At 44.4% G+C, this 461,373-nt stretch carries 412 protein-coding genes, 2 tRNA genes, 1 pseudogene and 1 riboswitch (2 of these 416 only partly in view); of the genes and pseudogenes, 219 read left to right on the top strand and 196 right to left on the bottom strand.

The features are described 5' to 3' along the window. The 3 genes in view from IX91_RS08335 to IX91_RS08325 are tightly spaced (at most 5 nt apart) and all read left to right on the top strand, a layout consistent with a single transcriptional unit that may run on beyond the window. A protein-coding gene (locus IX91_RS08335; RefSeq protein ID WP_004749274.1) for an efflux RND transporter permease subunit crosses the window boundary here: on the top strand, positions 1 to 1,477 show its 3' portion. The gene continues 1,592 nt to the left of window position 1, outside the view; 1,477 of the gene's 3,069 nt are visible here — the last part of the coding sequence; its start codon lies off the left edge, out of view; the stop codon is at positions 1,475 to 1,477. 5 nt (positions 1,478 to 1,482) lie between these two features. After that, a complete protein-coding gene (locus tag IX91_RS08330) occupies positions 1,483 to 2,175 on the top strand; it encodes a winged helix-turn-helix domain-containing protein (RefSeq protein ID WP_004748772.1) in 693 nt (230 codons plus the stop codon). Next, positions 2,168 to 2,620 (top strand): hypothetical protein, encoded by a 453-nt coding sequence (locus IX91_RS08325; RefSeq protein WP_004748771.1) that lies wholly within the window; start codon positions 2,168 to 2,170, stop codon positions 2,618 to 2,620. The genes IX91_RS08330 and IX91_RS08325 overlap by 8 nt, the downstream gene beginning before the upstream one ends. Before the next feature lie 61 nt (positions 2,621 to 2,681). On the opposite strand, the gene IX91_RS08320 is transcribed toward IX91_RS08325, so the two are convergent. The 5 genes from IX91_RS08320 to IX91_RS08300 form a co-directional block, all read right to left on the bottom strand. Next, on the bottom strand, positions 2,682 to 3,449 hold the full coding sequence (locus tag IX91_RS08320) for a DUF481 domain-containing protein (RefSeq protein ID WP_004748770.1): 768 nt from the start codon (positions 3,447 to 3,449) through the stop codon (positions 2,682 to 2,684). Positions 3,450 to 3,598: 149 nt separating this feature from the next. After that, positions 3,599 to 4,939: an ATP-binding protein gene (locus IX91_RS08315; RefSeq protein ID WP_004748769.1), complete on the bottom strand. Its 1,341-nt coding sequence runs from the start codon at positions 4,937 to 4,939 to the stop codon at positions 3,599 to 3,601. Next, positions 4,929 to 5,588, bottom strand: a complete 660-nt coding sequence (locus IX91_RS08310) for a response regulator transcription factor (RefSeq protein ID WP_004748768.1) — start codon at positions 5,586 to 5,588, stop codon at positions 4,929 to 4,931. Before IX91_RS08310 ends, IX91_RS08315 begins: the two co-directional genes overlap by 11 nt. A 13-nt stretch (positions 5,589 to 5,601) precedes the next feature. Then, entirely contained in the window at positions 5,602 to 6,000 is a 399-nt protein-coding gene (locus tag IX91_RS08305) for a PepSY domain-containing protein (RefSeq protein ID WP_004748767.1), read from the bottom strand. Positions 6,001 to 6,070: 70 nt separating this feature from the next. After that, entirely contained in the window at positions 6,071 to 7,810 is a 1,740-nt protein-coding gene (locus IX91_RS08300; protein ID WP_004748766.1) for a DEAD/DEAH box helicase, read from the bottom strand. A 73-nt stretch (positions 7,811 to 7,883) separates the two neighbouring features. On the opposite strand from IX91_RS08300, the gene rsuA reads away from it, so the two are divergent. The 3 genes from rsuA (at position 7,884) to IX91_RS08285 (ending at position 10,820) form a co-directional block, all read left to right on the top strand. Next, positions 7,884 to 8,585, top strand: a complete 702-nt coding sequence (rsuA, locus tag IX91_RS08295) for a 16S rRNA pseudouridine(516) synthase RsuA (RefSeq protein WP_004748765.1) — start codon at positions 7,884 to 7,886, stop codon at positions 8,583 to 8,585. 370 nt (positions 8,586 to 8,955) lie between these two features. After that, the gene (locus IX91_RS08290) at positions 8,956 to 10,161 is read left to right on the top strand and encodes a Bcr/CflA family multidrug efflux MFS transporter (RefSeq protein WP_004748764.1); all 1,206 of its coding nucleotides are present in this window, start codon (positions 8,956 to 8,958) and stop codon (positions 10,159 to 10,161) included. Further along, entirely contained in the window at positions 10,161 to 10,820 is a 660-nt protein-coding gene (locus IX91_RS08285) for a DUF2913 family protein (RefSeq protein ID WP_004748763.1), read from the top strand. The genes IX91_RS08290 and IX91_RS08285 overlap by 1 nt, the downstream gene beginning before the upstream one ends. Before the next feature lie 34 nt (positions 10,821 to 10,854). Here IX91_RS08285 and IX91_RS08280 read toward each other — a convergent pair whose 3' ends face one another. Continuing rightward, positions 10,855 to 12,288, bottom strand: a complete 1,434-nt coding sequence (locus IX91_RS08280; protein ID WP_004748762.1) for a DUF2867 domain-containing protein — start codon at positions 12,286 to 12,288, stop codon at positions 10,855 to 10,857. A 102-nt stretch (positions 12,289 to 12,390) separates the two neighbouring features. On the opposite strand from IX91_RS08280, the gene IX91_RS08275 reads away from it, so the two are divergent. The 5 genes from IX91_RS08275 to nhaA all read left to right on the top strand — a co-directional run bounded on the left by IX91_RS08275 (position 12,391) and on the right by nhaA (position 19,560). After that, positions 12,391 to 13,767 carry an MATE family efflux transporter gene (locus tag IX91_RS08275; protein ID WP_004748761.1) on the top strand — a complete coding sequence of 459 codons (1,377 nt, stop codon included), beginning with the start codon at positions 12,391 to 12,393 and terminating at the stop codon, positions 13,765 to 13,767. Positions 13,768 to 13,890: 123 nt separating this feature from the next. Next, complete coding sequence (locus IX91_RS08270) at positions 13,891 to 14,562, top strand: ABC transporter ATP-binding protein (RefSeq protein WP_004748760.1); 672 nt, start codon at positions 13,891 to 13,893, stop codon at positions 14,560 to 14,562. Further along, positions 14,543 to 16,996: an ABC transporter permease gene (locus IX91_RS08265; RefSeq protein ID WP_004748759.1), complete on the top strand. Its 2,454-nt coding sequence runs from the start codon at positions 14,543 to 14,545 to the stop codon at positions 16,994 to 16,996. The genes IX91_RS08270 and IX91_RS08265 overlap by 20 nt, the downstream gene beginning before the upstream one ends. Further along, the gene (locus IX91_RS08260; protein WP_004749273.1) at positions 16,997 to 18,118 is read left to right on the top strand and encodes a lipocalin-like domain-containing protein; all 1,122 of its coding nucleotides are present in this window, start codon (positions 16,997 to 16,999) and stop codon (positions 18,116 to 18,118) included. 257 nt (positions 18,119 to 18,375) lie between these two features. Further along, positions 18,376 to 19,560, top strand: coding sequence for a Na+/H+ antiporter NhaA (nhaA, locus tag IX91_RS08255; protein WP_004743549.1), 1,185 nt, complete (start codon positions 18,376 to 18,378; stop codon positions 19,558 to 19,560). A 76-nt stretch (positions 19,561 to 19,636) separates the two neighbouring features. Here nhaA and IX91_RS08250 read toward each other — a convergent pair whose 3' ends face one another. Continuing rightward, positions 19,637 to 20,218: an OmpA family protein gene (locus IX91_RS08250; RefSeq protein WP_408068352.1), complete on the bottom strand. Its 582-nt coding sequence runs from the start codon at positions 20,216 to 20,218 to the stop codon at positions 19,637 to 19,639. Between the two features lie 34 nt (positions 20,219 to 20,252). Next, positions 20,253 to 21,566, bottom strand: coding sequence for a TolC family outer membrane protein (locus IX91_RS08245; protein WP_004743547.1), 1,314 nt, complete (start codon positions 21,564 to 21,566; stop codon positions 20,253 to 20,255). Positions 21,567 to 21,853: 287 nt separating this feature from the next. Between IX91_RS08245 and IX91_RS08240 the strand changes: the two genes are divergently transcribed. The 4 genes from IX91_RS08240 to nspC all read left to right on the top strand — a co-directional run bounded on the left by IX91_RS08240 (position 21,854) and on the right by nspC (position 32,831). After that, complete coding sequence (locus tag IX91_RS08240; RefSeq protein WP_038550438.1) at positions 21,854 to 26,818, top strand: VCBS domain-containing protein; 4,965 nt, start codon at positions 21,854 to 21,856, stop codon at positions 26,816 to 26,818. A gap of 509 nt (positions 26,819 to 27,327) precedes the next feature. Then, entirely contained in the window at positions 27,328 to 30,228 is a 2,901-nt protein-coding gene (locus IX91_RS08235) for a pyridoxal phosphate-dependent class III aminotransferase (RefSeq protein WP_004748716.1), read from the top strand. 15 nt (positions 30,229 to 30,243) lie between these two features. Next, positions 30,244 to 31,497: a carboxynorspermidine synthase gene (locus IX91_RS08230; protein WP_004748715.1), complete on the top strand. Its 1,254-nt coding sequence runs from the start codon at positions 30,244 to 30,246 to the stop codon at positions 31,495 to 31,497. A gap of 194 nt (positions 31,498 to 31,691) precedes the next feature. After that, positions 31,692 to 32,831, top strand: coding sequence for a carboxynorspermidine decarboxylase (gene nspC / locus IX91_RS08225; RefSeq protein WP_004748714.1), 1,140 nt, complete (start codon positions 31,692 to 31,694; stop codon positions 32,829 to 32,831). Positions 32,832 to 32,881: 50 nt separating this feature from the next. Here the strand turns inward: nspC and IX91_RS08220 are convergent, their stop codons facing one another. Both IX91_RS08220 and IX91_RS08215 read right to left on the bottom strand, forming a co-directional pair. Further along, on the bottom strand, positions 32,882 to 33,394 hold the full coding sequence (locus IX91_RS08220) for a glycine cleavage system protein R (RefSeq protein ID WP_004748713.1): 513 nt from the start codon (positions 33,392 to 33,394) through the stop codon (positions 32,882 to 32,884). A 217-nt stretch (positions 33,395 to 33,611) separates the two neighbouring features. Beyond that, positions 33,612 to 34,508: a DUF3943 domain-containing protein gene (locus IX91_RS08215; RefSeq protein ID WP_004748712.1), complete on the bottom strand. Its 897-nt coding sequence runs from the start codon at positions 34,506 to 34,508 to the stop codon at positions 33,612 to 33,614. 177 nt (positions 34,509 to 34,685) lie between these two features. Between IX91_RS08215 and IX91_RS08210 the strand changes: the two genes are divergently transcribed. Together IX91_RS08210 and IX91_RS08205 are read left to right on the top strand one after the other, a co-directional pair. Next, complete coding sequence (locus tag IX91_RS08210; RefSeq protein WP_004748711.1) at positions 34,686 to 35,927, top strand: CinA family nicotinamide mononucleotide deamidase-related protein; 1,242 nt, start codon at positions 34,686 to 34,688, stop codon at positions 35,925 to 35,927. Between the two features lie 244 nt (positions 35,928 to 36,171). Beyond that, positions 36,172 to 36,423, top strand: coding sequence for a hypothetical protein (locus IX91_RS08205; protein WP_004748710.1), 252 nt, complete (start codon positions 36,172 to 36,174; stop codon positions 36,421 to 36,423). A gap of 43 nt (positions 36,424 to 36,466) precedes the next feature. On the opposite strand, the gene yfaE is transcribed toward IX91_RS08205, so the two are convergent. The 4 genes from yfaE to ubiG all read right to left on the bottom strand — a co-directional run bounded on the left by yfaE (position 36,467) and on the right by ubiG (position 41,422). Further along, positions 36,467 to 36,745 carry a class I ribonucleotide reductase maintenance protein YfaE gene (yfaE, locus tag IX91_RS08200; protein WP_004748709.1) on the bottom strand — a complete coding sequence of 93 codons (279 nt, stop codon included), beginning with the start codon at positions 36,743 to 36,745 and terminating at the stop codon, positions 36,467 to 36,469. Further along, positions 36,745 to 37,878, bottom strand: coding sequence for a class Ia ribonucleoside-diphosphate reductase subunit beta (gene nrdB, locus IX91_RS08195; RefSeq protein ID WP_004748708.1), 1,134 nt, complete (start codon positions 37,876 to 37,878; stop codon positions 36,745 to 36,747). The genes yfaE and nrdB overlap by 1 nt, the downstream gene beginning before the upstream one ends. 85 nt (positions 37,879 to 37,963) lie before the next feature. Continuing rightward, positions 37,964 to 40,246: a class 1a ribonucleoside-diphosphate reductase subunit alpha gene (gene nrdA, locus IX91_RS08190; protein WP_004748707.1), complete on the bottom strand. Its 2,283-nt coding sequence runs from the start codon at positions 40,244 to 40,246 to the stop codon at positions 37,964 to 37,966. A 468-nt stretch (positions 40,247 to 40,714) separates the two neighbouring features. Further along, positions 40,715 to 41,422 carry a bifunctional 2-polyprenyl-6-hydroxyphenol methylase/3-demethylubiquinol 3-O-methyltransferase UbiG gene (gene ubiG / locus IX91_RS08185; RefSeq protein ID WP_004748706.1) on the bottom strand — a complete coding sequence of 236 codons (708 nt, stop codon included), beginning with the start codon at positions 41,420 to 41,422 and terminating at the stop codon, positions 40,715 to 40,717. 285 nt (positions 41,423 to 41,707) lie between these two features. Here ubiG and gyrA point away from each other — a divergent pair, with 285 nt between their 5' ends. From gyrA to IX91_RS08160, 5 genes are all read left to right on the top strand, one after another. Beyond that, positions 41,708 to 44,335: a DNA topoisomerase (ATP-hydrolyzing) subunit A gene (gene gyrA, locus IX91_RS08180; RefSeq protein WP_004748705.1), complete on the top strand. Its 2,628-nt coding sequence runs from the start codon at positions 41,708 to 41,710 to the stop codon at positions 44,333 to 44,335. Between the two features lie 165 nt (positions 44,336 to 44,500). Beyond that, positions 44,501 to 44,830 carry a hypothetical protein gene (locus IX91_RS08175; RefSeq protein ID WP_236642785.1) on the top strand — a complete coding sequence of 110 codons (330 nt, stop codon included), beginning with the start codon at positions 44,501 to 44,503 and terminating at the stop codon, positions 44,828 to 44,830. A gap of 127 nt (positions 44,831 to 44,957) precedes the next feature. Continuing rightward, positions 44,958 to 46,841 (top strand): methyl-accepting chemotaxis protein, encoded by a 1,884-nt coding sequence (locus IX91_RS08170; RefSeq protein ID WP_004750064.1) that lies wholly within the window; start codon positions 44,958 to 44,960, stop codon positions 46,839 to 46,841. Positions 46,842 to 46,984: 143 nt separating this feature from the next. Next, positions 46,985 to 48,526, top strand: a complete 1,542-nt coding sequence (locus tag IX91_RS08165; RefSeq protein WP_004750065.1) for a YjjI family glycine radical enzyme — start codon at positions 46,985 to 46,987, stop codon at positions 48,524 to 48,526. Positions 48,527 to 48,538: 12 nt separating this feature from the next. Continuing rightward, positions 48,539 to 49,405 carry a YjjW family glycine radical enzyme activase gene (locus tag IX91_RS08160; RefSeq protein WP_004742819.1) on the top strand — a complete coding sequence of 289 codons (867 nt, stop codon included), beginning with the start codon at positions 48,539 to 48,541 and terminating at the stop codon, positions 49,403 to 49,405. Here IX91_RS08160 and IX91_RS08155 read toward each other — a convergent pair. Continuing rightward, positions 49,402 to 50,316, bottom strand: coding sequence for a LysR family transcriptional regulator (locus IX91_RS08155; RefSeq protein ID WP_071881272.1), 915 nt, complete (start codon positions 50,314 to 50,316; stop codon positions 49,402 to 49,404). The genes IX91_RS08160 and IX91_RS08155 overlap by 4 nt on opposite strands. Before the next feature lie 131 nt (positions 50,317 to 50,447). Here IX91_RS08155 and IX91_RS08150 point away from each other — a divergent pair, with 131 nt between their 5' ends. Then, positions 50,448 to 50,963: an EF-hand domain-containing protein gene (locus IX91_RS08150; RefSeq protein ID WP_004742821.1), complete on the top strand. Its 516-nt coding sequence runs from the start codon at positions 50,448 to 50,450 to the stop codon at positions 50,961 to 50,963. 265 nt (positions 50,964 to 51,228) lie between these two features. Here IX91_RS08150 and IX91_RS08145 read toward each other — a convergent pair whose 3' ends face one another. The 4 genes from IX91_RS08145 to IX91_RS08130 form a co-directional block, all read right to left on the bottom strand. Further along, positions 51,229 to 52,056: an MBL fold metallo-hydrolase gene (locus tag IX91_RS08145; RefSeq protein WP_415668816.1), complete on the bottom strand. Its 828-nt coding sequence runs from the start codon at positions 52,054 to 52,056 to the stop codon at positions 51,229 to 51,231. A gap of 396 nt (positions 52,057 to 52,452) precedes the next feature. Then, positions 52,453 to 53,556, bottom strand: a complete 1,104-nt coding sequence (locus IX91_RS08140; RefSeq protein WP_004742823.1) for a phosphoribosylaminoimidazolesuccinocarboxamide synthase — start codon at positions 53,554 to 53,556, stop codon at positions 52,453 to 52,455. Positions 53,557 to 53,769: 213 nt separating this feature from the next. Beyond that, complete coding sequence (locus IX91_RS08135; protein ID WP_004742824.1) at positions 53,770 to 54,165, bottom strand: hypothetical protein; 396 nt, start codon at positions 54,163 to 54,165, stop codon at positions 53,770 to 53,772. 268 nt (positions 54,166 to 54,433) lie between these two features. Further along, positions 54,434 to 55,135: a glycerophosphodiester phosphodiesterase family protein gene (locus IX91_RS08130; protein ID WP_004742825.1), complete on the bottom strand. Its 702-nt coding sequence runs from the start codon at positions 55,133 to 55,135 to the stop codon at positions 54,434 to 54,436. 150 nt (positions 55,136 to 55,285) lie between these two features. Between IX91_RS08130 and IX91_RS08125 the strand changes: the two genes are divergently transcribed. From IX91_RS08125 to IX91_RS08070, 12 genes are all read left to right on the top strand, one after another. Then, a complete protein-coding gene (locus tag IX91_RS08125) occupies positions 55,286 to 56,158 on the top strand; it encodes a DMT family transporter (RefSeq protein ID WP_004742826.1) in 873 nt (290 codons plus the stop codon). A 390-nt stretch (positions 56,159 to 56,548) separates the two neighbouring features. Beyond that, complete coding sequence (locus tag IX91_RS08120; RefSeq protein WP_004742827.1) at positions 56,549 to 57,511, top strand: lactate/malate family dehydrogenase; 963 nt, start codon at positions 56,549 to 56,551, stop codon at positions 57,509 to 57,511. A 191-nt stretch (positions 57,512 to 57,702) separates the two neighbouring features. Continuing rightward, complete coding sequence (locus tag IX91_RS08115) at positions 57,703 to 58,479, top strand: MBL fold metallo-hydrolase (RefSeq protein WP_004742828.1); 777 nt, start codon at positions 57,703 to 57,705, stop codon at positions 58,477 to 58,479. A 142-nt stretch (positions 58,480 to 58,621) separates the two neighbouring features. Beyond that, positions 58,622 to 59,284, top strand: coding sequence for a response regulator transcription factor (locus IX91_RS08110; protein WP_004749497.1), 663 nt, complete (start codon positions 58,622 to 58,624; stop codon positions 59,282 to 59,284). A 3-nt stretch (positions 59,285 to 59,287) separates the two neighbouring features. Beyond that, positions 59,288 to 60,664: a histidine kinase sensor domain-containing protein gene (locus IX91_RS08105; RefSeq protein ID WP_038197637.1), complete on the top strand. Its 1,377-nt coding sequence runs from the start codon at positions 59,288 to 59,290 to the stop codon at positions 60,662 to 60,664. A 194-nt stretch (positions 60,665 to 60,858) separates the two neighbouring features. Next, positions 60,859 to 62,949, top strand: a complete 2,091-nt coding sequence (locus IX91_RS08100; RefSeq protein WP_004745219.1) for a TonB-dependent siderophore receptor — start codon at positions 60,859 to 60,861, stop codon at positions 62,947 to 62,949. Between the two features lie 172 nt (positions 62,950 to 63,121). Further along, entirely contained in the window at positions 63,122 to 63,886 is a 765-nt protein-coding gene (locus IX91_RS08095; protein ID WP_004745218.1) for a DUF3450 domain-containing protein, read from the top strand. Beyond that, on the top strand, positions 63,886 to 65,241 hold the full coding sequence (locus tag IX91_RS08090) for a MotA/TolQ/ExbB proton channel family protein (protein WP_004745216.1): 1,356 nt from the start codon (positions 63,886 to 63,888) through the stop codon (positions 65,239 to 65,241). The genes IX91_RS08095 and IX91_RS08090 overlap by 1 nt, the downstream gene beginning before the upstream one ends. Further along, positions 65,241 to 65,798 carry a MotA/TolQ/ExbB proton channel family protein gene (locus tag IX91_RS08085; RefSeq protein WP_004745215.1) on the top strand — a complete coding sequence of 186 codons (558 nt, stop codon included), beginning with the start codon at positions 65,241 to 65,243 and terminating at the stop codon, positions 65,796 to 65,798. The genes IX91_RS08090 and IX91_RS08085 overlap by 1 nt, the downstream gene beginning before the upstream one ends. Further along, positions 65,795 to 66,199 (top strand): ExbD/TolR family protein, encoded by a 405-nt coding sequence (locus tag IX91_RS08080; protein WP_004745213.1) that lies wholly within the window; start codon positions 65,795 to 65,797, stop codon positions 66,197 to 66,199. The genes IX91_RS08085 and IX91_RS08080 overlap by 4 nt, the downstream gene beginning before the upstream one ends. After that, positions 66,199 to 66,816, top strand: coding sequence for an energy transducer TonB (locus IX91_RS08075; protein WP_004745211.1), 618 nt, complete (start codon positions 66,199 to 66,201; stop codon positions 66,814 to 66,816). Before IX91_RS08080 ends, IX91_RS08075 begins: the two co-directional genes overlap by 1 nt. Beyond that, complete coding sequence (locus IX91_RS08070; protein ID WP_004745210.1) at positions 66,813 to 67,982, top strand: tetratricopeptide repeat protein; 1,170 nt, start codon at positions 66,813 to 66,815, stop codon at positions 67,980 to 67,982. Before IX91_RS08075 ends, IX91_RS08070 begins: the two co-directional genes overlap by 4 nt. Before the next feature lie 51 nt (positions 67,983 to 68,033). Here the strand turns inward: IX91_RS08070 and IX91_RS26820 are convergent, their stop codons facing one another. Further along, positions 68,034 to 68,258 (bottom strand): hypothetical protein, encoded by a 225-nt coding sequence (locus tag IX91_RS26820; RefSeq protein WP_004745207.1) that lies wholly within the window; start codon positions 68,256 to 68,258, stop codon positions 68,034 to 68,036. 351 nt (positions 68,259 to 68,609) lie between these two features. On the opposite strand from IX91_RS26820, the gene IX91_RS08060 reads away from it, so the two are divergent. The 5 genes from IX91_RS08060 to IX91_RS08040 all read left to right on the top strand — a co-directional run bounded on the left by IX91_RS08060 (position 68,610) and on the right by IX91_RS08040 (position 73,310). Beyond that, positions 68,610 to 70,229: an ATP-binding protein gene (locus IX91_RS08060; RefSeq protein ID WP_004745206.1), complete on the top strand. Its 1,620-nt coding sequence runs from the start codon at positions 68,610 to 68,612 to the stop codon at positions 70,227 to 70,229. Next, positions 70,226 to 70,924 (top strand): response regulator, encoded by a 699-nt coding sequence (locus tag IX91_RS08055; RefSeq protein WP_004745204.1) that lies wholly within the window; start codon positions 70,226 to 70,228, stop codon positions 70,922 to 70,924. The genes IX91_RS08060 and IX91_RS08055 overlap by 4 nt, the downstream gene beginning before the upstream one ends. Before the next feature lie 70 nt (positions 70,925 to 70,994). Next, complete coding sequence (locus IX91_RS08050) at positions 70,995 to 71,756, top strand: substrate-binding periplasmic protein (protein ID WP_004745202.1); 762 nt, start codon at positions 70,995 to 70,997, stop codon at positions 71,754 to 71,756. 9 nt (positions 71,757 to 71,765) lie between these two features. Continuing rightward, entirely contained in the window at positions 71,766 to 72,572 is an 807-nt protein-coding gene (locus IX91_RS08045) for a hypothetical protein (RefSeq protein ID WP_004745201.1), read from the top strand. A gap of 72 nt (positions 72,573 to 72,644) precedes the next feature. After that, positions 72,645 to 73,310: a DUF2726 domain-containing protein gene (locus tag IX91_RS08040; protein WP_004745199.1), complete on the top strand. Its 666-nt coding sequence runs from the start codon at positions 72,645 to 72,647 to the stop codon at positions 73,308 to 73,310. Position 73,311: 1 nt separating this feature from the next. Here the strand turns inward: IX91_RS08040 and IX91_RS08035 are convergent, their stop codons facing one another. After that, complete coding sequence (locus IX91_RS08035) at positions 73,312 to 74,355, bottom strand: GGDEF domain-containing protein (RefSeq protein WP_004745198.1); 1,044 nt, start codon at positions 74,353 to 74,355, stop codon at positions 73,312 to 73,314. Positions 74,356 to 75,092: 737 nt separating this feature from the next. On the opposite strand from IX91_RS08035, the gene IX91_RS08030 reads away from it, so the two are divergent. The 8 genes from IX91_RS08030 to IX91_RS07995 all read left to right on the top strand — a co-directional run bounded on the left by IX91_RS08030 (position 75,093) and on the right by IX91_RS07995 (position 84,096). Then, positions 75,093 to 75,413 (top strand): hypothetical protein, encoded by a 321-nt coding sequence (locus IX91_RS08030; protein WP_236642783.1) that lies wholly within the window; start codon positions 75,093 to 75,095, stop codon positions 75,411 to 75,413. Beyond that, positions 75,410 to 77,353 carry a methyl-accepting chemotaxis protein gene (locus IX91_RS08025; protein ID WP_004745195.1) on the top strand — a complete coding sequence of 648 codons (1,944 nt, stop codon included), beginning with the start codon at positions 75,410 to 75,412 and terminating at the stop codon, positions 77,351 to 77,353. The genes IX91_RS08030 and IX91_RS08025 overlap by 4 nt, the downstream gene beginning before the upstream one ends. Before the next feature lie 296 nt (positions 77,354 to 77,649). After that, on the top strand, positions 77,650 to 80,208 hold the full coding sequence (gene nirB, locus IX91_RS08020; RefSeq protein WP_004745194.1) for a nitrite reductase large subunit NirB: 2,559 nt from the start codon (positions 77,650 to 77,652) through the stop codon (positions 80,206 to 80,208). A 14-nt stretch (positions 80,209 to 80,222) separates the two neighbouring features. Next, positions 80,223 to 80,546, top strand: a complete 324-nt coding sequence (gene nirD, locus IX91_RS08015) for a nitrite reductase small subunit NirD (RefSeq protein WP_004745192.1) — start codon at positions 80,223 to 80,225, stop codon at positions 80,544 to 80,546. A 138-nt stretch (positions 80,547 to 80,684) separates the two neighbouring features. Continuing rightward, positions 80,685 to 81,533 (top strand): formate/nitrite transporter family protein, encoded by an 849-nt coding sequence (locus tag IX91_RS08010; RefSeq protein WP_004745190.1) that lies wholly within the window; start codon positions 80,685 to 80,687, stop codon positions 81,531 to 81,533. Positions 81,534 to 81,673: 140 nt separating this feature from the next. Beyond that, positions 81,674 to 82,432 carry a uroporphyrinogen-III C-methyltransferase gene (gene cobA / locus IX91_RS08005; protein ID WP_004745188.1) on the top strand — a complete coding sequence of 253 codons (759 nt, stop codon included), beginning with the start codon at positions 81,674 to 81,676 and terminating at the stop codon, positions 82,430 to 82,432. Positions 82,433 to 82,561: 129 nt separating this feature from the next. After that, positions 82,562 to 83,041 (top strand): LabA-like NYN domain-containing protein, encoded by a 480-nt coding sequence (locus tag IX91_RS08000; protein ID WP_004745186.1) that lies wholly within the window; start codon positions 82,562 to 82,564, stop codon positions 83,039 to 83,041. Between the two features lie 158 nt (positions 83,042 to 83,199). Next, positions 83,200 to 84,096 (top strand): hypothetical protein, encoded by an 897-nt coding sequence (locus IX91_RS07995; RefSeq protein ID WP_004745183.1) that lies wholly within the window; start codon positions 83,200 to 83,202, stop codon positions 84,094 to 84,096. An 88-nt stretch (positions 84,097 to 84,184) separates the two neighbouring features. Here IX91_RS07995 and IX91_RS07990 read toward each other — a convergent pair whose 3' ends face one another. Further along, a complete protein-coding gene (locus IX91_RS07990; RefSeq protein WP_004745182.1) occupies positions 84,185 to 85,021 on the bottom strand; it encodes an alpha/beta fold hydrolase in 837 nt (278 codons plus the stop codon). A gap of 70 nt (positions 85,022 to 85,091) precedes the next feature. Between IX91_RS07990 and IX91_RS07985 the strand changes: the two genes are divergently transcribed. Then, positions 85,092 to 85,277, top strand: coding sequence for a hypothetical protein (locus tag IX91_RS07985; protein ID WP_004745179.1), 186 nt, complete (start codon positions 85,092 to 85,094; stop codon positions 85,275 to 85,277). A gap of 91 nt (positions 85,278 to 85,368) precedes the next feature. On the opposite strand, the gene IX91_RS07980 is transcribed toward IX91_RS07985, so the two are convergent. Beyond that, positions 85,369 to 85,563, bottom strand: a complete 195-nt coding sequence (locus IX91_RS07980; RefSeq protein WP_004749500.1) for a DUF2986 domain-containing protein — start codon at positions 85,561 to 85,563, stop codon at positions 85,369 to 85,371. A gap of 712 nt (positions 85,564 to 86,275) precedes the next feature. On the opposite strand from IX91_RS07980, the gene IX91_RS07975 reads away from it, so the two are divergent. The 7 genes from IX91_RS07975 (at position 86,276) to tnaA (ending at position 94,494) form a co-directional block, all read left to right on the top strand. Beyond that, positions 86,276 to 87,523: a DUF3440 domain-containing protein gene (locus tag IX91_RS07975; RefSeq protein WP_004745174.1), complete on the top strand. Its 1,248-nt coding sequence runs from the start codon at positions 86,276 to 86,278 to the stop codon at positions 87,521 to 87,523. Continuing rightward, the gene (locus tag IX91_RS07970) at positions 87,513 to 88,130 is read left to right on the top strand and encodes an IbrB-like domain-containing protein (protein ID WP_004745173.1); all 618 of its coding nucleotides are present in this window, start codon (positions 87,513 to 87,515) and stop codon (positions 88,128 to 88,130) included. Before IX91_RS07975 ends, IX91_RS07970 begins: the two co-directional genes overlap by 11 nt. A 166-nt stretch (positions 88,131 to 88,296) precedes the next feature. Beyond that, on the top strand, positions 88,297 to 89,559 hold the full coding sequence (locus IX91_RS07965) for an aromatic amino acid transporter (protein WP_004745172.1): 1,263 nt from the start codon (positions 88,297 to 88,299) through the stop codon (positions 89,557 to 89,559). 154 nt (positions 89,560 to 89,713) lie between these two features. Beyond that, positions 89,714 to 90,433 carry a response regulator gene (locus IX91_RS07960; protein ID WP_004745169.1) on the top strand — a complete coding sequence of 240 codons (720 nt, stop codon included), beginning with the start codon at positions 89,714 to 89,716 and terminating at the stop codon, positions 90,431 to 90,433. A 30-nt stretch (positions 90,434 to 90,463) separates the two neighbouring features. Continuing rightward, on the top strand, positions 90,464 to 91,750 hold the full coding sequence (locus tag IX91_RS07955) for an ATP-binding protein (RefSeq protein WP_004745168.1): 1,287 nt from the start codon (positions 90,464 to 90,466) through the stop codon (positions 91,748 to 91,750). Between the two features lie 151 nt (positions 91,751 to 91,901). Beyond that, the gene (locus IX91_RS07950) at positions 91,902 to 92,807 is read left to right on the top strand and encodes a VirK/YbjX family protein (protein ID WP_004745166.1); all 906 of its coding nucleotides are present in this window, start codon (positions 91,902 to 91,904) and stop codon (positions 92,805 to 92,807) included. 226 nt (positions 92,808 to 93,033) lie between these two features. Further along, on the top strand, positions 93,034 to 94,494 hold the full coding sequence (gene tnaA, locus IX91_RS07945; RefSeq protein WP_004745164.1) for a tryptophanase: 1,461 nt from the start codon (positions 93,034 to 93,036) through the stop codon (positions 94,492 to 94,494). A 74-nt stretch (positions 94,495 to 94,568) separates the two neighbouring features. On the opposite strand, the gene IX91_RS07940 is transcribed toward tnaA, so the two are convergent. After that, positions 94,569 to 95,036: a hypothetical protein gene (locus IX91_RS07940; RefSeq protein ID WP_004745162.1), complete on the bottom strand. Its 468-nt coding sequence runs from the start codon at positions 95,034 to 95,036 to the stop codon at positions 94,569 to 94,571. Continuing rightward, positions 95,029 to 95,682 carry a winged helix-turn-helix domain-containing protein gene (locus IX91_RS07935; RefSeq protein WP_004745161.1) on the bottom strand — a complete coding sequence of 218 codons (654 nt, stop codon included), beginning with the start codon at positions 95,680 to 95,682 and terminating at the stop codon, positions 95,029 to 95,031. Before IX91_RS07935 ends, IX91_RS07940 begins: the two co-directional genes overlap by 8 nt. Before the next feature lie 725 nt (positions 95,683 to 96,407). Here IX91_RS07935 and IX91_RS07925 point away from each other — a divergent pair. From IX91_RS07925 to IX91_RS07915, 3 genes are read left to right on the top strand one after another with little or no spacing between them, the layout of a single operon-like run. Continuing rightward, positions 96,408 to 97,043 carry a hypothetical protein gene (locus IX91_RS07925; protein WP_004745156.1) on the top strand — a complete coding sequence of 212 codons (636 nt, stop codon included), beginning with the start codon at positions 96,408 to 96,410 and terminating at the stop codon, positions 97,041 to 97,043. A 38-nt stretch (positions 97,044 to 97,081) separates the two neighbouring features. Beyond that, entirely contained in the window at positions 97,082 to 97,768 is a 687-nt protein-coding gene (locus tag IX91_RS07920; RefSeq protein ID WP_004745155.1) for a response regulator transcription factor, read from the top strand. Further along, positions 97,765 to 99,099 carry a sensor histidine kinase gene (locus IX91_RS07915; protein WP_004745153.1) on the top strand — a complete coding sequence of 445 codons (1,335 nt, stop codon included), beginning with the start codon at positions 97,765 to 97,767 and terminating at the stop codon, positions 99,097 to 99,099. Before IX91_RS07920 ends, IX91_RS07915 begins: the two co-directional genes overlap by 4 nt. A 47-nt stretch (positions 99,100 to 99,146) precedes the next feature. Here the strand turns inward: IX91_RS07915 and IX91_RS07910 are convergent, their stop codons facing one another. The 21 genes from IX91_RS07910 to IX91_RS07810 all read right to left on the bottom strand — a co-directional run bounded on the left by IX91_RS07910 (position 99,147) and on the right by IX91_RS07810 (position 122,462). Then, the gene (locus IX91_RS07910; RefSeq protein ID WP_004745152.1) at positions 99,147 to 100,223 is read right to left on the bottom strand and encodes a glycosyltransferase family 9 protein; all 1,077 of its coding nucleotides are present in this window, start codon (positions 100,221 to 100,223) and stop codon (positions 99,147 to 99,149) included. A 383-nt stretch (positions 100,224 to 100,606) separates the two neighbouring features. After that, a tRNA-Val gene (locus IX91_RS07905) sits at positions 100,607 to 100,683 on the bottom strand. Between the two features lie 36 nt (positions 100,684 to 100,719). Continuing rightward, positions 100,720 to 100,796: transfer RNA gene (locus IX91_RS07900), tRNA-Val, on the bottom strand. Between the two features lie 167 nt (positions 100,797 to 100,963). Further along, a complete protein-coding gene (locus tag IX91_RS07895) occupies positions 100,964 to 101,602 on the bottom strand; it encodes a sugar transferase (RefSeq protein ID WP_004745150.1) in 639 nt (212 codons plus the stop codon). A gap of 10 nt (positions 101,603 to 101,612) precedes the next feature. Further along, complete coding sequence (locus tag IX91_RS07890) at positions 101,613 to 102,800, bottom strand: glycosyltransferase family 2 protein (protein WP_004745149.1); 1,188 nt, start codon at positions 102,798 to 102,800, stop codon at positions 101,613 to 101,615. Continuing rightward, entirely contained in the window at positions 102,797 to 103,888 is a 1,092-nt protein-coding gene (locus tag IX91_RS07885) for a glycosyltransferase (protein WP_004745147.1), read from the bottom strand. Before IX91_RS07885 ends, IX91_RS07890 begins: the two co-directional genes overlap by 4 nt. Positions 103,889 to 104,019: 131 nt before the next feature. Next, entirely contained in the window at positions 104,020 to 105,456 is a 1,437-nt protein-coding gene (locus tag IX91_RS07880) for a GumC family protein (protein ID WP_004745146.1), read from the bottom strand. Next, positions 105,453 to 106,568 carry a glycosyltransferase gene (locus IX91_RS07875; RefSeq protein ID WP_004745144.1) on the bottom strand — a complete coding sequence of 372 codons (1,116 nt, stop codon included), beginning with the start codon at positions 106,566 to 106,568 and terminating at the stop codon, positions 105,453 to 105,455. The genes IX91_RS07880 and IX91_RS07875 overlap by 4 nt, the downstream gene beginning before the upstream one ends. After that, positions 106,561 to 107,307, bottom strand: coding sequence for an acyltransferase (locus IX91_RS07870; RefSeq protein WP_004745143.1), 747 nt, complete (start codon positions 107,305 to 107,307; stop codon positions 106,561 to 106,563). The genes IX91_RS07875 and IX91_RS07870 overlap by 8 nt, the downstream gene beginning before the upstream one ends. Before the next feature lie 90 nt (positions 107,308 to 107,397). Further along, on the bottom strand, positions 107,398 to 108,744 hold the full coding sequence (locus IX91_RS07865) for an O-antigen ligase family protein (protein ID WP_162828852.1): 1,347 nt from the start codon (positions 108,742 to 108,744) through the stop codon (positions 107,398 to 107,400). A 47-nt stretch (positions 108,745 to 108,791) separates the two neighbouring features. Beyond that, on the bottom strand, positions 108,792 to 110,219 hold the full coding sequence (locus IX91_RS07860) for a lipopolysaccharide biosynthesis protein (protein WP_004745140.1): 1,428 nt from the start codon (positions 110,217 to 110,219) through the stop codon (positions 108,792 to 108,794). 42 nt (positions 110,220 to 110,261) lie between these two features. Beyond that, positions 110,262 to 111,443 (bottom strand): glycosyltransferase family 4 protein, encoded by a 1,182-nt coding sequence (locus IX91_RS07855; protein ID WP_004749501.1) that lies wholly within the window; start codon positions 111,441 to 111,443, stop codon positions 110,262 to 110,264. Further along, entirely contained in the window at positions 111,436 to 112,641 is a 1,206-nt protein-coding gene (locus tag IX91_RS07850) for a glycosyltransferase family 4 protein (protein WP_004748947.1), read from the bottom strand. The genes IX91_RS07855 and IX91_RS07850 overlap by 8 nt, the downstream gene beginning before the upstream one ends. Positions 112,642 to 112,858: 217 nt before the next feature. Further along, positions 112,859 to 113,887, bottom strand: a complete 1,029-nt coding sequence (locus tag IX91_RS07845) for a glycosyltransferase family 4 protein (protein WP_004748948.1) — start codon at positions 113,885 to 113,887, stop codon at positions 112,859 to 112,861. Beyond that, entirely contained in the window at positions 113,868 to 115,337 is a 1,470-nt protein-coding gene (locus IX91_RS07840; protein ID WP_004748949.1) for a sigma-54-dependent transcriptional regulator, read from the bottom strand. The genes IX91_RS07845 and IX91_RS07840 overlap by 20 nt, the downstream gene beginning before the upstream one ends. A 22-nt stretch (positions 115,338 to 115,359) precedes the next feature. Beyond that, on the bottom strand, positions 115,360 to 117,672 hold the full coding sequence (locus tag IX91_RS07835; protein ID WP_004748950.1) for an ATP-binding protein: 2,313 nt from the start codon (positions 117,670 to 117,672) through the stop codon (positions 115,360 to 115,362). A 12-nt stretch (positions 117,673 to 117,684) separates the two neighbouring features. Beyond that, a complete protein-coding gene (locus IX91_RS07830; RefSeq protein ID WP_004749502.1) occupies positions 117,685 to 118,485 on the bottom strand; it encodes a phosphate/phosphite/phosphonate ABC transporter substrate-binding protein in 801 nt (266 codons plus the stop codon). A gap of 8 nt (positions 118,486 to 118,493) precedes the next feature. Further along, entirely contained in the window at positions 118,494 to 119,189 is a 696-nt protein-coding gene (locus IX91_RS07825) for a P-loop NTPase family protein (protein ID WP_004748952.1), read from the bottom strand. Then, the gene (locus IX91_RS07820) at positions 119,189 to 121,282 is read right to left on the bottom strand and encodes an SLBB domain-containing protein (protein WP_004748953.1); all 2,094 of its coding nucleotides are present in this window, start codon (positions 121,280 to 121,282) and stop codon (positions 119,189 to 119,191) included. The genes IX91_RS07825 and IX91_RS07820 overlap by 1 nt, the downstream gene beginning before the upstream one ends. Further along, entirely contained in the window at positions 121,269 to 122,108 is an 840-nt protein-coding gene (locus IX91_RS07815) for an OmpA family protein (protein ID WP_004748954.1), read from the bottom strand. The genes IX91_RS07820 and IX91_RS07815 overlap by 14 nt, the downstream gene beginning before the upstream one ends. A gap of 33 nt (positions 122,109 to 122,141) precedes the next feature. Further along, the gene (locus tag IX91_RS07810; protein ID WP_004748956.1) at positions 122,142 to 122,462 is read right to left on the bottom strand and encodes an STAS domain-containing protein; all 321 of its coding nucleotides are present in this window, start codon (positions 122,460 to 122,462) and stop codon (positions 122,142 to 122,144) included. Between the two features lie 304 nt (positions 122,463 to 122,766). On the opposite strand from IX91_RS07810, the gene IX91_RS07805 reads away from it, so the two are divergent. Next, positions 122,767 to 123,618, top strand: a complete 852-nt coding sequence (locus tag IX91_RS07805) for a DNA ligase (protein ID WP_004748957.1) — start codon at positions 122,767 to 122,769, stop codon at positions 123,616 to 123,618. Positions 123,619 to 123,679: 61 nt separating this feature from the next. Here IX91_RS07805 and IX91_RS07800 read toward each other — a convergent pair whose 3' ends face one another. After that, a complete protein-coding gene (locus IX91_RS07800) occupies positions 123,680 to 125,050 on the bottom strand; it encodes an MATE family efflux transporter (protein WP_004748958.1) in 1,371 nt (456 codons plus the stop codon). A 152-nt stretch (positions 125,051 to 125,202) separates the two neighbouring features. Between IX91_RS07800 and IX91_RS07795 the strand changes: the two genes are divergently transcribed. Further along, the gene (locus IX91_RS07795) at positions 125,203 to 125,811 is read left to right on the top strand and encodes a riboflavin synthase (RefSeq protein ID WP_004748959.1); all 609 of its coding nucleotides are present in this window, start codon (positions 125,203 to 125,205) and stop codon (positions 125,809 to 125,811) included. A 45-nt stretch (positions 125,812 to 125,856) separates the two neighbouring features. Here the strand turns inward: IX91_RS07795 and IX91_RS07790 are convergent, their stop codons facing one another. Together IX91_RS07790 and IX91_RS07785 are read right to left on the bottom strand one after the other, a co-directional pair. Next, complete coding sequence (locus IX91_RS07790; protein ID WP_004748960.1) at positions 125,857 to 126,060, bottom strand: CPXCG motif-containing cysteine-rich protein; 204 nt, start codon at positions 126,058 to 126,060, stop codon at positions 125,857 to 125,859. A gap of 246 nt (positions 126,061 to 126,306) precedes the next feature. After that, on the bottom strand, positions 126,307 to 127,173 hold the full coding sequence (locus IX91_RS07785) for a fructosamine kinase family protein (RefSeq protein ID WP_004748961.1): 867 nt from the start codon (positions 127,171 to 127,173) through the stop codon (positions 126,307 to 126,309). A 341-nt stretch (positions 127,174 to 127,514) separates the two neighbouring features. Here IX91_RS07785 and IX91_RS07780 point away from each other — a divergent pair, with 341 nt between their 5' ends. Further along, positions 127,515 to 127,859, top strand: a complete 345-nt coding sequence (locus IX91_RS07780) for a DUF3802 family protein (protein ID WP_004744053.1) — start codon at positions 127,515 to 127,517, stop codon at positions 127,857 to 127,859. 4 nt (positions 127,860 to 127,863) lie between these two features. Here the strand turns inward: IX91_RS07780 and IX91_RS07775 are convergent, their stop codons facing one another. Beyond that, positions 127,864 to 128,379: an NlpC/P60 family protein gene (locus IX91_RS07775; protein WP_004744054.1), complete on the bottom strand. Its 516-nt coding sequence runs from the start codon at positions 128,377 to 128,379 to the stop codon at positions 127,864 to 127,866. Between the two features lie 85 nt (positions 128,380 to 128,464). On the opposite strand from IX91_RS07775, the gene IX91_RS07770 reads away from it, so the two are divergent. After that, positions 128,465 to 130,495 carry a methyl-accepting chemotaxis protein gene (locus tag IX91_RS07770; protein ID WP_004749503.1) on the top strand — a complete coding sequence of 677 codons (2,031 nt, stop codon included), beginning with the start codon at positions 128,465 to 128,467 and terminating at the stop codon, positions 130,493 to 130,495. Positions 130,496 to 130,542: 47 nt separating this feature from the next. On the opposite strand, the gene IX91_RS07765 is transcribed toward IX91_RS07770, so the two are convergent. Then, positions 130,543 to 131,331, bottom strand: coding sequence for a sterol desaturase family protein (locus tag IX91_RS07765; RefSeq protein ID WP_004743524.1), 789 nt, complete (start codon positions 131,329 to 131,331; stop codon positions 130,543 to 130,545). 69 nt (positions 131,332 to 131,400) lie between these two features. Here IX91_RS07765 and IX91_RS07760 point away from each other — a divergent pair, with 69 nt between their 5' ends. After that, positions 131,401 to 132,141 (top strand): tRNA-uridine aminocarboxypropyltransferase, encoded by a 741-nt coding sequence (locus tag IX91_RS07760; RefSeq protein WP_004749504.1) that lies wholly within the window; start codon positions 131,401 to 131,403, stop codon positions 132,139 to 132,141. Between the two features lie 144 nt (positions 132,142 to 132,285). Then, positions 132,286 to 133,194: an N-acetylglucosamine kinase gene (nagK, locus tag IX91_RS07755; protein WP_004743526.1), complete on the top strand. Its 909-nt coding sequence runs from the start codon at positions 132,286 to 132,288 to the stop codon at positions 133,192 to 133,194. Positions 133,195 to 133,341: 147 nt separating this feature from the next. Here nagK and IX91_RS07750 read toward each other — a convergent pair whose 3' ends face one another. From IX91_RS07750 to IX91_RS07725, 6 genes are all read right to left on the bottom strand, one after another. Continuing rightward, positions 133,342 to 133,602: a DUF2960 family protein gene (locus tag IX91_RS07750; RefSeq protein ID WP_004743527.1), complete on the bottom strand. Its 261-nt coding sequence runs from the start codon at positions 133,600 to 133,602 to the stop codon at positions 133,342 to 133,344. A gap of 59 nt (positions 133,603 to 133,661) precedes the next feature. Beyond that, positions 133,662 to 135,431, bottom strand: coding sequence for a bifunctional molybdopterin-guanine dinucleotide biosynthesis adaptor protein MobB/molybdopterin molybdotransferase MoeA (locus IX91_RS07745; RefSeq protein WP_004743528.1), 1,770 nt, complete (start codon positions 135,429 to 135,431; stop codon positions 133,662 to 133,664). After that, the gene (gene mobA / locus IX91_RS07740; protein ID WP_004749505.1) at positions 135,431 to 136,015 is read right to left on the bottom strand and encodes a molybdenum cofactor guanylyltransferase MobA; all 585 of its coding nucleotides are present in this window, start codon (positions 136,013 to 136,015) and stop codon (positions 135,431 to 135,433) included. Before mobA ends, IX91_RS07745 begins: the two co-directional genes overlap by 1 nt. A 108-nt stretch (positions 136,016 to 136,123) precedes the next feature. Next, positions 136,124 to 136,855 carry an energy-coupling factor ABC transporter ATP-binding protein gene (locus IX91_RS07735; RefSeq protein ID WP_004743682.1) on the bottom strand — a complete coding sequence of 244 codons (732 nt, stop codon included), beginning with the start codon at positions 136,853 to 136,855 and terminating at the stop codon, positions 136,124 to 136,126. A gap of 9 nt (positions 136,856 to 136,864) precedes the next feature. Continuing rightward, positions 136,865 to 137,563 (bottom strand): ABC transporter permease, encoded by a 699-nt coding sequence (locus IX91_RS07730; RefSeq protein WP_004743683.1) that lies wholly within the window; start codon positions 137,561 to 137,563, stop codon positions 136,865 to 136,867. Between the two features lie 6 nt (positions 137,564 to 137,569). Next, positions 137,570 to 138,385, bottom strand: a complete 816-nt coding sequence (locus IX91_RS07725; protein WP_004743684.1) for a substrate-binding domain-containing protein — start codon at positions 138,383 to 138,385, stop codon at positions 137,570 to 137,572. A gap of 259 nt (positions 138,386 to 138,644) precedes the next feature. Between IX91_RS07725 and IX91_RS07720 the strand changes: the two genes are divergently transcribed. Then, entirely contained in the window at positions 138,645 to 140,093 is a 1,449-nt protein-coding gene (locus IX91_RS07720) for a sigma-54-dependent transcriptional regulator (RefSeq protein WP_004743685.1), read from the top strand. Further along, entirely contained in the window at positions 140,083 to 142,113 is a 2,031-nt protein-coding gene (locus IX91_RS07715) for a sensor histidine kinase (protein WP_004749506.1), read from the top strand. Before IX91_RS07720 ends, IX91_RS07715 begins: the two co-directional genes overlap by 11 nt. 32 nt (positions 142,114 to 142,145) lie before the next feature. Here the strand turns inward: IX91_RS07715 and IX91_RS07710 are convergent, their stop codons facing one another. Next, positions 142,146 to 142,436, bottom strand: coding sequence for a hypothetical protein (locus tag IX91_RS07710; RefSeq protein WP_004748923.1), 291 nt, complete (start codon positions 142,434 to 142,436; stop codon positions 142,146 to 142,148). Between the two features lie 182 nt (positions 142,437 to 142,618). Between IX91_RS07710 and IX91_RS07705 the strand changes: the two genes are divergently transcribed. The 17 genes from IX91_RS07705 to IX91_RS07615 all read left to right on the top strand — a co-directional run bounded on the left by IX91_RS07705 (position 142,619) and on the right by IX91_RS07615 (position 160,251). Beyond that, entirely contained in the window at positions 142,619 to 144,211 is a 1,593-nt protein-coding gene (locus IX91_RS07705; protein ID WP_004748924.1) for an ABC-F family ATPase, read from the top strand. A gap of 316 nt (positions 144,212 to 144,527) precedes the next feature. After that, positions 144,528 to 145,082 (top strand): hypothetical protein, encoded by a 555-nt coding sequence (locus IX91_RS07700; RefSeq protein WP_174329879.1) that lies wholly within the window; start codon positions 144,528 to 144,530, stop codon positions 145,080 to 145,082. A 172-nt stretch (positions 145,083 to 145,254) separates the two neighbouring features. Beyond that, on the top strand, positions 145,255 to 145,941 hold the full coding sequence (locus IX91_RS07695) for a hypothetical protein (RefSeq protein WP_004748926.1): 687 nt from the start codon (positions 145,255 to 145,257) through the stop codon (positions 145,939 to 145,941). Between the two features lie 731 nt (positions 145,942 to 146,672). Next, on the top strand, positions 146,673 to 147,173 hold the full coding sequence (locus IX91_RS07690; RefSeq protein ID WP_004748927.1) for an SseB family protein: 501 nt from the start codon (positions 146,673 to 146,675) through the stop codon (positions 147,171 to 147,173). 160 nt (positions 147,174 to 147,333) lie between these two features. After that, positions 147,334 to 148,017, top strand: coding sequence for an SDR family oxidoreductase (locus IX91_RS07685; RefSeq protein ID WP_004748928.1), 684 nt, complete (start codon positions 147,334 to 147,336; stop codon positions 148,015 to 148,017). 722 nt (positions 148,018 to 148,739) lie between these two features. Continuing rightward, positions 148,740 to 149,399, top strand: a complete 660-nt coding sequence (locus tag IX91_RS07680) for a hypothetical protein (RefSeq protein WP_004748929.1) — start codon at positions 148,740 to 148,742, stop codon at positions 149,397 to 149,399. A 132-nt stretch (positions 149,400 to 149,531) separates the two neighbouring features. Beyond that, positions 149,532 to 150,290, top strand: a complete 759-nt coding sequence (locus IX91_RS07675) for a hypothetical protein (protein ID WP_004748930.1) — start codon at positions 149,532 to 149,534, stop codon at positions 150,288 to 150,290. Between the two features lie 160 nt (positions 150,291 to 150,450). Then, entirely contained in the window at positions 150,451 to 151,053 is a 603-nt protein-coding gene (locus IX91_RS07670) for a coiled-coil domain-containing protein (RefSeq protein ID WP_004748932.1), read from the top strand. A gap of 211 nt (positions 151,054 to 151,264) precedes the next feature. After that, positions 151,265 to 151,573, top strand: coding sequence for a transposase (locus IX91_RS07665; RefSeq protein WP_004748933.1), 309 nt, complete (start codon positions 151,265 to 151,267; stop codon positions 151,571 to 151,573). Continuing rightward, positions 151,570 to 152,421 (top strand): IS3 family transposase, encoded by an 852-nt coding sequence (locus tag IX91_RS07660; RefSeq protein WP_004748934.1) that lies wholly within the window; start codon positions 151,570 to 151,572, stop codon positions 152,419 to 152,421. Before IX91_RS07665 ends, IX91_RS07660 begins: the two co-directional genes overlap by 4 nt. A 70-nt stretch (positions 152,422 to 152,491) precedes the next feature. Then, positions 152,492 to 152,764 carry a hypothetical protein gene (locus IX91_RS07655; protein WP_004748935.1) on the top strand — a complete coding sequence of 91 codons (273 nt, stop codon included), beginning with the start codon at positions 152,492 to 152,494 and terminating at the stop codon, positions 152,762 to 152,764. Between the two features lie 422 nt (positions 152,765 to 153,186). After that, on the top strand, positions 153,187 to 153,567 hold the full coding sequence (locus tag IX91_RS07650) for a hypothetical protein (RefSeq protein ID WP_004748938.1): 381 nt from the start codon (positions 153,187 to 153,189) through the stop codon (positions 153,565 to 153,567). A gap of 377 nt (positions 153,568 to 153,944) precedes the next feature. Next, the gene (locus IX91_RS07645; protein WP_004748939.1) at positions 153,945 to 154,427 is read left to right on the top strand and encodes a superinfection exclusion B family protein; all 483 of its coding nucleotides are present in this window, start codon (positions 153,945 to 153,947) and stop codon (positions 154,425 to 154,427) included. Between the two features lie 692 nt (positions 154,428 to 155,119). Then, positions 155,120 to 155,512, top strand: coding sequence for a VOC family protein (locus tag IX91_RS07640; protein ID WP_004748940.1), 393 nt, complete (start codon positions 155,120 to 155,122; stop codon positions 155,510 to 155,512). 200 nt (positions 155,513 to 155,712) lie between these two features. Beyond that, positions 155,713 to 156,243 (top strand): hypothetical protein, encoded by a 531-nt coding sequence (locus IX91_RS07635; protein ID WP_004748941.1) that lies wholly within the window; start codon positions 155,713 to 155,715, stop codon positions 156,241 to 156,243. Positions 156,244 to 158,417: 2,174 nt separating this feature from the next. Beyond that, positions 158,418 to 159,611, top strand: coding sequence for a hypothetical protein (locus IX91_RS07620; protein ID WP_004744060.1), 1,194 nt, complete (start codon positions 158,418 to 158,420; stop codon positions 159,609 to 159,611). Positions 159,612 to 159,828: 217 nt separating this feature from the next. Then, complete coding sequence (locus IX91_RS07615; RefSeq protein WP_004744059.1) at positions 159,829 to 160,251, top strand: VOC family protein; 423 nt, start codon at positions 159,829 to 159,831, stop codon at positions 160,249 to 160,251. Positions 160,252 to 160,291: 40 nt separating this feature from the next. Here the strand turns inward: IX91_RS07615 and IX91_RS07610 are convergent, their stop codons facing one another. Continuing rightward, positions 160,292 to 161,248 (bottom strand): IS110 family RNA-guided transposase, encoded by a 957-nt coding sequence (locus tag IX91_RS07610; RefSeq protein WP_004749128.1) that lies wholly within the window; start codon positions 161,246 to 161,248, stop codon positions 160,292 to 160,294. A 326-nt stretch (positions 161,249 to 161,574) separates the two neighbouring features. Between IX91_RS07610 and IX91_RS07605 the strand changes: the two genes are divergently transcribed. The 13 genes from IX91_RS07605 to IX91_RS07545 all read left to right on the top strand — a co-directional run bounded on the left by IX91_RS07605 (position 161,575) and on the right by IX91_RS07545 (position 169,645). Beyond that, positions 161,575 to 162,030: a GNAT family N-acetyltransferase gene (locus IX91_RS07605; RefSeq protein ID WP_004745990.1), complete on the top strand. Its 456-nt coding sequence runs from the start codon at positions 161,575 to 161,577 to the stop codon at positions 162,028 to 162,030. A 36-nt stretch (positions 162,031 to 162,066) separates the two neighbouring features. Further along, positions 162,067 to 162,582: a GNAT family N-acetyltransferase gene (locus IX91_RS07600; RefSeq protein ID WP_004745988.1), complete on the top strand. Its 516-nt coding sequence runs from the start codon at positions 162,067 to 162,069 to the stop codon at positions 162,580 to 162,582. Positions 162,583 to 162,716: 134 nt separating this feature from the next. Then, the gene (fos, locus tag IX91_RS07595) at positions 162,717 to 163,115 is read left to right on the top strand and encodes a FosG/FosC2-related fosfomycin resistance glutathione transferase (RefSeq protein WP_004745987.1); all 399 of its coding nucleotides are present in this window, start codon (positions 162,717 to 162,719) and stop codon (positions 163,113 to 163,115) included. A gap of 126 nt (positions 163,116 to 163,241) precedes the next feature. Then, positions 163,242 to 163,631 carry a DUF4345 domain-containing protein gene (locus IX91_RS07590; protein WP_004745984.1) on the top strand — a complete coding sequence of 130 codons (390 nt, stop codon included), beginning with the start codon at positions 163,242 to 163,244 and terminating at the stop codon, positions 163,629 to 163,631. 108 nt (positions 163,632 to 163,739) lie between these two features. Further along, a complete protein-coding gene (locus IX91_RS07585; RefSeq protein ID WP_004745983.1) occupies positions 163,740 to 164,684 on the top strand; it encodes a D-2-hydroxyacid dehydrogenase family protein in 945 nt (314 codons plus the stop codon). 157 nt (positions 164,685 to 164,841) lie between these two features. Then, entirely contained in the window at positions 164,842 to 165,360 is a 519-nt protein-coding gene (locus IX91_RS07580; RefSeq protein WP_004745982.1) for a GNAT family N-acetyltransferase, read from the top strand. Between the two features lie 117 nt (positions 165,361 to 165,477). Continuing rightward, the gene (locus IX91_RS07575; protein WP_338131584.1) at positions 165,478 to 165,909 is read left to right on the top strand and encodes a GFA family protein; all 432 of its coding nucleotides are present in this window, start codon (positions 165,478 to 165,480) and stop codon (positions 165,907 to 165,909) included. A gap of 381 nt (positions 165,910 to 166,290) precedes the next feature. Then, a complete protein-coding gene (locus IX91_RS07570) occupies positions 166,291 to 167,136 on the top strand; it encodes an NAD-dependent epimerase/dehydratase family protein (RefSeq protein ID WP_004745979.1) in 846 nt (281 codons plus the stop codon). Further along, positions 167,133 to 167,468, top strand: coding sequence for a hypothetical protein (locus IX91_RS07565; RefSeq protein ID WP_004745977.1), 336 nt, complete (start codon positions 167,133 to 167,135; stop codon positions 167,466 to 167,468). The genes IX91_RS07570 and IX91_RS07565 overlap by 4 nt, the downstream gene beginning before the upstream one ends. Positions 167,469 to 167,615: 147 nt before the next feature. Beyond that, entirely contained in the window at positions 167,616 to 168,233 is a 618-nt protein-coding gene (locus IX91_RS07560) for a LysE family translocator (protein WP_004745976.1), read from the top strand. A 37-nt stretch (positions 168,234 to 168,270) separates the two neighbouring features. Next, a complete protein-coding gene (locus IX91_RS07555; protein ID WP_004745973.1) occupies positions 168,271 to 168,573 on the top strand; it encodes a DUF1330 domain-containing protein in 303 nt (100 codons plus the stop codon). A 7-nt stretch (positions 168,574 to 168,580) separates the two neighbouring features. Then, complete coding sequence (locus tag IX91_RS07550; protein WP_004745970.1) at positions 168,581 to 169,078, top strand: GNAT family N-acetyltransferase; 498 nt, start codon at positions 168,581 to 168,583, stop codon at positions 169,076 to 169,078. A 33-nt stretch (positions 169,079 to 169,111) separates the two neighbouring features. After that, positions 169,112 to 169,645: a lipocalin family protein gene (locus IX91_RS07545; RefSeq protein WP_004745969.1), complete on the top strand. Its 534-nt coding sequence runs from the start codon at positions 169,112 to 169,114 to the stop codon at positions 169,643 to 169,645. 44 nt (positions 169,646 to 169,689) lie between these two features. Here IX91_RS07545 and IX91_RS07540 read toward each other — a convergent pair whose 3' ends face one another. Both IX91_RS07540 and IX91_RS07535 read right to left on the bottom strand, forming a co-directional pair. After that, positions 169,690 to 171,582: a methyl-accepting chemotaxis protein gene (locus IX91_RS07540; RefSeq protein ID WP_004745967.1), complete on the bottom strand. Its 1,893-nt coding sequence runs from the start codon at positions 171,580 to 171,582 to the stop codon at positions 169,690 to 169,692. Between the two features lie 175 nt (positions 171,583 to 171,757). Next, entirely contained in the window at positions 171,758 to 172,576 is an 819-nt protein-coding gene (locus tag IX91_RS07535; RefSeq protein ID WP_004745965.1) for a formate dehydrogenase accessory sulfurtransferase FdhD, read from the bottom strand. Between the two features lie 243 nt (positions 172,577 to 172,819). Between IX91_RS07535 and IX91_RS07530 the strand changes: the two genes are divergently transcribed. The 11 genes from IX91_RS07530 to cobB all read left to right on the top strand — a co-directional run bounded on the left by IX91_RS07530 (position 172,820) and on the right by cobB (position 183,939). Then, entirely contained in the window at positions 172,820 to 173,284 is a 465-nt protein-coding gene (locus IX91_RS07530) for a DUF3305 domain-containing protein (RefSeq protein WP_004745963.1), read from the top strand. Next, positions 173,274 to 173,795 (top strand): DUF3306 domain-containing protein, encoded by a 522-nt coding sequence (locus tag IX91_RS07525; RefSeq protein WP_004745962.1) that lies wholly within the window; start codon positions 173,274 to 173,276, stop codon positions 173,793 to 173,795. The genes IX91_RS07530 and IX91_RS07525 overlap by 11 nt, the downstream gene beginning before the upstream one ends. 177 nt (positions 173,796 to 173,972) lie before the next feature. Next, positions 173,973 to 175,634, top strand: coding sequence for a 4Fe-4S dicluster domain-containing protein (locus IX91_RS07520; protein ID WP_004745960.1), 1,662 nt, complete (start codon positions 173,973 to 173,975; stop codon positions 175,632 to 175,634). Between the two features lie 12 nt (positions 175,635 to 175,646). Then, entirely contained in the window at positions 175,647 to 176,282 is a 636-nt protein-coding gene (locus IX91_RS07515) for a TorD/DmsD family molecular chaperone (protein ID WP_004745958.1), read from the top strand. A 48-nt stretch (positions 176,283 to 176,330) separates the two neighbouring features. Next, complete coding sequence (locus IX91_RS07510; protein ID WP_004745957.1) at positions 176,331 to 176,528, top strand: twin-arginine translocation signal domain-containing protein; 198 nt, start codon at positions 176,331 to 176,333, stop codon at positions 176,526 to 176,528. A 10-nt stretch (positions 176,529 to 176,538) separates the two neighbouring features. Next, positions 176,539 to 179,394 carry a formate dehydrogenase subunit alpha gene (locus IX91_RS07505; RefSeq protein WP_004745956.1) on the top strand — a complete coding sequence of 952 codons (2,856 nt, stop codon included), beginning with the start codon at positions 176,539 to 176,541 and terminating at the stop codon, positions 179,392 to 179,394. A gap of 11 nt (positions 179,395 to 179,405) precedes the next feature. Next, the gene (gene fdh3B / locus IX91_RS07500; protein ID WP_004745954.1) at positions 179,406 to 180,014 is read left to right on the top strand and encodes a formate dehydrogenase FDH3 subunit beta; all 609 of its coding nucleotides are present in this window, start codon (positions 179,406 to 179,408) and stop codon (positions 180,012 to 180,014) included. A 14-nt stretch (positions 180,015 to 180,028) separates the two neighbouring features. Beyond that, entirely contained in the window at positions 180,029 to 181,096 is a 1,068-nt protein-coding gene (locus IX91_RS07495; RefSeq protein WP_004745953.1) for a formate dehydrogenase subunit gamma, read from the top strand. Continuing rightward, positions 181,080 to 181,496: a hypothetical protein gene (locus tag IX91_RS07490; RefSeq protein ID WP_004745951.1), complete on the top strand. Its 417-nt coding sequence runs from the start codon at positions 181,080 to 181,082 to the stop codon at positions 181,494 to 181,496. The genes IX91_RS07495 and IX91_RS07490 overlap by 17 nt, the downstream gene beginning before the upstream one ends. A 315-nt stretch (positions 181,497 to 181,811) precedes the next feature. Then, a complete protein-coding gene (locus tag IX91_RS07485; protein WP_004745948.1) occupies positions 181,812 to 183,032 on the top strand; it encodes an ammonium transporter in 1,221 nt (406 codons plus the stop codon). 169 nt (positions 183,033 to 183,201) lie between these two features. Next, a complete protein-coding gene (gene cobB, locus IX91_RS07480; RefSeq protein ID WP_004745946.1) occupies positions 183,202 to 183,939 on the top strand; it encodes a Sir2 family NAD+-dependent deacetylase in 738 nt (245 codons plus the stop codon). A gap of 15 nt (positions 183,940 to 183,954) precedes the next feature. On the opposite strand, the gene IX91_RS07475 is transcribed toward cobB, so the two are convergent. From IX91_RS07475 to potA, 6 genes are all read right to left on the bottom strand, one after another. Beyond that, positions 183,955 to 184,737: a GGDEF domain-containing protein gene (locus tag IX91_RS07475; protein ID WP_004745945.1), complete on the bottom strand. Its 783-nt coding sequence runs from the start codon at positions 184,735 to 184,737 to the stop codon at positions 183,955 to 183,957. Between the two features lie 95 nt (positions 184,738 to 184,832). Then, complete coding sequence (locus IX91_RS07470) at positions 184,833 to 185,870, bottom strand: extracellular solute-binding protein (RefSeq protein WP_004745944.1); 1,038 nt, start codon at positions 185,868 to 185,870, stop codon at positions 184,833 to 184,835. A gap of 186 nt (positions 185,871 to 186,056) precedes the next feature. Next, on the bottom strand, positions 186,057 to 187,091 hold the full coding sequence (locus tag IX91_RS07465; RefSeq protein WP_004745943.1) for an extracellular solute-binding protein: 1,035 nt from the start codon (positions 187,089 to 187,091) through the stop codon (positions 186,057 to 186,059). 119 nt (positions 187,092 to 187,210) lie between these two features. After that, positions 187,211 to 187,981 carry a spermidine/putrescine ABC transporter permease PotC gene (potC, locus tag IX91_RS07460; RefSeq protein WP_004745941.1) on the bottom strand — a complete coding sequence of 257 codons (771 nt, stop codon included), beginning with the start codon at positions 187,979 to 187,981 and terminating at the stop codon, positions 187,211 to 187,213. Further along, entirely contained in the window at positions 187,981 to 188,841 is an 861-nt protein-coding gene (potB, locus tag IX91_RS07455) for a spermidine/putrescine ABC transporter permease PotB (RefSeq protein WP_004745940.1), read from the bottom strand. The genes potC and potB overlap by 1 nt, the downstream gene beginning before the upstream one ends. Continuing rightward, a complete protein-coding gene (gene potA / locus IX91_RS07450; protein ID WP_004745939.1) occupies positions 188,822 to 189,955 on the bottom strand; it encodes a spermidine/putrescine ABC transporter ATP-binding protein PotA in 1,134 nt (377 codons plus the stop codon). The genes potB and potA overlap by 20 nt, the downstream gene beginning before the upstream one ends. 371 nt (positions 189,956 to 190,326) lie before the next feature. On the opposite strand from potA, the gene IX91_RS07445 reads away from it, so the two are divergent. Genes IX91_RS07445 through IX91_RS07435 form a run of 3 tightly spaced genes read left to right on the top strand, consistent with a single transcriptional unit; the run spans position 190,327 to position 192,653 of the window. After that, the gene (locus IX91_RS07445; RefSeq protein ID WP_004745937.1) at positions 190,327 to 191,130 is read left to right on the top strand and encodes a DUF2189 domain-containing protein; all 804 of its coding nucleotides are present in this window, start codon (positions 190,327 to 190,329) and stop codon (positions 191,128 to 191,130) included. Beyond that, complete coding sequence (locus IX91_RS07440; RefSeq protein WP_004745936.1) at positions 191,123 to 191,968, top strand: glucosaminidase domain-containing protein; 846 nt, start codon at positions 191,123 to 191,125, stop codon at positions 191,966 to 191,968. The genes IX91_RS07445 and IX91_RS07440 overlap by 8 nt, the downstream gene beginning before the upstream one ends. 28 nt (positions 191,969 to 191,996) lie before the next feature. Next, on the top strand, positions 191,997 to 192,653 hold the full coding sequence (locus IX91_RS07435; protein WP_004745933.1) for a DUF2987 domain-containing protein: 657 nt from the start codon (positions 191,997 to 191,999) through the stop codon (positions 192,651 to 192,653). Positions 192,654 to 192,690: 37 nt separating this feature from the next. On the opposite strand, the gene IX91_RS07430 is transcribed toward IX91_RS07435, so the two are convergent. Beyond that, positions 192,691 to 194,091: an MATE family efflux transporter gene (locus IX91_RS07430; RefSeq protein WP_004745931.1), complete on the bottom strand. Its 1,401-nt coding sequence runs from the start codon at positions 194,089 to 194,091 to the stop codon at positions 192,691 to 192,693. A 342-nt stretch (positions 194,092 to 194,433) separates the two neighbouring features. On the opposite strand from IX91_RS07430, the gene ttcA reads away from it, so the two are divergent. Continuing rightward, positions 194,434 to 195,327 carry a tRNA 2-thiocytidine(32) synthetase TtcA gene (gene ttcA, locus IX91_RS07425; protein WP_004745928.1) on the top strand — a complete coding sequence of 298 codons (894 nt, stop codon included), beginning with the start codon at positions 194,434 to 194,436 and terminating at the stop codon, positions 195,325 to 195,327. Between the two features lie 69 nt (positions 195,328 to 195,396). Here ttcA and uspE read toward each other — a convergent pair whose 3' ends face one another. The 10 genes from uspE to ccoN form a co-directional block, all read right to left on the bottom strand. Further along, the gene (gene uspE, locus IX91_RS07420; RefSeq protein WP_004745925.1) at positions 195,397 to 196,344 is read right to left on the bottom strand and encodes a universal stress protein UspE; all 948 of its coding nucleotides are present in this window, start codon (positions 196,342 to 196,344) and stop codon (positions 195,397 to 195,399) included. A gap of 143 nt (positions 196,345 to 196,487) precedes the next feature. Next, on the bottom strand, positions 196,488 to 197,237 hold the full coding sequence (locus tag IX91_RS07415; protein ID WP_004414051.1) for an FNR family transcription factor: 750 nt from the start codon (positions 197,235 to 197,237) through the stop codon (positions 196,488 to 196,490). A gap of 88 nt (positions 197,238 to 197,325) precedes the next feature. After that, positions 197,326 to 198,000, bottom strand: coding sequence for a sulfite exporter TauE/SafE family protein (locus IX91_RS07410; RefSeq protein ID WP_004745923.1), 675 nt, complete (start codon positions 197,998 to 198,000; stop codon positions 197,326 to 197,328). Next, positions 197,997 to 198,161: a cbb3-type cytochrome oxidase assembly protein CcoS gene (gene ccoS / locus IX91_RS07405; RefSeq protein WP_004745922.1), complete on the bottom strand. Its 165-nt coding sequence runs from the start codon at positions 198,159 to 198,161 to the stop codon at positions 197,997 to 197,999. Before ccoS ends, IX91_RS07410 begins: the two co-directional genes overlap by 4 nt. Beyond that, positions 198,162 to 200,534: a heavy metal translocating P-type ATPase gene (locus IX91_RS07400; protein WP_004745920.1), complete on the bottom strand. Its 2,373-nt coding sequence runs from the start codon at positions 200,532 to 200,534 to the stop codon at positions 198,162 to 198,164. Positions 200,535 to 200,543: 9 nt separating this feature from the next. Then, positions 200,544 to 201,023, bottom strand: coding sequence for a FixH family protein (locus IX91_RS07395; protein ID WP_004745918.1), 480 nt, complete (start codon positions 201,021 to 201,023; stop codon positions 200,544 to 200,546). 107 nt (positions 201,024 to 201,130) lie between these two features. After that, positions 201,131 to 202,108 carry a cytochrome-c oxidase, cbb3-type subunit III gene (ccoP, locus tag IX91_RS07390; RefSeq protein WP_004745917.1) on the bottom strand — a complete coding sequence of 326 codons (978 nt, stop codon included), beginning with the start codon at positions 202,106 to 202,108 and terminating at the stop codon, positions 201,131 to 201,133. After that, positions 202,105 to 202,281 (bottom strand): cbb3-type cytochrome oxidase subunit 3, encoded by a 177-nt coding sequence (locus IX91_RS07385; protein WP_004745916.1) that lies wholly within the window; start codon positions 202,279 to 202,281, stop codon positions 202,105 to 202,107. The genes ccoP and IX91_RS07385 overlap by 4 nt, the downstream gene beginning before the upstream one ends. A 15-nt stretch (positions 202,282 to 202,296) precedes the next feature. Beyond that, positions 202,297 to 202,917 (bottom strand): cytochrome-c oxidase, cbb3-type subunit II, encoded by a 621-nt coding sequence (gene ccoO, locus IX91_RS07380; protein WP_004745914.1) that lies wholly within the window; start codon positions 202,915 to 202,917, stop codon positions 202,297 to 202,299. A gap of 13 nt (positions 202,918 to 202,930) precedes the next feature. Continuing rightward, the gene (gene ccoN, locus IX91_RS07375; protein ID WP_004745913.1) at positions 202,931 to 204,358 is read right to left on the bottom strand and encodes a cytochrome-c oxidase, cbb3-type subunit I; all 1,428 of its coding nucleotides are present in this window, start codon (positions 204,356 to 204,358) and stop codon (positions 202,931 to 202,933) included. A 259-nt stretch (positions 204,359 to 204,617) separates the two neighbouring features. Between ccoN and IX91_RS07370 the strand changes: the two genes are divergently transcribed. The 3 genes from IX91_RS07370 (at position 204,618) to IX91_RS26940 (ending at position 206,730) form a co-directional block, all read left to right on the top strand. Beyond that, positions 204,618 to 204,980: a hypothetical protein gene (locus IX91_RS07370; RefSeq protein ID WP_004745911.1), complete on the top strand. Its 363-nt coding sequence runs from the start codon at positions 204,618 to 204,620 to the stop codon at positions 204,978 to 204,980. A 208-nt stretch (positions 204,981 to 205,188) separates the two neighbouring features. Further along, positions 205,189 to 206,334, top strand: coding sequence for a hypothetical protein (locus tag IX91_RS07365; RefSeq protein WP_004749462.1), 1,146 nt, complete (start codon positions 205,189 to 205,191; stop codon positions 206,332 to 206,334). Positions 206,335 to 206,607: 273 nt separating this feature from the next. Further along, positions 206,608 to 206,730: a hypothetical protein gene (locus tag IX91_RS26940; RefSeq protein WP_004743215.1), complete on the top strand. Its 123-nt coding sequence runs from the start codon at positions 206,608 to 206,610 to the stop codon at positions 206,728 to 206,730. Between the two features lie 181 nt (positions 206,731 to 206,911). Here the strand turns inward: IX91_RS26940 and IX91_RS07360 are convergent, their stop codons facing one another. The 3 genes from IX91_RS07360 to IX91_RS07350 all read right to left on the bottom strand — a co-directional run bounded on the left by IX91_RS07360 (position 206,912) and on the right by IX91_RS07350 (position 208,908). Next, positions 206,912 to 207,127 (bottom strand): hypothetical protein, encoded by a 216-nt coding sequence (locus IX91_RS07360; protein WP_004743216.1) that lies wholly within the window; start codon positions 207,125 to 207,127, stop codon positions 206,912 to 206,914. A gap of 92 nt (positions 207,128 to 207,219) precedes the next feature. Further along, positions 207,220 to 208,155 (bottom strand): DUF1848 domain-containing protein, encoded by a 936-nt coding sequence (locus IX91_RS07355; RefSeq protein WP_004749463.1) that lies wholly within the window; start codon positions 208,153 to 208,155, stop codon positions 207,220 to 207,222. Positions 208,156 to 208,212: 57 nt separating this feature from the next. Further along, on the bottom strand, positions 208,213 to 208,908 hold the full coding sequence (locus IX91_RS07350) for a class I SAM-dependent DNA methyltransferase (RefSeq protein WP_004743218.1): 696 nt from the start codon (positions 208,906 to 208,908) through the stop codon (positions 208,213 to 208,215). 205 nt (positions 208,909 to 209,113) lie between these two features. Between IX91_RS07350 and IX91_RS07345 the strand changes: the two genes are divergently transcribed. Further along, positions 209,114 to 209,521: a hypothetical protein gene (locus IX91_RS07345; RefSeq protein ID WP_004743219.1), complete on the top strand. Its 408-nt coding sequence runs from the start codon at positions 209,114 to 209,116 to the stop codon at positions 209,519 to 209,521. Between the two features lie 80 nt (positions 209,522 to 209,601). On the opposite strand, the gene IX91_RS07340 is transcribed toward IX91_RS07345, so the two are convergent. The 5 genes from IX91_RS07340 to matP all read right to left on the bottom strand — a co-directional run bounded on the left by IX91_RS07340 (position 209,602) and on the right by matP (position 212,879). Next, the gene (locus IX91_RS07340; RefSeq protein ID WP_004743221.1) at positions 209,602 to 210,228 is read right to left on the bottom strand and encodes a LysE family translocator; all 627 of its coding nucleotides are present in this window, start codon (positions 210,226 to 210,228) and stop codon (positions 209,602 to 209,604) included. A 208-nt stretch (positions 210,229 to 210,436) separates the two neighbouring features. Continuing rightward, a complete protein-coding gene (locus IX91_RS07335; RefSeq protein WP_004743222.1) occupies positions 210,437 to 211,663 on the bottom strand; it encodes an HDOD domain-containing protein in 1,227 nt (408 codons plus the stop codon). 35 nt (positions 211,664 to 211,698) lie between these two features. After that, positions 211,699 to 212,007: a hypothetical protein gene (locus IX91_RS07330; RefSeq protein WP_004743223.1), complete on the bottom strand. Its 309-nt coding sequence runs from the start codon at positions 212,005 to 212,007 to the stop codon at positions 211,699 to 211,701. A gap of 101 nt (positions 212,008 to 212,108) precedes the next feature. Then, complete coding sequence (locus tag IX91_RS07325; protein ID WP_004743224.1) at positions 212,109 to 212,420, bottom strand: DUF3634 family protein; 312 nt, start codon at positions 212,418 to 212,420, stop codon at positions 212,109 to 212,111. Positions 212,421 to 212,432: 12 nt separating this feature from the next. Then, positions 212,433 to 212,879 carry a macrodomain Ter protein MatP gene (gene matP, locus IX91_RS07320; protein WP_004743225.1) on the bottom strand — a complete coding sequence of 149 codons (447 nt, stop codon included), beginning with the start codon at positions 212,877 to 212,879 and terminating at the stop codon, positions 212,433 to 212,435. Positions 212,880 to 213,050: 171 nt separating this feature from the next. On the opposite strand from matP, the gene IX91_RS07315 reads away from it, so the two are divergent. After that, positions 213,051 to 214,697: a S16 family serine protease gene (locus tag IX91_RS07315; protein WP_004749464.1), complete on the top strand. Its 1,647-nt coding sequence runs from the start codon at positions 213,051 to 213,053 to the stop codon at positions 214,695 to 214,697. A 91-nt stretch (positions 214,698 to 214,788) separates the two neighbouring features. Then, a complete protein-coding gene (gene fabA / locus IX91_RS07310) occupies positions 214,789 to 215,307 on the top strand; it encodes a bifunctional 3-hydroxydecanoyl-ACP dehydratase/trans-2-decenoyl-ACP isomerase (RefSeq protein WP_004743352.1) in 519 nt (172 codons plus the stop codon). A gap of 133 nt (positions 215,308 to 215,440) precedes the next feature. Here fabA and rmf read toward each other — a convergent pair whose 3' ends face one another. The 14 genes from rmf to IX91_RS07240 form a co-directional block, all read right to left on the bottom strand. Further along, positions 215,441 to 215,614 carry a ribosome modulation factor gene (gene rmf, locus IX91_RS07305; protein WP_004414030.1) on the bottom strand — a complete coding sequence of 58 codons (174 nt, stop codon included), beginning with the start codon at positions 215,612 to 215,614 and terminating at the stop codon, positions 215,441 to 215,443. Between the two features lie 204 nt (positions 215,615 to 215,818). Then, positions 215,819 to 217,513, bottom strand: a complete 1,695-nt coding sequence (locus tag IX91_RS07300) for a DUF3466 family protein (protein ID WP_004743351.1) — start codon at positions 217,511 to 217,513, stop codon at positions 215,819 to 215,821. A gap of 6 nt (positions 217,514 to 217,519) precedes the next feature. After that, entirely contained in the window at positions 217,520 to 219,436 is a 1,917-nt protein-coding gene (locus tag IX91_RS07295; RefSeq protein WP_004743350.1) for an ABC transporter ATP-binding protein, read from the bottom strand. Beyond that, the gene (locus tag IX91_RS07290) at positions 219,414 to 219,656 is read right to left on the bottom strand and encodes a glutaredoxin family protein (RefSeq protein ID WP_004749465.1); all 243 of its coding nucleotides are present in this window, start codon (positions 219,654 to 219,656) and stop codon (positions 219,414 to 219,416) included. The genes IX91_RS07295 and IX91_RS07290 overlap by 23 nt, the downstream gene beginning before the upstream one ends. A 10-nt stretch (positions 219,657 to 219,666) precedes the next feature. Next, positions 219,667 to 221,790 (bottom strand): bifunctional 23S rRNA (guanine(2069)-N(7))-methyltransferase RlmK/23S rRNA (guanine(2445)-N(2))-methyltransferase RlmL, encoded by a 2,124-nt coding sequence (rlmKL, locus tag IX91_RS07285; RefSeq protein WP_004749466.1) that lies wholly within the window; start codon positions 221,788 to 221,790, stop codon positions 219,667 to 219,669. A gap of 477 nt (positions 221,791 to 222,267) precedes the next feature. Then, positions 222,268 to 222,813 carry a cell division protein ZapC gene (locus IX91_RS07280; RefSeq protein WP_004749467.1) on the bottom strand — a complete coding sequence of 182 codons (546 nt, stop codon included), beginning with the start codon at positions 222,811 to 222,813 and terminating at the stop codon, positions 222,268 to 222,270. A gap of 196 nt (positions 222,814 to 223,009) precedes the next feature. Then, positions 223,010 to 224,020 carry a quinone-dependent dihydroorotate dehydrogenase gene (gene pyrD, locus IX91_RS07275; protein WP_004743699.1) on the bottom strand — a complete coding sequence of 337 codons (1,011 nt, stop codon included), beginning with the start codon at positions 224,018 to 224,020 and terminating at the stop codon, positions 223,010 to 223,012. Between the two features lie 87 nt (positions 224,021 to 224,107). Continuing rightward, positions 224,108 to 228,949 (bottom strand): NAD-glutamate dehydrogenase, encoded by a 4,842-nt coding sequence (locus tag IX91_RS07270; RefSeq protein ID WP_004749468.1) that lies wholly within the window; start codon positions 228,947 to 228,949, stop codon positions 224,108 to 224,110. A gap of 187 nt (positions 228,950 to 229,136) precedes the next feature. Next, positions 229,137 to 229,355, bottom strand: coding sequence for a DUF2835 domain-containing protein (locus tag IX91_RS07265; RefSeq protein WP_004742832.1), 219 nt, complete (start codon positions 229,353 to 229,355; stop codon positions 229,137 to 229,139). 96 nt (positions 229,356 to 229,451) lie between these two features. Further along, positions 229,452 to 232,058 carry an aminopeptidase N gene (pepN, locus tag IX91_RS07260; protein WP_004742833.1) on the bottom strand — a complete coding sequence of 869 codons (2,607 nt, stop codon included), beginning with the start codon at positions 232,056 to 232,058 and terminating at the stop codon, positions 229,452 to 229,454. A 221-nt stretch (positions 232,059 to 232,279) separates the two neighbouring features. After that, on the bottom strand, positions 232,280 to 232,942 hold the full coding sequence (locus IX91_RS07255; protein ID WP_004742834.1) for a hypothetical protein: 663 nt from the start codon (positions 232,940 to 232,942) through the stop codon (positions 232,280 to 232,282). 137 nt (positions 232,943 to 233,079) lie between these two features. Continuing rightward, a complete protein-coding gene (gene prc / locus IX91_RS07250; RefSeq protein ID WP_004742835.1) occupies positions 233,080 to 235,077 on the bottom strand; it encodes a carboxy terminal-processing peptidase in 1,998 nt (665 codons plus the stop codon). Between the two features lie 17 nt (positions 235,078 to 235,094). Then, positions 235,095 to 235,724 (bottom strand): RNA chaperone ProQ, encoded by a 630-nt coding sequence (proQ, locus tag IX91_RS07245; RefSeq protein WP_004742836.1) that lies wholly within the window; start codon positions 235,722 to 235,724, stop codon positions 235,095 to 235,097. A 100-nt stretch (positions 235,725 to 235,824) separates the two neighbouring features. Then, on the bottom strand, positions 235,825 to 236,298 hold the full coding sequence (locus IX91_RS07240; protein ID WP_004742837.1) for a GAF domain-containing protein: 474 nt from the start codon (positions 236,296 to 236,298) through the stop codon (positions 235,825 to 235,827). A 106-nt stretch (positions 236,299 to 236,404) separates the two neighbouring features. On the opposite strand from IX91_RS07240, the gene IX91_RS07235 reads away from it, so the two are divergent. The 4 genes from IX91_RS07235 to rsmF all read left to right on the top strand — a co-directional run bounded on the left by IX91_RS07235 (position 236,405) and on the right by rsmF (position 243,651). Beyond that, positions 236,405 to 238,201, top strand: a complete 1,797-nt coding sequence (locus IX91_RS07235) for an ABC transporter ATP-binding protein (RefSeq protein ID WP_004742838.1) — start codon at positions 236,405 to 236,407, stop codon at positions 238,199 to 238,201. A 33-nt stretch (positions 238,202 to 238,234) separates the two neighbouring features. Then, complete coding sequence (locus IX91_RS07230) at positions 238,235 to 239,494, top strand: paraquat-inducible protein A (protein WP_004749469.1); 1,260 nt, start codon at positions 238,235 to 238,237, stop codon at positions 239,492 to 239,494. Continuing rightward, positions 239,487 to 242,120, top strand: coding sequence for an MlaD family protein (locus IX91_RS07225; protein ID WP_004749470.1), 2,634 nt, complete (start codon positions 239,487 to 239,489; stop codon positions 242,118 to 242,120). Before IX91_RS07230 ends, IX91_RS07225 begins: the two co-directional genes overlap by 8 nt. A 109-nt stretch (positions 242,121 to 242,229) precedes the next feature. Beyond that, a complete protein-coding gene (rsmF, locus tag IX91_RS07220; RefSeq protein WP_004743366.1) occupies positions 242,230 to 243,651 on the top strand; it encodes a 16S rRNA (cytosine(1407)-C(5))-methyltransferase RsmF in 1,422 nt (473 codons plus the stop codon). A 184-nt stretch (positions 243,652 to 243,835) separates the two neighbouring features. Here the strand turns inward: rsmF and IX91_RS07215 are convergent, their stop codons facing one another. Then, positions 243,836 to 244,669 (bottom strand): CvfB family protein, encoded by an 834-nt coding sequence (locus IX91_RS07215; RefSeq protein ID WP_004743367.1) that lies wholly within the window; start codon positions 244,667 to 244,669, stop codon positions 243,836 to 243,838. A gap of 89 nt (positions 244,670 to 244,758) precedes the next feature. On the opposite strand from IX91_RS07215, the gene IX91_RS07210 reads away from it, so the two are divergent. Further along, positions 244,759 to 246,144: a hypothetical protein gene (locus tag IX91_RS07210; protein ID WP_004743368.1), complete on the top strand. Its 1,386-nt coding sequence runs from the start codon at positions 244,759 to 244,761 to the stop codon at positions 246,142 to 246,144. Here the strand turns inward: IX91_RS07210 and IX91_RS07205 are convergent. Next, on the bottom strand, positions 246,113 to 246,592 hold the full coding sequence (locus IX91_RS07205) for a DUF4442 domain-containing protein (RefSeq protein WP_004743369.1): 480 nt from the start codon (positions 246,590 to 246,592) through the stop codon (positions 246,113 to 246,115). The genes IX91_RS07210 and IX91_RS07205 overlap by 32 nt on opposite strands. Positions 246,593 to 246,927: 335 nt before the next feature. Here IX91_RS07205 and IX91_RS07200 point away from each other — a divergent pair, with 335 nt between their 5' ends. Together IX91_RS07200 and IX91_RS07195 are read left to right on the top strand one after the other, a co-directional pair. Next, a complete protein-coding gene (locus tag IX91_RS07200) occupies positions 246,928 to 247,980 on the top strand; it encodes a 3-deoxy-7-phosphoheptulonate synthase (RefSeq protein WP_004749471.1) in 1,053 nt (350 codons plus the stop codon). Between the two features lie 15 nt (positions 247,981 to 247,995). Then, positions 247,996 to 248,481 carry a YajQ family cyclic di-GMP-binding protein gene (locus IX91_RS07195; RefSeq protein ID WP_004744051.1) on the top strand — a complete coding sequence of 162 codons (486 nt, stop codon included), beginning with the start codon at positions 247,996 to 247,998 and terminating at the stop codon, positions 248,479 to 248,481. Positions 248,482 to 248,532: 51 nt separating this feature from the next. Here IX91_RS07195 and IX91_RS07190 read toward each other — a convergent pair whose 3' ends face one another. After that, a complete protein-coding gene (locus tag IX91_RS07190; protein WP_004744052.1) occupies positions 248,533 to 249,471 on the bottom strand; it encodes a precorrin-2 dehydrogenase/sirohydrochlorin ferrochelatase family protein in 939 nt (312 codons plus the stop codon). A gap of 461 nt (positions 249,472 to 249,932) precedes the next feature. Between IX91_RS07190 and IX91_RS07185 the strand changes: the two genes are divergently transcribed. The 6 genes from IX91_RS07185 to IX91_RS07160 all read left to right on the top strand — a co-directional run bounded on the left by IX91_RS07185 (position 249,933) and on the right by IX91_RS07160 (position 255,431). Further along, on the top strand, positions 249,933 to 250,961 hold the full coding sequence (locus IX91_RS07185; RefSeq protein WP_004744142.1) for an amino acid ABC transporter substrate-binding protein: 1,029 nt from the start codon (positions 249,933 to 249,935) through the stop codon (positions 250,959 to 250,961). Between the two features lie 85 nt (positions 250,962 to 251,046). Continuing rightward, positions 251,047 to 252,249: an amino acid ABC transporter permease gene (locus tag IX91_RS07180; protein ID WP_004749472.1), complete on the top strand. Its 1,203-nt coding sequence runs from the start codon at positions 251,047 to 251,049 to the stop codon at positions 252,247 to 252,249. 1 nt (position 252,250) lies between these two features. Beyond that, entirely contained in the window at positions 252,251 to 253,348 is a 1,098-nt protein-coding gene (locus IX91_RS07175) for an amino acid ABC transporter permease (protein WP_004743395.1), read from the top strand. A gap of 22 nt (positions 253,349 to 253,370) precedes the next feature. Further along, positions 253,371 to 254,120 (top strand): amino acid ABC transporter ATP-binding protein, encoded by a 750-nt coding sequence (locus tag IX91_RS07170; protein ID WP_004749473.1) that lies wholly within the window; start codon positions 253,371 to 253,373, stop codon positions 254,118 to 254,120. A gap of 191 nt (positions 254,121 to 254,311) precedes the next feature. Next, positions 254,312 to 254,974, top strand: a complete 663-nt coding sequence (locus tag IX91_RS07165) for a Bax inhibitor-1/YccA family protein (protein ID WP_004743393.1) — start codon at positions 254,312 to 254,314, stop codon at positions 254,972 to 254,974. Between the two features lie 127 nt (positions 254,975 to 255,101). Further along, positions 255,102 to 255,431 carry a TusE/DsrC/DsvC family sulfur relay protein gene (locus IX91_RS07160; RefSeq protein WP_004743392.1) on the top strand — a complete coding sequence of 110 codons (330 nt, stop codon included), beginning with the start codon at positions 255,102 to 255,104 and terminating at the stop codon, positions 255,429 to 255,431. A 23-nt stretch (positions 255,432 to 255,454) separates the two neighbouring features. On the opposite strand, the gene yccX is transcribed toward IX91_RS07160, so the two are convergent. Next, entirely contained in the window at positions 255,455 to 255,727 is a 273-nt protein-coding gene (gene yccX / locus IX91_RS07155) for an acylphosphatase (protein ID WP_004743391.1), read from the bottom strand. A 95-nt stretch (positions 255,728 to 255,822) separates the two neighbouring features. Here yccX and IX91_RS07150 point away from each other — a divergent pair, with 95 nt between their 5' ends. Together IX91_RS07150 and IX91_RS07145 are read left to right on the top strand one after the other, a co-directional pair. Next, a complete protein-coding gene (locus tag IX91_RS07150; protein WP_004743390.1) occupies positions 255,823 to 257,226 on the top strand; it encodes a methyl-accepting chemotaxis protein in 1,404 nt (467 codons plus the stop codon). Between the two features lie 96 nt (positions 257,227 to 257,322). Next, positions 257,323 to 258,516 (top strand): class I SAM-dependent methyltransferase, encoded by a 1,194-nt coding sequence (locus IX91_RS07145; protein ID WP_004743389.1) that lies wholly within the window; start codon positions 257,323 to 257,325, stop codon positions 258,514 to 258,516. A gap of 87 nt (positions 258,517 to 258,603) precedes the next feature. Here the strand turns inward: IX91_RS07145 and IX91_RS26350 are convergent, their stop codons facing one another. Next, complete coding sequence (locus IX91_RS26350; RefSeq protein WP_038550406.1) at positions 258,604 to 270,372, bottom strand: VCBS domain-containing protein; 11,769 nt, start codon at positions 270,370 to 270,372, stop codon at positions 258,604 to 258,606. Positions 270,373 to 270,791: 419 nt separating this feature from the next. Here IX91_RS26350 and IX91_RS07135 point away from each other — a divergent pair, with 419 nt between their 5' ends. The 4 genes from IX91_RS07135 to IX91_RS07120 all read left to right on the top strand — a co-directional run bounded on the left by IX91_RS07135 (position 270,792) and on the right by IX91_RS07120 (position 275,290). Continuing rightward, positions 270,792 to 272,099 carry a TolC family outer membrane protein gene (locus tag IX91_RS07135; RefSeq protein WP_004743850.1) on the top strand — a complete coding sequence of 436 codons (1,308 nt, stop codon included), beginning with the start codon at positions 270,792 to 270,794 and terminating at the stop codon, positions 272,097 to 272,099. Between the two features lies 1 nt (position 272,100). Next, a complete protein-coding gene (locus tag IX91_RS07130) occupies positions 272,101 to 272,712 on the top strand; it encodes an OmpA family protein (protein ID WP_004750011.1) in 612 nt (203 codons plus the stop codon). A 100-nt stretch (positions 272,713 to 272,812) separates the two neighbouring features. After that, positions 272,813 to 273,166 carry a DUF2750 domain-containing protein gene (locus IX91_RS07125; protein WP_004743853.1) on the top strand — a complete coding sequence of 118 codons (354 nt, stop codon included), beginning with the start codon at positions 272,813 to 272,815 and terminating at the stop codon, positions 273,164 to 273,166. 150 nt (positions 273,167 to 273,316) lie between these two features. After that, complete coding sequence (locus IX91_RS07120; protein WP_004750009.1) at positions 273,317 to 275,290, top strand: diguanylate cyclase; 1,974 nt, start codon at positions 273,317 to 273,319, stop codon at positions 275,288 to 275,290. Here the strand turns inward: IX91_RS07120 and queC are convergent. Both queC and queE read right to left on the bottom strand, forming a co-directional pair. Continuing rightward, positions 275,247 to 275,945, bottom strand: a complete 699-nt coding sequence (gene queC / locus IX91_RS07115) for a 7-cyano-7-deazaguanine synthase QueC (protein WP_004743535.1) — start codon at positions 275,943 to 275,945, stop codon at positions 275,247 to 275,249. The two genes, IX91_RS07120 and queC, sit on opposite strands and share 44 nt — an antisense overlap. An 11-nt stretch (positions 275,946 to 275,956) precedes the next feature. After that, on the bottom strand, positions 275,957 to 276,625 hold the full coding sequence (gene queE / locus IX91_RS07110; RefSeq protein WP_071881265.1) for a 7-carboxy-7-deazaguanine synthase QueE: 669 nt from the start codon (positions 276,623 to 276,625) through the stop codon (positions 275,957 to 275,959). A 155-nt stretch (positions 276,626 to 276,780) separates the two neighbouring features. Between queE and IX91_RS07105 the strand changes: the two genes are divergently transcribed. Both IX91_RS07105 and IX91_RS07100 read left to right on the top strand, forming a co-directional pair. Next, positions 276,781 to 277,590, top strand: a complete 810-nt coding sequence (locus IX91_RS07105) for a Cof-type HAD-IIB family hydrolase (protein WP_004743533.1) — start codon at positions 276,781 to 276,783, stop codon at positions 277,588 to 277,590. 143 nt (positions 277,591 to 277,733) lie between these two features. Further along, a complete protein-coding gene (locus IX91_RS07100) occupies positions 277,734 to 279,371 on the top strand; it encodes a methyl-accepting chemotaxis protein (RefSeq protein ID WP_004743532.1) in 1,638 nt (545 codons plus the stop codon). A 66-nt stretch (positions 279,372 to 279,437) separates the two neighbouring features. Here IX91_RS07100 and IX91_RS07095 read toward each other — a convergent pair whose 3' ends face one another. From IX91_RS07095 to IX91_RS07060, 8 genes are all read right to left on the bottom strand, one after another. Next, positions 279,438 to 280,868, bottom strand: coding sequence for a bifunctional NUDIX hydrolase/phosphatase PAP2 family protein (locus IX91_RS07095; RefSeq protein WP_004750006.1), 1,431 nt, complete (start codon positions 280,866 to 280,868; stop codon positions 279,438 to 279,440). Between the two features lie 12 nt (positions 280,869 to 280,880). After that, a complete protein-coding gene (locus IX91_RS07090) occupies positions 280,881 to 281,360 on the bottom strand; it encodes a GNAT family N-acetyltransferase (RefSeq protein WP_004744062.1) in 480 nt (159 codons plus the stop codon). A gap of 117 nt (positions 281,361 to 281,477) precedes the next feature. Then, positions 281,478 to 283,355: a propionyl-CoA synthetase gene (locus IX91_RS07085; RefSeq protein WP_004750005.1), complete on the bottom strand. Its 1,878-nt coding sequence runs from the start codon at positions 283,353 to 283,355 to the stop codon at positions 281,478 to 281,480. Between the two features lie 55 nt (positions 283,356 to 283,410). Continuing rightward, complete coding sequence (gene prpF, locus IX91_RS07080) at positions 283,411 to 284,592, bottom strand: 2-methylaconitate cis-trans isomerase PrpF (protein WP_004743689.1); 1,182 nt, start codon at positions 284,590 to 284,592, stop codon at positions 283,411 to 283,413. Between the two features lie 9 nt (positions 284,593 to 284,601). Continuing rightward, positions 284,602 to 287,193 carry a Fe/S-dependent 2-methylisocitrate dehydratase AcnD gene (acnD, locus tag IX91_RS07075; protein ID WP_038197982.1) on the bottom strand — a complete coding sequence of 864 codons (2,592 nt, stop codon included), beginning with the start codon at positions 287,191 to 287,193 and terminating at the stop codon, positions 284,602 to 284,604. A gap of 60 nt (positions 287,194 to 287,253) precedes the next feature. Beyond that, on the bottom strand, positions 287,254 to 288,396 hold the full coding sequence (gene prpC, locus IX91_RS07070; protein WP_004742861.1) for a bifunctional 2-methylcitrate synthase/citrate synthase: 1,143 nt from the start codon (positions 288,394 to 288,396) through the stop codon (positions 287,254 to 287,256). A 111-nt stretch (positions 288,397 to 288,507) separates the two neighbouring features. Next, positions 288,508 to 289,404 carry a methylisocitrate lyase gene (gene prpB / locus IX91_RS07065; protein ID WP_004742860.1) on the bottom strand — a complete coding sequence of 299 codons (897 nt, stop codon included), beginning with the start codon at positions 289,402 to 289,404 and terminating at the stop codon, positions 288,508 to 288,510. Positions 289,405 to 289,697: 293 nt separating this feature from the next. Continuing rightward, entirely contained in the window at positions 289,698 to 290,396 is a 699-nt protein-coding gene (locus IX91_RS07060) for a GntR family transcriptional regulator (RefSeq protein WP_004742859.1), read from the bottom strand. Between the two features lie 269 nt (positions 290,397 to 290,665). On the opposite strand from IX91_RS07060, the gene IX91_RS07055 reads away from it, so the two are divergent. From IX91_RS07055 to IX91_RS06945, 23 genes are all read left to right on the top strand, one after another. Next, positions 290,666 to 291,463, top strand: a complete 798-nt coding sequence (locus IX91_RS07055) for a hypothetical protein (RefSeq protein ID WP_004742858.1) — start codon at positions 290,666 to 290,668, stop codon at positions 291,461 to 291,463. Positions 291,464 to 291,728: 265 nt separating this feature from the next. Next, positions 291,729 to 293,516, top strand: a complete 1,788-nt coding sequence (locus IX91_RS07050) for a M28 family metallopeptidase (RefSeq protein ID WP_004742857.1) — start codon at positions 291,729 to 291,731, stop codon at positions 293,514 to 293,516. Positions 293,517 to 293,778: 262 nt separating this feature from the next. Then, the gene (locus tag IX91_RS07045; protein WP_004742856.1) at positions 293,779 to 295,761 is read left to right on the top strand and encodes a type VI secretion system Vgr family protein; all 1,983 of its coding nucleotides are present in this window, start codon (positions 293,779 to 293,781) and stop codon (positions 295,759 to 295,761) included. Continuing rightward, positions 295,761 to 296,333 (top strand): DUF6931 family protein, encoded by a 573-nt coding sequence (locus tag IX91_RS07040; RefSeq protein ID WP_004742855.1) that lies wholly within the window; start codon positions 295,761 to 295,763, stop codon positions 296,331 to 296,333. The genes IX91_RS07045 and IX91_RS07040 overlap by 1 nt, the downstream gene beginning before the upstream one ends. Beyond that, positions 296,330 to 296,629 (top strand): PAAR domain-containing protein, encoded by a 300-nt coding sequence (locus IX91_RS07035; RefSeq protein ID WP_004742854.1) that lies wholly within the window; start codon positions 296,330 to 296,332, stop codon positions 296,627 to 296,629. Before IX91_RS07040 ends, IX91_RS07035 begins: the two co-directional genes overlap by 4 nt. A gap of 212 nt (positions 296,630 to 296,841) precedes the next feature. Continuing rightward, positions 296,842 to 298,248, top strand: a complete 1,407-nt coding sequence (locus tag IX91_RS07030; protein WP_004742853.1) for a type VI secretion system protein TssA — start codon at positions 296,842 to 296,844, stop codon at positions 298,246 to 298,248. 29 nt (positions 298,249 to 298,277) lie between these two features. Then, on the top strand, positions 298,278 to 298,799 hold the full coding sequence (locus tag IX91_RS07025; RefSeq protein WP_004749480.1) for an Hcp family type VI secretion system effector: 522 nt from the start codon (positions 298,278 to 298,280) through the stop codon (positions 298,797 to 298,799). Positions 298,800 to 298,818: 19 nt separating this feature from the next. After that, the gene (gene tssB, locus IX91_RS07020) at positions 298,819 to 299,322 is read left to right on the top strand and encodes a type VI secretion system contractile sheath small subunit (protein WP_004748702.1); all 504 of its coding nucleotides are present in this window, start codon (positions 298,819 to 298,821) and stop codon (positions 299,320 to 299,322) included. Further along, positions 299,322 to 300,800: a type VI secretion system contractile sheath large subunit gene (gene tssC / locus IX91_RS07015; RefSeq protein WP_004748701.1), complete on the top strand. Its 1,479-nt coding sequence runs from the start codon at positions 299,322 to 299,324 to the stop codon at positions 300,798 to 300,800. The genes tssB and tssC overlap by 1 nt, the downstream gene beginning before the upstream one ends. A 55-nt stretch (positions 300,801 to 300,855) precedes the next feature. Further along, complete coding sequence (locus IX91_RS07010; RefSeq protein WP_004748700.1) at positions 300,856 to 302,253, top strand: type VI secretion system contractile sheath domain-containing protein; 1,398 nt, start codon at positions 300,856 to 300,858, stop codon at positions 302,251 to 302,253. Beyond that, complete coding sequence (tssE, locus tag IX91_RS07005; protein WP_004748699.1) at positions 302,253 to 302,678, top strand: type VI secretion system baseplate subunit TssE; 426 nt, start codon at positions 302,253 to 302,255, stop codon at positions 302,676 to 302,678. Before IX91_RS07010 ends, tssE begins: the two co-directional genes overlap by 1 nt. After that, positions 302,671 to 304,422, top strand: coding sequence for a type VI secretion system baseplate subunit TssF (gene tssF, locus IX91_RS07000; RefSeq protein WP_004748698.1), 1,752 nt, complete (start codon positions 302,671 to 302,673; stop codon positions 304,420 to 304,422). The genes tssE and tssF overlap by 8 nt, the downstream gene beginning before the upstream one ends. Before the next feature lie 15 nt (positions 304,423 to 304,437). Then, the gene (locus IX91_RS06995; protein ID WP_004748697.1) at positions 304,438 to 305,367 is read left to right on the top strand and encodes a type VI secretion system baseplate subunit TssG; all 930 of its coding nucleotides are present in this window, start codon (positions 304,438 to 304,440) and stop codon (positions 305,365 to 305,367) included. Between the two features lie 57 nt (positions 305,368 to 305,424). Next, positions 305,425 to 308,037 (top strand): type VI secretion system ATPase TssH, encoded by a 2,613-nt coding sequence (gene tssH, locus IX91_RS06990; protein WP_004748696.1) that lies wholly within the window; start codon positions 305,425 to 305,427, stop codon positions 308,035 to 308,037. A 25-nt stretch (positions 308,038 to 308,062) separates the two neighbouring features. After that, positions 308,063 to 310,606, top strand: coding sequence for an MFS transporter (locus IX91_RS06985; protein WP_004749481.1), 2,544 nt, complete (start codon positions 308,063 to 308,065; stop codon positions 310,604 to 310,606). Next, a complete protein-coding gene (locus tag IX91_RS06980; RefSeq protein ID WP_004748693.1) occupies positions 310,603 to 311,610 on the top strand; it encodes an ABC transporter substrate binding protein in 1,008 nt (335 codons plus the stop codon). The genes IX91_RS06985 and IX91_RS06980 overlap by 4 nt, the downstream gene beginning before the upstream one ends. Next, positions 311,598 to 312,320, top strand: coding sequence for a type 2 periplasmic-binding domain-containing protein (locus IX91_RS06975; RefSeq protein WP_004749482.1), 723 nt, complete (start codon positions 311,598 to 311,600; stop codon positions 312,318 to 312,320). Before IX91_RS06980 ends, IX91_RS06975 begins: the two co-directional genes overlap by 13 nt. Before the next feature lie 3 nt (positions 312,321 to 312,323). After that, complete coding sequence (locus IX91_RS06970; RefSeq protein ID WP_004748691.1) at positions 312,324 to 313,268, top strand: FHA domain-containing protein; 945 nt, start codon at positions 312,324 to 312,326, stop codon at positions 313,266 to 313,268. Then, a complete protein-coding gene (tssJ, locus tag IX91_RS06965; RefSeq protein WP_004748690.1) occupies positions 313,268 to 313,750 on the top strand; it encodes a type VI secretion system lipoprotein TssJ in 483 nt (160 codons plus the stop codon). The genes IX91_RS06970 and tssJ overlap by 1 nt, the downstream gene beginning before the upstream one ends. Positions 313,751 to 313,770: 20 nt before the next feature. Next, the gene (gene tssK / locus IX91_RS06960; RefSeq protein ID WP_004748689.1) at positions 313,771 to 315,102 is read left to right on the top strand and encodes a type VI secretion system baseplate subunit TssK; all 1,332 of its coding nucleotides are present in this window, start codon (positions 313,771 to 313,773) and stop codon (positions 315,100 to 315,102) included. Between the two features lie 4 nt (positions 315,103 to 315,106). Beyond that, positions 315,107 to 316,306, top strand: a complete 1,200-nt coding sequence (gene icmH / locus IX91_RS06955) for a type IVB secretion system protein IcmH/DotU (protein ID WP_004748688.1) — start codon at positions 315,107 to 315,109, stop codon at positions 316,304 to 316,306. 2 nt (positions 316,307 to 316,308) lie between these two features. Continuing rightward, the gene (gene tssM / locus IX91_RS06950; protein WP_004748687.1) at positions 316,309 to 319,683 is read left to right on the top strand and encodes a type VI secretion system membrane subunit TssM; all 3,375 of its coding nucleotides are present in this window, start codon (positions 316,309 to 316,311) and stop codon (positions 319,681 to 319,683) included. Between the two features lie 2 nt (positions 319,684 to 319,685). Further along, entirely contained in the window at positions 319,686 to 320,429 is a 744-nt protein-coding gene (locus tag IX91_RS06945) for a protein kinase domain-containing protein (protein WP_004749483.1), read from the top strand. Here the strand turns inward: IX91_RS06945 and IX91_RS06940 are convergent. Further along, positions 320,395 to 323,541 (bottom strand): HD domain-containing phosphohydrolase, encoded by a 3,147-nt coding sequence (locus IX91_RS06940; RefSeq protein ID WP_004748392.1) that lies wholly within the window; start codon positions 323,539 to 323,541, stop codon positions 320,395 to 320,397. The two genes, IX91_RS06945 and IX91_RS06940, sit on opposite strands and share 35 nt — an antisense overlap. A 386-nt stretch (positions 323,542 to 323,927) precedes the next feature. Here IX91_RS06940 and IX91_RS06935 point away from each other — a divergent pair, with 386 nt between their 5' ends. From IX91_RS06935 to IX91_RS06890, 10 genes are all read left to right on the top strand, one after another. After that, positions 323,928 to 324,899, top strand: a complete 972-nt coding sequence (locus tag IX91_RS06935) for a tripartite tricarboxylate transporter substrate binding protein (protein WP_004748390.1) — start codon at positions 323,928 to 323,930, stop codon at positions 324,897 to 324,899. Positions 324,900 to 325,272: 373 nt separating this feature from the next. Continuing rightward, positions 325,273 to 325,791, top strand: a complete 519-nt coding sequence (locus IX91_RS06930) for a tripartite tricarboxylate transporter TctB family protein (protein ID WP_004748388.1) — start codon at positions 325,273 to 325,275, stop codon at positions 325,789 to 325,791. Positions 325,792 to 325,808: 17 nt separating this feature from the next. Then, positions 325,809 to 327,335: a tripartite tricarboxylate transporter permease gene (locus tag IX91_RS06925; protein ID WP_004748386.1), complete on the top strand. Its 1,527-nt coding sequence runs from the start codon at positions 325,809 to 325,811 to the stop codon at positions 327,333 to 327,335. 238 nt (positions 327,336 to 327,573) lie between these two features. After that, on the top strand, positions 327,574 to 328,062 hold the full coding sequence (locus IX91_RS06920) for a GNAT family N-acetyltransferase (protein ID WP_004748383.1): 489 nt from the start codon (positions 327,574 to 327,576) through the stop codon (positions 328,060 to 328,062). 237 nt (positions 328,063 to 328,299) lie between these two features. Further along, complete coding sequence (locus IX91_RS06915) at positions 328,300 to 329,688, top strand: TolC family protein (protein ID WP_004748381.1); 1,389 nt, start codon at positions 328,300 to 328,302, stop codon at positions 329,686 to 329,688. A gap of 9 nt (positions 329,689 to 329,697) precedes the next feature. Continuing rightward, positions 329,698 to 330,678 (top strand): HlyD family secretion protein, encoded by a 981-nt coding sequence (locus IX91_RS06910; protein ID WP_004748379.1) that lies wholly within the window; start codon positions 329,698 to 329,700, stop codon positions 330,676 to 330,678. A 12-nt stretch (positions 330,679 to 330,690) separates the two neighbouring features. Then, complete coding sequence (locus tag IX91_RS06905) at positions 330,691 to 331,854, top strand: ABC transporter permease (RefSeq protein WP_038197604.1); 1,164 nt, start codon at positions 330,691 to 330,693, stop codon at positions 331,852 to 331,854. Continuing rightward, a complete protein-coding gene (locus tag IX91_RS06900; protein WP_004748375.1) occupies positions 331,851 to 332,984 on the top strand; it encodes an ABC transporter permease in 1,134 nt (377 codons plus the stop codon). Before IX91_RS06905 ends, IX91_RS06900 begins: the two co-directional genes overlap by 4 nt. A gap of 91 nt (positions 332,985 to 333,075) precedes the next feature. Then, positions 333,076 to 333,705: a MarC family protein gene (locus IX91_RS06895; protein WP_004748373.1), complete on the top strand. Its 630-nt coding sequence runs from the start codon at positions 333,076 to 333,078 to the stop codon at positions 333,703 to 333,705. Positions 333,706 to 333,859: 154 nt separating this feature from the next. Beyond that, positions 333,860 to 334,369: a MerR family transcriptional regulator gene (locus IX91_RS06890; protein ID WP_004748370.1), complete on the top strand. Its 510-nt coding sequence runs from the start codon at positions 333,860 to 333,862 to the stop codon at positions 334,367 to 334,369. Positions 334,370 to 334,465: 96 nt separating this feature from the next. On the opposite strand, the gene IX91_RS26985 is transcribed toward IX91_RS06890, so the two are convergent. Next, positions 334,466 to 335,761 carry a methyl-accepting chemotaxis protein gene (locus tag IX91_RS26985; RefSeq protein WP_004749484.1) on the bottom strand — a complete coding sequence of 432 codons (1,296 nt, stop codon included), beginning with the start codon at positions 335,759 to 335,761 and terminating at the stop codon, positions 334,466 to 334,468. 266 nt (positions 335,762 to 336,027) lie between these two features. Here IX91_RS26985 and IX91_RS06880 point away from each other — a divergent pair, with 266 nt between their 5' ends. Next, positions 336,028 to 336,411, top strand: coding sequence for a hypothetical protein (locus tag IX91_RS06880; protein ID WP_004748364.1), 384 nt, complete (start codon positions 336,028 to 336,030; stop codon positions 336,409 to 336,411). Between the two features lie 85 nt (positions 336,412 to 336,496). On the opposite strand, the gene IX91_RS06875 is transcribed toward IX91_RS06880, so the two are convergent. Together IX91_RS06875 and IX91_RS06870 are read right to left on the bottom strand one after the other, a co-directional pair. Beyond that, entirely contained in the window at positions 336,497 to 336,934 is a 438-nt protein-coding gene (locus IX91_RS06875; protein ID WP_004748363.1) for a DUF3859 domain-containing protein, read from the bottom strand. Further along, complete coding sequence (locus IX91_RS06870) at positions 336,910 to 337,305, bottom strand: ATP-binding protein (RefSeq protein WP_004748361.1); 396 nt, start codon at positions 337,303 to 337,305, stop codon at positions 336,910 to 336,912. The genes IX91_RS06875 and IX91_RS06870 overlap by 25 nt, the downstream gene beginning before the upstream one ends. 130 nt (positions 337,306 to 337,435) lie before the next feature. Between IX91_RS06870 and metA the strand changes: the two genes are divergently transcribed. Then, positions 337,436 to 338,377: a homoserine O-acetyltransferase MetA gene (metA, locus tag IX91_RS06865; RefSeq protein WP_004748359.1), complete on the top strand. Its 942-nt coding sequence runs from the start codon at positions 337,436 to 337,438 to the stop codon at positions 338,375 to 338,377. On the opposite strand, the gene IX91_RS06860 is transcribed toward metA, so the two are convergent. After that, complete coding sequence (locus tag IX91_RS06860; protein ID WP_004748358.1) at positions 338,374 to 339,192, bottom strand: alpha/beta fold hydrolase; 819 nt, start codon at positions 339,190 to 339,192, stop codon at positions 338,374 to 338,376. The two genes, metA and IX91_RS06860, sit on opposite strands and share 4 nt — an antisense overlap. Before the next feature lie 122 nt (positions 339,193 to 339,314). On the opposite strand from IX91_RS06860, the gene pilW reads away from it, so the two are divergent. Then, a complete protein-coding gene (gene pilW, locus IX91_RS06855) occupies positions 339,315 to 340,013 on the top strand; it encodes a type IV pilus biogenesis/stability protein PilW (RefSeq protein ID WP_004748356.1) in 699 nt (232 codons plus the stop codon). 202 nt (positions 340,014 to 340,215) lie between these two features. Here pilW and rlmF read toward each other — a convergent pair whose 3' ends face one another. Both rlmF and IX91_RS06840 read right to left on the bottom strand, forming a co-directional pair. Then, a complete protein-coding gene (rlmF, locus tag IX91_RS06845) occupies positions 340,216 to 341,268 on the bottom strand; it encodes a 23S rRNA (adenine(1618)-N(6))-methyltransferase RlmF (protein ID WP_004748353.1) in 1,053 nt (350 codons plus the stop codon). 4 nt (positions 341,269 to 341,272) lie between these two features. Next, positions 341,273 to 341,776, bottom strand: a complete 504-nt coding sequence (locus IX91_RS06840; protein ID WP_004748351.1) for a M48 metallopeptidase family protein — start codon at positions 341,774 to 341,776, stop codon at positions 341,273 to 341,275. 115 nt (positions 341,777 to 341,891) lie between these two features. On the opposite strand from IX91_RS06840, the gene IX91_RS06835 reads away from it, so the two are divergent. Next, on the top strand, positions 341,892 to 342,125 hold the full coding sequence (locus tag IX91_RS06835) for a glutaredoxin family protein (protein WP_004748350.1): 234 nt from the start codon (positions 341,892 to 341,894) through the stop codon (positions 342,123 to 342,125). Here the strand turns inward: IX91_RS06835 and IX91_RS06830 are convergent. The 4 genes from IX91_RS06830 to IX91_RS06815 form a co-directional block, all read right to left on the bottom strand. Beyond that, the gene (locus IX91_RS06830; protein ID WP_004748349.1) at positions 342,122 to 342,367 is read right to left on the bottom strand and encodes a Rho-binding antiterminator; all 246 of its coding nucleotides are present in this window, start codon (positions 342,365 to 342,367) and stop codon (positions 342,122 to 342,124) included. The two genes, IX91_RS06835 and IX91_RS06830, sit on opposite strands and share 4 nt — an antisense overlap. 27 nt (positions 342,368 to 342,394) lie before the next feature. Continuing rightward, positions 342,395 to 342,763, bottom strand: coding sequence for a VOC family protein (locus IX91_RS06825; protein WP_004748348.1), 369 nt, complete (start codon positions 342,761 to 342,763; stop codon positions 342,395 to 342,397). 25 nt (positions 342,764 to 342,788) lie between these two features. After that, entirely contained in the window at positions 342,789 to 344,252 is a 1,464-nt protein-coding gene (modF, locus tag IX91_RS06820; RefSeq protein WP_004749486.1) for a molybdate ABC transporter ATP-binding protein ModF, read from the bottom strand. A gap of 117 nt (positions 344,253 to 344,369) precedes the next feature. After that, a complete protein-coding gene (locus tag IX91_RS06815) occupies positions 344,370 to 345,239 on the bottom strand; it encodes a LysR family transcriptional regulator (protein WP_004743865.1) in 870 nt (289 codons plus the stop codon). 111 nt (positions 345,240 to 345,350) lie between these two features. On the opposite strand from IX91_RS06815, the gene IX91_RS06810 reads away from it, so the two are divergent. Both IX91_RS06810 and IX91_RS06805 read left to right on the top strand, forming a co-directional pair. Then, positions 345,351 to 346,586: an MFS transporter gene (locus IX91_RS06810; protein ID WP_004743864.1), complete on the top strand. Its 1,236-nt coding sequence runs from the start codon at positions 345,351 to 345,353 to the stop codon at positions 346,584 to 346,586. Next, the gene (locus tag IX91_RS06805; RefSeq protein WP_004749487.1) at positions 346,583 to 347,155 is read left to right on the top strand and encodes a DUF1415 domain-containing protein; all 573 of its coding nucleotides are present in this window, start codon (positions 346,583 to 346,585) and stop codon (positions 347,153 to 347,155) included. Before IX91_RS06810 ends, IX91_RS06805 begins: the two co-directional genes overlap by 4 nt. Before the next feature lie 49 nt (positions 347,156 to 347,204). Here the strand turns inward: IX91_RS06805 and IX91_RS06800 are convergent, their stop codons facing one another. Beyond that, positions 347,205 to 348,290: a sensor domain-containing diguanylate cyclase gene (locus tag IX91_RS06800; protein ID WP_004743966.1), complete on the bottom strand. Its 1,086-nt coding sequence runs from the start codon at positions 348,288 to 348,290 to the stop codon at positions 347,205 to 347,207. Between the two features lie 184 nt (positions 348,291 to 348,474). Here IX91_RS06800 and IX91_RS06795 point away from each other — a divergent pair, with 184 nt between their 5' ends. Then, positions 348,475 to 349,050, top strand: a complete 576-nt coding sequence (locus tag IX91_RS06795; protein WP_004743965.1) for a nucleoside triphosphate pyrophosphohydrolase family protein — start codon at positions 348,475 to 348,477, stop codon at positions 349,048 to 349,050. 314 nt (positions 349,051 to 349,364) lie between these two features. Here IX91_RS06795 and btuD read toward each other — a convergent pair whose 3' ends face one another. The 9 genes from btuD to IX91_RS06750 form a co-directional block, all read right to left on the bottom strand. After that, positions 349,365 to 350,120 (bottom strand): vitamin B12 ABC transporter ATP-binding protein BtuD, encoded by a 756-nt coding sequence (btuD, locus tag IX91_RS06790; RefSeq protein ID WP_004749488.1) that lies wholly within the window; start codon positions 350,118 to 350,120, stop codon positions 349,365 to 349,367. Then, positions 350,107 to 351,102, bottom strand: a complete 996-nt coding sequence (btuC, locus tag IX91_RS06785; RefSeq protein WP_038197607.1) for a vitamin B12 ABC transporter permease BtuC — start codon at positions 351,100 to 351,102, stop codon at positions 350,107 to 350,109. The genes btuD and btuC overlap by 14 nt, the downstream gene beginning before the upstream one ends. 95 nt (positions 351,103 to 351,197) lie before the next feature. After that, on the bottom strand, positions 351,198 to 352,226 hold the full coding sequence (locus tag IX91_RS06780) for a succinylglutamate desuccinylase (protein ID WP_004749489.1): 1,029 nt from the start codon (positions 352,224 to 352,226) through the stop codon (positions 351,198 to 351,200). Positions 352,227 to 352,429: 203 nt separating this feature from the next. Beyond that, entirely contained in the window at positions 352,430 to 354,220 is a 1,791-nt protein-coding gene (locus IX91_RS06775; protein ID WP_004743538.1) for a M3 family oligoendopeptidase, read from the bottom strand. Between the two features lie 13 nt (positions 354,221 to 354,233). Then, positions 354,234 to 354,863: a histidine phosphatase family protein gene (locus tag IX91_RS06770; RefSeq protein WP_004743539.1), complete on the bottom strand. Its 630-nt coding sequence runs from the start codon at positions 354,861 to 354,863 to the stop codon at positions 354,234 to 354,236. Further along, on the bottom strand, positions 354,863 to 355,414 hold the full coding sequence (gene cobU / locus IX91_RS06765) for a bifunctional adenosylcobinamide kinase/adenosylcobinamide-phosphate guanylyltransferase (protein WP_004743540.1): 552 nt from the start codon (positions 355,412 to 355,414) through the stop codon (positions 354,863 to 354,865). The genes IX91_RS06770 and cobU overlap by 1 nt, the downstream gene beginning before the upstream one ends. Beyond that, positions 355,414 to 356,187: an adenosylcobinamide-GDP ribazoletransferase gene (locus IX91_RS06760; protein ID WP_004743541.1), complete on the bottom strand. Its 774-nt coding sequence runs from the start codon at positions 356,185 to 356,187 to the stop codon at positions 355,414 to 355,416. The genes cobU and IX91_RS06760 overlap by 1 nt, the downstream gene beginning before the upstream one ends. After that, a complete protein-coding gene (gene cobT, locus IX91_RS06755; protein WP_004743542.1) occupies positions 356,187 to 357,218 on the bottom strand; it encodes a nicotinate-nucleotide--dimethylbenzimidazole phosphoribosyltransferase in 1,032 nt (343 codons plus the stop codon). The genes IX91_RS06760 and cobT overlap by 1 nt, the downstream gene beginning before the upstream one ends. 9 nt (positions 357,219 to 357,227) lie before the next feature. Then, on the bottom strand, positions 357,228 to 357,839 hold the full coding sequence (locus IX91_RS06750; RefSeq protein WP_004743544.1) for a flavin reductase family protein: 612 nt from the start codon (positions 357,837 to 357,839) through the stop codon (positions 357,228 to 357,230). A gap of 488 nt (positions 357,840 to 358,327) precedes the next feature. Between IX91_RS06750 and IX91_RS06745 the strand changes: the two genes are divergently transcribed. Both IX91_RS06745 and IX91_RS06740 read left to right on the top strand, forming a co-directional pair. Beyond that, the gene (locus IX91_RS06745; RefSeq protein ID WP_004749490.1) at positions 358,328 to 359,044 is read left to right on the top strand and encodes a Rossmann-fold NAD(P)-binding domain-containing protein; all 717 of its coding nucleotides are present in this window, start codon (positions 358,328 to 358,330) and stop codon (positions 359,042 to 359,044) included. A 189-nt stretch (positions 359,045 to 359,233) separates the two neighbouring features. Then, positions 359,234 to 360,607: an L-cystine transporter gene (locus tag IX91_RS06740; RefSeq protein WP_004743056.1), complete on the top strand. Its 1,374-nt coding sequence runs from the start codon at positions 359,234 to 359,236 to the stop codon at positions 360,605 to 360,607. A 262-nt stretch (positions 360,608 to 360,869) separates the two neighbouring features. Here the strand turns inward: IX91_RS06740 and IX91_RS06735 are convergent, their stop codons facing one another. Together IX91_RS06735 and IX91_RS06730 are read right to left on the bottom strand one after the other, a co-directional pair. After that, the gene (locus IX91_RS06735) at positions 360,870 to 361,796 is read right to left on the bottom strand and encodes a PDDEXK-like family protein (protein WP_004743057.1); all 927 of its coding nucleotides are present in this window, start codon (positions 361,794 to 361,796) and stop codon (positions 360,870 to 360,872) included. A 44-nt stretch (positions 361,797 to 361,840) separates the two neighbouring features. Continuing rightward, complete coding sequence (locus IX91_RS06730) at positions 361,841 to 362,689, bottom strand: hypothetical protein (protein WP_236642868.1); 849 nt, start codon at positions 362,687 to 362,689, stop codon at positions 361,841 to 361,843. Between the two features lie 316 nt (positions 362,690 to 363,005). Here IX91_RS06730 and sbcB point away from each other — a divergent pair, with 316 nt between their 5' ends. The 4 genes from sbcB (at position 363,006) to cdd (ending at position 366,747) form a co-directional block, all read left to right on the top strand. Then, the gene (sbcB, locus tag IX91_RS06725; RefSeq protein WP_004743059.1) at positions 363,006 to 364,430 is read left to right on the top strand and encodes an exodeoxyribonuclease I; all 1,425 of its coding nucleotides are present in this window, start codon (positions 363,006 to 363,008) and stop codon (positions 364,428 to 364,430) included. A 143-nt stretch (positions 364,431 to 364,573) separates the two neighbouring features. Further along, the gene (locus IX91_RS06720) at positions 364,574 to 364,939 is read left to right on the top strand and encodes a CidA/LrgA family protein (protein WP_038197618.1); all 366 of its coding nucleotides are present in this window, start codon (positions 364,574 to 364,576) and stop codon (positions 364,937 to 364,939) included. Further along, positions 364,939 to 365,616, top strand: a complete 678-nt coding sequence (locus IX91_RS06715; RefSeq protein WP_004743062.1) for a CidB/LrgB family autolysis modulator — start codon at positions 364,939 to 364,941, stop codon at positions 365,614 to 365,616. Before IX91_RS06720 ends, IX91_RS06715 begins: the two co-directional genes overlap by 1 nt. A gap of 243 nt (positions 365,617 to 365,859) precedes the next feature. Next, positions 365,860 to 366,747 (top strand): cytidine deaminase, encoded by an 888-nt coding sequence (gene cdd / locus IX91_RS06710; protein WP_004743063.1) that lies wholly within the window; start codon positions 365,860 to 365,862, stop codon positions 366,745 to 366,747. A 47-nt stretch (positions 366,748 to 366,794) separates the two neighbouring features. Here cdd and IX91_RS06705 read toward each other — a convergent pair whose 3' ends face one another. Beyond that, on the bottom strand, positions 366,795 to 368,000 hold the full coding sequence (locus IX91_RS06705; RefSeq protein WP_004743064.1) for an HD-GYP domain-containing protein: 1,206 nt from the start codon (positions 367,998 to 368,000) through the stop codon (positions 366,795 to 366,797). Positions 368,001 to 368,279: 279 nt separating this feature from the next. Between IX91_RS06705 and purT the strand changes: the two genes are divergently transcribed. Further along, the gene (purT, locus tag IX91_RS06700; protein ID WP_004749491.1) at positions 368,280 to 369,455 is read left to right on the top strand and encodes a formate-dependent phosphoribosylglycinamide formyltransferase; all 1,176 of its coding nucleotides are present in this window, start codon (positions 368,280 to 368,282) and stop codon (positions 369,453 to 369,455) included. 64 nt (positions 369,456 to 369,519) lie between these two features. Here the strand turns inward: purT and IX91_RS06695 are convergent, their stop codons facing one another. Beyond that, the gene (locus IX91_RS06695; RefSeq protein WP_004749492.1) at positions 369,520 to 370,170 is read right to left on the bottom strand and encodes a thiopurine S-methyltransferase; all 651 of its coding nucleotides are present in this window, start codon (positions 370,168 to 370,170) and stop codon (positions 369,520 to 369,522) included. A gap of 339 nt (positions 370,171 to 370,509) precedes the next feature. On the opposite strand from IX91_RS06695, the gene IX91_RS06690 reads away from it, so the two are divergent. Then, positions 370,510 to 371,283, top strand: a complete 774-nt coding sequence (locus IX91_RS06690; protein ID WP_004742807.1) for a nucleotidyltransferase family protein — start codon at positions 370,510 to 370,512, stop codon at positions 371,281 to 371,283. Positions 371,284 to 371,389: 106 nt separating this feature from the next. After that, a complete protein-coding gene (locus IX91_RS06685) occupies positions 371,390 to 372,364 on the top strand; it encodes a DUF3187 family protein (RefSeq protein ID WP_004742806.1) in 975 nt (324 codons plus the stop codon). Here IX91_RS06685 and IX91_RS06680 read toward each other — a convergent pair. Beyond that, on the bottom strand, positions 372,361 to 373,104 hold the full coding sequence (locus IX91_RS06680; protein ID WP_004742805.1) for a sporulation protein: 744 nt from the start codon (positions 373,102 to 373,104) through the stop codon (positions 372,361 to 372,363). The two genes, IX91_RS06685 and IX91_RS06680, sit on opposite strands and share 4 nt — an antisense overlap. A gap of 190 nt (positions 373,105 to 373,294) precedes the next feature. Here IX91_RS06680 and hutC point away from each other — a divergent pair, with 190 nt between their 5' ends. From hutC to IX91_RS06655, 5 genes are all read left to right on the top strand, one after another. Further along, a complete protein-coding gene (hutC, locus tag IX91_RS06675) occupies positions 373,295 to 374,005 on the top strand; it encodes a histidine utilization repressor (protein ID WP_004742804.1) in 711 nt (236 codons plus the stop codon). Positions 374,006 to 374,160: 155 nt separating this feature from the next. Continuing rightward, positions 374,161 to 375,339 (top strand): imidazolonepropionase, encoded by a 1,179-nt coding sequence (gene hutI, locus IX91_RS06670; RefSeq protein ID WP_004742803.1) that lies wholly within the window; start codon positions 374,161 to 374,163, stop codon positions 375,337 to 375,339. After that, on the top strand, positions 375,332 to 376,330 hold the full coding sequence (gene hutG / locus IX91_RS06665; protein WP_004742802.1) for a formimidoylglutamase: 999 nt from the start codon (positions 375,332 to 375,334) through the stop codon (positions 376,328 to 376,330). Before hutI ends, hutG begins: the two co-directional genes overlap by 8 nt. An 89-nt stretch (positions 376,331 to 376,419) precedes the next feature. After that, the gene (gene hutH, locus IX91_RS06660) at positions 376,420 to 377,922 is read left to right on the top strand and encodes a histidine ammonia-lyase (RefSeq protein ID WP_004742801.1); all 1,503 of its coding nucleotides are present in this window, start codon (positions 376,420 to 376,422) and stop codon (positions 377,920 to 377,922) included. 11 nt (positions 377,923 to 377,933) lie between these two features. Continuing rightward, positions 377,934 to 379,949 (top strand): urocanate hydratase, encoded by a 2,016-nt coding sequence (locus tag IX91_RS06655; protein ID WP_236642866.1) that lies wholly within the window; start codon positions 377,934 to 377,936, stop codon positions 379,947 to 379,949. Positions 379,950 to 380,209: 260 nt separating this feature from the next. Here the strand turns inward: IX91_RS06655 and IX91_RS06650 are convergent, their stop codons facing one another. From IX91_RS06650 to ydiJ, 3 genes are all read right to left on the bottom strand, one after another. Then, positions 380,210 to 381,832: a serine protease gene (locus IX91_RS06650; RefSeq protein ID WP_004742799.1), complete on the bottom strand. Its 1,623-nt coding sequence runs from the start codon at positions 381,830 to 381,832 to the stop codon at positions 380,210 to 380,212. Between the two features lie 149 nt (positions 381,833 to 381,981). Then, complete coding sequence (locus IX91_RS06645) at positions 381,982 to 382,443, bottom strand: methyltransferase family protein (RefSeq protein ID WP_004742798.1); 462 nt, start codon at positions 382,441 to 382,443, stop codon at positions 381,982 to 381,984. A 71-nt stretch (positions 382,444 to 382,514) separates the two neighbouring features. Next, a complete protein-coding gene (gene ydiJ, locus IX91_RS06640) occupies positions 382,515 to 385,547 on the bottom strand; it encodes a D-2-hydroxyglutarate dehydrogenase YdiJ (RefSeq protein ID WP_004749493.1) in 3,033 nt (1,010 codons plus the stop codon). 204 nt (positions 385,548 to 385,751) lie between these two features. Between ydiJ and IX91_RS06635 the strand changes: the two genes are divergently transcribed. The 6 genes from IX91_RS06635 to IX91_RS06610 all read left to right on the top strand — a co-directional run bounded on the left by IX91_RS06635 (position 385,752) and on the right by IX91_RS06610 (position 391,245). Then, positions 385,752 to 386,435 (top strand): DUF3334 family protein, encoded by a 684-nt coding sequence (locus tag IX91_RS06635; RefSeq protein ID WP_004742872.1) that lies wholly within the window; start codon positions 385,752 to 385,754, stop codon positions 386,433 to 386,435. Positions 386,436 to 386,863: 428 nt separating this feature from the next. Further along, the gene (locus tag IX91_RS06630; RefSeq protein WP_004742871.1) at positions 386,864 to 387,547 is read left to right on the top strand and encodes a DUF2786 domain-containing protein; all 684 of its coding nucleotides are present in this window, start codon (positions 386,864 to 386,866) and stop codon (positions 387,545 to 387,547) included. Positions 387,548 to 387,691: 144 nt separating this feature from the next. Further along, positions 387,692 to 388,360, top strand: a complete 669-nt coding sequence (locus tag IX91_RS06625; protein WP_004742870.1) for an OmpA family protein — start codon at positions 387,692 to 387,694, stop codon at positions 388,358 to 388,360. A 146-nt stretch (positions 388,361 to 388,506) separates the two neighbouring features. Then, positions 388,507 to 389,538 (top strand): SEL1-like repeat protein, encoded by a 1,032-nt coding sequence (locus IX91_RS06620; protein ID WP_004742869.1) that lies wholly within the window; start codon positions 388,507 to 388,509, stop codon positions 389,536 to 389,538. Between the two features lie 169 nt (positions 389,539 to 389,707). Next, a complete protein-coding gene (locus tag IX91_RS06615; protein ID WP_004742868.1) occupies positions 389,708 to 389,893 on the top strand; it encodes a hypothetical protein in 186 nt (61 codons plus the stop codon). Positions 389,894 to 390,045: 152 nt separating this feature from the next. After that, a complete protein-coding gene (locus IX91_RS06610) occupies positions 390,046 to 391,245 on the top strand; it encodes a GGDEF domain-containing protein (protein ID WP_004742867.1) in 1,200 nt (399 codons plus the stop codon). Here IX91_RS06610 and maiA read toward each other — a convergent pair. Genes maiA through hppD form a run of 4 tightly spaced genes read right to left on the bottom strand, consistent with a single transcriptional unit; the run spans position 391,199 to position 395,068 of the window. Next, positions 391,199 to 391,852 carry a maleylacetoacetate isomerase gene (gene maiA / locus IX91_RS06605; RefSeq protein ID WP_004742866.1) on the bottom strand — a complete coding sequence of 218 codons (654 nt, stop codon included), beginning with the start codon at positions 391,850 to 391,852 and terminating at the stop codon, positions 391,199 to 391,201. The genes IX91_RS06610 and maiA overlap by 47 nt on opposite strands. Continuing rightward, positions 391,845 to 392,858, bottom strand: coding sequence for a fumarylacetoacetate hydrolase family protein (locus tag IX91_RS06600; RefSeq protein ID WP_004742865.1), 1,014 nt, complete (start codon positions 392,856 to 392,858; stop codon positions 391,845 to 391,847). Before IX91_RS06600 ends, maiA begins: the two co-directional genes overlap by 8 nt. A 13-nt stretch (positions 392,859 to 392,871) precedes the next feature. Next, positions 392,872 to 394,002: a homogentisate 1,2-dioxygenase gene (locus tag IX91_RS06595; protein WP_004742864.1), complete on the bottom strand. Its 1,131-nt coding sequence runs from the start codon at positions 394,000 to 394,002 to the stop codon at positions 392,872 to 392,874. Next, on the bottom strand, positions 393,995 to 395,068 hold the full coding sequence (hppD, locus tag IX91_RS06590; protein ID WP_004742863.1) for a 4-hydroxyphenylpyruvate dioxygenase: 1,074 nt from the start codon (positions 395,066 to 395,068) through the stop codon (positions 393,995 to 393,997). Before hppD ends, IX91_RS06595 begins: the two co-directional genes overlap by 8 nt. A 449-nt stretch (positions 395,069 to 395,517) precedes the next feature. Here hppD and IX91_RS06585 point away from each other — a divergent pair, with 449 nt between their 5' ends. Beyond that, complete coding sequence (locus IX91_RS06585) at positions 395,518 to 396,624, top strand: M20/M25/M40 family metallo-hydrolase (RefSeq protein WP_004749168.1); 1,107 nt, start codon at positions 395,518 to 395,520, stop codon at positions 396,622 to 396,624. 60 nt (positions 396,625 to 396,684) lie between these two features. Here IX91_RS06585 and IX91_RS06580 read toward each other — a convergent pair whose 3' ends face one another. From IX91_RS06580 to IX91_RS26635, 3 genes are all read right to left on the bottom strand, one after another. Next, a complete protein-coding gene (locus tag IX91_RS06580; protein WP_004743473.1) occupies positions 396,685 to 398,478 on the bottom strand; it encodes a putative bifunctional diguanylate cyclase/phosphodiesterase in 1,794 nt (597 codons plus the stop codon). A gap of 141 nt (positions 398,479 to 398,619) precedes the next feature. Further along, positions 398,620 to 399,354, bottom strand: a complete 735-nt coding sequence (locus IX91_RS06575) for a hypothetical protein (protein WP_004743472.1) — start codon at positions 399,352 to 399,354, stop codon at positions 398,620 to 398,622. Between the two features lie 17 nt (positions 399,355 to 399,371). Then, positions 399,372 to 399,530, bottom strand: coding sequence for a hypothetical protein (locus tag IX91_RS26635; RefSeq protein ID WP_004743471.1), 159 nt, complete (start codon positions 399,528 to 399,530; stop codon positions 399,372 to 399,374). Positions 399,531 to 399,771: 241 nt separating this feature from the next. On the opposite strand from IX91_RS26635, the gene IX91_RS06565 reads away from it, so the two are divergent. Further along, positions 399,772 to 400,110 (top strand): 50S ribosome-binding protein YggL, encoded by a 339-nt coding sequence (locus IX91_RS06565; protein WP_004743470.1) that lies wholly within the window; start codon positions 399,772 to 399,774, stop codon positions 400,108 to 400,110. Between the two features lie 56 nt (positions 400,111 to 400,166). Here the strand turns inward: IX91_RS06565 and IX91_RS06560 are convergent, their stop codons facing one another. Beyond that, positions 400,167 to 400,409, bottom strand: a complete 243-nt coding sequence (locus tag IX91_RS06560) for a hypothetical protein (RefSeq protein ID WP_004743469.1) — start codon at positions 400,407 to 400,409, stop codon at positions 400,167 to 400,169. Positions 400,410 to 400,830: 421 nt separating this feature from the next. Beyond that, a riboswitch (glycine riboswitch) is annotated at positions 400,831 to 400,925 on the top strand. A 106-nt stretch (positions 400,926 to 401,031) separates the two neighbouring features. Here IX91_RS06560 and IX91_RS06555 point away from each other — a divergent pair. From IX91_RS06555 to IX91_RS06545, 3 genes are all read left to right on the top strand, one after another. Continuing rightward, positions 401,032 to 402,402: an alanine/glycine:cation symporter family protein gene (locus IX91_RS06555; protein ID WP_004743468.1), complete on the top strand. Its 1,371-nt coding sequence runs from the start codon at positions 401,032 to 401,034 to the stop codon at positions 402,400 to 402,402. 140 nt (positions 402,403 to 402,542) lie between these two features. Then, the gene (locus IX91_RS06550; protein WP_004743467.1) at positions 402,543 to 403,556 is read left to right on the top strand and encodes a DUF2817 domain-containing protein; all 1,014 of its coding nucleotides are present in this window, start codon (positions 402,543 to 402,545) and stop codon (positions 403,554 to 403,556) included. After that, on the top strand, positions 403,544 to 404,305 hold the full coding sequence (locus IX91_RS06545) for an alpha/beta fold hydrolase (protein WP_004743466.1): 762 nt from the start codon (positions 403,544 to 403,546) through the stop codon (positions 404,303 to 404,305). Before IX91_RS06550 ends, IX91_RS06545 begins: the two co-directional genes overlap by 13 nt. On the opposite strand, the gene IX91_RS06540 is transcribed toward IX91_RS06545, so the two are convergent. Then, positions 404,296 to 404,937 (bottom strand): LysE family translocator, encoded by a 642-nt coding sequence (locus tag IX91_RS06540; protein ID WP_004743465.1) that lies wholly within the window; start codon positions 404,935 to 404,937, stop codon positions 404,296 to 404,298. The two genes, IX91_RS06545 and IX91_RS06540, sit on opposite strands and share 10 nt — an antisense overlap. Positions 404,938 to 405,092: 155 nt before the next feature. Between IX91_RS06540 and IX91_RS06535 the strand changes: the two genes are divergently transcribed. Beyond that, positions 405,093 to 406,574 carry a carboxypeptidase M32 gene (locus IX91_RS06535; RefSeq protein ID WP_004743463.1) on the top strand — a complete coding sequence of 494 codons (1,482 nt, stop codon included), beginning with the start codon at positions 405,093 to 405,095 and terminating at the stop codon, positions 406,572 to 406,574. Positions 406,575 to 406,627: 53 nt separating this feature from the next. Here the strand turns inward: IX91_RS06535 and IX91_RS06530 are convergent, their stop codons facing one another. Both IX91_RS06530 and IX91_RS06525 read right to left on the bottom strand, forming a co-directional pair. After that, positions 406,628 to 406,957 (bottom strand): type II toxin-antitoxin system RelE/ParE family toxin, encoded by a 330-nt coding sequence (locus IX91_RS06530; RefSeq protein ID WP_004743462.1) that lies wholly within the window; start codon positions 406,955 to 406,957, stop codon positions 406,628 to 406,630. A 3-nt stretch (positions 406,958 to 406,960) separates the two neighbouring features. Then, positions 406,961 to 407,236: a hypothetical protein gene (locus IX91_RS06525; protein WP_004743461.1), complete on the bottom strand. Its 276-nt coding sequence runs from the start codon at positions 407,234 to 407,236 to the stop codon at positions 406,961 to 406,963. Between the two features lie 105 nt (positions 407,237 to 407,341). Here IX91_RS06525 and IX91_RS06520 point away from each other — a divergent pair. Continuing rightward, positions 407,342 to 407,527: pseudogene (locus IX91_RS06520) on the top strand (carboxypeptidase M32); the annotation flags it as partial. Positions 407,528 to 407,613: 86 nt separating this feature from the next. Here IX91_RS06520 and IX91_RS06515 read toward each other — a convergent pair. The 27 genes from IX91_RS06515 to IX91_RS06385 all read right to left on the bottom strand — a co-directional run bounded on the left by IX91_RS06515 (position 407,614) and on the right by IX91_RS06385 (position 425,284). After that, positions 407,614 to 408,120 carry a DUF3087 domain-containing protein gene (locus tag IX91_RS06515; protein ID WP_038197367.1) on the bottom strand — a complete coding sequence of 169 codons (507 nt, stop codon included), beginning with the start codon at positions 408,118 to 408,120 and terminating at the stop codon, positions 407,614 to 407,616. Between the two features lie 201 nt (positions 408,121 to 408,321). Then, positions 408,322 to 409,068, bottom strand: a complete 747-nt coding sequence (locus IX91_RS06510; protein WP_004743458.1) for a carbon-nitrogen hydrolase family protein — start codon at positions 409,066 to 409,068, stop codon at positions 408,322 to 408,324. 88 nt (positions 409,069 to 409,156) lie between these two features. Continuing rightward, positions 409,157 to 409,525 carry an MmcQ/YjbR family DNA-binding protein gene (locus IX91_RS06505; RefSeq protein WP_004743457.1) on the bottom strand — a complete coding sequence of 123 codons (369 nt, stop codon included), beginning with the start codon at positions 409,523 to 409,525 and terminating at the stop codon, positions 409,157 to 409,159. 9 nt (positions 409,526 to 409,534) lie between these two features. After that, positions 409,535 to 410,311, bottom strand: coding sequence for a phosphotransferase family protein (locus IX91_RS06500; protein ID WP_236642864.1), 777 nt, complete (start codon positions 410,309 to 410,311; stop codon positions 409,535 to 409,537). A 42-nt stretch (positions 410,312 to 410,353) separates the two neighbouring features. Further along, positions 410,354 to 410,779, bottom strand: a complete 426-nt coding sequence (locus IX91_RS06495) for a GNAT family N-acetyltransferase (protein WP_004743455.1) — start codon at positions 410,777 to 410,779, stop codon at positions 410,354 to 410,356. 31 nt (positions 410,780 to 410,810) lie between these two features. Beyond that, positions 410,811 to 411,107 carry a Dabb family protein gene (locus tag IX91_RS06490; protein ID WP_004743454.1) on the bottom strand — a complete coding sequence of 99 codons (297 nt, stop codon included), beginning with the start codon at positions 411,105 to 411,107 and terminating at the stop codon, positions 410,811 to 410,813. 91 nt (positions 411,108 to 411,198) lie between these two features. Continuing rightward, on the bottom strand, positions 411,199 to 411,651 hold the full coding sequence (locus IX91_RS06485) for a GyrI-like domain-containing protein (protein ID WP_004743453.1): 453 nt from the start codon (positions 411,649 to 411,651) through the stop codon (positions 411,199 to 411,201). An 11-nt stretch (positions 411,652 to 411,662) separates the two neighbouring features. Next, positions 411,663 to 412,076, bottom strand: coding sequence for a GFA family protein (locus IX91_RS06480; RefSeq protein WP_038197364.1), 414 nt, complete (start codon positions 412,074 to 412,076; stop codon positions 411,663 to 411,665). Between the two features lie 74 nt (positions 412,077 to 412,150). After that, positions 412,151 to 412,789, bottom strand: a complete 639-nt coding sequence (locus tag IX91_RS06475) for a LysE family translocator (protein ID WP_004743451.1) — start codon at positions 412,787 to 412,789, stop codon at positions 412,151 to 412,153. After that, entirely contained in the window at positions 412,789 to 414,111 is a 1,323-nt protein-coding gene (locus IX91_RS06470) for a serine hydroxymethyltransferase (protein ID WP_004743450.1), read from the bottom strand. The genes IX91_RS06475 and IX91_RS06470 overlap by 1 nt, the downstream gene beginning before the upstream one ends. A 4-nt stretch (positions 414,112 to 414,115) precedes the next feature. Further along, positions 414,116 to 415,135, bottom strand: a complete 1,020-nt coding sequence (locus tag IX91_RS06465) for a phytanoyl-CoA dioxygenase family protein (RefSeq protein ID WP_004743449.1) — start codon at positions 415,133 to 415,135, stop codon at positions 414,116 to 414,118. Positions 415,136 to 415,257: 122 nt separating this feature from the next. Then, positions 415,258 to 415,737 (bottom strand): ASCH domain-containing protein, encoded by a 480-nt coding sequence (locus IX91_RS06460; RefSeq protein WP_004743448.1) that lies wholly within the window; start codon positions 415,735 to 415,737, stop codon positions 415,258 to 415,260. Positions 415,738 to 415,809: 72 nt separating this feature from the next. Then, positions 415,810 to 416,196, bottom strand: coding sequence for a carboxymuconolactone decarboxylase family protein (locus tag IX91_RS06455; protein WP_004743447.1), 387 nt, complete (start codon positions 416,194 to 416,196; stop codon positions 415,810 to 415,812). Positions 416,197 to 416,254: 58 nt separating this feature from the next. Next, complete coding sequence (locus tag IX91_RS06450) at positions 416,255 to 416,611, bottom strand: MerR family transcriptional regulator (protein ID WP_004743446.1); 357 nt, start codon at positions 416,609 to 416,611, stop codon at positions 416,255 to 416,257. A 26-nt stretch (positions 416,612 to 416,637) separates the two neighbouring features. Continuing rightward, positions 416,638 to 416,970, bottom strand: coding sequence for a zinc ribbon domain-containing protein YjdM (locus IX91_RS06445; protein WP_004743445.1), 333 nt, complete (start codon positions 416,968 to 416,970; stop codon positions 416,638 to 416,640). Positions 416,971 to 417,067: 97 nt separating this feature from the next. Then, a complete protein-coding gene (locus tag IX91_RS06440; RefSeq protein WP_004743444.1) occupies positions 417,068 to 417,601 on the bottom strand; it encodes a P-loop NTPase family protein in 534 nt (177 codons plus the stop codon). A gap of 373 nt (positions 417,602 to 417,974) precedes the next feature. Further along, entirely contained in the window at positions 417,975 to 418,460 is a 486-nt protein-coding gene (locus tag IX91_RS06435) for a GNAT family N-acetyltransferase (RefSeq protein ID WP_004743443.1), read from the bottom strand. Between the two features lie 79 nt (positions 418,461 to 418,539). After that, a complete protein-coding gene (locus IX91_RS06430; protein WP_004743442.1) occupies positions 418,540 to 419,001 on the bottom strand; it encodes a GNAT family N-acetyltransferase in 462 nt (153 codons plus the stop codon). A 39-nt stretch (positions 419,002 to 419,040) separates the two neighbouring features. Further along, a complete protein-coding gene (locus IX91_RS06425; RefSeq protein ID WP_004743441.1) occupies positions 419,041 to 419,637 on the bottom strand; it encodes a class I SAM-dependent DNA methyltransferase in 597 nt (198 codons plus the stop codon). Positions 419,638 to 419,667: 30 nt separating this feature from the next. Further along, positions 419,668 to 420,489, bottom strand: coding sequence for a hypothetical protein (locus tag IX91_RS06420; protein ID WP_004743440.1), 822 nt, complete (start codon positions 420,487 to 420,489; stop codon positions 419,668 to 419,670). A gap of 40 nt (positions 420,490 to 420,529) precedes the next feature. Further along, positions 420,530 to 420,931 (bottom strand): hypothetical protein, encoded by a 402-nt coding sequence (locus IX91_RS06415; RefSeq protein ID WP_004743439.1) that lies wholly within the window; start codon positions 420,929 to 420,931, stop codon positions 420,530 to 420,532. Positions 420,932 to 420,959: 28 nt separating this feature from the next. Beyond that, positions 420,960 to 421,688 carry a hypothetical protein gene (locus tag IX91_RS06410; RefSeq protein WP_004743438.1) on the bottom strand — a complete coding sequence of 243 codons (729 nt, stop codon included), beginning with the start codon at positions 421,686 to 421,688 and terminating at the stop codon, positions 420,960 to 420,962. Positions 421,689 to 421,958: 270 nt separating this feature from the next. After that, entirely contained in the window at positions 421,959 to 422,375 is a 417-nt protein-coding gene (locus IX91_RS06405) for a VOC family protein (RefSeq protein WP_004743437.1), read from the bottom strand. A 33-nt stretch (positions 422,376 to 422,408) separates the two neighbouring features. Further along, positions 422,409 to 423,095 (bottom strand): DUF4336 domain-containing protein, encoded by a 687-nt coding sequence (locus tag IX91_RS06400; protein WP_004743436.1) that lies wholly within the window; start codon positions 423,093 to 423,095, stop codon positions 422,409 to 422,411. Between the two features lie 23 nt (positions 423,096 to 423,118). Next, on the bottom strand, positions 423,119 to 423,736 hold the full coding sequence (locus tag IX91_RS06395) for an HAD family hydrolase (RefSeq protein WP_004743435.1): 618 nt from the start codon (positions 423,734 to 423,736) through the stop codon (positions 423,119 to 423,121). 168 nt (positions 423,737 to 423,904) lie between these two features. Beyond that, the gene (locus IX91_RS06390; protein ID WP_004743434.1) at positions 423,905 to 424,552 is read right to left on the bottom strand and encodes an isochorismatase family protein; all 648 of its coding nucleotides are present in this window, start codon (positions 424,550 to 424,552) and stop codon (positions 423,905 to 423,907) included. An 18-nt stretch (positions 424,553 to 424,570) separates the two neighbouring features. Continuing rightward, positions 424,571 to 425,284, bottom strand: coding sequence for an NUDIX hydrolase (locus tag IX91_RS06385; protein WP_004743433.1), 714 nt, complete (start codon positions 425,282 to 425,284; stop codon positions 424,571 to 424,573). Between the two features lie 258 nt (positions 425,285 to 425,542). Between IX91_RS06385 and pncB the strand changes: the two genes are divergently transcribed. Continuing rightward, positions 425,543 to 426,784 carry a nicotinate phosphoribosyltransferase gene (gene pncB, locus IX91_RS06380; protein WP_004743432.1) on the top strand — a complete coding sequence of 414 codons (1,242 nt, stop codon included), beginning with the start codon at positions 425,543 to 425,545 and terminating at the stop codon, positions 426,782 to 426,784. 53 nt (positions 426,785 to 426,837) lie between these two features. Here pncB and IX91_RS06375 read toward each other — a convergent pair whose 3' ends face one another. Both IX91_RS06375 and IX91_RS06370 read right to left on the bottom strand, forming a co-directional pair. Further along, a complete protein-coding gene (locus IX91_RS06375) occupies positions 426,838 to 428,310 on the bottom strand; it encodes a C69 family dipeptidase (protein WP_004743431.1) in 1,473 nt (490 codons plus the stop codon). A gap of 210 nt (positions 428,311 to 428,520) precedes the next feature. Beyond that, complete coding sequence (locus IX91_RS06370; RefSeq protein ID WP_071881261.1) at positions 428,521 to 429,474, bottom strand: LysR family transcriptional regulator; 954 nt, start codon at positions 429,472 to 429,474, stop codon at positions 428,521 to 428,523. Between the two features lie 104 nt (positions 429,475 to 429,578). Here IX91_RS06370 and IX91_RS06365 point away from each other — a divergent pair, with 104 nt between their 5' ends. Both IX91_RS06365 and IX91_RS06360 read left to right on the top strand, forming a co-directional pair. Then, the gene (locus IX91_RS06365; protein ID WP_038197365.1) at positions 429,579 to 430,919 is read left to right on the top strand and encodes an MATE family efflux transporter; all 1,341 of its coding nucleotides are present in this window, start codon (positions 429,579 to 429,581) and stop codon (positions 430,917 to 430,919) included. 48 nt (positions 430,920 to 430,967) lie between these two features. Further along, positions 430,968 to 431,423: a hypothetical protein gene (locus IX91_RS06360; protein WP_004743428.1), complete on the top strand. Its 456-nt coding sequence runs from the start codon at positions 430,968 to 430,970 to the stop codon at positions 431,421 to 431,423. On the opposite strand, the gene IX91_RS06355 is transcribed toward IX91_RS06360, so the two are convergent. Continuing rightward, positions 431,420 to 432,418 (bottom strand): substrate-binding domain-containing protein, encoded by a 999-nt coding sequence (locus IX91_RS06355; RefSeq protein WP_004743427.1) that lies wholly within the window; start codon positions 432,416 to 432,418, stop codon positions 431,420 to 431,422. The genes IX91_RS06360 and IX91_RS06355 overlap by 4 nt on opposite strands. 241 nt (positions 432,419 to 432,659) lie before the next feature. On the opposite strand from IX91_RS06355, the gene IX91_RS06350 reads away from it, so the two are divergent. Further along, positions 432,660 to 433,577 carry an aminoimidazole riboside kinase gene (locus IX91_RS06350; protein ID WP_004743426.1) on the top strand — a complete coding sequence of 306 codons (918 nt, stop codon included), beginning with the start codon at positions 432,660 to 432,662 and terminating at the stop codon, positions 433,575 to 433,577. A 244-nt stretch (positions 433,578 to 433,821) separates the two neighbouring features. Here the strand turns inward: IX91_RS06350 and IX91_RS06345 are convergent, their stop codons facing one another. Continuing rightward, positions 433,822 to 435,453, bottom strand: a complete 1,632-nt coding sequence (locus tag IX91_RS06345; RefSeq protein WP_004743425.1) for a glycoside hydrolase family 32 protein — start codon at positions 435,451 to 435,453, stop codon at positions 433,822 to 433,824. Between the two features lie 154 nt (positions 435,454 to 435,607). Further along, on the bottom strand, positions 435,608 to 436,594 hold the full coding sequence (locus IX91_RS06340) for a LacI family DNA-binding transcriptional regulator (protein WP_004743424.1): 987 nt from the start codon (positions 436,592 to 436,594) through the stop codon (positions 435,608 to 435,610). 244 nt (positions 436,595 to 436,838) lie between these two features. On the opposite strand from IX91_RS06340, the gene IX91_RS06335 reads away from it, so the two are divergent. From IX91_RS06335 to IX91_RS06320, 5 genes are all read left to right on the top strand, one after another. Beyond that, positions 436,839 to 438,278 carry a sucrose-specific PTS transporter subunit IIBC gene (locus tag IX91_RS06335; RefSeq protein ID WP_004743423.1) on the top strand — a complete coding sequence of 480 codons (1,440 nt, stop codon included), beginning with the start codon at positions 436,839 to 436,841 and terminating at the stop codon, positions 438,276 to 438,278. Positions 438,279 to 438,416: 138 nt separating this feature from the next. Next, positions 438,417 to 438,572, top strand: coding sequence for a type 2 periplasmic-binding domain-containing protein (locus tag IX91_RS25760; RefSeq protein ID WP_236642862.1), 156 nt, complete (start codon positions 438,417 to 438,419; stop codon positions 438,570 to 438,572). A gap of 19 nt (positions 438,573 to 438,591) precedes the next feature. Further along, complete coding sequence (locus tag IX91_RS06330; RefSeq protein ID WP_004743422.1) at positions 438,592 to 439,320, top strand: metallophosphoesterase family protein; 729 nt, start codon at positions 438,592 to 438,594, stop codon at positions 439,318 to 439,320. Positions 439,321 to 439,493: 173 nt separating this feature from the next. Beyond that, entirely contained in the window at positions 439,494 to 440,420 is a 927-nt protein-coding gene (locus tag IX91_RS06325; RefSeq protein WP_004743421.1) for an SMP-30/gluconolactonase/LRE family protein, read from the top strand. Between the two features lie 94 nt (positions 440,421 to 440,514). Beyond that, positions 440,515 to 441,294 (top strand): IclR family transcriptional regulator, encoded by a 780-nt coding sequence (locus IX91_RS06320; protein ID WP_004743420.1) that lies wholly within the window; start codon positions 440,515 to 440,517, stop codon positions 441,292 to 441,294. On the opposite strand, the gene IX91_RS06315 is transcribed toward IX91_RS06320, so the two are convergent. The 9 genes from IX91_RS06315 to IX91_RS06275 all read right to left on the bottom strand — a co-directional run bounded on the left by IX91_RS06315 (position 441,291) and on the right by IX91_RS06275 (position 456,391). Continuing rightward, on the bottom strand, positions 441,291 to 442,070 hold the full coding sequence (locus IX91_RS06315; protein WP_004743419.1) for an IclR family transcriptional regulator: 780 nt from the start codon (positions 442,068 to 442,070) through the stop codon (positions 441,291 to 441,293). The two genes, IX91_RS06320 and IX91_RS06315, sit on opposite strands and share 4 nt — an antisense overlap. Positions 442,071 to 442,215: 145 nt before the next feature. After that, a complete protein-coding gene (locus IX91_RS06310) occupies positions 442,216 to 447,225 on the bottom strand; it encodes an NPCBM/NEW2 domain-containing protein (protein WP_004743418.1) in 5,010 nt (1,669 codons plus the stop codon). A 144-nt stretch (positions 447,226 to 447,369) separates the two neighbouring features. Beyond that, positions 447,370 to 448,893, bottom strand: coding sequence for a CoA-acylating methylmalonate-semialdehyde dehydrogenase (locus IX91_RS06305; RefSeq protein ID WP_004743417.1), 1,524 nt, complete (start codon positions 448,891 to 448,893; stop codon positions 447,370 to 447,372). Between the two features lie 63 nt (positions 448,894 to 448,956). Further along, entirely contained in the window at positions 448,957 to 450,114 is a 1,158-nt protein-coding gene (locus tag IX91_RS06300) for an iron-containing alcohol dehydrogenase (RefSeq protein WP_004743415.1), read from the bottom strand. A 173-nt stretch (positions 450,115 to 450,287) separates the two neighbouring features. Next, positions 450,288 to 451,772, bottom strand: coding sequence for an FGGY-family carbohydrate kinase (locus tag IX91_RS06295; RefSeq protein WP_004743414.1), 1,485 nt, complete (start codon positions 451,770 to 451,772; stop codon positions 450,288 to 450,290). Between the two features lie 18 nt (positions 451,773 to 451,790). Next, complete coding sequence (locus tag IX91_RS06290; protein ID WP_004743412.1) at positions 451,791 to 452,636, bottom strand: class I fructose-bisphosphate aldolase; 846 nt, start codon at positions 452,634 to 452,636, stop codon at positions 451,791 to 451,793. Further along, the gene (locus IX91_RS06285; protein ID WP_004743411.1) at positions 452,620 to 454,392 is read right to left on the bottom strand and encodes a glycerol-3-phosphate dehydrogenase/oxidase; all 1,773 of its coding nucleotides are present in this window, start codon (positions 454,390 to 454,392) and stop codon (positions 452,620 to 452,622) included. Before IX91_RS06285 ends, IX91_RS06290 begins: the two co-directional genes overlap by 17 nt. 43 nt (positions 454,393 to 454,435) lie before the next feature. Beyond that, positions 454,436 to 455,422 (bottom strand): aldo/keto reductase, encoded by a 987-nt coding sequence (locus IX91_RS06280; RefSeq protein WP_004743410.1) that lies wholly within the window; start codon positions 455,420 to 455,422, stop codon positions 454,436 to 454,438. A gap of 9 nt (positions 455,423 to 455,431) precedes the next feature. Further along, positions 455,432 to 456,391: a sugar-binding transcriptional regulator gene (locus tag IX91_RS06275; protein ID WP_004749167.1), complete on the bottom strand. Its 960-nt coding sequence runs from the start codon at positions 456,389 to 456,391 to the stop codon at positions 455,432 to 455,434. 414 nt (positions 456,392 to 456,805) lie between these two features. Here IX91_RS06275 and IX91_RS06270 point away from each other — a divergent pair, with 414 nt between their 5' ends. The 4 genes from IX91_RS06270 to IX91_RS06255 all read left to right on the top strand — a co-directional run. Then, positions 456,806 to 457,831 carry a substrate-binding domain-containing protein gene (locus IX91_RS06270; protein WP_004743407.1) on the top strand — a complete coding sequence of 342 codons (1,026 nt, stop codon included), beginning with the start codon at positions 456,806 to 456,808 and terminating at the stop codon, positions 457,829 to 457,831. Between the two features lie 139 nt (positions 457,832 to 457,970). Further along, positions 457,971 to 459,479, top strand: coding sequence for a sugar ABC transporter ATP-binding protein (locus tag IX91_RS06265; RefSeq protein WP_004743406.1), 1,509 nt, complete (start codon positions 457,971 to 457,973; stop codon positions 459,477 to 459,479). Then, positions 459,476 to 460,507 carry an ABC transporter permease gene (locus IX91_RS06260; protein WP_004743405.1) on the top strand — a complete coding sequence of 344 codons (1,032 nt, stop codon included), beginning with the start codon at positions 459,476 to 459,478 and terminating at the stop codon, positions 460,505 to 460,507. The genes IX91_RS06265 and IX91_RS06260 overlap by 4 nt, the downstream gene beginning before the upstream one ends. A 14-nt stretch (positions 460,508 to 460,521) precedes the next feature. Continuing rightward, positions 460,522 to 461,373: the 5' portion of an ABC transporter permease gene (locus IX91_RS06255; RefSeq protein WP_004743404.1), read on the top strand. It continues 183 nt past the right edge of the window; 852 of the gene's 1,035 nt are visible here — the first part of the coding sequence; its start codon is at positions 460,522 to 460,524; the stop codon falls past the right edge of the window.

The following is a 461,373-nucleotide window of genomic DNA, read 5'->3' as shown; positions in this document are numbered from 1 at the left end:
GGTGCTGGGTGGAACGGCTGCTCTAATTGTTTTATCGGGTGTTGCAGTATGGTTTATGCCAAAGGTTCTTTTGCCGACGGAAGATACAGGCTTTATTGAAGTCTCGTCTCATGGTCCTGCGGGCGCAGGTCGTCTCTATGATCTGGAAAATGCGGAACAGATAAACAATGTGTTCAAAGACAGTGATGCGATTGAAGCAAACCTAGCTTATATCGAGTCTGCACCAACTAACCATGTTCTACTTAAATCTTGGGAAGAACGTGACCAAAGTGCTGATGAGATTATTCAAGAGATGATGGTTAAAGCGGGTGAAACAGTTTCAGCCTATTCAACTTCATTCTCTGTACGTTCTGCGGATAACTTAGATGTAGCAAGCAATCTCGTTCTTGAACTGACTACAGTTAACCGTGACCTAGAGGCGTTATCTGATACCGCAGAAAAAGTAGTAGAGCTGTTAGAAAGCTATGAAGGGCTTTCGAATGTTGACAACTCGACACACCGAGATCAGCTACGTTTTGATCTCTCCATTGATCGCAATGCAATTGTGCTGTCAGGAGTAGACTACGGCAATGTCACTAGCGCTATTTCTACATTCCTTGGTTCTGTAAAAGCAGCAGATTTGCAGGCAGAAGATGGCTTTACATACCCAATTCAGGTGCAGGTAAACCGTCAGGCATTAGGTGATTTCAAAGTTCTAGATAAGCTGTACGTAAGCTCTGACTCGGGCCAAAGGTTGCCATTGTCTCAGTTTGTTTCGATTGAGCCAGTGACTGCTGAGTCAAACATTAAGACTTATGGTGGTAAGGATGCAGCAGAAATTACAGCTGATCTAATGCCAGGTTTCAGTGCAAGTGATATTCAGGCTTACATAGATGCCGAGTTACCAAAACTGCTGAAAGTGGGCCAAAACTACGAATACAACGGTGTGGTTAAAGAGCTCAATGAATCTGAAGCAGGAATGCAGATCCTATTTGGCTTGGCACTGGTGTTCATCTTCTTGATTCTGGCTGCGCAGTTTGAAAGCTTTGTCGATCCGCTAATCATCTTAATTACCGTACCGCTATGTTTGGTTGGTGCAGTACTGACATTAAGTGTGTTTGGTCATAGCTTAAACCTGTATTCAAAGATTGGATTGTTGACCTTGGTAGGTCTAGTCACTAAGCACGGTATTTTGATTGTCGAGTTTGCCAACATTAAGCGTAAAGAGGGCTACAGTGCGATGACATCGGCTCTTATGAGTGCGAAATCTCGCTTACGTCCAATTCTAATGACTTCACTAACGATGATTATTGGTTCATTGCCACTTGCATTGGCGGATGGCCCGGGTTCATTAGGACGTACCAACATTGGCTTAGTCTTGGTTGGTGGCTTAACGGTGGGTACTTTCTTCTCGTTATTCATTGTGCCTATGGCGTATGTTGCGTTCGCTAAAGTGACTGAAAAATCGAAATGCTTTGAGCTAGCTACAGAGGGGTAAAGACGATGCTGCTAATCAACGGAACTCACATACTTGACGACACTGGCGGCTATATTCAAAGCCTTAAGAGCCAGATCCGTCACCCAATTGGTATCAATGAGATTTCATTGTTGACCTACATGTTCTCTCATAAAGGAAAAGTATTAAGTAAACATGAGCTTATGGAAGAAGTATGGCATAAACGTGGCATTGTCGTGGAGAGCAGCAGTTTGCTGCACTCCATATCCAGTTGTCGTCGCGGCTTAGAAGATCGCTCTGGTGAAATCATCCGCACAGAGCGTGGCGTGGGCTATGAATTTATCGGTACGGTTAAAAAGATAACATGCCTCTCTGAAGTTAAAGTTTCTCAGAATGAACCATTGGCAACCGAACAGAAGAAAACACCGCAGACTGATAGGCAACGCAAGCTTTCCCCACCAAAAGTGGGTTCGTCAATCAGCTATAAAGCCGCCTCGGTGTTTGCTGCTGCGATTGTGATTGGCTTCTTTGGGACGATGCTAGCTAAAGAGCTACTGATCTCTAGCCAGTATGTTGCTAAAACTTATAACCAGTGTTGGTATGAGCCAACAACCAATGGCGAAAGAATCTATTACCAGAATCCAACGGTGTATCAGTTTGATGAGCTTAGCTTAATGCTTGATGAGCAAGGTCGTTCCGTCAGTTTCAGCAACCAAAGTGGGGTAGTGAATTGTGAATAAAGAAATTATCCTTGGCGCAGCGATATTGGGGTTAGGCGTTGGAGTCGGTATTGCCTTTAATACTGGTGATCAGCCAAACAGGCACTTTACGAGTAGTACCGTAGCGCACATCCATATTGAAGAACCATCTACTGTCTTTTCAACCTCTTTACCAATGCGGCTTGAACTGACTTTAAACGAAAATAATACTTATGGCGTGTTTGCGATGTTACCGCAAAGCCAAGTAGGTTTTTCAGGTAAAGGGCAATACAGCATGGATTCGGACGGAATATTGTTCATGCATGATACGCACACACCACTTGACCTAGAAGGGGCTAAAGGTGGGGTGATTGAACAACTGTTTGTTAGACCGGGTTCGTTTGATGGCCTAATGAACCTTATCGATATTGGTGATAAAGGCTCAATATTAGTTGGCAAGAAAGTGGCTTTACATTTGGAGTCATAAACATAGTTAAGAGAGAGCAGCGCCCTAGTGGCGCTGTTTTTGTATAGGGCTTAAGTCAGCGTTAAAAATCATAGCTCAAGCTCATCGTACTGTAGATTTCATCCGGTGATTGGTCTTCTGCAACGGTTGTGTTGTAGATGTACTCAACGTCGAATACTAAAGACAGGTTTGCCATTAAGGTATTCTTGATGTATGCCTTAGTGTTGTAATGGGTGTTTTCTTCACCGTGTGCCACGTCAAAGGTCGCGCCCATTGAAAGCCTCTCCGAGAAAACAATAGAGCTATCGAGGGTAGAAGAAGCAATCACTTCATAATTCATTTGGTCTGGGTATTCAGAATCGAACGGCTGTCTTTGCGTGATTCGATAACCCGGACCAAGAGAGATGGAGGTTTTTACGATGTCATTGTTAACCAAATAGACACCAATACCGGTCATTAATATCCACTGCTTACGGTAAGTACCATACAAGTCATTTTCAAATCGGCCAGCACCGCGTACGAAGGTTTTCTCTGCAAAGTCATAGGTTGATCCCGCATTGACCGTATAGCGATTTGCCCCATCATCGGCATTGTCGGCGTCAGTATAGTAGCTTTCAAATGACGCCTTATGTAGCCAAGACTCTTGTTGATAATTGAGGTACAAAGCTGAATTTACAGAAAGAGAAGAGCTGGTGTTTTCTGTATAGATAAAGCCAAGTTTGGTTTGCGCGGTGAAAGGCGACTCTTCAACGTCAGAGCTTTCCTCGTCTTGTGCAAAAGAAAGAGAGGGTAACAGCAGCAGGCTTAAAATCGATGACAAGGCTGATAAGGTAAAAGGGGCGTTTTTCATTTGTTAACAGAGCTGACATGGTTTTTATTCGTCAGTCTATTATCGAATTCGATAACCTTAGTCAGTACTGAATCACTCTAAATCATTCTCAACAACTAAAAAGCGACGCAGATTGCGTCGCTTTCATTGTGGTCTGACTCAAGATTGGCTTAGTTCGATGTATTAAACGCAAGGACGGCTTTTAATCCACCCATCGAACTTCTTGAGAGCGCAAGCTTACCGCGATAACTGTGTGCCATTTCGTTAACGATATTCAGTCCAAGGCCAGTTCCTGGCGTAGTTTCGTCTAATCTTACACCACGCTTAAGAGCTTGCTGAATATCGTCATCGTCAATGCCAGGGCCGTCATCTTCGATAATGATCTCAATGGTGCCCGGCTCATTTTCCGCTGAGTGGACACGAATAATGTTGCAAGACCACTTGTAGGCATTCTCTAGCAAGTTACCCACCATTTCGTCTAGATCGGTTGGATCGACGGCAACTTCGATGTCTGAGTCGAGCTCATTAATCAAAGCGACACCTCGTTCGGCGTATACTTTGTCAAACGCCATCGAAATCGCATCTACGCGCTCAGCAGGATTAGCTCGAACAGAGAGAATATTTTTAGAGCCAGCCATTCGCGCACGACCTAAGTGATAATCAATTTGGCTTTGGATTTGATAAACCGGAGGCAAGAGATAATCTCGTGTTTCCTTGTCGAGCGAACCAATTTCATTTCTTAACACCGACAAAGGGGTTTTTAGCGCGTGAGAAAGGTTGCCTGCATGATGGCGAGCGCGTTCAAGCAATTCTTGGTAATGGAAAACCAGAGCATTGAGATCGGAAACGACCGGAGCCACCTCTTTTGGGTACTCTTCATCTAGGCCTGTTTTATCTCCGGAACGAAGCTGGTTCAACTCTTTTTGCATCTTGTTGAGTGGACTAAGCGACCACTGAACTTGCAACATGATCACAGCCAAGACGCCGAAGTAGAGTAGAGCGAGAATAATCCATAACTGACTCATTAAATCGCGCACTGTGTCCTCGATGGGTTGCTCATCAATGCCAATGAGAACTTCAATTGGCCCATCGTAATCAGGGTAATAGAGCTTGGTTTTTATGTAGATGAGCTTCTCGTCGCGAGCGCCAACATATTCTTTACCGTTCTTTTTGCTTTCAATACGTTGATCCCACAAAGAGCGTGAGCGAAGCAAGTCTGTCTCCGTTTTTGCTGACCAATATAACCCACTGTACGGGCGGTTAAAGCGGGGATCGGAAAGGTTGGACGCCAGGGTGATGTTGCCAGATTCATCAGCTTCTATCGATGCGGAAATCTCGTCCATATAGATGGATAGCTGAGACTTTGCGTCGTCAGCCATATAGTTGAAGACTTGGTTAGGAACACTCACGCCAACCGCTATTACCATAGCCGTTAGCCAAACTACAGCCGCTAGAACTAAGCGGCTTTTTAAACTCAGTCTTTTAAGCAGTGAGCGTTTGTTATTCGGCATTAAGCTGGTACCCCAAGCCTCTCACTGTTTTGATGACTTTTGGTGCAATTTTCTTGCGAATTCGACCGATAAATACTTCGATAGTGTTTGAATCACGGTCAAAATCCTGTTTGTAAATATGCTCGACTAATTCTGTGCGCGAAATGACCTTCTCGGGGTTATGCATAAAGTAAGCGACAACCTTGTATTCTAAGGCTGTCAAACTAATCGCTTGCCCTTGCCACATCACTTTTGAAGTGCGGGTATCGAGACTTAAATTACCGACCTGCATAACGGGAGAAGCGTTACCAGAAGCGCGGCGAAGTTGAGCTCGGATACGGGCAATTAACTCGACCATTTCAAATGGCTTGGTTAGGTAGTCGTCTGCGCCTGCGTTTAAGCCTTCTACGCGTTGAGTTAACGTGTCACGAGCGCTAAGGATCACGACCGGCGTGTTAATGTTCTCGTCTCGAATGCCTTTAAGTACCGTTAGGCCATCGAGTTTAGGCAGACCAAGATCAAGCACGATCGCGTCCCACTCTTCTGAAGTCGCTCGGTACAGAGCATCGATACCGTCTTGAGACAGTTCAGGAACCCAACCGGTTTGTTCCAGAATGTCGACAATTTGTTCACCTAGACGCGGTTCATCTTCCACTACAAGAATTTTCATAAGCTTTAATCTTCTATTTTTTTAGTGCTTCTTTAATGTTTCTGCCTTTAATTTGCAGCATTTCAAGGGTTTCGGCGTTGTATTCAACTTTGATGATATTGTTATTGTGGTTCAATTTGAGTTCATAGATCCAAATATCATCGTCTTCTTCGAGCTCGACATGAATGATCCGACCGTTTAAGTCACGTTCGACCGCTGCAAACATTTCAGAAAATGGGCGAACATAGCCCTTTTGTACTGCGTCGTAGACCTCATCTTGGTCTTCTTCGAATTCAATTCGCGCGCCAGGCTTATGCACGTCTTGTACTAGCGCGTGTCCATCCTCGTCATGGTGCTTCTTAGCCAGTGTTGGAAATGAAACAAAGACGCACGCCAATATGGCTGTCAGACTTACTAACGGACGCTTCAACATAATCTTACCTTCTTGAAATTACTGTGAGTCAGTATACGTGTTGATAGATGAACACCAAATGAATTAGCACTTAGTTAGTTAACTCGTCAGCAAAAATCTTATCTCGCATTTTCCAGAATCGTCCGGATTTTCTTGCAATAACAAATTGAGGTGGGCGGAATCGGTGTTGATTGTTCACCACTTTAGTCGGTGAAGCGTCTTCAAAAGGCCTATGTTTGTCTGCAAGGTGAGGGCGAACAAACTGATCCTTGAAGCGCTGTTTCTGATTCTTCGTCGTCAATGACCAGAATTCACTCACTTGAGCCTGATTATCTCCAATATAAGAGACTTTTAAGCTGCTTTTTCCTTTGTCATCTTTGTGAACGCTTAAAGCCATTTCTAGGCACTCAAAGACAAGAGCATCTTTAAGGTTTAACGCCTCCTTAAGCTTCTTGTCTGGGTCAACTAAAGTGGCATCGCATTCATGGCAGATTCTCGCAGCGATATCGTTGTCGGCTCCGCACTCTCCACAATACTTAGCTCTGAATCGGTAATCGCAGTGTTCACGTTCGCCAGTCTCATCATCTTCAAAGAACCCTTGGCACTTGCGGCCAAAATGTTCGATTAGAAAACCGTTACTGTCTAGCTTGCCCCAGAAGTTGTTATTGAAGCCGCAAGCAGGGCAGGGAATGGTGATGATTTCGCTATCCGAATCGGGTTTGGCATCACCCACTTCAGGTTGATAGAGATCGTAGCTATTGCCCGCGTAATCCAGAACTAAACATTCCTCTTTTCCGGGAGAAAGACGCAATCCACGCCCAACAATTTGCTGATAAAGGCTAATCGATTCGGTCGGACGTAAAATAGCAATTAGATCAACGTGCGGCGCGTCAAAGCCCGTCGTCAGCACTGACACGTTGACTAAGTATTTAATTTTACGCTCTTTAAAGTCTTGAATGATGGCATCACGTTCAGGTGTTGGCGTATCGCCGATAACGATGGCTGTTTGTCCTTCCGGTAGCAGCCCAAAAATTTCTTGAGCATGGCGGACAGTCGCAGCAAAAATCATAATACCTTGCTTACCTGTAGACATATGAATGATTTGCTCGACGATTTGCGGTGTTGCACGTTTCGCTTTATCAATCACCATATCCATTTCTGACTCTTTATAGCGACCAGTATTTGCGGGCTTGAGCTGAGAAAAGTCATAGCTCAGTACGGGCGCATCCATCATGCGCGCTGGAGTGAGAAACTTTTCATCCAATAAGTAGCGTATAGGTAGCTCAAATATACAGTCGCGGAAAAAGCGCGGTTCCTCACTGCGAACTAGTCCGCGTGTGTGGTATTGGTAAATCCAGCCCATGCCTAAACGGTAAGGGGTGGCAGTGAGCCCAAGCACCTTTATGCCTGCATTTTGCTCGCGCAAATGGTTGATGACTTTTTGATAGCTGGTGTTCTTGTCGTCGGGTACGCGGTGACATTCATCGATGACCAAAAGTGAAAATTGGTTTTTAAACTGATCGAGGTTGCGCACGACAGATTGCACTGAAGCAAAAACGACTTGCTGGTCGGTTTCTTTACGACCCAAACCCGCTGAAAATATCGAGCCTTTGAGTCCGTATCCTTCGTATTTTTGATGGTTTTGCTCGACGAGTTCCTTTACATGAGCAAGCACCAATACACGCCCTTTGGCCAAGCGAGCGAGCTCAGCGATGACTAAGCTTTTACCTGCGCCTGTGGGAAGTACCAACACAGCAGGTGACGAGTGTTTTCGAAAGTAATGAATGACCGCTTTGACGGAGTCAGCCTGATAGGGACGGAGTGTATACATAAAATGTGTGAAATAGCTCAACTATTTAGTCTAGTCGCACTATAATACCCCACCTAGCAAAGATGAGGTATTCATGCGTTTAGATAAATATCTATGTGATGCACTTGGGGCAACACGTAAAGAAGCAACAAAAATCATTAAAAGTGGTGAAGTCACCGTCAATGACGTAGTGCAGAAAAGTGGCGCAACTAAGGTGACTGAAGAGTGCACGGTAGAATGGCAAGGCCGAGAAATTCAAAAGCCGGGCCCTCGCTACATCATGCTTTTTAAGCCAGATGGTTTTGTTTGTTCGCATGAAGATGGTTTCAACCAGACGGCATTTATGTTGTTAGATGAAGTCAAAATGGAAGACTTGCACTTTGCTGGTCGCCTTGATGTTGATACTACTGGTCTTGTTTTGATTACTGATGATGGCCAATGGTCGCACCGAATCACTTCGCCTAAACACAAGTGTGAGAAAACTTACCGAGTGTGGCTGGTTGATCCACTCCAAGCGGATTATGCAGTGAAGTTTGCCGAAGGTATTCAATTAAGAAATGAGAAAGGCTTGACCCTGCCTGCGAAGTTAGAAGTGGTAGATGAAGACGAGAAAGAGGTGTTACTGACCATCACCGAAGGTAAGTACCACCAAGTGAAGCGTATGTTTGCTGCACTTGGCAATAAAGTTGAGCATCTTCACCGTGAGCGCATTGGTGAAATCGAGCTATGCGAAACCTTAGAACCGGGTGAATACCGCTATTTAACTCAAGAAGAAATTGACTCTGTTTGGAATTAATTCTTTATTGAGGAAATACTTTATTTCCATCTAGGAACTAGTCTTTTAGACAGAATTGATTGAATATAGATCGATTCACTTTAGGTCTGTTAACCGCATAAGGTCAACAGTCCATAACACTTTATACCAATCTGGATAAATAGGTGTTCAGATAATTGCGCAGGAAAAATTGCTTAGAGCAAGGCATAGATTGCAGCTAGCTAGTTGACCTACCTACACCACTCTTTGAAAACATAGCTATAACGCAGCTATCAGCGATTTTAACCAGCAAGAATGACCAGATATTTGTTCTGATTGGTATCGGTGTTCATTTATTCTGTTTGGTTGCAGCACGGAAGCTGCATCTGATTCGCAACCGAGTAGGAGATTTATGTCTGAGAGAACCTTAGATCAAACCAAGGCCCCACAAATCAGTTTTCTGTTATTCCTTGTTTTGGGTGCCATTGGTGCATTAACCCCGTTAGCGATTGATATGTATTTGCCTGCGATGCCAACGATCGCCAGAGATCTTGGTGTTGCTGAAGGGGCGGTGCAAATTACGTTAACTGCTTATACCGCTGGATTTGCGTTAGGTCAGTTGATTCATGGACCATTAGCCGATAGTTATGGTCGTCGTCCGGTTTTAATTCTGGGCGTGCTCTTCTTTGGTCTGGCAGCTGTAGTGAGTGCCACAACAACCGGTATTGAAGCGTTAACTTGGGTCCGAACGGCGCAAGGCTTTGCAGGCGCTGCTGCTGCGGTGATTATTCAAGCCGTTGTTCGAGACATGTTTGACCGCGAAGACTTTGCCCGTGCGATGTCGTTCGTCACATTAGTCATTACCATTGCACCACTTATCGCCCCTATGATTGGTGGATACGTTGCGGTGTGGTTTGGCTGGCGTGCGATTTTCTGGATTCTGGCAGCATTCTCTGTCGTCGTTATTTGCTTAGTGCTGTGGAAGATTCCAGAAACGTTAAGTGCTGAGAACAAGCAGCCATTTCGAATTCGTAATACGTTACGTAATTATCTCAAATTGGCGAAAAACCCAGTGGCGATGGGGCTGATTTTTTCTGGAGCATTTTCGTTTGCCGGGATGTTTGCCTTTTTAACTGCGGGTTCCTTTGTCTACATTGATATTTATGGTGTGAGGCCTGAGCAGTTCGGTTATCTGTTCGGTTTGAACATTGTCGCGATGATCATAATGACAAGCATCAACGGGCGACTGGTTAAAAAGCTCGGCTCACATACCATGTTGCGCTTTGGACTGATTGTTCAACTCATTGCGGGTATTGGTTTATTTGTTACTTGGCTGTTAGATGCGGGCCTATGGGGAACGGTCATTTTTGTTGTGATGTTTATTGGCACATTATCGACAATTGGTAGTAACTCCATGGGACTGTTGTTAAGTGGCTACCCAACGATGGCGGGAACGGCGTCTTCGTTGGCAGGAACTCTGCGCTTTGGTACAGGTTCAGTTATTGGTGCTGTCGTGGCAATGATGCCAGGCGGTGTAACATGGCCGATGATTACAGTGATGAGTGCATGTTCAGTCATCTCTGCGGCTTGTTATTGGATATTTGGAAGAAAGGCGTAATGTCTGAATATACGGTAGAAATACAAAAATTAGTGAATAAGGCTCTAGAAGAGATTACCAATGAGCACAAAGCTGGAAAACTCACTAATGGGCCAACAGCAAACAACCTTTATTTGGTTCGTTGGATTACTAAAGCCATTAAATCACAACAGTTTCCACGTGTTGTGGCGGACGATTTAATCCGTTGGCAGAAGACGGGTCGCTCAAAGGGCAACAATGCGGGCTTAATGCAGACGTTTCAGCGAATTTCCAAGTTCTATGCTCAGTTTTTCCCTCAAGACCAAGAAGATCGCATTCTTAAAGATCATGAGATCAATAATTTCATCGACATGATGGAAGAGCAGGGCTGGGAAGTTACAACCTCGGAAGAACTGGTCGGTTGCGGCAAAGTACAAATCTTTACTGAGGGGCCAAACTCTCTTGCCATGTGTACCGAGCAGTGCGAAAGCAGCTTTGATGGTGAAGATATGATCAAACCGATGAGTTGGTTTGTACGCGGTCACCATGCTGATTTTGTCGAGAAAGCCTCTGCGGCTGGCTTTATGGTTCACAAGGTAACGGACTATAAATCCAACGTGAAATATCACGGTGAATACTTAGTCTTTCCAGCCAACCGAGGTGACCGATTAGCTGAGATTCCACTCAGTTTAACGGTGTAAATTACCTGAGAAAATTAATCGACAAGAGCTTCTATTATGGAAGCTCTTTTGCTTTTTTAACGATGGCTTTGACCATACCTTTAAAGATGAAAAGGTGGGCTGGCATCATCGCAAACCAGTACAAAAGACCTCTGAAGCCTTGCGGGTGCCACCACGCGGTGACTGTTAGCTTTCTTTTCTCTCCTAAATCCTCAATCAAAAACTCTAATCGGCCTAAACCGGGGCCCTTCATACCAAACAGCAATGAGATGAATTGATTTTGTTCACAGCGAATCACTTTCCATGAATCGATATGGTCTCCAACCTGTAATTCAGGTCCGGGAGGCGAACGTCTAATCGGTTTTCCGCCACCAAAGAAGATATCGAGCCACTCACGGGTACGCCAAAGGATGTTGGCAAAGAAGTAACCCTCTTTTCTACTGCCGATCTGCTTAACGAGTTTCCATAATTGAGTAGACGAAAGCTCGGTTTCTATTTCGGCGCCAGTCTGTTTTGGGTAATAACCATAACCCGGCTGCCAGCGCGAGAGAGCCGCAGGGTCAAAGCCCCAAACATTACTTCGTACAAATTTTCCTTCTTGCTCGATACTGTTCGCAACCATTTCATTGAATGAGACAAGGGGTTGGGGGTATTTGCTATTGATTGCTTGGCTATCAGCGATGAAGTCATGCTCTAGTCCCGACAGTAACGCCGCTCCAATACTTGAGGGAACGGAAGTCACTACGCCAAGCCATTGAGAAGCCATCTTAGGTGTGAGTAGGGAAGTAGGCCAAATGGAGATAGGCTTATTGATTGTATTCGCGATGACTTTAAACTGTTGGCGATAACTGAGCGTATCTGGCCCGCCCACTTCATAGAGCTGATGCTGTGTCGGTGATTCTTCGGCAACAGATAATAAATAGTGATTGAGGTTTTCTAGTGCGATTGGGTTTGCCTTAGACTCAACCCACTTTGGTGTAATGAGAATCGGCATGTTGTAAACAAAGTCACGCATGATCTCAAACGCCGCAGAACCCGGGCCGATGATTACTCCGGCTCGAAGCTCAGTGATCGGCACGCCTGACTTGCGAATAATATCTCCTGTCATTCGGCGTGCTTTGAGGTGGCTAGAGTCCCCAGTTTGCGGTTGAATCGCACTTAGGTAAATCACATGCTTAACGGCGCTCTGGGTTAGGGCATTGTTAAAATTCTCGGCTAATGAAATTTCGTAGTTTAAGAAATCGTGCCCATGCGCCATGCCGTGGACCAGAAAATAGATTAGGTCGAAATGAGGGATTAACTCTTTAGTCGCAGCCTCGTCTGCAAGGTCGAGATAGCGTAGCGTTAGGTTTGGATGAGGCTCAACACGGGCTTTAAGGTAGTCTATTTGCCTAGCGGCCGCAGTAACATGATAGCCGCGATCACATAGCTGAGATAGGAGTTGTGAACCTACGTATCCAGAGGCACCCAAAACCAGCACATTTTTCATCCCTAACCCCTGTGGTTTTTATGGTTTCATATTCCGACTGATCATATAATAGTCGACTCATTTTTTCTCTCTTTTCATACTGTTGCATTTTGAGGTGCGCGATTGATAACTCTTTCCCAAGTTTTAACCCATACCCGTGGCGATTTTATTAGACGCTTGATCGCGATTGCTTTGCCAATCACTTTACAAAGTATCATGTTTTCGAGCCGAAGCTTGGTCGATGTTTTGATGTTGGGTCAGCTTGGCGAAGCTGAAATTGCGGCGGTTGGAGTTGCGGCTCGCGCTACTTTTGTCACCACCATTATGTTGGTCGGGGTCACAACAGGTGGTGCTCTGCTTACCGCTCAGTATTGGGGAGCGAGTGATCGCAAAGGGGTTAGGGAGAGTACCGCGCTGACTTGGTTGGTATGTATGGTTTTTGCCGCGATTACCGCTTTGCTGTTTATTTTGTTTCCAACGCAGGTGATGGGCTTAGCAACCAACGATCCGGAAGTTATTCAGTTAGGTGCTGAATACTTAGTGATCACCTCAGTAAGTATGTTTGCAGTAGCTTGCGTTGCGAGTATGGCAGTAGGCCTGAGAGCGATGCACAAACCGGGTCTTAGTACCTTTTTCAGCGGCATCGGAATTCTCTCCAACATCTTTCTTAACTGGGTATTCATTTTTGGTAAGTTGGGTGTCCCAGCCATGGGCATTAAAGGAGCGGCAATTGCGACGGTGTTAAGTGGTGCAATAGAAGTCGCTACTTTATTTGGCTACTTGTATGCCAAAAAACATTTACTTGCCTTTAGCGCTAACGACCTTCGCAATGTGCTTGAATTGACTCGTGTCATCAAGTTTTTGAAGTTATCGCTCCCAACCACATTTAACTTTCTTGCTTGGGCAGGTGGCTTATTCGCTTACCATGCCATTATGGGACAATCAGGCGTACAAGGCTTAGCTGCATTGTCAGTGATGTCACCGGTGGAGTCGATTGCGCTGGCTCTGTTGATTGGGATGTCAAACGCCGCCGCAGTACTCGTCGGCAACCAAATCGGGGCAAAGAAATACGATGAAGTATACTATCAAGCGATTGGGGTAACGATACTTAGCGTCCTTGTCGGTGTTGTCGTAGCTGTTGTGCTTTATCTGGTTCAAGGTTTGGTTTTAGATGCGTTTAGCGCACTTACACCAGAAACACGAGCCCTGTCCGAGAAGTTCATGCTAGTGATGAGCGTCGGGATTATTCTCCGCTCCCTTCCTATGATGACTATTGTAGGTGTGCTTCGAGCGGGTGGCGACGTTAAGTTCTGTTTATATCAAGACCTTGTCGCGCAGTGGTTGATTGGTATTCCTTTAGCCGCTTTCGCTGCGATTGGTCTCGGATGGAAACCGGAATGGATCTATTTGCTGTTTTTGACTGAAGAGGTCATCAAATGGTTCGCGTCTCTCTATCGCATGCAGACACGCAAATGGATTCGGAATTTGATCGAAAATTAGACTTTGAACGTAAGTTTATAGTGTTTCGATGCATATCTTGTGATCTAGTATCCAAAATACTTTCTTGATTCGACGATTTAGTGTAGATTCACATTCCTATTTTTAAGGTTTTCGAGAGTATAGATGTTACAACTAACAGACCTATGTAAGGGCTATGTAGATGGTGGTGAGTTTCACCCCGTTTTACAAGGTGCTGAGTTGTCATTAAAGCAAGGAGAACAGATAGCTTTAATGGGTGAGAGTGGCTCTGGAAAGAGTACTTTACTTAACTTGATTGCCGGCTTAGATACCGTAGATTCTGGTGAGGTTGCTTTCCCTAAGTTCTCAATGCATGAAGTCGCGGAAACCAAACGAACTGCCTATCGTCGAAACAATATTGGTCTTATCTTTCAGCAGTTTAACCTTCTTCCTACCCTAAATATTGCCGACAACATTCGCTTTTGTCGGCAGCTCAAAGGTCTACCTGAAGATTCTGGGCTTTGGCGACAAATTCTCTCTGCACTTGATTTGATGCCTCTATTGGGGCGCTATCCAGAAGAGGTGTCTGGTGGTCAGCAGCAAAGGGCAGCCATTGCTCGTGCGCTTTATATGGAACCTAAGATCTTGTTGGCAGACGAACCAACAGGTAGCTTAGATGAACGCAACGCCGAAGCGGTGATGCGTCTTCTGACTACATTGACCAAACAGCTCGATTGTACCCTGCTTTTAGTAACGCACAGTGAACGTGTTGCTGAACATATGGAAGGGAAGATAAGGCTACAAGGAGGACAGCTTCATGTTATGGCCCGTAGTTAAAGCGCTACTTGGTCATTACAGACGTTATCCTTTTCAAATCATCCTAGTTTGGCTTGGTCTAACTTTAGGTGTTTCTCTTCTTGTTGGTGTTAGCTCAATCAACAGCCATGCCCGTCAGAGCTATGAACATGGCGAAAAGCTATTCTCTAATCCTCTTCCTTACCGAATTCGTCCCAAGCACGCAGCAAACAAGATCCCTCAAGGCTTTTATATTCAACTTCGCCGTGATGGGTTCCACCAGTGTGCGCCATTTGAAAGCCTACGCATAAGGACGGCAAACGGAACCGACTTAATGTTGGTTGGAATCGACCCGGTTGCGATGATCGAGTTTGAATCCGGCTCTTTGCTCGATGATATATCTTCTCTTGCGCTAATGAAGCCGCCATATCCTGTGCTTGTTAGTGCAGATCTCGCACTGCATATGAAATGGAATAATGGCGACTTTATTCGGCTAAACGATGGCAGCGCTCTGGGGCCTATTAGTATTGATACCGAAAGGCGATTGAACGGTACGCGTATTGTTGCTGATATGTCTTTACTTAGGATGATCGAACGTAGCTCTGGAATCTCGGTGATCGCTTGTGCGGATATGCCCGAAGAGAAGATCGCTAAACTCAAATCTGTTCTGCCTAATGGTATGGTGCTCACTCGAAGCTCTCGCGCTGAACTTGAGTCATTGACCGAAGCGTTCCATTTGAACTTGAGTGCGATGGGGATGCTAGCATTTCTAGTTGGGCTATTTATCTTCTATCAAGCCATGTCGATGACCTTGACTCAACGTCAGCCTCTGGTTGGGAATTTAAGACAGATGGGGGTGTCGGGTTGGCAGTTAGCTCAGGCGTTGCTACTCGAACTCTTTGCCTTAGTTTTTGTCGGTTGGCTATGTGGCAACATCTTAGGTATGTTACTGGCTAATCAGCTTATTCCAACGGTATCTGCAAGCTTAGGCGATTTGTATGATACCAATATTGGATTGTCGATCGCATGGGACTGGCGCTCTAGCCTATACAGCTTTTATCTTTCGTTAGCCGGAGCAATAGTGGCTTGTGCTTGGCCTTTGGTTCGCTTGCTACGGTCTCAACCAAGTCGATTGACGACTCGATTATCTCTGGTTCGATTTGCTGGTGCTGAATTTACTATTCAGGCGCTTATTGCTTGTGCGTGTTGTGTTGCAGCGATTGCTCTTTACCAAGCTCCGCAAACTCAAGAGACAGGTTTTGCAATTATTGCGTTAATGCTGCTAAGTGTCGCGCTCTTTACGCCTTATATTATCTGGAAAGTGTTTGAAAGCTTGTCGTACACTTTGCGTTGGGTGAAGGTACGTTGGTTCTTTGCTGACGCAGCGGCGAGCATGAGTTACCGTGGTGTAGCGACGATGGCGTTTATGTTGGCAATGGCTGCCAATATTGGCGTAGAGACTATGGTCGGCAGTTTTCGAGATACAACGGATAAATGGTTAACCCAACGACTAGCGGCGGATTTATACATTTATCCAAACAATAGTGCAGCGGCACGCATGAGCACTTGGCTGACCAAACAGCCGGAAGTGGACTCAGTCTGGTGGCGTTGGGAAAAAGATATCTCAACCGATAAAGGTGCGTTGCAAGTTGTCAGCACTGGTGCATCAGAAGGGGAACTTGACGCACTAACAGTTAAATTGGGTATCCCTAATTATTGGTATCATTTGCATCATTCAAAAGGAGTGATGATCAGTGAGTCTATGGCCCTTAAGCTTGGCATTCGCCCCGGCGATTATATCGACTTAACTGGTAAACTTGGCTCTGGTTGGCAAGTCGTCGGCGTTTATTACGACTATGGCAATCCGTACAATCAAGTACTGCTATCACATCGCAACTGGCTTTATGCCTTTGCCGGGAGCGGTTCTGTTGCCCTCGGTGCTGTTTTAAATGATGGTGTGAACCCTATTGGCCTCAAACGGCGACTAGAAACCATCTTCAGGCTCGATGCTGAACGGATTTTTGATAACAGCCACATTCACAGTCAGGCAATGAGAGTCTTTGATCGCACCTTCTCGATTGCGGACACCCTAGGTAACATTACGCTTGTGATTGCCGTGTTTGGTATTTTCTTTGCCACTGTCGCTGGTGAGGTCTCGCGTCAAAAGCATATCTCTTTGTTGCGCTGCCTAGGTATGTCTGGAAGAGAGTTGATTTTGATGGGCAGTTTGCAGCTGTTCGTATTTGGTGCGATAGCGATTCTCATAGCCATGCCTTTGGGATTAGCCCTGGCCAACCTGGTGGTTGATATCGTCATAAAACAATCTTTTGGTTGGACTTTAGAGGTTCAGTTTATTCCGACGGAGTATCTACATTCTGGTGCTTTAGCCATGCTTTCATTGATGGTTGCGGGCGCTATTCCAGTGTTAAGAATGGTGCGCAATACGCCGATGAAATCACTAAGAGATTCGTTATAGATGAGCAGTAGAAGTAAGAGAATACTTGGGGTTTTTGCTATTACGCTCATCTTAAGTGCGTTTGCTTTGGTAGCACTGTATGAACACAGCGCAAGTAACAATATTGCCGTTAGAACGAATGAGGTAAGTTCTGTTCTAGTGTCTAAACCGACTCAGGTGTTTGAGCCTGTTCTACCGGATAACCCTGTTGTTATTCCTCGAGATTTTGCCTTCCACAATGAATACCAACATGGCTGGTGGCACTTCTTTGCTAATGTTGAGGATCAATACGGCGAAAAATATGGTGTTCAGTGGAGCTACTTCAGAATAGCCTCTAATGATAGCAACATGTCGGGTTGGTTGAGCCCTCAGCTGTTTATATCTCATGTTGTTGTCTCTAATAAAGACAAAGTGTGGCGAGAGCAACGTGTCGCTCGTGGCGGAATTGGTCAGGCAGGAATGACGTCTAAACCATTTCGTCTTTGGATAGACAACTGGTTCTGGCGCTCACTAGGTCGTACGCCATTTCCAGGATTGTTGGACGCGCAGACAGACACGTTTAAAGTACGTTTCAAGACGACTACACGTGGTCCATTTGTTATTCCTCGTGAGCGTGGTTATGTGGTTAAACATGATCTACTGCCAATCGCATCCCATAACTTAACAGCCCCGTTTCTAGCCGTTGAAGGCCAGTTAGAGCTCGCACCTGATAAGGTGATTGATGTTAAGGGTACGGGTTGGATGAGCAAAGAGTGGGGCAGTGGGCTACTTGCTGAAGATCAACAAGGTTGGGACTGGTTTGTCTTCCACTTGGATGATGAAACAACACTCTCAATAAACCGTTACCGCCATGACAGTCAATTGCCTTATGTGTTTGGTACTCTAGCGACCAACGATGGGAAAGTCGTTACTTTATACAATGAAGATATCGAAGTGTTGCCGCTGAAAGAAGAAGTACTAGCAAATGGTAAAATCATTCCAATGAGTTGGATGATCAATATTCCTCACTTGTCGATCAGTCTCGAAACTCAAGCTATGAACAACAACTTATGGTTGCCGTTTGTGCTGCCATATTGGGAAGGACCAATAACAACCTCAGGCAGTCATAACGCACAAGGTTTTATGCAACTGACTGGGTATTGAGTTAAAGAGGCGTTGAGCTCTGTGATATAAAAGCCACTTCTTATCTGATGAGAAGTGGCTTTTTGTATTTTATGTGGAATTTCCGATACTTTGCCTATAATGAAACAGAGAAATGAGGTGAACTTATAAAAGTTTGCATCGGAAAAACCGAAGGATATAATCTAAACAATCGATTTTTCCTGATGTAGCCAACTCTATAAACTCAACTGTATTCATTGTTAATCGCTTATTAACATAATAAATATAAGGACAATATCATGAGTGATATTATTCGCGATTTTTTCAAATTAGAGTCTGCCGGAGGCATTCTACTAGTTATTGCTGCTGCAATCGCTATGACAATCGCAAACACCTCTCTTAACGATGCGTACCAAGGGTTTTTACACACTTATGTGTTTGGTATGTCGGTTTCACACTGGATCAACGATGGTTTGATGGCAGTCTTCTTCTTATTGATTGGTCTTGAAGTTAAGCGTGAGTTACTAGAAGGCGCTCTAAAATCAAAAGAAACCGCTATCTTCCCTGCCATTGCTGCTGTAGGTGGTATGGTTGCGCCGGCGTTGGTTTACTTGATGTTCAACTATGGTGACGCGCAAGCGGTTCAAGGTTGGGCAATTCCTGCTGCAACTGACATTGCTTTTGCATTGGGTATCATGGCGCTTCTTGGTAAGCGCGTACCTGTTAGCCTGAAAGTGTTCTTACTTGCTCTGGCGATTATTGATGACCTAGGTGTTGTTGTGATTATCGCGTTGTTCTACACAGGTGATTTATCTACTACCGCATTGGCAGTTGGCTTTGCAATGACCGCGGCACTGTTTATGCTCAACGCTAAGAAGGTGACCAAACTCACTCCATATATAATAGTTGGTGCTATCTTGTGGTTTGCGGTATTGAAGTCCGGTGTTCACGCAACACTAGCAGGCGTGGTGATCGGCTTTGCGATTCCTTTGAAAGGCAATAAAGGCGAGCATTCACCACTTAAGCATATGGAGCACGCACTTCACCCGTACGTTGCGTTTGGTATTCTTCCACTGTTCGCATTCGCTAACGCAGGTATTTCGTTAGAAGGCGTATCGATGGACGGTTTGACTTCAATGCTGCCACTTGGTATCGCGCTTGGTCTACTGGTTGGTAAGCCGCTTGGTATCTACTCATTTAGTTGGATTGCGGTGAAATCAGGTGTGGCTAAGCTGCCTGAAGGTATTACTTTCCGCCATATCTTCGCAGTCTCGGTGCTATGTGGTATTGGCTTTACGATGTCGATCTTTATCTCGTCGCTTGCCTTTGGCCCAGTGAACGCAGAATTTGATACCTACGCCCGATTGGGTATCTTGATGGGCTCGACCACAGCTGCTCTGTTAGGTTACTTCCTGCTGCACATCTCGCTGCCAAAGAAGAGCGTAAGTGTTGAGAGTAACGCACAGGTCAAATCTCAGCACTAAAGACCAAATAGGTTAGAAGAAAAAGCGCCCAATTTAATTGGGCGCTTTTGTTTTTGTGGGGTGGTGCAGTATCTCGTTACTTCTCAATAACTGAGAAGATTGTCCATTCTTCGACTACCTCTTCTTTCAAACCGACGACAGTGGCTGTGACGCGTCGGTTTAGTGCATGGGAAGTTTCATCTACCCCTTCGGACTCCAAGCGGGTGTCACCATAACCGACGATGGTTACTCGCTTAGGATCTATCTCGTAAGACAAAAGCTCATCTTCTACGGCATGTGCTCTTTTCTTTGACAGCTCTAGATTGTATTCGGCCGTGCCGACCTTACTGGCATAACCTTGAATTTGAATTGAGGCTGACTTATAGCGCTCTAAAAACTCAGCCATTGTTTGAATCTGATCTGAGAAAATAGGGTTTATTTCATAAGAGTCATTGGCAAATAAGATACGAAGTTGGCGTTCCTCCTCTTCAAACAGGGCCGCACCACAGCCATCGTTGTCCACTTGTGCGCCAGATGGTGTGCCGGGGCAGATATCTCGCGCATTGACAACACCATCTCTATCGTCATCAGTGAGATCTGATATTTGGTTCGCCACAGGAGTGTTGATGTAATCGTACTCGTCTTCGGCAATCACTGCGCTAATGGGGATGAAAGCCATAAGGGTAAATGGGATAAACTGTTTAACTTTCATATTAATACTCCACTCGCTCAGTCCACTCTTCAGGTGTGTCTACTAGCAAAGCGTCAAGCAGATTGCCGGTTGCGTTCATTACGCGATACTTAGCGTATTGTTCAGCGTAATGAGCATCTAAATAATCCTTTCTCGCTTCGAATAGCTCATTCTCTGTATTAAGTAAATCAAGTAAGGTTCGTTGACCAATGCGGTACTGTTTCTCGTAAGCAATGACGGTTTCAGACGCTGAGTCTACGTGGTCTGCCAAAAAGTTCTTTTGTTGCAATGTTAAATCCAATGCACTCCAAGATAGTCGAAGGCTTTCTTCAACTTGACGAAAAGCATTGTCACGCAGATCTTTGGCTTGGTTGAGCTGGTAAGCCGCTCTTTCAGACAGATCGCTGTCTGAACCACCGTTATATAGGTTGTATCGCATGCGAAGCATAGCTAAGGTTTCGTCACTACTGCCTCGGTCGCCACCAGCGTCATCACGCCACGTTTGACTCGCTTCGATGGAAAATGTTGGGTAGTAATTACCTTTAGATTGTTTGTACTGAAAGCGTGCGGAATCAACATCGACTTGAGAGACCTTGATTACGGGGTGCTTTTCATAAGCCTCGACGAGCGCATCTTGTAAAGAAAGGGGCAGCTTAGTTTCATCCGCTCTTGGATAGATTAATCCCAGTGGCTGTTGCCCGACTAAACGCGTGAACTGCGTATGGGTATCAACAAGATTGTTTTGAGCTGCAAGGAGATTCCCGTGAGCTTTCGCTATACGAGCTTCTACTTGCGATACATCTGCAGTAGAGCCTATTCCTGAGTCAGCACGGCGCTGAATATCGCGGTAAATCTCTTTGTGAACGGCTAGGTTACTTTCCGAAAGCGCGAGTATCTCAGTTGCTTTTACAGCATCAAGGTAAACTTGAGTGACACGAAGCGCGAGATCTGAGGCGTCTGATAAAAGTTGGAATCGAACGGATTCGGCATCAGCCGCGGTTCTGTCCATATCGTTAAGAGTGGCATTACCGTCCCATAAGAGTTGGGTAAGGCTAAGGGTTGCTTCTTTTCTAGTTAGATCAGAATCACTTCTCCCGGTCGATTCTGCTGGATTTATACCTTCATATCCAATACCTGCATCTAGGTCCAAGCTAGGCAGATAAGCTCCGCCTGCAGCGTCGGCCTGTTTAACTGCACTTTTAAACTCGTTGAAGGTGCTCTTTAGTTCTGGGTTGGTAGCGAGTGTAATTGCGACTGCCTGCTCCAATGTTTGCGAGGAAGCAGTGAAGCTCGCAAGAACCACACAACTAGCGATAAGTGACTTTTTCAGGTTCAAGGGAGCCTCCTTAATGTCTGCTAAGTCGATAATCCATTTTTATGTAGGGGGAATTCCCCAAATGTAAGTACCAAAAGCTTAGTAGACGTATTCCAAAATTGAGAATCTTTATGCGAAATTGATGAGTTGAATTATTAGTGACTTATAAACTTTCGTATGGACTTTTTTGCTATTGAGTGGAATGTCAATAGTTGGGGTTCTAGCTTTATAGGATGTGGGAGTATGCGAAAGTTTTAACACCATGAATGGGGTGGGGGGACTTATATCGCACAGATGGGAATTGGGTTATGAATGCGAAAAGTCTAGCACCGTTTATGTTGGCTAGTACAACAGTAGTAATTGACATCAACGGTGAGATTAGAGAATTGGTTCCAGGAGAGGTACCAGGGCCTGGAGAAGTCATTGTCGTTTTGGGACAGGGAGCCACCGCCGCAACCGAGCCGCAGATAGAAGCTCAGCTTATAGGTGATGGAGGTGAGAACTTCGATCTTAACTTGGACAATGAAATAGCTTCGATCATCGAACAAATCGAAGAAGGTGTCGACCCAACTCAAAATGAAGACTTCGCGACCGCAGCCGGAGGACAAAATGGGTCGAGTCCAACAGGGACTGGAGACATCGAGCGAACTGGATCTGAAACACTAGCGGAAACTCAATTTGATACATCAGGCCTTGAGTCTCAAGGCCTTTCTGAAACGCAGAGCCTCTCTCTACTCGATCTAGTGGCGCAGGCCGTCTTTGTTGGAGATGATGCGGTTACCGTGTTTGAAACGGATGTTCCTTGGGTTATTACTGGTACGGTTGTCGCAACAGAAACTGATGTTCCAACCTTTGTTCCTCAAGATGGTGTCGCGGGTGATAACGGTACATTTTCTATTGATGCCGATGGTAATTGGACCTATGTAGCGAACAGCGCTTTTGATGAACTCAATATCGGTGATTCTCTCGTTGACGTATTCCCTATTGAATCTACTGACGGCACAGTTGGCAGTGTTACAGTGACGATTAACGGTACCAATGATCTTCCTCAATTTGTCGCGACAGATGATTTTGTCCCAGGTGGCAGTGAAGGGGAAGAGCAGCTTTCTACGTTTGCATTTGAAGATGGTGTTTACAGTTTTGATATACCGGAAAACACCACGGCGGGAGTTGCCATTGGACAAGTGGCAGCGACTGACCCAGATAACGATGTTCTTATTTTCAGCATTTCGACAAATATTCAAAACGAAGGTGGAGAAGACCTATTTGCCATTGACCCAGATAGCGGGATTATTACCCTGACAGCGGCAGGTGCTGCGTCTTTTGTGAATGATTTTGAAATTCTTGAAAACGTCCACAATATCGTGGTCACTGTCACTGAAGGGGACGGAATTGGTGAGCCACAATCTGTTGATGTTGATGTGATATTTACTGAGCTCAATGAAGATGATAATGCACCAGTTTTCGAAGACACTGACGAGGGAGGAGCGTATAACTTCGAATACGATGAAAACTCAACCGATGACTACGTGATTGGCACCGTCAGTGCGACGGATGCGGATGGTGAAAACGTTACTTACAGCATTAAAACCAATGTGTTCAACGATGCCGAAGAGCCATTGTTTGAGATTGACTCAGTCACCGGTGAGATCAGCTTAACTGCAGCAGGTGTTGCTGCGTTCACTAACGACTATGAGTTAGCCGAAAATGAACACAGTATTGTGGTTACGGCGACGGAGGATGACGGTCTAGGGCCAGTTAAAACTACTGATGTCACGGTTAATCTGGATGAGGTTAATCTTGATGATAACGCTCCTGTATTTGAAGGCACCGATGAAGGCGGTGAATACAACTTTGAATATGATGAAAACTCAACCGACGATTATGTGATTGGTACAGTCAGCGCGAGTGATGCGGACGGTGAAAACGTTACTTACAGCATTAAAACCAATGTGTTTAATGATGCTGAAGAGCCACTATTCGAAATCGATTCAGTCACGGGTGAAATTAGCTTAACCGCGGCTGGAGTTGCCGCGTTCACTAACGACTACGAGTTAGCCGAAAATGAACATAGCATAGTGGTCACCGCGACGGAAGATGAAGGCTTTGGTACGGTCAAAACCACCGATGTCACGGTTAATTTGGATGAAGTTAACCTTGATGATAACGCTCCGGTATTCGAAGGCACCGATGAAGGTGGCGAATATAACTTTGTATACAACGAAAACTCAACTGATGATTATGTGATCGGCACTGTCAGTGCGACAGATGCGGACGGTGAAAATGTCACTTACAGCATTAAAACTAATGTGTTTAATGATGCTGAAGAGCCATTATTCGAAATCGATTCAGTCACTGGTGAAATCAGCTTAACCGCGGCTGGTGTTGCAGCCTTCACCAACGACTACGAGTTGGCCGAAAATGAACACAGCATTGTGGTTACGGCGACAGAAGATGAGGGCTTTGGTCCGGTTAAAACCACGGATGTCACGGTTAATCTGGATGAGGTTAATCTTGATGATAATGCTCCGGTATTTGAAGGCACCGATGAAGGCGGTGAATACAACTTCGAATACGATGAAAACTCAACCGATGACTATGTCATTGGTACAGTCAATGCAAGTGATGCGGATGGCGAAAACGTTACCTATAGCATTAAAACCAATGTGTTAAATGAGGCTGAAGAGCCGTTATTCGAAATCGATTCAGTCACTGGTGAAATCAGTTTAACTGCCGCTGGCGTTGCCGCGTTCACCAACGACTACGAGCTGGCAGAAAATGAGCACAGCATCGTGGTCACGGCGACCGAAGATGAAGGTTTGGGTCCAGTCAAAACCACCGATGTCACGGTTAATCTGGATGAAGTTAACCTTGATGATAACGCACCTGTATTCGAAGGCACCGATGAAGGTGGCGAATATAACTTTGTATACAACGAAAACTCAACTGATGATTATGTGATTGGCACCGTCAGTGCGACAGATGCGGACGGTGAAAATGTCACTTACAGCATTAAAACTAATGTGTTTAATGATGCTGAAGAGCCATTATTCGAAATCGATTCAGTCACTGGTGAAATCAGCTTAACCGCGGCTGGTGTTGCTGCGTTCACCAACGACTACGAGCTAGCAGAGAATGAACATAGCATCGTGGTCACCGCGACAGAAGACGAAGGTTTCGGCCCAGTCAAAACCACCGATGTCACGGTTAATCTTGATGAAGTTAATCTTGATGACAATGCGCCAATATTTGAAGGTACCGATGAAGGCGGTGAATACAACTTCGAATACGATGAAAACTCAACCGATGACTATGTGATTGGCACCGTCAGCGCCTCTGATGCAGATGGGGAAAATGTCACTTACAGCATTAAAACTAATGTGTTTAATGATGCTGAAGAGCCATTGTTTGAAATCGATTCAGTCACCGGCGAAATTAGCTTAACAGCGGCTGGCGTCGCCGCGTTCACCAACGACTACGAGTTAGCCGAAAACGAACACAGCATTGTGGTTACGGCAACAGAAGACGAGGGCTTGGGTCCAGTCAAAACCACTGATGTGACTGTCAATCTTGATGAAATCAACCTAGATGACAATGCACCAGTATTTGTTCCAAACGACGGCGACCAGTATGCGTTCTCCTACTTTGAGAACAATACAGAAGACTATGTGATTGGTACTGTCTCTGCGACGGATGCAGACGGTGAGGATGTCACCTACAGCATCAAAACAAATATTTTCAATGACGCTGACGAGCCGCTATTTGAGATTAACCCAACCAACGGGAACATAAGTCTAACAGTAGCAGGGGTGTTGGCATTTACCAACAATTTCGAAGCGTTAGCCAATGTACATACCCTTGTTGTAACCGCCACCGAAGTTGATGGTTTTGGGATTCAGAAATCAACAGACATAGATGTTGAGTTGAGTGAGCTCAATGTCAATGAACTTCCGGTTTCCGAAGACTTCGACGTTGATGCGGGTGATGCGATCTTTGTGCCTATCATCTTCGACTCTGATGATGAGGACCTCGATCATATCTCGGATGAGGATGATGACTTCAATGGCGTTGAGCTTAACGTAATGATTACCTCGCTTCCGCAGTACGGTACCTTACTTTATACCGATGATTTTGGTGAAACTCGTGTACTGACTGAAGCAGACCTCCATGTTTGGGGAGATGCAATTGATCCCGCTAAGCTGTTTGACCCTGATAACTTTACTTATGTACCAGGCCCCGGTGACCCATTTGAGATTGGTTACAGTGGTGATCCAGACGACATAGTGTTAGATGATGATGGTTTCTACAATTGGGGTGAATGGGTAAGCGATACCGAGCGACTCATTACATTGGATAACGGCAACACGATAGGAATTTCTATTACTGACAACAACGACAAACCATTAAAACAATATACTGGAGATAAGCCACATGTTGGTTGGGGTATTGGTGATACCGATGGTAATGGGATGAACAAGAAAGAAACTTTGATTGTTGATCTTAGCGACAACCCACTTGATGTGGTGACTTTCGGCTTAGATGGTATGGGGGGCGCTTTCAACACTAACAGTAACGTCTATGTTGAGGTGACCTATACCTTTGCAGACGGCACAACCCATGTGGAACAGTACCAGAAAGATGAAGGTGATGTCGGTAATAAGAAAATTCTATACGATTTCAGTTACTCATCGCCCGATAATCCAATTGTACAGATGGAATTGAGTTCAACAGGAAGCAACTGGGAGCTGAGATACCTATCTGGTACCCAAGATATTACTGAAGATGTAACATTCGACTATGTTGCGGTCGACTCAGATTTAGCTGTTAGTAATGAATCAACGGTTACCATTGATGTATCAGAATCACCAGAGTATGAGGTGTTATCGGCGGCTGAAGGGGATGATTTGGATGCCGAACTAGGTAATCAAGTCATGCTAGGTGATGAAAACGACAATGTATTTGTCTGGCTGGATGCAACTCTCGATAACGGAACTGACGTCGTCGACAACTTTGATTTAGGCAGTGACTTGATAGACTTGAGAGGCATTTTAGAAGAAGACGATAATGTCTTAGTCGGTGACTTAATTGACTCTATTAGTGCTGAAGTCGATGGCGAAGACATTGTTATGACAGTGACTGATGAAGGTAGAGAGCAGACCATTATCCTTGAAGGAGTGACCAACGCATTTGAAGATGCGGGACTCGTTGAAAACAACTCAATTACCAGTGAGTTAGAAATGTTAACTCAAGTGCTCAAGACAGATGCAGCGTAATCGTCACAATGTTAAAAGACCAACCTTAATCGGTTGGTCTTTTTTGATAGTTAGATCATTATTTTCATCTGATCGTGAAAAATTATTGCCAGACGATTTCAATTTATGATAATTTTCGCCGCAATCTCGGAGATGAGTCTCAATAAGGACATTCTGGGGGATACGCGTGATGGCATTCGGGCTGAGTGAGCATCACGTAGGGTAGGTATCGGCAAGTCCTTTTGTCGATAGACGGGATACTAATGTCGTTAAGCGGCATGTGAATGGGAAACCCAACATTGAACTCACATAACAAAACTACATTAATCAGCTTAGTTCTTCCTCAATGCCCTGTTTTACAGGACAGTTGCATTACTGAACCTTGATCTAATTTCTCGATATGTAATCCATCCATGATGGATCGTTTTCTCGTATGCGCTTTTTAAATAACTCGCGCTACGGCTTGCTATACCCTCAGTTTAGAATTTGTTCTTACGAGGGGAAAGAATTACATTTCAAGGGATTAAATCATGAGCACAGCCTTTGAAGTCGATAACACAGTGATGAACACTGTTGTCGCAACTCCTTTTTCAACTCAGATTCCAGTTTTGGAAGGAATCTACGATCTGACTCCAGATCAGATCCTACTAGACCAAGAACAACATGAATCTGAAGTTCGCTCTTATCCACGACGCCTGCCTATTGCCATTAAACAGGCCTACGGTGCGCTTGTTGAAGACACTCGTGGTCAATTATTTTTAGACTGTCTCGCTGGCGCAGGCACTCTGGCGCTGGGATATAACCACCCAGAAATCAATCAAGCGTTAATAGCTCAGCTAGACAGTGGCTTACCGTACCAAACGCTTGATATCGCGACCCAAGCAAAAACGCACTTCATCAAAACTGTAAAAGAGTTTTTGCCACAAGAGTTGGCCGGCGATTGTGTCATTCAGTTTTGTGGGCCTTCTGGTGCAGACGCCGTTGAAGCCGCGATTAAGCTCGCAAAGCAAACTACAGGTAGAAACACCATGTTTGCTTTCCGTGGCGCATACCACGGCATGACAAACGGCACCATGGGCATGATGGGTAATCTAGGCACTAAGGCACGTCGAACTGGCCTAATGTCTGACGTTCACTTTATGCCGTTCCCATATAACTTGCGCTGCCCATTTGGTTTAGGCGGTGACGAGGGTGCCAAAGCTAGCATTCGCTACATTGAACGTCTATTGCACGATGATGAAGCGGGTATCATGAAACCAGCGGCTATCGTTGTTGAACCTGTACAAGGTGAGGGAGGGGTTGTTCCAGCTCCCGCTTTCTGGCTTAAAGAACTACGCCGTATCTGTGATGAGCATGGAATCTTGCTGATTTTTGATGAGATTCAATGTGGTGTCGGCAAATCAGGCTATAACTTTGCATTCGAAGAAGCAGGCATTGTTCCCGATATTCTATGTCTGTCGAAAGCGATTGGCGGCGGTATGCCAATGTCTTTGCTCGTGATTAACAAGCAGCACGACACATGGAAACCGGGCGAGCATACTGGAACATTCCGTGGTAACCAGTTAGCGATGGTTTCTGGTGCAAAAGCGCTAGAAATTATCCAACGCGACAACTTAGTTGAGCACGCCAATATTGCTGGCCAGTATCTACGTCACGGTCTCGAAGCGATTCAGTCACGAGTCAACTGTATCGCAGAAGTACGTGGCAAGGGTTTGATGCTTGGTGTTGAAATTCGCAAGCCGGGTAATGACCTGAACAAGTTTGGTGAGCCTGTCTCGGACGGTGAACTCACATTGAAAATCCAACGCGCTGCGTTAGAACGTGGTCTGATGGTTGAAAAAGGTGGACGTGACGGTTCAGTGATCCGTTTTCTACCGCCATTGATTATCTCTTTCGAGCAAATTGATTTTGCTCTGCGGGTGCTTGAAGAAGCGATTATTGTCGCGGGTGGTAGCCATCTTGATTCACAAGAGGGCAACGCTGCGTGGAAGCAACATTTCGTTCAAACAGGTGAGTCTGGCAGTGATGAATTCGCCAAAGCCATGAATCATACTACGGCGAAAATGAAAGCGGTGTTTGAGCAAATTGGGGCGCCATATTCTGGTTTAGAACCTAAGCAGCTTGAGCAGGCAATCAACGCTGTTGATCTCGATAATAAAAACGCTTCGTTGATTGACGTGATTGGTGAGACGGCAGACTTAGTTGCCAAGAACTCAATCATAGTGCAGCACCCTGACTGTATTGCGCATCTTCACACGCCACCATTGATGCCTTCGATTGTCGCTGAGGCGATGATCGCTGCGCTAAACCAATCAATGGACTCTTGGGATCAAGCATCCGCAGCCACTTACGTTGAACAGAAAGTGATTGACTGGATGTGCGAGAAGTATGAGTTGGGTGCTCAAGCAGACGGTATCTTCACCAGTGGTGGAACCCAGAGTAACCTGATGGGACTACTGCTCGCGCGCGATTGGATTGCAGATAAGCTTGATTCACATTCGATTCAAAAGCTAGGTTTACCGGAATACGCGAGTAAGTTGCGTATCCTGTGCTCGAAGAAATCTCACTTTACAGTGCAAAAATCTGCTTCTTTGCTCGGTTTAGGTGAAAGCTCAGTTTGCTGTGTCGATGCCAACCCGAATGGAACCATCAAGGTTGACGCCTTAAAGGTTGAAATGGAGGCATTGAAGTCGCAGGGTCTAATACCGTTTGCTGTAGTGGGTACTGCGGGCACAACCGATCACGGTGCGATTGATGATTTAGCATCCATTGCTGATATCGCTGAGCAAAATGCATTGTGGTTCCACGTTGACAGTGCTTACGGCGGAGCTTTGATTCTAAGCAGCCATAAGTCACGTTTAGCGGGTATTGAGCGAGCAGATTCAGTTAGCGTTGACTTCCATAAGTTGTTCTATCAAACAATCAGTTGTGGTGCAGTACTGCTCAAAGACAAAGCGAACTTTAAGTACCTTCTTCATCATGCTGATTATCTCAATCGCGAACATGATGAACTGCCTAATTTAGTCGATAAGTCGATTGCGACGACCAAGCGTTTTGATGCATTGAAAGTCTTTATGACGATGCAAAGCGTAGGTCCAGAGACGTTGGGCAAAATGTATGACCATCTTCTTGAGCAGACACTACAAGTGGCGGATCTGATTGAAAGTGATTCGGCGTTTGAGTTACTCGCGCAGCCTTCACTATCGACTGTGCTGTTTAGAGTTTGTGACTCGCAAACTAACGATTTAGATGAATTGAATAAGACTCTAAGACTGCAGGCCCTGACTCGTGGCATTGCCGTACTTGGCGAAACAGTAGTGAATGATAAGTCGGCGCTTAAATTTACTATTCTAAACCCTTGCTTGAAGATTTCTGACTTTGAGTCTTTATTAAACAAAATCAAAAATTTAGCTTCTGAGCTAGCGAAATAAAGGTAACGTAATACTATGGCTATTTTACAAATTGGTGCAGGTGGTGTCGGTTGGGTTGTAGCGCACAAAGCAGCGCAAAACAACGATGTACTAGGTGACATTACTATTGCGTCTCGCACAATCGGTAAATGTGAAAAGATCATCGAATCTATCCAGAAGAAAAACAACCTTAAAGACAGCTCGAAGAAACTTGAAGCTCGTGCCGTCAACGCGGATGATGTGGAAGCGTTAGTTGCTCTAATCAAAGAAGTGCAACCTGATCTGGTTATCAACGCGGGTCCTCCGTGGGTAAACATGGCGATTATGGAAGCGTGTTACCAAGCGAAGGTGAACTACCTAGATACATCAGTAGCGGTTGACCTATGTTCTGAAGGTCAGCAAGTTCCTCAAGCTTACGATTGGCAGTGGGGTTACCGCGAGAAATTTGCTGAAGCGGGTATTACCGGTATTCTTGGCGCAGGCTTCGACCCGGGTGTAGTTTCTGTATTTGCTGCTTACGCAGTGAAGCATTTGTTCGATGAGATCGATACGATTGACGTCATGGACGTAAACGCAGGCGATCACGGTAAAAAGTTCGCAACCAACTTTGACCCAGAAACCAACATGCTGGAAATTCAGGGCGACTCTTTCTACTGGGAAAACGAAGAGTGGAAACAAGTGCCTTGTCACTCGCGTATGCTTGAATTTGATTTCCCTAACTGTGGTACACACAAAGTTTACTCAATGGCGCACGATGAAGTTCGTTCAATGAAAGAGTTTATCCCAGCGAAACGTATCGAGTTTTGGATGGGCTTTGGTGACAAGTACCTAAACTACTTTAACTGCATGCGTGACATTGGTCTGCTTAGCCCAGATCCACTCACACTGCATGATGGTACAGTTGTTCAACCTCTACACGTACTGAAAGCACTGCTTCCAGATCCAACTTCACTTGCTCCGGGTTACACTGGCTTAACTTGTATCGGTACTTGGGTTCAAGGTAAGAAGGACGGTAAAGAGCGCAGCGTATTTATCTACAACAACGCTGATCACGAAGTGGCATACGAAGATGTGGAACACCAAGCGATCTCTTACACTACGGGTGTTCCTGCTATCACAGCAGCACTACAGTTCTTCCGTGGTGAGTGGGCGGATAAGGGTGTGTTCAACATGGAACAGCTAAACCCAGATCCATTCCTAGAAACAATGCCAAGCATCGGTCTTGATTGGCATGTTCAAGAGCTTGAAGCGGGTCAAGGTCTGCCAGTAATTCACGAACTTAAAAAGTAACGACTGAATTTTTAGTTTGGTATCAAAAGGGGACTGCAGTGTTCCCTTTTTCGGTCATTGCGATCTATTAGATGTTGGTATTAACCATGTTTATTTTGTAACTCACTACGTTCAGACAGGACAAAATAAACATACTCAATACCAACTCCATCAGCTATGGCTCTTTATCATTAGATTCTGCTTGAGTGCATAAGATGACATTTCAGAAAGAACAACTCAAAACCCCTTACTTTATGATCAACGAAGATAAGTTGATTGAAAATCTAGAGAAAGCAAAACAGCTGAAAGAAATCTCTGGTGTGAAACTGGTGTTGGCACTCAAATGTTTCTCTACGTGGGGCGTGTTTGACATTATTAAGCCTTACTTAGATGGCACCACAAGCTCTGGTCCTTTTGAAGTAAAGCTTGGCCACGAAACGTTTGGCGGAGAAACGCACGCATACAGTGTTGGTTACAGCGAAGATGACGTACGTGAAGTGGCTGACATTTGTGACAAGATGATCTTTAATTCACAGTCTCAGCTCGCGGTCTACCGCCATATCGTTGAAGACAAAGCGTCAATTGGTTTACGTTTAAATCCAGGTGTTAGCTATGCGGGTCAAGATCTAGCGAATCCGGCGCGTCAATTTTCTCGCCTTGGAGTACAAGCGGATCATATTGACCCCGAAGTATTTGAGAACATTGATGGTGTGATGTTCCATATGAACTGCGAAAACAAAGATGTTGATGCGTTCATTGGTTTACTTGACTCGATCTCTGAGCAGTTTGGTGACTACTTAAACAAGCTTGATTGGGTAAGCATGGGCGGCGGCGTGTTCTTTACATGGCCAGATTACGATATTGAGAAGCTGGGCTTGGCGCTAAAGGCATTTTCAGAAAAACACGCGGTACAAATGTACCTTGAGCCGGGCGAAGCTATCATTACCAAAACCACGGATCTTGTTGTGACTGTGGTTGATATTGTTGAGAACGTTAAGAAGACAGCGATTGTAGATTCTGCAACAGAGGCACATCGCTTAGATACGTTAATCTATGATGAGCCAGCATCTATTCTAGAAGCATCAGATAACGGCGAGCATGAATATGTGATTGGCTCTTGCTCTTGCCTTGCTGGCGATCAGTTCTGTGTGGCTAACTTTGACAAGCCGCTACAGGTTGGTCAACGCCTCCACATCCTAGATAGTGCAGGTTATACCATGGTTAAGCTTAATTGGTTCAACGGATTACGTATGCCTTCAGTCTATTGTGAGAGAAGCTCGGGAGAGGTTCAGAAATTGAATGAGTTTGATTATTCTGACTTCAAGCGCTCACTGTCACAATGGTCTGTGAAATAGCAAATAAAAAGAGAGCGATTCGTCGCTCTCTTTTTCATTTGACTCAAGGTTTAGTTTTCCACCATGACCCTTGTGTCTTCACTTAAAGACTCAAGTTCATTTGCCACGTCGTTGATATTGATCTGCTTAGGCAATCTTATCGACAAGTTTGCCGTAAATAAGCTCGAGCTCACTCCACCTCCACCAGCGATGAAGACTCTTTGGCAATCCATATCAAGGATACTAATGCCTTGCCCATCTAGAACATGGGTGATTTCGTTAACGATGCCCGCGCGATCATTGGAATCGAGTCTGAGTTGGTAGATGGTATCAACATCGTGCGCCAACTGATCTGAATCTGTAATTTGTACCAGTAAGTCAGGATGGGAAGTGAAGGCGTCTTTGACAAGTTGTTCGTTCGCACTAGGAAGTTCAACTTTAATCACCGCAGCAACTTGGTCTTCGATGAAATTGACTTTGCTAATGAGCCATTTACCTCCATTTTCATGGGTAATAGCCGCAAGTTGCTTGATAGTGGCAGGCGTCGCTTTGCCAACGAAATTAACAATAAATGTGCTGTTCATATTGAGCCTCCAAACGCTGAGAAAGGCATGTGCTTTCAATATTTGTTGATAAGGAAAGCGATCTTGATACCTAACTTCAGTTTAGAATGCGCGTAAAGCTTGGGTTTGACCTGAGTCAAGTTTTACACCTAAATCCTTGTCACTGCTACGGATCTTTAACCGCGAGCACAAAAAAAGCGATGTAAAACATCGCTTTTTCAGTCAGAGGTGGTGTGATTTAAAAGCTAACTTTCATCTCAACGCCGTAGAAAACGTTGTCATAGCTAGCACCAGCATCCATCGCGAACTTAGCGGCATCTTGATTACCGAACCAAGGCTTACTGCTGTATTGGAATTCTGCACTACCGCCCCAAGCGCCGCTCACCCAACCGTGGATATGACCGACTGGGTTTAGGAAGAACAGAGAAACATCGCCGACCGTTTCAGAGCCCAATACTTCGCCACCAGATGCGACAATGTTTTGCTCAGCTTCAAACATCATCTCACCGACCACAGCACCAAAGAAAGGGGTGATAAAGATGTCCTGCCAAGAAGGCACTTCTGCAAAGGCTTCGACACCGTATTCCCAGAAGAAGGTCGACATCGTCGCCGAGTATAAGAAAGACTCAAACTCGTTGAAGCCGGCATGGCGAGCTGCTGTGTAGTAGACACCACCAAAATAAGGGTGCATGACATAGTTAAGGAAGTGCTCATCTCTATCCCATGTCGGGCCCGAAGTGACATTGTCTTTCCATTTAGAACCAAGACCACTAAGGTCACGATCTTCTTCATCCCATTTTGTGATTGATTCGGGAAGAAGTGTCATCAAGCCGACAGTGGCAACACTCAGTCCTAAAATCGTGTAGGTTTGCCCCATTAAGTAATCCCAATCTTTGCCGTCGGAAACAGTGAGATATTTAGGTAACCCTGGACCTTCGAGTTTTAGGTCATTTTCTGTCAAACTGAGTGAAAACGGGTCTGACGATTGATATTGATAAGAATGATAGAAAAACGTGTCGGATTCAGCTTGATCTACAGTGTATGAAAACTCAATATGTTGATTAGAATCATATACATTGGCACTGGCCTGGGCAGAAGCTGACAAAACTAAAGCGGTGATGCTTTTTTTCAACACTGAGTACTCCATCGTTATTATTTTAATGATCAGGGTCACAAGTATCCAACAAAGTTGGCGTATTGGGAATCTGAAATTGTCCTAAATAAGAAACTTAGTTGTTTTTTGGCCTAATGCCATAATAAATATCAGTTAAACTCATAAAATATGTGACGTTTTCCCACTAAGGATAAAATAATGTTGAAAATCGCAATGCTGAGCACTGGGGAAGAAGTCCTCCACGGAGACATCGTCGATACGAATGCTGCGTGGTTATCTCAAAGATTTTTCGAACAAGGCTTCAGCGTAACTAAGCGCTCAACGGTTGGCGACGAGATGTCAGCTCTTGTCGAAGAGCTGATGATGCTAAGTTTTAACAGTGACATCGTCGTTGTGAATGGTGGGTTAGGCCCAACAAGTGATGACTTGAGCGCTGAGGCGGTGGCAGTGGCAGCTGAAAGCGAGCTTGTCTTATATCCAGAATGGTTAGCAAGGCTAGAGAAGTTTTTTGCCTCTCGTGGGTTAGTGATGCCTGAAAGCAACCGCAAACAAGCCATGTTGCCAAAAGATTCGGTTCTACTTGATAACCCAATCGGAACCGCTTGCGGTTTCAAAGTTCGCTTTAACGACTGTGATTTCTACTTCACACCGGGTGTACCTAGCGAATTCAAGCTGATGGTAGAGCAACAAATTCTGCCTGATATGAGGGCCACTCATAGCAATGTATTAGGTCAGGAGTGCAGTAAGCTTTATACCTTTGGCACTTCTGAGTCGGCGTTGTCAGATAAGCTCGACAAGGTACAACTTCCTGATGGCTACACACTGGGTTACCGCTCATACCTGCCTTACATCGAAGTGAAGTTGTTTGGCCCTAAGAATGATTTAGATAACCGAGTCAAATTGCTGCAGATTATCTTTAATCTGATTGAGAGCAATGTGGTGAGTGTTGATGAATCTATGCAGGATCATGTCGCGTATCTAATCCAAGAGCGTAAACAATCTATCGCGACGGCGGAACAATCGACTTATGGTTCGTTATCACACTGGCTGCAATCAAAAGAAGTAGCAGCTCAATACTGTGGTCATGGTTGGGTGTTAGGCGAACGCGTTAATGTTGGGGATGAAAATGACGACCAACTTGCCGCTGCATTTGCCCTTGCTGGAGCGACGAAAGACAAATGCGCGACGGATATTGCCATAGTGACAGCCAAGGTCATTGATAAAACATTCTCAGTTGCACTCGCAGCTCCAGAAGGGGAGTGGGGACAAACGCTAACTTTCAATCGCAACTATACTCGCGAAGAGCGTACGTTAGTGATCACAACCGTTACGGCGGATATGCTACGTCGTTACCTCAACGCTAAACCTATGTTTGTCCAGTACAGTTCATTGAGCAGAAACAAAGAAATGTTTGTGCCACGCAGTGCAATAGAAGCATAATTATTCAACTAGGATAGTGAGCCAGTTTTGTCAAATTGGCTCAGTCTGCTGTTCTGTATTAAGTGAATGATCCTATTTCTTATTACTCATTCATACTCATATTATTTTTATATGCCAAATTCGAATATCGCTTAACTGGATGATTTTCAATAGAAGAGGATTTTGTCTTAGATTTGATACGTGCATTCGGCCAAATAACCTTTAAAATGACAATTCAGGATTTCAATTGCTCAGGGAGGTTAGCATGTTTAATCAGTCCAAGATCCTTGTTTGGTATCAAGTGGCGAGCCAAAAAGTCTTTCTAGGTGAAGCACTTAATGGAAAGCATCAAGACGTTATCTCTTTGTGGCTACAAGCGCCAGAGGACAAGCCAAGTGGTGAATGTTTGGGCTATCGACTTTCGTTATTTGATGATGATGGAAGGGAGATCGCAGATAAGCCTGTTTCTATGCTGACTGCGGATGAGTTTTTGTCTGGAGCACGAGTTCAGATATAAGAACGGCCAGCATTAAGCTGGCCGTTGTCTATTTTGTGCATATTTATGCGCGTTTTTCTTTAAGCGAGTAGTTGACACCTTCCACTTCAATGTCTGTTTTCGCTTTACAGATACACGGCAAAATTTCTTTTTCTTGCGTGTACGCCATTGCAAAACCAACGTATTCAACTTCACCTGAGACCAGTTTACAGCGGCAAGCGCCACAGTGCCCATCTCTACAGTTGTATTCAGGCTCTAACCCTGCATTCTCCATTGTTTCTAGAATGGTATTAGAAGGGTGAGACTGAACCGATGTAATAGCGTTGATTTTGATATTAGGCATTACAGTTCGAAATCCTTGAAGTCGTCTGCACGTACGTCGCTGTCGATCTGACCAACCAGGTAAGATGAAATTTCTGCTTCTTGCGGCGCAACCTGCACGTTATCTGAAGACAACCATGCATTAATCCAAGGAATTGGGTTAGAAGTTGCTTCAGGGTAAGCAGCGTCTAGGCCAACAGCTTGCATACGAATGTTGGTAATGTATTCAACGTACTGGCAAAGAATGTCTTTGTTCAGACCAATCATTGAGCCATCTTTGAATAGGTATTCTGCCCACTCTTTCTCTTGCTCAGCAGCATCTTTAAACAGCTCGAAACACTCTTGCTTACACTCTTCAGCAATCTGCATGAAAGAGAAGTCATCTTGGCCGTTACGCAGCAGGTTAATCATGTGCTGTGTGCCGGTTAGGTGCAGCGCCTCATCACGAGCGATAAGCTTGATGATCTTAGCGTTACCTTCCATTAGCTCACGCTCAGCGAAAGCAAATGAACACGCGAAACTCACGTAGAATCGAATCGCTTCCAGTGCGTTAACTGACATCAAACAAACGTAGAGCTTCTTCTTAAGGTCGTGAAGGGTAATCTTCACTTCTTCGCCGTTGATGTTATGAGTACCTTCACCGTAACGATGGTAATCATTGGTCATTTGAATCAGATCGTCGTAGTAGCGAGAAATGTCTTCAGCACGCTTAAGGATGTGCTCATTTTCTACGATGTCGTCAAACACTAGACCCGGATCATTCACGATGTTACGGATGATGTGCGTGTAAGAGCGTGAGTGAATTGTCTCAGAGAAAGACCAAGTTTCAATCCAAGTTTCTACTTCTGGTAGAGATACCAACGGCAGTAGGGCAACGTTTGGGCTACGACCTTGGATAGAATCGAGTAGTGTTTGGTACTTAAGGTTTGAGATGAAGATGTGCTTTTCATGCTCTGGCAGCTTGTTGTAATCGATACGATCGCTTGACACGTCCACTTCTTCAGGACGCCAGAAGAAAGACAGTTGCTTCTCGATTAGCTTTTCGAAGATCTCAAACTTCTGTTGGTCGTAACGAGCAACGTTTACTGATTGACCTAAGAACATAGGTTCTTTTAGTTGGTCATTTTTGTTTCTGTTAAAAGTACTGTAAGCCATGGTGCCTCAATTCCTTTTAAGCCCCTCATGTCTGAGGGGCGAATAATTTGTTAAGCCTTGATAACCCTTTAGTTAGGATTATGGTTTAAATCTTACAACCGCCGCCTGCGCAATCGTCGTCTTGTGGTTGTACTGCGTCTTTCTGATCGTCGCTCGCGCCATCACGTGTGTTGTGGTAGTAAAGTGTCTTCACACCAAACTTATACGCAGTTAGCAGATCTTGAAGCAGTTTCTTCATTGGCACTTTGCCACTTTCAAAACGCGTTGGGTCGTAGTTAGTATTTGCTGAAATCGCTTGGTCGACAAACTTCTGCATGATACCCACCAGGTGTAGGTAACCATCGTTTGAACCGATGTTCCATAGCAGTTCGTAGTTGTCTTTGTACTCAAGGAAATCTGGCACTACTTGCTTCAGGATACCGTCTTTAGACGCCTTCACTGAAACGTAACCACGTGGTGGTTCAATACCGTTGGTCGCGTTAGAGATCTGAGAAGATGTCTCAGATGGCATTAGCGCGGTTAGGGTAGAGTTACGTAGGCCGTGCGTCATGATTTCTTCACGTAGGCCATCCCAATCATAGTGCAGTGGCTCGTCACAGATTTGGTCAACGGCTTTCTTGTAAGTGTCGATTGGCATTAAGCCTTTCGCGTAATTCGTTTCTTCGAATAAAGGACACTTACCTTGCTCTTTCGCCAACGCAACCGAAGCTTTCAGCAAGTAGTACTGCATCGCTTCAAATGTACGGTGTGTTAGACCATTTGCACTGCCATCTGAGTATTTCACTCCGTTCTTCGCTAGGTAGTAAGCGTAGTTGATCACACCAACACCTAAAGTACGGCGATTCATTGTTGACTTGTACGCAGCAGGTAGCGGGTAATCTTGGTAATCCAGTAGTGCGTCTAGGGCACGAACAACAAGATCTGATAGCTCTTCAAAGTCATCAAGAGACTTAATCGCACCAAGGTTGAATGCAGATAGTGTACATAGAGCAATCTCACCAGAGTCATCTTCAACGTTTGTCAGCGGCTTAGTTGGCAGCGCGATTTCCAAACATAGGTTAGATTGACGAACAGGTGCAACTTCTGAGTCGAACGGGCTGTGCGTATTACAGTGGTCAACGTTCTGAATGTAGATACGACCTGTAGAAGCACGCTCTTGCATCAAGATAGAGAACATCTCGATAGCTTTAACGGTTTCTTTCTTGATTGATGGATCGTTTTCGTACTGAACGTATAGACGTTCGAACTCGTCTTGGTTCTCGAAAAATGCATCGTATAGACCCGGTACATCTGATGGTGAGAACAGAGTAATGTTGCCACCTTCAACTAAACGTTGGTACATCAAGCGGTTTAGCTGTACGCCGTAGTCCATGTGACGAACACGGTTCTCTTCAACACCACGGTTGTTCTTAAGAACCATCAGTGCTTGAGATTCACCATGCCATAGTGGGTAGAACACAGTCGCCGCACCGCCACGAACACCACCTTGAGAACAACATTTAACCGCTGTTTGGAAGTATTTGTAGAAAGGGATACAGCCCGTATGGAATGCTTCACCACCACGGATCTCTGAACCTAGAGCACGGATACGGCCAGCGTTGATACCAATACCAGCGCGTTGAGAAACGTAACGAACAATAGAGCTTGCTGTCGCGTTGATTGAATCTAGGCTATCGCCACACTCAATAAGTACACATGAGCTGAACTGACGAGTAGGAGTACGTACGCCTGACATGATTGGCGTAGGTAGAGAAATTTTGAATGTCGATGTCGCATCATAGAAGCGCTTGATGTAATCAAGACGTGTCTCTTTCGGGTATTTCGCGAATAGACAAGCAGAAACTAGGATGTAAAGGAACTGAGCACTTTCGTAAATCTCACCGGATACACGGTTTTGAACAAAGTACTTACCTTCAAGCTGTTTTACGGCTGCATAAGAAAAATCGAGATCGCGCTTGTGATCAATGTAGGCATCTAGCTCATCAAGTTCTGCTTTGGTGTAGTCTTCCAGAATGTGCTGGTCGTATTTACCCATATCCACAAGGCGAGCAACGTGATCGTATAGCGTTGGTGGCTCATACTGGTCATACGCTTTTTTACGTAGATGGAATACAGCCAAACGTGCCGCTAGATATTGGTAATCAGGCGTCTCTTCAGAAATCAAATCTGCTGCAGACTTGATGATGGTTTCATGGATATCAGACGTAGTGATACCGTCGTAGAACTGAATGTGAGCGCGTAGTTCTACTTGAGATACAGAGACGTTGTCTAGACCTTCGGCAGCCCAGGTGATAACGCGATGGATCTTTTCGAGATCAATACTTTCTTTGCGTCCGTCACGCTTAGTAACGGTAAGTTGTTGGTTCATTCTGCTTCATTTCCCTAACAAAACTGATAAAAGCCGTATTTTTGTGTAATTCTTGTAAAAATCGTTCCGGCTTTGTGATCAAAGTCTATCTATATATTGTAGTACAAACACAACATATAGGGGTGCACCAAGGTGCGAGTTACAAGATAGTGCTATCCCCATGGCTTTTCAAGTTACAGATCTTGGATGACTTGTGGATAACTAACAAAATTAAAAAAAACAGTAAGTGACTACTAACCGATGAGGTTAGAGCGGGTAAGATTGTAATTAATTACCGTTTTTAGATCGGTTTAGAAGTAACCACAAACAAAAAAAAATTCCTTGATCTTTGGTCAAAGTTGTCTTCGATTTTTGCTTTGATTATTTTGGAATCAAACCGACAAAAATTGCTTCAATTGGCACTAAAAAAGGCGATGAGCATGTGCTATCGCCTTAATCTTGACCACTACATCTAGTATGTGACAAATGTTAAAATTTCTGAGTATGAACGATGTAATTTACATCAACATTTTGACCGAGCTTGTAGGTGTCTGTAAGAGGGTTGTAGTGCAGGCCAGTAATCCCGGTTTCGGTTAAGTCGGTTTGATCAACCATCTTAATCAGCTCAGCAGGGCGGATGAACTTATCGTGATCGTGAGTGCCTTCAGGTACGATCTTCAACAGCTTTTCTGCGCCGACAATCGCGAACAGATAAGACTTAAGGTTGCGGTTAAGTGTTGAAAAGAACACATGGCCGCCCGGTTTCACCAAGGCCGCACATGAACGAATCACTGACTGTGGGTCAGGGACGTGCTCAAGCATCTCCATACAGGTCACAACGTCATACTTGCCTTGGTTTTCCGTAGCATGATCTTCAATTGTGCTCTGGATGTAGGTGAGCTTAGTGCCCGTTTCTAAAGCGTGTAGTCTCGCCACTTCCAATGGCTCTTTACCCATATCAAGACCGGTGACAATCGCGCCTTCTTTGGCCATGCTTTCCGCTAGAATACCGCCGCCACAGCCGACGTCTAAGACTTCTTTGCCAAACAAGCCATCACAATTGTCCAAAACATAGTTGAGGCGTAAAGGATTGATCTGATGCAAAGGCTTAAATTCACCTTCTAAATCCCACCAGCGTGAGGCCATATCCTCAAACTTCTTAATTTCGTTTGGATCGACGTTTTGTGATTGGGTCATAACAACTCTATTAATTTAACCGCTTCCTTGAATGACAGGCATTATACCTGTTAACCACATACACTCCATAGACGGGATCACTTTTCTCTACGGGTGGATAAAATATAACCATTTATCAGCAAGATATCAGATGAGTGTGCAAATTCTCGGCGTTTGATTCACAACCAAGCTCACAACCTGATAAAAGGAGAGGGAAAGTAATGCCGAACCACTGAAATGTATGTTATATTTTTGCACCTTAAGCGTATTGTACATACGATCTATAAATAGAGGGATAATGGCTCTATGAGCGATCTAGCGAAAGAGATCACGCCCGTAAACATTGAAGATGAGCTTCGAGGTTCATACCTAGACTACGCGATGTCAGTAATCGTTGGTCGTGCTCTTCCAGATGTGCGTGATGGCCTAAAGCCTGTACACCGCCGCGTTTTGTTCGCGATGAATGTACTAGGTAATGATTGGAATAAACCATATAAAAAATCTGCCCGTGTTGTTGGCGACGTAATCGGTAAATATCACCCACACGGTGATAGCGCTGTGTACGATACAATCGTACGTATGGCTCAGCCGTTCTCACTTCGTTACATGCTGGTCGACGGTCAAGGTAACTTCGGTTCGATCGATGGTGACTCAGCGGCAGCAATGCGTTACACCGAAGTTCGCATGGCAAAAATTGCCCACGAACTTTTGGCTGACCTAGATAAAGAAACAGTAGACTACGTGCCTAACTACGACGGCACTGAGCAGATCCCTGCTGTTCTACCTACAAAAATTCCTAACCTATTGGTAAACGGTGCTTCTGGTATCGCAGTAGGTATGGCAACCAACATTCCTCCGCACAACCTGACAGAGGTAATTGATGGCTGTCTTGCGTACATCAATAATGAAGCGATCACTATTGATGAGCTAATGGACTACATTCCTGGTCCAGACTTCCCAACAGCAGCGCTAATCAGCGGCCGTAAAGGTATCGTCGATGCTTATAAGACGGGCCGCGGTAAGATTTACATGCGCTCGAAAGCGGATATAGAAACAGACAAGAATGGTAAAGAAACCATTATTGTTACCGAAATTCCTTATCAGGTTAACAAAGCACGCTTGATCGAAAAGATCGCTGAGCTAGTTAAAGATAAGAAAGTTGAAGGTATCAGTGCACTACGCGATGAGTCAGATAAAGACGGTATGCGTATTGTTATCGAATGTAAGCGTGATGCAGTTGGCGAAGTGGTTCTAAACAACCTTTACGCACAAACTCAGCTTCAAACCACATTCGGCATCAACATGGTGGCACTGAACAACGGTCAGCCACAGCTATTCAACTTGAAAGATATGTTGAAGTGCTTTGTTGATCACCGCCGTGAAGTGGTAACTCGCCGTACTATTTTCGAACTACGTAAAGCGCGTGAGCGTGCACATATTCTTGAAGCACTTTCTCTTGCACTAGCAAACATTGATGAAGTTATTGAACTGATCAAAAACGCGCCAACACCAGCAGAAGCGAAAGTGGGCTTGGTTTCACGTGGTTGGGATCTTGGTAACGTTGCTTCAATGCTTGAGCGTGCGGGTACTGATGCTGCTCGTCCTGAATGGCTAGAAGATCAGTATGGTATCCATGACGGTCAGTACTTCCTGACTGAAACTCAAGCGCAAGCTATTCTAGAGCTTCGTCTACACCGCCTAACGGGTCTAGAGCATGAGAAGATTCTAGACGAGTACAAAGCACTTCTAGATGAGATCGCTGAGCTAATGCACATTCTTGCAAGCACTGAGCGTTTGATGGAAGTGATTCGTGAAGAACTAGAAGCGGTACGTGATGGCTTCGGTGACGCACGTCGTACAGAGATTACAGCGGCAAGCCACGACATCGACATGGAAGAGCTGATTGCCCGTGAAGATGTTGTTGTTACGCTATCTCACGAAGGTTACGTTAAGTACCAAATCCTAAGCGACTACGAAGCTCAGCGTCGTGGTGGTAAAGGTAAGAGCGCAACTAAGATGAAAGATGAAGACTACATCGAACGTCTTCTAGTGGCGAATACCCACGACAACATCTTATGTTTCTCTACTCGTGGTAAGACTTACCGTCTGAAAGTTTACCAACTACCGCAAGCAAGCCGTACCGCTCGTGGTAAGCCAATCGTTAACATTCTTCCACTAGAAGAAGGTGAGCGTATCACAGCGATTCTACCTGTTGACGAGTTTTCTGAAGATAAATTCATCTTCATGGCGACAGGCGATGGTACCGTTAAGAAAACGCCACTGAACCAATTTGCTAACGTACGTGCTAACGGTCTGATTGCTGTGAACCTACGTGACGATGACTCGCTAATTGGTGTCGACATCACTAATGGTGACAGCGACATCATGCTGTTCTCTAAAGCGGGTAAAGTGGTTCGCTTTGCAGAAGATAAAGTGCGTGCAATGGGTCGTACAGCGGCAGGTGTACGCGGTATGAAGCTAGCCGAAGATGATCAAGTTGTTTCACTGATTGTTCCTTCAAATGAAGGTGACATCCTAACAGTGACGCAAAATGGTTACGGTAAGCGTACTGAGCTTGCAGAATACCCAACTAAAGGCCGAGCGACTCAAGGCGTTGTGTCTATCAAAGTGTCTGAGCGAAATGGCCCTGTAGTTGGTGCGGTACAAGTAGAAGAAGGCGACGAGATGATGATGATCACCGACGCTGGTACTCTAGTTCGCACACGCGTTGCTGAAGTTAGCCAAGTTGGCCGAAATACTCAAGGTGTCACGCTAATCCGTACTGCTGAAGACGAAAACGTTGTGGGTCTACAACGTATCGATGAGGTAGAAGAAGCGGAACTTGCTGAAGGTGAAGAGGCAGCTGAGGGCGAAGTAGCTCAAGCCGCGGAATCATCAGAAGCACCAAGCGAAAGCGATGATACTGAAGAGTAATTCAGTTAATTGAACATCAAAATGCCAGACCTAGTGTCTGGCATTTTTTTTCGCTCTAATCATTCCATACTTTCATTTCTTCGAGTGACTTCAATTACTGAGCATTAATACTTTAGGAGCCTACGTAGGTCTGAGACTTAAGACATGTTTCAAGGTTAGATTGTAGTGAAACCTATCTCGGAGGTGTTTATGGGTTACGACACACCTATGGCGATTTCCAACTATCTCGCCGTTTTAATCGCAATCATCGTGATATATCCATTCGCACTGGTAGCTGTGAACATTGCTATTTACTCTCCAGTTCGACGAAAGAAAGTCACTAGACGGTTCAACATTATATGCGCACTCTTAGCTGCAATTGTGTTTGCGCTGCATATGCAAACTGAAGTGATATACGGAAAAGAGTTGCTCGATAAGTATTATCGAGATAATCCGCAGGCTCTCGAAGAATCTCAGAAGGGGGGTAACAAAGCTACCGATGTGACGACTCTCTGACGCCAGAAAAATAACTATATTACAAATAGTTAGTGTAAGTTAATAACTCGATAATATTGCGTGCATATAGATGAATTTGGCTATAAAATTCGCAACCTCTGTCTGTTCCACAACCAATATTAAATTTATGAACTTATCACTAAAACAAAAACTTATAGGTGCAAGCCTATTAGCAGTGGTGCTAATGGCAAGTGCGTTAACTTGGCTATCTGCCGATCAACTGAAGCAACAAACGCAAAATGGCGTTTATGCGCGTGCAGAAAGTCTAGCGACGACGGCTTCTTCTGGTATCAAAGACTGGATCAATATTCGTAAAGATATTGCTTCTGCGTTTAATGACTACAGCAATGAAGTCGACGTTGTTCCATACCTACAACAAGCGAGAAAAGCTGGTGGCTTTGATGACATCTTTTTAGGTACGCCAGAAGGTGGTATGTACCGTTCGCACCCAGAGCGTAACCGAGCGGATTACGACCCACGTGTTCGCCCTTGGTATATCGATGCTAATAATGCAGGCCGTCAGATTATCACTACGGCATACAAAGATGCGATTACTAATGCCTTGCTGGTGACGATTGCTGAACCAATTCGCCGTAACGGTCAGTTCGTAGGTGTGGTTGGCGCTGATGTATTGATTGATCAACTAATCAACGATGTGATCAACTTAGATGCGGGTAAAAATGCCTACGCGATGTTGATTGATACTCAGAATGGCACTTTCTTAGCGCACCCAGATAAATCTCTTTCTCTTAAACCTGTCACCACACTTTCAAAAGAGTTCACTCTACGTGCTATCGAAGACGCAGCTAACGCGGGTTCAATCAAGCTGATTGAACGTAATGGTCAAGAGAAACTGTATTTCTTTACTAAGGTTCCAGACACTCAGTGGATTTTTGCTATTGAGATGGATCGCGCAACAGAAGAAGCGGCACACACAGAACTGCTACAAAGCCTAATTATTACTGCAATCGTGATTACTTTAATCGTTATTGCGGTAGTTTCTTGGTTAGTGAGCTTCTTGTTCCAAGACTTAGTTCGTGTTTCTAATGCACTTGAGGAAATTGCATCGGGTGAAGGTGATCTTACCCAGCGTCTTGAACCACGTAGCGATGACGAAGTGGGACAGCTTGCAACTAACTTCAATACCTTCGTTGGTAATATGCACACTATGGTTTCTAAGCTAAGCCTTGTGTCTGCATCGCTGTCAGAGCAATCTAAGCAAACAGCGCAACAAGCGGAAGAGCGTAGCGCTCGTATTCGTTTGCAGCAAGATGAGATCAACATGGTCGCAACAGCGATCAATGAAATGGCGGCTGCAACGCAAGAAATCGCGGGTAATGCTGACAATACAGCGCAGAACTCTTCGGAAGCGGTAACTGCCTGTGTTCACGGCGGTGAGCAAGTAGTACAGACTCAAGGCTCGATTCAAAACCTAGCAACGGAAGTTCAGGTAGCGACAGAAGTTATCCAAGAGCTTGAAGTTCATGGTAAGAGCATCAGCACTATTCTTTCTACGATTCAGGATATTGCAGAGCAAACTAACTTACTTGCGCTTAACGCCGCTATTGAAGCTGCGCGTGCAGGTGAGCAAGGTCGTGGCTTCGCTGTGGTAGCTGATGAAGTCCGTGTTCTAAGTCAACGTACACACGCTTCAACCCAAGAAATCCAGCAGATGATTGAAACGCTGCAAGGCACAACGGGTAAAGCTGTGGGCATCATGGGTGATAGCCGTCAGTTAGCCGATACCAGTGTGGCGGACGCTGATTCAGCGGCGGTTAGTCTGACTCAAATCCAAACAGCGGTAGAGCGTATTAGCGATATGGCGACTCAAATTGCCTCTGCTGCTGAAGAGCAAGCGTCAGTCACTTCTGAAATTACGCGTAACACCGTTGGTATTCGTGATGTTTCGAATGAACTTGCCGATGAAGCGCACGACGCAGCAGCGCAAGCCGCACAGTTGTCTGAGCTATCTCACGAACTAGAGCAAGAGATTCAACGATTTAAACTGTAATCCAATGAATCTTAAAGCCCCGAAAGTTCGGGGCTTTTTCTTGATTATAGATTTCCAAAATGGACATCAGTCATCAACGTAATCTCAATAGTGGACATGGAGGATATTGGTTAGAATCCTTATAAATAATAAGGAAAATAACTATGTCTGATGTTAACAACGCATTTCAGCAACGTGTAAACAATATCGTTACCGATGCTAAGCTCTCTCCAAAGCAGAAAAACCAATTCTTAGCCCTAGAAGCAGAAGCCAGTCTTCCCTATATGAAGGTTTCTGAAGGTGTTTCAAAAGCGATGGAAGAGGGCGTAATTTGTGACATGTTTGAAGGCCATGCCCCTTTCAAACCTCGCTATGTTTTACCTGACTATGCAAAGTTCCTTAAGCAAGGCTCAGATTACCTAGAGCTAGAACCCGCGACTGATTTTGATGATGCGCTGAATCTACTGACGATCATCTATCACCATGTTCCTTCTGTAACGAATATTCCTGTCTATCTTGGTCAGCTTGATGATGTTTTGCTGCCCTATGTAGGAACCTTAAGTGAAGCGGAAATTTACACCAAGCTGAAACGTTTCTGGATCATGCTCGACAGAACGCTGCCAGATGCCTTTATGCATGTGAATATCGGGCCTACCGACAATGTTATTTGCCGAACAATTTTACGAGTTGACGCAGAGTTAAAGCAGATCGCTCCAAACTTAACCTTTATGTATGATGCGAACGTCACTCCAGACGATCTACTCAAACAAGCGACGACCAATATCTGTGAATGTAGCAAACCTCATATTGCTAATTATCCGATGCATGCGGCCGCTTATGGTGAGAATAAGTTCGGCATTGTTAGTTGTTACAACTCTCTGCCTCTTGCCGGTGGGTCGAATACCTTAGTGCGAATGAACCTAAAAGAAGTCGCATTACGTTCCAAAGACAGAACAGATTTTCTAGATTATGTCTTGCCATCCTATAGTGAATTAATGATTCAGCTTATGGATGCGCGCAGCAGTCACCTGCATGAGAAATCAAACTTTTTCAAAGGTTTCTTAACCACTGAGGGTTTGGTTGAAGAGAATCGATTTGCGCCTATGTATGGCATTTATGGCATGGCTGAAGCGGTCAATATCTTGCTTGATAAAGAAGGTATTGATGAGCAATACGGCCACAGTCAGCAGGCAAATCGAGTCGCACTGGCAATATCAGAAAAACTGGCTCACCTTGTCGATAGTAGCCCAGTGAAATATGGCTTAGAGGGCAAGGCGCTACTTCATGCTCAAGGCGGGATCAGCTTGGACGAAGATGTGACGCCAGGTGTTCGTATCCCTTATGGCACAGAACCTGATCCTGTGTCTTATGTTCAAGCAACTGCTGAGCAGCACAAATATTACACCTCTGGCATTAGTGATATTTTGACTATAGATGAAACGGTGAAATCCAACCCTGAGGCGATGTTCAACTTGTGCAAGGGGGCATTGAAGCAAGGCTTTAGAGAGTTTACCGCGAACGTTGCGTCTAATGATTTAGTCCGTGTCACGGGTTACATGATTAAGCTTTCTGATATCAACAAGTTTGCAGAGGAAGGCTCGCGCAAAAACACCACTTTCTTGGGATCTGAGGCGGCGAAGAACACTGGCATACTAGATCGTTCACCTCGCGTGGTCAGCATGGAAACAGAGCCAGTATACAAGTAGTAGGGCACAGCAGTGAGTGAGAAGTCAGCGTTAGTTAGCCGCATTCTTAATTTCTCTTGTGTTGATGGGCCGGGCAATCGCCTGGTCATTTTTCTACAAGGGTGTAACTTCGATTGCTTAAATTGTCATAACCCACACACGATCAATCATTGTAATCACTGTGGCGATTGTGTTGATTCATGCCCTACACAAGCGTTAGCGATGATTGATAACAAAGTGGTGTGGGATGAAGGGCTTTGCACTCACTGCGATAAATGTATCGATATCTGTAGTCACAAATCGAGTCCCAAGATTAAGCGTTACAATGTCACTCAAATCGTGGAGATCATCCGTAGCCAACACTTCTTTATATCAGGCGTCACGGTTTCAGGTGGAGAAGCCACTCTTCAGCTTCCGTTTATCATAGCGCTATTTAGTGCCATTAAAGCAGATCGAGAGCTAGGACATCTAACCTGTTTCATTGATAGTAACGGCTATTTACCTATTCATGCTTGGGAAAAAGTCACACCTGTTCTTGACGGTGTTATGCTCGATTTAAAATCGTGGCAGAGTGAAACGCATCAGTGGCTAACCAGAAGAGACAACCATAGGGTGATTGATTCGATTCGCTACCTAGCAAGATCAAAAAAATTGCATGAGCTTAGGCTGCTACACATTCCGGGTAAAAGTGATCTGGACATTGAAATCGATGAGATTGTTAAGCTAATTCGTTCGCTGCCAGATGATGTAGTCGTTCGACTCAATGCGTTTCAGCACCACGGGGTGAGTGGGCAAGCACTGGAGTGGGAAAAATGTAGCGAATATGAGATGAATCGGTTTCGCTCACTCATTGCAGATAAAATTGTCCAGCCGATACTTACCCCCGCTATTTATACTTAGTCTGCGGTCGTTAATTGCTGATGGAGCCAGTGTAGTGCAGGGTTGTTTAAGCTTGCTTGGTTCCACACTAAGCTATAGGCGACCTCACCATACTCAAAAGGAAGAGGTTTAGAAACTAAGCCTTTTGCTTGCGCTGCACTTTCAGCCCACATTTTAGAGCAGGTCAGTAAGTGTTGTGAATGGTGGCACATGATCGCGGCAGCGCCGAAATCCGCGACTGACATAGCCACCTTACGGGTACCGTATTTTTGGGTCAGGTTTTGCTCGAAGTAGGGCTCAGCGAGATCTTTGTCCAAAATACCGATATGCTGATACGAGAGGTATCCGTGTATGTCCAACTCACACTTTGCGAGTGGGTGTTGATCTGACATCAAGCACACCATCTCATCTGAATGAATCTGCTTCCACATTAGCTCTCGGCTTCGAGTCGGCGGTTGGCTAATATCATGCGGTAAGATCATAAAATCGACTTGCCCGCGTACCAAGGCATCAAAACTTAACTGCTCTTTCGCATAAACATTGATAGCTCTCGCATTGGTGAGCTGGTTTAGGATGAGCGCGATTTTTGACGCGAACAGTTCAAAGGTACTTTCGCGCATAGAGAGAGAAATCATCCCCTCAAATTCCGCTGGCTTGAAAGCACCTTGGTGCAAAATACCATTCATGCTCGACAATATTTTATGAACTTCAGAACCAATGCTAAGCGCAAACGGCGTTGGAATTAACTGGCCTCCCTCACGGTAAAACAGCTCATCTTTAAGTTGATCACGCAGCTGGTTGAGAGTCTTGCTCACACTCGACGGGGTAACGCATAGAACCTTGGCGGCATTGGTCACGCTATGAGTACTAAGAAGGACATGTAACACGGTAAGGTGTTTAAGGCTGATTCGAGAAAGGGCTAGGTAATCCATAATTCAAAGGGACTTAAATTGGGAATGCTACTTATACCGCTTCGCCGCAAAAATTCATAGCCTGTCACTCACATAAGCGACCACCGTGATATCCGCTAGACTTTAATTGAGAGATGTATCAGGAGTTAATCATGAAGAAATTGCTATTGACTGCTGTCTTGTTAGCACTGGCATTTTCTAATGCTTACGCGGAAGAAGAAGAGGGTGAAGAGACAGGCAGCAACAGAACCAAAACGCCGCCAAGTGTTGAAGACATTGACATCGATGGTGACGGATTGGTATCGCAAGAAGAGTTTAATCAGTTCCGTCAGGGTGATGATGACGTTGACGAGCAAGAAGGCGATGAGTCTGAGCAAGAAGGAGATGGACTCAGTGCGTTTGCTTCCTTCGATAAAGATCGCGATGGTTTTGTCACTCAAGAGGAGCTTAATGCTCATGCTAAGTATTCGAATCCGGGTAATGGGACAGGGGAGCTTAAAACGAATCGACAATCGAACAACGTGACAAATAGCTCATCGAGTTCTCGAAGTCAGGGAAACAGTAACCGCAGCGAAAGCCGAGGAAACAGCGGCAATAGTAATAAAGGTGGCGGCGGTAACCGTGGAGGCGGTAATGGCGGTGGAAACAAAGGCGGTAAAGATAAATAGTATTAGCTAAACGAAGTGTGAGGTCTTTCGCGCACGTGAAACATAGTGAGCCCTCTGATAGTCAGGGGACTTTCGTTTTTTCTCAGCGCGGAAACACATCTACTAATATAAGCCAGCACACCCCTTAAGTAGAATCCTGACAACAATGCCCACCTAAGGTGAAAACACTCACTTACGTGGGTACATTGTTTCAGGAATGACAGTGTGGAAAAGTCGCGTCATCTCGGAATTAAGGAGCGAAGGCTACACATTATCTGAAGAATTGTTATAACCCTTTTATTTTATTCTTAGCTAAGTTTTCTTGTTGCTTAAGGAACATGAAGAAGTTTGCCTCACTAATAAATGGGTTCCCATTTGCACCTAGCTTCTCTCTATTCTCAAATAGATAATTTTTATGTGGATGGTTTGAAAGGTTAACGCTTACTAAAGGCGGCTGGAGTGAAATCTTTCTAATTTTCTCCATACTACTCAAGAACTGTTTAATCATTTTAGGGTCGTTGCCACTTACGCTATGACCACCAACGATAAAAGCACGATGTTCAGCGCCTTTATCTTTGACTGTAAATTCTAGGGAAAAATCACCTTCGGTATGACCCGGTGTGAGATAGAACTTAAACCCATGACGACCAATAACCATAGAGGTATCACTTTTTATCTCTATGTCTAGGGTTGGTGGAAGGAACTTATTCTCACCTTTGCTTTTGTTTGATTGCTGTATGGATAGCTCATGAGCACTTTTTGTCATCACAACTTTTGATCCGTACATCTTCTGAAGTAACTGAGCGCCCCCAACATGGTCAGAATGCCCATGCGTTACCAATATGTGCGTTATTGGCTCATCTTCTAACCCTAGCTTCTCAAGATTGATAGGAATCCACTTAGAATAAGGGAAATCAAGTGTATCAATTATCACTAATCCGTCATCTGTATCAATTGCATATGATGAAACCCATTTGTCCCCAACATAATAAACATTATCAAACATCTGAAACGGTTCTACATAACCGTTCTTATCATTCATCGTTGGAACGTTTTTGCTTGAGGAAGCAAAGACCGATGCACTGAAAAGGACACCTAATAAAATTTTTTTCACGAAATCACCTGCAAACATTTACTGCTTAGTTTGAGCTCTGACTTACCAATACACTTTTTGCGCGCTCAGCCAGTCCAAAAGGGAGCTACGATTTTGATCGCAATTTTTTGCATAATCAAGGCGAAAGATACCCTATTTACGTTATGGCCTAGCGATAGAACTACAGCATTCGGATGGGGATACAACTCTTTTTAGAAATGAGAGTTGTTGAATTGACTCTGTTGACTAAATTAATCTTATGAAATTTTGGGGCTATCCAAACAAACTTTGAGGCATAAACAATCCAACCTTTTCTATGATTTCTAGTTCGCTTTAAACCGAAAATCCCATTAACGACAACATCTCAAAACAAAAATGCCCTCAAAAGCGAGGGCATTTGCATTCGGGTTGGGGAGGTTAATCAATCAGGCCGTAATCACGGCTAAGGATATCGATGATCTCTTGCTTCGGATTTTCGCTTAGGTGAATTTCAGCGCCTGTGATTTTCTCCGCTATGCCGAGGTAAGTCTTAGAAATATCCATTAAGGCTTTTAGAGGTAATTCATTGTCACGCGCTAGTGCTTCACGCTCATCCATACGCTCTTTGTTAAGCAGAATATCTGGGTCTGGGAAGTGGTTAAGCAAGAATTGACGGAAGCCTTCTTTTGAGTTCTCTACGATATTACCCGCATCGTATTCGCGCTCGTCCCAAATGCGTGATGAATCTGGTGTGCCCACTTCATCCATATAGATAAGTTTCTCGTTACCTGCTGCATCGTGAACGTAGCCAAACTCAAATTTGGTATCAACAAAAATTTGCTCGATTTCTGCAAGGGCGTTGCTAATGACAACAAAACCTTCGCGTAGCAGTTTTTCATATTGAGCGATATCATCTGCTTTAGAGAAGTTGAATGCTGCGAAGTTATCAACGATGTTTTGGCGAGTAATGTTGACGTCATCCGCTTCTGGCACGTCTGGAATGCCTTTTAAAATGCCTTTGGTTGAAGGTGTCATCAGCAGCTCTGGTAGCGCTTTGTCTTTTTCTAGTCCTTCTGGTAACTCAATACCGCAGAACTCACGTTCGCCTTTCTCATAAGAGCGCCACATTGAGCCAGTAATGTACTGGCGGCAGATCGCTTCGATCATAATTGGTTTCGCTTTTTGAACGATCCAAACGAAAGGGTGGGGAATATCAAGGATGTGACTGTCTGCTAAACCGTTGTCTTTGAACAGCTTAAACCAGTGGTTGGAAATCGCATTGAGCGCCGCGCCTTTTCCAGGAACCCCTTTTAAGCCGCCTTCAGCATGCCAGATACAGTCAAACGCTGAGATACGGTCACTGATTACCATGATAGCAAGTGGCGCATCAGGGGCAACGTCATAACCTTTTTCTTGGATAAGACGCTTGCTGTCTTCTTCAGTTAGCCAGTAAACAGAGCGAACTTTTCCGCTGTGGACGGGTTTATCGGTACGAATTGGAAGATCATCGTTAACAGCTAGAACTTGATCAGCGAGACTCATTTTGACATTCCTATACTTTAGCAAGGTGGTGAAATTATCCACGCAGATAATTTATTTGCTTCGCATAATACCAGAACTATTTTGTGCTGCCAGAGAAAAAGCAAACGTTTGCTTTGTTTTTTCTCTATATGGCGAAAAACAGCTCAATAGGGTGCAAAAAAGAAAAAGCCCCACACAAGGTAGGGCAAAAAGACAGTGAATTTGTTGAGCTTGTTAGTGATACTGGTTAACTCTGCCCTCAACGAAAAAGACTTCACACTGGAATTGGATAGCATGGTTGCGGAGTAAGCTTTGCTCAACCATAGGAATATTGTTTGATGCCACGACAGCACTCGCATTACCTGATTCAATCGCTTTCTTAACAATTTCAAACTCAGACTGTTTTTGAGAAGCTTTCATCTGGATAATTTTCTTACAGCTCACACTGAAGGCAGCGAACTGCTCATAGTCAGGGCGAGGACATTCAGCAGTAAATAAGATCCATTGTTTCTGGCCAGAAAGACCAGCTAGGCGACTTAACGTATCGTTATCGATGTTCATTGGCGCTGTAGGTTGAGCCAAAACATTGTATTTAGAGAACGTGTGAGTTTGAGTATGTGCCTGAATCATGATTACTGTTCCTTTGTACATGCTGTATGGTTATACAGTAGTTTTTATTGGCTGTGTTGGCAAGCATTTTTGTGCGGTATTTAAACAGAATTAGGACGGTGTGAGTTTGGAGTGTTATTTAAGGTGTTGATATATAAAATAAATATGAGATTCTTGGGTGTGGGAGAGATTTGACAAATAATTCATAAATAGTGATGCAGGTCACTATGGCTTATACAGTGTTATACAGTAGTACTGGATAGCACTGTATGTCAGATCGTCAGTAGCGCTATAAGAATCGCTCGGGGAAGTCGCTAAAAATCGCGTCTAGGTTAGGGAGGTGTTTCAGTGAGTTCGGGTTGTTGACGGTGTAGCTCCATACCTGATATCCGTCACGCTTGAGTTGTTCAATCTGCTGCTTGTTAGCCCATCGATAATTGATGTTGCAACTAAACGCATCGACTTCTTTAAGGAGAGTTTTGGTTTTCTTGTCGAGACGGTTACACAAGACACCAAGTCGATATTGAGGGAGCGATTGGCTAAGTTGACGTATAACTGCATGACTGAAACTTGAAAGCACAACATCGCTAGGGTCAACATTATTCTTGGCTAATTGCTCTTTGAGTAACTCACACACCTTTTGAACATCATGGCGGTCTACTTTTATCTCAAGGTTGAGTTTTAAGTTGTGTGTTTTAGCTAAGGTGAGAAGTTCCTCTAGTGTGAGAAGGCTCTGATTAGCAAACTCTGTATTAAACCAAGCACCAAAATCATATTCTTTCAGTTGCTTCAGAGTCAGTTTATCGATACGACCGGAACCATCACTGCATCGATTAATTGTATGATCGTGACAGATAACAAGTTGGTCGTCCTTTGTGGGTTGTACGTCTACCTCAACCCAATCGAGCCCGAGGTTAATGGCTGCTTCTATACTGACTTTGGTATTTTCAGGGTAGCGACCAGCGACTCCGCGATGTCCAACAATAATCATATTTTCTTCTCAATGATGGAAAGAGAACAGATTACTCCTTCGCTGTAATTTTGGATAGATAATTCATAGCCATTGCCGCCTAAATCTGACACTATCGGTCGGATATTAATAATAAAATAGATAGGTCGTTCGACCTTAGAGAGATGTAAATTGAACGCTGAAAGTAAAGCTGCCTGGATTCTGTTCTTCACCACTGCACTGGCTGGTTTAGGTTGGATCTTCTCCAAAGAAGCAATACAAGGTCTTCCCCCGTTTGGTTTTGTTGGGTTGCGCTTTGTAGTGGCTTCTATTTGCTTGTTGCCACTGTGCTATAAGCGCTTTAGGGATTTAACAAGCCAATTGTTACTTCAAGCCATAGGGGGAGGTAGCATTCTAGCGTTAGCGCTACTGACTTGGGTTTATGCAATTTCAATCAGCGAGACGCTCGGTGAAGGGGCGTTTATTGTTAGCCTATCGATGATCATTGTGCCAATCATTGCCTGGGTACTTTATAAAGAAAGACCGAAAAGAGCTTTTTGGGTTTCGATGCCGATTGCAATCGCTGGCTTAGCAATGCTGTCATTAACGGATGGGTGGAAGAGCTCAGCAGGGCAGTTGTGGTTTCTTGCCAATGCCTGTCTTCTTGCGCTTCACTTCAATGTGAACAGCAAGCTTGCGCAGAAAATTCCTGTTTTGATGCTAACTTGCATTCAACTGTTTGTAACCGGAGTTCTGGCACTGGTTGCCTCGTCACTATTTGAAACAATACCCGAAAGTGTTGAAGCGTCTATTTGGGGTTGGTTTGCTCTTAGCGCATTGCTTGCCACCAGTCTTAGATACGTGATGCAAACATTAGGGCAAAAGGGATGTAACCCTGCCAACGCTGCGCTCATCATGCTTTTGGAACCAATCTGGACGGTTATCCTGAGCATTCTCTGGTATGGAGAACAGCTATCACGCAACAAGTTAATTGGATGCAGCTTAATTCTACTTGCTCTGATCTTCTACCGAACTGATGGTCGACTGTTTAAAGGAAGAAACTAGGGTCTGTTGACCTTTTGAGCTGATTTTTGCAGCAGTTTGTGGGTTCTTTATACAAGGCAGAGGCTTTGAGATGTAGTTAACCTACTTGATAAGCAGATAACGCAGTAGAAAGGAGCCACAAACGCTGCCCGAAGGGTTCGGCTAAAAGCGTTTTACTCTTTGTTGAGAGGTGTTTTGCTTAGAATGACTAGGCCACAAACCTCTCGCCGCGATTAAAACGCTTTTATCTCGAACAAAATTTAACCGCAAAAGGTCAACAGACCCTAATCATTAGCTCATCCGTAGTCGTAAATTCTGTCATTTATTTTTGGCATAAAATTAAATTGGAATAATTGATGTAATTGTTAGTACAATCCACAGTTAAGAGGTAACGAATACAGGGAAAGTTAAATGAAAATCGGTGTAATTGGAGCAGGTTCAGTCGGGGTTGGGGTGTGTAATTACCTCCTGACACTGGGTAGCATTAGTGAATTGGTGCTGCTTGATAAAGACTTGCAACGAGCAGAAGGAGAGGTGTTTGACTTTAGGCACACCTCAGCACTAACGTTTTCAAAAAATACCCATCTAGTACCCACTGATGATTACTTAACGCTCATTGGCGCCGACATCGTGGTTATTACTGCGGGGGCTCAAATCAAGCAAGGCCAAACTCGTATCGATTTGGCTGAAATCAATAGCCGCATCGGTGTTGATATTGCAAAACAAGTTGAACGAGTCGCCCCTAACGCCACATTGATTGTTGTCAGTAACCCTTGTGACTTAGTCGCCCACTTTATTGCCACCAATACCAGTTTTCCGCGCTCAAAAGTCATCAGTAGTGGCTGTGTGATTGATACTGCGCGCCTTATGAGTATTGTCGCCAGCCGTGTCAATCTGGATCCTAAGAACGTGTTTGGTTATGTTTTAGGGGAGCATGGGAGTCATTGTTTTACTCCTAAGAGCCTCATCTCCATTGCTGGGCAGCCGGCCGATTTCTATTGTGATACTCACCATATTGAGCGAATTTGTGCCGATGAGTTACTTGAGTCGGTAAAACAAGCGGGCTACGAGATATTTAAACGTAAGCAAAACACCACTCACGGTATTGCCGCCAGTGTATTCCGTATCATCCAATCGATTATGATTGATGAGCGTTCGGTGCTACCTGTTGCTACTTTGCTTGATGGAGAGTATGGATTGAATGATGTTGTGCTAAGCGTTCCTACCGTGGTAGGAAAAAACGGCGCGGAGACGATTCTTATCCATCCATTTACCCAACAAGAGATGGAAGAGCTATCAAATATCGCGATTGAAGTGAATAAGGTCGTGAAGCAAGTAGCAGATAAGACGGGTCTTGCCATGCACAAAAATTAGGCTGCCGATGCTATAAACCTAACCTTGCGGGTGGTGTTAAAGCCACCCGTTTTTAACTCTATTGAAGTAGATCTTCTGCAGTTTAGTTCAGTACAAGTCTTCAAAGCTCACAGTTTAGAGTGTTTACTCTGTCATTTGTCGCCAAGCTTGTTACATTGAAATGTAAATGATTTGTTAAATTGGTTTGCGTCATGAAAATTCATGCTCTAGACGGGTATATTCAAAAGATCTACCTTGCTGAATATACAGATAAGTTAATGCTGCTCGACGGAGCGTCTAGAGCGGATATCTCCTACATCAAAAAATTCATTACGCATGAACTTCAAAGACCTTTCACTGACCTGACAACGGTTGTGGTGACCCACATGCATCCCGACCACGCAGGTGCGGCACATAAGTTACGTGAAATAACAGGTTGTAATATCGTCTCGGCAAAAAGGGACAAAGATTGGTATTCCGGTATTGATGGTTTCCTAATGCATTTGACGGATATTGCGCTGGCTCGATGGGTAGCCAATAGAAAGCGTAAGCCAAAACGTAACCTATGGTACTCAAGAAAGCTCAATGCAGACGTAGAGCTTTCCGACGGGGAAGCGATTCCCAACTTTGAAGATTGGAAAGTACTAGAGACTCCAGGGCATACGGATAGAGATCTCTCACTGCATAATGTTGAGCGCGACATTCTTTACGTCGCCGATCTTATGGTTGAAGTGAAGCAAAGATTGATTTCACCCTTTCCGATTTTCCATCCAAACAAATACAAAGCGTCGCTAAAGCGCGTTTACAATCTAAACCCAAAAGTCTTGCTGGTGGCACACGGTGGACAAGTTGAGTTAAATGAACAGGTGTACCGGCATTTGGTCGAAACTGCGCCTCGTACGCCTTCGACTCATTGGCGTGCGACTAAGGTCAAACTTAAAAGTCTTACTGGAGCAGTCTGGCGATTGGGCGTTTCAAAACGTAAGTAATACCTTCCAGAACCAACATCTGAACATCTACTTATGCTAGTTGGTATAAAGACGTTTTAGAACATTATCTCGCAGCAGGACATTGTGTTGTTTTAGGGTTCAGATTAGAATGCGAACCCTTTTCAATTGTACTGTTGTTCTCATGTCGCGAATTTTAGTAGTCGATGATGATATCGAGTTGTGTGGATTGCTTGCTGATGTGCTTATCACGGAAGGGTATAGCGTAGAGTGTGTTCACTGCGGGGAAACGGCACTTAAACACATCGAGAAAAAACCGGTCGACTTGGTATTGCTTGATGTCATGTTGCCCAAACTTAATGGTATGCAGGTGGCACGCAAAATTTGCCAACGCTTTGCAACGCCAATTCTAATGCTTACCGCACTGAATGATGAAGAGTCTATGTTAGATGGGTATCAGTCGGGTGCGGATCAATACATAGGTAAACCCTTCAAAGTCCCTGAATTATTGACTCGCATTAAGGCGATCTTTCGTCGCGTGGGTTTAGAAAAGCAGCGGCAAAGTCAATGCTTTGACCTAACGGGAGCGGCGACTCAAGTATCTAACTTACCACTGACTAGCACTGAGGCAGATTTACTCAATTATCTGATCAGCCGCGAAAGTATTGTGGTCTCAAAAGCCGAGTTGCAAATTGAAGTGCTCAAAAAAGAGCTAAGCCCGTTTGATCGCAACCTTGATATGCACATTAGCAATTTAAGGCGCAAGTTTGTCGAGGCGGGTTTGTCGAAACAACATATCAAAACCATTAGGGGCAAAGGCTACAGTTTTGTCGATAGTGTTAGGTAGCTTATGGCTTGGTCATGGAGAGTGAAAAGTCTCTCAAAACGTAAAGATTCGCTCGCGTTCCAGCTGTTCAGCTATATGTCTGGTGTGATCATTTCGATATTGGTTGTGCAGGCCGTAGCGGAGCAAGCTTTAGTCAAAACCATGCTTAAAGTACCGCTGGAAGTAAAGCAAGACATCCAGAGTCTAGCGCACCAAGCGAATGTGCTTATAGAAGATGGCGATATGGATGAGTTGGCGGATTGGGCGAACGCACAGCCGTATTATCTGTTTGTACTCAACCCAGAAAACAAGCCACTGTCTCATCGTCAGATGCATCCTCACTTTGAATTTAAATTGAGGTTTCTCAGAGAGATTGATGAGTTACTTGACGACAGAGTCAATAAGCCATTAATTGGTGTCCGCTTGGACAAAGGCAATACGCTGGTTGTTCAGTTACCAAGTCAATTGCATCCCGCGCATAGATTCATTGTTTACTTTGCAGTGAGCAAGGTGATTATTGTCATCGCTATATTGTTTTTATTCTCTCTGATCTTTGCGCGAAAGTTGCAGATGCCACTAGATCGCCTTCGAGAAGCGAGTCGACGCCTGGCTTCAGGTGATTTTAAAGTAAAGGTTGTTGAGGAGCTAAACTCGAACACGCGTGAGTTTAACGATCTGGCTCATGACTTTGACGACATGACTAAGGAAATCCACGCATTGGCTGAGAGGCAGCGTCGCCTCATTCGTGATGTCTCCCATGAGTTAAGAACCCCTTTGGCGAGGCAAAATCTTGCGCTGCACCTACTGCGTTCTAAAGCGAATGAAAATGAGCTTCCGTTAGTTGAAAGGTTAGAAAAGGAAGTTGATGAAATGGACGCTCTGGTAGGTGAGATTCTAGAGTATAGCCGCTTAGAGAACTCCCGCTATGAGGCTGACTCGACCCCAGTGTGCTTAGAAAGTCTTATCTCGACGCAGGTTGAACAAAGTCGACTACAACTAAAGGTAGGGCAGTCACTCTCCATCTCTACAGGTTCAACGATACCTGTGGTTATGACAGATGAACGTTTAGTGGTGCGCTGCATAACCAATTTGCTTTCTAACTCGATGAAATATGCAGGAGAGAGTGCGCATATCGAAGTCTCTATCTATGAATTCGATGAGCAACCCTATAAATCAGTCTGCATCGAAGTGGCGGATAATGGCCCTGGGATTGCACAAGCTCAATTGGAAGAGATTTTCAGACCTTTTACCCGACTGGAATCGGCACGGGATAAGCAGAGTGGTGGCTATGGACTGGGGCTCGCAATCGTCAAGGAAGCGATGAAGCTGCTTGGTGGAGAAGTGAAAGCCTCTAACCGTAAAGAAAGTGGCTTAAGGGTTCAATTGACGTTACCTCTCTAGTGGTAAATGAGCAGAGCTAAAAGCGAGCATCTTAGATGTTCGCTTTTTTTATGGATTCAGAACGACAACATTTGTTTACGAATGCAAAGATTGTAAATTTAATGCAAATGATATTGGTTATCACTTATATTTCGCTTCGTTATAAATAACTCAACAGAGCGAGTGAGCTCTGCACGAAATATTCGGAGAAAAATATGTTCACAAAGAGCCAGTTAGCACTTGTAATCGGTGCTGTATTAGCTGCTCCAGCAGTGGTTGCTGAAAGTGTTGAAACTGACGAACACATGGTTGTTGAAGGCCGTGACTATGGCTACAAAGCTGATACGAACTCAACAGCGATGCGTATGGAAGCTTCACAATTGGAAACTCCTGGACAGATTGCGGTTATCGATGAACAAATCATCGATGAGCAGCGTGCTAGCACTCTTGGTGAAGTACTAAAGAATGATGCAAGTGTAAGTGCTGGTGGGACAGGCCGAAATCGTGAGCGTTTCTCACTACGAGGTTTCGAAGTACAAAGCTCATCTGGATTTCTTCGTGACGGACATCAACACTGGTCGCATTATCGCCAACCAGTTGAACTACTAGAACGCGTAGAAGTAGTTAAAGGACCTTCAGGTCTACTGTATGGTGTTTCTGCACCGGGTGGCTTGATCAATATGGTCTCAAAAAAACCAACTTACGACACTAAAGTAAATGTTAGCCAAGACGTAGGCTCAAATGACCGTTCACGTACGATGGTCGATGTAAGCGGTTCGCTCAATGATGATCAAACATTAAGAGCACGCACAGTTGTTTCCAAAGAGAGTTATAGCTCGTGGAGAACCTACGGGGACGGCTCGAAACCTCAAACAGTGCGCCTCGTCGCTGGCCTATTTGTCGATTATGATATCAATGAAGATGTCACAGTTTCGTTCCACTATGATAAGACAAATGACGATGGTAGCGTCGACTCTGGAGCACTTTACACACTAGATGGTCAGCGTGTCGGTAGCGAAGAGCACATCTGGGATGCGCAGTGGTCGAAAATTGAAAATGACGTCGAGAATATCGGTTTCAATGTGAATGCCAATCTAACTGATGCGTGGGCGATAAAGAGTGGCTTCAATTACCAAGACTTTGAACGTACTGATATTGAAAGCTACCCAGACTTTTCTACATTAGATTCTAATGGTACCGTCAAACATGGTGGTAGCAACCGTCATGATAAATGGCGTTTTAGAACGGGTTACCTTGATCTGGCAGGTAATCTTGAACTGGCAGGCATGAAGCACCAACTTCTTTTAGGGGCAAACTGGCTAGGTTACAGCTACGATCGCAATCAAAAAGGCTTCAACAGCCAAAGTGTTGCTCCAGGCCAATCTGTACCAGTCCCAACATACAGTGGAAAGGATAAGGTCAGTCACTCTAGTTACGACACGTGGGGCTTCTACGTACAAGATCTAGTCACGCTATCTGAGCAATGGCAAGTTCTTGCTGGAGCGCGTTTTGACCGTAAAGTAGCTAATGGTGTAGCTGAGGAAAATGTATCGCCTAAGCTTGGCGTTATTTTCCATCCAGCCGATAACGGTAGTATCTATGCTTCATACTCAGAAAGCTTTGAGCCGCAGGGTACAGTTTCAAGCGGGAGCAGAACATACACCAATGATGGGGCATTGCTTGATGCTGCTTTGGGTAAATCCTATGAATTGGGTACTAAATGGGAGCTATTAGACAGTCGTTTGTTCGTATCGGGTGCCGTGTTTGATATTACCAAAGATAATATCAGTATGGATGTTGAAGATACTTCATCTGGAAACTGGACCAAGACGCAAAACGGTAAACAAGTGCACCGTGGCATGGAGCTAACAGCCCAAGGGTTTGTGACAGACAAATTGTCTCTTACGGGCTCAACGATGTACCTAGATGCAAAAATTGAAAACCATGAAAACTACGCAGGTAACCGTCCTGTTGATGTACCGGAGTTTGCTGCGAGCGTATGGTCTAACTACGCTGCAACCAATGAAGTAGACCTAAATGTCGGTGTTATCTATGAAGGTTCTCGCTACGGTGATGCATCAAACACCTTTAAAAAAGACGGGTACACTCGTGTCGACATGGGCGTGGCATACACTCACAAGTACGATGAAAACCTAGATATGATTGCGCGCTTAACGGTTGCAAATGTGTTTGATACTGAATACCTAGCAGGTGGCGGTTCCACTTCTTCGAAGCACAGCTATGCGGAAGATGTGGTAATCGGCGAAGGCCGTAATTACATGGCGACCTTACAAATCAAATACTAAAAACAAAAGTCATCAACTGACCTGAGTATAAATAGGGGAGAGGCATAGCCTTTCCTCTATTTTTGTATAAAGTGTAAGGACAATTGCAATTTTACCCAATCGCGGTACTATGTCGTGAGTGAAAATGAGAGTGTTTCTCAATCGTATATCGCATCAGTGAATAATAGACGTTATGAATTTAATTAAAACTAGCTTGGCGCTCATCCTTGCTACGTCAACATCGAATACCTTGGCGAATAACCTTGATTCTGCCCAATCTATCCAGAGCAAAACCAATGCGGCATCTGCCTCAAGTCAAAAACGTATCGACGTAAGAGCGGAAAAGACACTGACCTTAAAAGCGGAAATTGAACAGCTTGAAGAGGAAGTGAAAAATCTAAAAGTGTATCGCGATCACCTGACAGCTTTGGTTGCAAGCCAAGATCAAGAAGTCACAAGTTTAGATAGCCAGATAGAAGAGATTAAGTCTACACGTCAAGGTATTGTTCCTCTGATGTATCAAATGGTCGACGGTTTAAAACAGATCGTTGCTGAAGGTGTGCCAATCAAATTGGCGCAGCGCCAAGAGCGAATCGCAAAGCTAGAATCAATGATGACCAGAGCTGATGTGAGCGATGCAGAAAAGTATCGTCGTATCTTAGAAGCGTATCAAATCGAGCTAGATTACGGAACCAAGCTTGGTCTGTATCAAGGTCAAATCAGCGTTAATGATGAAAGCAGAGAAGCAGATGTGCTTTACTTAGGCCGTATTTCGTTAGTCGCACGTAGCTTAAATGGCAGTAAGTTTTGGTCTTGGGATCAAAAATCTAATCAATGGTTAGATGTCGACGCTTCGCTTAAGTCAGAGTTAGACAAAGCGTTTAGTATTGCCGCAAAACAAACAGCACCAAGCCTAATCACGCTTCCTGTTTCTCTTAAAGTGGCGGAGGCAAAATAATGAAACGTACACTGATTGCTTCTTTAATTGCATTTACCGCTCTTTCGTTTAATAGCGTTGCGGCTGATTTAGCTTCTCCGGCTAAAGCTGACGCAAAATTTCAAAAACAGCATAACGTTCAACGTGAATCAGGCTTTAAGCAAACTGAGCGTGAACTGGCAGCACTAAAAGCGCAGCTGATTCAACAAAGAGAAACGTTACAGCAACAAAACGATCAACTGGCGGCTCAGTTTAGCCAAAACGAAGACACACTTGCGCGACTTGAAGAAAAACTTCGCCTCGAAACAGGTAGCCTAGGTGAAGTGTTTGGTGTCGTACGCCAGCATGCAAAAGAGCTTGAAACGGAACTTTCTCACTCAGTAACAGGAGCGGGTGCTCAAACTCATTCTGATACCATTAAAGAGATCGTTGCTGCAACCAAGCTACCTTCTATGCCTCAATTAACTGGTTTATGGTCAGCGTTAGCAGAACAAATTAAGGCTACGGGTCAGGTTCAGTCGACTCAAATAAAATTTGTCGACGGTGAAGGTCTTACTCAAGATGTGACAGCGCAACGTCTTGGTGCATTCGGTTTGGTTGGCGAGCAAGGCTACCTAAACTGGAACGGTGCTAAACAAGACGCTACAGCTTACATCAAGCAGCCAGAAAATGGGCCGACTACATCGTCTTTGACGGGCTTATTAGCTGGTGAGCGCACCAACCTTATTGTTGATCCTTCGCGTGGCATTATGCTTGAACAACTAGCTTTGACTCCTAGCTTAATGGACAGATTTCAAGCCGGCGGCGTGGTAGGTAAAGTGATTATCGGGCTGCTGGTTATTGGTCTGATAATTTCATTGGTTCGTGGCATCAGCCTTTCATTGGCACGGCAAAAGATTCGCAAGCAACTGAAAACGCCACAAACACCAACGGATAACCCACTTGGTCGCGTTCTCGCTGTTTACAGTAAAGAGAAGAATCAAACCGTTGAAGCATTGGAACTGCGTCTTCTTGAAGCTGTGGTTGATGAGCAAGCAGGGTTAGAAAAAGGCCTTTCTATGCTTAAGTTGTTGGCAGCGCTTGCGCCAATGCTAGGTCTCTTGGGTACAGTAACCGGGATGATTGAAACATTCCAAGTGATCACCCAGTTTGGTAACGGCGATCCTAAGGTAATGGCGGGCGGTATTTCTATGGCACTTGTGACCACAGTGCTCGGCCTTATTGCGGCTATGCCATTGCTACTTGTTCACAATATTTTGAGCTCTCAAGCGGAAAGTATCCGCAATATTTTAGAGAAACAAGGTATTGCGCTTGTTGCAGAGCAAGCTGAGAAAGAGACGTTAACTAGCGAGAATAGCTTGGAGAATGCGGCGTAATGGAAGCGATATTCGCTCTATTTCCTGAGGTGATTGCCACCAGTAACTGGATGACTTCGTTGCAAGACTTCATGCAACAAGGTGGTCAGGTGCTTTGGTGGCTATCCGGTGTGGTGTTGGTTTGCTGGTTGCTGATCATTGAGCGCATTGTCTTTCTGTGGTTTCAGTTTCCTAAACAACGTAACCAGTGGGTTGACGCTTGGAAGCAACGCAGTGATCAGCATTCTTGGTATGCACGTTCAATCCGTGAAGGTTGGTTATCGGAAGCGCACTCACTACTAAACCAAAACCTCAATGTGATTAAAGTGCTGGTGGCGATCTGCCCAATGCTTGGTCTGCTGGGCACGGTGACAGGCATGATTTCAGTATTTGATGTTATGGCGAATCAAGGCAGTAGCGATCCGAAACTCATGGCCTCGGGTATTTCCTTGGCGACCTTGCCGACTATGGCAGGTATGGTCGCTGCACTGACCGGTATGTTTTGTCACGCGCGATTAGTCAAAGTGTGCCAAACGAAAGAAATAAAATTGGAAAAATCATTAAGGAGTCAACGATGAGACTCGGTCGACGTCATCATAAACAAGAAGAAGCTCAAGTCGACATGACTTCAATGCTTGATATCGTATTTATTATGTTGATCTTCTTCATCGTGACAAGCTCATTTGTTCGTGAGTCTGGTGTTGAAGTGAACAGACCAACTGCTTCAAATGTGGTCAGTCAAAAAGAAGCGGGCATTTTCGTTGCGATAACCTCAGCAAATGATATCTACATTGATAAACGCATGGTCGATGTAGAGCGAGTGGAAGCAACCTTGGAGCACCTGATGCTTGATAAACCTGATGCTTCTTTGGTCATCCAGGCGGATGAACACGCCTACAGTGGTACGGTGGTGAAGGTGATGGATGCAGCAAAAGGGGCTGGGGTAAAAAACATTGCTTTGGCAGCGGAGAAGATCTAGTGGGTCGATTGCTCATTGCCACACCAATTGCGTTATCCTGCGTTGTGGCTATTTTCAGTTTAATGGCGTGGATGGTCGATATTAGCCACCGCCGTGCGCCTGAACCGAGTGAAGCGCTGAGTTTCAATATGGTGATGGTAGAAAACGAACAAGACGTTCAAAGACGCCAACGCTCTGTACCGGAACAACCTCAAGCACCAGAAGTGCCAGAGCAGATGCCAACGTCTCAGGCGAATACTCAGTTGACTCAAGTGTCGCCAGTTGCTCAACCAATGCTAGGCTTAGATACGGCAATCGATGGACTGGCTATCAGCGCTCCGACTTTCGGTGACTTCGGTGTCAATCAGCAGGCGATGCCACTGTATCGTGTTGAACCTCGTTACCCGACCAAGGCGTTGAAGCGTGGGGCTGAGGGTTATGTGGTCATGAAGTTTACGATCGACCCAACCGGTAAACCGATTGATGTCGAAGTGGTTGAAGCTAATCCTAAGCGCATGTTTGAGCGCGAAGCGATTCGAGCGCTGAAGAAATGGAAGTATCAACCAAAAGTGGTAGATGGGGGAGCTATTGCTCAGCTTGGTCAAACCGTAAGACTGGAGTTTAAGATAGCGAAATGATTAGACGATTATTGTTAGTTTCTCTTATATTGGCTTCCGGTACTTCGTTTGCACAGGAGCTAAGCCAATATACCGCGACCAGAGTACAAAAGGCACATGAGCTTGCCCAAGAAGAGCAAGTAAAGCAAGCCATTACCATGCTTAGAGAGATAGACACCTCCCGCGAATACGATCAAGCTTTTGTCGCTCGTATGTTAGGTGTGTTTTATTGGCAAGATGGTAAGCCTAAACAGGCAATCAAGCATCTAGAGAAAGCGGTGACCAGTGGCCTGCTGCAAGATGAGCAAGGTTGGATTACAGAGCGAATGCTCGCTGATCTTTATCTCAATGAGCAGCAGTTTGAGCGCGCTTTAAAGCACTATTATGTGTTGCAAAAGAGCGTCCCAAGCACTCAGAAAGCGGATGATATTTGGCTTCGTATCGCGCAGTCTCATTATCAGCTAGAACAATGGTCAAAGGTTATCCCTGCTGCAAATGAGTACCTGAAAGTCAGCACAGAGAGCCCGCTTCAGCCGTTATCTTTAAAGCTCGGCGCTCAGCTTCAGCTTAAAAAATGGAAACAGGCGATTCCGACGTTGGAGTTACTGATTGCCTTGCAGCCTGAGAAGATAAATTGGTGGCGACAGCTTGTTGGCTTACAGCTAAGGATAGGTAAAGATCGTGATGCGCTTGATACCTTATCTTTGGCGAAACTAAACAAGCTCGAACTCAGTCAAAGTGATCGTCGTATGCTTGCTCAGCTCTATGCCAAACGTGGTGTGCCAGAGCGCGCAGCCATTGAGATTAGTGAGCTAGATGGTGCTGGCACAGACGTGCAGCTGCTTTCTGAGCAAGCAACCTATTGGCAACTGGCTAAGGAGTGGGATAAAGCATTGGATGTTTGGAAACTAGCGGCCAAGCTAGATTCTAAATTCCATTGGAATGTCGCCCAACTTATGGTTCAACAAGGTTACTACCGTCCTGCGCTCAGTGTGTTGGCAAAGGTGAAGGGTAGGAAAGCGGATGTTGCTTTGGCCAAAACCCGTGCGTTTTACAAGTTAGATCAGCTAGACAACGCCTTGATCGAAGCGAAACGCGCAAACAATGTCGAGCCTTCAGCACAATCAAAGAGTTGGATTAAATACCTAACCCAGTTGAGACAAGCCAAAGATCAGACGACGAGTTAACAAAAAAGAGGGAAGCCAATCGACTTCCCTCTTCGTTTATTTAAAGCAGAACTATTTGTTGCCCGAGCATATAAATTCAGCACGCCACAAAAGTCTTTTTGTCTCTTTCATGTTGGTCAGTAACTCTTGACCAGACATTTGCGGGAATGCATGTAATACCGTTACATCCTCGCTTTCTTCAGACCTTTGGTAAGCCCTTACATGCGTAAAAGTGCTCGATAGGTTATTTGACAGCATACCTTTGGACAAACAAATACCAAAAACGTCCCGTTTCATCGTCTTTCCCTCTGACAAGTAGGCCATCATTTGGTTAGTTTAATAATTATCTGGATTCTGACAGCCGATTTAAACGTTCCTACACATTTCAGTGTGCTCAATAATTATACGAAATTTGTGATTGGTTAGTATAAAAAATAATCTAAAATCGATGTGATCTAAATCACTTATTCCACTGGTTTTATATGTGAAATTCCTAATCAGATCTAAAAGCAATCGATTGAAGAATAAGCAGTGGTTGCGTAATAACCGATAGGAATAAATTACCTTTGTAAACTTCACAAATTACTCAACAAGCAATCGTTGTCATGTTAGACGAATGTTATTCTGCAAGTGTACAAAGGAGAACGTATGAAATGGAGTAGTATCAGCTTTCGCAAGAGAATGCTGATTATCATGACACTATCAGGTCTGATTGAGCTGTTGATTCTTGTTGCGGCAGGGTTTATCTATATTAAGCAAGCTCAGGAAGACGAAATGGGGCATCAGGCTCTCGGTGTCGCTTCATTTCTTGCCAAATCTCCCTATGTCATTAGTGCTATTGAGAATGGTGTTGATCAAGAGAGTCAGCAGCGCTATCGAAGTCTAACCAATTTAATTGGCGCAGCCTTTATCGTTATCGGCGACAAGGATGGTATTCGCCTTGTTCACCCACTCGACGAACGTATTGGGAAGCCAATGAAAGGTGGAGACAATGATCGTGCGCTCGTGGGTGGAGAAGCCTATATATCAGTCGCAGAAGGCTCACTTGGCTATTCTGTTCGTGGTAAAACGGCTGTGTTCAATGAACAGGGCGAAATTATTGGCGTGGTTTCAGTTGGCTATCTGATTGATCGCCTGCAAGATCGCATTGAGCCCTTCATTATATTCCTTGTTTTGATGGCTTTCATTGTTGTTGGCGCTAACGCCATTGTGTCTAGCTACGCATCGCGTCGTTTTCAAAAAGCGATTTTAGGTTTTGAACCAGAAGAGATTGGTCGATTATACGTAGAGCTTGATGTTACGCTTGAGACCCTTAAAGAAGGCATTATTACTATTGATGATCAAGGGAAATTGCGTTCAATCAACCGAAGTGCGTGCCAAATACTTAACTTAAACAAAGAGCAAAGTATCAATCGCCCATTGAGTGAGATTTTGCCTGAGAGTGACTTACACACTGTGATACAGACTGCGCGTACTGATCACGATATCAACCTTTATTTAAACAAGCAGCGATTAATTGCCAATCGAAGCCCAATTATTGTCGATGGGAAAGTCGTGGGCGCTGTTTCGAGTTTCCGCCGCCGCGATGATTTAACCGAGCTGACTGAACAGCTAGCGAAAACCAAAGAATATGCCGAAATGCTCCGTTCACAGACCCATGAACATCGCAATAAGCTCAATACCATCAGTGGTATGGTGCAAATGGGGGAACTGGAAGCGGTGCAGTATTTAATTGGTCAAGAAACCGCGCACTACCAAGCTTTGATTGAGTTCCTCCGCGAAACAATCAAAGAACCGCTGATCGCAGGCATGCTATTAGGCAAAACGGAACGTGCGCGTGAGCTTGGCTTACAACTTGTGGTTGAAGAAGGGTCGCGTCTTGAACCTCTGCCGCAGCGCATTAACCCTGAAGATCTCGTTACGATTCTGGGTAACTTGATTGATAACGCTTTTGATGCAACACGAGACGCCATCACACGAGATCCTCTGTTTCCTGCGGATCGAAGGTTGGTTGAAGTTTCAATCAGTGACTATGGCAACGAAGTGATATTGGAAGTGGTTGATCAAGGTTGCGGTTTACCAGACAACGTCAGTGTAGACTCTTTAGTTGAGCGCGGCGTATCGAGTAAAGACTCGTCAACTCGTGGTGTCGGGCTATTTTTAACCAATCAACTTGCCACTCGTTATCACGGCGAGCTTGAGATGATGAATAACAAAGATTGTGGAGCAAGGATGACAGTATATCTACCTAAGGATGAGCAGATATGACGACAGTAACTCGAGTGATGATCATTGAAGATGATCTCGCTATCGCCCAATTGCATCAACGCTACCTTGAACAAATCGGTGGCTATGAAGTGATAGGTATTGCGACAACGAAGCTTGAGGCAAACTTGCAACTCGATATTTTACAGCCTGATCTGCTGTTATTAGATGTCTATCTGCCTGACGGAACGGGTTTAGAAATACTACAAGAGTTAAGAACTAAGAATCTCAGTTGTGATGTCATTTTGATTACCGCAGCGAGAGATGTCGATACCTTACAACAAGCGATGCGCGGCGGCGTCGTTGACTACTTACTCAAGCCAGTCGTCTTTCCAAGATTAGAAGCGGCATTGAAAAAGTATGTACTACAAAAGCATCAGTTAAACCATGCTAACGATCTTGATCAGAGTATTGTTGATAAAATGCTTCAAGCAACAAATAGCAATGATTCACCTAAGAATCGACTACCTAAAGGTATCGATGGTGTGACATTGGAAAAGATCAAAGCTCTGTTTGTCGATAAGCAAAACCTGACAGCGGACGAAGCAGGAGAACAGATTGGTGCTAGCCGCACGACGGCCCGTCGTTACTTAGAATACCTAATCAGCACGGGCGAGCTTGAAGCAGACTTAAACTACGGAACGGTAGGCCGGCCTGAAAGAACCTATCGAAAGTCTAATAACCAAACTATCAGCTAACCTAGATGTAATTGTGATTGACCTCTATATTTGTTTATAGGTTATAAACGAATTGACTAGAGGTCGTCCCATGCGACTCTTAACATTATTACTTTTCATCTTTAGCTCGCTTGGTCAAGTGGTGCATAGTACAGAGCTAAATGAACTGAGTTATCTTACAGAACAGTACCCACCTTATAACTACGACCAGGGCACAGGCGTTGAAGGCATCGCTATTGATGTGCTTAGGTCGGCCAGTGAACAAGCCAGCAGCCAAGTCTCTCTAGAATCGATACAGGTTCAACCTTGGCCGCGGGCCTATCGCAGCGCATTGATTAAACCCGATACTGTGCTTTTCTCAACGACTCGTACCCAACTAAGAGAGCATATATTTCAATGGGCAGGGCCGATCATCGAAACCCGCATTGTTGTGTTGGCTAAGAAGAGCAAAAACATTCGCGTTAGTCAGCCGATGGCACTTGCCCAGTACCGTATAGGTGTGATTCGCGATGATGTCGGAGAGCAACTCCTGTTAGAGTTAGGGGTTCCAAGAGACTCCATGGTCGAAAGTTCAGTACCTGAAACACTCGCCAACCAGTTTGTTAAAGATCGTATAGACTTATGGGCATACGAAGAGAATGTTGCCAAATGGTGGTTGAAACGAGGCGGTTATGATACGCAAGAGTTTGAAGCGGTTTATGTGCTGAGTGAAGGGGATCTTTACTTTGCGTTTAACTTGGAAACAGACAGTAGACTGGTTCAGCAACTTCAGCAGGGTATTGATGCCATCAAACACGCAACGAGTGAGGGTGAAGTGAGTGTTTATCAACAAATACTTGGTAAGTACAAGTAAGGAGGTTTGATGAGATTTCTGAGTCTGTTGCTGCTTATTGTTTCGAGTCAATGCTTTGCCAAACATTCAATCACGCTGACTTTAGCGTCACAAATAGATAATGGGCACCGCTTCTATCACGAGTTACTGTTTGAAGCGCTAACGCGAGATGGTTATGACGTCAAAATCATGGTGCCCAGTGAGCATATACCGCAAAAGCGCGTGATAAGAATGGTCGAAAGCGGGCAGCTAAGTTTGACATGGTTACTCGCAACACCTGAAAGAGACGCTAAGTATCTCGCGATAGATGTGCCTTTGACCAATGGGCTAATTGGAAAACGGGTCATGCTGATACCTCCAAAGCTGCAATCAAAACTCACCAATATTGAAACACTTCAAGATCTTAAACAGGCGAATCTCGTTGCCGGTTTAGGGGTCAACTGGTTTGATGTTGATGTATGGAAAGCTAATGGATTAAAGGTCTATGAAGAAGATGGTGAGTGGCGCACGCTGTATCATAAGCTTACAGTCGATGGTCAAGTTAACTATTTCCCACGAGGAATGAACGAAATTGGCGCTGAAGCGGCGCAAAACAATCACTTAGCCATTGAGCAAAGGCTTCTGCTTGTTTATGACCGAGATTTTAAATTCTATCTGTCTCCTAGCATGGCAAAATACCAGCCAGCGATTCAACATGCGTTAGATAAAGCCAAAGCATCGGGCTTAATCGATCAACTGGTTAGAAAGCATTGGGGGGAGAGCTTCCAGCAGATAAAACCAGACCAAAGAGTCGTCATCAAATTGGAGTTACCGAATCAGACATCTCAAAAACGTTAACGTCTTATTGCCCTCTGCGTATAATATCTAATAATCAAACAATTAAACTCATTTAAGGTTAGTCAAACGTCAATGGAAAGTGTTTTTATCGTCGTCGCCATACTGGTCATTTTCTTTGTTGTGATTCAAAAACGCTATCTCAAGCAAGATGAGTTGAAAGATAGTACCTACAAAAAGAAAGGGCCGTTGCTTAATGCGCAAGAGTCAGCTTTCTACAATGCACTGATTACAGCAGTAGGTCAGCACGGCGTAGTGATGAGCAAAGTGAACCTGTCCAATGTGATCACGCCACTCGCAACGGATAAAAAGCAGTGGTTTATCGCCAACAATCGTATTTCTAAAAGCTACTATGACTATGTGGTATGCGACCCCCGCACATTGGAAGTTCGCGTCGCGATTGAGTTAGATGATGGGAAAGAGCTTAATAAAGGCAAAGTCGATCGACAAAAGTTACTGATTCATGTGAGTAAGTCTGCCGGAATTCCTCTGATTGGCACTAACATCAAACACAGCTATCAAGTTGGGCGATTGCGTCGCCTTCTTGCCGCACATATCGATTTGATTGAACCTGACAAAGAGATTCGTTTTTGTAAGCGTTGCGGTAGCCCTATGACGATCAAGACGGCTAGTCAGGGTGAACATAAAGGCCGACGTTTCTTTACTTGTAGCCGTCAGCCACAATGTACGTATACAGAAAACTACAATGTAGTGTTCGAAGAGGAAGATAACGAGAACTAAATTAAGTAAAACTTAATTCGGGGTTAGAAGGGCGGCTGCATACCATAACTTGGTTGCGGCCGTTTTGTTTAGCGCGATAAAGTTCTTTGTCTGCCTCTTTTAATACACATTCCAAATTTGCGTAATGGTCGCATTGATAAACACCAATGCTTGCCGTTAGAGAAATTGGGGTGCTGCTATCGTTGAATGCGTAGCTTTCGATCGCGTTGCGAATTTGTTCTGCTTTCTCTTTTGCTTTATGTACATTGGTGTTGTGTAGAGCGATGCAAAACTCTTCACCACCAATTCGATAGACAAGGTGTTCATCACTTAGCCCATCAATCAGAGCAGCAGTTTGCACCAATACCTTATCGCCAACATCGTGGCCGTGCTTATCATTAACCGCTTTAAAGAAATCTAAATCTAAGATCAAAAGGGAAAGGGGCAGCTTTATGCTCTCATTGCGGTAACGTTCAAAGTTATGAGTCAGGGCGTGGCGGTTATAGACACCGGTTAACGCATCACGGGAGGCGAGTTGTCCGAGCGAAGCTTCAGAGACTCTTCTTTTTACCTCAAGTACATGGGAGGTTAGCCAAATGGTGATAAACGCGAGTGAAAAATTGATCGCAAGCTGAGAGTTACCATCGATGCCATCTGTCCACAGCTTGTAAGAAATAATCCCAATTTGAGTGACAAAGCCGATGCTTGTAGCCAGTACTCCAGCACGACGACCTAGGATCAAATAGAACATCATCGGAAATAGGCAAGCCCAGATAAAGACGCCAAACTCTATCGGATATTCGTAGGTGGCTAAGCTTGTGACACCCGTTAAGCTGAAAACATAAGCGACAATGAAAGCTTTTGAGATGCTTTCTTGGTAAGTGTGATAAGCGATATAAAGTGAAAACAGTCCAAATGCCGTTTCTATATAGTGATGTGGGCTGTAGTGTTGGACTACAAGGTGGTATGCGGTAACAGAAACCGAGATGAATGCTAGTAGCGTACTAAGCCAAAATAACACTGCTCGGCGTAATTGCCGAGAAGGATTAAAAATGTCTAGCTCCATCCTTGTCGCCTTTATGAAATTTAAATATGCCAAAGCTTGAATATGGCTTTCATCATATGCTTTTTATAGGTGGAATCAAGGCAAAATCTGAATAGAGATCACGCTATTCAAATGATAGCTTACATTGTGAACGACAATGTTGCGGAATGTTTCAACTAAGTTAACGAAAGGATTGATTTTTAAAAATAACGAGAGTTGGATTTTGGATGTTGTTGGTGTTAACAATTAACTTGGAACTACCACCTTTATCGCTATAAACCTTCTCGTTTTCGATGGGGTCTTTCAATCTTTGAATGGTAGCGAGGGATGCAAGCATATGTGTCATCGGATCAAGTTTTAATATTACGACCAATCGCGTGCAAGTAATGCTTTGCTTAAGTGATCTGGTAAAGAGCTTCAAAGCTAGCGGTGTCAAAACTCCTGTGTCTCAATTTACCTTATCTATTTTCTCTAAAACTAAATGCCAATCAAAATGCGGGACTATGCGATTTTCCAGCGCTAATTTAACTATTAATAATTAACGACGAACGACTGCGAACAGCTACCAATTACTAAGTACGCAAACATAGCTATGGAGGCAATTGGAAATGAGCATGTGCAGAGACTCTAAACCAACAACAGATAGTAAAGCCAAAAACAACATTATCCCGCTTAGGGTTAGGGAAAAGGTAGGATGTAAATGTGTACGTTGTGCTTGCCCCACTTCAGCTGAAAGCTTTTCTTTATGCGAATCATGCTTGTCTGTTCAAACAGTGCTCGATAGTTACCTTAAAATACACTCAGATCTAGAGTGTGATGAGCTAGTGGAAGCGATATGGAATCTGCAATGCGCGAAGATGCAGATTAGAAATACATTCTTATTGTTTCCGCAACAGCCACCGGATGATGTAGATGATGTAATTGTTACGATGAGTAAGCTCCAGTGCCGATTGACGACTCTAATCACTAGCCTAGATAAGATAAAACAAGAAAACCAACTCTACTTGCTTCTGGCCGTATTAGCGAAAGAGACAGATTTGATGCTAAAAAGTAAAAAAGCTCAGTGGTGGATGTCATGAAGTTTAACAATCTACCCATAATGGCTCAAATCGTAGCACCTGTGCTAATCGCGGTCTTTCTATTTGCCGCATCTACTATTTTGTCAGACGTTCTCCTTAGAGAAGCAAAGTTGAGTGGTCAAGTCTCACTGGTGAGTTCGGACAATGTGTCTAAGCTAATGTCAGCACAGCGCAACGTTTATCGAATACGTATGGCTTCTGCTAGCGCTTTTTATGGCGAAATTACATGGGATGATGCTCGAAAGCAATTTGAGCAACGCAGCGAGACAGTTAAAAAAAGGCTCGCTCAGCTAGATAGTGGCGATGGCGAGTTGACGATCAACACAGCTCTGAAAGATAACATAATCAATGAACTTAGTGAGTATGGTGTGACGCAAACGGCTTTGGCTGAACGTTTGAGCTCCCTTCACCTATTATCAGCCTCGTTGCCTGATTTGAATTCAGCGTTAACACTGGCGAACAACGAGTTTTATACGTCAAACAAAGTGGTCAGTTTTGAGCAGCGCCAAGAGTGGCGAAACTTGTTGTCAGAGCTTTATTCATTTTCAAGTCAAATCCAGCAACACCTTGTTCGCCTAGAACGCAGTGCAAATACGGAATATCTCAATAAAATCCTCCTTAACTTAGAGAGGTTTGAACAATCGTTAGAGTCCTCCAACTCGGATAGGGCTAATTTAGCCCTCAAAAAAGTGCTTATGGACTACGAGAAACAAATTTTGATGTTAGAAGAGGGTTATCTAACGCTGACCAAGGACATTAAGTTAATTAGTAAGCAAGGCACTTTGTTACGAGAAATGTTAGCTACGTTGTCTTCCGAGTTAGAAGAACAGAACAAACAATCTCTTGAGAGGGGGATTTTTCTTACCAATACAACGGAGAAGGCTCTCATATCCTCATCGGTATTAGCGGCACTTATAGCGCTTACATTAGCAGTGTGGATAGCCAAACACCTTAACCTAAGCATACGTTCACTAAGTGAAACTATTAATGGTATGTCTTCAGGCGTGCTTAGCCAAAAGGCAAATTTAAGTGGCAAAAACGAAATTGGGCGTCTGGGCGCGAATACCGATAAAACTCTCGAAACCTTAGATCAAACCGTGAGTGAACTTAGGGGAGTCGGTTCAGATGTTGCCTCTTCAGCGACAGAACTTGCTTCGACTATGGTTGAACTTGAAGGTAATGCTCTGGAGCAAAAGGCACAAATAGAGAGAATAGCCTCAACTAGCACCGAGCTTGCAGCGAGTTCGGAACAGGTGGCAAGTACTGCAAACGATGCAGAAGCTTACGCTATGCAAGGAATAGAAATTGCGAAAGAAGGAGCGGCGGCGGCTCAAACCAGAGCGAGCTTATCAGATGAACTAATTGTAGAGCTGAATCAAACCTCTCAAGTTGCTAGGAGTTTGGAGCAACTATCTACCAGAGTGACAGAGTTTGTTAGCTTGATTGAGAATGTGGCTGAACAAACCAATTTGTTGGCACTCAATGCTGCAATAGAGGCTGCAAGGGCAGGTGAAAGTGGTCGTGGTTTTGCCGTCGTTGCCGATGAGGTTCGAGTGCTTGCTCAGAAAACATCGAACAATACCGAATCTATTCAAGAACTCGTTCGTTCTTTGCAGAAAGGCTCACAAGACATGGTGACTTCAGTGAGCGTATGTTTGGAAAAAGTTACTGAGAACGCAACGCTAGCGAAACAAAGCGAAGAAGATATGCGTTCCTTGCTTGAAGGAATAACCAAGATCATCGAGCAAAACAATGAAATGTCCTTGGCCGCCAACGAGCAGAATCAGGCTATCGCGTCTATGAACGATAGTATCCATCAAGTCGATGATAGTCTTAGCCAAAATGCACAGGGTATTAAGCAAAGTGCTGAAGCAGCCTCGTTTCTTTCAGAATTGTCTGAGAGGCAGCAGAGCAAGCTGAGTTTTTTTAAGTCTAATTAAATTATCAGAGCCTCGTATAAATAGAGGCTCTACGTCTCAATTTGAAGCCAAAATTTAGGCCGAAGTAGCGACACATATATGAAGATTTTTAGAACTATAAAAGGATGAGTGCAAATATTGCACTTAAATGAGCACTCCTCATCAAGAGTGTAAAATAATTACGTTTTGCAATCGGTTAAATTGTGTTCCTACCCCTTTAGGGTAGTTTAAAACTGTAATTGATTTACATCATGTATTAATTTTCTTTCACAATTAACAATTGGCTCAGATAAAGAACCTAACCCTTAGGAAGTATTATGAGCAAGTTGAAGCTGGTTGTTATCGGTAACGGTATGGTAGGACACCGTTACATTGAAGACCTAGTAGAGAAGGCAGATGCATCCCAGTATGACATTACTGTTTTCTGTGAAGAACCGCGTGTCGCTTATGACCGTGTCCACCTCTCTTCTTACTTTTCTCACCACACAGCGGACGAGTTATCTTTGGTTAAAGAAGGTTTCTACGACAAGCATGGTGTAAACATGTTGATTGGTGAACGTGCAATTAACGTTAACCGTGAGAAACGCATTGTCCATTCTAGTACGGGTCGTGAAATTCAATACGACAAGCTGATCATGGCGACTGGCTCATTCCCATTTGTTCCACCTATTAAGGGCCGCGAAAGTAAAGATTGTTTTGTCTACCGTACCATCGAAGATCTCAAAGCTATCGAAGCTTGTGCGAAAAAGAGCAAAATCGGTGTGGTTATCGGTGGTGGTCTTTTAGGTCTTGAAGCCGCTGGTGCACTTAAAGCACTCGGTGTTGAGACTCACGTTGTTGAGTTTGCGCCTAAGTTAATGGCTGAACAGCTCGATCAAGCGGGTGGTAATCAACTGCGCCAAAAAATCGAGAGTATGGGTGTTAAGGTTCACACCAGCAAAAACACACTCGAAATCGCTCCTGAGGGTAAAGATGCTCGTAACGTGATGCGCTTTGCTGATGGTACTGAGCTAGAAACAGACTTCATCGTATTCTCTGCGGGTATTCGTCCACAAGATAAGCTTGCTCGTGACATGCAGCTAGACGTCGCGCCACGCGGTGGTATCGCCATCAACGACTTCTGTCAGACTTCTGATGAGAACATCTATGCTATTGGTGAGTGTGCTTCTTGGAATGAAACCTTCTACGGATTAGTAGCGCCAGGTTACAAGATGGCAACGGTAGCGGTTGACCACATTGTGGGTAACGACAGCAAGTTCGAAGGTGCTGACATGTCTGCCAAGCTTAAGCTGCTAGGCGTAAAAGTTGGTTCTATCGGTGATGCTAACGGCCGCACTCCTGGTTGTAAGAGCTACGTTTACCAGAACGAAGAGCAGGAAGTATACAAACGCTTAATCGTATCTGAAGATAACAAGAAGCTTCTTGGTGCGGTAATGGTAGGCGATACGTCTGATTATGGCGATCTTCTTCAGCTTATGCTTAACGAAATTGACCTACCAGAACACCCAGATGCATTGATTTTGCCAGCTCACGCAGGTGCAGAAAAACCAACGCTAGGCGCCGATGCTCTGCCTGATTCTGCAGTTATCTGTTCTTGTTTTGATGTAACTAAAGGCAAAATCTCTGAAGCAGTTGCACAAGGTCACCACACTATTGGCGACATCAAAGCAGTAACCGGTGCGGGCACGGGTTGTGGGGGTTGTATCCCACTTGTCACGTCAGTGCTAAACGCTGAGCTTGAAAAAGCAGGCGTTGAAGTTAAAGCGGATGTATGTGAGCACTTTGCTTACTCTCGCCAAGAGCTTTTCCATCTAGTACGTATTGGCGAAATCAAATCGTATGAAGAATTGCTAGAGAAACACGGTAAAGGTTACGGCTGTGAAGTGTGTAAACCACTAGCAGGTTCTATCCTTGCGTCCTGCTGGGGTGACCATATTCTGAAGCCATCCCTGGTTAAACTGCACGATACCAACGACAACTTCCTAGGTAACATGCAAAAAGATGGTACCTACTCTGTGATTCCACGTATGGCTGGTGGTGAAGTGACGCCACAAGCACTTGCAGCACTTGCAGATGTTGCTGCGGAATACAACCTGTACACCAAGATTACAGGTGCACAACGTATCGGCCTGTTCGGCGCTCAAAAAGACGATCTTCCAGCCATCTGGAAGAAACTGGTTGCAGCAGGTTACGAGACTGGTCAGGCATACGCGAAAGCACTGCGCATGGCGAAGACCTGTGTAGGTTCAACTTGGTGTCGTTACGGAGTTCAAGATTCGGTTGGCCTTGGTGTGATGATTGAGAATCGCTACAAAGGCATTCGTACTCCTCATAAGATGAAGTTTGGTGTTTCTGGCTGTACTCGTGAGTGTGCAGAAGCGCAAGGTAAAGACTTGGGCATTATCGCTACTGATGCAGGTTGGAACATGTACGTATGTGGTAATGGCGGTATGAAGCCACGCCACGCGACACTGCTTGCTGGTGATCTAGACCAAGAAACCCTAATCAAATACATCGACCGCTTCATGATGTTCTATATCCGTACGGCTGCGCCACTGCAGCGTACTTCTGTATGGTTCGAGAACCTAGAAGGCGGCATCGACTACCTACGTGAAGTGATCATCGAAGACAAACTGGGTATCAATGATCAACTAGAAGCCGACGTTGCCAAGCTAGTGGAAGAGTTCCGCTGCGAATGGACGGATACCATCAACGACGAAACGCAGCTAAAACGCTTTGCTCATTTCATTAACTCAGACGAGCGTGACGATAACGTTATGTTTGTGACTGATGGTCGTGAGCAGCATCGCCCGGCAACATTCACAGAAAAACATCCTGAAGCGAAAGGCGACATCCTTCACGTAGAAGTGGTTTAAAGGGAGAAGAAATCATGGCATTTACAAAAGTTTGCAACATCGAAGACATCATCCCAGGCACTGGCGTAGTCGCACTATTTGAGGGTGAGCAAGTGGCTATCTTCCGCCCACGAGCAACTGAAGAAGTGTTTGCAATCAACAATATGGACCCATTTTTTCAGTCAAATGTACTGTCACGTGGCCTGATTGTTGAACACGACGAGCAACTATGGGTAGCAAGCCCACTGAAGAAGCAACGCTTTAACCTAGCAACCGGTGTGTGTATGGAAGATGAACGCATGAGCGTGAAATCATACAAAGCACGCGTTGCAAAAGGTAAGGTTGAAATTGCGGCTTAAATCTACGTTAAACATGAAGGCTATAGAGATTTAATAGCTTAAAGATTCGCTGTCTCTCAGTTGGGGAACAGAGAAACAGCGAGTCTTTCACTATTCAATTTCAACTTTTAACTTTCAATTTTGAATAAGGACACATTCATGTCTACAGACTTTAAACCTGCGGAATTCGTGCAAACAATGATCAATGTTGGCGAAGCAAAAACGAAAACCAGTGCTCGCGATTTGCTTCTTCGCGGTACGATGGCGGGCATCATTCTGTCTCTTGCGGTCGTTGTGGCTATCACAACAATCGTTCAAACAGGTGTTGGTGTGGTTGGCGCACTTGTTTTCCCAGTGGGCTTTGTCATCCTATCAGTCATGGGCTATGACCTAGTGACCGGTGTTTTTGGTCTCGCTCCTCTGGCAAAATTCGAAGGCCGTCCGGGTATCACATGGAACCGAGTATTCCGCTGCTGGGGTCTTGTTGGTCTGGGTAACCTTATTGGTTCACTGATTGTTGCGTACCTAGTGGCTATTTCTCTAACAGGTAACTTCTCACTTGAATTGAACGCAGTTGCGAAGAAGTTCATCGCGGTTTCTACTGCACGTAGCCTAGGCTTCGAAAACATGGGTATGGACGGATGGATCACCTGTTTCGTGCGCGGTATCTTCTGTAACCTAATGGTTTGTCTAGGAGTGATTGGTAACATGACGGCACGTACGGTTGCTGGTCGCGTAGCAATGATGTGGTTCCCAATCTTCATCTTCTTTGCACTAGTCTTTGAGCACACAGTAGTAAACATGTTCCTATTCCCACTAGGCATGATTCTAGGCGCGGATTTTGGTATTGCGACTTGGTTGAACTTCAACCTTATCCCAACCATCCTTGGTAACATCGTTGGTGGTTTGATCATGACATGTATTCCGCTATACCTGACTCACGCAAAAACAGCGCCTTCTCTAAGCGATGAAGAAGAAGTTAATGCGAAACCAGCACTAGCGAAATAATGATTTACAGCCCCACGTTGTCACGTGGGGCTCCTAACCATCAAATACAGTCTTGATTTGAATATAAAAAGTACACATTCATTTTACGTAGTCGTTGAGTACTACTCTTTATATCCAAATTTACGTTGATAGGCATAGCTATGAGCATGACTCCCATCTCTCCATCAAACCTTGGTTTTGTTTCATTAGTTGGTGCTGGGCCAGGCGACCCAGATCTACTAACAGTGAAAGGCTATCGAGTGATTCAACAAGCAGAAGTTGTGGTCTATGACCGTCTAGTCTCTCCAGAGATTCTGGCGTTAGCCAATAGCGATGCCGAAATGATTTACGTGGGGAAAAAGTTAGATTTCCACTGTGTTCCTCAAGAACAAATTAATCAGATTCTGGTTGAGAAAGCGCAGCAAGGCAAAAAGGTTGTCCGTCTAAAAGGCGGAGATTCGTTCATTTTTGGTCGTGGCGGAGAAGAGCTAGAAGAGCTTGCCGAACATGGCATTCGCTTTGAAGTTGTCCCTGGTATTACTGCTGCTGCGGGCGCGACGGCTTATGCGGGGATCCCATTAACACATCGCGGTCATGCGCAAAGTGTTCAGTTCATTACGGGTCATGTGCAAAAAGATGGCCGTGAAATCGAATGGCACTCTTTAGCTCAGTCTAATAACACACTCGTGTTCTACATGGGCTTAAAGCAAAGCGGTTACATCACTGAAAAATTGCTGGAAACTGGGCTAGATTCGACTATGTCGTGCGCCATTATTGAAAATGGCACCCGACGTGAACAAAGGGTATTTACAGGAGCGCTGAAAGATTTGCCAAACATGGCAAAAGAGGCGGTTAGCCCAGCATTAATTGTTGTCGGTAGCGTGACCTCTTTGCACGATAAACTGAAGTGGTTTAACTAATACCCCAATCCTAGCTAGATGATGATTTAGACCTGATACCATGCTGAATGACATCAGGTCTTTTAGTATTTGCTGAAATTCCGTTGGGCATCTGATAAAGTCTCGGCGTCGAAACTAAGGTAATCAATCATGGAAAAAATCGCGATTTTTGTCGATGTTCAGAACATCTATTACACCACTAGAGATAAGTATCGAGCGAATTTTGATTACAACCAGTTTTGGTACATCGCGACTGAAGGTCAGCAAGTCGTAGAAGCTAATGCTTATGCGATTGCCTCTCATGACCCAAAACAACGTCAATTTCACCACATCCTGCGTGGTATCGGCTTTAACGTTAAACTCAAACCTTATATTCAGCGACATGATGGCAGTTCCAAAGGGGATTGGGACGTAGGTATAGCCTTAGACGTCTATGAAGCGGCATCAAAGGTGGATCGCGTCATACTTCTCTCCGGTGATGGAGACTTCGAGCTGTTAGTCGACCGAATTCAAAAACGATTTGGTACTAGGGTTGATGTCTATGGTGTGCCTGGTTTAACGGCTCAAGCCCTTATTGATGTGAGTGATAAGTACATACCGATCGAGGAATCACTGCTAATAACTCGTTAATCCATCACACTACTATGTTCGACTTTTCCGATATGGCATATTGAAAAAGTAAGCATATACAAATACTTACACTGAAATAAAATGCTTAATTGTTCAAAAATCCGGCATGATATGTTAGAGTGAGCACACTATTTCTAATGTAGGTTTGATGGGGTTGTATGTTCAATAGTGCCGATCAGGTGACGATTTCTGTTTCGGAAGAGAAGATCCAAATGTTGGATTCACTTCTAGAAACAATTGATACTGATATGGCAGTATCAATGTCGTTTGTTCGTCGCGCTCAAGGCATGTCATTCCGCGATCTAGAACAACGAGTCACTGGAATAAACAACTCTACTCTAAAACGCTACATGCAGCAGAGCTATCGCTCAATCCGACCTATACACATGGTCGCTGCTATGTCGTGGGTAATGATGGTTCCAATGACGAGCTTTTACTATGCGGTAAAAATGCGCGAGTTTTATCGTGGTATGGATGATAAAGCCATTGAAGCCCTATACTGCATTGGTCGACTACCTACAGAGCAGTTTGAGTTGTATCTCGATCTTGTAACCAATCTAATGGATTGTGCGGATCGTGAAAAATTTGCGGCATTCAGACAAGAAACCCAATCTCAAATTGATCCAAACATTCATTATAATGAGCTCCTGCCTCCCAAAGTCCTCGACATTAATGCGTTTGCCATTGACTACTACCGCTCAGTCGCCATTACAGTTAAACGGTTTAGGTTAGAGCACCAGATCCCCGTTGAAGTGATTGCTCGGGTACTTGGCCTGTCTGATTATCAGTATCTACAACTAGAAGATGTGCATAAAGTACGCGATTATTCAGTTGCAATTGGCTTTAGAGTTAAGTTAGGCTTTGAATTAAACTCGCACGTTAACTTTACCAGTGAAATGCGCCAGTTTCCTCAGTTCCACCATTTAAGACAAGCTCAGCACATCAGAGATTCGTTGATCGTAGAAGCATTGCGCCCACTTAGTGGGGAATGCAAGAAACGCGCAGTAGAAATACTAACTACTTTATCAAAGATTTACATACAAAATGTGATCTAGGTGCGTCGAGTGAAAATAATCAACTCAAATTGCACAGCGCCTTGAGTTGATTATGCTTAGCTAAAATCTAACAATATCCCTGTATTATTTAGGTCAATGCAGCAAGCGTGTGTTGTAACTCTATTGAGGCATTCGCTTGAGCGAGCATTGCGGTAGCGACTTTGTCGGGATGCTGCAAATGCACCAAATGATCGGCGTTTTTAATGACAACGAGTCGGCCATTTTTTAACTGGCTAGCAAATTTGCCAGCAGTTTCTTTGGTGACATAGGGATCGTATTCACCGACACAAACGGTGCATGGTACGGAGATATTTCCGATATTGGTAGGGGTGTGAACCAGTAACCTCACTGAGTTTTCGAAGAAGATATCGATCCTATCCTGAGCCATGTTGGTAATATTTCGCACTGTCGCTTTAATGATGGCTTTATTCCTTGGAATATCGTTATTACTCACGGTAAGCGATTCGGTGAATGACTTAGCGAAACTATGTGGGTTGTCCATGGCTGCAGCGATCATTTTTTTCGTTGCTAAGCGTCCTGAAGAGGGGATGCCAGGGACGCCACCACATATCGACATAGTGAGCACATTCGGCCAGATATCGCAAAGTTCTACAGCAACGGCTGTTGCGTAAGAAAAGCCGATAATATGCGCGCTGTTGACGCCTAGATAATCAATTAAATCGAGCAGCATCATCGCTTGAGTACGAATACTGATCGTTGATTCAAGGTTTTCTGTATGACCAGTGCCAGGAACTTCGACGGTAATGCAATTGAGTTTAGTCGCGAAGTGTTTCGAAAACGAATCTACGCTCTCTATATCTTGCAGTGCTCCTAATAAAAATATCGCATACTGATCCGAGCCCGGGCAGTGGTGAAAAGAATAGCGATAGTGGTTGCCATTTAAGATCGTTTTTATAGTTTCCATTTTTGTGTCCTCTGTTGAATAAGGACTCAACTATAAACGATTGATTGATAACGTTATGGCTGGGTAAATAATGAAAAATCACAATTTAGAAGAACATTTGGCAGATGCAGAACAGCCAGTTAAAGACTTTATGGCTGAACTATTAGAAACTCTTGGTAAGAAAGTGTCTGAAAATAAAGATCCTAAACTTGCCTTAAGTTATTTTGGTGCGCAGCTAGAAATTAAACTGGTCTCATTTGACGGTAGCTACGACTAAATATATTAAATAGATAAGCTGGATTCTAAAAAGCGCCAGTCGAGGTTAACTCGGCTGGCGCTTTTTGCGTTTGTCTATGGAGTAAAGCTAGTTACTTATCATTGTCCTCAGGTTGCTCTTCGGCTACTTCAGTAGCTTCAACCTGCTGCTGGCTCTGCTCTTCTTCCTCCATTTTCGCTCGCTCTGCTTTAGAGATGTAGCGAGGCTTGTTGCTCTTGTGCAACTTAGAATTCATCTTTTTTTGTTTGGCTTTCAGGATCTGGTTGATCTTCTTTTTACGGTTCATGGGTAGCTCAGTAACAGTTGGAACTCTTAGGAAGCGCATCCTATCAAATAATCTTAATACTTGCACTCTGCAGAACTCCCTAGAGCTTACAAAATTATTAATGATAAATTATTTTTAAGTGCATGATTTTTATGATTTAAAATTAATAAATTAAAAGCAATTAGTTGTTTGTAGTACGCCGCTTAAATATTCTCGCCTCACTTGGTCAGGTTTCTGAACAAAAACACATATGTAAAGTCACAGGTGGGAATGAAATATGAGCAATAGATACCAAACATCGATTGGTTTGTTTGAATGGTAAGGCGCTGGCTACTTGTGTATCTGAAATTTAAAAAGTGGGGTGACTTGTAGTAGTCACCCCAAAACACAGCGAAGTGAAGTATAGCTAGAAGTAGCTAGCATGTTGGAAAGTGAAGATGTGAAGTGAAAACCTAGCCAATGTTCGAGACGCCGGAGTGAGCAAAGAATTCACTTCACCCGTTTAACCTACCGCGCCATTCGAGTGAAACGGTATTAAATTAATCATTACTTATCTTTAATTGATCTTACTCTATGATAAATAATAGTTAATGAATAAAAATATAGTATTAAGTCTTTTAGCCTTTAAAAGGCTTATCGTTGATTCAATTCTGAATATCACAGCCAACACAATTTAGATTGCCTATTTTCGAAAGCATAAACCTAGTTTCATTAACTAAATGAGGAAAGGAATATGGTTCGGCAACGAAGTCGTAAAAAGTCTCTGCTCGGTAAAGATGTCATGCTCGCGGCGCAAGAGCGGATTTCATATATCTATGACCATTTTGAACACCTCTATGTCTCCTTCTCGGGTGGAAAGGATTCAGGAGTGTTACTTAATCTTGCCATTGAAGAAGCTCAGCGCAGAGACCGACTGCCAGTTGACACATTAATTGTTGATTTTGAAGCTCAATATAAGGAAACCGAGGGATTTATAGAGCGTATGGTCGCGACCAATAAGATTCGCCCATACTGGATCTGCCTACCTATTGGTTTGCGCAATTCGGTATCTCAGTTCGAGCCCAAGTGGGTGTGTTGGGACGAAAGGAAAAAGGTGAATTGGGTGCGTAAACTGCCTGATGTGTTTGGGGTATTTAACGACCCAAACGAGTTCTCTTTTTTCTACCCTGGAATGGAGTTTGAGGATTTTGTGTTTGATTTCGCACACTGGTATCAACAACAAAAACAAACAAAGATTGCAGTGCTAATTGGATTAAGAGCTGATGAATCCTTGAATCGCTACAACACAATTAAAAATCAATATAAAGACAAATTCCATCATTTACCGTGGACGACGAAAATGCAGCAAGATGTCTACATGGCTTACCCTATATACGACTGGAAAACGCGAGATATATGGATTGCGAATGGCCGTAGGCAATGGGATTACAACAAAGTCTACGATCTGATGCACAAAGCTGGTGTCTCTATTTCTCAGCAGCGCCTTTGCCAACCGTTTGGCGATGAACAGCGCAAAGGGCTCTGGCTCTATCAAATTCTAGAGCCAGACACTTGGCAAAAGCTGGTTGATCGCGTTGAAGGGTGTAACTTCGGTGCGAGGTATTCGAAAGAGCAGGGACGTATCGTTGGTTACTATCGTTTTAAACTGCCTCCCGGATTTACCTATCGTCAATATAGTAAACATCTACTCAGTACTATGCCTCCGCATGTCGAGAAGCATTACCGTGAGCGCATCTATAAATTCCTTCAATGGTGGCGCCGCAACGGACACCATAAAGGGATTCGACGTATTCCTGATTTCGCCGATTTTAAGTTAGAGGCAAAAAAACAAGTCCCGAGTTGGAGGAGGATATGCAAAGTTCTGATAAAGAATGATTATTGGTGCAGAGGCCTTTCATTTGGCTACAACAAAGCGGTTGCTCAGCAATACCATTCTTTGTACAACGATTATGTCGGACATGGAGGCTTTGATGGAAAGTAAGTTTGTTATGTCACTGCTTAGTTCAGATGGGTTAAAAGACGTTGGGCATCTGGATGCTTCTGTCGCTTTATATAATCAAGTTACCCACTTATTGTGTAAATTGAACCCAAATCTCCCCCCAGTTTGCAATGTACAGATGCTGAAATTAGAGATGATATCGGCAAACCACTACAATCCAAACAAGATGGCTTCACCGGAAAATCGGTTACTTAAACATTCTATTCAACAAGATGGCCTAACAATGCCGGTTATCGTAAATCAAATCTCGGGTTGTGACCAATACGTGTTAATTGATGGATTCCATCGATTCGAATTGATCAAATCAAACTCAGAGTTACAACCTATATCAGGATACGTCCCTGCGATTGTGATGAATAAATCTGAAGAAAAGAGTATGTCTACTTCAGTACGACACAATGTTGCTCGTGGAACACATCAAGTCGAGTTAACCGCGAACCTTGTTATGCAATTGAGAGAGCTAGAGTGGAGTAACGAGAAAATATGCCGTGAACTTGGAATGGATCGCGATGAGGTATTACGAATGCAGCAAGTGACAGGCTTAGCAGCCGCATTTAAAGATCAAGACTTTTCAGAGGCTTGGGAGTAAACAATAATATTTTATAAATCGTAGAATGTTAATTTAAAACTAATTATTAAAATTATTGTAATAATTGGCGCTAGGGTTACGACTCTGGCGCTTTTTATATTTCAGAAGACTATTTCTAATAACATAAAGGCGAATTAAACCATAACTTCTACAAGGTTAATAACATATGGATACTGTGAAACAAAATCTTTCTCTAAGAAAAAAATCGACTTCGACCCTTGGTGGTTCTTGCATCATTGCATGTGTATGTGTTGGCGCAGGAATGCTTGGTTTACCTAGTGCGGGAGCAGGGGCTTGGATAGCGTGGACCTTGTTTATACTGGCGGTAACCATGCTAATAATGACGTTGAGCGGGTGCTTTCTATTGGAAGTGTTAAAAAACTATCCCTATAAGTCTTCGTTTGATTCGATTACAACAGATTTGCTAGGTAAACCAGTTAGCTGCTTCAACAACATAATGATTTATTTTGTCGGGGGGATTTTACTCTATGCATATATAACTTCATCGGGTCTTATAATAAATCAATACATGGGATTAGATCCAAAGTTTGCTTCTATATTATTTGTTGCGATATTTTCTTTTTTTGTATGGCACTCAACGCGTGTGGTTGACAAGTTTTCAATCGTTTTAATGTTGTTTATGGTCGCTAGCTTTGTATTTGGCATTAGTGGGCTTGTATTCAATATCGACTTAAATGGAATGTGGAGAGATGTCAATTTAGAGCAAGGTAAGTTTATGTTTGCTTTGTTTCCTGTAGCGTTAGCCTCATTTGGTTATCATCATACCGTGTCGACCATGCGAGATTACTACCGGGATGAACGGAAGGCGCAAAAAGCAATCGTTGGTGGGACGGCTATTTCTTTTTTCATATATGCAATATGGTTAGTTAGTATCTACGGCAACCTACCAAGAATGCACTTTGGAGAAATTATTGAAAAGGAAGGCGATATCAACGTCTTACTCAGCAGCTTAAGTGGTGTAATACCAACTGAATTTGTATCTAATGTGATTAGCGCTTTCTCTGCAGCTGCAATTTTATCGAGTTTCGTTGGTGTCGGACTTGGGGTATTCGATTTTTTAGCGGACGTTTTCAATTTTAAAGATAACAAGAGAGGCCGATTAAAAACTTGGTCAGTGACCTTTTTACCACCACTAGTATTTTCATTGTTACTCCCCTTTGGCTTTCTCGTCGCAATTGGTTTTGCGGCATCAGCGGCGGCGATTTGGGCGTGCATCATCCCAGCGTTGTTAGTCCGAAAATCTAGGCAAAGCAATCTGAATAAGGCAGACAATTTGCCTTCTAGCCACAACGACTACAGAGCCATTGGAGGAAAGTGGTCGCTTATTGTCGTTGGAGTGTTTGGCGTCAGTGTCATCATTATTCACATCATGACCTTAACGGATTCATTGCCCAAATTTTTAGGCTAATGAAGCTCTAAGGTGAAGTCGAAGTGATCATAAAACCGGTATTACTTCGACCTTTTTGTCTTCGTCGCGATTTTGATTCAGTTTCTGTTGCAGAAATGGGATGGCGAATACGCTAGAATTACTCTCATGTTAGTCATGCAATGCTTTAGTTTATATGCCAAATTCCGCTAATCAGACGCTATTTATCGTTGAAGATGACCCTAAGCTTCGACAAATGCTGTGTGAATATTTTGTCTCTCAAGAGTTCAGTGTTACGACTTTTGAAGAAGGTGAAAGTGCCATTGATGCCATTGTTGAAAATCAGCCTGATATTGTTCTCCTCGATCTTATGCTCCCCGGTGTTGATGGGCTGACAATTTGTAGACAGATTCGTCCAAGCTACTCAGGTAAAGTGCTTATGCTGACAGCCAGTGATGACGATTTTGATCATGTCGCAGCACTAGAAATTGGCGCAGATGACTTTGTAACAAAGCCGATTAAACCGCGAGTTTTGCTCGCTCGGATGAGAATGTTGTTAAGAAGAGTTGAGGCGAGTACTCAATCGATACCGCAAGCAGCTAATTCGAAAGTGCTAGAGTTTGGTCAGTTGAAGCTTAATGATGCACGTAAAGTTTGCGAACTGGCAGGCGAGGTGGTTTCAATGTCTGATAGTGAGTTTGACTTACTATGGGCTTTGGCTTGTTCTCCTGACGAAGTGTTGTCTCGGGATCAACTGACCAAGACGTTGAGAGGCATTGAGTATGATGGTCTAGATAGAACCGTCGACAACAAGATTGTGAGTTTGCGTAAGAAACTCGGTGACACATCTGCAACGCCAAAACGCATCATTACTGTCAGAGGAAAAGGGTATTTGTTTGTCCCAGATACTTGGTAATAGTCGACAAACTTAATCTTAAGAGGGTATATGCGCAGAATTTACTTGGAATCGTTTATCGGTTTATTGATCTTATTTACATTAAGTATTTTTGCGTATGAGTACATTATCTATGAACTCAATCCAGATTATGACTATGTACTGCAGGAAAGAGAAGGCGAAGCGTTCAGGGATATGGTGCTGACTATTTACCAAAACCAAGGTAAAGAAGCGGCTATTGATACTATGGAACGCGTGGTAGAAAAAACGGCCAAAACCCTGTTCGTTGTTAACTTGTCTGATGTACCAAAAGACGTCGCCAACTTTTTCGCCCAAGACCAATCGAATCTCAATATCTATTTTGATGAAGAAAGACATTTCTGGTTTAAGCTGTTAGAGCCTAACGAGATTTACTATATCTCGCCGGATTTTCAAACTGAGCTACGCCAAGCAATTGAATTTGATGATGATATTGTTTGGGGCTTCATTCTCGGCGGCTTCTTTGTCTACTCACTGTGTTTGATTTTGTTCTTGAGCCGTAGAGTGCGGTTACTGGAAAATGCGACGGTTAAGTTTGCTCAGGGCGATTTCAACGTTAGGGCTCCGACTAAAGGCAGAGATGCCGTAGGGAGATTGAATACGAGCTTCAACTATATGGCAGATAAGATTTCTAACCTCATTGCTAGCAACCGTTTCTTAACCAATGCGGTTGCCCATGATCTGCGAACGCCAATTTTTAGAATTCAATGGCAAGCTGAAATGTTGCAAGACCAGAACTTGTCTAAAGAGCTGCATGACAAAATAGCGAGCATCATCGAAGATACCGAAGAAATGGAGCGAATGGTCGATGAGCTACTGTATTTCGCTAAGATGGAACGTCCTGAAACCGAGCTGAGCCTAGAGCAACTTAATTTGAATCATTTTCTACCAGAAGTCGTTCAGCGCTTACCAAACAGCCGTGATATTAATATTGCACTTGATATCGAAAGCAATGTAGAACTGTGTGCGGATCGTTCATTGTTGAAGCGCGGAGTAGTGAATTTGCTTTCGAATGCCGTTAAGTATGCGAAAGATCAAGTGCAGCTAAGCGTAAAAGAGTCTGATGGACACCTAGTGCTCATGGTAGAAGATGATGGTAACGGCATTCCTTCTGAGCATTGGTCATCAGTTTTCCAGCCATTTTACAGTGCTGACGCGTCAAGAAACAAAGAAAACAGTGGATTTGGCTTAGGGCTTGCGATTGTTGACCTAATCGTTAAACGGCATCAAGGCACTGTTGAAGTCGGTCAAAGCACCTTGGGTGGCGCTCAATTCACCCTGACATTCCCTAAATTGTAATCGAGGCTGACAAAGGCGTGACAAAGTCGCGACAAAGTAGATCTACATCTCATTTTTCTGATTTTGTACACTGTGCACTATCGCTTGCCTAACCAATTAATAGGCAACGACTTTAAGAGCAAAGTCCCATACAGAAAATCGAGAGTTCTATATGTCAGCCAACTACCTTAATTTTGTTTTATCGCTTCCTAAAGTCGCTGAAGCCGTATATCCGGATATTCATGGGCTTAAAAAGCTACGCTATAACGCGCGTTTTTGCTTATGGTCGTTGCTTAAACCAGGCGTTTTAAAACAGATGCAAGAACTCTTCGCTCAGCCCGATCTAAAAACCATCACGGACGTTAACCCGCGATTGCTCGAAAAGCCTCTTAAACCTTATGTTTGCTTGAACTGGCGCCCAGAACAGCGCGCGAAGAAAATCTATGAGCATTTTAAAACCCTCCATGAAATGTATGGCCGAGGATTCTTAGACTTTTACTCTAATGAAGGTTGGCTTCTCGCTGAAATTATGGGTTGTAGGCTGCTGTTGTGTGCGGGGCCTGAAAGAGAAGGCTCATTGGCACTAAAGCTGACAGATGAGAAAAACCGCGATCTGTTTACGTTGGCGTTTAATCTATCGACCACGCCACGCAGAGAAATCCACATTGGTGCGCTACAAGGACCTGGGGACCACATTAGTGATCGAGGAGAGATCATTAAGTCACTGACTCGCGGTATTCATGGTTTACGTCCAAAAGCGTTAATGCTTGAAGTTTTGCTGATGCTCGCTCGCGAGTGGCAAGTAGACAATGTTTTCGGTATTACAAACAAAGGGCATATCTATCAAGCATTGAGATACACAGGTTCGAAGCGTTCAAGTGTGACCTACAATTACGCTGAATTGTGGACCGAGTATGGTGGTGAACAAGTCTCGAAGTTTATGTACAAGATCCCACTCCAGCCACCGCGCAAAGATCCGAGTACACTTAAGAAAACGAAACGTCGTTTATACACCAAACGCTATGCTTGGATTGAGGAAACACAAGGTGTGGTCAAAACGCGTTTGAGTGAGCTTTAAAGACGCTTAGCGAAGTGACATATGAACAAAGATAAAGCCTGACTCATGTCAGGCTTTTTACTGAGATTGGTTTCAGTCATTGTCTTAAGGAAGGGGATTTTGACGATTATTTATCCATAACTTACTCATTGGATCTTTCACCCGACTCTATGTTTTGTCGTAGCGGACACGTATATGCAACTTAGTCCGTTTTACAAATCATAGATAAAATTGAAGGTGAAAAACTATGACTACTAATTCCTGTGCTTCGCACTGTCCCCAAAAAACCGATACTCGTATGGGTTATTTGCCAGAGCCATATCGAATTCGAGTTGTCGAGCCTGTTAAACATACGACACGTGAAGAACGAGAAGCTGCTTTGGAAAAGTATGGATACAATCCGTTCTTAATTCCTAGTAGCGAGGTGTTTATTGACTTGCTGACTGACAGTGGTACGGGTTCTGTTACCCAAGGGATGCAAGCAGCAATGCTGAAAGGGGATGAATCATACAGTGGTAGCCGAAGCTACTACGTTTTAAAAGATGCGGTCAAAGATATCTTTGGCTACGAGCATACCATTCCAACTCACCAAGGACGAGGAGCTGAACAGCTCTATGTTCCTGCGTTGATTGCTAAGCGAGAGCGTGAGAAGGGCCTATGTCGTGAACAAATGGCCGCAGTTTCAAACTACTTTTTCGATACAACTCAAGGGCATACCCAGCTTAATGGCTGCCGAGTGGTTAATGTGCCTACCAAAGAGGCTTTCGATACATCGGTTAAGTCTGCATTCAAAGGTAACTTTGATATTGAAAAATTAATCATCGCTATCGAAGATATTGGGCCAAAAAACGTACCTTACATCGTGAGTACGATTACATGTAACTCGGCGGGCGGACAACCGGTATCACTCGCAAACCTTAAAGAAGTGTATGAGATAGCCAGTTCATATGACATTCCAGTTGTAATGGATTGCGCACGATTTGCAGAGAACGCGTATTTTATAAAGCAACGAGAGCCTGGTTACGAATGCTGGTCTATTGAAGAAATCACCAAAGAAAGCTTCAAGTATGCAGATATTCTATCCATGTCAGCCAAAAAGGATGCGATGGTGCCTATTGGGGGGTTATTAGCGTTTAAAGACTATACGCTTTCCGATGTCTTCCAAGAGTGCCGCACCTTATGTGTCTTGCAAGAGGGTTTTCCAACCTATGGCGGGTTAGAGGGAGGCGCTATGGAACGTTTAGCCGTAGGTCTCTACGACGCCATGCGTGAAGAGTGGTTATCTTCACGTATCGATCAGGTTCAGTATTTAGTTGATGGACTTGAAAGAGTCGGGATCAAATGTCAGCAGGCTGGAGGACATGCAGCGTTTATCAATGCGGGTGACTTATTGCCACATATTCCAGCCGACCAGTTCCCCGGTCATGCAATGGCATGTGAATTGTACCGTGTAGCTGGAATTCGTGGTGCGGAGATTGGCTCTTTGTTGTTAGGACGCGATCCAAAAACAGGGCAGCAGTTACCGTGTCCGGCAGAGCTTTTGCGATTAGCGGTTCCTCGAGCCACATATACACAAGCGCATCTTGACTATGTGATTCAAGCCTTTACGGAGATTAAGGAAAACGCGCCCAAGATTAAAGGGCTGACCTTTACATACGAGCCACCCGCCTTAAGACACTTTAATGCGGAGTTCCGAGTTCTTGAATAGTTTCTGATATTAAAATGACAAAGCGCCATCGATGTATGGCGCTTTTACTTTTTTATTCGCTAATGGTTCTGTTGTTAGCTAAAAAACTTTTCCCAAATATCTAATGTACCTGAGATTGTCCCTTTATGGACGTAGTACCTAGGGAACGACTGGAAGACATAGATATCGTCGCCATCACGGATTAAGCTATAGAACAAGAACTTATATCCCGATGAGATCTGGTTGAAATGATCATTTTCATCTTGCTTGTTGTCATCGACTAAAATCTTACGCGAGTAGACAAAATAGATGGTTTGCTCACCTAATCGGAGTTGCCTTGCCTCTACTTTATACTTTGAAAGGTAGTTGCCGTTGTCATCTTGCTTGGTTTGTAGTGCAACCACCTTTCCTCGATAACACGTTAAAAAAACATCTCTATCATCATCAGGAACATGCAGTGTCATCGAATACTGGCAAGATGCGCCGTTTAAGAAAGCGTAAGTCGTAATCGATGCAAACAACCCTAAGACGATCACCGCTATTAAAATAATACGTTTAACCATTGCCTTTAACCTCCATTAAACCACTCTGACTTGAATAAAAGAATCTCCCTTCTTTCCCGTTTACAATTGATGGTTCGACATAGTCCCCTTGTATCGAACACAGGGTAGCGTTACCTAATTTTTGGCAGTCGACACGCACCCAAGAGAATACAATGTAAAAGGCGGCGTAGAGACAAAACAACAAGGCACCGATAGCAATGGCAAGCTTAGCCCTTTCCCACCAAGTTTCGTATATGGGTGGAAAGCTTGTATCTTTATTGTCTGGGGGAGGGAGCACTGTCTCTTGTAAGGAAGGTTCTTGTGATTGAGTCCATTGAAGTTCGGAAAGATCGATTCTATAGCCCTTTCTAGGAACATTAGTAATTTTAATATTATTAAGATCGAGGATCTTCCTAAGGTTTGTAATCGCAACGGGTAAAGAGTTTGGACCTATTATGTCGGGGCGTCCCCAAGCATCGACGATTAAGTCATCTCTGCTGACCACTTCACCATCTTCCTCAACTAATCTTTTTAGTACACTACTTTCTGGAATAGTGATAGAAAACGATTTTTCGTTGTCCAGTAGAATCTGAGCACCAGATTCATTTCTTTTTAGTAAACAGTTGCCGATTCGTAAATCGAAGCATTCCGTCCCGTTTGTAGCCATAGAGCGCCTCCTTTGTAAAATAGTTGGAGCTGACTTTTTAATTTGTCGGACTATTTTTAGTTATTAATATGTTAATTGTTCAGTAAATGATGAGTAATTTAGTGTTTTTTAGGTGCAGTTATGTGATCTGGAGCACGAAGAGGGCGTGTTTAGAGCAATCACTTTGTAAGGGTTCGTATTGGGTTATAAGGGAGAAAATAAGTAGAGAAGTTGATGCAAAAATGAGCAAAAAGCCGGCTCCAAAATTGGGAGGAATGAAGCCGGAACAGAGAGTGAGAGTCGCCTAAGAAACTCACCTCACAAGGAAAATTGTTGAGATTGATTCCTTGGGTTGAAGGAATGGAGTTGCGGTAAGTAGGTAGCCTCCTTTCTTTGTTAATAAATCTTGCATCATTTCCGGCTCGGATAGATGAAATGTACAGTGAACATTTGCCCCTTCTACCAAGTCATTTTCACAAATATCTATGAATGATTGAAAAGAGCGGCATATAAGCGTGTTAGTCATCCTTGTTTCTCCTGCGTCTCTTTGTATTTACAAGGCAATTCTGAAAGGAAACGTTTCAGCAGGGTACTTAATTAACGTTATTTATCAGTGAGGGGTAAGTTGAAATGAAGTTTGATAAAGCTCCTCAGTTAGATGACAAATATTTAATCTTGAGTTTAGAAAGGCGTTAGCTCCATTGATTAATCTAATTCCGAACTTAACCAACAGCAGGAATAAGATTATGAAAAAACTTACTACACTTAGCATCTTGATTGGCAGTATGATTGGCTTTAGCGCGATGGCAAACCCTACGGATGGCCCCAACAAGGTTAATCTTGTGCCTACTATGAGCGCAGAAAAAGCGCTTAGTCAGATTAAAACGCTCAAGCCTGCTAGCTATGATTCTATTGAATTGATTGAACAAGAAGATGGTCGGTTTCTCTACGTTGCCACTGCAAAGCAACAAGCAGAGCAGGACACCATTTTCTTTGATGCAACAAGTGGTAAAGACGTTACCCAAACGATTCAAAAAGTTAACTTTTCACTTCAAGAGGTCCTTGCGCAAGTTGGTAAGACGCACCAAGGGCTCATTGTCTCCGCGCATTCGGATTTAGTGCCAGAACTGGGAACCATTTACATGGTAGAGCTCAAAGAGAGTTACGATGAGCCACTATCAACCTTGCTAGTTATCGACGCTAAAACATTAAAAGTGATTGATACTGAAAAGGTTGATATGCAAGAGATGTTTTTCAATGATGAGGGCAATATCGAGTTTGAGTTTGGCATGTATGAAGATAACTTCTACGACAATGCGCATTCTATTAATGGTGCCAATGACTTAGAATTGCTAGAAGTTGGTCCACAACAACAATCTTAAATGTCATGCAGCTAGGCTGGTCGCTCGGAGTTTGAGTTATGAAAATTTTATTAGTAGAAGATAACGTAGAACAATCGCGTTTTCTGAGTCATAGCTTAGAGCAATCCGGGCACCAGACTGATCGAGCCGAGACCGGAAAGTTGGGTTTGATTTGTGCATTGCAAAATGACTACGACGTTATTATTTGCGACCGTATGATGCCAGAAATGGATGGTCTTCAGATGATTCAGGCGCTAAGAGCGAGTGGTAACCAAACTCCTGTATTGGTGCTCAGCGCATTGGATAGTGTAGAGGAACGTGTCAAAGGATTAAGAAGTGGGGGAGACGACTACTTAGTTAAACCTTACGCTTATACCGAGTTGCTGGCGAGAATAGAAGTGCTGGCGCGAAGACCAAGTGAATCGCAATCTCAAGCAAATAACACCGAGTTAAAGCTAGATTCTCTCTCCTTAGATACATATACCCGAAAGGCAAAGCGGGGAGAGGTAGACATAGCACTCAACACTCGTGAATATCAAATTTTACTCTATTTAATGGAAAATCAAGGCCGGATCGTGACACGAACTATGCTGCTAGAGAAAGTTTGGAATCATCATTTTGATCCGCAAACCAATGTCATTGATGTTCATATTAGTCGATTACGAAAGAAGATTGATCTCGATGGTTACAAGCCCCTATTGCACACCGTGAGAGGGGCTGGCTACGTCATGGAGGATCGCTCGTGAATTGGCTAAATGATCCTTTCCGCCGTTTTCTGAACTTATATGCCATGCTAGTCGTGGCAGCGATTGTGTTGCTGATCGTGATGCGTACCAGTATCTATGCCTGGTTCATTGATAATAGTGTCTTGCCCATTGTGGCTTCTGAAGCTAACTACGTGTATGAGCTATGGGAAGAGTTGGGCCCAGAGGAAACCAAGAAGGTTCTGCGAGCCGATCACGACGCCATCTTTAGCTACGTTTTCAAAGAGCATATCACAGACCAAGAATTGAAAAAGCTAGATTCTTATGAATCTACGGGAGACATGGAATTTGGGATTGAATTTTATGTTCAGGAGAATGAAGAGTCTGATTACGTCAGCGTCGAGACTTACCTTCCCGAAGGGGATGGATGGCGCACACTAGAAGTTCGAGTAGAAGATGCGTTTTTTAATCAACAAACCCAGCTGATTAATGGGATCATTTACGCAATTGGAGCTTTGATGATCGTAGGGTTTGTCATTGCTTACTTCATGATAAACAGCATTAAAACTCGACTGACTGATATTAACGCCGCGAGCAACAGCATAACTAAAGACAACGATTTACATCTTAGAATCCCCAATGAAAACCTAGAAGGGCCGCTGTCAGAGACCATTTCAGAACTGAATATGATGTTGGATCGCCTTGCTCTGTCGACAGAGATGACTAAACAGCAAGCAAACAACATTGCGCATGACTTAAGAACTCCGCTTACGTCGATTTATCATCGAATTCAGCAACTTTCTGAGAGTCACTCAGAACTTGAAGAAGTAGAGCAAATGGTAGCAAATCTTCTTAATACCTTTAATCAGCTGCTGCGAATAAGCCGACTTGAGTTCAATGGAGAACAGATAACCCAAAGTGCTGTCAATCTTCAACAGTTAGTCGAGTGCGCGGCAGAGCTGTACGAGCCTGTTTTAGAAGACAATCAGTTAAACCTAGAGTTGAACATTGATCCGAAACACCAAATTAAAGCCAGCCAAGAATTAATGATGCAGGTAGTGTCCAATTTGATCGATAACGCCTGTAAGTTCAATCAAGCGGGTAATACGATTCGAATCTCTTCAGCAGAGAAAGCAGACAGTGTAGAACTAACTGTAGCGGATCAAAGTGGCGGAGTAGGAGAAGAAGAATTAACCTACCTATGCCAAAAATTCTACCGCAGCGACAGTAGCAGAAATACAGAAGGCAATGGGCTAGGGTTAAGTTTAATCGCTGCTGCTACCAAGAGAATGGGAGGCAACTTAGAGCTAAAGGATGAGTATCTATATGATAAGGTGGGTCTTTCAGTCACACTGAAGTTTCCAAAGGTTTAATAGTGCGAAATGGATACGACAGAACCTTAAAATAGACGGACGTGCAGTTAGCTAACATAAGTGAGAATAGGTTCATGTTTGAATTTATAGTCGCTTTTCTGTAGTGACAGTGCTCGTTGTACTTCTGAAAGAATTTGGCTGTTACTCGGGATGTCGCCATTTGCATTCATCACTATTCGATGATCTCCTTCAAGTGGAGTATAACGAAATGGCACCGTAGAATAAAAAATACCGACGGTTGGTGTATGGGTTGCAATAGCTACATTTCTGATCCCAGTGTCTGGTGCGACCACCAATCTCGCTTTCGCAGAGTACTCTACTAACTCTTCTAAAGGTAAGCACTGTTGAATCTCAAAGTTGTCCTTGCCGATTAAGTGCTTAAGGAAGTCACCTTTCTCAAAGTCATTTTTCCCCTCCAGATAGACGTGTTGATAATCTGGCAACAAATTTACAGCCTCTTCTATGAGTGATTTCATTTGTTGTTCGGAGAGAATTTTAGTCTTAGTCGAAGCGCCATTGAAATAAAGAATTTTTGGTCTGCTGCCTTTTTCTTCTTTGAATAGTTTCAAGTGATTAGGGTACGCGAAATCAAGAGGTCGTTGAGGGTTGTGTCCAAGCATTTTTAACATGTCTAGCATCACTTCCAACTCTGGTTGGTAGTCAGATCGGAATACTGCAATATTATAAAGAGTGCCACAAAGGTAAGATATGTATGGGAATCCGAATTTCAACTTTGCCTTGCTAAATAGAGTCATCCAGTATGAGCGATTTGTACCAGCAACATCGAAGATAATGTCCTGCTCATCAAGTTGCTTGAACTCAGCAATTTGCTCTTTCAATGTCAGTTCTTTTTTCTTATGACGTCCAGTCATAAAGATTGTTTCATCAGCTAAATCAGAAGGCGCACCATACTGGTAGTTTGATACACCTACTAGAGTAATTTTTGCGTTAGGAAAAAACTTCCTCGCTTCCACTAACATCGGACGAACAATCACTTGGTCACCAAGTGCTGCATGACGAAAAATCGCAATTTTTTTTACTTTCTCAGGAGAGAACTCATTTGCAAGATAGTGACGCGCAGCTGAAGATGTATAAGCGCCGCGCTCAAACCACAGGTGATTCATAATGTTATCCGGTAAACTTTTTTAGTGCTCTACTGGCGATATGAAATAGTGTGCAAAGTTTTTAGCTTGTTGGTGAGGTGAGGAGTGTATTTTGGTGAACTTGAACCATATTTTGCCGCGATATTGCAACTTACAGCCGATCTGTTTCCTAAATAAGAGAACTAAATCATCAGATTACGGTCTGTTCTGCAAAGTTCATCCAAATACCGGAAACTCTCAAAGTCGCGTTCAAGTCTAAAGCTAAATCGCAGTATTGCTTATATAAATAAGGAAATGTTTGGTGTTGCGTATTAGCCGTGAGCGTTAAGTTGTATGAACTTTGGAAGGTGTGGAAGCATTAGATAAAAGAAAAGCCCACTATAAAGTGGGCTTTTCTATAAATTTGGTGGGTCCGGGCGAACTCGAATCGCCGACCCCTACCATGTCAAGGTAGTACTCTAACCAACTGAGCTACGGACCCAAATTTATGTTCTTTGCAACTGAATGCTTCAAGGAGTGGTGGGTCCGGGCGAACTCGAATCGCCGACCCCTACCATGTCAAGGTAGTACTCTAACCAACTGAGCTACGGACCCATTCCTTAAGAACGAGAGGGATGTTACCGAGAGTTATTCAATCGTGCAAGCGCATTTTCTTCGATTTTTACTCGTTTGCTTTATAACTAATCGAATTGTTGTTGTTTTACGCATTGCCAATTAAAAAATGTGCATTAAATCACGTACATATCTCGGCTCGTTAACGACTATTGTCCTCGACCATCAAACATAACCACGATGGTTTTTGTGATAATGCTCATATCCATGCTTAACCATGACTTCATTGAGCACAATGAAAGAGCGTAACTATGGTCATAGCCAACTTTTCTACGAACATCATCAATACAAGTATCGTAACCTTGGTTTACTTGCGCTAGCCCTGTGATTCCGGGCATGACACCGTAAGTTCTGTCAGCAAAGTAAGGGATTGCATTCTCTAGTTTACTGTAAAAGCTTGGGCGCTCTGGACGCGGGCCAATTAATGACATTTCACCCATAACAACATTAAACAACTGAGGAATCTCGTCTAGGCGCGTTTTACGTAGGAAGCGTCCGACTGGGGTGATTCTTGGATCGTTTTCTGTCGCCCATACAGCACCAGTGCGTTGCTCGGCATCTTGATACATGGTGCGAAACTTAATGATTTCAAAAAATACCATTTTTTCCGGTGTTGATTTACCTACTCTCAATTGCTTGTAAAAAACAGGACCAGGGGAGCTCAGTTTTATCGCCAGTGCGATAAAAGGCATGACTGGAGAAAGCAGTAGCAATCCAAATAGTGCGCCAAATAGGTCAAACAGACGTTTTGCTAACCAAATTGAAATGTGTGTTGATACGTTGCTCATAATAATCTCCTTATTGGCCTACGCGAGACCATTTTCCTGATTCAAGACCGAATAGGTAACGCATACCACCGATGAAATTTGCACAGTGACCTGCAACGATATAAAGCAGCAGTTTGCAGGCTTTATGACTAAAAATGTATGGCAATTGATGACTAAGTACTGCTAGTGAATAAAGCGCGATTTGGACGATCAATGCTGCCATGAAGAGCGGGTTGTCCATCATGATAATTGAGCTAATTAAGCAGAATATCAGTAGGTAAGGGGTGATGAGTCTTAATCCTTTTCCTGAAAAGAATGCAAACGCAACGCCTTTGTACTTTGGTAAGAACATCTCACAAAGTTCGATAGCTTGTTGCATGTTTCCTGCGGAAATTCGCAGTCTTCTGCTAAAGTCGTCTCTCTCGTTTGTTGCCTCCATCTCTAGTGCAACCATCTGAGGCTCATACTCTGCAATGTAACCTTGACGTACGATCGACATAGGAATCATAAAGTCATCATTGATAGTGTCCATGCTCATTGATTCAAACAGGTGAGTTCTAAACAGGTAGAAAGCTCCGTGTGCGCCTAGAGTAGAACCTAAGGTCGCTTCGCGCATCTTGAGTTTACTCTGATATTGCCAATAACATGCTTCGCCTTCATTACCCGGTTTAAACAGCTGGTAATGGCCATTGACCACGCCAACTTGTTCATTATGAAAGTGTTTGTTGGCAACCCATAATGCATCAATTGAAATGAGAGCTGAGACATCGCTCAAAGCTGTAATGTCACTCGTGATGGTTTTCATCTGTTCATTGACGACCGCGACTTTGCCACGATTGGATTCGAAGGCTCTGATCTCGAAGTGAGTATCTGCACAAATCGCCTCTTGAATGGTTTGCTCCGCGATTGAGACAGTGTTGTCAGTACAACCATCGCAGGCAATGATGACCTTGTATTTGTTTTTTGGATAATCGAGCGAAGACAGGTTACGAATTTTGTCTGCGATCCATTGCTCCTCGTTGAATGCGGGAACCAAAATTGTGATGGTCGCGCAAGCTCTGTCCCCTTTAATACTTTTGAATCCACGACTACGGTGATTTATCGTTTTAAAAGGGTGCTGTTTCGAGTACCAAGAAAGCAGCACTGGGTAACCAACATGGTGATAGATAACCAAAAGGCAGCTGACGACAAATAGAATCGTGAGTAGTAAGTCGATCATGCGCTTTTCTCCTCTGCCAACATTTCATAAGCTCTCATCATGTCTCTGATGTCATTGTTGTGAAGTACAAAGTCACGCGGAGAGTCAGTGTGGTGTAGCTCAAGGGCAGTGAGGACACTAGAAGCGAGTGCTTGCGGGTTTTCACTCTCAAATAGGCTCCCTGTAATTGGGCAGAGTGTCTCACCTGTAGCTCCCACGTTACTTGTTAAAGTGACAATGTCACATGATTGGGCCTCTAATGTTGAAAGTGGGAAGCCTTCACTACGTGAGGGAAGGCAGAACAGATCCAATGCTTGATAGAATCGAACCATGTCATCGACAAGACCTAAAAAGGTGACTCTATGGCTAATGCCAAGTTCCTTCACTTGTGCTTCGAGCTTTTTCCTTTGGCTACCTTCGCCTGCAATTACCAGTTCAATGTGATTCGGCAGTAAGGTCATTGCATCAATCAGCACATCGTGACCTTTTACTTTTTCAAGGCGTCCAGCGCTACCAATAATCGTGCTGCGCACAGGAAGACCAACAACTTGGCGAGCCAGATGTTTAGAACCAGTTGTGAACTGCTCGCAATCGATGCCGTTTTTAATAACCGTCACGTCTTTATAGTCGAAGTGACGGTGAATTTGCTCTCTGACCAAAGCCGCATCGGCAACAATACTTGGTTTCGCTATTTTTAAAGCAAAGCCTTGTAGAGAGCGATGTTTCTCGTCAGATAAATGCCATGCGTCGTGTTCTGTGTGGATTCTCGCCTTAACGCCTGCCAGTCTTGCGGCTATCGAACCATAAAGAATTGGTCCAATATGATGAGTATGGACAACGCTAGGTTTGAGTGTGCGGAATAATCTGAACAGCTGAACCAAAGTTTTAACACTGTATCCCGATGGTTTGTTCAAGAAGATAAGTTGGTTCTTTACGGCTTCAAGTTTCGACCATTTTGAGATGGATTCTTGTTTAGTCCCTTCTAGGCTAATGATGAGCACTTTCTGTTGTGGGTTAGAAAATGCGAGCATATTGAGAGCTAGCGCCTCTAGACCACCAGGAGAGAGGTGTTGGACCACATGGATGATTGTTTTGCAAGGTGTGCTCATACTAGCTCCTAAACGAATAATTCCTTTAAGTTAGTAAGAGCACATAGTGTGCCAGATTTTAAGTGTTTATATTTCAGTGTCTTACGTGTTTTAAAAGTTAGTTCTCAACCTGATAATCAATTTGAAAGTCTTTATGATTGATAAGGCTTAATCTTAGGAATATAGGTAATCACAGGTGCATTTGTGATCGCCTCAATCTCTTCTTTACGTCTAATCGAAGAGTCAAACAGCTCTATAAGGATTGCGACGCCTGCACCCAATCCGATGCCAGCAATTAAACCAGCGATGACAAAAACAATCGCGGGAAGGTTAGCAGGTCGACTCGGAGTATAAGGAAGGTCGATAATTTTGACTCGTTTGTTTTGCTCGAATACACCTAACGATCCGGTTAACTGCGCCATCTCGTAACGTTGAATCAATTCATCGTAGAGCTGACGTTTAATTTCCGCATTTCTCACTAGGCGGTGCATGGTTTTCGCGTTATCACCAAAGCTATTGGCTTCCTGTTCTAATCGGGCGATCATTTCTTTGAGACTTTTAGTCTCCTCAGTCAATGATTCATAGCGGCCACGGACTAATTGCAAACTTTGGAGTTGGGTTACCAGTAAGGGCTGCACTTCACCAAGATCTTTGAGCTTGTTGCTACTAGCGATGTCCCATAGCTGATCACTACTGATGTTCGGTTGTTCCATTTGTAGCAAGATGGAACGCTCATTCTCTAAGCGTCGTAACTCACGTTCTTTACCTTGAACGGCACTGTGACTTTCAGTGTATTTCGCTTTTAGAAGCGTCAACTCGCTGCGAATTTCGATGATCTGATCTTCAATTTTACCGACTACTGGATTTGTTTTAGACAGTTGTTGATCGAGTGAGCCTAAGCTTCGTTCTACACCTGCAAGCTCGGCTTTTTTCTCCGCGTAGCTTTGTTTCAAAGAAGCAAGCCTACCTAGTGCTTGGCTTTGCATTTCTGGCGTGACGGAAGCGTAGCGATTTTTGAAGTCTGCCAACTCATTCTCAGCAATATCCAGCTCTTCTCTGCGCTTTTCAATATGAATCGCGAGGAATTCGGATGAATCCTCAATCGAAGAGCGTTCAGGAGCAAGCAGCTGCTCTATAAAGTGCTCGCTAATTGACTCCAACAGCTCTTTCATCCCAGCAGGGTTAGGGGCTGTTAACGAAATCTTTAGAAAATCCTTACCTGGTTGAGTCACAGTAAGGCTGCTTGAAAGTTTACTTATAATGTAATCACGCTCTGCAGGAGCCATCGAGTCATCGATCAAACCATGCTCTTTCGCGACAGCCGTCAATACGTGACGACTTTTAAGCAAGGTGCTGAGCGCATTGAGCCGCTCTTTTAGCATCGTTGATACGGCGATATCCTCTAGGAAAGGGTTCATCTTCGCCGTTTCCTGTATCAGCATAGAAGTATGCGACACGTAATTTGTTGGTGCGACTTTTCCAATGAAGTAGCCAACAAAAGGAAGGATGAGAATAGGTACTACGATTACGTAGCGCTGTCGCCATGCTGAGTTGAGTATGACGATGAACCTCATTTTTAGCTCATTCATAATGACTCCAACATACTATTAAGCTTAACTGTACGAGCATCCCAGCTTTCCGATGCAACAGATTGCTGCTCACCAATGCTTGAATCTAAATCTAGGCCATTTAAGGCGTCAGTAAACTGCTGAGCGTTAGTCACTACGTTGACTTGCTCTCTATATGGAGAAAGTGCAGGGAAGGGCGTCGCAATAACCGAGCTTCCTGCTGCTAGGTACTCAAGCAGTTTTAACGGGCTGCATGAGGCGATTTGCCCATTAGATCTAAATGGCAATAGGCTAACATCCCAATGTTGGCTGTAACCTGGCAGTTCAGTATGAGGTTTTGGGCCAAGGTAGTGTACATTCGGCAATTTTGGCAAAGGATTAGACGGCAGTTCCAATGGACCGATAAACACGAACTGCCAAGTTGGATTGGCTAAGCACACTTGATCAATAAGTTCATAATCTAACCAGTTAGACAAACTGCCATAGAAACCAGCAATTTTATTTTCTGCTGAAGGTAAGTCGATGGCACGACTCACTGGAGTGCTGAACAGATGCGTATCGACCCCATGAGGTAGATAATGTGTTTTAGACTGAGGAAATTTAGTCAGTAGTTTTGCACTCGCCGCGAGAATTAAATCTGCATGTTCGACAAGTTTACTTTCGTGCGTTGCCACTACGTCGTGGTCAACACCTGCAAGAGATGAAAAATCATCGCCACAATAATAAACAATGGCAGATTCATCCAGTGTTCCACACAGATCAGCGGTGGTAGGGAGTGAACTCCATAAGATGGGCTTGTTTAAGCCAAGCTTTTTAATCACGGGTTTCAACTGAGAGCAAATCATCGTTTTAGCTATTTGACGCGCGAACCAAGAACGAGGTGCTGGAATCGTTTTTAGGTTAACGACACTGATATTCGACGGTTGTTCGTTATGGCGACTAAAGCCCCCCTTACTTTTACCTAATAGCTTGTTCGCTGCTCGCTTGAAATCGTGCATCGTCAGTTTAGGCTGACGCAGGCCAATCGAATTTACCCACAGCACTTTACGCTGCTTAGCCAAACGAATTACTAGGTGTTGAGTACTTGATGGCAAACCGCCGAAGTCTTCACCGAAAACAATAAGATCACGCATGACGACTTTCCTCATTACTAGTTGAAGAGTCAGCAAGTGAACGAATTACTCTTGCTGGATTGCCTGCTACTACCACATAGGGAGGGAGATCCTTGGTAACAACACTTCCGGTGCCAACGATAGTGCCTTCACCAATAGTGACATTTGGGCAAACCGTCACGTTTGTACCAAGCCATACGTCGTTTTCGAGGATGATATCGCCGACGTCGCAATCTAGATCTCCAAAACCTTTTGCCCGCATAGCCGCATCTAAAGAGTGACCCGAATAGCCGAAGAGAAAAGCTCGACCAGCAATACGAACATTGTCACCAATCACGATTTTATGGCCAATTGCGAATGTGCTTTGCCATCCAATATCAACGTTGCTACCAACAATGAGCTGAGGATTGTCAGATTGAGGTCGAGCACTAAAAGTAGTTTGTCCTGAAATACGACAATCATCGCCTAAGGAGATAGTTAAGGGACCAGAGACAAAAGGCACACCACCAAACAGGTAAAGTCCTCTGCCGTATTTTGATAGTCGCCCTTTAAAGGCGGGAGTGTGTACTGAAACGCGTAAAAGGTTTCCCCATAGAGAGCTAAATGCAGAGTAGAGTAGACCAACGAACTTGTTAAATAGTTTGGGAGTTGGAATATCGCATGCGCGAATTGCTTTCAAAATGAGAAACAATTTGCGATACGCAGGATTCTCATTGTGTTGTAGCCAAACTTTGAAGTGGTTTAATTGCTGAGCCAACATGATTGCGTCCCTTACATTTGAATTATGCAGAGACTATTTCACGTAACGTGCCAAAATATAAATTAAGTAAAAACAATGAGATAAGTCTAGTCATTCTTTCGTCTTGTTAAGATTCTCAAATTGAGAACGTTTTTGAGTAATTCGAGAGATGGCAATACATAGCGCAGCAAGTATGTAAATTGGCCAGGTAAAGCCTTGAGTAAGGAAGGTACCAGAGACAACAGTACCTATTACGCCAGCATAGACGGCAAGCGCCGTGGCGGTCAGATACGGAGATACAGAGTCCTTTAACTCAGCCAGAATTGAAAGTGTTTGCCTACTGGTTTTAATCAATGAAATGATGATACCGATGAAGACGATCAGGCCAAGGAAGCCCATCTCTGCCAGAACACCAAACCATGTACTGTGTACAGCGTGGTTGAGCCCGTCCCAATGAGAGCTGTAGTAGTAGTAATTTGAATAGAAGTTATTAAGACCAACACCACTGAAGGGATTATCCAGTGCCATCTTGAATGCTGCTTCCCACGCATACAGACGACCCATTGCGGATGCATCGATACCTTCTTCTGCAGCGCCACCGGATTGTCGATCTGAAATACCAGCGACCGCAAATAAAACCGCTAAACAAATGACTCCGATGAAAATGAGTAGTGATTTTGAGCGGATGAGTCGCAGACCGAAAATACCAAATACGGCGACTGAGCCTAATAGCCCGCCACGACTTTGAGTCGCGATGACAGCAGCCATTGCGAGAACAAGCCCTACGATTCCTAGAATGCGTGAAACGCCAATTCCTTTAGTCGTTGCGAAGCTAATGGCGAACGCGAGAGGGAACATCAACACGAGCGACAAATCATTTGGGTCACCAAGAACAGATCCAAGTTGGCGACCTATGGTAACCCGAGTGCCTTCCACCAATCCGATGCCTGCTGACGAATTATATAAAGCAACGACGGCAATGAGCCCGCCAGCCAAAATAATTAGCGTCGCTATTTTTCGAACGGCGTCTTCCGTATTAACTAACCAGGCGATTGCCAGTGTCATGACAATGATTTTCCAGTAGATATTCTTAAAGTAGGTAATGGCGATACCTGGATTTGATGAGAGTACAACGCCAATAACCACTAGCCCCCAAAACAGGGCTAACCACGTCATACTTGGGTGCCAGAATGTTTGTAATTGTCGGCTTACCAATGTATGCCACATGAGCGCAGAAAGAGCGCCCAACGAGAGCAATAGCGGGATCTTGAGCGAGTAAAGTGCTGGAATAGCTTCATGAATGCGAAAGAAAGAAAACAAAACGAATAAGCTAACAAGCCAAAATGTTTGATTGAGTACAAACAGAGCACCTAAGGGAACAAAACATAAGACCAACACAATCGCAGGGTGAGGCACCACGTACCATAGCATTGCTAATCCAAAGCTAAGCAATGTCATGAACAAGATTGGCGCAGCTCTGTTAGCACTAGCTTGGTTCACACTGTTCATAGTGACTTACCAAGGTAGTTATTGACGGTATGAGTTAAGCTCTTCAAAGAAACCCCCGAGATCAATTTAAAGCGAATTGCAAAAGCAACGACACCTAAGGGTTGAAGAAGCAACATTAATGCCGAAACTTCTATATTTTGGTGGTAACGGCTGGTTAAAAGAAATAGTGCAGTCAGCATCAGAAGGGCAAAAATGTTGCTCGACGGATAAGCGAGGTAGTGCGCTTGTTGACTAAACCAAATGGTGAGAGCGAAACGGCAAAGCTGCCCAGCAATCAGTCCCCAAAGTATTGCCTCTATACCTGACTCTATGGAAGCGAAGCAAACGATGAAGGCTAAAACTGTTGATGTAACGTTGATATATAACAGTTGAGTGGTATTTTTCTTGTACAAAATACCGAAGTTCGTCAGCTCAACGAGCTCTTTGAAAAGCATCATAGTAATGGTCATACCTACCAAAGCGACCGCGGGTTGGTAGGATTCGGGTAGGGCGATTGTAATAAAAATTTGGCTTAACCAAGCGACGGTAGCCGAAATGACGCACAACAATACCACGCCTTGCGTCGTGACATTGGCGACGTAACCGGCGCCTTTGTTGTCCATTGCCTCAAATCTTTTTGGCATCCACCACATATGGAAAGGTTGAATTAGGATACCGACAGCCAACGCAAACTTAGCTGCGATAGCATACATACCCAAAGTTTCTAAGTTTGTTGCTCCTGCAATCAACCATCTCTCTGCGCCACTTAATCCGAAAGCAACAACCCCAGATAACATTAACGGTGCCGAGTATCGAATGTATCGTTTCATGCGCTCTTTGTTAGGCAGCATAAGCGGGAAGTTGATATAGATATGAAGAAACAGAAACTGTACGAATGTGCAAATGACGTTAAGCGCGAATATCAACGTCACATCAGGCTTATGTAATAACGCAATGATAAGTAATGACACTTGGGCAATAACAGTGCTGACACAAATCTTAAAAAACAACCCTGCCTGATTGTGCAGCCTCAACCACGCTAGACTTATCGCTAAAGGAGCTTCATAGCAGAGGACCAACGCAATAAATAGGACTTGTTCATGAGTGATCGAATCCGCTTTGAAAGGCAATAAGTAGTAACCTATGAGCAACAAAACGCTAAGAGACATAGAGAGAAGAAGTGTTGCGCTGTACAGTTGAGATGCCTTTCTCTTTCTAACGACTTTACTACTGACTGTGCCGATAAAGCGATAAAGGTTTTCATGCATGGCGAGACCGACGATGAGGCTGAAAAACACGGTCGTGACGCCTAGTAGCTCTAAGTGGCCGATTTGAGATGGCAATAAGTAGTGTGCCATCAAAGGCAATGTGAACAAGGATACACCTTTAATTAAGAACAAGCTGACGGCGTATAGGCTAATGCTTTTAATATGTTCTGTGTTCATAGCGAATCTCCAATCAGTTATCCATTTTTCGGTCAAAAGACCCTAGTCACAAGCACGAATCATTGATGTGACAATGTCACCGTTTATATGCTGCGCAAATCTCTGATAGCGGTATTCAGCTTTGTATTGTTCAGCGACGACTCGTGCTTTTGTGCAGCAACGTTCAAATGCTTGGCTATCGTTCGTTGCGTAAAGCAGAGCATCACACAATGAATCTGCGTTGTTTGGTTGATACTTGATGCAATTTTCATTGTGCGTTAATTGCTGATCCCAAAAGGAGCCGTCTTGTGGGATCACTACGCACATACCGGCGGCTAATGCTTCTAGGATTGAAAGACCGAAGGGTTCGTTACAGCTGGTAGAGACAAAGATGTTAGACTGGCTTCTGATTTCATCAAGATTGTCAGGATCTTCGTACCATTCTGTGTGCTTTAGTAACACTGGCGCCACAGACACTGGTAGACAGGTGTCGACGGGACGAATAAAGCAAACATTAAGCGCGATAGGTTTACAGCGAGCGGCAAGTTTGGAGGCTTCTATAAGCGTATCGAGACCTTTCCACTTTAATAGCGAAGCGGCCCAGAAGCAGATAGGAACACTCTTTTGACATTCTGTAGGCCAACGCTGCGCAGGGATGCCATTGACAAAAGACTGATAGCTGGAGGATTTTAAATAGCTTTCAGCCAAGGCGGAGGTATCTTCAATCTTTGTTGCGTGTTGAAGATAAGCTTCAAGTGCAACCTTTAGACTTTTGCGAGTAGATGGCAAATAGAAAACTGCATCTGCTATTGTCAGGCAGTAGCCGATAGAGCGTGATAGCCCCACATTACCGTGGATAAATTGGGTGACTTCAATGTTTAAGAAAGCTTTAAGCAAGTACATTGGCATGTCGATTCCAGGACCGGAAGCTCCCACTATTTTGGCTATACCACGTTCCATCACCAAGGTTTTGAGCATAATGAGCAAAAGGTAGAGTTGGTTTAACCAGTAGAAGGCACCGTTATGCTTTTTCATCAGCCAAGAAACCGCAGAAACTTTGCGTAAAGTGACATTGTGTTTGGCATAGAATTCTGTCGCTTTCCAGAACTCTGGGTCAACGGTCAACACAATAAATTCATTGCTGGCGATTCGGCAAACATTAAGCGCGTCACTGGTCGCGATCTTAGAACCACCTTTGAACGTGATGGGGTCAAATATCAATGTTTTGTTCTTATTGCTAGCCATGCTGACCTCCTAATGAAAGGCGATTCGCTACGTAAGTCTTAATTGGCAGTAACGTGTTTAGGTACGAGCGCTTTGACTGCTGAGGTTGATCAAGAAGCGTTAGATACAAACGCTCAATCTTGGCGCAGCTAACGGAAATGTCGTGGTGCTTAACAATTGACTCGTGAGCTTGGTTGGCAAGGCGTGCACAAAGCTTAGGGTTGTTAACTAAAATGCGCATTGCTTTGGCAATAGGAGCGACACCATTATTTGGATACAATACCCCTGTTTGACCGTGTTGGATAAACTCTGGAATGCCTCCTTCAAAAGGAGCAACGATTGGAAGCTTAGCTAGAGCAGCTTCTGCGATAACCAAACCAAAAGCTTCACTCCGTGCGCCACTAATGAACGCATCACAACCTTTTAGCCAGCCAACTACATTGGACTTCTCGCCAACGAAGTGAACGTTGTCTGACAAATGCAGGTAGTCGGCTTGCTGTTGAAGCTTTGATGACATCGGCCCATCGCCAATCACCACTAAGCGTACATTTGGGTACTCCAAGGTGACGTGACGTAACGCGGTAAGAATTCTATCTACCCCTTTACGATGAATGAGTGAGCCAACCGTAGCGAAAACAAAGTCTTCTTTGGGAATACCAAGCTCAATGCGGAGGTCAACAGGGGATTGATTAGATAGGGCTTGAACGTCAATCCCATTGTGAACAACGGACACTCGTTCTTGTGGGTAGCCATCTCTTACTAAAGATTCACTTACTGATTTACTGACTGAAATGATATGCGGAGATAGGTGAAGACCAAGAGTTAATCTATCTCTAGTAGGATAAGAGCAGTGTAACTGGGTGACGACAGGCACATTACTTAGCCTTGCAGCAGCTAGCATCCATTGGCAAGGTGCACCACTATTAATATGAACCAAATCAATCTGTTCGCGTTCAATTATTTTGCGTCCATGGTTGATCAGTTCCATCCAGTCTGAAACGTTGTATTTAGGTGCTTTCCAACCTAGTAACAATGGAAAGTTATCTAGTTCGTTAGGCACATTGAACAACTCAAGCTGCTTTGAAAGCTCGCGATTATTTGTCCAAACAAATGCTTCATAGCGGCGGTTACGCAGGTATTTTATTAGATCCAGTAGGCACTTCTCACTACCTCGAATCCAATCATCACCATAATGTACAAATAGAATCTTCTTTTTCATTGCCGACCCCTTACGTAACTGTCTCAAAAAAACGGATTAATAGGTTTATTGAGTTAAATAACGCAAATGGAGTGCCAATAAAGAGGTTAATATAAGTTGATGTTTTTATGGGATAATATTTATCGTCAGAATAAATGGTAGGTTATTTCTCAATTTGACAATCAGATTGAACAATAGGGTGAGTTGACCTTTCGAGTAAAATTTAACCGCGAAAGGGTCAACACGCCCTAGGAAAGTACAGCTCGAGTATCTGGGGAATGACCGCTGATTGAGAATAACTCTGCTCTATGGTTTCGACTGCCTGTTGTTTTAATTGGGCTGTTTGTTTTTCATTCTGGGTAAGGAAAGTGGTTAAAGCCAAGCCTAACTCATCCATGTTATTGACCAAATAACCGTTTGTTTGATGAGCAATTAAGCTGGGCATGTTCCCGACTTTGAGAGAGAAGACGGGTATGCCGCGTGCCATGGCCTCCAAAGCCGTCATTGGCAAGCCTTCATATCGAGAGCAAATGATCAAAACACCAACATTGGGCCAAATGGCATTCATGTTGTTCTGGTGACCGTGAAAACGAACATTATCAGTCGCAAGTTGTTTGAGTTCATCTTCGAGAACGCCTGAACCATAGATATCGAACTTGAGTTGGTAATTCGCGTTAGCTAGCTCGATAAATCTGTCTGGTCCTTTTTCGTGGCAGAGTCGACCGACAAAAGCGATCTGCTGTCCCTTAGAATGCTGAGTTTCTCTTGTATCAATGAAGTTATTAAAACAAATCGTTCTAGAAACAAGTTTTTCAGCAATTTTGTCACTAACAGCAATCGAGTGATTTGAAACAAACGAAGTGAAGCGGTCAATAAAGTCATACAACCATACCTTGCCCGAAGGAGTCTCGCCCGCATGGTAGGTTGAAATCTGTCTTACACCCGTTAACAAACGAATCAGCTTAGTTGTAATACTCGCCTTGTATCCATGAGCGTGTAAAAGGGCAGGTCTATGCATCCGAACGAGATGAAGCAGTGTTATGAAATAGCTATGGCCATCACCGTCTAGATGCTTAGTAGGAATTTGGTTGGTTTCAAGCTTTTCTTCAAGTAGTTGTCTTTGAGGGTATGTGCAAAGAAATAGTACCGTCACTGGAACTTGAAACTGCTTGAGCCCTTTAGCAAGCTCAAGCACATGAGTTTCAATACCACCAAAAGTTAAGCTATCAATAACCAGCCAAACTTCATCAGACGAGTTGTTGCTCATCTTCTGCTTCCCAAGCTTGTTTCTTGCGATAAACTGTTGAAGGGCTTAACTCCAATAACACTGCGGCGTTGAGAACGTTACCATCACAATAGTCAATGGCTTGCTGAATGGCTTCTCGTTCGATTTGCCACATTGGTCGGATAGTGACAGGTTTATCTGCTTGCGAATTGGCAGAGATTGGTTGAATAGTATTGCCTTCCAACGCTTCCTCACTGGCTGGAGGGGGAGGCGGCGTTACAGCGGGCGCGGGTTTAGGTGAAATGCTAGATTTCAATTTGCGACTCGTTGTGACCTGATCCGGTAAATGTTCTAGACGTAGATGGCTGTCGTCATTAAGTACCACAATGTTGCGTACAATGTTTTGCAATTGGCGTACGTTACCGGGCCAAGTGTAACGCTTCAATGTTGATTCCGCATCGCGATGAATCGCGTTGAACTTTTTCCCATCTTCTTTGGCATAAAGTTTAAGGAAGTGCGTTGCTAAAGTAAGGATGTCAGTGCCGCGCTCCCTTAGAGGCGGCATATCAAGTGGAACGACGTGGACACGATAATAGAGATCTTCCCTAAATCGTCCTTCTTCAACTTCAACTAAAGGATCTCGGTTAGTCGCACAGATAATGCGGACGTCAACCTTCATTTCTTTGTTTGCGCCGAGTGGAGTGAAGGTGCCAGTTTGGAGGAATCTTAACAGTTTCTTCTGCATTTCTAATTCCATCTCACAAAGCTCATCTAAAAACAGCGTACCGCCATTTGCCATCGATGCAGCGCCTTTTCTGTCAGCTGTCGCGCCAGTAAACGCGCCTTTGACATGACCAAATATTTCACTTTCCATCAGGTCTTTTGGAATAGCGCCACAGTTGATAGCGACAAACGGCTTGTCTTTGCGTTTACTTTCTTTGTGAATCGCTTCGGCGCAAACTTCTTTACCGGTACCGCTTTCGCCGACAATGAACACGCTAGCTGTCGTTGGCGCGACCGAGTCAATGATCTTATAGACACCTTGCATTGGTAAGCTTGAACCAATAAAACCATGAAAGCGGTTTCTGTCGAACTTGCTTTCAATATCTTCCACAAGGTGTTCGAGTTTGACTTGCTGCAGGTGCAGCGCGATGGAGGTTTTTAAACGGTCGGCATTGATCGGCTTTTCAAGAAAGTCTTTCGCACCTTTTTGAACCAGGTTAACCGCGAGGTCGACAGAGCCATGTGCGGTTGCGATAACAACTGATGTCGGCACCTGGTTATCATTTATCCAATCGAGAATCTGTTCGCCGTCCATATCGGGTAATTTGAGATCTAGAATCACCAGTTGCGGAACGTTTCTTTCTATAAAGGCGATAGCTTCTCGACCTGTCTCGACATGAAACAAGTCATAAGGCTCATCTTTTACATACTGCTTGTACAAAATCGCAAGCGAAGTCGAGTCTTCAATAAGTAATACTTTTGGTTTCATTACGATGTCCTATCTTAAGCCTTTATAGTTGTGTCGGTTCGCTGAACCCTTGTTGTTTGCGCTCTTCGAGTGCTTGCAATGATTGTTGGGCGAGATGTTCCAGCTCTTGCTTAAAGGAGAATGCTTGTTCCTTCTGACCATCCAAACACATGTGTTCGATTTTTCTCGCGAGATTAGACAATGTGCGATTACCCAGAGCGAGTGAAGAACTGCCCAATGTGTGGGCTTCAAACTCTAACGTCTCTTTGTCTTTGTCATCCATGGCCTTATAAATCTTCGCCAGGCGCTGCTCAGATTCTTCAACGTAGTGGTCGATTAGCAAAGGGATAACTTCCGCGCTCGTATCTTCGATCATTTGCTGTAAAATTTGTTCGTCTACCAGTTCCAAACCCGCCGTTTCCTTACGTTGATTGCTTAAGTTCTGTTGTGTCTTTTTATATGTATTATGTTGCTCATTCAATCGTGATGGTTCTATTCTTTGAGCTTCATCTTCAACACTATCGTTATTTAAGAATAGATTAATTTTTTCAATTAGTTGTGACAACCTAAGAGGTTTTGACAAGTAATCGTCCATACCTGATGCAAGAAACTTCTCTTTATCACCGGCGAGGGAGTGAGCCGTCAGTGCAATAATAGGTAAGTTAGCGGTATGATCGTCTTCAAGATGTCGAATGGCTTGGCAAGCTTCCATACCGTCCATTTCTGGCATGGAAATGTCCATAAATATCAGGTCATATTGATACTCTTGCACCATGGATACGGCGTGTTTACCATTTTCAGCAATATCGATTGAGAGACCAACGCGTTTAAACATTTCGCGGATGACGAGTTGGTTTGCTTTGTTGTCTTCAGCGACAAGAATACGGGCATCTGGGCGGAGTAACTCTTGACGTTTTGGCGTTGTAGTCGGCGAAGTAATTAAGTCATCGGCGATCGCTAGCGTAATATCAAAAGTAAACGTGCTTCCTATACCCGGCTCACTTTCTACGCTGACTTCGCCATCCATCAGGTTACACAAACGTCGGCAAATCGCTAGGCCAAGACCAGAGCCTTCTTTACTGCGAGAGTATGTTTGATCAACCATAGTAAATTCATCGAACAGATACTCGATAGCACTTTTGCTGATCCCTATGCCAGTGTCCTGAATCTGACAGACGATTTTCGCTTTGTTTTGTGTAACAGCCTCAGAGCGGACTTTAATTGTGACGCTGCCTTCATGGGTAAACTTGATTGCGTTGCCAATTAAATTAAGCAGGATTTGCTTCACTCGATTTTTGTCACCACTAACCTTACTCGGAACCGTCCCCTCAATATAACAATGGAGTATTAAGTTTTGGTTTGATGCGGTGGGAGAGAAAGAATCGACGACACTTTCAACACAGTGGCGGAAATCGAATGGTTTGTCTTCCAAAATCAGTGTATTGGACTCCATCCGTGTAAAATCAAGAATGTCATTGATGACGGATAACAAGAAATGACCTGATTCGGTTGCGGTGTTGACTAGTTTTTTCTGCTCATCGGTGAGTTTTGTTTCTTCCAGTATATTTAAAATCCCAAGCACACCATTCATCGGTGTACGTATCTCGTGGGACATTGAGGCTAAGAAGCGACTTTTAGAATCATTGGCTTGTTCTGCACCTTCTCTTGCTTCGGTAAGGACTTGATAGTCTCTTTCCAGTTTGGCTGACATTTCATCGAAAGCTTTGGTTACTTCACCAAGTTCATCTTTTGAATGCTCGTTAAGTTGGAATCCGGGGCCATGCTGACCGACTGTGTTTGCGGCTGCGGTTAAACGAGAAAGGTTGCGCGTAAGATAGGTACCAAGAATAAATGAAAAGATAGCGACCAAGACCACTTCAATGGTTGCAATACTAATGATGGCTTTTTGCGCCTCATCGAGCATGGTTTTAATCGCATTCGTTTCAAAACCAATATCTACGTAGCCGAAAACTGTGCCATTGCTTTCAATAGGAGTACGCAGATCGAAAATCCCGTCGTCGACATCGTTCAAAGAGCTGTCGCTAAGCATTGAGCGCTGAAGAAGTTGCTTATCACCGGCGCACGCCATCTCTTGACCATTACGTAGTACCCGAACATAAGCCACATCTTCTAAAGTCATAAACTCTTGAACAAGATCTTCGAGTGTAGCGATATCCGTTGATAACACGGCATCTTTAGCCGCATGGGTAAACATAACAGCGCTTGAGTTGGCACGTTGTAGGAGCTGTTTCTCATTTGAATCAGAGAGAAAGCTCATCGCACTCAACACCAGAATAACGAGCACAGTGATCTCAATAACGGCAATACCCAATATCGTCTTCGAACGCAATGTCATAGCTGCCTCCAGTTACTCAAGTATCTTAATATTTAGTGCTCTTACGTCATCCCAATCTGAATCGCTAGCTGGCTCAAATCCTTTTATGTTTAAAGATTTGAGCTGCTGTCCACCTTGGGACGTATTTTGCAGTGAAACTAACGCAGCCTGAATGGCATTGGCTTGGTCATTTCTTAGCCTGGGATGGTAAGCGATAGCATGTGGGGTATAAGGCTTAGTGATCCAGATTGGTTCCAACTGCGACTTAACGACGTCTGGCAATGTGTTGAATGTCCGCATCACGCCGCCACCTGCAGGATAGAAACCTTTCGCAACCGAGAGGTAGACTGAGTCGTGTGAAGAGACATAGTCCGATTCGAATTCAACATCGGCATTTTTTAAGTCACTTTGAGTTAGGACAGTAGCCGCAAAAGCTGCTGGGGAGGGAAAAGCAAGAGTTTGACCTTGTAAATCTTCAAGCGATTGATAGTCATTCGACTTTCTCGCGACAATGATTCCTTTTATCCGCTTGTCTTTGGCTTTTGCTATCGCTCTATACCCACTGACTTGGCTAAAAACGGTGTAGTGATAAGGATTCATGTAAGCCAAATCATATTCACCTTCAGACAAACGCTTCTCAAACTCTGGAATATTTGGCGCTGTACTGAAAGTAATTTCGTAACCTGTTTGCTCTTTGAGAGTGTCTACTAATGGTCCCCATTGCTTGGCAAGCCTACTTGCTGATTGCTGAGGGACAACACCAAATGTGAGTGTATCAGCTAAGGTAGCCGTTGATAGCAAGAGGGTAGATAGAGAAAGTGTCGTTGTTCTCATAGAAACTCCTATGCTGACTGGGCCAGAAACTCGTTAGTTAAGATTTTACTTGCCCACTTGTCGCGCCAAGACTTAGGTATAAATTTAAGTCGATTCAATTCGCGAACCATTTCTTGTGCGAGTGTTGCTTGCTGTTTTAGGTTTAGCACTGAGCCAAGTAGTGATATCGATGGGTTATTTATAAGTTGCAATGCTTTTTCTAGCTGGCCTGAAGAAGTCTTCCCACCCATGATTACGAGAGCTGTCTGGTCACAGGCACTCGCGACAACTTGTGCAGGAATATTACCTCTGTTGATATGCAGCAATGGAGAGGTATCGCAAATCACGCGGTCATATTGCGTTAGCCATTGAGTGACGGCATTTTGCAACTGCGCAGGGTCTTTGTAAGCCAGAAGGGCAGATTGGTTGTTAGGTACCGTTAACCCGGTAAACATTTGATGTGTTGAGGCATGTTCAACTAGCAGGCCTACGTTGTCATCATCGCTAGGTGCAATGTCTATACACTCGAAAGCGGGATGAAAGGTATTAAGATCGACAACTAAGGTTCTGTGACCGGCAAGCAAGTATCTTTCTGCAAGCGCTGCAACTACGGATGTGACGCCGTCACCTGATTGGCATGCCGTGATGCAAAGGGAACGGCATTCGCTCATCTCTGCTGTTAGGTATATCTGCTCAATTTCTGTATGTGTCGCTGGAATAATCATTACAGTGCTCCTATTAGAACGATGGTTGTCGTTAGGCGCAAAATGTCTTCTAAACCAACACGCGCTTTTTCAAGGAAGCTTTCGTTGCGATCTGGCACGTAGATGGTATCGCCAGCACGCAACACGGGAAGCTTGTAAATGTTTGCCGTTTTACTGAAATCAATCAGGTCAAATGTTCTCGCTTGTCCCTGACAACAAGACATGTTCACAATCGAGATCTTCTCTAGATAGGCACGCTCTGACGGACCGCCAGCTTCCGCGAGTAGATCCAGCACTGTCATGTTATCGTCAAAGACATATCGGCCTGGGTTATTGACTGCACCTAGTACACGCACCGTTGATTCCTTCGAGCGGTCTAGCCAGATTTTGTCTTTTTCAGGGATGTAAATAGTGTCACCCATAGTCACATTTGGCAGCAGGCTTTCATCTCCTGTTTCAAAGTAAAGTGACAGGTTAAGTTTGCTCACTTTTGAATAGGTTTTATCGCGATGGGTAATACGGATGTTATGAATATCAGCGTCTTTGGTTGGGCCATCCGCGGCTGACAAAATATCGAGGAAGTGCATATCTTTGGTAAAGCGGTATCGACCCGGTGCATTCACTTGACCAAATACATAGATAGAGGCATCTGAGCTCTGACGTACCCATTGAGACTTATTATCCGATGGATCTTGTGGAAGATCGTGCACGCGAACGATAGCACCGGCAGATATGTTTGGCAGTTCGCTATTAGGTGCACCGTTTAAAATGAACTCGTCCAGATTAAAGATATGTAACTTGTTACCCGCTGTTACGACCTCGATTTTTGAGGTGTCAGCGCGTAGTGTAGGGCCACCCACATGAGAGAGAAGGTCCATTAGATCCATTTCATCTGACCATTCTACACGACCTGGGCGAACCACTTCGCCGATAACGCTTACAGCGCGGCTAGGTGCAATCTTCAGCCATGATTTCTCATTCATATCGGTTTTTTCAGGGACGAAAATCGCGTCACCAGGGCCTATAGCTGGTGGACTTTTACGAGTTAAACCTTCGGTGAATGCAGTTAAGTCGAATTTGATCACTTTCCCGTCAGCTTTGATTACGCGAATTTGGCGAGATTCTGCATAACGCGTAGGGCCACCTGCATTAGCGAGAATATCCATGAACGATGCGTTCTTTTTGCCTTCATAAGCACCAGGGCTTGCTACTTCACCCATGATGTAAACAACGTTAGCGCCCGCTTTGATCTCTTCTTCTTGTTTAGGAACGAAGATCGTTGTGCCTGGTGTGAGGGTTGGCAATAGCGATACATCACCACTATCAAGGTAGGTTTTAAGGTTGAATAGCTTAGGTGTGTTATCAGAAATGACTCGGATTTGTTCAACAGATGCATAGCGAGTTACACCACCTGCACGCATGATGACATCAACCAGATCCGTGTTTGCTTTGAAACTGAATGAACCCGGCGCGTTAACCTCACCAAACACTTTAATCGCTGTTCGACCATCAGCGCTGTCACCAGCATTAGCCAGTTTGTTAGCGTCAAACTCCTGCTCAATATTACCCACAAGCGGAGACGCCGGGATAAAGATGGTATCAAGTGACTCAAGTTCAGGGAGTAGGGTCTCATCACCCGTGTCTAGAAAGGTTTTATAGTTAAATTTGATCTTATCTTTGCCGCGTTTAATGAAAAGGTTGTTTAACTGGGCACCGGCACGAAGACCACCTGCGGCGTGAATCGCCATTTGGATATCAGAGGTTTTAGATAAAGTGTATTCGCCCGGCGAGTTGACATAGCCTTGCACGGAGATAAGGATTTGTTGCTCAGCGATGTAAACAGAAGCAGAGGAGAGATCACGATACACTTTTTCTAGCGCATCCTTTACCGCTTGCTCTAGCTGAGGTTCGCTATAACCTGCGACGTACAGAGCGCCAACTTCAGGTAGTGTAATTCGGCCACGTTTATCAACTTGGAAGCCTTTGTTTAATGATGACTCCCCAGGAAGGTTAACTTGGATAAGGTCGCCAATCTGCACACGTTCTTCATTTGCTTGGGCAAAAGAGCAAAGTGAGGTCAGTAGGAATAGGGCGATATAGTTAGTCCATTTCATTGTAACCTCCTTGCAAACGCTGCTCAGCTTGTTCTTGTGTATCAACCACTTCAATACTTACTCGGCGGTTGGTTAGGCGTACACCTTCTGACTCGCCATCATAAAGAGGAAGCGTGTCACCCACGGATTGAGTCTCAACTCTTGATGGGTTTAATCCGAAGATAATCAGATAACGTTTCACTTGTTTAGCTCGACCCATGGCCAGTTTTTGGTTGTACTGAACATCGCCAACAGAATCTGCATGACCAGTGACTTTAAGATTGAGGCTATTATTTTCATTCAAAATGTTCGCTGCGCGTGCCAAGTGTCCCATGTACTTAGGATTCACTTCCGTTGAATTGAATGCGAATTGGTTGTCGACATTAAGCAGGTTGTACAATTTGTCTATCATCGCCAAGCGTTGTTGGAATGCGTTTTCATCCATTGGCGGTACACATTTGGCTTGCGAGGTAACGTAGTCGAGTTGCAGCTCAAGCTCGTTAAGTCGTTTGCGCTGGATGACAATATCATTGGCTGCATCTAACAGAAGGCCGCCTTCCAGCTCTCGGGCAATTCGGTTTTGTTTCTCAAGTGCTTGTACAACAGCAGCTGGAAAACACCAACGAGCCCCTTCTCGAATGAGCGAATCTAGATGAAGCTTTGTCAGTTGCCAGTCGAAACGCAGACCGTGTTCAGGGCCAAGCGGTTCATCCGGCATAACAGGGGTGAAATTGGATTGAATGTAGTTTTCACCCATTCCGCCACGCCCTTCTTCTGGGTAGCTAGAACATCCAACAACGGATGCTATAGATACAGCTAGGGCTATGTGTTTGATAGAGAAGTTCATGCCAACGTCCTTTGTTAGTGTTTATTATTTTTATTAGTGAGTTTGAGAGTTAACCGGTATAGCTTGGTTAATTCTGAGCAAGTTCATAATCTCTAATGGTTGACCAGAGACGTTTTCGATGCGCATATTGCGTTGACGTTCGACAAGACGTTTGTAGAGGTAAACGATAGCGCCAACGCCAGACGAATCGAGAAATTGAACTTGGCTGAAGTCGATTTCAATTTCACGAGAAGAGTTCTCCGCAAGAATCTCGTCGATGTGTGGCTGGGCATGTCGGCTACCGTCTGCATCTAGATTGCCGTTAATTACCCAAGTTACGATTGTGTCGTTAGTTTCAATTTTACGAAGTTCCATAATCTTATCTCCTCAGTGTGTTGATATGTATAGAGCAGATAATGTGCCAAACTTTAAATCATTAAATATCAGTCACTTATGACTTGGTTGTGTTGTTTTCTCAAAATGAGAAATTCATAATCTCAAAATGACAAGCAAAAGTATGAAAGTGAGATGAGTGGTAAGTTAGTCATTTTTCAATGTAATAACGTGTTCCATTATTTAACTCACAGTTAGAGATCACTCGAACGGGTTAGTCACCATTCTTGCTCGTCACGCTGCATATCGGTAAATATTTATCCATTGTTGATTATGGATAAATGATATGAACATCAGACTGTCGCTAGTCGCTGTAAGTGTAATGTCTGCAATGATGGGAACAGCACAAGCAAGAGACGTCGCTGCGGATTTTTTGCCAGTAACGCTTGCCGCCTCATACGAGGCAAACATAGATGTATCAGATTACTGGAAAAGTGAAAAGCTAGACGGGATTCGTGCGATTTGGAATGGTAATAAGCTGATTACACGAAATGGAAATCCGATATCAGCACCGCACTGGTTTACAGAGGCGCTGCCAGACTACCCACTAGAAGGAGAGTTGTGGGCGGGGCGTGGGAATTTTCATTTAGTTCAGCAAACAGTGTTAGATAAGGTTCCCAACGATGCCAGTTGGAAAAAAATTAAGTTTATGCTGTTTGATGTCCCGCACTCTGCTGGCGACTATAAGAAGCGCTACTTCAATCTAGTGCATTTAGTCAATTCACTTGAACGCGATCATATTCGTTACATCGAACACACGCCGATTTTGGATGAGCAAGAGCTATTTAGTTATCTGGATTCTGTCGATAGCTCAAAAGGTGAAGGGTTAATGCTACGAAAGATATGTAGTCGATATCAAGCAGGTCGCAGCAGCGATTTATTAAAACTGAAAAAGCATCAGGATGCGGAAGCGCTCGTTATTGGTTATAAAGTTGGCAATGGCAAGTATAAAGGACAGATGGGGGCTTTACTTGTACAGCTTGAATCAGGAGAGCAGTTCTACATAGGTAGTGGCTTTAGTGATGTACAGAGAATGAATCCACCTGAGATTGGTTCAAAAATCACTTTCCGCTATAACGGCTACACCAGTAGTGGTTTGCCTAGATTTGCGAGATACATGAGAGAGCGACCAGAGTAGTGAAGCCAACAAAGCGAATATCAGATAAATCAAAGGCCCATTATGTGGGCCTTTTCTTGTTTTATTTTGACGCTAGCTCAAGTTGAACTTCATCACTTAGCCTGTGCATCCAGCGTAAACGAATACCAAGCATAATTGCCGCTGCGGAGAGACCAATTATAAAGCCCATCCAGAATCCGTGAGCGCCCATTGGTTCAACAATCCAATCTGTCATCGCAAGGATATAGCCAAGTGGTAAGCCAAGAATCCAGTAGGCAATGAAAGTACGATTGAATATCGCAGCCATGTCTTTATATCCACGCAGCGCGCCTGCCGCGACAACTTGCACGGCATCCGTCACCTGATAAACGGCTGCTAATAGAAGAAGCTGAAGTGCTAACTCAATGACGGCTTTGTTATCTGTGTATAGTAGAGCGACTTGCTCCCTAAACAGTACAGTTAGTAGGGCGGTGATTAGAGCCAATGCGACTGCAACTAGCAGACCGACTCTTGAAGCAATTGTTGCGCCTTCTACGTTTGCTTCACCAAGGCGGTGCCCGACACGAATGCTAGTGGCAGCGCCAACACTCATTGGTAACATGAACACCAAGGATGAAAAGTTAATCGCTACCTGATGCGCCGCAACCACTAATGGCCCCAGTGGTGCAACAAGCAGAGCGACAACCGCAAATAGGGTTACTTCGAAAAACATTGCGGCTGCGACTGGGAACCCAAGCTTAAACAAACGAATCAGAGCTTTAATGTCTGGCTTATGGAATCGCTCAAATACCTTTACTTTAGCAAGACGTTCGGATGTCATGACATAAAACAGTAACATCGCGAACATTACCCAATAAACAATAGCGGTTGCGACACCACAGCCAACACCGCCTAACGCAGGCGCACCAAATTTACCGTATACGAAGATCCAGTTAAGGGGAATATTAAGCAAAAGACCAATAAACCCAATCACCATCGCGGGTTTGGTTAGAGACATACCATCGGTTAAGCTGCGCAAAGCTTGAAATAGCAAAAAGGCGGGTACTGCGAAGATCACGGCGTGCATGTAGCCGATGGTTTTCTGCCCCATTAATGGCTCAACGTCCATTAATCCCAAAATGGATTTGGTTTGCAGTAACACCGCGCCAATAGGCACCGAAATAAGCAAAGCCATTGCGATCCCTTGTTGAATCTCAAATGGCACTTTATGTTGCCTACCGGAACCATTAAGTTGGGCAACAACGGGCACCAACGCCATTAATAGCCCGACTCCAAATAAGATAGAAGGTAGCCAAATGCTTGCAGCAATCGAAACGGCGGCCATATCGGTAGCACTCACGCCGCCGGCCATTACCGTATCGACGAAGCCCATACCTGTTTGTGCTACTGAAGCAATAAGTACAGGGGTCGCTAATTTTATTAATGTATTGGCTTCTGTTTTATAGCGATGCAAAAGGGAAACTCCAAAACTAGATAATAACAATGACAAGTTGTTCGAATGACTATCTCTTGTGATTGAAACGTGAGAACAAAAGAGAAAATGATTGTGCGTGATGATAAAGAAATGTCACACTAAGCACCATCAAAAACTCGCGGAAATGATTGATGTTCACAGGAATTGTTCAGGGAATGGCGGAAGTCATTGCCATAGAGAGAAAAGAAAAATTTCAGACTCACACAGTTAAGCTATCGCAGGAAATGGGTGAGGGATTAACCATCGGTGCTTCAGTTGCTCACAATGGCTGTTGCCTTACAGTGACCAAGATTAATGGTGATTTGCTCGACTTTGATCTTATGCAGGCTACATTAGCACTGACCAATCTCGGCGAGCTCAAAGTCGGGGCCTCAGTGAATATTGAGCGTGCTGCCAAATTTGGCGATGAGATTGGTGGGCACTCTATGTCTGGTCATATCTCATTGATGGGAGAGGTCGTTGACGTTATTGATACGCCTAACAACCGAACTATTTGGTTTAGTATCCCAGCTGAAATGATCAAATATGTGCTAGCCAAAGGCTACATCGGGCTAGATGGATGTTCTTTAACCATTGGTGAAGTTGAAGAGAACCGTTTCTCGGTCCACCTAATTCCAGAAACGTTAGAAAGAACACTGTTTGGTCAACGAAAAATTGGGGATAAGATTAATGTTGAGTTTGATCCTCAAACTCAAGCAATTGTTGATACTGTAGAGCGAGTATTAGCAAGTAGGGTTTAATGCTTTTATTCCATTGACTTAAAAAAAGCGCCTTACGGCGCTTTTTTAAAAAATCTGTTCGTCATCTGCATCCACGAGGAGTTCGATTTTATCCATCTGCTCGTCAACCGTCATACTTAAGTGAATCGCGTGACAACATGCTGGGCAGTCATCGTAAAAATTTTGGCTACCGTTTGAAGCATCTAATGTAATTCCAATTGAATGTCCGCAGTGAGGGCATGAAACCATCTTCTCTGTATATTTTCGCATAACTTCTTTCCTTACAACTCATCGAAAACCAGTGCCTAACTGCCTCCTTACTAGAAAGGAGAGCCCCTGTAGACACTTTAATCTTAAGCGGAGAAGTTTCTATTAGACCTGAATTAAGTACAAAACATGATTTAGGTAAGGAAAACAAAAATTCGTTGCCCCGTACTTCACTATTGATAGTGAAAATATTTGACAACGAATAAATTGAGAGGTGGTAACCAATTGTAAATATTGAAGTATTTATATTTAGTATGAAAGTATTTGCTTTATCAGTCTTTCTGATTGGTCCAAATAGTGACCACCAAATTGATTGTAATGATTGAGCACATGATAAAGGTTATAAATGTCTTTTCGTTCGCTGTAGCTAAAGTCTAACGGAGCAACACTTTCATAACCTTGATAAAACTCCGGTTGGAACCCTTCGAATAACTCGGTCATTGCAATGTCACACTCACGATCGCCCCAATAACACGCTGGATCATAACAAATAGGGCCAAATACAGAATTTGCAGCATTGCCATGCCATAAGTCGCCGTGGAGCAATGAAGGCTTAGGTTGGTGGTTAGCTAATCTATCATGGACTAGTTGGGTAAACTCGTTGATATCGACGAGATTGATGCCTTTTTCTCTCAGCAGTTGGAGTTGCCAACCGATTCGTTGTTCTGAGAAAAATCGAGACCACTTGCGGTTCCACTTGTTAGGCTGGAGAGTAGCACCGATATAGTTGTCTTGGTCGAAACCATACTCTTTTTGCTCGCCCCACTGATGTAAGCGGGCTAATTGCTGGCCAAACGCATAACTGTTCTTACTGTCATCAAGAGGCTTAGTAGGTAAATAGTTGAGAATGATAAAAGAGTGTTCTTTGGACTTGCCTGTAAGGATTAACTCAGGGACAAAAACGGTGTTACTTTCGCGCAATATACGGATGTTTTCCGCTTCTATATCAAACTTAGGCAGAAAATCTCGCTTGTTGAGTTTTACAAAGTAGCGTTGCTCACCGTCTGAAACCATATAGCAATCACTAATATCACCACCTTGGACTTTTTCTTTTTCTACAATGTCATAAGAAAACATCAAGGTTTCGGAAAGCTGCTTAGAAATGGCCTGCCACATAAATCATCCTAGAATTTCGTTGCTTTGCTAATAGTGTAGAAGAAGCTTGGAATGAATACTGATTCATAGTGCAAAAAATTCAATCATTTAGACGTATTAACAACTAGCAGCGTAAAAATGTGAGCTCGCTCCACTAAGAGTTTATTACTTTAGTGGAAATTCTACTTGTTAAGCCATTTTAAACGTCATTAAGATTGATCCTATGCTAGTTTTAACGAAGGCGTTTTACTGAATTTGTGCAGGAAGTCAGCAACCTATTCGACTTTGGTTGTATATATCGATTGATATGACTTAGTATTAAAGATGTTAGTCAACGACATAATTTATAACGGAGATGGGCTGTGGTTGTTGAAACCGATGGTTACTTGGCTTTAATTGAGCATTTGGCTTTTAATCTGGATGTGTTCGCATCGGAAGATGGCGATATCGGGACGGAAAGCGTGGAAGATGTCGTTACTGATATGGTCGCGAGCAACATTATGGCGATCTTTGAGCAAAACCCGGAATTGCATTCTAGTGTTCGCTTCCAACTACTAAAAGAAGCAGACTCAGTCGTTGAAGATTTAGGTGAAGTCCTTGCTGGTGTTTGGGCAAAACCTGCAACCAACGAACAGATTGGCTTTTTGGACGAGTATATCGCCTTAGTTAAGAATTTATTTGATTCAGCGGTTGCTAAATACGATTAGTGATTCAGTTCATTTCAGGCGAGTAGGTGACTCGTCTGAAATGCCAATATTTTGAAGCCCAATAAGGGTTATCCAATCTTGAAATGATTACCCCTTTCGATGTCGATGCATGCATAAACTGCTTGTTGCCGATATACACACCTACATGTCTGACCTTCGGTGCCGTTCTAAAAAAGACTAAGTCACCGACATGCGCATCTGAATAATCAATTTCATTTCCTAACTTAACTTGCGCTAATGTGGTGCGTGGCAACTGTAGTCCTAGAGCATCTTTGTAGGTTGTTTGGACAAACGCTGAACAATCAACGCCACTTAAGGTCGAGCCACCCAAGCGGTAAGGCACACCCTTCCAGACTTTATAAACATCCAGTAATGAATTTTTTGTGATCTCTTCTTGTGCCGTCAGCGCAGCGCTGTGTTGTGTACTAAATTCAGGTTTGGGTTGGCTACTGCAACCCGCAATGGCTAGGCATAAAAGAGCCGTTTTGAAGTGACTCGCACTAAAAACTAGATGCTTCATTAATAACCTTCGTTGAAATCTAAGCGTAACAATACAGACATAATATGCCTCACTGATAACTCTAGTACTAGGACCTTGTTTCTAAATGGACACTCTGAAAAAAGGCAAACTCAAACTATCGCTGATACATACAATCAGTGCGGTGTTTATAACGATTACCTTACTGGTGATTTTACTTTCTGTCACGAGCATTAAGGGCTTAGAACGAATTCACTTACAATTTTCTGGTTTATCTGAACAAGCATTACCACTCGCGATGACCAATGCGCAGTTAACTCAAAACATATTGGAACAAGCAAAGCAGTTGAGTTATGTCACGCAAACCCAAGACAACCAAACGCTTGAGGATATTCGACAGCAAATCACCTCACTAGGGTCAAACATTGCGCAGCTTACCAAACAAATTCTTGATGTATCCTCTAGTTTGAGTCAGACCATTTCGACTCAGCAGACCGATCAGCTTTTGGATTCAATTCAATCACTCAACGCATTGAGCGCAAGTGTGATGAGTACGCAGCAAGACATCCTGACTAGGCAGGAAAAAATTGACGCAGAAATGGATGGCTTTCGTTATGGGCTCGGATCTGTAGGCCCAGAAATGAATCGAATAAGCTCTTTTCTTGTCGGTGACAACCCCGAGTCAGCCGACGCGGCTAACCGATTTATCGCTAATGTAAGCTCTATGGAAAGCTCGTTTGTTCAGCTGATGATGCAATCTGATCTGTCAAAAGCTCAAGATGAATATCGTGAAATGAAAAATCGCTTAGCTGGGGTGAATTTAGCCTACGATGATTTTAAAGAGTGGCACCCTGATGTCGTGGATTTTGCGAGCTTAACGGCTGGTTACGATATGGTGTTATCAGGCTTTGGTAAAGATGGCATCGTTGACCAAATCCTTTCCAAGCTGCAATTAGTTACGACACAGTCTAAGCAAGTTGAAGACGTTGTCATCACAGCAAATCAAGTCATCGCGACGTTAAACCAAATCTCATCGACTGCCGAGGCACTTATTGATGACAGCCAGAGTGTCGTGACTGGCACCATGGAGACAATAACGGTTGTGCTGTTGGTTAGTGGGGTACTGTTGGTTGTCGTCATTCTCATTGCGTGGCTTTCTCTCAAGCACTGGATTAACCGAGGGTTGAGCAACATCCTAAGCAACTTAAATAAGATGACCAATCACGATCTTACGGGTAAGGCGAAATTACTCGGCCCACTGGAAATGAAAGAGATTGCCTCAAAGCTGAACCAAGTAATGATTTCAACCAACGAATCAATTTCGACAGTGACACGTAATTGTGAAACCCTTTATCAAACCGCAGAAATTAGCCATGGAGCGGCAGAGGAATCAAACAATAGCTTAAGTGAACAAAATGACTCTTTAGCAAGTATGGTCACTACCGTTAACCAACTTGAAGCTTCGATTCGTGAAATTTCAACCATTACGGCCGAGTCATATGAAGAATCAAAATCGGCAGTTGCACTATCGAGCCAAGGCGTAACAGCAATAGAAGAGAACCAAGCCCGTTTACAGGCTTTGGAAACGACATTGAATGTGAATGAGTCCTCAATGGTAGAGCTAGATAAGCGTGTTAGACAGATTCGCGAAATGGTCGACTTGATCTCTGGGATCGCAGAAAACACCAACCTACTGGCTTTGAATGCGGCGATTGAGGCTGCGCGTGCTGGGGAGCAGGGCAGAGGTTTCGCTGTAGTGGCAGATGAGGTGCGCAAACTGGCCAGCGATACATCGAACCAAACAACCAATATTCGAGATCGTATGAACCAACTGGTTGGAGCGGCCGAGCGTTCTCGTGTGGCGGTTGAAGAATCAAGACAAGAAATGGCGAACGCCTTGGAATCGAGTGAGTTGGTAAAAACGACGTTTGCGGAGATAGAAACGGCAGTTGAACATATCAAAGCGCGCGTTGAACAAGTCTCTGTTGCAACAGAGGAACAAGAGCGAGCAACTGCACATGTCAGTGAGTCTATTACTCGCGTTTCTGAGCAGGGTGGTAGTACCAAGCTGCAACTTGAGTCTATGGTGGAAAACTCCCAGCAAGTGGCTGAAATAGCAGGTCAACAACAATCGATGTTACACAAATACGCAGTTTAATTAGAGCAAATTGAAATGACACAAAAAAGGAGCGCAGTGCGCCTTTTTTATTCTTGTCTGAATGGTTGAGTCAGCATCTTATCGAGTCTCTGCTCCTGTTTGGATTGAAACAGTGGGATACCGATCTTTACTGATTCATGCCCTAGAATGGGTTGTTCACGGTAAGTTCCGAAGCCTTGATCCCATACTGACAAGAAGAAACCAAAATTGGAATGGGCCTCTTTTTCAATGACGGAATGATGAACACGGTGCATGTCAGGGGTGACGATCACTCTCCTCAATAGCTTATCTAGCTTTAGTGGTAGATAGGCATTGCTGTGATTGAACATCGCACTGGCATTAAGGATGATTTCAAACACGATAACAGCAATAGGGGATATGCCGAGCGACAAAACTAAACCAATCTTAATCCACATCGATAAGATGATTTCGATAGGGTGGAACCGCGTACCTGTTGTGACATCAATATCTTGGTCAGCATGATGCATTCTATGTAAACGCCATAACATTGGGACGCGATGGAATACCAAGTGCTGCAAGTAAATAGCGAGATCTAGCAGTACCACTGAGATGATGATCTCAAAGTACAAAGGCAATTGGAATTGATTGAGTAGTCCCCAGCTGTTGTCTACAGCGTATATAGCCGATTCAAACGCCAGAATAGGCATGAGTAGGCTCAAGCAAACTGAGTTAAATGCGATTAACCCTAGGTTATTCAACCACCGGTAGAGCTTATTTTGGGTCAGTTGTTTGCGTGGCGCTAACCACTCCCATAACCCGCACAGAACCAATACGGAAAGAAAAAAGCTCAAGCGAATCATTTCAGGATTTTGCATTGTGTATTCCTTGCAACTGCTGGTTTGGTGAGTAAACTGGCTCACCCTGTTCATTATCTACGATACGCTATGAGAATCCATGCCTTTCATCACCTGTATCAACAACGTTTAGACCGTTCAACCAAGCCTTTTGTTGCGCGGGGGAGTAAAGTTGTTCGATGCAAGTACTGCCAAGTTGCGGAAAAGGACTGTTTGTGTGCCCATCAACCCGATATAGAGAGTGGCGTTGCGGCGATGTTGCTACTGTCAGAAAACGAAGTGTTTAAGCCGAGCAATACAGGTCGCTTGATTCTAGATGTGGTCAAAGACGGTTATGCCTATCAATGGAGCCGCACTGAGCCTTCGTCAGAGATGCTTGCTCTACTCAATAACCCCAAGTATCAACCGATTGTTGTATTCCCCGATGAATATGTTAATGAACCTACTCGATTGATCAAACAAGAAGCATCAAGGTTTTGTGAGGAGAAAACGCCTCTATTGATCTTTATAGATGGCAGTTGGCGAGAGGCAAGGCGAATCTTCAACAAATCACCGTATTTAGATGCGTTACCTGTAATTTCGATTAATCCGGATACAGTATCGCAATACATGATGCGCCGTTCAGACAACGAACAGCACCTTGCTACCGCTGAAGTAGCCAGTTTAGTGTTTGAACAGTTTGGTGAAGAAAAACTGGCTCAAACTTTGTCGAGTTGGTTTGCCGTATTTCGCGAAAGCTATATGAACAGTAAGACGAGAAACAGGCCAGATGAAGCAAAACCAGCTTTGAATCGTTTCATTGACGAGCTGAGAAACGAGAAACCCCTCTAATTATTGCGATCTGGTTGTATACGGGCTGCGCAGTTGGCTTTGCCTCCGAGCTAAATCTGTTCCAAATCACAGTTTGTAGGCGTAGCTATATGGATAATGAGTCAATTAAACCAATTTTTGAGTTATTTTTCTGGGAGAGAAGAGATGTACTACGGCTTTGACGTTGGTGGCACTAAGATTGAATTTGGTGCATTTAACGAAAAACTAGAGCGAGTTGCGACTGAGCGAGTACCAACGCCAACGGATGACTATGCACTTTTGGTTGAGACCATTGCTAGACTGGTAAACAAATACGATCAAGAATTTGGTTGCGAAGGCAAGATCGGTCTCGGTCTTCCGGGTATGGAAGATGCCGATGACGCGACAGTTCTAACAGTCAATGTGCCTGCGGCAAAAGGAAAGCCTTTGCGCGCGGATCTTGAAGCTAAGATTGGCCGTAGCGTTAAAATTGAAAACGATGCGAACTGTTTTGCGCTTTCAGAAGCATGGGACGAAGAATTAAAAGATGAGCCGTCAGTGATGGGGTTGATTCTTGGTACCGGCTTTGGCGGCGGCTTGATTTATGATGGCGCGGTATTCTCTGGCCGAAATCACGTTGCGGGTGAGCTAGGTCATATGCGCTTGCCAATTGATGCTTGGTTCCACCTTGGTGACAATGCACCGCTACTAGGCTGTGGCTGCGGTAAAAAAGGTTGCTTAGACAGTTACCTGTCAGGCCGTGGTTTTGAACTGATCTACGCACACTACTTCGGTGAAGAAAAGAAAGCTATTGAAATCATTAAAGCTTATGAAGCTGGAGAGGCGAAAGCTTTTGAGCATGTAGAGCGCTTTATGGAGCTGCTTGCAATCTGTTTTGCCAACATCTTCACAGCAAATGATCCTCACGTTGTTGCACTAGGTGGCGGTCTTTCTAACTTCGAACTAATCTACGAAGAAATGCCAAAGCGCGTACCTAAGTACCTTCTTTCTGTAGCGAAGTGCCCTAAAATCATCAAAGCGAAGCACGGTGATTCAGGCGGCGTACGTGGTGCAGCATTCCTTAACATTAAGTAATGTAACTGACATTAGATTAGAAAGGGCTGCGATTGCAGCCCTTTTATTTATCCCGATAGGTATTACTTGTTCTTTTTTCCAACCCCTAGGTTTTCTTTTTGCTGCAGGGTGATTCTATACACAGCCGAAAGAGAGCTTTTATTTACTTCACTTTTCAGAAAAATGGGGTCTAGTTTTGGACTCAAGGGTGATACGCCCAAAGCCAAGCTTCTTAAAGTGGTTGTCACGGTAATTACGTACCGCTTTAGTATCAGAAATCGCTTCGATTTGTTGCTCCATTTTCAAGTACTCAGAGATATCAATGCCTTCAGCTTCAGCTACCGCTTCATGAATGTTGCGATGTTGCTGGTATGAGAAGGTTAACGTTTTCTCTTCATCTTTGTAGGTATAGAGGATTGTGCGAGCCATAAATAATTCCAAATCGATAAAACTAAAGAGGTCAGCATGGCTGACCTCGTCTCTGTGGGCTAGATTCTGCCTTGAAGCGGGATGATTGTCACGCTTTCACCAACTTTAACTGTATCTATCGCTGGTGAAATCTCAATCAAGCAGTTCGCTTCACTCATAGAGCGTAAAATTCCTGATCCTTGTTTGCCTGTTGTTCGAACCGTCAATTGACCGCGATGATCGAGTTCATAGATGCCACGGCTGAATTCAGTGCGGCCTTGGCGAGAACGCAGACTCTCTGTGGCTATCGCGTTAACTTTAAGAGGTTGCCAGCCTTGCTCTCCCTGCATTTTTCTTAAAGCTGGTTCTACAAAGTTGATGAACGAAACCATGACTGCGACAGGGTTACCCGGTAAACCGAAAAACGGCTTGTTTTGTATTTGACCAAAGGCGAGCGGACGACCTGGTCTCATGTTGATTCGCCAGAAATCGATTTGACCAAGTTTCTCTAATGCAAGTTTAATGTAATCGGCGTCACCGACAGAAACTCCACCAGAAGTCATGACGACATCCGCTTGTGAAGCTGCATTTTCTAACGCTTCTATCATCAGGGCTTCATCATCTTCGATAATACCGAAGTCGAGAATCTCACAGCCTAAGGTCTCTAGCATCCCCATGATGGTGAAACGGTTCGAATCATAAATGGAGTTTTGCTTTTGCTCGCTACCAGGGTCTTGGACTTCATCACCAGTAGAGAAAATGGCGACCTTAAGTTTGCGATAAACGCTGCATTCGGCCATTCCCAGTGAAGCGATCATTCCCATCTCTGGTGAGGCGATTCGCTGACCGGTGGTAAATACGGAAGAGCCTATTGCTAAGTCTTCTCCAGCCTGTCGTACATTCTGTCCCACTTTGATGCTTGCAGAAAATGTGACAATGTCACCATTATGTTGAGCTTGTTCGCGCATAATGACGGTGTCGCCACCTTCTGGAGTAGGGGCTCCTGTCATGATCTTAACCGCTTGACCTTTTTCTAGCGAATGATCGTAGGCGTGACCAGCAAAAACTTCAGCGACGACTTCAAAGCTATCTAAATCGGCATCTTCACCACGAATTGCAAAGCCATCCATCGCTGAGTTTGTGTATTGTGGGACGTTGACCGGAGAGATGATATCTTCAAATAACACCCGGCCAGATGCTTGTGTGATAGGGCATAATTCGGATTCAGGTACAGGGTTAACCAGCGAAAGAATCTTCTCGCGTCCTTGCTCTACTGATAGGAAAGCAGGGGAGAGAGTATCACAACAAGCCGCTTCGTTTTTCTTTGGTTCTGCTTGGCTTCGTACATACTCGGTGACAAATCGCGCGATCGCATCTAAATCATTGATGCTCATTTGCGGTAGGTCGCTATCTTCAACAATTGAGTCTGCCGCAATTGCGATGATGTTGTCATCATTGTTGTATAGCCAAGGTTTACCTACTGCTGCGCGATGAAGTTCAATCTTAGGAAAGGCGATGTTTTTGCAGCCTTCAACTAAAATAACATCAAGCTTATCCGTGTCGAAGCGTGATAACAGATAGGCAAACTCAGATTCCTGCTCAGGCGTTTCAGTCATTAACGCAAAACGGTTTCTTGAGGAGATCAACATTTGCGAAGCGCCGGCTTTTCTTAGTCGGTAACTATCTTTGCCTTCTTTATCAACATCAAAATTATGGTGTGCGTGTTTCAGCATACCGATACGTAGACCCGCTTCTGTTAACTTTGGCAGAAGTGCTTCTAACAGTGTTGTTTTCCCCGTACCTGAATACGCGGCAAAACCTAGAATAGGGATAGGAAGATTTAAAGTCATCAGCTGATGGTTCCGAATTGGGCCAGTTCTTCTGGGGTATTTAAGTTTACAAAGCAGTTTGGTGAGTCGCTAAAATCGACATATTCAGTGTTGCACTCTTTGTATAAAAGAATGATCTTACGATCTCCTCGCTCAAGAAAAGCGGTCAGTTTGGGTAAGACACGCTTATGGTACAAGGTGAAAACAGGCTGTTGATGGTCACCGTCATGAGCCACTAAAATGTCGGTGCTATTGGTTACCGACTGGCAAAAGCGCTCTACCAAATCACGGTTAATTTGTGGGCTATCGCATGGTACAAAACCTACCCAATCGGTTGGCGCGTTGATGAGTCCTGCATGAATACCGCCCATTGGGCCAGGGAAGTCTTGAAATTGGTCAGAAAAGACCTCGCCAAATTTCTGGTATGCCTCATGGTTGCGATTGGCATTAATCAAGATGCGTTCAGTTTGAGGTGTTAGTCTTTTGATCACGTGTTGGATCAATGGCTTATCATTGAGTAAGACAAGACCTTTATCTTGCCCTCCCATACGGCTTGCTTGACCACCAGCTAAAATTACCCAGCTTGTCTCTTTTGCATGAAGCATAGTTGTCGTATCTGATATTATTTTGTTATTGGGCTTGCACTCTAGCAAATCTATTATCTCTTTCAAGCCCACAGGCTTAGTGCATTATGTGTTACAGCTAGTCGTAGACTATCCTCTACTACTTACTTTTGTATCTAATGATTTATCTTTCAAAACAACGACATTATTTAGCTCAAAGTCATTGTTCGAGTATTCTTTCAGCTCAAGGCCACTAATCACCCATTGCTTATTACAAAGCTCAGTCAATGCATTTTGTTGGTGACTGGTGATGACTAAGCTTGAACCGCGATCTAAAAGATCTTTCGCCATGACCACTAAACGCTCAATCGATTCTTGGTCAAGTGACGCACTCGGCTCGTCCATCAAAAGAATCGAAGGTTTAAGTATCCATGCCCGTGCCATCGCCACACGTTGTTTCTCTCCACCGGACAAGACTGAAATATGCTCGTCTGCTAAAGTTTCTAAGCCTACCATGCGAAGTGCAGTGATAACTTGAGCTCGCTTATCTTTTGCTGCATCTTTTTCGAAGCGGATACCGTAGACGACATTTTCATAAACCGTTCCGTCGAAAAGGTACGGAGACTGATGAAGGTAGATCACGCCTTTACGACCAGAGCGGGGAAACAGTCGGTGTAACCAGGTATCGCTCGGTGCGCTTACTTTTCCTGTCGATGGTTTCATTAACCCAGACAAGATCTTGAGTAGTGTGGTTTTGCCGACGCCATTATCACCTCTAAGGTAGATAGCGTCGTTTGGACCAATAGAGAGAGTAGGGATGTGGAACAGTACACGCTCTTTAAAGCGCATCGAAAGTTGCAGTGCCGTGATCTTAATTGTCATACAGCGCCCTTAAGTCCTTAAGTAACCTTTGCCGCGCATACTAGTCAGCATGAAGTTTAGTACCAGTGCCAATGTAAGCAAGACGATGCCCAAAGCAACCCCTTGAGCGAACGCCCCTTTGTGGCTCTCCATCGCAATCGCTGTAGGGATGTTACGAGTGATTCCCATAATGTTGCCGCCAACCATGGTTGAACAACCCACTTCGGTCACAATGCGAGAAAACGCCGCTATTGCTGCCGCCAAGAGTGGAAAACGTGTTTCCCACACCATGGTGGCAATAATTCGCGGTATAGAAGCGCCCAATGTAATTGAGGTTTCAACTGCTCTTCGATCGCTAGACTGCAATGCGCCGTGCATCATTGACACTAACACCGGAAAACCAATCAGCATTTGACCAACAATCATCGCTTTTTGAGTAAACAGCATCTGCCAGTCGCCTAAAGGACCTGCGCGTGACAGTAGCATGTATAGCAATAAACCAATCACAACCGTCGGAATTGCTTGTAGCGTATTAATCAATGATAGGAACAACCATTTGCCTTTAAAATCTGTATAAGCCAATACAAATGAGAAAATGATTGCGGGGAAAAGAACAATTGAAATTGCGGACAAAGAGACGCTGAAGGAGACCGCAACGATCTCCCAAAGCTCTTTATCGAAGCTCACCAATAGTGTGAGCGCATCTAGCGTTGTTTGCCAAAGGCTCATCGAGTTCTATTTCTCGTTTGCGTTAGCAACAAACAGTTGTTTGCCATTAAGTTTAAAGTCGTTAATCAGTTTTTGCCCACGTGGGTTCACTAGCCAATCACTAAACTCTTTTGCACCTTGGTAATTAATGCTTGGGTAGCGTTCTGGGTTAACCAAGATGACCTGATATGGGTTAAATAGCTTTTTGTCACCTTGGAACAAAATCTCGAGATCAAGTTTGTTGTTGTATGCGAGCCAAGTGCCACGGTCAGTCATGGTGTAGCCTTGCATTTCGTTCGCCATGTTGAGCGTTGGCCCCATACCTTGACCGACACTACGGTAGCCACCGAAATTTGGCTCCATTTTGGTTTGTTCCCAGATCCCTTTCTCTTTTTTATGAGTACCTGAATCATCACCGCGAGAGACAAACGTCGCATCCATATTGGCGATGTTTTTAAACACTTCAGCGACATCTTTCTGCTTTGCCACTTTGGCTGGATCGGCGTGAGGGCCGACAATAACAAAGTCGTTGTGCATCAGCTTACGAGGTAGAACGCCATAACCCTTTTCAACGAAGTTTGCTTCGGCTTTCGGGGCGTGAGTCATGACCAAATCAACATCACCGTTTTCACCCATTTTGAGCGATTTACCCGTACCGGCTGCGATCACATCGACTTTGTAACCCGTGTCTTTTTCAAATTCAGGAAGTAGGTAGTCAAGTAGGCCAGAGTGGTAGGTACTTGTCGTTGTTGCCAAACGCACGTGAGAGTTATCAGCCGAGGATGCCGAATAGCTAACTAGAGCCAAAGACGCAGTTGCTAATGTAAAAGTGAGTTTTTTCATATTGTTATAAATCCGTTTTCTATAATTTGGGCTATTCAAATTAAGAGATATTGAATCTATGCCATAAGATTCGTGTTATAAGTCGGCATGCATAGAAAGCAATCTTAATGCCAAAAATATGTGATAGTTTTCAAACGAAATATCAATAACTTACCTAGTTAAAACTTGATGGGGGACAAAATGTCTCACATTTATTGAGGCGTTAACGGATAAACTTGGTACACTCTGTCCCAATTACCCTATATGAAAAGTGGTCATCATGCCTCCATCATTCGATCCTAATAAAGCTTCACAATATCAAGCGTTTTCCGTTCTCGTTGTTGATGACGAGATCGGAATGCAAACCATACTGAACAAAGCGTTGAGTAAATGGTTTTCAAAAGTAGATTGTGTCGGGAGTATAGAAGATGCTGAGCAGCTTCGTAGTGCTAACCATTACGATTTGATTGTTCTGGATATCAACTTACCTGGGCGTTCGGGAATCGAATGGGAAGAAGCTTTTAATGACCCTGATAAAAAAGCCGACATTATCTTTATGACGGGCTACGCAGACTTAGAAACCGCGATTTCCGCACTCAAGCTAGGGGCGTCTGATTTTATTCTTAAGCCGTTCAACCTCGAGCAAATGTTGCAAGCCGTGCAGCGCTGTATTGATAAGCGCTTAGAAGAACGTCACCAGTTTGCGTTGCGTCATGAGTTTAAACGCCATGTCGCGACTGACATTGTTGGAGGTTCTGAAAAGACCGCACAGTTAAAGCAGCTCATCACTCAGTTTGCGCCGTCACGCGCCTCCGTATTAGTAGAGGGCGAGTCGGGAACGGGTAAAGAGCTAGTAGCCCGAGGTATTCATGAAGCAAGTCAACGCAGTGGGCCTTTTGTACCCATCAACTGTGGCGCAATTGCGCCTGAACTGCTTGAAAGTGAGCTGTTTGGTCACAATGCCGGAGCATTTACAGGGGCTAAGAAAAGCCGTGAAGGTTTGTTCCGTGTTGCAAATGGTGGCACGCTCTTCTTAGACGAAATTGGTGAAATGCCGCTCGCAATGCAGTCTGCCTTATTACGTGTTTTAGAACAGCGAACAATCCGCCCAGTTGGTGGTGAAAAAGAGATATCGGTTGACGTTAGAGTTGTGGCAGCAACCAACCGTAACTTACAAGAAGAGGTTAACAAGGGAAATTTCCGCGCAGACTTATTCTATCGACTTAATGTCCTTAAAATTGATGTCATGCCTTTAAGAGAGCGCAAAGCCGATCTGATTGAACTTGTGCCATTTTTCACCAAAATGCTCGCATCTGAGCTAGGCATGCCAAACCCAAACTGGGCACATGAAGATATTCTGGCAATGAACGAGTACGATTGGCCAGGCAACATCCGCGAACTAAAAAACCTTATTGAACGTTGCATCTTGCTTGGTAAGCCACCTGCGCACTACTGGCGAGAGATCCATGGCGACACATTAAAACCTTCCGTTACCATGACCGTCTCAAGTGGCGCAGAGGTGATTGAACTGACAACGCCGTCTAATCAAGGCGAAGGTTATCCAAACAGTTGGCCACTAAAGCAAGTTGAGAAAGCCCATATCCAACAGTTGGTTGATTTTCACGATGGCAACAAATCTGCCGCTGCGCGAGATTTGGGTGTTGCGCGCAAAACGTTAGAGCGTAAGTTTAAAGAGTGGGATAGCGAGGAATCGAGCTATGCCGAATAGCACCTCTCTATGGTCAAAATGGCGTTATCGATTCAAAACCATGGTTCGTTATCGCCTGATGATCTTAACCTCTGCGCCTATCGTTCTGACTTTGGTCGCGCTTATAGGTATCACCATTTATTGGTCGATCCATTACACATGGCAAAGCGCATTAGTTGATGTGTCTGAAAGACTTGGCGTGGCAGAAAATAGCATCGAACTGATTCAAGAGAAGCAGGCGAATCATGTTAAATCGTTTGCAAGTTCTTTTGAATTCGTTTCACGAGTCCGTAGCAAAGAAGTCAGCGAGTTGGATCTATCTAGTTGGGTATCGAGACAACGAGAAAAATATAAGCTCGATTTTCTGCGTTTCCATCGTGTTGACAGCATGGAAAATAAATTTAGATTTATGGATCTGACTCATCGAGAATCCTTTTTCGACGTGTTAACTCAGCAGGAATTGGCTGAGTTGGGCAATGACTTAGTTAAGCGTGCTCAAACGCCGATTCTCGAGAACAATTCCGTTGAAAGCAGGGGGCTAGTGAGTCGTACAGTAATCCCTATCCGCAGCCAAACCAACGATATCATTGGCTTTTTAGATGGAGGGTTACTGCTTAACAACAGTACGGTGTTGGTTGATACGATTCGTGATCTTATCTATCCGTCAAAGCAAGATAGTTTGCGCCCTGTCGGCACTTTGACTGTATTTTTAGATGACTTACGTGTTAGCACCAACGTCCCTTTAGACAGTAACGACCGACTAGGTAGAGCCATCGGTACTCGCGTTTCTGATGAAGTGAAACAAGCGGTTCTGGTAGAAGGACATGAGTGGACAAACTTAGCGTTTGTGTACGATGCATGGTACATCACTGCCTATCAGCCTTTATATGACCAGTACAACAACGTGATTGGTATGCTGTATACGGGGTATTTGTTGTGGCCATTCGTAACCACTTACATGACTAATATCGCAGAGATCTCTATTACGACGCTCTTCTTACTGTTTATCTCTAGTTTGCTTGTTTATCGAGGCTCTCGGGATCTTTTCATACCGATTGAACACATTCACCGTGTAGTAAAAATGATTCAGTTGGGCAAAGAGACTCGCATTGGGCCTTTGGGCTTAGACGAAGGGCATGAACTTGCTCAGCTTGCCAAACAATTCGACAACATGCTCGACCTTCTTAGGCAGCGGAAGAATGAAATTCAACGGGCTGCGAATGAACTAGAGTGTAAAGTCCAAGATCGAACAGCGAGCCTCGAAGAGAAAACGCAAGAGCTAGAGTTACATATCCAACTACTGAATCAGACACGTGACAAATTGGTTGTTAATGAAAAACTGGCTGCTTTAGGTGAGCTTACTGCTGGTATTGCACACGAGATCAATAACCCAACAGCTGTGATCTTAGGTAATGTTGAACTGATGCAGTTTGAGTTAGGTGATGAGTCATCTCGAGTAAAAGAAGAGATTGAAGCAATTCACGCGCAGATAGACCGCATCCGCAATATTACACGTAGTCTGCTGCAGTACAGTAGACAAGGCGGTGTACAGGATGAGATCACTTGGCAGCGTGTGAATCCCATCATTGAAGAGAGCGTTACACTGGTTAAAACAGGTGCAAAGAAACGTGAAGTGACGTTTGAAACAGAGTTAAACGCGCAAGCATCCGTTGAAGTGAATCGCCATCAGCTACTGCAAATTTTGGTCAATCTGCAAATGAACGGTATTCATGCAATGCAAGGGAAAGGTCGACTAATCGTCTCAAGCGAAGACTGGGTAGAAGAAGGGCAGACTCGTGGTGCTGTCATTCATGTTAAAGATGAAGGCTGCGGTATTAAGCCCGAGAACCTAAAACGAATCTTCTCACCGTTTTACACCACTAAGCGGGATGGAACCGGCTTAGGTCTTTCTGTCTCACAAAGTATTCTCAGCCAGTCTGGTGGTGAACTCAGAGTTGACTCTGAATGGGGTAAAGGAAGCCAGTTCAGTATTTACCTTCCCGAACGCGCTGAACCTCAGCTCAAAGTTATGAACCTATAAAAAAACGGTCAGCAATGATGCTGACCGTTTTTCTACTTATTTGGCTCTTCGGCTAAGGTGTCTTTACACTCCTGATATTTGAGCTTTTCTGGTAACGACTCGGGCGGCATTCCGCACTCCATGATCACTTTTTTGTCGTAGCACTTATTCGATTTTCCATGTAAGCAGATGATTTCATCATCTTGATAAACGATGTCACCTGTTTGTAAATGCCCATAGGTATCGTTTCCCCACACTGGGTTGGCATTAAACGTATTTTTGGCAATTGCAAAGGATGCAGTAAAAGGCATTGAGGCAACAAGCAAGAAAAGTGTCTTATTCATGGTTTTGATTAGTTGTTGGAACTGTCAGCGATTATATAGAACTGCAACCTGAATCCAACTTTAAAATGTTAGATAAGATGACTGAGACAATCGCCTTATTCGATGTGAGAAAAACAAAACTTGAAGTTCGTCTCAGTAAACAGTAGTGTGGCGCGGTTTTTCATATTTTATAGGTAACGACATTGATTTCCACTAACAACATCACACAGCAATTTGGCGCTAAGCCACTTTTTGAAAACATCTCTGTTAAGTTTGGTGAAGGTAACCGTTACGGCCTTATCGGTGCGAACGGCTGTGGTAAATCAACGTTCATGAAAATTCTAAGCGGAGAGCTTGACCCTACAGGTGGTAATGTAAGTTATGACCCTAACGAGCGCGTAGCGAAGCTAAACCAGGATCAGTTTGCTTACGAAGAGTTCACCGTGATTGATACCGTTATCATGGGTTACAAAGAACTGTGGGAAGTAAAAAAAGAGCGCGATCGCATTTATTCTTTGCCTGAAATGAGCGAAGAAGAGGGCATGCTTGTTGCTGACCTAGAAGTTCAATTTGCAGAAATGGACGGTTACATGGCCGACGCAAAAGCAGGCGAGTTACTCCTTGCTGTTGGTATTCCTGAAGAGCAACACTACGGTTTAATGAGCGAAGTTGCCCCTGGTTGGAAACTTCGTGTACTTCTTGCACAGGTTCTATTTGCTGACCCGCACATCATGCTACTCGACGAACCAACCAACAACTTGGACATGGATACTATCCGCTGGTTGGAAGAGACGCTAAACCAACGTAACTGCACGATGATCATCATCTCGCACGACCGTCACTTCTTGAACTCAGTTTGTACACACATGGCAGACTTAGACTACGGTGAGCTGCGTGTATACCCTGGTAACTATGATGAGTACATGACAGCGGCATCGCAAGCACGCGACCGCCTATTGTCTGACAACGCGAAGAAAAAAGCGCAAATTGCCGAGTTGCAAACCTTCGTTGCTCGTTTCTCTGCTAACGCATCTAAGGCTAAACAAGCCACTTCTCGTGCTAAGCAGATTGATAAGATTCAGCTTGAAGAAGTGAAAGCATCAAGCCGCCAAAACCCATTCATCCGCTTTGAGCAATCGAAAGAGTTATTCCGTAACGCACTTATCGTAGAAAACCTTAGCCAAGGTTTCGAAGACGATTTGTTTAGCGATTTCAATGCGATCTTTGAAGTGGGTGAGCGTGTTGCCATCATTGGTGAGAACGGTGTAGGCAAAACAACGCTACTCAACACTCTTGCGGGTGTACTAGAGCCACGCACGGGTGAGTTCAAGTGGTCAGAAAACTCTAATATTGGTTACTATGCGCAAGACCATGCCGCTGATTTTGAAGAAGATCTAAACCTTATGGATTGGATGGGACAGTGGCGTCAAGAAGGCGATGACGAGCAAGTTATTCGTAGCTTCTTAGGTCGTATGCTGTTTTCGCAAGATGACATCAAAAAATCAGTAAAAGTACTTTCTGGTGGTGAGCAAGGCCGTATGCTTCTAGGTAAGCTTATGATGCATAAACCAAACATGTTGTTGATGGATGAACCAACCAACCACATGGATATGGAATCTATCGAATCTCTAAACACTGCACTAGAGCAATACAAAGGTACGTTATTCTTCGTATCTCACGACCGTGTATTTGTAGACTCGTTGGCAACTCGTATCATCGAGATCAAAGATAACAAGATTACCGACTTTAAAGGCACTTACGCAGAGTTCCTAAAAGCGCGTGGCATTGTAGGCTAAGATTAGCTTCAAATCTGGTTACTGAAAGCCTCGCATTACCTAATGCGGGGCTTTTTTGTAGTTCAAATATTGGTACTGTATAAATACACACATTGTCGAAAGCAGGATGCAAATCATGCTAGATAGAACAATTCTGCATTTTGTGATTCGTAAGTTTCTATGTTTGATGTAAGTAACTGTTATTTCGTAAGTTGGTTTGGTAACGTGAGGGGAACTTAAGTTTTAACGCAGATTGGTTCTGTAGTTTTTTATAGAATTGTTCTAGCTAAGAACTGTTAGGTTTTAAGGAGTTATTATCAACAGATTACTAGTATTGATGGGAGTGTTTACTGCGTTTATAGCGCATGGTAATCCCGTAACTTCAGAATATTGCTCAGAGACAATTATCCAATCAAATAGATTGGAAGCAGGTCAAATGGTGAGAGTTCAGCAAGGAGAGCTAAGGGTCAATGTTTACAGACGAAGTAGGGTGGAAACCGCTAAAGCTAAAAAACATAGTGGTAATATTTTTGATGAACGATATCCTTCTTGGTGGCCTAAAGACAAATATCCCCTCAATTACGTTTCTGAAGCAGAACGTTCAGTTGTTCCTGAGTATTTTGTTTTTTGGGACCGCAGCCCTGTTAATGGAGCGATCGTAACTCTGATTAGCCCAGAATTGTTCGATGAATCAGAAGACCTAAGTTACCTTGGCGATGGTTGGCAGCCTGGTTTTATCGACTACGATAATCAAGTTTACTATGACACGACAGGTAGGCCTGTTAAGTGGGGAGCAAAATCAAAAGGTTTGGAGTTGTCAAAACTACCACTGCTTATTCCAAATCATGAATATGATGAAAAGACAGGAAACATAAGACTCCTTTGCCAATAAACCTAACAATCTGCTTAAGACGGACTATCAACGCTCGGCGGTTTTGGTTCTAGTCTGGTAAAGTGTTTACGGCGGTTAGTTTAAGTATCGCGCTATGCGTTGTTAGCCACTTAGCAGGGCGTTTAGCTACATTTATGCACCGAAAATTAAATTAGGTTAAGGATAATAAAAAATGTCTAATGGACTGAAAACTATACTATTAGCGTTGCTAATGTTGACTTTTGATGCACAAGCAGAAAATGAAAATCGCTCGGATGTGAGAACGACAAAAGTAAGCATCATAAATCTATTTAACTATTATAATGAATTGGCATTCGCAGCTAAGCCTGAGTTACAGGTAGCTAAATCAGACGTTAAGGTGTCTTTGGTTTCAGAATACTTAGCATCTCTTAGTGAAAGTGATCGACTAAGCCTTGAAAAAGAACTGAACAAAATAAAAGATATTGAAGGCACTATTGGACATGAACTTAGAATTGATACGGTGTCTCAATTGAATAGTTATATTGGTACGACGGAGGGTGAGTTTAAGGTATATGAATATATTTACCCCAATGCTTGTGCCAAAGTAGATATTTTAACGGTTATGAAAAATAAGCGTGAAATGGTAGCTGAGCTTAAATTGAAATCTCCTTACGATAGGATAGAAGACTGTGCTAAAGATGTGGCACTAACTCAATATATGTATCTTGGTTCAATTTTTCAGTTAACGGAAGGGACCAACGCAAAGCAATTGTTACATAGTATCTATGAAAGCCTCAAGGCGAAGAAACCTTACAACTTGAGTTTAGATGGGGTTGAAGTAAATGTTGGTTTCGTAGATGGAGAGATTTTGCTTTTATCTATTGAGCCAGCAGTCTAGTGTACGTAGCTAACAAACTGCTTAAGACGGACTATCAACGCTCGGCAATTTTAGTTCTCGTTTGGTGCAGTGTTTACGGTGGTTAGTTTAAGTGTGGTGGTAAGAGTTGCTAGCCACTTAGCAGGGCGTTATGTTTACTTGTATTTCAAAGGCTTAAATGTCTCAGGCTCTAGTTCTTTGTCCCTCTGGCAATTCGTCCCTAGTAGACTCAGCAAATCCGCATTGTCGGCCTAAGTTTTTGAATCTCTCAGCCCGTAAAACATGTCAATGTTCGTGGGTTGCTTCATTGTCAGGTCGTGGCGGTTGGCTTTTTGTTTTACTGGCCCAAAGTCGCTTTGAGGTTCTTAGTGAATTGGCATTCTACCTTGGCAGTTGTCTCGGCAACCTGTCATTGTCTTGCGCTTTGGTTGGAAAGATAGGGCGCTTGTTGGTGCTTAGTCGGGTTGCCTCATTGGGTAGGGAAATGGAATTATTCGTTTCTGGTTGGTCGCCTTTGGCGGTCAAGTTGGTTCTAGCCTTGTGGTTTACTTCAGAAAACTAGTCAGAAATAGTAGTTCTTTCTCAATTAAATCATGTGTTTGTGGTAAAACATAACAAACAATTCAACAGTGATTCGCAACGCTTGGCGCTCTCACTTCGGGTTGAGTTAAGTGTTTACGGCGCAGTGTTCAAGTTCAGTGTTTGCGCTGCTCACACGTTAATTGGGCGTTAGCTATATCAAGGAGTTTAAGGTGAAATGTTTCAAATTAATTAGCTGGTTTCTTTTGTTGGGTACACCAATATGGGTATCAGCTTCTGAAGTAGAAAAGTACAACATAGCATTAGACAATTCTTCGCTTACTGCTGCAGTTCAAGCGTTTAAGGATAATAGCAATGACGCTACTAGAGAGAAATTGATGGAAAGTCTTACAAACGCGTCATATCTGATTGCTTCAAATCCAAGTCGTCAAATAACGGAGCCAGATTCACAAGGGTACGTGTTCAAGGATGTCGATTCGGAATGGGATTTGCTTTCAATTGAAGATGAGTCTGGGAAGTCATTGTTACCTATTTTTAGCAACTGGAATGAGTTAAAGCAGTTTTTTGACTTCCCTGTAACTGGGGTAGTTGTTAAAGGGAAGAATGTTTGGGAGTTAGTGTTACGATCTAATGACTATGAAGCAATATTGGTTGACCCTATATCCACATCGATAGAGTTAAATAGAGAAACTCTAGAATACATGTCCAAATAAAAAATTGCGCATTATAGCTAACAAACTGCTTAAGACGGACTGTCAACGCGGGGCAATTTTGGTTCAAGTCGGGTGTAGTGTTTACGGTGGTTTGGTTAAGTGCGGTGGTCGCGTTGTCAGCCACTTAGCAGGGCGTTATACGAATAAGGAAATTCAGCAAATGGAAACAGTCTTAATTACTGGTGCTTCAAGGGGAATTGGACTTGAGTTAACTCGCCAGTTTTTAGCTTTAGGTTACAAAGTCATCTCGACTTATCGTGGTGAGCCTTCAACGCAATTAAAAAGCCTGCTCGTTAATCGTTCATTGACATTGTATGAACTAGAGGTCACTGACGAAATCTCAATACTTAATTTGGCTTCTAAGCTATCAAATGTTCAACTAGACATACTTATTAATAATGCAGGTGTTATTGGATCAGATGAACAATCAATGGAGGCCATCAACTCGAAAGAGTGGCTCAACACCTTTGCCGTAAACTCAATAGCCCCTCTTATGGTTAGCCGAGCTCTCTTAGGGCTTCTAGAAACCACTGCTAACCCTCGTATTATCACGATTTCAAGTCAAATGGGTGCATTAAACCGAGAAAGCTATGGCATGTATGCGTATCGAAGCTCAAAAGCAGCGGTTAACAAAGTTATGCAAGTGTTGGCGTTAGAATTGAAGCCAAAAGGAATTGTCGTTTGCCCAATTCATCCGGGCTGGGTTAAAACGGATATGGGGGGCAAAGATGCTGACATTACTGTTGAAGAAAGTGCGTCAGGTATTGTTAAACTTGCTCGTAACCTGACCCTAGAGCAAAGTGGTAAGTTCTTAACATGGCAGGGTATGGAGCACGTCTGGTAAATTCGTATAACAAACAATTCAAGCTGATTCGCAACGCTCGGCGCTTTCGGTTTCAATTGGTTTGGTGATTACGGTGCAGTGTTTAGGTAAGGTGGCAGCGTTGCTCACAACTTAATTGGGCGTTATGTTTACTTGTATTTCAAAGGCTTAAAGGTCTTGGGCTCTAGTTCTTTGTCCCTCTGGCAATTCGTCCCTAGTAGACTCAGCAAATCCGCATTGTCGGTCTAAATTCTTGAATCTCTCAGCCCGTAAAACATGCCAATGTCCGCGGGTTGCTTCATTGTCAGGTCGTGGCGGTTGGCTTCTAGTTTAACTGGTTCAAAGTCGCTTCTAGGTTCTTAGTCAATTAGCATTTCGGCTTGGCAGTTGCCTCGGCAATTCAGCATTGTTTTGCGCTTTGGTTGGAAAGATAGTGAGCTCGTTGTTTCTTGGTCGGGTTGCCTCATTGGGTAGGGAAGTGGAATTATTCGTTTTTGGTTGGTCGTCTTTGGTGGCCAAGTCGGTTCTTACCTTGTGGTTTAGTTCAGAAAATTAGTCGGAAATCGCAGTTCTTTCTCAATTAAGTCAGTAACTTGTGGTAAAACATAACAAACAATTCAACAGTGATTCGCAACGCTTGGCGCTCTCACTTCGGGTTGAGTTTCGTGTTTACAGCGCAGTGGTTTAGTTCAGTGGCTGCGCTGCTCACACGTTAATTGGGCGTTATGTGTTCGAGGTAAATAATGAACGAAGATACTGTTAATAAACTAGCGCAAGCTTTAATAGACCAAACTGTTTGGTCTGAACTCGAATACTATGTAGTCGTGATTTTGTTAGCATTGATACTAGCTTCTCTAGTGGCGTTTTTTAAAACTTTATACTCTGAGAAAGCCAAGTTTTCTGCAATTGAGTCAAGTTTGAACACGATTAAAGTCCAAACTGAACTCACTGCTAGCGTTACAGAAAAAATAAGAACTGACTTAGAGTTCCAGTCTTGGAACAAGAAGGAAATATCCCAAATTCGCAGGTCTAAACTTGAACAATATATGCTTCTAGTTATGGGGTTGACGGATTCGTTTCATAAAGAAGTGGAAGTCCGTTTTTTTAATCAATCGCATGAATATGATGATCAGGTTTGGAATAAGGCACAGTTAATTCAAAATCTATACTTTCCAGGCTTGGATGACGAGCACAACGAACTGAGGAAATCCATCGCTAAGTATAAAAGCTGGTTGGCTGAAGGTTTATCCGATATTGGGGCTAATCGTCAAAAAGGGATTTCAAATCCGCAGGTAAGCGAGGTACATATGGAAGAATACACTGATATTCTAACCGACATAAACAATGCCGTACTAGCTATTCAAGTTAAAGCTAGAACCATGAGCAAAGAGCTACACACATAACAAGCAATTCAAGCTGATTCGCAACGCTCGGCACTTTCGGTTTCAACTTGTTTGGTGATTACGGCGCAGTGTTTTAGTAAGGTAGCAGCGTTGCTCACAACTTAATTGGGCGTTAGCCGTCATGGAGGAAAATTGGAAGTTCAAGTTATCGCAGCCCTTATAGGGATCGCTGGAGTCACATTAAGTGCAGTCTTTAGCGGTTTCGGGTATTACGCCAAAGTGCGAGCTGAAAAGCTACGAACGACGCGTCAGGTATTGTTCTATTTATTAGAGTTTCGTGCACACGTGTTAGCGTCAGCTATGTCGCCCTCAGAATTATATGAACAATACCTCAACGAATGTCGGAAATACTTTGATAAAAAGAGAATTGCAGGTGTAGTTATTCCACGACAGAATCAGGAATTGATGCTGGGGTATTTTTCACAACTTATTGAGCAGATTACTCCAGAGTTATCGCAAGAATTTATTTCTGGCTATTCGAATACGATTAACGAGCTTGCTAAAGACAAACCTATTCTTGCTTTCCAACTCCGAGGTAAAGACGTTGCAACTAAAATGGTAATGCTCCAGAAGTCGTATTTAGAACAACTGCAAAGTACGGACTTGTTCACAACCGATCAAAGCATCAGTGCTTTCCTCCAAAAGCAAGTAACAGAAGCTCACGATAATGGGCTAAGGGAGGTTTTAGCTTTGTTAGACGAGGAGCTAACGGTTGTATCTCGGGCTTGTGGAGTGGTCCACTACATAAAAGTTAGAAAAATAGTTAAAAGTAAGGTTAAACCAACAACCAACCTTGAAGACGTTGGTATCGAAGAAATGTTCAACAGTTTGTTATTAGCATTTTCTCACCACATAAACTCAGAGCAAGAGTGCGTGGAAAATGACGGCTAACAAACTGTTTAAGAGTGATTCGCAACGCGTGGCATTTTTACTATGCGTTGGTTTTAGTGTTTAAGGTGGTATGCGGGAGCTTCGGTATTGCGTTGCTCACACCTTAACAGGGCGTTATATGCAAGTTCGAGCTCTCAAATAAGAGGTAAATTTAGAATTCATGATATATGCAGTAATAGGCTTGGCAGTTGGTGTCTTAGGGTTGTACTTGTATCAATTTGGCTTCGGTGCTTTTTCTACAGATCAGGGCGTTTGGGGAGCATTTGGTGATTACTTAGGAGGGGTCTTAAATCCAGTTATTGCATTGCTTGCACTGATCTATCTAGCAAAAACTTATCAAACTCAAAAAGATGAGTTGAAAGAAACTAAAAAGGCATTGTTACAATCAGCAAAGTCTCATCAAGAGCAAGCGCATGAACAGAAATTTGCAAACGAGCTTCAAAAGAAAGCAAATGCTCTTGAAGAAAAAAACCAAAGAATTAGCCTGTTACAGGCACAGATTAGTTGTATAAGTGCAATTCTAGAAGTAGAAATAGATGGGCAAAATACACTTGTGGGACAACTCAATGAGTGCTCCAAAGAAATGGAAGAACTCGGTAATGGTATAGGAAATAAAACCGTAACACCTGAATATAGAAAACAGTTAATTGCTAGGTCTAAAAATATTAGAAAGTATTTAGAAGAGACCGATCTTAGTACTAGAAAACTACAATCTGACTTGGCTGAAATTCGAAAAGAACTAGAAAAGTTAGCTACTACATAGTGAAAGTGAAGTTGCATATAACAAAGCGTTTAAGACGGATTCCCAACGCTCGGCACTTTTGGTTTGCTTCAATTTAAGTGTTTACGGCACAATACTTTAAGTGCAGTGGTATGCGTTGCTCACCACTTAACGCGGCGTTATGTTTCCGAGTACCCCACGTTTAGTAGACACTTTACTAAGTTAGACCTAGGGTCTAATTGAGAGGTGATTTATGGCTAAACATCGTAATCCAGCGTACACCGAAGAGTTCCGTAAAGAAGCCGTTCGCTTGGCCAGTCTTCCTGGCCGAACAGCAGTTTCCGTTGCCAAGGAGCTAGGCATCAGTGCCCAGCAAATCCGGAACTGGAAGCGTCAGTTCACACGCCTATCGGATAAACAGTTTAACACCTTAGATGGTGTCGACTATTCGAAGAAAGAGTCCGAAGAACTCCGAGCGCTTAGGCGCGAGAACAAGCGACTCAAAGATGAAATGGAATTCCTAAAGAAGGTCTCGGCGTACTTCGCGAAGCAGCAAAAGTGAAGTACGAGTTCATAGAAAGCTACGTAGGCGAGTATTCCATTAGCTTAATGTGCCGAGCGTTAGAAGTGAGTCGAGGCGGTTACTACAAGTGGTGTCATCATACGCCGAGTGAACGTTCAAAGCGGCGAAAGCGCTTTGAGCAGTTAGTGATGTGTACCTTTGCCCAATATCGGGCACGTTACGGGTCTGTGCGAATAGCCGAAGAACTAAACGAAGCGGGCCACGCCTGCTGCGTGAATTATGTGGCTGATATTATGAAGGAAAAAGGTATCAGGGCACGCAATGGTAAAGGGTTTAAATACAGCAAGGATGTGGCGGCGATGACGAATGTTGCTGACAATTTACTGCGCCGAGACTTTGAGTCTGAAATACCAAATCAGAAGTGGGTTACGGACATCACGTATATCTGGGTGAAGAGGCATTGGCTGTTCTTGGCGACAGTGATGGACTTGCATTCAAGGCGTATAGTGGGTTGGTCGCTAGGTACAACGATGACCGTCGAGCTCATCACCAATGCGCTAAAAATGGCATTTGAGTCACGTAAGCCGCCTAAGGGCATCATTATCCACTCGGACCGTGGTGTACAATACAGAGCATATAAATATCAAGACTTCATGCGCAAGCATGGAGGTGTACCGAGCATGAGTCGGCAGGGTAACTGTTGGGATAATGCGGTGATGGAGTCGTTCTACAGTCGACTGAAAGTCGAACTGATATACGCGGAAGATTACCAAACTGTCGAAGAAGCCCGAATGGGCATCTTCGAATACATCGAGGTATTTTACAATCGCAAAAGAAGACACTCAGCGTTGGGGCATGTCAGCCCAGTTGAGTACGAGAGTATGTAGTTATGTACTGTCTACTTTTTGTGGGGTACACCAGTGCCAGTCTAAAATAGGTTAGAGTGTGGAGTCACAAATGATAGTAACCATTCAAGGACCAAGTTTTTACGGACAAGAAGACGAAGAAGTATTTTTCGCTTGTTTGTACTCATTACCAGAGTTTGAAAAGGTAGTTGGTGTTGGTCTAAATCTAGAAATTCATTTCAAGTCATCAGTTTCAGGTGATGTCATTAGGCGTTTGTTGGTTATTTGTCGTCGCTGGGGGGTAGATGTCAGTTCTCTAAAGAATCAGATTAGTTGTTTAGAGGTTGAATCTTTGTTCTGGGATAAAGATATATCGTTACCTTAACAATGATTTTTGGCTGGTATAAATTGCTTGAAGTTAACAGAAAAGTATTGGTACCAGTCTTGATATATAGCGGGACATCCACTTGGTGGAAGTTTGCACATAACAAACTGTTTAAGAGTGATTCGCAACGCTTGGCATTTTTACTATGCGTTACGTTTAGTGTTTAAGGTGGCATGCGGAAGCATCGGTATTGCGTTGCTCACACCTTAACAGGGCGTTAATAAGCTTGCTGTAAACGAATGGTGTTTTATGGCAAGTAGTTGGTCATAAGCTGTTGGTTTAGCCGTTCAGTTCTAGGTTAATAATTCGTTTCGAGTTCGTCGTTTCTTTGGCGTAAATGCCATTTGAAATCATCGATAGCGCTAATATGCCAACAACCATCTTCGCTCCCAAAATTTCATCGTTGTGGCAATTAACTGTCCGTGACTTCAGTGGGTGGCTCGTCCTTTGTAACCTTAGGCTTCGTGTTTGCTGCAGCTTGGTCTTTGGAAAGTAAAGTGGGTCAGCAGCCAGCAAAAATATGGTTGGTTTGTGGTGCTGAGTTCAGTGGTTTGTTTGGGTCTAGAGCGCGCCGAAAGTACTTTATTAACAATGTGTTCAAGCTGGATTCTCAACGCTCGGCAGTTTTGGTTGCAAAATCTAGTGCAGTGATTAAGGTGGTTTTATCAAGTGTGGTGGTGCGTTGCTCACCACTTAACACGTCGTTAGTTGGTATTTGTTTCTTGGTTTTAGGTACGGGTTCTGTAGGCGTCGTTTACATCCGTTCTCCGTACTTCGGCAAGCAGAAATTTCTCTGTTATTGAATTGGCTTGGTGGCTAGCTTGCCTTTCTAGTTTTGTGTCTGGTTTGAAGAACGGGCGTATCAGGTTTACTGGTTTCAGTGACTCTTGCATGCAATGGACTATCGTAGCTTTTAGCTTGCCTTTGCAAAGGGAGCTTTGGATGTTTAAGTTGTCCAGTCTACTAATTTAGGGCGCTCGCTGATTCTACTGTGGAAAATGGAAACTTCAGTGCGCGCTAGCCAACTAACAATCTGCTCAAGACGGACTGCCAACGCGGGGCAATTTTAGTTCAAGTCGGGTATAGTGTTTACGGTGGTATGGTTAAGTGCGGTGGTCGCGTTGTCAGCCACTTAGCAGGGCGTTAGTGAGCTTCGATCGATTTGATATTAGAGATTTAAATGGAAACGTTAGAAAAGTGGGCTGAGCGTATATATTCCGAGAGCGATTTTGGTCGAGGGGTTGCTACATCAATTTCCGGTGCAATTGGCTTATCAACATACCTGTTCTTCAATGATTGGGTTATTGCATTGTTTAGCGTAATGATTTCTTTCCCGATCATACGAATTGCAGCTTCTAGTTCTTACAAATGGAATCAAGACCGAGCGCAGCAAAAGTCAATTGAGCGTGCGCTAGAGTGTACGTTTAACGGGCTCACTGAGCATGAAAAACTAGTGGTTGCCGCATTTGTTGATGCAGGGGGGACAACCCTTACGTTTTCGCAAATAAACCGACTTGATCTCTCGAGTGCTGCCATCGAATCATTGGTTCAAAGAGAACTACTTTGGACCTCAGTTATGTCTGACGGTATGACTGAAAGTTTCGTATTAGATATGGCGTTGTTTGACAAAGCATTAAGTGCAACAAATGAGTCCGCTCACTAACAAACTGTTCAAGAGGGATTCGCAACGCGTGGCATTTTCACTATGCGTTGGTTTTAGTGTTTAAGGTGGTATGCGGCGGCTTCGGTATTGCGTTGCTCACCCCTTAACAGGGCGTTAGGTTGCTTTAAAGAATGTGGGTTTGTTAGCTCTGCATTTAGCCACTTCAAGATTTGTGTTTGTCGTTAGTTAATCGTCTGTGTGGCTCGAACATCGGTAGGTGAAAGCTTAGTTTGGTAGGCACATATCAGCTTCAGCGGCTCATCGTTTTAAAGTCCGTCCTGTTTTAGACTTGTGCTTGATTTCAACATTGTCCCTGATAGTTCATCGAATCGGTGTTTTCAGGTTTGGTGCACATAGGGTTCAGTGAACCACCGCAGGTTAGTAGGGCGCGCGATTCGAAGTTCAGTGGTCATTGCGGTGCACTCAGCATGGGTATTTAGTAGGTCTACCTCCGTATTCCAAATCAGCAAAGGCACTCGTAATAAGCATCCCTAACAAGCTGCTAAAGACGGACTGTCAACGCGGGGCAATTTTGGTTCAAGTCAGGTATAGTGTTTACGGTGGTTTGGTTAAGTGCGGTGGCCGCGTTGTCAGCCACTTAGCAGGGCGTTAGGCTACTAAGTCTTTACGTAGGTTTCATTCACTGAGCCTCAACAAGTAATCCGTTATTAAACATGAATAAGGACATTGAGATGTTTAGTCATATTATGATCGGGACTGATGATATTGAAAGGTCGAAAAGTTTCTATGATTCCGTACTAGCTGTAATTGGGGTCAAAGAGTCAGTGGACAACGTGAATGATACGGGGCAGAAACGATTTTTCTATTTCCACAATGGGTCAACATTTTGCCTCACTGAGCCGATAAACGGTGAACCAGTAAGCGCAGCTAATGGTTCAACTATTGGGTTTGCATGCGACTCACCAGAACAAGTAAAAGAGTTCCATTCAGTTGCCATAGCAAACGGTGCTACTAGCATTGAAGGTCCTCCGGGCTTACGTGATAACTCTACGGGTAAAAAACATCTGTGCTACTTCTTGGACCTAGACGGACATAAAATCTGTGGTATGTATCGTTGTAAGTGATGTGCACTTATCAGCTGCGTAGCCTAACAAAGCGTTTAAGACGGATTCCCAACGCTCGGCATTTTCGGTTTGATTCAGCTTTAGTGTTTACGGCACAATGGGTTAGGTAAGGTGGTCTGCGTTGCTCACCACTTAACGCGGCGTTATGTGTAAAAGCTCATATCAATTCTATACTTAGTTGAAAACAAAAGGAGCTAGGTATGGATGACACAAACAAAACACATGAAAGTGACCTAAATGCGAAGCAAAACGAAGTGAATAGCCAAAAATCTGGATTTGGCGATTGGGTACTCAAACTTTCAATTCGACTAATGATAGCTTTTATAATTTTGTGGCAATTTGATGGCTTATGGCAAAGCACTCAACCAGAGGTGAGTTCTTTCCTTCAGAAAAACTTTCCAGAGAAATACCGTGAAGAGCAGCTGAAGCTATCTAGGTTCAATGAAAATAATGCGTATATCAGCGATATTGAGCGTGATTTGAACAAAAAACTTGCTATTGCTGAGCAGGCCGTTTTAGAAAAAGGTGTTGCTGAAAAAGAAGTGCAAATTCGACAGTTCGAGATTGAAGCTTTGTGTCGGTACTATGATACTTCGATATTAATGTTCAGCCACTTAGCAGATAAATATTCGGAACGAGAGTTAAATAAGGTTGTGAGTTGTACAAACCAAGAGTGCTTTGACATTATAAACCGCACTGACAAAGCAAGGCAGTTGTGTCAAAACACATAACAATCTGTTTAAGAGGGATTCGCAACTCGTGGCATTTTTATTATGCGTTGGTTTTAGTGTTTAAGGTGGTATGCAGCGGCTTTTGTATTGCGTTGCTCACCCCTTAACAGGGCGTTAGCTAGTGTTTAAAGAAACTACGGGCTTAAGTGTTCATGATTACTGAGCTCTCGCTTCACACTTGATAGTCCTTAGGTACAAACTATCTCGCCAGTGGCACTGTTCGTAAAGTGGTTAAATCAACCAAAGTCAGCTTACTGAAATGGTGTGTTTGTTTAGTTCTTTGTTGTGGTTTCTAGGATGTTGAAACATCGCTGAGACTAAATCTGCTTTGCGCACTTGGCAGTTGGCTTCTTCGAACGCATTCTTTGCCAAGCAAGTTTTATCAATTGTGTTTTGGTTATAGAACTGCTCAATGGCCATCGCACAAGAAACCAGTGATGCTTTCTAAAATTGGCATTTTGGTGAAAAACTTAACCTTCTTCGAAGCAGCTAACAAACTGCTCAAGGCGGACTATCAACGCTCGGCAATTTTGGATCTAGTTTGGTAAAGTGTTTACGGCGGCTAGTTTAAGTATCGTGGATTGCGTTGCTAGCCACTTAGCAGGGCGTTAGCTGGTATTTAAAGGAACTAAGGGCTTAAGTGCTCATGAATACGGGGCTCTCGCTTCACGCCTGATAGTCCTTAGGTACAAACTATCTCGCCAGTGGCACTGTTCGAAAAGTGGTTGAATCAACCAAAGTCGGCTTACTGAAGTGGTGTGTTTGTTTAGTTCTTTGGTGTGGCTTCTTGGGTGTTGAAACGTTGCTGCGACTAAATCTGCTTAGCGCACTTGGTAGTGGGCTTCTTCGAAAGCATTCTTTCCCAAGCCTATTTCATCAATTGGGTTTTGGCTTGTGAGCTGTCCAATTTACATTGTCATTTAAAAGCAATAATGTATTTCAAGTTAGGCACTTGGGTGAAAAACTCAACCTTCTTCGTAGCAGCTAACAATCTGCTTAAGACGGACTGCCAACGCTCGGCGAATTTACTTCAAAGTTTGCTCTGTGTTTACGGTGGCTTGTTTAGGTTTTGTGTTATGTTGTCAGCCACTTAGCAGGGCGTTAGCTAGTGTTTAAAGAAACTAAGGGCTTAAGTGCTCATGAATACGGTGCTCTAGCTTCGCACTTGATAGTCCTTAGGTACAAACTATCTGGCCAGTGGCACTGTTCGTTAAGTGGTTGAATCAACCAAAGTCAGCTTACTGGAGTGGTGCGTTTGTTGAGTTCTTTGGTGTGGCTTCTCTGGTGTTGAGACGTCGCCATATCTAAATCGGTTTCGTGAACTGGACTGTCAGGTTTGCCTAAAGCATTCTTTGCTAAGCAAGTTTCATCAGTTGTTTTTTGGTTCGCGAGCTGTCCAATGTACAATTGTCATTCGAAACCAATAATGCATTTCAAGTAGGCACTTTGGCGAACAACTCAACCTTCTTCGTAGCAGCTAACAAACTGCTCAAGGCGGACTATCAACGCTCGGCAATTTTGGTTCTATTTTGGTACAGTGTTTACGGCGGCTAGTGTAAGTATCGTGTTATGCGTTGCTAGCCACTTAGCAGGGCGTTAAGCGTATTTTTGAATCATACAGAGTAAAAAGAGGTTACCTTTGATAGAAGAACTTTTCCTACAAGCATTGTTTACTTTGATTGTGCTTTTTTACCCGGTTTACTTGATTTACAAACGGGCAGGACTAAATACAAATTTGAGCTTCACGATTTTCATTCCTTTTATAGGGTTTATTGTTTGTCCGTTGATCTTAGTTTTTTCTCAATGGAACGTCGAAAAGAAAAATAAGGAAACTGAATAATGGGTGGCATAAGCATATGGCAATTAATAATCCTGTCTTTCATCATACTGATCCCATTATTAGTCTTTGGACCAATTCTCAAGAAAGCTGGATTTTCAAAGTGGTGGTCAATTGTGATGCTATTACCAATCGCCAACATAATTGCAATATGGCTCTTTGCTTACGTGAAATGGCCATCGGAACAAAACAACGCTTAACAAACTGCTCAAGACGGACTGCCAACGCTCGGCGAATTTACTTCAAAGTTTGCTCGGTGTTTAAGGTGGCTTGTTTACCTATTGTGGCCTGTTGTCAGCCACTTAGCAGGGCGTTAAATTGCTAGAGGAATTATAGGATGTCCAAACAGAAAAATTACAAGCATATATATGAAAATATGTTGAAAGTTCTACCTGATAAACCATGGGTGAAGTCATACTCTAATATAATCAGTGGAGGAAAATCTCCTTCATTACCAACGCTAATGAACAATTCACTTGTTTATGGATTGCACCTATATGAGACAAGGGGGGATTTGCTGAAAGATAATTATGAGCATGGAATTGTTGCAGAAGCAATGTCTACATGTAATGCATTTTTATATATCTATAGTTCGTTAGGTAAAGATAATAAAAATCAAATCCTGAAAAGATTTCAATCTGCTTTCTTTCAACCTAATGATATGCGAGCAATTAATTATGAGCTGTTTATGTGCTTTTACCTCACTAATCAAGGGCATGAGATAGAAATAAAGGACAATGATATTAGTGGGGACACATATGACTTCTTAATAAAAACAAACGATAACGAACACATCCAGTTGGAATGTAAGTCTTTTTCATACGACAAGGGGTTATATGTTTCAGGTGAGGATGCAAGTGATATATATAAAGCAATATTGAGTCAAGATCATGGCTTAGTGTGCAACATTGATAATCAAGTAACAGTCTACAGTATTGAGATTGAGCAGGGAGTGCCAAAAAATAAAACAACTAAAGAGGAGTTTGTGACAGAGATAATAAAGCTTTTACATAGTCCTAGTGAAGAATCAGATTGTAAAATAAAAGTCCATCGCCAGATTTATGATGACGTTGCAAATATAAGTGATGTAGATAGTCATTTAGACTTACCGATTAAAAATCATGGCGTAGAGGTAGGTCGTATCGCTTCATCCCCAAATGGAAATAGTGGGCGGTTTTGCTTAATTATCACCACTCATGTTAAAGGGTCATTACAGCGTGAGTTTGAAAATGTTTGTAAAAGAGCAGCAAAAGAGCAACTCCCATCTACAAGAGCATCATGTATATCTGTAGAAATATCGAATAGTCAAGTATTCTCTTTTTTTGAAGGTAATCGATCAATTGAAAATAAAATAAGGAATATTTTCAAACAAAGACATTTAACAAGTATTCTTTTGTTTAACAATACTCAAGGTGAAATTGCTTCCGATGGAACTCACTTTTATATGTCTCCATTAGTTAAAGAGTTCAAAAATTCCAACTCGAAATTTTTTGATACATCGAGTTTAAAATCGGTGGATACCGCAATTTAACAAACTGTTTAAGAGTGATTCGCAACGCGTGGCATTTTCAATATGCGTTGCGTTTAGTGTTTAAGGTGGTATGCAGCGGCTTTGGTATTGTGTTGCTCACACCTTAACAGGGCGTTATGCGATGGAGTAAATTTTAGCTTGACCTCAAGTTAAGTTGAGGTGTTAGGTTGCTTTGAGTTGATACTTTAGCTCATTGAGAAAAAGGATATATTTGAATATGACAAGGATCGAGCATTTAAATATTACAGTTCCAGATATTGACGCTGCATTGGCATTTTTAGTTATTGTAGCTCCGGACTTTAATGTACGAAAAGATGTTAAAACTTCAGATAGACATCGTTGGGTTCATGTGGGCAACAAGCAAAGCTATTTTGCACTTCAAGAGCCTCATCTAGACTCACTTGTTCCCCAAAATTTTCAAAAAACGTATAAAAACTACGGTCTAAACCATATTGGCTTGGTTGTGGATGATCTTGAAGCTATAGAGAGCCGGCTGATTGAACAAGGCTATCGTAGAGGTATTTTTGCTCCCGAAGAGGCATATCGAAAAAGGGCGTATTTTTTCGACAAAGCTGGCTTTGAGTGGGAATTAACAGAGTTTTTGTCTGACGTAGAAGATGAAATGTACTTGTATGAGTAAGTTGTGAAAATCGCATAACAAGAGACTATGGCGTCAATAGTTAATTTTTGGCGCTATTGTTATCCCACATTACACCGTCTCTGAGCATCGAGTTTAAGATCACAACCATCTTTCTCATGCAGGCAACTATGGCTACTTTTTTGGGTTTTCCTGCCGCAAGTAATCGTTCATATGTAGTCTTAAAAACAGGGTTACATTGGATGGCAGACATCATTGCCATATACATAACGGTTCTAACTTGAGTCCGACCTCCTTGTATTATGCGCTTTCCTTTGTAACGACCACTTTCTCTAACGATGGGGGCTACACCAATCAAGCTAGAGGCTTGTTTATTGGTGATGTAACCAAGTTCGGGGACGTTACTGATGATGGATGCGGCCAGTATTTTACCGACTCCAGGCATGCTTTGAAGTATCTCATTCTTAGTCTGATATTCAGGTGAGATATCGATGAGCTTTGAGATTTTGGCTTCTACTTTTTCAATTTGATTTTTAAGAGCGGTTAAGATGGGCGTAATGGTTGAGGCGATGTTCTTTGGCAATATTTGTAGTCGGTTTCTTTCCATGGTCTGTATGGAGAGTAACTGATTTCGCCTTGATACTAAGTCACTCATTAATCGGATATTTTCGGCTTTTAGCTCGGTTAAGTCAGGCTGAACTTTTTCAGCATAGTGGGCAATGAGCGCGGCGTCTAAACGGTCGTTCTTAGCTCTTTGTCCAATAGCACCAGCGAACCTTTTTATTCTCAAAGGGTTTGCGATGACATAGGGTAGCTTTGCTTGGTCACAAGCAAGGATGAAGGGCATTTCTAATCGTCCAGTAGCTTCAATCACGACACGTTGAGGTTGGTGTTTAGCGATAGCTCTGACGGCTTCTTTAATGCCTTTGTCATTGTTAGGAACGGTGAAGTAAATGTCGAGCGGACGGATATAAATATCTAATTGTGATTTGCCAGTATCAACGCCGACATTAATGTTTTGAAGTGTGTTTGTATTCATAATAAGCTTAACTCTTGCTTGCAAATGCGGGCTCGAGACCCAGAAGACTATTCGAGTGTGGTGCTTGGAGTTCTATCTGACGTTCGAACTTGTTATCGGTCTCTCGATAGAGGAGCCATCATTTAATCGAACTATCAGATAGAAGAACTTTAGTTGCAGCTAAAGTCTGGGTCTCACTTTACCCGATTGGAGAGCTTATTATCCATACAAGCAATTTAAGAGGGATTCACAACGCTCGGCACTTTTGATTCTACTTCAAATTTAGTGTTTATGGCACAATGCTTTAGGTTTGGGTGGAGGCGTTGTTCACCCCTTAACAGGGCGTTATGAGGCATATGGATATTCAACTAGTACAAATAGAAAGTGATGAGTTTGAAAGTCTGTTTTCTGTTGTGAAACAAGGACTTTATTCGCATGTTGATGCTGTCTTTGGTTGGTGTGATGAGTTTCAGGTCAATCGCTTAAAAAGTGACTACGAGCCGCATTGGTTTCACTGGGCTTATCTCAATAACACGAGAGTAGGAATGCTATGTTTCAAGCCTTACGACGATGCACTTCATGTACATTTACTCATTGTGTTTCCAGAATTTCAAAATCAGAAATTGGGTGGCAGGGTAATGAATATGGTTCACGAAATAGCGCTAGAGCAAGGGCGTAGTCACGTAACCTTATCAAGCTTTACTAGAAACGAGTCAGCGGTAAGGTTTTACAAATCTCTTGGTTACAAGGTGACTGAAAGCGATGAAAACTTCCTTTCTTTGTCTCTTCAAGTTGCCTCATAACAAAGCGTTAAGGCGGCACTAGGTGAATAGGAATTTATGCAAAAAACAATAGAAACGAATCGACTAATTCTCAGGCCTTTCATCGAACATGATGCAGCAAGAGTTGCTGAACTAGCGGGTGAAAAAGTCATCTCGGATATGACAGCGAATATCCCACATCCATACGAGTTAACAGATGCTATTGACTGGATTAAGACGCACCAATGTTTGTTCAACAGTGGTAAAGGTGTCGTTTACGCTTTGGTTCTAAAGAATAGCAATACATTGGTTGGGGCGGTCAGTTTTCCTCGACTTGAAGAAGGTGAAGGGACACTAGGGTACTGGTTGGGTGTTCCTTTTTGGGGCGTTGGTTATGCGACGGAAGGCTCTAGAGCTCTAATCGAGTACGCGAGAGAGAATTTAGGTCTCAGCAAACTCAAAATAATGCACCTAACTGACAATGTGCGTTCAAAGTCAGTCATAAGTAAGTTGGGTACAACGTATGTAGGAACCAAAACAATTCAAACTCAAGGTGGCGTGCGTGAGGTTTGCGTTTATACAGCTTATCTATAAATTCACTTAACAAGCAATTAAGGCGACCCGTTACACTTGACGGTTTTGATTTGAGTTGAGTTTAATGATTTCGGTAGTCTTCTTAGGTGTTGTGTATTGGCAGCAGGTTAAGCTTAAGTTTAATAGAGGAAGCGGTGATTTTAGGGCTAAATCATATCACTATTGCAGTACGTGACTTGGGGGCCTCTCTTCAGTTTTATAGAGATGTCTTGGGGTTCACTACACATGTGAAGTGGGACAAGGGAGCTTATTTATCTGTAGGTGAGCTCTGGTTTTGTCTTTCACTCGATGAACCTTGCCCAAAAGCCGACTATACCCACGTCGCTTTTGATATTGCAGCTGAAGAATTTGAAGCCTTTTCGAAGCGTGTCGTTTCATTGGGTGTACAAGTTTGGAAAGAGAACAAAAGTGAAGGGCAGTCACTCTATATTTTAGACCCTGATGGTCATAAACTAGAGATACATGCAGGTTCGCTGGAAAGCAGGTTAGAAACTCTAAGAATGAAGCCATACAGTGGGCTCGTGTGGCTTTAAACATAACAAACCGCTCATAACTTACTGTCAACATTCGGCAATGTTAGTTCTCATTTGGTACAGGGCTTACGGCAGTTAGTTTAAGTGGGGTGGTAAGCGTTGTTCACCGTTACTAATGGAGTAGGAATGTCGAAATTACTAGTTTACTTAACTGCGCTATTCTTTTTGTTCTACGGAGCTATTTTTGTTGTGTTCCCGATAGAAATGGCAAACTTAATTACAGGCTCAAGCCCCAATTCTACCTCAGCAACTATTGATTTTAGGGCTACATATGGTGGTGCCCAGTTCGCAATCGGTCTAGCTTTAATACTCGTACTCAAAATTAAGCAAGATATCACTTTGGCTTTAATTATTGTTGCTATTACGTTGTTATCTATGGCGTTTGGTCGGCTAATAGGTATCTTGGTTGACGATCAACCTAATACACTAATGTACGTTTATTTAGTCGCGGAGTTCGTGTTTGGGTTATTGGCTCTATACCTAAAAACGTCAATGGCACCGAAATCCAATACCTAACAAATTATTCATGATGGATTTGTAACGCTTGCCGTTTTCGTTTCTCACAAAATATAGGCAAGCGTCGTTAACAACTTAACAGGGCGTTATAACAACAAGGAGATTTCCGTGAACATAACAGTTTTAGATGACTACCAAGATGTGGTTAGAACGTTAGATTGTTTTGAATTACTCTCACATCACAATGTGTCCATCTTGAACGAAACACTTCCTGAAGCAAAGCTGGTTGCTAAGCTAAAAGGCACAGAGGTTCTTGTTTTAATCCGAGAGCGGACAGTCATTACAGAGTCTCTGCTTGCACAGCTACCTAATCTGAAAGTTATTAGCCAAACAGGTAAAGTTAGCAACCATATTGACGTTCACCTATGTGAAAAGTATGGAGTAAAGGTTTTGGAGGGACGTGGTTCACCTGTAGCTCCTTCGGAGTTAGCTTGGGCACTTATTATGGCGGCGAGTCGCCACATACCAACTTATTCATCCAATCTCCAAAACGACAAATGGCAAAACTCGGGTGTACTCGGTTTAGGTCGTACACTAAAGGGTTTGAAGCTTGGTATATGGGGCTACGGGAAAATTGGGCGACGAATCGCTCAATATGCGAAAGCATTTGATATGTCAGTGGTTGTCTGGGGTAGCGAGCAATCAAGAAACCTTGCACTTGCGCATGGCTTTGAAGCTGCCGCGTCAAAGGAGTCGTTTTTCTCTGGTTCGGATATCGTGTCAGTTCACTTACGTTTGAATGAAGTAACTAGGGCGAGCGTAGCAGCTTCAGACTTAAGCTTAATGAAACCCGACTCCTTATTTGTAAACATTAGTCGCTCAGAGCTTGTGGAAAGCTCCGCACTCTATAATGAGCTCGTGGCCGTACCAACTAAGCGAGCAGCCATTGATGTATTTGACAATGAACCGGCATCGCTTGATGGCGAGCCTTTACTGTCATTGCCGAATGTCACAGCTACTCCCCATTTAGGGTACGTAGAGCAAAATAGTTATGAGCTGTACTTCAAAATAGCATTCGAGAATATTTTAGCTTTTGAACAAGGTAATGCATAAATATCTGTCTCGAGGAGATCGTTGTTATAACAACCCGTTTAAGAGTGATTGCAACGCTTAGCATTTTTACAAAACGCATTGAATTTAGTGTTTAAGGTGGTCGGTATTGTGTTGTTCACACCTTAATAGAGCGTGATATATATCAGAGGAATTCAGGATGAAGTTAGTAACTCCAAGGGTTGAATATCAAGAGTCATATATTGAAATGGTACGTGAGTTCTCTGAAAGAGAAGAGGCGTTTGTTCCATTCGTGTTAGCTGAAAATTATGAAGACTTTTCTATGATGCTTGATAGGTTGTCTGCTTACTCAAGAGGCGAGGAGGTTCCAGGTTTTGTCGCACATAGTTCTTTTTGGCTTATTGACGAAAATGACCAAGTTGTCGGGTGCTCTAATCTAAGACATGAGCTGAACGATGGATTATTGGTTTTAGGCGGTCATATTGGTTATGGAATCAAGCCATCAGAACGGAAAAAAGGGTACGCTAAGCGTATTTTAGAACTTACCTTACCGAAGGCTAAGAGTATCGGCATTGATAAAGCACTAGTAACGGTAAACAAGGCCAACCTTGGTTCAGTAAAGGCTATCAAGTACAACAAAGGTGTTCTTGAGGCAGAAAAGCAAGTATCAGGACAGAAAGGCATAGTTCAGTATTACTGGCTTAACACCTGTGCTTAGCCGAAAATTACTCGAAGGAGACGGCTAACATTTGTCACTTTGGGTTTGGTTAAGTTTAGTGGTAACGGTGGCATTGTTTGGGTGTTCAGGCAGTTATCTACCCCTGAGCAAAGCGTTATGCAACAAGGAGGTAAATTCAGGATGAGTACAGGATTCGAAGGTTCATGTTTATGCGGAAGTATACGATTTAAAGTTAAGGGGTTTAGTGAAAAAGTAGCTAATTGTCATTGCTCCATGTGCCGAAAGTTTCACGGTGCTGCATTTGGTACTTTAGTTGGGGTTAAAGTCTTAAGCTGGCTTGCAGGTAAGAACTTCCTTAAAGAGTTTGTTGCATTAAATGGCACTACAAGAACATTCTGTTCCAACTGTGGTTCGAGTCTAGGGTTCAGAGTGGAAGGTGAGTCGCTAGAAAACATCGAGTTGGCTATTTCGGCATTTGATGTTGATATACCTGTAAAAGTCGATGCTCAGATCTACATAGGTTATAAGGCTAATTGGTGTCAATTACAGAGCGACTTGCCAGCTTATACTGAAGGGTGTACAAGTTAGTCGAACACTTGAAAGCATTGCGCAACAATACATGACTAACGTTATGACCCTATTCAAAAATACTAATGGATTGAGGGAATGAAGAGAACTGAACGAGTAAACTGGTTGAGACGACGAAAGAAGGGCTTTCTTCGCCATAGTTTAACTACAGGACTTAGTTTCTCAATACCGACAGTATTTGGGGCAATTCTTTTCTCTGGTCTACTTTGGTTATCGAATGATTATTTGTGTAAAAACATAAGAAATCGCTGAAGAGTGACGGCTAACCATTGGCATTTTCGTTAGGCTGAGTTTAGTAATTACTATGGCTTAGGTTGACTTTTTTGGTAGTAAGCCTTATCCAACGCAGAGTTGTATGTATTCTAAAGTCTAGGGGAAACAATGAAAGTACTTATCGCTGGAGCCAATGGATATATTGGCAGCCACGTTACTAAAAAATTTGTCGAAAATTGCTTTAATGTTTCAACTTTTTGCCGGTCTAGAGGTGTAGTAGCGCATGGTGGGAAGCTAGCAAACGCGTCAACAGAGTTTGCTGGTTACTTTGATATCGTTATAAATTGCGCTCGTCCACATTGGTCAGAATTTTCACCAGAGGAAATTGCTGATAGGGAATTCAAACTGTTGACGCAACTGGACAGCCTAGCGGCTAAAGGGGCGACAAAAATCCACACCTCCGGCATTTGGCTATTCGGCAATGCATCTCAAGACGATCTCAGAGACTTTAAACTGAAACCTTTGGACGTTGTGAAGCTAGATACAATGACAATAGATTACGCCATAACAGAAAAGTGGCATGTAGTTTACTGTCCTAGTTTGGTATACGGTGGTGAAAACTGTCAGTTAAAGCGAATTGTAGACTCTTTGCCCAACAAGACTTTCCAAGTAGCGGTACCTTCTCGAGGTTATAACCAATACATCCATGTTAATGATATTGCTAGATTCTATTTGGCACTGGTACAAAGTCGACATCCCTCAGCACAACATTTTATTGCTGAGACTGAGGGGTATAGTCCTCTAGCGTTTTCCCAGTTACTACTTGACTTTAATATAGTCAAACAGGTTAGCAAGAGTAGTTGGAGTGACTTTGAGAAGAGCCATGGTTCTTCGGCAGTAGAAATCGAAAAGCTAAATCTCAAACTTCCAATTAGTGCTTTGCTGGAATCGACAGAATCCATCAGAAGCTATATAGAAAGCACACTTAACAACCGTGATAGGAGCTTGGAATGAGTAAGGAAATTTCTGAACGTTTGTTTAGATCTTTAGGTACACACGCTCTTAAAGCTTTTTCATTGTCCGAGAGAGGATTAACGTTAGTTGTTGCACCTTGGGAAAACCTCGAAGATGAAGCCGTAGCCGTCTTTAGTGAACTAGAAATGAGCTACATTGAAGCCGATAGCGGCACTCAAGATTCCTGTACCGACTTTAACTTACCCTGGGACATAATCCGGTTTGATTCGTATCAGAAAGAAGACGATCTTTGGGAGTTTGGTTTGTGTTGTAGCGAAATAAAAGTAGGTTTTAAAGCCAAAATGCCTGAGATCTCATTCTCATCGAGATAGAGTTATAATCGATAGCTAACGTAAGAAATGTTTAAGTCAGATTCCCAAAGCTTCGTATTTTCTGTTTAAATTGGCCTTAGTGCTTAAGATTTTAGTCGAAGCCGTACTAAAGCCTTAATCTAGCGTTAATTTCATGGAGCGAATATTGTGGAAATCTGGAAGCTACTGTTTTTTATACCTGTGTGTTTTGCGCTAAACATGACGCCTGGCCCAAATAACCTATTATCTATGAATAATGCTCGTTGTTACGGCTTCAAGTCTGCTTTCATTGCTGGTCTTGGGCGAATAGCAGCGTTTTCTGTAATGATTGCGTTAGCCGCTTCTGGCCTGGCAGTCGTTTTATATGCCTCCGAGACCCTTTTTCTGACCATAAAAATAGCAGGCGCAGCGTATTTGTTGTGGATTGCTTTTAACCTATGGCGTTCAGAGTCAAACCCTATAAAGGAGTTTTCAGATGCTCAAAGCCGGTTGGGTTTAGCGAAGCAAGAATTTTTTCTAGCAGCTGGTAACCCCAAAGCTATATTGATTTTCACTGCATTCCTTCCGCAGTTTGTTGATGTTTCGGCTAATGTAAAGGAACAGTTTTTCGCTTTAGGTGTGACTTTCCTGATACTAGAAATGGCCGCAATATCTATTTATGCCATATTCGGAATATATTTAAGGCGATGGTTCACTAAACCTAAAATGACAAAGCGATTCAACAGAGGTTGCGCTACCTTTTTGGCGATGTCAGGGGCAAGTTTGTTGTTTAGTCGCCAACAATGACGTTCACACAGTAACAACGAAAATAGGAAACGATAGTATGTACGAGTTCTTAGTTGGTCTAGACGTGTCAGATAATGAAGTATATTCAGACTATAGAGCGGCTATGAAACCTATCCTCACTTCATATGGAGGCGAGTTCGGTTTTGACTTCATTGTTTCAGAGGTTCTCAGATCTGAAGTCGATAAACCCATTAATCGAGTCTTTACGATACGGTTTCCAGATCAATCCGTTGCCGAAAATTTCTTTACAGACAGTGAGTATTTGAAAGTAAAGGAGCAACTCTTTGATACGGCTGTATCTCATACAACGATTATTTCGAGTTACAACAAAGAGGTTTAATTATTACATGGAAGTAGTAGAAGCAAACTTAGGCTTAGCGCCTTTGCTCGCGAGTTATGCTAAAGAGTGCTATGAATCCGGAATTCCTAAATATGCCAATGTAGAGCGTGACCCGGAAAGCTACTTATCTGGTTTGATATCACGTTCTCAAGAAACCTCTGAATTACCAAATGGCTATCTCCCCAGTACCACATATTATTGTCTTAAGGATAACAAGATTTTAGGTGCGATTCGGGTAAGGAGAGGAAGTAACGCTAACGTAGAAAATGTGATTGGGCATATTGGTTACGAGACTAGGCCATCTGCCCGAGGTAAAGGGGTTGCTTCTTATTTGCTCGGCTGGGTTCGCGCTCATGTTGTGACCGATCCTGTTATCGTGACGTGCTCAATCGATAATCCAAGCTCTCAGAAAGTGATAGAAAAGAGTGGCGGAGAATACCTCGGTAACTACGAGGATAAAAATGAAGGTGTGGTGAGGCGCTATCGATTAGTGCGTTCAGTGTAAACGACGAAATATGTAATCCATAAGGTTTGGTGTATGAAGGTAACATTTAAAACGGTTCTATTACTTAGTACGGTTTTCACTTTGACCGCTTGCTTGGGAATGCCAAAGTCAGTGACACCTGTTGGTGATTTTGAACTCACTAACTATCTTGGTAAATGGTATGAGATAGCTCGTTTAGACCATTCTTTTGAACAAGGGCTTACACAAGTTACCGCAGAATACAGCTTACGCGATGATGGCGGGGTAAAGGTCATTAATCGCGGGTATAACAGCGAATCTCAACATTGGAAAGAGGCTGAAGGAAAAGCGTACTTTGTCGATGCGAAGAACCAAGGGTATTTAAAAGTTTCCTTTTTCGGGCCTTTTTATGGTTCCTATGTGGTGTTTGAGTTAGAACGTAGTAACTATGATTATGCGTTTGTGTCTGGACCTAACAATGAGTACTTATGGCTATTAGCTCGGACACCAACAGTTAGTAATACTGTGATAGAGAAGTTTAAAACCATGTCCAAAGAGCGAGGGTTTAATACTGACGAGTTGATCTTTGTAGAACAGCCTCAAAGTTAGGTAAACCAAGAGCCTCCGCAGAGGCTCTTTTTATAAGTCTGCGATTAGTACTTAAATTGCGCGACGATTTTCTCAAGTTTGTGGCTAACTCCTGATACTTGCTCACTGCACCTTACAGAGCCTGACACTACCTCAAAGGTGTTGCCCGCCAAATGCGCAATTTCAGTGATATTGCGATCAATTTCAGCAGAGACCATTGATTGCTCCTCAGAGGCAGTCGCAATTTGTGTGTTCATATCAAACATTTCGCCAATCTGCTCACTGATACCTTCAATGGCTTCCACCACTTTATGAGTGTGTTCGTTGGTCGTTCTTGCCTGAGCTGCGCTGGTTGCCATTTGATTGGCCGTTTGCGAAATACCCTGAGTCAGTGACTGAATCGTTGATTCGATTTGATGAGTAGAGTCATTGGTCATTAATGAAAGCTGACGAACTTCATCCGCCACCACGGCAAAGCCACGACCACTTTCACCCGCTCGAGCTGCCTCTATAGCGGCGTTAAGTGCAAGTAGGTTGGTTTGTTCCGCAATGCCTTGAATCGTAGATACCACCTGATTGATTTCTCGGCTTTGCTCTTCAAGTGATACAACGTGGGTTTGAGATTCTTCGATACTTGCTGCTAACACATCAATTCGGTCGCCTGTTGCATGTGTCATATCTAGCGCATTCTGTGCTTCTGTTTTCACGCGCTCGGCATTGTGCGCTGCAGACTCAATATTCGCGGTGATCTCATTAGTCGTCATGACCAACTCATTAACTGCAGTGGCTACAGACTCTGATTCTAGCTTCTGCTGCTCGGCGTTCTTCATACTTTTCGAAGCCGCTTGTTCAGAACTGCATGAACTTTCACTGAGTACTTCCATCACCGAGGCGACATCTTTTATATGCGTGTGTAACTGGCTGACAAAGGTATCGAATGAGTTAGCTAATTGAGCTAGTTCATCATTACCTTTGGCGTTCATCCTGACGGTGAGATCGCCGCTGCCTGATGCAATATCTTTCATTAAGGTATTAATGATTTTGATCCGTTTAAGGATACTTCTACCAATCATAAACAGCAGTAAAGAGAGTAGGGTAACCATGACTAAGCCGATTATTTGCAGCTGCTGCTTAACTTGTACCGTCGCTAATGATATTTCTTGCACAATAGTAGACTGCAAAGAGGCAATTTCTTCTTCCGTATTATGAACATTGCTTCTCAATTGCCCCCGTAAACCTTCATTAGCGCTGTAGCCTAGTAACGTTCTAGCATTGATCAGTTGATCCGCTTTTGAGCGATAGTTAAAGAAGTAATTCGCTATCGGTGGGTATTGCCCGACAGTCGATTCAAACTGACTTAGCGCATTGACCAGAAGAGTTTCACTCTCTTTCGATATATCGGATAGATATCGGAAATCCGCTTCCATTAACTCAAATAGGGCGACTTTTAAGTTAATGTCACGTTGCTCAACGGCCAATTGTCTTAGTTCAAGGCGAGCTCGCTCCAACTGATTGATATAACTTGTTTCGCTGCCTTTTCCTTCAAGCAGATTGACTTGATTAACCAGTTGATGGAACTGAGCTTGATATTGTTCAAGTGTCTGCGAAATTGTTTTGGTCGAAGAAGTGAAGTCAAGATCGTTGAGCACCAAGGTATTAGACAAGTCTGCTAGACGTGCCGTCATTTGATCAAATGTTGAATCGAATCGCTTTGGGTACTTAAGGTCTTTACGTGCTAAGAAGTCTTTCTCATGGCGTCTTAGCATCAATAGATCGACTTCACTAGCGAGGTTTTGGCTCGCAGCATGCTCTAAGGACTGGAGTCGCTCGAGGCTAGAGTGCTCCACAAAGCCGTAGAGGCCAACAAAAATTAACAGCATGGCGTTAATAAGAAACAGTTTTGCGCGAATAGATAAAGCAAAGCCTTTAGAATGCTGAGTGCCTGGAGAATCGTCCATGAACACCTCCCTGATAGCCTAGTGACGTCGGTAGCTTACTTATATGACAATTTTATAAAATATTTATGACACATATATAAAACTAATAGCAGTGCATCGCGTCATTGCAAGTTTCGAGAGATAAAAAAACGCATCCAGACGATGCGTTTAATATGTGGTAGGAACGATTACAAGATTAGCCTTTTACGTCGAAATCAATCTTGCTGGCACCTGTAAAGACCTGAAAACGTAAACCTTTTGCACGAGCAATCGTGGTAATGCCAAACTTCTCAGCAAGCTCTAACCCCATTTGCGTAACACCAGAGCGAGATAACAGAACTGGTATCCCCATTTGCGCCACTTTAATCACCATTTCAGAAGTAAGGCGACCGGTTGTGTAAAAAATCTTGTCTTCACCAGACTCTTGATTAAGCCACATTTCACCTGCCAACGTATCTACGGCATTGTGACGACCCACATCTTCAACGAAAGAGAGGACTTCATTACCTTTGCACACCGCACAACCATGAACCGCACCCGCTTTTTTATACGTGTCGTTGTAATGAGTTAATGCTTCCAGCGCGGAATAGATTTCAGATTGCTTGAGAGGGACTTGAGGTACTTGATAGCCTTCGAGCTGCTTCATCACATTGCCATACATGGTGCCTTGCCCGCAGCCAGAAGTGACGGTCTTTTTCTTGAGTGCGCTTTCGACTTGCTGAATGCCTTCTTTAGTGATTACCGCTGCAGTGTGCGTTTCCCAGTCAATAATGACAGACTCCAACGATTCAGGATCACTGATAAAGCTTTGGTTTTTCAAATATCCGAGAACCAAGGACTCAGGGCGAGACCCAAGCGTCATTAAGGTTACGACTTCTTTCCAGTTTAGCATCACCGTAAGAGGGCGTTCACAGGCGATCTGCTTGGTCAGCCTTTCACCGTATTCATCAAACACTTCTACTTCGATGGTTTGCAAAGGGTTTTCACTGGTTTTAATAATGTTTGGTTTAACCACAGACGTTTCCTATCTAAATTCTCAGTATTATTTTTGCTACTTGTTGCTTGCAATTAGCGTTCCTATTTGTCGATCCTCTAATTTTGACAAACCAACGCCATCTCAGTCAGAAATTTCAACTAAATTGGTTGAATATAGAGCAAGTCAGTTATGGGTACAGATATTGCTTGCAGCATGAGCATATAACTCTATTTAAGTGATTTGTGTAAATCCATTAAATATCAAATTCGACGCTGGTGAACCATGTCAAAACATCAAACTGTGACTGAAAAAGTAGAAAAATCTGAAGAGCTATGGCCAATTGAATGCCAACTTGTCGCACATGAAATCGCCACAGGTCTATGGACGACGACACAATGGCAGTTAGCTTCATTCGACCTTACTCCAAACCAAGCAAATACCTCGGTTGCGATGCTTCAATTACACCGAGATGAGCGCACCGATTATCGATTTAACCTAAGCTCAACTCAGCCAAAACTATTTTTGGTTTTAGACAATGTCGACTCTGATGAGACGCCAAACATCGTTACGCTTACGGCGTCACAAAGTGTTGCAGGCCAGTATATGGATGGCGATTACTTGGTGCTTTCTAATGATATGCCACTCCCTGTTCAAGCGTGGATGGAAGCCTTTATAGGTCGACATGGGGAGCTACTCGAACAAAGGCGCAAAAAACGTAAAGGGGCAGGTAGAGCAAGTGGCAACTAGTTTTTTTAATCGTTGGTCTAAAAAGAAGTTAGAAGGTGAAAGCGCTTCTCAGGATGAGCCTTTGGCCGAGCTCGATCAAGATGTCGTCAAAACCGAGTCAGAGACAGCAGGGGAACCAGAAGCCGCTATAGAACAAAGTAGCCAAGAGGTTGAAGCTACGGAGCAACCTGAGACGAACATCGCCTCACTTCTCGCTTCAGAAGCTGAATCTGCGTTAAAAAAAGCCGCATTAAGAAAGCTGTTCTTATCGGGTCAATTTAGTGAAGTCGATGGCTTGAATGATTATGACCACGACTATAAAGCGGTAAAAAGCCTCTCTTCAGATGTTGCTGAAAAGCTTCGCGATTGGATGCAATCTGATGAAGAAGAGATGGAAAGCAATGCTCAGTTGATAAGCAGTGATGAAGACTTAGCTAAGCATGATGAAGTTGAAGAACAAACGATGAGCGATTCTTCGCAATCGGTAGAAAGTACGGAAACAGTGGGACAAAATATACCACACAAAGAATAGGTACATTTTGACTAAATCATCAATTTACGGAGTGGGACAAATTGTCTCACTCCGTTTTTTTATTGTGTAATTGGTCATCGAATTACCATAAAGCATTGATTTAATAGGTATATAAAGTTGGTACAGCAATTGCTTTTACTCGCCTAAGTGAATATTCCGTTCTACTGGAACAGAGCAATGCTAAAAGAACTACTACAAGAATCAACATCGGCAAACGGAAAGGCACGACGCTATGCGTTTGAGAATACCGTTGAGCTAACCAATCTTATTCCACCAACCGTCAGCTATGAAAGTGGTGGAAATACACTCATCGTGGGGCCTACATCCATTATTGAGAGCGCCGCTGCTCAGTTAGAGCAGTTAAAAAGTATCACCTTGCTTTCTACTGACGGTGAGAAAGGTGAGTCTAACAACCTCTATTTTGCTAGCTCAGTTCAAGTATCGGGTTTTCTAGGGACGTTTACTGTCGTTACCGAGAACAACGGAATTGAAAGTAATCTTGCGCAAGTCGCCATCAATCATGATTGCTTCGATATCGTTCTAGACTTGTGCCTTAGCAGCTGCATGAGTGAAGAAGTCCCAGTACCTGGTTATTACCCTGTGGGGCGCGGTTATCCAAAACTCGCAGAGGCGCTGGAAGAGATTCCGACTTTGATGGGCACGTTTGATAAGCCCAAGTTCTTTCGTTTAAACACAGACTTATGTGCGCATAGCTCTCGTGGCGTGAAAGGGTGTGAGCGATGTGTTGATGCTTGTCCTGCCGGTGCATTATCCAGTGAAGGTACAGATAAAACAGGGCATAGAATTGAAATTAACCCTTACCTTTGTCAAGGCGTAGGCACGTGTGCAACCGCGTGTCCGACAGAGGCGATTCATTACGCGCTTCCTACTCCGCAAGAAACCCAGAAATTCATAGAACGCACACTAGCAAACTATGAGCAAGCGGGCGGGCAAGATCCTATTGTTTTAATTTGTAGCTCACGCCATGAACAATACAACGTCATGACGCTTAAAGCACTACCAGATAATGTGGTTCCTGTTGTTGTAGAAGAATTGCCTTCAGTTGGAATTGATTCGTGGTTTGCAGCATTAGTGAATGGGGCTACTCAAGTACTGTTTGCCGCTAGTCGTTTTATGCCAGAAACTATTCTTCGTGTCCTCAATAACGAAGTGGCTACTGCGCAAGAATTACTGACTCAGCTCGGCATTGCAAAAGAGACCATAGATATTCTTTATCTAGAATCACTGAGAGAAGGGGCACCAACGCTTTGCACCGAATCGTTTGATTTGGCATTAGGCGATCTTCAAGGGAATAAACGTCAACGTCTTTTCACCGCACTGGATTCTCTCGCACAAGCTCGTATTCCTGTTGAGAACATCGTTGAACTGCCAGAAAGTGCGCCTTACGGTAATGTCAGCTGTGAAAGTAAAGATTGTACCTTGTGTATGAGTTGTGTCGCGGTTTGTCCTACCCGAGCACTACACACCGATGGATCTTCTCCTTCACTTCAATTCGTCGAGCAAGACTGCATTCAATGTGGGCTATGTGCTAAAGCGTGTCCTGAACAAGTTTTGACTCTGACGCCTCGTATGAACTGGGACAAAGAGAGTCGCCAGCAAGCCCAAGTCATCCATCAGGAAAAAGCAGCCGAGTGTGTACGCTGCCACAAACCTTTTGCACCGCAGTCGATGATTGACATGCTACAAAGTAAGTTACGCGGTCACTCTCATTTTGCCGATGAAGCAGCTCTGAATCGCATTGCTATGTGTGAAGACTGCCGAGTGGTGGACATGTTTGAGTCCATGGCAGAAGACCCAACCAAGCAATTAAATTATTAAGGTGTAAGTACGATGGATAATCAACAACAAACAATTCGTGCAGATATCTACCTACTGCTGTCAACGCTATACCGTCAGCAGCCATCAACTGAACTGATCGCTTTCCTGTCCCAACTAGAGACAGAGCTAGCAGAAAGTGCCATGCAGCTGGCTTGGCACAAAGTGAAATCAGCAGCAATCGAAAGCAGCCAAGAGCAGTTAGAAGATGAATACCAAGAGCTATTTATTGGCATTGGTCGTGGTGAAGTCGTGCCTTTTGCGTCTTGGCATCTAACAGGATCGCTAATGGAAAAGCCGCTTGCGTCTATTCGTCATGATCTTGGACTTCTTGGCTTAGAGCGAGAAGAGCAAGTAAAAGAGCCAGAAGATCACTTTTCGGCACTCTGTGAAGTGATGTCGGTCCTTGCCGAAGAAGAGGAAGAGCTACAGCAAGTGTTCTTCAACAAACATTTAGGTACATGGTTCAACTCTCTAGTTAAGCAAGTGAAAGAGGCAAAGAGCGCGAGCTTTTACTTGGCTGTAGCCGAACTGACGAACGCTTTTATGACTTTAGAGCAGGTCCGTTTCAGTGCCAATCTACAAAACAGCAAAACCAAATTAAAAATTGATGTGAAAAACGTGACTGAGTATGAGCAGCCTCAGCAATAACGTCTCACGTCGATAGCAATACCTACTAAAAAGGGTAAGGAAGCAATAATGAAAGATAATAAAGAGTTAAATCAAAGCCGTAGGGATCTTCTCAAAGGCTTAACGACCGCAGCAGTCGCTGGAGCCGTAGTCGCTGGCACTACCAAAGTGGCTAGCGCTGCAGAATCTGTAGAAGTGAAGCAAGACGAAAAGAAAACGGGCTATCACGAAACTCAACATATTCGTGACTACTACGAAACGCTATAGGAGCTAACCAATGAAATTAGTCAAACGCTCCGATAACGTGAGCAAAGAACAGAGTCAGCTAGGTGTATCGAGACGTGCCTTCATGAAAAACAGCTCGCTTGCTGCTGGTGGCGCTGTCGTAGGTGCGAGTTTGTTTGCACCCGGCATGATTAAAAAAGCTGAAGCCAAAGCTGTTGATCCTAATGCAAAAACAGAGATCAAACGTACCATCTGTTCTCACTGTTCTGTTGGTTGTGGTATTTACGCTGAAGTCCAAAACGGCGTATGGACCGGCCAAGAGCCTGCATTTGACCACCCATTTAACGCTGGTGGACACTGTGCGAAAGGCGCAGCATTACGTGAGCACGGACATGGTGAACGTCGCTTAAAGTACCCGATGAAACTTGAAGGCGGTAAGTGGAAGAAGCTTTCTTGGGATCAAGCGATTGAAGAGATCGGTAACAAGGTTCTCGATATTCGCAAAGAATCTGGTCCTGACTCTGTCTACTGGCTAGGTAGTGCGAAGCACAGCAACGAACAAGCGTACATGTTCCGTAAAATGGCGTCACTTTGGGGCACCAATAACGTCGATCACCAAGCGCGTATCTGTCACTCAACAACCGTAGCAGGTGTAGCAAACACTTGGGGTTACGGCGCGATGACTAACTCGTTCAATGACATGCATAACTGTAAGTCGATGCTATTCATTGGTTCAAACCCGGCAGAAGCTCACCCAGTTGCAATGCAGCACATCCTGATCGCTAAAGAGAAAAACAACTGTAAGATCGTTGTTGCTGACCCGCGTCGCACGCGCACTGCTGCAAAATCGGATCACTATGTCTCTCTTCGTCCTGGTTCAGACGTTGCTTTCATTTGGGGTATTTTGTGGCACGTTTTTGCTAACAAATGGGAAGACAAAGAGTTCATCCGTCAACGCGTATTTGGTATGGATGAAATTCGTGAAGAAGTCGCCAAGTGGGGCCCGGCGGAAGTTGAACGCGTTACTGGCGTGTCTGAAGCGGATGTTTACAAGACAGCTAAACTACTTTCAGAAAACCGCCCAGGGTGTGTGGTTTGGTGTATGGGTGGTACTCAGCACACCACAGGTAACAACAACACGCGTGCTTACTGTGTGCTAGAGCTTGCGCTTGGCAACATGGGTAAATCGGGTGGTGGTGCGAACATCTTCCGCGGCCACGACAACGTGCAGGGTGCAACAGACCTTGGTGTTCTATCTCATACACTTCCTGGTTACTACGGCCTTTCTGATGGAGCTTGGAAGCACTGGTCGAAGGTTTGGAATCTAGAACACAAATGGGTTCAAGATCGATTCGATCAAAATGAGTATCGCGGCAAGAAACCGATGAATAACATGGGTATTCCTGTGTCACGTTGGATCGATGGTGTATTAGAAAACAAAGACAACATCGAGCAAAATGACAATATCCGCGCCATGTTCTATTGGGGCCACGCGGTAAACTCGCAAACTCGTGGCGTTGAAATGAAGAAGGCGATGCAGAAGCTGGATATGATGGTCATCGTTGACCCATACCCAACAGTTGCAGCGGTAATGAACGATCGTACCGATGGCGTTTATCTTCTACCTGCAACGACCCAGTTCGAAACGTACGGCAGTGTAACGGCGTCTAACCGTTCTATTCAGTGGCGCGACAAGGTGGTTGATCCTCTGTTTGAATCAAAACCTGACCACGAAATCATGTACTTGCTGACCAAGAAGCTAGGTTTTGCAGATCAGCTGTTTAAGAATGTGAAGGTGGAAAACAACCAACCTGTAATCGAAGACATTACCCGTGAATTTAACCGCGGTATGTGGACAATCGGTTACACAGGTCAAAGCCCAGAGCGTCTAAAAGCGCACCAACAAAACTGGCACACATTCCACAAAACGTCACTAGAAGCCGAAGGTGGTGTTGCTCATGGTGAAACCTACGGTCTACCTTGGCCATGTTGGGGTACACCAGAAATGAAGCACCCTGGTACGCATATTCTTTACGATACGTCTAAGCCAGTGGCTCAAGGCGGCGGCAACTTCCGCGCACGCTTTGGCGTTGAATTCGAAGGCACTAATATCCTTGCCGAAGATAGCTACTCAAAAGGTTGTGAAATCGAAGATGGCTACCCAGAATTCAGCGACAAGTTATTGAAGTCTCTCGGTTGGTGGGATGACCTTACCGCTGAAGAGAAAGCAGCAGCGGAAGGTAAAAACTGGAAGACAGACCTATCTGGCGGTATTCAGCGTGTTGCAATCAAGCATGGCTGTATTCCTTTCGGTAACGCGAAAGCGCGTGCTGTGGTTTGGACCTTCCCTGACCGCGTACCACTTCACCGTGAACCGCTCTACACACCACGTCGTGATCTTGTTGCGGATTACCCAACATGGGACGACAGCGAGTCTATCTACCGTCTACCAACCATGTACAAGTCGATTCAAGATAAAGATGTATCGGGTGAGTACCCAATCATCTTAACCTCGGGTCGTCTGGTTGAGTACGAAGGTGGTGGTGAAGAGACGCGTTCGAACCCATGGCTAGCTGAGCTTCAACAAGAAATGTTTGTTGAAGTGAACCCGAAAGATGCCAATGACCTTGGCTTCAAAGATGGTGAAATGGTTTGGGTTGAAGGTGCAGAGAAAGGCCGCATCCATGTCAAAGCGATGGTCACGCGACGCGTTAAACCGGGTATGGCATTTATCCCATTCCACTTCGGCGGCAAGTTCCAAGGTGAAGATCTTCGCGGCAAATACCCAGAAGGCACTGACCCATACGTTATTGGTGAATCTGCCAACATCGCCACGACTTACGGTTATGACCCTGTCACGCAAATGCAGGAAACCAAAGTCACCCTATGTAACATTCGCAAAGCTTAAGGAGTCAACAAATGGCTAGAATGAAATTCCTTTGTGACACCAAGCGCTGTATCGAATGTAACGGCTGTGTCACTGCATGTAAGAACGAAAATGATGACGCGTTAGAGTGGGGTATCCAACGTCGCCGCGTCGTTACTTTGAACGATGGTGAACCGGGTGAGAACTCGATTTCTGTTGCTTGTATGCACTGTACCGATGCGCCTTGTATGGCGGTTTGTCCGGCAGACTGTTTCGAGCACACAGAAGATGGCATCGTGCTACACAACAAAGATCTTTGTATCGGTTGTGGCTACTGCTTGTTTGCTTGTCCGTTTGGAGCTCCTCAGTTCCCTAAACAGGAAGCGTTTGGCGAGCGCGGAAAAATGGACAAGTGTACCTTCTGTGCAGGTGGTCCTGAAACAGAAGCGGGCTCTGTTGAAGAGCGTCAGAAGTACGGTGCGAACCGTATTGCTGAAGGTAAGCTGCCAATGTGTGCTTCACTATGTTCAACCAAAGCTCTTTTGGCAGGTGATGCTGAGAAGGTATCTGACATCTTCCGTCAACGTGTTGTAGAGCGTGGTGCTAAAGGCGCTGGTTGGACAGACGGTAACGATCTGTCTTACGACGCAACGAAAAGCTAAGACTGGAGAGATTCATGTTTTCAATGTTTAAACGTGCATCTCTTGTAATGCTGTCAATGATGGCAGCATTACTCTTTGCTTTATCGCTGCCTGCGCATGCTGAGCAAAAAGAGTCTGAAGTTGCACAACGTGAAATGACCCAATTGGCAGGAGCCGATTTCTGGCGTCAAGTTCGTCAAGGCGAAGAGGGCTACACGACGTCTCAGTTCCCTGAGCATGGAATGCTAATTAGTACCCCAGGTCAAACTTGGTACATTTTGAAAGAGAAATGGATGTCACCTGCGGGAGCTGTGGCGATTTTCGGTAGTATCGCATTCGTTACCTTAATGTACATTGTGATTGGTCCTCTCATGTTGAGTGCGCCAAGAACAGGTAAGAAGATCAAACGCTGGTCTCGACTGGATCGCGCCTTGCACTGGAGTATGGCGTTTACCTTCTTAACACTCGCGTTTAGCGGGCTGATGTTGGTTTACGGTAAACATTTCCTTAAGCCGTACATTCCGTCAGAGCTATGGGGTTTCATCATCATGTTGGCGAAGCAATACCATAACTACATTGGACCTATCTTCTACGTGTTACTGCTGTGTGTTCTGATTAAGTGGTGGCGTAAATCAATCTTTAAGAAAGTCGATATTGCTTGGTTTATGAAGCTTGGTGGTATGGTTGGCAAACACAAAGGTTCACATCCTTCGGCAGAGTTTTCAAACGCAGGTGAAAAAGCACTATTTTGGTTGCTTATTGTCGTGGGCTCTGTGGTTGCGCTTAGTGGTCTGGTGTTAGATTTCCCGATCTTTGGTCAGACTCGCCGTGATATGGAGCTGTCTAACCTCGTCCATATGTTAGCGGCACTCATTCTGATCTGTGGTTTCGTGTTCCATATTTATATCGGTCTGTTCGGTATGGAAGGCGCACTAGAAGGCATGGTAACGGGTGAGGTTGACGAAACTTGGGCGAAAGAGCACCACGATCTTTGGTATCAAGAAATGATGGAAAAAGAGCGTCAAGAGCAGGGAGTAAGTACTGCGGACAACAACTCTGGTAACCAAGTAAAAGGAGCGCAGACAAATGAACAAACCTCATAAGGGTATTTGGGTTGCGTACATCCTAAGCTGCTTTACACCGTTCACCTGCTTAATTTCAGGTGTGATAGCCATCATTTATGCGGGTTACCGTTTAGATAAGGGAGAGGATGGGGAGATCATTGACTCTCATTATTATGGGTTGATTAGAACCTTTTTCCTCAACCTAACTTACTTCGTTGTACTGATTATTACAGTCGCGACGTCGAATGGTGTTCTTATTGGTGTGAATGACTACTGGTATAAGAGCCATCTGATTGATGACATCGCTTACTATATCCCTTACGTAGGCATGTTATTCGGTTTGATTGCCATTGCGTTCTGGTTTGTTCGTATGTTCCAAGGTATGAATAAGCTTAAAGAGAACCAACCATTTAGCTTCTCTAAAGGTCCAAACCTTTAAATTTAAACTTAATCTAGATAAGCCCTGAACATTCAGGGCTTTTTTTTGCACCACAATAACCCGCCTCAATCTGGTGCACTTATCCCCATAACCGTGCATTGCTTCACCAAAGGTGTGCGTCCGATTCCTTTGTCTGATTTCTAGCTACTAGATAAAATATCTATCATTCATAAGCTTAGCTCTAATTTATAGAATCATAACTTACTGGCATATAACTTGCCGTATCAGTGCTTCAAGCAATATCACCAATGTGGTGAGCAACGTTATATGACGCACAGGAAAAGTGCGCGACAACAAAAATGGAGACTTATACGAATGAGCGTAACAGCAAGTCAGGTTCATGGAGCCGTTCAAACCCTGACTCAAAGTTCGGACACACTTTTTCTTCTTCTTGGCGCCATCATGGTGTTCTTAATGCACGCTGGCTTTGCCTTTTTGGAAGTTGGTACGGTGAGGCACAAAAACCAAGTGAATGCGTTAGTCAAAATCCTTGCTGACTTTGGTATTTCAGCACTTGCTTACTTCTTTATTGGCTATTGGGTCGCGTATGGTGCTAACTTTTTCGCAGACGCTCAAGTTTTGTCACAGGGTAACGGGTACGAATTAGTTAAGTTCTTCTTCCTACTAACATTTGCTGCTGCTATTCCTGCCATTGTTTCAGGTGGTATCGCTGAGCGTGCACGTTTTTATCCTATATTAGTCGCCACATTCTTTACGGTCGGATTAGTTTATCCCGTCTTTGAAGGCATGATCTGGAATGGTAACTTTGGCTTGCAAGCATGGTTTGAAGCGCAATTTGGCTATGGATTCCATGACTTCGCAGGTTCAGTCGTGGTACATGGCGTTGGCGGTTGGATAGCATTAGTTGCCGTTATCTTCCTAGGTATGCGTAAAGGGCGTATTAGAGCAGGGAAACACACCAACTTCGCGCCTTCAAACATCCCATTCTTAGCTTTGGGCGCATGGATTCTCTGTGTCGGATGGTTTGGCTTTAATGTGATGTCAGCGCAAACATTGAATGGTATCAGCGGGCTAGTTGCCATGAACTCATTGATGGCGATGGTTGGCGGTATTGTTGCAGCGCTTATCGCGGGTAAAAACGACCCGGGCTTTATTCATAACGGTCCTTTAGCGGGACTTGTGGCGATTTGTGCCGGTTCTGACCTAATGCATCCCATCGGCTCGCTCATTACTGGCGGCGTTGCGGGTGCGTTGTTTGTTTATCTATTTACCTATCTTCAAAACAAAACCAAGATTGATGACGTACTTGGCGTATGGCCTCTGCACGGCGTTTGTGGAGCGTGGGGCGGTATCGCAGCAGGAATCTTCGGTCAAAGCGCGCTAGGCGGGTTAGGAGGCGTGAGCTTTACCGTTCAGCTACTCGGTACTATTTCAGGTATTGCCATCGCAGTGATTGGTGCGCTAATAGTCTACGGAGCTATTGATAAATTATCTGGTTTACGCTTGTCAGAGGAAGATGAGTTTAACGGAGCAGACTTAGCCATTCATAAGATTTCAGCCACAAACGAAGACTAATCTTTCGTTCACTCAATAGATAAGGCAGCCAAGTTAGGCTGCCTTTTTGTTTAACCTCACAAAAACTAGGTAAAACATTGCATATTTCGACCATGGTCTAACTTGCAGCGCTAGGGAAGAGGGAAAGTCAATGCTAAGCTAATCTCAAGAACAGTAACAAGGAAGTAGTATGAATTTCCCGTATCGTAATGTCGTTATTTTAACTGGAGCTGGAATCTCTGCTGAGTCAGGCATCCAAACTTTCCGTGCTCAAGACGGTTTGTGGGAAAACCATCGAATCGAGGATGTTGCCACTCCAGAGGGTTTCGAACGTAATCCCGATTTGGTTCAAGACTTTTATAACCAGCGTCGTTTGGGGCTGCAAGATCCATCAATCGAACCGAATGCTGCTCATATTGCCTTAGGAAAGCTTGAAGCGCAGCTTGAAGGAACGGTCACCATTATCACGCAAAACATCGATAACCTCCATGAGCGTGGAGGAAGTAGCAATGTCATTCATATGCATGGTGAGTTGCTGAAGTCGCGCTGTAGTGAGTCTAATCAAGTTGTTGAGGAAAAGGGCGAAATCAAAACAGGCGATCTTTGTCATTGTTGTCAGATCCCTTCGCAGATGCGACCTCATGTGGTTTGGTTTGGAGAAATGCCACTAAGAATGGGTGATATTTATGCCTCATTAGAGGCAGCAGACTTGTTCATTTCAATCGGTACATCTGGGGTAGTCTATCCTGCGGCAGGCTTTGTCCATGACGCAAAAATGCATGGTGCACACACGATAGAAATTAATCTTGAGCCGAGTGCCGTTGAAAGTGAGTTTGAAGAGAAGCGTTACGGCAAGGCGAGTATTGAAGTCCCTAAGTTAGTAGAAGAGATTTTAAGCCTACAGCAACCAGACGTAAAACATGCTTAGTGAGTAGTAAAACTCTCAACGTTTTCGTCGGGAGTTTTTCATTTCATACATTGCTTGATCCGTTTTTTCTAATGCTTCACTCAGCTCATTTTTTGATGTCGCCTCAATGCCATAGCTGAAACGAATACTTTCACCTTCTAACTCTCGTTTGAGTTTATCGACAAACTTTCGTCCTTCAGTTGGCTTAACGACAACAACAAATTCGTCACCACCAATTCGAAATGCTTGTTCATGCCGATCAATGATCTGATTGATTGCCTGTGCAAAGCGGATAATCATTAAGTCTCCAACAGCATGGCCTTTATTATCATTAACTGCCTTTAAGCCATCTAGATCTAAATAGATAAGATCAAACGTCTGCATTCTGATATCAGACAATTTTTTTCGATTATAGAGGCCGGTTAGTTCATCTATACAAGCATCATTGTTGATTTGCTTGATCAGTTTAGTAAAGCCAAATGCAATTAAGAGGTAGGCGATTTGAAGGCTGCCATCTTCAATCATAGTATCAACCAGATCGTATTCATCTGAGATTGCATCTAGATAGCTGACTTCGGTTAAGACGTCGTATGCTTGATTAAAGATGAGTAACAAGAAGCCGTATTTGATGTAGCCATTGTCGAGGATAGTGTTCCTAGAAATAACAAAGATGAAGATCAGAACAAAGAGGGTATTGCTTTCAAACCAAACGTCATTGCGAGAGTCGATATAGTCGCTATGAGTTAAAAACGCTATGAGAGTAGACGTCGCAAACAGTAGGCATAATATTATCAGTATGACTTTATACCTTCTTTTCATAGCTCATCCTTAGCTAGCGTTAAGAGGTGTCCCTCAAATACAAAAAAGAGCGGCTTCTTGCCGCTCTTTAAGTATATAACTGATATCTAAAGTTGTTAGTTATCAACTTTTAGCTTTTGGAAGTACTCGTCATAAAGCACACTTGCTTCACCCACTTCATCTTGCCATGTACCGCTATCCATCACTTCTTGAGGAGGGAAAATGCTTGGATCATTCGCAAATTCTTCAGGTAGTAGCTTGTGAGCTGTTGCAACTGGAGTTGGGTAACCAATCTCTAGTGCAATCTTAGCTGCGTTTTCTGGGCGAAGTAGGAAATCGATCATCTTATGTGCTGCTTCGACGTTTTTCGCTTCTGCTGGAATCGCTAGGCTGTCCATCCAGAAGATAGCGCCTTTTTCTGGCCATACGATATCGATCGATGCACCTTCTTGACGAGCCATGTAAGCAGAACCATTCCAAAGCATACCTAATGATACTTCACCCGCTAGATATGGGTTCGCAGGGAAATCAGAGTTAAATACTAATACGTTAGGCATCAGTTTTTTTAGCTCTTCATAAGCGGCTTTGATTTCATCTGGGTTAGTCGTATTTGGCGAGTAACCTAGTTTGGTCAGTGCAATATGGAAAACTTCACGTGAGTCATCCATCAGCATTAGTTGACCTTCCCACTTGCTATCCCAGAAATCATCCCACTTAGTCACCGATGATTTATCTAGCATGTCGGAGTTGATACCGATGCCTGTCGCACCCCAAATGTAAGGGATAGAGTAGTTGTTGTTTGGATCAAAAGGTTTGTTTAGGAAGTTGGTATCCAAGTCAGCAAAGTGCGTAAGTTTCGTTTTATCGATTTGCTGCAACATACCTTCTTTACGCATCTTAGAGACAAAGTAAGTAGACGGTACTACTAGATCGTAACCAGAACCTTGAGTCTTAAGCTTGGCGTACATGCTTTCGTTAGACTCGTAAGTTGAGTAGATAACTTTGATTCCAGTTTCTTTTGTAAAGTCTTCAAGAACTTCATTTGGAATGTATTCAGACCAGTTGTAGAAATAAAGCTCTTGATCAGCGGCCATTGCCGGCGCAGCGAATAGCGTCGCAGCACATAGTGCGCTTGCGTAGAATTTACTTTTCATTGGTTTTCCGTTTTATCTGTGTTTATCAGCACACAGTCACTCCGAACTGAGTACTCTGAAAAAACATGATTATTAAACTTGCTTGTCGTAGCGACAAACCTAGCAACGGGTAAGTATATCAGCCAAAACAAAAATAGGCAGCTACTGCTACCTATTTTTACTTTGGTCATTTACCTAGATGAAGGATTATTGTCCCGCTTTGAGTTTTAAGAAGTACTCTTCATACTTTACGGTTAAATCACCGACCGAGTCCTGCCATTCAACGCGATCCAAATCTTCTTGAGAAGGGAATAGTGGAGCAACATCTTTAAACTTCGCGTTTGACTCTGTAACCGCGGTTAGATAGCCGGTGTCACGAGAAATTTGCTCTGCGATTTCAGGGCGGAGTAAGAAGTCGATCATCTTATGCGCCGCTGCTACGTTTTTCGCACCGGAAGAAATGGCAAAGTTATCAACCCAACCAATGCCGCCTTCTTTGGGGAATACTAATTTAAGGTTCATGCCTTCGTTTTGCGCCGCGGCCGCAGAGCCATTCCACAACATACCGACGCCCACTTCACCTGACATGTATGGTGCGCCTGGGTTATCTGAGTTAAACACTAGAACGTTTGGCATCAGCTTTTGTAGTTCTGCGTAAGCTTCGTCAATCTGTTTAGGATCGGTTGAGTTACCTGAATAACCCAGTTTGCGCAGCGCAATGTGGAACACTTCTCGCGTGTCATCCATCAGCATCAACTGACCTTCAAGCTCTGGGTTCCATAAGTCAGCCCAGCTTGTAAAGTCATTAGGATCGTACATATCGGCATTGACCGCTAGACCAGTAATCGCAACAACATGCGGGATAGAGTAGTCGTTGTTTGGATCGTATGGCTTATCCAGATAATTGGTATCTAGGTTTGAGAAGTTATTTAACTTAGTCTTGTCGATCTTCTGCAACATGCCTTCGTCGCGCATCTTAGCGACGAAGTAAGTTGAAGGAACCACTAAGTCATAACCTTGGTTATGCGTTTTTAGCTTCGCGTATAAGGTTTCATTAGACTCATAAGTTGAGTAGATAACCTTAATACCTGTTTCTTTGGTGAACTGTTCTAGGATATTACTGTTGATGTAAGGTCCCCAGTTCATAAAGACGAGTTCTTTGTTTTCGTCCGCTGCCACTGAACCAGACAACAGGGAAAGCGCACATGCACTACCAGCTAAGAGAGTAGCCCATTTTTTCATTTACGTTAGCTCCAAACCAAACGTTGCCTTTCGCGCTAAGGGGGTCTGCGCTAATCAGCAGTAGATAGAAAAACAGAATGACTGATAGCCATTCTGTTTAGTGAATTACATGCTAAGTCTTATTTTACTTTTTCTCTGGCAAGTAGCTGAGAGGCAACCACCAAGATCAAAGAGACAATCAACATGACTGTTGCAAGGGCATTCACCTCAGGTGAAATTCCCACTTTCACCATCGAGTAGATTTTCAATGGCAAAATCTCATAGGTCGGCCCTGTGACGAATGAACTGATAATCACGTCGTCCAGAGACAAGGTAAAGCTCAATAGCCAGCCCGCAGCGACTGCAGGTTTAGCCAGCGGTAGAATAATCTGTTTTAGAATAACCCATTCGCTTGCACCTAAGTCTTTAGCTGCTTCTAGCATCTTCACGTCAAAGCCATTCAAGCGGCTGTATACCGTCACTACGACAAACGGCAAACAGAAGGTGATATGCGCGATTAATAGCGTAAAGAAGCCCAGTTGAGCGCCAAGCACTAAGAACAACGCTAGCAATGAAATCGCCATTACAATATCCGGTGACATCATCACCACGAACAGCATGCCATTCACTGCACCTTTTCCTTTAAACGAATAACGGAATAGGGCAACCGCGGTTAAGCTACCGATAATCGTTGCTGCTGTTGCGGAAAACACCGCGACATTCAGCGAATGCCAAGCAGCCTGCATTAGGCTGTCGTTGTTAACTAAGGTTTCGTACCACTTAGTGGTAAAGCCACCCCATTTCATTCCAAATTTATTGGCATTAAATGAGTTAACGATCAACACAACGATTGGGAGATACAAAAACGCATATACCAAGGTCATAAAGCTAAATCTAACTGTACGTCCCATCAGTCTAGGTCCACTTTCTTATTCAATAACTTACCTGCACGATAGTAGGCATATAGCATAATCGCCATCGCGATCGTTAGAGCAATACTGGTCGCGGCGCCGAACGGCCAATCTCGGGCATTCAGCACTTGGCTCTTAATTACATTACCAATCAGCAAGTTCTTCGCCCCGCCAAGTAGGTCAGAGATATAGAACATGCCGAGGGCAGGGAGTAGCACTAACAAACAACCACCAATAATACCTGGCATCGTGAGCGGTAGAATAACCTTGGTGAACGTCTGAAACTTGTTCGCCCCTAAATCTTTTGCCGCTTCTAAATAAGTGTGATCTAACTTCTCGATCGCAGAGTAGAGCGGCAAAATCATAAATGGCAGTAGAATGTAAACCAAACCAATCATTACTGCCGACTCTGTATACATAAGACGAATTGGCTTATCGATAATTTCCATTGCCATCAAAGACTTGTTAAGGACCCCTTGTGTCCCCAAGACAATCTTCAAACCGTAAGTGCGGATCAGTGAGTTAGTCCAAAATGGCACAATCACCAAAAACAACATTACCGGACGCCACTTCTCTGGCATTTTCGCCACGATATAGGCAAATGGGTAGCCAATCACCAAACATAGCAAGGTCGCAATAATCGCCATGTAGAATGAATGCCACAATACTTTGGCGTAGAGAGGATCCATCAAGCGGATATAGTTATCCAACGTGAAGGTCATCTCGATTAAGTTTGCTTCATCACGAGTTAGGAAACTGGTCCCAATAATCATCAGATTGGGTACCAATACAAAAAGCGTTAGCCAACCTACGATTAACGCGATGATCGCGTTCTGAAGACTAAACTTCTTGGCTTTCATTGAGTACGACCTCCCAACTTTCAACCCAAGTGATCGCCACTTTTTGACCTAGAGAGTGGTCGACATCAGGATCGTCTTCGTTGAAGAATTCGCTAACCATCACTCGCATACCCGATTCAAGTTCAATCACCGAATCCAAAGTCATGCCTTTGTATGTGCGCTCAGTAACGTGACCGACAATGCCTTTCTGCTCAGACTCTTTAATCTCTTCGATACGTAAGTCTTCTGGGCGAAGTAGTACTTGCAGTTTGTCACCGCTAGCGGCTGGTTTATCGTAGTAAACCACCGACTCAACACCTTCAATCTCTGCACGAATACGTTTCTCATCGATACGTTCAATCATGGTGGCGTTGAACACGTTGATTTCACCAATAAAGCGCGCAACAAATAGGTTTTTCGGCTCTTCGTAAATCTCACGCGGAGAGCCGTCTTGCTCAACCACGCCGTCACGCATAACAATGATGCGGTCTGACATCGAAAGGGCTTCTTCCTGATCGTGAGTAACAAAAATAAAGGTAATACCTAGCTGACGCTGTAATTGCTTCAGTTCGATCTGCATCTGTTTACGCAGTTTGTAATCCAGCGCAGACAACGACTCATCAAGTAGCAACACTTTTGGTTTGTTGACTACTGCACGTGCAATAGCAATACGTTGCTGTTGACCACCAGATAATTGGTGTGGTTTACGCTGGGCCATTTTTTCAAGACGCACCATACGTAATGCTTCCATTACGCGAGGCTCAATATCGTCAGATGGCACTTTTTGCATGCGTAGACCAAAAGCCACGTTTTCAAAAACCGTCATATGAGGGAAGAGTGCGTAACTCTGGAATACAGTGTTTACATGCCTTTGTTCAGCAGGAACTTGAGTTACGTTTTGGTCGGCAAGGATAATTTCGCCTTTATCTGCGGTTTCAAAACCGGCAATCATCCTCAACACGGTTGTTTTACCACAACCAGAAGGACCCAAAATCGTTAGAAACTCACCATGATTAACATCAAGGTTAAGATTTGCGATGATCTCCTTACCATCGAAACTTTTGCTAATTCCAGTCAGTTTAACTACTGGTTTTCCTGCATCTTGTTTAGCGTTCAACGTCTGTTTTTCTCCCACCTTGGTCACCGATTTGAAATGACCCGTCGTTACACAAATTCGAGGCGCGCATCATAATCACCAAAATTGTGAATTCAAAGCATTTTCTTATTCTGAAACACAAAAATTTTTGCAGGTAAAAGTAAACATTCCTTACCATACTCTCTGTATGCTAAATAAACCGCGCATTCAGAGGAGAATTTCCTTTATTTCTGAGTCAGATATCTATACTGATACGATGCGTTTAGTGGTTAATTATCAACCAAACAGTCGATAAAGCAAGCAGCAAGGCGAGATCCGATTTTAGACTGAGTTTGGTTGACGTATAATGAAGCCAATTTTTTATCAACAAGTTAGCTTGGTTATTGTCAAATCAGGCACTGGATTCAAGAATGAATAATGACATTGAAAAAGACTTCAACTTAGGTGGCAGCGTAGAGCGCGCACTTTCGGGCGACTACGAACTTAAAGCCGGCGAGGTCTTTAAGGAGGCTTGGCAACACACCGTAAAGCACTTCCTTTCTTTTTCTCCAGCGATAGTGGTGCTGATTGTACTGCAATTGGCCATTTTCTACATCGCGCTGAAATTGCAATTAGGTAACCCGGGGATCATTATCGATGCCGTTACCAATCCAGACGCCTTTGATCCAAGCATCTTCAACGCGATTATGGTGGCAAACTTTAGCTACGAAGTAATTAGCGCACCAATTTATGCAGGGATTTCTTTGATGGCGATGAGCCATGCCGCCGGTCTGATGACCAAACCTCGTCATATTGGTAAAGGCCTGCAGTACACAGTGCCAGTCATTCTAGCCACCTTGTTTAGCTTGCTGCTACAAGGTATAGCAGGCATGATTTTCCCTCTACTGTCTCTATATTTGTCACTGGCATTTACCAATTCCATTCTTCTGATTTGTGAAAAGCAAGTGCCACCGATGCAATCTCTGCTTTTATCGCTTCGCGCAGTCAATAAGAAGATCTTCGTTCTAGCTGGAATATATTCTGTTGTCTCAGTCATGTTTGTTGTTGGTATGATGTTTTACGGCTTAGGGCTGATTTTCGTCCTGCCTTTCTTCTTCCACGTGAAGGGAATCGTATACCGCAATATGTTTGGCATTAAGTTAAAAATTATTGCTTCTGATAGACCAAAAGATGAAGACGACAATGACAACGATTCACAAGTGTTCAATGCGTAAAAGTGAATTCATTGCTATTGCTGCAGCTGGCGTTATCGCCGGCTGTAGTTTTTATGGCTATGAGCAAAACCAAGCCGAAGAGCGTGAGCGCCGTAAACAAGCGCAAGTCGCTGAGCAACAAGCACCGGAGTTTATTGGCAAGTCTATCGGAGCCGCTCCGGACTTTTCGGCGATTAAAGATGTTAAGCAGAAGAAACAAGCGTTTTTTGACTATCTAAGACCGGGCATCGCTTTAGAGAATCAGCGAATTGTTTCTGAACGCAAACGCTTAGATTCCATCAGAGATAATTTCCAATCAGGCTCTATCACTGCCTCTGATACTAGTTATGCTAAGCGCTTAGGTAAACTTTATAAGGTTGAACTGCCTGCTGAAGGCGTTTCTCAATATTGGCTAAACAACATGCTCCATCGCGTGGATGTGATTCCTGAAGCCTTGGTGCTTGTTCAAGGTGCCAATGAATCCGCTTGGGGGACATCTCGCTTTGCAACGCAGGCCAACAATTACTTTGGCCAGTGGTGTTACAGCTCCGGATGTGGCTTAGTGCCCCTGCAACGCGGAGAAGGCATGACTCACGAAGTCGCGAAGTTTAGCTCTGTTCAGCAATCTATTCATGGCTACTTCATGAATGTAAATCGAAACAATGCCTACAAAACGCTACGTGAAATTCGTTACCAACGTCATCTCAATGACCAAAGCTTGACCGATACGGATGCGGCAATGGCATTAACCAATGGATTGCTTAAATACTCTGAACGAGGTGAGGCATACGTCAACGATTTGCAAAGCATGATCAGGCACAATCAGCAGTTCTGGGAATTACCCTTAGCCAATCAATAGAATGCTAAATCAATAAGAAAAGAAAGTAATGAAAAAAGTATCGTTAGCGATTTTAGCCGCAGCCCTATCTAGCGCGGCAGTTTTGCCTGTTCAAGCGCAAGAATACATGTTTACTTACTCCAAGCTGTTTTCGCACATGAAACAGAATGCCAAAGAAGGACATGATGATGTAAAAGTGGGATTCTTTTTCCTTAACGCGGACACAAAACAACTGTGTGATATTGAAAAAGCATGGATGGAAAAAGAAGAGCATTACGAAGAGCTGACTATCTCTCCATATAATGAGGTGATTGTCCCGCTCGACAACAACCTAAAATCTGCCAATCCGCTTGTCTTTGTTCATACCCCAATGGATATGCGTTGCGACTTCTCAATGGTTGTGATGACCAAAGAACCGTTCTCAGGAGAGATAAGCTACGATCAAGTGAAAGTGCTTTTGCCTCAAATGCAGGCGATCTTAGAGCAGCTTGGTGGGATGTTTGCGAGTTGGTTTACACCGGATGTCGTAGGCGTCACGCTAGAGTTCCCGAACAAACTGAACTCGCAAATTCAGTTCTCTAACGGTACAACAAAACGAATTGTCGATGGCAAGGTTCAGGTCGCGCTCGATGAAATAGGTGAGGGTGGCACTATGACCCTTCCACAGGAAACTTCACGAGTACTTCCGTATCTGCCAAAGGCATAAAAGCTAAAAGGGTCGCAACTTGCGACCCTTTGTTCATCTACACGATAGCTTGATTTAACTTTTCGCTTGATACGCTTTGTTGATTGCGTCTGATCACGACAAAGAGTCGTATCAGCATGGCCAAAGCTGCAGTTGAAAGCCCAGTGACAATTCCAATCCAAAAGCCTTTCTCACCCATAGCAGGAACTAGGTAGTCAGTTAAACCTAACACCATACCCAGTGGTAGTGCCAATCCCCAGTAGGCTAAAATCGCAAGCATCATCGGCACTTTGGTGTCTTTATACCCTCGAAGTGCACCGTTAGCTGAGGTTTGTAGTGCATCGCTAAGCTGATACATCGCCGTAAACACCAGTAAAGTTGCGGCTGTCGCTGAAACAATAGGATCCGTTGTGTATAAGCGGATGATCCACTCTGGAAACAGAAGGAAGAATGCGACGGACATTAATGACAGCAATGCTGCGGTCACAACGCCGACATAGCTTCGCATCGCAGCTAGTTGGTCTTTTTGTTCGCCGAGCGCATGTCCGACACGTATTGTGATGCCAAACGAAAGACTCATTGGAATCATGTAGGTCATGCTCGAAATGTTTAGTGCTATCTGAGCCGCTGCCACATTTTCTGCACCAATTCGTCCAATAAGTAAGGCGATCACCGCAAAGATACTACCGCATACCGCAATATTCAGTCCGATGGGGAATCCTAGCTTAAACAGGTGACTGATCTCACTCCTAACTGGCTTTAGCTGCCCAAAATGAAGAATACGCTTATAGTGATGGTGATGTTTTATGTAGCTATAAAGTAAAGCGGACATCAGCCAATAAACAAGGCTGGTCGCCCAACCACAACCAACGGCTCCTAGAGCAGGGAAGCCAAACTTTCCGTAGATAAGGATGTAGTTGACTGGGATGTTTATAAGCAATCCTAAGACAGAAATAAGCATAGGCGCACGTGTATTGTTCATCCCTTCACAAAAACCGTTCAAGGTGTAAAACAGCGCGATGCCTGGAACACCAAATGCCAAGGCAACGACATAATCGCTCGCAATTGGAATAATCTCTTGTGCCACGCCAAGCGCAACAAGTATGTTTTCGCCAAGCATCAGATATACCATCAAACAAGCGCTCACAAACGCGGCTAGCCAAAGCATTTGAATGAATGCGACCCGAACTTTATCGAGCTGTTGAGCTCCGCGATGGAAGGCAACAACTGGGGTAAGCGCCATAATGATGCCTCGGAGAAGCAACGATACAGGTAACCACAAACTTGTCCCAAGCGCGATCGCCGCAAGATCAGCAGCACTGACTTGGCCAGCCATGGTAGTGTCAACAAAGCCCATTGCTTGAGTGGCAAGCTGCATAAAAATAATAGGGATCGAGAGATGCAACAGCGCACCCGATTCCTTAAAAAGGCCAGAAACAGAAAAAGATGTGTTTTGCATGAAAGTAGATAAACACCAATATCAATACACCAATGGAGGCAGGATGGCGACGTGCATTGTAGGGTGTGCCTGTTAGACATTCGGAAATATACGGGCTTTTGTATTGTGATTCAACTCAAAAAACGCAGCAAGATAAACGTTTGCGGTTGAACAACTTGTATCACAATGAATCGCTTAATTTTTCTGATACCAAATTGCGCTAAGTCAGTCGAAGCCAATAATTCATCTTTGAGAATCAATGAAGCATTTAATCCTTGTGAAAAAGCTCGTATAATCCACGCCCCAAATAAAACCACTTAGGAAGTGCTACTGTCGACTTGTTCGGCAATGTGAGAGCCCGCAATGAATCAAAAAGATACACGTAAAGAAACCTTAGAATTCAACAAACTTCAAAAGCGTCTGAGAAGAAATGTTGGAAATGCTATTACAGAATACAACATGATCGAAGAAGGCGATGTTGTAATGGCATGTATCAGTGGCGGTAAAGATTCATTTGCGATGCTTGATATTCTGCTCAACCTACAGAAAGCAGCACCGATCAGTTTTGAAGTCGTCGCGGTTAACTTAGACCAGAAGCAACCGGGATTCCCAGAGCACATCTTGCCAGACTACTTCGAAACGCTGAACATTCCTTACTACATCGTAGATAAAGATACGTACTCAGTGGTAAAAGAAAAGGTTCCTGAAGGCAAAACAACTTGTGGTCTTTGCTCTCGTCTACGTCGCGGTACTTTGTACTCATTTGCAGAAAAAATCGGCGCAACCAAGCTTGCACTTGGTCACCACATGGATGACATCGTAGAAACCATGTTCCTCAACATGTTCCACGGTTCACGATTAAAGGCGATGCCACCTAAGCTACGTTCAGATGATGGTCGCAATGTGGTAATCCGTCCTTTAACTTACTGTCGTGAAAAGGATCTGATCAAATACGCGGAACACAAAGATTTCCCTATTATCCCATGTAACCTTTGTGGCTCTCAGGAAAACCTGCAGCGTCAATCGATTAAAGCAATGCTAATTGATTGGGATAAAAAAACGCCAGGCCGTGTAGAGGCCATCTTTAAATCAATTCAGAATGTAAGCCCAAGCCAGCTTGCAGATAAAGAGCTGTTTGATTTCGTCAACCTTCCATTAGACCGTGAAGGCAGCCGTGAAGAATACGAGTTTAGTGAGGCGACTGTCTCCTCAACCAACATCGACGAATCTATGTTTATCGACGTTACAAACATCTAAAACGACATTTCACTCACATTAAAAAAGGGAAGATAGTCAGCTATCTTCCCTTTTCTTTATCTTACTGATTTAAATGGCAGTCTTGGGATCAAGTGGGCTAATATAGCCTTGCGGTTTCAGCGCCATCACATCGCAATTAATCTTATCAATCACATGTTCTGCGGTGTTACCAATAAACACAGCCGATAACCCAGTACGACCCGTAGTACCGATAATGACCATTGCTGCGTTTAGCTTTTCAGCAGCATCTGGAATCACATCTTCTGGTAGGCCTTGTTCTACTACCGTTTGGTCTTCATCATAGCCATGTTTCTGACGTAGCGCCTTCATGGCCGTAAGGTGGTGACCACGAACTGCATCTGTGTAAGTAGCAGGATCAAATTCAGGAAGCTCAATCGTAATGTTCGCAGGAGTAACAGGGTAGGCGTTAACTAGATAAGGCTTAGCGCCTAAACGTTCGGTTAAACTATTTAGTTGATCAACCATGGCATCATTCAAGCCTAAGTGGGTTTCGTTTTCTGATCCGACATGCACAGAGGCAAGAACACTCGCATCCGCTGGCCATTCTGTGTTCTTAACCAATAACACAGGGCAAGGGCATTTACGGAGCAAGTGCCAATCGGTTGGAGTAAAGATGACAGACTCAAGTACGTCATGCTTACGCGTTCCTTTAATCACGATGTCATGCTCACCGGCAAACACTTCTGCGATGATCGCTTCATAAGGGCGGTTGTGCCATACAACACGAACATCAAACTCAATCTCATCATTGATGTAATCTTTGGCGATCTTGCGCATCCACTGTTCACGCTGTTGAATCACGCCACGGCGCATCGCATCGCGCTCATCAATCGACAGCATAGACGTCATATCGTAAGAGAAGTCATAGATAGAGAGGAAGAAAGTCACTCGACTAGGCGACCGGCTTTTTGCGGCTAACTGCATCGCTCGCGCAAGCGCAGGCTGTTCGTCTTTGTTAATGTCGGCAACGACTAAAATCTTATTGTAAATACTCATATTGACTCCTTAGAGACGAGGAGGGGTATATGATTAATGTAGCTTAGATGGGAGGAGAGTTTTAGAAATACTTTGCGGAATTTGAGAGAAGTATGATGTAGCTCTATTTCGAAGTGAATTGCGAGCTACATCATTGAAAATTATTACGATTCTGTTGATACGCCTGCCAGTTCCATCAGCGCATCGTGGTCAAGAATAGTAATGTATTTACCCTTAACACTTAGGATCTCTGATTTCTGGAATCGACCAAGTAGACGTGAGATCGTTTCTACCGTTAAACCAAGGTAGTTACCAATGTCACCACGAGTCATGGTTAGACGGAATTCACGCGGGCTAAAGCCACGTTGCGAAAAACGAGTTGAAAGGTTGTATAGGAAAGCCGCCAAGCGCTCTTCTGCATTCTTCTTAGAAAGCAGCAAGATCATTTCTTGGTCACCTTTGATTTCGTTGCTCATCAAACGCATGATCTGCTGACGAAGCTTAGGCATTTTGCCTGATAGGTCGTCTAGAATTTCGTATGGAATTTCACATACCATCGACGTTTCTAGCGCTTGAGCGAAGCTAGGGTGAAGGTCGCCAGTAATTGCGTCAAAACCTACCAAGTCACCCGCTAAGTGGAAAGCAGTAATCTGCTCATCACCTTGCTCAGTGATTGTGTAGCTCTTGATTGTTCCTGAACGAATCGCGTAAAGAGACTTTAGTTCATCTCCTGCTTTGAACAATTCCTGTCCTTTCTGGATTGGCTTCTTACGCTCGATGATTTGATCAAGCTGATCGAGTTCAGATTCATTTAGCGTAAACGGAATACAAAGCTGGCTGATACTACAATCTTGGCAGTGAATTGCACAGCCACCGGATTGAATACGCTTTGTTGCAGGCTTTTCAGAAATCATAACAACCTTTCACTATTTGATATACATCAATATTTTAGCATCCATTAGCCCTAAAGGGTAGCTTAAAAAAATGTATAAAAACAGTTAACTATAAACTAATTGATAAGAGACTAAGTGCGCCATACGCTGTGTACAATCCATAAATTAAGATAGTAAAAGCAACGATATGACGAAATATGTCGGAATTTTGCAGCTTATGGAGCGACGTAGCCGCATGGCCAACAAGCAGCATCGCTGGTAATGTACCTGCGCCAAATGCCAGCATCACTAAAGCACCGTTGATTGCGCTTCCAGACACCGCCGACCAAGTTAAAGTAGAGTAGACGAGACCACATGGAATCCAGCCCCAAATAAAGCCAAATGGGAGCGCATGTAGCGGAGATTTTAACGGCAGCAGAGATTTGCCCGCAGGCGAGACCCTGCGCCAAATCACTTGCCCAAGCTTCTCTATATAAAGCAGGCCATGCCACCATCGGCCGATATAGCAAGCGAGTAGGATCATGAACAACGCCGCCGCCAAGCGTAACCAAACTAATACGTTGTTGAGCTGGCTAACTTCTGAAATAGAAGAAACCGCACCGCCAATCACTGCGCCAATGAGCGCGTAGCTAATAAGACGGCCACCGTTATAAAACAGAGGGACCAATTTTGATGGCTGAGACTGGCCTATAGTGAGCATGGACGCAATACCGCCACACATACCCATACAATGCCCAGCCCCTACTAAACCGATAAAGAAGGCCCCAATCCAGTCAGGGCTCATTTAGGAGGGTTCTCTTTATGATCATCCTCATCAAACAAGATGTTGTGACCTTGACGCTCTAGATCTTCAAACTGTTCGCTTTTCACAGCCCAAAGGAACACAGCCACCGCGAGACAAACCAGTACGATAGCGATAGGGATGAGGATATAAAGGCTTTCCATCTATTTACCTTTTTCTTTGAGCAAACGCAGAGAGTTAGATACTACAATAATTGAGCTCGCAGACATACCGACAACCGCAAAATATGGAGCAACAAATCCTGCTACCGCTAAAGGCAGTATCAGTAGATTGTAGCCAAGTGACCAAGCAAGGTTTTCTCGAATGATTTTACGCGTTTGTAGTGCTAATTCACGCGCTTCTAAAATACGGTCAAGCCTGTCGCCTAACAGCACCATATCAGCCGATGCTTTCGCCACATCAGCACCACCACCCATAGCGACAGAAAGGTGCGCGCCGGCCAACGTTGGCGCATCATTAATACCATCACCAATCATCATCGTAATGTCATTGGAGTCTACCTGCTGCAAGTAAGATAACTTATCTTGAGGTTTAGCTCCTGCTACGACATCTTCAATGCCGATTTGGTTTGCGACGAGATCAGCGTTTTCTTTCGTGTCACCAGTTAGAAGAGTCACCTTTACACCCGATTTCTGGAATTTTTCGATAAACTCTTTGGTTTCAACACGAATAGGGTCACGATAGCCAAAGCTCGCGACATGTTGTCCATCAATAGAAAGAAACACTGTATTCGCTTTAGAACGTTGTCCTTCACCCAAAACAAACTGAGCGCTACCTATCTTAACTTCTTTATTTTGATAGGTACCTTTGATGCCTGAACCAATAACATTCTCAACGTCAGATACTGTGATATTAACATCCGCATAAGGTTTGAATGCACGAGCAATAGGGTGGTTCGCGTGAGACTCAAGTGAAGCCGAAACCGCTAGCAATTCATCTTTCGAGAAGTCTGAATTAACCTCTACTTCATTGATTTCAATGTCACCGTGGGTGAGTGTACCTGTCTTATCAACAATCAGGTGGTTCACCTTACACAGAGTTTCAAACACATGGCTTTTACGCAGTAGAATACCTAAGTTACCCATACGTGATGTCGCACAGGTTAATGCTGTTGGCGTCGCCAGAGACAACGCACAAGGACATGTTGCAACTAACACTGACAACATAATCCAGAACGCATCATCAGGTCTGCTAGAGTGCCAGAAGAACCAAGTGCCCGCTGCGATAATTAGAATTACCGCCACGAAATAACGCGCCACAATATCGGCGATTTCAGCAATTTTTGGTTTTGACAACTGTGCTTCATCTTGCAGGCGTACAATATTAGAGATCATTGAGTCCGCTTTTGAAGAGGTGACTTCTAACTCAAACGACTCTTCACCATTTAGCGTGCCCGCAAAGACATGATCGTCAACTTGCTTAACGACGGGTAGAGATTCGCCCGTTAGCATCGATTCATCAATATGAACGCGGCCAGCAATGATCTTACCATCAGCCGGGATATGTTCGCCCGGTAGAACGCGAATTTGGTCACCGACTTTTAGCGTTTTAACAGGGACTTGGTCACCGTTAAGTTTATTGGCAATAGCAGGAATCAGTTTTAACAGGTTTCCGCTTGCCGCTGCGGCTTTGCGGCGTGCGCGCATCTCTAGGAACCGACCAACCAAAAGGAAGAAAGCAAACATTGAGATAGATTCAAAGAACACTTCACCTTGCTCGGTCACCGTTGCGACCAAACTCGCACAATAGGCAAAGATCATCGCGATAGAAACTGGGACATCCATGCCTAGAGTACGGCTACGCAGACTACGCCACGCATTAATATAGAATGGGAGAGCAGAGTAGAGCATCACCGGCGTGGCAAAGATCAAGCTTACCCAGCGAAAGTAGTTTTTAAACTCAGGCTCTAAGTCACCAAACACTTCTAGATAAAGCGCAACAGCCAGCATCATCACCTGCATTGTCGCTAGACCTGCAATACCTAAACGATACAGGTATTGCTTCATCTGTTGGTGATAGGCGGCTTCTTGCTTATCAGCTTCAAAAGGTGCGGCTTTATAACCAAGTTGGTGAATCAGAGAGAGTATTTCACTCAGTCTTACTTGAGACTTGTCCCACGCTAATAAAGCACGGTTGGTTGTCGTATTAACTCGAATCGACAGAACACCACTTTTGGAAGAGACTTGCTTTTCGATCAACCATGCACAGGCTGCACAAGATACGCCTTCAAGTGACAATGTCACCTCAGAGCTATCTTTGCTACTGCGGACGAATTCAGACTGTACGTCGTCATTGTCATAATGAATCAATGCTTGAAGCTGCTCGGGGACAAGGTCTGCTTTTTCTGCAGGAGCAGTACGATATTGATAGTAAGAGACCAAGCCGCTGTCGACGATAGTCTGAGCTACCGTTTCACAACCTGGGCAACACATTTCGCGTATGCCGCCCAAAATTTCGACTTTGAAATCCGTGTTGGCTGGTACATCTTCACCACAGTGATAACAGGATTTACACATAGACGCTTCTTAGTTAGATAGTTGTACTGCTGCCGACGTTGGGAACTCGATACGGCCTTGGATTAACCACTCCTCATCATGGGGCGTTAACTCAACAAACCATGGTCCTTGAAGCGCATCGTCAAGAGTGAATCGATATACACCACGCGCATCTGAAGTCACCAGTTTTGTGAAATCGTGGTCAGGAAGGGTACGGTGGGCAAACATAGCAGTGATTGCTGGGTAGTGATCTAGTTGACCTTTATCAAATTCAATCACCACTGCGTTCCCTTCAGAGTGGACTGAAGCTTTGAGTCCAAGTTCTTTGGTCACATTGACTCTTGAAATATCGACGTTGATCCCTTTACCTTTTTTATAGTAATCCTCGGTAACCAAATGAACAGAGTGGTTTGTAAGTATCGCCACTCGAACCAAAGTTAGTATAGATACTCCAACCGTAAGGGAGAGTATAAACCAGGGCCAAAACTGCTTATACCAAGGCTTTTCCATAAAAAAGTTCTCAATTGAAAAATTAAAAAAATTAGGGCTTTAACTGTAAAGAAAAGACAGCCCCTTTACCATCTATAGAGAGTAAGGGGCTGTAATAGAAATGTAACTTATTGTTCCGAGTTGCTTAAGCTCCACACATAAGCTGAAACTAGCTGAACTTTGTCTTCGCCTAGAATGTCTTTCCAAGCTGGCATTACGCCCGAACGACCGTTCATTACTGTTTCTGTTACTTCTGCGCGAGAACCACCAAACAACCAGTCTTGATCAGTTAGATCAGGTGCACCAACTGCTGGGTTACCTTTACCATCTGTACCGTGACACGCTGCACACACTACGAAACGAGCTTTACCAGCTTCTGCTTCGCGAGCGTTAACAGAACGTCCAGACAGGCTTAGCGTGTAGCTCACAACTTCTTTCACGCCTTGCTCGCCTAACGCGTCTTTCCAACCTGGCATTTGACCGATACGACCTTGCATTACAGTCGTAACAATCGCTTGTGGTTCGCCGCCGTATAGCCAAGCATCATCTGTCAGGTTAGGGAAACCTTTCTGACCACGAGCATCAGAGCCGTGACACTGAGAACAGTTTTGCAGGAACAGACGCTGACCAACTTTCACTGCTTCGCTATCCGCTGCAATTTCAGGGATAGGGCGCAGCTCAGTTGAGCCATCTACGTAAGCCAGTTTTTTAAATGCTTCACCGAAGTAAGTATCTGCATCATCTAGCTCTTTAGCGTACTGAACCAACTGCTTGTTCTCTTGCGCTTTTGCAATCGACGCTTTTGACTCTTCAAGAGAGCGTACTGTTTGGTCAGAACTCTGCCAACCTAGAACGCCTTTGAAGTTACCTAAACCTGGGTACAGAGTTAAGTAAATAGCTGCGAATACAAACGTACTTACAAACAGATAAGTCCACCACTTAGGCAGTGGGTTGTTTAGTTCACGAATACCATCGTATTCGTGGCCCATATCTTCACCTTCTTCAACACCCATTTTATCTTTAAGGCACCAAAAAAGGAGCGCAGCACAGCCGACCAGTGTTCCGACTGTGATGATGATTATCCAAAGACTCCAAAATGTCGTCATTGCTTAGTCACTCCTTGTTCTTTTTCAGGCGCTTTCTGCTCATCAGCAAAAACAAGGTTTGCAGCTTCATCAAAGCGTGCTTTACGGCTCTTACCGTAAGCCCACCAAACCACACCTAGAAAGCTAACGAACAGAACTATGGTCCAAATACTGTGAATAGTACCGATATCCATAATGTCACCCCTTTATTACTTCATTGCGTGACCAAGAGACTGAAGGTAAGCGATGATTGCATCCATCTCTGTTTTACCTTCTACATCTTTAGACGCGTTTGCGATTTGCTCATCAGTGTATGGAACACCAAACTGATCACGGAAGATTTCAAGTTTCTTCTGAGTGTTCTTACCATCAAGAACATTTTCTTCAAGCCATGGGAAACCAGGCATGTTTGACTCAGGAACCAACTCACGTGGGTCAATTAGGTGTACGCGGTGCCACTCATCAGAGTAACGACCACCAACGCGCGCTAGGTCAGGACCTGTACGCTTAGAGCCCCATAGGAACGGATGCTCGTATACACTTTCACCAGCAACAGAGTAGTGACCGTAACGTTCCGTTTCAGAGCGGAATGGACGAATCATCTGGCTGTGACATACATTACAACCTTCGCGGATGTAAACATCACGACCTTCCATTTCAAGCGCTGTATAAGGACGTAGGTTCTCTACAGGCTCAGTCGTTTGCTTTTGGAAAATCAGGGGAGTTATCTCTACAAGAGCACCTAAACTGATTGCAAAAACGATAAGAATCGCGAGTAAACCGACATTGCGTTCAACAATTTCGTGGCGATTGTTAGAATTAGAACTCATTCTTTAAATCTCCTTATGCCGGCTGTGGGATAGCTTTAAGGCTATCTTTAGGCGCTGTTACCGTCTTATACGTGTTGTATGCCATTAGGAACATACCTGCTAGGAAAATAAATCCACCTAGGAAACGTACGAAGTAGAATGGGTAAGACGCTTCAACTGACTCAACAAAGCTGTAAGTCAACGTACCGTCAGAGTTAACCGCACGCCACATCAGACCTTGCATTACACCAGAGATCCACATTGCAACGATGTATAGAACTGTACCGATAGTTGCTAACCAGAAGTGAGTATTGATTAGACCAACAGAGTACATACGCTCTTGACCGAATAGGCGAGGGACTAAGTGGTATACCGAACCGATAGATACCATAGCAACCCAACCTAGTGCACCAGAGTGTACGTGGCCGATAGTCCAGTCAGTGTAGTGAGACAGTGCGTTAACTGTCTTAATAGACATCATTGGACCTTCAAACGTAGACATACCGTAGAACGATAGAGATACGATTAGGAAACGTAGGATAGGGTCATAACGTAGTTTGTGCCAAGCACCAGATAGCGTCATGATACCGTTGATCATACCACCCCAAGAAGGAGCGAATAGAACCAGTGACATCACCATACCTAGAGACTGCGTCCAATCTGGAAGTGCAGTGTAGTGTAGGTGGTGAGGACCAGCCCAGATGTATAGAGATACTAATGCCCAGAAGTGAACGATAGACAGACGGTAAGAGTAAACAGGACGTTCAGCTTGCTTAGGCACGAAGTAGTACATCATACCTAGGAAACCAGCTGTCAGTAGGAAACCTACTGCGTTGTGTCCGTACCACCACTGAACCATTGCATCCACCGCACCTGAGTAAATCGAATAAGACTTACCAAGAGATACAGGGATTGCCATGCTGTTTACGATATGAAGAACCGCAACAGTGATGATAAAGGCACCGAAGAACCAGTTTGCTACGTAGATGTGAGATGTCCTACGGGTTATCAATGTTCCGAAGAACACGATAGCGTAAGAAACCCAAACAACTGCGATGGCAATATCGATTGGCCATTCTAGCTCTGCGTATTCTTTACCAGAGGTGAAACCCAATGGCAGAGTAATCGCAGCTGCTAAAATGATGGCTTGCCAGCCCCAAAAGGTAAAGGCGACAAGAGGGCCACCAAAGAGACGAGTTTGACAGGTACGCTGAACAACGTAATAAGACGTTGCGAACAGGGCACTTGTACCAAACGCAAAAATAACCGCATTAGTATGCAGAGGACGTAAGCGACTGTACGTCAACCACGGCGTATCAAAGTTTAGCTGTGGCCAAACTAATTGAGCGGCAATCAAAACACCAACGGCCATTCCGACAATGCCCCAAAGAATAGTAACAAGGGTAAATTGACGGACGACTGTATAGTTGTAGTTTTGTTCAAGCTGCTTTTCTTGGCTCATTTGCATGCTTCCAATTTCTAATTAACTACACTTTACTTCCAACACGACACATGTCGTAATGCCACCCAAAACTGTTAAGAAAATCACACCAAAATTCATTGGTTAAATATTCTTGCCAGTTTTTAAAAAAAGTGGCATTTTCAGCCGCCAACTATACTGCATTTAACAATTCAATGACAGCGTAGTAACCTTACAGTCGGTCTGGTTTTGGCCTTTTATTTTAAAACTTTGAAGTTTGTTACACGGAGAACCCCACATAATGGCAGCACAGAAACTCACACGAGGCCGTTTTGTTCAAATAATCATCATGTTAACCCTACTTATTACAGCGTTTATTTGGCGTACGGTCACATTCACCGAAGGGCAAGAAATAGAGTGTAAGTTGAAACCAAATTGTACTTTTAGTGTTAAAAATGACCAGTTTTCAGCTTCGAAATTGGAGGGAAAAATAACCCTGAATAAACCCTCAAATAACTGGAAGATTTCAACCGAAAATAAGTCTGTTCAAATCATAGAAAATGAAAATAATTGGCAAATAAAAGGGGAAGAATTCGATAACCTAGAAATTCAATTATCCGATCTACAAGAAAGCCAAATAGTCGGTGTAAAGTTTAGAATTTAACCAAAAAGCCATCCTGAATTTTCTCCTAATAATTTCTTCTAATGCGGTGACCTGATTTGATAGGTTTACCGCATAAAGTTACTTAGCCTGTCATTTATCCGACTATTTCTTTTGTGAAATCAATCTCGTGTTCTATCTTTTCAATTAATGATAGTTAACCAAGTAGTTGCAAGTTTGTTCTCGGCTTGAAGCGTATGCGAGGGAAATAATGTCCACAGTCACAGTCTTTTTTAGTGGTACCGGCGCCACATCGGAAAATCATGTTCATAAAAGTTATGCTTCCGGTGAGTTAGTTTCTGTCCTCGCAAAAAACGTATTGGGTCGAGATAACATCGACTATATACAAGTTGATGGAGTAGGGAGTGGGAACCTAAGTGAATGGCGCAAACAGACCGATGATCAGGTACATTGGACTGTGTTCGGCCAACTGGCAGGCTGGGGCGTAGAGAGCAATATCTCCCATGTCATTAACTTGCTTAAAGGCAGCTCTAGCGAAAAGAAAGACTATAAAGATAGAGCAAGTGCTTTGTTGGATGAATCCAAACCTTTTAATCGCCTTAGCTCTGCGTATTCACGCTGGAAACAAGAACGAAACGAGTTGGCTAGCGATCTGAAAAGCGGCTTGGATTTACAAATGGAGAACATAAAAAGAGAGCGGCAGAGAGATCCCATAACACAGCTGAATCTTATCGGCTGGAGTCGTGGTGGCGTAAGTTGCTTCGAACTTGCTAACGAGTTACTTGAGCATCCGCAGCTTGCGAACATAAGTGTCAATATATTCGCCCTCGATCCTGTACCAGGTGGTCTTAACGCCTTTAAGAACTATAAGTCGCTAGGCTCAAACGTAAAGCAAATCGTTTGTTTCTATGCCAAAGACGAACGTTCTTTATTCTTCAAGGCTAGAATGCCAAAACTCCATAAGAACACTAAGTTCTACACAACCATGATTCCCGGTAGACATGCGACATTAGTGGGAGCATCACAAACGAGCGGCGGTGGCAAGGGTGAGCATAAACTGTTTGGCCCTGGACAGATCACCCGAGATTTCGCAGAAAAGGTTCTGACTAGTTGGGGAACAAACTTTTCGAGCAATTCAACGCTCAATTATTCGAAAGAGCAAATCCTAGAGACGTACCAACGTATTGCAAGCAACAAAGCACAGTTCGAAAAAATGCAGAGTAATGTTTATACACTGAAGAATCAGATTTTCACATCAACGCCAGATCGTATTGCAAAACCATCAGTGCTAATGGGCATTGATGGAATATTCGAAAACGCAGTAAATAGACACCATTACGATGTATTGAACAACAACATCTTCGCAATTCGTGGAACAACTTCAGCGCTGTGCTAAACGATCACTAATAAACAGTATTAGAATCGATAGATTATAAATACTGTTTATTAGGTATTTTATGGTAAATCCATTATGTTCAATGAATTAGAGCAAAGTAGAGGAATAACAGCCATAAACAAGCCAGATTTCACGTACACGCACACAGTATTTAACATAATATACATAATGCGCACTTAGCATGTAAGAGCAAAGTTGTAATGTCCGGTTTGAGCAATTTTAAAATGTCCTCTTATGCTTAATGAACACGCTGAGCTTTGAGGATCTTAACCGATGCTAATTCCAATGAGTGACCGAAACATTAATCGTTTTAAAGTGCTGCAAGATGTTCGCGAACGCCGCCTTCGCAACATCAGCCACGCGTTTACCAACCCCGTTATCGCAGAGACTGTTTAGGCAAACTTATCCAAATTGATGGCTCACACCACGATTGGTTTGAAGGACGTTCTGAGAAATACTGCCTACTGGTTTTTATCGATGATACGACTCCTAGCGCCCCTAATGAATCTAAAGTTTACCTATTAAATTAGGTTGGCTAGCTATCTTTGAAGAAAATGGCAAATTATATCTAGACCGTTCACCGAGTAGAATCTTTCTGATTTATTTTTTCAGCCATTGTAATTAACGCCTCATGCGCAAGTTTAGTTGATTTGGCATGTTTCTCGATAGCAATGAAAAGCTCCCTGTAGCTTATGTCCACTTCTGCCATTTTTTCTACAGCCTCAAGTAGAACTACGTGCTCTAACGTATCGTCTTCTGCGTGTTCTTTTAAGAGTTCTATTACTCTTTTCATTCAACCCCCTATACCAATTGGGTCACGTTACATTTCAAGTGTAGACCACAAAACGAGTCCATCAGCACACTAACCACATACACTTGTATGGTTCAGAAAAGAGTTTGTTGAGCAATTGATTTGCTTAATAAATGTTTATCAATACCTTCGATACCACCAAGCAAAAATGGACTATTCGGATCGTGCTTTAAACGGTTCTTCTGTACCGACGTTTCACTATACGTTGCGTAACAGTATTTGCAGCCGTGTAAGCATGTGTTGTAACTACCAATATCGATACTTTTAACGCAGCCACATTCGGTTCTTTGGTTTGGGTCTTTTCGATGCGTCGTATCAATACCAAATACATGTTTCATCAGCTCATCATCGATGCACTTACCAGGTTGAATACCGATATCCGTGAGATCTATGCCTTCAGCACACGTTTCAATGGCTAAATTATACTGCTGACAAACCTCTACCATAAACATGCTCAGGTCGTTCAGCTCACCTTGATTTGCGGTTAAATCGCGATAATTTAAACTGGGTACCGACTTCAATCCGTGTTCGGTTTTCGTATACAAATCAACGAAACTTATCACTACTCTATATGTTTTTCCCGCTAACAGGCTCGCTATTTTGTGGAATTTTCTTTTGTGCTCACTAAGTGGTGTCAAATTGGAAACAAGTATGGGATCGTAACGCCAGATTATTTTCGATGGCCCGATAATGTCGCTTAAACGCACAAACGTTTCTATTGATTGATAAGTGCTCGGCAAATGCCCTTCAAGCGCTTTGGGATATCCTGTAATGGTATATTGAAAGTAATAGTTAAACTCGGAAAGCTTTGGCAGGTGTTTGATTAGCGGCTCTGCATTTCTCGTCCAAAACACAATCGCATCTACATGTTGAGGTTCAAGAGAAACACGCTTTATCTGACTTGCGTTAAAGGGGTTTCGAGTCAGTAGAAACCCCTCACGAATGCGACTCATGAACCAGCGATGATAAAAAGCAGGAATGTCCGTCCTTCTACTAGCGCTTATAATCATTGCAGATGACCACCTAAACTTTGACTAGCCCCTTATTAAAGGATAAGTACTGAGCGGCTATTTTTCGCACCTAAAGAAAATAAAGTTCGGATTGCGCTTGAGGTGTTGGTAGGCCTCTTCAGAGATCGCTTTCGCACGCTCATCAACTTCGCCCTCTGAGATCCTTGAAATAACTAAACCAGAAGAAGTGACAGCATCACTTATTTCAGTCAAAGAGCGACGATAAAAACTCACTTCCACAGGATCCCCAACAGTGTTCCAATCTTCGGTCACTCGCTCACGCTCAAAGTAGTTACCGCTAATTGTACATTCAAAATCTGAAAATGGATGGTGAGTCGAGAATACTATGTAACCACCGGGCTTAAGAACGCGATAAACGTCATTAAATACCACATTCAAATCTTCGATGTAATGCAGCACTAAAGGACAAACGATGATATCTGCACTGTTGCTCGCTTCGTTGGGTAGCCCTTTTGATAGGTCTTGTACATAGGCCGTTAGACGAGCACAGTATTCAGACTTAACAAGGTCGATCATTTCAGCAGAAAGATCCACACATGTTAGGCTTGAGACACTTTGCTCTAAAAACCACTGGGCATAAATTCCAGAACCACATCCCATATCCACTACTGCTTTCCCTTTCACATCCCCTAGCAACGCAAGCGTGGATGGTCTTTCAAGATATGCATTGTAGATATTGCCCTTTACAGCTTCACTGTATTTTTGGGCGTATTTTGTATACATCTCAGACATGACAGCCTCCATCCTACGTTGTATATCTCGCTATCTTTGCAGTAAACAATATGTGAGCGAATATTATGAAGCATACTCACATATTGACAATGTGCCAGAGAATGTTTTAGTTTTTTTCACCAATAATTAGAAACTTAGCTGCGTTACAGTGGTATACATCTCATGTAAATAAGAACCGTGTCCCTTATCCACCATGGAGGTAAGTATGAGAAGTACATTTATTGCCCTAACCTTGTTTTTGAGTATACAAGTGAGCGCACAGGTAACCAACTACACTGGCTCATGGAAGAACGTCGATGATGGCTCCGATGGTATCACTGAATTACAAATTAAGCGAAACGATGATAGCTACGTGATTAGCGCATGGGGCAAATGTCATCCCACGGATTGCGAATGGGGCGAAACCCCGCTTAGGTTAGTTGCACTATCGCCGGGAGCGAAACCATCCACTGATGAGGCTATTGCAACTTGGACGACCCACTTCTCCGACATAAGGCTGATTGTCGTTCGAAGAGACAGTAAACTTATCGTGACCAGTTATACCGAGTTTACAGATAAGTCGGGAAGAGACACGTACAAGATGATTTACGAGTTTGAAAAGCGCGACAACTAACCATCGTTTCCTGTAAAAGAGCGGGTTTCCTACTCGTTCTTTTAATGTAAATGTCAAGCAAGTCCCAACAATATGTTAAGTTACCTTTGCTTCATAAACGCAATCGTTAAACCAGAAGCAATAAACGTCATCCCTGCCCCAATATTCAAGCCAGAGACAGTTCGAGGCTTATTGCGAAGCCAATTGGCTAGCTGAGAAGAGAAAACACCCATCAAGCTAAAGCCTAGCGCCGTAAGGAGCGCAAACCAAGTGCCGTAACCCACCATTTGAACGGTAACTGACCCTAAGGTTGGATTGACAAATTGAGGGACGAACGCAAGCACAAACAAACCCGGCTTTGGGTTGAGTGCGGCCGATAAAAAACCAGTGAGAAATATCTTTGAAAGCGGCAGTTTCTTTGCGGGCTCAAGAGAGAACAGACTACGAGAGCGCAACACTTTTATTCCGAGCGAAATCAGATAAATCGCTCCTACTATTTTGACGGCGTAAAAAGCGAGTTCAGATGTTTGTATGAGTAGTGTCAAACCGAAGGTGGCAGCTAGAACATGAAATAAGATACCGGCTCCCGAAGATAAACCAGATACAATGGCTGCCCACCGGCCTTGACTTAAACCTCGACCAATAGCCAGTAGATTATCAGGGCCTGGAGAGATGACTAATAATGCGCAGGCTAATGTATACGTGACAAACACTTCAGCGGGAAACATGGACACTCCTTTGTCGAACATTTTTCAAGCAAAAACTTATCCTTACATGATTCGTCATTTCTCGCAAACCAGCTTAATAAGAGACCCTGTCACTTGTTGAATAAATACTGCTCTAAAGGATTTACTCCTAACTTTTCTCCTATCCGTAGATAAATATGTATTTGGCATAAAAATTCGATTAGTTATAGTGCATTATATAATGCTAATACTATTTTGATAATCCAACTCGTCCGGGATTCAAGTCTCTGATAGTTTGCAAGGCATCTGGCGGCATTTGAACGTTCGCAAACCAAAAAGGTTTGTGTTTTTCTATAAAAGCGTTGCTTCGATCTAAAGTGTCGAACATGGCATAGGCCTGTGCTTGAGCCAACGCTACCCCTGCGTCACTTCTCTCTATAACTGGCACGTTGTTAATGTCTTCCTCAAGTGCATTTCGAATAGGTATAGTAAAGGGGGTCCACTCAATTGCCTCTAACACTTTGCGAGTAAGAGTGGCCTCTAGATTATGAATGATATGCGGCAAGACACTTAAATCTGGCCGCACCTCGCCACATGCGTAATACTCTTCACGCAAGTTGTTTTCTCGATACCATTGCATTTTTGCCACTTGCGCATCTTCGAACAGTAAACTGAAATGGTTAACTATAGCGAAGTGGCTCATGGTTCTTAGCACGCCAAGTAGAATCCCCTGCTGCGGACATTTCAATCCAGATTGTTCCAGTCGAATTCGAGTCACGTTTGCGGTTAATACCATATACTGCCAAAGCTTGGGAGCAATATTTTTGGTCACTGGGTCATGCCATTTTAGAATCGGTTTTACCATTAAGATAGGCAGTAAAAGCCCACAGTTGTCTATTCCTATTGAACCTATCGCAATTTTGGGGTCTTGAATGCTGCGCGGAGAGCGACCTATGCGTTTGCAGAATTTGGGGTTGTTCACCAGATCGACGACATTCGATTTCAACTGGTTGTCGTTGGTGGTCAGTACAGCAAGCTTACCAAAAGTTAAGGATGGCGAGTACGCAATACTAGAGAAATAGGAGAAATCTGGAAATCGCCCAAACAGCTGAAGGACAGACATCGCTTCAAGCTTTTCACAAATATATCGTTGCGCGTGCTCTGCAATATCAGACACCACAGAAACAAGGACCTTTTGCCGGTCTTCTACCGCTTGCCTTCGCTCTTGCACCTTTTCTTTTTCACACTCAAGCAGTAAACGCTGGTTATGGGTAATACGCTCTTCTTCTTTTAAAATAACACTATCACAGAACTCGCTTTGTCGACTCAATGTGCTATCAACATCCGATTGATCGAGAATGTACTTTAAGCTCACTAACCACTTAGCATGACGCTCTCTCGTCATATGTGTAATCTTTTGAGCTAAAGCGTTCGCTTCCTCATTATATTTCTTGTTACTGATCAGTGAGCTTTGCATGCTTCAGTCGCTTAACGTCATCCATTAATTACAAACTAGTTTTCGATGTGTAATCGGATGTATTTCTCTGGAGTAACATAGGTAAAGCGTTGACCTATTCGCAGCGATTTTTTACTCGATTTACACAGCTGATAGTCGCCCGTTGACGAGACTCTTTTAACTATAGCCACTGAATCATGATGGTTCATCTCGATAAACAGGTCGCAATAGCCGTGCAGATCTTTGTTACTGATTTGCTTTTGAATTATGACTTTAAGTTTTTTGGCCAATGGGTTTGACTCGGCATCGTCAGCGACTGCTGGCAAACTCAATAGAATCAAAAGAAAAATATTGTTAGATTTCATAGGTTACCTCCGAGCTCAAAGTAGCAAATCGCGTCTTACTTTGAACTTGGAGATAGCTGATTTTGGGGAGAGATTATGGACGGTGGAAATTGATAAGTGTATCAGCCAGTATGTTTCTTCCCTTTACTACGAAAACCTTGATGCGGGAACACATTGCGGATTCGTTGTTGCACCTTCTTTGGTACCTGCTTCGACATAACGAGCTTGGTGCCAGTGCGCTGTTGATATACTTTTAACTCACCACTAAAAGGCGTACGTTCAGCAATCTCAACCACATTGTGTTTAAAGCTAGGGGGAAAATGCCCTTTTTCCCGAGTAATTTTACCGTCAGAGAACGTTACTTTTAGAACTGGCCTATCAACCGCCACTAACCAAAAAATCACGATAGACGCGATAAGAATAACATACAGCATAAACTCTCCTTGTTAGTCGAGTAACTTGGTCAAATCTTCCTTTAAACTGCTTACGGCTTTACTTGCTTTTTCACTCCGGGACGCTTCGGACAGCAAATATTCGATAGCATCTGACAAAGTACATCCAAGCTCATTCGCTCTGTGGGATAACTTTTCCCAAACGCGATAATCTAAGTCTATCGACTTTTTCTTGGTATGAATTTGCTCTGCGTTAAAATGACGTTTACGTTTCGCACGAATGGCCTGCTTAAGCTTGTTATCAAGCTCTGGCGACATGTGGTTCTCAATCCACTCAAGAACCTTCGTTGGCTCGTGTTCTAACTGGCGAAGCTCGTTGACTGCGGCATCCGCCTCACTCGTATCAATATGACAAGTGATCGCTTCACCCGCCTTCCATTTATTGATCAAGTAATTCCACTTCCAACCACACTCTAAGTTTTCAAGCTGTTGATATTTCATTGCAAAGCCATTCCGTTAACGTTCTAGGTGACAGCGTAACCCTAAGTGATAAAAGTTACAATCCCCATTGTAATCGAAAAGCGATCAAGATCATCAGATAAAATTATCTATATCTCCCGATGGGGTTTTTCTATATAATTTTCATCCATTTTAAGTACATGAACTGATTTAATGAACCAAGAAAGCTGGCACGCTGTCACACCACAATATTCACAATTTGACGCACAGATCCAACGATTCGACGAACTGGATAACGTTGATTTCTTCGATATTCAACCACGACTTAAGCAATCATTGGAAACGTTAAGTGCGATCAAGGGCTTTAGCCGCTTACTTATCATTAATTCCACAGACAACTCGTTCTACCGCGATCTTATTAAAGATGGACTGAAAAAGTTTATTGGTCAAAAGCCTGTCGCTACCACTGAGTCTTTGAACATTGCGACGCTATTGGGCTCATACACTTGCGATGACAAGGGTGACATTGTCACGTCTAGTCATGGCCTACTTGAGCAAGCAGATGGTGGCTATCTGGTGATTCCCGCGACATTGTTGCTCGCTAACCCAGCAAGTTGGCAAACTCTAAAGTCCGTTCTCTTAGGTCAAGCCGTTAGCCCGGTTAACGCCAATCCACACAAGATCGCCACCTGTCCACCAGCTAAAACTTATGACATCAAAATCGTCTTGGTCGGTGATCGTCACCAAATTGCTGACTTTGAGTACTTGGAACCAGAGCTGTATACCGGACTCGCTATGTTTACTGAGATTGAAGATGAGTTCGCGGTAAGCAGTCAGACTATCGAACAGTATTTAGGGTTTCTTGCGTGGCTCATTAAGAAATATGAGCTACCTACTCTTTCATTTGGCGCTATACACCGTTTAATGAATGCGGGAGCACGTTACACCGAAGATCAAAACTACATGCCTATCGAGGTTCTTTGGTACCTTTCTCTGTTTCAAGAAGCGTTACTCACATCGAATAACAAGGTACTTTCCGAGCAAGATCTTGAGCAAGCCCTAGATGCCAAATACCATCGCGAAGCCTACCTGCCAGAGCGTGCACTGTCAGACATCACTGACGGGCAAGTCATCATAGAAACGCAAGGCGAATGCATTGGTCAGGTAAACGGCCTTACTGTTATTGATGTCCCAGGTCACCCAATGTCTTATGGTGAGCCAGCACGAATCTCATGTGTTATCCACTTTGGTGACGGCGACATCTCTGACGTTGAGCGCAAAGCAGAGCTAGGCGGTAATCTGCATGCTAAAGGCATGATGATCATGCAGGCATTTGTTAGTAGTGCATTGCAACTTGATGAGCCTCTACCATATTCAGCTTCCGTCGTATTTGAGCAATCTTATAGTGAAGTCGATGGTGATAGCGCAACGTTAGCAGAGCTTTGCTCCTTCGTTTCAGCACTCTCTGAATACCCTATCAATCAGCAGATTGCTGTGACGGGTGCAGTTGACCAGTTTGGTCGCGTGCAAGCCGTTGGCGGTTTAAATGAAAAGATTGAAGGCTTTTACCACGTCTGTAAGCATCAAGGTTTAACCGGCAAGCAAGGTGTTGTGTTACCTAAGTCGAACCTTAAGCATTTGTCGCTTAACAAAGACGTGGTTGAGAGCATTAAGAAAGACGAATTCCATATCTGGTCTGTATCGACTGTGGACGAGGCAATTCCTATCATTATGGGTAAGCCTTTCCGCGGTGAAGATGAAGAAAGCGTTATTAGTAAAATAGCGCAACGTATTGAAAACTTTGAAAGACACGAGCACCCGCAAGGAATTGTGGAGCGCATCAAAAACTGGTTCGTTTGAACAAAATTTCGCTCATAAATCGACTGATCGGAGTTGTTTAGCGTACACGTGTTCACTAACATGCTGCTATCAAAAATCGGAGTAATTGATAATGCAAAACAAACGTGATTCTTATAACCGTGAAGATCTTCTAGCGTCTAGCCAAGGCGAATTGTTTGGTCCTGGTTACCCTCAACTACCTGCGCCAAATATGCTGATGATGGATCGCGTCACTAAGATGTCTGAGACTGAAGGTGATTTCGGTAAGGGTCTGATTCTAGCTGAGCTAGATATTACTCCAGATCTATGGTTCTTTGATTGCCACTTCCCTGGCGACCCAGTAATGCCTGGCTGTCTTGGCCTTGACGCAATGTGGCAGCTAGTGGGCTTCTTCCTTGGCTGGGTTGGCGGCAAAGGTAAAGGTCGTGCTCTAGGTGTTGGCGAAGTGAAGTTCACAGGTCAAATCCTACCTACAGCGAAAAAAGTGACGTACGAAATTCACATGAAGCGCGTCGTTAACCGCAAGCTAGTGATGGGTCTTGCTGACGGTCGTGTTCTTGTTGACGGTAAAGAAATTTACGTAGCGAAAGATCTTAAAGTTGGTCTTTTCCAAGACACATCTGCTTTCTAAGCATACTGTACTTTACGAAAGCGACTCACTTGAGTCGCTTTTTTGTAACCAACATATTTAGTTATAGTGCATTAGATAACGACTTAAAAGCCCCTTTCGGGGCTAAGTTCCTTTGTTGTATGTGGAATGAGTGTTATTTGTAGAGACCAGAGTGTTTATCTTCTCTGGCATCGCGCCAACCACCAAGCCAATAAGATCGAGCATCCATCTGCTGGTATGGACATGCCTCCATAGAGCGACCATTAAGGCCCGCTTTATATCCTTGAGATTGAGCTCGCTCTAAGCGGTCACGCTTTTGTCTCTTCATAGTGTCGTCCTCATACATAAAATGTTTCTTAACGTACTACTTTCTTAACCTGCCAACAGCGATCTTTGTAAGATCCTGATAACCGATTAATGTGAAGCTTTTATGGCTTCCCAATTAAGATTCGATCAAAAGAACGGTGAATTCAAGCTAAAAAAAAGGCACAGATTCAAAACTGTGAACCTGTGCCCTTGTTTACAATTTAACCTATTTTCTACGGAACCCTAGCAGACCTAATACAGTCAATACCAAGATTCCTAAACTACCACCCTGGCGCTCAACCGTTGTTTGAGTCACTGGGCGTGGGGTAATGCTTCTATCCGAACTTGAAATTGGGACTAACTTAACGCCAACCAGCGAAGCACCTGCGGTACATTTTGCATCAATCGCTTCACTCTCAAAGCCCCCACTACAGAAATAAGCAGTCGCTGCAATCACACCCGCATCATTGATGTCCGATGCTTCTACGATACGGAACTGGTTATTATCTGTGGATGCACCTGAACCATATGTCAAGTCATCGAGGTAACGCGCTTGGCCGCCAATTGGTGCGGCTGAACCAGGTACTGTAGCCGGCGCGGCGCCTAAGTTAGTAATAAAGCCGCGTTGTGCACGTGGCTTACCACCGGATCCACTCGATTCTGGATGACTTTCAAAATCGATAGTACCGACAACATCGTTATGGTTGTTTATCGCGCCTGCTTTACCATTTGCCCCAGTAAAGAAAATACTGCCCGAAAAAGCGGTATAAGCAGGTGCATCTAGGTTAGTTACATAAAACAGTGAGTTTGCGTAAGCACCAGATTGTCGCTCGTTGAGCTTTGTAGTACCAATGGCAATTTTGTTGTTATTAACCGCTTGTAAAGTCTGGTTTGCATATTTTTCCGAGTCAAATGGAAAACCTGTGACTAAATTACTGCCACCAGAACCGAAGGCCTCCCAAGTACTGCCACTATCCTTAGATTTAAATACCGCAGCTTTAAGCCTTACATCACCATCAGAGGTATAACCAACGGCATAGAGAATCGAGTTATCATTAGAATCTACAATGATATCACGGGCACTGCCTTGTGACCTATTATCTCCATTTTCTTTACGATCACTATTAGGCCACGGAATTTCAGTCAACACGGCAGGTGATGTACCAAGCCAAACAGAAGGCTTAGAGGTATAAATTCGACGGTTATCTGTGTTGATATTATTACGAGTAATACTACCAACAGTAAAAATCTTAGTGCCAGCGGCTGTAGCTAATTCTTTTCTTGCCCAATATAGAGCAGAGTTAAAGTCGGCTGCACCTGTCTCAGTCACCGAGTCACTGGCAACAAAACCTTTGAAACTACGATATGCCGTAATATTTGTATCCTGACTACTCCCTACAGGCTTTAATGTACCGCCATCGTTATAAATATCGGTAACAACAGTATTAACATCAGCTTTAACGACGCTACCATTCAAGTACGCGATCGAGCCTGCAAAGTTTTTATCTACCCACTCATTCTTGTAGCCATTATTGTATTGAGCGTTTGCCCAATTTTCACAGAGTGTATCAGCGTACCCTAAATAATTTCGGCAGTAGTTACGAAAACCATCCCAATCATCATCAAGATAGTTCCAACCAAATGGTAGGAAGAAAGGCGCTTCATCACGGTAGTTAAAGCCTTCACGGTAGCGCTTAACTTCTGTAGCCATAGCGGAAGTCGATTCACTACAAGCTTCGTCCCAACATGTATTCGTACCGCTCTTTACCGTTTCTGGAGAAATCGCGACACCGTAGGTAAGGATACTGGTATTGGCTCCTTCTGGGTGCTCTGGGTACACATTATAAAGCGCCGCGTTAGCCGCGAATGAAGCAGCAACCGTTGCCGCTACTGCTGAAATTTTAAAAATCTTGCTAGTCATTAGTTGTTAACTTTCCTGTTGCATTGCTTCGAGCTCTTCCCATCGTTCGAAGGCAATTTCAAGCTCCTGCTCTGTAGCAGTTAGCTTATCTAATACGGGTTGCGTTTGCTCTACGGGTTTTGAAAAGAAATCAGCGCTGTTGACTTGCTCTTGTAAGCTTTCAATGTCTGCTTCTAACTCTTCAAGTTTGGCTGGCAATGCTTCTAACTCTCGCTGCAGTTTATAAGATAACTTCTTAGGCTTGTTCTTTACTGCCGCGGTTTTGGGAGTTTCCTCAACCTGTTTAATGCTTTTTGTTGGTTTTTCAGACGCGCGAGCCTTCTGAGTTTGAATGCGTTGCTGCTGCGCATCATGATAACCACCAACAAATTCCTCAATAACGCCTTCACCTTCAAAGATCCAACTTGTCATTACTGTGTTGTCAACAAACTGACGATCGTGGCTGACAAGTAAAAGCGTACCCTGATAATTGGCAAGTAAATCTTCTAAAAGTTCCAAAGTTTCGATATCTAAATCGTTGGTTGGTTCATCGAGCACCAACAAATTGTTTGGTCTTAGGAAGATTCTTGCTAGCAATAGACGGTTTTTCTCGCCTCCAGAGAGTGCTTTAACCGGAGTACGAGCGCGTTTAGGTGCAAATAGGAAATCTTGCAGATAACTCAACGCATGGCGCTGACGGCCACCAACCATGACTTCTTGTTTGCCATCAGCCAGGTTATCAATCACCGATTTTTCAGGATCAAGCACTTCACGGTACTGGTCAAAATAAGCCACCTCAAGCTTAGTGCCACAGTGGAGCTTACCGGACTGAGGCTGAAGCTCATCCAGCAACAGTTTAAGTAGTGTACTCTTACCACAACCGTTCGGGCCAATCAGTGCAATGCGGTCACCGCGCATGATATTGAAGGAGAAATTCTTAACTATTGACTTACCGTCAATGTCGAAGTTGATGTTCTTCGCTTCGAACACGATCTTGCCTGAGCGCGACGCATCATCAATCTGGATATTCGCTTTGCCCTGCACTTCACGGCGGTCACTTCGCTCTTCTCGTAGTTTCTTAAGCGCACGTACGCGCCCTTCGTTACGTGTGCGTCGAGCCTTGATACCTTGACGAATCCAAACTTCTTCTTGAGCGAGCTTTTTATCGAATTCTGCATTCTGCATCTCTTCGACTCTTAGCATCTCTTCTTTATCGACTAGGTAGTTGTCATAGTTACCAGGGAAAGAAGCCAGTTTGCCGCGATCAAGGTCGACAATACGTGTCGCCATCGATTTAATGAACGCACGGTCGTGAGAGATAAAGATAATCGAGCCACGGAAGTCTTTGAGGAAGTTCTCTAGCCATTCAATCGTCGTAACATCAAGGTGGTTAGTTGGCTCATCAAGTAATAATACGTCTGGATCGCGAACCAGTGCTCTCGCAAGCGCAGCTTTACGCTGCCAGCCACCAGAAAGGTCTGTCAGTTTAGTGTGGCCATCGAGCTTAAGTGCTGCTAACACGTTCTTAATACGGTCTTCAAAGCGCCATGCACCAGAGTGTTCAAGGTTCTCTTGAATACGTGCAAGCTTATTGATGTTCTGCTCTGATGGGTCCACCGCAATCAGATCGAGCTGATCTTGATAGATCTTAATCTGCTCACCAATTTCTGCTAGTCCACCAGCAACATAATCGAACACAGTGCCTTCTTGGTTTCTTGGTGGGTCTTGCTCTAGGCGTGAAACGACAACATCTTGGGTAACTGTTAGCTTTCCATCATCAAGTACCACCTCACCGGCAAGCACTTTCATTAACGTGGATTTCCCCGCACCGTTTCTACCAACCAAACAAACGCGTTCATTCTCTTGCAATGCGAAATCTGCATTATCTAGAAGAGGATGATCACCATAGGCCAGTAATCCATTATTTATTGTTAGTAATGCCATTTTTGTCTAACCAAAGCTGTAATTGTTGTAAATCAAACGGCCAATTAAGCTCGTTACCTTGATAATTCAGCACCGGAATGGTGACACCGTAACGAGAAAACAATTCATCGTCGAAAGCAATATCGACAATCTCGACCTGATAAGAAATATTAAGCTGTTTTGTAAGGTCAAATGCCATCTCACATAGATGGCACCCTTCTGTACTGTATAAAGTGATCACGTGTGACCTACTATTCCTTGTGAGTCAAAACCCAGCAGTTATGAATGTGTTTATTGCGAGAAAAATCCATTGGTAAAGTTTGGTGTGAAATATTCTTCGCAGTTAAACCAAGTTCATCCAAACCTTCCATATCCATCTTAAAGTGACGCTTATTGTTTGAAAACACGATCGTGCCGCCATTACGAAGCAAACGCTTAAGGTTCTTCATTAACTGAATATGGTCACGCTGCACGTCAAAGCTTTGTTCCATGCGCTTCGAGTTGGAGAACGTTGGCGGATCGATAAAGATTAGATCAAATTGTGCCGTTGAGCGCTCAAGCCACTGCAGGCAATCTGCTTGCTCGAATCTATGCTGACGGCCAACTTGACCATTCAGCTTCATGTTTTCTTTTGCCCACTCTAGATAGGTGTTCGACATATCAACCGTTGTTGTTGATTTAGCGCCACCACAAGCGGCATGCACTGTGCCAGATCCGGTGTAAGCAAACAGATTCAAAAAGTCTTTACCTTGAGCCATTTCACCGAGTTTACGACGAGTAATCTTATGGTCTAAGAACAAGCCTGTATCTAGGTAGTCATGAAGGTTTACTTTAAGCTGCACACCATACTCATGTACATTGAGTGTTTCAGACTCTTGAGACAGCTTTTGGTACTGTGAACGCCCTTTCTGCTTCTCACGGACTTTAAGTACAACTTTATTCGCTTCTGTACCCGTTACTTGAATGGCTGCGCGAATGATATCCGTAAGACGACGCTTCGCCTTTTCTTCAGGGATATTCTTTGGTGCCGCGTATTCTTGGATTACAAGGTGATCGAGGTAAACATCAATAGCAACATTGTATTCCGGTAAATCAGCATCATAGATACGGTAGCAATCGAGCTTCTCTTTACGCGCCCATTTACCAATTTTGGCAATGTTCTTCTTCAAGCGGTTAGAAAAATCAGGTGCAATCAGTGACTCAGTGACATTGTCACCTTTATTCTCTACCGGACGGTCACTAATTGAGTAGTTCTTCTGGTGACACGGTAACGCACCATTATTCAGTTTGAACTGTTTGTCTGCACGCATGCGCAAACAGCTTAGAAGCTCATCAGAGCTGGAGAAAATAGACGCTTGGCAACCACCGAACTCAGTCTTCAGCTGAGCACCAAATGCCGTGTACAGAGCAATCAAGCCAGGATGAGTACCTAAACGCTCACCGTATGGTGGGTTTGAAACAATAACGCCCGCTTCAAACTCTTGAGGACGCTTAACCTGCGCGGCATCACCAAGGTTAAATTCAATCAGAGAGTCAACACCTGCACGGCGCGCGTTGTCTTTTGCGGTTTTAAGCACTCGCGCGTCGTTATCAAAGCCGAAAAACTTAGTGTCAACTTTTTTGACGCCCCTTCTCGCCTGTACTGCCGCTTCCGATTTAATCTCAGCCCAAAGCTCAGGTTCAAAGTCTTCTAGAGACTCAAAGCCCCATTTCTCACGGTTCACGCCAGGAGCCATGTTCGCCGCCATCATAGCCGCTTCAATCAAGAGCGTACCTGAGCCACACATAGGGTCTAATAGCGGCTTATCAGCACTCCAGCCACTACGCAGGATAATAGCAGCCGCTAGAGTTTCGCGAAGCGGCGCACGGCCAGATTCAGGGCGATAGCCACGTTGATGAAGGCCGCCACCCACCATATCCACACCAAGAATCGCTTTATCGCGATGCAAACGAACATGGATGCGAAGATCGGCACGATCTTTACTGATCGACGGTCTTGGTAAGTTCTTTTTCTCGAAACTATCCACTACGGCATCTTTCACTTTCATTGCGCCGTACTGGCTATTGCGGATTTCGCGGTTAGTACCATTGAAATCAACAACAAACATCTTCGAACTATGGAATTGATTGACCCAATTCACTGAAGAAGTTGCTAGGTAGAGATCCATATCGTCGTTACAAGTGAACTCAGATAGCACACGGACGAAACGCGACGCTAAGCGACTCCATAAGCAACAACGATATATTTGCTCATTTGATGCTTTAAAGCGTACCCCTGCTTGAACAGGTTTGGCATTAGTGATCCCTAGCTTAGTTAACTCTTCAACCAACAAGTTTTCCAAACCGTTGGACGTAACCGCAAGATATTGATGCATAGTGGTGTTTTAATTCTGTAGAAAATGACCCCGCATTATACCTGACTCCAATAGTTATCGTTAGCTCAATCAGATAAATCCCCCATTTTGTCGTTCAATTGAATGAAATATCGACACTTTCATACTTCGTTGTTCTATTTCAAATCCCGCAAAACATCAAAACCCATTTCTACCAAGTAATCGGCTCTAAAAGCGAAGTGAATACTAATTCACAATCATTTTGGTCTATACCAACAGTGTATTTCCGTGTAATTAAGTTACAGAAAAGCCACAAAAGAGGAATAAACCCTGCTTTTCTAGATTCAGCGGCTATGAAAACATGGAAATTAATTGTGCTATGTGATGATAATTTGAACGTATCTCACAGATGAGAATAAAGATGAGGAGCGTTAGTGGGCTCTCTTTAGCCGAGTTAGGGGCAAAAAAAAGCCAGCAATTATGCTGGCGGGAAATGAAACAAAGGAACGATAATTTGGGTTAGCCCACCAATGCGATTGGTTGGGCGTGAAATAGATGATTCGCTACAGTCAGCCTATCGTGCATCACTTTAATCGCCTGACCAAACTGGAGCGATTTAGAACCATTGAGCTCAAAACCGTCTAGTGAAACAGATGCGCACAGGCTAGCACACTCACCTACCTCTAAAACAATAAAGAAGCCTTCACTCAGGGAGTTCGTTAGACGTATCAAGTCGCCTTCTTCTGGAGCGATTTGGCCATCCGACAGACAGTCGAAAAACCAACTTTTCGGTTGAACGGGTTTATGAAAACGCTTCGCGGCAACACAATACAGTGAGAGCTCTGCTTGTCTTGGCTCACTCAGGCCAAGTAAAGCGATTTGCTCTTTATAGGTTTGATAGGCTGAAGCGTCATCTACTGAGAATTCATTAACGCCAATCGCGCAGTCGACAATCAGCTTACGAGGAAGGTTGGTCTTAAATACCATATCATCACCCAGATCGAGCATAAGGTGCCCTTCTGAGTCATCATAGTACCAAGTCCATTTGTCACTGGGTTTAAGCATCGTTCCATCTCTGAAATTTGATTTGAAGTTAGGTAAAACGCTTAATTACCTTTCCTAGCAATAATTGGATTTTATTAGCTAATAGGCGAAAAAAAAGAGGAAATGAAAACTCATTTCCTCTTGTTATCAATCAGTTTTAATTAGAAATCTATCGTGTGACAATGTCACACCTATTGGCTTTCTATTTTAGTATGACTTAGATGTTTTTGACGATATCACGTACCAGTGCTGGGCCGTGGTAAATAAATCCAGAGTAAACCTGTACTAACTGCGCACCCGCCATCATTTTTTCTTTAGCAGCAACGTAAGAATCAACGCCACCTACTCCAATGACTGGAATTTCATCTTTAAGCTGTTCATGTAGACAGCGAACCACTTCAGTACTTTTGCTTTGAACAGGACGTCCACTTAAACCGCCCGCCTCGTTCGCATGCTTCATACCTTCGACGATTGAACGATCCAATGTTGTGTTGGTTGCAATAACTGCGTCGATCTTGTTTTTAAGCAGAGAGTCACAGATCTGTTTGATCTCATCATCACTAAGATCCGGAGCGATCTTCAATGCAAGAGGAACATATTTACCATGCTTTTCAGCCAGTTCCGCTTGTTTCGTTTTTAGCTCTGACAGCAGTTCATCCAAAGCTTCACCGTATTGCAGTGAACGCAATCCAGGAGTATTTGGCGAAGAAATGTTAACCGCGATGTAGCCTGCGTATTGATATACCTTTTCCATACAGATCAAGTAATCTTCCGCACCCTTTTCAATTGGAGTGTCTTTGTTCTTGCCAATGTTAATACCAAGCACGCAGTCGTATTTGGCTTTCTTGACATTTTCGACAAGGTTATCAACACCTAGGTTGTTGAAACCCATACGGTTGATAATGCCCTCTGCTTCTACAAGACGGAATAGACGTGGCTTGTCATTTCCTGCTTGTGGACGAGGTGTCACTGTGCCAACTTCAACAAAACCAAAGCCCATAGCATCGAATGCTTCAATACACTCGCCGTTTTTATCCAGACCAGCCGCGAGGCCAACTGGGTTACGGAAAGTTAAACCCATACATTCGACTGGACGATGAGGAAGTTGCTGACGGTAAAGAAGATCAAGTGGTGTGCCGGTAAAGCGCTTGAAGTTTTGGATTGCGAGATCGTGTGCCTTTTCGGCATCGAGTTGGAAAAAGCCAGTTCTGGCTAGACGGTAAAGCATTGTGCCTCCGAAAGAAAAAAGCCCCGTATAAACGGGGCTGTATTATTCAATGTTTTACCGAATAATTCAACGAATTATGGCAAACGTTTACTCATTCGCACTGCAATTAAGGTTAAGCAGCATAAGTTCGCGTAATGCAACAGAGAATTTCGCAAATTCATGCACTGAACCCACCTTGAATTCATTGAGAATATTTTCCCAACGGTGTAAAGATGTCTCATTGGTTTCGATCCAATCATCCAGTGCTTTCATCACATCGAGATCTTCTGGCGAACAACCACAGCTCAGTACTTGACCAGTTAGCTGACGCTGTTGCCAATCGAGATCTTCACGGAATGCTGCTCTTGCCAATGCTTGCCAGTTGTTATCCACCGCTTGGCCATTGATTTGCTTCAAGAACCAGTGCAGTGATAAGCGGTCACCCAAGTTGTAGTAAAGCTTAGCCGTTTGCTCGATAGTTTTGCCTTTTTCACGAGACACTGTAGATATATCCAGTACTGAGTATAGACTAGACAAGCGAGCGACATAGCTAGCCACTTCTTCCTTGATGCCCTGATCAATCCAAGCTTGCGCCATCTCGTTGTGCTCTTCCACTTCTGAAGGAACAAGCATGTCATCGAGATGCGTTTTGATTGTATCGACGTCACCTTGGTACAGTTCAATCAGATCTTTAACAGACTGACGACCAGTACGATTGCGTAACAACCAACGTGATAGACGACGTAACGTTCTACGCACGTAGAAGATCATGTCATATTGCGCTTCGGTTGAGGCTTCATTGTCTAGCGAGCGTACTTCTTCTAGTACCTTGCCTAGTCCAAAGATTTCACGAGATGCTACATACGCGTTTGCAATATCAACGACGCACGCACCCGTTTCTTCTTGTAGACGAGTAACAAAGTTACAGCCCATTTCGTTAACCATTTGATTCGCAAGCGCTGTTGCAATAATTTCAGCACGTAGTGGATGATTATCCATTTGCGAAGAGTAGTTACGGCGTAACTCAGTCGGGAAGTAACTCACAAGTTGCTGGGCGTGGAACTCATCTTTTGCGATGTCTTCATGTACCAGCTCTTCTTTGAGAACCATCTTACCGTATGCCACCAGTACAGAAAGCTCTGGACGAGTCAATGCCATACCCTGCTTTTCACGCTCAAGTAAGGTTTCGTCATCTGGAATGTACTCTAGTGCACGATCAAGGTGACCCGCTTTTTCCATAGTATGAATGAAGCGAATTTGTTCCTTAACTAATGACACACCTTGCTGCTCAGTCACTGAGATGGACTCAGATTGACAGTATGCGTCATCTAAAACAATTTCACCCACTTCGTCTTCCATCGACTCAAGGATCTTATTACGCTGCTTAACCGTAAGATCACCATTAGTCACTAGACCATTAAGGAAGATCTTAATGTTGACCTCATTATCGGAACAGTCAACGCCACCTACGTTATCAACGAAGTCGGTATTAACGCGGCCACCAGTCAGTGCATATTCGATACGACCAAGCTGAGTCATACCCAAGTTACCGCCCTCACCGACAACTTTCGCTTTCAGATCTCGACCATCAATACGCAATACATCATTGGCACGGTCGCCAACATCAGTGTGCGTCTCACTCGAAGCCTTAACGTAAGTACCGATACCACCATTCCATAGAAGATCAACTTCCATAGATAGGATCATCTTAATCAGATCATTAGGGGCAACTGAAGATTTCTTGGTACGCAGCATTTTTTGGATTTCTGGCGATAGAGAAATCGACTTAGCACGGCGAGAGAAAATACCGCCACCTTTGGAAATTAGCTTAGCGTCGTAGTCTTCCCAGCTAGAACGTGGAAGATTGAATAAGCGGTTACGCTCTTCCCAACTTGGTGCTGATTCTGGGTTCGGGTCAATAAAGATATGCATATGGTTAAACGCAGCTTGTAGGCGGATGTGCTTAGATAGCAACATACCGTTACCAAATACGTCACCAGCCATATCACCAACACCAATAGCAGTGAAATCTGTAGTCTGACAGTTAATTCCCATTTCACGGAAATGACGCTTAACCGATTCCCAACCACCTTTCGCTGTGATACCCATTGCTTTGTGGTCATAACCGTTTGAACCACCTGAAGCAAATGCATCACCTAACCAGAAGTTGTATTCCTCTGATACAGAGTTCGCAAGATCTGAGAACGTCGCTGTACCCTTATCAGCCGCAACAACCAAATATGGATCATCTTCATCATGACGAACTACACTCTTAGGATGAGCCACTTCGCCTTCGATAATGTTGTCTGACACATCAAGTAGTGCGCGGATAAAGCGTTTGTAACAGCGTTGACCTTCAGCGAAGATTTCATCACGGCCACTTAGCATAGGCTGACGTTTACAGACGAAACCACCTTTTGCACCAACAGGAACGATCACCGTGTTCTTAACTTGCTGCGCTTTCACTAGGCCAAGAATTTCGGTACGGAAATCCTCTTGACGATCTGACCAACGTAGACCACCACGCGCCACTTTACCACCACGCAAATGAACACCTTCAATATCTGGTGCATAAACAAAGATCTCAAACGCAGGTACTGGCTGAGGAATTTCTGGAATATCACTTGGTTTCATCTTAAGTGATAGCCAAGGCTTAGGCTGCTTGTCTTCATTTAACTGATAGTAGTTAGTACGAAGTGTAGCAGTGATCATCTCCATGTAACGACGAAGAATACGATCATCATCCAAGCTTTCAACATGATCCAACTGCTCAGTAATCTTAGCGATAAGATCGTTTTGACCTTTTTGGCTGCCTTTGAATTTAGGTTCGAAACGCTTACCAAACAGCTCCACCAGCCCTTTCGCTAGATCTGGGTAATGGTTCAGCGTATCTTCGATATATTGTTGACTGAATGGGAAGCCAACTTGACGCATATAACGAGCATAAGCACGAAGAATCGAAATCTCACGACCCGTTAGTGACGCACCTAGGACCAAACGGTTAAAGCCATCGCTTTCAAGTTCGCCAGCCCAAATTGCAGCAAATGCCTGTTGGAAACGATCACGCGCTTCACGAAGATCGACGGTTTTCTCGCTCTTATGCAGCATTGAGAAATCTAGGATCCAGTAGACCTGACCATTCGCTTTACGAACTTCGTATGGCGATTCACCAATCACGCGTAAGCCAAGGTTCTCAAGCATTGGCATCACATCGGATAGATGGATTGGCTCATCACGATGATAAAGCTTTAAGCGTACTGATTTTGAATCTGCACCCAACTCTTGTGGACGGTAGAAAAGCATACCCAGTTTGTTATCATCGCTGAGTTTTTCTAAGCGCTCAATATCAGCAACAGCTGAGCCAGGCATCACATCTTCTTTGTACGAACGTGGGAATGCACGTAGGTATTCTTTAGAAAGTGGCAGACCTTTACTTTCACCAAAGTTCGCCACGATCGCTTCTGATAAACGATCATCCCAAGTTGAAGATGCTTCCATTAAGTTTTGCTCAATCGTTTTAACGTCTACGTCCATGTTGTTGTTATCAACACGAACAATATAGTGAGTTCGAGCTAGTGGGCTCTCAGAGAAGTAAGTGGTAAATTCCACTTCTTGTTTACAGCCGAAATACTGCTGAAGAATTCGTTGTGTTTGTCGACGCAGTTCTGTGTTGTAACGATCTTTAGTCACATAAACCATGCAGCTAAAGAAACGACCAAACGGGTCTTTGCGAACGAACAGACGCAGTAGATCTCGATCTTGCATCTGTACAACACCCATACCGACTTCTAGTAGTTCCTCTTCTTTCGCTTGAAGAAGTTCGTCGCGTGGGTAGTTTTCTAGAATATTGTGAAGTGCTTTGTAAGAGTATGAACCTTCTCGGTAACCACTTGCTTCGAGGATACGTTCCACTTTCTCACGAATCAGTGGAATGCCTTCAACACTCTGGTTGTATACCGCTGAAGTGTATAGACCAGTGAAGCGATGCTCACCAATCACTTTACCGTTCTTATCAAATTTCTTGATACCGATATAGTCAGTGTAAGCAGGACGGTGAATACGAGATGCGCGGTTGCCTTTCGTCACGATAAGAAGAAATGGCTTTTTCGCTTCTAAACGTGCAGAGTCAGGGAAATCCGATAGCTTAACAGTGCGCACGCGCTCGCGATTCGCAAATAGCCCTAGACCTTTATCAGCGGTTGGGCGAAGTTCGGTATCGCCATCAACTGAAACAAGATCGTACTCTTTATACCCCATAAACGTGAAGTTGTGATTCCCCAACCAACGAAGGAATTGGATCGACTCATCGTAACGATCACGTTGGATCTCCACCTCTCCTTGTTGTGACTCTACCTGAGCAGTTACCTCTTCAAGTTTTTCAACCATCAGTAACCAGTCTTGAACAACTAATCCGGTGTCATTCAGAATGCTTAATAGTTCAGCTTTCAGTGAAGCCATTTCTTCTTTGGAGCTTAAGCGGTCAACCTCAATATGGAATAGAGACTGAAGTGCACCGTCTCCTTGGTTAATCGCTGTGATCTCGCCTTTTGCGGAACGGGCAATCTGTGTTGGCCCATGCAGCATCAAGTGTGATGAAAGATCCAAACGGCTCAATGCCATTTTTGTTGAGTCAACTAAGAATGGACCATCGGGCACAACAATCTCTACGATTGTGTGGGTAGATTGCCAGCCTTGGCGGCTCACGGTTGGATTAAATACTCGAACAGAAATTTCGTCAGCTTTTTTCTCATTAATATGATGCCATAGCGACACAACGGCACCGTAAAGATCGGATTCGTTACGTTCGACTAAATCGTCTTGAGAAATGTTGCTAAATAAATGTTGAGCTAGTTGGGTGACTAGGGGTTGATGAGCAAGCTCGAGTTTGTCTTGAATAAGCTTATACACTTTTTCAAGCAGAACCGGCATCAATGTTTCACGCGCGGTCATAATCACACTCCACAATTAGAATTGTATGTTTTTTGGGGGTTGTTGTAAGCATAGTGCTTAACACGGGTAATGCCGCTTTATTGTAAAAGCTTTATTGATAAATAGTTAATTCTTTTGGGAGTGGTAAGAGGTGAAATGTTTGAGAATGTGACTAAGGTTCTATTTAAACTTCTATAAAATCAGTTGCTCACAGAAGTTCTAACTTTAGAAACTTATTATTTTGGTCAGTTGTTAATCTGAAACGCCCTTTTAGCCCTATTTGACTAAGAAATGGTCTGAAACGCGATGCAGGCAATTGCAGGCGTAAGCCTTTGTCTGTAACCACTAAAACGTTGCTTGCTGCCCCATTGTAGTGAGCTAAAAAAGTTTGATAAGAGATGTTAAGTGTAAAGTGATATTGATTCATGGTTTGGTCAAAAAAGTAACGATTTTTCTGATAAAACAAAGCACCTGTATAAATAAACAGTAGCACTTTAAAGTGCTACTGTTTTAGACAAATTGATTAAGACTCCAACGCTTTCGTCACTTTCTCAAACAAATCTTTCGCTAGGTTGTCCATCGCTTTCAATGTTTCAAGTTCCGCTTTGATGAGAGCCTGACGCTCATCATCATATTTACGGAATTTCAACAATGGGTCAATTAAGCGTGACGCCACCTGTGGGTTGCTGCTATTTAATTCGCGTAAGATCTCCCCTGCAAACTTGTAGCCTTCACCAGATTTTGCGTGGAAACGTACTGGGTTCATATTGAGGAACGAGCCCACTAAGCTACGAGTACGGTTCGGGTTTTTCAAGCTAAACGCTTCATGATTCATTGTTTGCTTGATCACTTCTAGTACATTTTCAGCAGGATTTGTCCCTTGCAGAGCAAACCACTTGTCCATTACAAGTCCGTCATGCTTCCACTTGTCACTGTAATCAGACATCAATGCCTCACGACATTCAAGCTGAGCACTGTTTGCTGCGCTCATTGCCGCAATGGTATCTGTCATGTTGTTCGCATCAGCATACTGAGCTTTAGCCAAGGTATTGCCTTGTTCAGTGTAGGCAAGATAACCCAATGCCGTATTACGCAGAGAACGTTTACCGATAGCGGCATGTTCAATAGTGTAGTCTTGCTGCTTAAGGCTGTGGTAGATAGCGCTTAACTCGTCTTCAAGCTCCGTCGCCAAGGTGACTTTGATTGCCTTAAGTACTTTCGCTACCGCATCAACATCAACTTGTTTATACCAACCACTCACTTCGTTGTGACTTGGCAGAGACATCATTTCAGCAATAAATGCAGGCTCTAACTCGCTTGAAAGTAGTACACCGCGGAATGCGTCAATCACTTCAGCAGCCAGCTCTACGTCATTACCCGCCTGAACTTTCTCTACGTTGCTACGGATGTATTTCGCTAACAGCATTTGACCAGCATCCCAACGAGCAAATTCGTTGCGTGCTTTCACCATTAGGAAGATCAACTCTTCATCGCTGTAGTCGTACTCTAATTTCACCGGAGCAGAGAACTCACGCAGCAGTGAAGGAACTGGGCGCTCGTTCACTTGCTCGAAGATAAACGTCTGCTTAAGTTCAGTGACATTAAGCACATTGTTGACCAGCTCACTGTTACGGCGTAACTCAATCACATCACCATTTTGTGCATAGAGCTCAACGTCAAACGGAATATGGAGTGCTTGTTTCTCAGTTTGGTCTTGGGTCGGTTCAGTAGCCTGATCTACAGTGAGTGTGTAAGTTTTCGCTACTTGATCATATTCACTACTGACTTTTACAGTCGGTGTACCAGACTGGCTGTACCACAAGCGGAATTGCTTCAGATCCACACCTGATGCGTCTTCCATTGCCGAGACAAAATCTTCACAAGTCGCTGCAGTTCCATCATGACGCTCAAAGTAAAGCTTCATGCCTTTTTGGAAGCCTTCTTCGCCAAGTAAAGTATGCATCATTCGAATCACTTCACTGCCTTTTTCATACACAGTTAATGTGTAGAAGTTATTCATTTCAATAACTTGCTCAGGACGAATCGGGTGAGACATTGGGCTCGCATCTTCCGCAAACTGTGGACCACGAATAATACGAACATTGTTGATACGATTTACGGCGCGAGAACCAAGATCCGAAGAAAACTCTTGATCACGGAATACGGTCAGACCTTCTTTCAGGCTTAACTGGAACCAATCGCGACAAGTAACTCGGTTACCTGTCCAGTTGTGGAAATATTCATGACCAATTACCGCTTCAATACCGAGGTAATCGGTATCTGTCGCCGTTTTTTCATTCGCGAGGACAAACTTAGAGTTAAAGATGTTTAGACCTTTGTTCTCCATCGCGCCCATATTGAAGAAGTCGACTGCTACAATCATGTAAATATCAAGGTCATACTCTAGACCAAAGCGCTCTTCATCCCACTTCATTGAGTTGATCAATGATGTCATCGCATGCGGCGCGCGATCTAAGTTGCCTTTATCAACGAAGATTTCCAGTTCAACATTACGGCCAGACTTAGTGATGTACTTATCGCGCAGTACATCAAAATCACCTGCCACTAAAGCAAACAAGTACGCAGGTTTTGGATGCGGGTCTTGCCACTGAACCCAATGACGTCCGCCTTCAAGTTCACCTTCAGCAACACGGTTACCGTTACTCAGAAGGAATGGATACTCCGCTTTATCGGCAATCACTTTCGTGGTGTATTTCGCCAATACATCAGGGCGATCCATGTAGTAAGTAATGCGTCGGAAACCTTCCGCTTCACACTGGGTACAGAACGCGCCGCCTGACTTATAAAGACCTTCTAGCGCCGTATTTGCTTCCGGGTCAATCAAAGTCACAATCTTAAGTTCAGTTTGCTCTGGTAACTGATGAACTTCTAAAGCACCTTCTAATTCTTCATAGGCAGTCCAAGCTTCACCATTGACGTGAATGCTTTTAAGTTTAAGGTCTTCACCTTCTAGACGAATCGTTGTTGCGTCTTTTAACTGTTTAACCTGCGACACTGCCGTCACAGTGGTTTCGTTATCGAATAGGTCAAACGTAAGATCGATATCAGTAATAGTATGAGATGGAGACTGATAGTCTTTGCGGTATTTGGCTTGAGGAGTCTGAGCCATGTCTAAATCCTTCTGACTAAATTCATTTGAAGAGCACACTACGTATATACGTTAGTATGGCTAGAACGTTGTAAAATCAACGCTGACGAATTGCGTGTTAGCTTACAACTCTAGATACAAAAAAACGAGGCTCTGCTAAGAAATACCTCGTTTTTTGTCTATTGTTGACGTCGAACTCAAACTATTTGTCTAGATAGTCATCAAACCTCACACTTATCTCACTAACGTATTCGATTGAGTACGGCGTATAAAGAGCCTTCTTCCATTTCTAACGTAAGGGTATCTTTATTGAGTATGTAGCGAGTTTCATGTTCGCCGTTTTCGTATAAAAGAACTAAATGCTCCCCTTCAGTGTAATATACGCCCCTGTGTACCGCTTCATCACCGTCATCGTTACTCACTCTGAACATAAATACAAAATCAGGTTGAAGGATAAGATCGAGTTTATGAACATCACTCGACAAAGCTTCATCGCCTTCAAAATGGGCACTCGACCACATTCCAGCCAGAGAATTTGATAGCGCTTTAGTAAAGGTGACTCCGTTAAGATTCAAAAGATTATGGTTTGCAGCATACTGGTAAACTTGTGGCTCTGAAGTATCCAATCCCAGAATAATGGTATCTTCATTCGCGGTGTAAAATCCTTCCCAGTGATCGACCGAATAATCTCGTTTTTGAATATCAATTTTAAAGCTGTAGTTTGAGTCAAGCGTTAGCTTAATCGCCAAAAAGTTTTCTTGTGATTTCTCTGGGTTTGGATTCACCAAATACCAATCACCTAGTAAGAATGGGTGGTCAAACTGCGTTAAGTCACTGTTGTCGCGTACCCCATTACCTAGCACTGAGAAGCTAAACATTAGCGATATCAAAACAATCAATCTCATAGCGTGCTCCTTACTCTTTTTCTTTAAGCTTAGGCACACAAAGTTTATTTAGCGAAAAAATTGATCTAAATCACATTAATTATTAGTAAAAAAAAAGCGAACCCAGTTAGGTCCGCTTTTTAAATCATTGATTAAACTTACGATTTAATCATATCAACCATGATAGCTACAGATTCATCAAGGTAAGCATCAGGCGCTTCATAATCTTTAGGTACATCATCTAAAGACTTAAATGGCTCTTCACCCTCAGCTTTCTGACGTTCGTTGATTCGAGCTAAACGTCTTTCATCTGCTTGATCGCTCTCAGCCTGACGAGTTTTCTTATTCAGTGATAAAGTGTTGTCGTCTTTTTCTGCTTTGTACTTAGCAATATCTTCAGCGATAAAGCCAAATTCAAGATCTTTGGCAATGCGTGCTTCATGTTTGGTGGCTAGCTGATTAACCATCTCAGAGTTACGCTGTAACACTTCATATTTGGCTTTGTCGATGCTATCCCAAGGTAGAGCGTTATCTTCAACACTCTCACCGGTTTCGCTAGGCTCAACTGCAGTTGGATACGCAATATCAGGCGCTACACCTTTATTTTGTGTACTACCACCATCGATTCGGTAAAACTTCTGAATCGTGTACTGAACATAACCAAGCTCTTTATCGAACAAGTCATAGATCTTGCCAAGCGTACGGTGTTGTTGAACCGTACCTTTACCGAAAGAGTTTTCACCAAGAATCACGGCACGACCATAGTCTTGGAGCGCTGCCGCAAAAATCTCTGATGCTGATGCACTATTACGGTTGATCAAGACACTCATCGGACCGTCATAACTGATCTGGTCATCAAAGTCACCTTTCACATTGACTCGGCCGTAGCTGTCACGTACTTGAACCACTGGGCCGCTCTTGATGAATAGTCCGGTTAGTGCCGAAGCTTCTGTCAAAGCACCGCCGCCGTTATTGCGAAGATCGACGATGATACCATCAACATTCTGCTCTTTTAGCTCAGAAATCAACTTATCAGTATCTTTTGCTAGACCGACATAGAAGCTAGGGACTTCAAGTACACCAATCTTCTTGCCGTCTTTCTCGAACACTTCAGATTTAACAGCGCGGTCTTCCAAACGAATTTTGTCACGCTCTAGGGTCACCGTGAATGCTTTCTTATCTTTACCCTCAGGTAAGATTTCCAGATTAACCTTGGTGCCTTTCGGGCCTTTGATCAGCTGCACAACATCGTCAAGTCTCCAACCAATGACATCAACAATCTCTTCACCATCTTGACCAACGCCAATGATTCGATCACCTTCGCCCAGTTGCTTACTCTTAGAAGCCGGACCACCAGCAACTAAAGAGCGAATGACAGTATAGTCATCGGTCATTTGCAATACTGCACCAATCCCTTCTAGAGAAAGATTCATCTCTGTTTGGAACTGCTCGGCATTACGAGGGGAAAGATAGCTAGTATGAGGATCCACTTCACGAGCAAATGCGTTCATATAGAACTGGAACACATCTTCACTGTGCGTTTGACTGAGTCTCTTCAAAGCGTTGTTGTATCGTTTACCAAGAACTTCTTTGACTTCGTCCCACTCTTTGCCTGTGAGTTTCAGATTTAGCGCGTCATACTTGACTCGCTTTCTCCACAACTCATCAAGCTCTGCCGTGTCTTTTGGCCAAGTCGCTTCACTACGATCAAGTTCAATACTCTCATCGATATCAAACTTCATTTCTGTATCAAGAAGCTTAAGCGCATGAACAAATCGCTCATAACGACGCTTCATCGACAAGTTGTACAGTTCAAATGCAATTTGAGTGTCGCCCGACTTTAACTGGTCATCAACAGAGTCTTGCCACTTAGAGATGGCATCGATGTCAGCTTGAGTGAAGACGTTCTTGTTGTAGTCCAACGATTCGACATAGCGCCAAAAGATCTTACGCGATAGGTCATCATTGAGTTTGATATGTTTGTAGTGAGAGCTGGTAAGCTTTTCTTCGACACGCTTACTTGCTGTAGCGTGTTGTGCTTCCGGAGAAAGGACTGGTAAGTCCTCAAGGGTAATTTTTGCTTCTAGAGCATAGGCTGAAGAAGCTGCTAGCCATAAGCTAGCAGCGATCAGCGACATTTTTGAACGGCATTTCATGCGTAGGAGTATCTCCTTTATGCGCGTAGGTGCTCCGCTTTTACAACCATTTGTAGGCCGTTAGACAGTTGAACACGCACATCTTCCTTATTGATTTCAACGATAGTCGCAGCCATGTTTCCTTTACCCATATTGACGTTTACTTGATTGCCAACTTTTACTTCGTCAGCATTCAAAGCACGCGTTTCTACCGGCTTATTGGCTTTTTGTACTTTATTCTGTTGTGGGCGACGGCCTTGTGGCTTTTTCGCAGCTGGCTTAGCTTTCGCTTTGCCTTCTTCACGAGCTTTTTGCGCTTGCTCTTTACGACGAGCTTGCACTTTCGCTTTGCTCTCAGCTAGTGCTGTTTTCGCGTGTTCTACGTGTTCTTCATCTAGCTCACCTGCTGGGTTGCCATCTAAATCTACACGTACTGCACCTGGCTTCACACCGTGAAGGTAACGCCATGATGAAGTGTATTGTCTTAACGCTGCACGAAGTTGAGTTTTGCTTACTTTTGGATCGTCCGTTAGACGCTCCGCAAGATCTTGAAAAATACCAATTTTAAGTGGCTTTGCTTCACCTTCTAAAGTAAAGCACTTAGGGAAACATTCAGCAATATATGCGATAACTTCTTTGCTGTTTTTTAACTTTTCAGTGTTTTCCATGAGGATTCCTGGTTATTGCGGCTTGCCCGCGAGCATTAAGAATTAAATATTTGAGGTATTATAGTGACCTGCAAGCGAAAAACCACACTCAATAGACAAATTATGCCCCGATAGCGTGTGAATTAAGCAGCTTTTCTACTTCGCTCATCAAAAATGTCAGTCCTTCCTCATCAATTTCATTGAATCGACCCACATTAGGGCTATCAATATCTAGTACCCCAGCAATTTCACCATTAATTGAAAATGGGATAACTAACTCAGAATTACTCTCTGCATCACAAGCAATATGACCTTCAAACTCATGCACATCGTATATGCGTTGTACGGTGTTCGTTGCTACCGCTGTTCCACATACACCCCGACCAACAGGAATACGTACACAAGCTGGTTTACCTTGGAATGGGCCAAGAACTAACTCACCGTCTTTCATTAGATAGAAACCAACCCAGTTTAGATTGTCTAACTCCATGTTAAGCAAAGCACTGACATTCGATAGATTCGCAATAAGATCGGTTTCAGATTCAATTAATGACGCAGCTTGCTTGGTTAAGCGGTGGTAATGTTCTATTTTCATTGTTACATCCTTTTGAAAATTCGTGACCTTTGTAAAATTAGAGACTTCTAACATAAATCTGCGTACAATCGCCGCAAAACATTAAATAGTAAGCATTCTCATTATAATGATCGATAATCCCAACACTATTAGCCGTTCTTGGTTGATAACTCAAGTAAAAAAGCACAAGTCGAAACTAATACTTGCCAATGTCATCGCGCTGATTGCGACCTTAATCAGCGTGCCGATCCCTCTATTAATGCCGCTCATGGTGGATGAAGTCCTTCTTAATCAACCGGGTAAAGGGCTAGAGGCAATGAATGCCATGCTGCCTACTTCAATGCAGACACCAACAGGCTACATCGCGCTGACTCTATTGCTGGTGGTCATTATGCGCAGTGCGAGCCAAGCTCTAAGCATTCTACAAAGCCGCCAATTTACCTTGGTGTCAAAAACCATTACCTTCCAAATGCGCAGCAAGATGATCGATAAGCTTGGCCGCATTAGCATTCGTCAATACGAAACGCGTGGCAGCGGTGGCATCAATGCGCACCTTATCACTGATATAGAGACTATCGACCAGTTCATTGGCTCTACACTGAGTAAGTTTTTAATTAGCCTGTTGACCGTCATTGGTACAGCGGGTGTTCTACTATGGCTAGATTGGCGTCTTGGACTGTTTATACTGCTGGTTAATCCAGTCGTCATTTATTTCTCTCGCAAGCTAGGTAGCAAGGTTAAGCACCTTAAAAAGCGTGAGAACCAATCTTTTGAACGCTTTCAAAATCGCTTGGTTGAAACCTTGGACGGTATTTATCAACTGCGCGCCGCCAATAGAGAACGAGAGTTCCTCAATGAACTCAAGGATCAAGCTAACCAGATTCGTGTTGATGCGGATAAGTATGCTTGGCAATCGGAAGCGGCAGGGAGAGTGTCATTCCTACTATTTTTGCTAGGGTTTGAGTTATTCCGAGCGGTCGCCATGCTAATGGTGCTGTTTAGTGACCTGACCATCGGCCAGATCTTCGCCGTCTTTGGTTACTTGTGGTTTATGCTTTCTCCTGTGCAGGAGCTATTGGGTATTCAGTTCTCTTGGTACAGCGCGAAAGCAGCGTTAAAACGTATCAATGCCCTACTCGATTTAGAGGAAGAGCATCGACCTGTCAGCAAGGTCAATCCATTTACTCAAGACCGAGAAGTAGATATCGAGATAGAAGATGTAAACTTCTCTTATAATGAAGAAACTCAGGTCTTAACCAATCTTAATCTGTCTATTCCGGCCGGAAAGAAGGTAGCATTAGTTGGTGCCAGTGGTGGCGGAAAATCAACCCTTATCCAACTGCTAATCGGTGTCTACCAAGCGAATTCAGGCTCAATACGATTTAATGGTCAAACCACTGACGATATCAGTTTTGACATAATTAGAGACCAAATTGCCGTTGTATTACAACAGCCTATACTATTTAATGACACTTTAAGGCATAATCTGACCCTTGGTTCGACCTACGATGATTTGCATTTGTGGCGGGCACTTGAAATTGCACAAATGCAAGATGTCATTAGCCAATTAAGTGACGGCTTAGAAACACAAATAGGTCGAAGCGGTATCCGTTTGTCTGGTGGTCAAAGGCAGCGATTAGCTATTGCGCGAATGATTTTAAGTAATCCAAAGTTTGTCATTTTGGATGAGGCAACGTCCGCCCTTGATACGGCGACAGAAGCAGCCTTGCATAAAGCACTGACAGAATTTTTGCAAGGTCGTACTACACTGATCGTAGCGCACCGATTATCTGCGGTAAAACAAGCAGATCTAATTTACGTACTAGAAGATGGGCAAGTGAGCCAAGCGGGTACACACGGAGAGTTGGTTGAACAACAAGGTTTATATCAAACATTATATGGTAATGTGCAATCGCACAGTTAACCATTCCTATGCCTATTTGAGCGGAGGGGAGCAATGAGCCCCCCTCAACCTCTCCGCGCCCACTCATCGTCCTTAACGTCGATTCGACTATGCGATGGTTGTGAGCTCCCTGTTGATTTAGTGACAGTCGAGCGCGGTAAAAGTGCCTACTGCCCTCGATGTAACACCAAATTATACCGAGGCGGTCGCCCTTCTCTTTCAGGTAATCTCGCGATTGCGCTAACCTGTCTGCTACTGTTTATTCCTTCCCACTTTTTCGATTTTATTAGTATTCGCCTGTTTGGCGTCATGATACCTGCGACCCTTCCAGACGGAGTCTTTACTCTGTTTCAAGAAGGCTTCGTTATGCTCTCATTACTGATCTTTTTCTGTAGTTCTATCGCCCCGTTGATTGTTTGCAGTTCAGTAGTGACGGCGCACATCGCCTTAAAGTATCACCAATTTAAACTACTCAAGGTATCGTTAGCCCTTGTCCAACACTTAAAACCTTGGGTGATGATCGACGTGTTCTTGGTGAGTATCGCCATTTCTTGTTTCAAACTACAAGACTATTCAGACATCATTGTTGGGCCTGGTTTGATAGGCCTACTGCTTCTTCAGGTATCAACCGTGCTACTTGTCACTCGCGTGAGTGTCCGCAGGTACTGGGAAGTGTATGAACCAGAAGACAAGTACGCTGCAATAGAAAAAACGCTACACTGTCACCATTGTCACCTATCTCAACCTGAAGGGACTGAGTGCAAACGCTGTCATAGCCCTATTCACCACCGTAAGCCGCGTTCGATTCAAAAAACATGGGCTTACCTCATTGCCGCTTCGATTGCGATTTTCCCAGCCAACTTAATCCCTATTTCCATTCTTCTAACCAATGGTAAGCGGTTGGAAGATACGATCTTTTCAGGGGTCGCTTCTTTAGTTAAAAGCGGCATGACGGGAATCGCTGTAATTATCTTTGTCGCCAGTATTGTTGTACCTGTCGCGAAAATTCTTGGCTTGTCCTATCTACTACTCGCCATCCAGTTTAAGCGTAAGGTCTACCACAGACACAGAATGACCATCTATTTCATTATTAAGTGGATCGGTCGATGGTCCATGATGGACTTGTTCGTTATCTCCATCATGATGACATTAGTTGATCGAGGCCAAATCCTTGATTTCACGCCCGGGTATGGGGCGGTTGCATTTGGTATCGTTGTTGTATTGACAATGCTAGCTGCAGAAAGCATGGATCCGAGGTTGATTTGGGATAACTACCCAGACGAAAACAAAAACAAAGAGTCACTAAATGAGTAATCCTTCTCCGACACAAAACTCTTACTCGCCTAATATCAAGCGCAATAAAGGGCTATCGCCATTGTGGCTGCTACCTATATTGACCATGGTATTAGCAGGATGGTTGGTGTTTAAAGCGGTTCAAGATGCTGGGCAACGTGTCCAAATCTACTTTTCTGATGCACAAGGCCTAATTGCAGGTAGAACAACCATTCGCTACCAGGGCCTAGAAGTGGGTATGGTGAAAGACATCAACCTAGCGGAAGATTTGCAAAGTATTTATGTAGACGCAGATATTTACCCTGAAGCAACCAAACTGCTGACGAAAGAGACTCGATTTTGGATGGTCAAGCCTACCGCGAGCCTATCAGGAATCTCTGGGCTCGATGCGCTAGTTTCAGGCAACTACATCGCCATATCACCGAGCAGTAACCCGTCAGAGCCAGAAACAGAGTTTACAGCTCTAGAGCGCGCGCCATCTGATCTTATGGCAAGTGAAGGGTTGAATATTTCACTCAAAGCGCGTGACCTTGGAGGAATCTCTGTTGGTTCGCAAATTGTGTATCGTAAAATTCCAATTGGCGAAGTATATAGCTATCAGCTCCATTCAGATTCAAAACACGTCGTAATTCAAGCTTCTATCCAAGATGAGTACCGACATATCATCACCGATGACAGTCGCTTTTGGAACGTAAGCGGTATTGGTGCCAATATTGGTTTTGAAGGTGTCGATGTGCGTCTTGAAAGCCTAAGCGCACTAATTGGCGGCTCTATCGCCGTTGACTCTCCAGATGGAGGCGCGCCTGTTGCTGACAACACTGAATTTAGGCTCTACCCCGACATCAAAACGGCAGGTCGTGGTATTGCAATTAAGGTTGAGCTTCCAGACAACAACAACATCAGTGAAAACGGTGCGCCAATCATGTATCGCGGTATCGAAATCGGCCAGATCACTGATTTAGAACTGAGTAATGGCCGCGAAAGTATTATCGCTTCAGCAGCCATTCAACCCGCTTTCAGCGATATGCTGACCACGGGCAGTAAATTTATTCTCGAAGAAGCCAAAGTGTCACTTTCCGGTGTGGAAAACATTGCCAACATCGTTAAAGGTAACTTCTTAACGATTGTGCCGGGTGAAGGAAATCGCTCGCGTAAGTTTAGTGCCGTTAGAAAGGATGAGTTTAATCGCCAACAAGCTCGCTCGGTGTCGGTTCACTTGGTTGCAGACAACTCATTTGGCTTAGATGAGGGCGCTCATATTCTCTATCGCGGTATTAGTGTCGGTAGTGTGACTCAAGTTCGTTTAGTGGACGATAAAGTTCAACTCGACGCTTTAGTTGATAGCGATTACGCCCATTTGATCAAATCTCAGAACCGTTTCTTTGTGACCGGCAGTGCCAGTGCTGAATTGACAGAGTCTGGTCTAAATATCAGCGTCCCACCTGCTAAACAACTCCTGACTGGTTCAATCAGTTTTGTCAGTGAAGGAAAAGAAAACGCACTGGAAGAGTATCGACTCTACCCAAGTAAGTCGCTGGCTGAACTAGCGAAGTACAATATGTCTGGGTCGACTAAGTTAACGATGTACGCTAACGAGTTGCCTCCGATTAGCAAAGGTAGCCCACTGCTCTATCGTAACCTTCAAGTTGGTAACGTGGCTGATTTCTATCTAGTTGATGGTGGCGTCATTATCTCAGCCAGTATCGAAAACCAGTATAAACATTTAGTCACAGAGCAAACCGTATTTTGGAATCGCTCCGGCGTTGAGATTGATGCCAGCCTTGCGGGTATTAATGTTAAGGCCGCGCCACTCAAATCCCTGATTCAAGGTGGCATTGCGTTTGACTCACTGCCAGGGGTCGACAATAAGCAAAATGACAAATGGCTACTGTATAAAGATTTCAAGACGGCTCGTAAGTTTGGCCAAGTGATCACTCTGACGCTTGAAGGCGAGAACACACTTTCGAAGGGAACAAGCATCAACTATAACGGCGTAAAAGTCGGTGAAGTAACGCTTGTGGTGCCTAACTTTGAGCGTAAGAGTGTCGAAGTCAAAGCGCGCATTCTTCCGGAGTATACTGATACGATTGCCGTTGAAGGCTCTTACTTCTGGCTACCAAAAGCGGAAGTTGGTTTACGGGGTGTCAAGAATATTCAGAACTTGCTCGCTCAATCCATCAGCGTACAACCAGGTAAGGGGAAAACTAAGAACCAATTCGCCTTGCATACCAATAAGAAAGCTATCCGTGGCGTTACCTTTACTCTGCAAAGTGAATCTCGCGGCTCAATCAGCGCCGGTACACCTGTCCTTTACCGAGAGATTGAAGTCGGTGAAGTGACTAAGGTTGAATTGGGAGAATTTGCTGATCGCGTGGTTTCTACCGTAGTCATTGACCCTAATTACGCTTACCTGGTGCGACGCAATAGCGTTTTCTGGAATACATCAGGTGTTGATGTGTCTATCGGCTTAACTGGAGCAAACATCAAAGCGGGTACATTTGATAGTTTAGTTCGTGGAGGTATCACCTTCTCCACTCCAGAGCAAAAACAGCTAGAACCAATCGCTGAGCAAGGTCAATCTTTCTATCTTTACGCTAAAGCAGAAGATGGTTGGAAAGAATGGCGAGCGGCTATTCCTAAACCCTAGCACTCAACGAATTATTCACTATTTACCTAATAAAACGCAGCCTAACCGCTGCGTTTTTCCTATTATTTGGCTATAATCAGCGACCTTTTAAGCCAGTCGAGACAAAGCTTTGCACCATAACGTTTATCTACCAGAAGAGTTCCTGTCTGAAATCGAATCCATTCTTCCTCAAGGTCTGAACATGGACGATTTCGTCGCTGCATGTCAGCGCCCTCTGCGCAAGAGTATTCGAGTCAATACGCTGAAAATAACCGTAGATGAATTTCTTGAACGAGCTAAAGGCAAAGGTTGGCAATTAGAAGCAGTACCTTGGTGCCATGAAGGTTTTTGGATTGAAGCAGATGAGTCTGAAGTTCCGCTAGGAAACACCGCTGAACATATGTCAGGTCTATTCTACATTCAAGAAGCCAGTTCAATGATGCCCGTTTCTGCACTGTTTCAGCAAAGCAATGAGTTCGAAAGTGTACTTGATATGGCTGCTGCTCCAGGCTCAAAAACCACTCAGATTGCTGCTTGTATGGGAAATAGCGGTGTATTGGTAGCGAATGAGTTTTCTGCCAGTCGAGTCAAAGTCTTGCATGCCAATATTGAGCGTTGTGGGGTTCGCAATGCGGCATTGAGCAACTTCGATGGTCGCGTTTTCGGCGGCTGGCTACCAGAGCAGTTCGATGCGGTACTGATTGATGCTCCTTGTTCTGGGGAGGGAACCGTACGCAAAGATGCAGACGCAATGAAAAACTGGACAAAAGAGTCTGTTATTTCCATTTCAGATACGCAGAAAGATCTGATTGAAAGTGCGTTTCATGCTTTGAAACCTGGTGGCGTGATGGTGTACTCCACCTGTACGTTGAGCATTGAAGAAAATCAGCAAGTTTGTCATCACCTCAAAGAGGTGTTTGATGAAGAGGTGAGTTTTGAAAGCTTGAGCGACCTTTTTCCAGACGCGGACAAAGCCCTAACTGAAGAGGGTTTCTTGCACATATTCCCTCAAGTTTATGACTGCGAAGGCTTCTTTGTTGCCCGCATACGAAAGCTTGGTTCGGTCGAAGCACCGAAAGTGAAGAAAAGACTGGGCAAGTTTCCTTTCGAAAAAGCAAATACCAAAACCCAAGCTGACATTCAAACCCAGCTAAAAGCAACCTTAGATATCGACCTACCTAGCGATTGTTCTGTTTGGCTACGCGACAACGATGTATGGTTATTTCCACACGCGTTGGAGCCTATGCTAGGCGAATTGCGCTTTTCACGAATGGGCATAAAGATCGCCGAGGCTCATAAAAAAGGTTATCGCTGGCAGCATCAAGTGGCAACAGCACTTACTAACGGAACTGAGGCAACATCAGTAGCACTTTCAGTCGACGATGCTAGAGAATGGTTTATGGGTCGTGATGTTCGCCCCGAGGGCCTATCAGGCAAAGGTGAAGTGATCGTTAAATTAGGTAACGATGTGATTGGTCTAGGAAAATGGGTTGGAAATCGAATTAAGAATGGTTTACCGCGTGAATTAGTAAGAGATAAAAATCTATTCTAATCGGTAAAACAATAGTATGAAATTCTATGAGAGCCTAGCGATTTCCGAATCTTGGACTACACTTTAGGTATGGATAAAGTCGGAAATTCAAACAGTTAGCGCAGGCTCTCTATGAGCCCTTCCCCTAGGCCCAAAGCAGGATCAGCATTGGGCCTTTTTTTATGGAAGCGGCTTCAAATTTTAACTAAGCGAGGCGAATGCCTTCTTTATCGATAACGATTTTTCCTTGCTTGTATAATCCACCGATCGTTTTCTTAAACGTGCCTTTACTGGTGCGGAAGGCAGCAAAAATTGCTTCTGGAGAAGATTTGTCATTAAGAGGAAGGAAACCCCCTTTCTTCTCTAGCAGGTCCAGCACCTTCTGACTCAAGTCGTCCATTTTGCCAACACCTACCTTTTGCAGAGAAAGATCGATCTTGCCATCTTCACGAACGCTCTTAATGTATCCCTTCAGCTTTTTGCCAATAAACAGCTTACCGAACACATCAGATTTAAAAATCATACCCCAGTGCTGACCTTCAACAATCGCTTTGAAACCTAAGTCGCTTCGCTCTGCGATAATTAGATCCACCTGTTGATTGCGTTGGTAGTTTGCTGGTGTCTTATCAAGCCACTTGTTAAATTTAGTGGTACCTACGATACGACCTGATGCCTTATCGGTGTAGACATAAACTAAAACAGTTTGCCCCATTGCAAAACGGGCGCGCTGTTCACTAAAGGGAATAAGTAGATCTTTGCCTTTAATACCCCAATCAGCAAATGCACCCGTAGAGTTCACACCTTCAATTTTCATCAAACCCCATTCACCCACTTGAGCGATTGGCGTTTCAGTTGTGGCGACTAACTGACTGTCAGAATCGAAGTATAAAAAAGCGTCTAGAGAATCACCTACTTCTACACCTTCTGGAACAAATCGATTTGGCAACAAGGTCGTACCATAATCGCCAGCATCAAGAAATAGGCCGAAATCGGCTCTTTTTACTACTTCTAAGTGGTTAATCTGACCAACTTTAATCATTTCAACTGTCTCTTGTTAAATTTGCGGTGATTATAGCGAATCTCTGTTATGCTTTCGCCAAGTATTTTGTCTTTTTTCTGGAGCTCTATTTGTTAACCGTTGATAAGCAGGACGGCATTACACTCAAAATTTCCCACTCTATGGCGGCGACCAAAAAGTCTGATTTAGACTTGTACTTTTTTGTACCAGGTGAGCTTGGTTTGTCTCCTGACGTTCTCAAAGAGAGTGAATTCTACTATGAATCCATCACTCAAAAACGTGCTTATTACAGTGACAAAACACTTCTCCCTCTCGTTCACAGTCGACTCGCGAAACGTGGCCGACTATCGACCACCCAGTATCGTGTAAGTTTGAGTTTGTTCGCGTATCAGTATGTTATCGCATTAGATAAAGCGGTAAATGAGCTCAATAAACATAACAAAGAAACCGTCACCACTGACGAAGTGGACGAAGTCATCAAGCTTTCCCTCGATATACTGAAAAAGTTACGTCGTAGTGTTCCTTATGAAGAAGGACTTAAACGATACTACGCCAATATTGATAACTATCTTTCTTGGTACACTGGTCAGCGCTTGATGTCTTTGATCGCGCATATGCCGCGAGACAGTGAATACAAAAGTTTAAAAGAGAGCTTGCTTGCTATCGTAGAAAAAGAGGCGGCACACCGTAAGCTCAATAACTACAACTCAAAAAGTGTACGTGACGACGTAACGCGATTAAGTAACAAGATGCGACTGCTACGTCGTTTGATTGAGCATCCTGTCGTTCTGCAAGAGAAAACGCAATCTCTCGGCAAGAACATGAAACGCGTAGTGAAAGGTGGTGCGACTGGCTTTGTCATGGTGTTCGTTACCATCACTGCGATTTTGGCGCGCGACTACTGGGGAGAGATTACCGCCTCCTTCATTGTGTTGATGTCTTTCGTCTATGCACTACGAGAAATCTTCAAAGATGACTTGCGTGACGTGATGTGGCGATGGATTCGTAAAGGTCGCCCTAAATGGCGGAAGCTTTATCTCGATCCAACGACCAAGAAAGCGGTCGGACAAAAACTCGAATGGCTCGATTATAAAGTTTTGGACAAACTGCCAGACAGAATCAAATCGATTCGTAAAAAGCGGGTCGTTCAAAGAGAAGAACAAGTCCTTCATTATAGCTCTCAAACTGAAATGTCGACCTCTAAGTTTATGAGTGGCTATGAAGAAACCCGTGAATCTTTAATGGTTAGTATGCGTGCCCTCACCCGATTGATGGATAAGGGCTCGAATAAAGTCTACACCCATAACAATGGGCAAGTCAGTCGCGAATCGGTAGAGAAACGCCACCTGATAAACTTAATCGCCAAAGAAGATAACCATGACGGTGAGCCTAAATTCTACCGATGGAAGATCGTGTTAAATCGAAGCAAGATTGTCGCCGTTGAGCAAATGGAAGTGGAAGATATCAGCCACCCGTTTGCTTCAGTGACAGAGTAAGAAAGAACTCCGCCATTGGTTCGTCTCCGTGAAGAGTTGGACATATGGCGGTTATTTTTACCGCTTTATTCACCCGTTCACCTGTCTCAAACGTTTCAGCAAGCATTTCATCAATCAACTTGCCATCTTCACACACGAAGTGAACATCGCCTTCCGGGCGTTTTAAAAACTGCCCTTCGACGGCTTTAAAGGCGAGCGATACTTTCTTGCCACAATCTTGGGCTTTACTCATCGCCATAAACCCTCCGGCCACATCCGCGCCTACCGCAAGTACGCCAAAATACATACTGTTGAGGTGATTCTTCGTTCTGCGTTTTAGCGGAATTTTGATTTCGACTCGCTCCGAGTCAAGCTGCAATATCTTTGGTCTTGCCAACCAGATAAATGGGACTTTAAAGAAACCGAAATAGTTAAGATAGAAGTTTGCTTTTGACAATGCTGACAACATAGATCTAATCCGACCAGTTAAATTTCTTCCAGTTCATAACGAACGCACAGTCATGTCAACATTTTGTTAACATTAAGCATTTAAACAGTGATATGAAACAGTTGTTTAATAACCCAACACCAACCTGCTAGTCCAAATGATTTAACAGCTTACTCACGGCCGCTAGGCAACAGTTGAGCGTAATAGTCAGCGCATTCAGAGCAACAAGCACCTGTTCAAACGGTCGATTTTTCAGTTTTACAGCCTCGTATAAAGAAGAATCTCGATAAGTAGTTTATTCCTAGGTGTGTTTCCGTTATCTTTACCGCTTCGCAATAAAAAGAACAGGCTGTGGTATGCCATTAAAAACCGATGAATTAAGAACCCAACCTTTGGGTCCAATGCCGACACCGGCAGAGTTAGGAAGCGCCCATCCCATTACGGACGAAGTAGCCCAGCGTATTGCACAGTCACGTCGTCAAATAGAAAACATTCTTACAGGGGAAGACCAACGCCTTTTGGTGATCGTAGGCCCTTGTTCAGTACATGATACTGAAGCTGCAATTGACTACGCAGAGCGTCTTTCAGCAATTCAAGACCAATACAAAGATGAGCTTTTCATCGTAATGCGTACGTATTTCGAAAAGCCTCGTACTGTCGTCGGTTGGAAGGGACTGATCACAGACCCTAACCTAGACGGTTCTTACGCACTAGAAGCAGGCCTAAACAAGGCGCGTAAGCTTTTGCTAGATATAAACAAACTTGGTCTTGCGACGGCAACTGAGTTTCTCGATATGATCACAGGTCAATACATCGCCGACCTTATCACTTGGGGCGCGATTGGCGCACGTACAACAGAATCTCAGATCCACCGTGAAATGGCTTCTGCACTTTCTTGCCCAGTTGGTTTTAAAAACGGTACTAACGGCAACATCAAGATTGCAATTGATGCGATCCGCGCTTCACAAGCGTCACACTATTTTTACTCTCCGGATAAAAATGGCCGCATGACAGTCTACCGCACTAGTGGTAACCCTTATGGTCACGTCATCCTGCGTGGTGGTGATAAAGGCCCTAACTTTGATGCTGAGTCAGTAGAAGCAGCATGCAAGCAATTGGAAGAGTTTGGTTTGCCACAACGCCTTGTTGTTGACTTTAGCCACGCTAACTGCCAAAAGCAGCATCGCAAACAATTGGATGTTGCTAAAGATATCTGCGAGCAGATTAAATCTGGTAAGAACCAAGTGGCGGGTATCATGGCTGAAAGCTTCATTCTTGAAGGCAACCAGTCAATGGCTGACATCAACAACCTCACCTATGGTCAATCCATCACTGACCCTTGTTTAGGTTGGGAAGATACTGCAACCATGCTTGATATGCTGGCAACAGCTGTTAAAGAACGCTCATAATAGAAGGAAACCAACATGCCATCATTTGATATTGTTTCTGAAGTCGACACTGTAGAACTGCGTAACGCGGTAGACAACGCAACACGCGAACTTGCTACTCGTTTCGATTTTCGTGGTGTAGAAGCATCTTTTGAAATGCAAAAAGATGAATCAGTACGATTGAACGCTGAAGGTGACTTTCAACTGAAGCAAATGCGCGACATTCTACGTGGTCACTTAGCTAAGCGCGGTGTCGATGCGAACTCTATGGAAGCGAAAGGCGAAGAAGCCTCTGGTAAGAACTGGCACCAGATTGTCATTTTCAAGCAAGGTATTGAAACACCTGTTGCGAAAAAGATCGTCAAGCTTATTAAAGATAAGAAGATGAAGGTACAAGCTTCTATTCAGGGCGAAAAAGTACGTGTGACTGGCAAGAAACGCGACGACCTGCAAGCTGTAATCGCTCTAATGCGTGAAGCAGAGCTAGGTCAGCCGTTCCAGTACGAAAACTTCCGTGACTAAGATGAAGTGCTAACCGATAAAAGCCGATACTGTGTATCGGCTTCTTTGTTTTTATTTCCCAGAGCCTAATCTCAACAACAAGTCTTCTCCTTGGAGGAAAGTCACCCCGCTCGATTTAGGTGGGATAAAAACTGCCACACGAAGATCGTCAGCTCTTGCCCTGTTTAACATCTCGGCGAGCTCTGCATCATTGTGATATTCCACTCGCTCGGCATCTCGGCGCACCAGATCTATAAAACTAAATGGACATTTTCCATCAAAAAGCACCAACTCTGCTTGCTGCATCAGCCTTAGGGCTTTCAATGTGAGAAGTTCAACATCATCACCATGTTCAATCCAAGTGATTGAACCTTTTTGATCAAACCCTTCAGTCAACAATGCTTGATACGCACGCTCTAGGCTTGAGTTGGCCGTCGCCTTGTCTACATCGGCACGTGCAAAGAAAGCCTCCCAAAACTTACGACGCTCATCAACAGTTGGCAGCTTTTCCTTTATATCCGCACGCTTAGAGGCGGCAAACTCCGCTTGAAGTGATAAGTTTTGCGGTAGAACGGCTTCCAATTTCTCGCGTACATTACGAATGAGAACAGGAGCCGCTCCACCACTGGATATCGCTAGCTGTATGCGACCACGGTTGATAATAGACGGCGTGATAAAATCGCAATATGGTTGATCGTCTACAACATTTACCAAAATGCCTTGACGTTTAGCATCATGATGCACCTGATGATTCAAACTTGGGTTATCAGTCGTCGCCCATACTTGCACAAATTTCTTTTCGAGCAGTTCTTCTGAATAAAATCCCTGCACCCAACGGCACTCTTCATTCGCTACAAGCTTAGCCAGATAATCTTCAACTTGAGGAGAAACGATCGTCACATCCGCCCCCGCTCTGATCAGGCTATCAACCTTTCTACTCGCGACTTCCCCGCCCCCAACAACCAAGACAGGTTTATGGTTTAAATCTATAAATAGAGGAAAATACTGCATTTCATTCCTTGAGTAACTGAAAACGTCTTTACCCTCGATACTAACAAAATTGGGGCATTAGATTCATGTGATTTCGATCAAGTCCATAATTTATGACCAAATTTTATACTTTCTTTGGTTTTATCAACCACACTGAGACATTCATTCAAACTTCAAATCTAATTGTATTGATAAATTTATTACACCATCCTGTCGCACCAGTTTTGTGACCTGTTGCACTATTTACATTTTAGCAACATATTGCCATTCTAATGTCTGTCAGGGTTTGTGAGTTCAATCAAAAATCTTTTTAAATTATACATTTGAGAAATCACAGATCCTTTCCTACGCTTATAACTGGTTGATTTAACTACGACTCGAAGACGAGCGATAGCAACCTAATAATTAATGAAACACAACATTATTTAATCGTTTAATCAGGATGAGCCTGAACAAACATGGATCATACAGGAAGGATACAAATGGCACATAAACTAACACTTCTTGCTTCAGTTGTAGCTGCATCTACTGCACTGATGTCTACAAGCGCTTCTGCGGCAGATAGCACGCTGGATAAAGTAACTAAACAAGGTTTCCTAACTTGTGGTGTAAGTACTGGCTTGCCAGGTTTCTCTAACCCGAACTCGAAAGGTGAATGGGAAGGTATCGACGTAGAATACTGTCAAGGTCTTGCAGCTGCAGTATTAGGCGATAAAACAAAAGTAAAATACGTTCCTCTAACAGCGAAAGAGCGTTTCACTGCCCTACAATCTGGTGAAATCGACGTTCTTTCTCGTAACACAACTTGGACTCTGCACCGTGATACGGCCCTTGGTCTAAACTTCGTCGGTGTAAACTACTACGATGGTCAAGGCTTTATGGTTAAAAAAGATCTTGGCCTTACAAGTGCTAAAGAGCTAGACGGCGCTTCAGTATGTGTTCAGTCGGGTACTACAACAGAGCTTAACCTAGCTGACTACTTCCGTAACAACGGTATGTCGTACAAACCAGTTGTATTCGATACAGCAGCTCAAACATCTAAAGGTTTCGATGCAGGCCGTTGTGACGTACTTACAACTGACCAATCTGGTCTATATGCACTTCGCTTGAACCTACAAGATCCATCTTCAGCTCAAGTACTTCCAGAGATCATCTCTAAAGAGCCTCTAGGTCCTGTGGTTCGTCAAGGTGATGACCAATGGTTCAACATTGCTAAATGGACACTGGCGGCAATGGTCAACGCAGAAGAGTACGGTATCTCATCTAAAAATGCGGATGAAATGCTTAAGTCAAAAGATCCAAACATCAAGCGTATCCTAGGTGTTGATGGCCCTAAAGGTAAAGGTTTAGGTATCCGTGACGACTGGGGTTACCAAGTTATCAAACAAGTAGGTAACTACGGTGAAAGCTTCGAGCGTACTGTTGGTGAAGGTTCTCCACTGAAAATTTCACGTGGTGTGAACGCTCTATGGAACGCTGGCGGCTTCATGTACGCTCCACCAATCCGTTAATAACTATTATTAGCTAGTTACTAAACAAAAAATTGGGCGGTTTTGGCCGCCCTTTTTATAAAAATGGATTTGAGGTTATAGCTGTATGAAACCTACTAATGTTGCGGCGAATTCGGATAACGGACCGAGTTCAAACGCTAGCCTTATTTACAATCCCACCTTTCGAGCAGTTGTTTTCCAGATTATTGCGATAGCAGCGCTTGTCTTTTTCTTTTACACAATTGTCAATAATGCACTTACCAACTTAGAAGCTCGCGGTATCGCCACGGGTTTTGACTTCCTCGATCAAGAAGCTGGCTTTGGGATTGGCCTGACGCTGATTGAATACGATGAAACCTATTCTTATGGTCGAACATTCGTTATCGGCTTACTTAACACCGCCCTAGTATCGTTTTTTGGTATCATTTTGGCGACCATCATCGGTTTTATTATGGGTATTGCACGCCTATCATCTAACTGGTTGGTTAGCCGATTTGCGGCGGTTTATATTGAGATATTCCGAAACGTTCCTCTGTTACTGCAAATATTCTTTTGGTACTTTGCTGTACTTCAAGCCCTGCCTTCTGCAAGACAAAGTTTGAGCCTAGGTGAAGCAATATTCCTCAACGTACGAGGTCTGTACTTCCCTGCTCCAGTCTTCGAATCAGGCTCATCAGTCGTAATCGGTGCGCTGATTCTCGGTGTTATTGCAACGATATTTATCAATATATGGGCCAATAACAAGCAACGCCTAACGGGTCAGCAAACACCAATGGGTAGAATCGCCCTAGGGTTATGCGTTGGTTTACCAGTTGTGGTTTACTTCTTAATGGGTTCACCAATTACGGCTGAATATCCAGAGCTAAAAGGTTTTAACTTCCGTGGTGGTGTAAGCATTATTCCAGAGCTTGCCGCACTTTTACTGGCTTTAAGTATCTATACTGCTTCGTTTATCGCTGAGATCGTGCGCTCAGGTATCAACGCAGTAAGCCATGGCCAAACGGAAGCTGCGATGTCGCTTGGTCTACCTCGCTCTCGCACTTTAAAGCTTGTCGTTATTCCTCAAGCGCTAAGAATCATCATTCCTCCACTGACTAGCCAATATCTTAACTTAACCAAGAACTCATCACTTGCGATGGCGATTGGTTACCCAGACTTGGTATCCGTGTTTGCAGGTACAACACTCAACCAGACCGGTCAGGCAATCGAGATTATTGCAATGACAATGGGCGTCTACCTCACGTTGAGTTTGTTAACCTCAGCATTGATGAACATATACAACCGTAAAGTTGCTTTGGTGGAGAGATAGCATGAAAGTACATCAATTTCAGCCTGACCTGCCACCTCCAGCAAATACAGTTGGTGTTGTCGGTTGGTTAAGAAAAAACCTGTTTAATGGTCCGGTAAACTCAGTTGTTACCATTGTTCTCGCTTACTTATCGTTTATGCTACTTTGGAACATCGTTGACTGGGCATTTCTGAAAGCGGACTGGGTAGGAACAACCCGTGATGCTTGTAGTCGCGACGGAGCCTGTTGGGTGTTTATCAGCGTACGCTGGGAACAGTTCATGTACGGCTTCTACCCTCAGGAAGAGCTATGGCGTCCGCGTCTGTTTTACATTACTCTAGCAATTTTTACGGTACTGTTAGCGTATGAAAAGACACCAAAACGTCTTTGGATTTGGCTGTTCTTTGTTAACGTTTATCCGTTCATCATTGCAGCATTACTGTATGGTGGTGTATTTGGGTTAGAAGTAGTAGAAACCCATAAATGGGGTGGCTTGCTTGTCACGCTTATCATCGCTCTAGTGGGTATTGTTGTATCACTGCCTATCGGTGTCGCTCTCGCTTTGGGGCGTCGCTCAGATATGCCAATCATCCGCAGTATCTGTACCGTTTACATTGAAGTATGGCGTGGCGTACCACTGATCACTGTGCTCTTCATGGCGTCAGTCATGTTGCCACTGTTCCTTGCTGAAGGTTCGGAGACAGACAAACTGATCCGCGCTCTTATTGGTGTGGTTATGTTCAGTGCGGCCTACATGGCAGAGGTGGTTCGTGGTGGCTTGCAAGCCATTCCTAAGGGTCAATATGAAGCGGCCGACGCTCTAGGACTCACCTACTGGAAGAAAATGGGATTAATCATTTTGCCTCAAGCGCTTAAGATTACCATTCCTTCAATCGTAAACACATTCATTGGCCTATTTAAAGATACCAGTCTTGTACTTATTATTGGTATGTTTGACGTACTCGGTATCGGCCAAGCAGCAAACACTGACCCAGAATGGTTAGGATTTGCTACCGAAAGTTATGTATTTGTCGCGTTAGTGTTCTGGGTATTTTGTTTTGGCATGTCGAGATATTCGATCTGGCTAGAGAACAAACTTCATACCGGTCACAAACGATAATCAGAAAGCTCAAGGACGTATTATGACGCAACAACAAGATTACATGATCCAACTAAAGGATATGAATAAGTGGTACGGTGAGTTTCACGTACTCAAGAACATCAACCTAGATGTGAAGAAAGGCGAAAAAATCGTTATCTGTGGTCCCTCTGGCTCAGGTAAATCAACCATGATTCGCTGCATCAATCGCTTAGAAGAGCACCAGAAAGGTCAGATCATCGTTTCTGGTAATGAATTAACCGACGATCTTAAAAATATTGAAGCGGTTCGCCGTGAAGTCGGAATGTGTTTCCAGCACTTTAACCTCTTCCCTCACCTAACCGTGTTAGAGAACTGTACTCTGGCACCAATCTGGGTCAAGAAGATGCCAAAAGATGAAGCAGAAGCGATTGCGATGAAATATTTGGAGCGTGTTAAGATTCCTGAGCAGGCAGACAAATATCCTGGTCAGCTTTCTGGTGGTCAACAACAACGTGTGGCGATTGCTCGTTCATTGTGTATGAATCCACAAGTGATGCTGTTTGATGAACCTACTTCTGCACTCGATCCTGAAATGGTACGTGAAGTACTGGATGTAATGGTAGAACTGGCAGAAGAAGGGATGACCATGTTGTGTGTAACACACGAAATGGGCTTTGCCAAAGAAGTCGCCGATCGCGTTATCTTTATGGATGCGGGAGAGATTATTGAAGAAAACAACCCGGTCGATTTCTTCGAAAACCCTCAATCAGATCGTACGCAAAACTTCTTAGCACAAATTCTGCATCACTAATCCGTGATCTACGTAAAAGGGGTGACTTAGGTCGCCCCTTTTTAGTTGTTATATTGTGTTACATCTTTCAAAATACATAAGTTTTTATTTCTATTATTATTTTATCTACTACTACACCAACTGGGGCTTGATCTTTTGCTCATTCAACCTCATAAATGTAGATATAAACATAAAACCTCACGAGGAAGATTATGAACAGTCCTATGTTTACACGCACTTCAAGCCAAGAAAGTGCTCTACAAACCAACAAGGTATTGCGTAACACTTATGCACTACTTTCAATGACGCTGCTTTGGTCTGCAGTCGTTGCTGGTGTTGCTATGGTGATGAACCTTCCTCACCCTGGCCTAATTATCACACTAGTAGGCTTTTACGGCTTACTATTCTTAACTGAAAAGAACCGTAACAATGGAATGGGCCTTGTATTCACATTCCTATTAACAGGTTTCATGGGTTACACGTTAGGTCCAATCCTTAACGCCTACGTTGGCGCTGGTATGGGCGATCTTATCGTCACAGCTCTAGGTGGTACTGCGCTTTCATTCTTAGCAGCTTCTGCTTACGCACTGACAACTAAGCGCGACCTATCTATGATGGGTGGCTTGATGCTGTCTCTATTTGTTGTTCTGATTGTTGGTATGATTGCAAGTATCTTCATCCAATCAACAGTACTTCACCTAGCGCTAAGCAGCTTGTTCATTGTTTTCTCTACAATGGCAATTCTTATGACAACTCAAAGCATTGTTCGTGGCGGTGAAACTAACTACATCTCTGCGACAGTGACTCTATACGTATCGATCTACAACATCTTCATTAGCCTGCTTCAAATCTTAGGCATTATGAACAACGACTAATTCGTCATTGTTGTATAGATATGACAAAGCCCGAAAGGTTTCCCTTTCGGGCTTTTTACTTGATATCTTGCCCAGTCAAGGTATGCTGCGCTACCCTATTGAATATCATAAAAATTAGGATCGTAAGATGTTTGAGTACAACGGCAAACAAATCGAAACTGACGCACAAGGCTACTTATTAGATCATACTGATTGGGAAGAAGGTATGATTTCAATACTGGCAGAACAAGAAGGTATCGAGTTAACCGAAGCACACTTAGAAGTGGTTCACTTTGTTCGCGATTTTTACGAAGAGTTCAATACTTCTCCTGCGGTTCGCATGCTCGTTAAAGCGATGGAAAAAGCCCACGGACCAGAAAAAGGTAACAGCAAGTACCTGTTTAAGCTCTTCAAGCAAGGGCCAGCAAAACAAGCAACAAAACTCGCGGGATTACCAAAACCTGCTAAATGTTTATAGCGATAAATGTCCTGTAGTCCCCACTACAGGATCTTAAACCCTTTGTACGGTTTATAAGCGATAGATTCTCGAATCAAGCTATCAACTCTCGCACTTCTAGGCCCGTGTTCTAACCATTTTGCCATCGTTTCTATTTGCGAATCGCTGCCGCAGACCACCACTTCAACATCCCCATTGTCTAGGTTTTTTGCATAGCCTGTCGCTTCGAGTTTAAGACCTTGATATGAAGTATGGTAGCGAAACCCCACTCCTTGAACTAATCCCGATACTGTGAACCTCTCACAACTTTGCTCCATTCCGTATACCTCTACTATTGAGTCAATGATATATTAAGCACGTACTATTCTTACCCATAATGGATATATGGGTCTCTTCATTGGACATAATAATTATGAAAGAAATACCATTTCGTTGGATTGATAAATATCTCATTCATTTAAAAATTCAGGAGAAGTTCTACTTACTCTTCTTACTTCCAGTTATCGCTTTAATTATTTTAACTCTGGTACTCGATAACAGCGCCGATCAAATGCTTAATCACCTTTACCAAGATGAGTTGGTTCTAATGCGTAACCTGATTGAAGCCGGAAACCTTTCCCAAGAGCAGGTCGCGAACATCATCAAGGATTCAAACACCATTCAATTTGGTACTGGCGAAGGTGCTATAAGCGTCAATAACGGAGCGTTCAGTCTAGCGGCCATTCACGAGCAAAACTTGTGGTCAGCGATGTCTACTACCCACATGGTTATCATTTTGGTGACATTGTCACTTATTGCGCTAGGTGTTTACTACATCATGACCTTTATTGGCGGCGCAATGTTTACCATGAATAAAGCGCTCAACACGTTAGCCGATGGTGACCTCACCAGTAGGATGAACTTCTTTAAAGTACGCGATGAATTCAGTGAGATAGCCATCACCATAGACAAGGTTGCTGAACGAGAGCAGAACATGGTGATCTCCATTCAAGAGTCTATCGCATTAATGCAACAGATTAGCTCTGACTTGAACCAATCGAATCAGCAGAGTGCAGAGGTTTCTAGCAGCCAGCAAGAGCACCTAAACTCTCTAGCCAGCGCAACAGAGCAAATGGCTTCAACAATAAGAGAAGTTGCGAACCTCGCTCATGAATCAAGTACCCAGACTGAAGATGCCCGCAGCGTAGCAACACAAGGGCAATCTAAAGTCGGACATACACTCAGCTCAATCTCTAAGCTTTCTCAAGAAGTCCAATCAGCCTCTGAAGCAGTGGCCGAACTTGATGCAAACGCCGCACAAATTGATGAAGTGGTCACGACGATCAACGGTATCTCCGAACAAACCAACCTACTCGCACTTAACGCCGCTATCGAGGCTGCGCGTGCTGGTGAACAAGGCCGCGGTTTTGCGGTGGTTGCCGATGAAGTTCGAGCCTTAGCGGGTCGCACTCAGCAAGCAACAGTAGAGATTCAAACTATGATTGAAGCACTACAACGCAATAGCCAGTCTTTGACTCAGTTGATGGAAACAACGGTTGTTAACGCCTCTGAAGGCCAGCAGCGTATGTCAGAGGTTGACGTTGAAATTGGTGCGCTTGCTGAGAAAAACCAATCAATCTCAGACAGCAGTATTCAGATTGCAACTGCGGCCGAGGAGCAAGGTGTCGTAGCTGACAATATCGCGGCAAGTGTTGAAGAGATACGCGTCCAATCTGACAGCGTGTGTAGCATGATCAATGCGACCAACTCCAATATCGCTCAATTGCGAAATCAAAGCGATCAAATGGAAGCCTTACTTACGGGTCTAAAAGCGTAACAATAAGAGCCGCCACTAGGCGGCTCTTTTATTTGCAATTCCCATACACATCCTAGAAAATACCCCTCCTTTAAAAACAACCTATCGAGTAACCCAATGACTCCAGCTATTTATCTAGTCAAAGGACGAGACAAATCCCTTCGCCGTAAGCACCCATGGGTGTTCTCTCGTGGAATACACAAAGTCGAAGGCGAGCCGAAATTAGGGGAAACTGTTGACGTTTTCGCTCACGATGGTAAATGGTTAGCAAAGGCTGCTTACTCACCGAACTCTCAAATCCGTGCTCGTGTTTGGAGCTTCGAAAAAGAATCAATCGACAAGGGCTTTTTTGTTAAGCGTATTCAAGACGCTCAATTGTTACGTGATGATATCATCGAGCGTGATGGACTCACTGGCTACCGCTTGATTGCTGCTGAGTCAGATGGCCTTCCTGGTATCACCATCGATAAGTACCAAGACTACCTAGTGTGTCAGTTGCTAAGTGCTGGCGCTGAGTTCCACAAACAAACACTTGTGGATGCCTTAGTCGAATGTTTCCCTGACTGTAACGTATACGAACGTTCTGATGTTGCCGTTCGTAAAAAAGAGGGCCTAGAAGAGACTGTGGGCGTCCTTCATGGTCAAGAGCCACCTAAATCTGTAGTTATCGAGGAAAACGGCGTAAAAATCAGTGTCGATATCGTTGGTGGACACAAAACAGGCTTCTACCTTGACCAAAGAGATAGCCGCCAACAAGCAATGAAGTATGTAAAAGATAAAGAAGTTCTGAACTGCTTCTCCTACACTGGTGGCTTTGGTCTTTACTCTTTGAAAGGTGGCGCTAAGCGCGTTATCAATGCTGACGTCTCTCAGCCTGCGCTTGATACAGCGAAGCACAATGCTGAGCTAAATGAGTTCGATATTTCGAAAAAACGCGCTGTATTCCTAAATGCTGATGTGTTCAAGTTGTTACGCGAATATCGCGATCAGGGAACAAAATTTGATGTGGTTATCATGGACCCACCTAAGTTTGTTTCAAGCAAAAATAACTTAACGTCAGGAGCTAACGGATATAAAGATATCAATATGTTAGCCATGCAAATCCTAAAGCCTGGTGGAACCCTACTCACATACTCTTGCTCAGGATTAATGAGCGGAGAGCTATTCCAGAAAGTGATTGCAGACGCTGCGGTTGATTCTGGCCGTCAGGTGAAATTTGTAGAACGCTTTGAACAAGCTGCTGACCACCCCACTGACAGCGCTTACCCAGAAGGTTTCTACCTGAAAGGTTTTGCCTGTAAGGTGTTGTAGAAATAAAAATCAGATAACTATATTGCAAGTTATCTGGTTTCACTATGCAGCTAATCGCTAACAAAAAGGGCCTTTCGGCCCTTTTTACTAGTTAGTTGTATCGTGCACTTTCAGCAAATCATTCAATATAGCGCTAGCATTAGTTATTGAGCCATCTGAAATGTAACTACTGTATTGCGCAGCAGCATCTTGCAACACAACCTCTTGGCTGCTATTTCCATCCGAAATTGTTAGCTTAAGATCTGCGGTTGCCAAGTTATCACCGCCTTCAATTGCAATATCAATCTTATGCTCATTAAGTAAGCTATCTACTGTATCATTAGAGTCAGTGTGGAGTATTTCTGAGATATCAATCTTATCTTCACCTTTCGTGAAATCAGTAATGATATCCCTCTCACCGTCTCTAATATCAACCTGAGTATTGGTGCTATCTTGGTCAACAAACTTGAAGATATCAGCATCATCACCACCAGTTAGAATGTCATTGCCCAGACCACCGATCAGGGTGTCATTTCCTGTCCCACCCAGCAGGAAGTCGTCACCTAGACCACCATCCAGGCTATCGTTTCCGCCCTGACCGTACAGGATGTCATTTCCTTTCCCACCTGTCAGGGTATCCGCTTTATCGTCTGTTCTGGAAACATCAAACTCAGCTGTATTCTGAGATATATAATCATGAATATCCCTTGCGGTAACCGAAGAAGTATCTTCTCCTGTCTGTTGTGCAACATACTTCTGAATAGCCGGAATACCCTGACCGGAGATACCATCAAACTGAATCAGGTCTCCGAACATAATGTCATCACCAGCCAGTCCATCAATCGTGTCACCACCCTGTAACAGATCTATTTCCTGTCCCAAGATAACATTCGCAAGCTCCGTAACATCAATGGCAGTATCCACAATTCCATCGGAATCATAGTCATCCAGCACTGACTCATCCAGATAGTGGCCAAGACCGATTGCCTGAACCGCAGACAGCATAGCAAGCAGCTCAAACATATGTTTGCCCTGATTATTCACCCCACCGCGGTCATAGTAATCAAACGAATGTCCATTAACGCTCATTTGACCAATTTTACTTCCTGTTAATGGTGAATAGAGCTTCCCCTGGCTGTTAATCAATTCCTGACCTTTGTACATAACAACACCGTTGGTGTAATTAGCTGGCAATACATCCGCTAGAGTGATTAGCTGCTCCGTATTCGCATCATAATCCAGCAAGATCTGATCAAACTGACTTTGATACAGACTACTGTTGGTATAGGTGGTCGGCTCACCATCAGAAATAAAGTAAGTCAGATTATTACCACTTTGCTGATCAGCAAACCAATCCACGGCTGACTGGAACGCGGCTTCATAGTTTGTTCCACCGTCGCCCTGGTCAGGGATCTGGGCCAGCGCTGCAACGAAGTCAGCTCGTGGATCATCGCTGTTCAGATCAATCGACACCGAAGTGTTACCGTTGCTGGAGAAATCAGAAATAAGAACGTTAACCTTACCTGAGTGATCGCCCTGTGTACTTGCCAGTATGGAGTCAAATACCGTCAGCAACTCGCTCTTAGCGGTTTTGACATCATGTCCCATACTGCCGGAGGTATCGAGCAGGAACGCGATGTTATAATCCTGGCCGGCTACAATCTGAATACCCTGCACATCACCGACGATCAGGTCGTTGTCTTGAGTTCCGCTTATATTGTCATCGCCGTGAGAGCCGGTGTTCAACACGTACTCTCTCATACTCACGTCAATGGTTTCGCTTCCGGAAGCCGTATCATTGTTACCGCTCTCTGTTGATGTAGCAGAGACACCCAGTTTGAAGTCAAGATCACCGGAATAGGTATAAGGTACCTTGATTTCGGCATCGATATGACCTGAAGCAGGCAGCGCCACTGTGTAAGTACCGTCACCGTTAGCGTTAACAAGTTGACCGCCGACATACAACTCGACTCCGGAAGGAATTCCATCGATATCAACGGTCTCTGCCAGCGCTTCACTGCCGTCAGTATCAACCAGTGCAACATCAATATCGACTGGTAATATCCGGTCATGAAGTACCGTATAAGTACCATTGTCGTTATTGATCTCGACAATCGCATCCTCAAATATCAGACGCTCGATGCCATAGAGATGGTCCCCATCGTCCGTAAGTGGAGAGTTATCGCTGGAAGTATCACGCTCCAGGGAGTCTTTCACTAACCAATAAGGCTTATCTGTATGCTCCAGACCGCGGAAATCGAGTGTATATTCAGAGAGCTTGCCCTGATAGATAACGCTGTCAATGGCCTTTTCACTATCTAAAGATCCCTTTCCTCCGTAAAACGAATCGTTATACCCGGTACCAACAAACGTGTCACTGCCCTGCTGCTGAGCATTTGCAGCCTGAGTATCACCAACAAAATTCTGTGGAGTAGCATTGTCCGGTGCAATCATCAGGTCATTGCCAGCGTGACCATTGTTGAATACCGGGCCTTGAACAACATGCTGGTGATCTGTGCCTGCAAATGAAGTATTGCCATTCTGGACTTGCTCACGTATACCGTCAGGCGTGGTATTAAAGCCTGGTGTGGCCTGTACCTGCTGTAGCTCACCTACCGAAACAGAGATCGAAGGAGCATCTGCGACCGGCGTTACATTGATAGCAAGAGTAGCATTCGCACCAGTATTAGTGGTGTAGTGGACCGACGGTAAAGTTCCGGACCAGTTTTCAACCGGTTCAAACTCATAACTGCCATCGCTGTTTAAAACAAGCTTACCTTCTGTCAGCTGGACAATATCGCCTGGATTGTAGCTCTGGCTATTAACTTCAATTGATGCGACAGAAAGTACATTGTCAGCGTCAGAGTCATTATCAAGAACATTGCCGGTTACCGTCGTATCTTCATTTACTGTAACCTGGTCGTTATCAGCGATCGTAGGCGCATTCTCATGTACCGTTACATCAATCTTAGTCGAATTATATGCTTTACTGGTTGAGTCGTTCTCGGATGAAGTCGCATCAATATAAATTGAGAAATCTTCACTGCTGCCAGATGGTGGCAATACAAAAATATTATCCAGATCCCAGCCAGTCACATCAAACTCACTGGACTCACCATCAGAAACTAGCTCCTGCTTACCATCTGTAAACTTAGCTCCTGCCGGCAAGCCACTGATGCTGACTGACAGACTTTCTGAACCATCAGTATCCTGCAGTGCAACTGTAACCCGGGTCAAAGGTATCCATGTGTCCTGCTGACCTTCATTTGTCTCGTAAGCTTCGTAAACATGCGAGCCATCGACTTCCTGAAGCTCAGAGGTACGTACGCCACTGCTGTCTAACTGGCTTTCATCACTTACAATTCCAAAGTTGCTGTTGCTTAAATCTACCGGTGCAGCACCGTCAACGGACACGTTGACATCAAAGTTACCTGGTCCGCTTTGGTTATGATGATAAATTTCAATCGGATAGAAACCAGACACTGGCGGTGTAAACGGATTACCACTTGGAATATGGCCCGCATCAACTCCCCAGCGAGCCTGGTCGACCAGGTCACCACCAACTTTAATAGCCAGGCTGTCGTCGCCACGCCCTACAAAGTCATAAGTTTTACCTGCTTCCAGATAAACCAAACCTGTAACAAGAACTGCGTTATCTTCTGGTGTGGCGTTACTCGCCGTATCCTGCACATTACTTGTAGTTGACAATGCAGCATCATCAGTATTAAGGGAGTCGATCGCCGTAATCAGGGTATTAGCATTTACGCCATTACCATGAGACCCAAGCTCAACACCTGTCCAGGTAGACACATTGAAGTCCTGAGATGGTAAGCTGATACCGCTTGTTGAGGTATAAATTAACGGAGTATCAGCAACCGGCGTTACATTAATCGCTATCGTCGCTTCTTCACCCGTGTTTATACCGTCAGTTGGTTTGAAACCAATTTCTGCGTAATCCTGCCTCTGATCGCCAACACCCGAGGTTGAATGGCTATCATAACCTGACTCATGTTCGTCAGGGGTAAAGCGAACCTCATCAGAATCAAACTGCGACTTATCCAAAGTCTGCCCAACTGTTACTTGTTTCCACTCACCATCGCTGTCCAGGTATTCAAGTTTGCCGTCATCTGGTAAATCTGTGATTACAATGCCCAGGGAGGTGTTCGGGGAGTCAGGATCCGTGATGCCTAACGAGGACCAGTCTAGGGATACTGAAGTGTCCTCTTGGGTTGTAATTGGCGTTTGACCATTGACCTGAGGCGCATCGTTCGCACCATTGATGGTGATGGTCACCACCTGCTCGGTGCCGTCTTCCGATTTCACCGTGAAGGTTTCTGTCAGTGGCTCTGAGGTCTCGTTCAGCGCGTCTACCGTCGGGTTGCTGTTATCCAGCTCGTACGTCCACTCGCCATTCGCATCCACACTGAACGTGCCGTAATCGCCCGCCACATCACTTTGCGCCTGGAACACGTTGTCTGTGTTGTCCACGTCGCTGGCTTTCAACGTGCCCGTCGCGGTGTTGTCCGCCGCGTCTTCGGTCACGCTGCCGCTATCATCGCCTGTGATTTTCGCGCCGTCGTTCGCACCATTGATGGTGATGGTCACCACCTGCTCGGTGCCGTCTTCCGATTTCACCGTGAAGGTTTCTGTCAGTGGCTCTGAGGTCTCGTTCAGCGCGTCTACCGTCGGGTTGCTGTTATCCAGCTCGTACGTCCACTCGCCATTCGCATCCACACTGAACGTGCCGTAATCGCCCGCCACATCACTTTGCGCCTGGAACACGTTGTCTGTGTTGTCCACGTCGCTGGCTTTCAACGTGCCCGTCGCGGTGTTGTCCGCCGCGTCTTCGGTCACGCTGCCGCTATCATCGCCTGTGATTTTCGCGCCGTCGTTCGCACCATTGATGGTGATGGTCACCACCTGCTCGGTGCCGTCTTCCGATTTCACCGTGAAGGTTTCTGTCAGTGGCTCTGAGGTCTCGTTCAGCGCGTCTACCGTCGGGTTGCTGTTATCCAGCTCGTACGTCCACTCGCCATTCGCATCCACACTGAACGTGCCGTAATCGCCCGCCACATCACTTTGCGCCTGGAACACGTTGTCTGTGTTGTCCACGTCGCTGGCTTTCAACGTGCCCGTCGCGGTGTTGTCCGCCGCGTCTTCGGTCACGCTGCCGCTATCATCGCCTGTGATTTTCGCGCCGTCGTTCGCACCATTGATGGTGATGGTCACCACCTGCTCGGTGCCGTCTTCCGATTTCACCGTGAAGGTTTCTGTCAGTGGCTCTGAGGTCTCGTTCAGCGCGTCTACCGTCGGGTTGCTGTTATCCAGCTCGTACGTCCACTCGCCATTCGCATCCACACTGAACGTGCCGTAATCGCCCGCCACATCACTTTGCGCCTGGAACACGTTGTCTGTGTTGTCCACGTCGCTGGCTTTCAACGTGCCCGTCGCGGTGTTGTCCGCCGCGTCTTCGGTCACGCTGCCGCTATCATCGCCTGTGATTTTCGCGCCGTCGTTCGCACCATTGATGGTGATGGTCACCACCTGCTCGGTGCCGTCTTCCGATTTCACCGTGAAGGTTTCTGTCAGTGGCTCTGAGGTCTCGTTCAGCGCGTCTACCGTCGGGTTGCTGTTATCCAGCTCGTACGTCCACTCGCCATTCGCATCCACACTGAACGTGCCGTAATCGCCCGCCACATCACTTTGCGCCTGGAACACGTTGTCTGTGTTGTCCACGTCGCTGGCTTTCAACGTGCCCGTCGCGGTGTTGTCCGCCGCGTCTTCGGTCACGCTGCCGCTATCATCGCCTGTGATTTTCGCGCCGTCGTTCGCACCATTGATGGTGATGGTCACCACCTGCTCGGTGCCGTCTTCCGATTTCACCGTGAAGGTTTCTGTCAGTGGCTCTGAGGTCTCGTTCAGCGCGTCTACCGTCGGGTTGCTGTTATCCAGCTCGTACGTCCACTCGCCATTCGCATCCACACTGAACGTGCCGTAATCGCCCGCCACATCACTTTGCGCCTGGAACACGTTGTCTGTGTTGTCCACGTCGCTGGCTTTCAACGTGCCCGTCGCGGTGTTGTCCGCCGCGTCTTCGGTCACGCTGCCGCTATCATCGCCTGTGATTTTCGCGCCGTCGTTCGCACCATTGATGGTGATGGTCACCACCTGCTCGGTGCCGTCTTCCGATTTCACCGTGAAGGTTTCTGTCAGTGGCTCTGAGGTCTCGTTCAGCGCGTCTACCGTCGGGTTGCTGTTATCCAGCTCGTACGTCCACTCGCCATTCGCATCCACACTGAACGTGCCGTAATCGCCCGCCACATCACTTTGCGCCTGGAACACGTTGTCTGTGTTGTCCACGTCGCTGGCTTTCAACGTGCCCGTCGCGGTGTTGTCCGCCGCGTCTTCGGTCACGCTGCCGCTATCATCGCCTGTGATTTTCGCGCCGTCGTTCGCACCATTGATGGTGATGGTCACCACCTGCTCGGTGCCGTCTTCCGATTTCACCGTGAAGGTTTCTGTCAGTGGCTCTGAGGTCTCGTTCAGCGCGTCTACCGTCGGGTTGCTGTTATCCAGCTCGTACGTCCACTCGCCATTCGCATCCACACTGAACGTGCCGTAATCGCCCGCCACATCACTTTGCGCCTGGAACACGTTGTCTGTGTTGTCCACGTCGCTGGCTTTCAACGTGCCCGTCGCGGTGTTGTCCGCCGCGTCTTCGGTCACGCTGCCGCTATCATCGCCTGTGATTTTCGCGCCGTCGTTCGCACCATTGATGGTGATGGTCACCACCTGCTCGGTGCCGTCTTCCGATTTCACCGTGAAGGTTTCTGTCAGTGGCTCTGAGGTCTCGTTCAGCGCGTCTACCGTCGGGTTGCTGTTATCCAGCTCGTACGTCCACTCGCCATTCGCATCCACACTGAACGTGCCGTAATCGCCCGCCACATCACTTTGCGCCTGGAACACGTTGTCTGTGTTGTCCACGTCGCTGGCTTTCAACGTGCCCGTCGCGGTGTTGTCCGCCGCGTCTTCGGTCACGCTGCCGCTATCATCGCCTGTGATTTTCGCGCCGTCGTTCGCACCATTGATGGTGATGGTCACCACCTGCTCGGTGCCGTCTTCCGATTTCACCGTGAAGGTTTCTGTCAGTGGCTCTGAGGTCTCGTTCAGCGCGTCTACCGTCGGGTTGCTGTTATCCAGCTCGTACGTCCACTCGCCATTCGCATCCACACTGAACGTGCCGTAATCGCCCGCCACATCACTTTGCGCCTGGAACACGTTGTCTGTGTTGTCCACGTCGCTGGCTTTCAACGTGCCCGTCGCGGTGTTGTCCGCCGCGTCTTCGGTCACGCTGCCGCTATCATCGCCTGTGATTTTCGCGCCGTCGTTCGCACCATTGATGGTGATGGTCACCACCTGCTCGGTGCCGTCTTCCGATTTCACCGTGAAGGTTTCTGTCAGTGGCTCTGAGGTCTCGTTCAGCGCGTCTACCGTCGGGTTGCTGTTATCCAGCTCGTACGTCCACTCGCCATTCGCATCCACACTGAACGTGCCGTAATCGCCCGCCACATCACTTTGCGCCTGGAACACGTTGTCTGTGTTGTCCACGTCGCTGGCTTTCAACGTGCCCGTCGCGGTGTTGTCCGCCGCGTCTTCGGTCACGCTGCCGCTATCATCGCCTGTGATTTTCGCGCCGTCGTTCGCACCATTGATGGTGATGGTCACCACCTGCTCGGTGCCGTCTTCCGATTTCACCGTGAAGGTTTCTGTCAGTGGCTCTGAGGTCTCGTTCAGCGCGTCTACCGTCGGGTTGCTGTTATCCAGCTCGTACGTCCACTCGCCATTCGCATCCACACTGAACGTGCCGTAATCGCCCGCCACATCACTTTGCGCCTGGAACACGTTGTCTGTGTTGTCCACGTCGCTGGCTTTCAACGTGCCCGTCGCGGTGTTGTCCGCCGCGTCTTCGGTCACGCTGCCGCTATCATCGCCTGTGATTTTCGCGCCGTCGTTCGCACCATTGATGGTGATGGTCACCACCTGCTCGGTGCCGTCTTCCGATTTCACCGTGAAGGTTTCTGTCAGTGGCTCTGAGGTCTCGTTCAGCGCGTCTACCGTCGGGTTGCTGTTATCCAGCTCGTACGTCCACTCGCCATTCGCATCCACACTGAACGTGCCGTAATCGCCCGCCACATCACTTTGCGCCTGGAACACGTTGTCTGTGTTGTCCACGTCGCTGGCTTTCAACGTGCCCGTCGCGGTGTTGTCCGCCGCGTCTTCGGTCACGCTGCCGCTATCATCGCCTGTGATTTTCGCGCCGTCGTTCGCACCATTGATGGTGATGGTCACCACCTGCTCGGTGCCGTCTTCCGATTTCACCGTGAAGGTTTCTGTCAGTGGCTCTGAGGTCTCGTTCAGCGCGTCTACCGTCGGGTTGCTGTTATCCAGCTCGTACGTCCACTCGCCATTCGCATCCACACTGAACGTGCCGTAATCGCCCGCCACATCACTTTGCGCCTGGAACACGTTGTCTGTGTTGTCCACGTCGCTGGCTTTCAACGTGCCCGTCGCGGTGTTGTCCGCCGCGTCTTCGGTCACGCTGCCGCTATCATCGCCTGTGATTTTCGCGCCGTCGTTCGCACCATTGATGGTGATGGTCACCACCTGCTCGGTGCCGTCTTCCGATTTCACCGTGAAGGTTTCTGTCAGTGGCTCTGAGGTCTCGTTCAGCGCGTCTACCGTCGGGTTGCTGTTATCCAGCTCGTACGTCCACTCGCCATTCGCATCCACACTGAACGTGCCGTAATCGCCCGCCACATCACTTTGCGCCTGGAACACGTTGTCTGTGTTGTCCACGTCGCTGGCTTTCAACGTGCCCGTCGCGGTGTTGTCCGCCGCGTCTTCGGTCACGCTGCCGCTATCATCGCCTGTGATTTTCGCGCCGTCGTTCGCACCATTGATGGTGATGGTCACCACCTGCTCGGTGCCGTCTTCCGATTTCACCGTGAAGGTTTCTGTCAGTGGCTCTGAGGTCTCGTTCAGCGCGTCTACCGTCGGGTTGCTGTTATCCAGCTCGTACGTCCACTCGCCATTCGCATCCACACTGAACGTGCCGTAATCGCCCGCCACATCACTTTGCGCCTGGAACACGTTGTCTGTGTTGTCCACGTCGCTGGCTTTCAACGTGCCCGTCGCGGTGTTGTCCGCCGCGTCTTCGGTCACGCTGCCGCTATCATCGCCTGTGATTTTCGCGCCGTCGTTCGCACCATTGATGGTGATGGTCACCACCTGCTCGGTGCCGTCTTCCGATTTCACCGTGAAGGTTTCTGTCAGTGGCTCTGAGGTCTCGTTCAGCGCGTCTACCGTCGGGTTGCTGTTATCCAGCTCGTACGTCCACTCGCCATTCGCATCCACACTGAACGTGCCGTAATCGCCCGCCACATCACTTTGCGCCTGGAACACGTTGTCTGTGTTGTCCACGTCGCTGGCTTTCAACGTGCCCGTCGCGGTGTTGTCCGCCGCGTCTTCGGTCACGCTGCCGCTATCATCGCCTGTGATTTTCGCGCCGTCGTTCGCACCATTGATGGTGATGGTCACCACCTGCTCGGTGCCGTCTTCCGATTTCACCGTGAAGGTTTCTGTCAGTGGCTCTGAGGTCTCGTTCAGCGCGTCTACCGTCGGGTTGCTGTTATCCAGCTCGTACGTCCACTCGCCATTCGCATCCACACTGAACGTGCCGTAATCGCCCGCCACATCACTTTGCGCCTGGAACACGTTGTCTGTGTTGTCCACGTCGCTGGCTTTCAACGTGCCCGTCGCGGTGTTGTCCGCCGCGTCTTCGGTCACGCTGCCGCTATCATCGCCTGTGATTTTCGCGCCGTCGTTCGCACCATTGATGGTGATGGTCACCACCTGCTCGGTGCCGTCTTCCGATTTCACCGTGAAGGTTTCTGTCAGTGGCTCTGAGGTCTCGTTCAGCGCGTCTACCGTCGGGTTGCTGTTATCCAGCTCGTACGTCCACTCGCCATTCGCATCCACACTGAACGTGCCGTAATCGCCCGCCACATCACTTTGCGCCTGGAACACGTTGTCTGTGTTGTCCACGTCGCTGGCTTTCAACGTGCCCGTCGCGGTGTTGTCCGCCGCGTCTTCGGTCACGCTGCCGCTATCATCGCCTGTGATTTTCGCGCCGTCGTTCGCACCATTGATGGTGATGGTCACCACCTGCTCGGTGCCGTCTTCCGATTTCACCGTGAAGGTTTCTGTCAGTGGCTCTGAGGTCTCGTTCAGCGCGTCTACCGTCGGGTTGCTGTTATCCAGCTCGTACGTCCACTCGCCATTCGCATCCACACTGAACGTGCCGTAATCGCCCGCCACATCACTTTGCGCCTGGAACACGTTGTCTGTGTTGTCCACGTCGCTGGCTTTCAACGTGCCCGTCGCGGTGTTGTCCGCCGCGTCTTCGGTCACGCTGCCGCTATCATCGCCTGTGATTTTCGCGCCGTCGTTCGCACCATTGATGGTGATGGTCACCACCTGCTCGGTGCCGTCTTCCGATTTCACCGTGAAGGTTTCTGTCAGTGGCTCTGAGGTCTCGTTCAGCGCGTCTACCGTCGGGTTGCTGTTATCCAGCTCGTACGTCCACTCGCCATTCGCATCCACACTGAACGTGCCGTAATCGCCCGCCACATCACTTTGCGCCTGGAACACGTTGTCTGTGTTGTCCACGTCGCTGGCTTTCAACGTGCCCGTCGCGGTGTTGTCCGCCGCGTCTTCGGTCACGCTGCCGCTATCATCGCCTGTGATTTTCGCGCCGTCGTTCGCACCATTGATGGTGATGGTCACCACCTGCTCGGTGCCGTCTTCCGATTTCACCGTGAAGGTTTCTGTCAGTGGCTCTGAGGTCTCGTTCAGCGCGTCTACCGTCGGGTTGCTGTTATCCAGCTCGTACGTCCACTCGCCATTCGCATCCACACTGAACGTGCCGTAATCGCCCGCCACATCACTTTGCGCCTGGAACACGTTGTCTGTGTTGTCCACGTCGCTGGCTTTCAACGTGCCCGTCGCGGTGTTGTCCGCCGCGTCTTCGGTCACGCTGCCGCTATCATCGCCTGTGATTTTCGCAGCATCATTAACCGGCGTAACATCAATATTAACCACAAGGGTAGCCGTACCACCATTGCCATCATCAACGATTACGGTAAAGCTGTCTGGGCCGTTGTAGTTTTCGTTTGGTGTGTACGTCCAGGTGCCGTCTGGGTTGACAACAGCAGTGCCGTTCGTAGGCGTTGAAGTTTGAGAGAAAGTCAGCGTATCGGTTGGGTTTTGATCTGTAGCCGTAAGAGTGCCGCTGATCGCGGTATCTTCATCTGTAGTTACGGCAAGGCTTTCACCAAGCGGATCGTTGTTTAAGTCAACGAAAATAGGCTCAAACAGTTGGAATTGGTCTAGCAAAGTTAGGCTTTGGGTTTGGGATAAACCTAGTGATTGGAACCCTTCCGTTGTGAACTCGGTGCTGGCAATAGTTTCGGTACCATCACGGGAAACAGAACCACTTGAAGTCAAGCTCGACCCTGTTTGCCCACCAGCGGCCGTTGCGAAATCTTCACCAAGCTGAGTTGGGTCTTGCCCTTCTTCTAAGGCAGCAAAAATATCGTCAATTTCGGCGGTGATATCTTGAGGCTCACCACTTTGATCAACTAGCTCAACTTGTAACTGCTGATCGCTGCCGTTAACTTCAGTTTCCGCTTGAACGATAACCTCACCAGGCTTGGGCAATTCGCCGTCGATTAGAACACGTACATTACCGTTTACGTCGATGACGATAATTTGGTTGGCCGCAAGATTACCCATTGCTACGTAAGTACCAAAACCCATATTTTAAGTCCTTAATCCTTGACTGCTTTCTTTTGTTATGTTGCCTGTGACAAATATTTGGCAATATATAAATTCATGTTCTTTATAAATTACCATTTTTCATATCTGCGCTAAACCTGTTTTTTGAACAAAAGCCGCAACAAACACGACACAAGTTGCATTTCTCAACATTGAGAAGCGGAACTAAGATCTCGATTTTAGCTGCTTTTATAGGGTATGGCGTTCATGTAGTCACTCTTTAATGCATAAAATCGACCACAGCGTAAATTAACATAATTACAACAACTTATTTGTTAAATAGATTAGTTTTCTCTGCTCAAGGGTGTTATTTTATTGGCGCCATTAATGGATATATCTCAGTATTGAGACAGTAAAATTGAGTAATATCCTCACCTACGAGCACTTCGAGGAGAGTCAGAGTGAATTGGAATAAGTTGAAAGTACTAAGTTGCGCGGTTGCACTTAGCTTTCCAGCACACAGTCAAACATTAGAGCAAGCCGTCGCATTTACGATTACGACCAATCCAGAAATCAAAGCTTCTTACAACGAATTTAAAAGCAAGTTTTACGATGCAGAAGCTTCTGGTGGCGCCTATATGCCAAAGCTCGACTTGGATGCAGGAATTGGGTTCGAAGCTGTTGACCCAGCCACGACAGCTCCAAAAACTGAGTTAACCCGTAAAGAAGCAACGCTAACGCTTACGCAGCTGTTGTGGGATGGCTCGGCGACACTCAACGATATGGATCGCACCGCAGCAGATGCGGAATCTGTTCGCTTCCAACTAATGTCAGACGCTCAAGACATTGCTCTTCAGGTGACTAAAATCTATTTAGACGCAACAAAAGCTTACGAAGTGTTAGCACTATCGGAAAGCAACCTTGCTGTGCATAAAGAGATTTACTCAGATATAAAGAAGCGCGTTGATTCCGGTATTGGTTCAACGGCGGATTTATCGCAAGTTGAAGCGCGTTTAGCAAAAGCACATGGTAACTTGCTCGCCGCGCAAAATAATCTATTTGATGTTCACACTCAGTTTAAGCGCATTGTAGGTCAGTCACCACAGGGACTTACCTTCCCTCGCGCAGATCAAACAGCCATCCCTTTTACCGTAGATGAAGCTTTAGATACTGCGTTTAACGCTCACCCAGTAATTAAAGTGGCTCAAGCAGACGTCGACTCTGCTCGATTCCAATACGATCAAACTAAAGGCGTGAACTACCCAACTTTATCTATTGAAGCTAACCAGACTTGGCGTGATGATGCGGGTGGTATTAGAGGAAGTAGCGATGAGTTCTCAGCAATGCTCCGTATGCGTTACAACTTATACAACGGTGGCTCAGACTCTGACCGAACTGAAAGTGCCGCATATCAGCTTAACAAAGCAAAAGATTTTCGTGACCGCACCTACCGTAGCGTAGAGGAAGGCTTACGTCTCTCTTGGAGTGCGCTTGATCTAACGGTACAACAAAAAGACTTTCTTGCAGACCATGTAGACTCGGCGTCAGATACCGTTATTGCGTATGAAAAGCAGTACAAACTTGGAAAGCGTACCCTACTTGATCTATTAAACACTGAAAACGAATTGTTTGAAGCACGTAAAGGGTATTTGGATGCTAAATACGACGAGCAATACGCTAAGTATCGCGTAATGAACGCGACAGGCAACCTGCTAGCAGCACTTCGTGTCGATACACCTCAAGAGTGGAATGAAAAGGTAGAATACTGATATGAATAAATCACTTGTAACTATGATTATCGCGGCTACCGTATTCACTGCTCCTCTCAAAGCAGAAGACGCGTACGAATACATTGACACCCCAACTCCAAACCAAGTGGACGACTTACTTGATGATGACAAAGATGGTGTTATTAATGCTCGTGACCTGTGTCCTCAAACTCCCCGCCTTGCTGAAATAGACAACGACGGCTGCGGCACTTACGTGAAGACAGAAGAAGAGATGAGCTTACATATCTTGTTTGCCAACGACTCTGATGAAATTCAGCCAGTATTTCTTGCCCAAATTCGCGAGATGGCCGACTTCCTTGAAAGCTACCCATCAACTTCAATTGAACTGCAAGGTTATGCGAGTAAAGTCGGTAAGCCTGAGTACAATATGGCCCTTTCAAAGCGACGTGCCATAGCGGTCGAAGATGCTTTGCTAGCAAATGGAACCGCCTCTGATCGAGTACGTATTGTCGGCTATGGTGACACGAACCTAAGTGAGACAGGTACCGACGAAATCAGCCATGCTAAAAACCGCAAAGTCGTCGCAACCGTTATCGGACACAAAGGTAACGTAAAAGAAGAATGGTCCATTTTCACTAAAATTAAAAAATAGCCGTTTTTCTTAGATTAAGGGGGCTTAGGCTCCCTTTTTTATTTTGCTTTGCTGTATTGAGTGTTACCCTAGCAGCGAATCCACGTATGAGATAATACCAATGAGCAAATTAACTGCTGATATTCAAGCAAACCTTGAGTTATTCGTTGCTGAAACGAAGCAATCTAAACTGGTTTGGGGAATGCGTAACGAAGAAGGCTGGCTGTCTTGCGATTCTACAGAATTTGAAAACAGTGAAGTAATGCCTTTCTGGTCTTCTAAACAAGATGCAGAAACTCACAATGTTGAAGAGTGGGCAGATTTCGAAGTGCTTGAGATTCCGCTAGACATCTTTGTTGAAGATTGGCTACTCACCTTAGCAGAGGACGGTGTTCTAGTTGGTACAAACTGGAATGACCAACTGGAAGGTAAAGAGATGGAACCATCTGACCTAGCTAAATTGTACTTAGACTAAGTAGATTTGAAAAATGCGCCTCGAAGGCGCATTTTTTTATAGAAATCAAAGCTATCCAAGTCGCATTTATTCAATTCAAATTTAGCAACACATTGTACCCTATTAGTAAGTTACTCTACTATGTAACAAACAAAACTAATACTAAATACAATGAAACGTCTAACCGCTTGGTATATCGCTTTTGCTGCACTCGCATCTACTTCGGCACAGGCCATTAATACAAATCATCTAGAGAAGTGGGAGATCGCTTACAGCGAAGCACTTAAGGTCAGCGAGAGCAAAGCATTATCGATGCTACAAGATCGGTACAACTCGCTACCTCCAAATATCGAAAAGCTCTACATTAGCTCCAAACTACATGGTTTTATGACGCAGCGAGGACAGCCATATTATGGCAATGAGCTCGTCTTCAACCCGGAGTACTCCAAATTAGAACAAACATTTATTGAAGCTCTCAATAAGGAGCTCAGTCTCGACTTTTCAACCGCACGTTCAAACTACCTCGACTTACTTAAACACTTTAGTACAAGTAATGATCTTCAAGGCAAGATTCTATTTGAGTATCACCTATGTCGTGCTATGAACATGCAAGGTCAATATTACAGTGCGCAGCTGTATTGCAACGCACTTGAAACACACATAAAAGATACCGACCAATCGATTCTTCCCAAACACCTTGCTCTTCGCGTAATTGCGAACAACCAAGAGTTCACTGGGGATTATAAGAGTTCACTAGAAACCTACCAAAGCTACCTAGCAGTAATCCCAAATTACGTTGACCCTTCTGGGGTATACAATGATGCAGGGCTTTTGCTTAAAACACTCGGTCAGTTCGATTTGGCTAAAGAGTACTTAACGATTTCTCTCAGAATAAGAGCAACCGCTAAATCTCCTCTCAAATTGGCGCAATCTCACCATAGCATGGGCGATATATTATTGGCATCGCAGGATTATCATGGCGCCGTCGAACACTTCAAACACTCGAAACTTCTGCTAGATAGATTCAATCATGCCTATGGATTGACCTGTGTAAAGTTGGGCCTAGGTAAGGCTTATGCAGCATTAAAGCAATTTGAGCTTGCAGAGCAATTCTTATTAGATTCGCTCAACTCCGCTGAGACTCAAAATAATGAGCAGATTCAGGGCGAGATCTATCTTGCTCTCTCCCTACTAGACAATGCAAAAGGTGGCTACAGCTCGGCATTGTATTTCGCTCAACGGGCAAATGATTTGGCCACCAAAATTGGCAGTGAACGATTACAAGCACGTGCACTTAGAACAATGGCTCAGCTTGAGGAAGCTAATGGCAATTACGCCGTCGCCCTGAAGCATTACCAACACTATTTTGATTCAGAGTTATCTAAAAGAACCAAGAGCAGTCGCTCTGCTTTTTTGGCGCTAGAACTCGCGCAAAAAGAGTTTAATCAGAAAGTGAAAGATAACAAGAGTGTTGAAATCATTGAATCCCTTGAGCAAGAAGTCGTTAAATTACTCTCTCAACGGCAGATGTTCTTACTACTTATTGTTCTCTTGCTCGCCACCATTATCGGACAGTATTTCTTTAGCATAACAAAAAGTAGAAAAGCAGAAATGGATCAGCTTACAGGGGCGCTTAACCGAGCCGCGGCCATCAAACGAATTAGAGCGATTGATAGAACCTCAGCCCAAATTCGCAAACACGTACTCATCTTACTTGATCTAGATGACTTTAAGCATATCAATGACAGCTATGGCCACCCTACCGGTGACCGCGCTCTCGCTACCATAGCAAAAGGAATCAATGAAGTTATCAATGAAGAGGATGTATTTGGTCGACTCGGAGGCGAAGAGTTTGTCATCGTTTTGAGAAATGTCGATGAGCTTGATGTTAGAGACAGAGTAGAAAATCTCCACCAGACCATCGCGAGGAGCACTTTTGAAGCGGAAAATAGCGAAAAGCTCAACGTTACCGCGAGCTTTTCTTATCTTGCTACATCTAAACCACTACATGACTTTGATGAACTCTATTCAATTTTGGATCAGGCGCTTTATCAAGTGAAACAAAATGGTAAGAACCAGATTATTGATGCCTACAATGAGCCTATTTATCTGCCGAGTTCTGCTTACGTACCAGTTCAGCCATAATAGCCTTGCGCTCAGAAAGGTAGTCGTTTAAGCCTACCTTTCTCAGCTCGCAAGATGGGCAATCACCACATCCATCACCGATGACACCATTATAACAAGTAAGCGTTTTCTCTCTTACCAGTTGCAGAGCATCGTATTGATCAGCCAGCGCCCAAGTTTCCGCTTTGTTTAGCCACATCAGCGGCGTAGAAATTTCTAGCTGACGATCCATACCCTGCACAAGCGCATTATTCATCGCTTTTACAAAATCATTACGACAATCCGGATAACCAGAGAAGTCTGTTTCACACACACCGGTAATCACAGTCTGTGCGCCAATTTGATAAGCGTAAATACCTGCAAGGGTAAGAAATAGGATATTACGTCCTGGTACGAATGAGTTAGGTAAACCGTTCTCTTGTAACTCATGGGATACTGGAATATCGTCGCGTGTTAAAGAGCTAATAGCAAGCTCATTTAATAAGCCAACATCCATCACTTTATGAGCTTTGACACTTAGTTCTTTCGCTAAGCTTTGTGCGACTTCGATTTCAAGTTTATGGCGCTGACCATAGTCAAATGTGATGGCATGAACTTCATCAAAATCTTTAATTGCTTGTACTAGACAAGTCGTTGAGTCTTGTCCACCACTAAATACGACAACTGCTTTTTTCATTTTGAATTCCTTTACGCAATGCTTAGATATTTGTGAGTTTGAATCGATAATCGCCAGTTTCTCGCAACACATACATCAATACAGAGCTGGGTCGCTCGAGGCTTTTGACTAATTGGTTGAAGTGCAATCGTTGTCTCTTCAGGCACGTTTGCTCTTTCCAATAGTTCATCTAGGTGGTCGATATCTTTTTGCGTCGCCACCGGATGTTTGATCTCATTCGCTCGAACCAGTGCAGAATCAAGAACGGGGAGCTTACCTTTCATCGCGACTTTAGGTGACACCGTCACCCATGTATTGTCTGTCGTTTTGACCTCAGATGTGCCACTGGTTTCGATCTGACATCGACAACCATGCGCTTCAAATGCTTGAGTCAAAGGAACCAGATCATAGATACAAGGTTCTCCGCCAGTAATCACAACATGCTTAGCAGTGTAACCTTGCTTTATGTACTCATTAACAATGTCCATCGCCGATACAGAGCACCAAGTTGGAGAGTCCTCTTTCTTAGCTAAGATCTCATCTAGAGGTCTTTCGTCTTGAGGAGTTGCATCCCAAGTTTGCTTGGTATCGCACCACGCACAACCTACAGGGCACTCTTGCAAGCGAACAAATACAGAAGGAACACCGGTGAAGACCCCTTCCCCTTGGATGGTTTCGAACATTTCGTTAATTTTATACAACTTAATCTCAGCCTAATTTATCTTCAAAATTCTGCAGGAACGTGACCTTAAAGGAGACGCCGTGGAAGGTCAACTAAATCATAAATTGATCAATCTTTTCACAGCGATTATTCTGCTTCTTTTTGTTAATTTTGTAGTTAGGTTTTAGGTAAGTTATGTATAAGCTAATAGCACTCGATTTAGATGGCACGTTGCTAACGAGTGACAAAACGATTTCCCAAAGAACAAAGCATACGATCGCTGAAGCGCGTAAACGAGGTGTAAAAGTCGTACTCGCATCTGGTCGTCCATTAGATGGAATGCAAAGTAAGCTAGACGAACTTGAGATTGAAGGTGATAACGAGTTTGTCGTTTTCTTCAATGGCTCAATGGTGAAGGAAATTGGCACAAATAGAGTGATCCACTCGGCGATTATTGACGGAAAGCGAGCAAAGCAAGTCGCGGAACTGGCTAACAAACTGAATTTAGATTGCCATGCGTTCAGTAACGAGTTTGGATTAATAACGCCAAAATTCAACGAGTTCACCGACGTTGAAGCAACCATCAATCAAATACCAGTCATCGAGAAGAACTTTGATGAGTTAGAAGATGACCACCCTATCATTAAAGCGATGATTGTCGGCGCTCCTGACAAACTCACCGCCGCAATCAATAATATTCCAGCTAGTTATCAAGATGAATTCACAATCGTCCAGAGCGCTCCTATCTTCTTGGAGTTTTTAAACCTTGAAAGTAACAAAGGGGTTGGCATTAAGGCGATTGCTGAACATTTAGGCATTTCATCTAGCGAAGTGATCTGTATGGGCGACGCCGAAAATGACCATCATATGATCGAATACGCAGGGTTAGGCGTAGCAATGCAGAATGCAATGGAGCAAACCAAAGCTATCGCCAATCATATTACATTGAGTAACGATGATGATGGCGTGGCGACAGTAATTGAAGAATTTATTTTAGCTCGCTAGAAGCTCGGAGGTTTAGCCTCCGATAAATTGTCGCAATGGTCACGATAAAAACTTTTATCCAACAAAACCAAACAGTTATACGACATCCCCACCTGTAATTGCTATTATTCCAGCCTTGTTTATTATTTCTACAGGCTGGATATATGTTTACCGATTTATCTGTTAAAAAGAAAATCGTTCTGCCCGTTTTTTTGATCATTTTACTTTTTGCCACTAGCTCCATAATTAATATTGTCGCTTCTCAAAAAAGAGCGCATCTATCTAATTCGATTCAGCAGCACTACCTACCTGCTCTCTTTACTCTTGAAGACGCCTATCGAGATTTATACCAAGCGACCTCAGCAGTTCAAGCCCTAGTATTGGCCACATCAGAAAAAGAAATCGAGCATCACCGCTTTGAGTATAAAGACAATGCTTATAAAGCTTTACCTCGTATGGAGCACGCAATGGAGCTTGTGAAACTAGAGTTGCTCCCTAACTCACTCAAGCCAGAGATTGAACAGCTGGTTCGACTGGGTAATGACTGGCTCTCAAGTTATGAAGCGTTTATTAATGCACCTGAGTCAGAGTGGCAGCTATTCTATGAACAAAATAAACAAACCTTCGACCGTCAGTTTGTCGAAGTACGTCAACAGCTCAATGTCGTTAAAGATGCGATAGAAGCCGCACGCAGTGAAACTCAGATTGCAAACGAAGCGGCGGCAAAGCAAGCTGAACTGGCACTAGAAGTTGGCACATTCATTGTTATTCTTATTGCCCTGTTAACCTGCTGGTTTTTGATCAAAGCGATAGTGAAACCTATCGAACAGATCACTCAAACCATGCATGATATCGCCTCTGGAGACGGTGATTTAAGTCAACGAATTTCCAGCCAATCAAAAGATGAAATCGGCCAGCTCGCGGAAGGCTTCAATACCTTTGTTTCAAAGATTCAGCACACCATTGAACAGGTTATTGATAGCGCAGCTTCGGTTCGCAGCGAAATGGCACATCTTTCCACTGTGGCACAGTCCATTTCTGATTCGACCAATCAGCAACAGCATGAAAGCGAAGTCGTAGCGGCAGCGGTACATGAAATGCAAACGACCAGTCATTTGGTCAGCGAAAACGCAAGTAGCGCGGCAGATGCCAGTCACGGAGCTAATCAGGAGGTTAAGTCAGCCAACTCAGTATTAGAGTCAACTGTTGAGTCTATTCGTGAACTAGCCGCTGATATAGACAATGCTAGCGGAGTCATTCATACATTAGATCAAGACGTTGCCAACATCGCTTCAATACTGGATGTTATTTGCGGTATTGCTGAGCAAACTAACTTGCTGGCTTTAAATGCGGCAATAGAAGCTGCTCGCGCAGGTGAACAAGGACGCGGGTTTGCGGTTGTTGCCGATGAAGTTCGCTCTCTTGCTAGCAGAACACAACATAGTACTGGCGAAATTCAAGCAATGATAGAACGATTGCAGTCCGGTGCGGAACAAGCAGTCGAAGTGATGCAAGCGAGCAAATCAAGCAGCGACTCAACCATCACCTTAGCTCAATCTGCAACGCAATCTCTGTCAGAAATTCTTACTGCTATTAGCAAAATGAATGAGATGAACACGCAAATTGCCACCGCAGCGTCTCAGCAAAGCTCTGTCAGTGAAGATGTGAATTACAACGTACAAAAAATAGCAGATAGCAGTTCAACCATGGTCAAAATGGTTGGTACAGCAGACCAATCTATCTGTGCGCTAGAAAACCAATGTGAACGCCTCGAAAAACTGGTATCACAGTTTAAGTGTTAAACAGCCACCAACAAAATAGCCGACTCTAGTTCAGAGTCGGCTACTGTCAAAATCACTCTCTAACGGTTAAGCCGCTGTGTCTACCCTACTCATCTTTCTCACCGAGAAAACAAACAGGCAAATCAATAGCGGGTAGCGCAATGCTTCCACACTGAGTGACGCAATACTGCTTGAGGATACATGCTCAGCGGCCACACCAATCAACCCATTTGCTAAAACAAGCATCACGGTAATCATCAGCAAAGCCTTTCCGGATGCGATATTTGCATCTCGTTCAAAGGTTATCACTAGCCCTAACACAGTTAGGATTATCGCTAACCAATAAGTAAAAATCGGTGTAGGCCAAAACAAGGTCATCACAGCACAAGCGATAAGCAAAATTACCCAAACCATTTTTGAAGTCATCAGTGCTTTCGCATCCACCTCTGGTTTAGATTCGAGTCGAATCAAATGCCAAGAACAAAGTATGCCTAAAAGAGCGCCACTTACGCTGTCAGTCAGAAATGCGGAACCACTATAAAACTTAGCGGCTGTTAGCCATAACAGTGCGAAGAACAAAGACAACGACCAACGATTAATCGATAATCTCTCTGTCCCATTCAAGAAAAGAACACCCACACACGACCATACCGCAATAGGTAAGCTCGGAAGGCTGAAGCCATAACTCTTGGCTAGATCTAATGCTGGTAGATAAACATGTGGTCTAGGAAACGCAAAACCTTGCTGAGCAACCAAACTAAGCAGTGACGTCATAGTCACGGCAAAAAAGACCTTATAGCTAAACTCTTTACCAAATCGCCAATATAAAAGCGGAAAAAGAATCAGAATTAGAGAAGGCTCTGCTAGCCAGTTTCCGGCGAGTAGTAAAGGTTCGACAATGTTTGCAATACCACTAGGAAGCTTTAGAAATAAATGCTGAATCTGAGTCATCCAGCTAAGTTCAATTTGATGGAATGCAGGAGCCGCTTCAATAAGATTGCCAACAAAAACGACTTTTTGATCGGTCGCTTGTGGCAAAACAGTCCCTAGCCACTCAAGTTGGTCAGGAAAGCGATACTCCTGTTTCGGGACAACAGTAGGATCGATCAACATCGCTGAAGAGACTTCAATACCATAATGTGGAGCGAACCAGATAGGCAGTTCATATCCGTCTAACCTGTTGTTAAACTGGAATGAAACAATATCTGAGTCAGAAACACAATCGTAGAACACCGCTTTCTCGGTACGCCCGAGTTCTTCCTTAATGGAAACAACAAGACCTGTTTCTTCCCAAGTTTCTCGTTGCGCTGCAAGCTTTGGAGACTCCCCTTTAGCGACGCCTCCTGCGGGGAGAGAAAGCTTGTTGGTGAGGATTTCTTTTACCAATACAATCTTCTCACCAGAACGTATGACACAGGCAGCTCCAGAGATTGACGAGTCATTCGCAACAGTAAGTGAAGAGGCAAATAGAGAGATAAACCCGAGTACGAGCGATAATATTTTAGTGTTGAGCTTCATTCTAAATTCTTGTTAATTGGTTACGGACTTTCGTAACCAATGGATATGATGTTCAAAGCCGAAATGACGGTAAAACTCAATTGCAGACTGATTAAATTCCCAGACTTCAACAAAGATATCTTTTACGCCATATTCCTCAAAACGCGTTTCGATATGCTGACACAGTTCGACTGCATGCCCTTTGCCACGATAGTCCTTAGCGATATACAGTTCATCGATGCTGCCCATCTGAACTGGCTTACTTACTGTGGAAATCAGTTCGCAAAAGTGACCACTAATAAATCCTATGATTTTATCGTCTTCACATGCGACAAATACAACACATTCAGGATCATCTAAATATCGAGCAATACTCTTTTCCTGCTCTATATCTTCAGCAGTTTTAAAATGTTCGGGGCATTGGCGATGATGCTCATCATGCAAGTAAAACATAAGATCATTTAACTGCTCTAAATCTTTGTCATGCGCACTACGAATGGTCACATTGTGCATAAATATTTTTGCGTTACGAATAAAGTAACAGTTTGGCGGTTTAACAAAAATTTTTCAATAAAAAAGCCCCTTTAGTTGGGGGCTTAATTTCATTATCAGAAAATGCTGTGGCTCAAGTTAAGAATGCAGTGCTTTTTCAATCTCTTCAAGGCTCGTTGGGTCATCGATCGTCGAAGGCACTGTGTACTGCTCGCCATCGGCTATCTGGCGGATGGTACGGCGCAAGATCTTGCCGGAGCGCGTCTTTGGCAAACGCTCCACAACGAGTGCATGCTTAAAACAGGCAACTGCTCCAATTTCATCGCGTACCTTACCAACCAGCTCACCTTCAAGCTGGACGTCATCGACTTTAACTCCGTCTTTAAGCACAACCAGACCTAATGGCAATTGACCTTTCAAATCGTCATGAACACCAACAACCGCACATTCCGCAATAGCCGGGTGGCCGCCAACGATCTCTTCCATCTCACCAGTTGATAGACGGTGACCTGCAACATTAATCACGTCATCGATACGACCCATAATAAACAAGTAACCTTCTTCATCAAGGTAACCGCCATCACCAGATACATAATAGCCCGGGAACTGACTCAGATAACCAGATTCAAAGCGGTCGTGATTACGCCAAACCGTAGGCAGACAGCTTGGTGGCAGTGGGCGCTTCAAAGCGACAAAGCCCTGTTGATTGGCTTCTACTGGCTCACCAAGCTCATTAAGGATCTCAACCTGATAACCTGGGATTGGTTTAGTCGCTGAACCTGCTTTCACTGGCATCAACTCAATTCCGGTAGGGTTACCGGCAATCGCCCAACCTGTTTCCGTTTGCCACCAGTGATCGACCACTGGTTTGTCGGTTTTGCTTTCTACCCACTCTAATGTCGGTGGGTCTAAACGTTCACCCGCCATAAAGATGGTATTAAGGTTTGATAAATCGTATTGCTTGAGGCACTCACCTTCTGGGTCTTCTTTCTTAATTGCGCGGAAAGCGGTTGGCGCGGAGAACAGTACTTCGACTTTGTACTCTTCACACACTCGCCAGAATGCGCCCGGATCCGGAGTCCGTACTGGCTTGCCTTCAAATAGTACTGTTGTACAGCCATGAATCAGCGGCGCATAGACAATGTAAGAGTGGCCTACGACCCAGCCCACGTCAGAAGCTGCCCAGTAAACACTATCTTGTGGAATGTTATAAATCGCACTCATTGAGTACTTCATCGCCACAGCATGCCCACCATTATCGCGTACTACACCTTTAGGCTTACCAGTCGTCCCTGAAGTATAAAGAATATACAACGGGTCAGTCGCCAATACTGGCACACATGCGTGAGGTAGAGAGCTTTCAAGCGCTGTCGCCCAGTCGACATCTCGTTTCGCCTGTAGCTGAGCTTCACACTGAGCTCTTTGCAGAACAACCACTGTTTCAGGCTTCCATCGACTGTCCATTATCGCTTTATCGACTAGTGGCTTGTACGGAATAACTTTATTAACTTCAATACCACAAGAAGCGGTCATCACCAATTTAGGCTCTGCATCTTCAAGTCGAACCGCTAACTCATTCGCTGCAAATCCGCCAAACACAACGGAGTGAATCGCGCCTAGTCGCGCACAGGCAAGCATTGCCATTGCTGCCTCGGGAATCATGGGCATATAGATAACGACGCGGTCACCCTTTTCAACGCCTTGCTCTGCGAGCATACCCGCTGTTTTTGCGACCTGATCCCGAAGCTCGGTATAGGTATATTTTTGCTTATTCCCGGTCACTGGTGAATCGTAGATCAATGCGGTGTTATCGCCACGTCCTTGTTCGCAGTGATAATCAAGCGCTAACCAAGAGGTATTAAGCATTCCATCGGGGAACCAGCGCTCTATACCATTTTCATCCTTGGCTAGAATCGTTTGTGGCTGTTTAAACCAATCAATATTTTTCGCTTGTTCCGCCCAAAACGACCCAGGTTCTGACAGCGCCCATTGATACTCTTTTTGATATGCAGACATAGTGCTTCCTCCAGTATGTCCTGACATTGCTTTTCTGGTAATTAACCGGCGCTAATTACGCAAAGATATCGGAGGGTACGCGCACAAATCCCTCCATGATGATTCGAGCACTGCGGCTCATTACAGCTTTTTCAACGACCCAACCTTGTTCATCTAGCGTGGCGGCCGCTCCTACTTTCAGCGTTCCCGACGGGTGACCGAAAGTGACTGACTTCATTTCTCCACCACCAGCAGCACGGTTAACTACGGTGCCAGGTACACAGGAAGCCGATGCAATCGCTACTGCTGCGGTTCCCATCATAGCGTGGTGTAATTTACCCATCGACAAAGCGCGAACTAGTACGTCCACCTCGTTCGCTTCAACAGGCTTACCACTAGAAGAAAGATAACTTTTCGGGCTCGCAACTATGGCGATTTTTGGCGTGTGCTGACGAGCTTCAGACTCTTGCAAAGAATCAATCAAACCCATCTTCAACGCACCATAAGCTCTAATGGTTTCAAAGCGTTGTAATGCGGCTTCATCGTTATTGATATCATCTTGAAGTTCCGTCCCTTGATATCTGAGAGCTTCAGCGTCAAGGAAAATCGTCGGGATACCCGCATTGATCATAGTTACTTCAAACGTGCCAACATCAGGAACCTCTAGCTCATCGGTCACATTCCCAGTTGGAAACATGCTACCTTCGCCGTCTGCGGGGTGCATGAAGTCGACTTGAATTTCAGCAGCTGGAAACGTCACCCCATCGAGTTCAAAATCGCCTGTTTCCTGAACTTGCCCTTCCACTATTGGAACATGAACTACGATGGTTTTGCTGATATTCGCCTGCCACACTTTGACGGCGACCGTACCATTGGTTGGGATACGAGCTTCATCAACCAGTCCAGCATGAATGGCAAAGGGGCCAACAGCGGCAGATAGATTGCCACAGTTGCCACTCCAATCGACAAAAGGTTTATCAATCGATACTTGCCCGAATAGATAATCAACATCGTGATCTGACTTATCACTTTTCGATACAATCACGGTTTTGCTGGTACTCGATGTGGCACCGCCCATACCATCGATTTGCTTGGCATAAGGATCGGGACTACCAATCACTCTTAACAGCAATTTGTCTCTCGCCTCTCCGGGAGTTTGAGCTTGCATTGGCAAATCTTCTAGACTGAAGAATACCCCTTTACTCGTCCCACCACGCATATAGGTGGCTGGTACTTTCATTTGGCTAGATACTGTCATAGCGGCCACCTAATGGGATAAAAAGTCTTGGGCAAAGCGTTGCAAAACGCCACCAGCGTTATAAACGCTAACCTCATCGGCGGTATCCAAACGACAAGTCACAGGCACATCGAACTTTTCACCATTAGCACGGGTTACTACAAGCGCTAGATCTGCGCCAGGCTTGATATCGCCAATCACGTCATAAAGCTCACTACCGTCGAGCTCTAATGTTTTACGATTTGTGCCAGATTTAAATTGAAGTGGCAAAACGCCCATTCCGACTAGGTTGGTTCGGTGAATGCGTTCAAATCCTTCAGCGACAATCGCTTCAACTCCAGCTAAGCGAACCCCTTTCGCTGCCCAATCACGTGAGGAGCCTTGACCATAATCCGCACCCGCAACGATGATTAACGGTTGCTTGCGATTCATGTAGGTTTCAATTGCTTCCCACATTCGAGTGACTTTACCCTCTGGCTCGACCCTTGCCAGTGAGCCTTGTACCACCTCACCATTCTCTTTAACCATTTCATTGAACAGTTTAGGGTTTGCAAAAGTCGCTCTCTGCGCAGTTAGGTGATCACCACGGTGGGTTGCGTAAGAGTTAAAGTCTTCTTCAGGTACATCCATAGAAGCGAGATACTCGCCGGCAGCACTGCTCGCCAGTATCGCGTTGGAGGGAGACAAGTGATCAGTCGTGATGTTATCGCCTAGTACCGCCAAAGGTCTCATCGCGGATAGCGTTCTTTTACCTGCTAGCGCCCCTTCCCAGTATGGTGGACGGCGAATGTAGGTACTTTTTGGTCGCCAATCGTAAAGAGGATTACTATTGCGCTCACCTCCGCCGAGTTTAAACATCTGAATGTAGACCTGATTAAACTGTTCGGGCTTAACATGCTTGCCGACGACCGCATCGATCTCTTCATCACTCGGCCACAAGTCATTGAGATAAATAGGATTGCCTTGTTTATCTTTACCTAACGAATCGCGTTCAATATCAAAACGCATGGTTCCAGCTAAGGCATAAGCGACCACTAGTGGCGGCGATGCCAAGAATGCTTGCTTAGCATAAGGGTGGATTCGACCATCAAAATTTCGGTTACCTGATAGCACTGCCGTTGTATAAACGTCGCGGTCGATGATTTCCTGCTGAATCTCTGGATCAAGCGCGCCACTCATACCATTACAAGTAGTACAGGCATAAGCGACAATTCCAAAGCCTAGCTTTTCGAGTTCAGGTAAAAGACCAGCATCTTCAAGGTATAACTTGGCGACCTTTGAGCCCGGGGCAAAAGAAGATTTCACCCAAGGTTTGCGAACTAGTCCAAGCTCATTGGCCTTCTTGGCAACAAGCCCAGCTGCGACCACATTGCGCGGGTTACTTGTATTGGTACATGAAGTAATCGCCGCAATAATGACTGCCCCATCAGGTAATTGCCCCTCGCTAGTGTTAATCTCACTCTCTTTAGCAATACCGCGCTGTGCAAGCTCTGAGGTTGGCAAGCGTCTATGTGGGTTTGATGGTCCAGCCATGTTGCGAGAAACCTTGGATAAATCGAACTCTAATACCCGCTCGTACTCAACGGTTTCAAGATCATCAGCCCACAGACCCGTTTGTTTAGCATAGTTTTCAACAAGCTCTACTTGCTGCTCATCTCGACCCGTCAGTTTTAGGTAGTTGATGGTCTGCTCATCAATGTAGAACATCCCAGCCGTAGCGCCGTACTCTGGCGTCATATTAGAGATGGTTGCGCGATCGCCAATGGTTAAGTCTTTTGCTCCTTCCCCAAAGAATTCAAGATAGGATGAAACGACTCTTTCGTTACGCAAAAATTCAGTAATCGCCAAGACAATATCTGTTGCTGTAATCCCAGGTTGGCGCTTGCCGGTAAGCTTGACACCAACGATGTCAGGTAGTCTCATCATTGAAGGACGGCCAAGCATGACGGTCTCCGCCTCAAGCCCGCCAACACCAATCGCAATCACCCCTAGAGCATCGACATGCGGCGTGTGACTATCAGTACCGACACAAGTATCTGGGTAAGCGATACCTTGCTTAGCCTGAACAACAGGAGACATTTTCTCCAAGTTGATTTGGTGCATGATGCCATTACCAGCAGGAATAACGCTGACATTCTCAAACGCGGTCTTACACCACTCGATAAAATGAAAACGGTCTTCATTTCTGCGCTCTTCTATCGCCCTATTTTTATCGAAGGCATCTGGGTCAAAGCCCCCGTGTTCAACAGCAAGAGAATGGTCAACAATCAGCTGGGTTTCTACCACAGGGTTGACTTTGGCAGGATCGCCACCTTGTTGGGCAATCGCATCCCTAAGGCCTGCGAGGTCAACCAACGCCGTCTGACCTAGGATGTCATGACACACCACACGAGCCGGATACCAAGGAAAGTCTAAGTCTCGCTTTCGCTCGATAATTTGCTCTAGACTTTGAGTCAGAGTATTAGGGTCACAACGTCGCACTAACTGCTCAGCTAGCACTCGTGAGGTATATGGGAGTTTTTCGTAGGCACCTGGGGATAGTGTATTTACGGCTTCTCGGGCATCAAAATAATCAAGATGGCTTCCCGGAAGCGATTTTCTGTATAGGGTATTCATGCTCATATCTGCTTCCATTCAGGTAGATGTTTGCTCCCTTAATCAAAGGGAGCAAAGTCGACAGTGCTATCGTTTTTCGATTGGAACCCAATCTTGATGATCAGGGCCTGTGTAATCTGCACTTGGTCGAATGATTCGGTTATTGGCACGTTGCTCGTAAACGTGCGCAGCCCAACCTGTTAGGCGACTCATGACAAAGATCGGCGTAAACAACTTGGTTGGAATATCCATAAAGTGATAGGCCGAGGCATGGAAAAAGTCTGCGTTACAGAACAAGCCTTTCTCTCGCTTCATCACCGCTTCAACGCGCTCAGAAACCGCGTACAAATGAGTATCTCCTACTGCGTCTGAAAGCTCTTTTGACCAACGCTTAATTAACGCATTACGAGGGTCACTCTCACGATAGATAGCATGACCAAAGCCCATAATTTTGTCTTTGTTGGCTAGCATCTGCATGATGTTTGCTTCCGCTTCATCTGGTGTCTGCCAGTCTTGAATCATCTCCATTGCAGCTTCGTTTGCACCACCATGTAAAGGGCCACGAAGCGTACCGATCGCTGCTGTAATACAAGAATGAAGATCGGAAAGCGTCGAAGCACATACACGTGCCGCAAAGGTAGACGCATTAAACTCGTGCTCTGCGTATAGAATCAGTGAACAGTGCATAACCTGCTTATGAATCTCAGTTGGCGCTTTGTCGGTTAGCATTTTTAGAAAGTAGCCGCCAATACAGGTTTCGGATTGATCGTCTGTATCAATGCGCACACCATCATGGCTAAAGCGATACCAATAACAAATGATGGCAGGAAATAGAGCGAGCATTCTTTCTGTCGCGTCTAACTGCTCTTCAAAGCTCATCTCTTGCTCTAGATTACCCAATACCGAGCAACCCGTTCGCATCACATCCATTGGGTGCGCCGAGGCAGGAATAAGCTCTAACGCTTGCTTAAGCTCACTCGGTAGACCTCGCAAACTAATCAGGCGCGTCTTATATTCATCTAACTCTTTTTGATTGGGTAAGTGACCACGTAACAGCAAGTGGGCAACTTCTTCAAATTGAGCATTGTTCGCCAAGTCAGTAATATCGTAACCTCGATATGTCAGACCTGTCCCCGTTTTACCGACAGTACACAAAGCTGTGCTACCAGCGCTTTGGCCGCGAAGACCTGCGCCACCTAACTCTTCATTCTTTTTCGATGATAGAGGCATTTTGAACTCCTTTTCTGTTTGATATTGCTCTCTAAGTGGAGCGTTATTTACCAAACAATTTCACGTTATTGGATTAATTCCGAATCGGTTTCCTTGGGCTTCCGTTTGATCCTATTTTCCTTCTGAAAACAACTGATCAAGCTTGTCTTCATAATCATGATATTTGAGGTGTGCATAGAGCTCTTTACGAGTTTGCATCGATTCAGTCAGCGCTTCTTGGTTACCCACTTCTAACAGATGCTTGTACACCATCTCTGCTGCTTTGTTCATCGCACGGAACGCACTGAGTGGGTACAGCACCATGTCAACTTTGGACTTAGCAAGCTCTTCACAGCCGTACAGCGGCGTCTGACCAAACTCAGTAATGTTCGCCAGTATCGGCACATGTTTCCCTGTCGCACTCTCTAGCGCTTCAGAGAACTGAACATACTGCTCTAGCTTGTTCATCGCTTCTGGGAAAATCATGTCAGCGCCCGCTTCAACGCAAGCAATCGCACGTTCAATAGCGCTATCGATCCCTTCAACCGCCAGAGCATCCGTACGAGCCATCACCACAAAGCTGTCATCGTTACGTGCATCCACCGCGGCTTTAACGCGATCGACCATCTCTTGTTGGCTAACAATGGCTTTATTTGGGCGGTGACCACAACGTTTCTGCGCTACCTGATCTTCCATGTGTACCGCGCCTGCACCCGCTTTCTCCATTGCTTTGATGGTTCGCGCGATATTAAACGCACCGCCAAACCCCGTATCAATATCAACTAGCAGTGGTAAATCACACGCATTGGTGATTCTCTCGACATCAACTAAAACGTCATTAAGTGTGGTAATGCCCAAATCCGGTAAGCCATAAGAGGCATTAGCGATACCGCCACCTGATAAGTAAATAGCTTGGTGCCCCAGATTTTTTGCCATCATGGCGCAGTATGGATTAATGGTCCCTACAATTTGCAGTGGATCGTTTTGCTCAACTGCAAGTCTAAATTTAGCTCCTTGAGATAAACTCATTGCTCTTTCCTCTAGTCCGTTTTTGGGCTTTAGTCCCTAGGGTCTGTTGACCTTTTGCGCTGATTTTTGCAGCTGTTTGTGGGTTCTTTCTGCAAGGCAGAGGCTTTGAATTGTAGTTGCTCTACCTGATAAGCCGATAACGCAGCAGAAAGGAGCCACAAACGCTGCCCGAAGGGTTCGGCTAAAAGCGTTTTACTCTTTGTTGAGAGGTGTTTTGCTTAGAATGACTAGGCTGCAAACCTCTCGCCGCGATTAAAACGCTTTTATCTCGAACAAAATTTAACCTCAAAAGATCAACAGACCCTAATGATTTGTTGTTCGATTAATGTTCGGCTACCCGAGATATGGCGTCTCATCAGCATCTCAGCCAACTCTTCGTCTCTATTTTTGATAGCTTGCAAGATATATTTGTGCTCATCGAGCGCTTCCACGGGTCGCGACTGTGCTCTAGGCGATTGATATCGATACATTCTCAACAAGTGATAAAGCTCATCACACAGCAATGAAATAAGCTTACTGTTGCGACTAGCGAGAATAATGCGATAGTGAAAATCGAAATCACCGTGCTGATGGAAATAAGAAGCACCCTCGACTTCGTCAATGTGATTTGAATGTGTCGACAATACTGCTTCTAAACCAACAATCTCTTCTGCGGTGATATGCCGAGCCGCAAGTCGCGCAGCCATACCTTCTAGCGCCTCTCTAACCGCGTATAGCTCTATTAGCTTTTCAGGTGAGAAAGTAATCACTCTTGCACCGACATGAGGGATACGCTCGATTAGGCCTAACCCTTCAACTCGCATTATCGCTTCACGCAGAGGCCCCCGACTTACCTGATACTTCTTAGCTAGCTCAGGCTCAGATATCTTGCTACCTGGGGCAATTTCTCCACTAACAATAGCCTCTACCAATGATTCGGTTAAGCTCTCTGATTTGGTGTTTTCTTTTTCAGAAACGCCTTCTTTTAGTCGAGTTTTAAGTTCAATATTCATCTTTAATACACTCGCTGCCTGACACCAGACTGTCTACAATTTCATCGTCTAATATTAAAATAGACCATAACATTGTCGACAATCAAGCGAATTGTCGACAATTTAGACCAAGGTAGTAGTCCAGATTAGTAAATAAAAGATGTAACATTGGTTGAGTCACAGTTGCTATGTGATGCAGAGCAAGATTATTGCAATCTCGACAATGACTTAGTTGCTGTATGAGATTAGTATCTTAGATACAGAAAGGAATCTTGTTAATTAAGAGGCTTATGCACTCTCCAACTACTAAATCAATTCTGGCAGGATTGATTGCAGCCAATATCTCTGGATGCTCACTGTTCTTTGCGGATGAGCGAGAACCTTACTATCCGTTGCTGAGAGACAGTACTTACTCAGATGAAGAGCTCGTAGTGATTGAAACCGATAATGTTCTAAAATCAGCGGTTAGACACAACGACTTTGTGCTTGTTGAAGATGAAACTCGTGTCAACCAATCTGTCGACAAAGTTTTTGCGGAAGCGATAAACAACCATGCTGTTTCTGTGGAAGACCTAAAAGGCTCACAATTCCATAAAGGGTTAGAACAAATTATTAAACAGTTTACTTGCGAACTGTACGCCAGTCAGCAGCCCCAAGATTCAGTCCAGCTATGCCCACAATCGAATCAGATTGTCGACAATGGACTAGATTACCTGCCTTTTGAGCAAGGTTTACGTACAGCTCAGCGTCTAAGTACGATCAAACAAAATGAAAGTGATACGTTGCAGCTCGAGATGTTTCTTAAAAGCACCCATGAACGTCCGTTAGAATCCCTTTGGGGTGCAGTGCATGAACTCGGTCACTTTAAGGGCAGCCAGTTACCACCTGAAAGCTTAGTGCTGACCGTTAATTTGAAGGCGTATAAAAAAGACAACAAAGCACACACTTGGAGATATATGCATCCTGATCCGCTTATCTTCTTCGTTGTTCTTCCTTCTGTTGATCACCTCGTCAGTCGCCCTAACGAAATCGAAAGTATGGATTTCGCCTACCGAAGCGCCAAGCTACTGGTTGTAGATAGCAGGTAAAATCCAATCTCTCACTTTGCGACAAACATCGGCTAGTAACTATTCTGGCCGGTTCCCTGTGTGTACAAAATCGCCCCTCAAACACTAAGTTATTGTTTATGTTGAATATGTGATTGTATATCGATTACATATGTAACTGACAATTTTAATAAATGAAACTAATTTGATATACGTTCATATTTTATAAACCCATTTGAATTTAACATTTTTTTAACCTTGCATTTCAGCAACTATGGCTTCGCTTATTTAATACAAGGAGTCACAAATGCAAGTAAGCGTCACAACAACAAAAACTATGCTCGCTACCATTATTAGCTCAACGCTACTATCTGGGTGTTACTGGGATGATCCAGAAAAGGCAGCGAAGTACGTCAGTAGTAAAATTGATCGCGAAGAGGTCGTGGAACACCTAGAAGAGCTTGAAGCGAGGGCATCGAAAACAACTGATGGAGCGTCCGTTACTCGAGCGGCTGGTACCGAAGGCTATGCACAGTCTCTCAACTATATTGTTGATACCATGCGTGCCCATAACTACGATGTGGCAATACAAGAGTTTGATTTTCGTGCATGGGAAGAGCTTGCGGGTACAACCCTCAATGTAAATGGAACCGATCTAATCGGTGTGCGCAATGCCAGTGAAGGCGTAGAGCCAGACTTTGCCGCTATGTCATACTCTGGTAACTCAAACGGCTTACTTTCCGCAGATGCCGTTTTCATTACTCCTGATTTTAGATTCGATGCGCCTGATTATGACAGTACTGACGGCTGTGAGTCTTCCGACTTCGCTGGCAAAAATGTGACGGACAAAATTGCTGTCATCCAACGTGGCGGATGTAGTTTCAATACCAAAGTTGTCAACGCTCAAAACGCTGGAGCTAAAGGTGTTATTGTCTTTAACCAAGGTAACGCTGAAGGCCGTACAGCGGTCGTAAATGGTACATTAGGTAGCGATAGTACGGCCACTATTCCGGCTCTCGGTGCTCGTTACGCACTTGGTAAGCAATGGTATGAGTTGAGCCAAACCGCTGCAGTGCCTATCGCATTGAATATTAACGTCCAAGATGAAGAGGTACTCACCCAAAACATCATTGCTGAGACCAAAGGCGGTAATGCTAATGAGGTTGTCATGCTTGGCGCACACTTGGACTCAGTTCCAGAAGGCCCTGGAATCAATGACAACGGTTCAGGTACGGCAGGTCTGCTCGAATATGCGGTAACCCTTGCGAATTTGAAAGCACCGGTTAAGAATAAAGTACGTTTTGCTTGGTGGGCAGCTGAAGAAGCAGGTCTAGTCGGCTCTGAGTACTACACCAACGAGCTCTTCGCACCACTGCGTAATCAAGTTCAACAGGAAATCCTAAAAGAACTAGGCTTGGAAGACCCTAGCCAGTTAACACCTGAACAGCTAGATCTCGTCGATGCTCGCTACTATGAGTTAAACAAAGTTAAGCTCTACCTAAACTTCGATATGATTGGCTCGCCTAACTACATCTTTGGCGTTATGGACGGAGACTTATCAGATACGAAAGACAGCCCAGATAACGCTTACACAGGTGATTTCCAACCGCCATATGGCACATCACATATCGAGTCCATTTTTAACAAGTTCTTTACTGAAAAATCAGAGTCTACCGTTCCACAAGCTTTATCTAAACGTTCGGATTACGCTGGTTTTGCTGATTGGGGCATCGCTTTTGGCGGCTTGTTCACTGGTGCAGAGAAAGTGAAGTCCGCGCAGGAAGTCGAAAAGTTTGGTGGCGAAATTGATGTCGCTTATGACAAATGCTACCACCAAGCCTGTGATGACCTAAACAACGTGAGCCAAGAAGCATTATACGTCAACACTCAATCACTTGCCTACGTCACGACTTTCTATGCCTTCAGTGAGCCTGTCTTCCCAGAGCAACAACCGCAAGCACAACAAGTGCTTCGCTCTTTAAGCAGCGAATCTGCTCCAACTAGCAAGCTTCGTGTAGGTCAGAAGCTTAAAGCTGCAGATAGTGTTTCTGATCATGATCACTTCCATGGTGACTTCGACCAAGACCGCGAGTAACTGTTCTTATTGTCCATAAAACCAAAGCCGCGCGTGTACAATGCGCGGCTTTTTATACGACTTTCACCCATTTCAACGGCAAACGCTCAAAAAACACTCAAATAACCTCTTACCACTCTAATCTGGATTATAAATCTCAGTTAATTTGATTTATTTACTTATGAATACCTGCTACTTTTTAATGAATTATTAACAGACATCACAACCCATTGTTTCGAATAGATTTACTCGAAGCATGATCGTCAGTTTCAAAGGAAGTGTTATGGCTGAAAAATATTCGGCGTCGGCGAGCCCTATTTCTGCGAAGGATTACAAAGGGCAAGAACACAAGGTCAGTCAGTTTTCTGCGGCTCAAACTCTCTCTGAGTCTTTCGAGGTTTCCGCTACCCTTGTCTCTAGTAACTTCGACGTCCAAAGCCAATTAGGGCAACTTCTCACGATTAACCGATATTCAAACATAGCAGGTAGCGCGACCCTAACCCGTTCTTTCAATGGCATTATCACGCGTATTGAAAGCTTAGGGATGGACAGCAACCTACAATACGTTTTGTACCAAGTCACTTTAAAGCCATGGTTAGAGCTTCTCAAACATACTCACGCTTTTCGGGTCTACCAAAACCAATCAACCAAGGACATTGTTAGCGATATTTTCGATAATGCGGGTTTCAAGGGCTGCTACAAAATAGCCAAAATGCCGACGACCAAGCGCGAGTACTGTCTGCAATACAACGAGTCCGATTTTGACTTTGTCACACGTTTACTTGCGGAAGAAGGGGTTCATTACTATTTCACCCATTCTGATAAAGAGCACACACTTGTACTGCAAGATGCGCAATCGCCTTTCGATAAAGCTGACAATGCAAAATTTGATATGGTGGAAACACCGACAGGATCTTTACCTTTATTAGAGTCTTGGTCACCAGCCGTCGCATTTCACGGCGCAAGTGTAGAGCTCACCGCTTACGACTACAGCCAAACAAAATTGGTAACGAGCAAGGCGCAAAAGAGCAGCAACACCATCGCAAACAATACCAAACTGACTAATGTCCACTACCCACCTTTGGGCGTTTCGGGAGATAAAACCGATCTGGCCAGTAATCTTGCCAAGCGACGCGCTGAGCATCTAGCACAGGATTACCAAACCATTGTCGCAACTGCTAAACATGATTTATTTGATATCGCGACATGGTTCTCCCTCTCTAGCCACCTAGACAAGTCGCAGCTATCCGATTATTCGATTATTTCGATCAAGACGCACTACTCTGAAGATGTGGTGTGTGACACCGAAATAAAAGCAGTACCTAAAACAACCTCTTACTATCCAAATCCGGTCGCCAAACAAAGAGTTCACGGACTACAAAGTGCCACTGTCGCGGGCTCAACGGCAGGTGAAATCAATCAAGATGACCAAGGGCGAGTTCGAATCCAGTTCCACTGGGACACAGAGGCGAGTGGCGACAAAACCAGTTGCTATGTGCGCGTGGCTCAAATGATGGCAGGAAGCGGCTATGGTGCCCAATTCATTCCTCGTGTAGGTCAAGAAGTTCTGGTGGCGTTCATTGATGGTGATCCTGACCAACCCATCATTACTGGCAGTGTATACAACAGTAAAAATGCACCACCTTACAAGGAAGCTAATTCAACGAAGAGTGGCATAAAGACCAAGCTTACCGGACAATCCAATGAACTCTATTTTGATGATAAAAAAGATAATGAGTTGATTTACCTACACGCCGCGAAGGACATCACGCAAGAAGTAGAGAACAACCATACGGAAACGATTAAAGGTGAATTGACGCAAAAAGTGACCAAGCAAATGGCTATCTCTACAGAAGATAATTACAGCCTGACAGTCACTAAAGCGATGTCTGAGAGCGCGAAATCGATCACTATCGAAGCCGATGACAGCATCGACATCAAAGTGGGTTCGAGCAAAATTTCGATTTCATCTTCCTCGATATCCATTGAAGCAACCAATATTGACATTAAAGCTAGTAGCGGCTTAAACCTTCAAGGCACTAACGTCACGAGTAAAGCCACCTCAGCGAACAAAGTGTCTGGTACAACAACGGCTTTAGAAGCGACAAGTTCAAATTCAATTAAGGGCTTGAGCGTAGCAATAAAAGCAGACACAACGCTTTCCGCTGAAGGTTCATTAAGTGCGGAATTTAAATCCGGACTTAAAGCAACGTTTAATGGCGGTGTGATGGGTGAAGTAAAAGGCGCTATCGTTAAGGTAAATTAATGACTTACAAAAAAATTCCTTATCAAACCTGTGGGCAAATCCTGCCTCGATTTACTGCTTCAGACGAAGCGAAAGAGTTACTTAACGAAGAGTTGTCCGTAGAGCAGACAATTCAATTGCTCCAAGACAACGCACTCAACAATGATCTAGTGCAGTTTCTCGCCCATGCTCTACCCGTTCGTGAAGCGATTTGGTGGGCAAGTCTCTGCATACAGCTTCGTAATGACGTTTGGAACGCCACTCAAGCACAATGTATTCAAACCGCTCAGCAGTGGGTACAAGCTCCAGCAGAAGACCTTCGACGCAAAGCAGAACTACTGTCTAACAGACTCGAATTAAACTGTGGACCTTCATGGTTAGCACAAGCAATATTTTGGAATGGTTCTGGCAGCATAGTGGCCCCAGATCTTCCTGCAGTTCTTCCTGACCCTTTCCTCTATGCTAAAGCTGTAGCTGGCTCAATTAACCATGCTGCGGCTCTTCCCAATTGGGAAGGCTCAGAAGAGTACTATAGTCAATCTGTAAACTATGCGCTGGATATCGCTGCCGGCGGCAATGGAGGAAAAGGATGACCTTAGCAGCCCGCTTAACAGACATGCATGTATGTCCGATGCAAACCCCTGCTGTGCCACCAATTCCTCATGTAGGTGGACCAATTACGGGCCCTGGAGTACCCACTGTGCTCATAGGTAGCATGCCTGCCGCCACACTCGGTGACATGTGCGTATGTGTGGGGCCACCAGATTCCATTATTAAAGGCAGCGCTACTGTTCTTATTATGAACAAACCCGCCGCCCGAATGGGAGATACCACTGCACATGGTGGCACAATCGTTCTAGGTATGCCGACCGTCATGATCGGTGGTTAAAAAACCACCTCGCGAACAAGGGTTTAATAAATAATGAGCGTGCTCCGTCCAATTTTCTAGATGTATGTCACCTTTTTGCGTAAATAATAAATTTGGACGAGCCTTTTTTAAAAATAAGCCTAGACTATCATTTGTGAGCAATGACTAATAAATTACTATTCTAACAATTGCTTACGTTAACTAAATTACAATAATTACGTAACGGAAAATGCATGGTAGATATTGCGCACTTGTTGGCTCCTATTTCAGAAGAATCCCCTACTGGTAACTACCTTAAACTTGATCGCTCGATCTATCGCGCGTTACGTAACAGCTATAATGCCGCGCAATCTTCGTTCCGGCAGCTTATCGAAACACCTGATGCTTCTAGCGATGAGGCGTTGTTAGAAGCCAATGAATCGAACTGGACTCAACTGCGTAACAGCACATTAGAAGCACTCACTCAATCAACCAAAGATTTAGAGTTGCTTGGCTGGTATATATCAAGCCAACTGTTTACCACGCAGCCTTATCAGAACCTAGCTGACTCAACTAAAGTACTAAAAAGCTTCATCGAAGAATTTTGGGGCAACCTGCACCCTACTCTTCCAGACAACAAAATTAAGAGCGACGATGAACAAGGTAAGCTAAGAGAGATCGCAGATTTTCGTATCAAGCCATTGTTACAACTGGTAGGTGAAAGCAACGACTCAACAGCCCTGTTTATGCCTCTACAGCTTATCGGTCTGATTGATGACATTACTTTTGGTGATTATTTAAGAGCAGAACGCTCTGGTGAGCTTGAAGAGCTCAAGAAAAAAGCCCAACAGCTATTCAATAGTGACGTCGAGCAAACAGTACTTTTGCTTTCTGATGCCTATCAGAACTTTACTGAAGCGGAACTCGCCATTGCCAAAGAGTGTCAACAAGTCGGTGTGACACCAATTAGCTTCCGTTTTGCTAAAGCTAATCTTGCTGATTCAATCAATGCAATCCGCTTTCTTACAGAAGACAAGTTCGCTTTCTGGCCGTTAGGTGATGACTACCTACCTCGTAAAGAAGAGGTAACTGAGACGCAACAGATAGAGAGCCCTGCTCAAGTCAATAGCGCACCTGCCGAAAGTGCTCAGACGGTATCAACTGAAGCTTCCAGTATTACTGCTCAGGTTGCGCCTCAAGTAACTTCAACAACTGTTGTTGCGCAGATACCAGTAAGTGCAGGCCAGATCGCTAGCCGAGACCAAGCTTTTCAGGAACTGAGAAAGATCTCTGAGTTTTTCAAACAAACTGAGCCACATAGCCCAATTTCGTTCTTGCTAGAAAGAGCAATACGCTGGGGTTACATGAGCCTGCCTGAACTCATGCAAGAGATGACAGGCGGCAATAGCGGCGTAATACAACAAATTAATCAATTAACGGGGATGGATAACTTAGTTCAACTTGATCTGAGCGATAAAACGTTAACAACCTCTTCTAACGTTATTCCAACCGCAGCTGCTTCAAATGGGGCAGCTGCACCTACTAATCAGACTTCTCCTGTAGAAATACCAACTCAGGAAAAGACCGATACTAATCAATCATCACAAACTGAAGCAAGCTCCACTGAATCATCAGGTAATCTGAATGACTTCGAGTGGTAACCAAATGCTGATCAGCAAAGGAGAATAAAATGGCTTCTATTTTCATGAGAATCGACGGTACAAAACCTAAAGGCGCTGCAACAGTAGAAAAGATTGGTGGTAAAGATGGCTTCTTCGCTATCGACACTATCACTTGGAATGCTGTACGTGGTGTAGGCATTGATGTCGGTAATGCTAACAACGCAGACCAAGGTATGGTTGCACTAGGTGAAGTAAACGTGACACGTGGATGTGACGGTGCAACTCCTCACCTAACAACATTCCTATACGCACCAGGTGGTGAAGGTAAAACTGTTGAGATCGTAATGACTAAGCCTAACCGTGAAGGTTCTGGTGCTGATCCATACCTAATCCTAACACTTAAAGCTGCTCGTATGTCTAGCTACAACATGGCTGCATCAGACGGCACACTACCAAACGAATCATTCAGCCTGACGTACACTGAAATTTCTAAAGCGTACTACATCGAAGGCGAAGGCGGTAAGATCGAGAAAGGCCCTGAAGTTGGCTTCGATGCAACTGCAGCTAAAGTGACTTCGACTGCAGCGTAATTGAATAAGGAGATCCATTGTGGCACTTAATTCCCAACACAAACGCGTAAGTAAGAACCGCGTAAGTATTACTTACGATGTGGAAACTAATGGCGCTGTAGAAACCAAAGAACTCCCATTTGTTGTTGGGGTAATTGGTGACTACTCGGGTCATAAGCAAGATAAAGAAGATGTTGAAGAGCGCACGTTTTACAACGTCGACAAAGACAACTTCGACAATGTCATGAAGCGCGTCGGCCCAGAATTGAGCCTAAAAGTTGACAACGTACTGGCTGACGATGATAGCCAGTTTGAAGCCAACCTACAGTTTAACTCAATGAAAGACTTCGAACCGGAAGCTATTGTTGAGCAAGTAGAACCACTGAAAAAACTTGTAGAGACACGTAATCAGCTTAAGGTTCTGCTTTCAAAAGCTGACCGCTCTCGTGACCTAGAAAAGCTACTTAAAGAAGTTCTTCAAAGCGCTGACACAATCAACGCACTTTCTGAAGAATTAGGTATCAATAAAGAAGGAGCTGAATAATGAGCACAGAAGCTGAAAATCAAGCCCAACCGGAAGCTGCAGAAGGTGCTCTTAGTTTTCTAGACAGAGCGATTGAAGCGACGACTCAGACTCCGGCTGATACTACAAAAGAACTTTTCTCTGTTCTTGCTGAGCAGGCGCTATCTGGCACGGTTACTTGGGACAAGAACCTAACTAAGACCATTGAAAACGCAATTTCTGAGATCGATAAGAAGCTTTCACAGCAGCTATCTCAGGTCATGCAGCAAAATGATTTCCAAAAGCTTGAAGGCTCTTGGCGTGGTCTGCAAAAGCTTGTCAAAGAGAGTGAACTTGGCCGCGACCTTAAGATCAAGATGGTCGACTTCACTCAAGAAGAGCTGCTAGAGCAATTCGAAGACGCTCCTGCGATTGATCGTAGTCCGCTATTCAACGCAGTTTACCAAGGTGAGTTTGGTACGGCTGGTGGTGAACCATACGGCACCTTTATCGGCGACTATGAGTTCAGCGCTAAAGACGAAGATGTTGCCCTACTTCGCTACATGGGTGAAGTTGCGGCTGCATGTCACGCACCATTTGTTGCTGCTGCAAATGCTCAAATGTTTGAATTCAATGATTTCACGACATTTGACGAAGGCAAACCTGTAGCGGCAGGTTTCGACTCTCCAGCTTATGCAGCTTGGAACTCGTTCCGTGAAAGTGATGATGCTCGCTATGTGACACTCACGCTTCCTCGCACTATGGCTCGCCTGCCATACGGCTCTAAAGGTCTAAGCACTAACTTATTTGATTACGAAGAGTTAGGTACGGATATGGATGGTAATCCAAATCCTGCAAACAACGATGAGCTAGTGTGGTCTAATGCAGCTTATGATTTAGGTCTTAAGATGACCCAAGCTTACACCGCGTCAGGCTGGTGTACCGCGATTCGTGGCCTAGATAATGGTGGTAAAGTAGAAAACCTACCTAACTTAACCTACAAAACGGAAGCGGGTGACCTAGTACAGCAATGTCCTACTGAGGTTAACTTGACGGATGAACGTGAAAAAGAGCTTAGCGATCTAGGCTTCCTACCACTGGTTCATTACAAGAACTCAAACTACGGTGTGTTTATTGGTGGTCAAACGACTCAAAAACCAAAAACTTTCACTGATCCTGATGCAACAGCAAACGCTGCAATCTCTGCTCGTCTGCCTTACATCATGGCAAGTGGCCGTATCGCTCACTACTTGAAGGTAATGGGCCGTGACAAACTAGGCTCAAACCTCGAAGCTCCAGATATCCAACGTGAACTGCAACTTTGGATCGACCAATACACTAACGCTGGTGCAATTGGTAATGAGCAACGTGCGAAAACACCACTAGCTGAATCACGTATTGAGGTTGTAGAACAACCAGGCCGCCCAGGTTCTTATTCTGCGGTAGCGCATCTACGCCCATGGCTACAACTTGAAGAGCTGACGACCTCAGTTCGAATGGTAGCTAAGATTCCAGGCTAAATCAGAAATCAGGCCGGACTTGTCCGGCCTATTCTTTCTCTATTCTCAGGACATGATGAATTTGAACATCGATTCAGAATGGCAACGGAATTTTGCCGGATTAGACACCACAGACAACGACTTTTTGAAAGAGTCGCTATCTCTGCTGTCTGAGATTGCTCCGGAAGCACTCACCAGTAAAGGACGTTTAACGGTTTTTCTCGCCCAGCTGATCACCGAGTTAGACAGCGGTATTTCAAAGCAGCTTGATGAGATTCTGCACCACAATGATTTCGAGACTCTTCATGGTAGTTGGCTCGGGCTTGAAGGCTTAGCCAAGCTGCCCGTTAACAAGCAACGAACTAAACTCAAATTGCTTGATATGGATTGGTCCGAGATATCAAACGACGTCAACCAAGCCTATACCATCAAAGGATCTGAGCTTTACAACAAAATTGGTAACAAAGAGCTCAACACGCTAGGCGGGCACCCATTTGGTAGCATTGTTTTTACGCACAAAATCTCGCTTGATATGGATTTTGATGCGGACTATGACGACCTATTCACCTTGGAACTATTAGGTAAGTTAGGCGAAGTCACTCTATGCCCTATGCTTTTTTCTCCTGATGAGCAGTTTTTTGTCCAACCGACTGCGGATTGGTTATCAGATACTAACCGAATTGAAAAAATCCTTACAGGAGAGGACTACAAACCTTGGCAAGAGCTAAGACAGAAAGCATCGTCTAAATTTGTTGGCTTAGTCATGCCTTCCATTCGTATGCGTAACTGCTACAAGAATGCCAAAGTGGGCTTTATCTACAATGAAGCTGGTCAAGGACTTTGGGGCAATGCCGCGTTCGCTTTTGCGGCTACCATGATGAGAGAACACCATCGAGTAAACTGGTTCGGTTTTTTAAAGTCTCGCTGGAACGATAAAGCTCAAGGGGCTTTGGTTAATTTAGAGCATCACGATAGCCAGTTTTTATCTCGTCCTGAAACTGATGTGGTTTTGTTTGGTCAGATTTCGACTTTTTATGCTCAGAACGGTTTTATTCCTTTGACTAAGAGTGCCTTGAGCGAAAAATTTTACTTTAATGGCAACAATTCGATTTGGCAAAGTCACTCTCAAACAGATAACGAGAAAGTGCTTACACAAATCCAAACCAGCCTTATGTCCTGCCGCATCGCTCACTACTTGAAGGTACAAGTGAGAGAAATGATTGGTAGTTTCAATACCGCATCAGAATGTGAGCTTTTCTTAACGCATTGGATTGAAAAATTCTCCAGCAACGTCTCATTTGCCAATGAAGAAACATTGTCTAAATACCCGCTAAGCTTCGCCAAGATCAGTGTTACAGAATCGCCACATCACAAAGGCAGTTTTTCTTGCACTTTACGCATTCTTCCCCAATACCAGTATGACCATTTCACTGGTGAAGTGGTCCTGACAACTGAACTGGATGAGGTGGCGTAATGAGTTTCTGGAAAACTTTTGTTCAGCCACACGAAAACTCAGGTCCTAATGATGACATTGAAGACATCAAGTACAACTTAACTAAACTACTTGAGTCCGAGGCATCTCTACTTGAGATAGACGACCGTTTTATTGAACTGCAGCGCTCTAACTTTCGTTATGGCATTGAAGACGTGCAACTACTGAGCGCTAGCCTAGATCAAGCGCAACTAGCCCTTCGATTGGAAAGTTATATCAAACACTTCGAGCCAAGATTAACCAATGTGATGGTTGAACTCGGAGAGCGCAAAGAAAATGAAAACGCCATTGCGTTTAACATCGTTGCAAAAGCCAAAACCACTCAAGGAGAAACCGAGTTGGTATTTGACTCAAAAATTTCACTGAATGATTTAAGAACACTAATGACGGAGGACAGTTATGAGTGATCCGTTATTAAGATATTTCGAACAGGAACTGACTCTTGTTCGACGCGCCTTAGGCCAATTTGGACACCAGCACCCTAGTCATGCTGAACGTTTAAACATCCATCAAGGTCAAATTGAAGACCCGAGCCTTGCTCGACTGCTTGATGGTGTAGCTTTACTCAACGCTACCGTCGAAAAGAAACTATCAGACCAGTTGCCAGAAGTCGTTGAAGGATTACTTGGTGTTTTATACCCAAGCTACATTCAAACCGTTCCGAGCATTGCTTACCTCCAGCTTGATGAAGAAGCCGATCTGGCGGAATCTGTAACACTGCCTAAAGGTTCGCAGTTCTCAGCCATAGCGCAAGGTCAAAGTTGCACCTTTACCACTATCGATGAGCTAAAAACCACCTCATTTAAGTTGATGGATACCACTGCCTCTAGTGCGCCATTCAAGTTCAATCGCCCAGCAGGTACAGAGCAAACAACGGCGGTCATACAGCTCAGCTTTTCTACGGGTGATCCAGATGTATTTTTCTCATCTTTAGATTGTGAAGACCTCGATTTTTTTGTTCAGGGTTTTGAAAACAATGCGGATTCGCTGGTCGAGCTATTACTTGCTGAAACCCAAGCCATCTCAATTTCTGATGCAGCGTGCGAGAAACATGCTGTACTCGAACCCGAGCGTTTAAAAAGTAGAATTAGCGATACAAATTTTCAGTTTCTGCCGCAGAAAGGCAATCAGTTTGCCGGTTATCAACTGATCAGTGAGTTCTTTTTCTTTAAAGAAAAACGTCAATTCTTCCGCCTTAAAGAATTCGGTCAAGCAATCAAACAATTTGATACATCAGAAATAGTATTGAACTTGTTTATGCATAGCTTACCAACGGAGTTTATGCGCTTATTCGACAACCAAGTGTTTAAGCTAAACATCGTTCCAGCGATTAACCTGTTCGAACAAACCGGCGAACCGACAACCTATGACCAACGGAGTCTGAGTATTCCCGTTAATGCCGACGCGCACAGCGATGGTGATATTGAGATCGTTGAAGTCACAGAAGTGTACGAAATCACTTCGATGGGAGAAAAAACTCTCACGCCTCTGTTCAAAGACAGCTATCGCTCAGACCCAAAAGCCGATCATTGGCAATGTACGCGCGGTAGCGACAACGAGTTCAGACTCGCAATCAGCTTAAATAATCAACAAGACCTCGAGTTCAACAAACTCTATGGTACTCGCCTTCTTTGTACTAACGGAAAACGTGCTTGTGCTGTTCAAGGGGATTTCGAATGTCTGGAGAGTATCGATTTACCGGGCGAGTTTAGCCCGATTTATCCACCCTCAGCGCCTATTTCACGAGAGCAAGACCCGCATTTACACTGGCAATTTATCGCCCTGCTCAATGCTAACTTTGTCTCTCTGCTTCATGCAGAGCACCCCGAGGAAGCGTTAAAGAGAATGCTGCGTTTATGTAGTAGGAGTCAGATCTCTGCTGACGAAATCCAGACGATTCGTAACGTTAATATTCGCTCACAAGTGTCTGCGCTAAGAATTCTGGGCAAAAACGTCTTCTCACCAGGAACAGAGATTGAAATCACATTGGATACCACTGGTGGCTTTTTAGTTTTCAGCGACGTTCTGAACCGCTTTTTCCAGCAGTTTTGTAGTTTTGATCGCTACATTCAGCTGTCGATAAAAGTCTATGGCCGTGATGGTTACGTTAAGCGCTACCCCAAAATTCACGGTAGCCAGAGCGCTTTATAGAGTTGGGTGGAAATCATGAACGTAGTCAATGACCTAACCAATAACACTGAAAAATACGATTTCGCTCAAGCGATGCGTTTACTGTCGCACTTTATCTCTGAATCGGAGCAACGAATTCGCTTGGTGCTTAAAGCCGAAGCAATGCCAACCGGTGATGCAAGTGAAATCCAGTATTTTTCTTTAAAGAATAACAACGCCAAGCTAAGACTTGCTAAGCAAGCTTTATCTGGCGTTAAAGGCGTAATCCCTTACTACATTTATGAAGAGCTTCTAGCCGCACTGCATGACGACGATCATGCTTTAAAAGACTTTCTCGATGTATTCAATCAGCGGTATTTTGAACTTGTCGCTCAGCTTGAGACCTCTCCTTGGTTAGTGGTTCAGAATGAGCTACATCCTGAAAAGTCTCGTCTACTGAACCACATAGCTGCACTTAATGACGATCATGGAAACTTTTTCCAATACTCATTCTTGCTTGGGCAAAATAGCCGTAATCTAAGTAGCTTAGAGCAAATGCTGAATGACTACTTCCCGTACGAAATTGAAGTCTCTACAAAGCACCAAGAACGCCGTCAACTCCCAGTAGATTCACTGACCAAGCTTGGCATTAATCGCACTTACAACAGCCGTATTGGACAAGGGTTTCTAATTGGAAAAACCTGTTTAACGCACTTTAGTCATTTGGTTGTCTCGATTAAACCGGCCAATGAACAAGACCTTTTAGATATTCAAAACGATCGAATGCTTGCAAGTAGTATGCGTGAACTCATTCAGCATTACCTTCGCGATAACACTCCAGTTTCGATTTATCTCAAAGTTAAACGCGAATATCTTTCGCGACCGACACTTTCCAGCAACATCAACCGTGCAGCAAAACTGGGAGAGGTTGATTGCCTCGCTCCGGAAAGAAAGCCGCACCAAATGATAAGTATCTTGCTCAAATAATGGAAAAACACTCCGTAGCTTCGTTGTTTTGATGCTTCGAAATACAAGGAAAACTGTATGACACAAGTAACACTAACAAATTTAGTCGCCAAGCTTTCTCCCGAGCTAAAACAGGCTCTTGAAGTCTCTGCTGGTGCTGCCATGAACCAAGGCGTTCCTTCTATCGAGATTGAGCATTGGTTGCTGCAATTAATTTCTCAGCAAGATGCCAACTTGAGCAACTTGATGCAATCTCAAAAGCTGTCTCAAGACGCGATTGTTAATGAGCTGTCGACCAAGATTGCACGACTTCCAAAAGGAAGCGAAGGGCAACCGACTCTGAGCCACGGTCTGACTGAACTAATTAAAGACGCTTGGATGATCGCCTCAGTAAACTATGCTCATGGCGAAGTGATCAGCTTGCATTTAGTACAAGCTTTATTGCAGCAAAACGTATTGGGTGTGAACACGCTTCAACTGGAAAGCTTGCAATCAGTGTCACTTGAATCTTTACAGGGACTGATCAATAAAACCGCCGTTGCTCGCAGTAAAACGTCAGCAGCAGAAGGTGGCGCACCGGCTGGTCAACCGTCTGCAAACGATGCGCTAAGTAAGTATACGATTAACCTAACTCAACAAGCGATTGACGGTAATATTGACCCAATATCAGGCCGAAACGCCGAAGTTCGCAAGGCCATCGATATTCTTTGTAGAAAGCGTCAAAACAACCCAATCATGGTCGGTGAACCGGGCGTAGGTAAAACAGCCGTTGTGGAAGGGCTAGCACTTCGAATTGCAGCGGATGAAGTCCCAGGGGCACTGCAAGGGGTGCAAATCCATTCACTGGATTTGGGATTGCTTCAAGCCGGAGCAAGCGTTAAAGGTGAGTTTGAAAACCGACTTAAAGACGTCATCAACGAAGTAAAAAACAGTGAAGTACCTATCATCGTATTCATTGATGAGGCTCATACTCTCATCGGTGCTGGCGGTGCTGCTGGTCAGAATGACGCGGCGAACTTACTTAAACCCGCATTAGCGCGTGGCGAGTTCAAAACAATTGCTGCAACGACTTGGGCAGAGTACAAAAAGTACTTTGAAAAAGACCCTGCTCTTACTCGTCGTTTCCAAGTGGTTTCTATCGAAGAGCCTAATGCAGAAGATGCAAAGCAGATGCTGCGCGGCGTAGCAGCTTCACTACAGAAACACCACGGTGCTTTCATCGCTGAAACCGCCATTGATGCAGCGGTCAATCTGTCTATTCGTTACTTGCCTAGTCGTCAGTTACCAGACAAAGCGATCAGCCTTCTTGATACTGCCAGTGCACGTATTGCCCTGACCCAAGGTGCTAAACCTGAAGTTATTGAATCTCTAGAGCAAACCATTCGTTATCAAAAGAACGAAAAAGCTGCTCTAGAAAAAGAGAATGCGCTTTTCGGTATTGCTGAAGAAGAGATCAAAGAGATCACAGGCGAAATCGAAACCAATGAATCAGAGCTTGAAGCCCTGAACGTTCGTTGGAAACAAGAAGTTGAGCTGGTTGATCAAATCAAGGCTTTGCAAGAGGAAATTAGCAACGCTGAAGGTGAAGACAAAGGTGACCTTACCAAGCAGACAGCCCTCAATGACACGCTAGACGAACTTCACGAGTTGCAAGGTGAATTGCCTCTCGTAAATGCAATGGTCGATGACAATACGATTGCTCAGATCATTGCTAACTGGACAGGTATTCCGGTTGGTAACATGATGAGTGATGAGATTGCTCGATTACTTTCGCTTGAGGAAGAGCTAGATAAACGTGTTATCGGTCAAAATGTGGCTAAACAAGAGCTTGCTAAGGCTATTCGTATCTCTCGTGCAGGTCTAACAGACAGCCGCAAACCAATTGGTGTGTTCCTCATGTGTGGTCCAAGTGGTGTTGGTAAGACAGAAACAGCCATGGCACTTGCTGAGCAACTGTACGGCGGAAGCAATGACCTAACCGTGATCAACATGACCGAATTTAAAGAAGAACATAAGATCTCTATGCTTTTGGGGTCTCCTGCTGGTTATGTTGGTTTTGGTGAAGGTGGTGTGTTAACTGAAGCAATTCGACGCAACCCTTATTCTGTTCTTCTTCTTGATGAAATGGAAAAAGCACACCCAGGTGTTCACGACTTGTTCTATCAAATCTTTGATAAAGGGCATATCAAAGACAGTGAAGGCCGCACGGTTGATTTCAAAAACACCATTATCATTATGACTTCCAACGCAGCAGACCAAGCGATTTGTGATGCGTGTGAAGATCGTGAAGAACGTATGACCAATGAAGAGCTTCTAGAAAGCATTCGCCCTGACTTACAACATTACTTTAAGCCAGCATTCTTGGGCCGTACCACGATCGTGCCTTATTACCCACTTAACGATGAAGAGCTATCGAAGATTACCGAAATTTCTCTTAATCGAATTAAGAAAAAATTGGCTGAACAGTATCAAGCAAGCTTCACTTGGGACAAGGGTTTTGTCGACTTTGTTGTTAACAAAAATACGGACCCAACAACAGGTGGTCGCGCCGTTGAACAGATCATCAACCGTTCTCTGATGCCTAAGTTGGCGGAAGAATGTATCAGCCGCCTGAGCCAACAACAGCCTATTTCTCAAGTTTCGGTTGTTGCAGCATCAAACCCAGCGGGTTTTGAGCTAACCATTAAGTAACAAGTAGCCAAGGAAAGCAGTAAGTATGAGCAGTAACCATGTCACTTCACGTCGTACGTTTTTCTCGTTAAGAGTCAAACTCGTGTTAGCGATTTTCTCAGTCTTACTGTTTTCCAATGGCTTAAACAGCACATTAAACTATCTAAACTTTGAGAAACGGCTAACCCAAACCAGTGATTCTACTTATCAAGTCGTCTTAAACGAAACCGATCACGATATTAAGCAGGCTATAAGTTTAGGCCTGCCACTTTCTTCTATTTCAAACATCCAATCTCTTTTAGAGAGACGCCTATCGCTTGTTGACGGAATTAGCCGAATGCAAGTCGTCAACAATAAAGGGGATGTCCTCTACTCTGCTGGTGAAGCCACTGAGAACGAACGACTTATCGCGTCTGACATCACCAATACTTTTGATGTCAAAGAAGGTGCTCTTCAGCTTTACTACTCAACGGGATACTTAAACAGCATTAAGCATAAGTTGCTTATGCAGCAACTATTTGACACATTAATGTGGGTGTTGATTGCATGCTTTATTGGCTACGTAGCTTTATACACCGGCCTAGACTTTTTGTTGAAGAAGCTGAAAGGGTTCTCAGAAACACTTGAACAACCAGAGCTGACTGACAAAGAGCTTATCGAAAACGCCAATCAACGCTTTTTTGCTAAAAAAGGTAAAAATGGTTGGCAGCGCTTTCGTGATAAGTATTTCCCGCTGCTGATTATTGCACTGGCTATCGTTCTGACTATCGCGTCTAATGTGGGTAGTTCGTATCAGGCTCTCGATAAATTCTCGACCACTTACGAAACTCAATTAGAACAGAAATCTATCGTCATTGGTGACACGCTTAGCAGCATGATCCAAAGACTGCTCAACCAAGGTGTTCCTCTAGATAGACTCTATGGGCTTGAAGATGAGTTTGCTGAGTATCTTAGTCAGCATAAAGAACTGCTCTCTATTGAGCTTCAACAGGCTGAAACGTCTTTGTACCATTACCCAAATAACTTTACGGGTAACGACCATTCGTCTTCGATAAATCTGGAAATCGATCCAGATTCACTAACATCGATTAAGATGACCACCGACATGAACATTATCCCTCAGCTAATCGAAGATAGCTTAATGGATATGTTGACGGTACTTATCGCGTCTGCCCTTGTGGTCATCGAAATTATACTTTTTGTCTGTAATTTCATGATCATAAAACCTTGGCACCAGATCAAACAATTACTAACAGACTCAAAAATTGGCGCATCATTGTGGCTCGCGCGTATTTCTGCCAAAGATGAGCTTGGGCGTGTGACTCATAGCATCAACTCGATTATCCAAAGACAACATTCAAACAAAACGCTTAAAGTAAAAAATCTTCAAGACTATCGCTTTATTCGACTGCCATTGTTTATGCTGGTCTTCGCAGAAGCAGCTTCATTAGCATTTTTCCCAAACTTTGTAGCCAGCTTATCTCGCTCGCAAGATTGGATACCTGAAAGCTTAGTCACCAGCTTACCTATCTCTCTGTTTATGTTCTGCTGGGCAATCTCCCTACCCTTTGCTGGCTATTGGTCAGATAAAGTAGGCCGTCGCAAGTCTTTAATAGTCGGAGGCTTAATCACGAGTACAGGCCTCGCTCTTACCGCAATCTGTCAAACACTTGAGCTGCTACTTATTGCGAGAGCTTATACGGCAGTTGGTTATGGTATTGTCTTCATTTCTGCCCAAGGGTATATCACTGATACAACGACGACCAAAAACCGAACTAAAGGTATGTCTACCTTCTTATCTTCGTTTTTCTCTGGTTCTCTGTGTGGCGCGGCAATCGGTGGCATCTTAGCGGACAAGCTTGGCTATAGCGTGACCTTTATGCTCGCATCTGTCTTAGCCTTGGTAAGCGTTTTGTTTGTTATGAGCTTTTTCAGTCGTGGTAGTTCAAACGCTCAAAGTAAGCCAGTTCGGCTCAATGACTTTAAAGTCTTGCTCAGCAACAAATACTTCTCGTTGATCACTTTTTTCAGTGCGATACCAGCCAAGGTCGTTCTCACAGGCTTCCTCTATTACATCTGCCCAGTTTATTTACAGTATTTAGGCGAAAGCAGTGCAGTGTCGGGTCGTGTCATGATGAGTTATGGTATCGCGATTATTGTCATATCACCTTTGAGTGCTTTCCTCGTAGACCGTTGGGATAACAAAATTAAGTTCATCGTATTTGGCGGTCTACTTTCAGCGTTAGCCTTAGTTAACATCGTCTTCCTGCCAGGTACTATGGGGCTATTGATGATCGTGATTCTGATTGGTATCGCACACGGCATCAGTGTCTCACCGCAGATTCCGTTGGTCATGGACTTACTGGCCAACGAAGGAATCGATAAAGGAAAAACAATCGGTATTTTCCGACTTACCGAGCGCATCGGAAACATCGCAGGGCCTATGTTAGCAGGCTTGTGCCTGAGCCTATTTGGTTTCCAAGACACCATCATACTGTTTGGCATCACGTTGTTTATCAGCTCTACGGTGTTGGTGGGTTTCTACGCATTCTTTACTAAAAAAGATAGACAACTAGAGGTAGCAAAATGAGAGTTTTAATCTTAGTTTTGATCACCTTGGTCACGCAGTTCTCAGTACCAACGTTGGCATTCGCAGCAGAGAAAAAGCATGTTGTCATGATCTTATGGCGAGGTGTCACTGATGCTGAAAAAGGCTTTATGGAATACCTTTCTAGTAAAATGCCCGTCAGCTACACCTTGCTTGACGCCAAAAGAGACAGAGAGACATTGTCTAATTATATTAATAACATAGACTCTTACGATGCAGACCTTGTTTATACATTCGGCACTACGACTACCCTCTCACTCTTAGGAACAGAAGACAAACCAACGTCATTTAGACAGCACAGCAATACCCCTGTGGTATTTAGTATCGTGACCGACCCTGTGGGTTCAAAAATAATTTCAGATGACAATTCTCAGCATCGTAATTTTACTGGTGTAAGTCATATTGTGCCCCACAAGGTTCAATTTAACGCGATTCAAAAACTGCCCAATATTTCGACAATGGGCATCGTGTTCAATCCGTTGGAAAACAACGCGGTGATTACCGCACGTAAGATTCAAATGCTGTCTGCGAAGTTCGGTATGGATGTCTACTTGTATCCTCTTCGAACTAAAGATGGTAAACCAGACCTAAGCTCACTCTCGAAAGTGATCGAAACCATGCTTGAAGATAGGGTCCAGCTTGCTTATTTACCACCCGATTCCTACATCATCAGCCAAGGGAAAGGCATCGTAGATAGCCTTCACGCCCAGGGAATAGCTACTTTTTCAGCAACTGAATCCCCTATTCGCAATCATAACGCGCTATTTGGTATAGTTAGCCGTTATTATAACGTTGGTGAATTTGCCGGACACAAAGCAGAGCAAATATTGAGCAACAAACGTAAAGCCCAAGATTTGCCTATTGAGCCACTTAGCCAGTATTCATACATTGTCAATGTGGGTGCCGCACGCACTTTGGATTATTATCCCCCTGTTTCAATTTTAAAAATTTCCGAGTTAATTGGAGGAAATGAATGGTCAGAATGATGCCATGTTTTGCTTTCTGCCTAATGATTATGATGGGACTGCTTAGCAGCACCCATGCTTTCGCACAAACTAGCATTGGACCTGCTCGATTACTGTTAACCACTCAAGAGTGGGCGCCTTACCAAGAGTACAAGCACGGACAAATGCAGGGTTTAGCACTAGATAAAGTAAAATGCATCCTTGGAAAAATGGGCCAACCATACCAACTCACAATGACCAGTTGGTCTGATGCGCAACTACGCGTACACAGTGGCGCGCAACACGGTTTCTTTGTTGCTACCCAAACTGATGAGCGAGATGAATACGCCACACTTTCGGCACCTATCGCAGAACAAAAACTTATGTGGTATTTCGGCCCCGGTGTCGAGCCTAAAATAGATGAGTTGTCAAAGCTTAACCTTAAATTCTCGGCTAAATTTGGGTCGAATAAGTGGTTTTGGCTAAAACGTAACGGCTATAACGTAGTCAAACAGCCTAGAGATGCTAAAGTATTACTAAAGCTTTTAAAACAAAGGGAAATTGACATTGCTTTAGAAGATGATTTGGTCTTCAAAAGCGAGCTAGATGAAGCAGGTTTACCGAGCGATTTTTTCCAGTATCAAGTTCTCGAAACTAAACCGATGGGCGTCTATTTTTCAAATCGTTTCCTAACTAAGTATTCTGGTTTCTTGTCTGCATTCAATGCAGCCGTATCTAAGTGTGAGAGGTAACTAGTGGCCGTCAGTATCCATTTGATTTCTGTACCCACTGAAGAGGTTGTAGCCTCAAGAGTTGTGTATCTTCCAGAATCAGGAGGCACTCTTGGTCGTGCCCCTGCGTGTGATATCTGTTTACCCGACCAAAGCAAACGTATTTCCCGTACTCATGGCGAAGTCCGCCTAACCGACCGAGGCTATGTATTGATTAGTCGTGGTCAAAATTGCGCTTCATTAAACGACAAAGTCATGGTGAGAGATAAAGAATACCCACTCAATGACGGAGACATCATAAAAGTAGAAAACTACACCATGCTTGTTTCTACTCTTGTTTCATCAAGTGCTGAGCCACCTCAACAAGACGATGACGACTTTCTCTCTCAACCATTTGAGTTAAACCTTAACGATGACGAAACTGAGTTCTTAGAACAAACAGAAGCACCAAAGCAAAAACAAAGCGGCGCTTCGTTTTCGCATAAAAATGTTCTAAGCGATGATCCTTTTGCCTCAGACCCGTTTGAAGATCTAGATAGCGACGAAATCGCTGCTCATGTCGAAGTGGACGAAGTGGCACAAACAAAGACGTTCGAACAGGCCACCGATCTAGAGTATCTGCCTGTCGATACACCAAGCAACAATACTCAGTTGGAAGCGTCTATTGAGAAGCTACTTACGCTATCTGAGAAAAACCAACAATATTTGCAAAACCCAATGCTTCACCACGATGCCTTGTTTGATGCATTAGAAAAAACCGTTGATCAGTTTCTCAATGAGTTCGCTCCTAAAGAACTTGAAAATCAGTTTAGCGAGTACCTGTCTGTCGGACTGTTCAGCAACAAAGAGAAAAAGTATTGGAAGATCTATCGTAAGCACTTCCAGCACAGACAACAAAATGGAGACTTTCGTCGCCAGTTCAAAGCTTTGTTTTTGGAAAATATGCAGAAACAGCGAGAGGAAGGTTGATGAGGAAGTGGTATTTAGCGGCAGTGCTGTTGTTAGCTGGATGTTCTTCTGATCCAGTTCCTGTCGTTTCTCAATACAACTTAACAATAAAGTCAGATGCAGCAATGAATCCGTCTGATTCAAACACTGCAAACCCTGTCGTCGTTAGATTGTATCAATTAACCGACGTACAGATGTTCAAACAAGTACCGTTTATCGATCTGTATTCAAATGATGTTCAGCTGTTAAGCGCGAACCTAGTGTCAAAACAAGTGTTGCCGGTAATACTTCCAGACACAAGCACTGAGCAGGTATTAGATATTAACAAAACGACCCAGTACGTTGCCGTACTTGTTGAGTTTGTTGATTACCAGAATAGTGAAACAAAGGCATTTTCCACTTTGCCAGTACAAGCAGATCAATATCTGCAGCTCAACATACAAGGGGCAAAAGCCTCGTTAGAAATAGTCACACCTGAATCCAGCTGGTGGCAAGTATTTTAGTCAGTATATAGGGAATTAACGTGGACGCGTTTAAAAAAGTAGTTTGGCAAGAAGGCATGTTTATTGCCCCACAACATTTTCAGCAACAGGATCGCTACGTACAGAATTATGTTCGTCAGAACGTTGAGACTCTAGCTGGATTTGCTCCCTTTTATGGTGTGACAGAACTCACCATCAATCACGAATTATTAAAAATCGGTAAGCTTTCTATCGCCAGTAGCGCAGGTGTGTTTCCTGACGGTACTCAGTTTGAAATGAAGCACGAGGTTGCCCGAGATGTTATCCAAGGCAGCATTGAAACTGTGGTCTACTTGGCACTTCCTATCTCTTTACAAGGCAACAACGACTACGGGCAAGAGCAATCGGATCAAGGTCGTTACCTATCTCGCTCTATCAATGTATTTGACACATCAACATCAGAAAATGCGAGTGTTGAGATAGATGTCGCTCATCTGAATATTTCTATTAAGTTGGAAGGTGAAGATACCTCTGGCTTTACGCTTATACCTGTCGCCAAGATTTTAGAATGCACAGAAGCGGGTGAAGTGATTCTTGACCGCGCATTTATTCCAGCATGTCTACATTACGGTGCCTCTCAACTGCTACTTGAGCGTTTAAAAGAAATACATGCCCTGACTGCCAATCGCGCAACGACCCTATTGCAGAGAATTCAAGCTGGCCAAGGGCAAAAAAGCCCGCAATCAATGATGCAAGATTACTTGTGGTTGCAAACATTGAACAGTTGGCTGCCGTGGTTTGACCTTTCCATTACCAATCCAAAGCTACAAACGCACCAAGTCTACGGCGAGTTGCGTAAGTTCGAAGCGCAAATCATGGCATTAACTCCAGCGATTCCGGAACCATGTTTGCCATTGCAGTATCACAAGCTTTACGAGAGCTTTAATCCTTTATTCGCCTCTCTGCGTAACATGCTCACGCTGGTTCAACAAGACTCTGTACTTGAGTTTGCTTGGGATAGCTCTTTGTTCGAACGTCGTCGATTGCTTAGAACCTTAATCAAAGACACCGCAAGCGTGTCGAATCGTCGATTTGTCCTCTCTGTTAAATCGACCATTAGCAGTGCTGAGCTCAATGAGCTGTTCCCTATCGCTGCCAAGTTAAGTAACAACGCGCGCATTGTTGAGATCGTACGAAACGGCCTATCGGGTATTGCGCTGTCACCGTTACCAGTTGCACCAAGTGAACTTAAACCGATGCAAGGGGTGTCTTACTTTGAAGTCGACACTGCCGATCGTATGTGGTTAGAAATGCTCGAAAACCGCGATGCGATTGCTCTCCATGTCGATACTCGAATCGCAGACCTCGAAGTTATGCTATATGCCCTGAGATAATGCTATGGACTATTTGGATGAAGAAACCCTAGTCTGGGATGCAAAAGAGTCCGAGTTTGTCGCTAAAGAAGACGATGTCAGCGACAGTTCATGGATCTCTGTTGATGCGAGCCGAGGTCGCAGTGAATTTCTGCACTATTTCGATAAAGCAGAAAACCAGCTACTCAATATAAGCAGTGAGCTATTAGCGATCACATTAAAAGTCTCTACGCTTCCCGAGCCAGAAGACGTCACAACTTTACGTCATCAGCTAGTTGACGGGATTAATGACATCAAAACAAAAGGCGCTGAGCTTTCCTACCCTGTCGCAGTCATTGATAAACTCTGCTTCCTCTACGCGGTCGTGTTAGACGAACTGATTATTTACAGTGAATGGGGTGAGTCACGCGGCTGGGAAAACAAAACCCTGCTGAGCGAACTTTTCGGTATGCGAAATGGTGGTGAGCTGTTCTTTACTGTCGCTGATAAAGCACTCAGACAGCCGCACAAGATGATTGACCTACTTGAGATCATCTACATTTTCCTAAACATTGGATTTAAAGGTCAGTACCGAGAGACAGGAAATGACCAACTTAAATCCTTCATACATCAGTTGGAGCAGTTAATTAGCCAGTATCGACAAACGAGCGCGATCCATTGCCGTACTCGAATTAAACTGCCTAAAGTTCGTAAGCCGACTCGTCGTAAACGCTACTTTATCACTACTGTTTTCTTCTTATGCCTGATCTTTACCAGCATTGCCCTGACCTATTTTTGGTACAACAAAACGCATTCGCAACGAGCTCGCGACTTTAACAACTTACCGGACTTCAGCGCTCGCTATGTAATGTCAGGCCAAGTGAATGATATTGTCTTTATCAGTGATGACGCTGACTTGGAAACCATGCCCCAACGAGCCAGTAAAGTTGAGCTAGTGGACGCTCCGCCACCGCCGAATTTAGGTACCAGCCATTCCTCTTGGTTGGTTCAATTAGCAACGTTCTCTTCGCAGAAAAATGCTGAAAACTTTGTTTCTACGCTCGCGCCATCAAAGTATGAGGCGGTTGTTGACGAGTTTGATTCCTACTTCCGCGTCATTGTACGAAGTGAGTCCTCTGAGCAAGCAAGAGAAATTAAGAGTTGGTATATAGAAAAAGATCAGCTCACACCCATCATCGTGAGAAACACGCAAAACGACAATAAAAACGATAAAGAGGCACAATAACGATGAGTGATGCTAAACCCACACAGAATTCAACAAAGCGTAGCCTTGTCTGGTCTATACTGCTTGCTTTGCTTGTCATGCTGATAGGTGGTGCCTTAACCTGGTGGCTCTATCCAGAGAAACTTATTATCGGTGGTATCGTATCATTCATCACAGGTCTCGTTATCGGTTTACTCACTTACTGGTTGATGCGACGTAAAGGCGGAGCAAGTAAAACACCCGATCAACAAAGATTGCTGATCCAGAAACGAAGTAAGCTTTTGGCTTTGCACTTTAAACGCATGATTGGTGTACAAAAGCGCAAGAAAAGGCTTAACAGTCGTTATGACCAACCTATCTACCTATTGTTGAGTGACGACCCATGTAAAGATAAGAGCATCATTACACAAATGGGATACGAGGCGTACAAGGTTGATGATTTCGGTAATGACATCGAATTTCCGATTCTATTCTGGCTAAGCGAACACTCTATTCTTATCTCTATTAGCATGGGTGAAGATCAACAACCTCAGTATCTGAAAACCCTCTCGGATAGCCTCAATAAATGGCGTCCACGTCAGGCTATAAACGGGTTATTGTTGACGACCGAAATCGCTACACTACTCGGCAACCAAGAGAAACTTACTCAACGAGCTGATGACGTTAAATCGACTATTAAAACGTTCAATGACACATTCGGACTGAATCTGCCCGTATATAACCTGATCACCAACATGGGTCAGGTGAACGATTTCTGTCAGTTCTTTTCTGCATTTGATGAAGCCAAGCGCAACGATGTATTTGGCGCAACGTCTCCGGTCCTTAAAAATGGTGGGATAGACGCAGATTGGTATCACGAAGAGTATGACCACTTAATCAGTCAATTAATTGCTAACACCAGCAGCGCGCTTTCCTCACAGCTTAATCAAGAATATCGTAACTCTATCTGTGCAGCGCCTTACCAGTTTGGTTTGCTAAAACAAAGTCTGTGGCATTTCTTACAAAGGCTGTATCGAGGTGATCAGCTAAGTAATGGTCTCAACTTCCGTGGATTTTATTTTACTCATAGTGGCTCAGGTGAAAAGCAGTATGACCTGCTGGCCAATGTCGTCAATGAATCTCTAGGCAACGAGAAGTTCCAGCAGCACCAGCAAATTCCAGTCACCCAGACCCTGTTTGCTCAGCACATCATGAACCACGTGGTCTTGAACGAAAATGAGCTTGTCGGCGTCAACCGCCGTAAAGAGAATATGCTGATATTCTGGCAAGGTGCTTACACTGTGTTTTGTGCCGTGCTTCTAATTGCTATCTTAGCGATCATTAAGTTAGATTTTGATTACCAAAACGCGCGTGAAACACGTGCCGATAACATGTTAGAGCGCTACAAAGAGGCGATCGCTGCGTCACCTTACGATATTGAGAATATGGCGGACAATATTCCGAACTTATACTCTCTCAATCGTATCTACGCGCTCTACCTTCAGCCCGATCCTTGGTATACCCTGCCCTTCATGCCTAGTTCAAGCATTAAGACGGAAGTGGAAGCCGCTTATTTCGATGAGCTAGCCCGTGTTCTTATTCCTTCGATGGAAAACACCCTAGAAAAAGATCTGTTTGTCTACGTAAACCTTGAAGATCAAGCTAAGACCTTATCTTTGTTGAATAACTATCGCTTACTGTTCGACCCTAAGCGTACCAACATTGAAGAGCTAAAGAGCTACTTTATGTCATCATTGACTGACCAAGGCGAAGCAGATAGCGTAAACCTTGCTCAGCTCAAGATTTTGCTTGATGACGTCTTCGCTCAAGATTTGGTTCCCACTAAAGCCAATTTTGATCTTGAGAAGTTAGCTAAGAAAGTCATCAACCAAACTGGAGTTGAGACTCTGTTGTACGAGCATATCTTAAACTCGCCAACCTACTCTAAGCGTGTCGATGTGCGTCAAGAGTTAGGATCAAACTTCTCTCAACTACTCAGTTTCTCACCGAATTATGTCGGTTACTTAGTACCCTACTTGTATACGCCATCAGGCTTTAATGAGCTTGATCTTTCTGTCGGTTCACCTGTTCTGACTGAAGCATTGCAAGCATATGAGGGGGTGGCTGGTAGCTCACCAAGTGCGCTAGAGCTCTACCGTATTAGTCGCGATCTTAAGCAGATGTATCAAAACGACTACATCAATTACTGGCGAGATTTTACCGCTCATATTCAAGCGAATAACGTTGATAGTGCTGACTCACTAAAAGCAACACTGTCTGTGCTTACAACGGCATCAAATAACCCATTGGCTCAGCTGTATGGCACGATCAGCAAATACACGTCAGTCGAAATTGAGGTGCCAAAAGCCAAAGAAGGTGAAACACAACCACCGGCTCAAGATGCCGATAAGAAAGAGTCCGCTCGCCAGATTTACATTGCCTTTATGCCTTACCACCAGCAAGTGGAGGCTAATGATCAGGGAACAAAAGCAATAGATACACTTCTTAGTCAATTTACAGAAATGGAGACGTATCTAGAGAAGTTTTACTCTTCAGACAAACCTCAAAAGCTTGCTTTCTCTACCCTGACCGCAGAGCTAAAGGTGAGTAACCCAGTTTCCTCTGTCGCAAAACAAACTGAGAAACAGCCGCAACTATCACTCGACATCATTAATGGCGTGACTACGCAGGCAAATGAAATGGTGATGCTACTGGCACATGGTTATCTCAACACGGCTTGGCAAAGCGAGGTATTCCAAACCTATCAAGATACGATTGCAGCGTACTATCCATTTAACAAAGCTGCTTCAGTGGATGCAACAACGAGCGATGTCGCCTCTTTCTTTAAGAGTAATGGTGTATTGGATAAGTTCTACCAGAGCAAACTAAAAGGTTTCTCTACCGATGAACGTTCTCCTTTCTTGCCGGGGCTGCTACCGAACTCAGGGTTGGCACTTGATCCTAATGTTTGGCAGATGATTAGCAAAGCGACGGACATTCGTAATGCGCTATTCTTACAAGATCCGCAAAACCTAACGCTTCAGTTCCAACTAAAAGCGATGGAGATGAGCTCGAACCTGACTCAGTTCTCTATCATTGCAGAGAAGTCTCTGTTTAGCTATCAACACGGCCCAAGGCTATGGAGCAAGCAGACGTGGTCAGCAAAAGACGTGGACAAAAACTCGATAGGATTCAAACTACAAGCGCAAGAAACGCAGGTAGCCGATGAGAAGTTCACCGGAAGCTGGGCTTGGTTCAAGTTGATTGAACCAAGAGTAGTATCGACAACCTCTCAAGATACTACTGTGAAGTTTGTGTATGACGATAGTCAGGTTGAATTAAGCATTAAGACGCAAGGGCAAAATAACCCATTTGTTCCAAACTTCTTCTCTGCTTTCTCGCTTCCAGCCAGCATTTAAAGATGAAGGATTCGAGTTCTGAACTCAACCCTAGCATCCTAAACACTATGCGAGCTTTAGGGGTTTCCTATTGCTCGCATATTGGTCATCAAGTGTATCTCGTCGACAGCGCCTCACATGGAAAGATTGCCCTCAAATTTGCCCTTTCCACACTTGCTAAGTCTCAACTTCACAACGAAGCTAGTTTTCTCGCGAAGTACTCCTCTAGCTATTGGCCCAGCTTTATCGATGCCGATAGCCATCACCAGGCCAGTTGGTTGATGTGCGAATTTGTAGAAGGCCATTCGCTAGCGCAGTGTAATTTCCTCAACGACGTTGCGTTGATCTCAAAACTTGAAGACGGTCTGAAAACCATTCATGAAACGGGTTTTATTCATGGCGACATTAAACCTGCAAACATCGTGATCAGTGCAAACGGTGAACCCATCTTTGTCGACTTTGGTAGCGTTCTACCAATCGGTCAAGCTTATTCGAAACAACCCCATTCTTCTGTTACTCCGAGTTTCGGAAGTTTAAGCGCAATAAAACGTCATGGTCTTGTTACTACTCAAGATGACTTCGTCTCGTTAGCAGTAGCTCTTCAGACCGTGTTGGGTAAGCACCCATATCAAGGGCTGCCCATTACAGAATTCGTAACAGCAAATAAGCTCCCAGATTCGAGAGCTGTTGCTTCAAAGTATCAGGTCTTACTCGCTCAACAGATCCGCCTAGCTAAGCGACTTGTTGTTTTGAAAAATACTGACTGATGTCAACATCATCGATTTGGCTTTCTGGAAGAAACGCTTGCGCGTAATCCATATAAACCCCGCTTTCGAGGAACAGCAAGAATAGCTCCATATCAACGTGTTCATCGAGAGCCATTTTATGCAAGATATCTACGGCTACACTGACAGGTTTTGCTTTCTTATAGGGCCGATCTGCCGCCGTGAGCGCCTCAAAAATATCAGCAATCACTAGCACTCTCTCTGGAATTGAAATCTCTTCTGCTGATAACCTACGTGGATAGCCAGTGCCTTTAAGGGTTTCATGGTGAGTAGAAGCGTAACGAGGGACTCGACTCAGCTCTTTTGGAAATGGCAAAGCCTCAAGCATTTTTATTCCACTGATCATATGCTCGTTTATCTTAAAGCGGTCTTCTGTGGTCAATGTGCCGCGCGAAATAGATAAGTTGTAGATCTCGCCCAAGTTATACTGATGTTCTGGCACATCCACTTTTATACCAAACTTCTCATCAAATTCGAGTGGTCTGATGCGCTTTTGTATGTGCTCTGGTTTGTCAGAAAGTAACGGTTCGGCGGTCGGAAGCACAACGTCCGATTGAGGTTTATTCAAGTCTTCGAATGGGGAAAGACCTAAGCGATCATCAAAGTTCCTTTGCCAAGTTCTACTAGCAATTTGCTTGATTCGTTCAACTTCTTCTTGACCCATAAACTCCCCGCCGATATTGGATTTGGCGATAAACTCAAACTCCTCCTGTAAAGTTTGCTTATACAGTTTAAGCTCCGCTAGAGCCGCGCTCTTATCTTTAGTTGCAGCGAGTTGCGAATTCAAATACTCAATTTCGGCATCACGCCAAAGCACTTCAAAACGCATACGAATTTCATGGATACGATTATAGTTCGCTTCGAGTTTAGTGCCTTTATCAACGATATGCTCTGGAGTCGTAATCTTTCCACAATCATGCAGCCAAGCCGCGATTCTAAATTCCCGCCTTTCATCATCATTCTCGAATTTAAACTGTTTGAATTTACCTTCTTGGCACTCTTCTACTGCCTTGGCTAACATCATGCCAAGTTCAGGAACACGATTACAATGCCCTGCTGTATAAGGAGATTTATCATCAATCGCTTGAGCAATCAGTTTTATGAAAGATTCAACAAAATCCTCTTGTTGTTTCTCATGTTGTTTTAGTGCAGCCCCCATCGAAGCGATAGACTCAGAAAGTTCAGACACCTCTTTGATGCGTGTGTTAACCAACGACACCGCATCATAATCTCTTGCTTTTATCTTCTTCGTTTCTACGCGTAGCGCTTTAATTGGAACGACAATGGGCGCACTGAACTTCCATGCTAAAGGAAGCAAAACCATCATGACTAAAACGGTTAACCCAATCGAGGTGATCAGCTTAGGCCATACTTGCTCGTAGATGATGTTTTCAGGTAGAACGACGGCGAAAAACTCATTGTGGCCTTGTTCAGACAACAGCGGTGTCACATAGATAAAGTACTGTCGTCCTTCAATATCAATTTTAACCATCTTGTTATGCAGGCTAGGATTGCGTGATGCGGAAAACAGCTCCGGATAAGGCACAAACGTTCCTCGCCACTGATTGGAGTCCAACCATTTTTTTTGCAAGGCCGTTCGTTGCTGCGGGGTAATGGCGAGCAAAGCCTTATCTAAAATATCGACAATTGAGTTGTTATCCTTTTTCATATAAAAGTGAAAAGGTAGCAACTCAGTGTCTGTCAGTTTTGATACCTTAGTTTGATCAGTATTCGATAGTTCATTCAGCTCAGAAAGTGTATGAAAGGTATCAATAATGTAGTCATAACTCTGAGTTGTAAGCCCTTGCTTAGCTTCATCCAAACTTGCCACTTCGGTAATGTTTAGCGTGGGTACTCGTTCTAGCAACCATGATTTCATCCCATAACCACCGACGACAGCGATCGACTCTTGAGAGAAGTTTGCCAGTGTCGAGTAAACCGGTTTATTTGTATTTGACGCTACCGCTAACTGGCCACTAAACAGAGTGGCGCTCCTGGCTCCCTCCACCGCCTTAGTCTCAGGCACAGAGTGAAGTAAATCGATGTCACCTTGGTGATACATCTGTGACAGCGTCACAGAATCAAAGCCATTAACAAACTCTAGCTCTACACCTGTCATTTTCGAAAGTAAGTTGAGAAGATCTATCGCATACCCTTTTGGCTCTCCTGACTGAGCATAATCGTAAGGTCCCCAATCATTTTGATTTGAGACCATAAGTGAACCTACAGCTGCTATTTCAGCCTTCTCGCTATCACTAAGAGCAAGGGGCTTTGGGCTCGGAATACGCACTTCATGATACAGCTCAACATTAGAAGCAATGACCTCGCCTTTGTCATTAAAAACAAAAGACTCTGTTCCACTATCAGGTGAAAGCCCGAGCTGTGTTGGCATCATCTTCTCTTTCATTGCTGAGTGAACAATGTCTACCCCAATCACGCGCGATTGAGTGCGAATAGAGTATGTCTGACCGGTAATCTTTAGATGCTGAAATAGATAAGGCTCCGTCTTAAAAATCTTTGTTTCCTTACTGCCTAAATACCAAGGTCTTTGAGTGGGGAAATAGTTACTGTCTTGTGCGACACTTTTGGTCAGTTCAAAACCTTCTGTAAAATAGCTCGTCGTGCGAATACGGCTCTCTTCGGGTCCTGATATTTTAATGATCACCCAGCGATCATTAATGCCAGCATCAATCTTTTGCCGCACGATAGGCGACGACTCCAAGTTGATTATTTGATAAAAGTCATCATCATCTCGCCCAATATACAGGCTATAGAAAAGAGGATTGTCTTCGAGAATTAAGGTGAAGGTTTTGCGAATTTCAGCCTCAATAAAGGTGTGGTTAGTTGATTCGGCGACACTTTTTAGTATCTGCACACTGTTGGTCGCATTTTTATCGACGAGCTCCAAGTAAGAGCCCATACCAGAAGAGGCTGTAGTCAGCTTAGCTAACACATTCTCTTCTGACATCTGTTTACCAAAATAGTATTGCAACCCAATTGCACAGGAAGCGGTAAACAGAGTCGCGAATATAAACATCGTCCCTACGGTAAATTGAATAGAGAACTTTCTAGCTTGACGTTTGTTTTGGTTCATTCTTGAACGCCCTCCGATGGCATCGAGTGAACGGTTCAACTTCCCAATATTATTTTTACTTGGGTCTTTCTTATCCAGATCAATAGATTATTAGAATACTTAACCTAAAAAACCAAATATCATTCCATAAAAATATGAGACAGCTTGCAATATATTTACACGTCTATTGCATACGTGCACAGACTCATAACTTGAGTACGTGAACTTTATGAACAAAACCCCCACAATGACCAATATTCTTTTTATCAACGTATTGGAGACATAGATTTAACAGACCATTAACCTTAAACGCATCTAGCAACAAGTTCCCTCCTTGTTACTAGAGAATTGATAACGATAAGCGTGTTCTCAAAGAAGAATATGCCCATACATAAGGAACGTGAATCATGTTTAAGGTACTAAAACCAACCCTAGCCGCTTCTATCATCGCTGCGTCTTTTTCTTTTAACGCTTTTGCAGCTGATGTAGAGAAAATCCACTTCTTAATCCCTGGTGGTGCAGGTGGTGGCTGGGACATGACAGCTCGTGGCACAGGTGATGTGTTAGTTAAATCTGATATCGTCGATAACGTCTCTTTCCAGAACCTGTCTGGTGGTGGCGGCGGTAAAGCAATTGCCCACCTAATCGAAACGGCAGAGCGTCAAGAAGATACGCTTATGGTGAACTCAACACCAATCGTAGTACGCTCACTAACCGGTATTTTCCCACAATCCTTCCGCGACCTGACACCTGTTGCAGCGACTATCGCTGACTACGGCGCGATCGTGACTTCCGTTGACTCCAAATACAACACATGGGAAGACGTTGTTAAAGAATTTGAATCGAACCCACGTAAAGTGAAAATCGCTGGTGGCTCAGCACGAGGCAGCATGGATCACCTTGTTGTTGCGGCTGCATTCAAAGGCGAAGGCTTCGATGCTAAGAAAGTACGTTACATCGCTTATGATGCAGGCGGTAAAGCAATGGCTGCCCTTCTATCAGGAGAAACGCAATTGCTTTCTACAGGCTTAGGTGAAGTTCTTGAAATGTCTAAATCTGGTCAAGTTAAGATTCTTGCAGTAACGGCACCGAAACGTCTGGACGCAGCACCTGATATTCCGACACTAACGGAATACGGTAACGAAACTGTGTTTGCTAACTGGCGTGGATTCTTCGCAGCACCTGGCGCTAGCCAAGAGAAGATTAACGAGTGGAACGCAGCTCTGACTAAGATGTACAACACAGACGAGTGGCAAGTAGTTCGTGACCGTAACGGTTGGATTGATAACTACAAAGCGGACAAAGAGTTCTACGCATTCCTAGAAGATCAAGAGAAGCAAATGGGCGACCTGATGCGTGAACTTGGTTTCCTAAAATAATCGTTAAACCGATTGTATGAGGGTGACTTGCACCACCCTCATCCCTTTTCGCCGTACATGGGCTAACTACACACAATCTCCTCTGTTTATTTATAAACAGTTATACCATTCGGGATGAATAGATGGTCAGATAATTGCGCAGGAAAAATCGCTTAGAGCAAGGCATAGATTGCAGCTAGCTAGTTATTCTACCTACAAAATCTATAACGTAGCTATTAGCGATTTTAACCAGCAAGAATGACCAGATATTTGTTCTGATTGGTATCCGGCCTTTTGACTAGCAGCAAATGGCTTATTCGTTGGTGAAACATGCTCATTAACTCTCGTGTACGGCTTTTTTCTTTCCTTACCTGTAACGCAAATGGAGTTGGATATGTCGGACTTGCCAACGAACTCATTCACTAAAGGTAATTTTTTCTCAAAAGAAAACCTACTCTGTCGCGACCGTGTTGGCGCGATGATATTTTTGCTTGTCTGCCTTTGTTATGGCTACCAGACAACCCAAATCCCATTATTTCCTGGCGATGAATACGAACCCTTTACGGCTCGCACTCTACCAACGCTATTAACATTCGCAGGTATCGGCCTTTCGTTACTTTTATTGGTAACGGGACAGCCTGATGTAAAAAGCGGTGCCGTGGTCGATTTCAACTGGAAACTGCTTATCGGCTTTTTAGTTCTAATGGCGCTTTATGGTGTTGGACTCACCTATGTCGGCTTCGTCATTGCTACAGGATTCTTTTTGCTTGCAGGTTTCTATCTGTTGGGAGAACGACGTAAGAAAGTACTTTTTGGTGCATCCTTCCCGTTTGTCATCGCTTTCTACCTGCTGCTCACCCAAGGCCTAGATATCTACTTAGAGCCAGGTGTTATTTTCACCATGTGGTCGTAATTTAAGGAAATAACATTATGTTAGATGGAATTTTACAAGGTCTTTCGACCGCAGTGATGCCAATGAACATCATGATGGTGATTGTTGGTTGTTTTGTCGGTACCTTTATTGGCATGTTACCGGGCCTTGGCCCAATTTCGGCAATCGCTCTGATGATCCCAATTACCTATGGTTTGGAGCCATCTTCAGGTCTTATCTTGATGGCTGGGGTCTATTACGGCGCGGTTTTTGGTGGTTCAACATCATCAATCCTAATCAACGCTCCGGGTTGTTCTTCAACCGTTGTTACCGCCTTTGACGGCTACCCTATGGCGCAAAAAGGTCAGGCAGGTAAAGCCCTTGCACTTGCGGCATACTCATCATTCACGGGTGGAACATTATCCGCGATCATGCTATTAGTTGCCGCTCCAGCTCTGGCTAACGTCTCGCTGAGCTTCCAATCTTCAGACTACTTTGCCTTGATGTTACTCGGTCTTTCTGCAGTTGCTGGCTTTGCAGGTAAAGGACAAGTGCTTAAAGCATGGATGATGACGATTTTAGGCTTGATGCTATCAACCGTTGGTATCGACAAAGGGGTTGGTGTTGAACGCTTTACCTTTGGCCTAACAGATCTAATGGATGGCTTTAGCTTCCTACTTTTGGCAATGGCTACCTTTGCCCTAGGCGAAACCTTGATGGGAATCTTAAAGCCTGAGCAAGACACGCGTTCAGACGAACAAGATAAAATGAGCAATATCGGCAGCATGAAAGTCACTAAAGAAGAAGTGAAAGAAGTGGCGCCAGTTTCGATTCGCTCATCTATTCTTGGTTTCTTTACCGGTGTACTTCCAGGTGCAGGAGCCACCATTGCAGCATTCCTTAGCTACGGTATGGAACGTAATCTCGCGCCAAAAGAGAAGAAAGAAGAATTTGGTAAAGGCAGCATCCGTGGTCTAGTCGCACCAGAATCAGCTAACAATGCGGCGTCAAGTGGCTCGTTTGTTCCTCTTCTAACTTTGGGTATTCCGGGATCTGGTACCACCGCTATTATGCTTGGTGCTTTGATTGCTTACGGCATTCAGCCAGGACCACGTCTATTTGTCGAGCATCCAGATGTGTTCTGGTCAGTTATCATCTCAATGTACTTTGGTAACATTGTGCTGGTGATCTTGAACTTACCGCTTATTCCGTACATCTCCAAGCTACTTGCAGTTCCGAGAACGGTTCTACTCCCTATGATTTTGTTCTTCTCAATCACAGGTGTATACCTTGTCTCGTTCAACACAATGGATGTCTTCATTATGCTGTTGATCGCAATGGGAGCAATCGCACTCAGGTTGGCCAACTTCCCGCTCGCCCCCCTACTACTTGGATTCATTCTTGGTGGTTTGATGGAAGAGAACCTACGCCGAGCATTAATGATCAGCGACGGTGAACTGAGCTTCCTTTGGGAACGTCCAATTACTATGACCTTCTCCATCTTAGCGGTGCTTGTCTTGTTCAGCCCACTGTTTGTCAAACTGTTCCAAAAGTTAAAGCCAACACCTCAAAAAGTAGAGCAGTAACTATCACTCCTGTGTAATTTGGTTTGATTTGACCGGAGCCAGTCGTAACCCGACTGGCTTTTTTTGGTTGAGGCATTGAGCTTTCTGCATTAATCCATACTCCATTTCCGGCATCAAATAATCGCTTCCAACTAATCCTCCGACAAAATTCATTCAAAGTATGAATTCTTAACAAAAGTTAATGAGTCAACAACGAGAGTCTTCTATTTTGTTCTACACGCAGATAAGGAGAGAAATAATGCTAGAGTGGAGAATCAAAAAATTTGATCAGCTAAACGTTCACGAGCTTTACGCTTTTTTACGTCTTCGGGTAGATATTTTTATCGTCGAGATGGAAGAGCCCTATAGTGACCTAGACGGAAAAGACAATCATCCTGAGACATATCATGTAATGGGATTTGACGGCGAAGAACTCGTAGCGTACAGCCGAATCATGCCGCAGCAACTTGGTTACCCTAAAGAAGTACTCCCCCTAATTGAAGATGACGCTAACGATGTATGTATTGGCAGGGTAATTGTTAGCCTCAAATACAGAGGACAAGGTGTTGGCAACGAACTAATGCGGGTAAGCTTCGAGTCAACAAAAGAGCTTTATCCCCAAGACTCCATTTTTATTTCGGCTCAAGAGCACTTAAAAGATTACTACGGAAGCTTTGGATTCAACGTCATCTCTAAGCCGTATCTAGAAGACAATTGTAAGATGCTTGGGCTCCGATACACACCTTAAGACTTAAAAGGCAGTTTGTGCCCATTCGTAGACTGCCTTTCATTTTTACTTCCCTCGGATAATTAACTACTTAGAGCAAATAATACGCTTTTATTTCGATCGAATTACCACTTAAATGGCATTCATTTATTACAAGCCCTGATCAATGTCAAAACGCCGTACTTTTTACAATTTAGTGATTGCCTGCACAAAAACTAGAGTATAAACTCTATTTTTTAACAAATAGAGTACATCACTATGTCATTGCGTCCCATAGCGCTGTTGATCGGTTTTCTTGGCGTCTACTCTCCTCTCTCTAACGCAGCTGCGATCAGCTTCGATCAAGCTTGGCAAGTCTTACAGCAAGAAAACAACTCGTTAGCTGCCCAACGCTCAAATGTAGAGCGCTATGAACATCTCAAAAACGCAACGGATAACCTTAACTTACCTTCAGTCACTGTAGGCGCTAACTACACGCGATTAGATACTGATGTGACTCTATCAGGAGAAGACTTAACAGCATCACTCGGGCATGTATCACCGTTGGGACAAGCTATTTTGCCTTTGTTTAAAGACGTCACCTCTACTATCACTGAAAGAGATATTTTCAGCTCTTCAATCCGCGCCGTTTGGCCAATCTTTACTGGTGGGCGCATCAACGCGGCTCAATCTGCCGCTGAAGGTCGTAAAGAACAAGCGCAAAGTGAGTTGGCTATGGAAACCCAAGCTCGTTTTGAAGATCTCAGCAAATACTACTTTTCGGTTCTGCTGGCTCAAGAGGTGGTGGAAACTCGCCGACTCGTCGAGCAAGGTTTAACTAAGCATAGAGACAACGCTCTGAAATTAGAGCAACAAGGACAGATCGCCCGTGTCGAGCGCTTGCAAGCAGAGTCCGCGTTAGATAAAGCGGTCATTGAACGTAAGAAAGCAGAGAAGAGTTTAGAGATTGCTCAATCGGCGCTCACCCAGATCCTAAACCAAACAACCAATGTTGAGCCTGCGGACAGCCTATTTATCAACCAAAACTTACCAGAGCAGAGTTTGTTCGTAGAACGTACTCTTGATACCTACCCCGGCTTAGCGCTACTTGATGCGAAAGAGAAACAAGCTGATAGTTTGATCAAGGCAGAAAAAGGCAAATACTACCCAGAAGTTTATCTGTATGGGGATTACAGCCTCCATGAAGATGACTCTCTCGCGAGCCAAATGAAACCCGATTGGTTGGTCGGTGTTGGTGTGAATATTCCTTTGATTGAGAATTCTGGACGTAGTGATCAGGTTAAAGCCGCGCACAGCGCAGTTTCGCAAGTCCGCTACCTCAAAGCGCAAGCAAAACAAGATCTTTCCGTACTGGTTCAGAAAACATACCTTGAAGCGCAGCAAGCCCAAGAGGAAGTTCTGGGCCTAGAGTCAAGCATAGAGTTAGCGAGTGAAAATCTCAATCTACGTCAAAAAGCCTTCTCTCAAGGGCTATCCACCTCCACCGATGTGGTAGACGCGCAGCTTTACGTCGCAAGCGTTCAAACTCAGAAAGCAGCAGCAAGCTTTAACTACTTAATCTCCCTATCCAAGTTACTTGCACTATCGAGTGAGATGGATGCATTCGGCCAATACCAACACAACGCTATCAACATTTCGAGCAAATAAGGATCTAAGATGAAAAATGCAAAACCACTTCTACTTACGGCTGTCGCATTGAGCGTTGCATCTTGGGTTGGCTATAGCTTTTACCAAGCCTATCAACCAAAACCGGTTCGCTTGCAAGGTCAGATTGAATCTCAGCAATACAGTATCTCATCCAAAGTACCGGGAAGAATTGATCAGGTAATGGTGCGCAAAGGCGATCATGTCGAAAAAGGCGAGCTCATCTTTACGCTCCACAGCCCAGAAATTGAAGCAAAGCTAGAACAGGCAAAAGCAGGTGAAAAAGCGGCGGGAGCCCTTGCAATGGAAGCGGAAAAAGGCGCACGCGCTCAGCAAATCCAAGCGGCGAAAGACCAGTGGCAAAAAGCGAAAGCGGCATCGGCTCTGATGGAAAAAACCTATCTTCGCGTCAACAACCTCTATAAGGAAGGGGTGGTCGCCGAACAAAAACGTGACGAAGCGAAAACCCAATGGGATGCCGCTAAGTACACTGAAAGTGCAGCTTTCCAAATGTACCAAATGGCACAAGAAGGTGCGCGTAGTGAGACCAAGCTGGCCGCCGCAGAAAAAGCACGTATGGCAGCGGGTGCAGTTGCAGAAGTTGAAGCCTATGCCGAAGACACAACTATCGAAAGCTGGTTCGACGGTGAAGTGTCCCAAGTACTGCTTCAAAGTGGTGAACTTGCTCCTCAGGGCTTTCCTGTTGTGACTGTGATTGATACCGATGATTCTTGGGCAGTCTTGAACGTACGTGAAGATCTGCTCAGTCACTTTGAAAAAGGTCAGACTTTCTCCGCTTTCGTTCCAGCGCTTAACAAACAAATTGAGTTTAAAGTGTCTCACATTGCCGTTATGGGCGATTTTGCAACCTGGCGTTCAACCGATGCAGCTCAGGGCTTTGACCTAAGAACATTCGAGGTAGAAGCAAGGCCAACTCAACCGGTACAGAATCTGCGTATGGGCATGAGCCTAGTTGTTGAACTAAAGGGATAATTAGGTCGCGATATGGTGGATCATAGCGTTTCCCAGTTTTCAATTATCCGACGCGACAAATGGCTATTGTCTAGTTTGACATGGCTACCTGTCATGCTGGCCGTGATGATTTGGGCAATTTTCTCGCAAGGTATCGCGCGAGATTTGCCCATCGGTGTCGTAAATCTAGACTCTGGCAAAATGTCTCAGCAGCTGATTCGGTACTACGACGCAACATCGGCAATGAAGGTCGATAGGCAGTTCACGAGCGCGCTAGAAGCCAAACAAGCCTTGGTTGAAGGTGAAATATACGCTTATGCCGTTATCCCACCTAACTTTGAACAAGATACGTATAAACAGTTAGCGCCTCAGGTGAGTGTCTTTTACAACAGCCAAATGATCTTGGTGGGTAAGTTGATCAACTCTGCCTTTCTTCAAGCTCAAGGAACGTTTAATGCGCAAGTCAGTGCTGTCGGCAATTTGAGTCAAGGTAATGCGACTTTAAGCTCTGCGCTCGGAAAAGCGGTACCGATTCGTACGCAAATCACTCCCCTATTTAATAAGAACTCCAATTACGCGCAGTTCTTAGTTTCAGCGGTGGTCCCCGCGCTTTGGCAGATTGTTGTGGTTGTGACCACCATTCTCGTCTTATCGGCGAATTTACGCGACAGAGGGTTCAATCATTGGCTTGGCAATAACCCTGCTCGAGCAATCTTTCAAACGCTTGCCCCCTACTCTTGGGTGTTCGCTATACAAGGTTTCGCTTTCTTGTGTTGGTTCTACTTAGGGTTTAAGTGGCCGATGAATGGTAGCTTTTTGGTTTTGCTCGTCGCTCAATGGATAACCATCATCGCCTGTATGATCATGGGCAGCCTGTTTTTCTTTTTAACTCTCGACGCCGCGCGTGCGATGAGTTTCGCAGGCGCATTTACCGCTCCAAGCTTCGCTTTTATGGGGATTACCTTCCCTGTCACCGATATGAATAGCCTTGCCCAAGCGTGGCGCAGTTTATTGCCTATCAGCCACTACATCGAAGTACAGGTCAGCCAAGTCAGTTACGGTCAAGCATGGATGGAATCTTTACACCATCTACTGCCTATGCTTGGTTACCTAGTCCCCGCTTTGTTGACCATTGGGCTAGCGAAAAAGCACTTAAACAATCAAGAGTCCAAAGTCGTAAGTGAGGGGACACTATGAGTTTCTTTGAATTGGTCAAAGCGGAATTTAAAGCACTACTGACCAATCCTGTGGTGGTTCTTACCGTATTTGGCGGCGTGGTGTTTTATTCATTCCTATACCCTTTACCTTACAGCCATCAAACGCCGCGAGAGCAAAAGATCAGTGTGGTGAACTTAGACAGAAGCCAAACGAGCTACCAATTGGAACGTATGGTTGATGCAACGCCACAGGTCAACGTTGTTCAGCGAGATTACACATTAGAAGACGCACACCAAGCTTTTCTCAATGGTGACGTGAGCGGAATACTCGTCATTCCAGAGCACTTTTATAAAGACTTAATGCTTGGGAAAAGCCCGACACTCTCATACGCTGGAGATGCGTCTTACTTTTTGGTGTATGGCACTATAGTGGAAGGTCTTGCACAAGCCGGCGTAACCTTAGCGGCGCAAACTAAGGTGGCTAAACTGCTCATTGACGGTCAGCCGCTATCAAAAGCCGCCGATCAATATGCCGCGACTAAGCTGAATCTAAAACCAACATTTAACCCGCGTATGGGCTATGTGGATTACGTCGTGCCTGCGGTATTTGTGCTCATTTTGCAACAAACTCTAGCAATGGCAGCAGGGTTAATGGTAGGGACGCAGAAACACGGAACGGGTTACTGGAGTCATACCTCTCCACTAAAACTCATCTCAGTTCGTATGCTGGTTTTAATCGCGGTTTATTACTTATTAAGCATGTACTACTTTGGCGCCAGTTTTTCTATGCATGGCGTTAACCAACTGGCACATGCAACAGAGCTTTTAACCCTGCTACTGCCCTTTTTGATAGCATCTTGTGCGATAGGTATTTGGTTAGGATCAATCACTCCAAGACGCGAATTAGTGACGTTAGTCGTGTTAGTCAGCTCAATGCCACTCGTGTTTAGTGCGGGCTTTATATGGCCAATTGAAGCGATTCCTGCCCCAATGGTTTGGTTGTCGGAACTCTTTCCGAGTACCCCAGCTATTCAAAGTTTCTTGACCTTGAATCAAATGGGCGGCACGTGGCAGAGCATTGGAGAAAACTATACTCAACTTTGGTTGCAAAGCTTGGTTTGGTTCTCTATTGCGCTGTGGAGTCTAAAAAACAGGCTTAAAATCAGATAGCTAGATGCCATTTATTTACAGCTATGGATAGCTCAACTTTTATAAATTGTGCTAATGTGATTACTAAACTGACTACATAAGTGATTGACTGATGCACGATTTAACCACCACTGCTGTCACCGTATTTATGGGTTTCTTCGCCATGATGAACCCGATTGCGAATACGGCTGTCTTCGTCGGAATGACCGGCCAGCAAACTGCGGAGCAACGCAAGCAAACAGCATTTAAAGCGCTGGCAACAGCATTCGCCATTGTCGCTGCGTTTAGTTTTCTTGGTAAAGGGATCTTTGAAGTATTTGGCATAACCCTGCCAGCCCTTCGCTTAGCAGGTGGCATTCTCGTCTTTCTCGTCGGCTATCATATGCTGCAAGGCAACTCTTCGAAGATGCACAGTCATGACAGCGAAGAGGCCGCTCAAGACGGTGATATTGCCATCTCCCCACTTGCCCTACCCATCTTAGCGGGCCCAGGAACCATAGCTACGGCAATGAACTACTCTGCCTCGGGCGATATCTTCAGCATCGTGGTGACGATCGCGGCGTTTGCCTTGCTTTGTCTTATCACCTTTGTCTGTTTTTTGTTTGGCCCCAAACTGGTCGATAAACTTGGTGAGAGTGGAATCAATATCGTCACCCGTTTAATGGGACTGATTCTAACGGTAATTGGAATGCAGATGCTGATTCAAGGCGTGCATGACGCTTATATTCTGTTCCAAAAGTAGCCCCCCTTCTTTCTCTTGATACGCAAGGTACAACTCTTTGCCTTGCGTCATCACTCTTATGACATCACTTTTCTTCCCGTCGTTCCTGCTAAACTTGACCCGTCTATTGGTATAGGGTTTAACTTTAGTGAATCGACCAACGCTTGGAGTTTCTATGCTCACCGTCACTCAACTTGCTAAACAATTCGGTATTTCCCGCACCACTATTTTGTATTACGAGCGAGAAAACCTTCTACTGCCATCTCATCGTTCCGCTAACGGTTACCGATGGTATGGTGAAAAACAAGTTGAAAGACTCGACGCTATCATCTCTTATCGCTCATATGGCCTTTCTATTGCGAGCATCAAGTCTCTGCTAAACAAGCAGGGCCAATCTCAAACTCAACTGTTAAAAGATCATTTCAGTGATTTGGAGAGAGAAATTCAAGCACTACGCAACCAACAAAAAGCGATTGTTGTGTTACTCCAAGAGCCTGAATTACTTAATGAAAACATAGTCAACAAACAGCGTTGGGTTGAAATCATGTCCGCGGCTGGCTTCAATAAAGATGACATGAAGAAGTGGCATCAAAAGTTTGAAGAGATGGAGCCAGAAGAGCATCAAAAATTCCTAGAGTCACTAGGAATTAAGCAAGAGGAAATAGTGAAGATTCGTCAACTGTAACGCAAGATAGCGTGAGAGATTCTTAGCTCTGCTGCATTGCTCTATATAAGAGAGGCCTGCCCGTCAAACAGGCCCGTATACACATTAGATTAACGACTACGATTGACTTTCCGAAAGCCCCATAACAGTGTTAGAAACATTTTTGGCCCCTTTATGAATCTCATCCATAACGGTTGAAACCTCCGTTATTTTCGAGTTCCCTTGTTCAGAAATCGTTGAAACCTCACTCATCATGCCTGTCACCTCATTGATTAAGCCTTGATTTTCTTCGACAACTTTTACAATCTCATCAGTAGATTCTGAAGTGCGAGAGGCAAGCTGTCGAACTTCGTCAGCAACGACAGCAAAACCGCGGCCATGCTCGCCTGCCCTCGCAGCTTCTATCGCCGCATTCAGTGCTAGCAAATTCGTCTGGTCGGCAATACCTTGAATAGTAGAAACAATGTTTTGAATATTTTGGGAGCTGGCATTTAATTGCTGAACTTTCTCAACCGTTTCTTGCGCCTTTTTGGAGACATTCTGTGACACCTCAACTGAGTCCGCTAGTAGTTGGGATCCCTCTTGCGCAATTTGCGCTGTCTCAACTGAAGTCGAATAAGCCACTTCAGAAGCCTCCGCGATTGCTTGGTTGCGTTCGATGCGCGCAGTTATATCACTTGCAAATTTTACAACCTTCACCACTTTCCCTGTTTCATCTCTAATAGGATTGTATGTGGCTTCAATCCAAACGCTCGCTCCATGAGAACTACGTCTCTGAAAAAGACCTGATTTGATCTGTCCATCTTCGAGATCTCGCCAAAAATGAGGGTTGTCTTTGTAAAAATCGTCGAAGCAGAACATTCGGTGGTGTTGCCCAACCACTTGGGAAGAGCTGTAACCGAGTGTGCTCAAGAAATTGGGATTGGCTGAAATGACGGTGCCCTTGGGATCAAACTCAATAATAGCTTGCGACTTATCCAATGCAGAAAACAGTGCATCATTTTTTTGGTTTTTATAGAACATCTCAGTGATGTCTGAAGCAATCTTCGCCACGCTAGACACCTTACCTTCGGAATCGTAGATAGGAAAATACGTTGCCTCTAGAACAATGGTTTCACCCTGCTTGTTCTTTCTCTCAAATGTCCCCTCTTTGGTCACGCCTTTGGCCAAGTCGCGCCAAAAACTCTGATAGGCCGCAGAGCTAATATAACTGTCAGAACAAAAAATCCGATGATGCTTTCCTTTTACTTCTTCTAACGAGTACCCAACAACACTTAAAAACAGTCTACTCGCATCTTGAATGACCCCCTCAGGACTAAACTCTATCCAAGCAACATGCTTTTTGATTGCAGCATAGACATGATCAGAATGGTTAGATGTCTGGGGTGGTTCGTTATTTTTAAAAAACAACATAAATTAACCTTCCTTGGGCAATACACTTACTTATAGTGCTGTAATTATAGTCATCACTCAGATATAAATTATCGAATATCACTGTTTATTGGCGCTGCTTTGACCACTTGCCGAGGCTCAGTAATCGACAAGATGCGCAAGATACGAATTACTAAGAGAAAATAATCGGCACTGCCTTACTGTTTGGGCAAATTAGATTGTTCCCTTTCGCGCGATGATAATTTAGACTGCTTAGGCAATTGATACATTTGAACCAAGGATAGTCGATGAGCTCAAATAACATTCTTAGTCCGACACTGATTGAAAGTGGTCGTGACATACCATTACAAGAGCTACTGTTTGCCAAGCGAGTGTTAGATAACTATTTGTCTGTGGCGCAGGAATCAAGCCCAATTGAGCTACTGGCAGAAATGCGTGAAGCTGCGCGAGGTGTTGAATACTTCAAAACTGAAAGCAACCCATGTGAAGCTAGAAACGTGATCAGCAAAATGTTTGCTGAAATTGAAGCGTCGCAGTCTTTTGAAGATTTTAGAACTCTGGCAAGTAAACCGCGCCAAGCGTTGCATGAACTGATTGAAGACCGCGCTCAACTCATTAAACATGAACGCGGTTTGTTGCTCGCTGCTGGGTATGACTTCTCTAGTATTTGAGTTAACAAGCTATGACTCAGGGCGCCGAACAGGTTTATATACACTGTGCGCCCTTAGATACCCGATGTTTTCCTTCGACAAACCACTAAAAACCTCGCTTTTTCCAAAACTCACCTTCATCTCGCGCATACACGTCAAACGTTTTTTCAGCAATCACCTTATCATTCAACGTGATAGTCATGCGCCATTTGCCAATGTTTGATTCAAACCCGTCAACTGGATCAAGTAACTGAATAGTGTCACCCAGATAAAAATCCCAGTCATTACTTCCGACATGCAAGTCGCCACAAAATGGTTCTAAAGTCTGTCCTTTTTTACCTTTCACTCCAGGATGGGCAATACAAAACTCTATCACTTCACCCTTGGCTTTCTTGATGTTGACGATGAAACCAAATTCAATTTCTTCATCGGCGGGGACTTTGGTCGTGAACTCTTGAATCTTAGGCAAGTGCTTAGATTTGGAATCCCACTCTTTATAAATACCGTAAGAGGTCATCTCTACAACTGGGGAACGCTTTGCCATTCTTGCCACCGTTTTTTCATAGATTTTATCGTGTTAGGCGCAACGCCATGAATGTTGCCGTAATTGTTATGACATTCGAGTACTTCAAATTGGGCTTTAACGCGCTTAGCCAGCTTCAGGTAAGGAACAATTTCCCAGCGTTGAACAAATGTGTTTGAAACAACGACACTGTCACCGTTGAGCAAGGCTTGCTCAGTCATCTGTTGACACCACTGATGAGCCATTGCGATTTGCTCCGGCTGATAGACATATTCGCCGCAGTCGTTGATAAAATACATATCAGCTTCATAGTGTTTGGCATCGATTGTCTTTGCCAATGTGCTTTTACCTGATCCAGGCAACCCTCGAATCAAGGTGAGTTTTAAGGTCATAGTGAGTTTAACTAGTGAGTTCGCGCACGAATATTAATATAAATTGGACCAAATTGGCTATCGACATCTCATTCTGATTGGGTTAAGTTTAGAAGTATAGACGTCCATAAATACGCTTAGGGAGTAAGCTGTGCCAATTAAGATCCCCGATCAATTACCCGCATCTGACGTATTGCGTACCGAGAATATCTTCATCATGCCTGAGTCTCGTGCGTCAACACAGGAAATTCGTCCGCTTAAGGTGCTGATCCTCAATCTTATGCCTAAGAAAATTGAGACGGAAACCCAGTTCCTACGTTTGCTATCAAACAGCCCACTACAGGTGGATATTGAGCTGCTACGCATTGATGATAGACCAAGCAAAAACACGCCTACAGAACACTTAGATAACTTCTATCGTCAGTTTGAAATGGTCAAAGGACGTAACTTTGATGGACTGATCATCACTGGTGCACCATTAGGCCTGGTTCAATTTGAAGATGTGATCTACTGGGAACACTTGCAAACCATCATGAGTTGGGCGAAAGAACATGTCACTTCAACGCTGTATGTTTGTTGGGCAGCCCAAGCAGGCTTGAAGTTACTCTACGATCTGCCTAAACGTACTCGTAAGGATAAGCTGTCTGGGGTATATCACCATAAGATCCACCAGCCTTATCACCCTGTGTTGCGTGGTTTTGATGACACCTTCTTAGCACCACACTCCCGCTACGCTGATTTCTCTCCAGAGTTCCTTGCCGAACATACTGACTTAGATATTCTTGCAACATCAGACGTCGCAGGTGTGTATCTGGCAGCCACCAAAGATAAGCGAAATGTATTTGTCACCGGTCACCCTGAGTACGATTCTCACACCTTACACAATGAGTATATTCGTGACTTAGGTGAAGGCATGGAGCCAGTTATTCCAGTCAATTACTACCCGAATAACAACCCAGATAATAAGCCAACTGCAAGCTGGCGCAGCCACGGACACTTGCTGTTTTCCAACTGGCTAAATTATTGCGTTTACCAACAAACGCCATACGACTTGGATCACTTCAGCGAAGCCAATTTTACTAAAGACGATTAGTACTTGCTCATTTGCTGAGTTTCAGACAAAAGATCTTGGATCTGCTTAGATATTAGAGGGACATTTTGCCAAAGAATAAAATGGCCCTCTTTTTCTACCTCAATCAACTGCTTTGATGTGCCAGTTAATTTTTGAATCGCAAAGATAGAGTTGTCAGGATCTGCGATGGTATCCTCTTTGCCATGAATGATCGTTACCGGAAGCGTATCCAGTACGCGCCAATCTTTACCACTCAATTCATTTAACTCTTCAGCCAGTGGCATCATCTCCCCATTCGATGTCTGCCAATCATTAGACAATGCCCAATTGATAAGCCAAGTATCAGCAATTACGTTGTACCACTTAGGTTCTTCGAGCTTAGGGTCAAAAGCGGGCGCGACCAAAACCATCCCATCAACCCTATCCGGTTGCTGAAGTGCAAGTGCCAAAGCGATAGGCGCTCCGAGCGAATGTCCAACCAATATATTGGATTTATCACTGGTTAGCAGTTCACCGATGACTTGCGCTTGTTTATCGAGACTAGAGACCAAATCCGATGTTGATGCACCATAGCCTAAGCGATCAACAGAGATCAGCTCTGCTTGTTCCTGAAGTGATTCGTTGGCGAGGTAGTCTGCATACGCGGTATGGCTACCTGGAGAGCCATGAATAAACACCACCCTATGACTCGCAGTTGGGTTAGCTATTCTGACAAAAGCAAGGCCATCTTTTGTTTGCTCAACCTCTGCATTTAACTCAGTTGCAGACGAAGGTTTGACTGCTAAACCAATGAAAAAACTTATAATAGTTGTTAGAACTGCCGCTTTGTTTCTCACTCTTCACCTCAGTTGATTACACGGTTATCTGCAAAACATGTCGCATACTTTTCTTATCTCGCTAATCAGACCGGATGAGTTGAGATATACATTCAATCTCGTCTGAGAACTTATGTATTCCTATGAGACTAATCATTCTAATTTCAACCCTATTGCTAACTGGCTGTATGGCTTCTACCCAAATTCAAAATTCTGATGCCCAGCAACGTTCAGAAGCCCGCATTGAACTCGGTATTGGTTACATGCAAAGAGGCGACATGCGCAAAGCACGAGAAAATCTAGAACAAGCACTGAAACACTCACCAAACTATTATCGAGCACAACTCTCTATCGCTCACTATTACGAACAAGTTGGAGAAACTCAATCCGCCGAGTCCTTCTACAAAAAGGCCCTAAAGCGTCACCCAAACAACGGAGATGTACTTAACAACTATGGTACTTTCTTGTGTAAACAGGGGGAATTCACTCTTGCGGACAGGTACTTTAATCAAGCAATCCAGCAACAGAATTACTATTTAACCTCAACCAGTTACGAAAACGCAGCCCTGTGCGCAATGAAAGCACAACAAACAGAGCAAGCCATCAGTTACTTCAAACGCGCCTTAGACTTTGAGCCCGACAGAGTTCGCTCAGCTCTAACACTGGCTGAATTGGAAATTGGAGTTGGTTCATTGGAAGATGCAAGGTTGAGATTGCTTCGATTCCACCATAAGTTTGGGCTGCATAAACCGTCTCTAAAGTTGTTGATTGAATTAGAGCACCGAGCGGGGAATCCAACACTGGCAGAGGGGTATAAGCGCAAGCTAGACAGCATTAGCTAACGCTTTGAGTGGTGTTTTTTTCGACGACTTATCACCCGTGATGCACGTTGAATCTTAAGATATTCTTTATAGAGAATGTAAATAAAAGCAGCGATTCCCAACACAGATAAAAGCGCAAACAGGATTAGAAAACTTTCACAGATCCAAATTGGTTCGCAGGGCATATAAATTTCAAACTCCATATGCCCTCCGTTAAATAAGGTTAACTCTTAAGTTTCAGCCACTTTTGGCGTTCAACTTCTGTTTTGAATGTCCAAGCGATAAAGCGACTTACTTTTTGTCCTTGGCTCATTTCAACCACTTTCACCTCTTTAGCACCCGCTTTTTCGAGGTTTTTTCGCATCCATCGCACATTCTCTTTTTTGGAGATAAGCGTAGAGAACCACAGTACCTGCTGCGCAAAATCACGGCTTTCAAATGCCATGTTTTTTACAAATGCCGCCTCACCACCTGGACACCAGAGCTCTGCTTTTTGACCACCAAAGTTAAGTATAGGTGACGATTTAGCTTTCATTTGTCCGGTAGGTTGCCCACGTTTACTTTTACTGGCCGATAAGTTTTTGATCTTTCTCTCTGTTCCCTGCTGTGCTTCTTCAAGCGACTTATGAAACGGCGGATTACAGGTGGTTACATCATAAAACTCGTTTGGTTTGATGATGTCTTTGAAGAAATGACGGCTATCTTTTTGCAATCGAGCTTCAACGCGCCCACTCAGTACCTTATTCGACTGGGCAATGTGATTAGAATTATCAACTGAAACAGAATCAACATCAGAGCCTACGTAGTGCCAGCCATACTGAGTCGCACCAACGATAGGGTAAATGCAGTTGGCCCCAAGCCCGATGTCTAACGCGCGAACTTGGTTATGTTTAAAGCTTTTACTTTCTTTGGTTAATATCTCAGCGAGACGGTGAATGTAGTCTGCGCGCCCAGGAATAGGTGGGCACAAGTAACCTTGTGGAATGTCCCACTCGGTGACTCCGTAGTGGTAAGCAAGTAATGCTTTGTTGAGTAGCTTAACCGCCAAAGGATCGGAAAAGTTAATGCTCGGCTCCCCTTTAGGATTCTTCACTACGTGCTTTTTCAGCTCTGGTAGAGCCGCTGTCAGCTTTGCGAAGTCATATCGCCCTTGGTGCAAATTGCGCTGATGCAGACCTTTCTGCCCTTTAATCGTGACGACTTTCATCTCGCTGTTATTTGGCGTGTCTTTTTTATCGGCTTTCTTAGATTGAAATTGTTTATTTGGGCGCGTCATAGTTTTATTTTTGTTTGGCAGTTTCTAGATAGATCATAAACAAGCGAGCATCTAACTCAAGTTGATGATAGTCAGGCTCCATATGGCAGCAGAGCTGATAGAAGGCTTTGTTGTGCTCTTTCTCTTTTAGGTGGGCAAGTTCGTGAACCACTAACATTCGAAGCAAAGGCTCAGGTGCATTCTTAAACACACTGGCAATACGAATCTCATTCTTTGATCTAATTTTGCCACCATGAACCTTAGCCACATAGGTATGTAGCCCGAGAGCATTGTTGATAAGGTGAATTTTGTTGTCGTAGATGACTTTGCTCAAAGGCGCCGTCTTCTTCATATAGCGGTTCTTTAGCACCATTGTATATTCAAACAGCGCTTTCTCACTCTTTATGGTGTGGTTGTCTGGATAACGTTTTTCAAACCACGCTGCCAAACGACCCGAATCTACCATTTGAGTTACGGGAGTAACGATATGTTCTGGGTAACCTTGAATATAACGAAGTGCGGGATTCATAGTGACTGTCATGGCGTTGAGCGTAAATAAAGGGGCACAAGTCTACTCTATTCGTACTTGCCATTCACGACCTTTTCATTAAACTCTGCGCCTAATAAACGAGTAGGAACAAACCATGAAACGACTTGTACTGTACGTAAAAGACAAATGCCCTCACTGCAAAGATGCACAGCGCTACCTTGACTCGAAGGGCTATCAGTACCGATTAACCAACGCCAAGATGCAGCGTGGCCGTAAAGAGTTAGACGCAATTGGTGCTCGTTCGCTACCCGTACTTAAGATTGGCGACCGCTATATGATTGGCTGGAACGCAAGTAACTTTGAGAAAATGTACAAGTCAAAGGGTTAATAAAACAGCTTACTAACGAAGTGCGGGTTATCGGTGAGCACTTCTAACTCGGATAGATCATCGAGCACAACTAGGTGCTCGATACCACTCATGCACACCTTGATACACTCTTGCTTCTCTTCGTTACGAGCCGTATCTAATGCTTCACCTTCAATGTAAACACCAGATTTGAGATGCAGCCTTACCGGATAACGGTACATGCACACAATTTCGATATAATCGTAGTCGTTACAGCTAATCATAATCTCCCTCAAATCCTTGTTATCACGCTATAAATGCACAGCCTCTATCTTGTTGCCATCAAGATCACGTACAAACGCTGCGTAGTAGCTTTCACCATACTCTGGCCTTAACCCCGGCTGTCCTTCACAGCTAGCGCCCTGTGCCAGAGCCACACGATAAAACTCGTCAACAGACACTTGGTCAGGTGCATTAAAAGCGATATGTGTTCCGTTGCCAGCATTCGCTCTGTTTTCACTGGGTAATCCAACCCAAAATTCAAAATTGTCGCCATACGCGGCAGCAACATCTTCGATATAATGCGCCCTTTTTATACCCAATGTAGCGAACACCTTGTCATAAAATTCTACGGCTAACTTAACATTAGACGTGCCAACAGAAACATGGTTCAACAGCATTTAGACTTCCTTATATAACAGTCAGTTAAAGTAAAAGATTGGAGCGAACATGAGGCTTATAGCAGCTCGCCTCCTGATCATAAACAAACTCAACTTCATTCCTAATGCTCTCAAGCTTATCTTTCTGATAATGCGACACATAGAGCAGTTGACTAAGGTTTTCTTGCGCTATCAGCTCTAAGGTATTTTTAACTAACCTTCTGCCCAGATAATCTAGCCCTTGATATGGCTCATCCAAAATGAGTAAAGCAGGTTGCTTCACAATCGCTCTGGCAATCAAAAGCAGTCTCTGCTGACCGTATTCCAGTTGTCTGAACGAGGTGTTGGCATACTCACTCATGTGAAGTATCTCCAACCATTCTCGCGCCACTTGAATCTCTTTTTTACTTGGCTGTTGATATAGACCGATCGAATCGTAAAAACCTGACAAAATAACTTCAATAGCTTTGCAACTCACTCGATATTGCAGATGCAGCGCCGAAGAAACCATACCGATGTTCTTTTTAATTTCCCAAATCGACTCGCCTGATCCTCGTTGATTCCCAAAGATTTGAATGTCGTTGGAATAACATTGTGGATGATCGCCGAATATTAGACCTAACAGAGTACTTTTTCCGCACCCGTTCGGGCCTTTGATTTGCCAATGTTGGCCGTTATCGATTCGCCAGTTTAAGTCGGTAAAGATGGTCTTCTCGGTATAAGCGACCTTACCATTACGTATCTCGAATACTGGGTTGTCAAAGTGATGTTCGTGTTGATACCTGTGAATTAAATCCAGCATCTGCTCACTTTGCTGTTGGGATTGAGCTTTAATCTGGCTTATAACAGGGTGAGCTTCCCACTCACTTCGGCCCATTACGCTTTCAAGCTTACCGTGGTTAAACAGTGCGATTTGTTCAATCCAGTCTGGTATGTCTTCCTCGCGATTGAAGGTCACTACCATCTGAGTTGATTTGGCAAGTTGGGTTAAATAATTGGCGAGTGAAGCTCGATGAGCGATATCTAACCCAGTGAATGGGTTATCAAGAACAATCAATTCCGGCTCGGTGGCGAGTGCTCGGGCGAGCATGACGCGACGAGTCTCACCAGTGGAAAGAACTCGAAATCCACTCTGCGCAAGGTGTGACAGATCCAAATCGACAATCAGTTGCTCAGTAAGTGAGTCAGATTGGCATTGCTCAAAAATCAGTGAATATACGCTTGTGCCTTTATCGACTTTGTCTAGAAAATCGGTGTCATCTTTAGCAATTTCTTCTTCAAGCAGTCTCTGCTGCTCAACTAAAGAGACTTGAGCAATCTTGCCAGAGCCCATTTCCAACGACTCTAAAGAGACTTCATATTCTCCACAGAATAAGCACCCTAACGCCGAACCAATATCCCCTTCGGTACTAAATACCCCCCAAGATTGCCCTTCAGCAATTTTCCATTGAGCAATTGCCAATTGGTTCGTGCCAGATTCAATGTCGAGGTTATTGATGCTTATTTGCATAGAATGGTTTCCCTACCCTTCAGTCTAAGTTTATTGAGTAGATCCAAACTACTCCAACTCTTGCCATAGCGCGATAGAGAAACAGCAAAATGTGATATTTGCAGAAACTTAGTAATGCTAAACGTATTGCTTCACGAACTCGATGAAGGTTTTATCGGCTATTGATAGGTAACCATCTTTTCGCCACGCTAGCGCCAAATCAAGCCGAACTCGGTCATTAAAAGGGACGGCAACAACCTCTTTCTCATGTTGTGTCACTAGCTCCAGTAATGCAGTGATGGCAAACTCATGTTTAACGATACTCAAAATCATAGGCAACAAGTTAGTTTCAAACGAAAACTTCATCTCTTTACGGCATTGGGTCGCTTGGTTTTCAATAAAATCTCGATGGAAGTAACCAGGCTTGAACATCACCAGTTCATGGTCAAAAAACTCTTCAAAGCTGATTGATTTCCGCTGAGCAAACTCATGCTCTTTAGACACCACCGCCACCATTTCTGACTGTAATAGATGGTCAGTTTCCAGATCATCAGGTACATTTTCATCGTTGATGACACCAATATCCAGTTCACCATCGAGCAGCATTTGTCGAATTGAACGTGTACCCGCATCAACAAGAGTGAGCTTGAGATTTGGATAACGGCTCTTAAACGCCATCAAGACTTCTGGGAAGAAGTACGAGCCCATCATGCTAGGAGCCCCGAGCCTAACCTCTCCTTTTTCAAGACCCTTTAACTCATTAATGGCTAACTGTGCATCGTCGAGCTGCTGAAGAACCCGCTTTGCGTGGTCGTACAAAACAGTGCCTTCATCCGTCAATGAGACTTTTCTATCTTCTCGTCGAAACAGCTCTACGCCCAAGCTCTGTTCTAGCTTCTTAATTGAAATACTCAGTGCTGGTTGAGCGATGTGTAGTGCTTTTGCTGCATGAGTAAAATTTTCGTGGTCGGCAACCGCAACAAAATGTTTGAGATGTTTCGAGTCCAATCAAATCACCATATAAAAAATATATCAGGTTAATATTTTTAATATATTTTATATATCACCAACGGACTGGTATTTTGCTCACATAACTAAATTCTACTGCCAAAGCCACCTATGATTGAGCTAAAAACCAAACAATATCGGCAAGTTACCTTTAGCCTCGCTTTAGGCTCTTTTCTCGTTTTCTGTAATCTTTACTTGTTTCAACCCATGCTGCCCTACATGGCTCAGCACTTTGAAGTGACAGAAACACAAGTTAACTGGGTGTTCGCAGCAAGTACACTTGCCTTATCTGTCTCTTTAGTTCCTTGGGCGGTGGCTTCGGAATCCATTGGGCGGCGAAACGTCATGCTGCTTGGCCTGATCGCTATGCCCTTTATTGGTTTAGCAATGCTCATCAGCGAGTCGATTGTGATGCTTGTTTTACTTCGAGCTTTGATGGGCATTGCACTAGCCGCTTTTGCGTCTGTTGCTGTGGCCTACATGGTGGAAGAGCTATCAGTCAAAGCGTTCAGTCAGGCCATCGGCGGCTATATTGCGGCTAACTCTTTAGGTGGCATCACGGGGCGTATTGTCGGTGGTACCCTAACCGATGCGTTCGGCTGGCAACAAGCGGTCATCAGCATGGCAGCATTCACTCTGATTGGCGCACTTGTGGTCGCATTTAGCTTGCCTAAGCAAAACAATTTCACTCCGCAGCGGGGCATGCTTCGCTATCACAATCGCGCTGTGGTTAAGCACCTAAAGAACAAAACAATTTGGATCGCGATGTTGATTGGCGGAGTAAACTTCGCTCTGTTTGTTAACCTCTATTCCGTGATGGGGTTCCGTCTCGTCGCAGCGCCGCACAACTTACCGGTCGGTTTAGCATCACTGATCTTCCTTTGTTACCTTTCTGGAACCTTAAGTTCTAAACTGACTTCAGTGTGGAGTAAACGACACCAGAGCGTCTCTGGCATGGTAACAGGAACCGTCATCAGTCTATTAGGTATGCTTGTCGCCTATGTGGATTCCTTAGCCTTTATGATGATGGGATTACTGCTCATTAGCTTCGGCGCATTTTTCACCCACACCTTGGCATACGCCTGGGTCAGCCAGAAAGCCACACACGCAAAAGCTACCGCGACCGCGCTGTATCTTGTTCATTACTATGTTGGGGGCAGTATTGGCGGTTTCTTCTTGATCTACTGTTGGCAACACGGCGGATGGAGCTATGTTATTGCTGGGGGATCCTTACTCTACGCCACTATTTTTGCTCTGTGCCGTAAGCTATCAAAATGGGAAGAGCACAAGCCACAGCTTGAAGATTCTGCTATTCTTGCGCCAAATTCAAAATTGGAAGCAAAATGACCACCAATAGCTCAATCCAAACCGATGTCGAAGAAGTGAAAATCGCCGTTAATCAATGGCTCGATGATGTCGTAATTGGTCTTAACCTATGCCCTTTTGCCGCAAAACCACAACGTAATAAGCAGATCAAAATCTTTGTTAGTGAAGCGACCAAAGAAGAAGCGTTACTTGAAGATATCCTCGCCCAGCTGATGGAGCTAGACGCAACCGAGCCTGCAGAACTAGAAACGACGCTTGTTGCCGTTCCCAATATGTTGAGCGACTTTTACGACTACAACTTGTTTATTGACTGGGTTGAAGCACTCATCCGACAGCAAGAGTGGGAAGGTATTTTTCAGTTGGCGACTTTCCACCCTGATTACTGTTTTGGCGGTGCTGAACCAGAAGATGATGAGAACCTCACCAATCGCTCACCGTACCCGGTGTTTCACCTTATACGTGAAGAGAGTATGGAAAAAGTCCTCAAGCACTACCCTAACCCAGAGGCGATACCAGATACCAATATTGCCCGAGTGGAGTCACTCACTAATGATGAGCGTAGAAAACTGTTCCCCTATTTGTTTAGCTAAACAGCCTCATACTAAAAAGCGCCACTCGGGCGCTTTTTCTTTTCGTGTCCTATTTGAGTACCTCACTGTGAGCGGCACTGGAATCACACCAACTCGAGTGGACACAGTTATTACGGCCTGCTTCTTTTGCGGCATAAAGGTTATCATCCGCGACATGAATGATTTCATCCAACGTGGCTTTGTCACATTGATCACTTTGTAAATTAGCAAAATCAAACTCGCACGAACCTATTGAAACAGTAATCGGCTTATCATCAACTTCTATACTGTTGACACAGGTTCGAATCTTCTCAACAAACTCACGCCTAACTTCAACTTCTCGCTCTGGAAGCCAAACAACAAACTCTTCGCCACCAAAGCGCGCAATGAAATCACTTTCTACTAACTGGGCTTTAATTGCTGTCGCCACTTTTTTCAGAACATTATCACCAACTTGATGCCCGTGGGTATCGTTAACACGCTTAAAGTGGTCGATATCGATTACCGCTAGTGTTCCCTTGCCACCCGCACGTTTCATTCTTTCGATGTCTAGGTGGACGGTTTTGAACATACTACGACGATTGGCAACCCCCGTTAGGGCATCGTGATAAGCTTGATACTCTAAACGCGCATTCAGCTGCTGCAAACGCTCTTCCTGTTTCCTGCGAATCAGCTCTACTTCGATCCAAGACGCCATCAGCTTAAGCGCATCTACATCAATATCTTTAAATTTACGCGGATACGGAATTGCAGAGGAGAAGTTAAGCGTGCCAAAAATCTCGTCATCAATGAAAATCGGTACGCCAATATAGGATTCTAAACCAAAAGCTTGATAGGCAGGGTGCGTCGCATACTTATCGTTTTCGCCCATATTTTCAATCATGACGGGGCCGTATGAACTGCAGGTAATTTGACAATAGGTATGGTCGTATTCAAAAGTGTCACCCACCGCTAGCTCTACGCCTTCGGGAGTTACACAGTGAAGCACGGTATATTTGTTGCCTTCGATGTGAGACAAAATCCCGATATCAAGGTCGAAGCGCTCTAACCCCATCATAATCAGTTGGCTGACCTGAATATCAAACCCTTTCTGATAGTCATTGGTGATCTGATACAAACTACGTATCACCTTCTCACTTTCACTCTCTGCGACCATAACTTTCCACCAATAAAGAATCTTATTATTTAAGATAGAGTTAGCGAAATATTGAATGCAACTGTTTTCTCATTTTGCTGAGCAAATATTTGCCGTTCAGCCCATTAATTTCTATCGCTACATGGCGAGAGCTAAGCGGCTTTGGTAGTATTGCTCAATCTTAAAGACATCCGGATTAATGGATATGCACCTTTCAAAACTGACCAACGATATTTTTGATCACCTTTACCGCGACATTTCTGAGTTTCGTAGTACTTTCGATTTACCTGTAGCTTCTCCTGAAAGTTTAGACGATAAAGCAGACACGCTGCATACTTCTCTGGCTATCGAAGAGCTAACAGAACTCGCAGAAGCGGATAATAAAACAGAACAAGCGGACGCGATTATCGACAGCGTTTATGTTTTGATGGGACGTTTGGTGCACCTAGGCCACGATAAGATTGCAGATAACCTTGCGATCAACTACCTCATCGACTTACTGCTTAATGTTGCTGTAAACCGTGGAATCGAGTTCTTACCATGTTGGGATGAAGTGCATTCAAGTAATATGAGTAAAGTATGCCGCAACGAAAAAGAGTACGCGGAAACCGAAGCGCATTATGCAGAACAAGGCATCAAGCTGATGGCGGTACAAAAAGGTGATTACATCATCGCAAAATGTGCTGAAGACTTTGTTTCAGAAGGCAAGACAATTCGCCAAGGCAAAGTACTGAAATCTGTTTACTACCGCCCTGCGGATTTAGCACCACTGACTAAATAGATAAAAAGACGCCACCCTTGGGTAACCCCTTAGGTGGCGTAAGCTGCCATAGTCAAAACATGGCTTCATCAAACTTCAGATAAGTTCCCACCTACAGTCACTTACTTCCGCTTGAATCCGCCTAACAAGAACGAGAATGTATCGTTCTTAGTGTTGCCAATAGTGTGCCAATTTTGTAAAAACCTTAACTCTTTGATTTTAAACACAATTAAAAATCCACCGTCACGCACTGCGTGTAGACACGATCGATTTAAGTGCAAGGCGCACCAAAGATAACCCTTTAGTGGTAACTAAAAGCAGTTGATCTTAAAAGCTTAATCAAACAAAAGGATGGGAGAACCTTCGACAACTACACGCTTGACCTCAGTTCTAAATACTCGCGACAACTCAGAGACAGATAACACCTCATCTACCGCGCCAACATTTTGCAGCACCCCTTTCTCCAACAACAGTGCTTTATCCGCATACTTAAGTGTACGATTGAGATCGTGATTAGACATAAGCACAGTAATACCCATTTCTGCGACACGCTGTATCAGTTTATACAGAAGCGTTTCTTGACCAATATCGAGGGGGGCGGCGGGCTCGTCGAGAATCAGTAATTTTGCGTGGGGGTTTAATGTTGGCCAGATCTGCAAACAGATCGCACAAAGCCTGACTCTTTGCCATTCACCACCAGACAAATGATGTATCGATCTATTTAGCTTGTCATCAATCTCTAATAAAGTCGCAAGCTCTTCAATCACAGCTGTTAACTGACAAGAATCAGACGATACTAGCGCTGGTAACGACAAAGATAGGTAATGCACCACATCAAGGTTGAATGCAGGTCGGTCACTTTGCGCCAAAAATGCCCGAGTGCTTGATAAGGCTTCAATAGAGGCTCCTTTTACCTTTTGGTCGAAGATCTTCGCCTCGCCTTCAAAATCCAATAACCCCGCGACGGCAGAAAGCAAAGTGCTTTTACCACTACCGTTAGGGCCGATCACATGTAGGATCTCTCCCGGCATCACCTCAAAGGACAGTGGTAGCAGTCGCGAACCAACAGAAAGGCTATTAACGTGAATCATGATTACTTACCAGCATCCAAATAAAGATAGGGGCACCTATTGACGTTGTCACGACCCCTAATGGTAACTCGGCAGAGTTGAGCGCCGTTCGGGCAATAAGGTCGGCAAACACCACCAAGGTTGCCCCTGCTAGGGCAGAAATAGGCAACAGATAACGGTTTTCACTGCCAAATGCGAGCCTAAGTAGATGAGGGACAACCAGACCAACAAAGCCGATGACTCCGCCCAGTGCTACCGCTCCGCCGACTAAGATAGACACAGCGAAAATCAGCTTCCAACGCGCTTCATCGACATCAATGCCAAGTTGCTTAGCATGCTGTTCTCCCATCATTAGCTTATCTAACAGTGTGCCTTTACAACACAGCCAGACAAGTACAGGAACTAAAATCAGCGTTAGCACGTGGTGATACCAACTCGCAGCGCCGATACTGCCCATTAGCCAATACATGAGCTGGCGCAGACTGAGATCATCACTGAAATAAAATGCCCATGTGACCACTGCGCCAGAAAGTATGCCTAATGCTACGCCAACCAGAAGAAGTCGTGTTGTGGTTAAACGCATACTCTTGGCTACAAAGACTAAAAGCAGCGTAAACGCTAACGCCCCCACAACGGCAGCAAGCATAAAGCCAACTGGAGTAGCCAAGGCGGGGATAAAGAACAGCACCAACACCATAAGCACACTGGCGCCACCGGAGATACCTAACACGCCTGGTTCGGCAAGCACATTGCCCAATAATACTTGAAGTACTGCCCCAGAAACGGCCAAAGCCGCACCCACAGCAATTGCGGCAAACAACCTCGGTAGACGAAGCTGAAGAATTAATTGCTCCTGAAGAGAAGAGAGCTCTTGAAAGGGAGAAATGAACACCTCGCCAACAACCAAATACAAGCTGCTGATGAGTAATAAAGAAACGATAAACAGTAGGCCAAAGCGCATCCACCTTTGACGCCTACGATCCAAGAGCTGAGTAAATTCCATGTTGTCGCTAAATAGCCGGGTAAACCCTAAAAAATAATGGCTTAACGATACCGTTAAGCCATTAAAATAGAAAGCACATCAAACATAATAGTTGATTAGTCGTATACTATCTGCCCTTCTTCATAGCGAGTTTTCACCGGACAGACCATCAATGCGGCACGTTGACCAATTGCAACATGTCGGTTTGGAAAGACAATCGCCTCTCCTTCATTTTTCGCCATTAATGGTTTATCCCCATCATGACCAAACACTTCGCCATGCTTAAATGCGGTAAAGTTTTCGACGTTATCGTCAAAGAGGAAATCAAAATCATCATGAATTCGCACGATAGTGCGGCTGACACGATACATGATCGGTTTACGTGGCAAATGCTCAGATTCGCTGCTTGAGACGAGGTCGCGTAACGCTAAATCAAACGCGACGAGTTTATCTAACTCATTTTCGCCAATTTTAGCCACTCGACCTAGTTCCACCGTCAGAGCTTGAGCACCAAAGTTCTCAGCACTGAACCAACTAAAGGTACTTGAAGGCGCGTTAGAGAACATCACTGCTTCTAAATGCGCACTAGAGACAAACTCCATCAAGGCTTCGCTACGAACTGGGTGGCGAACTTTAGGACTAACGACAAATGAGTAATGCTTCGATAAACGAATCGCACAATGTAAGTCCAAGTGCCAACGTTTATCTTGCGGCGTATCTTGATAAAACTCGGTGACTACTCGCTTAAGCTCCTTCGCGATTTCAAGCTCTTTTGATGGTTCATACTCTTTATCATCAAATAGACGATTTAGATTCATTTCGATAAATCGTGTATGAGCATTAGTCGCTTCTGGGTGAGCGTTGATAAACAGCAGCCGTTCAGTAACGGGCTGAAAACCAGTTTGAATGTCTGTAATGATTTTATCGACAATTTCCATCGGTGCGGTTTCATCGCCATGAATACCACACGAAATAATGATGTGCTTACTCTCTTCAGAAAGATTCGCTGGAATCACCTCCAGCACACCACGTTGATGTAATTTAAAGACAACTCCACCAGCAACTGTCATCTCATTTGCTGGCATCTCTTGTTCTAAGTCTAAGCTGTCAAAAAGAAAAGATTGGCGAAAGAGGGTTTTCGTCATGCGCTACTCCTTTATTGCACAGCGGGTATGTTAATGAATTGTTCAGACAAATTATGTAGGAGCGATCCCACTTATTGACACAAATCCTGTGCCTCATCGTAATTTATCAAATTCCTCACTAAGGGGAGGAAAAGAAGGCTCTCGCTGTACAAATTAGCCGAGCTTCCGCCCGGCTAATTGATAATATCATGATTTTAAGCTGTTTATTTTTGATCTAGCAACAATTCAAACTCATCAATCTTCGCTTTTACTCGATCGATGCTCTGTTGCCAGAAATCCGCTTGCGATAAATCCATCCCAAGATGCTTATCGACCACCTCTTCAGCCATCATAGAACCCGTGTCTCGCAACAGGTTAACGTAGTCGCTGTAAAAGCGCTCACCTCTGCTTTCACGCTGGGCATAGACGCCGATACTAAATAAGTAGCCGAACAAGTATGGATAGTTATAGAAGCTCACCTCAGAGATAGAAAAGTGCAGCTTGCTTGCCCAGAAGTATGGATCTGGCTCTGACATGGAGTCGCCATACCATTCGCTCCACGTTTCACTCATCAGTTCACACAACTGCGATGCGGTCAGTTCACCTTCATTGCGCTGCTCATAGAAACGTTTTTCAAACTCGAAGCGGACTGGAATATTCACCATTAGTGCATAACAACTTGAAAGCTCTTCCCACAGCATTTCTAACTTTTCTTCGCGATTTGCCACTTGTTCTAACAAGTAGTCGCGAACTACGTTCTCAGCAAAAATAGACGCCGTCTCTGCTAACGTCATTGGGTAGCGAGTCTGGCAAAGAGGCATATCGCGCATAACCCAGTTGTGGAATGCATGGCCGAGTTCATGTGCAAGTGTAAGAAGATCTGAGCGACTGCCACCCCAAGTCATAAACACCAGAGGTGTGCGTGTCGCAGCGAATTTGGTGCAGTAAGCGCCTAAACGTCGGTTCTCTGTTGGCTCAGCATCAATCCAACCGTTTTCAATCATTAAATCGACAAAGTCTGCCATCTCGGCATCCACTTGCGCAAAAGCAGCTCGAATGATCTCAATCGCTTGGTCAAAACTGTAAACCGTTGGTTCTGCCTCAGTTAAGCTCGGCATTCCAGCAAGGTGATTCCAAGGGCGCATCTGTTGCAGCCCGTGAACTCGCGCCATCAACTGCCCTGCTTTTTGTCCAATTCCGCGATTGTCTTTTGCAGTCGACATCATAGCGTCCAGCGTCGCCGCTTGAATTCGGCTACCATGCAAACTTGGGTCTAAGAAATGGACGTCTTGTTTGGTCGAACGTTTTTGGTATTCAGTGAGTCGCCAACCTGCCAGAGCATTTAATATTGCCGCGAATGACTCTTGGTTGTCTTTCATCGCCGATTGGATACCACGCCAAGCTGGCTCTTGCTGTTCAAAGTCAGTTCCATACAAGATACTGGCGGCTTGCGAGAAACCGACTTTGCTTTCTTGCCCATCTGCGAGCGTGACTTGCAACGACCCGGTGATGTTGTCGTACAGTCTGCCCCAAGCATCACGCCCATCGACTTCCATGGCAGTAAGCAATTGCTCTTCAGCCACACTAAGCTTGGTAGCAGCGAGCTTACGAGTACAATCAATCTGAAATGCCTGACCAGCAACATCTGGGCTTTCATGACTTAGAACATCATCAATGAAGTTATCTGGGGCGTTGGTCAGCGTATCTTCGTAAGGGGCAAATGCTTGAGATAGCTCAGAGCTTAGTTTTGCCACTCTGCCCACTAACCCTTTTGCCAGAGCGTCAGTCGCATCAATAGAGGCATGACACTGAGCAAAAGTATTGATTGTCGACAGTAGCTTGCCTGCTGCTTCACTGGTTTGAATGGCATTTTGTGTCACAGATACCGATTCACGATTGTCTACGTGCGCTCCAAGAGCTTGAATACACTGTTTGATCAATTCGATATCTTGTTCGATTTTTGGGTCATTAAGATTTTGATAAGCGATGGATAAATTCCAGCTAGGTGCGGTCATGTTATTTCCTTAGCTATCCGATTAACGGTTTCCCTATCATGCAGACGCGAAAGTAGTCTTGGTCTGCTTTGGTAATTTGTATGTGAGTTAAAGATTGATGAGCAATGTTTAACGTCGAGTAGAGAGCGGCATTGCTCCAATCTAACTGGAGTATCTTTGCAAGAATCATTCTAATCGTACCGCCATGACAGACGATTAATGTGTCATTGTCGACAGTTTTTGCAAATGCGTCCCAAGATGCTGAAATTCTGAGGTAAAAGTCGCCAAGCGGTTCAGCCTTTGGCAACGGGTTTTGTTTTGGGTCTTGCCAAAATGCATCCAATAGATCCCATGACGACTTCGCCTGTTCAAAAGGGACACCATCTAATTCGCCAAAGTAGGTCTCTTTCCAATCAGACTTAACAACAAGTTCCAATTCAGGCTTTTGAACATGGATAAGCTTCGCTAGGTCGCTGCAACGTTTGAGTGGAGAAGTTTGAACAGCCGAAAAGCCGAGCCCTTCTTCGAGTAAACGGCTGCAAATTTCTGCTTGTCTCTCAGGTGCAACCTCAATATCAGTATGGCCATAAAGTGCGGGCTCACCGACTGTTTTTCCATGACGAAGAAGATAGATATTGATTGTTTTAGTCACGTTGGCACTCATCAGCTTTTATCAAAGTCATTGGTCTCTTTCAACGTCATCGGTAAACCTGCGGCAACAAATGTCACCTTATCTGCAATCTTGGCAATCGCTTGGTTCATCCAACCTGCATGATCGACAAATAAACGCGAAATTTCGCCCAGAGGAATCACCCCTAGCCCCACTTCGTTCGAGACAAGCAGTATATCTGCATTTGACTGTTGAAGAGCGAGTACAAGCGCATCTACCCGCTGCTTAATTTCAACTTCAGTAAGTGTTTCACCCTCGTTGTAGATGACGTTATTGAGCCATAAGGTCAAACAATCTATCAGGATCACATCTGAAGAATTAAACTGCGGGATGAGCTTAACTAAATCAACGGGACACTCATGCTCGACCCAACTTTCACCGCGCGAAGCTTGATGATGTGCAATGCGATTTTTCATCTCATCATCAAATGCAATCGCAGTCGCCACATAGTGTTTCGTTTTATGCGCGCTCATCATGTCAGTCTGAGCTTCTGCAAAACTCGATTTGCCCGAACGGGCACCGCCTAAAACCAAATGAATCGTCATTAGCTGTTTACCTGTATCGCAATCAAGGTGAGATAAATAAGCAACTCGCCAATTTGCTGAGCCGCACCTAAGCAATCACCAGTAAACCCGCCGATACGTGCTGTTAACCAACGCTTAATCAGTACTCTAAATGTTAATACCACAGCCACTAGCCAGACCGATGTGCTTAAACCAAGCATCAAACATGGCAGTAGACCTGTCGTCAGCAGCACCCATAACTCTACTCGTGACTGTTTTTGCGCCAAAGGTTTACTCTTACTGGTGTCTGTGTCACTCACATAGGGCATATCGTAGATAAGCGACGCAGCGACGGCTCGGCTTAAAGTATATGCGACCACCACAAACAATAAGATCGACTCAAACTGGATCAGCTCAGACAATAAAACAAACTTACCAAGCAGTACCATGACCAAGGCGCTAGCCCCGTAGGTGCCGATACGGCTATCTTTCATAATGGTAAGGCGGCGCTCAATCGTCATGCCTCCACCGATGCCGTCTGCCATATCAGTTAATCCATCTTCATGGAAAGCCCCTGTTAGCAATAGGCTAAACACCATCATTATGAAGATAGAGACGCTCGCAGGGAAAAGCAGTTGAGCGCTCCACAGCACCGCTGCGCACAGGCTTCCCAATAATAAACCGACCAAAGCGAAGTATCGCCCTGCTTGGTTCATTCGCTCTTCGCTGTAGGGGATATTTTCCGGCATTGGGATTCGAGAAAAGAACCCCAATGCAAGCATGAATAACTGATATTGATTCTTGAGTGAAGGCATCAGTCGACCACGACTCCTGCTTCTTCAAAGCTTGCCATATGGTTATAAAACTCAGTCGCAGCATAAACTAACGGCATCGCAAGCACTGCCCCTGTTCCTTCACCTAATCGAAGCGAAAGATCCAATAAAGGTTTGGCGTCGAGTTCAGCCAATAAGTGTTGATGCCCCGCTTCATGCGATTGATGAGCGAAAATCATGACATCGCGGCAGTTTGGATTAATCAGTGATGCGGCATAAGCAGCGGCTGAAACAATGAAGCCATCGACAATGACTGGTATTTGGCGTTCTGCTGCGGCGAGGAAACCGCCTACCATCTGAACAATTTCAAAACCACCTACTTCAGCCAGCACTTCGATAATGCCCAAACCTTTACAGCGCGAGACACCCTTTTCAACCAATTCGATTTTCTTCGCTAGCTGTTCGTCGGTGATGCCTGTTCCGCGACCGACACACTCTTCGACATTTTTACCACTCAGAGCGCTTAGAATGGCGGCGGCACTACTGGTATTGCCAATACCCATTTCACCAAACATCACTAGGTTTGAACCAGAATCGATGATATTGGTTATTAACTGTTTACCCAAATCAATGCCATGCTGCGCCGTTTCAAGGCTCATCGCTGCTTGACGTGAAAAGTTATTGGTACGCTCACCGAGTCGCTGAACAATAAACGCACTGGATTCATGCTCAACCGGTAACAGGATTCCGGTATCCACCACTACCAGCTCTACTTTGTTGGTTCGGCAAAAACAGTTAATTGCTGCACCACCCGCTAGAAAATTAAGCACCATCTGTTGGGTGACTGCACTCGGTGCAATACTGATGCCTTCGTCGGCAATGCCATGATCTCCAGCAAAAACAATCGCGGTCGGCTTAGTCACTTCAATAGCGGTGACGACGTCACTTCTAGCCTGACTCTGAATCAATGCGATTTGATGGGCAAGGTCTTCTAATTGACCCAATGCGCCGAGTGGTTTGGTTTTTTGGTTAATACGATGCCAGATAGCATCTGAATGAGTTTGGTCTAGCATGGCATTAATCTATTTAGGTCGAGCGACAGAGAAGACGTTATTAAGCGTGGCATATTGGCTACCACCTAAACGCGAGAGAGGGTTCACTTTAAGTGCATCAACCACTAAGCGGTCGCTGCGCTCGCCGATAACCTCTGGCGCAATATATACTTTTTCAATTTCGGCGAAGATAAGGCTTTGTGGTGTTTCACCAATCTCTTTCACTTCATACAGTTTGCACGCAAAAGCAATAGGACAGTCTTTAACCCTCGGTAAATCGAAGCCATCAAAATCCGTCAACTCTACCCCCGTTGCTTCAATTTCAGACTCACCATGTTCAAGCGTTGCAGCAGTTTGAGTCACATCATTAGCAGAATCATGATGAGCGATATGAATAACCATTTTTCCGGTTTCTAAGACATTCCGTGTTGTGTCTTTCACCTCTCCTGAAGGCTTTTTACCCACAGAAAACATCAACAAAGGCGGGTTACTTGAAACGGCCGTAAAGTAAGAAAATGGCGCAAGGTTGTAGTTGTCTTGTTCTGAATCGGTCAATACCCAAGCGATAGGTCTTGGAATGACGGTTTGTGTCATCAAATGATAAATTTGGGTGGGGGCCAGCGTGCTGAGCTCGATGTTCATCCCTTTTCCTTTCTGAGCGGTTCCTATTGGCTTGAGTGTAACTTGAAATCAAACAGTTAACACGCTTTATCCATGGTTCATTGACCTCGCCAATTTGCAAAACGATTCCGAATTTGACCACAAAACTGAAATTTTTCGCCAAATACGCCTATCTTTTAGGTTAGGGAGAACGTTTATAACGGCACAAACTGTGCATTACATTTCGTCGTGACATTGTTTTCTCCCGATTGATAGTGCAAGGAGGTTTTATGATTGCCAATCAACATTCGAAAAAACAAAAACAGAACAAACCACAGCAACGCAACCAAAAGAAAGTCCCTCTATCATTAACATAACCCGCAGATCAGACCTCGCCCAGCGCGAGGTCTAATTGACCCAATAAGCTTCCCTACTCAAATCTGCGGTCTAAGTTTCATTCTAGGTGTTTCAATCTTGTTTCAGATCACAGACTTTCCAGCTTGATTGTAAGATGCTCAACCATTCGTCGAATGTGTACTTTGCAAATAGGCTTGTTCATCTTGGATAATTCAAACAACATCACTGTCATCACAGCAGGCAGCACAGGTCTGATCGGCAACGAGCTGATTAAGCAGATGTTGGAACGTGAGCCCATTGAGCGCATCTATGCCCTTACTCGCCGTAAGCTTCCCTTCTTCCACTCCAAGCTTGAAGAGATCCAGCACCCGGAGCTACGTATCCAAGAATGGGATGAAGAAAAACCACGACCGAAGTTTGGTTTCATTTGCCTAGGTACAACACTTAAACAAGCTGGCTCCAAACAAGCATTAGAAAGCGTTGACTATCAACTGGTGTGCGATGTTGCTCAAGAAATGAAGCTACTCGGTGTCAAGCAGTTAGCCGTCGTCTCAAGTTACGGGGCATCTGCCCGTTCATTTTCCCACTACCTACGATGCAAAGGACGCATGGAGCTAACCATTGAACGAATGGGCTTTGATCGTGTCGTCTTCGTTCGCCCAGGTCCTTTAAAAGGGTTACGTGAGCAGCCACGTAAAGACGAAGTCGTCACCCAAACCATGCTGAAGGTTTGTCAGCCACTAATGATTGGTCCACTTGCCAAGCTAATTCCGATTGAAGCCTCTGACGTATCATTGGCGATGCAGTATCTACTTTTTTCCCATTCCAATAAAAAACGAGAAACGGCCGATAGCGTTGCGATGCGAAAAGTGCTTAAAAAGTATCAATAAACCGCTCAATTTCACCGTTATGTGAACACCTTCCACACTGTTAGCAAATGTTAATAACCGTTAGCTATATTTAATACCCTTTTGTAACTTCAATTGAGTATTTCAAATCATTACCCTTCATACCGAATCAAATTCCATAAGATATTAATTCTATCAATATCATCATTAAAAACTAAAGGATATGTAAATATGTCAGTAGTGGTTATCGCTTCGCTAGCGGTATTTGTTGGCATTCTCTTTTTCCTCTACGGACAGCAGAAAAAAGAGAACACTTTATCGCGTCTCGTCTTACTTGGTCTCGTCTTTGGTAGTGCTTTCGGTTTAGCGCTTCAACTCATCTTCGGTGAAGGCAATCCCGTTATCGCTCAAACGCTAGAATGGGTAAATGTGGTCGGTCGAGGCTATGTTGGCCTGTTGAAAATGATCATCATGCCATTAGTATTAGTGTCGATGATCGCCGCGGTCGTTAAGCTAGAAAAAGGCGGCGCTCTGGGTAAGATCTCGGGCTTAACTATTTCAGTATTGCTGGCAACAACGGCTATATCCGCTTTGATCGGTATCGTTGTCACTCAAGCATTTGGTCTAAGTGCAGAAGGTTTAACAGAAGGTGCTCGTGAAACAGCACGTATCGCCGCCCTAGAAACGCGTGCCGATCGCGTGAGTGATCTCACCATCCCACAAATGCTGGTTAGCTTTATTCCAACCAACCCCTTTGCCGACCTGACTGGTGCTCGTTCTACTTCGATCATCGCAGTGGTTATCTTTGGCGTGCTCACTGGTATTGCAGCGCGTAAAGTAATGGCTGAGAAGCAAGAGTTAGAGACACCAATTCGCACGTTTGTCGAAGCGGCTCAATCTATTGTTATGCGCTTAGTTAAGATGATCATGGCACTTACGCCTTATGGTATCGCTGCACTAATGGCAAAAGTGGTTGCGACCTCAAGTGCCTCCGATATTCTTAACCTGTTAGGCTTCATTGTCGCTTCTTATGTAGCAATTGCGCTGATGTTCGTTGTCCACGGTGTGCTAGTCTCTTTTGTCGGCGTGAGCCCTAAAGAGTACTTCCAGAAGATTTGGCCAGTACTGACTTTCGCCTTTACTTCACGTAGCTCAGCGGCAACGATTCCTTTAAACGTTGAAGCACAAATCAACAAGCTACGCGTTCCACCAGCAATTGCTAACCTATCAGCTTCGTTTGGTGCCACTATCGGCCAGAATGGTTGTGCAGGTATCTACCCTGCGATGCTAGCAGTCATGGTCGCGCCAAGTGTTGGCATCGACCCAATGGACATCAACTTCATTCTTTCTTTGATTGCCATTATTGTGATTAGTTCATTTGGTATCGCAGGTGTAGGTGGCGGCGCGACGTTTGCAGCTCTTATCGTGCTACCAGCAATGGGCTTACCTGTTACGATTGCTGCGCTATTAATCTCTATCGAACCACTTATCGATATGGCACGTACCGCACTAAACGTTTCAGGCGCAATGACTGCCGGCACCATTACCAGCCGCTTAATGAAGCAAACCGTAAAAGATGAAGAGCTAGAAACCCAACAAGCGTAACGCTCTACCCTCATTAAAACGAATAATGGCCGACAACAGTCGGCCATTATTCGTTTTTCATTCGACAAAGAGACTGTTACTTGTTCTCAATCAACTTTGGTTAATCTCTACAAGCTATGAATTGAGCGTAGAAGCGGAAAACTTCAGGTTTTGTTTCGGGTTAATAACTTGTAAAAAATCTTAATCAATGGAACTGCCAGGACTTTCACCACAAGCCGCCGCCCTATCTCAGAAGATTAGAACCTCGCATCGACCCTAAATCTTAGTTTTTAATAGCTAGCAATATTCGCTTTAACCTAAGAGCTATTTCAATCGCTTCTTTGATTTCAAAAATGACATCATCAAATTGTTGAGCAATAGGATCAATATCTGGTACTCCAGCCTCTATAATGACCGACTTACCTGAAATATACATGGATACGTTGTCATCGATATTCGGCGCTATTTGTTCAGATATAAAGTCAAATTTGGCGGCCTGATTAAACAGCATGATCTTGACAACATTGCCATAAATCTGATGTACGATTTGCGTCATTTTGTCGTTTGGAATTGGGTAGAAGCGAATCCAAGTATTACCCGCTGCTCTTGGTTTTGCTTTTTCAGGGTTTAATTGTGGATGGTGCTTTTGTACATACTCTAAATAACGCTCAGCAAAGTTGGTCATCTCATTGCTAACTGTCGACTTGTAACCTCTACGTTGTTTATCGATAGCACTCTTAATCAGCTTCGCTTTATACATGCCTCGTGTATTACTTCCAGAGGCGAAGTAAGCCATTATCTCTTCATAGGAGATATGGCTTTGATAGATTTCTGAGGTTGCCGTTAAGTACTTCTGAGGGGCAACTAAGCAGGTCGAAAAGTCTACCCAATCACCGTTCTCAACTCCTTCCTTTCCACGTTGTTCATATCGAGCCGCTTGTTTGGGCTGAGCGGGTGCATCCACTTTATTCTCGATCAACACAGCTTGATGGGATGAATCATCAGACTCATAGATAAAAACGAGATCGGACTCACCAAGTACGTTGTCAGTCACTGAATGCCAAGCACCGATAGGCCGGTTCTGGCTTGGGATACCCGTAACTCGAGTAACCAACCAGTTAGCAAATTGTTCTGAGGTGTTAAGTTCTTCTAGTAAAACGAAATCGATATCTCTTTCAGTGACTGACGAGAATGTATTCAGGTTTTTCATGTTCTTTCTTAAAGGTTATGGAAGGTGTCTGTCATTTGAGTTTTTCAAAGCGTTGACCCTTTTGCTTTATCAATAACAGTATTCAAGGCTTGGTGAACTTGCTTTAAATTCACTATTTCTACTTTAGGTATCCGGATTTGCTTCCGGTTCTTAAGTTGACCAGCAATACGTAGCGTGCGAACGTCGTGTATATCTTTTTCAACATTTAAGTAGAAACCAATCAAAAAACCATCAATCATAAAGTAATAAATCATGCCATCCTGTGCTGTTTCTCCTCTTTCAATGCCGAAGCTCATCATTAGTTTTTTTATAATGTTGTCATCAAGCTGACCAGAAGAGTCAATAACTCTTAAAACTGAAATTCTAATAAAATGATCCAGTTTTAGGGATGTACCCAACTTTATTGATTTTCTCTTAATGCAGTGTGCTAATAGTTCGTCAAATTGAGCATTTAATTTAACATTTGAAAATTCAGCAATTGTTGAAATTGATGCACGCCAAAGAATGCTAATTAAGTATAAGTAATACTCTGTATACTTGAACCCATTGAACTCAATATATGACTTTGCCTTTTTAATATTAGTTGTTCTTTTAAAGAGCTGAGTACCATATCGCTCATAGTTTACACTAATAAATTGCTCACATTCTCGGCATAGTAATTCTTCTTTCGGATCTATATTCGACCTTTTGGGTTGCGTTTCATCATCACATACAATTGCAACAAGCTGGCCATTTCCAGACTTCAAGCTTTTAAAGTAAGACTTTGGAATAATGTGTGATTTCTCGAGTTTCCCCTCATTCCCACAAAGTTTACATTTTGAGTTAGACATTATTACCTCAGCCCATTTAAAACGCTTAACAGTTGTTAGATAAACTAGTTCTACACTGCCCACCAAACCACATTTACCGTACAGGTTACCATCATTTAAATTCTACACAAAATCATAGACAACTATGATGTTCCATCCACATCACAATCATTTATTATCAGCAGCTTATGACTATCAACACTCCATAAATGACTCAACTACATACAATACAGTTTAACGTTGCATCATTTATACTACTATCAATAACCACTCCCACTACAGTTCCCCCACCCGCCCAAAAAATCACCTCTTATCGCCTTATTCCTCTCTCACAATTGCGCTTGGTGGCTGCCAATGGTCTAATACCGAGGTAGATTTCAAACCCTTGGTAATAAAGACAATGCAGCAAGAGCATCAGCCTACGTTTTTCTTTTTTGATTACGAGACGTGGGGAACTAGCCCAGCGAAAGATCGACCGTGTCAGTTTGCGGGTGTTCGTACCGATATGGACTTCAATATTATTGGTGAACCTCTTGTTATTTATTGTCAGCCGCCTGCGGATTATCTTCCGGCACCAGAAGCCGCACTAATTACAGGTATAACTCCGCAAACCGCGGAAACCCAAGGTCTTTCAGAGCCCGAGTTTATCGCAAAGATCCACGAACAACTGGCAACACCAAACACCATTAGCTTGGGCTATAACAGTATCCGATTCGATGATGAGGTAACGCGCTACACCTGTTACCGAAACTTTATCGATCCTTATGCGTGGAGCTGGCAAAACGGTAACTCTCGCTGGGATTTGCTTGATGTTATGCGTGCTTGCTACGCGCTTCGTCCAGAAGGAGTAAACTGGCCTGAGAACGATGAAGGTTTTATCAGCTTTAAGCTTGAGCATTTATCTGTAGCCAATGGCATTGAACATGAGAACGCACACGATGCGATGGCGGATGTTATCGCGACGATTGAAATGGCCAAAAAGGTTAAAGCGGCTCAACCAAAATTGTTTGATTACTTCCTAAGCATGCGTCACAAGCGCAAGTTGAATGAACTGATCGACATCGTGAACATGACACCATTGATGCATGTTTCAGGTATGTTGGGCAAAGAGTGTAACTACACTAGCTGGGTTGTTCCTGTTGCTTGGCACCCGACTAATCAGAATGCGGTCATTTGTGTCGATTTGGCGAAAGACCCGCAAGCCCTATTGGATTTGGATACAAAGCAGCTTAATGAGCGACTGTATACTAAGCGATCTGACCTTGCACCTGACGAGCTTCCAGTCCCTGTTAAGCTTATCCACCTCAATAAGTGCCCTATTCTTGCTCCAGCCAAAACACTCACTGCTGAAAACGCAGAGAAAATTGGCATTGACCGTGAAAAATGCTTAGAGAATCTCGCCCTGCTCCGCAAGCACCCTGAGGTTCGTGAAAAGCTGATTGGTGTTTATGGCATAGAGCGGGAATATGAAAAGAGCAATGACGTCGATAGCATGCTCTACGATGGTTTCTTCTCTCCGGCAGATAAAGCGGCGATGAACATCATTCGTGAAACTGACCCAAACAATTTATCTGCGCTTGATATTTCATTTAGTGATGACCGCATTGCGCCACTGCTGTTCCGTTACCGCGCGCGAAACTTCCCGTGGACGCTCGATGAGTCAGAACAACAGCGATGGGCGACGCACTGTCGTGACTACTTCGAAAGTCGTATTGAAGACTACATGTTAAATTTGGAAAACTTAGTTCACGAACATGAGAGTGACCAAAAGAAAATCGCTATTTTAAAATCTATCTACCAATACGTACAAAAGCGAGTATCCTAGTAGTCAAAATTAACATTAGTAACCAAGTCCTGCACCCTACAACCTAGCTAATCCCTACCATTCCTATTCAAAATCAGGGTTGGCATATGAATAATTCGAGCCTTCAGCACTCTGGAGGTTCTGCAGTTGGACGACTCTACACCATGGCGAAAACTTTGCTTCAATACGTTGTATCTATGGGGCTGATATTTTTGTGCCTTATTGCGGGCACTAATATTCAACACTTATTAGGTATCTCTATCCCTGGCAGCATCATTGGTATGCTGATTTTATTTGGTTTGCTTGCAAGCGGACTCGTGCCTTCAGACTGGGTTAAACCCGGTGCCTCTCTCTTTATTCGCTACATGGTGCTACTTTTTGTTCCTATCAGCGTTGGCTTGATGGAGCATTTCGATATGTTAATCGCTAATGCCTTACCGATTTTAGCGAGTGCTGTGGGTGGTACTCTGATCGTATTGGTCGTTCTGGGTTTAATGCTCGATCGCATGCTTAAAGGAGGACAAAAGTAATGTGGTTACTTGTCACTATTCTTGTTTTCTTTGCCGCTCGTTGGCTATGCCAAAAAGTAAAAAGCCCGTTTATGAACCCTTTATTGGTGAGCCTAGCAGTACTCATACCGCTGCTGACTTACCTGAAAATACCGTTTGAAACTTATTACGCCGACAATCAGTGGATCAACTACCTATTACAACCAGCTGTAGTCGCGCTAGCTTATCCTCTATACGAGCAATTGCCACAGATCCGAGCCAATTGGCGCATCATCATGTTGGCGTGTGGTGTGGGTAGTATCATGTCTATGTTTACCGCTAGTATGATTGCCGTTTACTTAAAGGCAGATATTTCCCTTATAGCGAGCCTATTGGGTAAATCAGTGACCACACCGATTGCGATGGAGGTTTCTAGTCACCTTGGTGGTGAGCCCGCCATCGCCGCGATACTAGTTTTAATCGTTGGCCTGTTCGGTGCGATTATGGCTTATCCGATTTATAACTTACTGAACATCACTCACCCTATTGCCAAAGGGCTCACGATGGGGACGGTTTCCCACGCGCTGGGAACAGCAACCTGCGCTGAGAAAGATGGTCAAGATGCGGCCTTTAGCTCTCTAGCACTTGTTGTGTGCGGTGTTATCACCTCAATCCTAGCACCTTCTTTCTTTACCTTGGCAGTCTGGTTGTCAGCGTAAGTAATTGATGTCGAGCTGCAACTAGCGGCTCGACGCATATCACTAATTTCTCGCCTGTAATCGTTATCATGTGTGACATCACTCAAATAATGCAACAGACAATATCGTTACAATATATTTTGTGATCTTGATCGCCGAATAATTCTCATCTTTACATAAAATGTAATACCAATATCGGAGTTTACACACCAGTATCTGGCTCTAAACTCAAAGATATCAACGATGTTTATTAAAGGACTCACTATGAGAAGCCGCATTGAACAGGCGCTATCTGAAGTGCCACAAAACGTAGCAGATTTCTTATCTCCTATTCTTCTTGCTGACGATTTTGACGCGACGATTTCTTCAGAGCAATTTGAGCAACTCCTCGCTATTTCAGGTCTTGAAGACGCGGAACTACGAGTATTGCTACTTCCATTTGCAGCCGCTTATTCCTATGCTCCGCTTTCAAAGTTTTATGTGGGTGCAATTGTTCGCGGCCTATCTGGCAAACTGTACTTCGGCGCGAATGTCGAGTTTGACGGCGTTCAACTAGGGCAAACCGTTCACGCAGAGCAATCAGCAATCAGCCATGCATGGATGAAGGGTGAACAAGGCGTTGCTGACATCACGATCAACTACAGCCCTTGTGGTCACTGCCGTCAGTTTATGAATGAACTTTCAACCGCTAACGAGCTTAAGATCCAACTGCCTAAACGTGAAGGTCAGCCACTTCATTACTACTTACCAGAGTCGTTTGGCCCTTCAGATCTTGGCATCGAATCAGCATTGATGACCTCTGTTGACCATGGAAAACAGACACAAGAGCAAGATGAGCTACTACAACTGGCTGTCGCTGCCTTAAATCGAAGCCATGCCCCTTACACACATAACTTAAGTGGTGTCGCGATTAAGACCAAAGATGGCAAAGTATATCAAGGCGCATATGCAGAAAACGCTGCATTTAACCCAAGCCTACCGCCACTTCAGGTTGCGTTGATCCAGTTACTGTTAGACCGTAAGGAGCTCGAAAGTATTGATTCTGCGGCCTTGGTAGAAGTAGAAGACGGTACTATCAGCCATCTAGCAAACACGCAAGCGACGCTAGAAGCACTAAACCCTGATATTCCAATCACTTACTTGGAACTTTAAACTGAGAAAGGCGCTAAATTAGCGCCTTTTCTTGTATCAATTCGGGGTTAAACATCGAAAAACAGTTTGGGGTCGACTTCTAACTGACTAGGGGCTATAGCCTTTTTAATCGTTAGTTTGGTTGTTTTCATATCGACAAAACTTACATCGACAAAACGATGATACTTACGCGAATAGAAACATTTGATTTCTGGCTTTAGCGGCTCGTGGGAGTTCGAAGTCCAAATAATACCTACACGTCCATCACTCAACTCGACCAAAGCCCCGACAGGGAAAACGCCAATACAGTTGATGAATTTGTACACCAACTCTTTGTCTAAATGATTCGGTGTTAAGCTCAAGAGTATTTTAAACGCTTCTGCTGGGCTCATGCCTTGCTTGTAACAGCGATCGGCAGTCAACGCATCATAGATATCAACAATACAGCTCATACGACCGTGTAGAGGGATTTCATCCCCTTTTAGCCCCGCTGGATAGCCGTTCCCATCGAGTTTTTCATGATGCATCAAACAAACATCGCGGCTAACATCACTCAAACCTGTAACCGTAGTGATGATCTCTTTCGCGTAAACCTGATGAAGCTTCATATGCTCGAACTCTTCGGGTGTTAACCGAGCAGGTTTGTGCAGAACTTTATCATCAACCTTAATTTTGCCAACATCGTGAATAATGCCCCCAATCGCCATTTGTTTTAGCGTCTCTTTCGGCAGGCCAAGATGTTTACCAAAGGTCACGAGCAGAGTCGCAACGTTGACTGAGTGTTCAAGTAAGTATTCATCTTTATTACGCAGCGCAGACACACAATGCAATGCATCTGAGTCAAGCAACACGGACTCGATCATGTCGTCTGCGAGATCATCCAATTCAGAGACATGGATTGGCTTACCTTCAAAAGTTTGCGTCAGAATCCTGTTAGCCAGCCCCTTCGCTTCTTTGATGATTTTCTGCGCTTTCTTTTGCTGTGAAAAGCGGCTCACCTTTTTCCGCTTCACTGGCGTTGATGCTTCTTGTGGCGATTCAGTTTCTTCCACAACCTTAACGGGTTTAAAAACACTCCCTTTTACTGACAACTCCTTGTCTACCCAAGCAAATTTAACTCCATTTTTAACAAGCTGTTTGACTGCTTGTTCGGACGGTACACGCCCCGCATTGGCGAGATTGACGCGTTTACTGTCTTCAATTGCAGTCACAAACATGCCAACGGTCAGCGTACCGATTGGTATTTTTATGGATTTTTCTGGGTCGAACTGCATTAAGTTAGTAGCCGTATTCTTATTAGAGTTGATTATTGTTAGTGATTATAACTCTAATGCTGAGTATTTACGTAATAAGTGATTGCAATTGCTCAATAAACACCCAAAAAGCGGTAATAAAGTAGAGAATTATCGAAATCGTAATTTTCATCGCTCTTGTCTCGCAGTACTCCACCACTAAAATTCACCAAACACCACAAAGCAAACGTTTGCTTTTCTTTTTCCAATGAGTATCATGCTCGCAAAACCTTCTATTCCTCTTACATTTTAGGGTTAATTATGTTCGGTACTGCAACAGCAAATCATGCAACTCGCGTTCTGCTTCTTGGCTCAGGTGAACTCGGTAAAGAAGTCGCCATCGAATGCCAACGCCTTGGTCTTGAAGTGATCGCATGCGATCGTTACGAAAATGCACCAGCGATGCAGGTTGCCCATCGCAGCTATACATTAGATATGCTTGATGGAGACGCGCTACAGGCAATCATCGAAAAAGAACAGCCTGATTATGTCGTCCCTGAAATTGAAGCCATCGCGACCGATACGTTAGTAGAATTAGAAGCCCAAGGCTTGAACGTCGTGCCAACCGCGAAAGCAACAAAGCTAACAATGAACCGTGAAGGGATCCGTCGCTTAGCCGCAGAAGAGCTAAGCTTAACCACTTCCCCTTATCGCTTTGCAGACAGCTATGAAGAGTTTGTTGCCTCAGTAGAAGCGGTTGGTGTGCCTTGTGTATGTAAACCGGTCATGAGTTCTTCAGGTAAAGGCCAAAGTGTAATTAAAAGCGCTGAAGATATTGATAAAGCTTGGAACTATGCACAAGAAGGCGGACGTACTGGAGCAGGTCGCGTTATTGTAGAAGGGTTTATTGATTTCGATTACGAGATCACCTTGCTCACTGTTCGCGCTGTTGATGGCGTTCATTTTTGCGCGCCAATCGGCCACCGTCAGGAGGATGGCGACTACCGTGAATCTTGGCAGCCACAAACCATGACAGACATCGCGCTAGCCGCTGCCCAAGACGCTGCGGGTAAAGTTGTTAACGCACTTGGCGGTTACGGCATCTTTGGAGTTGAGCTGTTTGTCAAAGGCGACACGGTTATCTTTAACGAAGTCTCACCTCGTCCGCACGATACTGGCCTAGTTACTCTGATGTCACAAGATAGTTCTGAGTTCGCTCTGCACGTTCGCGCATTTGCAGGTATGCCAATCGCTGGGATTACTCAGTATGGCCCTGCAGCCTCAGCCGTTATCTTAGGGCAAGGAACATCTAGCGATATTCGCTTCGAAGGCCTAGGCGATGCGTTAGCTGCGCCACAAACTCAGCTACGATTATTCGGCAAACCCGATATTGATGGACGCCGCCGTTTAGGAGTCGCCATTGCTCGTCGTGAATCCATCGAACAAGCAATTAAAGACGCTAAACAAAGCGCAGATAAAGTAAAAATCATTTACTAAATCGTTTTATCGAAACTAAAAGGCTTGGTCATTTGAAATGACCAAGCCTTTGTTTATCTTAAATTTAAACCACTTCAATCAAGTAAACTTCTTCAGCGAATCGTGCAGATTCATGTTTAGCAATCTTAGGATGCTTCTCAGCTTCTTCATTGCTCTCTAGCTTAGTGATCTTGTAGCCATCGTACAGCGCTCTCACCTCTGATTCAGGGACAGCAAATGGAGGTCCCGGCATTAACTCTTGATCATAATCGAGAGTAACCAGCAAAATGCGCCCATCGGGTTTAAGGAGCGACTTAATCTTTTCTACGTATTGCACTCGCATTTCTTTTGGTAAAGCAATGAGCGAGGCTCGATCATAAACGATATCAACCGGCTTGATTGGCGCAGTAAAGTAGTCACCGACATAGATAGATAGCTCATCAAACTGAAACAGCTCATGCTGACCATTAATCGGCATCACCATTGGCGTGTAAAAATGTTCAGCAAAGAAAGCACGCACGGCAATATTGCTCAGCTCTACCCCCTGAACATCAGAGTGTTTCGTTGCCAGCCATACCAAGTCTTCTGACTTTCCACACAAAGGGACAAAAACGTTGTCCTCTTGGCTTGGGTTCGTTTCCTGCCAATATTTAATCAGTAGCGGATTCACGTCCTCTAGGTGAAAACCGATCTGGTTTGCCGCCCATTTACCGTGCCAAAATTCTGGGTCTCTCATTTTGTTTCTCTGTGACTGACTTCGTAGCGCATAGCCTATCGGAAAGTGAAGCTAAGTGGTATCCCTTCACCAATCCTATTCTGAAAACTTTATTCAGATTAGGTTCATTTTCATCAGATATACTTAGTTACACATTGAAGATGAACCTTTGAAAAGGGTTGCACTCTAATTAAACGCAAAGGAAATGCGAGACTGTTCAAAGTTTTATCAACGGTCGATGGGAAAGCGATTGGAATCGCACAAAGTGCCCCCATTAACTATGTAGAGATGAGTAGCGCTAGTGATTGAAACTTTTTTCGACACCTTTTTAGCTAAGCCCTACACATCTAAGGAGAGTGAATGAGCCTATTTTTGCGAACTACGGCCCTGATGCTTCTAATGCTCAGCCGTGCCCCTGCATTTGCTGCTATTCCAACCGCGCCGGGTAACGAGGAAAACCGTTCTACTAACCAGAACGAAGTGTGTTCCAAAGCATTCAAACATAACCTAAGCGGCCTTTACGGCATTAAGTCAATGTCGACCACTCCACTTCAGCCATACACTGATTTCGACGTTCTTTATAGCAAAGCCCATCAAGCTCAAGCAGAACTAGAGACCATCTGTAAAAGTACTGCTCTACTGACTTCAACAGAATCTTACTTCGCTGGTGTTAAATCGTCTGACCGTGCTAAAGAAAAGATTGCTTATGAACTTGATGGTCAAACAGAGCGAATTACAGACCTAGCCCGTGCAACGATTGTCGCTGACGACATTGAAAGCCTGATGTCTGCCTATGAAGTACTTAACCGCGAAACAACCATTGTTAAAGTTAAAAACCGCTTTAAGAAACCAGCGGAATCTGGATACCGCGATTTAAACGTTCTCGTTCAGCTGCCAAAAACAAACTTAGTCGCTGAAGTACAGCTTCACCTTAAAGCCATAGCTGATGTGAAAAGTGGCCCAGAGCATGACATCTACGAACGTATTCAAAAAATCGAGCGTGCCGCTGCGATTGAAGGCCGTGAATACAACGAGTTTGAAATGGCACAGATTCGCAATATGCGCCGTGAATCTAAAGAACTATATCAAAACGCTTGGCAGCCATACATTACCACTCACCTAAGCGCAGCCTAACCTTATTGGGCTTACCTGAACATTCAGGTAAGCCTTTCGATTTAGCAAAGCTTCACCTCTTAAACTATATTTCTATCAAACAGATAAAAATAAGTTGGAGGCAACAATGGGAGGGAAGCTCTGGCTCTTGATCAGCATGATCGTTTTGCTAACGTTAAATTATGCCTCAGCCGACGACGGATACGGCCCTCTTCAAAGCTATACTCAGTCGCCTCTGCATACCAACGTCCACTCTCCTCAGCTCCGTTCTGGATTCTCTTTAGACAGCGATGAATATGAAGTTTATGGGTCAGGAACCATTTCCAGTATTTGGGCAGTGACTGCGACTTATGAACTCGATTATTACCAAAACCAGCTTGCTATTGGTAGCAAATGGCAACTCGACACAAATTGGCAAATCGACCTCCAATATCGCTGGAACTTTGCTGCCAACAACCATCTAGATAAACCCACTATTGCCTTTCATGACTTCGTTGGTATTGACCAGAATGGACGCGAAGATGTCGAGCGGAACCGATTTGTTATCGATATGCCAGAGTACGGCGTACAAGAGGAAGGGTTTCGTGGTAAAACCTTGAGCAGTGCAGTAACAGGATACATACAATATCAAGCGTTTACTAATGACCATCATGGTATATCGCTTGGCGTTTCGCTCTATTACAACGACACCGACAATGGCCTTTTCAGCGCGTCAGATTTTGAGCAGAGCGTGCAGGTAAATTATGGCTATGTAAGAGAAAAACATGCGCTTGATGCTACCGCAGCCTTAACATTTAGAGATACCCCTACAGACTTTGTTCAAATGCCCTACCGTGATTCTACATGGACAATTGGTATCAGCTATCGCTATGAGTGGTTTGAAAATCATACTTTTATTGGTCAACTAGCTTCATCTCAAGGCCTATTGGATGATGGCGGAGAATTTTCAAAACCCTCCACCGAGTTTACCTATGGCTACCGCTACACTCTCAAAAATACAGCGGTCGAAATTACCTTAGTCGAGAACATGTTCCACGCGGATAATAGTACCGACATCGCTTTTGGTGTTGCGTTCCGCTATCGCTTTGGCTCAGCCGCTTAAACCGAAAGAATGCGGTTCACCGCTGCAGCTAACTCCGAATCAGAGGCATTTCGATTCAACGAGAAAGAGATGTACTGGTCACCACGCATACTTAGCGAGCGATCAACCTCGGCTAAACAGTGCACTACCCCACCATCGAGAATAAACGAAAGTTCGATCTCCTTTTTGTTGATGAAACCATTATTGCGAAACTCAATTTCCTGATAGCAACCTGATTTCGAAGAGAAGTTACCACCGCGCAGGAAACCTTTTTCAACATCTGCTTTAACCATACCAAAACCCGCTTGCTCGATAGCGGATAGTATCTTGGCAACTACAGGCAATGGTTTGACTTCAACAAAATCACGGTCTTTAGGGTCAATCGCGAAATCAATGTCCAACGTTGTTTCTAGCCAAACATGACATTGATTCTTCAGAGCGTTCAATGCTGTGATTGGAGTTTCATCGTCCAAGCGCAACTCAAAAGGAACCTGTTTAGTCTCATTGGGTTGGATAACAAATGGTTGGACAGCTTGAAGTTTGGCTAATACAAAATCTTGGTAGCTGGTGCTTTCGTCACTCTCTACTTTCATCTCGGTACACAGCTTTAGATTGATCGCGTCGATCTGCTGTTCCACATCACCACCTTGAATATGTACGGTTCCCCTCAGTGTCTCCCCCTGAAAGACAGACATACTTTCTAGCACTGTGTCTACTTTTGCCGCGCCAATTCCTAATGAAGCTTTTAACTTTCCAAACATATTTTATCCTTATGATTCTGTTGCACACATGATTTTGCTTGTTGCACTCTATTTAGCAAGCCATTTGTAGCTAAGTCTGATTAAAAACGTGCGAACCTCGCCAAATTAGGGTTACATACTGCCTAGAACCTTGCATTTACCCACTAAATGTATAACCTTTTGTATAGTCAAATAAGAAGTTAGAACAAATATGAGCAATTCGCCTCTTTACTTACAAATCAAAACTTACATTACGGAACAAATCGAACAAGGGTTTTGGCCTGTCGGTCATCGAATTACCACTGAACTTGAACTGACCAAGCAGTTTAACGTGAGTAGGATGACGGTAAACAAAGCGATTCGAGATTTGGTTTCTGAAGGTAGGTTAGTGAGGCGACCGCGCTTAGGCACCTTTGTTTGCGCACCTGACGATAAAGCAGAATCCCCTCTTCTTGATATTAGAAACATCGCTAAAGAAGTAGAACAGCGGGGGAAATCCTACAGCAGTAAGGTTATCAAGCAAATCGCCCTTTCTGCTGATGACAATGTCGCGATGAAACTAGGCGTCATGTTGGGAAGTTCGGTTTTCTACAGTGAAATCATTCACTTTGAAGATAAATCTCCTATCCAGCTTGAGATTCGCTGGGTGAATGCAAGCTACGCTCCCAACTACCTGCAGCAGGACTTTTCACAAATCACGCCCAACCAATATCTATCTGAAAACTGCCCGTTAAGTGCGATAGAGCATACCGTCGAAGCCATTGTCGCTGATGAATCAGTACGCTCAGCACTTCGCCTTGGAGTCAATGAGCCGTGTCTACTGCTTAATCGACGTACATGGAGTGACGATAAGCTTGTTAGCACCGCATTACTCTACCATCCTGGGGCTAGATACAAATTAAGCTCTAAAGTTCTTCTTTGATATAGCATTTCATACTTTTTACCGATCACATTTTCGCAACATGAGGCTTGATCAAAATCTATACTTGAACCTATATTTGTATATACATTTAAATCCGAGTATAGATTATGAGCCTTACAAGCGACTTGATATTAGTAAATGCAAAGATAGTCACAATGACCGAGGGGAGCGACGGTTACTCAGTGTCACCGCTTTGCAATATCTATATCAAAGACGGACGCATTCAGTCGATCACGCAAGAATCGTTAAGCAGTGAGCTAAGCACTTCTGTTAACTGCTATGACTGTAAAGGTAAGCTTGTCACTCCGGGCTTCATTGATTGCCATACCCACCTGATTTTCGCAGGCAGTCGCGCCAACGAATTCGAAATGCGCCTCCAAGGTGTACCTTATCAAGAAATCGCAAAACAAGGCGGTGGCATCCTCTCTACAGTACGCGCGACTCGTGAAGCAAGCGAGCAACAACTCACCGAGTTAGCATTACCGCGTTTGGACGGCCTTATTCAATCCGGTGTCACTTCGGTCGAAGTGAAATCTGGGTATGGATTGACCCTTAATGACGAACTTAAAATGCTTCGGGCAGCGAAGGCGTTGGAAGAACACAGAAAGATCCGTGTCTCTACCACTTTGTTAGCCGCTCATGCCCTTCCCCCTGAGTATTCAGGTCGCGCTGACGACTACATTGAAATGGTCTGCCAAGAGATAATCCCTGCGGCCGCCCATGAGAATCTCGCCTCGAGTGTAGATGTTTTCTGTGAGTCCATCGGTTTCAACTTGGCTCAAACGGAAAAAGTCTATCAAGCTGCGATTGATAATGGACTTGCGATTAAAGGACACACCGAGCAACTGTCTAATTTAGGTGGTACGGCGTTGACTGCAAAATACGATGGTTTATCCGCTGATCACATTGAGTTTTTGGATGAAAATGGCGTTATTGCATTGGCTCAGTCGAATACCGTAGCCACTCTGCTTCCCGGTGCATTCTACTTTCTAAGAGAGACACAATTACCGCCCATCGAGTTACTACGTCAACACAAAATACCAATGGCAATTGCGACTGATTTGAACCCTGGCACATCACCATTTGCAGACTTGACTATGATGATGAATATGGGTTGCACGTTATTTGGATTAACACCAGAAGAAACCTTACGTGGTGTAACCAATCATGCAGCTCAAGCCATCGGTTTTGGTGAGAGCAGAGGTCAGATAAAACAAGGGTTTGATGCTGATCTCGCAATCTGGGATGTGACTCACCCTGCCGAGTTTAGCTATTTCCAAGGTGCGCCTAGATTATCGGCTCGCCTTGTCGCTGGAGAGCTCGATCATGTCTAATCAATTAACCACCAACCAAGAATTTCATTGGCAAGGTCGTCACGATGCAGAAGATGGCGCGTTAGGAAAGCGAGTCCATCATGTCATCAAACAGATTCAAGTCGATGAGCTTCAGCCCTATAGAAATGCCGTTAGCTTGCTTGGTTTCTGCAGTGATGCGGGGGTTGCTCGTAACAAAGGACGCATTGGTGCTAAACGAGCGCCCGATTTGATTCGTCGCGCACTAGCAAACATGGCTTGGCATAGAGAAAGCGCATTGATTGATCTGGGCAATGTTGTCTGCGATGACGACCAACTAGAACAAAGCCAATCTCACTGTGCCAACGTGATTGCGACAGCGCTTAAATCCACACCGGTTATCACTTTAGGCGGAGGTCATGAAGTTGCATGGGCATCATTTCAGGGCTTGGCGCAATATTTCGAGTATCTCAATCCTGCAAAGCCACCGAAGATAGGCATCATTAACTTTGACGCTCACTTCGACCTGAGAGCATTTGAATGCGATCAGACGGAAATCAAACCTAGCTCAGGCACACCTTTTAACCAGATTCAGCACTATTGTGCCAAAAAAGAGTGGCCATTCCATTACGCCTGCCTAGGTGTCAGCCGAGCAAGCAATACAGCGGCTCTGTTCCAACGCGCCGACGAACTTGGCGTTTGGTACATCGAAGACAAAGACCTCGCACACTTAAATCATATTTATCACCTTACTCAGTTGCAGCACTTTATCGACAACTGTGACTACATCTACCTCACCATTGATTTAGATGTTTTCCCTGCAGCTACTGCGCCGGGGGTGAGCGCGCCAGCCGCCAGAGGAGTCAGCATTGATATGCTCGCTCCATTCATCGACAGAATCTTACATTACAAGCAAAAACTGGTGATCGCAGATATCGCAGAGTACAACCCGACCTATGACGTAGACAGCCAAACCGCTCGGTTAGCCGCACGTCTTTGTTGGGATATTGCGAACGCTTTCTCCGAAAAATAACTACCCAGAACTCAGTGGCAATGATAGGCGCGAGATGGCGCCCTAGCCCTTTGTTTGTCTGGATAACGTGAACCACAAGGAGCCTTACCATGACGTTTAGATACGGTGTTGATCGATTAGATCTTGATACTGTAAACGGCATCGCGAATGGACACATCAAAGCAAAACTGTGCCCTGAAGCCTTAACAAAAATTAATGTCAGCCGTGCCAATGTAGATAAGATGGCCAACTCTGATAAAGCAATTTATGGCATTAACACCGGTTTTGGGCCGCTGTGCGATACGCAGATATCACCACAAGAAACGCATTTACTACAAAAAAATCTGCTTATCACCCATGCGGTTGGTGTCGGCGAACCGATCGAAAAAGCAATTTCTAAGTTAATGCTAATCACCAAAGTTCATGCCCTTAGCCAAGGTTTCTCTGGTATACGTTTGGAAGTGGTAGAGCGTATGCTTACTTTCCTCGAATTGGACCTCATTCCGGTTGTCCCTGAACAGGGCTCTGTGGGTGCATCTGGCGATTTAGCGCCTCTATCACACCTCTTTTTACCACTGATAGGCGAAGGTGAATTCTGGCAGGATGATCAGATAAAGTCTGCCAAGGCTGTACTTGAGGCCAATGGGTTAGAACCATTGGAGTTGCATGCAAAAGAAGGTTTAGCCTTAATTAATGGTACTCAATTTATTCTATCCCATGCCATTACTGCATTAACAAAAATGCGTTACCTGTTAGATCTTGCAGACGTCGCTGGCGCTATGAGTATTGAAGGAATGCAAGGTAGTGAATCACCGTTCAGAGACGAATTACACCAAACGCGAGCTTTTGTTGGCAACTTAGAAGTCGCTGCGCGTATGAGAAGACTGCTTAAAGATTCTCAAAACATGGCCTCTCATGGTAACTGTGGTCGCGTGCAAGACCCTTATTCGCTGCGTTGTATTCCGCAAGTTCACGGAGCTTCTCGTAATGCCTACTATCACTTAGAAGAACTTGTCGAAATCGAGATGAACTCAGTGACCGACAATCCGATCGTTATCAGTAGCGAAGAAGCCATTTCTGGTGGTAGCTTCCATGGGCAACCATTAGCTATGGTTCTCGATTATGCGGCGATTGCAGCTGCAGAACTTGGCAATATTGCTGATCGTCGTTGTTATCTATTATTAGAAGGGCTTCATGGTTTACCACGCCTATTGACTTTAGCAGGTGGTCTCAATTCAGGCATGATGATCCCTCAGTATGCGACAGCAGCACTAGTAACAGAAAATAAATCACTCTGTTTCCCTCCATCGGCTGATAGCGTACCTACCTCAATGGGCCAAGAAGACCATGTCTCGATGGGCAGTATTTCAGGTAGAAAACTCAATCAAATCTTAGGCAACTTGGATAAGATTCTTGCCATTGAGCTCATGTATGCCGCTCAAGCACTGGAATTCAGAAGACCTAATCGTTGCTCTGATCTTATTGAGAAAAACTTCGAATTGATACGCACTAAAGTCGCTAAGCTCGAAGAAGATAGGCTATTGAAACCTGATATTGACGCGATGGTAGAGTTAGTGAAATCCCAAGCTTTCACTGTGAGTTTTGACGCTTAATTTTGGAGTAAATGATGACTTTTGAACTTAGCTTTCAAGAACAAATTAAACAGGGGATCCCTGAGCAGCTGCCACCGGCAAAACCTTATCCGGTGAATGTTAACCGTGCGCCCAAGCGTAAAGATATTCTCAGCACAGAAGAGAAACAACTCGCCATTCGCAATGCCCTTAGATACTTTCCCAAGGCGTGGCACCAAGAGCTTGCGCATGAGTTTGCGCAAGAGTTAAATGCCTTTGGCCGCATTTATATGTATCGCTTTAAGCCGAATTACTTGATGAAAGCGCGAGCAATAAGCGACTATCCAGCAAAATGCCAGCAAGCTGCCGCCATTATGTTGATGATCGATAACAACCTTGATCCTGCAGTTGCCCAACACCCAGAAGAGCTTATCACTTATGGTGGCAATGGGGCTGTTTTTCAAAACTGGGCGCAATACCTGTTAGCAATGAAATACCTCAGTGAGATGGAGAGCGATCAAACCTTGCACCTGTACTCAGGCCATCCTATGGGGTTATTCCCTTCTTCACCAGAAGCTCCTCGTGTTGTCGTCACCAATGGTATGATGATCCCGAACTATTCTAAGCCGGACGATTGGGAAAAATTCAATGCGTTGGGCGTGACTCAATATGGTCAAATGACAGCTGGTTCATTTATGTATATTGGACCTCAAGGGATTGTTCATGGCACAACGATTACCGTTATGAATGCTTTCCGCAAGGTGTTAAAAGCAGGTGAACAAGCTAAGGGCAAGATATTCCTTACCGCTGGTTTAGGTGGCATGAGTGGAGCACAACCCAAAGCAGGTAACATTGCTAAGTGTATTACTGTTTGTGCCGAAGTTAACCCTAATGCCGCGACAAAACGACATCAACAAGGCTGGGTTGATGAACTCATCGATAATATGCCTGAGCTTATTAAGCGCGTCAGAGTAGCTCAAGCCAACGAAGAAGTTGTCTCTATTGCCTATATTGGTAATGTGGTTGAGGTTTGGGAATCGTTCCTAGAAGAAGAGATCTTTATTCACTTAGGCTCAGACCAAACGTCACTGCATAACCCTTGGTCTGGCGGCTACTATCCAGTTGATATTAGCTACGAAGAATCTAATCGTTTGATTAGAGATGAACCTGAAGTATTCAAAGAAAAAGTACAAGCGACATTAAGACGCCATGGTGCCGCCGTCAACAAGCATACTGAGAAAGGAACTTACTTCTTTGACTATGGTAATGCCTTCTTATTAGAAGCCTCGCGTGCAGGCGCTGATGTTATGGCAGCAAACGGTATTGATTTTAAGTACCCTTCTTACGTGCAGGATATTTTGGGGCCAATGTGCTTTGACTATGGCTTTGGTCCATTCCGTTGGGTTTGTACTTCAGGTAAACCGGAAGATCTCGACAAAACAGATGAAATAGCGGCACAAGTTTTAAGTAATATTATGCAAAGCTCTCCTGCTGAGATCCAGCAACAGATGCAGGACAATATTACTTGGATCAATGACGCTAAAGCCAATAAGTTAGTCGTAGGGTCACAAGCAAGGATCCTGTATGCCGATGCTCAAGGTAGAATGGAAATTGCGAAAGCCTTTAATGATGCCATTAATCGAGGCGAAATTGGTCCTGTAGTCCTAGGACGAGATCACCATGATGTCAGTGGTACAGACTCTCCATTTAGAGAGACGTCGAATATCTATGACGGTAGTCGCTTTACTGCTGACATGGCTATTCACAATGTGATTGGCGATAGCTTCCGTGGTGCCACTTGGGTTTCAATCCATAATGGTGGTGGCGTAGGTTGGGGTGAAGTCACCAACGGTGGCTTTGGTATGCTGCTTGATGGCAGCAGTGATGCAGAGCGCAAACTTCAATCCATGCTGTTATTTGATGTCAACAACGGCATCGCTAGACGGAGCTGGGCTCGCAATGAAGAGGCCAACTTTGCCATTAAGCGCGAAATGGATAGAACACCTAAGCTAAAAGTAACCCTCGCTAATTTAGTTGACGATCAAATTATTGATGACTTAGCTATCTAACCTTCAAAATCACATGCTACGTCCAAACTATGGACGTAGCATGCTTATCTAAATCTGAAAAACCAAACGTTCACAAAAATGCATGATCCCCCTGTTATTGCAACGACAGAGGAAAAAGTTGTTCCATAGTGACCAATTCGAGATCATATTGTTGAGGGGAACGTTCTTGCATTGGGAAATCCGTAATAGATCAAAGGTCCAACCTTATAGCTAGACCTTTGTTAGTAGACTGAACCCTACTCATTGGGTAGCGCTGTGAATTACTTTCTCCGACGTGCAACTAAAGCGAGTAAACCGATGCTCAACCAGCCCAGGCTACCGCCACCTCCTCCGCCAGAACTAGAACTGGCTGTTGCAGGGGGAGTAGCAGTGGTCGTTGAACCAAGTCGTCTTAAATTAGAAATATAAGCTGCGTCATCGCCTTCATCAATCGAAGAGTCTTTAACATATTCAAGTTTGATGCGGTTAGAAACCTTGTTTAGATTCATTTGATGTGTGAGCTCTCTAATACCACTGATTCCTCCTTGGGAATCACCATTGATATACAAATAGAGCTTATCCGCAGTTTCTGTCGACAACTTGACGTCAAATCTATAGCTACCCGCAGGGAGACCATCGAGTATTAGAGCTGATGTCTGTAAATGACTAATAGGTGCAGTACGTAACATAGCTCCTGAATAGACTTGCCATGGATGATTATTGCTATACGCCGTCACTGAAGGAATCGCAAGAGCCTGTGTTAATGACCCATCGCTCCGATCTGCACCTTCAATAGAGACCTTAGATTCCACTGCATAATCATTACCATTTAGCTGATAATTCAAGGTGTAGGTTCGGCTATATTGAGCGTACGCTGAAACAGTAAAGCTAATTGTCGCCTCACAGCTTTCACCACTTGCTAACGTCCCCTTAGTTGAACAAGTGTTATTGGATTGAACCGCAGAACCACCACCTAATACCAGTGATCTATATGTTACCGGGCTAGCTCCATAATTGGTGAAACGGAAAGTATGAGTGAAGTTCTGCCCAACCGGACTATAACCAGCAAACACATCCGCATCGTAGCTAATACCCGAGGTATGCTGAGCAATAAAGTCCATATACTCACTTAGGTTGGTGTAAACGCCGTAAGAATTCTGCTCGCCACAGCGCTGTTTACCAAAACTCACCAACCCTAATTGGGTACCTGTCGCTTTAACAATAATCGGTCCACCACTGTCTCCACGACACGAATCATACCCCTCGCTTACGGTTCCCGCACAAAAATTAGGAGAAGAAGTATTGGTGCTAACAGTAGCGAACGTGTTACTACAGGTGGTCTGATTAACTAAAGGTACATCGAGCTGCTGTAGCTGAGCTGGTGTTGTATGATTGCCATACTCAGGTGTTGTTGACCCCCAGCCTGCCACAGTCAATATAGTGCCGTCACTAGTATTGTTTCGTGTCGTAGAAGTCGGCAAGGTTGCGGGCGTTGCCTCATTGCTTGTCACTACCCGAGATAGTTCTAGCACCGCTATATCATTCGACAAACTTGAAGCATTGAATTGAGGGTGAATATAAACCTTATTCACACTAATCCGAGCCCCTTGGGAGGACTCACTATTAAGGTTATTAATTCCTACAATGACATCAAAATCATCAGGTGCGAAGTCATCTACACAATGCGCAGCCGTCAAAATATAACGTTGTCCGATAAAACTCGCACCACAAAACTGACCATCGTAAGCATTCTGATTTTTCTTCACCAAAGCTGTGATATACGGCCAATCGGATTGACTCGCATTGGTGCCATTAATGATGTAAGGGGTGATTTCTGTTGCTACAGCGGAAGCCGTTATTAAGCCAGAACAGCTTAGTGCTAACGGAATAGACCAACGTGACATATTAAATACATTCCTAATAATTATTTTTAATCGGAGGGGAATATACACAAAATAAATATGTCACTACACAAATAACAAATAGTTTTATAAAGCAGATCACTTTTCCTGAGCTTTTGCTCAATTTCGAGACTTCGAAAACGATAAAAATTCTAAATCCAGCGCCTAACTCGCTGTTTGTAGTCTAAATATTCAGCACCAAACCGAGACTCTAAAGCCCGTTCTTCGGGTAGAATTTGAAAACGATTCATATACCAGACAAAGCCAAAGCTAAAGACAAGCGCGAGTAGGTTTTGTTGCCAATAAGCGAAGCCAAATAGCAACAGAAATAAGCCTAGATACATTGGGTTGCGGCTGTAACCGAAGATTCCTGAGTCAACCACTGAGGAAGCGTTTTCGACTTTGATTGGGTTGACCGTCGTTTTAGCGCGCTTGAACTCATACACCCCACCTAAGCCCGCAATACCTGCCGCTAAAAAGCACAGCCCAAAAATGATTGAGTTAAGGGGCAAGCCGATTTTAAAAGTAAGAAATTCATGACTGATATGATTGATCACCACAAAGAACAACAAAAAGAGAGCAACGGGCGGAATCTTCCTTTCTAGCTTATCCATTGATATTCCTTAATAAACAGAGGTCTACTGTATAAAAAATAGCTCAGCCATATCAGCTGAGCTATTTAATTTTAGATAATCTGCAATAGCGCTTGCAGAGGATGCTTAACCTTCACATCTTCGAAACGCTTAACTTGGCTTCGGCAAGAGTAACCGGTAATCAAGCAGCGCTCTTTAGGTAAGTCTTGCAGTCGAGGTTTCCAACTCAATCCGTAAATATCTTTCGACATTTTCAGCTTATCGACTTCGTGACCAAAGGTTCCTGCCATACCACAACAACCAACAGGTACTGTATCGAGTCGAGCACCAAAGTGAGCGAATATTGCCCCCCACTCCTTTTCAGCATTTGGCATCTTGGTTTTTTCGGTACAGTGGGCAAATAGATACCAAGGCTCTTGACCATTTGATGGCTGTTTATCCATTTCGCTCAATTTAGGCTCAAGCCATTCATGAACAGTAAGGACTTGGAAATCGCCGCGCTTATCACCCAACACCTCTTGGTATTCATCGCGATAGCAGAGTACTAAGGCAGGATCCACGCCGACTAGTGGGATACCGATATCAGCTACCTGCTGCAAAAAGGCAGCGGTACTTTTCGCATTTGCGGCGAATTGCTTCAAGAAGCCTTTCACATGTTGCGCTTTACCATTGGGTTTAAATGGTAGTAATACAGGCGTCTTGCCCAACTTAGCCACCAAAGAGGCAAAATCTTCCACAACTTGCGCATCGTAGTAGCTAGTAAATGGGTCTTGAACAATGACAACGTGATTCGTTTTGTCTTCTTTTGATAGCGCCGCGAGATCTTGCAGATCAAAAGACTTAAGCGAGGTTAGTCTCTTGGCTAAAGTCGGTACTGAAAGCAACGGAGAGTCTACATAACCTACAGATTTAGCTGTTAAATCTTGCACCCACTTTTGCTTTAACGCACCGTTAACCAGTTTCGGCGCTTTCGCCAATACAGGAAGCATAGACTCAATGTTCGCGACCAAATAATCCTTAGCAGGACGTTGGTATCGAGAGTAATAGATATTGAGGAATCGAGAACGGAAGCTTGGAACATCCACTTTGATTGGACACTGACTTGCACACGCTTTACACGCTAGACAGCCATTCATTGCCTCATACACTTCATGAGAAAAGTCATACTCATGTCGCTTATTGAGGTTGTTACGCACGCGATCAATCATGGTTTTGATTGATGAACTTTCTTCCAGTGCCTGTTTTTCGAGATCAAGGATATCGATTCCTTGCTCAGTTAATTGACGAAGCCATTCACGCACTAAGCCAGCTCGCCCCTTTGGCGAATGTCGTCGGTCGGCTGTCACCTTCATTGAAGGACACATTGGAGAGGAAGTGTCGTAGTTGAAGCACAAACCATTACCATTACATTCCATGGCTTGTTTAAAACTATCGCGAACTTGAACATCAATCTGACGATCGTAGTATCCGCGCTTGGTATCAGTGACTTTCACCAGCTCTTCTGTACTTTCAAGCGGTGTACAGATCTTACCTGGGTTCATCTTATTGTGAGGGTCGAAAGCCGCTTTAACTCTGCGTAACTCGGTAAATAGCTCTTCGCCGAAAAACTCTGGCCCATACTCTGAGCGATAGCCCTTACCGTGCTCCCCCCACATTAAGCCACCATATTTCGCCACCAGCTTAACCACTTCGTCGGAAATTTCATGCATCAAGCTTTCTTGTTTCGGATCGCATAGATCAAGCGCTGGGCGAACGTGGAGAACACCTGCATCAACATGGCCAAACATGCCGTAGTTCAACGATTTCGCATCAAGCAGTTCACGGAACTCCGCAATAAAGTCGGCAAGGTTTTCTGGTGGAACACAAGTGTCTTCCGCAAAGGCGACGGGTTTCGCTCGTCCTTTTGCCGCACCTAGCAAGCCAACGGCCTTTTTACGCATATTGTAAATACGACCGATGCTAGCAACATCGCTACAGACTTGATAACCGATGATGCCGGCTTCATTGTTCTCTAGCATACTTTCTAGGCGCGCGGTTAACGCTTTTACCTGCTGCTCGACTTCCTGTACATCTTGACCGGCAAATTCGACCATATTGATCCCTTGCATATCTTTGCCGGGAACGTCGGTCAAAAGGTCACTCACTGTGTGCCAAACAATATCTTGCTTGGCTAAGTTAAGTACCCGAGAGTCAACGGTTTCTACTGAGAGCGCATTCGCTTCAACCATAAAGGGGGCGTTGCGCAATGCAGAGTCAAAACTGTTGTACTTAACATTAACTAAAGTTCGAGCTTTGGGGATTGGCGTGAGATTGAGTTTTGCTTCAGTGATAAACGCGAGTGAACCTTCCGCGCCACAAAGCACACGGGTTAAATCAAACTTGTCTGCGTCGGTATCGAGCGCGTTTTTTAGATCGTATCCCGTTAAAAATCGGTTAAGAGGAGGAAACTTCGCTTCAATTTGAGATCGTTTCTCGCGACATACCTTTTCGGTAACGTGAAATGCTTCAAATGCATACTCGCCTTCCTGCGGCATGCCTTTCGATAAATCTGACTCTAAGCATGAGCCATCAGCAAACACAGCTTGCAGCGAAAGTACATGGTCCGATGTTTTACCGTACTTAAGTGAACCCTGGCCAGAGGCATCGGTGTTGATCATCCCACCCAAAGTCGCGCGGTTACTGGTCGACAAATCTGGAGAGAAGAAGTAACCAAACGGTCTTATCGCATCATTAAGTTGATCCTTAACAATACCCGTTTGTACACGAACCCAACCTTCTTGCTCATTGATCTCCAAAACCTTGTTCATATGGCGAGACAAATCAACCACGATGCCTTGAGTTAACGACTGACCATTGGTACCTGTCCCGCCTCCACGAGGAGAAAATTTGATTCGTTCGTACTGCGATTGAGTACTAAGCTTACCTATAAGTGACACATCTTCGGTAGTTTTAGGATGCACAACCGCTTGAGGTAATTGTTGGTAAACGCTGTTATCAGTCGCGACAGCTAAGCGGCTAGAAAACTGGCTTTCGATGTCACCGCTAAATCCGGCGGCTTTAAGTTCTTCGAGAAAGGTGAGTACGATCGGATCAACATCCGATTGTGAATGTAATCTTGGTAACATTTGCTTCCTGCCCCCAACGACGCTGATCCAATCAGCAGTGGGTTCACTTCAGTTTAAAAACTATTATTTGAATCAGGTCACTTTACAACATTTAAAAGGGTGATCAAAACAGAAATGCAGTGTCAGAATGGAACTTATCGCATTTTTTTCCCACACTTAGAATTATTGGACAAACTTTAAGTGTCTCTTATGAGCGAGTCATCAATGAAAAAAAATAAAGTCATCACAACAGAAGATATTCTTTTGAAATTGTGCCAGTCCGTTTCTGGCGTTTTAACCTCTGCGACAAGCTCGCAAATTTCATACTCAGCTATGGTACAGAAGATTACGAAAACAAGCCTTAAGCCTGATTTCGGCTGCTTTGTACTGTTTGATGGTGGATTTTCAGGCCTAGTCGTTATTAACTTCACTTCTAAAGCTGCGCTTGAGGTATACACAAACTACATGCGCAACATGGGTATGCCTGAAGAAGAGCTTGCGACTCTGCATACTTCTGATGAAGTGGCGGATGTATTGGGTGAGCTTATGAACCAATTGGTCGGTCACTTTACTAACCAAGTGCGCAAAGACCTTCATACTCACATCACGCAAAACCAACCGAAAATGCTTTCGTTGAACAAACAGGTGAACCTATCGGTCGATACCAATCTAGATCGTCCTCAGGCGCGCCGTGTGACCTTCTCTACCGAGCAAGGCAACATTTTCTACCTAGAGCTAGCAATGGACAAAACGGAGTTCATTCAGCTAGAAGAGTTTGAAGCGACGGAAGATGAGTGCCCTGATGATATTTTGGAGCAAACTCAACAAAAGATGAAAGCGAAAAACGACAAAAAGGAAGAGAAGCAAGACAGTAACGCGAATGACCTACTGGACGAACTAGGTATCTAACGCAACCTCACCCCGATCATACCAATAATGCCATCGACAGTTCGATGGCATTCTCTATTCTCTATTCTCTATTCTCTATTCTCTATTCTCTATTCTCTATTCTCTATTCTCTATTCTCTATTCTCTATTCTCTATTCTCTATTCTCTATTCTCTATTCTCTATGGTCCTGACTGATCACCTTATAACGACAACTCATACCAATCGCATTAATTAGATGTTCAGAAAATTGCGTAGGAAAAACCGCTTAGAACAAGGCAAAGATTGCAGCTAGCTAGTTGTTCTACCTACAAAAGCTTTAACGCAGTTATCAGCGGTTTTAACAAGCAAGAATGAGCAGATAATTGGTGTGATTGGTATAATTTCCGTTTTTTGCTAGAAAGCGGTAAAATGTCCGACTTTGCTAAATTAGTGAGATTTGAAGCGGTCGATGGATAAACAAAAAGCCCTTAAGAAAATTGCGAAATGTTTAGAACTTGGTAACTCTGCTAACGTTAACGAAGCGGCGAATGCAATCAAGATGGCTCATCGCTTGATGCTTAAGTACGGCCTCGATAAGGACGATATTGAGTTTATCAAGATGGGCAAAACCCAATCGACCCACCTTCTGCCAGCCAATGTTGGTTCAAATCTGCTTAGAATTATTCGCGGTATTAATACTAAATTTGGCGTCGAAGCCGTATTGCTCAATCACAAAGGTTTAAAACGTGTAGAGTTCATTGGTGAGGCTGACCGCGCTATCTTCGCTGCCTTCGCGTTTGATATTGTCTATCGTGAAATGAATGAGCAAACTGGCCGTTTCCGCAATGGTTTTGCCGGTTCAGGCACGCCGACAACTGAAGTTACCCGACGAGTCAACTCTTTCCTTTCCGGCTGGGTTGAAGGGGCTTTAGAAAAGCTACCGATCATCAGCCCTGATGAAGATTCAGCAAAAAAGATCGACGACTACATCGATAAAGAGTTTCAGAACATCGACCGCGAAACATTCAAGCAGCAGCTTAGAGAAGCGATGAAAAACTTGACCGAAGATTATGAAGTCGGTTTAAAGAAAGGTCGTACCGTCTCAGTTAACCGCCCTATCGACGGAGCACAAGCACCAAAAATGCTCAGATAGAGCAAGCTTTGTTCACCCAGCGTTAATATTCAGTAAATTAATCTTTTCCGCGTTGACATAACGAATGCCATCGGTTTAATTCATGGCATTCGAGACCCAGACTGACCTTGTCTGGCAATAATAATGATACACGGAGATGTTATCGTGAAGAAGATTACGGCTGCTTTAGCCATCGCAATAGCCCTTTCTGGCTGCCAAGCAACACAGCGCCAAAACGCAACCACTGGCGAAACCGAAACCAACTCAGCAACCCAAGGTGCACTTATCGGCGCCATCGCAGGTGCTGCTGTTGGCTTAGCAACCGGTGATGATGCAACAGAGCGTCGACAGCACGCGCTGATCGGCGCTGCGGGTGGTGCCGCTGTCGGTGGCGGTATCGGTTACTACTTTGATCAACAAGAAGCCGCACTACGCAAAGAACTTATGGACTCTGGTGTGCAAGTAGAACGCGTTGGAGAAAATCAGTTACTGCTTCGTCTAGAAAACGGCATTGGCTTCCAGACAAGCTCTTATCAACTTGATTCTAGTATTCATAAAACCTTGCGTGGCGTAGCAAGAATCTTGGTTGAGTACCCAGATACTAGCCTTGTTATTGACGGCCATACTGACAGTACAGGCAGCGATACAACCAACCAAATCTTATCAGAGCGTCGCGCTGAATCAGTACGTTCTTATTTAGTTTCACAGGGTGTTGCAGCAGGTCGAGCCGTTGCTCGCGGCAATGGTGAACGATACCCGCTTTGTACTAACAGTACTTCGGAAGGTCGTGCTTGCAATCGACGAGTAGAAATTCAGATCTTACCGCTAAAATAGTACGACTAGATCGGTGCGAAAATGGCTTCTAAGGAAGCCATTTTTTATTCCTAATATCGATTCGAAACAATAATTGTCTATTTTTTCTGTTCAATTGATATACTTAGCAAATACAACCACTTTTATCCTAGTGACTAGAGGCTGATTTGCGAATCCTATCCCTTCTACTACTTGTTTACTCTTCAGTGAGTTTTGCTCAAACAGTAGAAGAGCTCACACAAAGCGCTCAGAATAACAATGTCCACGCTCAGTTGGAGCTCGCAGATAGATACCAGAAAGGGCAAGGGGTGACTCAGTCTGACTCAGAAGCTTTCTACTGGTATCAACAAGCAGCGAACAATGGGAGTGATTCCGCAGCAGCAAATCTAGGGCGAGCTTACTATAAAGGCCTTGGCACTAAAGTAGATATTGAGAATGCGATATTTTGGCTCAGCAAAGCCGCCCTATCCGGTGACAAGCAAGCCCCATTGCTACTTGGCCAATTGTACGAACAAGCTAAAGAACAACCAGACAACCTTGACCTAGCCGAACTTTGGTATGAACAAGCCGCTATAGAAAACCCAGATGCAGAGAAAGATTATGCTCGGGTACTTGAGCAGCAATTTAACAACCGTAGAGCTAAGCAAGTTGCCGCTATCGATCAGTTAGAAGTGGCTTTTGACCACCAAGATATAGAGCTTAGTCCGAAAGCCAAATCCGTCGCCCATCAAGGTCAAGCACAGAGCACAACTATCTATGCATTGATTGGATTACTCGCATTGAGTATTGCGGTCATTATGTGGCTTTTACGCACAAACCGCTCACTTCGAGCGCTTACCGACAACTCCGATTCAGATGCTCAAAGACAGCAGGTCAAGCTCGACAGGGAAATACGACGTAAAGATGAGACGTTAAAGCAGCAAAAACGTCAGATGGAGGCGATGTATCGCCATATTAAAAAACTTCAAGCTCAGCCTAAGCCGACAGCGAAACCTCAATCAGCCGCACAAGATAAACCTATCGCGCTCGCTTGCGCACTTTTTGGCTTTAATCCAGCCAAGATCCCAGATGAAAAACAGATCAAACTTCGCTACAAGCAATTGTCTAAAGTTTACCATCCAGATTTAAAAGGCAGCGAAGAAGAGATGAAGCGTCTAAATCAAGCACTTAAAGTTATACTCAAACACGTTAACAAATAGTTACAAAACCCAAGTAATTAGATTTCCAATTTTAGACAAGGCTTAAATTACAAGGCTACGCAATCGATCCCCCTCCCATTACACGTAACAAATAGTTAACCATATACCGTTATTCATGTCATAATCCGCCGCGAAAATAACACCTAGTCAATAGGGTGGGGAGAAATCTATGTTTACGATCGAAGGTGTATGCGATTGGTGCAAAAAACCAAGCATGCTAACCAAACATGAATACGTTGACGGTAAAAGCAATCATTCATGTAAAGAGTGCAATGACTTAGCGACATTGGATGTACGTCAGTTCAACATTGCAGAATTACAACAGCGTGAGCGTCAAATTAGCTCGCTACGTTAATTCGTACTCTTTCTCCAAGGACGACACTGAGGCCACCTTTATAGGTGGCTTTTTGCTTTATTGGCATAAGCATCAGTTTTATTAACACTTCGTTTACAACCAACATTGATTAAGGTAGGTTCAACTTAAGGATTAAGAATTGTGGCCGCTTAATGAACCCTAATATCGCAATAGAAATAGAGCGTAGAAAGCATCTAGAAATGATGGATGCCTTCCCTATGATCGCGATTCTACAAGGGGCTTTAGCTGCATTGGTTTTATGTGTCACCGTTCTCAATTACGGGCTATCAAATCAAACTATTATCTGGGCTGGCTTGTTTGTATGCGTCATTAGCGCGCGCTATATCGTTGATCGTTCGCTAAGGCCACGTATCGACAGTCACAGTATGTACAAGACGCACTGGCTTACTCTACTGACCACTCGTTCTTTAATCGGTTTCGTTTGGTCATTAGGGTCTATTTGGTACATTCAACTTGCACCAGAACATAACTTACTTTCTACCACGATCTGGTGTACTGCCCTCGCCTTCGCTGGCACGATCTTTCACATCAATTCGATTTCAGCACTGCAAGTTTACTTTTGGTCACTGATTCTGCCGCTGGTTGTCTATTTTTCGATGGGATTAGAGCGCCTGTTTGAAGCGTTTATCTTAGTGTTATGTGGTGTCATTTACGTCAGCTTGTATACCCGCATCTTACACAATAAGGCGATAAAGAGAATTGCCGAAGAGATAGAGAAAGAACAACTTATCCGACAGCTTTCTGAAGCAAACCACTCCATTAAAGCACTCGCTGAGCAGGATGCGTTGACTGAGCTAAAAAACCGCACATACTTCAATCAAAAAATAGAAACCGTCTGGCAGCGTAGCAAAGAGAAGCACCAAGATCTGTGTGTTATCTTATTTGATATTGACCACTTCAAACCTTTCAACGATAACTATGGGCACGTTGCTGGAGATAAAGCCTTACGCAAAGTCGCTAAACGACTTAAGACAATCGATTTAGAAGCGGAATACAGTTTCTTTGCCAGAGTCGGCGGTGAGGAGTTTGTGGCAGTCTTACCCAATACGAGTTTAGATAAAGCGATATCCATTGCAGAGCTGATTCGGTTCGATATTGAAAACGCAGCGATTACTCACCAATACTCATCTTGTGCAGATGTCATCACTATCAGTGCTGGAGTTGCTATGAACACTTCAGAAGAAATCTCTTCGATTATTGAAATGATGGAGCAGGCAGATAAGGCCCTCTATCTCGCGAAAGAGGGCGGCAGGAATCGAGTAGCGATATCTGAGGTTTTTGCTCCTAAAGAACAGCCGCATCTGGTTGAGCTTCAGGTGCAGCCCTCTTAAACGCATTCAACTCATTTAGTGACGTTGTCACTCTAACAATATTTGAATAAGGGGTTAAATCAACGTCAAAACGCTTGGCGTTGTATACCTGCGGGACAAGACAAGCATCAACCAAAGTGACCGCATCGCCAACACTATATTCTCCGCTGCACGATTCCAGTCGTTTTTCCAGCGCGGTAAAACCCTGTTCAATCCAATGCCGATACCATCGAGTTTTATCTCCCTCTTCGACAGAAAGCTCACCAGATAAATATTGCAGCACTCTCAGATTATTGAGAGGGTGAATATCGACGGCTATATCCTGCGCTAGAGACTTCACGATGTAGCGGCGCTCATTATCTAGCGGGGTAAGCACAACCTCTGGGTAAGTTTCATCAAGATAGTCGATGATCGCTAACGATTGATTAAGAGTGACGTCACCATCGACTAATACTGGCACTAACTGATTCGGGTTGAGTTTTTGATAGTCGGCGGAGTGCTGCTCTCCGCCGTTTTTTACCAAATGAATAGAGCGCTGCTGATAACTTAACTGTTTCAGATTAAGCGCGATTCTCACACGGTATGCCGCTGAAGAACGCCAATAACCATAGAGAATGCGATCATTCATATTTCACCACTTGCTGGTCAATCGCGCCAAAGATAGAGTGACCGTCCGCGTCTTTCATTTCCATCTTGATTCGGTCACCAAACTTCATAAAACTCGTTGATGGTGAGCCATCGCGAATCGTTTCTATCATTCGTACTTCAGCAATACAGGAGTACCCGACCCCACCTTCAGCAATCGCGGTGCCAAAGTCCGTACCTTGTTTGTTTGATACTGTGCCTGAACCGATGATCGCTCCCGCAGATAGAGGGCGGCTTTTGGCTGCATGTGCAATCAATTCTGGAAACTCGAACGTCATATCAACACCGGCATTTGGACACCCAAAGGGGTCATTGTTGTAAAAGCTTAGAAGTGGCAGGTTCACTTTACCCCCATCCCAATCGTCTCCTAGTTCGTCTGGTGTTACCGCTACTGGAGAGAAGACGGAAGACGGTTTGGATTGAAAGAATCCAAATCCTTTCGCGAGTTCGTTAGGGATTAATCCGCGCAGTGAAACGTCATTGACCAACATAATCAGCCTGATGGATTTCGCAGCTTCTTCTGCCGTGACTCCCATTGCAACATCGCCTGTTACGACAGCGACTTCACCTTCAAAATCGATCCCCCACTCTTCACTCACGACTGGGATATCATCACAAGGTCCGATAAATGCGTCAGAGCCACCCTGATACATCAAGGGATCGGTCCAAAAACTTGGCGGCATTTCCGCACCACGCGCTTTGCGTACCAGTTCGACATGGTTAACATACGCTGAGCCGTCCGCCCATTGATAAGCACGCGGCAAAGGAGATTCACTCAAAGCAGGCTCAAATGGCATTTCGCTGGTTAGCTCACCATTATTCAGCGCGACATAGACCTCATTGAGCTGAGGTTCAACATGACTCCAATTGTCTAGCGCTTCTTGCATCGTTTGCGCAACTTCAGGCACTGCGACACATTTTGTCAGTGCTTTGTTTACCACAACCAATAAGCCATCTCGGCTATCATTCTTTAGGGTTGCTAACTTCATATTCAGTCCCTTTCTATTTTTCTTTCCAACTGTAGACGTACTCTTTGTTTTCCACCTGTTCGGCTTCGTTACTGAAGTTCAGCGCGTGTCTGGTATCAATCATGACCGCAACTTCATCAGTAAACTTCTTCTTGTACTCTTGACCCGCTTTAAAGGCTTTCGGGTGAGGCCCGTGAGTAAAGCCTGCAGGATGGAAGGTCACCATTCCCGCTTCAATATTGTCGCGACTAAAGAAATCTCCGGCGTGGTAAAACAGCACTTCGTCATAATCATCATTGTTGTGATAAAACGGCACTTTCAGTGCACCAGGGTCACTTTCAATCGGTCTTGGTACAAAGGTACATATCACGAATCCTTGACCAACAAAGGTGGTATGCGCCGATGGTGGTAAGTGGTAACGGTGTGACATTAATGGTCGGATATCACGCCAGTTCACTCTCACAACTGACAAATCGCCATGCCAGCCAATCGCATCAAGTGGATTGAATGGATAGGTGACGACACTGACTAGATCGTGACGCTTGATGTGAACCTGCGTAGCATCCTCGGAATACTGGGCTTTAAACAGGTCATCAATTTTCGGTACATCCAACACCGCAGGATCAAACACAGCGTGATTTCCTACCATACCTTTCTCAGGTAGCGTGTAAGCCGCATCCGTGTTTTCAATCATCAAGACAAACATGGGTTCACGAGGCTCTAATCGCCAACTTGTCGAACGCGGAATCATCACATAATCGCCTTCAACCACTTCTAAGTGTCCGTAGTCACAGTAAAGATCTGCTGTCCCCTGATGAATGAACAACAGCTCATCTCCATCAGCATTTCTAACCAAATGCGTCATGGCACTCTCTAACTTCCATACGCGCACTTTACAGTTGGCATTATGGAGAAGATGCGGCACAGACCAAGGTGAAAGCTGGTGTGATTCCTCTACGTGGTTGAAGTTGAACGCGCGTGGTTTTAAATCGCCTTCCCACTCACTCCAACCGGTAGGAGCATGTTGATGGTGAAAGTGGGCAGCAGGCCCAAAGAACCCGCTACGGCCAGCTTCACGTTCGTAAATTGCCTCTTCGGGAAAATCAGCGTGCGCTTGCTTGGAGCACACTCCCTCCCGATGAGGGAATGTTATCCATTTATGCATCGTCTAGTACCCCACGACGGATTTGATCTTCTTCAATCGACTCAAATAGCGCTTTAAAGTTACCCTCGCCGAACCCTTCGTTACCTTTACGTTGAATGATTTCGAAGAACACGGGACCAATTACTGTTTGGGTAAAGATCTGCAGTAGGATGCCATCTTTCATTGGTGCACCATCGATCAAGATACGTAAATCGCGTAACTTCGACACGTCTTCTTTGTGTCCATCCACGCGGCTATCAACTTTCTCGTAGTAGGTATCAGGGGTTGGCATAAAATCCATACCACGATCACGCAGAGTTTGGACTGTCTGGTAAATATCATCTGTGGTTAAGGCAATATGCTGAATCCCTTCGCCGTTATACTCACGGATAAACTCTTCAATTTGCGACTTGTCATCAGAGGATTCGTTGATAGGAATTCGGATCTTGCCACAAGGCGCAGTCATCGCTCGGCTCACCAAGCCCGTTAATTTACCTTCAATGTCGAAGTAGCGAATTTCGCGGAAGTTACCTATGCGCTCATAGAAGCCCGACCATACGTCCATATTACCTTGCTTAACATTGTGCGTTAGGTGGTCTATCTCGTAGAGGCCGACATCCATTTTAGCAAGACGCTCCTTCGCATCGTCATAGAAGCGGAAGTCCACTTCATAAATGCTGCCATCTTGGTAACGATCAACGAAATACAATAAGCTCTCGCCAATACCGTATATCGCAGGGATGCTAAGCTCCATTGGGCCAATTTCAGTAATGTATTCTTTACCACCATTGGCTAGTGCCTGCTTCATTGCAGCCGCTGAATCTTTCACGCGAAATGCCATGCCACAAACCGAAGGGCCATGAATTTCAGCAAACGCATGAGCCTGACTATGGGGTTGAGCATTAACGATAAAGTTTACATCACCTTGTCGATACAGCCATGCTTCCTTTGAACGGTGTTTAGCCACTTCTGCAAACCCAAGCGAATTAAACAGGTCTTTGAGCGCTTGAATACCTTTCGCGTCTGCCGCTGTATATTCAACAAACTCAAATCCATCTGTACCTAGTGGGTTGTACGCTTCGTTCATTTCTATATCCCTCGTTATTGATCTAACTACCGTGTAACTATCAATAACTTGGCTCAGCTAAGCGCAAATTTGAACCTTACACGCCCAATCCAAAGTTAACGAAATGTAATTGAAAACTGTAAACACGTTTAACTGAGACAACATTAATTTATTTAAATCAATGCATTAAGACCAAAACCAAAGTAACAATTATTTTACATTTCACCCATAATCATAACTTCCTGCTTATTAATAATTATAGTTCAGTCTTGAATTTGACTCTGAAGAACAAACAGGTCTAGCTGCCTCGTTACATTGAGCAAATCAATCCAATCACTCACATAAAATTACCGAGCAAATCGTTAACCATAAATTGACATTAGGAGTTGCTGATAGATTGATATAGCGCAGACAAATCTCCCCTTCGAGCCGTTATGGTTACCTCCTCTGTTCCTTAACGAGGTATAACAATGACTCAAATTAACCGTGAACGTCTGGTAGAACACTTTATCCAACTAGTGAAAATTGACAGCGAATCTCGCAATGAAATACAAATTGCGCAGGCGCTAGCAGAACAGTTAGGCGAGCTAGGCTTTACTGTCCATAAACTGCCAGTGCCTGAAGAGGTTTCAAATGGCTTTAACGTCTATGCTCGACTAGAAGGTACGATTGACGATAGCGTTGTGCTTAGCTGCCATATGGATACCGTGACTCCAGGCATTGGTATTGAGCCAGTGATTGAAGACGGCATCATTCGTTCGAAAGGCAACACTATTTTAGGTGGTGATGACAAATCGGGTATTGCCGCGATTATGGAAGCAGTTCGCAGCATTAAAGCGCAAAACCTAGCGCACAAGACCATTGAACTTGCCTTCACGGTGCATGAGGAAGGCGGCCTATTCGGTTCTGAAAACTTCGACATGTCTTACATTCAAGCCGACAAAGCAATCGTATTAGATACCGGTGGTCCTATTGGTACTATCGTCAATGCCGCACCGGGCCAGCAAAAGATCGTTGCTAACTTTATTGGTCGCCCCGCCCATGCAGGCTTAGCACCGGAAGAAGGTATCAGCGCGATTCAAGTCGCCTCTGAAGCCATCACCAACATGAAGTTACTGCGTATTGATGAAGAGACAACGGCTAACATCGGTATTGTTCAAGGTGGTAACGCAACCAACATCGTTATGCCTGAGCTAAAAGTGGTTGCGGAAGCGCGCTCACTAAACGATGAAAAACTGACAGCACAAGTTGCTCATATGGTTGAAACCTTCCAAGCGGCAGCAGATAAGCATGGCGCACAAGTTGAGATTGAATCGACCCGTGCATACAACGCGTTTGTAATTGCAAATGATCATCCACATATTGAGTCGGTAAAAGCCTCTTTCGAAGCCATTGGTGCAAACCCTTACACTAAAGGGACCGGTGGTGGTAGTGATGCCAACAACTTTAATGCCAAAGGGTTAACCACGGTTAATATCTCTACTGGTATGGCAAAAGTTCATACTACAGAAGAGTTCATTGCTATTGATGATATGGTGAAAGTGACGGAGTTTGTTGAGCACTATCTAACACACTAAGTAACGTTGAAAACCACAAAAGCCGCAAATTGCGGCTTTTGTTTTATTGAATGTCACGCGCTACTCTTTGGTCAATTTCACCACCCTTTCCTCGCGCATTTCCTGAGTCATCATTGAGGCAAACTCATCATGGTTAAGGGGTTGTGAAAACAGATAGCCCTGATACTGATCGCAGCCTTCTTGCACAAGAACATCCAACTGCTCCTGAAATTCGACCCCTTCCGCAACAAGTTTGATTCCTAAACTGTGTCCCATTTGAATGATGGTACGGACAAGTACCCGATCAGAGTGATTGATAGCACACTCATCAATAAAACACTTATCAATCTTGATAATATCAATAGGCAGTTGTTTTAAATATTTGAGGCTTGAGTACTCAACACCAAAGTCATCTATCGCGATAGAGACACCAATCGCTCTTAGCTGACGGCATATATCGGTAATGTTCTCCGGATCGCTCATCAAGGTAGATTCCGTAATTTCTAGCTGTAATAGATGCGAAGGAAGTTGTGTATCTTTGAGCGCCTTACACACCACTTCAAATAGGTCTGCATGCGCAAACTGCACGGTTGAAACATTGACCGCAATACAAACCGGTAGGCGCTGATCATAATACTGTTTCGCTTGGCGACATGCTTCATGGATGATCCAGTGACCAATAGGCACAATCTGGGTCGTCTTTTCAGCAATTGGAATAAACTCCGCCGGAGATATTGGCCCGAGTTGCGGGTGGTTCCAGCGCAGCAAGGCTTCCGCACCGACTATCTTAACTGATTCAACGTCTACCTTAGGTTGAAACATAAGAATAAACTGGTGGCTAGATAAGGCAGAACGTATCTCTGTTTCGATTTGATGCTGCCTTATGGTTTCCCCAAGCAACTCATCATCAAACCAACACACTGCCCCACCACCGACCGAGCGAGCTTTATATAGAGCGAAGTCAGCGTTTTTCTCCCACACTTCTGGGCTACCTACCGCATCTGCTGCATAGGCAACCCCAATACAATAGGAGAGCCGATGAGAAGTGTTGTCCACATCAAACATCGCTCTTTGATGACGATTTAACTCATCAACGAGTTGTTCGAGCTTAGGTTGGAGTTCTTTATCCTCCACCACAACGATAAATTCATCACCGCCAAATCGATAGACTTTACCCACATCTCCCACTATACCCGCAATATGCTTAGAGAACGCGATGAGTAACTCATCACCATAGCGATAACCTAAGCGGTCGTTAACATTTTTAAACCCTTCAAGACCAATATGCACCATCCCAAAATGTTTCGCATTATGCTCAGTTATCTTATCGATATCCTCTTTATAGGCATTGGCATTGGGCAGTTTCGTTAAGTAGTCGGTCTGACTTTCTGTTTTAAAAGTCGCCGCTTGTTGTTGCGTTTTTACAAACAAGTAAGTCATTAACGTGGCAAACACAGTGACGGCGGTCATCTCAATTGAGGTATCAATAAACGTATGAAAATCTGAAATGGTTAACTGGTATAAGTAGCCATTAATCAGTGCGGCACATACGGCAATTGACCACAATGTTCCCGGGAACAGCACTATATAGCAAAGTGGTAAGAAGAATAGGCACGCTTTAACTAGATCTAGAGGGAAAGGCTGAATCAATCCTCCAATCAAGAACAAACTAGTGGCTGAAAAAGCAAATACGTGTTTGAGAGATCGGTTGGTACAATACAATGCTAACAATAACAAAGCGGGGAATAGGTAGAATGCATATTCCCAAGGGTGCGGTTGCAGCAAAAATGAGTGGGACATAACCCCTACTGCAACGATGTAGGCGATATAAGCGATAACTTGTACGGCTTCGTTTACCTTAAATAGCTGCTGCATTTGATGCCTTGCTTACTTGTTTCTTCTAATAAACAGTAGCGCATATTTGGCGTCTTCGGCGGACTCAAATAGATTTACAATTGCGAAAATAGCAAAAACGCCTCAAAAATGAGGCGTTGTTTCATTCAAACAGAACGGGTTCTACAGGCCGAGTTCTTCAGATAGGGCTTTCATCTGCTTTAGATCCATTTGATGAACCCGAATCATCTGCTCTACTTGGCTCAAGCGAGATTGAGCCTCATCTTGTTTATCACACGAATCTGATTTAGCGTCCCAAGACGTCCCTTCTAAATAGATATCACATGCTTTCTTAAGCTCTGAGATCTTAGGTTGGAGTTCTTCCCTCTCTTTCTCTAGGGACTCTAGCTCCATTTTTACTCTTAGCTCTTGTTGAAACAATTCACGAGAACGCTCAAACATAGTCGCCTGCATGTCAGCTTGTCGATTAAGCTTGTTGTTTTGTGAGTTCGCAGTCTGCAGCTGATCTTTTTGCGTAGCAATCTGCTCCTCAAGCGACAGGTTAACTTTTTCCAGCTCATTGACTTGCTGTTCTAGCTTACCGATCGCTTCTTGGTGCTCAGCTTGTTGTTCCTCTATCGCTTTTTGTAGCTTGAGTTCCACTTCATCGTCGACCTTAGCCACTTTCTCTTCAACCTGAACGACCATTTTCTGCTTATCTTCGGCCAACGTTTGGTATTGCTGCTCCAAAGTCTGATAAGTCGATTCCCACTTTTTTGCAGTCAGTGATGAGCCAACCAAGCCCCCTAACGCCAAACCTAAAACACCCGCGATGATAATGTAGAGATGCGTTCGCTTGTCTCGTTCTTCAATAACGACGACGTCTTCGTTCTCTTGGTTATCAGTATGTTCGTTCACTTATATGCTCCTGAGGGTTAACGCATCAGCTCTGTAATCATGAGTGTAGTTGTATAAAGTAAAAAGCCAGAAACCAAAGTAACAACCACGTATTTCTGTAGCTTTTCGCTTGTCCGATAACGAATCAAAACAAACGCTAAAGCCACTAAAAATGCAATTGCAAGTAACCTTGTCATAACCTCTCCTTAGGCAGACTTTCTATTCATTACTTTATACCATTTTTACGCTCAAATAGTCAGAAACGCGTAGTTTTACTGGCTAAGAATTTAAATTTAATTGATTCAAATGGTTACTTTGTTATCAAAGTGCAAATCTAAGAGTAAATTACGAGCATTTTAGCGCCGAACACAGCATTTTGTTTGGTGCTCTGGTCGAACTAAGGTATAAAGAGCTAACGAAAAATAGTGAGAAAAAACGATGAAACCATACAAGTTGGACAACAAAAAACGCCGCATCCAAAAGAAACTATTCTTGGGTGAATTTGCAATGCTTGGATTCGAACTAAGCTGCGAAACCACAATCACCGATTTCGATAAGTATGATGTGTTTGTCGATGAGTTCATCGATTACATTGATGGCTTAGGCCTTTGCTTTGGTGGCGGCGGCCTAGAGCTGTTTGAAGGCTTCTTATGCTGCAATGCTCGCTATGCCGATGCAACTGAAGAGCAAAAAGCCCAAGTTGTTGCATGGTTAGAAGCTCGTGAAGAGGTTAAATCAGTACAAACTAGCGATTTGGTAGACGCAAACTACTTCTAATTTCCGCCCCCTGTCTATGAAAAATAGCGCCATTTACGGCGCTATTTTTGTATGCTCTATCTCACTTCCATCCCAAGATTATATTGAGCCAAACAGCGCGTTACGTAACTTACTTTTAACAAAGCAGCAATGACAATCGTGCTTATATGTGCAGCGATTTGTTCACCTAAGGTAAATTTATAAGCGTATGGATAAGAAATAAGTACGCTGACAATTAACGCGATAAAGGTTAATAGCAGTGCAACATTCGAAAAATTCAAAAGTTTATTAAAAGTAGTATTGGTTGGTTGAGCAAACATATCGACCTCACTTTGATCATTTTATTGTTTTATGTCCTCTACATTGCACATACCTTGCCAAAAATTAATATTATTTAAAATCTTACACTTACAACAACACGCAAACATTTAAAGAGTCATTATGACTTACTAAAAACAATGTCTTAATGACACTATCAATACCATTGAACATCAATAAATCATCACTATAAAAACCTTTCATTTGATGTAAATCAGCTATTGAAATACAAAAAAATAATGATAGAGTTCACACATCGATAGCAACCAGTGCTATCGACTAGCAATTACTCGATAAGTCGAGCAATTGTTCCGATGAAGACTGCAGGAGAGTGGTTATTTACCAAACATTAACATTTGGCAAGAATAACCTACCGAAGAAGTAAATCTTTCAGGTGCCACTTAAGTGGCGGGGACTGTAGTTGGAGGAGCCTCTGGAGAGAACCGTTAAATCGGTCGCCGAAGGAGCAAGCCTATTCGTAGGTGAAACTCTCAGGCACAAAGGACAGAGGAGTGGAAAGAACAATTCAGCTATGTCGCTTTTCTGCCTGTAGCTAATAGGGATCAATGATCTCTGCACTTTCACTCTTCTCCTTAAATAAGCATTATCACTTAAGGGGAAATCATGGATAACCTTCAATCTTTACTTAAAACAATCGACAGCTTTGTCTGGGGTCCACCACTATTGATCTTATTGGTTGGTACCGGTGTCTACTTTACTTTTCGTTTGGGCTTACTACAGTTTCGACACCTACCGACAGCGCTAAAAATGGTCTTCAGTAAAGATGATTCTAAAAAACAAGGCGACGTCTCTAGTTTCGCTGCGTTGTGTACTGCCCTATCAGCAACGATTGGTACAGGCAACATCGTAGGTGTCGCGACAGCAATCAAACTCGGTGGACCAGGTGCTCTATTCTGGATGTGGCTTGCAGCCTTATTCGGTATGGCGACCAAATACGCAGAGTGTTTGCTTGCTGTAAAATACCGCAAAGTCGACGACAAAGGCCAGATGATCGGTGGCCCTATGTACTACCTGCAATATGGGGTAGGTTCTAAAGCTTTAGCTGTGATGTTCGCTGTATTTGCATTGGGCGTGGCATGCTTCGGCATCGGTACCTTCCCGCAGGTCAACGCGATCTTAGACGCTAGCGAGATCTCGTTTGGTGTTTCTCGTGAAATCTCTGCCAGTGTACTGACACTGCTTGTTGCTTTTGTAACACTGGGCGGTATTAAATCTATCGCAAAGGTCGCCGGTAAAGTCGTACCGACCATGGCACTGTTCTACGTATTAGCCTGTTTAAGCGTTATTATTATGAATGCAGACAAGCTACTAGATGCGGTAGAGCTTGTACTGGTTTCTGCCTTCACGTCCACAGCAGCTACTGGCGGATTCTTAGGCGCGAGCATCATGCTAGCCATCCAGTCAGGTATTGCTCGCGGCGTATTTTCTAACGAATCTGGCCTAGGTAGTGCGCCAATGGCGGCAGCGGCAGCAAAAACCGATTCATGTGTAAAACAGGGCTTGATCTCAATGACAGGCACCTTCTTCGACACCATCATTATTTGTACTATGACGGGTCTTGCGCTGATTCTTACTGGTGCTTGGCAAAGTGACTTTGCAGGTGCAGCCATGACCACTCATGCCTTTGCGGTTGGTCTTAATGCCGACACGTTTGGACCAATGCTTGTCTCAATTGGTTTGATCTTCTTTGCCTTCACCACCATTTTAGGTTGGAACTACTATGGTGAACGCTGCGTGGTTTACCTATTTGGCACCAAAGCGGTGTGGCCATACAAACTTGTGTTCGTCTGTTTAGTTGCTTCTGGCGCCTTCTTACACCTAGATATGATCTGGATTATCGCCGATATCGTGAATGGTCTAATGGCAATTCCAAACCTAATTGGTCTTATTGCTTTACGCCATGTTGTGGTTGAGGAAACTAAGCTCTACTTTGCGCAAGTCTCAACAGTTCGAAATAATCGAGTGACAGTTTAGATTCATTAGACTCTGATTAAGCCCAACCAATGCGAAGCGGAAGCGCTTCGCATTTTTGTTTTATCTAACTGAAACAAATACTTCACCCAATCGACCTCCTACAGTTCTAAACTTGTCTCAAACCCTGTTAGAGCTTGATAATGATTGGACATATCCCCCGTGACATTCAGCACATTGAACAACTCACCGATCAGTTTCCTCAGAACGTACGTTTAAACCTCCTCGATAAAATACCGCATCAAGGGAAGTCTCTGCCATTATACGCTTTGGAAATAGGAGCAAACATTCAACAATCTCCCTGCCTTTTCTTTACAGGGGCAGTTCATGGTGTCGAGCGAATTGGTAGCCAGATCATTCTAGCGTTTGTTAAGAGCTTACTACGCAGACTTGAATGGGATAGACAATTACAAGAATCACTGGAGAGAGTTCGAATCATCGCGATTCCAGTCGTTAATCCGTGGGGCGTCGCTCTTAAAAAGCGAGCCAACCACAATGGTGTCGATTTGATGAGAAACGCGCCAATCAAAAGCTCAAACCCTATTCATCAGCTCTATGCTGGGCAAAATTTTAGTTCTGCACTGCCGTGGTATCGTGGTAACCCCGATCAGATGGAACGAGAGCTACAAGCCTTGTCACAGTACATTCTCTGTAGTACAGAGCACTCCCGCTCTTCGATTCTACTCGACCTTCATAGTGGCTTTGGCACGCGTGATAGGCTTTGGTTTCCATATGCCCACAGTAAACATCCGCCAAGTAATTTGTCCCAATACTACCTGCTGTATAGACAGTTTCGCAAAAGCTACCCTCACTACGAGCTTTACCAGTTTGAACCGCAATGGCACCAGTACACAACTCATGGCGACTTTTGGGATTGGATGCTTATACAACATCAAACGAAATCAGAGAACGACTTTTTACCCCTCACTCTTGAACTTGGTTCTTGGCTATGGGTGAAAAAGAACCCAATACAAATGCTGAGATTCAGCCAAATGTTTCACCCGACTAAACCCCATAGGATAAAACGGGTACAGCGGCGACACAGCACTCTGCTAAGCTATTTAATTCAGGTGCTCGACAACGATCTACTCGCCAATATGTCGATAAGCGATGAAGAAAAGTATAGGGAAAAGGCCAACAAACTATGGTACCGATAGTCTTAGTCAGAGGGTTATTAAGAGAAAGCGGTCATTGGCAAGATACGGTCAATGCCATTCAGCAAGCTTCTCCAGATATCGCGATCATCACGCCCAATGTCCCCGGCAACGGTGCGCTTTACAACAAAACTAGCCCAAGCGGTATCGAGCAAATGCTTGCACCTGTGCTGGCACAACTCCCTAAGAACTGCGAACGTTATCACTTAGTCGCGATTTCAATGGGCTCTATGCTCGCCAGTCATTGGGCACATGTACTACCGGGTCAGGTAGCAAGCTTAACCCTGATTAATCCGAGCTTTTCTCGTTACAGTCCTTTTTGGCAACGAATAAACCTTCAGGCCCTACTCAGCATTGGTGCATCAAGTTTAAAAGGGAGTGAAGCATTCCAACAGTCCATCATCGAATGGACAAGCCCAATCAGCCTTCATCATCCTGAAGTGATCGAACATCACCTTAATCTTGCGCGAAATCACCCTGTCACGGCGATCAATGCGATTCGACAACTGTATGCTGCGGCAAAATTTAAAGGGCAAAGCGCTCCACCAGCAATTCCAACTCAAATCATTGTTAGCGAACGAGACAAACTAGTAGATAGTCGATGTGGCGAAGCTATAGCGAAGGCTTGGAAGGTAGAAATAAAACGTTTTGATTGTGATGCGCACGACTTGCCGTTAGCCAAACCCCACGCACTGTGTGATCATCTTTTACACTGGTTTGCCAATATCGAGCTAAGCACAGACTATACCTGAGGCTTTTCAACTAGAAGCTTGATACCAAGGAAGACTAAAACCGCCCCTGTCGAACCTTCCATCCAGCGAGTAAATCGTTGACTTTGAAGTAAGTTTTTCGCTTTCGTAAGCACGCCCGCTAAACCACACTGCCAAACCATGGCTATAACAAAATGGATCGCAGCCATTAAGCAAGACTGCAAAAATGCCGAACCTTCAGGGTTGATAAACTGAGGTAAAAACGCGAGGTAGAAAACCGCTGTTTTAGGGTTTAGCACGTTAGATAGAAATCCTTCACGTAGTGACCGCTTTGCATCAAGAGGCGTTGAACCCACCACGACGTTTGCATTTAAACCAGAACTCGTTCCATTTAAAAGGCCTTTCAAAGTCATCACACCTAGCCAGATTAAGTAGGCTGCGCCAACCATCTTCACCGCGTTAAACAGTTCAGCAGATTGAGCCAAAATCGCAGAAATACCCACCGCCGAAAACGTGGCATGGACGAACAGACCAAGACATATCCCTAAGCTTGTTAAAAAGCCATCACTAAAACCACCGCGCGAGGAGTTACGAATTACCAAGGCAGTGTCTAACCCAGGAGTCAGGGTAAGAATAGTAATTGCGATTAAAAAGGCTTCGATATTGATAATCATGGGTCGTCCTGACTGATTAGGGGCTGTTTACAATTCCACCCCATGTTATAGGAAGGTATAACCGAGGTTCAACTCTTGATTAAATTCACTTGGTCTCATAATCATTGATTGATAAGCTTTCGCCTTTACAAATCAATAGTCACGGAAGGCGATCCATGAGCGCATTCGAAAAACTCAAACAACATTCTAAGAAGATTTCTCACTTCAATCACCTTGCTGCTATTTGTGGTTGGGACCAAGCAGCTGTGATGCCATCAGGCGGAAATCAAGCTCGCTCGGAAGCAATGGCAGAACTGTCGGTGCACATTCACGGCTTACATACTCAGCCACAACTAGAAGACTGGTTTGCTGAAGCCGAATCTGAACAGTTAAACACTCAAGATAAAGCCACATTGTGCGAGTTAAAGCGTCAATGGCAACAGGCAAACGTGTTACCAGAGTCATTAGTTCAGGCCAAATCTTTAGCGGGTTCTAAATGTGAGCACGCATGGCGTACCCAACGCGGAAACAATGACTGGCAGGGTTTTGAAAAAAACTGGGCAGAGGTGGTAAAGCTCTCACAAGAAGAAGCGCAAATTCGCGCTGAAGTAAATGGACTTTCTCCTTACGATGCCATGCTCGATATCTATGAGCCAGGGACTAACTCCGAATCTCTTGACCGTCTTTTTAGCGACGTAAAAACTTGGTTGCCTGAGCTGATCAACCAAGTAATCGATAAGCAAGCCGCTGAACATTTCGTACAAGCAGAAGGCACTTTCGATACCAATAAGCAGAAAGCGCTTGGCCTCGAAGTAATGAAGCTGCTTCAATTCGACTTCAATCACGGACGCTTAGATGAGAGTGTTCACCCATTTTGTGGCGGCGTACCAACGGACGTTCGTATTACCACTCGTTACGATGAAAGCGAGTTTGTTCAGTCCTTAATGGGCATTGTTCACGAAACTGGGCATGCACGTTACGAGCAAGGACTACCAAAAACGCTGTCTGGCTTGCCATCTGGTGAAGCGCGTTCAATGGGTATCCACGAATCTCAGTCTCTATTCTTTGAGATGCAAGTAGGCCGAAGTGACGCATTTATCGAACACCTTGCTCGTCTAGCTGGCCAGCATTTTGATGGTCACAGCGCAGAGTTGTTCTCGCAATCAAACTTCCAAAAACTCTACACACGAGTTAAAAAGGACTTTATCCGTGTCGACGCTGACGAGCTCACCTACCCTGCACACGTCATTTTGCGCTATGAAATCGAGCGCGACCTAATCAATGGCAAAATAAAACATACAGACGTTCCAGAGCTATGGAATCAAAAAATGCAACAGTACTTAGGGCTTTCAACAGAAGGCAACTATAAGAATGGTTGTATGCAAGACATCCACTGGACAGACGGCGCATTTGGTTACTTCCCGTCATACACATTAGGTGCCATGTACGCGGCTCAGTTTATGTCAGCCATGAAACAAACGATTGATGTAGACGGCGCTATTCGAAGCGGTGACCTATCACATATTTTCGCTTGGCTAGAAGATAAGATCTGGAGTAAAGGAAGCTTGTTAACCACGGATGAACTTGTGAAGCAAGCGACTGGTGATACACTCAATGCCAAGTTCTTCCAAGAGCATTTGAAGAGCCGCTATTTATAAGCTTAATGCGGGAACAGTCACTCCGGCTGTTCCCGCACTAGTTGCAACTTTAATCAATTAAAGCCTTTGATTATCTGGTGCCGATATAGGGCGCTAATTAAATCTTGTTTAGTATGTAAAACAAGCATCACATAAGCTTTGTTATCAATGATTTCATATAGACAACGATAAGAACTATCTAGTCTTTCCCTAAACTTGACTCCAAAATCCAACAATGTTGGATTATATCTGTAACGTTCAGGGTCTTCAGAGATTGCATCGTAATTTCGGTTTACTAAACCTTCAGTAAATGCCGCCACTTGTTCTTCTGAATGGTTTTCAACAGCAAGCGATTCAATTTCTAGTAAACAGTTCACAGCCATTTCCGTGAAGATGACTTCCAAGAGTTAGCTCCTTGCTGCGCGAAGACGTTCTAATACTTCTTCTTTAGAGTGAACTCGACCAGCCACAACATCATCTTTGGCCATCATAGCCAACTTTAACAGCGCATTTGCCTGTCGTTCCACATGAATGACTTGTTCTTCTTGTTCCCTTTCTTCTGCAGTTTGAATATACAGTTCAGCCGTACCATTTTTTGTTACTACACAGCCGCCTTTGAAGGCATCAGGATTACCAAGGCTATCTTTTGCAGCGCGTTGTGACATCGTATGAGTCTTGTTCATAGTGACCTCGCTATAAGTTACACAAAAATTTTACGCCAACATTAATTTGAGGTCAAATTTGGACTCAATTTGACTCAACAACTATAAGTATCTCTACTGATTGGAAAGGTGTTTGACGTTGACTACATAAGCCGAAACGGTGACCTATCACCTATTTTCACTTGGCTAGAAGATAAGATCTGGAGTAAAGGAAGCTTGTTAACCACGGATGAACTTGTGAAGCAAGCGACTGGTGAAACACTCAATGCGAAGTTCTTCCAAGATCATTTAAAAACACGTTACTTGGGCTAATTTGTAAAACTAAGCCAACGGTTTGACTGCCTGACTGACGTGCTCTTTCAGGCAATCAAACCATTCTAGAATTACCCATTCATTTTTCAGAACGACTTCAAAAGTCCTGAATGATAATCTGAGATATCCAAGGTAACACCATACTCTTGAACCCATTGTTCGAGGTTCGCTTGAGCGGCATTTAAACTGTTCATAGTGATGGTGTTGTCATCGAGTTGCCAAAGCTGACGAGAGCCTTCGTAGCTAAATTGAAGTGCCAGCATCGCATTAACATTTCCATCTTGTGCCGCGGTTTGGAGTGCTCGATTCTTACGGTGGATTAGGTTTAAGGCCTGTTTAAGATCCCACACATACGCCACTTCACGCATTTTAGGGTGCGTTTTTAACTTTACTAACGTCACCACTACTCCAATTGCACTGACGATGACACCAAGTAAGTTCCAGTGAAAATGAGAACCTTGCTCTGCTGGGAATAGGTAAATCAACGTTTGGGAAATTGCCAAACTAAATGCAGACAAAGCCGCAATACAGGCGACAATCACGATATTCAAACGAGAACGGTATAGCTGCTTGTCGATATTTTGTAACTGCATCAATAATCCATTTTTTAAGCCGACTAAAGCCATATCAATAGCCTTAAATGAGTAGATGATTATACACATCACACTCGATGATTAATAAGGACGCTCTCTGATTATTGGTAAGGAGACGTATCTGTCAGAGCAAAAAAGAGACTTACTTCGGCCGCTGCTCATTGGGCAGACGATGTACTTTCTAGTCAAACACATTAGCTGTCATACTCTAACCACTTTAATTTTCTCATCTTGAATGGTGCATACAAGTAACCCACTGTTTTTCGACGCAGAACTACTTACCCATTCACCACGCGAGTTCCAAATGGAGTTGTTGCCACATACGTCCCAACCCCCAGTCACTGAAATGTGGTTACTCAGAAGTACAGGAAAACGATGCGCTAGTGCTATATCCGATAAGATCTTTGCATCTGCGGCAAAACCTGTTTCAGAAATCAAAGCGCTAACAAGATAGATGTCTGCACCTAAATCTCTCGCTCGTTGAGAATGGTTAGGTTCAACAAAGTCTGCACAAATCGCCAATGCCACTTGGTAGCCGTTCACTTTAAATAGATAGTCTTTATCGCCTGTAGCGCAATATTCATCTTCACCATCATGAAGGTACTGTTTGGAATAAAAATCAACCGTTCCGTTAGGAAAACAAACGACTGCTCCTATAGTTGGCTTTGAGGATTTATCAGCTATTAGCGGACATCCAGCTACAACGATAATCTCATTTTCAACTGAAGCTTGTGAGAGTTCTTTAAAGCTCTGCACCTCAGGTGAGAGAGCAAGATCGGAGGCTAAAGTAAGTTCATAGCCAGTCAAAGATAATTCCGGAAAAACGACAACATCCGCATTGTGGCAAGATGACTGTTTAATCATCTTGATGTGATGTTCAAGGTTTCCCATTACGTCGCCTTTAACAACCGGAACTTGAGCTAAGCTAACTGTTAGACTCTCTTTCATGTTTTCTTCCTTTTCCAATTAATCGAGATTCCAAACTAGTGTATGTAACCCCTTCTGCCTAAATTGAGTCTTCAATTTACAGAGATCTCTAGATCTCAATTGATATCCCTAACTCTTGCCGCTTTCGCTTACTTAACCCCAAAGCCACCAAGCGATATGACTCAGACAAGTAGTATTTCAAGTCTTCATCTAACTCGCCTGATGTTTGAGTTTGTTGAATCCATTTCATGCCACGTGAAGCAAAATAAGGCGCGGGTCTATACCCGTCACAATCACTCAGAAACTGGAAGTTCAAATCCGATGTTTTGAAAGTGAATGCCGCATCTCCACCGTCGCTCCAGCCACCGATGGCAAAGACTTTCCCACCGACTTTCCATACGTGAGAGTTACCCCATTGAATAACGTGGCTTGTCGCGGAGAACTCTCCACAGAACTGATTAAACTCTTCGTAAGTCATGGTTTCCCCTTACAACACCTTTTCAATTCGACTCATCCAATTCGGCAATTCTCTCTTGTACCAGTCTAAGTACATTTCCGTATTCTTGTTGTTGCGAGAAATGAGCAAATTGGTGACTTCCACCACTATCCATCCTTTCGCTAAAACAACATGCTTGAGTAATGTATCTTTTGTCATGCAATCGTTGCACTCTAAGTAACGATCAACAATAAAGTCGTACTCTTGTATTGTTCCCATCGCTCGAATTAGAGGCGCAAGATCAATCGCAGGACTTCCTTTACCAAATCGCTCCCAATCAAACAGCACAAGCTCTCCATTTTTACGCGCGCCCCAGTTTCCTTCGTTGCTATCTCCCGATATCAAGGTGTTGGACGAAAATAGCTCATCACTTAAAGCGCACATTGTCATCAGAGCATCACCCGTTGTATTGGGCAACGCCAGTACGCTAAGCGCACTATCGGTAGCAGCCTGCGTCCACTGATGTTGTTTCAGATTGAATTGAGGAACATGAGATGATTGATGAATGGCAGCTAACTGTTGAAAGCAGCTAGGTTGGAGGTGCAAAAATGCTAAGCTCACCTGCTTAGGAATGTATTCGATATAAAGGGTGTCACCGACTAAATCGACCAGTTGCGGAGTATTAACACCAGAGATCTTATTGGCGGTGTGCTGGTAAAAATCTCTCTCAACTTGTGACGCGTTGGCCTTTTTAATGCAGCGACGGCCGTTGTATTCAACGAGAGTCACCTTAGCAGAGCCCATCTTGGCAAGATTCTTTTCACTCAAGCGCTTACCTCCTGTATCTAAGATACTGCAATAGGTACTGTGCTATAGCCTACATACCATTTCCATCAGTCCGTTATTTTCAGAAGACTTGGAAAAGCCATGTGCTTGGTAGAGTTGTACTGCAGGGTTTTCAATAAACACCCTCAAGATGATTTGTGAGCAGACTCGCTCCCTTGCATGCTGTTTTATCAAGCTTATAGATTTAGAGCCATAGCCTCTGCCTTGAAACTGTGGCTCTAACTGGAAATCTCGTAGATACGTTGTTTCACCTTGGTCATAACTAAAGCGAACTAAACCAACTCGCTCTTCATCCACACAGATTTCAAAGTTATCTAGCTCTTGCCAACTTTCGAGAAAGCGTTGATGATCCCACTCTATTCCTCTACTTTGATAATACGCCGACATATTTTCAAGAGTCAGAGACTCAGCGTATCGAGCGTCCGAAGCCGGATTAAATACTAACTGCATCCAAGAAAACTCCTTTTTCAATCACTAAGCTCTACACTTGATAGTCGAATACGATGATGTCATCTAACAGAGGGCGGAACACGTCTTTCAGCGCATCATGTTCTGGATGAGGTAAATAGTTTTGTCGCCCAGCCTCATCTACAAACGTCATCAAGACTGAATGCGTGAATCCTTGGTTTTTGTCTTCTGGACTATCGTTCAGCCCCCACTCAACCTCTGCTACACCTTCCACTTTGCTAGGCATTTGCTCAAAAAGGGCTCTAAGTTTTGCAATCTCTGATAACTGAGCGTCTTGTTTAAACTTAATCAGTAGTATGTGCCGAATCATGCTCTTCTCTACTTTTGTCTTTAGTAACGATAACTTAACATCGTTTGACTAGCTTCGACCAGTAGAAAGCACACGAAGAGAGGATCTAAGTCTATGACTCGACGGCAATGTAAATCTCTACCTCTTGAGCACCTTTGTAAAACTCAAAGTCCGTCGTATAAGCACGCTTATAGGAGCAATCATCGGCTTCAAAGTAATTCCAAATTACTTCCCATAAGTTGATAACAACTTTAGGAAAATCTCCCTCAGCAGCAAACACTAAATAAGAGCCTTCCTTAATCTGAGTTTTTACGAAACCACCTTCAGTTTCACTTTTTAACGCATCAGAGCACGCAACAACATCGTACGCTCCATTACAATCAGATTCGTAGTTGGTGTACACACCGTAAATACGCGAATCTGGGCTCAACTTGGGTAGCGCTTGATTATAAAAAACTTCCCATAGCTGACCGATTTTTGAAGTTACTGCGAGTTGTTCTTTTGCATTGGTGGTTCTGACTGAAAAGCCTGCTAACTCAATTTCTTTGATAGTTTGTAATTCCATGTTTAATCTCGTTAACTAAAATACGCCAACACTTGGGCATTGGTCATCGTTTTCGTTTGATTTGCAAAGCTATAGTGTTTTGGTTTTTGGTCAATAAAGTATTGAACGTCCATTGCCATATTCTCGTTACTAGGTAATAGCCCTACCGGAATGTTGTAGCTGTTATTCTCAATAAAGCGGCTAAATAGATGCGTGCCACATTCAGTACAGAAAGCCCGAGTTGCCCAAGGAGAAGAACGATACTCTTTAATAAATTCTCGCCCTTCAAAAGCGATCTCAGTACCACAGGAAGCCATTAAGAGAGGGCCTCCACTCCACTTCTGGCAGGAGTTACAATGACATACCGTGTATTTCGAATTCTTCCACTTTATCTTCATCTCTACTTTCCCACATAGGCAAACAGCAAAGTTGTTATCAGGCTTCATTTATCTATAGACTCCGTGTGATATACATTTTGATCCATACTATCCACCTTCTACTGACACCTACTGTCAGTAGTTCAACTACTAGTGTTCAAAAATGCCATTACACCTAAGATAATGAAAATAGAGCCAGCCCAACGAGCGAGAGACTCAACCCATAGCTTATTCGAGTTAAACTTAATCTTGAGGTTGTCTGATAACAAGACACTGATGAAATCTGCACTGCTAAAGGTGATATTGGTAATAACACCTAGAATGAGCATTTGTAACCATACGGCAACACTGCCCTGTTCATTGACGAATTGCGGTAGAAACGCAAGATAGAAAATCGCTGCTTTGGGATTGAGAACATCAACGATGACACTATCTATAAACGTCCTCCTCGCTTGATTAGCTGAACCATCCAAAAGCATTGCACCACACACATGCTTCGTTAGAAAAATACGCCGAAATCCTAGCCAAACTAAGTACAACGCCCCTAGTTTTTGTACTATAGAATAGAGCTCTGGGCGCGCAGTCAGGATGGCTGACAAACCTAACACTGCCATAACCACATGAAAGTACCCACCTATGTGGAGGCCAAATGCAGCCATTAAACCAACTCGACGCCCACCTGAAATTGTCTGTGCGATGCTGTAAAGCATTGCTGGACCCGGCATAAATGCGTAAAGAAGAGTCGCTAACATAAAAGTTGTAAGCTCTATGCCTGAAGCCATCAGATTTCCTCCAAGCAATAGTTGATATTTGACAATACCGTAGCTAAGCCTGCTATTCGTGATCGGGCGCGCTTTGAAGAATAGTGTCCATGTAAAACACCTGATGTTATCTTTGCAACTTCGATTATTTCTTCGGGCCTAATTCCTAATCGTGTTACTTCGGTCATGCCAAACCGTATTCCAGACAGCAGACTGTTATCTCCCGGTAAAGGGACTGCATTGGCAAAGATGCCAACACTTGCGAGTCGAAAGCACGCAGCTTTTGCGCCCTCCGGATGCTTCCAATGAACCAGCACTTGATGTGTTTCCGTAAAGTCATAGTCTGCATAGAGAACATCAAGGCCTTCATCATACAATGCGGAAGCAAAGCGCTTAGCATTATTGATTCCTTGTGCCATATACTCTTTTCCATGCGTTTTCATTTCGATAGAGGAAGCGACTAGCGCTGCCACTCGATTAAGCTGATGAGAACCAGTTAGGGTCGGAAAAATTGTCGTACTTAAAGCATCGGAAAGTTCGCCAGAGTTCCAACATATGAGACCACCTTGAGGACCGCTGAAGGTTTTCCCAGTTGAGGCGGTGAATACATCGGCTCCCTGTGTTAATGGGTTTGGATACATCCCAGCGGCAATTAACCCCGCCTGATGAGCACCATCAAATAAAATCTTTCCAGACCAACGAGATACGATCTCTTTAATCTCTGTCACTGGAAATGGGAAAAGGTTAACACCCGCCCCTAAACTCACTAAGGATGGTTTTTTTCTTTTCGCTACATCCTCGAATCTGTCGAGATCAATCTTCAAACTACGCTCATCAACCGGAATAAAACCAATTGAATAGCCTAGTACCCCTGGTGGTCCCAAAATGTGGTTCGAGCTATTTCCGCCATGCATCAAGTCTAAGGTCATCAAATCGGAGGTATAGAGATACCGCTTTAACGATGCATATACGATCATATTGGCGTGCAAACCTCCAAGCGGTCGATGATCAGCGTATTTACAATCGAACAACCCCTTTAGAAGCGACATACTTAATGCTTCGATTTCATCAGCAGCATCAAGCCCAGTGAACACTCTACTTCTACGCCCTATCGCACCTCCAGAAGCACGTGACCCCAAATCACAGCTGAGCAAGTTTCGAGCAAAACTACTCATTGGGGCCTCTGCGGCCACAAGATTAATACCTAGTTCAACTCTTACCTTTTCATGTTTGTTCACTAGATCTATCAAGTAATTACGCAACTCGGAGGTAGTTGAGTTTTCTATAAATCGTTCAGCTTCGACAAGTATACGCTGTTCGTGACATTGAGTCTGAATACACACTTCGTTACCTCCTTTTACCTAAGCGATACTTATTGCGGCCAAGAGAAAGATCTTCTCCGCTTAAAAGGAGGTTCTCATGCTTTGTGATATCTAAGTTTGAGCCATCTATAAAGTCACCTTGATGTCGGCTTGGGTAGATATCTGTATCAGTCGTTGTCACTCTGAAATTTACCGCTAAACGATCTTTATTCGACAGGTTGGACAGTGATCCATGCATTGTGCGCTCAGTGAAAACAACAAACTCACCTCGCTTCATTGGCAAAGTCACAATGTCTTCTTTACTTTCATCAATACCAAGTGTCTTCTTAGCGGGGAATTTTTCTAAATGACATCGAACATGCTCTTTCGCTTCTTCCAAGGTATATCGAGAAACATCTACGCCTTCAAAAATTTTTGAAGTATCGACATCGAGCACTAACGTCAAATTTCGTGCTCTATCCACTATATCGGCTACAGACTTACAGCCAATAAATGGATCATGCCAAAACTCGGATTGAGGCATTGGGACCATTTTCTTGGGATATTTCTTCTTATGTGAACCTCTAATAAACCTTAGAGGCGCACACTCCAGTTCTACGTCCGTCAAAGCGACCCAAACTGTAATATTCCACCAGTTATTTTCCCTGTTTTGTGGTCTTAGACTCGGTTTACAATTGCCAATTTCTTCTCCATCAAAATCACCCCATTCCTGGTGCCATCCAGTACCTCTTTCATTGGTCTTCTTATAGAAGATCTTAGAACGCCATAATACGAGATCGTTACCAATCAATGATCGCAACACATCGACTAACACAGGGTGTGTAAGGAACTCTTCCATCCTTGAGAAGACTAGATGCCAGTCTCGAACGGAGTATCGACCGTATATCGGGTGAGGGTGGGGATTATTAACTGCTTCTAAGCACGATAAATGCACTTCATCTACTAGCGCTTCTTCGCAAAATTTGGGGAGTGGGCCTATAAATCCGTCTCGATGAAAGCGTTCAATCTGCAGTTCCGTTAGCCCGCCATCCCGTTTAGTGGTCATAAGTTGATTTCCTGTTGGTTGAACTTCACCCGTTCACCGTCTCATTGAATATGAACCCAAAGGAAATCAATTATTAGTAATTTACCTTACCCTTATTGAAATTTTCATAAAATTAAAGTGATTTATTGCTCAAAACTTTCGCGATAGACCACTTTAAAACGCTCAAGAACCAATAGCATCTCTTCACTCGGTGCGATGTTTAGCTCTTCGCACTCTAAAGAGAAAAACTTCCAATGAGCCTCACGCCACCAGCGGAGTGATTTATCACCTTCCCCTTCAGATGCAGCAAACTCAGCCGTTACTTGATTGTATGGACAGGTTGAAACGGAAGTGACTTCAATAATGCAAACGGGCTCACCCTGCCAATTGGTCACCACTTGTAGGTGGCCAACTTGTGGCATTAGCTCATCTTCATGGCTGTACCAATACTCCATGCTACACGAAGCGGTTTTCTCGCCACGCAAGATCAAATCCGCACATAGGTTGGCATTGTGTTCATCAGCGCAGAAATAATCAGCACTAAATGAAGTGTATTGCTTGGCGACGCTAGGGGATAACGTCGCAAGAAATTGATCGAGATACTTTTGACTTGTTGAGTCCATGTTTGTCTATGATCCTTAAAAATACTCGCTTAGAGAAGAGAGTTTTTTTCAACATTAAGGTGCCATAGGTATTTAATCAAGGTTTTGTATCTTTTCGGCCAGAACCTCTTTAAAAGCAAACATCCCATTCAACGCCGCGGGAAAGCCTGCGTACACAGACATTTGTAGTATCACCTCTTTGATTTCTTCTTCACTACAACCGACGTTTAAGGCGGCATGTAAATGAACCTTTAGTTGAGGTGCACAATTCCCGAGCGCAGTGAGCGCTGCGACTGTAGCAATCTCTCTGGATTTAATATCAAGCCCCTCGCGGGTGTATATATCACCGAATGGATATTCAATAATGAATTTGGCTAAATCTGGGCAGACATCCTCAAGGCTTTCAATAACGTTTCTTCCTGCCTTACCGTCTATTTTGTCTAACTGTTCTAAACCTAGTTCGAATCGATTAAGCTTCATAAGTGTGTTTCCTGTATTGAAGTGAGGAAACACCTTACAAGTTAGAGTTAACTCTAAGTCAAGCTACTTTTCCTGATTGATAACGTTTGATCTTTTCATCCAGAGCCACCATATGCTGATTGAGCTGTTGAATGTGGGAAAGCAAATTTTCTCGATGTTGTTCAAGTAGTTGCTGGCGTTCTGATAATGTGCCTGAACCGAGTTCTCTTAGCTTTGCGTAATCCAAGATTTCTTCCAGGGGCATTCCTGTTTCTTTCAAACGTATTACAAAACTTATCCACTCAATATCGCGCGACGTGTAAGCCCTATGGCCACTTGGACTGCGCTGGACATTTCTTAGTAACCCAATTTTCTCGTAATATCGGAGTGTATGTGCCGAAAGGCCGACTAATTGCGAAAATTCCTTAATGTTCATACACTCCCTCTGATTTATCAGTGACTTTATGCTTTCTTAACAAACTTGGCGGTCACCATCATTTCTCCCGCACCATCAACTTTGCAATCAAGTTCATGGTCTTTGCCTTCAACAATTCGTCTAATCACAGCTTTTGTGCCAATTTTAAGCACCAAAGAGCTCCCTTTGACTTTTAGATCTTTCGCTAGCGTCACTTTATCACCCTCTTCAAGGGCGGTGCCGTTGGCATCTTTCGCGGTAAACACGCTTTCATCAGGCTCGTTGGGGTTCCACTCATGAGCACACTCTGGGCATATTAGGTTGATTTGATCTTGGTAAACATACTCAGATTGGCAGTTCGGGCAAGGAGGAAAAGACATAGTCATTGTTCTTAGTTAGTGAAATTAGAACATATGATAGTGTCTCTCCCTCTCTGTTGCGAGTGATACGGCGAACTTTAGTGATACAATCACTTACCTAACTCGCCTCTATAAGCTCCGATTTAAGTTGGGAAATGAAAGAATTCAATTCTGACAAAGAACGAATGATGTACACTGACTTACTATCTTCAAAACCCTTTAAGCGCTGTTCAAAGTCCGCACTCCAAAATTTAGGGCTTAGCCGTAAGAATTTATAGCTTTGCATGCTGCCCTTAACGATGGAGCTCCCTTCCGGCCAACCTTCTGGTTTTACCGCTAGCCCCTTAAGCATACGTTTAGTCACCAACCAGTAACTGACGTAATATGGTAAGTCGATATAGATTAATGTATCGGCAGACTCAAGACGTTGGCTGAAAGAGTCCAACGGGCCCAAGCCGTCAATGATCCAGCTGTCTGCACTGAGAATATCTTGATGCTTTTTATCAAACACTTCCCTTGTCTCGGCCGAGCCATCTTTTCTGAAGGCAATAGAGTCGAGTTGATGCAATGGTAAGTTTTTAATCAGAGCGAGTTGCTTACTCAGTGATGACTTACCACTTCCTGGCTTTCCAAAAACAGCGATTTTCTTCATATTTCCTCCATCGAACAAATTGGAAATACCAATCAGGATAAATAGGTGCTCATCTAATTGCGCAGGAAAAATCGCTTAGAGCAAGGCATAGATTGCAGCTAGCTAGTTGATCTACCTATAAGATCTATAACGCAGCTATCAGCGATTTTAACCAGCAAGAATGACCAGATATTTATTTTGATTGGTATGTAACCCGAGAGGCAGAAAAACAAAACCCACCTCTTTCGGGTGGGTTAAACGAAAATAAACGCGTGAAAACACCACCATTCCTAAGGAATGATGATAATTCGAGAATCTTGGCGCGTTAGAGTCATTTTCATATCAATATATTTGTATATAAATTATTCAGTGTCAATGGCAATAAATTTTAGGTCTATAGCTTTAACTCACTATTTTCTTTAGCGTACGTCATCAAGTACTGCTTTTCAGAAAACCCATAGCTGCGATAGAAACCCATCGCGCTGTCATTGTTCGACCAAACATGCAAATCAACCGAAAATGCATCATGAGATTGCGCCCAATGAACAAAGCTATCGACTAACTCCCTAGCTATGCCCTTTCCTCTTGAGGCAGGGCACACTATTAACTCTTCTAGATAAGCATATAGTCTAGCCTGACTCCAACGACGCTGCGGAGTTTTAGTGATGGAACCTAACAGCGCGCCAACTGCAACACCATCAATCTCTTTTACAACGAGATATTGATTGTTGTCTGCGAGTATCTGCTCAAGCTCCTCAAGCGTTAACACATCTTCAGTCTCACACACAATATCAGGCGCTAACTGTGCATTGTGCTGGTTTTCGAGAATAAACAACCTAACCAAGTTTGAATGGTCAGATACTACCGCTTTACGAATCATAGTTTTCTCTTACATTATTGAGTTTGTAAACTCTCTGGTCTGGTGAGCATTATCTGCGTTGCTTGCCCCCCAATAATCGCTAAGTTGATTGACTTGGAGAGAGAGGTTTACTTAAGCAGATTGATCTTGAGACGCCAATATACTTTCCGTAGGGGGCGCATTCTTTATAACCGTTTCGCTGATAAAACCGAACTGCTTTCAAGTTGACTCGACGAGTCGATAAAATCGCTTCATGGTAGCCTAAGCTGATGGCGAACTCTTCCAATAGATTGAGAATAAAAGCGCCAGCTTTAGGCTGCTTAGAATACATCCGCTTTAGTTCACATACGCCGTCGCTAAAGTACCTAAATACACCGCAAGCAACTGGCTGATTATCTAAACAAACCACCATGCATCCATCCAACTGAGAATTGAATTCATCAGGTGAAAAAGAACTTTCTCCTGAATCATCCGTAATTTGGCGCAATGATGAGTTCAGCTCCTGTACCAAAGAAGCGAAATCTTTATCGCTTGTGGTCACTTTCTTGTGAGTAAAATTCATCCCTCAATCCTCAGGTATTTCATCAACTAGGTTACACTTTTATGAGTGCTTCACCGCCACGACGGAAAACGTATGCCAATGTTTTTGTCTTCCCAATGCTGTTTCAGCTTTTTCATCGCGTTCAACAAATCGGATAATTTCAAAGTTTGAAAACAGGACTCTAACTTCTGACTCAGTGAGAGGTGTCGTTGGGCTACGGTAGTTATTTGCCCAAGAGTCTTTTGTCCCCATAAAGTCACCAGCAAACACCCCACCTTCTACTAGCGAAGACTCGATCTTTTCCCATGTCCTTAAGAAGCAACTTGGATCAGCGAAGAACAAACTATTGTTGGCAATCGCAAGGCTGCATTGAGGGTAATCATAGCCTTCAAATGAAGACTGTGAGATATCGGCCAGAGCATTTTGCCCAAACCTGTCTCGACAAATGGCTATCGCATCGGGATTAACATCAAAGCCATGCACTTGGTAGCCTTGCCCGAGTAAATAATCAATATCGCTCCCTGTACCACATCCGCAATCAATCGCTACTTTAGTAGACGACTTGTTGAGCTTAGCAACAAACTCCGTTCGCTTAAGGTGAGGTTTAACTAATGCTTTTTCGTAATATTGACGCCAAATATCGCTGTTTTCATCCATATACTTTATTCCTTGTTGAACCAAGTCAACTTAGGTGTTTTCTTCATTTTCTATGGCTTGACGCAAAGAGGCAATAAATTCACGAACCTTTCGGTTGTTGTCCGCATGAAGTTCATTACCGCAAGACTCACCGCGATAAGAGATTGCCGGATCTGAATAGATGGGTAAGAGTAACTTTTCGTAACTCATGATTGTTCCAGCGTTTGCACACTTATAAGCCCTTGCATAAGGTTTGACGAGGTGTTTATTTGCTGGCTTGAGGCTACGTTCAAGTTGTCCTTGTAACAATGAAAAGAACAGGGTTTCACTATGATTTGCGTGCATCAAATGCCCGAACTCATGCTCAAGGACATAAGGAGGCGCATCATCCGCTAACAAGATGAAACCACGGTTAAACTCCCAGTGCGTCATGCCATTGATGTCTTCTTCAAATATTGGGTGACGGTAATCAAGAACAAAAACGAAGTAGTTTAGGGGATCATTTTCAATTGAATCTAACCGCTCTTTGCCAATCGCATTGCGACCTTGCCAATAGACTTCTTCTAAATACTCCGTATCTGAAAAACCAAAATCGACATATTGGTATGACGCCAATTGACGCTCAAGTGGCAAACAAGAGTTCTCTAGTGTTTGGTTGGCAAACTCGATCTGCTTAACGGCGTTACGCTTTCCGAAAAACTCTTTTAGTGAACTATCAACAAAATAGTGCACTTTGGTCGATAAAACCGTCTCGTCATGACTACAGGTTACTAATTCCAAATTATCCAAGTCGAGAGGGGTTTGATCGGGCCTATTTAGATAAAAAAGTACCGCAGTGACAATAAGAGATGAGATAACTAGGACTTTTTTCATGGTTCTCTGCTTTAAACCCATAAAACTCTTGTTCAATGCTTTACCCGATAACCTTCTTAAGACATTCAACTTGTTTCTCTAATAATTGACCGTCGCCTGAAGAATAAGATTTAGCCACATTGATCCATTGAGTCCCCGTCTCGTCGATATGCTTAAATTCCACTTGCAGTGCATAACGCGAACATCGGCTTAGGGAAAATAGAAAACCAACAACACTCAAACTCACTGCGATACCAATTAACCATGAAGGAGCAGGACTGAACTGATTGACTACTAGCCAAGCTGATCCTGAAAATAACGCAAGCCAAAAGCTCAATTGACCTAAATTATCCAACAACGACATGCGCTTAAATTTAGCATTGGTAATCTTTGCAAGTGGGTAGCTATCTTTTTTGAAATGAAAATTCTTGGTATCAATTTTGAAATCAGATTCTTTAAACATTTTAAATCTTGTCCTTATTATTGTTCTTCTACTTATGTAAGTACTTCTTTGCGAATTCTCTTAGTACCTTCGCGTTATTCTTTAGATCTTCGGAGCCACACGTTTCGTCATTGGAAGTAGTGTCAGGGTTAGAATAAACAGGGATGATATCTCGCTCATACGACATGATTGTGCCGCGTCCAGAGCAAACAGCTCCAAATGCAAACTTTTCACTTTTGGGATACGAACTGATTAGGTACTCGTTAATATCAAAGTTAACCATCTGTTCTTTTAGCGTTTTTATATCGTGTGAAGCGCCGCTCAGATGACCAATTTCATGCTCCATAACATGATCATGACAATTCAACGCTATATTAAAAAACAGCGAAGAGCTCGATGAATAGCCACACCATTTGGATTGGTAGCTGTCATTAAAGTTGGCAAACACAATACCTTTAAAAATAGGAACGCCGTCATTATTGTGCTCTGGAAAGTTACGTTCTAAAGATAATTTTAGAAACCGCTCAGACACATCAACGTCCTTAAACCAACTACTATCAATCGCTGGGACATACTCAATATGAGTCACTTTACGAGATATTGGTATACACGAATTCGATAGGGTCATATTAGCGAAAGCCATCCAAGCATTAATTTTGGCTTGCACAAAATCTTTAGAATATTCAGCTAGCACATCATCATTAATGTACAAATGCACTTCAGTTTCTAGCTGAACACTGTGAGCACACTGCGGAAGCTGCAGCTTGCTATCAGCCATGACACTCCCATGCACGAAAGCGGAAGCTAACAATAAGGTTGGTATTTTCATTTCATTGAACCACAGCTATTGGCGACCTTTTAACCCCAATAGCATCAAGAGACATAGCGAATGTTCGCCTTAACCATATGAAACAAAATACATTATCAGAATTTATAAAACAAGAACAACCAATCACCTTAGATTAGCAATTCATAGATGGGCAACTTGCGTAGGGTAAATCAAGTAGAGCGAAGAGGCAGCCGCGCTACCTCATAAGTGCAGTAAAGATCAACGATTCGCCATAGGGTGGTCTGGGTGTAACTGCAGCAAATCCCAAAGATTGCCGTACAAATCTTCAAACACCGCAACGGTGCCATAGTCTTGCTCCTTGGGTTCTCGAACAAAGTGAATTCCAATCGATTTCATTCGCTCATAATCACGCCAGAAGTCATCGGTACTTAAAAACAGGAACACGCGCCCACCAGATTGATTACCAATAAAATCATGCTGCTCAGGTTTCGATGCTTTGGCGAGCAGTATGGTCGCACCGTGTGAATTCGGTGGAGCTACAACAACCCAACGTTTGTCTTGTTCTGGCTGGTAGGTGTCTTCAATCAGTTCGAACTGCAGTTTGTTAACATAGAAGTCTATGGCCTCGTCGTAGTCTTTGACGACTAAGGCGATGTGAACGATGTTTTGCTTCATTTTCAACCTAATGAATTGTCTTATTCTTGGTGACTATATTAACCACTTAAATGATTTAGTTAAGAATTCTCGTGCATTTTCTCTGACTATTTCGCCGTGAGACATCACGAGAACACTTGGATTCCAACTCAACAAACATTCAAGGTGTTTACGAGCTTCTGTTTTGCCAAACATAAAGCTGAGTCGCCAATCGGCTGGCATTTTGCCATTGGGAGCCAGTATACCTACTCGCTTCGCGACCACTCTTTGCCAATAATTAAACTCTCGACCGGAAAAGTTCTCGACCAAATCCGTAACGATCAATGTGTGTGATTGTTTATGAAAGAAAACACATTCTTCCATCAACGGAGAACCAGTGAAAAGTACCTGTTCGATATCTGATTGCCACTCCCAAACACAATCACTGTTTAGTGAGGCGTTAAAATGGATATCTCGGCGTTTTTTAATCACTTCATCAGTACCAAATACCTGAGCTTCAGGAAACGCACTAATCCAATCAGGGAGAAAGAGATGATGCAGATGATTTGGGGCGATTAGAAATTTTACCGAACCTAAACTCACTAATTGGCTCTGGACTTGCTCGGTCAGCTCGATAGGACTGTGAACCCAAAGCTCGCCACCAGCGAGCTTAACGACTGTCATTCTAGTTGAAAAAGGCAGTCCGAAGAACGAAACCGTACTGCCATCAAAAATCCATATGTTGTTAGCTAGCTTTTCCATGCCACGCCCCTCTTACTAGCTTATTAAAACCTTAAATCTAGCGCTTTTAACTCGTCTTCAGCTTGCTCAGCCGACAAGAATTGAATCGCGTGCATCCCGACATTCTTCGCACCTTCAACATTGTGCGGCATATCGTCTAGAAAAACACATTGCTCGGCGATGAGCTGATTGTTATTGAGTAAAGAGTGGTAGATCTCAGGTTGGGGTTTTAGCAAACCTAAGTCAGCGGAAACAGTAGCAGCGTCAAATAACGGCCAAAAGTCGTATTCTGTTTTTAGAAAGTCGACAATTTCAACGACGTTGTCCGTCAAGGCATAGACACCATAGCCAGCGGCTTTAACCTTCTTAATTAGATCAACAGCCCCATAAAGCTCAATTAAAGATTGCTTAACGTAATAGAACAAACGATCACAATCTTGAGGTGTAAAATCTAACTCAAGCTGGTATCGATGTTTGGCTTCAATTTCAGTGAGAAAACCTCGATTGAGATCAAGCCAAATATCACTCATAAAGACTTTCTTGGCCAGCGCTTCGGGTTGTTCTACATTGCCAAATGTCAGCCTCACAATCTCCAGTGGCGCCCAACGTACAATCACATTACCGACATCGAAAACAACATTCTTAATTACTGTGTTCTGCATAAGCCCAACCAACCTTTATGTTTATAGTGGAGTAAATTTCATGAGCTGAGGTTAACTCAGTTTTTCTCGTAACAAATGGCGAAAACTCACAAAACCTGCCATACAAATACTCAGTTGATACTTATCGCATGTTTGCGATCAAAAACGGAGCGATACTCGCTCCGTTGTTTATTCCAATCCTTTAGCGTCTTCTATTAAGATTACGCCTTTCTCGGCCAACGCATTGGCAACGTTGTTCGCATTGTCAGGAAACACGGCTCTGGTTGAGGCAAGATTGAGTATTACCTTAAAACCCGCCTCTACAAGCTGCTCAACCGACTTTTTCACACAAAAATCTAAAGCGAGCCCACCAACAATAACGGTTTCTATTTGCTTAGCACGTAAGAATTCGATCCCACCTGTAGAAAGGGTATCAGCCTGATCATGATAAAACGCCCCATACGGGTGGGCGTCAGGGTCAATACCCTTGTTGATTTGGAAATCATAGTCTCGAATTTCAGGTAAACCGGGTAACAATTCCACGCCCGCCGTTCCAACGACGCAGTGTGGATTCCACTTAATGTCCACCTCAGGAAGGCCAACAGGTTCAAGCATATTTTCAGGCGTTTCAGCCTCCCATACTGCGCCAGGTGGATGCATGTCGCGAGAAACCAAACGCACTGAAGCTTTACTGTGATTGCACTTGAGTTCTTCAACAATCTCTAAAGCACCCTGTACAGGCAGCTCTTTAGGGCATAACTCGCTAAAGCCTTTCTGCGGATCAACATCAATCGAGGCCGTTGTGGTTTTATCAATCTTAATCGTCTGAAATTGCATTACTCTCTCCTTGCGTCATCATCGCAGGCAGGTTTGGAAATAGGTTACACACTTTTCACCAAGGCTATACACTTGAGCTGGCTTACCACCTTTACCGCGGTTAGTTGAAGCCATTTTATTCGCACTGATAATGACTCCAGTCTCAATCAGACGGCGTTTAACCGTCATGCGATTCACCTCTACACCAAATTTTGCGTATGCGGCAATAATGTCTGAAACAAGAAACTCTCGGTCTAAAGCAAACAGCGCGACTGAGGTGTATTCAACCGCCGCTCGTAGCTTTTTCCACGCAAGCTTAATCAAATCGGCATGGTCGAAAGCCAGTTCAATCTCATCATCCAGAATATTATTCAGTGGAAACCATCTCAGTTGCTCTTGGCACAAGCCACAATTCTCGATTTGCTCTACATTCGCTTGGTTGAGCAACGCATAATGAGCAATGGTGACACTCCAACCTTCTGGGTCACGCTTAGGGTTACCTTCAACCATCGGTTGGCTGATGTAATTGGGGTAAGTATGTATTTTTTGGCGACAAATACGCTTACGAGCAGCATCAAAATCTTGGTCAGCTTGCTGCCCTCCCTGATTAGATAAATCCTGCTCAAAGACAAACCCACCAGGTATTGACCATAAGCCATGTTCCGGTCTGTCTGGGTTGTTTCTTTTGATCAGTAAGGTCTCTAACCCTTCATCACCTAACCTAAGGCATATCATGTCAATGGTGACAATCATCGTACGACCCCTAACTCCTTAATTGTTAGATACATTACCACCACAACGTATAAGGTCAACAGGAAAGTAACAATACGTGACTTACCTTACCATACTCATTTCACCCCTTACTTTTATAACCATATATCTATTCAACAAAAGTAGAATAGACAGGTTTTAATCAAATCGACTATAGTTAATAACATAATTTGACAAACCTTGGGCGCTTATTTAAAGTTCAGTGCAACAATAAAGCCCTAAGAAACATAGGATGGCTGAATGACCGCCAAGCTTTTTAACGACAACATCATCCAAAGCGCACTTGATCTCGATGTCTATAAGATCAACATGATGCATGCTGCGCGAAAGTTTTATCCAGATACCCATGTTCGCTATGAACTTATTGTTCGCTCATACGAAGATTTATCTGGTTTAAAAAGCGACGTTAAAAACGAGATTGGCAAACTCGCACAAGTTACATTCAGCCAAGAAGAAATCGCTTACCTTGAGGCGAAAGCCCCTTACCTTGACTCAGACTTTCTCGCTTACTTGAGTGAGTTCGAGTTCAGACCTCTGCAACAAGTCAGCGTAACCACACTTGATGGTCAACTTCGTGTTTCGATTTCAGGGCTTTGGCACGAAACCATTCTCTACGAGACGCTCGTTATGAGTATTATCTCTGAAGTGCGCAATAGAACTCGATGGAGTGGCATTCCTTATTCGCAGTTTGCCAGTGTGTTGGAAGAAAAAATTACTTATCTTAAGTCTGAATTGAAACGCAGAAACATCACCAATTTCCAATTCTCGGAGATGGGAAGCCGACGCCGATTTAGCGCCCAAGTGCAGCGTGACTTAGTCAGCTATCTTCACCAGCATGCACCTGAACTGATGAGCGGTACAAGTAACTACCATTTAGCCAAACAATTTGATTTAACGCCAATCGGAACGGTGGCACACGAATGGTTTATGGCTCACCAGCAACTGGTGGAGCCTGCTCAGTCGCAAAAGGTCGCCTTAGACAAGTGGTATCAAGCATTTAATGGCAAGCTGGGCATTGCACTGACAGACACCATAGGTATTGACGCGTTTTTGCAAGACTTCACCTATGAACGTGCAAGTGTCTATGCTGGCGTACGACACGACTCTGGAAGCCCATTTGACTGGGGTGACAAAATGATTGCTCATTATGAGTCACTGGGTATCGATCCAAAGTCAAAAGTGCTGATCTTTACCGACGGGCTGAACTTTGAACGCGCGTTGGAAATTAGCGAGTACTTTGCAGATCGCGCTAATATCAGTTTCGGTATTGGTACATTTCTGGCGAATGACATGGGCGATTGGTCAGATGAAACCAGCTGTTACCAACCTCTTTCGATGGTCGTTAAAATGACAGAGTGCAATGGCGCCGCCGTCGCGAAAATCAGCGATGAACCGGAAAAAGCCATGTGTGAAGACCCGATCTTCCTTGCCGATTTAAGACAAAGCTTTGGCCTTGAGTCCAAGTACGATAAAGCAAGCTAAACGCCCAACTCAAGAAAACGGAGCATTGGGCTCCGTTTTTTCTTTATTAGAGCTTAAAGGCTCATGATTTTCTTAAACTCTTCTTCGGAGTACTTCTTCTCTGTACTCTTAGTTAAGTCTGTCATCATCTTATATCTAAGCTCAGTTGCCATACTTAACGTGCGTTTAAGCTGACCATATGAGTAATCTGCGGCCATATTTAAGGCTGCCTGTTTGTCGGCTTTATACATGCCCGTCAGCGTTTTATCTAAATGCTTCACTTGCTTGTAGAGTTGGGTTTCTTCTTCATCCCACGTCGCTTTTAAGATCGGCAAATATTTATCTGGATTAGCAGAAGCCAATGCCGTTAAGCTGCGGAACTGCCAATAAGCAGAATCATCACTATAGGTGTCATCACCAACTTGGAAAGCCTTAGGGTATTGTTGCAATGTGGAGTACAGCGGTACTAACACCGACTCTGGCAACACGCCAAAGCTTTGCCAAATCACGCCTTGAAGTTCATCTGGCATGTTAGGACGTAATTGAATAACGTGCGACTCTAGCTGACGCTCTACACGAATTGGTCGCTTCGCTTTGCCTTCTAGAGCCGTTCCGTCATAAGTTGCACTCAAGACTTCCGCGACATCTTTCACCGATATTTTCTCGTCAGGCTTCATAAACAGCGGATACTGTGCAAGTCGACTTTGTTGGTACTTAGATGGAGTCAACATTTTCTGCCCCAACCATTCGCGGTCAATATTGTACTCATCCCCTATCACACCGAAAGCTTTGGCAAAGTTGAACGACTTTTTGTCTGCTTTATCGAGAAGCTTATGCTGTTCCACAAACTCAAACATGCCTTTCGAATGCAAAACATCTTTGCTCGCGAGATTCACGCCATGCACGCGTAAGCCATTGGCAATCATCGCATAGCTGTCATCCGGCACTTTTACCGCAATCCAATGGTGACCAGAACCAATTTCAAACAACCAAGCTTCGTTGATGTCTGCAATGTAGAGGCTATTGCCCTCTCCCGCCCCATAGGTTTCGATGTATTGGCCCAGTAGCTCTACGGCCTGTTTGGCGTTTTCAGCTTGCGGAAGAATTAAGGTAGGAATAATCGCTTCGATCACACCGTTGTCGACTAGAGGATCAACCTTAGCGACTTTGTCGTTGATTTCTGCACTCGTTGTCGCGGAGATGGCGACGTTATGCTCATTGATGCCGCGCTCTTCATAGAACTTGCCATCACTGTCGACGGTTTTCGCATCCCAGTCTGGTATCGCTGAGTACGCATAAAAGTGCTTCGGCATAGGAACAACTAAACCATTGCCAAGTGTCCAATCTCCTTCTGGGTTGTCTTGTGCTGGTCGATACTCTAGGTATTTGTTCCAGTTATTGATACCAAAGTCTTCGTTACGCGCAATCATTATACTGCCATCGCTAGACGCCCCTTTGCCGACGATAAGACCAGTACAAGCTATCGCATTACCACTTAACGCGACAGCTACAGCAGTTGCTAAAAAGGATACAGACCATGTTTTCATCTTAATTCTCCGCATATGAAACGAGATAGAACCTAAGTTCACGTCAGTTGTATTTGCAGGGTTTTTATTGTCATTCAATGAGAATGTTTTCGACTGAGTGTACTGACCATTCGATGAGAATTTTCTTCTTCTCGTCACATTAATGACAATTTTAATTAAGAATAATTATTTGAAAAATATGCAGTTTTTGCATAATTTCATTTAGAATTACTAGAGGTCGACTTTGACAGTACTCCAACTGAACTTTGTGCATAATTGTTTAAGTTCAGCCACTTCCGATTCGGTTTGGGACACCAACCAATCCAAAATCTCATTGGCAATAGGAGTATGGTTTTTCTGATAGCAATAGTATTGCCAATCACTATGCTGTAAAGCAATGGCTTCAGGACATTTAAGGAACTTTCGTTTGAGCTCAGGTAATACCAATAGCAAATCGGTTACGGTGACACCCTGCCCAGACAGACAGGCACTCAGCGCCAGATCTAAACTAAAAAATACCGTGTCTCGACCGAGCTTTTTCCCTTTAAGATCCGCATTAGCAATCCATAGTTTCCAGTCCTGATGATCAAGCGTGGCATGCAAATGAGGAAGCTTGAGCACATCTTCAATCTGAATACTCTTATCTGACAACAGTTCGGCATAAACTGGCGCCATGTACTCGGCACGCAAGAAAGTCACACCTTGTTTACCTAGGTATCTTTCTTTTTGCCGAGTGTTGATGATCAAGAGATCGCAATCTTCTGATTCGAGCACGGGATCTTCTTCGATAGATGGGATGATAACTATCTCATGCTCGGGGTATCTCTCATTGAGCATAGCGACATTGGGCATCAAAACACGCGTGGCATAACTCAATGCACTTTTGATCACGATGCGCTTTTTAGCCGGAGCCTTCCATTGCGCGATTAATGACTCTAGGTTATGGAAATTTTGCCTCAGTACTTCATACAAGTCTTTCCCTTGAGCGGTCAATTCGATACTGCGATGTTTGCGATTTAACAGCGATGCGTGCAACTCATCTTCAAGTTGTTTTATCTGTCTACTAACAGCACTTTGCGTAACGTTTAGCTCATCTGCAGCTTTGGTAAAACTCATCAGGCGCGCCACTGCCTCAAACACTTTTAATCCATTGTGCGAATAAGGAAGGCTGGAATAAGGGCTCATATAACTCTCGTATGATCTGAACTCATGACAGAGTGGCATAAATGTCATTTGAACGCCAGTCTGATAACCCTTACCTTTATGTGATAATGATCACGAGGCTCCCAATGAAAAAAATTCTCTCTCTCGCTATACCACTTATTATCTCGCAAATGATCTCTATGGCATTAGTACTTACTGATGTTTGGATGATGTCGCGATTAAGTGTATCTGCTATTGCAGCGGGAGGTTTAGGGGCTTCAATCTACTCATTCGTATTTATCGTGGCGAGCAGTACAGTGGGCTGCGTCGCAAACTTAATTGCCATTGCCTACGGCCAGAGAATTGCTCGTCCAGAGTTTGGCAACCAACAAATCAGACTCGCCGTTAAAGGGGCGGTACTGCTATCGGTGATTCTAAGCCTAGTGCTTAGCATCAGCTTCATGTTTGTTCCTCAGTTACTTGCGATCGCCAATCAGCCGAGTGAACTCGCTGCGCCTGCAATGCAATATGTCGATACATTGAAATGGGCAATGCTGCCTTCCCTACTCCTTCTCGTACTGCGCGGCTTAACCAGTGCTTTTGGCAACGTGCGTTCGATTATGGTGATGTCATTACTGACCGTCGCGTTAAACGTCCCAATCAGCTACGTTCTTGCCTTCACTATGGACTTAGGGCTCGCTGGCTTAGGCGCAGGCACAGCACTTGCTGCATTCATTGTCATGATTGGATACGCCGTATGGGTATTTAAACGCCCAGAGTATGCCTCTTTTGCTCCTTGGCTTAACAAGGATGAGTACTCGCTATCCTTGCTGACTCCGTTACTGGCAATGGGATTACCGATCGCTTTAGCTGCATTACTAGAACACGGCCTGATTTACGGCGGCACTCTCATGGCTGGCACCATCAGTATCGCAGCCTTAGCCTTACATCAGATCCTTCTGCAATGTTTGAGCTTTACATGGAACATTAACTTTGGTTTCTCTCAGGCTGCCGCCATTCTTGTTGGCCAAGACTTCGGCGCAGAAAACTACGATGGCATTAAGCGCACCGCCCTTCGTAGCTTTGGTATTACAACAGTGCTCAGTATCATTCTCGCGGGGGGCTTTATGCTTTGGCCAGAGCTTATCGCAGGTATGTTTAACCTTGATGGTGAACTCACGCACTTGCTAGCGATGGTACTTTGGGTTGTTGCGTTGTCATTCATCGTTGACGCATGGCAACTGCTGGCTATTAACCTTCTACGCGGAATGAAGATTGTTATGGGCCCAACCATCATGACAGCGATTGGATATTGGGTGTTTGGTCTTCCAGCGGCGTGGCTGTTAATGCCGCACTTCGAACTTGCGGGCATCTGGGGCGGTATAGGGATAGGTTTAGGAGTTACCGGTGTATTGCTATTAGCCCAACTGCTCATGGCAATCAAGAAGCAGCGCAATACAGATTCTCTTGCTGTAGCAATGGGCTAAGCGTAGACTCTCGCTACCATCATGCACTGTTAAGCGAAACATCAAGTCATGACCGATCTAGACATTGAATTTGAACACATCTACTTGGAAGTGAAAGCAGAACGTTGGCCACAAATAGAGCGCTTTCTGTTTAGCTATTACTGTTATCGAGAAGGCTTCGTCACGAGCAAAAACAAGCCCGATTGGGAAACCGCTCGTGCTAAGGCTCCGCGATCAACTAGTGTTCAAAATATTCAAGACTCTGCACTGGAGCCAGTTGTCCCACCGGCGGTGGTCATTGGTGAAATCAAGCGTTACTGGCGGGATGGAGAGCTAACACCAAACTCCCTAAGGCGTATTCTTGATAGCTTGCTTCACTATGCGACCGTCTCGAAGCAAGAACTCCAAGAGCTTAAAAAAGCTGGCCTGCAAAACGCAATGCCAGCTTGTTGGTATCAGAGTGACGAAAGAGAAACCTTAGCTCGTTTTGGCAAGGTAAAGATCTGCATAGAAGACCTTACTTAGCGTCGATAATGGATCTTAGCCGGAAACACTAACTGTTCGGGTTGTCGATTGGGCTCATTTAACAGAGCCTTTCCTGATTCAAATAAAGCTTGTGCAATCAAGTCACAATCTTGTTCTACTGAATCTATTTTAATTGGCAGGCAATCTAAAATATCGTAGTTATCAAAGGTTGCGATACGAACATCAGACATAAGTAAATTCTTTTCAGTCAAATAACGTAGTACGCCCTCAAGCAACGAATATGAGGCGGTAAATACAGCTTTTGGTACTCGGCCATTTTGCTCGACCACTTTGGCCATCATCTCGTAACCAGAGCTAGGCTGATAGTCTTGGTGAAAAACAAACTCTTCTCGAAATTTGATTCCGGCCTGCTGTAATCCTGCTTGGTAACCAGAAAAGCGCTCCCTACTCGGTGAGAGATCCAGTTGCCCACCGATATAAAAACACTCATCAAGGCATTTCACTAAGTTCGCAACGACCTCTTGAGTCGCGCTAGCAGCGTCCGTTTTAATATTGGTAAAGACGCTGTCTTCAAATACTCGGTCAAAAAGGATAACAGGCGTCGTCTGTTTCAGTGGCTGTAAGTCGTTCTCACTAGTTTGAGACGTCGCAATCAATAACACATCGACCTGCCTGTCGACCAAGCTTTGAATCGCCTGCTTTTCCATTTCTGGATCATCGTCTGATGATGCGATTAACAGTTGGTAACCTTCGCTACGACAAAGCACCTCCAGTCGTTTTGCGATGGAAGCAAAACCCATGTTGGCCAAATCAGGAATGACAAGCCCTGCAGTATAGGTCTGCTTAGACTTCAACGCCCGCGCATAAATGCTTGGCGAATAGTTGTTTGCCACAGCGATAGCTTCTACTTTCTTTACTGTTTCTTCATTTATGCGGTGTTTTTTAGCATGACCATTGAGCACAAAACTTACGGTCGATTTTGAAACACCTGCCAATTCAGCAATATCGGCTAGCTTAAGCTTTTTCGTTGTCATTCTTTACCTGTTAATGCTCGTCGTCTAAGAGTGGCGTGCCCCAACCTATTCTACTGGCATCAAGCAATATAGCTAACTGTTTGCACGTCTTATCGCTTTGTCGATCCTAGTGGCATCTAAAAGATCGGATAGGATCACAATTCACTCTCTTAGCATTCATTATAACTCGATTTAGCTATTAGCTAAAACGTTTTAGCTCTATAATTGGAGCATCGTTATTGAGATATTTGAGGTGACAACTATGAACAGAGTTTGGGTGACAGGCGACGCCGTCGTTGACCTAATTCCGGATACCGAATCAACCTACTTAAAATGTCCAGGTGGCGCGCCAGCCAACGTAGCGGTAGCGATCGCTAGACTCGGTGGAAAAAGCGCATTCTTTGGTCGTGTTGGTCAAGATCCCCTTGGCAGATTTATGAAGAACACACTCGCTGATGAACAAGTAAATACTGAGTTTATGCTGCTTGATGACGCACATCGCACTTCGACAGTGATCGTCGACCTAGATGACAGCGGCGAGCGCAGCTTTACCTTTATGGTTAAACCCAGTGCCGATCAGTTTTTAGCTGAAAGTGACATTCCTCAGTTTAAGGCAGGCGAATGGCTACACGTGTGCTCCATTGCATTGGCTAACGAACCGAGCCGCAGCAGCACTCTTAAAGCGATGCGCCAAATCAAAGCCGTTGGTGGATTTGTCAGCTTTGATCCAAACCTACGTGAAGAAGTGTGGGCACAGCCAGACGAACTCAAACCCGTGGTCAAACAAGCGATTGCGCTTGCTGACGTAGTAAAATTTTCTGATGATGAACTGATGTTTCTGACCAACACCACTTCGCTTGAAGATGGATTAAAAGCCATTGAAAACGATAGCAACTCATTGGTTCTTGTCACTCAAGGTGCAAAAGGTGCGCTTGTCGTCTTCGAAGGTGAGCAACGTTTGCTCTCAGGTCAAACCGTTAAGCCAGTCGACACGACGGGCGCGGGCGATGCGTTCGTAGGTGGTTTGTTAGCCAAACTGTCGCAACACAGTGACTGGGCGAACAGTTCAAATATTGAGGCTGCAGTTCAATGGGCGAACGGTTGTGGTGCTTTAGCTACGACTCAAAAGGGTGCTATGACCGCGTTACCAACTCAACAAGCATTGTTAGAGTATATCTAGATGTAATACCAACCAGAATAAATTTCTGGTCATTCTTGCTGGTTAAAATCGCTGATAGCAGCGTTATAGCTTTTGTAGGTAGGTCAACTAGCTAGCTGCAATCTATGCCTTGCTCTAAGCGATTTTTCCTGCGCAATTATCTGATCAGCTATTTATCCCGATTGGTATAATATGAGAACGAGCAGATAAACGAAGGCCCCGAGAACTGTACTCGGGGCCTTTTTTTTGTCAGAGACCAGCAATTTTAGTTTGAACAGAAAGGCGCATTGCTCGCATTTAGACGTCTGTATCTTGCATCAAGTGACGTGCCTTTAATTGATATCCCAGTTGCGTTTTCCGCTGTAAACACTCGTGATGTCATCACCGCTTGCCCACCGTTAACAAACACTTCAATTGAAGAGTTGTCAGCCAAAATACGTAGATCAATTCTGTCCGATAACAGTGGCAGTTCACGAATCGTATCCGGTGCTCGGTTAAGTGTTTTCGAGCGGTCCATGACTAAACGTTGATTATCTGAATCAGCTTTAAGTACCAGAGCGTGCTCATCATTTTCAAATAGACGCAACTCACTCCCCCACTCTAGAGAAACACTTAAATCAAATGACTTCGTTTCTAAATCATAACGCTCTGCCGTAAGTTCAATAGACTGCTCAGCTTGCGCGAGCTGGTCAATCTCTTTGATTGGCCACTGATTCAGTTTCCCATCTTTCACTATCAATTCACGCATCGCGGTTAGTTGGTGTACCCAACCATTATCCGAAGAAGGCTGATCAACTTCATCGGGTAGTCCCATCCAACCACACATAACCCGCCTTCCATCGGCAGTTAACAAGGTTTGAGGGGCGTAAAAATCAAAGCCGTAGTCAAGATGTGTAAAGTCAGATAACTCGATACCTTTTTTGTGACTCAATTTCGCACGAGCAATGCCGTTGTGATGTGGGATGGTATTATGCTTAGAAAACGACTCAATGCCCTGAGGCCCAATCACGGCATAGGTATGGTCTGCAATCGTAAATAGATCTGGACACTCCCACATGTAACCAAAGTCACCCAACTCTTCTCCATACAGCCCTTTGAATTTCCAGTCTTTTAGGTTATCTGAAGTGTAAATCGCTAAGCGCCCTTGCAGATCGGTGGTTTGTGCTCCAAGCAACATCACCCACTCTTCACCGTAACGTACAATTTTAGGATCTCTAATATGCGGGGTGACACCTTCAGGAAGGCAATCGATCACTGGACCATGCTTGATAAAGTGATAACCGTCATTCGATATCGCTAAACACTGGGTTGTATGACGATCGCGTTGCTCACCAATTCGAGTATTACCCGTATAGAACAGCATCAATTGGTTGTCATGGCTAAGTGCATGACCAGAAAACACTCCATGAGAGTCAAACCAATCTGAAGGTGTCAACGCAGTAGATTGCCACTGCCAGTTGACCAAATCAGCGCTTGAGAGATGCGCCCAGTACTTGTCTTTATGCACGCAAGCGTGCGGATACCATTGGTAAAAAAGGTGATACTCACCATTGTGGAAGACAAAACCATTTGGGTCGTTAAGCAGACCTTGAGGCGGAGAGACATGCCAATTCGGTCGATGCGGGCATGCAGTCGGTGCTAACCTTGGTGCGAGTGCTGCACGTTGGTTTTCTGCGATGTATCGGCCTACTTTTAGCAGGGCTTCACTATCAAATGACTGAGTACGCTTAAACACCACCTGAGATTCCCCCAGTATGTCCCTAACACCTACGATAAGATGGCTGTCAGCCACTAACGAAACATCAGCAACCGCTAAAATCAGCTCATCATTAGGAACTAAAACCCGAGTAACATTGTTTTTGCCACCACAAAGGGTGAGATAGTGTTCAACAGACATCAAAAATTACCTAAAAATTGGGAACGTTTGCAAAACTACATTATCAGATTAGAAAGTACAAGAGATGTCGTGCTGTTTGGCCGCTATTGTCGTGATCAAGAGCACAAAAAAAGCCTGATAGCTCAGGCTTTTTCTTAAAGAGAATCTGTTCTGGCTAGCAGGTTTCTCGCTCAATATTTTGGAACGTTAACACGAGTTTACTCATCACTTGTGGCTTTCCGTCAATTAGCTCCAGCAACATTTTTGCACCATTTTCCCCAGCCTTATCAAAAGCATAGTTAAAGGTAGATAAACTTGGCGAGTTGATGTATCCCAGCTCGTCATTGCCGACTCCAAGAACTTTGATTTGTTTACCCACTTCAATTCCTGCCTCTTGGAGCGCTTTTATTGCTCCGACAGCAATACGGTCAGTGGCACAAAACACGCCATCCACGCTTGGGTAACTGGCAACAATTTGCTTCATGTTCGCGTAGCCTGATTCAATGCTAAACTCTCCGTGGCAATGGAAGAGCAATTGTTGGTCATTCATCGCTAACGCTTGCGTTAAGCCATCTGAGCGTAGTTTGTCGACAGCTACATCAGAATCAGGAACACCAATAAAACCAATTTGCTTGCAACCCGCCGCAAGCAGTCGATTCCCCGCTTCAAAACCAACTCGGAGATCGTCATGGACAACGCTCGGGATATTAAACAATGAACCATCTTGTCCAACGAGCACAACGGGCGCTTTAGACTGACTTATTGCTTTAACTAATTCGTTGTCGATATGCGTAGCATAAAGCACAATCCCTTCGACACGTTTCTGGTTAAACAACTGAATATATTCAATTTCTTTTTCACCAGACAATTGAGCACTCGCCAATAGGACATGTTTACCTGCTTTTTCAAACACTCGGCTTAAACCGTCAATCCCTTGCGCAGTCGCATGTGAAGAAACACGAGGTACAATCACACCAACTAAGTTGGTTTTCTGTGATTTCAGATCTTTCGCCACCTGATTGACCACATAGCCAACCTCTTCTACCGCTTTCATCACTTTAACCTTAGTGGCCTCTTTTACGCCATATTCGTTGTTGATCACTCGAGATACGGTCGATTTAGAGACTCCAGCCAGTTCTGCGACGTCATGTAAGCTTGCCATTGAGGGCTCTCATAATAAGTTATTGGGATTGTTTGCAAAAAGTACCAGATTTCAAAGCAATTTCCACCTTGCCCAATCGGTTTAGCAAAATATTTTAGCAGATCTATCTCACATAAAGCCCCAATATGTTTTGACTCATTTCCATTGATCGCAAAGAATCGGCTTTGCAAACGTTCCCAAAAAGTATTCAACACCTTTTTGAACTATTAACTAGATAAGTAGAAGATAACAACCGGGGTTTGGAATGAACTATCCAATTATTGCAAAAGAGCTGCTGGAGCTTCTTGGAGGCAAAGATAACCTTCAAGCGCTCGCCCACTGTGCAACACGCCTGCGTTTAGCGCTAAAAGATGACTCAATCATTGATGAAGAGGCTATCGCTAACCTTGACGGGGTAAAAGGCCAATTTAAAGTTGCTGGTCAATATCAGATCATTTTTGGTTCTGGAATTGTTAACCAAGTCCATGCAGAAATGGCAAAACTTACTGGCATGATTGAGATGTCAACCAATGACGTCGCAAGCGCCGGAGCAGAAAAACAAAACATTGTGCAACGCGCGGTAAAAGGCTTGTCTGATATCTTCGTTCCTATCATTCCAGCCATTGTTGCGGGTGGTCTGTTGATGGGTATCTTTAACTTGCTCACAGCGAAAGGACTGTTTATCGACGGACAATCCTTGATTGATGCAAATCCTGGACTCGCTGATCTTGCAAGTATGATTAACACCTTTGCTAACGCGCCTTTTGTCTACTTGCCAGTACTTCTTGCTTTCTCTGCCAGCAAAAAATTCGGTGGCAACCCATTCTTGGGAGCTGCGTTAGGTATGTTGATGGTCCACCCAGATCTGCTTAACGGCTGGGGATTCGGTGGAGCCAGCGTTGCGGGGACTATCCCGACTTGGAACATCTTCGGTTTTGAAATCCAAAAAGTGGGTTACCAAGGTTCAGTTCTTCCCGTTCTTGTCTCTGCATACATTCTAGCCAAAGTAGAAAACGGCCTGCGTAAAGTTATCCCTTCAGTATTGGATAACCTGCTGACTCCTATGCTCGCCATTTTCATTACAGGTTTCTTAACGTTTACGCTTGTTGGTCCTATCACTCGTGATATCGGTTTTCTACTTGGTGACGGCCTAAACTGGTTATACGATTCTGCAGGCTTCATAGGTGGCGCGCTATTCGGCTTCATTTACGCACCATTTGTTATTACCGGTATGCACCACAGCTTTATTGCCATTGAAACACAGTTACTCGCTGACATCGCAGTGACTGGCGGTACTTTTATTTTCCCAATTGCCGCTATGTCAAACATCGCACAAGGGGCTTCTGCGCTTGCGGTTGGTTTTACCACTAAAGATACCAAGCTAAAAGGAATTGCTATGCCATCTGGTGTAACGGCCTTACTTGGTATTACCGAGCCAGCAATGTTTGGTGTAAACCTTAAACTTCGTTACCCATTTATCGCAGCCGTTATCGGTGCAGCCGCATCAAGTGCCTTTATCACTCTATTCAATGTTAAAGCACAAGCTTTAGGAGCAGCTGGACTACCAGGTGTTATTTCGATTGTGCCAGATAAACTAGGTTACTACGTGGCGGGTATGGCTATTTCATTCGCTGTTGCATTTGGCCTAACCTTGGTACTCGGCGCACGTGAGCGTATCAAAAGTACAAACGCTGCCACAGCTTAAAGTCGGTTCTTAAAGGACTAGACCCCCCGTAGTCAAAACACGTTTTGACTCCTGCCCCACTTTCTAGTGGGGCTTTTCTGATTTACGCTATTAGACCTTGTTCCTCACGGACTCGGCATCACAGAACTACCCGATTATATGGCTAAAGAGTTTGAAGAAAATGGTAAGCTAATTAACGTCCTACCCGATTGGAAATTCAAGCCTGTGACCCTTTATGCGCTATACCCTAGTCACAGAGGCGCAACACCTAAAGTTCGGGCATTACTCGATTATTTAAACAACGTATTAAAATAAATTGGCTAGTTAAAAAATAATGAAAACCGTCTATCAAATTAGTGATTGTCACCTGAGCGATGAATCAAGCTATGAGAACCTAAAACAAGCTCTGGTTCATGCAGAGCAAGATACCGACTGTGACACACTACTTCTCACCGGCGATATTTGCTGTAACCCAAAGCCCGGAGACTACACTAAGCTCGTCGCCTTTGTTACTCAGTATGTCACCAATAAAACGATTTTTGCCATCGCAGGGAATCATGATGACTCTCAACTGATGAGGAAAGAACTTAAAGGTTCAGTCATTCAAGTTGCCGATAAAGCTAAGATTCATGGTCGAGATGTCTTATTCCTCGACTCAAGCTATAAGCCGATAGATGCTCAACATCCGCTTGGTTCGGGCCGCATAGATAACCGTGGCCTAGCCAAGCTTAGAAAACAAATTCGAAAGACAAGCAACCCTATTGTGGTTATCCACCACCCTGTGCTCCCAGTTGGTGCGGATTGGATGCAAGCTATTCGCTTAGAAAACGACACGCAACTCATGGCACTTTTACGCAAGCATCAGGTAAAAGACGTTATTTGCGGCCATGGCCACGATGGCATCGTTGAAACAAGGCAAGGCGTTACCCAGTATATGGCGCCTGCCACAGCGTATGGATTCGATCACTCTATTAATGAATACAATCGCAGTGAGAAAATCGGGCTTAGTCGATTCACATTAAGTTTAGAAACCATCGACTATCAAGCCATTTATCTTGGCTAATTCTGAGCTTTGCTTACTAGGCGCATCGGAACAAATAAATGCTCCGTTAATTGTCCTGATTGGCATTAAGTGAGGCATGATTTTTGGTCCATCTCACATTCTGAAGCATTAAACCTACACCATCAAAAATAGATCCTATATTGATACAATAAGTATCAATATAGGATCTATAAATGTATACCGTTGAAGAAGTAAAAACCGTGATTGGCGAGTCTCCAATCTGGAATTCAAACACACAATCCTTGGTTTGGGTAGAAGCTGCAGGCAAAGAGGTATTTGAATACAGCACCAATGCTAAGAAGATTCACCACTATCACCTCCCTTTCGAGGTGACCGCCGTTGTCCCGTGCGATAATAATTATTGGATATTCGCCAGTAAGCAGGGTTTGTTTTATAGCACACCACGCTTTGATCACTTTACGCCAATCGGGGATCCTTGTGCTAACGCCGCTCATCTCCACTTGAATGATGCTGTTGCTGCTCCAAGCGGAGAGTTATGGTTTGGTTCAATGAACTGTCAGCACTTAGAGTCTGCTGACGGCACGTTGTTTAAACTCAGCGAGCAGCAAATTACCGCGCTCGACGACGGTTTTAGCGTCGCAAACGGCATCGCCTTTAACACCGAACTCAAGCGAGCTTACTGCTCAAATATGTTCCAGAGAAAAGTCTACGAGTACCAACTTGATGAAAGCATGACGCGAATCTTGGACAAACGCGTATTTGTCGAGTTTAGCGACAAACAAGGTTTCCCTGATGGTCTGAGTGTTGACCAAGCAGGCAACCTCTATATTTGTCATTGGGATAATGGTGGTATCTCCTATTATCGCCCATCTAGCTTTGAAATAGGCAAAGGCGAGAAATTAGGGCAAATTAGCTTACCCGTAAAACACGCGACGCGCTGTACTTTCGGTGGAGATGATTACGCGACCTTGTTCGTTACCACAGCGAGCTATGAATTAACGACTTATGAGCAACAGCTTTACCCACTCTCAGGCCAATTATTTATCCTCGAATCTCCGACTAAAGGCACACCAGAACACAAGGTCAAGGCTGAGTCTTTGATCCCAGCCGTAAAGGAGAGAACAGAGTTAACCAGTTGAAACTAGTTGAAGAGTTTGGGATTATAAAAGCTGTTTCCACCCATTTCGTGGTCAATTGGCTAAATTTAGGGTGAGCTTTTAAAAGGAATCAAAGGTGTCGGATAAAACTAACTCAGTTGATCGATTGATCAGCATTATTGAAAAAATTGGTGAAGCGAAGAGCCCTCTTCCTGCGTCCGATATTATCTTTGACACCGGAATTCCAAAGCCTACCTGCCACCGTCTGCTCCAGCAGTTGGAAGAAGCCAAATACATTCAACCCGACGAACGTGGTCACTTTTATCCCGGTTCGCAAATGCTTTCCATTGCACTTGATGTAAAGTGGACCAATCAACATAAGCTGCAAAGACAAGCGATTCTTCATGGCTTAGCAAATAAGCTCGAAGAAACCTGTGGTTTAGCGTTAGCCAATGATGATCCAATGCCTCATATGGTGTATTACGATCGCATTCAAACTAACTGGCCACTGCAAATTGTTATTCCTGTCGGCTTCCCTACTCCACTATGGGCGTCAGCAAGTGGCAAACTCTATTTAAGTACACTAACACCGCCTCAATTGCGCCGTGTTCTTAGTAAAATAGAGCTTACTCAATGTGCCAAAAATACGATTACTGACAAGCAGTCATTAAAAAAAGAGCTCTCGCAGATCCAGCGCAGAGGCTATAGCGTTGATAATGAAGAATTTATTGACGGAATGGTTGCGATTTCACTACCGCTCTACGATCACGATGGAAACTTTATGGCTGCACTTTTCTGTCACTGTCCAAAAAGTCGTAAGGATGTTGCCGATCTAGAGAGCTTTTTACCAATCCTACGTTCAGCGCAGCGCAGCTTGGAAACCGTCTATCAAGATATGAAACAGCAGTTTGGCTAAGCGAGCTCTGACAAAGTAAATTCGTGAATCTCTTTCGCCGCTGCCTGCATTTCTGGCAAGTAGGTTTTCAGCACTTCGATAGGAGTACGAAAACTTGGCGCATGGCAAAACAGATAACCAAAAATAAAATCATCACTACCGATTGGAACGGACACAGCAACCATACCATCAACAAACTCTTCGTTGTCTTCACCGAACCCTTGTTCACGTATTCGTTTCAACTCTTCAAGAAACAAACCTTCGTGCGTAATGGTTTTAGGGGTGTACTCACGCAACCCCATATTCTGCACTACGTTTTCGAGAATCGATTGTTCTAAGCTCGCAAGGTATAGTTTGCCTGACGCTGAAGCTGCAATAGGAACCGGACTCCCTTCGGCTAAGTTAATCTGTAGCGGCCAATTACAATTAACACGCTCAAAATAGGTCATCTCAATCCCGTTGGGGACAGAAATACCACACGTCTCGCCTATCTTGTCCGCTAGACGCTGCAAAACTTCACCGCGCTGCTTCGAAAAACGTTGGCTTTTTAGAATATCGTGCGAAAGAGATTGAAGTGAAGGACCTGCAATCAGTCGACCGACAATGTTTTCCTGCAGGTGACCTGAAGAAACTAACTGATTGATAAGCTTGTTTGCGGAAGCAATCGGCATTGATAGCTGCTCTGCGACAGCCTCTCTATCTAACTGACCACGACTACGAGCAACAACCGCGATGACTTGTAATACGCGATCAAGCGTCGAACCTTTTGTAGAACTGGCCGAATGAGATGCTGACATAAGCGATTGTTCTTCCTTGAGATAAGCCGTTAACTACCTAATAGCCTATTGCTTTTGTCTTTAGAGCGCAATATTGGAAGCGGTTTGGCAGTCTAAAAAACAAGGGCTTACTCATGTAAGCCCTTTAATCGTTTACTCAGAAAGTTTACTGATGCAATTGTGCGTTCCCCCAGCTCGCATGATCATATCCGTTGCCATCACCACCATCGTTTACGTTAAGGGTAATGGAGGTTTTGTCACTCGGAATGTCTATTGAGACCGGCTCAGCGCCATCCGAACCTGTTAAAGTCGCGCTTTGGAAATAAAGAACATCATCAAGCTCAACCTGAAATACGACCGAACCCGAATTTCCTACTTCATCATCAACACCAACACTCGCGGTAAATCGGCTGTATTGCCCCGCTGTAAATGAATAGGTAATGGTAGAGTTTGCGTGTACCCCTAGCCCTTTAGCAAAAGCTTGACCACCAATAGAAATAGCTGTGCCATCTTGGGCATTACGCTCACCATTACTCATGTTCTTCTCTATTGGCCCCCAGCCATTGGTTGAAGCGTCTTCTTGGATATCACTAAGGAAGACAGTATCTGGAACATTGGGTGCACTGCCGGGGTTTTCTGTCACAAACAGATTGCCGGTTCCATTGTCTGAAGGATGTATCCAATTAGTGCCACCTTCCGGGTCAAAGGCGAACGCAAATCCAGTATGTGGACCACTTCCACCACTGCCATTACTTAGTCTCAGCTCAAACTGATGCCAGCCTGGCGACAGATTTAAGTTAGCGGTAGAAACCCTATCACTCCATAAATCACTGCTTAAGACTAATTGTCCATTAATCCACAATCGGGTCTTATCATCATTGTTTTCGCTAAATGAGATTTGACCGTCAGCATCATAGATGTAACCCGTATACACCTCCGTCGTGTTGCCTGCGATAGCATCTTCTGTCTCACTGAGACTGGTAGTGATCGATGTTTTAGGGTTAGCGTCAGTTTCATTGATGTTACCCGACAAAGTGCCATAGAACAGACCGGGAACGGCACTGCTGCCCCCTTCGCTAGGTATACGCAACTTGGCATCACCCCATGAGCCATGATCATTACCAACACCGTCACCAGCATCAGAGACAATCAACTTCAACTCTTGAGCGCCATTACCTATATTGACCACAACATACTCAGCCACATCACTTCCACGTAAAATGCTACTTTGGTAAGCCATCACGCCATCGAGCCATACTTCGAATACAACCGAACCCGAGCTGCCCGTTTCATCATCGACCCCAATGAAGGCAGTAAATTGGTCGTAATTCGCGCCGGTCAAACTGTATATGACTTCAGAGTAAGCATGAACACCAAGTCCTTTGGTAAACTCGCTGCCGCCAATTGAGATGGTTTGCCCATCGCCTGCGGAGTTCTCACCAACACTGGTGTCTTTTTCGATTGGACCCCACCCATTTGATGAAGAGGTTTCCGTCAAGTCGCTGAGGTAGACATAGGCGGTTGCCTGCGGAGGCTCAGGGACAACAATCGGTGGGCCCTCATACTCTAATTGCTTGAGATAGGCGACCAATGCAGCACGTTCTGAGTTATCCGAAACCGTATGTTGCGTGCCAATCAGCAGGGCATCGTCTAACGTAGCCGCTTGACCGTTATGGAAGTATGGTGCACTCCCCCAAAGCCCAATTAAGCTTGGCGTATCAAACCCAACACCTGCTAGTGGCGCGCTAATACCTTGTCCAGAAGAAGCCTGAATAGTTCCGACATCATGTTTTTGCATATCGGTATAATAGACACCAGAGTGACAAGTGTTACAGCCCTTAGACTCGAACAGAGCTTGACCCGTTTGAGCCTCGCTGGTTAAAGACCCGTTAGCGTTACGATGAGGGCTACGAGGAAACTTGTTCAAGCTACTGACGTAAAAAGCGAGGTTATCCAAATCTTCACTTTTGCCCGACTTTGACGCTCCTAGTGGATTTTCAGTTAATGCGAATAGCGCATCAATCATGAAGCCTCGACCACCGAAGCCATAACGGATGTCGTTCTCAAAGTCTTGGATTTCATCAAAGTTCGCCGTCCAATGGACACGTCCATTACCTGTTCCGGTTTTTCCTAGCAACGAAATAGTATTACGAAGCCCTTCACCGCGATCTGTGAAATCCCATACTCTATGGTCACTGTCACCATCCGCGTGACAACTTGCACAAGAAATGTAGCCATCTTGCGTCATACGAGCATCTGCAGCGTTGTAGAAGATCTGCTTCCCTTTTAGCACTCTAGGATGAAGCGACTCACTAGCAACAACGGAAACTTGGGCAAGATCGCTGATCGATCCGCGGCTAGTTAAGAAACTACTTACATCGTGAACCGAGATGGTTCTCGACATAAAGTTATGAACAAATAGCTTTGTTCCAGACAAGACCAAACCTCGTGGTGCCAAGCCTGTGTCAAAGATTTCTCCTGCTCGATTGAGATTATAAGCGCTGCGAATTTCGATGCTGTTTTGACCTTCAATAGCAATGAAGACTAAGTCACCAATGTCACTGAAAATCGCCGATTTAGGTTGTGCACGATCGTCAATATCGAGCGCGCTAGGCATAACACTACGCGCATTGAGGTCGAGTCGATTGACTACCGCGCGAACCGTAGTTTCAAAAGTCAGCTTCTTAGTCGCATCACCTTCTAGATAAGGTCCACGATCCACATTGGCCTTATTAGACGGTAACCATGCCGTATAACCATCCGGAGAAATAGCGACTGAGTCAAGGTAGTTAGCCACGCCTCGGCTTCGGTCAGGGCCATCTATGGTCGCGGTATCTTTGGCAATCTGGTAGCCCTGATCTATGGTCATACTGCCAACATCTACCGCGACAACCTCCGCATACGCCTGCGGTGAAATAAAGCGAGTCACCAACACCTGTGACGACGCACTGTCAATCGCAATACCTCTTGCGCTGTGTCCAACATCAACCGTCCCAAGAACAGACTTACTCACTGGGTCGATCTTTATTAACTGCCCACTGGCTTGAAGGGATACAAAAACACTGCTGCCATCGGGAGTAAACGCAATACCGAAGGGCTGACTACCTCGTGGCAGCGGTACTGTCTCTTGTAACTGACCTTGTGCATTTAACACCGAGAGACTAGCGTCTGCCTGATTTACAACCCACAAATGACCATTTGGAGCTTTCGCTAACGTACGAGGTTGATCGCCGACGGAAGATTCCCACTGCTTCGCGAACGGAGCGACGTTACTAATCGCGCTGACTGTGTCATTGTCTTCATTGACTACAATGATTTGACCATTTGCCTCAATGATGGTTGATGAAGCCGTTGGGGCAATGGAAGTTGGTTGGCGATAAACTGTCACAGGAACCGATTTACTGCTTTCAAAAACGCCGTCAGAGGTCGTTTCGCGTACCGTTACCACCGCTGACCAATGGTTTGGGTTACCATACACATGACTCGCACTACCGCTGCTCGAAAACGGTGTAGGGTTGCTTCCATCACCAAAACTCCACGAGTATTCGATACTGCCACCTAACAAAGGTGAAGCCGTCGCGCTGACATTAGTGCCACTTCCTAGCGTGATTTTGTCATTGGCCGAGACGGAAATATCGTGACCCACTTGTGACCCTGTCGCAAAACGATACTCCGTTCTCCCCATGACGTTCCCAGCAAAGTCCGTGATACCATCAAGGACCACTTGGTAAATACTGTCTGCATCAAGTGACTGTGTTGGAGTGAAGTGAATAAAGCCTAAATTGGTACTGTATTCACCTTGGATTGGAGTCGCACTGCCCAGTTTAGTCACAGTAAACGTATTGCTGTTGACTGAGTCCATAAGGATGCTGTCAGACAACGCTAGCCCAACTCGTGTGGTTAAAGGCTGTAACGTTGAGTCTATCGCTGGGTTTGCTGCCGAAATATACGGAGGCACAACGTCAGGCGAGCTCTGATGAGCAATTAAACCGTTCCCTGAACCGTGATCGTTACCTACCCAGACGAGGTTACCAAAGGGAAACACTTGTCCATGGTCGGTGTTACTACTGGTCGCATTGAGCGAGCTGCGGCCTAACTCCCGAATGTTATTGATATCACTAACATCGAGCACCGCTATATCATCTTGGTTACCAAGGAAAAGCTTGTTGTCTTGAACGTTACAGTAAAGATTTTCAAACCCAGTCAGTGTTTCATTGACCAGTTGCATTGGGTTAGTGGTTGTATCATAAACGCGTAGTGAGTCACTGGTACTTCTCGCCCCAAAATAGGCGTACTTACCATCCCAACAAGAGGCGTAATACTTCTCTGGTAGACGATTGACCGTTTTCACCAAACTTGGGTTCACCGGATCATCAATATTAAGGATCGAGAAACCCGCTGTTCCCTCCATACTGGAGATAAACATACGGTTGCCAAGCGCAAAAATGGGCCCGACATTAAAACCGCCTAACTCCGAGTTAGGCACGGTTTTGACCAAGGTCGGATTACTCATATCGCTGGTGTCGACAATGCTTATCCCGGCATTGCCGCGTGCGACATAAAGATAGGGTGCCTGCCAGAAAAGTTGCCAAGAAACGTTGTTATAGTCACCGTAATTTACGCCTGAAATAGCGAGTTTTGATAATCGAATAGGATTGTTTACATCTGACCAATCCCATATTTCTATCCCCTTACCTGTCTGGATAGCAATGGTGTTGTTTTCACCAAGACCAAATGAATGTGGCTCTCGAAACTCAGCGGTGCGAAGCCCATTACCTGTGCGGTTGAGATTAGCCAGATCTGGCTCATAGACAGTTTTGATCAGTTGCATGGCTTTTGGATTGGATACATCTAAGGCAATCCAACCACCCGGTCCACCACCACTATCGGGGGCAAACACACCCACCATATAGCCATTCAGCATGGTCATGACGTTTACGCCATAATGCTTCCTGCCCGGATAGTCTGGTGGTAAAAAATTCGTTGAGTCATCCACCAGCGGACTGGAGACATGAGTGAATGCTTCTGAAGAGCTATAAGTCAGGTTTCCCAGACCAGGCCCTTGGGTAGCATTCGCTGAATATGTAAACGAGGTGGATACCAACCCCGCTAAGACACTGCTTACAACAGGGCGACGCCAAGTCTTAACAGACTTCATGAAGCTTGTGGCTTTCATCGCCTTCTCCTTGTTTTTATGGTCATTAAACAAAGCTCACTTTTTGGAAAAAGTGAGCACCTAAAAACATGAAGAGGACAGATCGACTTACCCTACTACATCAACTTGACGCGAACCGACTACGCACCTCCCCACGTAACTGGATCATTTCATCGTCGGCATAACAAACTCTGCTTGCGCGTGTGAAGTCGGTGTCGCGTTCGATTTAACACTGGAAGTCGGCCAGCGAGTGGTGATTGCCTTCATTCGCGTAAAGAAACGGACTCCATCCGGCCCATGCATATGCAGTGGGCCAAATAGCGAACGTTTCCAACCACCGAAACTATGGAACGCCATTGGCACTGGGATAGGCACATTGACGCCAACCATGCCCACTTGAACATTTGCAGTAAAGTCTCTTGCGGTGTCACCGTCTGCGGTAAATATCGCGGTGCCATTACCATATTCGTGGTCATTAATTAATTTCAGTGCTTGCTCGTAGCTATCAACTCGCAACACACAAAGTACAGGGCCAAAAATCTCTTCTTTATAAATGGTCATCTCTGGCGACACATGGTCAAACAGAGAACCGCCAACAAAGAAGCCTTCGCTGGTTTTCGCCAGTTCATGCTCGCGACCATCAACAACCAAAGTTGCGCCTTCACTTACCCCTTGTTCTATATAACCGCAGACCTTGTGTTTATGTTCATTGGTGATCAGTGGGCCCATGTCATTTTCAATCGTCTGCTCATACCCAGCGCCAACCTTTAACGTGGCAAGCTTATCTTGCAAACGCCCGATAAGCGCATCACCGACCTCATCACCGACGGCAACCGCAACTGAAATTGCCATACAACGCTCACCCGCTGCACCGTATGCGGCACCCATCAGTGCATTCACAGCTCCATCGACATCTGCATCAGGCATGACAACCATATGGTTTTTGGCGCCGCCCAGAGCCTGAACTCGTTTACCGTATTTAGCGCCTTCCGAATAGATATACTCAGCAATCGGAGTTGAGCCAACAAAGCTGACCGCTTGAATTCTTTCATCTTGAAGCAGCGTATCCACCGCCTCTTTGTCACCTTGGATCACATTGAATACACCATCAGGCAATCCTGCTTGTTTAAGAAGCTCAGCGACAAACAGCGGCGCTGATGGATTTTTCTCGGAAGGTTTCAAGATGAATGTGTTCCCTGTTGCAAGCGCGATTGGGAACATCCACATAGGCACCATCACCGGAAAGTTAAACGGTGAGATCCCAGCCACCACACCCAGTGGCATCATTTGCGAATGTGAGTCTACGCCAGTGCCCACATTTAAGCTGTGCTCACCTTTTTGCAAATGTGGAATACCACAAGCAAACTCGACGACTTCTAAACCACGGGTAATTTCCCCTAGGGCATCACTGAACACCTTGCCATGTTCACGACTGATAATTTCTGCCAGTTCATTGCGATTCTCTTCAAGCAGCGCTTTAAACTTAAACAAAACTCGCGATCGGTTAAGCGGCGTTGTAGCAGACCAACCCGAGAAAGCCTCTTGAGCGACACCTATCGCGTCCTCGACTTCACTACGACTAGAAAGCAGCACTTGATTGTTCGCTTTACCGGTTGCTGGGTCAAAAACTGGCTGACTTCTTTCTGACTGGCTTCTAACATATTGATTGTTGATAAAATTGCTGATCATTTTTTCTTCCTTGTTTGAATCTGTTGGGCTAAATCCGTTGGTTATAAACTGGGGTCTATCTGATCACCATGCCGCTTTGTACAAGGCAATCATGGCGGTTTTGTCTGGCACTCTTGGGTTGTTATTCGGGGAGCCGGATGCCAATGCTTGTTCCGCCATCGTCTCAAGGCAGTTCAAATACGTTTGGTGGTCAATACCAAACTCCGCCATTGATGGGACACCTAGATCAACATTGAGCTGTTTAAGCTCTTTGAGCAGACGTTCAACCGCTTGGTCATCACTGATTGCTGTATCGGCTAGCTCCATCGCTCTTGCACACTCGGCATAACGCACTTTTGCTGCTGGAATGGAGTATTCCGTTACGGTTGGTAGCAACATAGCGTTACTCATCCCATGTGGGACGTGAAAATGCGCACCAATAGGTCGGCTCATCCCGTGCACGAGTGCGACCGAGGCATTTGAAAATGCGATACCGGCGAGCGTCGCGCCAAGCATCATTTGCTCTTTGGCTTGTTGGTTAGCCGGATTGTTTACCGCCTCTCGTAGGTTTGGCGCGATCAGTTTCATTGCGTTGAGCGCCTGTTGATCAGTAAACAACCCCGCTTTGCCACTCACATAGGCTTCTATGGCATGAGTCAAAGCATCGATTCCGGTATCGGCCGTGATTCGCGCAGGGGCAGTCATGGTAAGTTCAAAATCAATCACTGCAGCAGCAGGAATTAATCCTGGCCCCATACAAAGCAGCTTTTCGTCATTTGACTCATCGGTAATGATGGTGACTTTGGTCACTTCTGAGCCTGTTCCAGCAGTTGTGGGGATCGCGATCAATGGCATGATCGGCATAGTCACTACATTAGGTACACTGTAGTCACGGATACGTCCCTGTGACTTAGCAAGCAATGCGATTGCCTTAGCACTGTCGATAACGCTGCCCCCACCAAGTGCCACTACTCCATCGTAATGTCCATCAATAGCTTGAGTTACGGCGGGAAGAATCGAAGCCTCAGTCGGCTCAGGAATGGTGTCTGTGAATGTTTCCGTTTCTACACCTGCGTCATGGATAATTTTCTGTAAGCGCTCAACTTTCCCTAACGATTGCATAACAGGGTCAGACACTATCATCACTCGTCGACAACCTAACTGAATCGCTATCTCACCGACCGTGTTGAGCGCCCCTTGACCAATTTGCAAAAGCTTTGGTAAAACAATTGCTTGACTCATATTTCACCTCAATATCAATACCGATACATTTAGTATCATTATTTAAAATTATTTATTTTGGGCGAGTTAAGCCCTCCACATGACACGCTATGTGTTCGTTCGTGGTTAATTACTCTCGGATTAGGCGCTGCTAACTAGAATCCTTTATTAGCTAGAAAACCATTAACGACCTACTAAGCCGCACCAATCGCGCCTTTTAATAATTTGTATTTTTCAAAACGCGCGGCAAAAAAGTCCACTCGTTCTGGCTTTGGAGCAAAGTGACGACTTGTTAGTGACTCAACAGTATTACTTAGCTTTACGTCACCGCACACGCTGCTAAGAGCCATCATAGCGACACCTCTAGCGCCGACTTCATCAGATGTACTGGCATCGACTTCAACATTGAGTACATCAGCAAATAGCTGGCACCAATAGTCACTTCTCGATGCCCCACCACTAATAGCAATAGAATCTATTGGGTAACCGGCTTGGCGCAAACGAGAAATATGTTCAAGATGAGCAAAAACGATTCCCTCGTAAAAGGCGTAAACAACATGAATATCCTGATGCCAACCTTTCAATCCCAACAGACTAGCCATCGGCGGCTGTTTATCTGTTGTGCCATAAAGATAAGGCAAAAACATGGGATATTCAGCGTTGATTTCTAGCAGGTTAAGCTGCTGATTAAACTCTTCAAAGATCGAACCACCAGCCTCTTGTGCTTGTTGCTGTTTCTTAGTAAAAAACCGTTGCACGAGCCACTCAAGGTTAGACGCGGAACAGGTGCTCGATTCAATCGCAAGGTATTGTCGCTCATTCATCTTACACGCCATAAAAACCTCTTGTGGCGGAAGTGAATCCGTTACCACCTGATTGATGTTCCAAGTTCCTGCGACAACTGACGTACTTCCCGTACTATCCGCTTCAGAGCCATACGCACAAGCCACCACATCAAACATACCTGCAATCACTGGCGTGCCGATCGCTAATCCGGTTACCTCAGCCGCTTGAGCCGTTACTGCGCCAATCACATCTTGGCTGTTATAGATAGGCGGCAACTTAGTTTTGATGTCCGTAATGCCGTAGAATGTTAGTAGCTCTTCGCTAACCGTATCACTTTCAAAATCAAACAAACCAGATGCCGTAAGATCGCCCCATTCGGTAGCGCATTCTCCTGTTAATTGAAAGTTAAGATAGTCTTTACAAAACAGCACCTGACCAATGTTCTGATAAGCGTCGGCTTGGTGGCATTTAAGCCAATGAAGTAGAACAGCAGTTTGGGAAGACCAAACACCTTGCCTGTTTCTTCTCACTAACGCCTGATAATCGGCCGACGCTTGTAATTGGCTCACCTCATGCTCTGCTCTATTATCAAGTGACTTGATTGCCAACAGAGGTTGACGTTTTTCATCAAGCAAATAAACCCCGTTACCATGCCCACTGCAACCTAAAGCGGCAATTTGACTAGCTTCTATACCCGCCCCAGCAATGACTCGACGTATTGCATCGGCGCACAGTTGCCAGCACTCAGCTAAATCCGCTTCTGTGTGATCGGGATGGGGAATATGAGTGGGATAATTGTTTGCTACTGCGGCTACCTCTGTGCCATTTTGATCAAAAAGCGCAGCTTTTACCGCCGTATTTCCACAATCGATTCCTAGCGCGTATGAGCTCATATTCCCTCCTATACTTCTTTACTTATCGCCAACGTAGATATTCATCGCCTGCTCAGTAGAGGCATCATTGTGAATCATCGCCATCAACGCATCTACCACTCGGCTTGGGTTCGGGTGCTGATAAATATTGCGGCCATACACCATGCCCAAGGCTCCTTGATCGAGTAGTGCTCTCGCTTTCGCAAACACTGATTCAATATCTTCCCTGCCGCCACCGCGTACAAGTACTGGACAACGCGCCGCTTCGACAACTTTATGGAAGTCATCAGCATGTGTAGTTGGGTCAGCTTTGATAATATCTGCGCCAAGCTCACGGGCCATACGCACTAGCGTGACAATTTTTTCGCAGTCACCGTCAACCATGTAAGCTTGACCGTGTGTATTTGGCTGCATGACCAAAGGCTCTATCATCAATGGCATACCATACTTTTCACACTCTGCTTTTACTTTGCTGATATTGTCTACGCATTGCTTAAACAGCTCTGGTTCGTCGGGCAGCATAAACAAGTTAACCACCACACACGCCGCGTCCATTTGCAAAGCTTGAATCAAGGGCTGCTCAGCATTTTGTAGCAAAGCCCACATATGACGATGACGCTCAGCGTTATAAGGGTTACCCAAATCAATACGCATAACCAATGCAGGTTTGTCTTTACCATCGACGGTTTGCAGTAAGTCGGCTTGGCCTGCGTTCATCTGAATGGCATCTGGCTTCGCTTTAACGAGCTGACCGACCACTGAAGACATATCTTCTAATCCGTCGAGAAACGATGGCTCATTGCACACGCCATGATCTATCGCTACATCGAGGCATCGTCCATTGCTGAATAAGCGATTCATCCTCACTTTATTGGTTAAATACATACTCTTCTCCATTTACGAGTTGTTCGTTTTCAATAATCTTTGTTCGCGTAACCGCTTCACTGTGGCTTAGAGGTTGATCCAGCACGACTCCGTGTAGATTAAACAGCACCTCTTGGGCGTTTTCACGATCGGCGACTTTTTCTGTCTCACTCCAATTGAAATGAGTTGCCACCAGTTCTGAAAGCTCATCAAATACTTGGCTATTTAGCTTGCCTTCAATCGCAATCGAGGTGCGACGTAAGATGACATCTAAGGTGGTGGCGACAAATTCGGTTTGTAAGATGTAATTGATTTCGCCTACGGTGTAGTCTGGCAATGAGCGCAAGGGCTGATCACAATGACTGTCCAAACGACGTAATAGCTCTTCACACTTGGTGCCATAACGCTTCAACCAGACACTAAGTTGATGCATTGAGCGGTACGGGTAGCTCTCTCTAAGTCGGTACAGGTAGAGCTCTTGTTCGCTTTCGTTGGCCGGATAATTAGCGCCGCCACCAATCGCTTTTTGCTTGGTACTGCATCTTCTTTCGATGTTGAGCGATGCCAACAACTCATCGGCCACCTCTTCACCAAAGGCCCTAAAGGTTGTCCATTTGCCCCCGATCAACGAGTACACTTTTGTCTTACCAATGCTGTCTCGTTTTATTGCATGACTTCTAGGAATTTGCCCCGTTGTCGAAGTGTTGACCGATGGCAAAGGACGCACGCCACAAAACTGATAAACAATTTGCGAACGGCTAATTTCTAACTCCGGCAGCACACCTTTCAGTGAAAGTAGTATGTAGTCAATCTCTTCCTCGGTGCACTTTACGGACTCGGGGTCACTGACGGGAATGTCCGTTGAACCGATGAGCACCTTGCCAAAATATGGAAATAAAATGCACACTCGCCCTTCGCTGTTCTCATAAAACAGCATGTTGCCATCTAGCTGATCGACGAGCTGCTGGTTGTCGACAATGATGTGTGACCCCTTAGTGCCCTGCATGTATTGGCTAGGTGCTTGTAGCAAGCCATTGGTGAAATCCACCCAAGCACCGGTCGCATTGACAATGTGCTGAGTACTAACATTGACCGAATTACCTGACTGTCTCTGGTTAAGACGTAATTCACCGTCGTTAAACTGGGTCACTTTGCTATAGTTGAGCGCGATTCCACCCGCTTCAATGCCCTCTTGAATAAGCTCAATGGCCAAGCGTTCTGGAGAGCTAATCCAAGCATCGAAATAGGTCGCACTACTGCGTACTTGATTACCCATTAAAGGCCAGCGCTGACGCGTTGATTTGGCAGAATGCATTTTATGAGCAGGCATAAGCTGATCGCGCTTGGTAAACCAATCATATAGCGTCAAGCCAAGCTTAATCACCACTGAGCCCCGCTGTGATGGGCGATCTTTCAAACCTAAGAACTTTAACAATCCATCGAACATTCCTGACCAAGTGGAGTAAATTGGTATCGTTGTTTCCAGCGGAGCAACCAAATGTGGAGCGTTATCCAAAAGGCGATTGCGTTCAAATAGCGCTTCTTTCACTAAATCAAACTCGCCATTTTCGAGGTAACGTAAACCCCCATGGATCATTCTCGACGGTGCAGCGCTGGCTTTGGAGCAAAAGTCATCTTTCTCAACCATCAAGACTTTCACACCTTGCAATGCCAATTCCCTAAACACGCTAATCCCATTGATGCCGCCACCAATCACGACGACATCAAACTCATTCGTCGTTTCTAAACTGTCAAATCCGGTCTTATTATTTTTCATTGCGCTCCCTGCCAACTATCTGGGTGATCCCGAACGACCCGTACTAAGCCAGTTCAAGCTCACCAAAGAACTCATGCGATTTAGCATCTATAAATTTGACTTCTTCATGAGTCAGTATCACTTGTCCTGCCGCCGCGTTCTCTATCGCCTGCGCTGCATTTCGAGCACCACATAGTGCATAAGTGATCCCTGGCTGTTGCAATGTCGCCGCAATCACTAACTGAGCCACAGAGATATTCTTCTGACGCGCAATGGGTTCAATTGATTGGCAGAACTGCTGTACCCATCGACGGTTTTCGACAGTAAACATTGGATCTGTGATACGTTGGTCATCTCCGGTAAATGTGCGCTCTGGAGAGATTTTTCCACTCAATAGCCCCATCGCCAAAGAAGAATAGCTAAGGCAAGACACTTGAGTTGCGATCGTTTTCGACAGTAGGTTCTCCTCAAGCTGTCGTTCGATCAGATTGTATTTCTCTTGCACCGCATCCACGACGCCGCATTGTTGATACGCCGCCAATTCCGCTTGATTGGCATTGCTGATCCCTATTGCTCGGATCTTGCCGGCTTTTTTTAACGCAAGTAACGCGTCCATCGTTTCTTCAACTGGGGTCGTTGGGTCTTGCCAGTGAGTGATGTACAGATCTAAGTAGTCGGTCTGCAAACGTTTCAAACTTTGCTCAACTTCATAGTGGATAGCATCTGCGCCTAAGTAACGATGGACAGGTTTACCATTCTCGTCGAAGAAATGATTACCTTTATCTGTGTGCCAAACCAAACCGCATTTCGTCGCCAATACAACTTGCTCGCGCTTGCCCTTTATAGCTTTGCCTACCAACTGTTCGGAAACACCTAAGCCATACGCAGGAGCAGTATCAATCAGCGAAACACCACAATCCAATGACGCATGAATGGCTTCAATTGCCGCTTTTTCGTCAGTGCCACCCCACATCCAGCCGCCCATTGCCCAAGTGCCTAAGCCGATCACTGATGCATGAATGCCTGATTGTCCAATCTCTCTTGTTCGCATAACTTTCCCCTATTTTGCTTGTTCTAAAACACTGGCTATTGTGTCTTCGTCCGAAACTATTCCGTTAATTAACCCACCTCTCAGTGCGGCAAGCATTGCTGACACCTTCGACTGAGTTGCCGCAACACCGAAGCTGTGCTCGATATTGCCAAGTTCTGTTAAGTTCAAACCCACTAACTTGCTATTGATCTGCTCTGCGCATTCTGCGCCGTGTTCGTCATATAAATGCGCGAGTACCTCGCCCTGACACTGGTGGCTGATTTGAGACTCAAATTGCTGCCCACTTAATGATCGCAAATCGTAGTAACTATCTGTTTCACTGGCGACAGAACCAATCCCGACCAAGGCAATATCTGCATTGCGCGCTATGTCGAGCACTTCTCTGACGCTACGCATCTCCATTAACATTTCGCGTTGCTCATCAGTATCAACAAACAGCGGGGCGTGGAGCTGAGTACTACTGCCGCCCAGTTTTTCTGCTAAGCGAGAAGCAAGATAATTCACATCCGTAAAGTGATGCCCTTGCACGCCGCCTGTTGCAGGCACCACCTTTACATTAGGAAAGCTCATCGGTTTTATCTGCTCTACAATCATCGACATGGTTTTACCGCCACTTATGCAAATAACGCTGTTTGGCTTAAGCGTCTCTATCAGTAGCTCACCTGCAGATTGAGCGACCTGTTGGGTAACCACTGCTTCATCTTGACTAAGGCTCGGCTGAATAACCGCAGTTTTCAGTGAGAACATATCAAGTAGACGTTGTTCTAATGTGTAGGTGCGTTCTTGCGGAAGGTTCAAAGTGATTTCAACTAAACCATCATCATGAGCTTGCTTAATGACACGGTTGACCTTAGCTGTCGATAAACCAAGTTGCTTAGCAATATCTGACTGACTGCAGTTCTCCATATAACGTAGTGTGAGGATTTTTGCCGTCTGCCTTAATATGTCGTCTCGCTCACTCATCGCCATATACGCTCTCCTACTTACCTTTCATCGCTTGTGGGACGCTCTTCTTTACTACTCATTTACCCGCCCAACAAAATGTAAACAAATCGTGAAATTTATTTCACTTGAGTAAAAAGTAATCACAAAAAGCACACCTTGCAAGTTAAAATGATACCAATCGTATCGTTATGACCATTTAAGTGCAGCAGATCACAATAACAGTCAAAACTGATACGTATTGTATCGTTATGCTATTGACCGGTTACATTTTGTTCACTAACTTTTAACACGTGAAATATATTTCACCTGTCTGAAAGATAATTCACATCATTGAGAACAACGGGTTGTACTGCTTAAGACGAGAATGAGATGGACGTAAATCCAATAGCAGTTGTTGCTCCGAAGACGAGTGAATACCACATATAAATGGAGAAAATTATGAAGTCAGCGACTTTAAACAAGATGCTAAAAAAAGGACTTATTGCAACGAGTATTCTCGTTGCGTCTAGTTTCTCAGCAACAACACTGGCCAATGAACGTATTGCATTTTTCGTTTCCGACCTTTCCAACGTGTTCCACCAGTCACAAGCGACAGAAGCGAAACGTTATGCGAAAGAGAAGTACGGTGCAGAAGTGGTTATTTTTGATGGCAAAGCAGACTCTGCGGTGATGACGCAGAATGTTGACCAAGTGGCTGCGGGTGCATTTGACGGCGCTTCACTGCATATTTGGGATGGCGAAGCTGCCACCCCTGGCGTAGAAGAAGCGCTAGATGAAAAGATCGCGATGACCTCTTTCTTTAGCCCGATTACCGATACTGGTATCCCAACAGCGCGAAGCGATGAGGCAACCGTCTCTTTTGAAATGGGCGCTCAAATGGCAAAAGCTTGGAAAGAAGCCAACCCTGGCAAACCTATTGTGATGGTTCAGTTAGGCTGGCCTAACCATACAGAAGTGAGTTCTGGTCGCACAAACCCGTTTGCTGAAGGGGTGCTTTCAGTTGACCCAAGCGCGAAGAACCTTGGTGCACTTGATGCAAGTGGCGGTCAAGAAGCAGCCAAACAGATCATTGTCGACCTGCTCACTCAGCAGCCTGAAGTTAACCTTATCTACTCTGAAGCCTCTAACTTGACGGTCGGTACGATGGCGGGTCTTTCTCAGCTCGGACGCGGTAAGTTTAAAGATGGTAAACCTGTCACAGAGATTGTCGCGAGTGTGGACTTCGACTCAGTGGAGTTCGAACAGATTTATGATCCAAATTCTAGCTTGAAGGTCTCTATGGGCTTACCGCCAATTGAAACGGCTCGCGGACGCATCGACTTAGTCATGGACGTTATCAATAACAAAGTGGCTTCAAGTAACGATACGGCGCAAGAGTTCTTCTACAAAGCTTACACCATCTCTTACTGGACAATGCCTCAGCCGGATGCAGAGAAGTGGCTAGAAGCTCAGTTTGGCAACTAACCATTATTACTGGGCGATCTGATTGATCGCCCAGTTACTCAATATTCAATGAATCAAAACAAGGAAAGAGCGGCTTCATCTGTACCGTCTGCAGTGACTGAACAGTTTTGAAGATCCACCATATTAAGGAGAGATCATCTTGAATACTCACAATTCAACTTCTGTTCTCTCAATTGAAGGACTCGTTAAAGACTACCCTGGCGTCAGAGCAGTCAACAACGTCAGCTTTTCAATTGAACGCAGCACAGTCCATTGCTTAATCGGCGAAAATGGCGCGGGAAAATCCACCTTGGTAAAAATGATCACAGGTGCGATTCAACCAACCCAAGGCACAATGAAGGTCAACGGTAAGTCATACACGCCAAACGGTACACAGAGTGCCCGTGAAGCTGGCATAGCGACTCTGTTTCAAGAGCTACACGTTGTTGACGAACTAAGCGTGCTGGAAAACTTAACTCTGGGTATGGAGCAAAGCCGCTTTGGATTTCTGATTAAATCTGATTTAGAGCAACGCGTTATTGATACGTTGGCGACTATTGAGCCATCAATCGATCCTTATGCGCGTGTCTCAACCCTAGGGGTTGCGCAAAAACAGATCATAGAAATTGCTCGCGCAGCCTCATCCGGCGCCAATGTCATTATTATGGACGAACCCACCGCTGCATTATCAGAGCGAGAAGTTGAACGTCTATTTACCGTTATTCGCCGATTGCAAGAACAGCAGGTTACGGTGATCTACATCTCCCATAAGTTGGATGAGATTTTATCACTGGGAGATAGAGTCACTGTGATGCGCGATGGGCAACATATCGCTACCAAGCCAATGACAGAGGTGAAGGGACGCGAAGAGCTGATCGACATGATGATTGGACGAAGTATCCTTCATGACTACACACCACGCGACACCATCAGCGACGAAGTGTTTTTATCCGCTGAGAGACTGAACAATCATAGGCTGAAAAACGTTTCATTTACCATTAACAAAGGCGAGATTGTCGGGTTTTATGGTCTGGTTGGTGCGGGTAAAACTGAAATCGCTCGTGCTATTTTTGGCGCAGACAAGGTCTCTGGCTCTATTAAACTTAACGGTCAAGAAGTAGGGAAATCTCCTAGAGAGGCGATCGCGGCAGGTATTGCTCTTGTCCCTGAAGAGCGCCGCACACAAGGGCTGTTTACCAACTTAACCATTCGCGAAAACATCCCAGTCATGAACTTACCTAGAATGTCAGATTTCGGCGTATTTAGACAACGCGATGAACTCAATGCCGCGCTCGACTATGTCGATAAACTATCCATCGCCACCAGTTCAATAGAAAAACACACGGAAAAACTCTCTGGTGGTAACCAGCAAAAAGTGGTCATTGCCAAATGTCTTTTCTCGCAGGCCAAATTACTGTTACTCGATGAGCCAACTCGCGGTGTCGATGTCGGCGCGAAGAAAGAGATCTACGACTTAGTGAAAGAACTCGCCAATCAAGGCAACTCTGTTGCCGTCTTTTCTACCGAACTTGAAGAGATTCTCGGCGTATGTGACCGCATCTTCCTTCTTTATGACGGCTCTTTGGTTTCAGAAATCACTAACGGCTCTGACGTTGACACCAATTTCATTTTGAACGCCGCGACAGGTGGCCTGCAGGAGGCAGTATGATTAACACTACACTGGGTGCTGAGACCTCTCCGCAACACCTTAAGAATCGAGTCAGCGACCAAATGTACATTACGATGCTGGTTGCCGGCGTCGCTATCGGGCTATTTTTAGTCGCTTCGGTATTTGTACCAAACTTTTTCCAAGTGCAGAACATGCTTAACTTGGTGACCAATAACTGGTCGGTGATTGCTCTGGGCATCGGAGTTTCATTCTTACTTATCTCGGGCAATTTCGACCTTTCCGTCGGCGGTATCGTCGCTTTATCGGGCGTCTTATCAGTTTGGTTCGCCCAAGCTGCAGTTGGCGGTTCAGCACTTTCTACCGGATTAGGTTTACCATACTGGCTAGCCATTATTGGTGCCCTAGTTGGAGCCTTAGCCATAGGGGGTTTAAACGCACTGTTCGTGGTTAAGTTTAAAATCCCATCGATCATCGTTACCTTAGGTACCATGATGGTCGCAAGGGGCATTGCCCAAGTGATCACTGAAGGCTCACAAAGAAATACCAATCTACCCGCTGAATTTGGTTATCTAGGAAATCTCAAGGTGTTTGGCACCTCGATGCAGTTCCCAGTACTGTTTATGCTGCTTTTGTTAGCTGCGGCAATCTTTATTGAACGCAAAACCGTGTTCGGTCGCATTACCTATTGGATTGGCGCAAACCCAGAAGCGGCCAAGCTTTCCGGTATTAACAACGCTAAGCATATTACCTATCTCTACCTATTTAGCGCGCTTGTTGCAGGAGTTGTCGGCATTTTGCTTTCCTCTGAGTTTAAGTCTGGCTTCTCTAACCGTGGTTTGCTGATGGAGTTTGATGCTTTGGTCATTGCTCTACTTGGCGGCATTGCCATTGCCGGAGGCTTCGGCTCAGTTATTGGTATGTTCTTCGGCGCGATCATTCTCGCAGTGGTCACCTCCGCGGCTACCGGCCTTACCCTGTCACCTGACTGGCAATTTATCTTGAAAGCCGTCGCGGTCTTTTTAGCAATAACGGCTCAAACCTGGGCTCTATCCCTTAGAAATAAATAGTGATGGTGAATGCAATGTCTGAATCAACAAAAGTATTAAGCACTCCACCAGCCCTAGGTGGTCAGGTTGCTGAATTTATTAGAAATTACTATATCTATTTTGTATTAGCTGCCATTGTGGTCTTCCTTAGTAGCGTTAACCTCGATCAGTACGCGCTGTTTGAACGCGGCAATTTCTTGTACAAGAAGAACGTGATTAACATTCTGCGAGTTTCCGCGCCAATACTGGTTCTGGCCGGCGCCTTTACCTTGCTCATGGTCTCGGGCTACATAGATTTGTCGGTTGGCAGCACAATGGGCTTAACCGCCGTGATCTACGCCATGCTCGCGATTAATGGTGTCCCCTTCATCGCTGCCTTTTCTATCACCGTTATGTGCGGGGTGCTGCTAGGTGCTTTTAACGGATTGTTAGTGGTCAAATTTAACATTACCCCCGTCATCGCCACTCTCATTACATTAAGCCTATACAAGGGCATTGCCCTGCTGTTAGTGGAAGATGGTGTCTCTGCCATCAAATCTATGGGTGATATGAAGATGCCAAGTTGGTTTAACGACTATGCCCGTGATGCCGTCTTACTTGGTTTGCCAATGGCATTTTGGGTTGCCGTTGGCGTAACTGCTCTGCTGATTATTCTGCAAAACCGTTCGCTACTTGGTAAGTATGCCGCGGCAACAGGAGGTAACCCGACTGCAGCTAAACTATCTGGTATTAAAACTGGATTGGTGGTGTTTGCTCTCTATGCCATTGTTGGCGCTACTGCCTCATTAGCCGGTATTGCTCGCGCAAGTTTTATGTCTTTAGGTGACCCTTTATCAGGCGATGGTATGGAACTAACTGCAATTTTGGTTGTGCTGATTGGCGGCACT

This window comes from Vibrio tubiashii ATCC 19109 (assembly GCF_000772105.1).
Classification (GTDB): domain Bacteria; phylum Pseudomonadota; class Gammaproteobacteria; order Enterobacterales; family Vibrionaceae; genus Vibrio; species Vibrio tubiashii.
Note: the sequence above shows the minus strand (reverse complement) of the source record. Positions and strands in the feature narration are given on the sequence as shown.

Bases quoted from the DNA above. Each gene is read 5' to 3' on its own strand.
- IX91_RS08330 (WP_004748772.1), top strand. From the start codon at position 1,483: ATGCTGCTAATCAACGGAACTCACATACTTGACGACACTGGCGGCTAT.
- IX91_RS08320 (WP_004748770.1), bottom strand. From the start codon at position 3,449: ATGAAAAACGCCCCTTTTACCTTATCAGCCTTGTCATCGATTTTAAGC.
- IX91_RS08315 (WP_004748769.1), bottom strand. From the start codon at position 4,939: ATGCCGAATAACAAACGCTCACTGCTTAAAAGACTGAGTTTAAAAAGC.
- IX91_RS08310 (WP_004748768.1), bottom strand. From the start codon at position 5,588: ATGAAAATTCTTGTAGTGGAAGATGAACCGCGTCTAGGTGAACAAATT.
- IX91_RS08305 (WP_004748767.1), bottom strand. From the start codon at position 6,000: ATGTTGAAGCGTCCGTTAGTAAGTCTGACAGCCATATTGGCGTGCGTC.
- IX91_RS08300 (WP_004748766.1), bottom strand. From the start codon at position 7,810: ATGTATACACTCCGTCCCTATCAGGCTGACTCCGTCAAAGCGGTCATT.
- rsuA (WP_004748765.1), top strand. From the start codon at position 7,884: ATGCGTTTAGATAAATATCTATGTGATGCACTTGGGGCAACACGTAAA.
- IX91_RS08290 (WP_004748764.1), top strand. From the start codon at position 8,956: ATGTCTGAGAGAACCTTAGATCAAACCAAGGCCCCACAAATCAGTTTT.
- IX91_RS08285 (WP_004748763.1), top strand. From the start codon at position 10,161: ATGTCTGAATATACGGTAGAAATACAAAAATTAGTGAATAAGGCTCTA.
- IX91_RS08280 (WP_004748762.1), bottom strand. From the start codon at position 12,288: ATGAAAAATGTGCTGGTTTTGGGTGCCTCTGGATACGTAGGTTCACAA.
- IX91_RS08270 (WP_004748760.1), top strand. From the start codon at position 13,891: ATGTTACAACTAACAGACCTATGTAAGGGCTATGTAGATGGTGGTGAG.
- IX91_RS08265 (WP_004748759.1), top strand. From the start codon at position 14,543: ATGTTATGGCCCGTAGTTAAAGCGCTACTTGGTCATTACAGACGTTAT.
- IX91_RS08260 (WP_004749273.1), top strand. From the start codon at position 16,997: ATGAGCAGTAGAAGTAAGAGAATACTTGGGGTTTTTGCTATTACGCTC.
- nhaA (WP_004743549.1), top strand. From the start codon at position 18,376: ATGAGTGATATTATTCGCGATTTTTTCAAATTAGAGTCTGCCGGAGGC.
- IX91_RS08250 (WP_408068352.1), bottom strand. From the start codon at position 20,218: ATGGCTTTCATCCCCATTAGCGCAGTGATTGCCGAAGACGAGTACGAT.
- IX91_RS08240 (WP_038550438.1), top strand. From the start codon at position 21,854: ATGAATGCGAAAAGTCTAGCACCGTTTATGTTGGCTAGTACAACAGTA.
- IX91_RS08235 (WP_004748716.1), top strand. From the start codon at position 27,328: ATGAGCACAGCCTTTGAAGTCGATAACACAGTGATGAACACTGTTGTC.
- IX91_RS08230 (WP_004748715.1), top strand. From the start codon at position 30,244: ATGGCTATTTTACAAATTGGTGCAGGTGGTGTCGGTTGGGTTGTAGCG.
- nspC (WP_004748714.1), top strand. From the start codon at position 31,692: ATGACATTTCAGAAAGAACAACTCAAAACCCCTTACTTTATGATCAAC.
- IX91_RS08220 (WP_004748713.1), bottom strand. From the start codon at position 33,394: ATGAACAGCACATTTATTGTTAATTTCGTTGGCAAAGCGACGCCTGCC.
- IX91_RS08210 (WP_004748711.1), top strand. From the start codon at position 34,686: ATGTTGAAAATCGCAATGCTGAGCACTGGGGAAGAAGTCCTCCACGGA.
- IX91_RS08205 (WP_004748710.1), top strand. From the start codon at position 36,172: ATGTTTAATCAGTCCAAGATCCTTGTTTGGTATCAAGTGGCGAGCCAA.
- yfaE (WP_004748709.1), bottom strand. From the start codon at position 36,745: ATGCCTAATATCAAAATCAACGCTATTACATCGGTTCAGTCTCACCCT.
- nrdB (WP_004748708.1), bottom strand. From the start codon at position 37,878: ATGGCTTACAGTACTTTTAACAGAAACAAAAATGACCAACTAAAAGAA.
- nrdA (WP_004748707.1), bottom strand. From the start codon at position 40,246: ATGAACCAACAACTTACCGTTACTAAGCGTGACGGACGCAAAGAAAGT.
- ubiG (WP_004748706.1), bottom strand. From the start codon at position 41,422: ATGACCCAATCACAAAACGTCGATCCAAACGAAATTAAGAAGTTTGAG.
- gyrA (WP_004748705.1), top strand. From the start codon at position 41,708: ATGAGCGATCTAGCGAAAGAGATCACGCCCGTAAACATTGAAGATGAG.
- IX91_RS08170 (WP_004750064.1), top strand. From the start codon at position 44,958: ATGAACTTATCACTAAAACAAAAACTTATAGGTGCAAGCCTATTAGCA.
- IX91_RS08165 (WP_004750065.1), top strand. From the start codon at position 46,985: ATGTCTGATGTTAACAACGCATTTCAGCAACGTGTAAACAATATCGTT.
- IX91_RS08155 (WP_071881272.1), bottom strand. From the start codon at position 50,316: ATGGATTACCTAGCCCTTTCTCGAATCAGCCTTAAACACCTTACCGTG.
- IX91_RS08150 (WP_004742821.1), top strand. From the start codon at position 50,448: ATGAAGAAATTGCTATTGACTGCTGTCTTGTTAGCACTGGCATTTTCT.
- IX91_RS08140 (WP_004742823.1), bottom strand. From the start codon at position 53,556: ATGAGTCTCGCTGATCAAGTTCTAGCTGTTAACGATGATCTTCCAATT.
- IX91_RS08135 (WP_004742824.1), bottom strand. From the start codon at position 54,165: ATGATTCAGGCACATACTCAAACTCACACGTTCTCTAAATACAATGTT.
- IX91_RS08130 (WP_004742825.1), bottom strand. From the start codon at position 55,135: ATGATTATTGTTGGACATCGCGGAGTCGCTGGTCGCTACCCTGAAAAT.
- IX91_RS08120 (WP_004742827.1), top strand. From the start codon at position 56,549: ATGAAAATCGGTGTAATTGGAGCAGGTTCAGTCGGGGTTGGGGTGTGT.
- IX91_RS08115 (WP_004742828.1), top strand. From the start codon at position 57,703: ATGAAAATTCATGCTCTAGACGGGTATATTCAAAAGATCTACCTTGCT.
- IX91_RS08110 (WP_004749497.1), top strand. From the start codon at position 58,622: ATGTCGCGAATTTTAGTAGTCGATGATGATATCGAGTTGTGTGGATTG.
- IX91_RS08105 (WP_038197637.1), top strand. From the start codon at position 59,288: ATGGCTTGGTCATGGAGAGTGAAAAGTCTCTCAAAACGTAAAGATTCG.
- IX91_RS08100 (WP_004745219.1), top strand. From the start codon at position 60,859: ATGTTCACAAAGAGCCAGTTAGCACTTGTAATCGGTGCTGTATTAGCT.
- IX91_RS08095 (WP_004745218.1), top strand. From the start codon at position 63,122: ATGAATTTAATTAAAACTAGCTTGGCGCTCATCCTTGCTACGTCAACA.
- IX91_RS08090 (WP_004745216.1), top strand. From the start codon at position 63,886: ATGAAACGTACACTGATTGCTTCTTTAATTGCATTTACCGCTCTTTCG.
- IX91_RS08085 (WP_004745215.1), top strand. From the start codon at position 65,241: ATGGAAGCGATATTCGCTCTATTTCCTGAGGTGATTGCCACCAGTAAC.
- IX91_RS08080 (WP_004745213.1), top strand. From the start codon at position 65,795: ATGAGACTCGGTCGACGTCATCATAAACAAGAAGAAGCTCAAGTCGAC.
- IX91_RS08070 (WP_004745210.1), top strand. From the start codon at position 66,813: ATGATTAGACGATTATTGTTAGTTTCTCTTATATTGGCTTCCGGTACT.
- IX91_RS26820 (WP_004745207.1), bottom strand. From the start codon at position 68,258: ATGAAACGGGACGTTTTTGGTATTTGTTTGTCCAAAGGTATGCTGTCA.
- IX91_RS08060 (WP_004745206.1), top strand. From the start codon at position 68,610: ATGAAATGGAGTAGTATCAGCTTTCGCAAGAGAATGCTGATTATCATG.
- IX91_RS08055 (WP_004745204.1), top strand. From the start codon at position 70,226: ATGACGACAGTAACTCGAGTGATGATCATTGAAGATGATCTCGCTATC.
- IX91_RS08050 (WP_004745202.1), top strand. From the start codon at position 70,995: ATGCGACTCTTAACATTATTACTTTTCATCTTTAGCTCGCTTGGTCAA.
- IX91_RS08045 (WP_004745201.1), top strand. From the start codon at position 71,766: ATGAGATTTCTGAGTCTGTTGCTGCTTATTGTTTCGAGTCAATGCTTT.
- IX91_RS08040 (WP_004745199.1), top strand. From the start codon at position 72,645: ATGGAAAGTGTTTTTATCGTCGTCGCCATACTGGTCATTTTCTTTGTT.
- IX91_RS08035 (WP_004745198.1), bottom strand. From the start codon at position 74,355: ATGGAGCTAGACATTTTTAATCCTTCTCGGCAATTACGCCGAGCAGTG.
- IX91_RS08025 (WP_004745195.1), top strand. From the start codon at position 75,410: ATGAAGTTTAACAATCTACCCATAATGGCTCAAATCGTAGCACCTGTG.
- nirB (WP_004745194.1), top strand. From the start codon at position 77,650: ATGAGCAAGTTGAAGCTGGTTGTTATCGGTAACGGTATGGTAGGACAC.
- nirD (WP_004745192.1), top strand. From the start codon at position 80,223: ATGGCATTTACAAAAGTTTGCAACATCGAAGACATCATCCCAGGCACT.
- IX91_RS08010 (WP_004745190.1), top strand. From the start codon at position 80,685: ATGTCTACAGACTTTAAACCTGCGGAATTCGTGCAAACAATGATCAAT.
- cobA (WP_004745188.1), top strand. From the start codon at position 81,674: ATGAGCATGACTCCCATCTCTCCATCAAACCTTGGTTTTGTTTCATTA.
- IX91_RS08000 (WP_004745186.1), top strand. From the start codon at position 82,562: ATGGAAAAAATCGCGATTTTTGTCGATGTTCAGAACATCTATTACACC.
- IX91_RS07995 (WP_004745183.1), top strand. From the start codon at position 83,200: ATGTTCAATAGTGCCGATCAGGTGACGATTTCTGTTTCGGAAGAGAAG.
- IX91_RS07990 (WP_004745182.1), bottom strand. From the start codon at position 85,021: ATGGAAACTATAAAAACGATCTTAAATGGCAACCACTATCGCTATTCT.
- IX91_RS07985 (WP_004745179.1), top strand. From the start codon at position 85,092: ATGAAAAATCACAATTTAGAAGAACATTTGGCAGATGCAGAACAGCCA.
- IX91_RS07980 (WP_004749500.1), bottom strand. From the start codon at position 85,563: ATGAACCGTAAAAAGAAGATCAACCAGATCCTGAAAGCCAAACAAAAA.
- IX91_RS07975 (WP_004745174.1), top strand. From the start codon at position 86,276: ATGGTTCGGCAACGAAGTCGTAAAAAGTCTCTGCTCGGTAAAGATGTC.
- IX91_RS07970 (WP_004745173.1), top strand. From the start codon at position 87,513: ATGGAAAGTAAGTTTGTTATGTCACTGCTTAGTTCAGATGGGTTAAAA.
- IX91_RS07965 (WP_004745172.1), top strand. From the start codon at position 88,297: ATGGATACTGTGAAACAAAATCTTTCTCTAAGAAAAAAATCGACTTCG.
- IX91_RS07960 (WP_004745169.1), top strand. From the start codon at position 89,714: ATGCCAAATTCCGCTAATCAGACGCTATTTATCGTTGAAGATGACCCT.
- IX91_RS07955 (WP_004745168.1), top strand. From the start codon at position 90,464: ATGCGCAGAATTTACTTGGAATCGTTTATCGGTTTATTGATCTTATTT.
- IX91_RS07950 (WP_004745166.1), top strand. From the start codon at position 91,902: ATGTCAGCCAACTACCTTAATTTTGTTTTATCGCTTCCTAAAGTCGCT.
- tnaA (WP_004745164.1), top strand. From the start codon at position 93,034: ATGACTACTAATTCCTGTGCTTCGCACTGTCCCCAAAAAACCGATACT.
- IX91_RS07940 (WP_004745162.1), bottom strand. From the start codon at position 95,036: ATGGTTAAACGTATTATTTTAATAGCGGTGATCGTCTTAGGGTTGTTT.
- IX91_RS07935 (WP_004745161.1), bottom strand. From the start codon at position 95,682: ATGGCTACAAACGGGACGGAATGCTTCGATTTACGAATCGGCAACTGT.
- IX91_RS07925 (WP_004745156.1), top strand. From the start codon at position 96,408: ATGAAAAAACTTACTACACTTAGCATCTTGATTGGCAGTATGATTGGC.
- IX91_RS07920 (WP_004745155.1), top strand. From the start codon at position 97,082: ATGAAAATTTTATTAGTAGAAGATAACGTAGAACAATCGCGTTTTCTG.
- IX91_RS07910 (WP_004745152.1), bottom strand. From the start codon at position 100,223: ATGAATCACCTGTGGTTTGAGCGCGGCGCTTATACATCTTCAGCTGCG.
- IX91_RS07895 (WP_004745150.1), bottom strand. From the start codon at position 101,602: ATGAGCAACGTATCAACACACATTTCAATTTGGTTAGCAAAACGTCTG.
- IX91_RS07890 (WP_004745149.1), bottom strand. From the start codon at position 102,800: ATGATCGACTTACTACTCACGATTCTATTTGTCGTCAGCTGCCTTTTG.
- IX91_RS07885 (WP_004745147.1), bottom strand. From the start codon at position 103,888: ATGAGCACACCTTGCAAAACAATCATCCATGTGGTCCAACACCTCTCT.
- IX91_RS07880 (WP_004745146.1), bottom strand. From the start codon at position 105,456: ATGAATGAGCTAAAAATGAGGTTCATCGTCATACTCAACTCAGCATGG.
- IX91_RS07875 (WP_004745144.1), bottom strand. From the start codon at position 106,568: ATGCGTGATCTTATTGTTTTCGGTGAAGACTTCGGCGGTTTGCCATCA.
- IX91_RS07870 (WP_004745143.1), bottom strand. From the start codon at position 107,307: ATGTTGGCTCAGCAATTAAACCACTTCAAAGTTTGGCTACAACACAAT.
- IX91_RS07865 (WP_162828852.1), bottom strand. From the start codon at position 108,744: ATGACATTGCTTAGCTTTGGATTAGCAATGCTATGGTACGTGGTGCCT.
- IX91_RS07860 (WP_004745140.1), bottom strand. From the start codon at position 110,219: ATGAACACAGAACATATTAAAAGCATTAGCCTATACGCCGTCAGCTTG.
- IX91_RS07855 (WP_004749501.1), bottom strand. From the start codon at position 111,443: ATGGCTAGCAATAAGAACAAAACATTGATATTTGACCCCATCACGTTC.
- IX91_RS07850 (WP_004748947.1), bottom strand. From the start codon at position 112,641: ATGAAAAAGAAGATTCTATTTGTACATTATGGTGATGATTGGATTCGA.
- IX91_RS07845 (WP_004748948.1), bottom strand. From the start codon at position 113,887: ATGAGCAACAACTCGTCTGATGAAGTTTGGCTGGTTATTGATAGCTTA.
- IX91_RS07840 (WP_004748949.1), bottom strand. From the start codon at position 115,337: ATGAAACCAAAAGTATTACTTATTGAAGACTCGACTTCGCTTGCGATT.
- IX91_RS07835 (WP_004748950.1), bottom strand. From the start codon at position 117,672: ATGACATTGCGTTCGAAGACGATATTGGGTATTGCCGTTATTGAGATC.
- IX91_RS07830 (WP_004749502.1), bottom strand. From the start codon at position 118,485: ATGAGAACAACGACACTTTCTCTATCTACCCTCTTGCTATCAACGGCT.
- IX91_RS07825 (WP_004748952.1), bottom strand. From the start codon at position 119,189: ATGATTATTCCAGCGACACATACAGAAATTGAGCAGATATACCTAACA.
- IX91_RS07820 (WP_004748953.1), bottom strand. From the start codon at position 121,282: ATGAAATGGACTAACTATATCGCCCTATTCCTACTGACCTCACTTTGC.
- IX91_RS07815 (WP_004748954.1), bottom strand. From the start codon at position 122,108: ATGAACTTCTCTATCAAACACATAGCCCTAGCTGTATCTATAGCATCC.
- IX91_RS07810 (WP_004748956.1), bottom strand. From the start codon at position 122,462: ATGGAACTTCGTAAAATTGAAACTAACGACACAATCGTAACTTGGGTA.
- IX91_RS07805 (WP_004748957.1), top strand. From the start codon at position 122,767: ATGAACATCAGACTGTCGCTAGTCGCTGTAAGTGTAATGTCTGCAATG.
- IX91_RS07795 (WP_004748959.1), top strand. From the start codon at position 125,203: ATGTTCACAGGAATTGTTCAGGGAATGGCGGAAGTCATTGCCATAGAG.
- IX91_RS07790 (WP_004748960.1), bottom strand. From the start codon at position 126,060: ATGCGAAAATATACAGAGAAGATGGTTTCATGCCCTCACTGCGGACAT.
- IX91_RS07785 (WP_004748961.1), bottom strand. From the start codon at position 127,173: ATGTGGCAGGCCATTTCTAAGCAGCTTTCCGAAACCTTGATGTTTTCT.
- IX91_RS07775 (WP_004744054.1), bottom strand. From the start codon at position 128,379: ATGAAGCATCTAGTTTTTAGTGCGAGTCACTTCAAAACGGCTCTTTTA.
- IX91_RS07770 (WP_004749503.1), top strand. From the start codon at position 128,465: ATGGACACTCTGAAAAAAGGCAAACTCAAACTATCGCTGATACATACA.
- IX91_RS07765 (WP_004743524.1), bottom strand. From the start codon at position 131,331: ATGCAAAATCCTGAAATGATTCGCTTGAGCTTTTTTCTTTCCGTATTG.
- IX91_RS07760 (WP_004749504.1), top strand. From the start codon at position 131,401: ATGAGAATCCATGCCTTTCATCACCTGTATCAACAACGTTTAGACCGT.
- nagK (WP_004743526.1), top strand. From the start codon at position 132,286: ATGTACTACGGCTTTGACGTTGGTGGCACTAAGATTGAATTTGGTGCA.
- IX91_RS07750 (WP_004743527.1), bottom strand. From the start codon at position 133,602: ATGGCTCGCACAATCCTCTATACCTACAAAGATGAAGAGAAAACGTTA.
- IX91_RS07745 (WP_004743528.1), bottom strand. From the start codon at position 135,431: ATGACTTTAAATCTTCCTATCCCTATTCTAGGTTTTGCCGCGTATTCA.
- mobA (WP_004749505.1), bottom strand. From the start codon at position 136,015: ATGCTTCATGCAAAAGAGACAAGCTGGGTAATTTTAGCTGGTGGTCAA.
- IX91_RS07735 (WP_004743682.1), bottom strand. From the start codon at position 136,855: ATGACAATTAAGATCACGGCACTGCAACTTTCGATGCGCTTTAAAGAG.
- IX91_RS07730 (WP_004743683.1), bottom strand. From the start codon at position 137,563: ATGAGCCTTTGGCAAACAACGCTAGATGCGCTCACACTATTGGTGAGC.
- IX91_RS07725 (WP_004743684.1), bottom strand. From the start codon at position 138,385: ATGAAAAAACTCACTTTTACATTAGCAACTGCGTCTTTGGCTCTAGTT.
- IX91_RS07720 (WP_004743685.1), top strand. From the start codon at position 138,645: ATGCCTCCATCATTCGATCCTAATAAAGCTTCACAATATCAAGCGTTT.
- IX91_RS07715 (WP_004749506.1), top strand. From the start codon at position 140,083: ATGCCGAATAGCACCTCTCTATGGTCAAAATGGCGTTATCGATTCAAA.
- IX91_RS07710 (WP_004748923.1), bottom strand. From the start codon at position 142,436: ATGAATAAGACACTTTTCTTGCTTGTTGCCTCAATGCCTTTTACTGCA.
- IX91_RS07700 (WP_174329879.1), top strand. From the start codon at position 144,528: ATGGGAGTGTTTACTGCGTTTATAGCGCATGGTAATCCCGTAACTTCA.
- IX91_RS07695 (WP_004748926.1), top strand. From the start codon at position 145,255: ATGTCTAATGGACTGAAAACTATACTATTAGCGTTGCTAATGTTGACT.
- IX91_RS07685 (WP_004748928.1), top strand. From the start codon at position 147,334: ATGGAAACAGTCTTAATTACTGGTGCTTCAAGGGGAATTGGACTTGAG.
- IX91_RS07680 (WP_004748929.1), top strand. From the start codon at position 148,740: ATGAACGAAGATACTGTTAATAAACTAGCGCAAGCTTTAATAGACCAA.
- IX91_RS07670 (WP_004748932.1), top strand. From the start codon at position 150,451: ATGATATATGCAGTAATAGGCTTGGCAGTTGGTGTCTTAGGGTTGTAC.
- IX91_RS07665 (WP_004748933.1), top strand. From the start codon at position 151,265: ATGGCTAAACATCGTAATCCAGCGTACACCGAAGAGTTCCGTAAAGAA.
- IX91_RS07655 (WP_004748935.1), top strand. From the start codon at position 152,492: ATGATAGTAACCATTCAAGGACCAAGTTTTTACGGACAAGAAGACGAA.
- IX91_RS07645 (WP_004748939.1), top strand. From the start codon at position 153,945: ATGGAAACGTTAGAAAAGTGGGCTGAGCGTATATATTCCGAGAGCGAT.
- IX91_RS07640 (WP_004748940.1), top strand. From the start codon at position 155,120: ATGTTTAGTCATATTATGATCGGGACTGATGATATTGAAAGGTCGAAA.
- IX91_RS07635 (WP_004748941.1), top strand. From the start codon at position 155,713: ATGGATGACACAAACAAAACACATGAAAGTGACCTAAATGCGAAGCAA.
- IX91_RS07620 (WP_004744060.1), top strand. From the start codon at position 158,418: ATGTCCAAACAGAAAAATTACAAGCATATATATGAAAATATGTTGAAA.
- IX91_RS07615 (WP_004744059.1), top strand. From the start codon at position 159,829: ATGACAAGGATCGAGCATTTAAATATTACAGTTCCAGATATTGACGCT.
- IX91_RS07610 (WP_004749128.1), bottom strand. From the start codon at position 161,248: ATGAATACAAACACACTTCAAAACATTAATGTCGGCGTTGATACTGGC.
- IX91_RS07605 (WP_004745990.1), top strand. From the start codon at position 161,575: ATGAGGCATATGGATATTCAACTAGTACAAATAGAAAGTGATGAGTTT.
- IX91_RS07600 (WP_004745988.1), top strand. From the start codon at position 162,067: ATGCAAAAAACAATAGAAACGAATCGACTAATTCTCAGGCCTTTCATC.
- IX91_RS07590 (WP_004745984.1), top strand. From the start codon at position 163,242: ATGTCGAAATTACTAGTTTACTTAACTGCGCTATTCTTTTTGTTCTAC.
- IX91_RS07580 (WP_004745982.1), top strand. From the start codon at position 164,842: ATGAAGTTAGTAACTCCAAGGGTTGAATATCAAGAGTCATATATTGAA.
- IX91_RS07575 (WP_338131584.1), top strand. From the start codon at position 165,478: ATGCAACAAGGAGGTAAATTCAGGATGAGTACAGGATTCGAAGGTTCA.
- IX91_RS07570 (WP_004745979.1), top strand. From the start codon at position 166,291: ATGAAAGTACTTATCGCTGGAGCCAATGGATATATTGGCAGCCACGTT.
- IX91_RS07565 (WP_004745977.1), top strand. From the start codon at position 167,133: ATGAGTAAGGAAATTTCTGAACGTTTGTTTAGATCTTTAGGTACACAC.
- IX91_RS07555 (WP_004745973.1), top strand. From the start codon at position 168,271: ATGTACGAGTTCTTAGTTGGTCTAGACGTGTCAGATAATGAAGTATAT.
- IX91_RS07550 (WP_004745970.1), top strand. From the start codon at position 168,581: ATGGAAGTAGTAGAAGCAAACTTAGGCTTAGCGCCTTTGCTCGCGAGT.
- IX91_RS07545 (WP_004745969.1), top strand. From the start codon at position 169,112: ATGAAGGTAACATTTAAAACGGTTCTATTACTTAGTACGGTTTTCACT.
- IX91_RS07540 (WP_004745967.1), bottom strand. From the start codon at position 171,582: ATGGACGATTCTCCAGGCACTCAGCATTCTAAAGGCTTTGCTTTATCT.
- IX91_RS07530 (WP_004745963.1), top strand. From the start codon at position 172,820: ATGTCAAAACATCAAACTGTGACTGAAAAAGTAGAAAAATCTGAAGAG.
- IX91_RS07520 (WP_004745960.1), top strand. From the start codon at position 173,973: ATGCTAAAAGAACTACTACAAGAATCAACATCGGCAAACGGAAAGGCA.
- IX91_RS07515 (WP_004745958.1), top strand. From the start codon at position 175,647: ATGGATAATCAACAACAAACAATTCGTGCAGATATCTACCTACTGCTG.
- IX91_RS07510 (WP_004745957.1), top strand. From the start codon at position 176,331: ATGAAAGATAATAAAGAGTTAAATCAAAGCCGTAGGGATCTTCTCAAA.
- IX91_RS07505 (WP_004745956.1), top strand. From the start codon at position 176,539: ATGAAATTAGTCAAACGCTCCGATAACGTGAGCAAAGAACAGAGTCAG.
- fdh3B (WP_004745954.1), top strand. From the start codon at position 179,406: ATGGCTAGAATGAAATTCCTTTGTGACACCAAGCGCTGTATCGAATGT.
- IX91_RS07495 (WP_004745953.1), top strand. From the start codon at position 180,029: ATGTTTTCAATGTTTAAACGTGCATCTCTTGTAATGCTGTCAATGATG.
- IX91_RS07490 (WP_004745951.1), top strand. From the start codon at position 181,080: ATGAACAAACCTCATAAGGGTATTTGGGTTGCGTACATCCTAAGCTGC.
- IX91_RS07485 (WP_004745948.1), top strand. From the start codon at position 181,812: ATGAGCGTAACAGCAAGTCAGGTTCATGGAGCCGTTCAAACCCTGACT.
- cobB (WP_004745946.1), top strand. From the start codon at position 183,202: ATGAATTTCCCGTATCGTAATGTCGTTATTTTAACTGGAGCTGGAATC.
- IX91_RS07475 (WP_004745945.1), bottom strand. From the start codon at position 184,737: ATGAAAAGAAGGTATAAAGTCATACTGATAATATTATGCCTACTGTTT.
- IX91_RS07470 (WP_004745944.1), bottom strand. From the start codon at position 185,870: ATGAAAAGTAAATTCTACGCAAGCGCACTATGTGCTGCGACGCTATTC.
- IX91_RS07465 (WP_004745943.1), bottom strand. From the start codon at position 187,091: ATGAAAAAATGGGCTACTCTCTTAGCTGGTAGTGCATGTGCGCTTTCC.
- potC (WP_004745941.1), bottom strand. From the start codon at position 187,981: ATGGGACGTACAGTTAGATTTAGCTTTATGACCTTGGTATATGCGTTT.
- potB (WP_004745940.1), bottom strand. From the start codon at position 188,841: ATGAAAGCCAAGAAGTTTAGTCTTCAGAACGCGATCATCGCGTTAATC.
- IX91_RS07445 (WP_004745937.1), top strand. From the start codon at position 190,327: ATGAATAATGACATTGAAAAAGACTTCAACTTAGGTGGCAGCGTAGAG.
- IX91_RS07440 (WP_004745936.1), top strand. From the start codon at position 191,123: ATGCGTAAAAGTGAATTCATTGCTATTGCTGCAGCTGGCGTTATCGCC.
- IX91_RS07435 (WP_004745933.1), top strand. From the start codon at position 191,997: ATGAAAAAAGTATCGTTAGCGATTTTAGCCGCAGCCCTATCTAGCGCG.
- IX91_RS07430 (WP_004745931.1), bottom strand. From the start codon at position 194,091: ATGCAAAACACATCTTTTTCTGTTTCTGGCCTTTTTAAGGAATCGGGT.
- ttcA (WP_004745928.1), top strand. From the start codon at position 194,434: ATGAATCAAAAAGATACACGTAAAGAAACCTTAGAATTCAACAAACTT.
- uspE (WP_004745925.1), bottom strand. From the start codon at position 196,344: ATGAGTATTTACAATAAGATTTTAGTCGTTGCCGACATTAACAAAGAC.
- IX91_RS07415 (WP_004414051.1), bottom strand. From the start codon at position 197,237: ATGATTTCTGAAAAGCCTGCAACAAAGCGTATTCAATCCGGTGGCTGT.
- IX91_RS07410 (WP_004745923.1), bottom strand. From the start codon at position 198,000: ATGAGCCCTGACTGGATTGGGGCCTTCTTTATCGGTTTAGTAGGGGCT.
- ccoS (WP_004745922.1), bottom strand. From the start codon at position 198,161: ATGGAAAGCCTTTATATCCTCATCCCTATCGCTATCGTACTGGTTTGT.
- IX91_RS07400 (WP_004745920.1), bottom strand. From the start codon at position 200,534: ATGTGTAAATCCTGTTATCACTGTGGTGAAGATGTACCAGCCAACACG.
- IX91_RS07395 (WP_004745918.1), bottom strand. From the start codon at position 201,023: ATGGAAAAGCCTTGGTATAAGCAGTTTTGGCCCTGGTTTATACTCTCC.
- ccoP (WP_004745917.1), bottom strand. From the start codon at position 202,108: ATGACGACATTTTGGAGTCTTTGGATAATCATCATCACAGTCGGAACA.
- IX91_RS07385 (WP_004745916.1), bottom strand. From the start codon at position 202,281: ATGGATATCGGTACTATTCACAGTATTTGGACCATAGTTCTGTTCGTT.
- ccoO (WP_004745914.1), bottom strand. From the start codon at position 202,917: ATGAGTTCTAATTCTAACAATCGCCACGAAATTGTTGAACGCAATGTC.
- ccoN (WP_004745913.1), bottom strand. From the start codon at position 204,358: ATGAGCCAAGAAAAGCAGCTTGAACAAAACTACAACTATACAGTCGTC.
- IX91_RS07370 (WP_004745911.1), top strand. From the start codon at position 204,618: ATGGCAGCACAGAAACTCACACGAGGCCGTTTTGTTCAAATAATCATC.
- IX91_RS07365 (WP_004749462.1), top strand. From the start codon at position 205,189: ATGTCCACAGTCACAGTCTTTTTTAGTGGTACCGGCGCCACATCGGAA.
- IX91_RS26940 (WP_004743215.1), top strand. From the start codon at position 206,608: ATGCTAATTCCAATGAGTGACCGAAACATTAATCGTTTTAAAGTGCTG.
- IX91_RS07360 (WP_004743216.1), bottom strand. From the start codon at position 207,127: ATGAAAAGAGTAATAGAACTCTTAAAAGAACACGCAGAAGACGATACG.
- IX91_RS07355 (WP_004749463.1), bottom strand. From the start codon at position 208,155: ATGATTATAAGCGCTAGTAGAAGGACGGACATTCCTGCTTTTTATCAT.
- IX91_RS07350 (WP_004743218.1), bottom strand. From the start codon at position 208,908: ATGTCTGAGATGTATACAAAATACGCCCAAAAATACAGTGAAGCTGTA.
- IX91_RS07345 (WP_004743219.1), top strand. From the start codon at position 209,114: ATGAGAAGTACATTTATTGCCCTAACCTTGTTTTTGAGTATACAAGTG.
- IX91_RS07340 (WP_004743221.1), bottom strand. From the start codon at position 210,228: ATGTTTCCCGCTGAAGTGTTTGTCACGTATACATTAGCCTGCGCATTA.
- IX91_RS07335 (WP_004743222.1), bottom strand. From the start codon at position 211,663: ATGCAAAGCTCACTGATCAGTAACAAGAAATATAATGAGGAAGCGAAC.
- IX91_RS07330 (WP_004743223.1), bottom strand. From the start codon at position 212,007: ATGAAATCTAACAATATTTTTCTTTTGATTCTATTGAGTTTGCCAGCA.
- IX91_RS07325 (WP_004743224.1), bottom strand. From the start codon at position 212,420: ATGCTGTATGTTATTCTTATCGCGTCTATCGTGATTTTTTGGTTAGTG.
- matP (WP_004743225.1), bottom strand. From the start codon at position 212,879: ATGAAATATCAACAGCTTGAAAACTTAGAGTGTGGTTGGAAGTGGAAT.
- IX91_RS07315 (WP_004749464.1), top strand. From the start codon at position 213,051: ATGAACCAAGAAAGCTGGCACGCTGTCACACCACAATATTCACAATTT.
- fabA (WP_004743352.1), top strand. From the start codon at position 214,789: ATGCAAAACAAACGTGATTCTTATAACCGTGAAGATCTTCTAGCGTCT.
- rmf (WP_004414030.1), bottom strand. From the start codon at position 215,614: ATGAAGAGACAAAAGCGTGACCGCTTAGAGCGAGCTCAATCTCAAGGA.
- IX91_RS07300 (WP_004743351.1), bottom strand. From the start codon at position 217,513: ATGACTAGCAAGATTTTTAAAATTTCAGCAGTAGCGGCAACGGTTGCT.
- IX91_RS07295 (WP_004743350.1), bottom strand. From the start codon at position 219,436: ATGGCATTACTAACAATAAATAATGGATTACTGGCCTATGGTGATCAT.
- rlmKL (WP_004749466.1), bottom strand. From the start codon at position 221,790: ATGCATCAATATCTTGCGGTTACGTCCAACGGTTTGGAAAACTTGTTG.
- IX91_RS07280 (WP_004749467.1), bottom strand. From the start codon at position 222,813: ATGCTTAAACCCAGTGACAAATGGACTTGGTACTATGATGACTCAGAA.
- pyrD (WP_004743699.1), bottom strand. From the start codon at position 224,020: ATGCTTTACCGTCTAGCCAGAACTGGCTTTTTCCAACTCGATGCCGAA.
- IX91_RS07270 (WP_004749468.1), bottom strand. From the start codon at position 228,949: ATGACCGCGCGTGAAACATTGATGCCGGTTCTGCTTGAAAAAGTGTAT.
- IX91_RS07265 (WP_004742832.1), bottom strand. From the start codon at position 229,355: ATGAATCAATATCACTTTACACTTAACATCTCTTATCAAACTTTTTTA.
- pepN (WP_004742833.1), bottom strand. From the start codon at position 232,058: ATGGCTCAGACTCCTCAAGCCAAATACCGCAAAGACTATCAGTCTCCA.
- IX91_RS07255 (WP_004742834.1), bottom strand. From the start codon at position 232,942: ATGAGATTGATTGTTTTGATATCGCTAATGTTTAGCTTCTCAGTGCTA.
- prc (WP_004742835.1), bottom strand. From the start codon at position 235,077: ATGAAATGCCGTTCAAAAATGTCGCTGATCGCTGCTAGCTTATGGCTA.
- proQ (WP_004742836.1), bottom strand. From the start codon at position 235,724: ATGGAAAACACTGAAAAGTTAAAAAACAGCAAAGAAGTTATCGCATAT.
- IX91_RS07240 (WP_004742837.1), bottom strand. From the start codon at position 236,298: ATGAAAATAGAACATTACCACCGCTTAACCAAGCAAGCTGCGTCATTA.
- IX91_RS07235 (WP_004742838.1), top strand. From the start codon at position 236,405: ATGATCGATAATCCCAACACTATTAGCCGTTCTTGGTTGATAACTCAA.
- IX91_RS07230 (WP_004749469.1), top strand. From the start codon at position 238,235: ATGAGCCCCCCTCAACCTCTCCGCGCCCACTCATCGTCCTTAACGTCG.
- IX91_RS07225 (WP_004749470.1), top strand. From the start codon at position 239,487: ATGAGTAATCCTTCTCCGACACAAAACTCTTACTCGCCTAATATCAAG.
- IX91_RS07215 (WP_004743367.1), bottom strand. From the start codon at position 244,669: ATGATTAAAGTTGGTCAGATTAACCACTTAGAAGTAGTAAAAAGAGCC.
- IX91_RS07205 (WP_004743369.1), bottom strand. From the start codon at position 246,592: ATGTTGTCAGCATTGTCAAAAGCAAACTTCTATCTTAACTATTTCGGT.
- IX91_RS07200 (WP_004749471.1), top strand. From the start codon at position 246,928: ATGCCATTAAAAACCGATGAATTAAGAACCCAACCTTTGGGTCCAATG.
- IX91_RS07195 (WP_004744051.1), top strand. From the start codon at position 247,996: ATGCCATCATTTGATATTGTTTCTGAAGTCGACACTGTAGAACTGCGT.
- IX91_RS07190 (WP_004744052.1), bottom strand. From the start codon at position 249,471: ATGCAGTATTTTCCTCTATTTATAGATTTAAACCATAAACCTGTCTTG.
- IX91_RS07185 (WP_004744142.1), top strand. From the start codon at position 249,933: ATGGCACATAAACTAACACTTCTTGCTTCAGTTGTAGCTGCATCTACT.
- IX91_RS07180 (WP_004749472.1), top strand. From the start codon at position 251,047: ATGAAACCTACTAATGTTGCGGCGAATTCGGATAACGGACCGAGTTCA.
- IX91_RS07175 (WP_004743395.1), top strand. From the start codon at position 252,251: ATGAAAGTACATCAATTTCAGCCTGACCTGCCACCTCCAGCAAATACA.
- IX91_RS07170 (WP_004749473.1), top strand. From the start codon at position 253,371: ATGACGCAACAACAAGATTACATGATCCAACTAAAGGATATGAATAAG.
- IX91_RS07165 (WP_004743393.1), top strand. From the start codon at position 254,312: ATGAACAGTCCTATGTTTACACGCACTTCAAGCCAAGAAAGTGCTCTA.
- IX91_RS07160 (WP_004743392.1), top strand. From the start codon at position 255,102: ATGTTTGAGTACAACGGCAAACAAATCGAAACTGACGCACAAGGCTAC.
- yccX (WP_004743391.1), bottom strand. From the start codon at position 255,727: ATGGAGCAAAGTTGTGAGAGGTTCACAGTATCGGGATTAGTTCAAGGA.
- IX91_RS07150 (WP_004743390.1), top strand. From the start codon at position 255,823: ATGAAAGAAATACCATTTCGTTGGATTGATAAATATCTCATTCATTTA.
- IX91_RS07145 (WP_004743389.1), top strand. From the start codon at position 257,323: ATGACTCCAGCTATTTATCTAGTCAAAGGACGAGACAAATCCCTTCGC.
- IX91_RS26350 (WP_038550406.1), bottom strand. From the start codon at position 270,372: ATGGGTTTTGGTACTTACGTAGCAATGGGTAATCTTGCGGCCAACCAA.
- IX91_RS07130 (WP_004750011.1), top strand. From the start codon at position 272,101: ATGAATAAATCACTTGTAACTATGATTATCGCGGCTACCGTATTCACT.
- IX91_RS07125 (WP_004743853.1), top strand. From the start codon at position 272,813: ATGAGCAAATTAACTGCTGATATTCAAGCAAACCTTGAGTTATTCGTT.
- IX91_RS07120 (WP_004750009.1), top strand. From the start codon at position 273,317: ATGAAACGTCTAACCGCTTGGTATATCGCTTTTGCTGCACTCGCATCT.
- queC (WP_004743535.1), bottom strand. From the start codon at position 275,945: ATGAAAAAAGCAGTTGTCGTATTTAGTGGTGGACAAGACTCAACGACT.
- IX91_RS07105 (WP_004743533.1), top strand. From the start codon at position 276,781: ATGTATAAGCTAATAGCACTCGATTTAGATGGCACGTTGCTAACGAGT.
- IX91_RS07100 (WP_004743532.1), top strand. From the start codon at position 277,734: ATGTTTACCGATTTATCTGTTAAAAAGAAAATCGTTCTGCCCGTTTTT.
- IX91_RS07095 (WP_004750006.1), bottom strand. From the start codon at position 280,868: ATGAAGCTCAACACTAAAATATTATCGCTCGTACTCGGGTTTATCTCT.
- IX91_RS07090 (WP_004744062.1), bottom strand. From the start codon at position 281,360: ATGCACAATGTGACCATTCGTAGTGCGCATGACAAAGATTTAGAGCAG.
- IX91_RS07085 (WP_004750005.1), bottom strand. From the start codon at position 283,355: ATGTCTGCATATCAAAAAGAGTATCAATGGGCGCTGTCAGAACCTGGG.
- prpF (WP_004743689.1), bottom strand. From the start codon at position 284,592: ATGACAGTATCTAGCCAAATGAAAGTACCAGCCACCTATATGCGTGGT.
- acnD (WP_038197982.1), bottom strand. From the start codon at position 287,193: ATGAGCATGAATACCCTATACAGAAAATCGCTTCCGGGAAGCCATCTT.
- prpC (WP_004742861.1), bottom strand. From the start codon at position 288,396: ATGCCTCTATCATCGAAAAAGAATGAAGAGTTAGGTGGCGCAGGTCTT.
- prpB (WP_004742860.1), bottom strand. From the start codon at position 289,404: ATGAGTTTATCTCAAGGAGCTAAATTTAGACTTGCAGTTGAGCAAAAC.
- IX91_RS07060 (WP_004742859.1), bottom strand. From the start codon at position 290,396: ATGAATATTGAACTTAAAACTCGACTAAAAGAAGGCGTTTCTGAAAAA.
- IX91_RS07055 (WP_004742858.1), top strand. From the start codon at position 290,666: ATGCACTCTCCAACTACTAAATCAATTCTGGCAGGATTGATTGCAGCC.
- IX91_RS07050 (WP_004742857.1), top strand. From the start codon at position 291,729: ATGCAAGTAAGCGTCACAACAACAAAAACTATGCTCGCTACCATTATT.
- IX91_RS07045 (WP_004742856.1), top strand. From the start codon at position 293,779: ATGGCTGAAAAATATTCGGCGTCGGCGAGCCCTATTTCTGCGAAGGAT.
- IX91_RS07040 (WP_004742855.1), top strand. From the start codon at position 295,761: ATGACTTACAAAAAAATTCCTTATCAAACCTGTGGGCAAATCCTGCCT.
- IX91_RS07035 (WP_004742854.1), top strand. From the start codon at position 296,330: ATGACCTTAGCAGCCCGCTTAACAGACATGCATGTATGTCCGATGCAA.
- IX91_RS07030 (WP_004742853.1), top strand. From the start codon at position 296,842: ATGGTAGATATTGCGCACTTGTTGGCTCCTATTTCAGAAGAATCCCCT.
- IX91_RS07025 (WP_004749480.1), top strand. From the start codon at position 298,278: ATGGCTTCTATTTTCATGAGAATCGACGGTACAAAACCTAAAGGCGCT.
- tssC (WP_004748701.1), top strand. From the start codon at position 299,322: ATGAGCACAGAAGCTGAAAATCAAGCCCAACCGGAAGCTGCAGAAGGT.
- IX91_RS07010 (WP_004748700.1), top strand. From the start codon at position 300,856: ATGAATTTGAACATCGATTCAGAATGGCAACGGAATTTTGCCGGATTA.
- tssE (WP_004748699.1), top strand. From the start codon at position 302,253: ATGAGTTTCTGGAAAACTTTTGTTCAGCCACACGAAAACTCAGGTCCT.
- tssF (WP_004748698.1), top strand. From the start codon at position 302,671: ATGAGTGATCCGTTATTAAGATATTTCGAACAGGAACTGACTCTTGTT.
- IX91_RS06995 (WP_004748697.1), top strand. From the start codon at position 304,438: ATGAACGTAGTCAATGACCTAACCAATAACACTGAAAAATACGATTTC.
- tssH (WP_004748696.1), top strand. From the start codon at position 305,425: ATGACACAAGTAACACTAACAAATTTAGTCGCCAAGCTTTCTCCCGAG.
- IX91_RS06985 (WP_004749481.1), top strand. From the start codon at position 308,063: ATGAGCAGTAACCATGTCACTTCACGTCGTACGTTTTTCTCGTTAAGA.
- IX91_RS06980 (WP_004748693.1), top strand. From the start codon at position 310,603: ATGAGAGTTTTAATCTTAGTTTTGATCACCTTGGTCACGCAGTTCTCA.
- IX91_RS06975 (WP_004749482.1), top strand. From the start codon at position 311,598: ATGGTCAGAATGATGCCATGTTTTGCTTTCTGCCTAATGATTATGATG.
- tssJ (WP_004748690.1), top strand. From the start codon at position 313,268: ATGAGGAAGTGGTATTTAGCGGCAGTGCTGTTGTTAGCTGGATGTTCT.
- icmH (WP_004748688.1), top strand. From the start codon at position 315,107: ATGGACTATTTGGATGAAGAAACCCTAGTCTGGGATGCAAAAGAGTCC.
- tssM (WP_004748687.1), top strand. From the start codon at position 316,309: ATGAGTGATGCTAAACCCACACAGAATTCAACAAAGCGTAGCCTTGTC.
- IX91_RS06945 (WP_004749483.1), top strand. From the start codon at position 319,686: ATGAAGGATTCGAGTTCTGAACTCAACCCTAGCATCCTAAACACTATG.
- IX91_RS06940 (WP_004748392.1), bottom strand. From the start codon at position 323,541: ATGAACCAAAACAAACGTCAAGCTAGAAAGTTCTCTATTCAATTTACC.
- IX91_RS06935 (WP_004748390.1), top strand. From the start codon at position 323,928: ATGTTTAAGGTACTAAAACCAACCCTAGCCGCTTCTATCATCGCTGCG.
- IX91_RS06930 (WP_004748388.1), top strand. From the start codon at position 325,273: ATGTCGGACTTGCCAACGAACTCATTCACTAAAGGTAATTTTTTCTCA.
- IX91_RS06925 (WP_004748386.1), top strand. From the start codon at position 325,809: ATGTTAGATGGAATTTTACAAGGTCTTTCGACCGCAGTGATGCCAATG.
- IX91_RS06920 (WP_004748383.1), top strand. From the start codon at position 327,574: ATGCTAGAGTGGAGAATCAAAAAATTTGATCAGCTAAACGTTCACGAG.
- IX91_RS06915 (WP_004748381.1), top strand. From the start codon at position 328,300: ATGTCATTGCGTCCCATAGCGCTGTTGATCGGTTTTCTTGGCGTCTAC.
- IX91_RS06910 (WP_004748379.1), top strand. From the start codon at position 329,698: ATGAAAAATGCAAAACCACTTCTACTTACGGCTGTCGCATTGAGCGTT.
- IX91_RS06905 (WP_038197604.1), top strand. From the start codon at position 330,691: ATGGTGGATCATAGCGTTTCCCAGTTTTCAATTATCCGACGCGACAAA.
- IX91_RS06900 (WP_004748375.1), top strand. From the start codon at position 331,851: ATGAGTTTCTTTGAATTGGTCAAAGCGGAATTTAAAGCACTACTGACC.
- IX91_RS06895 (WP_004748373.1), top strand. From the start codon at position 333,076: ATGCACGATTTAACCACCACTGCTGTCACCGTATTTATGGGTTTCTTC.
- IX91_RS06890 (WP_004748370.1), top strand. From the start codon at position 333,860: ATGCTCACCGTCACTCAACTTGCTAAACAATTCGGTATTTCCCGCACC.
- IX91_RS26985 (WP_004749484.1), bottom strand. From the start codon at position 335,761: ATGTTGTTTTTTAAAAATAACGAACCACCCCAGACATCTAACCATTCT.
- IX91_RS06880 (WP_004748364.1), top strand. From the start codon at position 336,028: ATGAGCTCAAATAACATTCTTAGTCCGACACTGATTGAAAGTGGTCGT.
- IX91_RS06875 (WP_004748363.1), bottom strand. From the start codon at position 336,934: ATGGCAAAGCGTTCCCCAGTTGTAGAGATGACCTCTTACGGTATTTAT.
- IX91_RS06870 (WP_004748361.1), bottom strand. From the start codon at position 337,305: ATGACCTTAAAACTCACCTTGATTCGAGGGTTGCCTGGATCAGGTAAA.
- pilW (WP_004748356.1), top strand. From the start codon at position 339,315: ATGAGACTAATCATTCTAATTTCAACCCTATTGCTAACTGGCTGTATG.
- rlmF (WP_004748353.1), bottom strand. From the start codon at position 341,268: ATGACGCGCCCAAATAAACAATTTCAATCTAAGAAAGCCGATAAAAAA.
- IX91_RS06840 (WP_004748351.1), bottom strand. From the start codon at position 341,776: ATGAATCCCGCACTTCGTTATATTCAAGGTTACCCAGAACATATCGTT.
- IX91_RS06835 (WP_004748350.1), top strand. From the start codon at position 341,892: ATGAAACGACTTGTACTGTACGTAAAAGACAAATGCCCTCACTGCAAA.
- IX91_RS06830 (WP_004748349.1), bottom strand. From the start codon at position 342,367: ATGATTAGCTGTAACGACTACGATTATATCGAAATTGTGTGCATGTAC.
- IX91_RS06825 (WP_004748348.1), bottom strand. From the start codon at position 342,763: ATGCTGTTGAACCATGTTTCTGTTGGCACGTCTAATGTTAAGTTAGCC.
- modF (WP_004749486.1), bottom strand. From the start codon at position 344,252: ATGCAAATAAGCATCAATAACCTCGACATTGAATCTGGCACGAACCAA.
- IX91_RS06810 (WP_004743864.1), top strand. From the start codon at position 345,351: ATGATTGAGCTAAAAACCAAACAATATCGGCAAGTTACCTTTAGCCTC.
- IX91_RS06805 (WP_004749487.1), top strand. From the start codon at position 346,583: ATGACCACCAATAGCTCAATCCAAACCGATGTCGAAGAAGTGAAAATC.
- IX91_RS06800 (WP_004743966.1), bottom strand. From the start codon at position 348,290: ATGGTCGCAGAGAGTGAAAGTGAGAAGGTGATACGTAGTTTGTATCAG.
- IX91_RS06795 (WP_004743965.1), top strand. From the start codon at position 348,475: ATGCACCTTTCAAAACTGACCAACGATATTTTTGATCACCTTTACCGC.
- btuD (WP_004749488.1), bottom strand. From the start codon at position 350,120: ATGATTCACGTTAATAGCCTTTCTGTTGGTTCGCGACTGCTACCACTG.
- btuC (WP_038197607.1), bottom strand. From the start codon at position 351,102: ATGGAATTTACTCAGCTCTTGGATCGTAGGCGTCAAAGGTGGATGCGC.
- IX91_RS06780 (WP_004749489.1), bottom strand. From the start codon at position 352,226: ATGACGAAAACCCTCTTTCGCCAATCTTTTCTTTTTGACAGCTTAGAC.
- IX91_RS06775 (WP_004743538.1), bottom strand. From the start codon at position 354,220: ATGACCGCACCTAGCTGGAATTTATCCATCGCTTATCAAAATCTTAAT.
- IX91_RS06770 (WP_004743539.1), bottom strand. From the start codon at position 354,863: ATGAGTGCCAACGTGACTAAAACAATCAATATCTATCTTCTTCGTCAT.
- cobU (WP_004743540.1), bottom strand. From the start codon at position 355,414: ATGACGATTCATTTGGTTTTAGGCGGTGCCCGTTCGGGCAAATCGAGT.
- IX91_RS06760 (WP_004743541.1), bottom strand. From the start codon at position 356,187: ATGCCTTCACTCAAGAATCAATATCAGTTATTCATGCTTGCATTGGGG.
- cobT (WP_004743542.1), bottom strand. From the start codon at position 357,218: ATGCTAGACCAAACTCATTCAGATGCTATCTGGCATCGTATTAACCAA.
- IX91_RS06750 (WP_004743544.1), bottom strand. From the start codon at position 357,839: ATGAACATCGAGCTCAGCACGCTGGCCCCCACCCAAATTTATCATTTG.
- IX91_RS06745 (WP_004749490.1), top strand. From the start codon at position 358,328: ATGTGTACTTTGCAAATAGGCTTGTTCATCTTGGATAATTCAAACAAC.
- IX91_RS06740 (WP_004743056.1), top strand. From the start codon at position 359,234: ATGTCAGTAGTGGTTATCGCTTCGCTAGCGGTATTTGTTGGCATTCTC.
- IX91_RS06735 (WP_004743057.1), bottom strand. From the start codon at position 361,796: ATGAAAAACCTGAATACATTCTCGTCAGTCACTGAAAGAGATATCGAT.
- sbcB (WP_004743059.1), top strand. From the start codon at position 363,006: ATGCAGCAAGAGCATCAGCCTACGTTTTTCTTTTTTGATTACGAGACG.
- IX91_RS06720 (WP_038197618.1), top strand. From the start codon at position 364,574: ATGGCGAAAACTTTGCTTCAATACGTTGTATCTATGGGGCTGATATTT.
- IX91_RS06715 (WP_004743062.1), top strand. From the start codon at position 364,939: ATGTGGTTACTTGTCACTATTCTTGTTTTCTTTGCCGCTCGTTGGCTA.
- cdd (WP_004743063.1), top strand. From the start codon at position 365,860: ATGAGAAGCCGCATTGAACAGGCGCTATCTGAAGTGCCACAAAACGTA.
- IX91_RS06705 (WP_004743064.1), bottom strand. From the start codon at position 368,000: ATGCAGTTCGACCCAGAAAAATCCATAAAAATACCAATCGGTACGCTG.
- purT (WP_004749491.1), top strand. From the start codon at position 368,280: ATGTTCGGTACTGCAACAGCAAATCATGCAACTCGCGTTCTGCTTCTT.
- IX91_RS06695 (WP_004749492.1), bottom strand. From the start codon at position 370,170: ATGAGAGACCCAGAATTTTGGCACGGTAAATGGGCGGCAAACCAGATC.
- IX91_RS06690 (WP_004742807.1), top strand. From the start codon at position 370,510: ATGAGCCTATTTTTGCGAACTACGGCCCTGATGCTTCTAATGCTCAGC.
- IX91_RS06685 (WP_004742806.1), top strand. From the start codon at position 371,390: ATGGGAGGGAAGCTCTGGCTCTTGATCAGCATGATCGTTTTGCTAACG.
- IX91_RS06680 (WP_004742805.1), bottom strand. From the start codon at position 373,104: ATGTTTGGAAAGTTAAAAGCTTCATTAGGAATTGGCGCGGCAAAAGTA.
- hutC (WP_004742804.1), top strand. From the start codon at position 373,295: ATGAGCAATTCGCCTCTTTACTTACAAATCAAAACTTACATTACGGAA.
- hutI (WP_004742803.1), top strand. From the start codon at position 374,161: ATGACCGAGGGGAGCGACGGTTACTCAGTGTCACCGCTTTGCAATATC.
- hutG (WP_004742802.1), top strand. From the start codon at position 375,332: ATGTCTAATCAATTAACCACCAACCAAGAATTTCATTGGCAAGGTCGT.
- hutH (WP_004742801.1), top strand. From the start codon at position 376,420: ATGACGTTTAGATACGGTGTTGATCGATTAGATCTTGATACTGTAAAC.
- IX91_RS06655 (WP_236642866.1), top strand. From the start codon at position 377,934: ATGATGACTTTTGAACTTAGCTTTCAAGAACAAATTAAACAGGGGATC.
- IX91_RS06650 (WP_004742799.1), bottom strand. From the start codon at position 381,832: ATGTCACGTTGGTCTATTCCGTTAGCACTAAGCTGTTCTGGCTTAATA.
- IX91_RS06645 (WP_004742798.1), bottom strand. From the start codon at position 382,443: ATGGATAAGCTAGAAAGGAAGATTCCGCCCGTTGCTCTCTTTTTGTTG.
- ydiJ (WP_004749493.1), bottom strand. From the start codon at position 385,547: ATGTTACCAAGATTACATTCACAATCGGATGTTGATCCGATCGTACTC.
- IX91_RS06635 (WP_004742872.1), top strand. From the start codon at position 385,752: ATGAAAAAAAATAAAGTCATCACAACAGAAGATATTCTTTTGAAATTG.
- IX91_RS06630 (WP_004742871.1), top strand. From the start codon at position 386,864: ATGGATAAACAAAAAGCCCTTAAGAAAATTGCGAAATGTTTAGAACTT.
- IX91_RS06615 (WP_004742868.1), top strand. From the start codon at position 389,708: ATGTTTACGATCGAAGGTGTATGCGATTGGTGCAAAAAACCAAGCATG.
- IX91_RS06610 (WP_004742867.1), top strand. From the start codon at position 390,046: ATGAACCCTAATATCGCAATAGAAATAGAGCGTAGAAAGCATCTAGAA.
- maiA (WP_004742866.1), bottom strand. From the start codon at position 391,852: ATGAATGATCGCATTCTCTATGGTTATTGGCGTTCTTCAGCGGCATAC.
- IX91_RS06600 (WP_004742865.1), bottom strand. From the start codon at position 392,858: ATGAAGTTAGCAACCCTAAAGAATGATAGCCGAGATGGCTTATTGGTT.
- IX91_RS06595 (WP_004742864.1), bottom strand. From the start codon at position 394,002: ATGCATAAATGGATAACATTCCCTCATCGGGAGGGAGTGTGCTCCAAG.
- hppD (WP_004742863.1), bottom strand. From the start codon at position 395,068: ATGAACGAAGCGTACAACCCACTAGGTACAGATGGATTTGAGTTTGTT.
- IX91_RS06585 (WP_004749168.1), top strand. From the start codon at position 395,518: ATGACTCAAATTAACCGTGAACGTCTGGTAGAACACTTTATCCAACTA.
- IX91_RS06580 (WP_004743473.1), bottom strand. From the start codon at position 398,478: ATGCAGCAGCTATTTAAGGTAAACGAAGCCGTACAAGTTATCGCTTAT.
- IX91_RS26635 (WP_004743471.1), bottom strand. From the start codon at position 399,530: ATGACAAGGTTACTTGCAATTGCATTTTTAGTGGCTTTAGCGTTTGTT.
- IX91_RS06565 (WP_004743470.1), top strand. From the start codon at position 399,772: ATGAAACCATACAAGTTGGACAACAAAAAACGCCGCATCCAAAAGAAA.
- IX91_RS06560 (WP_004743469.1), bottom strand. From the start codon at position 400,409: ATGTTTGCTCAACCAACCAATACTACTTTTAATAAACTTTTGAATTTT.
- IX91_RS06555 (WP_004743468.1), top strand. From the start codon at position 401,032: ATGGATAACCTTCAATCTTTACTTAAAACAATCGACAGCTTTGTCTGG.
- IX91_RS06550 (WP_004743467.1), top strand. From the start codon at position 402,543: ATGATTGGACATATCCCCCGTGACATTCAGCACATTGAACAACTCACC.
- IX91_RS06545 (WP_004743466.1), top strand. From the start codon at position 403,544: ATGGTACCGATAGTCTTAGTCAGAGGGTTATTAAGAGAAAGCGGTCAT.
- IX91_RS06540 (WP_004743465.1), bottom strand. From the start codon at position 404,937: ATGATTATCAATATCGAAGCCTTTTTAATCGCAATTACTATTCTTACC.
- IX91_RS06535 (WP_004743463.1), top strand. From the start codon at position 405,093: ATGAGCGCATTCGAAAAACTCAAACAACATTCTAAGAAGATTTCTCAC.
- IX91_RS06525 (WP_004743461.1), bottom strand. From the start codon at position 407,236: ATGAACAAGACTCATACGATGTCACAACGCGCTGCAAAAGATAGCCTT.
- IX91_RS06515 (WP_038197367.1), bottom strand. From the start codon at position 408,120: ATGCAGTTACAAAATATCGACAAGCAGCTATACCGTTCTCGTTTGAAT.
- IX91_RS06510 (WP_004743458.1), bottom strand. From the start codon at position 409,068: ATGAAAGAGAGTCTAACAGTTAGCTTAGCTCAAGTTCCGGTTGTTAAA.
- IX91_RS06505 (WP_004743457.1), bottom strand. From the start codon at position 409,525: ATGACTTACGAAGAGTTTAATCAGTTCTGTGGAGAGTTCTCCGCGACA.
- IX91_RS06495 (WP_004743455.1), bottom strand. From the start codon at position 410,779: ATGCAGTTAGTATTTAATCCGGCTTCGGACGCTCGATACGCTGAGTCT.
- IX91_RS06490 (WP_004743454.1), bottom strand. From the start codon at position 411,107: ATGATTCGGCACATACTACTGATTAAGTTTAAACAAGACGCTCAGTTA.
- IX91_RS06485 (WP_004743453.1), bottom strand. From the start codon at position 411,651: ATGGAATTACAAACTATCAAAGAAATTGAGTTAGCAGGCTTTTCAGTC.
- IX91_RS06480 (WP_038197364.1), bottom strand. From the start codon at position 412,076: ATGAAGCCTGATAACAACTTTGCTGTTTGCCTATGTGGGAAAGTAGAG.
- IX91_RS06475 (WP_004743451.1), bottom strand. From the start codon at position 412,789: ATGGCTTCAGGCATAGAGCTTACAACTTTTATGTTAGCGACTCTTCTT.
- IX91_RS06465 (WP_004743449.1), bottom strand. From the start codon at position 415,135: ATGACCACTAAACGGGATGGCGGGCTAACGGAACTGCAGATTGAACGC.
- IX91_RS06460 (WP_004743448.1), bottom strand. From the start codon at position 415,737: ATGGACTCAACAAGTCAAAAGTATCTCGATCAATTTCTTGCGACGTTA.
- IX91_RS06455 (WP_004743447.1), bottom strand. From the start codon at position 416,196: ATGAAGCTTAATCGATTCGAACTAGGTTTAGAACAGTTAGACAAAATA.
- IX91_RS06450 (WP_004743446.1), bottom strand. From the start codon at position 416,611: ATGAACATTAAGGAATTTTCGCAATTAGTCGGCCTTTCGGCACATACA.
- IX91_RS06445 (WP_004743445.1), bottom strand. From the start codon at position 416,970: ATGTCTTTTCCTCCTTGCCCGAACTGCCAATCTGAGTATGTTTACCAA.
- IX91_RS06440 (WP_004743444.1), bottom strand. From the start codon at position 417,601: ATGAAGAAAATCGCTGTTTTTGGAAAGCCAGGAAGTGGTAAGTCATCA.
- IX91_RS06435 (WP_004743443.1), bottom strand. From the start codon at position 418,460: ATGATTCGTAAAGCGGTAGTATCTGACCATTCAAACTTGGTTAGGTTG.
- IX91_RS06430 (WP_004743442.1), bottom strand. From the start codon at position 419,001: ATGAATTTTACTCACAAGAAAGTGACCACAAGCGATAAAGATTTCGCT.
- IX91_RS06425 (WP_004743441.1), bottom strand. From the start codon at position 419,637: ATGGATGAAAACAGCGATATTTGGCGTCAATATTACGAAAAAGCATTA.
- IX91_RS06420 (WP_004743440.1), bottom strand. From the start codon at position 420,489: ATGAAAAAAGTCCTAGTTATCTCATCTCTTATTGTCACTGCGGTACTT.
- IX91_RS06415 (WP_004743439.1), bottom strand. From the start codon at position 420,931: ATGTTTAAAGAATCTGATTTCAAAATTGATACCAAGAATTTTCATTTC.
- IX91_RS06410 (WP_004743438.1), bottom strand. From the start codon at position 421,688: ATGGCTGATAGCAAGCTGCAGCTTCCGCAGTGTGCTCACAGTGTTCAG.
- IX91_RS06405 (WP_004743437.1), bottom strand. From the start codon at position 422,375: ATGAAGCAAAACATCGTTCACATCGCCTTAGTCGTCAAAGACTACGAC.
- IX91_RS06400 (WP_004743436.1), bottom strand. From the start codon at position 423,095: ATGGAAAAGCTAGCTAACAACATATGGATTTTTGATGGCAGTACGGTT.
- IX91_RS06395 (WP_004743435.1), bottom strand. From the start codon at position 423,736: ATGCAGAACACAGTAATTAAGAATGTTGTTTTCGATGTCGGTAATGTG.
- IX91_RS06390 (WP_004743434.1), bottom strand. From the start codon at position 424,552: ATGCAATTTCAGACGATTAAGATTGATAAAACCACAACGGCCTCGATT.
- IX91_RS06385 (WP_004743433.1), bottom strand. From the start codon at position 425,284: ATGATTGTCACCATTGACATGATATGCCTTAGGTTAGGTGATGAAGGG.
- pncB (WP_004743432.1), top strand. From the start codon at position 425,543: ATGACCGCCAAGCTTTTTAACGACAACATCATCCAAAGCGCACTTGAT.
- IX91_RS06375 (WP_004743431.1), bottom strand. From the start codon at position 428,310: ATGAAAACATGGTCTGTATCCTTTTTAGCAACTGCTGTAGCTGTCGCG.
- IX91_RS06370 (WP_071881261.1), bottom strand. From the start codon at position 429,474: ATGAGCCCTTATTCCAGCCTTCCTTATTCGCACAATGGATTAAAAGTG.
- IX91_RS06365 (WP_038197365.1), top strand. From the start codon at position 429,579: ATGAAAAAAATTCTCTCTCTCGCTATACCACTTATTATCTCGCAAATG.
- IX91_RS06360 (WP_004743428.1), top strand. From the start codon at position 430,968: ATGACCGATCTAGACATTGAATTTGAACACATCTACTTGGAAGTGAAA.
- IX91_RS06355 (WP_004743427.1), bottom strand. From the start codon at position 432,418: ATGACAACGAAAAAGCTTAAGCTAGCCGATATTGCTGAATTGGCAGGT.
- IX91_RS06350 (WP_004743426.1), top strand. From the start codon at position 432,660: ATGAACAGAGTTTGGGTGACAGGCGACGCCGTCGTTGACCTAATTCCG.
- IX91_RS06345 (WP_004743425.1), bottom strand. From the start codon at position 435,453: ATGTCTGTTGAACACTATCTCACCCTTTGTGGTGGCAAAAACAATGTT.
- IX91_RS06340 (WP_004743424.1), bottom strand. From the start codon at position 436,594: ATGGCAAGCTTACATGACGTCGCAGAACTGGCTGGAGTCTCTAAATCG.
- IX91_RS06335 (WP_004743423.1), top strand. From the start codon at position 436,839: ATGAACTATCCAATTATTGCAAAAGAGCTGCTGGAGCTTCTTGGAGGC.
- IX91_RS25760 (WP_236642862.1), top strand. From the start codon at position 438,417: ATGGCTAAAGAGTTTGAAGAAAATGGTAAGCTAATTAACGTCCTACCC.
- IX91_RS06330 (WP_004743422.1), top strand. From the start codon at position 438,592: ATGAAAACCGTCTATCAAATTAGTGATTGTCACCTGAGCGATGAATCA.
- IX91_RS06325 (WP_004743421.1), top strand. From the start codon at position 439,494: ATGTATACCGTTGAAGAAGTAAAAACCGTGATTGGCGAGTCTCCAATC.
- IX91_RS06315 (WP_004743419.1), bottom strand. From the start codon at position 442,070: ATGTCAGCATCTCATTCGGCCAGTTCTACAAAAGGTTCGACGCTTGAT.
- IX91_RS06310 (WP_004743418.1), bottom strand. From the start codon at position 447,225: ATGAAAGCCACAAGCTTCATGAAGTCTGTTAAGACTTGGCGTCGCCCT.
- IX91_RS06305 (WP_004743417.1), bottom strand. From the start codon at position 448,893: ATGATCAGCAATTTTATCAACAATCAATATGTTAGAAGCCAGTCAGAA.
- IX91_RS06300 (WP_004743415.1), bottom strand. From the start codon at position 450,114: ATGAGTCAAGCAATTGTTTTACCAAAGCTTTTGCAAATTGGTCAAGGG.
- IX91_RS06295 (WP_004743414.1), bottom strand. From the start codon at position 451,772: ATGAGCTCATACGCGCTAGGAATCGATTGTGGAAATACGGCGGTAAAA.
- IX91_RS06290 (WP_004743412.1), bottom strand. From the start codon at position 452,636: ATGTATTTAACCAATAAAGTGAGGATGAATCGCTTATTCAGCAATGGA.
- IX91_RS06285 (WP_004743411.1), bottom strand. From the start codon at position 454,392: ATGAAAAATAATAAGACCGGATTTGACAGTTTAGAAACGACGAATGAG.
- IX91_RS06280 (WP_004743410.1), bottom strand. From the start codon at position 455,422: ATGCGAACAAGAGAGATTGGACAATCAGGCATTCATGCATCAGTGATC.
- IX91_RS06275 (WP_004749167.1), bottom strand. From the start codon at position 456,391: ATGGCGATGAGTGAGCGAGACGACATATTAAGGCAGACGGCAAAAATC.
- IX91_RS06270 (WP_004743407.1), top strand. From the start codon at position 456,806: ATGAAGTCAGCGACTTTAAACAAGATGCTAAAAAAAGGACTTATTGCA.
- IX91_RS06260 (WP_004743405.1), top strand. From the start codon at position 459,476: ATGATTAACACTACACTGGGTGCTGAGACCTCTCCGCAACACCTTAAG.